Below are 451,132 nucleotides of genomic sequence, written 5' to 3'. Positions count from 1 at the left end.
GATGGAGCGGTAAGTGGGTTTCTTGCCTTTTACCGAATTTGGAAGGTCATTGGCATCGATAGACAGGAACCAGCGGACTCGAGCCTTTTCGTATTCGAGGTATCCGGCTGCCTTGTTATCAGCGGAAAAATGCACCACGTTGCGCTGCAACTTACCAAAAATGAAGTGCAGCATATCGTAGAAATGCACACCAATATTGGTTGCCACACCGAAGGATTTGCGCGGATCCCCTTTCCAGCTCTCCATATACCATTTTCCGCGGCTGGTGATGTAAGTCAGCTCCACATCGTATTTATGGCTGGTATTTTCGCGGGCCACCTTGTCCTTCAGATCGAGAATCGCCTGATGATGGCGCAGTTGCAGAATATTGTAGACGCGCTTGTCGGTTTCTCGCTCGATCAGCGCCAGTTCATCTAGGACTTCAGGCGTTGGTACCAATGGTTTTTCGCAAATCACATCACAACCCAGGCGCAGGCCTGCGGCAATGTGAGCATGGTGCAAGTAATTGGGTGTGCAGATTGAAGCGTAATCGAGTGCAGTTGCCGGATCGCGCTTGATGCGGTGGGCGTGCTCAAGAAAGCGCTCAAACTCGGTAAAAAACTCACTTTGTGGCGAAATGCTGTCGATGATCCCGACCGAGTCGTTAATGTCGTAGGCAGACACCAGCACATTGCCGGTATCCTTGATTGCACGCATGTGGCGGGGAGCGATGTAGCCGGCGGCACCGATCAGGGCGAAATTTTTCATGGGTATTCCTTGCGAGTCGGTTGCCCTGCAAAGCGGTTGAAAACCTTGCAGGGCAGGAGCTGCTTGACAGCAAATCAGGCTTTGACGATGTGTTCGGCCGAAGTACGGTATTTGCCACGGCTGTCGACGATCAGCTTGGCGTGCTGCTTGATCAGCTCATAGTCGAACTTATCGTGATCAGTGGCCAATATCACCGCGTCAAAGTTGGCTAGGTTTTCTGCAGTCAACTCTTCGCTGCTCAACTCGAAATGGTGCTCACGCATTTTCGGGAAGACAGGAACATGCGGGTCACTGTAGGCGACAAGACCACCCTTCTCCTCAATCAACTCCATGATTTCCACTGACGGTGACTCACGCATGTCATCGACATTCTTCTTGTAGGCGATGCCTAGTACTAGAACTCGGCTTCCCTTCAGCGCCTTGCCACTGTTATTGAGCCCATCCATCAGCTTGCTAAGGACGTACTCTGGCATTGCCCGATTGACCTCGCCAGAAAGCTCAATGAAGCGGGTATGCAGACCGTATTCACGAGCCTTCCAGGTCAGATAGAACGGGTCGATGGGAATGCAATGGCCTCCAAGTCCGGGACCAGGATAGTAGGCTGTGAAGCCAAACGGCTTGGTTGCGGCAGCGTCTACTACTTCGAAGATATCAATGCCCATGCGGTCGGCAACAACCTTCATTTCATTGACCAGACCAATATTGACCGCGCGATGGATATTCTCCAGTAGCTTGGTCATTTCCGCGGCTTTGGTTGAACTGACAGGTACTACCTGATCGATTGCTTGCTCGTACAAAGCAATGCCAACTTCTAGGCATGCAGGTGTATGGCCACCAATAACCTTTGGAATAGTGCGAGTCTCAAAATTTGGGTTGCCTGGATCTTCCCGCTCAGGCGAATATACGAGGAAAATATTTTCTCCCACCACCAAGCCGCCCTCTTGTACGCGCGGCAAGAGTTCCTCTTTCGTAGTTCCAGGGTAGGTGGTGCTCTCCAGAGAGACGACTTGGCCCGCACGCAGGTATGGCTTGAGTGCATCGGTCGTATTGATAACAAAACTCATATCCGGCTCACGATATTTGTTCAGCGGAGTCGGAACGCAGAGAATTAAGGCATCACACTCAGCGACACGGTTGAAGTCGCTAGTGGCAGTAAATCCACTTGATCGGGCAGCAAGGATCTTCTCGGCGGGGATGTGTTCAATATAGCTCTCGCCCGCATTGAGCATGCTTACTTTGCTTTCGTCAATGTCGATGCCGAGCACATTGAAGCCAATTGCGTTGTAACGCAGCATAAGCGGCAAGCCAACGTACCCCATGCCAACTATGCCAATAATGGATTCCTTGGACTTGAGGCGCTCAATTGTTGCTTTGTACATATGTTAAAGTCCATTTAATATAATGGTGAAAAATTGCTCATCGGAGAACTCCGAAAAGGATACGGTCATCTTGAGGAACTGTATTATTGGCATCCTTATCAACCTAGTTTCGCAGTTCGTCTAAGTAATACGGTGCGAATAAACGCAACAAAAACCCCAAGCATCCCGCCCAGGACCAGTCCCAGTGCCACAATAAGCGCCTTTTTGGGTTTGATCGGGGTCTGCGGCACTTCCGCGCTGCTGTCCAAGGTGTACACGGAAACGTTGTCCGGATTCACGTCCACGCGCTTGAGAAACTCCATCTGGTTTTCCAGTCCGCGCAGTTCGGCGATAAAGGGATCATCATTCTTGCGCTGCTCCAGCACGGTCAATTCAGCGCGTATGGCTTTGGCACCACGCATGTACATCAGGTTGCCATCCATGAACTGGGCTAGATCACCGTCGGACGAGGTCTTGCCTGCCGTGACCTGGGGGGCATCGATGCCGACGGTTTCGGCCACTTGCTGGGCCTCGCGCAAACGAGTAATGCGGTCTGCTCGACGTTTTTGCGCACTGGCACGCAGCACTTCGATCTGTCGCTCGATGGATTGCGCCTTGGTGCCGATCTCGGTCAACAGGTTGGCCTTCATATCGGCTTCGGTCTTCTCCTCCACCAGGCTCACATAGCGGTTGGCCCAATCAGCGGCGGTTTGCGGATCTTCATGCTGCACCGTGATGGTGAAGTAGTCAGGGTTGTTCTTGGTGTCCGGCGCCTTTACCGCCAGCAGGTCGTTGAATCGGATCCACAGCCGATCCTGGGCGTCATTGGCTACGGCTTCGTTCAAGCTAGGCAGATAGGCTTTCTGGAACAGTTCTCGCTTGACGCCGTCGGACAGCAGATTGCGCTTGAACACCCGATAAACGTCTTCGACTTTGTACTCAGATAGCTCGGCTTCGTGACGTCCCAGGTTGTAGCCGGCGATATCGCTCAGTCGCGGAGGCAGTACCCCCGCCCTGGCCTCGTAGGTCGGCTTACTTAGAAAGGCAAAGGCGGCAGCGCAGGCGACTGCAATGATTGTGATAATGGCAATAAGCCATTTTTGCGACCAGAGGCCTTGGAATAATTCGATCAGATCGATCTCATCGCGCTGGTTGCTTGGGCTGGCCGGGGAATTTAGGTTCAACTTGGGCTCCGCTTTCTATTGGCACTGGCTCTGGCCACGGGCGGAAACCTTTTGGGTTTTCAGCCGACCGGGCTCTAGATAAATAGGTTTAACGAGCGAGGCACTCTGCGGTGCCGCTGCGCCCCGCAGCAAGCGGGGACTCTCTGGGTATTACAACCTCCATGTCGCGACGTTTCTGGGTATAGCGTCGCAATGCCTATGCCAGCTCCTGCTTGGCCATCGGCCCTCGATATGCGATTCGCATCTCTGACGGCCAATCGCGCACGCGGGTAACGAAGCGAATCAATCCTTTCTGATCCGCGTGAGCAAAATATCTGATCAGCATGAGCGGAATAACCACTTATGGTATGAGCTTGCGCCCGAATGTCATAGGGCTGCCTGTCCATTTCCACGAATCCGCCCCGAGGACCGAAACGCTGGAGCAGCCTATCGGTCGTGCCCTCGGCCTGGTAGCCGGCGGACAAAACGCTGTGCCCGGCGACACCCAGCATGGCCTTGAGGTAGTTGACGATAGGGCCGCAGGAGCACATGCCATGACGGCTGGTTTGGGCCAGGCAATTGGCCATGGCCTGATGTGCCGAGTGACTGCCCATCGTCAGCAGCTCGTCGAAGACCAGTGACTTGAGCTCGTTTCTGACTTGCAGTGGAGCTTCGGCATCTCAAAAAAGCTCAAGTTCCCGATAGACGCGAGTGAAACGATTCGCCAAGGGAAAGAGCCGAGGATGCTGGGAGGGTCGTGCTGGTCGATGACCACCATAAGCTCCGTCTCCCCAGGTGAGGTGGACGTTGGAGGGAGCATCGGCACATTTCAACACGGCACAGGGCCGCTCGTGCTAGCCCGCTTTGAAAACGAAAAAGCCCCGCATCGCTGCGGGGCTTTCTGAATGATGGTGCCGGCACCAGGAATCGAACCCGGGACCTACTGATTACAAGTCAGTTGCTCTACCTGCTGAGCTATACCGGCATAGGGGGTGGCCATTATAGCGGCGCGGCCTGGGGTGTAAACCTCTGATTTTTCTGCGTGATCTGTAATCCCGATCAGTGCCCGCCGGCCGTCGCTGCGCCGGGTTTGGCGCCGAACGGGGGCCTGGCCAGGCAGATGATCACCAGCATGGCGAGGAACAGCCAGCCGAGCAGGGTGAAGTAGTCGACGGTGGCGATCATGTAGGCCTGGCTTTCCACCATGCCGTCCAGCAGCGCGGCGCTGTGCTGGCTGGGGCCGCCGAGCTGCTCGAGGGTTGCCCGGGTGGCCGGGTCGTACTGGCTGAGATTTTCGCTGAGGTAGGCGTGGTGCAGGGTGGCGCGGCGGTTCCAGAGCCAGGTGGTGAGGGATGCGGCGAAGCTGCCGGCCAGGGTGCGTAGGAAGGTGGCCAGGCCCGAGCCGTCGGCGATCTGGTCCGGCGGCAGGTCCGAGAGCAGGATGCTGAGGATCGGCATGAAGAAGAAGGCCACGCCGAAGCCCATGAGCATCTGCACCAGGGCGACGTGGGCGAAGTCGACTTCGGTGGTGAAGCTGGCACGCATGAAGCAGGTTGCGGCCATCGTCAGGAAGGCCAGGCCGGCGAGCATGCGCAAGTCGAAGTTCTGCGCGTAGCGTCCGACGATCGGTGAGAGGAATATCGGCAGGACCCCGATCGGTGCCGCCGCCAGACCCGCCCAGGTGGCGGTGTAGCCCATCTGGGTCTGCAGCCAGAGCGGCACCAGCAGCCCCATGCCGAAGAAGCCGGCGTAGCCGCCGACCAGTGCCAGGGTGCCGGCGGTGAAGTTGCGGTGCACGAACAGCCGCAGATTGACGATCGGGTGCTTATCGGTCAGTTCCCAGATCACGAACACGGCCAGGGCGACCACCGCGATCACGCTGCCGCCGATGATGAAGCCGGACTCGAACCAGTCCAGGTCGTTGCCCTTGTCGAGCACGATCTGCAGGGCGCCGACGCCGATCACCAGCATCGCCAGGCCCATGTAGTCCATCGGCGCGCGCTTGATCACCACCGGACGTTCGCGCAGTTGCTGGTAGACCACCATGGAGGCGAACAGGCCGATGGGCACGTTGATGAAGAAGATCCACGGCCAGCTGTAGCTGTCGGTGATCCAGCCGCCAAGGATCGGCCCGGCGATGGGGGCCACCACGGTCACCATCGCCAGTAGCGCCAGGGCCATCCCGCGTTTCGCCGGTGGATAGATGGAGATCAGTAGGGTCTGGGTGATCGGGTACAGCGGCCCGGCGACGAAGCCCTGGAGGGCGCGGAAGCCCACCAGCATGCCCATCTGCTGCGCCACGCCGCAGAGAAAGGAGGCGATCACGAACAGCAGGGTGGCGGCGATGAACAGCCGCACTTCGCCGACGCGCCGGCTGAGCCAGCCGGTCAGCGGCAGGGCGATGGCGTTGCTCACCGCGAACGAGGTGATCACCCAGGTACCCTGCTCGGCGCTGACGCCCAGGTTGCCGGAGATGGTCGGCAGCGCCACGTTGGCGATGGTGGTGTCCAGCACCTGCATGAAGGTCGCCAGCGACAGGCCGATGGTGGCCATCACCAGGCTGGGCGGGGTGAAACTGCTGTTCTGACTCATGGATGCGGACGTATCAGCGCTGGGCGGTGCGGTGGCTGGCGTCGGCCAGGTTGGCGTGGATCAACTGTTCGATCCGCTGGTCGGCGGAGGCCAGCTGCTGCTGGTAGACGTCGGTGGAGAACAGCGCCTCGTGCGGCGGCTGCTGGGCCAGGGCGGGGCCGCTCTGGTCGTGCAGGCTGACGTTGACGTCCATCGACAGGCCGATGCGCAGCGGGTGCTTGGCCAGCTCGTCCGGGCTGATGCGGATGCGCACGGGCACGCGCTGGACGATCTTGATCCAGTTGCCGGTGGCGTTCTGCGCCGGCAGCAGGGAGAAGGCGCTGCCGGTGCCGACGCCGAGGCTGTCGACGGTGCCGGAGTACTTCACTTCGCTGCCGTAGAGGTCCGAGCGGATCTCCACCGGCTGGCCGATGCGCATGTGCTTGAGCTGGGTTTCCTTGAAGTTGGCGTCGATCCATACCTGATCCAGCGGAATCACGGCCATCAGCGCGGCGCCCGGCTGTACGCGCTGGCCGACCTGCACGGTGCGCTTGGCGACGTAGCCGGTGACCGGCGCGACGATCACCGCGCGGGCGTCGTCCAGGTAGGCCTGGCGCAGCTTGGCGGCGGCGGCCTTCACCTCCGGGTGGGAGGTGATGACGGTGTCGTCGACCAGGGCGCGGTTGGTGTCCAACTGCTGTTCGGCGCTGGTCAGCGCGCTGCGCGCGGTGTCCAGGGCGTCGCGGGCGTGGGCCAGCTCTTCCCGGGAGATGGCACCGTCGTTGGCGAGATTCTGCCGGCGCTTGAAGTCCGCCTCGGCCTTGCTCAGGGCGACCTTCTTCGCCGCCACGTCGGCCTTGTAGCCGTCGACATTGCTGAACAACCCGCGCACCTGGCGCACGCTGCGCGCCAGATTGGCCTCGGCCTGCTGCAGGGCGATATCGGCGTCGCTCGGGTCGAACTTCACCAGCACCTGGCCCTTCTGCACCAGATCGCCGTCATCGGCGCCGATGCTGACCACGGTGCCGGTGATCTGCGGGGTGATCTGCACGACGTTACCGTTGACGTAGGCGTCGTCGGTGTCCTCGTGCCAGCGGCCGTAGAGGAGTTGCCAGGCCACGCTGGCGATGCCGGCCAGCACGACGACGGCGAGCAGGATCAGCAGCCAGCGCTTGCGCTTGGGGTTGCCGTTCTGGACTTCTTGCGGGGCGGTGCTCATCTCGGGTGCCTCGTTCAGTGCGCGGCGGCCGCGTTCGCCTGGGCGAGCGGGGCGGGTGTGGAAGTGGGGTCGGGCTGGTAACCGCCGCCCAGGGCCTGGACCAGTTGCACCGAGAGATCGATGCGCTGGGCGTCCAGGCTGGCCAACTGGCGTTCGGCGACGAGCAGCTGCTGCTGCACGCTGAGGGCGTCGAGGTAGTTGCCGACGCCTTCGCCGTAGCGGCGCATGGCCAGGTCGAAGTTGGATTTGGCGATGTCCCGCGCGTCGCGCTGGTCATCGATCTGCTGCTGGAGCGAGCGCAGCCTGCCGATGTCGTCGCTGACCTCGCCGAGGGCGTTGACCAGGGTCTTGTTGTACTGGGCCACCGCCAGGTCGTAGTCGGCGTCCTTGCCGGCGAGGTTGGCGCGCAGGCGGCCGCCGTCGAAGATCGGCAGGGAGATGGCCGGGGCGATCTGCAGGAAGCGGCTCGGCGCCTTGAGTACGTCCTCGGTGTGCATGGCGGCCAGGCCGACCATCGCGCTCAGGTTGAGGTTGGGATAGAACTCGGTCTTGGCCGACTGGATGTCCTTGGCGGTCGCTTCGACGCGCCAGCGCGCGGCGACGATGTCCGGACGGCGGCCGAGCAGTTCGGCGGGCAGGTTCGAGGGCAGCGCCAGCGCTGCGGGATTCAGCACTTGCGGGCGTTGCAGGCTCTGCCCGCGATCGGGGCCCTGGCCGAGCAGCACGGCCAGCGCGATGCGGTCGCTGGCGATCTCCTGCTCCGCCGCGGCCAGCTGCTGCTTGGCGCTGGCTACCTGGGTCTGCGTCTGCTGCAGCTGAACCTTGCTGTCCAGGCCGGCGTCCATGCGTTTCTGGCTGAGCTGGTAGAGGTGTTGCGAGCGCTCCAGCTCGTCACGGGCCAGATCGCCGGCGACGAAGGCGTGGGCCAGGTTGCTGTAGGCGCGGGCGACGTTGGTCGACAGGTTGATGGCGGCTGCCTGGCGGTCGACCTCGGCGGCGTTGGCCTGGCCGAGGGCCGCTTCCCAGGCGGCGCGCTTGCCGCCCCAGAGGTCGAGGTCATAGCTCAAGCCCAGCGACAGGTACTTCACCGCCGAATAGCGACCGCCCATCGGCGCCGGCAGCACGCTTTCGGGGGCGCGGATGCCGGAATAGCTGGCGGTGCCCGTCACGCTGGGCAGGCGTTCGGCGTCCTGCGCCTGGGCGGCGGCGATGGCCTGGCGGGCGCGGGCACTGGCGATGTCCAGGTCCGGCGTGCCACGCAACGCCTCGTCGATCAGGCCGTCCAGTTGCGGGTCGCCCAGGCTGCTCCACCAGCGTTGGCTGGGCCAGGCGGCGGGGGACAGCGGGGTGCCGTCGAGGGTCGTGCCCGCTTTCAGGCTGGCGGGGTCGGTGGCCTGGCCGCTGGGCAGCAGTCCCGACGAGCTGACGCAACCCGCGAGCCCCAGCACGGCGCCCAACACGCAGGCCGGCAGACGGGCGAAGCGCAGGTCGATCATGTCCGTTTCTCCCGCGCCGGGCCGCTGGCGTCGATGCCGTGGGCGCGCAGAATCTTGTCGAGCAGGCCGGTCAGGGTGTGCAGTTCCTCGCGGGACAGGCAGCCGACCAGCTCGTTCATCGCCGCCGCGGCGATCTTCGGTCCCTGGTCGTGCATGGCCTGGCCGGCTTCGCTCAGGTGCAGGCGCACGCTGCGCCGGTCGTTCGGACAGGGCTGGCGGACCAGCAGGCCCTTGCGTTCGAGACGATCGAGCATCCGCGTCATCGAGCCGCTGTCGATGGACAGCTCGCGGCACAGCTCGACCGGGGTGTTGGCGCGGGCCTCACCGATGAAGAACAGCACCCTGAACTGGGCCGCGGTGATATCCAGGTGCGCCAGATGCTTGTCCAGCAGGCGGTCCTTGAGGAGCGCGGTGGCGCCCAGGAGGTGACCGATGGAGCCCTTGAAGGGGAAGTCCGCGACGTCGTAGTGATTCATGACAAGGCTATTAGCTGTCTAGGCAGGAAGGTGTTCGGCAATGTTACTGCCTAGGCAGTGATTGACAAGGGCTGATTGTCGCAATGGAGGAACAATCAGTTCCATGAATCGTGATTGGTATGCGGATAGCAACAGGCGCCGCTTGAGGCGGGTCCGAAAGACCGGGTCTTATGCACAGTGGCCGGCGGGCTTGGTGCAAAATCGAATATTCGCCGTGCGGTCCGTCACGGACTCTTCTAACTAATTGTTTTTAAAGGATATAGAAGAGGTGATTGGAAAATGATCGAGACACTCCGGTGCCCTCTGGGCCGGGCGTTGGCGCGTTTTTTCTCGACGATTTCAACAGAGTTATCCACAAGGGGTGTGGATGGATGTCTGGAACGCCCGTCTCAGGTGCGTTCCGCGAGCAGAAGCAGGTTGCGGGGAGTCATGCGTGGATTGCAGAAGCGGCCGAGGGTGACTGCATAGCCCCGTTCCTGGAGAAAGAGCGCGCGATCGAGCAGCAGCCACAGCTCCAGGGGGCGACGGAACAGCCCGCGCACCAGTTCCAGGTTGCGCACCGCGGCCAGGCGCTTCCAGCCTTGCGCCTCCAGGGCCTGCCAGTCGCGCTCGGCGGGGGCCGGCAGGCCTTTGAGGGCGGCCAGGTCGCGGCAATAGTCGGCGAACGGCTTGTCGAGCCAGGCCGGCGGGACCGAGGGGATCGGCAGGTAGTCGTCGATTCCGCGCAGCTCCCGCTGCAGCAGGTCGAACGCCAGGCGGCGCGCCATCGAGCGGTCGCGCTGGCGGCGGACGCGCGCGCCCGCGGTGACGGTTTCGGCGAGCGGCAGGCGCAGGTCGTCCCGCGACAGCAGCAGTTTCGAGTCTTGCGCCGTGCCGGAAAGGGGGCGGTAGAAGTCCCCATTGATACGGTTATAACAGCAGGGCGCGACGGCCAGCTGGCGGCAGCCGCGTTCGCTGGCCAGTTGCAGCAGCCGGACGTGCAGGTCGCCGCAGGCGTGCAGGGCGACCGCCGTATGCCCGGCTTGCAGGTGTTCGGCCGCGCCCTCTTCGAGCACATCCTGCTGGCGATGCGTGGCCTGCAGCCCGTGCCGGTCGCTCAGACGCTGCCCGTCTGCCACCAGCGCCGCCTCGTATTCCAGGCTGAGCAGCGGCAGGCCATCGCACGCCAGCAGCCGGCCGAGATGGCCCTTGCCGGCGCACCAGTCGAGCCACCGCTGGGGCTGCTGGACGAAGCGCAGGCGACTGGCGAAGGCTTCGATCTGTTGCCATTTGCGGCCGGGCACGTCGACCGTCAGGGCGGTGGGCCGCCGGCCGGGCGCGGCTGCCGGCAATTCCCCGACGGCGGACAGCCGGGCAGCGCTGGCGGCCAGCGTGGGAAAGGGTGCGGGGGCGTGCAGCTGTACGGTGAGGTGGTGGGCCGCGTCGGCGTCTTCCAGGCTGCGGTCACGCAGCCAGCCGGCCAGCTCCGGGTGTTCGCGCTCCCACGGCAGTTCGCGCACGGTGAACGGCTTCGGCCGCCAGAGTGCCTGGTGCTGCAGCAGGAATTCGTCCAGCTCCAGGAAGCGCTGGAGCAGGTCGGTGCCGGTCAGGGGAGTGTCGTTCGGGTACACGGCGCAAGGCGGGGAAGGCCACGGGGCGCGCAGTATAGCGGCCCCGTGCCGGGTTGGGCGCGCCGGTCAGCGGCCCTGCATGGAGTCCACCCGCAGCCAGTGTTCGGCCAGGCGGAAGATGCGGGTCAGAACCAGCGTGATGACCAGGTAGAACACGCCGGCCAGGCAGAAGAACAGCATGGCCTCGTAGGTGCGCGCGATGATGGTGCGGGTCATGCCCATGATGTCGAACAGGGTCACGGTGTACACCACGGCGCTGGCCTTGAGCATGAGGATCACCTCGTTGCTGTAGGCCGGCAGGGCGATGCGCGCGGCACGCGGCAGGATGATGTGGAACAGCGCCTGGCGCCGCGACATGCCCAGCGCGCGGGCGGCTTCCACTTCGCCAACGGGAATGGCGTGGATGGCGCCGCGGAGGATTTCCGCGATGTAGGCTGCCGTGTGCAGCGTCATGGTCAATAGCGCACACCAGTATGGGTCGCGCAGGTAGGGCCAGAGATTGCTTTTGCGCACGGCCTCGAACTGCGCCAGGCCGTAATAGACCAGGGCCAGCTGCAGCAACAATGGCGTGCCGCGGAAGAAGAAGACGTAGGCATAGGGCAGGGCGCGCACATACCAGTGCCGCGAGGCGCGGGCGATGCCCAGCGGCACTGCCAGGCACAGGCCGGCGACCACGGCGATGGCCAGCAGCTCCAGGGTCAGCTGCGCGCCCAGGAGCATCTTCGGCATCCACTTGAGAATCAGCTCGATATCGGTCATAGCTCGTTCCTCACGAAGCCACGGCCGGCGCGGCGCTCAAGGTAATGCAGGGCGGCCATGACGAAGATGGTCAGACCCAGGTAGATCAAGGCGGCCACCATGTAGAAGGTGAAGGGCTCCTTGGTCGCGTTGGAGGCGACGCTGGCCTTGCGCATGATTTCGTCGAGACTGATCAGCGAGACGAGGGCGGTATCCTTCAGCAGAATCAGATAGAGGTTGCCCAGGCCCGGCAGTGCCACACGCCACACCTGCGGCAGCACGACGCGCCAGAAGATGCGCGGGGCGGAAAGGCCCAGCGCCTGGCCGGCCTCGCGATGCCCCTTGGGAATCGCCAGCAGCGCGCCGCGGAATACCTCAGTGGCGTAGGCGCCGAAGCACAGGCCCAGGGCACAGGTGCCGGCGGCGAAGGGCGACAGGGCGAGCTCGGGGTGGCCGAACAGGTCACCCAGGGCGTTCAGCCCGGTCACGGTGCCGAAGTAGATCATCAGGACCCAGAGGGTCTCGGGCACGCCACGCACCACGGTGGTGTAGAAACCGCCGAGCGTGCGCAGGAAGGGGTTCTTGGATGTCTTGGCTACCGCGCCCAGCAGGCCGAGGATCAGTCCGACGCAGACTGCGGCGAGCGAGAGCTTGAGCGTCATCCAGGTGCCGGCGATCAACTGATCGCCAAAGCCGTGCAGGTCGAAAATCATGGGGAATCACGCCTGAGGGCGCGCGCCGCCCGAGCCCGGGCGGCGCGGCAGGTGCATCAATAGATGCTGAAGGGGAAGTACTTTTCGTTGATCTTCTTGTAGGTACCGTCGTCGACGATTTCCTTCAGAGCGGCGTTCAGCTTGTCGCGCAGCGGGTCACCCTTGCGCACGGCGATGCCGATCTTGTCGTTGTCGAACACCGGCTCGCCCTTGAACTCGAAGTCCTTGCCGGCGTCGCTCTTGAGCCAGTCGTATTGCACGAACTTGTCGGCCAGCACGCCGTCGAGGCGGCCGGAGGAGAGGTCGAGGTAGGCGTTTTCCTGGGTGTCGTACAGCTTGATGGTCACGGTGTCGGACATGTTGTCTTCCAGCCAGGTGCCGGCGATGGTCGCGCGCTGGGCGCCGATCACCTTGCCCTTCAGGAAGCCCTTGTCGGTCTTGAAGTCAGTCGACTTGGGGGCCACGTACTGCAGCTTGTTGGTGTAGTACGGGCTGGTGAAGTCCACCGCCTGCTTGCGTTCGTCGGTGATCGACATGGAGGCGACGATGAAGTCGAACTTCTTGGCGTTCAGCGCGGGGATGATGCCGTCCCAGTCGGAGGTGACGACGTCGCACTCGGTCTTCATCTTGGCGCACAGCGCCTTGGCGATGTCGAGGTCGAAGCCGACGACCTGGCCGCTGGCGTCGATGCCGTTGAAGGGCGGGTAGGCGCCTTCGGTACCGATACGCAGTTTTTCCGCGGCGATGGCATTGCCCCCGATCGCCAGGGTGGCCGCGACGGCCAGGATGATCTTCTTATAGTTCTTCATGCAGTAATGCTCCGTTAGCGGTGGCTGGACATGAATTGCTTACAGCGTGCCGACTGCGGGTTTTCAAACACCTGCTGCGGCGATCCCTGCTCTTCTACCAGGCCCTGGTGGAGGAACACCACCTCGCTGGAAACCTGGCGGGCAAAGTTCATTTCATGGGTGACCAGCAGCATGGTGCGGCCTTCCTCGGCGAGCGCGCGGATGACGTTGAGCACTTCCTGGACCATTTCCGGGTCGAGTGCGGACGTCGGCTCGTCGAAGAGGATGACCTTGGGCTGCATCGCCAGGGTGCGGGCGATGGCGGCGCGCTGCTGCTGGCCGCCGGAAAGCTGGGCCGGGAAGCTGTGGCGCTTGTCGGCGATGCCGACCTTGGCCAGCAGGGCCTCGGCGATCTCGATGGCTTCGGCGCGGGTCTTGCCCAGCACACGGCGCGGCGCCTCGATGATGTTGTCGAGGATGCTCATGTGCGGCCAGAGGTTGAAGTTCTGGAAGACGAAGCCCAGCTCGCTGCGCAGACGGTTGATCTGCTTGCTGTCCGAGGCGACCAGCGACCCGTCCTTGGCCTTCTTCAGCTTGAGCTCTTCGCCGGCGACCAGGATCTGGCCCTGGTGCGGGTTCTCCAGCAGGTTGATGCAGCGCAGGAACGTGGATTTGCCGGAACCGGAGGAGCCGAGGATGGAAATGACGTCGCCGTCACGGGCAGTCAGGGAAATGCCTTTGAGCACTTCCAGGTCACCGTAGCGCTTGTGCAGGTTACGGATTTCCAGTGCGGGTATGGCCTCGGCCATAAGGGGCTCCTCTGTTTTTATTAGGACGCTCTTGCAGTGGGTTACTGCAGAATCGGGGCCATCCTGGCGAGGGGCAAGCTAACACGCGTCCCGGGGTGCGCCAAGCGGTCAACCGTCGCTGTTCCCCGGGATAGCGGCAAGTTGTCGCATTGCCACAGCGTGTTGTCGCCTGGGCTGAACTAGCGGGTCGGATACGGCGGCATGCCTTCGCGGGGGCGCGATAGTGCCAGCTTCCGCGCACGGGGAAAAGACCGGCGGTCCGGGCGACCGCCAGTCCCGTTCACTGCATCATCTGGCGTAGCTGCGGGGCCGGTTCTTCGATGGCGTCGGCGGGCGACACGTCATCCTCGGATTCCGCGGGCTGGCTGGCCATCAGGTTCGGGTGGCCGGAGAGGCGGGGAATCGGCAGCACCTTGTCCTCGGCGAGGCCGCTCGCGCCCGGTTCGCTGGCATTGAGCGGGGATTTGCGCGGCTCGGTCATGACGTGGAAGTCGGTGATCTCGATGATGCCCCTGCCCTCGGCCAGCAGGTGGAAGGAGAACGCCTTGCGCGCCTGCTCGTTGTCGAAGGAGAACGACACCGCCAGCGGCTGGTTGCGCTTCACCGGCGGGAACTCCGGCATCGGGATCGGCACCGGCTGCTCGAACGAGCGGGTCTTGAGCTGGATGCGCGCGCCCTGGCTGTCCATCTGGACTGCGCGGATCTTCAGGCTCACCGTGGTGCGCGAGTTGGCCGGGAATTCCAGGTACTGCGCGCCGATCAGGTTGTCGGTGTACTCGTTGGTGACCTGTGGCTTCAGGCGAATGCGCTCGCGGGTGGCGAACTGGTATTCGCGCGCCGACTGGGCGTTGACCACCGACTGGTCGAGGATGTCGGCGCGGGCCGTCATCAGGCGTGCGTCGCGGCCGCTGAAGCGGCCCGTGAACTTGGCGCTGTCGGCAATGAAGCCGTCGCTCTTGTAGCGCCGGCAGACCTGCTGGAAGTCGCACTCGATGAAGGTGCTCTTGCCGTCGTGATAGCGCTGCATGCCGTTGGTGAAGGAGACCATTTCCCGACCGGTCTCGTAGTCGCGGAACAGCGAGCGGCCGGCGATATCCTGCGGCGCCTTGATGGCGAAGTAGTCGAGGATCGACGACTCCAGGTCCACGTGGCCATAGACGCCGTCCTTCACTGGCGGCAGCACGGCCTGTTCCGGCGCGAGCACCAGGTTCAGCCCCCAGGCCGAGGCGAGGCGCACGTTGTCGATGCCGTGGGACTCGTCGGAGGTGATGATCACCAGGGTGTCCTTCAGTACGCCCTTGTCTTCCAGCCCCTTGAGGAAGGCGTCCACCGCGTCGTCCAGGTAGGCGATGGCGGCCTGGCGCGGCGTCGGGTATCTGGCCAGGTATTCCGGGGTGGTCGAGTAGGGCTGGTGGGTGCCGACGGTCAGCAGGGTGAGCATCCACGGCTGTTTCTTCTGCCGCAGCTGGCCGACGTAGTCCAGCGCGCCTTCGAAGAAGGCCTTGTCGTCCATGCCCCAGGCGAACTCCAGGTAGGGCTTCTTCTTGAACCAGTCGCGACCGCGGGTCTTGTCGAAGCCCATGGCCGGCATGACCTTGTCCTTGGCCATGAAGCGCAGCCCGGCGCCCTGCAGGAAGTGGGTGCTGAAGCCGGCCTGGTGCATCTGCGCCGGCAGGCACTCGGCGGCGCGGGTCGGGTTGCCCAGCAGTTCGACGCCCTTGGGCGTGCCGTTGTCCAGCTTGCTGTAGTCGCCGCAGAGCATGGCGTAGAGGCCGCGGATGGTCTGGTGGCTGTGCACCACGTAGTCCGGGGTGGTCATCGCCCGTTCGGCCCAGGTGCTGAGCTTGGGCATCATCGACTCTTCGTAGCTGCTGCTCAGGGCCGCGCGGTTGGTCGCGACGTAGGCGCCCGGAATACCTTCCATGGCGATGATCAGCACGTTCTTCGCCTGGCCGCGGCCGGCCAGCAGCGGGGTGCCGCTCAGGTCGTGCTGGGTCAGGCCGGTGACGTTCGGGATGACTTCCGGCAGATCGCGGTCGCGCCAGTCCTGGTAGGCCATTTCGGCGCTGGTGACGGCGCGCGATACCAGTTGGTGCGGCAGGTTGAACTGCTTCCACATCTCCGCGTCGCTGGGCTGGAAGTACTGCAGGCCGAAGTGCCCGGCCAGTAGCGTCGCCGGCAGCGCATAGGCGAAGCGTGGCAGCGGCTGTTCCTGGCGGCGCCAGAGCAGGGCGCAGAGCAGGATGCCGGCGCCGATGGCGATCGCCAGGTGCAGGTGGTTCAGGCCGCCGCCCTCGGTGGAGTTGGCGACGAAGGTCGGGTCGGCGAGGAAATGCAGGTCTTCCGGTGCGGGCATGCGGCCGACGGCGCTGACCAGTTCGGCCGTGCCGATGACCGACAGCGCCCACGCCAGCATCACCGGTATGGCGATGAACAGGCGCCGGGTGTGCAGCGCGACGACCAGCAACGTGCCGAGCGCGAGGTCGGACAGGTAGCCCAGCCCGGTACCCCAGCCGAGGCTGTAACGGCCGACCAGGGGGACCAGCAGGAAGAGGGCGGACAGAGTGGCCAGGTTGCCCCGTGAATTCCACCAGCGAATGAGTGCGCGCACAGTGACTCCGCTACGAAACATCAAACGCCGGGGGATTTCACCAAAAAAGCGGAAATCACCCGGCTTGTCATGATTCTGAAAGAACAACGTGCTACGTGCCAGTAGACAGTGTAGTTCGGCAAACATTCGACACGATTCGTGCGCGGGTGCCCGGAAAGCGGAGGGGAGGTGCGGAGGGGAAATGAAAAAGCCCCTGAAATCTCGCGATTTCAGGGGCTTTTCGGAAGGCTTGGTGCCCAGGGACGGAATCGAACCGCCGACACGGGGATTTTCAATCCCCTGCTCTACCAACTGAGCTACCTGGGCAACGTGGCGCGCATTAAAAGGGTTTTCGGAAGGGGTGTCAAGCGCGCCGCGAAAAAAATTTTCAGTTAATACCGAAGCTTACGCGCTGGGCGGGACGTAGCCTTCGGCCTGGGCGTACTCCTCGCCACTGAGGAACTTGTCCATTTCGGCGGTGAGGAACTTGCGATCGTCGGCGTTCATCATGTTCAGGCGACGCTCGTTGATCAGCATGGTCTGGTGCTTCTGCCACTCGTCCCAGGCCTTCCTCGATACGTGGTCGAAGATGTCCTGGCCCTTGGCGCCGGGGTAGGGCGGGCGATCGAGGCCGGGCAGCTCTTCTTTGTACTTGCGGCACATCACCAGTCGGGTCATGACATTTCTCCTGCGTTGAGCACGTCGGCGGCTCGTTTGAGCAGCTTTTTCACCGGGGCGGCGAGGCCGAGCCGCGGTGGGGTGGCGAGGTTATACCAGAGCCAGTCGGCCTCGGCCACGGCGGGGGCTGCGTCCTCGACGCGCACCAGCCAGGGCTCGATGGCCAGCTGGAAGTGGCTGAAGGTGTGGGTCAGGCCGGGCAGTTCGCGGCGCTCGCCCAGGCGCAGGGCGTGGCGCTGGGCCAGCGGGTCGAGGGCGGTCAGGTCGTCCAGCTCCGGGAAGCTCCACAGCCCGCCCCACAGGCCGGTCGACGGACGGCGGTAGAGCAGGATGCCGCCCTCGCGGTTGGCCAGGATCGGCATCAGCGTGCGCTTGCGCGGCAGTTCCTTGCGCGGCTTGGGCATCGGGAAGTCGCCCTCGCGGCCCAGCAGGTGTGCGCGGCAGCCCTCGCGCAGCGGGCAGAGCAGGCAGCTCGGCCTGCTGCGGGTGCAGAGCGTGGCGCCCAGGTCCATCATCGCCTGGGTGTAGTGGTTGACCCGCCCGTGCGGGGTGAAGCGTTCGGCGGCGTCCCACAGTTGCCTGGCCACCTTCGGCTCGCCGGGGTAGCCGTCGCAGGCGAGGTAGCGCGCCAGCACGCGCTTGACGTTGCCATCGAGGATCGGCGCGCGCAGGCCCATGGCGATGCTGGCGATGGCGCCGGCGGTGGAGCGGCCGATGCCGGGCAGTTCGGCGAGCTGCTCGACGTCGCGGGGGAATTCGCCGCCATGCCGCTCCATCACCGTCTTCGCGGTCTTGTGCAGGTTGCGCGCGCGGGTGTAGTAGCCCAGGCCCGTCCACAGGTGCAGCACTTCGTCTTCCGGCGCGGCGGCGAGGTCCGCCACCGTCGGCAGCGCGCTCATGAAGCGGTCGTAGTAGCCCATCACGGTGCTGACCTGGGTCTGCTGCAGCATGATTTCCGAGACCCACACCCGGTAGGGCGTGATGTTCTGCTGCCAGGGCAGGTCATGGCGGCCATGGCGGTCGAACCAGTCGAGCACCGCCGAGTTGAAGCGTTCCGGGGTCATTTCTTCTTGAACAGCCCTTTGAGTGCGTCTTTGAGTTCGGGACTGACCTTGTCGCCGAGCTTCTCTTCGAGTTTTTCGTTGAGCCGGTCCCCGGCCAGTTGCGCGGCGATCTTGCCGAGGCCGTCCTTGTCCAGGCGGCAGGCCTTGGCGCCCAGTTCCAGCGGGCCGCGGCAGCGCAGCGGCCATTCCACGCCCACGTAGCGCTGGTTCACTTCGCAGGCCGGGTCGGGCATGTCGCTCTTGTCGCCCTCGATGATCACGCCGAGGCGGTAGTCCATGCCCAGCACGCGCAGGTCGATGTCGCCGTCGCCCTTGACGGTGAGGCCGGGAATGCTGGCCTTGAGGTCCGGGTTGCTGGCCACGCCGTTCTTGAACACCAGGTTGCCCTGCAGCTCGCGGAACGGCGTGTCCTTGCCGCCGTGCTCGGTGGTCAGGGCCTTGCGGTTGAGGGTGGCGATGCCCTGGCACAGCTGCTGTTCCAGGTTGGCGTTGAGCAGCACGCCCTGGGTCAGGACGAAGCGCGCGGTGCCGTTGAGGTTGTCGATCCAGTCCTTCTGGCTGACGCCCTGGGTGCTGATGTCGGCGTCCAGGTCCAGCAGGCCCTTGACCGGCGGCTTCTGGCCCTGGGATTCGACCAGGCGCTCCACCGGCACGCCGGCGATGTGCTTCTGCGCCTTGAGCAGCGGCACGTCCTGGCGTGCGTCGAGGCTGGCGCTGGCGTTGAACTTGCCGTCGTAGAGCTCGCCGCGCAGGTCGTCGAGGTTGAGCAGGCCGCCCTGGCCGCGCAGCTTGAGGCTGGCGTTCTCGATCGGCAGCTTGTCGAGGGTCAGCTGGCCGAGCTGCAGGGCTGCGTCCAGGTCGAGATTGCGCAGGCGCGCGACCGGCAGCATGGGCGCATCGCTCCAGGCCTGCTGGGTCGGCGCGTTGGGCAGCGGGGTATCGCCCTTGATGGCGTTGCCGGCGGTCGCCTCGACTTCGGCCCGGCGCGCGGCGCTGGTGGCTTCCCCGGCCTTGGCGGCCTTGGCCGGCAGGTAGCGGTCGAGGTCCAGGCGGTCGCCGCTCAACTGGGCGCGGATGGCCTGCTTGCTGAAGTCGGCGATGCCGAGGTTGCCGCTGAAGTTGCTGTCGTCGAGCTTCAGCTTGATGTCGCCGAGGTTCAGGCTGTTGCGGTTGCCGGCCAGGCGGGTGGACAGTTCCAGCTTGGTCAGGGTGTTGGCGTCGGCCATTTCCGGCAGGGTCTGGCCGATGCCGGTGAGGAATTCGCGCAGGTTGAACGGCGCCAGCGACAGGCCGCCGTCGAACTTGGGTTCCTTGTCCAGTTCGCGGGCCTTGATCTCACCGAGGGCGCGCAGCTGGTTGACGCTGACCTTCAGGCCGTTCCACTCGGCGACCTGGGCGGCCTGGTCGAGCACCAGCTGGCCCTGGGCGCTGTAGCTGGCGGTCTTGCCTTGCAGCGGATCGCCGGACACTTCGCCGGAGAGCCTGGTGTCTTCCAGCTGGTAGCGCTTGAGCGCGCGGTCGAAGCGCAGGTTGCCGGTCAGTTCGGTGCGGACGCGGATCACCGGCTGGTTGCTGCCCAGGTAGGCGCTGAACTTGAGCGGGATGTTGCTGCCCTCGCGGATGGCGCCGGTGCTCAGTTCGATGCCTTCGACGCTGTAGTTCCTGCCGCTCTGCGCGTCGGCGTAGTCGATGCGCGCGTTCTTCACCGTCAGGCTGTCGATGTCGAGCTTCATCGGCTGGCGCGGTTGCTCGGCGGCCGGTTTGGCCGGTTCCTCCGGAGCGGGCGCAGGTTGCGCGGCGGCGGGCGTGCCGTTGGCCGGCTGGGCGGGCTTGCCGATGTTCTCCCAGTTGCCGGCGCCGTTCTTGTCGCGGTTCAGGCTGAGGTTGAGGCCCTCGACGCGGATGTCGCTCATCTGCACTTCCTTGCGCAGCAGCGGCAGCACGCGCACCGACAGGCCGAGCAATTGCGCGTCGGCGAACGGCTGGTCGGGCGCCTGCAGGGTGGCCACGCTGGTGTCGTGCAGCTCCAGGCCCAGCCAGGGGAAGAGGCTCCAGCCGATATCGCCCTTGAGGTTCAGTTCGATGTTGGCCTTGTCGCGGGCCAGTTGGCGGATTTCGTCCTTGTAGTCGTTCGGATCGAAGAAGTGGGTCAGCACGAAGCCGGCGGCGACGATGAGCAGCAGCAGGGCCAGGACGACGATGCCAAGGAGTTTGCCGAACGCTTTCATGGACGGGACCTTGTTCAGACGGCGGATGGAATAGCGGAGAAGTATATCAATGACGCACCCGCGCCCCAGCCCGGAAGGCGGAGCGCCAGTATTGCGGGTTTGAGTGGGAAGCCGGCGCGCGGTTCCCGTCCGCTGTCAGTCCTGCCCTGCGCGGCGCAGCACGGCGTCGATGGCGGCGCGGGCCTGCGGGCTGTTCTTCCAGCAGCTGCTGCCGGTCAGCGCGGCGCCGTTCTGCAGGATTTCCTCGGCGCTGGCGCCGCGCAGCCGGGCGAAGCTGTCCAGGCCCATCTGTTCCAGGCGTTGCAGCACGGTCGGGCCGACGCCCTTGAGGGCCAGCAGGGCGTCGCGTTCGGCGGTGTCGAAGGGCATGCACGTCTCCTTGTGCGAAATGGGTCAGGTTGGCTCGTGCGTCAGGCCGAGATGTTCGGCGAAACGTGCCGCCTCGGGTCGGTCGCCTGGCACCGCCAGGCGCAGCGCGGCGCCCTGCAGGATGGCCAGGCGCTGGGCTTCCTCCAGCAGCCGCCGGGCGACGCCGCGGTTGCGGGTGACGCGGCGCACGCACAGGCGCGAGAGGCGCCAGGTGCCGCTATCGAACTCGACCCAGGCGGCGCCCAGCAGGCGGTCGTTGAAGCGGCCGGTGAACAGCCGGCCCTCGGCAAGCCCGCGCTCGACCAGTTCGGCGGGACTGGCGAAGGGCGCCAGCAGCCAGTCCGGGGCATCGGCGTAGATCTTCAGCAGGTCCTGGCGGTCCTGGTCGCTGGGTTGGGTCAGGTGCTGGACGACGACGGGCATGGGCAATCCTCGGATTCGAGCCGCGCAGTGTAGGGACAACCGAGACCATCGGCCAGCGCCGACCACCGCCCATAGCCGCACCGGGCCTGGCGCGCCTATAATGCCGGCCCCTTCTTATAATTACGTGCAGTGTTAGCTGTGGAGCTGGTGATGGCCGAACGCAAGGCATCCGTCGCGCGCGACACCCTGGAAACCCAGATCAAGGTTTCCATCGACCTGGATGGAACGGGCAAGGCCCGCTTCGATACCGGGGTTCCCTTCCTCGAGCACATGATGGACCAGATCGCCCGCCACGGCCTGATCGACCTGGACATCGAGTGCAAGGGCGACCTGCATATCGACGACCACCATACCGTCGAGGACATCGGCATCACCCTCGGCCAGGCCTTCGCCAAGGCCATCGGCGACAAGAAGGGCATCCGCCGCTACGGCCATGCCTACGTGCCGCTGGACGAGGCGCTGTCGCGCGTGGTCATCGACTTCTCCGGCCGCCCGGGGCTGCAGATGCACGTGCCGTTCACCCGCGCCAGCGTCGGCGGCTTCGACGTCGACCTGTTCATGGAGTTCTTCCAGGGCTTCGTCAACCACGCCCAGGTGACCCTGCACATCGACAACCTGCGCGGGCACAACACCCACCACCAGATCGAGACGGTGTTCAAGGCCTTCGGCCGCGCGCTGCGCATGGCCATCGAGGTGGACGAGCGCATGGCCGGCCAGATGCCGTCCACCAAAGGGTGCCTGTGATGCAGACGGTAGCCGTCATCGACTACGGCATGGGCAACCTGCACTCGGTGTCCAAGGCGCTGGAGCGCGTGGGCGCCGGCCGCGTGCTGGTGACCAGCGACGCCACGGTGATCCGCGAGGCCGACCGCGTGGTGTTCCCCGGCGTCGGCGCGATCCGCGACTGCATGGCCGAGATCAGGCGCCTGGGCTTCGACGAGCTGGTGCGTGAAGTCAGCCAGGACCGCCCGTTCCTCGGCATCTGCGTCGGCATGCAGGCGCTGATGGAGCGCAGCGAGGAGAACGACGGCGTCGACTGCATCGGCCTGTTCCCCGGCCAGGTGCGCTTCTTCGGCAAGGACCTGCACGAGGACGGCGAGCACCTGAAGGTGCCGCACATGGGCTGGAACGAAGTGGCGCAGAGCGTCGACCACCCGCTGTGGCACGACATCCCGGACCGCGCGCGCTTCTACTTCGTGCACAGCTACTACATCGAGGCCGGCAACCCGCGCCAGGTGGCCGGTCGCGGCCATTACGGGCGTGACTTCGCCGCCGCACTGGCCGACGGCTCGCGCTTCGCCGTGCAGTTCCACCCGGAGAAGAGCCACACCCACGGCCTGCAGCTGCTGCAGAATTTCGCTGCCTGGGACGGCCGCTGGTAAGCCATGGCACGCCAGAAGGACAAGCCGGCGATCCTCGAACTCGACGGCGCCCAGCGCCAGAGCGCGGCGCGGGCGATCCAGCGTTTCCTCGAAGAGCGCTTCGAGCTGGACGTCGGCTCCTTCGAGGCCGAAGAGGCGCTGGACTTCTTCCTGCGCGAGTTCGGCCCGCTGTTCTACAACAAGGCGATCTTCGACGTGCAATCTCACCTGAAAGACCGGTTCGAGAGCATCGAAAGCGACTTGTGGGCGCTCGAGAAGAGCTGACCCGACCCCATTCAACCTTGGATTCGAGCAGGTTCAACCCATGCTGATCATCCCCGCAATCGATCTGAAAGACGGCGCCTGCGTGCGCCTGCGCCAGGGCCTGATGGAAGACGCCACGGTGTTCTCCGACGACCCGGTGTCCATGGCCGCCAAGTGGGTGGAGGGCGGCTGCCGCCGTCTGCACCTGGTGGACCTGAACGGCGCCTTCGAAGGCAAGCCGGTCAACGGCGAAGTGGTCACCGCCATCGCCAAGCGCTACCCGGACCTGCCGATCCAGATCGGCGGCGGCATCCGCTCGCTGGAGACCATCGAGCACTACGTCCGCGCCGGCGTCAGCTACGTGATCATCGGCACCAAGGCGGTCAAGCAGCCGGAGTTCGTCGGCGAAGCCTGCCGCGCCTTCCCCGGCAAGGTGATCGTTGGCCTGGATGCGAAGGACGGCTTCGTCGCCACCGACGGCTGGGCCGAGGTCAGCGAAGTGCAGGTGATCGACCTGGCCAGGCGCTTCGAGGCCGACGGCGTCTCCGCCATCGTCTACACCGACATCTCCAAGGACGGCATGATGCAGGGCTGCAACGTCGAAGCCACCGCCGCGCTGGCCAACGCCACGCGCATCCCGGTGATCGCTTCGGGCGGCATCCACAACCTGGGCGACATCCAGAAGCTGCTCGACACCCGTACCCCGGGCATCATCGGCGCCATCACCGGCCGCGCGATCTACGAAGGCACCCTGGACGTCGCCGAAGCACAGGCGCTGTGCGATCGTGAAGCGGCAAGCGGCAAGCCGTAAGCCACAAGCTCTTACTTGCAGCTTGAGGCTTGTCGCTTGAAGCTGCTTTCGGAGAAAGCAATGACCCTGGCTAAACGCATCATTCCCTGCCTCGACGTGGACAACGGCCGCGTGGTGAAGGGCGTCAAGTTCGAGAACATCCGCGACGCCGGCGACCCGGTGGAAATCGCCCGCCGCTACGACGAGCAGGGCGCGGACGAGATCACCTTCCTCGACATCACCGCCAGCGTCGATGGCCGCGACACCACCCTGCACACCGTCGAGCGCATGGCCAGCCAGGTGTTCATCCCGCTGACCGTGGGCGGCGGCGTCAGGACGGTGCAGGACATCCGCAACCTGCTCAACGCCGGTGCGGACAAGGTCTCGATCAACACCGCCGCGGTGTTCACCCCGGAGTTCGTCGGCGAGGCCGCCGCGCGCTTCGGTTCGCAGTGCATCGTGGTCGCCATCGACGCCAAGAAAGTCTCGGCGCCCGGCGAAACCCCGCGCTGGGAAATCTTCACCCACGGCGGCCGCAAGCCCACCGGGCTGGACGCGGTGGAGTGGGCGAAGAAGATGGAAGGCCTGGGCGCCGGCGAAATCCTGCTCACCAGCATGGACCAGGACGGCGTCAAGAGCGGCTACGACCTGGGCGTGACCCGCGCCATCAGCGAGGCGGTGAACGTCCCGGTGATCGCCTCCGGCGGCGTCGGCAACCTGCAGCACCTGGCCGACGGCATCCTCGAAGGCAAGGCGGATGCGGTGCTGGCCGCCAGCATCTTCCACTTCGGCGAGTACAGCGTGCCGGAAGCCAAGGCCTACCTGGCCAGCCGCGGCATCGTCGTCCGCTGACGCGCCTCCGGGCCGGGGTTCTCCCGGCCCTTCGGGGCCCGCGCCCGGTCGCCGCGGCCCCTTCGCTTGCCAACCCTGCCTGCCTACCGCCGGTCGCGGTGATGGCGTTTGGATGTGTGATTGCCATCCCTTCAGGGTTTATTGGCGTCAATTCTCCGAGTAAGCTCAGCGCCTTCTCAGAAATGTCACACACAGGAATTCCCAGATGCTTAAGCGCATTCTGCTCGCATGGATTGGCTGCGGCCTGCTGCTGGCCGGCACGGCACAGGCGGAAACGGAAGGCTACAGCATGGTGCTGCTGACCGAGAATTTCCCGCCGTACAACATGGCCATCAACGGCAAGAACTTCGCCCAGGAAGACAACATCGACGGGATCGCCGTCGACATCGTCAAGGAGATGTTCAAGCGCGCCGGCATCCAGTACAGCCTGACCCTGCGCTTCCCCTGGGACCGCATCTACAAGCTGGCGCAGGAGAAGCCCGGCTACGGCGTGTTCGTCACCGCCCGCCTGCCCGAGCGGGAGAGCCTGTTCAAGTGGGTCGGCCCGATCGGCCCGGACGACTGGGTGATGCTGGCCAAGGGTGACAGCAAGATCGCCCTGAACAACCTGGATGAAGCCAAGAAGTACCGCGTCGGCGCCTACAAGGGCGACGCCATGGCCGAGTACCTGGCCAAGCACGGCTTCGAGCCGGTGCTGGCGCTGCGCGACCAGGAGAACGCCGGCAAGCTGCAGGACGGCCAGATCGACCTGTGGGCGAGCGGCGACCCGGCGGGCCGCTACCTGGCCAAGCAGGCCGGCGTCACCGGCCTGAAGACCGTCCTGCGCTTCAACAGCGACCAGCTGTTCCTGGCCCTGAACCGCGAGACCCCGGACGACGTGGTGCAGAAACTGCAAGCCGCCCTGGACAAGATGCGCGCCGAAGGTTTCGTCGACGACGTGCTCAACAGTTACCTGTGATACCCCGGGCCGGCCAGCCGCCGGCCCGGGTGTTTCGGCGCCGGTCCTCCCGGCGCCGGTAATGCCAAGGAAGGCAGACGAGTGACGTATTCCGTCCCCCGCAGGGATGCCGCAAGCCAATAACGATAACCAAAGCGAGCGGTATGACCATGCTGAAAGTCCTGATCAAGACCCTGACCCTGGGTCTGCTGTTGGGGGCCGCCACGGCCCGCGCCGAGTTGCCCGCCGATTACAAGATGGTGCTGCTCACCGAGAACTTCCCGCCGTTCAACATGGCGGTGGACGACAAGAACTTCGCCCGCGACGAAGGCATCGACGGCATCAGCGCCGACATCGTCCGCGAGATGTTCAAGCGCGCCGGCATCCAGTACAGCCTGAGCCTGCGCTTCCCCTGGGACCGCCTGTACAAGCTGGCGCTCGACAAGCCCGGCTATGGGCTGTTCTCCACCACCTACACCCCCGAGCGGGTGCCGCTGTTCAAGTGGGTCGGGCCGATCGCCAAGACCAACTGGGTGCTGCTGGCGCCGGCCGGCAGCAAGATCGCCGTGAAGGACCTCAAGGACGCCGCCAAGTACAAGCTCGGTGCCTACAAGAACGACGCGGTGAGCCAGAACCTGGAGAGCCAGGGCATCCCGGTGATCAATGCGCTGCGCGACCAGGAAAACGTGAAGAAACTGACCTCCGGCGAGATCGACCTGTGGGCCACCACCGACCCGGTCGGCCGCTACCTGGCCAAGCAGGAAGGCGTCTCCGGCCTGCAGACCGTGCTGCGCTTCAACGAGGCCCAGCTCTACCTGGCGTTGAACAAGGACACGCCGGACGAGGTGGTGGCGCGCCTGCAGAAGGCGCTGGACAGCATGCGCGCCGACGGCTTCGTCGAGCAGGCGACCAACAACTATCTATAAAAGAAGGTCGGGCGCCGAACTCCGGCCAGGCCTTGTAGGACCGAGGGGGACGCCGGGTTCTTGCTCGCGAAGCGGATTCGCCGGGTATTCCGATGCCGGGCTGTTCGCGAGCAAGCTCGCTCCTACGAAAGGCGGTGTTTACCGGTAAACACCGTCGCGCCCATGGCCTTGCATGGCGCGGTTGCCGCGCTCGGCGATCACCTGCGCCGGCTGCACCAGCTCGAAGCCCTGGGCCGCAAGGCCCGGCAGCACGCGCCTGAGCACCGCCAGGGTCGCCGGCTTCGGGTGGCCGATCATCACCACCGAGCCCTGCTTGCGCGCCAGTTTCAGGCCGCGCTCCATCTGCTCCAGCACCGCCGCCTCGCTCGGATCGTCGTCGAGGAACACGTCCCGCGACAGGCTCGCCAGGCCGATCTTCTGCGCCTCGGCGGCGGCCACGGTGGCGGCGCTGGTGCGGCTGTCGAGGAGGAACAGGTGGCGCCGCTGCAACTCGGCGGCCAGCCAGGCCATGGCCGGGCGGTCGGCGGTCATGCGGCTGCCTTCATGGTTGTTCAGGCCCTGTGCGCAGGGCACCCTGGCCAGCGCCGCGTCGAGGCGGCGGGCGCGCTCTTCCTGGCTCAGCTCCGGGCGCCAGGCGAACTCGCCGCCCGCCGGGTCCATGGGCATGTGCAGCAGCACGGTGCGCCCGAGCCGGTTCGCCTCGCCGGCCAGTTCGGCGGCGTGGGGCGTGTCGGGGATGATCGCCAGGGCGATGGCGGGGGAGAGTTCGAGCACCTGGCGGTCGCGCGCCAGGTTCTGCCCGAGGTCGTCGATGACGATGCTGACCAGCGGCCTGGCGCCGTCCGGTGCGGGCGCCGCCGGCGCCGGCTGGCACAGCAGGGCGGCGACGCCCAGGCCGAGCAGCAGCCGGGCCCGGCGCATCGGTCAGTTGTTGCCGCGGCTGACGCTGAGTCCTTTCAGCAGGCTGAGGGCCTGGCTGAGCTGGAAGTCGCTCTCCTGCGGACGGTCTTCCGGGCGTTTGCCGGACGCCGTGGGACGATCCTGGCCGCCGTTGCCGTTGGCCAGGTGGCCCTGCAGGTCGGCTTCCTTGAAACCGTCGAACTCGCTCTGCTCGCGGGTCACCTTGGCGCGCTCCACCTCGATGTCCGGGGTGATGCCCTGGGCCTGGATGGAGCGGCCGTTGGGGGTGTAGTACAGCGCGGTGGTGAGCTTCAGGGCGCGGTCGTTGTTGAGCGGCAGCACGGTCTGCACCGAGCCCTTGCCGAAGCTGTCGGTGCCCATGAGGATCGCGCGCTTCTGGTCCTGCAGGGCGCCGGCGACGATCTCGGCGGCCGAGGCGCTGCCGCCGTTGATCAGCACCACCAGCGGGACGCCGTCGCTCGGGTCGGACGGATCGGCGGAGAAACGCAGCTCGGAATTCGGGATGCGGCCCTTGGTGTAGACGATCAGGCCCTTGGTGAGGAAGGCGTCGGCCACTTCCACCGCCGACTGCAGCACGCCGCCGGGGTTGTTGCGCAGGTCGAGGACCACGCCCTTGAGCCGGCCGTTGTTGGCCTTGCGCAGGCTGCTCAGCGCCTTGACGGTTTCCTCGCCGGTGTTGACCTGGAACTGGGTGATGCGCAGGTAGCCGAAGCCCGGTTCGAGCATCTGGCTGCGCACGCTCTTGACCTTGATGATGGCGCGCTTGAGCTCGACGTCGAACGGCTTGCCGCCGCCGCGCACGATGGTCAGGGTGATCGGCGAGCCGGGCTTGCCGCGCATGCTGTCCACCGCCTCGTTCATCGACTGGCCCTTGGTCGGCTTGCCGTCGATCTTGACGATCAGGTCGCCCGGCTGGATGCCGGCGTTGGCCGCGGGGGTGTCGTCGATCGGCGAGATCACCTTGACGAAGCCGTCCTCGCTGCCGACCTCGATGCCCAGGCCGCCGAACTCGCCGCTGGTGCTTTCCTGCAGCTCGGCGAACTCTTCCGGGCCGAGGTAGGCGGAGTGCGGGTCGAGGTTGCTGAGCATGCCCTTGATGGCGTTTTCCAGCAGCGTCTTGTCGTCCACCGGCTCGACGTAGGCGGCCTTCACCCGGTCCAGGACCTCGGCGAAGGTGCGCAGCTCATCGAGCGGCAGCGGAGCCTCCTTGCCGTTGGCCGCGGGAGCCGTAGCCGGGGCGTCGGCGGCCTGTGCCGCACCGAAGCCGAGCAGCAGGGCCAGGGCCAGGGTGGTGAGACGGAAAGCTTGCGACATGTTTGACTCCTAAGGCGGGTTCGCCGCTTATCCCTGCGTGCGACACCAGGTGGACGGGTCCGCCGGGCGGCCCTGATGGCGAATGGCAAAATATACCGCCGGGGTGCTCTGCCCACCGCTGGCACCTACGGTCGCGATGGGGTCGCCTGCTTTGACGGTGTCGCCGGCGTCCTTCAGAAGACTTTGATTATGCCCATAAAGGCTGAGGTAGCCACCACCGTGGTCGAGAATGACCAGCAGGCCGGCGCCGCGCAGCCAGTCGGCGAACACCACGCGGCCGCCATGCACGGCGCGCACCGTGCTACCGGCCTGGGCGCCGATCAGCACGCCGTCCCAGGTGGCGCGGGGGTCGTCGCCGCGCGGGCTGCCGTAGCGCGCCAGCACGCGGCCGTTGACCGGCCAGGGCAGCTTGCCGCGGGCGGCGTCGAAGGCGCCGCCGAAGCCTGCGCCGCTGGCGACCAGCGGGCCGCTGTAGTCGGCGCGGGGCTTACCCGGTGCTGCGGGCTTTTCGTCACGCTCGGCCAGTTCGCGCTCACGTTTTGCCCGCTCACGCTCGGCGGCCAGGGCGCGCTGGCGCGCTTCCTCGGCTTCGCGGGCCTGGCGGGCGAGGGTTTCCTCGATGGTCTTGAGCACCTTGTTCAGCTCGGCCTGGCTCTGCTGGCGGTCCTTGAGCTTGCGGTCGCCGTCGCTGTAGTCGCTGTTGAGCTTGGCCAGGGTCTCCTGGCGCGCCTTGCGGGCCTCGGCCAGCTCCTGGCGGCGTGATTCCAGCGCGTTCTGCTGCTCGACCTGCTGGTTCTTCTGCGCGGTGATGTCCTGCTCGACGCTGGCCAGCTGGCTCAGGGTCTCGTTGAACGCGGTGAGCTGTTCCAGGCGGGCCTTGCTGATGTAGTCGTAGTAGGTGAGGGTGCGGCTGAACTTCTCCGGGTGTTCCTGGTTCAGCAGCAGCTTGAGGTATTCCTCGCGGCCGCTCTGGTAGGCGGCGCGGGCCTGGATGGCGATCAGGCGCTGCTGCTCAAGGCGCGCGCCCTGGAGTTTTTTTTTCTCCCCGTCGAGGCGTTGCAGCTCTTCCTCGTTCTTCTTCAGGTCGTCCTGGATTTGCTGGATCTGCTTCTCCAGGTCGCCCATCTGGGTTTCGGTGGACTTGAGCTGCTTCTGCACCCCGGACTTCTCGTCCTGGATGTTCTGCAGGTTTTTCTTCAGCTCAGTGATGTCTTTCTGCGTCTGCTCCAGCTGGCGCTGGGTGTCGGCACGTTCGTCGGCACCGGCCGCAAGCGGGCTCAGGAGGCAGATCAGCAGCAGCGGGAGGAGGGCGCGAGGCATTGGGTGGCGGGCACCTGGATTCTGGACGGGCCTAGTATGCCCGTGGCGGGCGCTAAAAAGAACGCCCCAAGACCGCGTGGTCCGGGGCGTTTCGTCTGACCGGCGGGAGCTGGCTCACGTTCCCGCCTGATCGTCCGGCAACGGCGTCGCCTTACAGCAGGGTGACGATCGATTTGCCGGTCATTTCCTTGGGCTGTTCCAGGCCCATCAGCGTCAGCAGGGTCGGCGCCACGTCGGCCAGCACGCCGCCCTCGCGGATGCTCAGCTTGCGCTTGCCGACGTAGACGAACGGCACCGGCTCGCAGGTGTGCGCGGTGTGCGCCTGGCCGGTCATGGCGTCTTCCATCTGCTCGACGTTGCCGTGGTCGGCGGTGATCAGGGCTTCGCCGCCGACCTTGTCCAGCGCCGCGACGATCCGACCGACGCAGGTATCCAGGCACTCGACGGCCTTCACCGCGGCCTCGAACACGCCGGTGTGGCCGACCATGTCGCCGTTGGCGTAGTTGACGATGATCACGTCGTAGCGCTGGTTCTCGATGGCGTCGACGATCCGGTCGGTGACTTCCGGCGCGCTCATTTCCGGCTGCAGGTCGTAGGTGGCGACCTTGGGCGAGGGGATGAGGATGCGCTCTTCGCCCTCGAACGGCTCTTCGCGGCCGCCGGAGAAGAAGAAGGTCACGTGGGCGTACTTCTCGGTCTCGGCGATGCGCAGCTGGGTCTTGCCGTTCTTCGCCAGGTACTCGCCCAGCACGTTGTCCAGCGACTCGGGCTTGAACGCGCTGGGCGCCGGGATGCTCGCCGCGTACTGGGTCAGCATCACGTAGCTGGCCAGCTTCAGCTCGCGCTGGCGCGCGAATTCCTTGAAGCCCGGCTCGACGAAGGCGCGCGACAGTTCGCGGGCGCGGTCGGCGCGGAAGTTCATGAAGATCACGGCGTCGCCGTCTTCCACGCGCACCTGGGCGCCGATGCGGGTGGCCTTGACGAACTCGTCGCTCTCGCCGCGCTCGTAGGCGGCGTGCAGCGCGCCCACGGCGGAGTCGGCGGTGAATTCGGCAGTGCCTTCGGTGATCAGGTTGTAGGCGGCTTCGACGCGGTCCCAGCGGTTGTCGCGGTCCATGGCGAAGTAGCGGCCGATGATGCTGGCGGTGCGGCCCTTGCCCAGGCGGGCGAAGGTGTCGTCGAGCAGTTGCAGCGACGGCTCGGCGCTCCTGGGCGGGGTGTCGCGGCCGTCGAGGAAGGCGTGCAGGTAGATTTTCTCGGCGCCGTGCTGGGCGGCCAGTTCGGCCATGGCGACCAGGTGGTCCTGGTGGCTGTGCACGCCGCCGTCGGACAGCAGGCCGAGGATGTGCACCGCCTTGCCGGCGCCGGCGGCCTTGTCGACCGCCCCGGTCAGCACCGGGTTCTCGAAGAACTCGCCGTCGCGGATGGCCTTGGTCACGCGGGTGAAGTCCTGGTAGACGACGCGGCCGGCGCCCAGGTTCATGTGGCCGACCTCGGAGTTGCCCATCTGGCCGTCGGGCAGGCCGACATCCATGCCCGAGCCGGAGATCAGGCCGTGCGGCTGGCTGGCCAGCAGGCGGTCCCAGTTGGGTTTCTTCGCGGCGTGGATGGCGTTGAATTCCGGGCTATCGCTATGGCCGAAGCCGTCCAGGATGATCAGGACCAGCGGTTTGCGCGTTGCAGTCATAGGTACGGCTCTTTCCGGGAACAGAGGGGGGAGAGCCACTTTACGATCCGCTGCGCGTCGGCATCACTGCGTTGCAAACAGGCTCGGAGTGCTCATTTACAAACGTAAACTGCGCTTCCCCGCCTGTTTGCGCCTTGTGCTGCTCCAGCTCGCGAGATCGTGAATCGGCTCTCGGAAAAGGACCCGCATTTTACCGATTGGTGCCGACAGACGCCATGATCCGCAGGGTGCAGCCGTCAGATACGCGCGTGTATACTGGCCGGCATTTTTACGTCTGGATGTCCTGCGCCATGTCCTCGTTCCTTCCCCGTCTGATCGAATTCGCCACCCATCACTACCTGCTGGTGGGCGCCCTGGTGGTCCTGCTGGTACTGCTGGCCCTGCATGAAATGCGCAAGAGCGGCCGCGCCCTGTCGACCCGCGAGCTGACCGCTCTGGTGAACGCCGAGCAGGCCGTGGTCCTCGATATCCGCCCGGCCAAGGAGTTCACCACCGGCCACATCGTCGATGCGCTGAACATCCCGGCGGACAAGCTGAACGCCCGCCTCAGCGAACTGGACAAGCACAAGGCCAAGACCATCATCGTGGTCGACGGCATGGGCCAGCACGCGGGCACCTGGTGCAGCGTGCTGCAGAAGGCCGGCTTCAATGCCGCCAAGCTCTCCGGCGGCATCGGCAGCTGGCGTGGCGACAACCTGCCCCTGGTGAAGTGAGATGCCGTCGATCCTGATCTACACCAGCGCATGGTGCCCGTACTGCATCCGCGCCAAGGCCCTGCTGGACCGCAAGGGCGTCGCCTACGAGGAAATCTCGGTGGATGGCGAGCCGGGCGTGCGCGCCGAGATGGCCAGCAAGGCGGGCCGCACCTCGGTGCCGCAGATCTGGATCGACGAGGTCCATGTCGGCGGCTGCGACGATCTTTACGCGCTGGAACGCGCGGGCAAGCTGGATACGCTGCTCACGGCGTGATCCCCAATCCTGAAACGACGAACAAGAAGGTCCCGAAATGACTGAACAAGCCAACGGCGCAGGCCAGCAAGACAACAACCCGCAGTTCTCGCTGCAGCGCATCTACATCCGCGACCTCTCCTTCGAAGCGCCCAAGGCGCCGGAAATCTTCCGCCAGGAGTGGCAGCCGAGCATTTCCATGGACCTCAACACCCGCCAGAAGCAGCTCGACGGCGACTTCTACGAAGTGGTGCTGACCGTTTCGGTGACCGTGAAGAACGGCGAAGAAACCGCTTTCATCGCCGAAGTGCAGCAGGCCGGCATCTTCCTGATCAAGGGCCTGGATGCTTCCAGCATGAGCCACACCCTCGGCGCGTTCTGCCCGAACATCCTCTTCCCGTATGCCCGCGAGACCCTGGACAGCCTGGTGGTGCGCGGTTCCTTCCCGGCGCTGATGCTGTCCCCGGTGAACTTCGATGCGCTGTACGCGCAGGAAATCGCCCGCATGCAGTCGTCCGGCGAGATCCCGGCGCAGTAATCGCCGACGCCGAACGAGAAAGGCGCCTTCGGGCGCCTTTTTCTTTGCCTGCGATTTGTTGTTGAGCAAATTTTGACCGGCGCTTCCCGGGGCGCGCGGCGTCTGGCTTTGGCAGTCTTATCCACAGGCTGTTCCTGGGGTTGCTCAGCCGTTCTGGGGGTAAGCGTGCGCAGTGTTCTTCTGTAGGAGCGAGCTTGCTCGCGAACCGCTTTTCCCGGGACTTCGGCGCCGTGGCTGTTCGCGAGCAAGCTCGCTCCTACAGGGAAGGAAGTCGGCTCCGGCGTTCAAGTTTGGTGCGTGCGCACTGGCAGGGCGCAGGGCAGGGCGCTCCCGGTCCGTCCTGGAATACCCGATGCAGAGGCGCTCGCGCAGTGTCAGGGAAGCTTGTGGATATCCCGCGAACCCCCGGAATACCTGACGTATAGCCATCCGGAGCGCTGTCCCGGCGGCAGCTGAATCGCCCCGCGAGCGATCTTGGCACGCCCTCTGCAATACCTCTGACAACAGCGATTTCAGGGGCCTCGGTACAGGCAGGCTGGGGAACCCCTCTTTTACATCGTGCGAGCGCGCCGTTCGAAGCAGCGGCCGTCGCAACCGGTTCGGGGGTCCTGGTACAGGCAGGCCGGGGAAACCCCCTTTTTATTCCGCAGCCGCTGCCCTATTCGGGCCGCACCCTGACGTTCAGGCGCCACTGGCCGTCCGCCTCGCTGCTGTCCCAGGCGCCTTGCAGGCGGCGGGTCGACAGCAAGGTCAGCAGAACGCCTTGCCCCCGGGGTTCGAGCGTCCAGCGCAGCGGCAGACCGGAAATCCGCAGCTGGCCCTGGCGCGCCTCGGCGCTGGCGTCGATCTGCAGCGCCAGGGCGTCTTCCAGATGACCGGCGCGCACCGCCGGCTGAGCATCCAGCAGGACCAGCAGGCCATCCGCCGCCGGCTCGATGGCGAGTATCCGCGGAGGCCCTTCGGCCGGCGGATTCACCAGGCGGCCGATCATCAGCCCGACCAGCAGCCCACCCACGCACAGCGAAACCAGGACCCGCAGCCACGGCCTGGGCCGCATTTGCGCCTGCGCGGGAGTAGAATGCCCGCCGTTCTCAGGCCCGGAGCGCTGCATGTTCCACGTGATCCTCTTTCAACCGGAAATCCCCCCAAACACCGGCAACATTATCAGGCTGTGCGCCAATGCGGGCTGCGGCCTGCACCTGATCGAGCCGCTGGGCTTCGAGCTGGACGACAAGCGCCTGCGCCGCGCCGGGCTGGATTACCACGAATACGCCAGCGTGCGCCGCTACGCGACCCTCGACGAGTGCCTGGAGCAACTGGGCCATCCACGCCTGTTCGCCTTCACCACCAAGGGCTCGCAGCCGTTCCATGAAGTGGCCTACCAGCGCGGCGACGCCTTCCTCTTCGGCCCGGAAAGCCGCGGCCTGCCGGATGAGGTGCGCGAGTCCCTGCCGCCGGAGCGGCGCGTGCGCTTGCCGATGCGCCCCGGCTGCCGCAGCCTGAACCTGTCCAACACCGTGGCGGTCAGCGTCTACGAGGCCTGGCGCCAGCTCGGCTTCGCCATGGACTGAGCTTTTTTTGAGCGATCCGCGCAAAGCCGCGCAGGGCGGGGCGTGCAACGGCTTGCCCCAAGCTTATCCACAGCCGGGCGCACAGCGCGTGTGGGCAAGCCCGGAGTTCCTGCACAGAAACCGCGCAAACCCGCGGACCGCGCGTGCTCTGGGCTGTAGCACGTTCCTTCCCCGTTCCGTGCACAGTGTTATCCACAGGTTCTGGGGATAGCCCCGAGCTGCTCTTGCAGGAGCGAGCTTGCTCGCGAACGGATCCCCCCGGTGGATTCGATGCCGGGCGGTTCGCGAGCAAGCTCGCTCCTACGAAAAATAAAATTCCGCACCCATGAAAAAGGGGCCTTCCGGCCCCTTCGTCGTTGCAGGACGTCAGTCTTCGCCGTCCTCGTCCGGGCCGTCGATCTTCATGCCCAGTTCCTTGATCTTGCGGGTCAGGGTGTTGCGCCCCCAGCCCAGCAGCACGGCGGCGTCGCGGCGGCGGCCGGCGGTGTGCTTGAGGGCGGTCTCGATCATGATCCGCTCGAAGGCCGGCACGGCGCTGTCCAGCAGGCTCGACTGGCCGCGCCCCAGCGCCTGGTCGGCCCACTGGCGCAGGGCCTGTTCCCAGTTGGCGGCGGGCAGGTTGTCCTGCGGCTGGGTCAGCAGTTCCGGCGGCAGGTCGTCGGTGTGCACCTCGCGGCCGGAGGCCATGACGGTGATCCAGCGGCAGGTGTTCTCCAGCTGGCGCACGTTGCCCGGCCAGGAGAGGTTCCGCAGGTATTCCTCGGTCTCCGGCTTGAGCAGCTTGGGCTCCACCGCCAGCTCCTGGGCGGCGCGGGCGAGGAAGTGCCGGGCCAGCGCCGGGATGTCCTCGCGGCGGTCGGCCAGGCGCGGGATGTGGATGCGGATGACGTTCAGGCGGTGGAACAGGTCCTCGCGGAACTTGCCCTCGCGCACCAGGTTTTCCAGGTTCTGGTGCGTCGCGGCGATGATCCGCACGTCCACCTTCACCGGGGTGTGGCCGCCGACGCGGTAGAACTCGCCGTCCGCCAGCACGCGCAGCAGGCGGGTCTGGGTGTCGGCCGGCATGTCGCCGATCTCGTCGAGGAACAGGGTGCCGCCGTCGGCCTGCTCGAAGCGCCCGCGGCGCTGGTTGGCCGCGCCGGTGAAGGCGCCTTTCTCGTGGCCGAACAGCTCGGATTCCATCAGGTCCTTGGGGATCGCCGCCATGTTCAGCGCGATGAACGGCGAGGCCGCGCGCGGGCTGTGGCGGTGCAGGGCATGGGCGACCAGTTCCTTGCCGGTGCCGGATTCGCCGTTGATCAGCACGGTGATGTTGGAGTGGGAAAGGCGGCCGATGGCGCGGAACACCTCCTGCATCGCCGGCGCCTCGCCGATGATCTCCGGGGTGCGCGTCTGGTTGGCCGGCACGGCCAGGCCCTGCTGTTCCTGGGCGTGCTGGTTGGCGCGCTTGACCAGGGAGACGGCCTCGTCAACGTCGAACGGCTTGGGCAGGTATTCGAAGGCGCCGCCCTGGTAGGAGGCTACCGCGCTGTCCAGGTCGGAATGGGCGGTCATGATGATCACCGGCAGGCGCGGGTACAGCTCGCGGATCTGCGCCAGCAGGTCGAGGCCGCTGGCGCCGGGCATGCGGATGTCGGAGATGATCACGTCCGGCTGCTGCCGGCCGAGGCGGCTGATCACGCTGTCGGCGCTGTCGAAGCTGACCGTGCTCATGCCTTCCTGCTGCAGGGCCTTTTCCAGGACCCAGCGGATGGAGCGGTCGTCGTCGACGATCCAGACGGTCTCTGATCGGCTCATGGTCAATGCACTCCTCGTTCCAGGGGCAGGAACAGACTGAACACGGTATGGCCGGGGTGGCTCTCGCATTCGATCAGGCCCTGGTGCTGGCTGATGATGTTCTGGGTGATGGCCAGGCCGAGCCCGGTGCCGTCGGCGCGGCCGCTGACCATGGGATAGAAGATGGTGTCCTGCAGTTCGGCCGGGATGCCCGGGCCGTTGTCGATGATCTCCACCTTGCACACCAGGCGGTGGCGCGTGTGGCCGATGGTGAACTGGCGCAGGGTGCGGGTACGCAGGGTGATGCGGCCCAGCTTGAGTTCGTTCTGCGAGGCAATCGCCTGCATGGCGTTGCGCACGATGTTGAGCACCGCCTGGATCATCTGCTCGCGGTCGAGCAGCAGGTCGGGGATGCTCGGGTCATAGTCGCGCACCAGCGGGATGCTGCCCTGGGTCTCGGCTTCCACCAGGCTGCAGACGCGCTCCAGCACTTCGTGGATGTTGGTGACCGAGAGCTGCGGCAGCTTGTTCGAGCCGAGCATGCGGTCCACCAGGTTCCGCAGGCGGTCGGCCTCTTCGATGATGACGTTGGTGTAGTCCTTGAGCGATTCGTCCGGCAGCTCGCGGGACAGCAGCTGCGCCGCGCCACGGATGCCGCCCAGCGGATTCTTGATCTCGTGGGCCAGGCCGCGCACCAGCAGCTTGGTGGTTTCCTGCTTGGACAGCTGCGCCTCTTCCTTGGTGATCCGCAGCAGCCGGTCGCGCGGGTGGACTTCCAGCAGCAGCAGGGTCTCGCGGCGGCTGAGGATGGGCGTCACCGCGTAGTCCACGGTGATCGACTGGCCGGTGAGCGAGGTCAGGGTCGCCTCGCGCTTGGTGAACGGGTGCGCCTCTTCCACCGCCTGCTGCAGGGACTGCAGCGCCTCGGGCGATTCGGTGAACAGCTCGCTGATGAACTGGCCGTGGCTGCGCTGGCCGCTGACCGCCAGGAGCATCTCCGCCGCCGGGTTCATGTATTCCAGGCGCAACCCGGCATTGAGCAGGATCACCGCCGTGGTGAGGTTGTCGAGCAGCAGGCGGAGCTGGGGTTCGGTAGGCATGGCGTCTGAAATGTCCCAAGACTGTGCGGGAAAATGCAAAAAGCAAACCAGGCCCCGAAAAGACGCGCATTTCGGCGTCTGGCGCCGGTTTGCGAGGCGCGGGCGGGCGATCTGGCCGAAGGGAGTGACCTGAAATGGGGAGAGTATAGAAAGTGGTGCAGGCCAACGCACCGATATGGTGCGTTTGTGCCGGGGTGCGCGCCGCCGTCAGCGGCTGGCGGCGCTGAACTGGCGGGCGCTGTCCGGGGCGGCCGCTTCGGCCACCGAGACGCGGAACATGTGGAAGGGCTGGTTGGGCGTCTGCTCGATGGTGCGGCCCAGGGTGTCGATGATCTCCACCGACAGCTGGTGGGTGCCGCGGTCGATGTTGTTCAGCGGGAAGACCGGGCTGCGGCCGGGTTCGCCCACCGGCTTGCCGTCCAGCAGCAGGCGGTAGAGGTGGCCGGGGAGCAGGGCCGGATCGCTGGTGACGGAAACGATCAGCGCGCCATCGTTGGCGCGGATGGTGGTGTCGGGCTCCGGCACGATGATGCGCAGCAGCTGGTAGGCCGGCGGTCCGGGCGGCAGCGCCGGCGTCGCGGGCGCGTAGAGCGGCGGCGGCATGCGCACGCCGGGCTGGTTGGGCATGGCGTTGGGCGGCGCGAGCAGCAGCTTCTGCGCATTGCCGCGCGGCGGCTGGTCGGTGAAGACGCGGTTGCCGTCCTTGTCGATGTAGGTGTAGACCTCGGCGCTGGCCGACAGGCAGCACAGCGCCGACAGCAGGAGCATCACCAGGTGGCGCATGTTCAGTTGCCCGTCCTGGGTTTCACCTGGGGGCGCGCCGGGCTGTTGGTGCTGATGCGCTGCAGGGTGAAGTTCACCGGCGGGCTGCTCTGGATCACCTGGTCGCCCTGCAGGACCTGCACGGCGAGGCTGTGCTCGCCGCGCTCGAGGTTCTCCAGGCCGATGCTGGTGGCGTGGGTCGGTGCGCCGTAGGGCTGGCCGTCGAGCAGCAGCTGCAGCTGGTGCTCCGCGGCCAGCGCCGGCTGGACCACGACGTCGACGACGAAGGAGCCGTTGTTGGAGCGCAGGGCTTCATCGTTGGGCACGTTGCTCAGGGCGAGGATGGCGTAGGCGCTCTGCGTTGCGACCTCGCCGGTGCCGGCCCCGGCGCTCGCCGGTATCTGCGGGGTGACGGTATTGGTCGGTGGCAGCTGCACCGGCTGTGCGCCGACGTTGCTCGGCGGCTGGTTGGTGAACACCGTCTTGCCGTTGGCGTCGGTGTACTTGTAGATCTGCGCACTGGCTGGCAGCGCGGCGGCGAGCAGCAGGGCGGTGAGGATCAGGCGCATGGGCGATCTCCGGATGGTCGTGGCAAGCCTTGCATTGCCGACGACGGCTGGCAAGTTGCCTATTGTGATTCAGCATGGCAGCTCACAGTGTGCGCTGCCGCTCGCCGACGGACCTTTGGCGGGGCGCCGTGGTCCTTGACCACGGCGCGTCTCCCGTCCTCTGTATGATGCGGGCGAGCCTTCCTGTACCTGCCTCTGGGGTGTGCCTGTGACCGACCTGATCCGTTCCTGTTTCCGTCAGTGCCTGCTGCTGTGCTGCCTGTGCGCCGGCCCGCTGCTCGCCGGCCCCGCGCTGGCGGCGCTGCCCGGCCCGCTGGCCGGCATGACGGGGGGCGGCGAGCAGGTCAGCGAGGCGCAGCTGCAGCAGTCGCTGGACCAGGTCATCCGCACGCTGGAGAACGACCAGCAGCGCGCCGACCTGCTGAAGAAGCTCAAGCAGTTGCGCGATGCGAGCAAGAAAAGCGCGGACCAGCAGAGTGGCGTGCTGGGGCTGATCGGCGGCACGCTGGGCAGCCTGGAGAAGCAGTTCGAAGGCGCCAACAGCCCGCTGCTGCGCTGGAGCGAGCTGTTCAGCCAGGCCCGCGACGAAGTGCAGACCCGCATCCCGTCCTGGCAGGAGCTGCCGGGGATGCTCTTCGACTTCCTCCTCGTGCTCCTGCTCTGGGCCTGCGTGGCCCTGGGGCTGCGCTGGCTGGCGCGGCGCATGCAGGATCGCTTCGGCCTGGCCAGCGAGCTCCCGCAGAATCCCAAGACCCGCGACCTGCTGCTGTTCGCCCTGCGCAAGCTCGGTCCCTGGCTGGTGGCGTTCCTGATCACGGTCTACCTGTCGGTGGTGCTGCCCAGCTCCCTGGGCAAGCTGCTGGCGATGGTGATGGCCTATGTGCTGGTGTGCGGCACGCTGTTCTCCGCGCTGTGCGTGATCTCCCTGTCGCTGCTCGGCGGCCCGCACCGCATGCGCGCGCTGGACATCCTGCGGCGGCGCGCCTTCCGCCCGCTGTGGCTGATCGGCAGCCTGGCCGCGCTGGGCGAGGTGATGCACGACCCGCGCGTGACCGAAAGCCTCGGGCAGAGCACCGCGCTGTGCGTCGGCTCGCTGGCGAACATCTTCGCGGCGCTGTTCACCGCGCTGTTCGTCCTGCAGTTCCGCCGGCCGATCGCCCACCTGATCCGCAACCAGCCGCTGGAACGCCGCCTCAAGCGCCGCGCCCTGCATGAGCTGGTCGAGCTGGTGGGTTCGCTGTGGTTCTTGCCGGTGCTGGTGCTGGTGGGGATTTCCCTGTTCGCCACCGTGGTCACCGCCGGCGACAGCACCTACGCCCTGCGCCGCGCGCTGCTGTGCGCGCTGATCGCGGTGGTGGCGATGACCGTCAACGGCCTGATCCGCCGCGCCCAGCTGCGCTCGACGCGCCACGGCAGCCGCCGCTCCGCACCCTATGTCGAGCAGTTGCAGAAGTTCGCCTACACCCTGCTGCACATCGCCAGCCTGCTGCTGTTCCTGGAGGTCGGCCTGCGCGTCTGGGGCATGTCGCTGATCCGCTTCACCGAGGGCGACGGGGCGGCGATCAGCCTCCGCCTGATCAGCTTCGGCACCACCCTGCTGGTGGCCTGGCTGGTGTGGATCCTCGCCGACACCGCGGTCCAGCACAGCCTCGGCCTGGGCGGCAAGAGCCGCAACAACCCGCGCGCGCTGACCATGCTGCCGCTGATCCGCAACGTGCTGTTCGTGACCATCGCGGTGATCGCGCTGATCGTCGCCCTGGCCAACATGGGCATGAACGTCACCCCGCTGCTGGCGGGCGCGGGCGTCATCGGCCTGGCCATCGGCTTCGGCGCGCAGACGCTGGTGGCGGACCTGATCACCGGCCTGTTCATCATCATCGAGGACTCGCTGTCCATCGACGACTACGTCGACGTCGGCGGCCACCTGGGCACCGTCGAGGGCCTGACCATCCGCACCGTGCGCCTGCGCGACCTGGACGGCGTGGTGCACACCATCCCGTTCAGCCAGATCAAGAGCATCAAGAACTACTCGCGGGAGTTCGGCTACGCCATGTTCCGCTGGCCGGTGCCCGCCAGCATGCCGATCGACGATGCGGTGGCGCTGGTCCACGAGGTCACCCACGACCTGCGCGGCGACCGCGACATCAGCCGCGCCATGTGGTCGGCGCTGGAGATGCAGGGCGTCGAGAGTTTCGACAATGGCCAGGCGATCCTGCGTTTCCGCCTGAAGACCGCGCCGATCCGCCAGTGGGAGGTGCAGCGCGCCTTCAACCTGCGCCTGCGGCAGAAGCTGGACAAGGCCGGCCTGGAGCTGTCGATGCCGCGCCTGAACGTGCAGCTTTCGCGGATGCGCCCGTCGTCGCGCGAGGATGACGACGGGCGCGGCGAGCCGCAGGGCAGTGGTATCTGATTGCGCCGCCGCTCCTGCAAGGTGCCTCCTGCACGCAGGGAATCACCTGGCCGCACTTTCCACGGGCAATAAAAAAGGCCTCCCGAAGGAGGCCTCAATGCTGTCGCTGTTTATTGGTATTCGTGGATCAGACGCTGTAGTACAGGTCGTATTCCAGCGGGTGCACGAAGGTGCGCACCTTGATTTCTTCTTCGCTCTTGATCTCGATGTAGGCATCGATGAACTCGTCGGTGAACACGCCGCCCTTGGTCAGGAACGCACGGCCCTTGTCGAGTTCTTCCAGCGCTTCCTTCAGGCTGCCGCAAACCTGCGGGATTTCCTTCGCCTCTTCCGGCGGCAGGTCGTACAGGTTCTTGTCGGCGGCATCGCCGGGGTGGATCTTGTTCTGGATGCCGTCCAGGCCGGCCATCAGCAGCGCGGCGAAGCACAGGTAGGGGTTGGCCGCCGGGTCCGGGAAGCGCGCTTCGATGCGGCGGGCTTTCGGGCTGGAAACGTACGGGATGCGGATCGAGGCGGAGCGGTTGCGGGCCGAGTAGGCCAGCATGACCGGGGCTTCGAAGCCCGGAACCAGACGCTTGTAGGAGTTGGTGGCCGGGTTGGTGAAGCCGTTCAGGGCCTTGCCGTGCTTGATGATGCCGCCGATGAAGTACAGGGCGGTGTCGGACAGGCCGGCATAGCCTTCGCCGGAGAAGGTGTTCTTGCCGTCCTTGGAGATCGACATGTGCACGTGCATGCCCGAGCCGTTGTCGCCGTACAGCGGCTTCGGCATGAAGGTCACGGTCTTGCCGTAGGCATCGGCGACGTTGTGGATGCAGTACTTCAGGGTCTGCACTTCGTCAGCCTTGGCAACGAGGGTGTTGAACTTCACACCGATCTCGTTCTGGCCGGCGGTGGCCACTTCGTGGTGGTGGACTTCGACGACCAGGCCCATCTCTTCCATGGCGTTGCACATGGCGGTACGGATTTCGTGGTCGTGGTCGACCGGCGGTACCGGGAAGTAGCCGCCCTTCACGCCCGGACGGTGGCCCTTGTTGCCCGACTCGATGTCGGCGTCGGTGTTCCAGGAGGCCTGCTCGGAGTAGATCTTGAACATCGAGCCGGAGATGTCGGACTTGAACTTCACTTCGTCGAAGATGAAGAACTCCGGCTCCGGGCCGACGAATACGGTGTCGCCGATGCCGGTGGACTTCAGGTATTCCTCGGCGCGCTTGGCGATGTTGCGCGGGTCGCGCTCGTAGCCTTGCATGGTGCTCGGCTCGATGATGTCGCAGACGATGATCAGGGTCGGCTCTTCGGTGAACGGATCGAGCACGGCGGTGCTGTCGTCCGGCAGCAGGATCATGTCGGAGGCTTCGATGCCTTTCCAGCCGGCGATGGAGGAGCCGTCGAACATCTTGCCGGCTTCGAAGAAGTCGTCGTCCAGCGCGTCGCGGGCCGGCATGGTGACGTGGTGCTGCTTGCCTTTGGTGTCGGTGAAGCGCAGGTCTACCCACTTCACGTCATGATCTTTGATCAGTTGTTGCGACTTGTACGACATGCTGTCCTCCAGGAGGGATTAGAGCTGGGAACTTCTGTGCCCCAGTATCGGGTGATGCCGGCCGGAATAGTCCGCCAGGGCAACCTGCATCACAAGAGAGCAAGTTGCGTGCCAGTGCCCGTAATCGTGCAGGACCGCTGATTTGCGGGGTTCCGGCGAGCGTAACCGGAAATTGCAGGTCAATAGCGCACCATTTTGGTGCCTGATTGTGGTGCGCCTGTCCATTTTGGTGCGCACAAAAGAAAGTCTCCGATTTCTGCTCAAGTCTTGAGCAATTTCGGATATAATCCGGCCCCTTTTTTTCTGTCCCATGGCAATCGCCCGGTTCGCATGAAACTCATCGTCAAGGTCTTCCAGGAAATCACCATCAAGAGCCGGCCGGTGCGCAAGCGCTTCATCCGCCAGCTGGCGAAGAACATTCGCACGGTGCTCCGCGACCTCGATCCCGAGCTGCTGGTGGAGGGCGAGTGGGACAACCTCGACGTCGAGACCAAGGTCACCGACCCCAAGGTCCTGCGCGAGATGATCGAGCGCCTGACCTGCACCCCGGGCATCGGCCACTTCCTGGAAGTGCACGAATGCCCGCTGGGCGACTTCGACGACATCCTGGAGAAGTGCAAGCTGCACTTCGCCGACAAGCTGCCGGGCAAGATCTTCTCCATGCGCTGCAAGCGCGCCGGCAAGCACTCCTTCACTTCCATCGACGTCGAGCGCTACGTCGGCGGCGGCCTGCGCCAGCAGTGCGGCGCGGCGGGCGTATCGCTGAAGAACCCGGAAGTGGAAGTGCGGGTGGAAATCCGCTACGACCGCCTGTACGTGATCCACGCCCAGCACGCGGGCCTGGGCGGCTACCCGCTGGGCGCGCTGGAGCAGGTGCTGGTGCTGATGTCCGGCGGCTTCGACTCCACCGTCGCGGCCTACCAGATGATGCGCCGCGGCATGATCAGCCACTTCGTGTTCTTCAACCTCGGCGGCCGCGCCCACGAGCTGGGCGTGATGGAAGTGGCGCACTACCTGTGGGAGAAGTTCGGCCGTTCCCAGCGCGTGCTGTTCGTCAGCGTGCCCTTCGAGGAAGTGGTCGGCGAGATTCTCACCAAGGTCGACGACAGCTACATGGGCGTGACCTTGAAGCGCATGATGCTGCGCGCCGCCAGCCGTGTGGCCGAGCGCCTGGAGCTGGACGCGCTGGTGACCGGCGAGGCGATTTCCCAGGTGTCCAGCCAGACCCTGCCGAACCTCTCGGTGATCGACCGGGTGACCGACACCCTGGTGCTGCGCCCGCTGATCGTCAGCCACAAGCAGGACATCATCGACACCGCGACGAAGATCGGCACCGCCGAGTTCGCCAAGCACATGCCCGAATACTGCGGCGTGATCTCGGTGAACCCGACCACCCAGGCCAAGCCGTACCGCGTCGAGCACGAAGAGTCCAAGTTCGACATGGCTGTGCTGGACCGCGCCCTGGAGCGCTCCACCCAGATGACCGTCGATCGGGTGATCGACGAGCTGGGCAAGGACCTGCCGGTGGAAATGGTCGGCGAAGTGCTGCCCGGCCAGATCGTGGTCGACATCCGCCACCCGGACGCCCAGGAAGATGAACCGCTGGCGCTCGAGGGCATCGAAGTCCTGGCCATGCCGTTCTACGCGATCAACAGCAAGTTCAAGGAACTGGACCCCAACCGCCAGTACCTCCTGTACTGCGACAAGGGCGTGATGAGTCGCCTGCACGCCCACCACCTGGTCAACGAAGGGCACACCAATGTGCGTGTTTACCGTCCGCAATAAAGGCGCGGACTGCCGCCGCCGGCCCGGACTGTTTGGCGGCAGTATCCGCCACCGACCTCCCGACACATTCGGTGCGTAGGCTCACGCCCTGACCTTTTGCACCGCCGCGCCGAGGCCCGGCCCCCGCTGCCCGAAGGCAGCCGTAGATTCACTATCGAGACTGACACTGTGATCGAAAAACTGCGCAATATCGCCATCATCGCCCACGTCGACCATGGCAAGACCACCCTGGTGGACAAGCTGCTGAAGCTGTCCGGCACCCTCGACCGCAAAGAAGCGGAAAGCGAGCGCGTGATGGACTCCAACGACCAGGAAAAAGAGCGCGGCATTACCATTCTGGCGAAGAACACCGCCATCAAGTGGAACGGCTACAACATCAACATCGTCGACACCCCCGGCCACGCCGACTTCGGTGGCGAGGTGGAGCGCGTGATGTCCATGGTCGACTCCGTGCTGCTGGTGGTCGACGCCCAGGACGGCCCCATGCCGCAGACCCGCTTCGTGACCCAGAAGGCCTTCAAGGCCGGCCTGCGTCCGATCGTGGTGGTGAACAAGGTCGACCGTCCGGGCGCGCGTCCGGACTGGGTCATCGACCAGATCTTCGACCTGTTCGACAACCTCGGCGCCACCGATGAGCAGCTCGACTTCCCGATCGTCTACGCCAGCGCCCTGAACGGCATCGCCGGCATGGACCACGAGAAGATGGACGACAACATGGACGCCCTGTTCCAGGCGATCATCGACCACGTCCCGGCGCCGGAAGTCGACGTCGACGGTCCGTTCCAGATGCAGATTTCCCAGCTGGACTACAACAGCTTCCTCGGCGTGATCGGCATCGGCCGTATCGCCCGTGGCCGCGTCAAGGCCAACACCCCGGTGGTCGCCATCAGCGACGACGGCACCAAGCGCAACGGCCGCATCCTGAAGATCATGGGCCACTCCGGCCTGCAGCGCGTCGAAGTCGCCGAAGCCGAAGCCGGCGACATCGTCTGCGTCTCGGGCATGGACGAGCTGTTCATCTCCGACACCCTGTGCGACCCGCAGAACGTCGAAGCCCGCCCGCCGCTGACCGTCGACCAGCCGACCGTGAGCATGACCTTCCAGGTCAACGACTCGCCGTTCGCCGGCAAGGAAGGCAAGTTCGTCACCAGCCGCAACATCAAGGAGCGCCTGGACAAGGAACTGCTGCACAACGTGGCGCTGCGCGTCGAGCAGGGCGAGAGCCCGGAGAAGTTCAAGGTCTCCGGCCGTGGCGAACTGCACCTGTCGGTTCTGATCGAAACCATGCGCCGTGAAGGCTTCGAGATGGCCGTCGGCCGTCCGGAAGTGGTGATCATCGAGAAGGACGGCGAGAAGCAGGAGCCCTACGAGAACGTCTCCATCGACATCGAAGAGCAGCACCAGGGCTCGGTGATGGAACAGATGGGCCTGCGCAAGGGCGATCTGAGCAACATGATCCCCGACGGCAAGGGCCGCGTGCGCCTGGAATACACCATCCCGGCGCGCGGCCTGATCGGCTTCCGCAACAACTTCCTGACCCTGACCTCGGGTACCGGCATCCTCACCTCGACCTTCAGCCACTACGGCCCGATCAAGGCCGGCGAAGTGAGCAACCGCCAGAACGGCGTGCTGGTCTCCATGGCCACCGGCACCGCGCTGACCTACTCGCTGGAAACCCTGCAAAGCCGCGGCAAGCTGTTCCTCGGCCCGGGCGACGAGATCTACGAAGGCCAGCTGGCCGGCATCAACAGCCGCGACAACGACCTGGTGATCAACCCCACCAAGGGCAAGAAGCTCGACAACATGCGCGCTTCGGGCAAGGACGAAGTCATCGCCCTGGTTCCGCCGATCCGCTTCACCCTGGAGCAGGCGCTGGAATTCATCGCCGATGACGAGCTGGTGGAAGTGACGCCGAAGTCGATCCGCCTGCGCAAGAAGCTGCTCGACGAGAACGACCGCAAGCGCTACGAGCGCAGCAAGGTCTGACTCGACCAGCAGTGAGAAAGAGCCGGGCGTATGCCCGGCTTTTTTTTTGCCCCGTTGCCTGAGCCAGACGCGACGCTGGACTGTGCAGGCGCGAGCCTGCTCGCGAACAGAGCCCCGCTGCGGAGTCGGTTCGCGAGCAAGGACCAGGCGCCCCCTCGGTCCTGCGAAAAGCTGCCTTCGCGTGGCCGCAAGGCAGAGTCGCGACGTCTGATTCTGCGAAGCGGCGAGATCGTCGGCGCAGGCCAGGGGCCGGGCCGATATACTCCGCTGCCCGGGTGGTATCGCCCGGTTCGGGATGGATTCGTACAGAACTTCAAGGATTCGAAAGCATGCAATGGATTTTCATGCTGGTCGGCCTGGTCATCGGCGCCGCTGCGGGCGAGTCGATCACCGGGGCGGTGCTGGGCGCGGTGGTTGGCCTCGCGCTGGGGCAGGCGATCGCGCTGCAGGCGTTGCAGCGGCGTAACGCGGCGATGAGCCGGGAGTTGTCGGCATTCGCCGATCGCTTCGAGCTCGGCACCGGCAAGCTCCATGAGCGGCTGCTCAAGGTCGAGCAATCCGTTCAGCAGGGGCGGGGTGCACCTGCACCTGAGGCCGAGCCCGTGGCGCGGGCGGCTACGCCTGACGTGCCCGAGCCGGCGCATGCCGTTGCGGAGACGACGGATCTCGACTGGGACATCGAGCTGCCCGCTGCCGAGCCGGCACCCGCGGCAGCGGCTGTGTCTGTCGAAGCGCCCAGCGAGTGGTCCGAGCTGGCCCTCGAACCGCGGGAAGCGCCCGCTCCCCGCGCGCAAGCGCCGCAAGCCGAGGCCGAGGCGCCCCGGCCCCAGGTCGCTCGCGCCACACCGCCGCTGCCACCCGAGCCTCCGGCACCGTCCCCGTTCGACCGCGCCTTCGGGGCCGCCCGCGACTGGCTGCTGGGCGGCAACACCGTGCTGCGTGTCGGCGTGGTGCTGCTGTTCCTCGGCCTGGCCTTCCTCCTGCGCTACGCCACCGAAGGCATGACGATGCCGCCGCAGGGCCCCTACATCGGCACCGCCTTCGCCGCGCTGGCGCTGCTCGGCCTGGGCTGGTGGCTGCGCCATCGTCGCCCGGCCTACGCGCTGATCCTGCAGGGCACCGGGATCGCCGTGCTGTACCTGACGGTGTTCGCCGGCATCAAGCTGTACCCGGCGATGAACCACGGCGAGGTGCTGGTCGACCCGCGGGCCGGGTTCGCGCTGCTGGTGGCGGTCACCCTGTTCTCGGCGATCCTGGCGATCCTCCAGGACGCCCTCGGCCTCGCCGCGGCCGCCGCGCTGGGCGGCTTCGCCGCGCCGATCCTGGCGTCCTCCGGCGGCGGCAACCACGTCGCGCTGTTCAGCTATTTCGCCCTGCTCAACGCCGGCATCTTCGCCATCGCCTGGTTCAAGGCCTGGCGCCTGCTCAACCTGATCGGCTTCTTCGGCACCTTCGGCATCGGCCTGGCCTGGGGGCTGCGCTCGTACACGCCTGAACTGTTCGCCACGACCGAGCCGTTCCTGATCCTGTTCTTCCTCACCTACGTCGCCATCGGCCTGCTGTTCGCCCGCCGCCGCCTGCGCGAGGCTGCCGGCGGGCCGCAGGACGATTCCCGCGACGCCCTGCTGCGCTGGTCGGCGCGGCAGACCGACTATGTTGACGGCAGCGTGCTGTTTGGCACGCCGCTGGTGGGTTTTGGCCTGCAATACGCGGTGATCCGCCACCTGGAATTCGGCGCCGCGTTCAGCGCCCTGGCGCTGGGCCTGTTCTACATGGTCCTCGCGCGGCTTCTGGCCGGGCGCACCGCCGGCCGCGCATTGCTGCTGGTGGAGACCTGCCTGGCGCTGGGCGTGGTGTTCGGCAGCCTGGCGATTCCGCTGGGCCTCGATGCCCGCTGGACCTCCGCCGCCTGGGCCGTGGAGGGCGCCGGTATCTACTGGCTCGGCCTGCGCCAGCAGCGGCCGCTGGCGAGGGTCTTCGCGCTGCTGCTGCAGGTGGGCGCGGCGCTGGCGTTCCTCGGTGGTCTGCATGCCGATCCGCTGTCGCTGACGCTGTTGGAAGGCGCACCGCTGGGCGCGCTGATGCTCGGCGGGGCGCTGCTGTTCGGCTTCCGGAACCTGCGCAACGCCGATCCGCGGACACTGCGCGGCTGGGAGCCGAAGGTGCGGCCGGTACTGGCGACCTTCGGCCTGGGCTTCCTCTACCTGATCGCGCCGTTGTGCCTGGGCGCCGACGGCACCGCGATGGTCTGGGCGGTCGCCGGGCTGGCCACCCTGTTCGCCGGCCTGCGGCTGCGTTCGCGCACCTTCCTGGCCTGCGCCTTCGCGGTGCAACTGCTGGGGGGTGCGGTCTTCCTGCTGCACCTGCGCGGTGCCGAGGCGGGGAGCGGTGTGCTCGGCTCGGGCTGGCGCGGGCTGGTGACGGCCTCGCTGATCGGCCTGGCGCTGATCGCCGGCATGCTGATCGCCGCGCGGGACTCCCTGGTGCGCGACGACCGCCGGCTGATGCTCGGCCTGAGCGTCGTCCTGCTGCTGGGGTTGGCCTTCCTCAACCTCGCCGTGCTGTTCGTGTTGCCGTGGCGGACCGCCGCCGCCGTCTGGGCCGGCAGCGGCGTGCTGATCCTCTGGCTGAGCCTGCAACTGCAGCAGCGCGCGGCCTTCGTCTTCGGCCTGGCGCTGCAGGTGATCGGCGCGGGGGCGTTCCTGATCGGCGGCCCGGCGCTGTTCGGCGACCTGCCCGGCGAAGGACTGAAACCGCTGGCGCACATGGGCTTCTGGACGCCGGCGGTGCTGGCGCTGGCCGCGCTGGCCGGTGCCTGGCGCCTGCATCGGGCCAGCGAGCATGAGCGTCGTCTGGCCCTGGGCGGATTGGGCCTGGAGCAGTTGACGCAACTGCTGCTGATCTGGGGCGCCGGCTGGTGGGCGCTGACCGGGCTGTGGGAGATCGCCCGTTTCGTGCCGGGTGACATGCGCGAACACGTGGCGCTACTGGTCGCCGCCGTCAGCGTGGCGCTCGGCTCGGCGCTGGCGCGGCGCGAGCAATGGCGCGCCTTGGCATTGCTGTGCCTGGCGTTGTCGCCACTGGCCGTGGTGGCGCTGGCCAGCGCCTGGAACCTGGAATACCACCCGCTGGCGCAGCTGGGGTGGCTCGGCTGGCCGGCGCTGTTCGCCGCGCATTTCCTTGTAGTGCGCCGGCTCGATGGGCTGTTGCCACGCGTGGCGGCGCAGGCGGCCCACGTGCTGGGCTGCTGGCTGGTCCTCGGCGTGCTGGCGCTGGAACTGCGCTACCTGTTCTTCGCCCTGGCCGAGCACTACAACGCCTGGCGCTGGCTGGGCTGGGCGCTGGTGCCGAGCTTCTACCTGATCCTGATGGGCGGCGTGCGCCGCCTGCCGTGGCCGGTGGCGGCCTTCGAGCGCGAGTACCGGGCGATTGCCGCCGTGCCGGTGGCGGTGGCGCTGCTGGGCTGGTTCTGGCTGGTCAACCTGTTCAGCGATGGTTCGGCGGAACCGCTGCCCTATCTTCCGCTGCTCAACCCGCTGGAGCTGGGCATGCTGATCGTGCTGGCGGCGGTGTTCCAGTGGACGCGCCTGGGCCTGCCGCAGCTCGGTCTCGCCGAATCCACCCTGCGCCTGCCGGTGCAGGCCGTGCTGGGCGCTTCGCTGTTCGCCCTGCTGACCATGGCGGTCTTCCGCACCGCGCACCACTGGGGCGGCGTGCCATTCGAGGCCTTCGCCCTGCGCGAGTCGATGCTGGTGCAGGCGGGCCTGTCCATCGTCTGGGCGCTGATCGCCCTGGGCCTGATGATCGCCGGGCACCTGCGCGGTCGCCGCGATTTCTGGCTGGTCGGGGCGGCGTTGCTGGCGGTGGTGGTGATCAAGCTGTTCCTCGTCGACCGCGCCAGCGGCGGCAGTCTGGAACGCATCATTTCCTTCATCGGCGTCGGCGTGCTGATGCTGATCGTCGGCTACTTCGCGCCGCTGCCGCCGCGCCGGCCGGCAGCTCCCCAACAGGAGCAGCCGCAACAGGAGCAACCCTCTGCATGAAGCTGAACACGTTTTTCCTGATCGCCGGCGCCTGGGCGTTCGGCTCCGCCGCCAGCGCTGCGCCGGTCCCGGCGGACTTCGCCAACCGGGTGCCGCTGGAGGTCGCCGGCAAGGGGCCCTGGTACCGCCTGCAGCTGCCAATCGAGGTGCTGTTCGCCGCCCGTCACGGCGACCTGCGCGATGTGCGCATCTTCAATGCCGAGGGCGAGGCGCTGCCCTACAGCCTGCGCACCAGCGCGGCCAGCGAGAGCCGGGTGCGCAGCGAGGTGCGGGCGCGCATCTTCCCGTTGCGCGGGCAGAGCGGCAGCGCCGCCGCCGACAGCGTGAAAGTGCTGCGCAGCACCACGGGCACCATTCTGGAGATCACCGCGGGCGCGTCGGACCCGCAGCAGGTGCTGCGTGGCTGGCTGCTGGAGACCGGCAGCGGCGACCTGCCGCTGGACCGCCTGCAGCTGGACTGGACGGCCGAGGCCGACGGCTTCCAGCGCCTGCGCATCGAGGCCAGCGACGACCTGGAGCATTGGCGTTCCCTCGGCGAAGGGCAGTTGGCGCGGCTGGACTTCAACGGCCAGCGCATCGAGCAGAACGACATCGCCTTGCCCGGCGAGACGGCGCGCTACCTGCGCCTGTGGTGGGAAGCGCCGCAGCAGGCCGCGCAACTGAGCGGCGCCACCCTGGGCGGCAGCCGCAGCAGCAGCGGGCCGATTCCCATGCTGTGGTCCGCGCCGCTGGCGGCCAAGGCCGATGCCAACGGCGAGTTCAGCTGGAGCCTGCCGCTGGCGCTGCCGGTGGAGCGCGTGCGGATTCCGCTGGAGCAGGCCAATACCCTGGCGCCGGTGGCGCTCTCCGGCCGCCACGATGGCAATGTGCAGTGGACGCCGCTGGCGCGTGGCGTGCTCTATCGCCTGCCGGGGGAGAGCGGCGAGATCACCCGGGCGGAACTGGAACTGCCGGGCTTCCCGGTCAGCCAGCTGCGCCTGCAACCGGACGCCCGTGGCGGCGGCCTGGGCGGCGCGACAGCGAACCTGAGCATTGGCGTGCGCGCCACCGAGGTGGTCTTCCTCGCGCGCGGTGGCGAGCCCTATCAGCTGGCGGTCGGCAGTTCGTCGGCGGCCGATGGCAGCCTGCCGCTGGCCACCCTGGTGCCGGGCTTCGATGTCGGGCGCTTGTCCGCCATGGGCGAGGCCCATCTCAAAGGCGGCCTGCAGGCCCGGGTTGTCGAGACGCCGGGCGCGGAGCCCGAGGCGGACGGCCGCTGGAAGCGCTACGGCCTGTGGGCCGTGCTGTTGGCCGGCGTCGGTCTGCTCGGGCTGATGGCGCTGAGCCTGTTGCGCGGCAGTCGCCGGCAAAACTGAGCAAGGTTCGCGGAGATGGCCGCGAGATAGGGTGCCGCCCGGGAAAACTCTGCTACTGTGAGGGCGTTCTGTCCGCCCGATAAAAACAAGCATGGAGTAGCAGAATGATCAGACAGGCGCTCACCCCGTTGGCGGCTGCCTGCGTATTGGCGATTGCCTCGCAGGCCTCGGCAGCCCCTTCCCCCTATTCGACCCTGGTGGTGTTCGGCGACAGCCTCAGCGATTCGGGCCAGTTCCCCGACGCCGGCGGCCCGCCCGGCGCCTCCACGCGCTTCACCAACCGCACCGGCCCGACCTATCTGGACGGCAGCGGTGAAGTCTTCGGCCCCACCGCGGCGATGATCCTCGGCGGCAAGCTGGGCGTCTCCTCCGCCGATCTCAATCCCTCGACCTCGCTGGTCGCCGGCACCCAGGACGGCAACAACTGGGCGGTGGGCGGCTACCGCACCGACCAGATCTACGACTCCATCACCGCGCCGGGCGGCTCGGTGGTCAGCGCCGGGGGCGCCACCCGCACCCGCGACGGCTATCTGGTGGGCCGCCTGGCGGACCCGAACGCGCTCTATTACCTCACCGGCGGCGGCAACGACTTCCTCCAGCTGCAAATCACCAATGACCCCACCGCGCGCGCCGCGGCGGGGCGCCTGGTGGACAGCGCGCAGGCCCTGCATGACGCGGGCGCGCGCTACATCATGGTCTGGCTGCTGCCCGACCTCGGCCTGACTCCGGCCACCAACGGCACCCCGTTGCAGTCGTTCGGCACCCAGCTGTCCGGCATCTTCAACGAGGAACTGGTCAGCCAGCTCGCCGCCTCCGGCGCCAACGTCATCCCGCTGAATATCCCGGGCCTGCTCAAGGAAGTCCTGGCCGACCCGGGCGGCTTCGGCCTGGCCACCGGCACCAACCTGGTGGGCACCTGCTTCAGCGGCAACAACTGCCCGGAAAACCCGCTCTACGGCCGCCACGGCAGCAGCCCCGATCCGACCAAGCTGATCTTCAACGATGGCGTGCACCCGACCATCGCCGGCCAGCGCCTGATCGCCGACTACGCCTACTCGGTGCTCGCCGCGCCGTGGGAAGCGACCTTGCTGCCGGAAATGGCCCTGGGCACCTACAACGCCTACCAGGACGAACTGCGCAGCCAGTGGCTGGCGGACTGGGAGAACTGGCAGGGCGCGGGGCAGTGGCGCGGTTTCATCAGCGGCGGCGGCCAGCACCTGGACTACGACGACCAGGACAGCGCCGCCGAAGGCGATGGCTTCGGCTACAACCTGACCCTGGGCGGCAGCTACCGCCTCGATGACGCCTGGCGCATCGGCGCCGCCGCCGGCTTCTACCGGCAGAAGCTGGAGGCCGGCGCCGAGGACTCCGACTACAAGCTCAACAGCTACCTGGGCAGCCTGTTCGTGCAGTACCAGCAGAACCGCTGGTGGGCCGACGCGGCGGTGACCGGTGGCTACCTCGACTACGACGAGGCCAACCGCAAGTTCGCCCTCATCGAGCGCACTGTCGAAGAGAAGGGCGACACCGACGGCAACCTGCTCGCCTTCAGCGGCCGCCTCGGCTACGACATCGCCCAGGGCGGCGAGAACTGGCACCTGTCGCCCTTCGTCAGCGCCGACTGGGCGCGGGTGAAGGTGGACAGCTACGAAGAGGACGGCGGCCACTCCACCTCGCTGGCCTTCGACGAGCAGAACCGCTACTCCCGCCGCCTCGGCGCCGGCCTGCAGGGCAAGCTCGACCTGTCGGCGCAGACCCAGCTGTTCGGCGAGGTGGCGGTGGAGCGCGAGTACGCCGACGACACCCGCAACATCGGGATGAACTTCACCAGTCTGCCGGCCAACGGCTTCACCCTGCAGGGCTACACCCCGCAGAGCCACCTGCAGCGCCTGGCGCTGGGCTTCTCGCAGAAGCTGACCCCGGAGCTGTCGCTGCGCGGCGGCTACAGCGCGCACCACAGCGACGACGACCTGCAACAGGGCGTCAGCCTGGCGCTGAGCCTGGACTTCTGACCGAGCGCCGGGAGAGGCGCTTGCCGCGCCTCTCCCGGTGCGTCCCGCAACCTCTTCCACACCGGGATCACGCCGCCGGCCGTGCCGTTCGTCACGCCGCCGTGGCGCGGCATGGGGAACCGCGCACGCGGCGCCGGCCCCGATGGCGGCTGGGCCGGGATCGTCCGGACGCTGCCCGATGGCAAGGCGGGGCGCGGCTGAAGGCCGCTGCCGGCTCGCGGGAGGTGGGAACTGCCCGTGGCTGGCGGGTTCCAAGCATTCGGTGCGGCCTCCGTGCAGGAGGCGTCGCAACCGATTCCACGCTAGAATGCGCCCTGATTTTTCCCTTCTCCCCTGGAGTCCTTCATGTCCCGCGTTACCCTCAGCCGCTACCTGATCGAGCAGACCCGCAGCCACAACACGCCGGCCGACCTGCGCTTCCTCATCGAGGTGGTGGCGCGTGCGTGCAAGGAAATCAGCCATGCCGTGTCCAAGGGCGCCCTGGGCGGCGTGCTGGGCAGCATGGGCACCGAGAACGTGCAGGGCGAGGTGCAGAAGAAGCTGGACGTGATGTCCAACGAAATCCTGCTGGAAGCCAACGAGTGGGCCGGCAACCTGGCCGGCATGGCCTCCGAGGAAATGGACCACCCCTACCAGATTCCCGGCAAGTACCCGAAGGGCGCCTACCTGCTGGTCTTCGACCCGCTGGACGGCTCCTCCAACATCGACGTCAACGTCTCGGTCGGCACCATCTTCTCCGTGCTGCGCTGCCCGACCGAGTACCTGAGCCAGAACGACAGCCTGCGCGAGGAAGCCTTCCTCCAGCCGGGCACCACCCAGGTCGCCGCCGGCTACGCCATCTACGGCCCGCAGACCATGCTGATCCTGACCCTGGGCAACGGCGTCAAGGGCTTCACCCTGGACCGCGAGCTGGGCAGCTTCGTGCTGACCCACGAGGACATCACCGTCCCCGCCAGCACCGCCGAATTCGCCATCAACATGTCCAACCAGCGCCACTGGGAAGCCCCGGTGAAGCGCTACGTGGAAGAGCTGCTGGCCGGCAAGGAAGGCCCGCTGGGCAAGAACTACAACATGCGCTGGATCGCCTCCATGGTGGCCGACGTGCACCGCATCCTGACCCGCGGCGGTGTCTTCATGTACCCGCGCGACGCCCGTGAGCCGGAGAAGCCCGGCAAGCTGCGGCTGATGTACGAAGCCAACCCGATGTCCTTCATCATCGAGCAGGCCGGCGGCGCCGCCACCAACGGCAAGCAGCGCATCCTCGAGATCCAGCCGGACAACCTGCACCAGCGCGTCGCGGTGTTCCTCGGCTCCAAGGAAGAAGTCGAGCGCGTCACCGGCTACCACCAGGAAGGCTGATGCCCGGCGAGGCCCATTGGCAGGCGCTGCTGGACTGGTGGTTCGGCAGCGCGCTGGATGCCGTCGAGGTGTCCGCGCAGCGCAAGGCCCTGTGGTTCGGCAAGAGCGCCTGCCAGGACGTCGATTCCGACAACCGTTTCGGCGGCCTGGTGCGCCAGGCCCTGGACGGCGGCCTGCGGGACTGGGAAACCGAGCCGCAGCGCTGGCTGGCGCTGATCCTGCTGCTCGACCAGCTGCCGCGCATGATCTTCCGCGACACCCCGCGCGCCTACGCCGGCGACGCTCGCGCCCGGCAACTGGTGCGCCGGGGCCTGGAAGCCGGCTTCGACCGCCGGCTGTCGCGCATCGAGCGGGTGTTCGTCTACATCGTGCTGGAGCACGCCGAGGACCTCGCCAGCCAGGACCAGGCGGTGCGTCTCTACGAGGAACTGCAGGCCGAATCCGGCGATGCCGAGAAGGTCCTGTTCGCCGGCTATCTCGCCTATGCGCGCAAGCACCGGGCAGTGATCGCCCGCTTCGGCCGCTTCCCCCACCGCAACGCCATCCTCGGGCGCCCGTCCAGCGCCGAAGAAAGGCGGTTCCTCACGGAACCCGGTTCGCGTTTCTGAATCCAAGCGGTCGGCCGATCCGGCTGCCCTGTGCCAAGATTGTTGGCCTGCCCCCAAACAACGGAGTTGTCGAATGTCCTTGCGCCGCCTCGCGCTCGTCGCGTTCTGTGTCGTTCTGGCTGCCTGCAGCAAGATCAACCAGGAGAACTATTCCAAGATCAAGACCGGCATGACCAAGGCCGAGGTCGAAAGCCTGATCGGCAAGCCCACCGAATGCTCCGGCGCGCTGGGCGTGACCAGCTGCACCTGGGGCGATGACAATGCCTTCATCAGCATCCAGTTCGCGGGTGACAAGGTGCTGCTGTTCTCCGCCCAGAACCTGAAGTAGGATCGCCTGGAGCGGGCGCCGGGGCCGGCTGCGGCCGTTGCTTTCGCGCACCATGAAAAAACGCCCCGAGGGGCGTTTTTTCATGGGCGATGCAGGGCGGGAGCTCCCGCAGGAGCGGGCCTTGTCCGCGATTGCCCCGGTGCAGTGCGGTGCAGTGCGGTTCGCGAGCAAGCTCGCTTGTATGGCGTAGGGTAGGAACCTGTCGGGGGTGGAGGGACCAAGCTCGCTTCTGCAAACCAGACGGTAGGAGACTTCTCCCACCCACGCGCTCACGCCAAGCGCCGATAAGGAATCCATCGGAAACTGAGTAGCAGCTCAGACCGACAATACCGGCAAGCCTGCGCTGATGTGAGCCCCGACAGGTTGTTCCATCTTCCCCGTCGGAGTACGCCATGACAAGCCAGGTCCCCGTTATCGGTATCGATGTTGGCAAGGACTCGCTGAGTCTCTGCCATGCCCATTCAGGCGAAGTCAGCGAGTTGCCCAACGAGGTCCGCGCGATCAAGGCTTGGCTCAAGGAGCTGCCCGCCGGCTGCGCCATCGCCATCGAAGCCACTGGCACCTATCACGTGGCGGCAGCGACCCTGGCGTATGCCAAGGGGCACCGGGTCTACCTCATCAACGGCTATCGCTTGAGCAACTACCGCAAGGGGATTGGCGGTCGTAACAAGGATGATCGCAGCGATGCCCAACTCCTGGCCCGCTATTTGGCTCACGAGCACGCGCAGCTTGAGCCCTGGCAGCCGCCCAGCAAGACCTACACCCGCCTGCAGACCCTGCTGCACCGCCGCAGCCTCCTGGTTCGCAGCGCGACGGCCCTGCGGCAGGGCTTTGCCCAGGATGGCGAGCTCAAGAGAGCACTCAAACCGGTCCTGCGGCGCATGGCGGTGCTGGAGCTGCGTCTGGAGAAGCTCATTCAGGCTGCCCTGCACGACGCCGGCCTGGGCGAGCAGAGCCAACGCTGCCAGGCCATCGAGGGTATTGGCCCATTGACCGCGGCGGCCCTGAACATGGCCTTTCTGCGCGGCAGCTTTCGCAACGGTGATGCATTCATCGCGTTTCTGGGACTGGATGTGCGGGTCAAGGAGTCGGGCCGCTATTGCGGCCAGCGCAAGCTGACCAAGCAAGGGAGCCCCGAAGTGCGGCGCCTGCTGCACAACGCCGCGATGTCCGCTGCCCGGACCCACCGCTGGCGCGATCTCTACCAGAGCTACCTGGCGCGGGGACTGAAGAAAACCCAGGCGCTGACCATCCTTGCACGCAAGCTGGCGAGAATCTCCTTTGCCCTGATGACCACCCAACAGCCGTACCGACCTGCGGGTGATACGGCGGGGTAGACATAGAATCTCCTACGAAGAGCGCTCCGGCGTTTCCCTGTGCTCGCGAATGACGCCGGGACGGTCGCAGTTCAGCCCAGCAGCTCGCGCAACACCCCGGCGAACTCCCGCGCGCTCTGTTCTTCCAGGGCGTGCCTGCCGTCGCGCACCCGCCATTGCCCGGCGACCATCACATCGCGCACCTGGCGGTCGCCGCCGGCGAACAGCCAGCGGTTGAGGATGGCGTCGCCACGGGCGCTCTGCAGGTACGGATCGTTGCCGTCCAGCACCAGCAGGTCGGCGCGCTTGCCGACGGCCAGTTCGCCGGTCGGCTGGCCGAGGGCCTGGGCGCCGCCGGCGAGGGCGGCGTCGAACAGGGTGCGGCCGACCATCGGCTGGTCCTTGCCGTAGAGGCGGTTGCGGCGCTGGTCACGCAAGCGCTGGCCGTATTCCAGCCAGCGCAGTTCCTCGACCACGCTGAGCGACACGTGGCTGTCCGAGCCGATGCCGAAGCGGCCGCCCTGGGCGAGGTAGTCCACCGCCGGGAAGATGCCGTCGCCCAGGTTCGCCTCGGTGGTCAGGCAGAGGCCGGCCACCGCGCCGCTGCGCGCCATCGCCGTCACTTCGTCGGCTTCGGCATGGGTGGCGTGGACCAGGCACCAGCGCTCGTCCACCGCGACGTTCTCGTACAGCCATTGCAGCGGACGGCGGCCGCTCCAGGCCAGGCAGTCGGCGACTTCCTTCTGCTGCTCGGCGATGTGGATGTGCACCGGGCAGCCGCTGTCGTCGGCACCCAGCACCTCGGCGATCTGCTGCGGGGTGACCGCGCGCAGGGAGTGGAAGCACAGGCCGAGGCTCTGCTGCGGCTGGCTCGCCAGGTGCGCGCGCAGGCCGTCGATCAGCTTCAGGTAGCCGTCGGTGCCGTTGATGAAGCGGCGCTGGCCTTCGCTCGGCGCCTGGCCGCCGAAGCCGGCGTGGGAATAGAGCACCGGCAGCAGGGTCAGGCCGATGCCGGCATCCGTCGCGGCCTGGCTGACGCGCAGGGCCAGCTCCGCCGGGTTGGCGTAGGGCTTGCCGTCGCTGTCGTGGTGCACGTAATGGAATTCGGCGACGCCGGTATAACCGGCCTTGAGCATCTCGATGTAGAGTTGGCGGGCGATTATCCCGACCTGCTCCGGCGACAGGCGGCCGACCAGGCGGTACATCAGGTCGCGCCAGGTCCAGAAGCTGTCGTTGGGGTTGCCGGCGACTTCCGCTAGGCCCGCCATGGCGCGCTGGAAGGCGTGCGAGTGCAGGTTCGGCATGCCCGGCAGCACCGGGCCGCGCAGGCGCTCGGCGCCCTCCGCGCTGGCATCCGGGGTGATGGCGGTGAACAGGCCCTCGGCGTCGATCTCGAAGCGGACATTGCGCGCCCAGCCGGAAGGCAGCAGGGCGGATTCGGCGAACAGGACGGACATGCGCGGGGCCTCGCGGGTTTCTTCGAATTTGTATATACATATACAGACGTTTGCCGAGACCGTAAACTGCAAGGCACCCGACGGTCGTCACAGGGCTTGTATGCACCGGTCGAATCCGGTACATGCCGGAGTCAGCCCCAGGCCTTCGCCCGCCGTCGCCCAGACAAGGAGTTTCCCGTGCCCGCATCGCCCACGCCTACCCCGCCCTCCGAGGGTTCGTCGCTCGCCGCGCAGATGGGGGAAATTCCCGCGCCGCTGTACGCCCGCGTCAAGCAGCTGATCATCCAGCAGATCCAGTCCGGCACCTGGCCGCCGCACTACCGCGTGCCGTCCGAGGCGGAGCTGGTCGACGAGCTGGGTGTCAGCCGCATGACCATCAACCGCGCGCTGCGCGAGCTGACCGCCGACGGCCTGCTGGTGCGCATGCAGGGCGTGGGCACCTTCGTCGCCGAGCCCAAGGGCCAGTCCGCATTGTTCCAGGTGCAGAACATCGCCGAGGAAATCACCGCTCGCGGCCACAAGCATCATTGCGTGGTGGTCAGCCTGATCGAGGAACTGGCCACCGCCGAGCGCGCGCTGGCGCTGGACGTGCGCGAAGGGCAGCGCATCTTCCACTCGATCATCGTGCACTACGAGAACGATATTCCGGTGCAGATCGAGGACCGCTACGTCAACGCGGCCGTGGCGCCGGACTACCTGAAACAGGACTTCACCGGGCAGACGCCGTTCGCCTACCTGACCCAGGTTGCGCCGCTGAGCGAGGGCGAACATGTGGTCGAGGCGGTGCTGCCCAGCCCCGAGGAATGCAAGCTGCTGTCCGTCGACCGCCACGAGCCGTGCCTGCTGATCCGCCGGCGTACCTGGTCGGGGCGCAATACCGTCACCAGCGCGCGCCTGCTGTATCCGGGCTCGCGCTACCGCCTGGAGGGACGTTTCAGTTCATGACCGATTTGACGTTGCTGCGCGCCGCCGACTGCCCGGTGATGCCCTGGAAGAATGGCGCGGGCACCACCCGCGAGATCGTCCGCGATGCCGGCGACGGCCTGGAAGGCTTCGGCTGGCGCGTGTCCATCGCCGACGTCGGCGCGCCGGGGCCGTTCTCCGCGTTCATCGGCTACCAGCGCGTCATCAGCGTGCTGGAAGGCGAGGGCATGCGGCTGAACGTGGATGGCACCGATTCCCGCGACCTGCGTGCGCTCGATGCCTTCGCCTTCGATGGCGCCAGCGCGGTGGATTGCACACTGCTGGGTGGCGCGATCCGCGACTTCAACCTGATCTATTCGCCAGCCCGCTATCGTGCGCGGCTGCAATGGCTGAAGCTGGATAGCGCGGCGCATTTCTTCAGCAGCGCGAGCACGGTGCTGCTGTTCAGTGCGGGAGAGGGCATCCACGCCAGCCTGAACGGTGTGGCCAGCGGTGTGCTGGGGCTGCATGACACGCTGATCGCCGAGGGCGCTGGCGTGCTGCAGGAGTGGCGGCTGACGGTGGCGGGCAGGGCGGATATCTGCCTGATCGAGCTTGAGCCACGCTGAATAGCAAAGGGCGCCGAGAGGCGCCCTTTTGGTTCGTAGGATGGCGTGGAGCGAAGCGATACCCATCAAGTCCTGAGCGGTGATCCGCATGGGTATCGCGCCGCTCCACCCATCCTACGGTTCTGAACATGGCTCCATACGCCATGCCCGCTCCTGCAGGTAGACGCGGGTGCGGCGTTTTTCGCGGTGATCCGCATGGCAATGGCGCCGCTCCGTGCAGGAGCGGGCCATTGCCCGCGATGGCGTAAAACGCCGTCGATCTCCTGTCAGGCGTACAACCGCGAATAATCGATCCAGCGGCTCATCACGCCATCCTCCACCCACGCCCGCGCCGCGGCGATGTCCGGGGCGAAGTAGCGGTCCTGCTCGTAGTGCGGCACCTGGCTGCGGATCAGCGTGCGCACTTCCTGCAGTTGCGGCGAGCTTTGCAGCGGTGTGTGGAAGTCCACGCCCTGCGCAGCGGCCAGCAGCTCGATGGCGACCACGCCGGCGCTGTTGCCGGCCATGTCCAGCAGACGGCGGGCGGCGAAGGTGGCCATGGAGACGTGGTCCTCCTGGTTCGCCGAGGTCGGCAGGCTGTCCACCGAGGCCGGGTGTGCCAGGGTCTTGTTCTCCGAGGCCAGTGCCGCCGAAGTGACCTGGGCGATCATGAAGCCGGAGTTCAGGCCGCCTTCCTTGACCAGGAAGGCCGGCAGCCCGGACATCGCCGGGTCCACCAGTTGGGCGATGCGGCGCTCGGACAGCGCGCCGATCTCCGAGATCACCAGCGCCAGCACGTCGGAGGCCATGGCCACCGGTTCCGCATGGAAGTTACCGCCTGACAGAACGTCGCCGTCGGCGCTGAACACCAGCGGGTTGTCGGAAACGGCATTGGCCTCGCGCAGGAAAACGCCCGCGGCGAAGCGCAGGTGATCCAGGCAGGCGCCCATTACCTGAGGCTGGCAGCGCAGGGAGTACGGGTCCTGCACACGCTTGCAGTCGATGTGCGACTGGTTGATCGGGCTGTCGTGCAGCAGATCGCGGTACAGCTCGGCGACCGCGATCTGCCCCGGCTGGCCACGCACTTCCTGGATGCGCGCATCGAAGGGCACGAACGAGCCCTTCAGCGCTTCCACTGTCAGGCTGCCAGCGACCACTGCGGAGATGAACAGCTTCTCCGTCGCGAACAACCCGCGCAGGGCCAGAGCGGTGGAGACCTGGGTGCCATTGATCAGCGCCAGGCCTTCCTTCGGCCCCAGTACCAGCGGCTCGGCGCCGGCGATGGCGAGGCCCTCTGCAGCTTCGAGGATGCGCCCTTGGTGACGCACCTGGCCGACGCCCAGCAGGGTCGAGGACATGTGCGCGAGCGGCGCGAGGTCGCCGGAGGCGCCCACCGAGCCCTGCGACGGAATGCACGGGTAGACCCGCGCCTTGTAGAGCTTGAGCAGCGTCTCGATCACCGGCAGGCCGACGCCGGAGAAGCCGCGCGCCAGGGAGCCGATCTTCAGCGCCATGATCAGCGCCACGCTGGCGTCGTCCAGCAGCGGGCCGGTGCCGGTGCAGTGGGAGAGGATCAGGTTGCGCTGCAGGGTGGCGAGCTGGTCCTCGGCGATGGAGGTACGCGCCAGCAGGCCGAAGCCGGTGTTGATGCCGTAGACGGTGCGCTGGTCGGCGATGATCTGGCTGACCGTCTGCGCGCTGCGCAGGATCGCCTCGTGGCTCTGGTCAGCGAGCTGCAGGTCGGGTTGGTGCTGGTAGATGGCGCGCAGCTGGTCGAGGTCGAACTGGCCGGGCGTCAGGAGCAGGGTTTCGGGCATGTCAGCATCCTGGGTTCGGTGGAAGTGTTACCGTAGTAGGTTCCTGTATATACAGGTATAGCAATCGCTATGCCATGGTACGCCCGGGCCCGGGCTACCGTGGTTCACCCTGCTGCGTAGTGATTCTGGATGAAGTGAATGTCACCTCCGGTGGCATTTCCAGTCCGATGGTTGTGGGCAAATCGCGGATCGGCGGCTAAACCCAATGGGACACCAACGCGCCCGGAGACGCCCATGTCCGCCCCCCGTTGCCTGTTCGCGCTGCTGCTGGCCTTCGGCCTGTGCGCGCAGACCCTTGCCGCTGGCTGCCCCTATCCGAAACCCGTGGTGTTCGCCGGGCTGAACTGGGAGAGCGGCATGTTCACCACCGAGGTTCTGCGCTTCATCCTGGAGAAGGGCTACGGCTGTCAGACCGACGCGGTGCCGGGTAACACCGTGACCATGGAGAACGCGTTGAAGCAGAACGATATACAGGTCACCGGCGAGCAGTGGGCCGGACGCAGCACCGTCTGGCAGCAGGCGGAGAAGGCCGGTCAGGTGTTCTCCGTGGGCGAGACGGTGAAGGGCGCCAGTGAAGGCTGGTGGGTGCCGGACTACGTGGTGCACGGTGATGCCGGGCGCAGCATCAAGGCTTCCGCGCCGGACCTGAAGTCTGTCAGTGACCTGCCCAGATACAAGGCGCTGTTCAAGGATGACGAGGAGCCGGGCAAGGGCCGCTTTTACAACTGCCCCACCGGCTGGACCTGCGAGATCGTCAACACGCAGAAGCTCAAGGCCTATGGGCTGACTGACAGCTACGTGAACTTCCGCACCGGCGCCGGCCCCGCGCTGGATGCGGCGATCAGCTCGGCCATCGCCCAGGGCAAGCCGGTGCTCTTCTATTACTGGGCGCCGACGCCGCTGCTGGGGCGTTTCAAGCTCGTGCAGCTGGAGGAACCGCCGTTCAGTGAAGCGGCCTGGAAGACCCTGACCGACCCGAACGACCCCAACCCCAAGGGCTCGCGCTCGTTGCCGGCGAAGATCAGCATCGGCGTGTCTCGCGACTTCCACGACAAGGCGCCAGCGCTGGTGCAGGTGTTCGAGAAGGTCGAACTGCCGCTGCCGCTGTTCAACGCGCTGCTGGCGGACATGGCCGAGCATCATCGTGATGTGGCGGATGTGCGGGCGAAGTTCTTCCGCGAGCATCGGGAGCTGTGGTCGACCTGGGTGTCGGCAGAGGCGGCGACGAAGATCGACGCGGCGTTGAAGTGATGCGCAACGGCGGTTCGCGAGCAAGCTCGCTCCTACAGGGCCTGCGCCGGCCCGCTCTTCGTAGGAGCGAGCTTGCTCGCGAACATCGCCGCTGCTGACTTCCATTTCCTGCTCGGAAATAACTTGTCTATACAACTTGTGTCCCTTGGTAGCGAGTGGTGTTACCGAACGCCACGAAACGGTGCAGGTAAGCCTTCTTCTGGTGCGGTTATCTGAAGGATGGCCGTTTCTGCCAGTCGGTCATGATTTGTGCAATTCAAGTTTTATTCCTTATAAATCAACTGGTTGATCATTTTTCTCGATTGGCTGAGTGTCCCTCCAGTCAAGGTTGGCCTCTGCTTTGCTTATACTTGTACATACAAGCATAGACATGATGGTGGCGAGTCTCTCGGCACCGTCGAACGAACCGCCGGGCCGCCTCCACGGCCACCGACCTGAGCAAGCGAAGGAGCCTTCCGTGACCAAATACCGCGACGTCGAAATCCGTGCCCCGCGCGGCACCCAGCTGAACGCCAAGAGCTGGCTGACCGAAGCCCCGCTGCGCATGCTGATGAACAACCTCGACCCGGAGGTGGCAGAGAATCCGAAGGAGTTGGTGGTGTACGGCGGCATCGGCCGCGCCGCGCGCAACTGGGAGTGCTACGACAAGATCGTCGCCACCCTGAAGGAACTGAACGACGACGAGACCCTGCTGGTGCAGTCCGGCAAGCCGGTCGGCGTGTTCAAGACCCACGCCAACGCGCCACGAGTGCTGATCGCCAACTCCAACCTGGTGCCGCACTGGGCCAACTGGGAGCACTTCAACGAACTGGACGCCAAGGGCCTGGCCATGTACGGCCAGATGACCGCCGGCTCGTGGATCTACATCGGTAGCCAGGGCATCGTCCAGGGCACCTACGAAACCTTCGTCGAGGCCGGCCGCCAGCACTACGCCGGCAACCTCACCGGCCGCTGGGTGCTCACCGCCGGCCTCGGCGGCATGGGCGGCGCCCAGCCGCTGGCCGCGACCCTGGCCGGCGCCTGCTCGCTGAACATCGAGTGCCAGCAGAGCCGCATCGACTTCCGCCTGAAGACCCGCTACGTCGACGAGCAGGCCAAGGACCTGGACGACGCCCTGGCGCGCATCGCCAAATACACCGCCGAAGGCAAGGCGATCTCCATCGCCCTGCACGGCAACGCCGCCGAAATCCTCCCGGAACTGGTGCGCCGTGGCGTGCGCCCGGACATGGTCACCGACCAGACCTCCGCCCACGACCCGCTCAACGGCTACCTGCCGGCCGGCTGGACCTGGGAGCAGTACCGCGACCGCGCGCAGACCGAACCGGCCGCGGTGGTCAAGGCCGCCAAGCAGTCCATGGCCGTGCACGTCAAAGCCATGCTCGACTTCCAGAAACAGGGCGTGCCGACCTTCGACTACGGCAACAACATCCGCCAGATGGCCAAGGAAGAGGGCGTCGACAACGCCTTCGACTTCCCCGGCTTCGTCCCGGCCTACATCCGCCCGCTGTTCTGCCGTGGCGTCGGCCCGTTCCGCTGGGCGGCGCTGTCGGGCGACGCCGAGGACATCTACAAGACCGACGCCAAGGTCAAGGAGCTGATCGCCGACGACGCCCACCTGCACCGCTGGCTGGACATGGCCCGCGAGCGCATCAGCTTCCAGGGCTTGCCGGCGCGCATCTGCTGGGTCGGCCTGGGCCAGCGCGCCAAGCTCGGCCTGGCGTTCAACGAAATGGTCCGCAGCGGCGAGCTGAAGGCGCCGATCGTGATCGGCCGCGACCACCTCGACTCCGGCTCGGTGGCAAGTCCCAACCGCGAGACCGAGGCCATGGCCGACGGCTCCGACGCCGTGTCCGACTGGCCGCTGCTCAACGCCCTGCTGAACACCGCCAGCGGCGCCACCTGGGTCTCGCTGCACCACGGCGGCGGCGTGGGCATGGGCTTCTCCCAGCATTCGGGGATGGTGATCGTCTGCGACGGCACCGACGAAGCTGCCGCGCGCATCGCCCGCGTGCTGACCAACGACCCGGCCACCGGCGTGATGCGCCATGCCGACGCCGGCTACCAGATCGCCATCGACTGCGCGAAGGAGCAGGGCCTGAACCTGCCGATGATCACCGGCAAGTAATGCGGTAACAGCCAGTCAGGACCAGGGAGAGGGCCGCCGCGCGGCGTGGTGCGGCGGCCCGGTCCGTAAAGAAGCAGTACATCGACAGACAAGAATTCCCTTCGGGAGAACAATAACGATGTCCCAGGCCAGTGATAGCTCCAAACCCCTGATCGAAGTGCGTTCGATCAACTACATCCCCGAGGCCGAGCGCCACGGCAAGCTCTACAGCCAGTTCACCCTGTGGCTGGGCGCCAACCTGCAGATCACCGCCATCGTCACCGGCGCCCTGGCCGTGGTGCTGGGCGGCGACGTGTTCTGGTCGCTGATCGGCCTGCTGATCGGTCAACTGCTGGGCGGCGGGGTGATGGCGCTGCACGCGGCGCAAGGGCCCAAGCTCGGCCTGCCGCAGATGATTTCCAGCCGCGTGCAGTTCGGCGTCTACGGCGCGGCCATTCCCATCGTGCTGGTGTGCCTGATGTACCTGGGCTTCACCGCCACCGGCACGGTGCTCTCCGGCCAGGCGCTGGGCCAGTTGTTCGGCGTCAGCGACAGCGTCGGCATCCTGATGTTCGCCAGCGTCATCGTGCTGGTGACCGTGCTCGGCTACCGGGTGATCCACGTCATCGGCCGCATCGCCAGCGTCATCGGGGTGATCGCCTTCGTCTACCTGTTCAGTCGCCTGATGAGCCAGACCGATGTCGGCGCGCTGCTGCAGATCCGCCACTTCAGCTGGAGCAGCTTCCTGCTCGCGGTATCCCTGGCCGCGTCCTGGCAGATCGCCTTCGGCCCCTACGTCGCCGACTACTCACGCTACCTGTCGAGCAGCACTTCCTCGCTGAAGACCTTCCTCGCCGTGGGTGCAGGTTCGGTGATCGGCGCGCAGGTGGCGATGATCTTCGGCGTGTTCGCCGCGGCTGGGGCCAACGGGCAGTTCGCCGGTCATGAAGTGGCCTACATCGTCGGCCTGAGCGGCAGTGGCGCCGTCGCCGCACTGCTCTACTTCAGCATCGCCTTCGGCAAGATCACCATCTCGACGCTGAACTCCTACGGCAGCTTCATGTGCATCGCCACGGTGATCAGCGGCTTCCGCGGCCATCTGGAAGTGAGCCGCCTGCAGCGCCTGGTGTTCGTCCTGCTGATCGTCGGCGCCGCGACCCTGATCGCGCTGCTCGGCCAGCATTCGTTCCTCGGCGCGTTCAAGTCCTTCATCCTCTTCCTGCTGGCCTTCTTCACCCCGTGGAGCGCGGTCAACCTGGTGGACTACTACTGCATCACCCGCGAGCACTACGACGTGCCGGCGCTGGCCGACCCCGATGGCCGCTACGGCCGCTGGAACATCCCCGGCATCAGCGTCTACGTGATCGGCGTGCTGGTACAGCTGCCCTTCATCTCCACCAAGTTCTACACCGGTCCGCTGGTGGATGCGCTGGGTGGCGTGGATATCTCCTGGATCATCGGCCTCGTGGTTCCGGCCGTTCTCTATTACCTGGTCGCCCGGCGTGTCACGCGGGCAGTACCGGACCGGCTGATCCTGCCGGTCCGCACCTGAACAGACCGGCCCGGCCGCGCGGCCGCAAGCCCGCGCGGCCCTTGCACTGCCCAACCTCATTCACGTTTAGGAGCATCAGATGAACAACACCAAGAAGACGCTGCTGGGCCTGTTCCTTTCCGCCGGTCTGCTGGGCGGCACCATGGCTTCGGCCCAGGCCGCCGGCTGGTGCGAGAGCGGCAAGCCGGTGAAGTTCGCCGGGCTGAACTGGGAGAGCGGCATGCTGCTCACCGACCTCATGCAGATCATCCTGAAAAACGGCTACGGCTGCGAAACCGACAGCCTGCCGGGCAACTCCATCACCATGGAGCAGGCGCTGGCGAACAACGACATCCAGATCTTCAGCGAAGAGTGGATCGGTCGCAGCGACGCCTGGAACAAGGCCGCCGCCGCCAACAAGGTGATCGGCGTGGGCGCGCCCATCGTCGGCGCCACCGAAGGCTGGTACGTGCCGCGCTTCGTGATCGAGGGCGACAAGGCGCGCAACATCGAAGCCAAGGCGCCGAACCTGAAGGCCGTGACCGACCTTGGGCAGTATTCCGAGCTGTTCCGCGACCCGGAAGAGCCGGGCAAGGGCCGCTTCTACAACTGCCCGGCCGGCTGGACCTGCGAGCTGGAAAACTCCGAGATGCTGAAGAAGTACGGCCTCGAGGACAAATACACCAACTTCCGCCCCGGCACCGGCCCGGCCCTGGATGCCGCCGTGCTGTCGAGCTACAAGCGCAAGGAGCCTATCCTCTTCTACTACTGGTCGCCGACGCCGCTGATGGGCCAGGCCGACCTGGTGAAGCTGGATGAGCCGGGCGTGAACAAGGACGTGAAGATCCAGGTCGGTCTGTCCAGGACCTTCCACGACCAGGCTCCGGAACTGGTGGCCGTGCTGGAGAAGGTCAATCTGCCCATCGACCTGCTGAACCAGAACCTGGCGAAGATGGCCAAGGAGAAGCTCACCTCCGAGCAACTGGCCAAGGCCTTCCTCAAGGAACATCCGGAGGTGTGGACCACCTGGGTCAGCGAGGACGCTGCGAAGAAGGTCCAGGCAGCGCTCTGAGCGCCCGAGCCCTGATCGTCGCGAGTGACGGCCAGGCAAGGCGAAAGGCGATGAGGACGCGGAGCTTACACACAGTAAATGAGCAGTCCGATCCGGCTTTCAATGCCGCCTGGCCGAGCGCAGCAGATCAGGGACAGGTGCTCACGCCGCCGAATCCGGAGGAGCGCTGCTCCTCCGGCGATGCCCACTCCTGACGAGTACGTGCCATGTTTCCCGAACGCTTCACTTTCTCCATCGCCGACCGGGTCAACGGTTGGGTCGATGCCCTGGTCACCAATTACGGCGACGTGTTCCGCCACATCTCCGACACCCTGCTGTGGGCCATCGTCAACCTGGAGAGCGTGCTGCGAGCCACTCCCTGGTGGCTGATGCTGGCCATCGTCGCCGGCATCGCCTGGCACGCCACCCGGCGCGTCCTGCCGACCGTGGTGATCGTCGGGCTGCTGTTCCTGGTGGGAGCCGTCGGCCTGTGGGACAAGCTGATGCAGACCCTCGCGCTGATGATGGTCGCGACTATCATCTCGGTGCTGATCGGCATCCCGCTGGGCATCGTCGCCGCGCGCAGCGACCGCTTCCGCGCCGTGCTGCTGCCGCTGCTGGACATCATGCAGACCATGCCCAGCTTCGTGTACCTGATCCCGGTGCTGATGCTGTTCGGCCTGGGCAAGGTGCCGGCGATATTCGCTACCGTGATCTACGCCGCTCCGCCGCTGATCCGCCTCACCGACCTGGGCATCCGCCAGGTCGACCGCGAGGTGATGGAAGCCATCACCGCCTTCGGCGCCAACCGCCGCCAGCAATTGTTCGGCGTGCAACTGCCGCTGGCGCTGCCGAGCATCATGGCCGGCATCAACCAGACCACCATGATGGCCCTGTCGATGGTGGTCATCGCCTCGATGATCGGCGCCCGTGGCCTGGGCGAGGACGTGCTGGTGGGCATCCAGACCCTCAACGTCGGCAAGGGCCTGGAAGCGGGCCTGGCCATCGTCATCCTCGCCGTGGTCATCGACCGCATCACCCAGGCTTACGGCCGCTCGCGCCACCATGAGGCCAGCAAATGAGCAAGATCCAGGTCAAGAACGTCTACAAGATCTTCGGCGCCAAGGCCGACGCGGCGCTGGCGATGATCCGCCAGGGCAAGAGCAAGGCCGAGGTGCTCGCCGCCACCGATTGCGTGGTCGGGGTGAACGACCTCTCGCTGTCCATCGAGGCCGGGGAAATCTTCGTCATCATGGGCCTGTCCGGTTCCGGCAAGTCGACCCTGGTGCGCCACTTCAACCGCCTGATCGACCCCACCAGCGGGCAGATCCTGGTGGATGGCGAGGATGTGCTCGCCTACGACGCCGCCGCGCTGGAGAACTTCCGCCGGCGCAAGATCAGCATGGTGTTCCAGAGCTTCGGCCTGCTGCCGCACAAGAGCGTGCTCGACAACGTCGCCTACGGCCTGAAGATCCGTGGCGAGAGCAAGGCGCTGTGCCAGGAGCGCGCGCTGCACTGGATCGCCACCGTGGGCCTGAAGGGCTACGAGAAGTCCTACCCGCACCAGCTCTCCGGCGGCATGCGCCAGCGCGTCGGCCTGGCCCGCGCACTGGCCGCGGACACCGACATCATCCTCATGGACGAAGCCTTCAGCGCCCTCGATCCGCTGATCCGCGCAGACATGCAGGACCAACTGCTGGAGCTGCAGAAGACCTTGCACAAGACCATCGTCTTCATCACCCACGATCTCGATGAAGCCGTGCGCATCGGCAACCGCATCGCCATCCTCAAGGACGGCCAGCTGATCCAGGTGGGCGCGCCCGCCGACATCCTGCACAAGCCCGCCGACGAGTACGTCGACCGCTTCGTCCAGCGCCGCGTCGCTGCGCTGTAAGAGCCTGTTGGAAGTCGCGCCGAGCGTGGCTCAGGCAAGGCAAAAGCAGGCGAAAAAGGAGTGGTAAATGAGCATTTTGAGCCTGCTTTTAACGCAGCATGAGCAAGCGCAGGCAGACATTTAACAGGTTCCAACGCCATTCGCCGGCGGGGAAGGAGCTTCCCCGCCTACAGGAGTTCCGCATGTCGTCCTCTTCCACCATCACCTTCGGCAACGGTCCGCTGCGCTGGCAGGACCTGGTCGCGGTGGCGCGCCAGGGCGCGCGCCTGCACCTGTCGACGGCTGCCTGGGCACGCATCGACAACGCCCACGGCATCGTCGAGCGCATCGTCAGCCGGGGAGAGCGGGCCTATGGCATCAGCACCGGCCTGGGTGCGCTGTGCAACGTGGTGCTGCAGGGTGAGCAACTGGCACAGCTGTCGCGCAACACGCTGCTCAGCCATGCCTGCGGCGTGGGCGAGCCGCTGAAGGACGAACAGACCCGCGCGATCATCGCCGCGGCCATCGCCAACTACAGCCACGGCAAATCCGGCCTGCACCGCCGTGTGGTGGAAGCGCTGCTGGCGCTGCTCAACCACGGCATCACCCCGCGCGTGCCGGCGCAGGGCTCGGTGGGCTACCTGACCCACATGGCCCACGTCGGCGTGGCGCTGCTGGGCATCGGTGACGTGAGCTATCGCGGCGAGGTCGTTCCCGCCGCCCGCGCCCTGGCCGCCGAAGGCCTGGAGCCGGTGCAGCTGGGCGCCAAGGACGGGCTCTGCCTGGTCAATGGCACGCCGTGCATGACCGGCCTGAGCTGCCTCGCCCTCGACGAGGCGACCCGCCTTGCACAGTGGGCCGACGTGATCGGCGCGATGAGCTTCGAGGCCCTGCGCGGGCAGATCGACGCGTTCGACGCCGAAATCATCGCGCTCAAGCCGCACCCGGGCATGCAGAAGGTCGGCGCCAACCTGCGCGCGCTGCTCGAAGGCAGTGAAGTGATCGCCAGCAACAAGGGCATCCGCACCCAGGACGCCCTGAGCATCCGCTCCATGCCGCAGATCCACGGCGCCTGCCGCGACCAGCTGGAACACGCGGCGCGGCAGATCGAGACCGAACTCAACTCCGCCACCGACAACCCGCTGGTGCTGGGTTCGCCGGACGACTACCGCGTGGTGTCCCAGGCCAACCCCCACGGCGAATCCGTGGCCATGGCCGCCGACCTGCTGGCGATCGCCGTGGCCGAGCTGGGCGGGGTCTCCGAGCGCCGCCTGGACCGCCTGGTCAACCCGCTGGTCAGCGGCCTGCCGGCGTTCCTGGTGAGCCAGCCGGGCGTCAACTCCGGGATGATGATCGCCCAGTACGTCGCCGCCTCCCTGGCCGGCGAGAACCGCCAGTTGGCGCAGCCCGCCGTGGTGGACAACTTCGTCACCTCCGGCCTGCAGGAAGACCACTTGAGCCTGGGCACCAGCGCCGCGCTCAAGCTCGGCCGCGCCCTGGACAACAGCCGGCGCATCCTCGCCATCGAATACCTGCTGGCCGCGCAGGCATTCGAATTCCTCAAGCCGCAGCGCTTCGGCAGCGGCACTGACTGCGCCTGGAGCCTGCTGCGCGAACAGGTGCCGGCCTACGACAGCGACCGCTGGCTGGCGCCGGACATCGCCCGCGCCGCCGAGCTGCTGGCCGACCCGGCGGCGCTGCACAACGTCGGCGCGAGCATCGGGAGACTGCAATGAAACACCTCTGGCAGCACTGCCACGCGGCGACCCTGCGGGACGGCCGCTACTCGATCATCGAGGACGCCGCGATCATCACCGAAGGCGGGCGCATCACCTGGATCGGCCCGCGCGCCGAACTGCCGGAGCTCCAGGTGCAGAGCACCGACCTGGGCGGCGCCTGGGTCACCCCGGGCCTCATCGACTGCCACACGCACCTGGTGTTCGGCGGCGATCGCAGCGGTGAATTCGAGCAGCGCCTGAACGGCGTCAGCTACGCCGAGATCGCCGCCGCCGGCGGCGGCATCGCCAGCACCGTGCGTGCCACCCGCGAGGCCAGCGAGGACGAACTGCTGGCCAGCGCCATCAAGCGCGCCCGGCCGCTGCTGGCCGACGGCGTGACCGTGCTGGAAGTGAAGTCCGGCTACGGCCTCGACCTGGAAAGCGAGCGGCGCATGCTGCGCGTCGCCCGCCGCCTGGAGCAGGCGCTGCCGGTGACGGTGCGCACCACCTGCCTGTCCGCCCATGCGCTGCCGCCGGAGTACGCCGGGCGCGCCGACGACTACATCGAGCAGGTCTGCCAGCACATCCTCCCGGCCCTGGCCGCGGAAGGGCTGGTGGACGCGGTGGACGCCTTCTGCGAGCACCTGGCGTTCTCCCCCGCGCAGGTCGAGCGGGTGTTCCAGGCCGCCAAACGCCTGGGCCTGCCGGTGAAGCTGCACGCCGAGCAGCTGTCCTCGCTGCACGGCTCCAGCCTCGCCGCGCGCTACGGCGCGCTGTCCGCCGATCACCTGGAATTCATGGACGAAAGCGACGCCATCGCCATGGCCGAAGCCGGCACCGTCGCGGTGCTGCTGCCGGGCGCCTTCTTCGTCCTGCGCGAAACCCAGCTGCCGCCGATGGACGCCCTGCGCAAGCACGGCGTTAACATCGCCATCGCCAGCGACCTCAACCCCGGCACCTCGCCGGCGCTGTCCCTGCGCCTGATGCTGAACATGGCCTGCACCGCCTTCCGCCTGACCCCGGAAGAGGCCCTGGCCGGCGTCACCCTCAACGCCGCGCGCGCCCTGGGCCTGGCCGACAGCCACGGCAGCCTGGAGGCGGGCAAGGTCGCCGACTTCATCGCCTGGGACATCCAGCGCCCCGCCGAACTGGCCTACTGGCTCGGCGGCGACCTGCCCAAGCGCGTCATTCGTCACGGCGAAGAGCTGTGAATTTGCTTTTCGTAGGAGCGAGCTTGCTCGCGAACCGGACTCCGCAGCGGGGCTGTTCGCGAGCAAGCTCGCTCCTACAAGAGACATCTCGCCCGTATTGGAGATAGCTACCCATGGATAACGTTCTCGAATTCAAACGCGGCCGCGTGCCGCTCTTGATCAGCATGCCTCACCCCGGCCTGCGCCTGACCCCGGCGGTGGAAGCCGGCCTCGTCGACGACGCCCGCGAACTGGCCGACACCGACTGGCACATCCCGCAGCTCTACGCCTTCGCCGAGGAACTGGGCGCCAGCACCCTGGCCGCCGGCTACTCGCGCTACGTCATCGACCTCAACCGCCCGGCCGACGACAAGCCGCTGTACAGCACCGCCACCACCGGCCTCTACCCCGACACCCTGTTCGACGGCCGCCCGCTGTTCAAGGACGGCTTGGCGCCGTCGCCCGAGGAGCGCGCCCGTTACCTCGCCGAAGTCTGGACGCCCTATCACCAGACCCTGGCCGATGAACTGGCGCGCCTGAAGGCCGAGTTCGGCTACGCGCTGCTGTGGGATGCGCACTCGATCCGCTCGCACATCCCGCACCTGTTCGATGGCAAGCTGCCGGACTTCAACATCGGCACCAACAGCGGCGCGAGCTGCGACCCGCAACTGGCCGAGCGCCTGGTGGCGGTGTGTGCGGGGGCGCCGGCGTACCGCCATATCCTCAACGGACGCTTCAAGGGCGGCCACATCACCCGCCACTACGGCCAGCCGCAGCAGGACGTGCACGCGGTGCAGCTGGAACTGGCGCAGTGCAACTACATGGACGAGCAGGCGCCCTTCGGCTACCGCGAGGACCTGGCCGGCCCCACCGCCCAGGTGATCCGCCGCATGCTGGAAACCTTCATCGCCTGGGGCCGCGAGCGCTACGGGCGCTGAGTTTTACGCAGCTTCCTGCCGCTCCGGGACTGTCGGCGCGGCGCCGCCGGACCACGCATCCCGGCGGCGCTTCCCCGGGGCGGCAGGGGGCTGTCTTTTCATTTGAAGCGGTGTTGCACCAGTTGCTTCTCGGTGTCGCTGCTCAGCTCAGCGGAAGCGGGTGATGTGCGAGTCCGAGTAGTAGAACTCGTTGCGACTGTCTCCCTGGCTGAAAACCAGGCCGTAGTCTTCCAAGTAGTAGCGGGTGTCGATGCGCTTGTACTCGTCGTCGACCACTGAACACTTGATCTCCTTGGCTCGGCCGGTGAGTTGCAGGTTCAATTCAGCGGCGGCCAGTTCTCGGGTAACGTCGCAGCGGGTTTCCTGGTCGAATCGGGATTGGCCCGTCATGCTGAAAGTGTCGCGTTGAGTGACCCGATAGGCGAGGTGCTCGCCGACCGGTAACTGCTTCCAGTTCCCTTCCAATTCCAGTTTCTCCACCACATGAGTCCCCTGCGCTGCGCCGCTGAAGTGAGTGACGCTGCTGAGTTCCACCATGCCCATGAAGCTGGTTTTCTGCGCGACGTAGCCTGAACCCAACTGCTTGATCCGTAGCAGCCCCGGTACTTCACCTGGCTGGATCCAGAACTCCTCGGTCAATGGCTTGGTTTCGCCCTTGAAGGTTGAGGTGCCTTCAGTACGAAGGTAAGTCAGAGATTGCTTGGGCGCGGTGAGTCCGAGGGATGCCACACTATGAACGATGCCCGCTTCTAATGTGGGTTGGTTTTCCAGATCCGGAGCAGGTTTGTCACGCTTTTCCGCGCGCGCCAAGCTGGATAGCTGTGCGCTTGGTTTACAAGCGGCTTGCAGGATGGTGCGGTAATCGGCGGAGGCGGAGGTGAAGGGCTGTGTACTCGGGGTTCCCTCAATGCGACCATCGGTGACTCGTTGCAGTTGGTCGAGGTCATATCCGGCTACCCATGTGTAGGTGCTCCGCTGGCAATTGACTTCAAGCTGTTCGACTTTGCTGCCGTAAGGCGCCTGATAGGGGGGATCGTAAGCCAGCGATGGGGAGTCGAAAGCTGCCCAGAGGCGCAGGCTGCCATCGGTCCGTGGTTTCAGGCTGGCAATGTCCAGAAGAATCTGCCCTTGGGCGTTGTTTTCGAAGCTCCCCAGTTTTCGCCAGTCCGGAGCCTGTGCGCAGGCCTGCTGTATCTGGGGCAAGTCCCGTAGAGTCCTGGCGGTTTTGGCTGTCAGTGCTATCGGTCCGCGATATTGCGACTTGCCCACCCCGTACATGCGATTGGGGGTATCGATATATAGCCAACTGGCGCTATCGCCTGAGCAGCGAACCTGAAGCTGCAAGGTGGCGCGGGGCAGGCGCAGGGCGAGCGCGACTTCCGTCTCTGTACGCAAAACACTGTTCTCAATGATATTGGCGGGAGCAGCGGAATCGGTTACCAGCTTGTCCAGTGAATCCGTGGGCTGTTTCGTGGCGGAGGGAAAAGTGGCGCAGGCGCCGAGAGCAAGGAGCAGCGGCGAGAGGAGTAGCGGGCGAAGTTGGGCCATGGAGAGTCCTTTCAGATTGGAGTTCGGCCCCGTCTGGGGCACGTAAGGTTTGGGCAATTCCGTATTTGTGACAATGATGTGCAGCAATTGAGGCCAACTACTGGCATCAGGATCCCTCTTCAGGAATCCTGTCGCCCTGAGCCTGGGGAGCGGTTCTGGCCAACTGAGCCTCGGCATGCCGCACCAGCATCTCCAGCAGCAACGCCTGGGTGTGCGGCGGCGTTTCGTCGGCGCGGGTCAGGGCGTAGAGCGTCACCTTCACGGTGGGTGACAGGGTTCGCTGCACCGTCAGGCGTTCGTCCGCACCCAGTGCGGTGAAGGGGTCGACCAGCGCCAATCCTGTTCCCGCTTCCACCAGTGTGCGTGCCAGCGCATAGGTCTGCACCGCGATGCGCACGCGCGGCGGCGGTTCGACGTTCGCCAGATGGCCTTCCAGCCGCGCGGACAGCGGGTCGGAGGTGGACAGCCCGATCATCGGCTCGCCGGCCAGTTCGTCCAGCGTCAGCGGCAGGCCCAGGCGGTCCGCCGGCCAGTGGCCGCGCGGCGCCAGGGCGACCAGCGGGCCGCTGGCGATGGGCTGCGAGCGCAGGCCGGGGTGGTCGGTCTGCTGCAGGGTCAGGGCGAGGTCGAGCTCGCGCATCAGCAGGTTCTGCACCAGTTCGCGGGAGTGCTGGGTGGCCAGTTCGCAGCTGCTCTGCGGGTAGCGGTCGGTCCATTCGCGGATCACCGGCGGCAGCAGCGACAGCGCCATGGCCGGCGTGGCGCCCACACGCAGGCGGTTCTCCGGCTGGCCGCGCAGGCTTTGCGCCAGGCGCCGGACGCCCTGCAGGCTTTCGCTGACCTTGGCCACTTCGCGTTCGAGCTCCAGCGCTTCGGGGGTCGCCTGCAGCTTGCCGCGCACGCGCAGGAACAGCGGGAAGCCCAGTTGCTGTTCGGCGTGCTGCAGCACCTTGGTCACGGCCGGCTGCGAGACGTGCAGCAATTGCGCGGCGCCGCTGACCGACCCGGTCTCACGAATGGCCTGGAACACTTCGATATGGCGCAGGCGCATGGGCGTCTCCCCTGGGTGGCTAACCGATGTGTATAACGCAAGGTTATGGGTTGCCCATGTTTATTCATTGTTCGCCGCCTGTCACCCGGGACTAAGGTCGAGGCCAGGATTGGAAGGGCAGTGAGGCGGCAATGGCACGGCGGGTTTGCATCATAGGCGCGGGCGTGGTCGGACTGGCCACGGCTCATGCGCTGGTCCTCGAAGGCTTCGACGTCACCGTGCTGGAGGCGCGGGATCAGGCTGGGTTGGAGACCAGCTTCGCCAATGGCGGCCAGTTGTCCTACCGCTACGTTGCGCCGCTCGCCGATGCCGGCGTGCCGCAGCAGGCGTTGGGCTGGCTGCTGCGCGGGGACTCGCCGCTGCGCCTGCGCCCGCGTCTGGACCCGGCGCAATGGCGCTGGCTGCTGGCGTTCACCGCCGCTTGCCGGCGCTCGGTGAACCAGGCCAACGCGAAACACCTTCTGCGCCTCGCGCTGTTCAGCCAGGCCACGCTGGCGCAGTGGCGCGAGGATGGGCTGGACGGATTCGACTGGCGGCGCAACGGCAAGCTGGTGGCCTTCCGCGACGAGGGCAGCTTCCGCAACGCGCGGCAGAGCCTGTCCGATCCTTCCGCGCAGTTCGTGCTCTCGGCCCAGCAGTGCCGCGAACTGGACCCGGCGCTGGAGCGCGCGCCCTTCGTCGGTGGCATCCATACGCCGGACGAGGAGGTCGCCGACTGCTTCCTGTTCTGCCAGCGGCTGGTCGAGCGGCTTGAGGCATCCAGCCGCTGCCGGATTCTCTATGGTCATCCAGCGTCCCGGCTGATCCTGCGCAACGGCGTCGTGGCCGGCGTGGAGGCGGGGGTGAGGAGCTTGGAGGCCGATCATGTCGTGCTCGCCGCCGGCTATCGCAGCGCCGCGCTGCTGCCGGGCGGGCCGCGCCTGCCGCTCTATCCGCTCAAGGGCTATAGCCTGACCGCGCCGATCCGCGCCAGCGACCATGCGCCGGACGTGAGCCTCACCGACTACGACCGCAAGGTGGTCTACGCGCGCATCGGCGACCGCCTGCGCATTGCTGCCATGGTCGACATCGTCGGCTTCGACCCGCGTCTGGAGCCCAAGCGCCTTGCGCTGATCCGCCAGCAGGCGGCGCAAACGCTGCCCGACGCCTGCGACTATGCCGCCGCCATCGAATGGGCCGGTATGCGCCCGGCCACGCCCACCGGCGTGCCCCTGGTGGGCGCCTGTGGGCCGCGCGGCCTGTGGCTCAATCTCGGCCACGGCGCGCTGGGCTTCACCCTGGCCTGCGGCAGCGCCCAACTGATCGCCACGCAGATCGCCGGGCACCGGCCGGCTATCGACACCACTGGCCTGACACCCGAGCGTCTGGCCGGTTGATTCCATCGGATCAGGAGACCCCACCATGCAACTCACACGCATCGCCACCAATGACCGCCTTTCCGGCGCTATGGTCTTCGGCTCGCTGGTGTTCCTCTCCGGACAGGTGCCCGGTCAGGCTACCGATATCCAGGGCCAGACCCGCGAGGTGCTGGCGAAGATCGATGCGCTGCTGGCCGAGGCCGGCACCGACAAGGCGAACGTCCTCAGCGCGACCATCTACCTCAAGGACATCGCCGCCGACTTCGAAGCCATGAACGGCGTCTGGTCCGCCTGGCTGCCCGATGGCTGCGCGCCGACCCGCACCACGGTGCAGGCGCTGCTGGCGCGACCGCCAGTGCTGGTGGAAATCACGATAATCGCCGCACGGCCTTGAACTACGACTCACAACAACAAGAGGGAGCGAACCCATGAAACGAATCGCACTGGGAATGCTGGCGGCGTCCAGCCTGGTCTGCGCGCTGGCGCAGGCGAACGAAGCGCTGGACGGCACGCTGAAGAAAGTCGCCGATCGCGGCTCGATAACCCTGGGTTATCGCGACGCCTCGGTGCCGTTTTCCTATCTGGGCGACAACAGCGGCCAGCCCATGGGCTACTCGGTGGAACTGGCCGGCAAGGTGGTCGAGCGCATCAAGCAGAAGCTCGACAAGCCCGATCTTGCGGTGAAATACAACCTGGTGACTTCGCAGACGCGCATCCCGCTGGTGCAGAACGGCACTGTCGACCTGGAGTGCGGCTCCACCGGCGTCACCGCCGAGCGCATGAAACAGGTCGCCTTCTCCTATGGCTTCATCTACGTGAAGGGTCAGTTGCTGACCGCCAAGGACAGCGGCATCCAGGGCTTCGACGATCTCAAGGGCAAGAACGTGGTGACCACCGCCGGCACCACCAACGAGCGTTACCTCAAGGCTTATAACGCCGAGCATAAGCTGGGCATGAACGTGGTCAGCGCCAAGGATCATGGCGAAGCCTTCCTCATGCTGCAGTCCGGCCGCGCGGTGGCCTTCTATATGGACGACGCGCTGCTCTATGGCGAGCGGGCCAAGGCGCGCGATCCGCACCAGTGGGTGGTGGTGGGCGAACCGCAGTCGCGGGAGATCTACGCCTGCATGGTGCGCCGCGACGATCCGCAGTTCCTTGTCCTGGTCAACCAGGCCCTGGCCGACCTGTATGCCTCCGGCGAGATCAAGGGCATCTACCAGCGCTGGTTCGAACAGCCGATCCCGCCGAAGAACCTCAACCTGGAATTCCCCATGACGGCCGAGTTGCGGGCGATCATCGCCAAGCCCACCAGCGAGCCGGTGCAGTAAACCCGCTAGCGCTGCAGGCCGAGGTGGCGGATCAGCGGTTGCGCCTCGGCCAGGCGCTCCCAGACGTCTTCGAGCAATTCGGCGGGATAGAAGGAGGGCAGGTGCGGCAACTCCGTGCGCGGCACCCAGGCCACGTCGCGGATATCGAACTCGTCGCCGCCCAGGCCGCGCAGGTTGTCCAGGCTGACGTCTCCCGTCCAGGCATCCACGCGGTAGAACAGCTCCATGTGGAAGCGTCCGGCCAGCGGTTCGGCGAACTCGCGGACATACACCAGCGGGCCGACTTCCACGGCAAGCCCCGTTTCTTCGAAGCATTCGCGGCGCACCGTGTCGCGAGTGGATTGGTCCTTGTCCGACTCGAAGCCGCCGCCCGGCGGAATCCAGTACAGGTCACCACCGACCTCGTGGCGTACCAGCAGGATCTCGTCATTGCGCACCAGCAGGCCGGCGGCGCGGATGCGGTGTTGCAGGGGGGAAGTCATTGCCAGTCCAGCCGCGCCAGCTTCCAGTCGCCGCCGTCGCGCCACCATTCCAGTTTCACCGCGTAGTGCGCGGCGCTGTCGGGGATCAGGTTCTCGGCGCCGGTGAGGGCGACCTGCGCCTCGGTGCGCCCGCGATTGGAATAGGTCGGGTCGAGCTGGCTGGTGCTGCTCAGGACGATCACCTTGATCTGCTGGTGGCGCAGGAACATCAGCGCCATGGTGCGCCGCGCCCAGTCGCGGTCGAATTCGCCGTTGGCGCGGAAGCCGGCGTGCAGCTGTTCCATCACCGCCCCGCTATTCTTGGCTTCCAGGTTGTCTTGCAATTGCTGGACGGCGGCGTCGAGTTGCACGCGTGGGTCTTCGCGGCCGCAGCCGGTCAGCAGGAAACCCAGCAGAAACAGGGAAAGAAGCAACTTCTGTGGCATGGCAGATTAACTCCTTTATGGGTTTTTCTCCGGGCCGGGTATCATGCCCGACACCTCGGGGGCCGGTGACTCGAACAGGGGCGCGCGCTGCGGCAACGCGACTACCTGCAAGGCACCCACAGGCCCTAGGATGGTTACTGGTCCGGGAGTGACCGTACGCACTGATCCAGGAGCGCGCCATGCAATCTTTGTATCCGGAAATCAAGCCTTACGCCCGCCATGAACTGGCCGTCGAGGGGCCGCACGTCCTTTATGTGGATGAAAGCGGCATGCCCGACGGGTTGCCGGTGCTGTTCGTCCATGGCGGACCGGGCGCCGGTTGTGACGCGCTGTCGCGGCGCTTCTTCGATCCGAACCTGTACCGCATCGTCACCTTCGACCAGCGCGGCTGCGGCCGCTCCACGCCCTACGCGAGCCTGGAGAACAACACCACCTGGCACCTGGTGGCGGACATCGAGCGCATCCGCGAGCAGCTGGGCATCGACAAGTGGGTGCTGTTCGGCGGCTCCTGGGGCTCGACCCTGTCGCTGGCCTACGCCCAGGCCCACCCCGAGCGCGTGCTGGCGCTGATCCTGCGCGGCATCTTCCTGTGCCGGGAGCAGGAGATTCACTGGTTCTACCAGGAGGGCGCCAGCCGCCTGTTCCCGGACTACTGGGAGGATTACCTGGCGCCGATCCCAGCGGACGAGCACGGCGACCTGCTGCACGCCTTCCATCGCCGCCTGACTGGCCCGGACCAGATCGCCCAGATGCACGCCGCCCGCGCCTGGTCCACCTGGGAGGGGCGCACCGCCACGCTGCGGCCGAACCCGGCGGTGGTCGACCGCTTCTCCGATCCGCACCGCGCGTTGTCCATCGCCCGCATCGAGAACCACTATTTCGTCAACGCCTCCTTCCTCGAGCCGGACCAGCTGCTGCGCGACATGCACAAGATCGCCCACCTGCCGGGGGTGATCGTGCACGGCCGCTATGACATGGTCTGCCCGCTGGACAACGCCTGGGCGCTGCACAAGGCCTGGCCCAACAGCGAACTGCAGATCGTCCGCGACGCCGGCCACGCGGCCAGCGAGCCGGGCATCACCGACGCGCTGGTGCGCGCGACCAACGAAATCGGCCGCCGTCTGCTGAACCTCCCGCCGGAGGCTGAATGAAGGGGCTGATCCAGCGGGTGCGCGGCGCCCGCGTCGAGGTCGACGGCGAAGTGGTCGGCGCCATCGACCACGGCCTGCTGGTCCTGGTGGGAGTCGAACCGCTGGACGGCGAGGAGTCGGCCAATCGTTTGTTGCACAAGCTGCTTAACTATCGAGTGTTTGGCGACGATGAAGGTAAAATGAACCTTTCGTTGAGCGATGTCGGTGGCGGCTTGTTGCTGGTATCGCAGTTCACCCTGGCCGCGGACACCCGCAAGGGGCTTCGGCCGAGTTTTTCCAGCGCGGCGCCACCGGAAAGGGGCGCCGCGCTGTTCGATTTTCTTGTGGAACAGGCGCGAGCCCGTCATCCCCTGGTCGCCACCGGTCGTTTCGGCGCCAACATGCAGGTCCACCTGGTCAATGACGGGCCGGTGACCTTTCTTCTGGAGGCTTGAACACGCGGCAGCCTGTCACAACGCCGTGGGATGATGGTTAGGGCATATGCGCACAGAACAATGCGGCTCCGGGAGCTTGCAGTACCCGTCGAAAAAAGCGGGGAATCATTCATGCTCACCGGGGTCGGAACTCAATCGTCGACATTTTGGCATCGCTTTTGTCGGCCTTATCAGCTTCATGTTCACGGACGAGGGGGACTCGTGATTTTCCGTTCCGTTCAACAACCTCTTTCACGCAAATTCCTGCGCGTGCTGATCGGCTCCGCCCTCGTGGCGTTGAGCACCAGCCAGGCATGGGCTTTCAATCTCGATGACGTGGCCGAGAAGGCCAAGGCTCTGGCGGGTGAGAAGTACAGCGCACCGACCAGCAACCTGCCATCGGAATTCAGCGAAATGAAGTTCGCTGACTACCAGCAGATCCGCTTCCGCAACGAGAAGGCCTTGTGGGCCGGTGAAAAGACGCCGTTCAAGATCAGCTTCTATCACCAGGGCATGCATTTCGACACGCCGGTGAGGATCAACGAGGTCACCACCACCAGCGTCAAGGAAATCAAGTACGATCCCTCGCGTTTCGACTTCGGTTCGCTGAAGTTCGACGCCAATGCCACCAAGGATCTGGGTTACGCCGGCTTCCGCATCCTCTATCCGATCAACAGCCCGGAAAAGCAGGACGAGATCGCCACCTTCCTCGGCGCCAGCTACTTCCGCGTCATCGGCAAGGACCAGTGGTGGGGCCTGTCCGCCCGTGGCCTGGCGCTGGACACCGCGCTGCCGTCCGGCGAGGAGTTCCCGCGCTTCCGCGAGTTCTGGATCGAGCGTCCCAAGCCCACCGACAAACACCTGGTGATCTTCGCCCTGCTGGATTCGCCGCGCGCCACCGGCGCCTATCGCCTGATCGTCCGTCCGGGCAATGACACCGTGGTCGACGTGAAGGCCCGCGTGTACCTGCGCGACAAGGTCACCAAACTGGGCCTGGCGCCGCTGACCAGCATGTTCCTGTTCGGCTCCAACCAGCCGTCCCCGGAGCACAACTTCCGTCCGCAGCTCCACGACTCCAACGGCCTGCAGATCCATGCCGGCAACGGCGAGTGGATCTGGCGTCCGCTGAACAACCCGAAACACCTGTCCGTCAGCGCCTACAGCGTCGAGAACCCGAAAGGCTTCGGCCTGCTGCAGCGCGGCCGCGAGTTCTCCCGCTACGAGGACCTGGACGACCGCTACGACCTGCGTCCGTCCGCCTGGGTCGAGCCGCAGGGCGACTGGGGCAAGGGCACCGTCGAGCTGGTGGAAATCCCCACTCCGGACGAGACCAACGACAACATCGTCGCCTTCTGGAACCCCGAGAAGCGCCCGGAGAACGGCGAGCCGCTGGACTTCGCCTACCGCATGCGCTGGACCAAGGACGAAGAGGCGCTGCACGACCCGCAATCCGCCTGGGTCATGCAGACCATGCGCTCGGTCGGCGACGTGAAGCAGAAGAACCTGATCCGCCAACCGGATGGCAGCATCGCCCTGGTCGTCGACTTCGTCGGCCCGACCCTGCGCGCGCTGGCCGGCGATGCGCCGGTGAGCACCCAGGTGAGCACCGATGACAATGCCGATCTCAAGGAAAACAGCCTGCGCTACAACGCGGTGACCCAGGGCTGGCGCCTGACCCTGCGGATCAAGGTCAAGGATCCGAAGAAGCCGACGGAAATGCGCGCCGCGCTGGTGAATGGCGGCCAGACCATTTCCGAAACCTGGAGCTACCAGCTGCCTGCCGATGAATAACTCCACCGCTACCACCGCGCCGGTGGCCGACTACCTCGCGCACCTGCCGCTTTCCGCGGCGGAGCGCGAGCGCCTGGCCCGGGCCGGTTCCTTCAGCGAGCTGCACGAGCAGCTCGCTGGCGATGATTCCCAGAACGAAGACGCCGCGCTGGCTTCGGTCGGCGCGCGCCTGCGCCACGGCTACGGCCAGGAACTGGACGACGCCCGGATGCTGGGCATGGACGACAACGGCCGCACCTACCTCAAGGCCGCGCCGCCGATCCAGCGCAGCAAGGTGCTTCCCGAACCCTGGCGCACCAACCCGCTGATGCGCGCCTGGCGCCGCCTCACCGGCCGCAGCAATCCGTCCAAGCCGTCGCGCGACTTGCCCAAGGCGCGCTGGCAGCGGGTCGGCTCCTGGCGCCGGTTCATCCTGGTGCTGCTGATGCTGGGCCAGACCAGCGTCGCCACCTACTACATGAAAGGCATCCTGCCCTACCAGGGCTGGGCGTTCGTCGACCTGGAAGAGCTCAGCCGCCAGACCTGGCTGGAGAGCCTGGGGCAGGTGCTGCCCTACGTCATCCAGTTCGGCGTGCTGATGCTGTTCGCCATCCTCTTCTGCTGGGTGTCCGCCGGCTTCTGGACCGCCCTGATGGGCTTCTGGGAGCTGCTCACCGGCCGCGACCGCTACCGCATCTCCGGCAGCAGCGCCGGCAGCGAGCCGATCGCCGCCGAGGCGCGCACCGCCATCGTCATGCCGATCTGCAACGAGGATGTGCCGCGGGTCTTCGCCGGCCTGCGGGCGACCTACGAATCGGTGGCCGCCAGCGGCGAGCTGGACCGCTTCGACTTCTTCGTGCTCAGCGACACCAACCAGCCGGACATCGCCGTGGCCGAGGAAAAGGCCTGGATCGAGCTGTGCAACGAGGCCAAGGGCTTCGGCCGCATCTTCTACCGCCGCCGCCGGCGCCGGGTGAAGCGCAAGAGCGGCAACATCGACGACTTCTGCCGCCGCTGGGGCGGCCAGTACAAGTACATGGTCGTCATGGACGCCGACAGCGTGATGAGCGGCGACTGCCTGACCAAGCTGGTGCGCCTGATGGAGGCCAACCCCGAGGCCGGCATCATCCAGACCGCGCCCAAGGCGTCGGGCATGGATACCCTGTACGCGCGCATGCAGCAGTTCGCCACCCGCGTGTATGGCCCGCTGTTCACCGCCGGCCTGCACTTCTGGCAGCTGGGCGAGTCGCACTACTGGGGCCACAACGCGATCATCCGGGTGAAACCCTTCATCGAGCACTGCGCCCTGGCGCCGCTGCCGGGCAAGGGTTCCTTCGCCGGCGCGATCCTCTCCCACGACTTCGTCGAAGCCGCGCTGATGCGCCGCGCCGGCTGGGGCGTGTGGATCGCCTACGACCTGGAAGGCAGCTACGAGGAATTGCCGCCGAACCTGCTGGACGAGCTCAAGCGCGACCGCCGCTGGTGCCACGGCAACCTGATGAACTTCCGCCTGTTCCTGGTCAAGGGCATGCACCCGGTGCACCGCGCGGTGTTCCTCACCGGCGTGATGTCCTACCTGTCGGCGCCGCTGTGGTTCTTCTTCCTGGTGCTGTCCACCGCGCTGCTGGCAGTGCACCAGCTGATGGAGCCGCAGTACTTCCTGGAGCCGCGCCAGCTGTTCCCGATCTGGCCGCAGTGGCATCCGGAAAAGGCCATCGCGCTGTTCTCCACCACCCTGACCCTGCTGTTCCTGCCCAAGCTGCTCAGCGTCATGCTGATCTGGGCCAAGGGCGCCAAGGGCTACGGCGGCGTGATCAAGGTCACCCTGAGCATGCTCCTGGAGATGCTCTTCTCGGTGCTGCTCGCCCCGGTGCGCATGCTCTTCCACACCCGCTTCGTGCTGGCCGCGTTCCTCGGCTGGGAAGCCCAGTGGAAGTCGCCGCAGCGTGACGACGACGACACCCCGTGGAGCGAGGCGATCCGCCGCCACGGCCTGCAGACCCTGCTCGGCCTGTGCTGGGCGCTGCTGGTGGCCTGGCTGAACCCGCGCTTCCTGTGGTGGCTGTCGCCCATCGTCGGCGCGCTGATGCTGTCGATCCCGGTCTCGGTGATCAGCAGCCGGGTCAAGCTCGGCCTGGCCTCGCGCGACGAGAAGCTGTTCCTCATCCCCGAGGAATACGACACCCCGCGCGAGCTGCGCGCCACCGACGAGTACACCTACCAGAACCGCTGGCAGGCGCTGAAGGACGGTTTCGTCCGCGCCGCCGTCGACCCGGTGCTCAACGCCCTGGCCTGCGCCATGGGCACGGCGCGCCACGGCGAGGCCGCGTCCATCGAGGCGATGCGCGCCGAGCGCGTGCAGAAGGCGCTGGACGCCAGCCCCGAGCAACTGGATGGCGGTCTGCGCCTGGCGCTGCTGAGCGATCCGGTGGCGCTGTCGCGCCTGCACCTAGCGCTCTGGCAGGGCAACAAGGAGCAATGGATCGGCCATTGGCGGCAATCGCTGCAGGCCGACAGCCATGCGCCCGCCGTGCCGCTGGCGCCGGTGGCCGAGCAGGCGGCGATTTCGCTGCCCGCCGCGCAGTCCTGACGCCCGCTCGCCCTCGTCCTGCCGTGGACGAGGGCGAGCGGCGAGTTTCCCGGTTTTCCCGCTGCGGCGCTGCTGGTACCCTGCGCCAGCCATCCAGAAAAGATTGAGATATCCGGCGCATGGGGTACGCTTCGCACCCTTCCGGTGCGCGGTATGCCGTTTTGCCCGCCGCATCGCGGGATCTGGGGACAACAAGAAGACCTTTCACTTGCTTGGGAGTATGGGGATGAAGAAGTACCTGGCATCGCTGGTCATGGGCGTCTGCGCCCTGGTGGGCGTGGCCTCGGCGCAGGCTGGCGCCATCGATGAAGCGGTCAAGCGCGGCACGCTGCGCGTGGGCATGGACCCGACCTACATGCCGTTCGAGATGACCAACAAGCGCGGTCAGATCGTCGGCTTCGAAGTGGACCTGCTCAAGGCCATGGCCAAGGCCATGGGCGTCAAGCTGGAACTGGTCTCCACCGGCTACGACGGCATCATCCCGGCCCTGCTGACCGACAAGTTCGACATGATCGGCTCGGGCATGACCCTGACCCAGGAACGCAACCTGCGCCTGAACTTCTCCGATCCGTTCATCGTGGTCGGCCAGACCCTGCTGATCCGCAAGGACCTGGAAAACGAGATCAAGTCCTACAAGGACCTGAACGATCCGAAGTACCGCCTCACCTCGAAGATCGGCACCACCGGCGAATTCGTTGCCAAGAAGCAGCTGTCCAAGGCCCAGTACCACGGCTTCGACAATGAGCCCGAAGCGGTGATGGACGTGGTCAACGGCAAGGCCGACGCCTTCATCTACGACTCGCCCTACAACGTCGTCGCGGTCAACAAGTTCGGTGCCGGCAAGCTGGTCTTCCTGGACAAGCCGTTCACCTACGAGCCGCTGGCCTTCGGCCTGAAGAAGGGCGATTACGATTCGCTCAACTTCATCAACAACTACCTCAAGCAGATCCACGAAGACGGCACCTACGAGCGTCTGCACGACAAGTGGTTCAAGAGCACCGACTGGCTGAAGGACATGGAGTAATCCGCGTCCGACGCTGGTTCATCCGACGCGCAGGCCCCGGCCTGCGCGTTCGCATTTTCACGGTAGAGATTCGTGGCTAGAACGAAACGCGCAACCTGGCCCTGGCATGGGCTGACCGGGCTGATCCTGCTGCTGATGGGACTGGGCTTCTGGTACACAACATCGCAGATGTCTTACGAGTGGCGCTGGAACCGCGTCCCGCAGTATTTCGCCTACCAGGCGGAAGAGTCGCTGCGTGCGGACAGCATCTCGCGAGTGGAGAAGATCGAGACCCAGGGCGACAACGCCCGCGTCACCCTGGTGGATGACGACGGCAAGGAGCAGCTGCTGACCGTTGCCGCCAACAGCCTGCAGTTCGCCGAGAACGATGACGTCGCCGAGGGCGATGTGGTCGGCGTGACCCGCCACTGGGCTGCCGGCCCGTTGGCCTGGGGGTTGTGGACCACCCTGTGGATTTCCTTCGTGTCCGGCGCCGTCGGCCTGCTGATCGGCCTGTTCACCGGGCTCTGCCGGCTGTCGAAGAACCCGACCCTGCATGACCTGTCGACCCTCTACGTCGAGCTGGTGCGCGGCACGCCGCTACTGGTGCAGATCTTCATCTTCTACTTCTTCATCGGCACCGTGCTGAATCTCTCCCGCGAGTTCGCCGGGGTGGCGGCGCTGGCGCTGTTCACCGGCGCCTACGTCGCCGAGATCGTCCGCGCCGGCGTGCAGTCCATCGCCCGTGGCCAGGACGAGGCCGCCCGTTCCCTCGGCCTGAACGCCGCGCAGTCGATGCGCCACGTGATCCTGCCGCAGGCCTTCAAGCGCGTGCTGCCGCCGCTGGCCGGGCAGTTCATCGGTCTGGTCAAGGACACCTCGCTGGTCTCGGTGATCGCCATCACCGAACTGACCAAGAGCGGCCGCGAGGCGATCACCACCTCGTTCTCCGTTTTCGAAATCTGGTTCTGCGTCGCCGCGCTCTATCTCGTGATCAATCTGCCGCTGTCGCACCTGGCGAGGAATCTGGAACGGAGGCTCGGCCAAAGTGATTGAAGTCCGCAACCTGACCAAGGTCTTCGACACCCGCGGGCATACCGTCCGCGCAGTCGACGATGTGACCACCGGCGTGGCCAAGGGTGAAGTGGTGGTGGTGATCGGGCCGTCCGGCTCGGGCAAGTCCACCTTCCTGCGCTGCCTGAACGGCCTCGAAGAGTTCGACTCCGGCTCGGTGAGCATAGACGGCGTCGACCTGGCCAACCCGAAGACCGACATCAACGCCTACCGCCGCGAAGTCGGCATGGTGTTCCAGCACTTCAACCTGTTCCCGCACATGACCGTGCTGGAAAACCTCTGTCTCGCGCAGAAGGTCGTGCGCAAGCGCGGCAAGGCCGAGCGTGAGGACAAGGCCCGGGCGCTGCTGGCCAAGGTCGGCATCGCGCAGAAGGCCAACGAATACCCCTCGCGCCTCTCCGGCGGCCAGCAGCAGCGCGTGGCGATCGCCCGCGCGCTGTGCATGGAGCCCAAGGTGATGCTGTTCGACGAGCCGACCTCGGCACTCGACCCGGAAATGGTCGGCGAGGTGCTGGATGTGATGAAGACCCTGGCCCAGGAAGGCATGACCATGGTCTGCGTGACCCACGAAATGGGCTTCGCCCGCGAGGTGGCCGACCGCGTGCTGTTCTTCGATCACGGCAAGCTGCTGGAGGACGCATCGCCCGCGCAGTTCTTCGCCCAGCCCAAGGACCCGCGCGCGCAGACCTTCCTGCGGCAGGTGCTTTGAGTCTGCTGCCGTTGTGAAAAAGCCGCCTTCGGGCGGCTTTTTTGTGCCCGCTGGATGGGGCGTGGCTCTTGTAGGAGCGGACCTTGTCCGCGATAGACGGAGCTGCCGGCGCGGTTCGCGGACAAGGTCCGCTCCTACGAAAGCAATGCCTTCCTCCAGCCGTATGCCGTGTGCCGAGCGCGCAAAAAGAAACCGCCCCGAAGGGCGGTTTCTCATGGAGCGTCGATCAGCGGTTGCGGGTCAGCAGCGCGGGACGTTCGCTCTTGCGGCGCGGTTCCAGCTCTTCCAACTGCTCGGCGGTGGGGAAGCGATCGGTGCGGACCAGGTCGCGCTTGTTGATCACCACCGGCTGGCGGGTCGGCTTGGCGGCGCCGTATTCGCTCGGCTCGCGCAACGGTGCGTCGTTCATCCGCGAGGCCGGTGCCTTGCCGCCGCGCTTGCGGCTGCCCTGGGCGTTGCCGCCCTGGCCCTGCCCACGGGTACCGCCGGGTTTCTTGGCGGCCTTGCCTTGGCCCTGACCCTGGCCACGGTTCTGGCCATTGCTGCCCTGGCCACCTTGGCCACCCTGTCCACGGGCACGCTGCTGCTGACCCTGGTTCTGGCCTTGGCCCTGACCCTGGCCGCCACGGCGGCGCTGGCCACGCGGCTGGTCCTTGTCCGGGAAGGGGCTGACGTAGTCGGCGCGGTTGCCGAAGTTGTCGAAATCGTCGTCGAGGAACTCTTCCGGATCGCGATCCGGATCGGTCTTCGGCGAGCGCTGCTGCTTGGGTTGCTGCTGGCGGCCCTGGCCCTGCTGGCGTGGCTGGGCATTGGCGTTCGGCTGGGCATCCGCGCCCTGGCCGTCACCCTTCTTCTTGCCACGGCCGCCACGGCGGCGGCGCTTGCCGGCCGGCTTGTCGCCGTCGGCCGCTTCGCCTTCAACGGCGGGAGCGGCGCTCTGCTGCTCTTCTGCCTGCGGCTGTTGCGGCTTGTCCTTGCTGCGCTCCTTGCGCTCGCCACGCTTGGCCTTGTCCTTGCGCGGCTGGCGCTGGGTGGCTTCCTTCGGCTCGGGCTGCTGGACTTCCGGCAGCACGCTGTCGGGGTCGAAGCCCTGCATGTCGCCGTCGGGGATGCGCTGCTTGGTCAGGCGCTCGATGGCCTTGAGCAGCTTGTCCTCGTCCGGCGCCACCAGCGAGATGGCTTCACCGCTGCGTCCGGCGCGGCCGGTACGGCCGATGCGGTGGACGTAGTCTTCCTCGACGTTGGGCAGCTCGTAGTTGACCACGTGGGGCAACTGGTCGATGTCCAGGCCGCGGGCGGCGATGTCGGTGGCGACCAGGATGCGCACGTCGTTGGCCTTGAAGTCGGCCAGGGCCTTGGTGCGCGCGTTCTGGCTCTTGTTGCCGTGGATCGCGGCGGCCGGCAGGCCGTGCTTGCTCAGGTATTCGGCGAGGCGGTTGGCGCCGTGCTTGGTGCGGGTGAACACCAGCACCTGCTCCCAGGCGCCCACGGTCACCAGGTGCGCCAGCAGTACGCGCTTCTGTACCGCGGGGATGCGGAACACGCGCTGCTCGATGCGCTCGACGGTGGTGTTCGGCGGGGTGACCTCGATGCGCTCGGGGTTGTGCAGGAGCTTGTTGGTGAGGTCGATGATGTCTTTCGAGAAGGTCGCCGAGAACAGCAGGTTCTGGCGCTTGGCCGGCAGCTTGGCGAGGACCTTCTTCACGTCGTGGATGAAGCCCATGTCGAGCATGCGGTCGGCTTCGTCGAGAACGAGGATTTCCACGTGGGACAGGTCGACGCTGCCCTGGCCGATCAGGTCGAGCAGGCGGCCGGGGCAGGCCACCAGGACGTCGACGCCCTTGGACATGGCCTGGACCTGGGGATTCATGCCGACGCCGCCGAAGATGCAGGCGCTTTTCAGCGGCAGGTCGCGGGCGTAGACCTTGAAGCTGTCATGCACCTGGGCGGCCAGCTCGCGGGTCGGGGTCAGCACCAGGACGCGCGTCTGGCGCGGGCCATGGCGGTGTTCGCGGTCGGGGTGGCCTTCGGGAAACAGGCGCTCGAGGACCGGGAGGGCGAAGCCGCCGGTCTTGCCGGTGCCGGTCTGCGCGGCGACCATCAGGTCGCGGCCTTGCAGCACGGCGGGAATGGCGCGTTCCTGGACCGGAGTGGGGCGCGCGTAGCCGGCGGCTTCGACGGCGCCAGCCAGGGCCTCGGAGAGACCGAGGGAAGTAAAGGACATGCGGGGTTCCTGTAGGCCGGCAACCTGCCGGCTCGAGGGCGCGTGGTTCCAAGCTCGGGGCGAGCGCTCAGCCGGGGCTGGAGGCACTCCGTCCACGAACCGCCGGCGCTGCGCTGGCCGGGGTTGCGGACGGTAAGCCCGGAGCAATGATCCTCAGCGTGGGAGCTTGAGGTTGTTCCAGAGCGCCAGGCTGGGTTCAGCCTGGTTCAGGGTGTAGAAATGCAGTCCGGGTGCGCCGCCTTCGAGGAGGCGTTCGCACATGTCGGTGATCACTTGCTCGCCAAAGGCCTGGATGCTGGCGATGTCGTCGCCGTAGGCTTCCAGCTGCTTGCGAATCCAGCGGGGGATTTCCGCGCCGCAGGCGTCGGAGAAGCGGGCCAGTTTGGTGTAGTTGGTGATCGGCATGATACCCGGTACGACCGGGATACTGACACCGAGTTTCTCCGCACGCTCGACAAAATGGAAGTAGCTGTCGGCGTTGAAGAAGTATTGTGTGATGGCGCTGTCGGCGCCGGCCTTGACCTTGCGCACGAAGTTGGCGAGATCATCCTCGAAATTGCGCGCTTGCGGGTGAACTTCCGGATAGGCGGCAACTTCGATGTGGAAATGATCGCCGGTCTCGGCGCGGATGAACTCCACCAGCTCGTTGGCGTAGCGCAGCTCGCCGCTGGCCATGCCCATGCCCGAGGGCAGGTCGCCGCGCAGGGCGACGATGCGGCGGATGCCGGCGTCCTTGTAGTGGGCGAGCAGGGCGCGCAGTTCGGCCTTGGTGTCGCCTACGCAGGACAGGTGCGGAGCGGTCGGCACCTGCACTTCGCCGTCGAGCTGCAGCACGGTGGCGAGGGTACGGTCGCGGGTCGAGCCGCCGGCGCCGTAGGTGCAGGAGAAGAAGTCAGGCTTGTACGCGGCCAGCTGGCGCGCGGTGGCCAGCAGTTTTTCGTGGCCGGCTTCGGTCTTGGCGGGGAAGAACTCGAAGCTGAAGCGGCGTTCTTGAGACATATGGAGAAGGTTCCCTTCTCAGCGTCAAGCGTCAGGCTTCAAGCTGCAAGCGGGGTAGGCCCGGCTTGCAGCTTGTGGCTTGCAGCTTGCGGCTGCTCTTAGTAACGATAGGTGTCCGGCTTGAACGGGCCTTCCACGGTAACGCCGATGTAGTCGGCCTGCTGGCGGGTCAGTTGGGTGACCACGCCGCCGAAGCCCTTGACCATCTCCAGCGCCACTTCTTCGTCCAGCTTCTTGGGCAGCACTTCGACGGTCAGGCGCAGGGCCTTGTCGGCAGCGGACAGGTCGGCGAACTTCTGCTCGAACAGGTGGATCTGCGCCAGCACCTGGTTGGCGAAGGAGCCGTCCATGATCCGCGACGGGTGGCCGGTGGCGTTGCCCAGGTTCACCAGGCGGCCTTCGGCGAGCAGGATCAGGTAGTCGTCGTTGTGCGGATCGAAGCCGTCCTTGCCGGTACGGTGGATCTTGTGCACCTGCGGCTTGACCTCTTCCCAGGCCCAGGTCTTGCGCATGAAGGCGGTGTCGATCTCGTTGTCGAAGTGACCGATGTTGCACACCACGGCGCGCTTCTTCAGCGCTTTCAGCATGTTGGCGTCGCAGACGTTGACGTTGCCGGTGGTGGTGACGATCAGGTCGATCCTGCCCAGCAGCGCGGCGTCGACGCTGGCCTCGCTGCCGTCGTTCAGGCCGTTCTTGTACGGGGAGACGACTTCGAAGCCGTCCATGCAGGCCTGCATGGCGCAGATCGGGTCGACTTCGGAGACCTTCACGATCATGCCTTCCTGGCGCAGGGACTGGGATGAGCCCTTGCCCACGTCGCCGTAGCCGATCACCAGAGCCTGCTTGCCCGACAGCAGGTGGTCGGTGCCGCGCTTGATGGCGTCGTTCAGGCTGTGGCGGCAGCCGTACTTGTTGTCGTTCTTGCTCTTGGTGACCGAGTCGTTGACGTTGATCGCCGGGACTTTCAGGGTGCCGGCCTTGAGCATGTCGAGCAGGCGGTGCACGCCGGTGGTGGTCTCTTCGGTGATGCCGTGGATCTTCTCCAGCATCGCCGGGTATTTCTTGTGCAGGATATCGGTCAGGTCACCGCCGTCGTCCAGCACCATGTTGGCGTCCCACGGCTGGCCGTCCTTGAGGATGGTCTGCTCGATGCACCATTCGTACTCCTGCTCGGTCTCGCCCTTCCAGGCGAACACCGGGATGCCGGCGGCGGCGATGGCGGCGGCGGCCTGGTCCTGGGTGGAGAAGATGTTGCAGGACGACCAGCGCACTTCGGCGCCCAGGGCGACCAGGGTCTCGATGAGCACGCCGGTCTGGATGGTCATGTGGATGCAGCCGAGGATCTTCGCGCCCTTGAGCGGCAGCAGGCCGGCGTACTTGCGGCGCAGGCCCATCAGCGCGGGCATTTCCGACTCGGCGATGATCAGCTCGCGGCGGCCCCAGGCGGCCAGGGAAATGTCGGCGACTTTAAAATCGGTGAAACCGGCAGGCGTCATCACAGCGCTCATGCGTAACTCTCCATTCGTTGTCTGCGAATGGGCGCCGTTGATGCGTTTGGCGACCGGCGGTTGCCGACCGTGACGCGCCCCATCCGAGCCTGACAGGTCGAAGCGGTTTCGCCCTGCTGCAGCGCCCCTCGGACGGGTGGCGGGAACGGCCGGAGCGGAGCCGGCCGTGGTGAAGCCTGCGGATTATAGCCATGGCGCCGGACAAGCCCAAGGCTTTTGCTCGCCTTCGGTGAACTGTCCGGCGACTGGCTCCCCGCCGCGCCCGCGCCAGGGGCCGTGAAAACCCTGGCGCGGGCGCCGCTGCGGGGATCGGTGCGTCCGCCGGGCGGGCGCCGGGTGGGTCAGACCACGCCGCTGTCGCGCAGCCTGCCGATGGCCGCCTGGTCCAGGCCGAGCACGCCTTCGAGGATTTCTTGCGTGTGCTGGCCGAGGGTCGGCGGGGCGTTGCGGTATTGAACCGGGGTCTCGGACAGGCGGATCGGGCTGGCCACCTGCGGCACGCTGCCGGCCAGCGGGTGTGGCAGGTCCACGCGCAGGCCGCGGGCGATCACCTGCGGATCGGCGAACACCTGGGACAGGTCGTTGATCGGCCCGCAGGGCACGCTGGCCTGTTCCAGCACGCTGATCCACTCGGCGGTGGTGCGCATCACGGTGGACTGGCGGATCAGCGGGATCAGCACGTCGCGGTGGGCGACCCGCGCCTTGTTGGTGGCGAAGCGCTCGTCGGTGGCCCATTCCGGGTGGCCGGCGAGTTCGGCGAACTTGCGGAACTGCCCGTCGTTGCCGACGGTGAGGATGAAGTCGCCGTCGGCGGTGGGGAAGTCCTGGTAGGGCACGATGTTCGGGTGCGCGTTGCCCAGGCGGCGCGGCGGCACGCCGGTGGTCAGGTAGTTCAGGGTCTGGTTGGCCAGGCAGGCGACCTGCACGTCCAGCAGCGCCATGTCGATGTGCTGGCCGATGCCGCTGACGTCGCGGTGGGCGAGGGCGGCGAGGATCGCGGTGGAGGAGTAGAGGCCGGTGAGGATGTCGGTCAGCGCCACGCCGACCTTCACCGGGCCCGCGCCGTCCTCGGCGTCGGAGCGGCCGGTGATGCTCATCAGGCCGCCCAGGCCCTGGATCATGAAGTCGTAGCCGGCGCGCTTGGCATAGGGGCCGAACTGGCCGAAACCGGTGATCGAGCAGTAGATCAGCTTCGGGTTGATCGCCTTCAGCGATTCGTAGTCCAGGCCGTAGGCCGCAAGGCCACCGACCTTGAAGTTCTCCAGCACGATGTCGGCCTTGGTCGCGAGCTCGCGCACCAGGCGCTGGCCTTCGGGCTGGGTGAAGTCGATGGTGAGGGATTTCTTGTTGCGGTTGGCCGACAGGTAATACGCCGCTTCGCTGGTGTCGCGGCCGTCGGCGTCCTTGAGGAACGGCGGGCCCCAGGCGCGGGTGTCGTCGCCGCTGCCGGGGCGCTCGATCTTGATCACTTCGGCGCCGAGGTCGGCGAGGATCTGCCCGGCCCAGGGGCCGGCGAGAACGCGCGAGAGGTCGAGGACACGGATGTGGGTAAGAGCAGACATGCGTCTAGCCTCAAGCGATAAGCCTCAAGCCACAAGCTGAGCGGTTTTCGCTTGCAGCTTGTGGCTTGCAGCTGGGAACTGCCTTAGAAGAAGGCCTGGATACCGGTCTGGGCGCGGCCGAGGATCAGCGCGTGGACGTCGTGGGTACCTTCGTAGGTGTTCACCACTTCCAGGTTGACCAGGTGGCGGGCCACGCCGAACTCGTCGGAGATGCCGTTGCCGCCGAGCATGTCGCGGGCCATGCGGGCGATGTCCAGGGCCTTGCCGCAGCTGTTGCGCTTCATGATCGAGGTGATTTCGACGGCGGCGGTGCCTTCGTCCTTCATCCGGCCCAGGCGCAGGCAGCCTTGCAGGGCGAGGGTGATCTCGGTCTGCATGTCGGCCAGCTTCTTCTGGATCAGCTGGTTGGCGGCCAGCGGGCGGCCGAACTGCTTGCGGTCCAGGGTGTACTGGCGGGCGGTGTGCCAGCAGGCTTCGGCGGCACCCAGGGCGCCCCAGGAGATGCCGTAGCGGGCGGAGTTCAGGCAGGTGAACGGGCCGCGCAGGCCGCGCACGTCGGGGAAGGCGTTTTCTTCGGGGACGAACACGTTGTCCATCACGATCTCGCCGGTGATGGAGGCGCGCAGGCCGACCTTGCCGTGGATCGCCGGGGCGGACAGGCCTTCCCAGCCTTTTTCCAGGACGAAGCCGCGGATCTGGCCTTCGTCATCCTTGGCCCAGACCACGAAGACGTCGGCGATCGGGCTGTTGGTGATCCACATCTTGGCGCCGGTCAGGCGGTAGCCGCCGTCGACCTTGCGCGCGCGGGTGATCATCGAGCCCGGGTCGGAGCCGTGGTTCGGCTCGGTCAGGCCGAAGCAGCCGATGTATTCGCCGCTGGCCAGTTTCGGCAGGTATTTCTGCTTGGTGGCTTCGTTGCCGAATTCGTTGATCGGCACCATCACCAGGGAGGACTGCACGCTCATCATCGAGCGGTAGCCGGAGTCGACACGCTCGACTTCGCGGGCGATCAGGCCGTAGCACACGTAGTTCAGGCCGCTGCCGCCGTATTCGGTGGGGATGGTCGCGCCGAGCAGGCCGGTCTCGCCCATCTCGCGGAAGATCGCCGGGTCCGTCTGCTCGTGGCGGAAGGCTTCCAGTACGCGCGGGGCCAGCTTGTCCTGGGCGAACTGGTAGGCGCTGTCGCGGACCATGCGCTCTTCTTCGGTGAGTTGCTGATCCAGCAGCAGCGGATCTTCCCAGTTGAAGCTTGCTTTGTTGGCCATGGAGAAACCTCGGAACAGACAATGAAGGACCCGACAAGTCTAGGCGGGCACGGTGTCGGCCATCCTAGTCAGCCGTCGGGAAGCCGGACAACCGACTAATTCGCACGCTGTTGTGCTATTTTGTCACTCCGTAATTGTATCCCTGACGCGCTTTTCCACGCTTCCTTCTCTATATGGGTATAGCGTTTCATCCGGCCCGTCCGTATCACGAGATTCCGAAGAGGCATTCGATGCGACGCAAGATCCCGACCACCGCGGCGCTGGTCGCCTTCGAATCCGCCGCCCGCCACGAGAGTTTCACCAAGGCCGCCGACGAGTTGTCGCTGACCCAGAGCGCCATCTGCCGGCAGATCGCCGCGCTGGAGGAGTTCCTCGGCGTCGGCCTGTTCCGCCGCTCGCGGCGCGGAGTGAAGCTGACCGAGGCCGGGCTGAACTACAGCCGCCGCATCGCCGCGCGCCTCGATGCGGTGGAGCGCGACACCCTGGCGGTGATGGGCCAGCAGGGCGGCGGCACCCTGGAGCTGGCGGTGGTGCCGACCTTCGCCACCCAGTGGCTGCTGCCCCGGCTGAAGGACTTCAAGCGCCTGCACCCGGAAGTCACGGTCAACCTGACCAACCGCACCCGCCCGTTCCTCTTCGCCGACACCGAGTTTGACGCCGCGCTGTATTTCGGCGACGGCGTCTGGTCCGGCACGGAGGCCAACTTCCTGATGCACGAGAACCCGGTGCCGGTGTGCAGCCCGGAGCTGCTGGGCGGGCGGACCGGGCTGTCCGCCGCGCAGATCGCCGAGCTGCCGCTGATGCAGCAGACCACCCGGCCCTACGCCTGGCGCCAGTGGTTCGGCTCCCTCGGCATGAGCATCGCGCACGACATGGGCGGCACCCGCTACGAGCTGTTCTCCATGCTCGCCGAGGCGGCCATGCTCGGCATGGGCGTGGCGCTGATCCCGCCGATGCTGATCCAGCGCGAGCTGGCCGACGGCAGGCTGATCGTGCCGATGCAACATGCCTATTTGAGCGAAAACGCCTATTACCTGATGATTCCCGAGCGCAAGGTGGAGTCGGCGACCCTCGGCGCGTTCCGCGACTGGCTGGTCGACGAGGCCGCCCGCTACCGCGCCGAAGCCGGCCTCGGCTGAACCTGCGCATCCCCGCCCACAAGGCGAACCTCCAAGGAGTTCACATGAATTTCCACACCCGCAAATGGGTAAAACCCGAAGACCTCAACCCGAACGGCACCCTGTTCGGCGGCAGTCTTCTGAAGTGGATCGACGAAGAAGCGGCGATCTACGCCATCGTCCAGCTGGGCAACCAGCGCGTGGTCACCAAGTTCATCTCCGAGATCAACTTCGTCAGTTCCGCCACCCAGGGCGACATCATCGAGCTGGGCATCACCGCCACCGAGTTCGGCCGCACCTCGATCACCCTGACCTGCGAAGTGCGCAACAAGATCACCCGCAAGAGCATCCTCACGGTCGACAAGATGGTCTTCGTCAACATCGGCCCGGACGGCCACCCGGCGCCCCACGGCCGCACCGAGATCAAGTACATCAAGGACCAGTTCAAGGACGACGCCATCCCGCAGGCCTGATCGCCTGCCACGTCTTTCCCTGCGGGCCCGGAGCGACGGCGCGCCGCGGCGAAACCCTTTGCTTTTGCGTCGATTGAATGTGAGCCTGTGCCCGCCTACGGCGGGCATTGGGCCGATGCAGCCTCCCCGCCGCTCCAGCAAAACAACGACCGGGGAGAGACCATGCACACCACCTTCGCATCCACGTTGCGCCAACTGGCCGTGGCCACCTGCGCCAGCCTGCTGCTGGCCGGCGCCGCGCACGCCGCGCCGCTCAAGGCCGACGCCAAGCCCGAGGCCGGCACCTTCAAGATGGGCATGCAGCCCTGGCTGGGCTACGGCCAGTGGTACGTCGCCGAGCAGGCCGGCGCCTTCAAGGCCAACGGCCTGGAGCAGGTCGAGCTGGTCAACTTCACCGAAGACAAGGACATGAACGCCGCCCTGGCCAGCGGCCAGATCGACGGCGGCAACCTCGCCACCCACACCGCCATGGCCATGGTCGCCGCCGGCCTGCCGGTGAAGATCGTCCTGTTGCTGGACCAGAGCACCAGCGCCGACGCGCTGATCGTCGACCCGTCGATCAAGACCCTGGCCGACCTCAAGGGCAAGCAGGTCGCCTACGAGGAAGGCACCACCAGCGACATCCTCCTGCACAGCGCCCTGCGCAAGGCCGGCCTGAGCCTCGCCGACGTGCAGCCGGTGCCGATGCCCGCCGCCAACGCCGGCAGCGCGCTGATCGCAGGGCAAGTCCCGGCCGCCGTGACCTACGAGCCCTACCTGTCCGCCGCCAAGCAGCAGAACCCCAAGGTCGAGCTGCTGTACAAGGGCTCGGATGACCCGGGCATCATCAGCGACGTGTTCGTGGTCCGCGACGAAGTGCTGAAGGAGCGTCCCGGCCAGGTGCTGGCGCTGCTCAAGAGCTGGGAAGCCGGCCTCAAGCACTACCAGGAGAAGACCGCCGAAGCCCGCGCCGCCATCGCCAAGGGCGTCGGCGCCGACGAAGCGGAGCTGAGCAGCGCCTTCGACGGCGTGCACTTCTACTCCCTGAAGGAGAACAAGGCCGAGCTCAAGGGGGGCTTCCAGAAGGGCTCCTTCGAGCACATCCAGAAGGCCGCCAGCGAAGCCGGCATCCTCCAGCAACCGGTCGCCCCGGCGCGGGCCATCGACGCGCGCTTCGTCGAGGCGCTCTGAGGCACCCCCGCGCGCCGGCTCCGGGCCGGCGCGCGTCTTCACCCGTCCGGCGAGCCCTCCATGAAAGCCCGTAAATCCCACCCGCTGTTCACCATCGGCAAGCCGATCGCGCAGCGCCACTTCCTGCTCATCGGCGGCGCCGTGTTCGTCCTGCTGGCGCTGCTCTGGTGGCTGGCCGGCGCCAGCGGCGCGGTGCCGAAGATCTTCCTGCCGGCGCCCGGCGACGTCTGGGCGCGGATGCTCAAACTCTCCGCCGACGGCACCCTGTGGGCGGACCTGAAGGTCAGCGTGTACCGCATCGCCGTGGCCTTCCTGGTGTCCTCGGCGATGTCCATCGTGATCGGCGTGTTCGCCGGCTGCTACGGCTTCTGGAAGGCCGCCACCGAGCCGCTGGTGGACTTCGTGCGCTACATGCCGGTGGTCGCCTTCGTCCCGCTGACCATCCTCTGGGCCGGCACCAGCGACTTCCAGAAATTCCTCATCATCTGGATCGGCACCTTCTTCCAGCAGGTGCTGATGGTGATGGACGCCATCAAGCGCGTGCCGGCGGACTTCGTCGGCCTCGGCCGCACCCTCGGCATGCCGGACCGCCGCATCCTCCTGAAGATCGTCCTGCCCAGCGCGCTGCCGGGCATCTGGGACGCCCTGCGGATCAGCCTCGGCTGGGCCTGGACCTGGCTGGTGCTGGCCGAGCTGGTGGCCGCCACCTCGGGCCTGGGCTACCGCATCACCGTGTCCCAGCGCTTCTTCCAGACCGACACCATCATCGGCTACATCCTCCTGCTCGGCGTCCTCGGCCTGATCACCGACCAGGCCATGCGCGCCGCCGAGAAGGTCCTGTTCCGCTACAACCGGAGGCGCGGCTGATGGCGACCCTGGAAATCTCCGGCCTGCACAAGAGCTTCGCGGTCGGCAAGGAGCGCCGCGAGGTGCTGCGCAACATCGACCTGACCCTGGCGGACAACGAATTCGTCTCCATCGTCGGCACCTCCGGCTGCGGCAAGAGCACGCTGCTGTCCATCGCTGCCGGCCTGGAAGACTTCGACAGCGGCAGCGTGAAGGTCGACGGCGTGCCCATCGCCGGCCCCGGCCTGGACCGTGGCGTGGTGTTCCAGTCCTACACCCTGCTGCCCTGGCTGACCGCGCGGCAGAACGTCGAGTTCGCCCTCAAGGCCGCCGGCCTGTCCCGCGCGCAGTGCCGCGAGGTCGCCGACGAGCACCTGGCGCTGGTGAAGCTGGAGAAGTTCGCCGACGCCTACCCGAACGAGCTGTCCGGCGGTATGAAGCAGCGCGTGGCGATCGCCCGCGCCTTGTCCTACCGGCCGAAGATCCTGCTGATGGACGAGCCCTTCGGCGCGCTGGACGCCATGACCCGCCACCAGATGCAGGAGCTGCTGACGCGCATCTGGGAGATCCACCGGCTGACGGTGATGTTCGTCACCCACGACGTGGAAGAAGCGGTCTACCTCTCCGACCGCATCGTGGTGATGGGCCTGGGGCCGGGGCGGATCAAGACCACCTTCGAGGTCAAGCTCGGCCGCCCGCGCCACGAGGACATGGCCGCCAGCGCCGAGTTCATCGACCTGCAGCGCCAGGTGCTGCGCTCGATCCGCGAGGAAGAGCAGGGCGCCGCCGTCCTCTGAGGTCCACCAGCCGGCGCGGCGGGCTCATTGCGCGGGCCGTGCCGGCGGCTTGTCGGCGACCCGGGCGGTCGGGGTAGAATCGAGCTGGTCTATACCAGGAGTTCGCTTCGTGCTCGCCACTACCCTGGTGCTGCTGGCCGCCCTGCTGCACGCCACCTGGAACACCCTCGTCAAATTCAGCAATGACCGCCTGCTGGTGGTCGCCTGCATGGACCTGGTCGGCGTCGGCGCCGCGCTGCTCATGCTGCCCTGGACCGACGTGCCGCCCGCCGACGTCTGGCCCTGGCTGCTGAGCGCCGTGGCGTTGCAGCTGGTCTACCGGGTGCTGCTGATCCAGGCCTACAAGGTCGGCGACCTGGGGCTGGTCTACCCGCTGATGCGCGGCCTGTCGCCACTGGTGGTGCTGGCGCTGACCCTGTACTTCGGCGGCGAGCGGCTCAGCGAGCGGCAGGTCCTCGGCATCCTGCTGATCCCGCTGGGCATGCTCTTCCTGCTCAAGGGCGGCGGCGGTTCGAAGCTGCCGTGGATCGCCTTTCCCACCGTGCTGCTGATGGGCCTGTGCATCGGCAGCTACACCTGGACCGACGGCAACGCGCTGAAACGCTGGCCGCAGCCGCTGGACTACCTGGTCTGGCTGTCGCTGCTCTCCGGCCTGCCGTTCCCGCTGGTGGCGCTGGTCGGACGCACCCGCGCCTTCGCGAAATTCTGGATCAGCGACTGGAAGCTCGGCATCGGCGTCGGCCTCTGCGTGCTGCTCAGCTACGGGCTGGTGCTCTGGGCCATGCGCCTGGGCTCCATCGCCGAGGCCGCCGCCCTGCGCGAGACCAGCGTGCTGCTGGTGGTGCTGTTCGGCATGCGCTTCCTCAAGGAGCCTTTCGGCCTGCCGCGCCTGGCGGCATGCAGCCTGGTGCTGGCGGGGATGCTGGTGATGAAGTTGTGACGAGCGGACATGCCACCGTTACCCGCTCGTCTGTGGGATGAGCGCCGGCGCCGACCGGGCCGCTAATGTCGAAGGTTCCGCCGCTCATCCGTTCGACAGGCCGGGGCGCCTGAGCGGAGTCGGGCTGGCTGCGACCGATGGCCGCAGCCGGCTCAGCGTGCTCTGGATCATTCGGGGATCGGGGCGGATAATCCGGCGCTTCCGTGTCCAGCCGTCCCACAAGAGTCCCCCCATGAAGTTGAAGACCCTGCTCGTTCTGCTGCTCGCCGGCGCGGCGCTCGCCGGCTGCCATCGCCTGGACCCCAACTCGCCGGAGGCCAAGCGCCAGGTGGTGTTCAAGGAGCTGCTCAAGACCAGCGAGGACATGGGCGGCATGCTGCGCGGGCGCATTCCGTTCGACGCCGAGAAGTTCCGCGCCGGCTCGACCAGGCTGGGCGAACTGGCCGACAAGCCCTGGCAGTATTTCCCCAGCACCCAACCGCCGGCTGACCAGGTGGAGAACTCCGATACCCGAGCCAAGGCGGAAATCTGGCAGCGCCAGCTGGAGTTCCAGGCCGACGCCAAGACCTTCGAACAGGCCGTCCGCGCCCTGGGCGACAACACCCGCAACGCCGCGCCGACCGCCGAGGGCGTGCGCCAGGACTTCGCCGCGGTGGAAGACGCCTGCGAAGCCTGCCACAAGAAATTCCGCGCGCTCTAACGCGTTGTTTTCGTAGGAGCGGACTCTGTCGGCGAATCTCCGGCGGGGCCGGGAGCAAGAGCATCGCGGATAAGATCCGCTCCTACGAAAGCCGGAGCGTATAGCGCTCGGCGTTACGCTTCGTCCGCGATTCGCCGGCATGGCCCGCTCCTGCGGAAATCACATGCTCCGCGCGCTCCCGTAGGAGCGGATCCTATCCGCGATCCGGCCGACAGGCCGGCCCCGGAAGACCGTTGCGACACCCATCGGCATTGCCTGCACGGTCCTCGATGGGTATCGCTTCGCTCCACGCCATCCTACGGCGCTTCATTCCTCCAGCTCGGCGCGGGGCTCCGCCAGCTTGTCCTTGCGCTTCTCGACCTTCTGCGCGTCGCCCTTTTCCAGCGTTGTCCGCAGGCTGGCGCTCTGCTCGCCCGTTGCCCGGGGGCCTGGCTGGCGCACGATGGCGGCCATCAGGGCAGCGCTTCGGAACATTTTCGGAGTCCCGGGTTACCAAACACTAAGACGTTGGAAGGCGGCGGCTAGAGTGTGTCATGGAGTGGCGCTGCACCTGAGGGCCTGGAGCTAGGCCGGCGTTCACGGGGCCCGCGCGGCGGGCGAGGAGGGGCGGGATGCGTGTGGCGATTCGCGTCGTGCAGGGACTCATCGCGTTGCTCGTGCTGGTGTTGCTGGCCGGTATCTGGTGGTACCTGCCGGGCGAGCTGCGGGAGCGCCCGATGCTGGGCGGCACCAGTGAGGATTCCTCGATCCGCCTGGGCGAACGGCGGCGCAGCTACGTCCTCTATGCGCCGCGCCAGCTTGCCGAGCGGCCGGCATTGCTGGTGGTGCTGCACGCCTCCATGAGCAACGGCGAGCGGATGCGCCGCGACAGCGGCTACCGCTTCGACGCGCTGGCGGACCGCGACGGCTTCCTGGTGCTCTACCCCGACGGGGTCGGCGGGCACTGGAACGACTGCCGCAAGGCCGCGACCTACAGCGCGCGCCGCCTGAACATCGACGATGTCGGCTTCCTCTCGACGATGATCGAGCGCCTGCAGCGCGAGCGCGGGGTCGATCCCGCACGCGTCTTCGTCGCCGGCTATTCCAACGGCGGGCAGATGGCGCTGCGCATGGCGGCCGAGGCGGCGGAAAAAGTCGACGGCGTGGCGGCGGTCGCCGCCAGCCTGCCGAGCGCGGAGAACGATGCCTGCCGGGCCGCGCAGCAGCCCAAGGCAGCCTTGCTGATGAACGGCACGCGCGACCCGATCAACCCCTACGCGGGTGGCGTGGTGACGCTGTTCGGCTTCGGCAACCGGGGCCGGGTGCTGTCGGCGCAGGACTCCGCCCTGGCGCTGGCGCGCCGCAACGGCCAGGGCGGCGAGCCGAGCCAGGAGCGGCTGACCACCATCGGGCCGGTGTGGACGCAGCGGCAACGCTGGAATGCCGCCGGCGCGGCGCCGGTTGAGCTGGTGACGGTGTATGGCGGCGGGCACCTGCTGCCGCAGCCGGTGTATCGGCCGCCGCGCCTGCTGGGGCTGGCCGATCCGGAGCTGGATGGGCCGGCAGAGATCTGGCGGTTCTTCAGCGAACTGCCGCACTGAGGCTCAGATATCGATCACCCAGCGCGGGTCGAAACCGCTGTCCTCGCCCGGGTAGGCCCCGGGGTTGGCCACCACCCGGGCCTTGCCGATGCGGTAGTCCTGCCGTTCGTGGACGTGCCCGTGCACCCACAGGTCGCAGCGCTCCACCAGGGATTCCAGGTTCGAGGCGAAGGCCGGCGACAGGGCGTCGCCGACATAGGGCTCGGGAATCGAACGGCCGCAGGGGGCGTGATGGGTGACCACCACGGTGCGCCCGGCGAAGGGCTGCGCCAGTTCCGCTTCCAGCCATTCGCAGGAGGCTTCGCAGAGATCGCGGCTCAGCTCCGGGGTGAAGGGCTGGGTGAAGTAGTCCACGCAGCGGAAGTCCGGCATCAGCAGCAGCGCCTGCTCGACAGCGAGTTCCGCGCCGCGCTCGCCGTAGAGCTGGAAGTCGGTCCACAGGGTCGCGCCGAGCAGGCGCACGTCGCCCAGCACCACCGCGTCGTTCTCCAGGAAGTGGATACCCAGCGCCCGCGCCAGGTTGCGCATGGACTGGGTCAGCTCCGGCAGGTCGGAGTGGTAGAACTCGTGGTTGCCGGCGACGTAGACGATCTCGCTGTCGGGAAACGCCTCCCGCGCCCAGTGCAGCCCTTGCAGGTGCTCGTGGATATCGCCGGCGAGGATCACCAGGTCGGCGGCGGCCTCGGGCAGCGCGCGGCCACCCGAGAAGTGTTCGTGGTGAAGGTCGGAGAGGATACGCAGGCGCATGGTCGGTCACGGCGGCGGCGGGGGTGTTCATTCTGCGCGCGCTTCGTCCGGATTGCCCAGCCCTTGACCTGTGTCATGGCATGGCCGGTCGGGCGAAAATACCCACCCGGAATTAAGGGATGATTCAGATGAAAGCATCAGTTTTCCCTTGGAAAATCAGTCTGGGAGGACTCCATGAAACTCATCTGGATCACCCTGGCCGCCGTCGCGGCGGCCTTCGGCCTGGCCCTGTTCCTCGACCCTCCGGCCACGGTGGACGTCTGGGTCATCCGCAAGCAGGCCATCCTGCTCACCGGCGTCGCGTCCTTCGCCCTGATGTCGCTGATCATGCTGCTGGCGGTGCGCCCGGCGTGGCTGGAGCGGCCGCTGGACGGGCTGGATCGCATGTACCGGGCGCACAAGTGGGCGGGCATCCTCGCCATCGTGCTCGGCCTGCTGCACTACCTGATGGAGCTGGGCGGGCCGCTGCTGGCGAAGTTCTTCGGCAGGCCGGTCAAGGGGCCGCGGATCGAGACCTTCCTCGACGTCTTCCGCGGTTCGGCCAAGGACCTGGGCGAATGGTCCGCCTGGCTGCTGGCGGCGATGCTGGTGATCACGCTCTGGCAGCGCATCCCCTACCACCTGTGGCGCTACGTGCACAAAACCCTCGCGGTGATCTACCTGGTGCTGGCGTTCCACTCCGTGGTGCTGGCGCCGGCGGGCTACTGGGCGCAGCCGATCGGCTGGCTGGTGGCGCTCTGCGCGGCCGTGGGCAGTGTGTGCGCGTTCTACTCGCTGAGCGGGCGGATCGGCCGGCGGCGGACCCATGCCGGCGTGGTGGTCGCGGTCGAGCGCCCCGGCGAGCGCATGCTGGAGGTCACCTGCAAGCTGCAGGGCAACTGGCGGCACCGCGCCGGGCAGTTCGCCTTCCTGACCTGCGACCGCCTGGAAGGGCAGCATCCCTTCACCCTGTCCAGCGCCGACCGCGGCAATGGCGAGGTGCGCTTCAGCATCAAGGCCCTGGGCAACTACACGCAGCGCCTGCAGGACAGCCTGCGGGTCGGCGACCCGGTGAAGGTGGAGGGGCCCTACGGCCGCTTCGACTTCCGCCGCGACAAGGGCGGGCGCCAGGTGTGGATCGCCGGCGGGATCGGCATCACGCCGTTCCTCGCCTGGCTGGAGTCGCTGCAGGAGCGGCGCGACGAGTGCCCGGAGGTGACGCTGCTGTACTGCGTGCGCGCGCCGTCCGACGCCATCTATGCCGGCCGGCTGCGCGAGCTGTGCGCGAAGCTGCCGCGCATCGACCTGCGGGTGCATTACAGCGAGAGCGAAGGCTATCTGCAGGCCGCCGATCTTGAATTGCACCCCGGCCCCCAGGGGCGCTGGCCGAGCGTCTGGTTCTGCGGCCCGCGGGGGCTGGCCGACCTGCTGCGGCGTGACCTGCGCCGCCAGGGCATGCCGCTCAAGCGCTTCCACCAGGAAGCCTTCCAGATGCGCTGAGGCGCCTCAGAAGCCGACGATGCCGGCGTCCTGCAGCCGCTGCCGCAGCTGCAGGACGTCCGGCGCCTGGAAGAAGTTTTCCAGCTGAACGGCGCGCACCTTGCCGATCCCCGGTTGCGCCTGCCATTGCCCGGCGCTGCGCGCGGCCAGGGCGGTCCAGTCCTCGTCGCGGGGCAGGGCATCGGGAGAGGGCACGCCAAGGGCGCGCAGCCAGGTGGCGAAGGAACGCTGGCGCGCCAGCTGGAACTGCTGGTGCAGGTTCGCCGCGCTGCGTTCGCCCAGGCCGGGCACTTCGCGCAGTTGCTCGGGCGTCAGCGCCAGCCAGTCGAGCAGTCCTTCCAGCAGGCCGGCATCCCGCAGGCTCCGCCAGGTACCCGGCCCCACGCCGGATAGCGCCAGTCCCTGCTTGCCACTGAGCCACTCCAGGCGGGCGAGGAATTGCTGCTGGCAGTCGGCCGTCGCCTGCCAGCAGGTCTGGGCGCCGTATTGCCCGTCCGCCGGCGCCGCGACATCGCTGCGTGTCGGCGAGCGCCAGACCACGCCGTCCAGGCGCGGGATGGTCAGGCCGGCAAGGGCGATGGCGACCTGGTCGCCGGGACGGATGTCCAGGCTGCGCCAGCGCTTCAGCGAGCCCGCGCCGACACGCTGGATGTTGCGCCCGTCCAGCTCCACCAGCGCCAGGTGCAGCACCGGCGTTACCCGGCCGCTGCGCCCGACCTTGAATTCGACCCGGCGGACTTCGGCCAGCGCCTGCTGATACGGATATTTCCACGCGACCGCCCAGCCCGGAGGCTGCGCGCTCCAGCGCTTGCCCGGCGGACGCACGCCCTGGCGGATGACGATGCCGTCGCTGGCGAAGGGCAGCGGCTGCCGGTACCAGCGCTCGCGCCAGGCCTCGATCTCGGCGAACCCGCTGACCGGCACGCTCAGTTCGGCGCTGTCGGCGAAGCCCAGTTGTCGCAGACGGTTCAGGCGCGCCGGCATGTCCAGCGGACCCTCCGGAAGCTCCCAGACGAACAGGCCGATCTGTTCTCCCTCGCTGCCAAGCGACTTGCGCGCCATCAGCCCGGCCACCTTGCCGCGCGCGCCCAATCCGCCCTGGCGGGCCTGGACGTGCTCCGGCAGGCGCCAGTAGAGCTCGCCCTGCAGCACCAGCCGGCCGTGTTCGCCGGGCAACTGCCGGGGGATCGCCGGCACCTGCCGCGCATTGGCCGTCCAGTCCTGCCCGGCGATGCCGTCGCCGCGGCTGATCGCCTGGCGCAGCCGGCCGTCCTGGTAGACCAGGCTGACGGCGACGCCGTCGACCTTGGGCTGCACCCACAGGTCGCTGCGGTGGGTCAGCCAGCCGCGCACGGCGGCGGCGTCCGGGAGCTTGTCGAGGCCGGTGTGGACGATCGGGTGGCGGACCTCGCCGGCGCTGCTGGCCAGCGGCGCGTCGGCGGCCACGGGGACCTGCGGATAGCAGGCCTGCCATTGCCGCAGCCGCTCGCGGGCCTGGTCGTAGAGCTCGTCGGCGACGGGCGAGACGCCCTGCCGGTGGTAGGCGTCGTCCCATTGCGCGAGTTGGGCCTGCAAGGCGCGGATTTCGTTGCCGGCCTGTTCGGGCGTCCAGTGCGGGCAGGCGGGGGCGGCGAGCGGCAGGCAAAGCAGGAGGGCGAGGAGCGAACGTGGCATGGCGGGCATCCGTGCGGCGGGGAGAGCGCCAGCCTAGAGGCCGAGCGCGGCGGGCGATGCCGAGCTGGAACGCGGATTCTTCGCAGCGGCGTGTCGGACGCCGGAAACGAAAAAGCCCCGCCGGGGCGGGGCTTTTCCGAGGACGGACCTTACAGGCCGGCGGCGTCACGCAGGGCGGCGGCCTTGTCGGTGCGCTCCCAGGTGAAGGCGGTGAAGGTGTCGTCGCCGTAGGTCATTTCGAACGGGGTGCGGCCGAAGTGGCCGTACGCCGCGGTCGGCTGGTACATCGGGTGCAGCAGGTCGAGCATCTTGGTGATCGCGTACGGACGCAGGTCGAAGTGCTCGCGGACCAGCTGGACGATCTTGTCGTCGTCGATCTTGCCGGTGCCGAAGGTGTTGATCGAGATGGAGGTCGGCTGGGCCACGCCGATGGCGTAGGACACCTGGATCTCGCAGCGCTCGGCGAGGCCCGCGGCGACGATGTTCTTGGCCACGTAGCGGCCGGCGTAGGCCGCCGAGCGGTCGACCTTGGACGGGTCCTTGCCGGAGAAGGCGCCGCCGCCGTGACGGGCCATGCCGCCGTAGGAGTCGACGATGATCTTGCGCCCGGTCAGGCCGCAGTCGCCCACCGGGCCGCCGATCACGAAGTTGCCGGTCGGGTTGATGTGGAACTGGGTGTCCTTGTGCAGCAGCTCGGCCGGCAGGACGTGCTTGATGATCAGCTCCATCACGCCTTCGCGCAGGTCGTTGTAGCTGACTTCCGGGTTGTGCTGGGTGGACAGCACGATGGCGTCGATGCCGACCACCTTGCCGTTCTCGTAGCGGCAGGTGACCTGGGACTTGGCGTCCGGGCGCAGCCACGGCAGCAGGCCGGACTTGCGGGCTTCGGCCTGGCGCTCGACCAGGCGGTGGGAGAAGCAGATCGGCGCGGGCATCAGCACGTCGGTTTCGTTGCTGGCGTAGCCGAACATCAGGCCCTGGTCGCCGGCGCCCTGGTCTTCGGGCTTGGCGCGGTCGACGCCCTGGTTGATGTCCACCGATTGCTTGCCGATGATGTTCAGCACGCCGCAGGTGGCGCCGTCAAAGCCGACGTCGGAGCTGTTGTAGCCGATGTCGATGATGACCTTGCGCACCAGGTCTTCCAGGTCGACCCAGGCCGAGGTGGTGACTTCGCCGGCGATGATCGCCACGCCGGTCTTCACCAGGGTCTCGCAGGCCACGCGGGCGTATTTGTCCTTGGCGATGATGGCGTCGAGCACCGCATCGGAAATCTGGTCCGCGATCTTGTCCGGATGGCCTTCGGATACGGATTCGGAGGTGAAAACAGAGTATTCGCTCATCTAACGGTTCCTATCATTTACCGGTGGGTGAGGACGCTTCGCGAATCCGGCTTGGCGAAATGCCGTACCTGGATCTGAAAGCCATTACGTAAACCAATGTACAAACTTTCGCCGGGCTCAAGCCCCGCGGAATCGGCCCAGTGGGCCAGGTCTTCCTGTTCGAACCCCAGCCAGAGGTCACCGCAGGCCTCGCGGGCCCAACTCTGGTCGTGGCTGCAGAGCTCCGTCACCAGCAGGCTGCCACCGGGTTTGACCAGGTGCGCCAGCTGCTTCAGGGCATCCGCCGGTGCGGCGAAATGATGCAGCACCATGTTCAGCACCACGCAGTCCGCCGCGTCGTCGGCGTCCTGCAGGGCATCGGCCAGCCGCAGCCGGACGTTGTGCAGACCTTCGCTGGCGCAGCGTTGCCGCGCCATGTCGAGCATCGCCGCGCTGTTGTCCAGCGCGGTGACCTGGTCGAAGCGCCGGGCCAGCTCGGGGAGGAACCCGCCGTCGCCGGGGCCGACTTCCAGCGCCGTGGCGCCGGCAGGGAAACTCAGCGCGTCGAGCAGCGCCAGTACGCTTTCGAGGTATTGCGGCAGTCCTGCGATCAGGTCCTGCGTGGCCCGGAACTTCTCCGCGCTGCGGGCGAAGTAGTCGCGGCTCACCGCGGCGCGCTGGGCGTGCACGCTGGCGATGCGCGCGCTGACATCGAGCGGCAGCACCAGGCTGTCGACCTCGTCGAGCAGCGCGCCGTGCAGCGTGCCGCCGAGGCTGTCGGCCTGGGGCAGGGCGCGGCGATAGAAGATCGCGTTGCCTTCGCGCCGGGTCGCCACCAGGCCGGCCTGGGCCAGCACCTTCAGGTGGTGGCTCATGCCCGACTGGCGGGTGCCGAAGATGTGCGCCAGCTCCAGTACGCCGAACGAATCGTTGGTCAGGGCGCGCAGCACGTTCAGCCGCAGCGGATCGCCGCCGGCCTTGCACAGGGCAGCCAGCTGGTCGCATTCGTCGTGGCGGATTTCGGGCAGGCGCAGGCTCATAGGTCGCGCAGTCTAGTCGTGGGTCCCCGGGTGGGCAATAGCTGTATCAAAAAGTTTTGATATTGGCGGATGAGCGGTTTTTGATCAGTTGGCCGGCGCGGCCGGGTGCTGTGCATCAGGCATCTGCCGATCTGTCATTGCCCCGCGGGGCCCGGCTGGGCGAAAATGCTGGCCTTTTTTCATTCCCTTCGAAGTTTCGAAGCAGCCCCCGCAGGAGATTCAGCGATGCCCAGCCGTCGTGAGCGAGCCAACGCCATCCGCGCACTGAGCATGGATGCCGTGCAGAAAGCCAACAGCGGCCATCCCGGCGCCCCCATGGGCATGGCGGATATCGCCGAAGTGCTCTGGCGCGACTACCTCAGGCACAACCCGGGCAACCCGCAATGGGCCGACCGCGACCGCTTCGTGCTGTCCAACGGCCACGGCTCGATGCTGATCTACTCGCTGCTGCACCTGACCGGCTACGACCTGTCGATCGACGACCTGAAGAACTTCCGCCAGCTCAACTCGCGCACCCCGGGCCACCCGGAGTACGGCTACACCGCCGGCGTCGAGACCACCACCGGCCCGCTGGGCCAGGGCATCGCCAACGCCGTGGGCATGGCGCTGGCCGAGAAGGTGCTGGGCGCGCAGTTCAACCGCGACGGCCACGCCATCGTCGATCACTTCACCTACGCCTTCCTGGGCGACGGCTGCATGATGGAGGGCATCTCCCACGAGGTGGCTTCGCTGGCCGGCACCCTGCGCCTGAACAAGCTGATCGCCTTCTACGACGACAACGGCATCTCCATCGATGGCGAAGTCGAAGGCTGGTTCACCGACGACACCCCCAAGCGCTTCGAAGCCTACGGCTGGCAGGTGATCCGCAACGTCGACGGGCATGACGCCGACGAGATCAAGACCGCCATCGACACCGCGCGCAAGAGCGACGCCCCGACCCTGATCTGCTGCAAGACCGTGATCGGCTTCGGCTCGCCGAACAAGCAGGGCAAGGAAGAGTGCCACGGCGCTCCGCTGGGCAACGACGAGATCGCCGCCACCCGCGCCGCGCTGGGCTGGAACCACGGCCCGTTCGAAGTCCCGGCCGAGATCTACGCCGAGTGGGACGCCAAGGAAGCCGGCGCCAGCCACGAGAACGAGTGGAACCAGCGCTTCGCCGCCTACCAGGCCGCGCACCCGGAACTGGCTGCCGAGTTCCTGCGCCGCGTGGCCGGTGAACTGCCGGCGGACTTCGCCGAGAAAGCCGCGGCCTACGTCGCCGAAGTCGCCGCCAAGGGCGAAACCATCGCCAGCCGCAAGGCCAGCCAGAACGCGCTGAACGCCTTCGGCCCGCTGCTGCCGGAACTGCTCGGCGGCTCGGCCGACCTGGCCGGCTCCAACCTGACCCTGTGGAAGGGCTGCAAGGGCGTGAGCGCCGAAGACGCCAGCGGCAACTACATGTTCTACGGCGTGCGCGAGTTCGGCATGAGCGCCATCATGAACGGCGTGGCCCTGCACGGCGGCTTCATCCCCTACGGCGCGACCTTCCTGATCTTCATGGAATACGCCCGCAACGCGGTGCGCATGTCCGCCCTGATGAAGCAGCGCGTGCTCTACGTGTTCACCCACGACTCCATCGGCCTGGGCGAGGACGGCCCGACCCACCAGCCGATCGAGCAGCTGGCCAGCCTGCGCCTGACCCCGAACCTGGACACCTGGCGCCCGGCCGACGCGGTGGAATCCGCGGTGGCCTGGAAGCACGCCATCGAGCGCGTCGACGGTCCGTCCGCGCTGATCTTCAGCCGCCAGAACCTGCCGCACCAGGCGCGCGACGCCGCCCAACTGGCCGACGTCGCCCGCGGCGGCTACGTGCTGAAGGACTGCGACGGCGAGCCGGAACTGATCCTGATCGCCACCGGCTCCGAAGTCGGCCTGGCCGTGCAGGCCTTCGACAAGCTCAGCGCCGAAGGCCGCAAGGTGCGCGTGGTGTCCATGCCGTCCACCAGCGTGTTCGACCAGCAGGACGCCGGCTACAAGCAGGCCGTGCTGCCGGTGCAGGTCGGTGCGCGCATCGCCATCGAAGCCGCCCATGCCGACTACTGGTACAAGTACGTGGGCCTGGAAGGCCGCGTGATCGGCATGACCACCTTCGGCGAATCGGCCCCGGCGCCGGCGCTGTTCGAGCACTTCGGCTTCACCGTCGAGAACGTGCTGGAAGTGGCCGCCGAGCTGCTCGACGCCTGACGCGTGCCTGAACCTGCCGGGGCGCACCGCGCCCCGGCAGCGATCTCCAAGGGATAACAATGTCCAAGCGCCCTTACCGAGTTGCCCTCAACGGCTACGGCCGCATCGGCCGCTGCGTGTTCCGTGCCCTGCACGAGCGCCGCGCCAGGGCCGATTTCTCCATCGTCGCGCTGAACGACCTGGCCGACCTCGCCAGCCTCGAATACCTGACCCGCTTCGACTCCACCCACGGCCGCTTCCCCGGCGAGGTGAGCGTGGACGACGGCTGCCTGCACATCGGCGGCGATTGCGTGAAGGTGTTCCGCGAGGCGACGCCCGAGGCCATCGACTGGCGCGCGCTGGACGTCGACCTGGTGCTGGAGTGCTCCGGTGTCTACCACGTGCGCGCCGATGGCGAGCGTTTCCTCGCCGCCGGTGCGCCGCGCGTGCTGTTCTCCCAGCCCATGGCCAGCGAGACGGACGTCGACGCCACCGTGGTCTTCGGCATCAACCAGCAGGGCCTCACCGGCAGCGAGAGGCTGGTGTCCAACGCCTCCTGCACCACCAACTGCAGCGTGCCGCTGCTCAAGCTGCTGAACGAGGCGCTGGGCATCGAGTACGTGTCGATCACCACCATCCACTCGGCGATGAACGACCAGCCGGTGATCGACGCCTACCACCACGAAGACCTGCGCCGCACGCGCTCGGCCTTCCAGTCGGTGATCCCGGTGTCCACCGGCCTGGCGCGTGGCATCGAGCGCCTGCTGCCGGAACTTGCCGGGCGGATTCAGGCCAAAGCAATCCGGGTGCCGACGGTGAACGTCTCGGCGCTGGACATCACCCTGCAGGTCTCCCGCGACACCACCGCGCAGGAGATCAACCGGGTGCTGCGCCAGGCCGCCACCGAGGGCCCGTTGAAAGGCCTGCTGGCGTACACCGAGCTGCCCCACGCCAGCTGCGATTTCAACCATGACCCGCACTCGGCCATCGTCGATGGCAGCCAGACCCGCGTTTCCGGTCCCCGCCTGGTGAACGTGCTGGCCTGGTTCGACAACGAGTGGGGGTTCGCCAACCGCATGCTCGACACCGCAGGGCACTACCTGCGGGTCGCCGCTACCGAACGTTAATCAAACAGCCCCAACAGGACTGACAGTCATGACCGTGTTGAAGATGACCGACCTCGACCTCCAAGGTAAGCGCGTACTGATCCGCGAAGACCTCAACGTTCCGGTGAAGGACGGTGTGGTCAAGAGCGACGCGCGCATTGTGGCCTCGCTGCCGACCATCAAGCTGGCCCTGGAGAAGGGCGCGGCGGTGATGGTCTGCTCGCACCTGGGCCGCCCGACCGAGGGCGAGTACTCCGAAGAGAACAGCCTGCAGCCGGTCGCCGACTACCTGGCCAAGGCCCTGGGCCGCGCGGTGCCGCTGGTCAAGGACTACCTGGGCGGCGTCGAGGTGAAGCCGGGCGAAGTCGTGCTGTTCGAGAACGTGCGCTTCAACAAGGGCGAGAAGAAGAACGCCGACGAGCTGGCGCAGCAGTACGCCGCGCTGTGCGACGTGTTCGTCATGGACGCCTTCGGCACCGCCCACCGCGCCGAGGGCTCGACCCACGGCGTGGCCAAGTTCGCCAAGGTCGCCGCTGCCGGCCCGCTGCTGGCCGCCGAACTGGAAGCCCTGGGCAAGGCCCTGGGCAACCCGGCGCGCCCGATGGCGGCCATCGTCGCCGGCTCCAAGGTGTCCACCAAGCTCGACGTGCTGAACAGCCTGGCGCAGATCTGCGACCAGTTGATCGTCGGCGGCGGCATCGCCAACACCTTCCTCGCCGCGGCCGGTCACAAGGTCGGCAAGTCGCTGTACGAGGCCGACCTGGTCGACACCGCCAAGGCCATCGCCGCCAAGGTCAGCGTGCCGCTGCCGGTGGACGTGGTGGTGGCCAAGGAGTTCGCCGAGAGCGCCGTCGCCACCGTCAAGGACATCGCCGACGTGGCCGACGACGACATGATCCTGGACATCGGCCCGAAGACCGCCGCCCAGTTCGCCGAGCTGCTGAAGACCTCCAGAACCATCCTGTGGAACGGCCCGGTCGGCGTGTTCGAGTTCGACCAGTTCGGCGAAGGCACCAGGACCCTGGCCAAGGCCATCGCCGAAGGCTCCGCCTTCAGCATCGCCGGCGGTGGCGACACCCTGGCGGCCATCGACAAGTACGGCATCGGCGAGCAGATCTCCTACATTTCCACCGGTGGCGGCGCCTTCCTCGAGTTCGTCGAAGGCAAGGTCCTGCCGGCCGTCGAAGTGCTGGAGCAGCGCGCCAAGGCCTGAGGCCGGCGACAGCAGGTCCCTGGGCTCCGGCGGCGAATACGCCGACCCGCTCCCAATCCGCACGGCGCCGCCCTCGTCTGATCGGGGGCGGCGCTGGCGTTCCTGCGGCGGGGCGGGCAAGCTGGCGCACTGGATATCCGGCGGGAAAGCCGTCTCAAGGGAGAGTCGCCCGATGCTGCGTTATGTTGTCCCGGCCCTCGCGCTGTCGCTGGTCGCGGGATGCTCGAGCCATTCGTCCGGTGGCGCCGGCGCTAAAGCGGGCGGCTGGAATCGCTGGACCTGCGACAGCCAGGCCGAAGCCATCTGGCGTTACGTGGATGCCAGCAAGTCGGTGGTCGACCTGCGTCTGGGCGAGGATGACGTGGTCCATCACCTGGAGGAGGAACCCGGCGGCGCTGGCGCTTTCTATAGTGACGGACTGGTCGGATTCAGCATCACCGGGGACCAGGGGCTGATCTACTGGGTCGAGAGCAACGATCTCATCGGCCGAGGTTGCAAGTAACCCCGGGCGCCGACTGTCCGGCCCGGGCCGCAAGACTTGAACACGGCCTGCCCCTGCGGCAGGCTTTTGAATTACGTTAATGAGCCCGACTTCTGGGAGAAGCGAAAACCATGGCACTCATCAGCATGCGCCAAATGCTGGACCACGCCGCCGAGTTCGGCTACGGCGTCCCGGCTTTCAACGTCAACAACCTCGAGCAGATGCGCGCCATCATGGAAGCGGCCGACAAGACCGACTCGCCGGTGATCGTGCAGGCCTCCGCCGGCGCGCGCAAATACGCCGGCGCGCCCTTCCTGCGCCACCTGATCCTCGCGGCCATCGAAGAATTCCCGCACATCCCGGTGTGCATGCACCAGGACCACGGCACCAGCCCGGACGTCTGCCAGCGCTCCATCCAGCTGGGCTTCAGCTCGGTGATGATGGACGGCTCGCTGAAGGAAGACGGCAAGACCCCGGCCGACTACGACTACAACGTCCGCGTGACCCAGCAGACCGTGGCCTTCGCCCATGCCTGCGGCGTGTCCGTGGAAGGTGAGCTGGGCTGCCTGGGCTCCCTGGAAACCGGCATGGCCGGCGAGGAAGACGGCGTCGGCGCCGAAGGCGTGCTGGACCACAGCCAGCTGCTGACCGACCCGGAAGAAGCCGCCGACTTCGTGAAGAAGACCCGGGTCGACGCCCTGGCGATTGCCATCGGCACCAGCCACGGCGCCTACAAGTTCACCAAGCCGCCGACCGGCGACACCCTGTCGATCCAGCGCATCAAGGAAATCCATGCGCGCATCCCCAACACCCACCTGGTGATGCATGGTTCCTCCTCGGTACCGCAGGACTGGCTGGCGATCATCAACGAATTCGGCGGCGAAATTCCGGAAACCTACGGCGTTCCGGTCGAGGAAATCGTCGAAGGCATCAAGTACGGCGTGCGCAAGGTGAACATCGACACCGACCTGCGCCTGGCCTCCACTGGCGCCATCCGTCGCTTCCTGGCCAAGAACCCGAGCGAGTTCGATCCGCGCAAATACTTCGCCAAGACCATCGAAGCCATGCGCGACATCTGCATCGCCCGCTACGAAGCCTTCGGCACCGCCGGCCACGCCTCCAAGATCAAGCCGGTCTCCCTGGAAGGCATGTTCCAGCGCTACGCCAAGGGCGAGCTGGAGCCGAAGATCAACTGATCCCGGCTTTGTTCGCTGAAGAGCCCCGCCCCGCGGGGCTCTTTCGTATTCGCCAGAAGGAGATCGATGGCATGTCGATGTTGCTGCGTGCCGGGCTGGCCGCCTTGTCGCTGGCGCTGCTGGCCGGCTGTTCGCTGCGTCCGGCGCAACCGCCGGCGCCACCGCCCAAGCCGCCGGTGGACCTGCCGGTGGACGCGCAGAACTGCCTGAGCCACCAGGAATGCACGCTGAAGACCTCGCGCACCTTGCTGTTCGTCTTCGACTACGCCGAGGCGGGCGCGGCGCTGGTGGAGAACGAGAACCGCGTGCTGAGCACGCCGGAGAAGGCGCCGAATAACGGCTGGCCGGCGATCCGCATCCAGCTTGCCGATCCCGATGGCGGCCGCTTCGAGTTCCACAGCGAATGCCGGCAGAAACGTTGCCGGGTCAAGGATTCGCGCCTGCTCAGCTGCTACCGTAGCTATCTTGATGGCAAGAGCCATCTCGACGGCAAGGCCTGCCGGTTCCGCTGAGCCCTCCCGCTCGGGCCGGACGGGCTCTGGAGGAACGATGACGGATGTACATGGCAGTGCGCGGGACGGTTACGCCCGCGAAGCGAAAGCCTACGCCCACGGGCGCCCGGACTATCCGGAGGAGTTGCTGGGCTGGCTCGGCGAGGCGCTGGAGATCGGCCCGGGCAAGGACGTGGTCGACCTTGGCGCGGGCACCGGGAAGTTCACCGCCTTGCTGCTGCGCACCGGTGCGCAGGTCACGGCGATCGAGCCGGTGGCGGCGATGCGCGAGCAACTGAGCGCGGCCCTGCCGACGGTGAAGGCGCTCAATGGCACCGCCCAGGCGATTCCCCTGGCGGCGCAGAGCCTGGATGCGCTGACCTGCGCCCAGGCCTTCCACTGGTTCGCTGACGAGCGGTCGCTGGCGGAAATCCACCGGGTGCTGCGTCCGGGCGGCCATCTCGGCCTGGTCTGGAATGTCCGTGACGAGCGGATCGACTGGGTCGCCGAGGTGAACCGCATCGTCGAGCGCTACGAAGGCAGCACGCCGCGTTTCCATACCGGCCAGTGGCGCCGGGCGTTCGCCGAGGCGCCGTTCGGGCCTTTGCGCCTGCGCGAATTCAGCTACCAGCATGTCGGCCCGCCGGAGCAGGTGATAGTGTCGCGCGTCCTGTCGGTCAGCTTCATCGCCGCGCTGCCGGACGAACAGAAGCAGCGGGTCGCCGAGCAGCTGCGCGAGCTGATCGCCAGCCATCCGCAGCTGAAAGGGCGTACGGAAGTGGCGTTCCCCTACCGCACCGAGGCCTACAGCGCCCGCGCGCTGGGCTGAGCGGGGAATCAGGTAGACTGGCGGCCGGATTTCCCGCCAGTCGCTTCCCCATGCAGCCGCTTCGTTATCTCCAGGCCTACCCGCAACAGCTCCAGGACCAGGTGCGCCAGCTCATCGAGCAGGACCGCCTCGGCCAGTACCTGGAGCGCCGCTATCCCGGCCGCCACGACGTGCAGAGCGACAAGGCGCTCTACACCTACGCCATGGACCTCAAGCAGCGGCACATGCGCACCGCGCCGGCGGTGGACAAGGTGCTCTACGACAACAAGCTGGACGTGGTGCAGCGCGCCCTCGGCCTGAACACGGCGATTTCGCGGGTGCAGGGCGGCAAGCTCAAGGCGAAGAAGGAGATCCGCGTCGCCTCGCTGTTCAAGGACGCCGCGCCCGAGTTCCTGCAGATGATCGTGGTCCACGAACTGGCGCACCTGAAGGAACGCGACCACGGCAAGGCCTTCTACCAGCTCTGCGAGCACATGCTGCCGGGCTATCACCAACTGGAGTTCGACCTGCGCGTCTACCTGACTTGGCGCGATCTGCCTCAGTAGTACAGGCGCGCCAGGTAGAACAGGCCAAGGCTCCAGGGCAGCAGCAAGGCCAGACCCAGATAGCGGAGCGCCGTCCGTCGGACGCCCTCCCGGCCGCCCAGCCAGCCGATGCCGGCAAGAAACAGCGCGAAAACCGTCAGCCCCGCCAGGATCAGCCGGTACTGCTCCGGCGTGGGCGAGCTCGGTTCGAGCGTGACGTGGCTGAGGTGCCAGATGCAGAACGCTGCCGCGGGCAGCAGCAGTGCGAGCGCAGCGATCGAGCGGCCGGGCAGGCGCAGCAGGAAGGCGATGAACAGGCCGGCCAGCCCTGCGCAGGCGATCAGCGCAGCGAACAGCTGGTCGAGGTAGACGAGATCGGGGGCGGGCGCGAGGACGCGGGGCGCGGCCAGCAGGCGCAGCAGCGGCGCGCCGAGCAGCAGCGCGATCAGGCAGAACAGCCAGCCAGGCAGTTGGCGCAGCATGCGGATGTCCCGGTTTCGTTGCTGCGGCAAGCCCCGGGCGCGCCGGATGGGGTCGGTCGTCCGGGGCTGTTCGCCGCCGCAAAGGTGAGATTAATCAATGATTTGGCTAAACGCCACGGTTTCTTTGAGAAGCATTCCGTTCAATGCAAAAGCCCCTCTTGCGAGGGGCTTTTGCCTGCCTGTCAGAACAGGTCGATCGGTGCTTCTTCCTCGGCCGGCATGCCGCTTCCCGGAGCGCTTCCCGGAGCCAGTTCGCTCATCGAGGGCGGCGTGTCCTCGTTCTTGAACAGCTCGAAATAAGCGCCCGGCGTGCCCGGCGCCGCCGCGCGGCCGGTCACCGGATCGATGCGCAGGCTGACCATGCCGGCGGGCTCGGACAGCAGGTGCGACGGCCGGTCCTTCAGCGCGGCGCCCATGTAGCGCATCCAGATCGGCAGCGCCACGTTGCCGCCGTACTCGCTGTGGCCGAGGCTTTCCGGCTGGTCGAAACCGACCCAGACGGTGGTCATGTAGTCGGCGTTGTAGCCGGAGAACCAGGTGTCCTTGGACTCGTTGGTGGTGCCGGTCTTGCCGGCCAGGTCGTCACGCTTGAGCGCCAGGGCGCGGCGGCCGGTGCCGCGCTTGATCACGTCCTGCAGCATGCTGGTCATGATGTAGGCGGTGCGGGCATCGATGATGCGCTCGGCGGCGGCCGGCTCGATGGTGGTCCTGGCCAGGCTCGGGTCGTCGTTGCCCAGTTCGTTGGTTCCGCTGGGCTGGGCCTGGGCCTGGGCTTGCTCGGCCTGCGCCGGGTCGTTCGGCACGCGGGCCGGGTTGGCCTGGTAGACGACCTTGCCGTCGCGGCTTTCGATGCGCTCGACCACGAAGGGCGAAATCTTGAAGCCGCCGTTGGCGAAGGTACTCCAGGCGGTGGCGATTTCCAGCGGCGTCAGGGTCGCGGTGCCGAGGGCCATCGACAGGTTCGGCGGCAGCTCGTCCTTGTTGAAGCCGAAGCGGCTGATGTAGTTGCGCGCGCGCTCGACGCCCAGCCCCTGGAGGATACGAATCGACACCATGTTGCGCGACTTGTACAGCGCCTCGCGCATCGGGATCGGGCCGAGGAAGGTGTTGGTGTCGTTCTTCGGCCGCCAGACCTTGTCCAGGTACTCGTCGTAGAACACCACGGGGGCGTCGTTGATCAGCGAGGCGGCGGTGAAGCCGTTGTCCAGCGCGGCGCTGTAGATGAACGGCTTGAAGCTGGAGCCGGGCTGGCGCTTGGCCTGGGTCGCGCGGTTGTAGTTGCTCTGTTCGAAGGAGAAGCCGCCAACCAGCGCGAGGATCGCGCCATCCTGCGGGTTCAGCGAGACCAGCGCGCTCTGCGCGGCGGGCACCTGGGTCAGGCGCAGCGAGCCGTCGTCGCGGCGTTGCACGCGGACCACGTCGCCGGGCTGGACCACGTCGCTCGGCTGGCGAGGCATCGGGCCCATGCTGTTGTTGCTGAGGTAGGGGCGCGCCCACTTCATGCCGTCCCAGGGGAGTGCTTCTTCCTTGCCGTCACGGGTCATCACCATGACGCCGCTCTTTTCCACCTGGACGACGATGGCCGGCTCCAGGCCGCCGAGCGGGCGCTGCTGGGCGATCGCCTGGCGCCAGGCGTCGCGGGTCTTGCCGGGCAGGCGGGTCTCCGGACCACGATAGCCGTGACGTTGGTCATACTCCTGCAGGCCGTCGCGCAGGGAGTTGTTGGCGAGCTCCTGCAGGTCGCTGCGCACGGTGGTGTAGACGCGGTAGCCCTCGGTGTAGGCGTCGCCGCCGAAGCGTCCGACCAGCTCGGCGCGGGCCATCTCGGCGATGTAGGGGGCGGCCAGTTCAGGGCTCTGTACGTGGTAGGACGCCCCGACGGGTTCCTTCACCGCTTCGTCGTAGCGTGGCTGGTCGATGAAGCCCAGCTTGAGCATGCGCTCGAGGATCCAGTTGCGGCGCTCCAGGCTGCGCGCCGGGTTGGCCAGCGGGTTGTAGCGCGACGGGGCCTTCGGCAGGCCGGCGATCATCGCCATCTGGGCCAGGCTCAAGTCCTTGATCGACTTGCCGTAATAGACCTGGGCGGCAGCTTCCACGCCGTAGGCGCGGTTGCCCAGGTAGATCTTGTTGACGTACAGCTCGAGGATCTCGTCCTTGGTGAGCGAGCGCTCGATCTGCAGCGCAAGCAATATCTCGTTGATCTTCCGGGAGAAACTGCGCTCGTTGGTGAGGAAGTAGTTCTTCGCCACCTGCATGGTGATGGTACTGCCGCCGGTCTGGATATGCCCTGTCTTCAATAATTGGGCAGCAGCACGCATCAGGCTCTTGACGTCCACGCCATAATGGTTCGCGAAATTGTCATCCTCGGCCGATAACAGTGCGTGGGTGAAATCCTGGGGGATTTCGGCAAAGCGGATCGGCGTACGGCGCATTTCGCCAAACTCTGCTATCAATCTGTTATCGCTGCTGTACACCCGCAACGGCATCTGCAAACGCACGTTGCGCAAGGCCTCCACGGACGGAAGGTTGGGGCTGAGGTAGAGATAGGCGCCGCTGAAACTGAGCAGCAATCCACAGATTATGGTGACGCATGTCCACCACAGAAACTTCAGCAGGCGCATTGGAAGGTCTTGGATTTCCAGAGAAAAGAAAGAGTTAAGCGGATGGCGCGGCAAAAAGGGAAAAGCTGATCACATTATAAGCAGTTTTTTTCCCATCGAGCCATTTGCGCGGGTGTCAAGTCTGGTATCTAATGTGAAAAAACATAAATCGTCCGTAAGTCTCGGATGCTGATAGGAAATCAGTCGTGCTAGGGCTCTTCAATAAGAAAGCGAACACGCTGCTGGGGATAGACATCAGTTCGACTTCGGTCAAACTTCTCGAATTGAGCCGCTCGGGAGGCCGCTACAAAGTAGAGGCCTATGCCGTCGAGCCGCTCCCGCCCAATGCAGTGGTAGAAAAGAACATCGCTGAGCTGGAGGGTGTCGGCCAGGCGTTGTCACGCGTGGTCGCCAAGGCGCGCACCGGCGTGAAGACGGCTGCGGTCGCTGTCGCCGGCTCGGCGGTCATCACCAAAACCATCGAGATGGATGGCGGTCTCTCGGAAGACGAGCTGGAGAACCAGCTGAAGATCGAGGCCGACCAGTACATCCCCTATCCGCTCGAAGAAGTCGCGATCGACTTCGAGGTGCAGGGCGTTTCCGCAAGGAACACCGAGCGCGTCGATGTGCTTCTCGCCGCGTGCCGGAAGGAAAACGTCGAAGTGCGCGAGGCGGCCCTGGCACTGGCGGGGATGACGGCCAAGGTGGTCGACGTCGAAGCCTATGCGCTGGAAAGGGCGTTCGGCCTGCTCGGCGATCAGTTGGGCGGCAATGCCGACGAACTCACCGTCGCGGTGGTCGACATCGGCGCCACCATGACCACGCTGAGCGTGCTGCACCACGGCCGCACCATTTACACGCGCGAGCAACTGTTCGGCGGGCGTCAGCTCACCGAGGAGATCCAGCGCCGCTACGGTCTGTCCGTGGAGGAAGCCGGTCTTGCCAAGAAGCAGGGCGGTCTTCCGGATGACTATGACAGCGAGGTTCTGCAACCGTTCAAGGATGCCGTCGTTCAGCAGGTATCCCGTTCGCTGCAGTTCTTCTTCGCAGCCGGTCAGTTCAACGATGTGGACTACATCCTGCTGGCGGGCGGAACGGCTTCCATCCCTGACCTGGACAGGTTGATCCAGCAGAAGATCGGTACTCCGACACTCGTGGCTAACCCCTTCACCAACATGGTGCTGAGCGGAAAGGTCAATGCGGGGGCGCTGGCCAGCGATGCGCCGGCGCTGATGATTGCCTGCGGTCTGGCGATGAGGAGTTTCGACTGATGACCCGCATCAACCTATTGCCGTGGCGGGAGCAGCTGCGCGAAGAGCGCAAGCAACGCTTCCTGGTGATCCTGGGTGGCGTGTTGCTGGTGTCTGCCGGCCTGGTGTTCCTGGGCGATCAGTACCTGAATTCGTCGATCGAGAATCAGAACGCCCGCAACGATTTCCTGCGCAAGGAAATTGCCGTGCTCGATGCGCGGATCAAGGAAATCAGCGAACTGAAGACCCGCCGCCAGCAGTTGCTGGAACGCATGAAGATCATTCAGGACCTGCAGGGCAACCGTCCGATCATCGGCCGGGTGTTCGACCAGTTGGTGCGTACGCTGCCCGATGGCGTCTTTTTCACCAGCCTGAAGATGACCGGGAAGTCCATCGCCATCGCGGGGGCGGCCGAGTCGAACAACCGGGTGTCCACCCTGATGCGTAATCTGGATGCCTCCGAGTGGCTGGTGTCGCCAAACCTGACGGAAGTGAAGGCGGTGACCCAGGGAGGGCTGGATCAGGCGAACCTGTTCCAGTTGACCGTTCAGCAGACTCAGCCCGGGGCCGAACAGGCAGAGCAGAAGAACGTTGCGCAAGGAGCCAAGAAATGAGTCTGGCCAGTTCCCTCGAGAGCTTGCGCAAGATCGACATCAGCGATCTTGACCTGAACAACCTTGGCTCCTGGCCGGCGGCTGTGAAGGTTATCGCCTGCATCCTGCTGACGGCCGTGGTGCTCGCGCTTGGCTACAACTTCCATCTGAAGGACCTGCAGGATCAGTTGGATCGGCAGCGTGCGGAGGAAGAGACGCTCAAGCAGCAGTTTGCCTCCAAGGCGTCCATGGCGGCGAACCTGGAGGCCTACAAGGCCCAGATGAAGGAAATGGAGGAGTCCTTCGGCGCCCTGCTGCGGCAGTTGCCCAGCGATACCGAAGTGCCGGGGCTGCTTGAAGACATCACCCGTACCGGCCTGGGAAGCGGGCTGGAGTTCGAGGAGATCAAGCTGCTGCCGGAAGTGACCCAGCAGTTCTATATCGAGCTGCCCATCCGGATCAGTGTCGTGGGCGGATATCACGATCTGGCGACATTCGTCAGCGGCGTGGCCAGTCTTCCACGGATCGTTACCCTGCACGACTTCGAGATCAAGCCTGCCAGCGCCGACAGCACGTCCAGGCTGAGGATGAGCATTCTGGCCAAGACCTATCGCTACAACGACAAGGGCGTAAAGGTTGGTGACAAGGGCGTGAAGGCTAAGGCGAAAGCCCCGAGCGCGGGAGCCAAGAAATGAAAGGGCGCCTGATTATTTGTAGTTTCCTGCTCCTGAGTCTGAACGGGTGTGGTTCCGGGGGCGATTTCGGCGATCTGCAGGCCTACATGGACGAAGTTCGCGCGCGTCCCCAGGGTGCCATCGAACCGTTGCCCAAGTTCCAGCCGTACGAGGCGTTCACCTACAGCGCCGCGGCATTGCGCAGCCCGTTCCAGCCGCCGGTCAAGATCGACCTGGCGGTGAAGCAGAAGGGCAACAAGGTCGTCAAGCCCGACGAGACCCGGGTCAAGCAATTCCTTGAAGGTTTCAATATCGAAACCTTCGAGATGGTGGGCACCTTGTCCAAGGACAGCCAGATGTTCGCTCTCGTGAAAGGTGCGGGAGGGGTGCACCGGGTACGGATCGGCGACTACCTGGGGCGCAACGACGGCAAGATCGTTGCGATCAGCGAGGGCAAGGTCGACGTGATTGAAATCGTTCCTGATGGTGAGGGTGGCTGGCTTGAGCGTCCGCGTAGCCTGACTCTCAAGGAACGTTCCTAAGGGCGGGGATGAAGATGGATAACCAACAGCAGTCTGCACGACGGATTCAGACGATGAATAGAACACTTTCCCGCCTGAGCATCTCCTTGCTCGCGGCAGTCTTTGCGCCAGCCCTGCTGGCCGCCAACCTGCAGAGCGTCGATGTGGCGGCCCTGCCGGGTGATCGGGTCGAGCTGAAACTGGGCTTCGACGGGCCGGTGGCGGCGCCGCGCGGTTACACCATCGAGCAGCCGGCGCGTATCGCGCTGGATCTGCCGGGTGTGCAGAACAAGCTGGGCAGCAAGAACCGCGAACTGGGCGTGGGCAATGCTCGCAGCCTGACGGTGGTCGAAGCGAAAGACCGCACTCGCCTGATCGTCAATCTGGGCACCCTGGTGCCTTACACCACCCGGGCGGATGGGTCGAACCTGTATGTCGTGGTGGGCGGTACCCCAGGGGCTTCCAGTACCGTCGCGTCGGCGGCGCCGGTTTCCACATCGATCGCCAAGCCGGCCCAGCCCAAGCCCTATATTCCTGCGGGCAAGGCTATTCGCAACATCGACTTCCAGCGCGGCGAGCAGGGCGAAGGGAATGTCGTGATCGATCTGTCCGATCCGACGGTCAGCCCGGACATCCAGGAGCAGGGCGGCAAGATCCGTCTGGACTTCCCGCGTACCCAGCTGCCGGACAACCTGCGGGTACGTCTGGATGTGAAGGACTTCGCCACGCCGGTGCAGTTCGTCAATGCGTCCGCATCGGGTGACAAGGCCAGTATCTCCATCGAGCCGACCGGCCTGTTCGACTATCTCGTCTATCAGACCGACAATCGGATGACCGTCAGCATCAAACCGCTGACCGTCGACGATGCCGAGAAGCGAAAGAAGGACACCTTCGCCTACACCGGCGAGAAGCTGTCGCTGAACTTCCAGGATATCGACGTACGTTCGGTGCTGCAGCTGATCGCCGACTTCACCGATCTGAACCTGGTGGCGTCCGATACCGTCCAGGGCAATATCACTCTGCGCCTGCAGAACGTGCCGTGGGATCAGGCGCTGGACCTGGTGCTGAAGACCAAGGGCCTGGACAAGCGCAAGGTCGGTAACGTGCTGCTGGTTGCGCCGGCGGAAGAGATCGCGGCGCGTGAGCGTCAGGAGCTCGAGGCGCAGAAGCAGATTTCCGAACTGGCCCCGCTGCGTCGCGAACTGATTCAGGTGAACTACGCCAAGGCCGCCGACATCGCCAAGCTGTTCCAGTCGGTTACTGGTGCGAGTGGCGCTCCGGGGGCTCCGGCTGCGGGCGCGGACAATCGTGGTTCGCTCACTGTCGATGACCGCACCAATGCGATCATTGCCTATCAGACCCAGGATCGCCTGGACGAGCTGCGCCGTATCGTCGCCCAGCTGGACATTCCAGTTCGTCAGGTGATGATCGAGGCGCGTATCGTCGAGGCCGCTGTGGATTACAGCAAGAGTCTGGGCGTTCGTTGGGGTGGTGCCGTCAGTTCCGGCAACTGGGACTTCTACGGCAAGGACGGCGCTCGTACTGTCAGCGATGGCCAGCTGTTCCTGCCGGGCACCGATACGGTGGGCAACTGGACAGCAGAGGACGGTGTGGCTCCGGTTCCCTTCGTCGACATGGGGGTCCTCAATAGCACCTCGGGTATCGGCATCGGTTTCCTGAGCGATCATGCCATGCTCGATCTACAGCTTTCCGCCATGGAGAAGAGCGGCAATGGTGAAGTGGTTTCCCAGCCGAAGGTCGTCACCTCCGACAAGGAGACCGCGAAGATCCTGAAGGGCTCGGAGATTCCCTATCAGGAAGCCAGCTCCAGTGGCGCGACCTCGGTGTCCTTCAAGGAGGCGGCGCTGGCCCTGGAGGTGACGCCGCAGATCACCCCGGACAACCGCATCATCATGGAAGTGAAGGTCAACAAGGATGAGCCGGACTACGCCAACCAGTTGAACGGCGTACCGCCGATCAAGAAGAACGAGGTGAATGCCAAGGTGCTGGTCAACGATGGCGAGACCATCGTGATCGGTGGCGTGTTCTCCAACACCCAGACCAAGGCGACCGACAAGGTTCCGTTCCTTGGGGACGTCCCCTTTATTGGCCGACTGTTCCGTCGCGACTCGGTAACCGACAGCAAGAGCGAGCTGCTGGTTTTCATTACTCCGCGGATTATGAATAATCAGGCCTTTGCAGTCGGCCGTTGATCAATGTCGTGTCCAACTTGATTCTGGTAGGCCCGATGGGAGCTGGGAAAAGCACCATCGGGCGTCTTCTCGCCAAAGAGCTTCACCTCGTTTTCAAAGATTCGGATAAAGAGATCGAGCAGCGCTGCGGAGCCAACATCCCCTGGATATTCGATGTCGAGGGCGAGGCGGGCTTCCGCGAGCGTGAGCAGGCGATGCTCGCCGAGCTCTGCGCCGAAGGTGGCATGGTCATCGCCACCGGCGGCGGCGCGGTGATGCGCGAGGCCAATCGCTCGATACTCAAGACCGGCGGCAAGGTGATCTACCTGCATGCCTCGGTCGAGCAGCAGATTTCCCGCACGGCGCGCGACAAGAATCGCCCGCTGCTGCAGAAGCCCAACCCGGATCAGATCCTCCGTGACCTCATGCAGGTGCGCGATCCGCTGTACCGCGAAATCGCCGATGTGATCATCGAAACCGATGAGCGGCCGCCGCGTCTCGTGGTTCTGGAGATACTGGAGCGCCTGCGAGAACTGGAGCGCCATTAACGGCGCTGCAATCTGCGGTATCCTAGTCCCCTTTCCTGCCTGGGGGTTTCATGCGCACACTCAACGTCGATCTGGCCGATCGCAGCTACCCGATCCATATCGGCGAAGGGCTGTTGGATGATCCGCGCTGCTTCGAGCCGCATATCCGCGGCTGTCAGGTCGCCATCGTCACCAATGAAACCATCGCGCCGCTGTACCTGGATCGACTGCGGAAGACCCTCTCGGGCTACAGGATCACCTCGGTGGTGCTGCCCGACGGCGAGGCCTACAAGCAGTGGGAAACCCTGCAACTGATCTTCGACGAACTGCTCAAGGCGCGGCACGACCGCAAGACCACCCTGATCGCCCTCGGCGGCGGCGTCATCGGCGACATGACCGGTTTCGCCGCTGCCTGTTACCAGCGCGGCGTGGACTTCATCCAGGTACCGACCACCCTGCTGTCCCAGGTCGACTCCTCGGTTGGCGGCAAGACCGGCATCAACCACCCGCTGGGCAAGAACATGATCGGGGCGTTCTACCAGCCCCGGGCGGTGGTCATCGATACCGCCACCCTGCGTACCCTGCCGCCGCGCGAACTCTCCGCCGGCCTCGCGGAAGTCATCAAGTACGGTTTCATCTGCGACGAGCCCTTCCTTGCCTGGCTGGAAGCGCGCGTGGATGACCTGCTGGCCCTGGAGCCGACCGTGCTGACCGAGGCCATCGAGCGCTCCTGCGCCGCCAAGGCCCGCGTGGTCGGTGCCGACGAGAAGGAAACCGGCGTCCGCGCCACCCTCAACCTGGGTCATACCTTCGGCCACGCCATCGAAACCCACATGGGTTATGGCGTCTGGCTGCACGGCGAAGCCGTGGGCGCGGGAACCGTGATGGCACTGGAGATGTCGCATCGACTGGGGTGGCTGACGGAAGCCGAGCGTGATCGCGGCATCCGCCTGCTCGCCGCGGCGAAGTTGCCGATCGTCCCGCCGCGGGAAATGAATGCCGAGCATTTTCTCGAGCACATGGCCGTCGACAAGAAAGTGCTCGATGGACGTTTGCGTCTGGTCTTGCTCCAAGGGCTGGGGGCTGCGGTCGTGACCGCCGAATTCCCCCGTGAGATTCTGGAAGAAACGCTGCGCACTGACTACCAGACACTGGTCGGTCAGGCAGGAGAACACTGAGGTCCCATGTCCAGCTTGCATGCCGATGAGGCCTTCCTGGCCCACTACCAGTTCAGCCACGACCCGTTCGCACCGCGGGTTCCCGGCTTCAAGTTCTTCCCGGCGCAGCGCAAACCCGTGTTGGGCCAGTTGCACCACCTGGCGCGCTACAGCCACCTGCTGTTGGCCGTAACCGGTCCGCTGGGCAGCGGCAAGACCCTGCTGCGCCAGGCGCTGGTGGCCAGCACTAACAAGGACGCGGTGTCCAGCGTGGTCATTTCCGGCCGTTCGGTGACCGACGAAGCCACCCTGCTGCGCCAACTGGCCCAGGGCCTGGGCATTACCCAGACCAGCCTCGAAGCCATCCTGGCCAAGGTTGCCCAGCTGGCGATCACCGGGCAGGACGTCTACCTGCTGGTGGACGACGCCGAGCAACTGCGCGACGACGCCCTGGAAGTGCTGCTGCTCCTGGCCGCCGGCAACTCCGAGGCGCGCCTGCACGTCTTCCTGTTCGGCGAGTCGGCGTTGCTGTCGCGTCTGGAGGTGCTCTCCGAAGGCGAGGAGCGCTTCCACGCCATCGAGCTGCAGCCCTACAGCGAAGAAGAGACCCGCGAATACCTGGCGCAGCGCCTGGAAGGCGCCGGGCAGGGCATCGAGTTGATTTCCGCCGACCTGCTGGCCGATATCCACGAACAGTCCGGCGGTTGGCCGGGGGCGATCAACCAGAGCGCCCGCGACGCCATGATCGAGGCGATGCTGGCTGACCGTGGCGGTGCCCGCAAGGCGGCCGGCCCCGGTTTCAAACTGCCGAAGAAGCATCTGGCGATCCTCGGCGTGGTCGCCATCGGCGTGATCGCTGCCTGGTTCATGCAGGGCAAGACCAGCAAGCCGGATGCCGCGAGCAACACCGCCGCGCAAAGCTCCTCGCAGCTGCCGCTGGGTGGCGCCGCGCCGCAGCCGGGTGCGGCCCCGCAACCGGACGCCCAGGGCTCCGGCCCGTCGGTCGAGTTCGCCGGCTCCAACCAGCCGTTGCCGCTGCCGCTGGTGGGCGAGAGCCAGCCGGTGATCCGCGAGCCGATGGCCCAGGCCGGTGGCCAGGATGACGCCGATGACGGCGGTATGCCGTCCGCGGCCATTCCGCCGACCGTAACCACCACCGCGCCGCCGGTGACGCCGCTGGCCAGCAACGCCCCGGCGCCGCTGAACCCGGTACCGCCAGCACCGACCCAGCAGCAGGCCGCCGCGCCGCAACCGGCACCGACGCCCGCGCCGCGTCCCGAGCCGGTCAAGCCCACCGCTACCGCGCCGGCCAAGCCTGTCCCGGTTGCCAAGCCAGCGGCGACCAAGCCGGCAACCACCGTCGCCAGTGCCAAGCCGGCAACGGCGAGCAAGCCCGCCGCCACCGGTAGCGCCGGCGGCAGCAGCTGGTACCAGTCCCAGGCCGGCTCGCACTACTCCGTACAGGTGCTGGGCACCGGTTCGGAAGCCAGCGCCAAGGCTTTCATCAGTCAGCAGGGCGGTGGCGATTACCGCTACTTCCGCAAGAACCTGCAGGGCAAGCCGTTCTACGTCGTGACCTACGGCAACTTCGCCGACCGCGCCTCCGCGCAGGCGGCGATCAAGAAGCTGCCGGCGAAGATCCAGGCCTCCAAGCCCTGGGCGCGCCCCTTCTCCAGCATCCAGCAGGACATCGCTGGCGCGCACTGAAAGGCCGCTGCGTCGCAAAAATGAAAATGCCGAAATCCGCTCATGCGGGTTTCGGCATTTTTCTTTCAGAAATGCGACATCGAATTTCTGTAGGGCGTCATAAAAATTAGTGACGCCGCTTTCACCGTGTGTACAATGACCTCCCTTTGCCTATCGGAAACTTGCCGCTTGAGCGGGTAGACGGGCGAAGTGCTTGAAGATGGGTCTGCTGACGTTTCGACATGGCCGAGACGGAGCCGCCGCCGCGTAGGGTAAGACGCGGCAGACAACGCGGTTTGCGTCATTCCAGGTGAACCAGGGGCATAGCGGCGCCGCACATGAGAGGCGGCCCGTGCCTTCGGGGTGCGCGGGAAACCGGGCTTGCCCGAGCGAAACGGGGGCGCGGCAATGCGGCACATGGCGAAACGTCAGCAGACCCAAGAAATTAAAAAAGTTTTGCCGGTGAGAGTTCCCTATGAAAGCAGGTCTGTACCATCCTGAGACGTTCAAGGATAACTGCGGATTCGGCCTGATCGCCCATATGACGGGCGAGGCAAGCCATGAACTTCTGCAAACCGCCATCGAAGCACTGACCTGCATGACCCACCGAGGTGGGATCAACGCGGACGGGAAAACCGGGGACGGCTGCGGGCTGCTGATCCAGAAGCCCGACCAGTTCCTGCGCGCCGTGGCCAAGGAGGCCTTCGGGGCCGAGCTGCCCGCCCAGTACGCGGTGGGCATGGTCTTCTTCAACCAGGACCCGGTGAAAGCCGAAGCCGCCCGCGCGAACATGAATCGCGAGATCGAGCGTGCCGGCCTGAAGCTGGTCGGCTGGCGCAAGGTGCCGATCGACACCAGCGTGCTGGGCCGCCTGGCGCTGGAACGCCTGCCGCAGATCGAGCAGGTGTTCATCGGTGGCGAAGGCCTGTCCGACCAGGAATTCGCGGTCAAGCTGTTCAGCTCCCGCCGCCGCTCCTCCGTGGCCAATGCCGAGGACGCCGACCACTACGTCTGCAGCTTCTCGCACAAGACCATCATCTATAAGGGCCTGATGATGCCGGCGGACCTCGCCGCCTTCTATCCGGACCTCTCCGACGAGCGCCTGAAGACCGCCATCTGCGTCTTCCACCAGCGCTTCTCCACCAACACCCTGCCCAAGTGGCCGCTGGCCCAGCCGTTCCGCCTGCTGGCGCACAACGGCGAGATCAACACCATCACCGGCAACCGCAACTGGGCCCAGGCCCGTCGCGGCAAGTTCAGCAACGAGTGGATGCCGGACCTCGACGAGCTCGGCCCGCTGGTCAACCGCGTGGGTTCCGACTCCTCCAGCATGGACAACATGCTCGAGCTGATGGTCACCGGCGGCATGGACATGTTCCGTGGCCTGCGCATGATCATTCCGCCGGCCTGGCAGAACGTCGAGACCATGGACGCCGACCTGCGCGCGTTCTACGAATTCAACTCGCTGCACATGGAGCCGTGGGACGGCCCCGCCGGCGTCGTGCTGACCGACGGCCGCTACGCCGTCTGCCTGCTCGACCGCAACGGCCTGCGCCCCTCGCGCTGGGTCACCACCAAGAACGGCTACATCACCCTCGCCTCGGAAATCGGCGTATGGGACTACAAGCCCGAGGACGTCATCGCCAAGGGCCGCGTCGGCCCGGGCCAGATCCTCGCGGTGGATACCGAGACCGGCCAGCTGCTGCAGACCGAGGACATCGACAACCGCCTCAAGTCGCGCCACCCGTACAAGCAGTGGCTGCGCCAGAGCGCGCTGCGTATCCAGGCCACCCTGGACGACGACCAGGGCGTGGCCAGCTACGACAGCGACCAGCTTAAGCAGTACATGAAGATGTTCCAGGTCACCTTCGAGGAGCGTGACCAGGTGCTGCGTCCGCTGGCCGAACAGGGCCAGGAAGCGGTCGGCTCGATGGGCGACGACACGCCGATGGCGGTGCTCTCCAAGCGCATCCGCTCGCCCTACGACTACTTCCGCCAGGTCTTTGCCCAGGTGACCAACCCGCCGATCGACCCGCTGCGCGAGGCGATCGTGATGTCCCTGGAAACCTGCCTGGGCATCGAGCAGAACATCTTCGAAGAGTCCCCGCACCACGCCAACCAGGCGATCCTGACCAGCCCGGTGATCTCCCCGGCCAAGTGGCGGACCCTGATGAACCTGGAGCGTCCGGGCTTCGATCGTCACCACATCGACCTGAACTACGACGAGTCCGTTGGCCTCGAAGCAGCCGTGCGCAACATCGCCGACCAGGCCGAGGAAGCCGTGCGCGCCGGCAAGGTGCTGCTGGTGCTCTCCGACCGCCACATCGCCCCCGGCAAGCTGCCGGTGCACGCGGCCCTGGCCGTCGGCGCCGTGCACCACCGCCTGGTGCAGACCGGTCTGCGCTGCGACTCCAACATCCTGGTGGAAACCGCCACCGCCCGCGACCCGCACCACTTTGCGGTACTGGTGGGCTTCGGCGCGTCCGCGGTCTACCCGTTCCTCGCCTACGAGGTGCTCGCCGACCTGATCCGCACCGGCGAAGTGCTGGGCGACCTCTACGAGGTCTTCAAGTACTACCGCAAGGGCATCTCCAAGGGGATGCTGAAGATCCTCTCGAAGATGGGCATCTCCACCATCGCCTCCTACCGCGGCGCCCAGCTGTTCGAAGCCATCGGCCTGTCCGACGAGGTCACCGGCCTGTGCTTCCCGGGCACCCCGAGCCGCATCCAGGGCGCTCGTTTCCTCGACATCGAGAACGAGCAGAAGCTGCTGGCGAACGAAGCCTGGAACAGCCGCAAGGCGATCCAGCAGGGCGGCCTGCTGAAGTTCGTCTACGGCGGCGAGTACCATGCCTACAACCCGGACGTGGTGAACACCCTGCAGGCCGCCGTGCAGCAGGGCGACTACGCCCGGTTCAAGGAATACACCGCGCTGGTGGACCAGCGCCCGGTGTCCATGCTGCGCGACCTGCTCAAGGTGAAGACCGCCGAGCAGCCGCTGAGCCTGGACGAGGTCGAGCCGCTGGAGTCCATCTTCAAGCGTTTCGACGCCGCCGGCATCTCCCTCGGCGCGCTGTCGCCGGAGGCCCACGAGGCCCTGGCCGAAGCCATGAACCGCCTGGGCGGCCGCTCCAACTCCGGTGAGGGTGGCGAAGACCCGGCGCGCTACGGCACGCTGAAGAGCTCGAAGATCAAGCAAGTGGCCACCGGCCGCTTCGGCGTGACCCCGGAATACCTGGTCAACGCCGAGGTCCTGCAGATCAAGGTGGCCCAGGGCGCCAAGCCCGGCGAGGGCGGCCAGCTGCCGGGCGGCAAGGTCAACGGCCTGATCGCCCGCCTGCGCTACGCGGTGCCCGGCGTGACCCTGATCTCGCCGCCGCCGCACCACGACATCTATTCCATCGAAGACCTCGCCCAGCTGATCTTCGACCTCAAGCAGGTCAACCCGCAGGCGCTGGTGTCGGTGAAACTGGTCTCCGAGCCCGGCGTCGGCACCATCGCCGCCGGCGTGGCCAAGGCCTATGCCGACCTGATCACCATCTCCGGCTACGACGGCGGTACCGGCGCCTCGCCGATCACCTCCATCAAGTACGCCGGCAGCCCGTGGGAACTGGGCCTTGCCGAGGCGCACCAGACCCTGCGCGGCAACGACCTGCGCGGCAAGGTCCGGGTGCAGACCGACGGCGGCCTGAAGACCGGCCTGGACGTCATCAAGGCGGCCATCCTCGGCGCCGAGAGCTTCGGCTTCGGCACCGCGCCGATGATCGCCCTGGGCTGCAAATACCTGCGCATCTGCCACCTGAACAACTGCGCCACCGGCGTCGCCACCCAGAACGACAAGCTGCGCAAGGACCACTTCATCGGCACCGTGGACATGGTGGTGAACTTCTTCACCTTCATCGCCAGCGAGACCCGCGAGTGGCTGGCCAGGCTCGGCGTGCGCAGCCTGGAAGAACTGATCGGCCGCACCGACCTGCTGGAAATCCTCCCGGGCGAGACGCCCAAGCAGGGCAACCTCGACCTCACGCCGCTGCTGGGCAGCGACCTGATCCCGGCCGAGAAGCCGCAGTTCTGCGTCGTCGAGAAGAACCCGCCGTTCGACCAGGGCCTGCTGGCCGAGAAGATGGTCGAGCTGGCCCGTGGCGCCATCAAGGATGCCAAGGGCGGCGAGTACGAGCTGGACATCTGCAACTGCGACCGTTCCATCGGCGCGCGGATTTCCGGCGAGATCGCCAAGGTCCACGGCAACCAGGGCATGGCCAAGGCGCCGGTCACCTTCCGCTTCAAGGGCACCGCGGGCCAGAGCTTCGGCGTGTGGAACGCCGGCGGCCTGCACCTGTACCTGGAAGGCGACGCCAACGACTACGTGGGCAAGGGCATGACCGGCGGCAAGCTGGTCGTCACCCCGCCCAAGGGCAGCCCGTTCAAGTCGCAGGAATCGGCCATCGTCGGTAACACCTGCCTGTACGGCGCCACCGGCGGCAAGCTGTTCGCCGCCGGCACCGCGGGCGAGCGCTTCGGCGTGCGCAACTCCGGCGCCCATGCCGTGGTGGAAGGCACCGGCGACCACTGCTGCGAATACATGACCGGCGGCTTCATCTGCGTGCTGGGCAAGACCGGCTACAACTTCGGCTCCGGCATGACCGGCGGCTTCGCTTATGTCCTCGACATGGACAACACCTTCGTCGACCGTGTGAACCATGAGCTGGTGGAAATCCAGCGCATCAGCGGCGAAGCGATGGAGGCCTACCGCAGCCACCTGCGCAAGGTCCTGGTCGAGTACGTGGCGGAAACCGCGAGCGAGTGGGGCACGCATCTGCTGGAGAACCTCGACGACTACCTGCGTCGGTTCTGGCTGGTGAAACCCAAGGCCGCGAGCCTGGGTTCGCTGCTGACCAGCACCCGTGCCAACCCGCAATAAGCGCCCGAAGTCTGGAGAGGTCTCGAAATGTCTGAACGTCTGAATAACGACTTCCAGTTCATCGAAGTCGGGCGCAAGGATCCGAAGAAGAAGCTGCTGCGCCAGCGCAAGCGCGAGTTCGTGGAAATCTACGACCTGTTCAAGCCGCAGCAGGCGGCTGATCAGGCCCATCGCTGCCTGGGCTGCGGCAACCCGTACTGCGAGTGGAAGTGCCCGGTGCACAACTTCATCCCCAACTGGCTGAAGCTGGTCTCCGAAGGCAACATCCTCGCCGCCGCCGAACTGTCCCACCAGACCAACACCCTGCCGGAAGTCTGCGGCCGGGTGTGCCCGCAGGACCGCCTGTGCGAAGGCGCCTGCACCCTGAACGACGGCTTCGGCGCGGTGACCATCGGCTCGGTGGAGAAGTACATCACCGACACCGCCTTCGCCATGGGCTGGCGCCCGGACATGTCCAAGGTCAAGCCCACCGGCAAGCGCGTCGCGGTGATCGGCGCCGGCCCGGCGGGCCTGGGCTGCGCCGACGTGCTGGTGCGCAACGGCGTGACCCCGGTGGTGTTCGACAAGCGCCCGGAAATCGGCGGTCTGCTGACCTTCGGCATCCCCGAGTTCAAGCTGGAGAAGCATGTCCTGTCCCGTCGCCGCGAGGTCTTCGGTGGCATGGGCATCGAGTTCCGCCTGAACACCGAGGTGGGCAAGGACGTGACCCTGGAGCAGCTGCTCGACGAGTACGATGCCGTGTTCATGGGCATGGGCACCTACACCTACATGAAAGGCGGCTTCCCCGGCGAGGACCTGCCCGGCGTGCACGACGCGCTGGACTTCCTGATCGCCAACGTGAACCGCAACCTGGGCTTCGAGAAGTCGCCGGAAGACTTCGTCGACATGAAGGGCAAGCGCGTCGTGGTGCTGGGCGGTGGCGACACCGCGATGGACTGCAACCGCACCTCGATCCGCCAGGGCGCCAAGAGCGTGACCTGCGCCTACCGCCGCGACGAAGAGAACATGCCCGGCTCGCGCCGGGAGGTGAAGAACGCCAAGGAAGAAGGCGTGAAGTTCCTCTTCAACCGCCAGCCCATCGCCATCGTCGGCGAGGACAAGGTGGAAGGCGTGAAGGTGGTCGAGACCCGTCTCGGCGAGCCGGACGCCCGCGGCCGCCGCAGCCCCGAGCCGATCCCGGGTTCCGAGGAGATCATCCCGGCCGAGGCCGTGCTGATCGCCTTCGGCTTCCGCCCGAGCCCGGCGCCCTGGTTCGACCAGCACCAGATCGAGATCGACAGCCAGGGCCGCGTCATCGCCCCGGCCGGCGGCCAGTTCAAGCACCAGACCGGCAACCCGAAGATCTTCGCCGGCGGCGACATGGTCCGCGGTTCCGACCTGGTGGTGACGGCGATCTTCGAGGGGCGCACTGCGGCCGAGGGCATCCTCGATTACCTCGGGGTGTAAGTGCGCCAGCTATAAGCGGTAAGCATAAAGCTGCAAGCAAGAGCAGCGCAGCGCAAGCTGTGGGCTTGCAGCTTGCAGCTTGCAGCTTGCAGCTTGCAGCTGCGGCAGAATGCCGCGTAAGACAAAAGGCACGGCCCCCGCCGTGCCTTTTCTTTTGGGCTTTGCGAAAATGCCCGCACTTTTTTTCCGGATGCCGTTATGACTGCCCTGAAGAACGATCGCTTCCTTCGCGCCCTGCTCAAGCAGCCCGTCGATGTCACCCCCGTCTGGATGATGCGCCAGGCCGGCCGCTACCTGCCGGAATACCGCGCCACCCGCGCCAAGGCCGGCGACTTCATGAGCCTGTGCATGAACCCGCAACTGGCCTGCGAGGTGACCCTGCAGCCGCTGGACCGCTACCCGCAGCTGGACGCCGCGATCCTCTTCTCGGACATCCTCACCGTCCCCGACGCCATGGGCCAGGGCCTGTACTTCGAGACCGGCGAAGGGCCGCGCTTCAAGAAGGTCGTGACCACCCAGGCGGACATCGACGCCCTGCCGATCCCCGATCCGGAGAAGGACCTGGGCTATGTGATGGATGCCGTGCGCACCATCCGCCGCGAGCTGAACGGCCGCGCCCCGCTGATCGGCTTCTCCGGCAGTCCCTGGACCCTGGCCACCTACATGGTCGAAGGCGGCTCCAGCCGCGACTATCGCAAGTCCAAGGCGATGCTCTACGACAACCCGCAGGCCATGCACGCCCTGCTGGACAAGCTGGCGCAGTCGGTCACCAGCTACCTCAACGGCCAGATCCGCGCCGGTGCCCAGGCCGTGCAGATCTTCGATTCCTGGGGCGGCAGCCTGTCGGCGGCGGCGTACCAGGAGTTCTCCCTGGCCTACATGAAGAAGATCGTCGCCGGCCTGATCCGCGAGAGCGAAGGGCGCCGCGTGCCGGTGATCCTCTTCACCAAGGGCGGCGGCCTGTGGCTGGAATCCATGGCCGACACCGGCGCCGAGGCCCTCGGCCTGGACTGGACCTGCGACATCGGCAGCGCCCGCGCCCGCGTCGGCGACAAGGTCGCCCTGCAGGGCAACATGGACCCGGCGGTGCTCTACGCCAAGCCGGAAGCCATCCGCGCTGAAGTGGCGCGCATCCTCGCTGCCTATGGCAACGGTAACGGCCACGTGTTCAACCTCGGCCACGGCATCACCCCGGAAGTCGACCCGGCCCACGCCGGCGCCTTCTTCGAGGCGGTGCACGAGCTGTCGGCGCAGTATCACTGAGCGTTGCGCTGACCTGAAAAAGCCCCGCATGTGCGGGGCTTTTTCGTTTTTGGCGGATGGGTTCGCGAGCAAGCTAGCTTACGAAAAGCGCTGCCATCTCTCCCTGTAGGAGCGAGCTTGCTCGCGAACGGCCAAGGCGCCGGCCTTGCCGGCGGATCGCGGACGGAGTCCGCTCCTGCGAAAGCCAATCCGGGCGTAGGAGCGGACTCCGTCCGCGATGCTTCTGAAAGGCAGATCTACCCCGGGGAACGAAAAGCCCCGCCAATCGGCGGGGCTTTTCGTTCCCTGATGGAGCCTTGCGCCCCATCAGGGTGCATCACGCAGCGTCGGCAACCATGCCGGCGGCGCGCTGGCTCTTGCGGCGGTTCGACACCAGCAGGCCGGAGCAGACCACCACGATGGACAGCAGCGCGGTGGCGACCACCTCGATGCGGTGGTCCGGACGGATCAGCATGATGATCAGCGCAGCGCTGATGAACAGGATCACCGCCCAGGTCAGCCAGGGGAAGAACCACATCTTCAGGGTCAGCTGGTGGCCCTGGGCGAGCAGCTTCTTGCGCATGCGCAGCTGCGACAGGGCGATCACCAGGTACACCAGCAGGGCGATGGCGCCGGAGCTGGCCAGCAGGAAGTTGAACACTTCGGCCGGGGCCAGGTAGTTGGCGAAGGTGCAGAGGAAGGCCATGGCGGTGGACAGCAGCACGGCGTACACCGGCGTGCGGCTGGCGCTGGTCACCTGGGCGATCTTCGGCGCGTCGCCGCGCTTGCTCAGCGAGTACATCATGCGCGAGGCGGTGTAGAGCGCCGAGTTCAGGCAACTGGTCACCGAGACCAGCACGATGATGTCGACGATCAGCTTGGCGTACGGGATGTGCAGGTGTTCCAGCACGGTCTGGTAGGAGCCCATGCTCACCAGGCGCGGGTCGTTCCACGGCACCAGGCAGACCACGATCAGGATCGACAGCAGGTAGAACAGGGCGATACGCCAGATCACCGAGTTGGTGGCGCGGGTGATCTGCTGCGCCGGGTCCTTGGACTCGGTGGCGGCGATGGTGACGATCTCCGAACCCATGAAGGAGAACATGGTGGTCAGCAGCGCGGCGAGCACGGCGCCCCAGCCACGAGGCAAGAAGCCTTCGCTGGTCAGGTGGCCGATGCCGCTGACTTCCGGGTTCAGCGAGACACCGAAGATGGCGGCGCAGCCCAGCACGATGAAGGCGATGATCGAGCAGACCTTGATCAGCGCCAGCCAGAACTCGAACTCACCGTAGTTCTTCACGCTGAACAGGTTGGTCACGGTCAGGGCGGAGGTGATCAGGAAGGCCAGCACCCAGATCGGTGCGCCGGGCACCCAGGCGTGGATGATCGCCGCGGCGGCGTTGGCTTCCAGCGGGATCACCAGCACCCAGAACCACCAGTACAGCCAGCCGATGGTGAAACCGGCCCAGTGACCGATGGCGCGGTCGGCATAGGTGGAGAAGGAGCCGCTGTCGGGTTGCGCGACGGCCATTTCGGCCAGCATGCGCATGACCAGCACCACCAGCAGGCCGGCGATCAGGTAGGACACCAGCACGGCGGGGCCGGCTTCGGCGATGGCGTGGCCGGAGCCCACGAACAGGCCCGCACCAATGGCACCGGCGATCGAAAGCATCGTGACGTGACGATTTTTCAGGCCCTGGGAGAGGCCGGAAGAAGGAGTGCTGCTCATGCTTTACCTACAACTACAGGAGGGAATTGCGTACTGCGGGAGTCGAGGTCCGTTTCGGGATTCCAACAAGTCGTGCGTTATTCTTGACGCAAGGAGTGCGCCATATTTTGTTACGACTTTGGTCGTAGGGTGGGAAATATAACTACAACGCCCGCGGGGCGGGCGTTATCTGAATTGGCTGGCTTACCTTTACGCGACTTGTTTATGTCGGTTTTGGATAAGAACTTCTCTTCATGTGTAGAAACTACCCATGCCTTGCGGGGCTGGGAATGTCGCGCGGTAACACCGGCAGGCGGGCCAGGTGCAGCGCCACCAGGACCGCGATCACCAGCAGGCTGGCAATGAACAGCCCCACGCCGTTCCAGCCATAGCGGTGCCAGAACACCCCGCCCGCGGTGCCGGCGATGCTGGAGCCGACGTAGTAGCTGAACAGGTACAGCGACGACGCCTGGCCCTTGGCTTTCAGGGCGCGGCGGCCGATCCAGCTGCTGGCCACCGAATGCGCGCCGAAGAAGCCGAAGGTGAACACCAGCATCCCGATCAGCACCAGGGCCAGCGGCTGCAGCAGGGTGGCCAGCAGGCCGCCGAGCATCAGCACGATCATCGCCCAGAGCACCTTGCGCCGGCCCAGGCGGTCGGCCAGGGAGCCGACCCAGGCGGAGCTGTAGATGCCCGCCAGGTAGACCACCGAGAGCAGGCCGACCACCGCCTGGCTCAGGTGGTACGGATCGGCCAGCAGGCGGTAGCCGATGTAGTTGAACAGGGTGACGAAGGCGCCCATCAGCAGGAAGGCTTCGAGGAACAGCCAGGGCAGCCCGGCATCGCGGAAGTGCCCGATGAAGCCCTCGGCCAGCTGGCGCGGCTTGAGCGGCGCCGGGTGGAAGTTCTTCGACTCGGGGAGGATGCGCCAGAACAGCAGGGCCGCGGCGAGGGAGATCACGCCCAGCGTGGCGATCGCCACGTGCCAGTTCACGTAATCCACCAGCACGCCGCTGATCAGCCGGCCGCTCATGCCGCCGATGGCGTTGCCGCCGATGTACAGCCCCATGGACAGGCCGATGTGCTGCGGGTGGATTTCCTCGGAGAGGTAGGTCATGCCCACCGCCGCCAGGCCGCTCAGCGACAGGCCGAGCAGCGCGCGCATCGCCAGCACGCCGTGCCAGGTCGGCATCACCGAGCTGGCGAGAGTGAACAGCGCGGCGAGGATCAGCGAGGCGACCATGATCGACTTGCGCCCGATGGCATCGGAGATCGGCCCGGTCACCAGCAGGCCGAAGGCCATGGTGATGGTCGAGATGGACAGCACCAGGCTGCTCTGCGTCGCCGTCAGGTCGAAGGCCTTCGACAGCACCGGCATCATCGGCTGCACGCAGTAGAGCAGGGCGAAGGTGGCGAAGCCGCCGGAGAACAGCGCAAGGGAGGTGCGCATGAAGGCCGGGGTGCCTTTCTCGATATAGGTCTCGATTTCCTCGACGACGCGCACCACGTCGCCGTTGGCTTCGCGGGCGCGATCCAGCAGGTCGGATGGCTCGCTCGGCGCGGAGTGTTCTTCTTCCCGCAAAGCCCGCAGGGCAGGTTGGCTCACGACACACCTCGGATTGATGGCGGCAGGACGGCCTGGGGTGGCGGCAAGGGCGCGCGCGGCCAGGCATACGGCAGGTTGGCAGTCGTTATTGGGCTTGTGTGGAAAGGATAAGGAGCGGGCTTTATTATTTCCAATATATTAATCGACACGTTTGATATCTATTACGAATCGATGGGTGCTGAATGGAACTGCGACACCTGCGTTACTTCATCGCCGTGGCCGAGGAACTGCACTTTGGCCGCGCCGCAGAGCAGCTGGGCATCTCCCAGCCGCCCCTGAGCCAGCAGATCCAGGCGCTGGAGGAGGAGATCGGCGCGCGCCTGCTGGAGCGCACCAACCGACGGGTGGCGCTGACCGAGGCCGGGCAACTGTTCCTCGCCGAAGCGCGGCTGGTGCTGCAGCAGGTCGACCGCGCGGTGCTGCTGGCGCGCCGCGCGCACCAGGGCGAGCTGGGCGAGCTGAAGATCGGCTTCACCGCCTCCGCGCCGTTCACCTCGACCATTCCGCGCAGCATCCTGGCGTTCCGCCAGGCCTACCCGGACGTCCACCTCGACCTGCAGGAAATGAGCAGCGGCCGGGCCGTCCAGGCGCTGCTGGAGGAGCGGGTGCAGGTCGGCCTGATCCGGCCGATCGCGCTGCCGGACACCCTGGAAGCGGTGGAACTGTTCAGCGAGCCGCTGGTGGCGGTGCTGCGGGCCGACCACCCGCTGGTGGAGTCCAGCCAGGACGGGCTGGAGATCGCCGCGCTGGCGGACGAGCCCTTCGTGTTCTTTCCGCGCAGCTACGGCACCGGCCTCTACGACCAACTGATCGCCCTGTCGCGGCAGGCCGGCTTCAGTCCGCGCATCGCCCAGGAGGCCGGCGAGGCGATGACCATCATCGGCCTGGTGGCCGCCGGGCTGGGCGTCACCATGCTGCCGGCCTCGTTCCGCCGCACGCGGGTGGACGGGGTGGTCTACCGCACGCTGCTCGACCCCGGGGCCACCAGCTCGGTCTGGCTGGTGCGCCGGCGCGACGAGCGCTCGCCGCTGGCTCAGTCCTTCATCGACCTGCTGACCCGCGAGGTAGCGGCCTTGCGCGCCGACGGCTGAGCCGGCCGACGGAACGCTCGCCGTTGTCATGACCATTGCATAGAATCCGAAGCACTCGAATGGATCCCGGAGGGACGGCTCATGCGGCGCGTGGTGTTCAATCAGAAAGGCGGAGTGGGCAAGTCGAGCATCGCCTGCAACCTGGCGGCGGTCAGTGCGGCGGAGGGCTATCGCACGCTGCTGGTGGACCTGGACGCCCAGGCCAACTCGACGCACTACCTCACCGGCCTGACCGGCGAGGACATTCCCGTGGGCATCGCCGACTTCTTCAAGCAGACCCTTTCATCCGGCCCCTTTGGCCGCAAGGGCAAGGTCGACATTCACGAGACCCCCTTCGACAACCTGCATGTCGTCACCGCGAGTCCGGAGCTGGCCGACCTGCAGCCCAAGCTCGAGCAGAAGCACAAGATCAACAAGCTGCGCAAACTGCTGGACGAACTGTCCGACGACTACGACCGGATCTACCTGGATACCCCGCCGTCGCTGAATTTCTACACCGTATCGGCACTGATCGCCGCCGATCGCTGCCTGATTCCCTTCGACTGCGACAGCTTCTCCCGCCAGGCGCTGTACGGGCTGCTGCAGGAGATCGAGGAGTTGAGGGAGGACCACAACGAGGACCTGGAAGTCGAAGGCATCGTGGTCAACCAGTTCCAGCCGCGCGCCAGCCTGCCGCAGCAGCTGCTGGATGAGCTGGTGGAGGAGGAACTGCCGGTGCTGCCGGTCTACCTGATGAGCTCGGTGAAGATGCGCGAGTCGCACCAGGCCTGCATCCCGCTGATCTTCCTCGAACCGCGGCACAAGCTGACCCAGCAGTTCGTCGAGCTGCACAACCTGCTGGAATCCTGAGCTTCCTGACGATCGACGGCGCCGCTCCCGCCCGGGGAGCGCGACGGCCCGCTCAGCGCCACGCCGGCAGCGGCGCCCGACCGGCGAGCCGGTTCACTGCGAGATGAGCAGGTCGCACGGCGGCCGGCGCAGGAAGTGCCGGGTCGAACTGCCGAGCATGGCCTGCTCGATGGCGCCGCGGCTGCGGCTGCCGAGGACCAGCAGGTCCGGCGTCCATTCCCGCAGCGCGGTCTCCAGCGCCTGCTGGAAGTTTCCCTGTTGCACCGCGCAGAGCAACTGCGGCCCTTCGGCCGGCAGCTGCGCGCGTTCGTCCTGCAGGGTCTGGTGCAGCAGCGCACGCTGGGTTTCCAGGTGGGCATCGGCGCGTTCGGCCTTGCCCGGCTGGTAGGCGTTGAGCGCCAGCAGCTCGGCGCCGGCCGGCAGCAGCCGGTAACCGGCGCGCCAGGCCTGGCAGGAGCACAGCGACAGGTCCAGCCCGGCCAGGGCCCTGGCATAGGGCGTGGCGGCTTCCGACACCGCCAGCAGGATCGGCGAGCGGCAGTGGCGGGCGATGCGCTCCAGGGTGGTGCCGTCGAAGCGCTCAAGTATCTGCTGGTGATGCGCGCCGATCACCAGCAGGTCGGCCTTGAGCTCCTGCGCCGCCTGGATGACGGTGGGCGCGGCGCGGCCCTGGCGGATCAGCAGCTGATAATCGGCGATGGCGTTGGCCGCCGCGGCGTCGCGCAGCGCGACCTCGGCGGCCTCACGGACCGTGTGCATCATGCGGTCGGGAAAATATTCCTCGATCACATGCAGCAGGGTGACTTTCGCGCCGTGCTGGCGGGCCAGCTGGGCGGCGCGGCGCACCGCGATGTCCGCTTCCACGCTGAGGTCGTGGGCGACGAGCAGGTTCCTGTACATGATGGCTTCCCTCTGTGGCGCTTCCACTGTCGTACCACGCGGGCGGTTTCATCTTGATGCAGGGCAACGGCCGGTCGTCAGCGGCTGCGCAGTTGATAGACGGCGTGGCTCTCGGCGACGACGGTGCCGTCCTCGCCCTTGAGCTGCAGGTCGAGGATGAAGTCGGACTTGCCGTTGCGCGCCGCTTCGTCGCCGATCCGCTGGATTTCCTCCGCGCTGATCCGGGCGTCGACGGTCACGTCGCTGGCGGCCGGGCGCAGGAAGCGCAGGCCGGCTTCCTTGACGATGGGGTAGAAGCGCCGGGCATCGAAGCTGGTCAGCATCAGCACGCCGCCAGGCAGCTCGGCCACGGTGAACAGCGCGCCGGCGTACATGTTGGCGATGTGGTTCTCGTTGCCCTTGAGCGGCATGCGCAGGCGCACGTGGCCCGGCTCCAGCACCTCGGCCCTGAGGCCGGTGCGCTTGACGAAGGCGATGTGTTCTTCGGTGAGCTGGCGGATGAAGTCTTCGGGGTAGGGCATGGGCGCGCTCCGGTTCGCCGAGGGTGGCCTGCCCAAGACTAGCCGCGCCGCGCAGCCAGGCAATGACCGCGCGGATTGACCGGATCGCTCAGCGGGCGCGGCTTCAGATGCCGTTGCGGGTCAGCCAGTCGAGCAGTTGCGGCAGCGGCATGGCGCCGCTCTGGCGCGCCACTTCCTGGCCGTTGCGCAGCAGGATCAGGCTGGGAATCGAACGGATGCCCAGGCGCGTGGAGAGGTTCGGGTTGGCGTCGCTGTCCAGCTTGGCCAGGCGCACTTTGCCGGAAAGCCGCGCGGCGGCCTGCTCGAATACTGGCGCGAAGCTCTTGCACGGGCCGCACCAGTCGGCCCAGACGTCCACCAGCAGCGGCAGGTCGCCCTTGGCCTGGGCGGCGAAGCTGGCTTCATTGACCTCGAACGGGCGGTCGACGATCACCGGCGACTGGCAGCGGCCGCAGCGCGGCGCGTCGCCCAGGCGCTCGGCGGGTACGCGGTTGAGGCCGTTGCAGTTGGGGCAGGGGACGATCAGGGATGCGGACATGGCGAGGCTCCAGAGGCTATGACGCCAAGGTGGAGCCTCGCGGTCCGGGTTTCAAGCCTCGGCGGCCTGCAGCGCTTGAGCCAGGTCGGCGAGGATGTCGTCGATGTGCTCGATGCCGATGGACAGCCGCACCATGTCGCGCGGTACGCCGGCCTTTTCCAGTTCCTCGTCGTTGAGCTGGCGGTGGGTGGTGGAGGCCGGGTGGCAGGCCAGGGACTTGGCGTCGCCGATGTTGACCAGGCGCACCACCAGCTTCAGCGCGTCGATGAAGCGCGCGCCGGCTTCCTGGCCGCCCTTGATGCCGAAGGAGAGGATCGACGCCGGCTGGCCGCCCATGTAGCGCCGGGCCAGTTCATGCTCGGGGTGATCCGCAAGGCCGGCGTACTTCACCCAGCTGACCTGCGGATGCTCCTGCAGGTACTGCGCGACCTTCAGCGCGTTGTCGCAATGGCGCTCCATGCGCAGCGCCAGGGTTTCCAGGCCCTGCAGGATGAGGAAGGCGTTGAACGGCGACAGCGCGGCGCCTGTGTTGCGCAGCGGCACCACGCGGCAGCGGCCGATGAAGGCGGCGGGGCCGAAGGCTTCGGTGTAGGTCACGCCGTGGTAGGACGGGTCCGGGGTGTTGAGCAGCGGGAAGCGCGTCTTGTTCTCGGCCCAGGGGAACTTGCCGGAGTCGACGACCATGCCGCCGATGCTGGTGCCGTGGCCGCCGATGTACTTGGTCAGGGCGTGGACGACGATGTCCGCGCCGTGCTCGAAGGGCCGGCAGAGGATCGGCGTGGCCACGGTGTTGTCGACGATCAGCGGCACGCCGTGGCGGTGCGCGGCGTCGGCCAGGGCCTTGAGGTCGACGATGTTGCCTGCCGGGTTGCCGATGGATTCGCAGAACACCGCCTTGGTGCGCTCGTCGATCAGCGCTTCGAGGGCGGCGATGTCGTCATGGGGCGCGAAGCGGGTCTGGATGCCGAAGCGCGGCAGGGTGTGGGCGAACAGGTTGTAGGTGCCGCCGTAGAGCTTGGCCACCGAGACGATGTTGTCGCCGGCCTCGGCCACGGTCTGGATGGCGTAGGTGATGGCCGCCATGCCCGAGGCCACGGCCAGCGCGCCGACGCCGCCTTCCAGCGCGGCCACGCGTTCCTCCAGCACCGCGTTGGTGGGGTTCATGATCCGCGTGTAGATGTTGCCGGCGACCTTCAGGTCGAACAGGTCGGCGCCGTGCTGGGTGTCGTCGAAGGCGTAGGAGGTGGTCTGGTAGATCGGCACGGCCACTGCCTTGGTGGTCGGGTCGGGGCTGTAGCCGGCGTGGATGGCCAGGGTTTCCAGTTTCATTGTTCGAGCATCCTTGGGACGGAGAGGCCCGAGGATGCGAGCGGCGCCCGGCTCCGGTCAATGACCGGGAGCAATATCCGCTCCGCGCGCCTAGAACCCTTGCTCCTGAGCTTATAACCGGGTCAGGAGGAGCAACTGATCTCCAGGTGCTTGCCCCAGTCCGGCGGGCGGCGGGTGAAGGCCTCGGCGCCGGGCTGTTCCTCGAAGGGCCGGCTGAGCACCTCGTGCAGGCGGCGCACCACGCTGAAGTCGCCCTGCTCGGCGGCGTTGATGGCTTCCTGGGCCAGGTAGTTGCGCAGCACGTAGAGCGGGTTGACCGCGTGCATGCGGGCGCGGCGCTGCTCCTGGCTGCCGCCTTCGCGATCGGCGCGGGCGCGGTATTCGGCGGCCCAGGCGTCGAAGCCGGCGAGGTCGACGAAGTCCTCGCGGACCACCGCCAGCGCCTGCTCCGGCGCCTGTTCGCCGAGGCGGCGGAAGAACAGCGTGTAGTCCACCGCGCCTTTCTGCATGGCCTGCAGCAGGGTCTGCACCAGCTCCAGGTCGCCGTCTTCGGCCGTGGCCAGGCCCAGGCGGCGGCGCATCAGGTCGAGGTAGTGCGCCTGGTAGAGCGGCAGGAACAGGTCCAGGGTGGCGCGCAGCTCGTCGACCTCGACGAAGGGCGTCAGCGCCTGGCCGAGCGCGGCGAGGTTCCAGTGGGCGATGGGCACCTGGTTGCTGAAGGAGTAGCGGCCCATGTCGTCGGAGTGGTTGCAGATGTGGTTGGCGTCGAAGTCGTCGAGGAAGGCGTAGGGGCCGTAGTCGAAGGTGATGCCGAGGATCGACATGTTGTCGGTGTTCATCACCCCGTGGCAGAAGCCGTAGGCCTGCCAGTAGCCGATCATCCCGGCGGTGCGCTCGACGACTTCGCGGAACAGCGCGAGGTAGGGCTTCTCGTCGCCCAGGCATTGCGGGAAGTACGACTGCAGGACGAACTCGCCCAGGGTCTTCAACTGCTCCGCCTGCTGGGTGTAGTAGAAATACTCGAAGTGGCCGAAGCGCACGTGGCTGGGCGCCAGGCGCAGCAGCATGGCGCCGGTTTCCCGGGTTTCGCGCCACACCGTGGTGCTGGAGCCGGTGACGCACAGGGCGCGGCTGGTGGGGATGCCGAGGGCGTGCAGGTATTCGCTGGCGAGGAATTCGCGGATCGACGAGCGCAGCACCGCGCGGCCGTCGCCCATGCGCGAGTAGGGCGTCTGCCCGGCGCCCTTGAGGTGCAGGTCCCAGTGTTCGCCGGCGTCGTTGAGCACCTCGCCCAGCAGCAGGCCGCGGCCGTCGCCCAGGCGCGGGTTGTAGGCGCCGAACTGGTGCCCGGAGTAGACCATCGCCCGTGGCTCGGCCGTTGCCCACAGCTTGTGGCCGGCGAACAGCTCGGTGAACGCCGGGTTGTCCGCTTCGCCCGGGTCGAGGTCGAGCAGCGCCATGGCCGAGGGGCTGGCGATGACCAGGCGCGGGTCGGCGATGGGATCGGGCAGGACTTCGGTGGAGAAGACCTCGCCCAGGCGGGCGAAGCGGTTGTCGAAGGTCAGTTGGTCGAGCGTTTTCAAGGGCTGGCTCCGGACATGTCCGAGCATTGTGCTCGGACATGTCCGGAGGCGTCCAGCCTCAGGCCGTGCCGACTTCGGGATCGTCCTGTGCCGGCCGCGCCTGCACCGGCTTGGCCTGCACCGGCGCGGCGGCGGGCTGCTGGCCGATGACCAACTGGGCTTGCTGGCCCTGCAGGTTCTTCACGAAGACGTCGACCTGGTTGAAGGCCATTTCGATGTTGTGCTCGCGGAAGGCCAGGGCGATGTGGGTCAGGGTCTCGTCCACCGCCGGGTTGCGGTCGCCCAGCTCGCGCACGTGGAAGCGCAGCTCGTAGTCGAAGGTGCTGGCGCTGATCGTGGTGAAGTACAGCACCGGCTCCGGGTCGCGCAGCACGCGGGGGTTGGCGTGCACGGCGTCGAGCATGATCTTGCGCGCCAGGGCCAGGTCGCTCTCGTAGGCCAGGCCGATCTTGATGGTCACCCGGGTCACGGTGTCGCTCAGCGACCAGTTCACCAGTTGCCCGGTGATGAAGGTCTGGTTGGGGACGATGATTTCCTTGCGGTCGAAATCGGTGATGGTGGTGGCGCGGATGCGGATCCGGCTGACGGTGCCGGACAGGCTGCCGATGGTCACCACGTCGCCGATCCGCACCGGGCGCTCGAAGAGGATGATCAGGCCGGAGACGAAGTTGGAGAAGATCGCCTGCAGGCCGAAGCCCAGGCCGACCGAGAGCGCGGCCACCAGCCATTGCAGCTTGTCCCAGCTCACCCCCAGCGTCGACAGCGCGCTGACGATGCCGACGCCGCTGATGATGTAGGAGAGCAGGGTGGTGATGGCGTAGGCGCTGCCCTGGCCCAGGGTCAGGCGCTGCAGCACCAGCACTTCCAGCAGGCCCGGCAGGTTGCGCGCCAGGGCGACGGTCACGGCGGCGATCACCAGCGCCATGAGGAAGTCGCTCAGGCTGATCGGCGTGGTCGAGGCCGTGTCGCCGGTGCCGCTGCTGTACTGGTAGAGGGTCACGTTGTCGAGGTAGGAGACCACGCTGATCAGGTCGGCCCAGACCCAGTACAGGGTGACCACGAAGCCGATCAGCAGGCCCAGGCGGATCAGCCGCATCGACTGCTCGTTGATCTGCTCGATGCCCAGGGTCGGCTCTTCCACCACGTCGCCGCCTTCGATGTCCCGGGCCGGGGCCTGGCGCTTGGTCATCGCCCGCTGGTAGGCCAGGCGCCGCGCGGCCACGCCCATGCCGCGGACGAAGGTGGCTTCCACCACCATCCAGAACATCAGCAGGAACAGAGTGTCGATCAGCCGGTCGGTGAGCTTGAGCGCGGTGTAGTAGTAGCCGAAGCCCACCGCCAGGAACAGCGCCACCGGCAGCACGGTGAAGCCCAGGCCGACGATCATCTTGACCATCGACGGGCGCTGGCTGGCGGGGCTGCCGAACAGCAGCTTGCCCAGCATCCAGGTCATCGCGGCGTAGCCGAACAGGACGATGGCGATGCCGATCACGTCGTCGGCCAGACTGGCCGGCTGGTGCTCGGCGACGGTGACCACCGCGACCAGCGACATCACCACCAGGCCCAGGCGGCGCATCAGCTTGCCGAGGAACTGCGTCTGCGCCTGGCTCCAGTGGAAGTGCCGTTCGGCGATGCTGCCCGGGCGCAGGATGCGGTGCGCGGTGTAGAACACCAGCCAGACCTGCGCCATCTCCAGCAGCGCGCTGCCCAGGGTGGCGTTCTGTCCGCGCGCATCGAGCAGCAGGGCCAGGCCGGCGATGGCCAGCGCCAGGGTGCCGGGCAGCGCCAGCAGCACGGCGAGCAGCAGGGCCAGCGGGGTGTGCATCTGGCTGTCGCGCTTGAAGTGGCCGATGTCGTCGTTCAGCGATTCGAGCTTGTCGTAGAGGAACCGGCGCTTCCACAGCAGGCCGGCGACCAGCAGGAGCAGCGGCAGGAACAGGAAGGGCCGGTCGACCAGGCCCTCGCCCAGCTCCTTCACGCCCGCGCCCCAGGGCACCTCGGCCAGCTGGTGACGCATCAGCGTCGGGGTCATCTTGAACCACGACAGGTCCAGCGCGCGGTTGCTGGGAATCCAGAACATCTGCTCGTCGAGGGTGGCGCGCAGCTTGTCGCTGGTTTCCTTGAGCTGCTTCTGGTTGAGCTGCAGGGTGATCGCCTCGTTGAGCAGCGCGTTCATCTCGTGGTTGAGGCGCTCCATCAGTTCCAGGCGGGTGTTGACCAGCTCGCCGAGGTCGTGGCGCAGCTGCGGGGTGAGGCTTTCCTGCGGCTGCTGGGCCAGCAGCTTGTCGAGGTACGCCTCGGTGTCGTTCAGCTCGTCGCGCCGCTGGTTCAGCTCGAACTGGTACAGGCGCAGGTCGGCGATCTCGTCGGCCAGCTCCTGGTCGGTCTTGATCACCGGCAGTGACTGCTTCTGCTGGTAGAGGATCTTCGACAGCAGCAGGCTGCCGCGCAGGGCGTTGATCTGCTCGTCCAGGGTCTGCTCGCCCTGGGCCAGGTTGTCGAGCCGCTGCTTGGTTTCCAGGTTGCGCCGGGTCAGGACGTTGAGGCGGTCGGTGGTGCGCAGCAGGTAGTCGGAGAACTTGAGGTTGGTGGCGCTCTCCTGGCTGAGCAGGCTGTCGGTGCCGGTCGCCTGGTCGGCGTCCTTGGACAGCGCGGCGACGGTCTTCTCCGACTGCTCGCGGCGCTTTTCGCTGATCATCGCCTGCAGTTCGAGGGCTTCGCGCTCCTCGCGGGCGATGCGCTCGGCCAGCAGGTCGCGCTGGCTGGAGGCGAGGTCGAGGATCAGGTTGTTGCCGGCCAGCTGCTGGCGCAGCAGCTGGTTCTGCACGGTGAGCGCGGCCTGTTCGGCTTCCAGTTCGTCGCGCCGCTCGGCGATCAGCGGCTTGCCGTTTTCCTTGCCGCTCTTGAGCAGCCCGGCGATCTCCAGCAGGCGTGTCTGGTTCTTGCTCAGGTCCGCCTGGGCGCGCTCGGGGCGGGTCTGCGCGGTGAGCATGTCGCTCTTGGCGTCGGCCATTTCGCGCTGCCAGGCGGCCAGCTGGGTGGACTGCTCGTTGAGCCGCATCTCCAGCTGGGTCGCGTTGTAGCTGGCGTAGCGCTGCGCGGCGGGCTTGTCGCTGGTGCCCTTGAGGCGGTTCAGGGTCTTCTGGTTCTCGCCGATCAGCCGGGGCGCGTCGGCCAGCCGGCCCTTGAGCTCGGCCAGCTGGTTCTCGCTGTCCTGCCTGGCCGCCAGCAGCTTGAGGGTGTTCTCCAGGCTGGCCTTGATCGGCTTGGCCTCGGCGTCCGAAAGCTTGCGCCCGGCCAGGCCATCGAGGCCCTGCTGCACCTGTTCGGCGCTGGGCGGGGCGTTGTCGGCGGCCAGCGCGGGCAGGCCGGTGAGCGGGCCGCCCAAAAGGACGGCGGTCAGCAGGGTACGCAGCAGGAATGACATGGTCGCGATCGGCGGCTCGTGCGGAAAAGGGGTGAGGGTAGTGCTGGCTGGCCGGCGCCCGCAAGCGGACACCGGTGGGCGGTCAGAGGAACAGGCCGGGGCCGGGGCGGCCTTCGGGGAATTTGACCCCGACCTTGCGGATCTTGTTCCCGTCCAGGGCGGCGACGGTCCAGGTCAGGCCGTTCCATTCCACCTGGTCGCCGATGATCGCCTGGCCGCCGATTTCGTGGGCGATGAAGCGGCCCAGCGTCTGCTCGCCGTCCACGCCTTCCAGCTTCAGGCCGTACAGCGAGGCCACGGCGGAGAGCTGGGCGTCGCCTTCGAGCACGAAGTCGCCGAAGAAGCGCGCGCCCAGGCCGCGGTCCGGCGCCTGGCTGAACAGCTTGCCCAGCGGCGAGAGGTCGTGCTCGTGGCCGATCACGCAGAGGATGTCGTCGGCTTCGAGGATCGTACTGCCCGAGGGGTGCAGCAGCTGGGTGCCGCGGAACAGCGCAGCGATGCGCGTGCCCTCGGGCATCTTCAGCTCGCGCAGGGCGGCGCCGATGCACCACTTTTCCTTGCTCAGGTGGTAGACGAACAGCTCCCACTCGCTGGTCGGGTGCACTTCCAGACCGGCGCGGGAGATCGGCGCCGGGTCCGGCGGCACTATCACCCGCAGCAGCTTGGCCGCCCAGGGCAGGCTGGTGCCCTGCACCAGCAGCGACACCAGCACGATGAAGAAGGCCACGTTGAAGAACAGCTGGGCGTTGGGCAGGCCGGCCATCAGCGGGAACACCGCGAGGATGATCGGCACCGCGCCGCGCAGGCCGACCCAGGCGATGAAGACCTTCTCGCGGCCATGGAAGGCGCGGAACGGAATCAGCCCGACCAGCACCGACAGCGGGCGCGCGACGAGGATCATCCACAGCGCCAGGCCCAGCGCCGGCAGGGCGATGGGCCAGAGGTCGTGGGGCGTGACCAGCAGGCCGAGGACCAGGAACATGCCGATCTGCGCCAGCCAGGCCATGCCGTCGAGCATGTGCAGGATGCCGTGGCGCGAGCGGATCGGCTGGTTGCCCAGCACCAGGCCGCACAGATAAATGGCGAGGATGCCGCTGCCGTGCACCGCGTTGGCCAGGGCGAAGATCAGCAGGCCGCCGCTGATCACCAGCAGCGGATACAGGCCGTTGGCCAGGTGGATGCGGTTGATCACCTGCAGCAGCAACCAGCCGCCACCCAGGCCGAGCAGGGAGCCGATGCCGAATTCGCGCAGGAAATGCCAGAAGAAGCTCCAGCTGGCGCCTTCGCCGTGGGCCAGCATGTCGATCAGGGTGACGGTGAGGAACACCGCCATCGGGTCGTTGCTGCCCGACTCGATCTCCAGGCTGGCGGTGACCCGCTCGTTGAGGCCCTTGCCGCCGAGCAGGGAGAACACCGCCGCGGCATCGGTGGAGCCGACGATGGCGCCGATCAGCAGGCCTTCCATCCAGCTCAGCTTGAACAGCCAGGCGGCGGCGATGCCGGTCAGGCCGGCGGTGATCAGCACCCCGGCCGTGGCCAGGGAGAGCGCGGGCCAGAGGGCCACGCGGAAGCTCGCCACCCGTGTGCGCAGGCCGCCGTCGAGGAGGATCACGGCCAGCGCCAGGTTGCCCACCAGGTAGGCCATGGGGAAGTTGGAGAAACCGATGCCGCCGGGGCCGTCGGTGCCGGCGACCATGCCCACGGCGAGGAAGATGACCAGGATCGGGATGCCCAGGCGCGATGACAGCGAACTGACCAGGATGCTCATGCCGATCAGCACAGCAGCGATCAGGAAATAGCTGTTGATGGCCACGGCATCCAATATGTCGACCTCCTGGGGGACGGGGGGAGTGGCGACGCTACGTGGATTGAGGATGCAGGCCGCATGCCAATCGATTCTAACCTGCGGATTTGCAAGGCTGTCAAAGGTTAGTTGAGGAACCTGCGGCGGGGGTTTCCGGGCTGTGCGCGGTATCGCTCCGGGCGGGCACCGAGGCAGCCGCTTGTCGGGGCGCCGCAGTCGGATGCCCTGGCACGGGGCGTCTGGCCACGGGCATAAAAAAGCCCCGGACGTGACCGGGGCCGGAGGGACATGCGGGACTAGAACCAGGCGTCCTGCATGGCGGAACAGGTGTCGTCGCGGGCTTCGAGCAGCGCCAGTTCGTGGTGGCAGGACGGCACTTCCCAGGTCAGGAAGTAGCGCGCGGCCTGCAGCTTGCCGCGGTAGAAGTCGCTGTCGGCAGCGGTGCCGCGCGCCAGGCCTTCCTCGGCGCGGATCGCCTGTTCCAGCCAGCGCCAGCCGATCACCGCGTGGCCGAACACCTTCAGGTACAGCGCCGAGTTGGCCAGTCCCTGCGCCACGCGGCCCTGCATCAGGTCGCCGAGCAGCCCCAGGGTGGTCGCCGAGAGGCGCGTCATCAGCTGTTCCAGCGGCTCGCGCAGCCTGTCCAGCGAGGGGTGCGCCTGAGCGCGCTGGCAGCACAGGTTGATCAGGCGGGTCAGCTGCTTGAGGCCGGCGCCGTTGTTCTGCGCCAGCTTGCGGCCGAGCAGGTCCAGCGACTGGATGCCGTGGGTGCCTTCGTGGATCGGGTTCAGGCGGTTGTCGCGGTAATACTGCTCCACCGGGTATTCGCGGGTGTAGCCGTGGCCGCCGAGGATCTGGATCGCCAGTTCGTTGGCCTTCAGGCAGAACTCCGAGGGCCAGGATTTGACGATCGGGGTGAGCAGGTCGAGCAGTTCGTGGGCCTGCCGGCGCTCGTCCTCGGAGGGCAGCGTCTCGCAGTCGTCCACCAGGCGCGCGGTGTACAGGCCGAGGTCGAAGGCGCCCTCGACGTAGGCCTTCTGGGTCAGCAGCATGCGCCGCACGTCGGCGTGCTCGATGATCGGAACCGGCGCCGAGGTCGGGTCCTTGGCGTCCACCGGGCGGCCCTGCGGGCGCTCGCGGGCGTACTCCAGGGAATACAGGTAGCCGGCGTAGCCGAGCATGATGGCGCCCATGCCGACGCCGATGCGCGCCTCGTTCATCATCTGGAACATGTAGGCCAGGCCGTGGTGCGGCTTGCCCACCAGGTAGCCGACGCACTCGCCTTTATCGCCGAAGTTCAGCGCGGTGGAGGTGGTGCCGCGCCAGCCCATCTTGTGGAACAGGCCGGCCAGGGTCACGTCGTTGCGCGCGCCGAGGGTGCCGTCGGGGTTGACCAGGAACTTCGGCACGATGAACAGGCTGATGCCCTTCACCCCGGCCGGGGCGTCCGGCAGCTTGGCCAGGACCATGTGCACGATGTTTTCCGACAGCGGGTGATCGCCGCCGGAGATGAAGATCTTGTTGCCGCGGATCCGGTAGCTGCCGTCGGCGGCCGGTTCGGCGCGGGTGCGGATGTCGGCCAGGGACGAGCCGGCGTGGGGCTCGGTCAGCGCCATGGTGCCGAACCAGCGGCCTTCGATCATCGGCTGGAGGAACAGGCGCTTCTGCTCGTCGCTGCCGAAGGTCTCGATCAGGTGGCTGGAGCCCATGCTCAGCATCGGGTAGGACGAGGTGGCGATGTTGGCCGACTGGAAGTGCGCGAAGCAGGCCCGCGCCAGCAGGTGCGGCAGCTGCATGCCGCCCTGTTCGAAGCTGCGCGAGGCGTTCTGGAAACCGGCCTCGTTGAAGGCGTCCACCGCCGGCTTCACCTCGGGGATCAGCACGGCGGCACCGTCGACGTACTGCGGTTCGTTCTCGTCGTTCTTGCGGTTGTGCGGGGCGAACAGTTCCTCGGCGATGCCGCGGGCGGTGCCCAGGGCGGCGTCGAAGGTCTCGCGGTTGTGCTCGGCGAAGCGCTCGCGGCGGGTCAGGGCCTCGGCGTCGAGCACCTCGTAGAGTTCGAAGGCAAGATTGCGGGAACTGAGCAGGGTCTCGGACATGGATCGACCTCCGTGGGAATCGCCGCAGTCTAGTCTGGTGAATGAAGCTCGCACAGAATCATCCACGAGCGTGATAAAGGGCTAAAACACCTCGACTACGGCTACACTGCGCGCCTTGAGGAGTCTGCCATCCATGAACTACCGCCACGCCTACCACGCCGGCAACCACGCCGACGTGTTCAAACACATCGTCCTGGCGCGCATCTTCGCCCTGATGGCGCGCAAGGACACGCCTTTCGCCTACCTGGACAGCCATTCCGGCATCGGCCTGTACGACCTGCTGGGCGACGAAGCCAGCCGCACCGGCGAGTTCGAGTCGGGCATCGGCCGCCTGTGGGAGCGCGATGGCCTGCCGGAGCTGCTGCAGGACTACCTGGAGGTGGTGCGCGCGCTCAACCCCGACGGCGAACTGGAGTTCTACCCCGGCTCGCCGGAGCTGGCGCGCCGCCTGACCCGCCCGCAGGATCGCGTGCTGCTCAACGAGCTGCACCCCGAGGACGGCCGTCTGCTCAAGGCCAACATGGCCGGCGAGCGGCGCATCGCCGTGCACCAGGGCGACGGCTGGCTGCTGCCGCGCGCCTTCCTGCCGGTGGCGGAGAAGCGCGGCGTGCTGCTGATCGACCCGCCGTTCGAGCAGGGCGACGACCTGGAGCGCTGCGTGACCGCGCTGGACGAGGCCATCGGCCGCATGCGCCAGACGGTGGTCGCCATCTGGTATCCGATCAAGGACCGCCGCCAGCTCAAGCGCTTCTACCAGCGTCTGGAGCAGAGCTCGGCGCCCAAGCTGCTGCGCGCGGAACTGTGCGTGCACCCGGCGGACAGCCCGGACCGCCTGAACGGCTCCGGGCTGGTGATCGCCAACCCGCCGTGGCCGCTGGACGAGGAGCTGCGCGGGCTGCTGCCCTGGCTGGCGGACACGCTGGCGCAGAGCGAAGGCAGCTGGCAGCTCGACTGGCTGATCGCGGAATGAAAAAGCCCCGGCAAGTGCCGGGGCTTTTATTTTGGGCTTTTCGTAGGAGCGAGCTTGCTCGCGAACTGGCCTCGCAGCGGGGCTGTTCGCGAGCAAGCTCGCTCCTACAAGAGCCGCCTTACGCCTGCATCCTACGACGCCGCCGGGAATTTTCCCCGGCGCGAAGGGCTCACGCCGGCAGGCAGACGCCCGTGCCACCCAGGCCGCAATAGCCGTTGGGGTTCTTCGCCAGGTACTGCTGGTGGTAGGCCTCGGCGTAGTAGAACGGCGGCACCTCGCGAATTTCCGTGGTGATCGCGCCGTAGCCCTTGGCGGCGAGCTCCTTCTGGAAGGCTGCCTGACTGGCGTCGATGGCGGCTTTCTGGGCGTGGTCGAACCAGTAGATCGCCGAGCGGTACTGGGTGCCGGTGTCGTTGCCCTGGCGCATGCCCTGGGTCGGGTCGTGGGATTCCCAGAAGACTTTCAGCAGCGCCTCGATGCTGGTCTCGCGCGGGTCGTAGACCACCAGCACGACTTCGCTGTGGCCGGTCAGGCCGGAGCAGACTTCGTCGTAGGTCGGGTTCGGCGTGTAGCCGCCGGCGTAGCCCGCCGCCGTGACCCACACGCCCGGCTGTTGCCAGAAGCGCCGCTCGGCGCCCCAGAAGCAGCCCATGCCGAGGACGATCTGCTGCAGGCCGGCGGGGAAGGGCGCGCTCAGCGGGCGGCCGTTGACGTAATGCGCTTCGGGTACCGGCATCGGGCTCTCGCGGCCGGGCAGGGCCTGGGCGGAACTGGGCAGTTCCATCTTGTGGGCAAGTATTTGCGAGCGCAGGACCATGGCATTCGTCTCCTTTGGGAAGGGCGGCAATAGACTCTCGTATTCGGCAGAGGTTACAGCGTTTTTTCCCTGCTGCGGGGTTCAATTCGGGCGGCAGGGGTAACGCTGCAGGCTGGCGGAGAGGTCGTCGCCGGGGATCGGCCGGTCGAACAGGTAGCCCTGGCCGATGTCGCAGCGGTTGCGCCGCAGGAAGGCCAGCTGCGCGGCGGTCTCCACGCCCTCGGCGACCACCTGCAGCTTGAGGTTGTGGGCCATGGCGATCACCGCCGAGGTGATTTCCATGTCGTCCTGGTTGTCCGGGATGTCCTTGATGAAGCTGCGATCGATCTTGATCACGTCGATGGGGAATTTCTTCAGGTAGCTCAGCGACGAATAGCCGGTGCCGAAGTCGTCCATGGCCAGGGTCAGGCCGAGGTTCTTCAGGCGTTCCAGCTGCTGGCGGGTGTCGTCGGTGGCGTCCAGCAGCAGGCTTTCGGTGAGTTCCAGCTCCAGCTGGCCGGCGGGGATGTTTTCCTCGTGGAGGATCGCGGCGATGGAGCCGACCAGGTCGGGGTCGCTGAACTGCTTGGGCGACAGGTTGATGGCGATGTGCAGCTCGCCCAGGCCCTTGGCGGCCAGCTCGCGCACCTGCCGGCAGGCCTGGCGGATCACCCACTTGCCGATGGGGATGATCAGCCCGGTTTCCTCGGCCACGCTGATGAACTGGTCGGGGCGGATCATGCCCTTTTCCGGGTGCTGCCAGCGCAGCAGCGCCTCCAGGCCGAGCAGCTGGCCGCTGCGCAGGCACAGCTTGGGCTGGTAGTGCACCGCCAGCTCGTCCTGCACCAGGGCGCGGCGCAGGTTGCTCTCGACGAACAGCTTGTAGCTGGCCTCGGCGGTCAGCGCCTCGGTGAAGGTCTGCACCTGGTGCTTGCCGTTGGCCTTGGCCTTGTGCAGCGCGAGGCCCGCGTGCTTCATCAGGGTCTGCGGGTCCTGGCCGTGCTGCGGCGCGTAGGCGATGCCAATGGAGCCGGTGATGCTGATCAGTTGGTTGTCGACGAACAGCGGCTTGTCCAGCACGTCGAGGATCTGCTCGGCGATCCGCTCGCCACGGCCGGCCACGGATTCCTCCAGCAGCACGGCGAATTCGTTGCTGGCGAAGCGCGCCAGGGTGGCGCTGTCGTTCAGGCTGCTGCGCAGGCGCCGGGCGAGGTTGACCAGCAGTTTGTCGCCGGTCTGGTGGCCGAGGCTGTCGTTGATCCGCTTGAAGTTGTCGATGTCCACCAGCAGCAGGCTCAGCGAGTGTTCGCTGCCGGCCTGCAGGCGTTCTTCCAGGGCGCTGATGAAGTAGTGCCGGTTGGCCAGCCCGGTGAGGTTGTCGCGGTAGGCGAGCTTCTCGATGTGCTGCTGGGCCAGCTTGCTCTGGGTGATGTCTTCGTAGATGCCGATGTAGTGGGTCAGCTCGCCCCGGTCGTCATGGACCTTCGACAGCGACAGCTGGCCCCAGTAGGGCTCGAGGTTCTTGCGGCGGCTGCGGAACTCGCCCTGCCAGCTGTTCTGGGTGACCAGGGTGGAGCGCGCGTCGAACAGCAGCTCGCTGAGGTTGGCCAGGGCCGGCAGTTCCGGCAGGCGGCGGCCGCGCACTTCGTCGGCGCCGTACTGGGTGATGGCGGTGAAGCTCGGGTTGACGTACTCCACCAGGCCGTCGCGGTCGATCAGCAGGAAGGCGCTGGCGCTCTGCTCGACGGCGCGCTGGAACAGGTGCAGGGCGCTGGAGGCGTTGCGCCGCTCGTGGTTCATCAGCACCTGGGCGTACTGGTCGGCCAGCTCGCCGGCGAAGGCGATCTCGTCGCTCTGCCACATGCGCGCTTCGCCGACGTGCTCCAGGCACAGCACGCCGACCACTTCGCCGCCGATGCGAATGGTGGCGTCGAGCAGCGCGCTGACGCCCTGCGGGTGCAGGTAGTGCCTCGCCAGCTCCTGGGTGCGCGGGTCCTGCAGGGCGTTGTGGGCGTCGATGGCGCGGCCGCTGTGGATCGCGTCGAGGTAGCGGGGGAAGCGGCTGGCGTCGATGTCCTGCGGCTTCTCGTACTGGTCGGTGTCGCGGCGGTAGGCGGTGACCGCCTCCAGGCGATTCTCCGGAAGCAGGCGCCAGATGCCGGCGCGGGCCACGTCGTAGGCTTCGCAGGCGGCCTGGGCGATCAGTTGCGCGGCTTCCAGCAGCGGGTCGCTGGACAGGTAGCGGTGCCGCGCCAGGCGCAGGATGAGGTTCTGCTGGGCGCGCGAGCGCACCAGGTGCTGCAGGTGCTCGTCCTGGGAGCGCTGGTACATCTCCAGGGACATCTTCAGGCGGATGTTCTGCGCTTCCAGGTCCAGCAGGCGCAGGTCCGGTTCGGCAGCCGGGGTATCGCCGTCATCCTGCAGCAGGTAGCCGTGCAGCAGTTGCCGGCCGTGCTGCTGGAAGGCCTCGCCGACCTCCAGGATGTTCAGCGTGCCGCGCGGCGAGTGCAGGCTGTAGCGCACCCGGTAGCGGCCGTCCGCGAGCAGCTGTTGCTGCACCTGCTCATGCAGGCGATGGCGCGCCTCGGGCTCCATCAGGCTGGCGTAGGGACCGTCGAGGATGCCGCAGAGGTCCTGGGCGGGCACGCCGATCTGGCGCTCGCAGCCCGGGTCGAGGAACAGCAGGGTCCAGCTGGGTTCGTTCAGGCGCTCGAAGCGCAACATCCCGAGCCGCGAGGGGACGGGGAGCTGCGTGACAGCCTCGGCCGCCGGACGGCTGGCGGCATCGGGATGACTCTTCATGCGCGGAGGATTTCCAGGTACTGGCGAGGTGCATGGCCTCGGCCGACTTCGATGGGCGTGGGCAAGATTTGCATGAGGCGCTAGGCGCTGACAAGCCAAGCCTGTATCGGCTGTCCGGCAGGGAAGTTGAGCTGCGCGCGGATCCGCGGGGAGACGCTCGGGCCGTCCCGGGCGGACAAAAAGAAGCCCTGCTATCCGGCAGGGCTGGAGAGTACGAGCGTGGCGTGCTCGTCGAGAGGCGGGCGGGCACGGGGCCCGCCCGGGTAACGCTCTTTACAGCAGCAGGGTGCGGATGTCGCCCAGCAGGTCGGACAGGCGCTTGGTGAAGCGCGCGGCGGCGGCCCCGTTGATCACGCGGTGATCGTAGGACAGCGACAGCGGCAGCATCAGGCGCGGCTGGAAGGCCTTGCCGTCCCACACCGGCTGGATCGTCGCCTTGCTCACACCGAGGATCGCCACCTCCGGCGCGTTGACGATCGGCGTGAAGCCGGTGCCGCCAATGTGGCCGAGGCTGGAGATGGTGAAGCAGGCGCCCTGCATGGCGTCGGCGGAGAGCTTCTTGGTGCGCGCCTTTTCCGCGAGGTCCGCGGCTTCGGCGGCCAGCTGCAGCAGGCTCTTCTGGTCGACGTTGCGGATCACCGGCACCAGCAGGCCGTCCGGGGTGTCCACGGCGAAGCCGATGTGCACGTACTTCTTGCGGATCAGCGCCTTGCCGCTGGGGGCCAGGGAGCTGTTGAAGTCCGGCAGCTCCTTGAGCAGGTGCGCACAGGCCTTGAGCAGGATCGGCAGCACGGTCAGCTTGACGCCGGCCTTCTCGGCGGCGGCCTTCTGCGCCACGCGGAAGGCTTCCGCCTCGGTGATGTCGGCCGAGTCGAACTGGGTCACGTGCGGCACGTTCAGCCAGCTGCGGTGCAGGTTGGCGGCGCCGACCTGCATCAGCCGGGTCATCGCCACTTCTTCCACTTCGCCGAACTTGCTGAAGTCGACTTCCGGAATCGGCGGGATGCCCGCGCCGCCAGTGGCGCCTGCCGGCGCGCCGGACTTGGCGCGTTGCAGCTGCTCCTTGACGAACGCCTGCACGTCTTCCTTGAGGACGCGGCCCTTGGGACCGGTGCCCTTCACGTCGGACAGCTCGACGCCGAACTCGCGGGCGACCATGCGCACGGCGGGGCCGGCATGGACCTTGGCGCCTTCGCGGCTCGGCGCGCCCACCGGAGCGGCTTGCGCCGGCGCGGCGGCGGCCGGGGCCGGAGCCGCGACAGGTGCAGCAGCGGCCGGAGCCGGAGCGGCAGCCGGTGCCTCCACGGCGGCGGGCGCGGCGGCGCCGGCCACCTTGAGCTTGAGGATCAGGGCGCCGGTGCCGACTTCGTCACCGACCTTGATCGACACGCTTTCCACCACGCCGGCGGCCGGCGAGGGGATTTCCATGCTGGCCTTGTCCGACTCCAGGGTGATCAGCGACTGGTCGGCTTCGACCGTGTCGCCGGCTTTCACCATGACTTCGATGACGTTGGCCTTGCCGGCCGAGCCGATGTCCGGGACGTGGATGTCCTGCACGCTGGCGCCGGCGGCCGGAGCGGCAGCCGGTGCCGGGGCAGCGGCCGGAGCCTCTGCCTTCGGAGCCTCGGCGGCCGGTGCCGCGGCCTTGGGCGCTTCGGCAGCCGCCGAACCACCTTCGACTTCCAGCTCGAGGATCTCGTCGCCTTCCTTCAGGGTGTCGCCCACCTTGACCTTCAGGCTCTTCACCACGCCGGCTTTCGGCGAGGGGATTTCCATGCTGGCCTTGTCCGACTCCAGGGTCAGCAGGCTCTGGTCGGCCTCGACGGTGTCGCCGACCTTGACCAGCAGCTCGATGACTTCACCCTGGCCGTTGCCGATGTCGGGTACACGAATCAGTTCGCTCATCGTGCCTCTCCTCAGCAGTCCAGCGGGTTGCGTTTTTCGGGGTTGATGCCGAGCTTGGCGATGGCTTCGGCCACTACCTTGGGCTCGATATCACCACGGTCGGCCAGGGCTTCCAGCGCGGCCAGAACGACCCACTTGCGGTCCACTTCGAAGAAGTCGCGCAGCTTGCGGCGGCTGTCGCTGCGGCCGAAGCCGTCGGTGCCCAGCACCTTGTACTCCTTGCTCGGGACCCACTGGCGGATCTGCTCGGCGTAGAGCTTCAGGTAGTCGGTGGAGGCGATCACCGGGCCCTTGCGGCCGGCCAGGCACTCCTCGACGTAGCTCTGCTTGGGCTTCTGCCCCGGGTGCAGGCGGTTGTGGCGCTCCACGGCCAGGCCGTCGCGGCGCAGTTCGTTGAAGCTCGGAACGGACCAGACGTCGGCGCCGATGCCGAAGTCGTTGCGCAGGATCTTCGCGGCTTCCTCGACTTCGCGCAGGATGGTGCCCGAGCCCAGCAGCTGCACGTGGTGCGCGGCTTCCTTCTTGTCCTCCTCGAGGAGGTACATGCCCTTGATGATGCCTTCCTCCACGCCCTTGGGCATGGCCGGCTGAACGTAGTTCTCGTTCATCACGGTGATGTAGTAGAAGACGTCCTGCTGCTCCTCGATCATCTGGCGCGCACCCTCGCGGATGATCACCGCCAGCTCGTAGGCGTAGGTCGGATCGTAGGTGCGGCAGTTGGGGATGGTCGACGCCAGCAGGTGGCTGTGGCCGTCCTCGTGCTGCAGGCCTTCACCGTTCAAGGTGGTACGCCCGGCGGTGCCGCCGACCAGGAAGCCGTGGGTGCGGCTGTCGCCGGCGGCCCAGGCCAGGTCACCGATGCGCTGGAAGCCGAACATCGAATAGAAGATGTAGAACGGCAGCATCGGCTGGTTGTGCGTGGAGTACGAGGTACCCGCGGCGATCCAGCTGGACATGGCGCCGGCTTCGTTGATGCCTTCCTCGAGGATCTGACCTTTCTTGTCCTCGCGGTAGAACATCACCTGGTCCTTGTCGACCGGCTCGTACAGCTGGCCGACGGAGGAGTAGATGCCGAGCTGGCGGAACATGCCTTCCATACCGAAGGTACGGGCTTCGTCCGGCACGATGGGGACGATGCGCGGGCCGAGTTCCTTGTCCTTGACCAGCTGCGAGATGATCCGCACGAAGGCCATGGTGGTGGAGATTTCGCGGTCGCCCGAGCCGTCGAGGATGGCCTTGAGAGTATCCAGCGGGGGAACCGGGACCTGGAAGCTCTTGGCGCGGCGCACCGGCATCACGCCACCCAGGGCGGCGCGGCGGGAAGCCAGGTACTTGGCCTCGGCGCTGCCTTCCTCGGGGCGGTAGAACGGCAGGTGTTCCAGATCGGCATCCTTGATCGGGATGTCGAACTTGTCGCGGAACGCCTTCAGGGACTCGACGTCGACCTTCTTGACGTTGTGCGCGATGTTCTTCGCTTCGCCGGAGCCTGTGCCATAGCCCTTGATGGTCTTGGCCAGGATGACGGTCGGCTGGCCCTTGTGGTTGACCGCCTGGTGGTAGGCCGCATAGACCTTGTAGGGGTCGTGGCCGCCGCGGTTGAGTTTCCAGACTTCCTCGTCGGAGAGGTCCTTGACCATCTCCAGCAGCTCCGGACGCGCACCGAAGAAGTGCTCGCGCACGTAGGCGCCGTCCTTGGCCTTGTAGTTCTGGTATTCGCCGTCGATGACTTCGTCCATGCGCTGCTGCAGCAGGCCGGCGGTGTCCTTGGCGAACAGCGGGTCCCAGAAGCGGCCCCAGATGACCTTGTTGACGTTCCACTCGGCGCCGCGGAACACGCCCTCGAGTTCCTGGATGATCTTGCCGTTGCCGCGAACCGGGCCGTCGAGGCGCTGCAGGTTGCAGTTGATGACGAAGATCAGGTTGTCCAGCTTCTCGCGGCCGGCCAGGGAGATCGCGCCCAGGGATTCCGGCTCGTCGCACTCGCCGTCACCCATGAAGCACCAGACCTTCTGCTTGCCGGCGGGGATGAAACCGCGGCTCTCCAGGTACTTCATGAAGCGCGCCTGGTAGATCGCCTGGATCGGGCCCAGGCCCATGGACACGGTGGGGAACTGCCAGAAGTCCGGCATCAGCCAGGGGTGCGGGTAGGAGGACAGGCCGTTGCCGTCCACTTCCTGGCGGAAGTTGTTCAGCTGGTCTTCGCTGATGCGCCCTTCGAGGAAGGCGCGGGCATAGACGCCGGGGGAGGCGTGGCCCTGGAAGAACACCAGGTCGCCGCCGTGTTCTTCGGTCGGGGCCTGGAAGAAGTAGTTGAAGCCGATGTCGTAGAGGGTCGCCGAGGAAGCGAAGGTGGAGATGTGGCCGCCCAGGTCCGGGTCGTTCTTGTTGGCCTTCATCACCATGGCCAGGGCGTTCCAGCGCACCAGCGAGCGGATGCGCCGCTCCATGAACAGGTCGCCGGGCATGCGGGCTTCGTGGGTGACCGGGATGGTGTTGCGGTACGGCGTGGTGATGGCGTAGGGCAGTTGGGTACCGGTGCGGGTAGCCAGTTCGCCCATGCGGGTCATCAGGTAATGGGCGCGTTCCTCACCTTCACGGTCCAGGACCGATTCCAGGGCGTCCAGCCATTCCTGGGTTTCGACGGGATCGAGGTCTTGCATGGCTTGCTCCAGGGCGGAAAGGCTTCCAGAATCGGAAGCCAGTAGATCGTTGCCGACAGCTGCGCCGGCCTTGTGGGCGACGCGGCGAATTCTTGGAAGTGCTCCGGGGTGTTTCCGGCGGGTTGTAGTTTTACTACAAAACGCCAATGGATACACCCCTCCGCCAGAAAAAGTTAGTAGTAAAACTACAGGGGCGCGAAAAGACAGGAATGCCGGCGCCTCGCCGACCACCCAGGATAGATCATGAGCCTGCCGTCCCTGGCCGCCGTACCGGCCACGCTGAAGCCCCTCGCCGAGCGGGCGGAGCAAAGTTTCCGCACCGCCGTTTCCCAGCTTTCCCCCGAGCATGCCGCGCAGCTCGATGCCTGGTCCGACGAACGGCATGCCGATTTCGCCCGCGTCTGCGCCGGCAGCGATTTCGTCGCCGAGCAGGTGGGGCGTGATCCCGCCTTTCTATTGGAGCTGGCCGCGAGCGGCGACCTGGAGCGCGGCCTGCAGCCGGGCGAAATGCGCGCGTGGCTGGAAGCGCTGCTGCAGGATTGCGCCGATGAAGACGAACTGGGCCGCCGCCTGCGCCGTTTCCGCCGGAACCAGCAGGTGCGCATCATCTGGCGCGACCTGACCCGCCGCTGCGACCTGGCCGGCACCTGCCGCGACCTGTCCGACCTCGCCGATGCCTGCATCGACCAGGCCTGCCACTGGTTGCACCTCCGCCACTGCCAGCAGTTCGGCACGCCCATCGGCAACCGTTCCGGGCAGCCGCAGCAACTGGTCGTGCTGGGCATGGGCAAGCTGGGGGCGGGCGAGCTGAACCTGTCGTCCGACATCGACCTGATCTTCGGCTACCCCGAAGGCGGCGAGACCCAGGGCGCCAAGCGCGCGCTGGACAACCAGGAATTCTTCACCCGCCTGGGGCAGAAGCTGATCAAGGCGCTGGACGCCATCACCGTCGACGGCTTCGCCTTCCGCGTCGACATGCGCCTGCGCCCCTACGGCTCCAGCGGCCCGCTGGTGTACAGCTTCGCCGCGCTGGAGCAGTACTACCAGGACCAGGGCCGCGACTGGGAACGCTACGCGATGATCAAGGCGCGGGTGGTCGGCGGCGACCTGGAGGCCGGCCAGCGCCTGCTGGAGCTGCTGCGGCCGTTCGTCTACCGCCGCTACCTGGACTTCTCCGCCATCGAGGCGCTGCGCAGCATGAAGCAGCTGATCCAGCAGGAAGTCCGGCGCAAGGGCATGAGCGAGAACATCAAGCTGGGCGCCGGCGGCATCCGCGAGGTGGAGTTCATCGCCCAGGCCTTCCAGCTGATCCACGGCGGCCGCGACCTCAGCCTGCAGCAGCGGCCGCTGCTGCGGGTGCTGGCGATCCTCGAGGGGCAGGGCTACCTGCCGCCGCAGGTGGTCGCCGAGCTGCGCGAAGGCTACGAATTCCTGCGCTACGCCGAGCATGCCCTGCAAGCCATCGCCGACCGCCAGACGCAGATGCTGCCGGAGGACGAACTGGAGCGCATCCGCGTCGCCTTCATCATGGGCCACGCCAACTGGTCGGCCTTCCATGAGGCCATCGGCCACTGGCGCGAGCGCATCGACTGGCACTTCCGCCAGGTCATCGCCGACCCGGACGAGGACGAGGACGGCAAGGTCGACGCCACCATCGGCGGCGAGTGGATCCCGATCTGGGAAGAGGCGGTGGACGAGGAGTCCGCCTGCCGGCAGTTCGCCGATGCCGGTTTCGCCGAGCCGGCGGCGGCCTGGAAGCGCCTCACCGACCTGCGCCACGGTCCGCAGGTGCGCGCCATGCAGCGCCTGGGCCGGGAGCGGCTGGACGCCTTCATGCCGCGCCTGCTGAACATGATCGCCGAGCGCGGCCCGGCGGACGTCCTGCTGGAGCGCGTGCTGCCGCTGATCGAGGCGGTGGCGCGGCGTTCGGCCTATCTCGTGCTGCTCACCGAGAACCCCGGCGCGCTGGAGCGCCTGCTGACGCTCTGCGCGGCCAGCCCAATGGTGGCCGAGCAGATCGCCCGCTTCCCGATCCTGCTCGACGAGCTATTGAATGAAGGGCGGCTGTTCCGCCCGCCGCAGGCCGCCGAGCTGGGCGCCGAGCTGCGCGAGCGGCTGATGCGCATCCCCGAGGACGACCTCGAACAGCAGATGGAGACCCTGCGCCACTTCAAGCTGGCCCACGGCCTGCGCGTGGTGGCCTCGGAAATCGCCGGCACCCTGCCGCTGATGAAGGTCAGCGACTACCTGACCTGGCTGGCCGAGGCGATCCTCGAACAGGTGCTGGTGCTGGCCTGGGACCAGCTGGTGCGCCGCCATGGCCGGCCCAGCCGCGCCGACGGCACGCCGTGCGATCCGGACTTCATCGTGGTCGGCTACGGCAAGGTCGGCGGGCTGGAGCTGGGCCACGGCTCGGACCTGGACCTGGTGTTCGTCCACGACGGCGACCCGCAGTGCGAGACCGACGGCGCCAAGCCCATCGACGGCGCGCAGTTCTTCACCCGCCTGGGGCAGAAGATCATCCACTTCCTCACCGCGCAGACGACCTCCGGCACCCTCTATGAGGTGGACATGCGCCTGCGTCCCAGCGGCGCCTCCGGCCTGCTGGTCAGCTCGCTGCGCGCCTTCGAGGCCTACCAGTCGGGCGAGGCCTGGACCTGGGAGCACCAGGCGCTGGTGCGCGCGCGGGTGCTGGCCGGCTGCAAGCGGGTGGCCGGGGCGTTCGAGGCGATCCGCGCGAAGATCATCGGCCAGCAGCGCGACCTGGACGAACTGCGCCGGGAAGTCAGCGAGATGCGCGCGAAGATGCGCGACAACCTGGGCACTCCCGGCACCGCCGCCGGAACCCTGCCGAATGCCTTCGAGGCGGCGGCGCCGTTCGATCTCAAGCAGGACGCCGGTGGTATCGTCGATATCGAATTTATGGTGCAATATGCGGCCCTGGCCTGGTCGTGGCAGCATCCCGAATTGCTGCAGTTCACCGACAACATCCGCATTCTGGAAGGGCTGGAACGGGCTGGCCTGATCGCCAGCGAGGACGTCCGTCTCCTGCAGGAGGCCTACAAGGCCTATCGCGCAGCCGCCCACAGATTGGCTTTGCAGAAGCAGCCGGGTGTCGTGAGTGGTGACCATTTCCATGATGAACGGCGCGGAGTGATGAGGATGTGGACGGCGCTCGCGCTGACCTGAAATCCCCGGGCATAACCAACGAAATATTTCGTAAGGAGCTGGCAAAGATGTCGATGGCCGATCGTGATGGTGTGATCTGGTATGACGGTGAACTGGTGCAGTGGCGCGATGCGACCACCCATGTGCTGACCCACACCCTGCACTACGGCATGGGCGTGTTCGAGGGCGTGCGCGCCTACAACACCCCGGAAGGCACCGCGATCTTCCGCCTGCAGGCGCACACCGACCGCCTGTTCGATTCGGCGCACATCATGAACATGAAGCTGCCGTTCACCAAGGAAGAGGTCAACGAAGCCACCCGCGCCGCAGTCCGCGAGAACAACCTGGAAAGCGCCTACATCCGCCCGATGGTCTTCTACGGAAGCGAAGGCATGGGCCTGCGCGCCTCCGGCCTGAAGGTCCACGTGATCGTGGCCGCCTGGCACTGGGGCGCCTACATGGGCGACGACGCCCTGGAGCAGGGCATCAAGGTGCGCACCAGCTCCTTCACCCGCCACCACGTGAACATCTCGATGACCCGCGCCAAGTCCAACGGTGCCTACATCAACTCCATGCTGGCCCTGCAGGAAGCCATTTCCGGCGGCGCCGACGAAGCCATGATGCTGGACCCGGAAGGCTACGTGGCCGAAGGCTCGGGCGAGAACATCTTCATCATCAAGGACGGCGTGATCTACACCCCGGAAGTCACCGCCTGCCTGAACGGCATCACCCGCGGCACCGTGCTGACCCTGGCCGGCGAGCTGGGCATCAAGGTGATCGAGAAGCGCATCACCCGCGACGAGGTGTACATCGCCGACGAAGCCTTCTTCACCGGCACCGCCGCCGAAGTCACCCCGATCCGCGAAGTCGACGGCCGCCAGATCGGCCTCGGCCGCCGTGGCCCGGTGACCGAGAAGCTGCAGAAGGCCTACTTCGATCTGGTCACCGGCAAGACCAGCGCCCACCCGGAATGGCGCACCCTGGTCAAGTGATGCCCTTGCGCCGGGTCACGGGGAAGGGTGAAACCGGCCCGGCCGCGTTGTCGGTCGCGCCGGACTCCGGGCGTTCGATGCCCGGAGCCCGTCCGCGAGGCCTGCGCCGCACGGCAACGGTGAATGAGAACGGGGAGGCGTGAGCCTCCCCGGTCGTTTCTGGAAAACGCATGAGAATTCTGATCGTAGGCCCCTCCTGGGTGGGCGACATGGTGATGGCGCAGACGCTGTTCCACTGCCTGAAGCAGCGCCATCCCGACTGTGTGATCGACGTGCTGGCGCCCGACTGGAGCCGGCCGATCCTCGAGCGCATGCCCGAAGTGCGCCAGGCCCTGAGCTTCCCGCTTGGCCACGGCGTGCTGGATATCGCCGCGCGCCGGCGCATCGGCAAATCCCTCAAGGGGCAATACGACCAGGCCATCCTGCTGCCGAATTCGCTCAAGTCCGCGTTGGTGCCGTACTTCGCCGGCATTCCCAGGCGCACCGGCTGGAAGGGCGAGATGCGCTACGGCCTGCTCAACGACATCCGCGCGCTGGATAAAGAGCGCTACCCGCTGATGATCGAACGCTTCATGGCGCTGGCCTACGAGCCGGGCGCCGAGCTGCCGCAGCCCTATCCGCAGCCGCGGCTGTCCATCGAGGCGCAGAGCCGCGAGGCCGCCCTGGCCAGGTTCGGCCTGAGCCTGGACCGCCCGGTGCTGGCGCTGTGCCCCGGCGCCGAGTTCGGCGAGGCCAAGCGCTGGCCGGCGGAGTATTACGCCCAGGTCGCCGAGGCGAAGATCCGCGCCGGCTGGCAGGTGTGGATCTTCGGCTCGAAGAACGACCATCCCGGCGGCGAGGACATCCGTTCGCGGCTGATCCCCGGCCTGCGCGAGGAGTCGGTGAACCTGGCAGGCGAGACCGCCCTGGCCGAGGCCATCGACCTGATGTCCTGCGCCGGTGCCGTGGTCACCAACGACTCCGGCCTGATGCACGTGGCCGCCGCGCTGAACCGCCCGCTGGTGGCGGTCTACGGTTCCACCTCGCCGCAGTTCACCCCGCCGCTGGCCGAGCATGTGGAAATCGTCCGCCTCGGCCTCGACTGCAGCCCCTGCTTCGACCGCGTGTGCCGCTTCGGCCACTACAACTGCCTGCGCGAACTCAAGCCGCGTCCGGTGCTCGAAGCCCTGGACCGACTGGTCGCCGACCCGGTGGATGTGGAAAGCGCTGAATGAGGGTTCTGCTGATCAAGACCTCGTCCCTGGGCGATGTCATCCACACCCTGCCGGCATTGACCGACGCCGCCCGCGCCATTCCCGGCATCCAGTTCGACTGGGTGGTCGAGGAAGGTTTCGCCGAGATTCCCGCCTGGCATCCGGCGGTGGCCCAGGTGATCCCGGTGGCGATCCGCCGCTGGCGCAAGAACCTCTGGCAGACGCTCAGGAGCGGCGAATGGAGCCGCTTCAAGCGGCGCCTGAAGGAGGTCGATTACGACCTGGTGATCGACGCCCAGGGCCTGCTCAAGAGCGCCTGGCTGACCCGCTACGTGCGCCGCCGCACGCCGGTCGTGGGGCTGGACCGCGAGTCCGCCCGCGAGCCGGCCGCCAGCCGCTTCTACACGCGCACCTACCCGGTCGCCTGGGGCCAGCACGCCGTCGAGCGCGTGCGCCAGCTGTTCGCCCAGGCGCTGGACTACCCGCTGCCGGCCGGCACCGGCGACTATGGCCTGGACCGCAGCCGCCTGCTGGACTCGGTGGAAGGCGAGCCCTACCTGGTGTTCCTGCACGGCACCACCTGGGTCACCAAGCACTGGCCCGAGGCCTACTGGCGCGAGCTGGCGCAGCGCATGGGCGAGCGCGGCTGGTCGGTGCGCCTGCCCTGGGGCAACGATGCCGAGCGGCAGCGCGCCGAGCGGCTGGCCCAGGGCTTGGAAAACGCCTCGGTGCTCCCCAAGTTAAGCCTCGCCGGCATGGCCAAGGTACTGGCCGGCGCTTCCGCCTGCGTGGCGGTCGACACCGGGCTCGGACACCTGGCGGCCGCCCTGGACGTGCCGACCCTCTCGCTGTTCGGCCCGACCAACCCGGGATTGACCGGCGCCTACGGGCGCTCGCAGGTACACCTGGCCAGCGACTGGCCCTGCGCGCCCTGCCTGCAGAAGACCTGCACCTACCAGCCGACGGCCGAAGACAAGCGCCAGTTCGACCTGCGGCATGAACAGCCCCTGTGCTTCACGCGCCTGAATCCGCAGCGCGTGGCGATCCAGCTGGAGGCGCTGCTGCTGGCCCCGGAGACGCTTCGATGATCCTGGCTTTCGTTCTCTACAAATACTTCCCGTTCGGCGGGCTGCAGCGCGACTTCATGCGCATCGCCCTGGAGTGCCAGCGGCGCGGCCATGCCATCCGCGTCTACACGCCGATCTGGGAAGGCGAGGTGCCGCCCGGCTTCGACGTACGGGTGGCGCCGGTGAAGGCGCTGTTCAACCACCGGCGCAACGAGAAATTCAGCGCCTGGCTGGCCGCCGACCTCGCGCGCTCGCCGGTGGACCGGGTGATCGGCTTCAACAAGATGCCGGGCCTGGACCTCTACTACGCCGCCGACGGCTGCTTCGAGGACAAGGCGCAGACCCTGCGCAACCCGATCTACCGCCGCTGGGGCCGCTACAGGCACTTCGCCGACTACGAGCGCGCGGTGTTCGCGCCCGAGTCCAGGACCGAGATCCTGATGATCTCCGAGGTGCAGCAGCCGCTGTTCATCAAGCATTACCGCACCCCCGAGGCGCGCTTCCACCTGCTGCCGCCGGGTATCGCCCAGGATCGCCGCGCGCCGGCCAACGCCGCCGAAATCCGCGCCGAGTTCCGCCGCGAGTTCAAGCTGGCGGATGACGACCTGCTGCTGGCGCAGATCGGTTCCGGCTTCAAGACCAAGGGCCTGGACCGCAGCCTCAAGGCGCTGGCCGCGCTGCCGCGCGCGCTGCGCAAGCGCACCCGGCTGATCGCCATCGGCCAGGACGACCCCAAGCCGTTCCTGCTGCAAGTGAAGGCGCTGGGCCTGTCGGACAACGTGCAGATCCTCAAGGGGCGCAGCGACATCCCGCGCTTCCTGCTCGGCGCCGACCTGCTGATCCATCCGGCCTACAACGAAAACACCGGCACCGTGCTGCTGGAGGCGGTGGTGGCGGGGCTGCCGGTGCTGGTCACCGACGTCTGCGGCTACGCCCATTACATCGACGAGGCCCGCGCCGGTCGCGTGGTGCCGTCGCCCTTCGAGCAGGAGCGCTTCAACGCCCTGCTCAAGGACATGCTGGAGGATGACGCGGCGCGCGCCGAGTGGTCGCGCAACGGCCTGGCCTTCGCCGACAGCGCCGACCTCTACAGCATGCCGCAGCACGCCGCCGACCTGATCCTGCAGGAGCGCCCATGAACGTTCGTGCTCTCGTAGGAGCGAGCTTGCTCGCGAACAGCCGAACGCTCCGTGCCAACCCGTTCGCGAGCAAGCTCGCTCCTACAAGCGAGGGCTCGCTGTGAAGTTGGAATTGAAAGAGCCGTTCAAGCGCCTCTGGGCCGGCAAGGACCCCTTCGCCGAAGTCGAGCGCCTGCAGGGCAAGGTCTACCGTGAACTGGAAGGCCGCCGCACCCTGCGCACCGAAGTCGACGGGCGCGGCTACTTCGTGAAGATCCACCGCGGCATCGGCTGGGGCGAGATCGTCAAGAACCTGTTCAGCGCCAAGCTCCCGGTGCTCGGCGCGGGCCAGGAGCAGCGCGCCCTGGAGCGCCTGCACCAGGCCGGCGTGGCGACCATGACCGCGGTGGCCTATGGCGAGCGCGGCGGCAATCCGGCCGCGCAGCACTCCTTCATCATCACCGAGGAGCTGGCGCCGACCACCGACCTCGAAGTCTTTTCCCTCGACTGGCTGAAAACGCCGCCCGAGCCGCGTCTCAAGCGCGCGCTGATCGCCGAGGTGGCGAAGATGGTCGGCACCATGCACCGCGCCGGGGTGAACCACCGCGACTGCTACATCTGCCATTTCCTGCTGCACACCGACCGCCCGATCGGCGCCGACGACCTGCGCCTGTCGGTGATCGACCTGCACCGCGCCCAGACCCGCGCCGCCACGCCGCGCCGCTGGCGCGACAAGGACCTGGCGGCGCTGTATTTCTCCGCGCTGGACATCGGCCTGACCCGCCGCGACAAGCTGCGCTTCCTGCGCGGTTACTTCCAGCGCCCGCTGCGCGACATCCTCCGCGAGGAAGCCGCGCTGCTGGCCTGGATGGAACGCAAGGCGGCCAAGCTCTACGACCGCAAGCAACGCTACGGAGACCTGCTCTGATGGCCGGCTGGGTACTCGAAGCCGACTACCAGCATCTCGCCGCCGATTTCGGCAGCCTGGATGCCGTGTTCGCCCTCGAAGGCGAGCGCATCACCAAGGATGCGATGTCCGATGTCGTGCGCGTGGAGCGCGACGGCGTGCGCTATTACGTCAAGCGCTACCGCAAGCCGGGCAAGGGACTGCGCCGCTACCTGCCGCGCCCGCGGGTCAAGGCCGAGTGGCAGAACCTCAAGCAGTTCGCCAAGTGGGGCATTCCCACCGCGCAGGTGGTGGCCCAGGGCCTGGAGCGGGTCGACGGCGCCTTCGCCCGCGGCGCGATCATCACCCGCGAGCTGGTCGGCACCGAGGACCTCCACGCCCTGGCCAAGCGCAACGACCCGCGCCTGCGGGACCGCGCCTGGGTCGAGCACGTCAGCCGGCAGCTGGCGGCCTACACGCGGATCATGCACGACCACCACTTCACCCATAACGACCTGAAGTGGCGCAACATCCTGGTGGACGAGGCCGGCACGGTGTTTTTCATCGACTGCCCGATCGGCGGCTACTGGATCGGCTTCATGCTCCGCTACCGCATCACCAAGGATCTGGCGACCCTCGACAAGGTCGCCAAGTATCACCTGTCGTACACCCAGCGCCTGCAGTTCTACCTGCTGTACCGGCGCCGCGAGCGACTCAACGCCTCGGACAAGAAGCGCGTGCGGCGCATCGTCCATTTCTTCGAGGGACGCGAGTGAAGGATTTCATTGCCAGCGACGACCAGGCGCTGCTCGAACGCAATGCCCTGGCCGATTTCGATGCCCTGTGGAACCTGCAGCTGGACGCCGTGGACGAGCCCAACACCGAGCGCGGTGGCTGGAGCAGCGTCTACCGCCTGGAGCTGGACGGCACCGCCTACTACCTCAAGCGCCAGAGCAACCACCTGACCCGCAGCCTGAGGCGGCCGCTGGGCGAACCGACCTTCAGCCGTGAGTTCCGCAACATCCAGCGCTACCACCAGCTCGGCATCCCGTCGATGCAGGCGGCCTTCTTCGGCGCGCGGCAGGTCGGCGGCGAGCGCCGGGCGATCCTGATGACCCGCGCGCTGGAAGGCTGGCGCGACCTGGACAGCTACCTGCAGAACTGGTCGAACCTCGCGCCGGAGCGGCGCCTGGCGATCCTGCGCGCCTGCGGTATGCTCGCCCGCCGCCTGCACGAGGCCGGGCAGATGCACGGCTGCTTCTACCCCAAGCACATCTTCCTGCGCGAGACCGACGAGGCCTTCGAGGCGACCCTGATCGACTTGGAGAAGACCCGTCCGCTGTGGCTCGGCCAGCACGACCGCGTGCGCGACCTCGAACCGCTGCTGCGCCGCGCGCCGGACTGGAACGAGACCGATGTGCGCAACCTGCTGGCGGCCTATCTGGGCACCTCGGCCAGCGGCCGGGAAGTCGATGACTGGTACCGCCGCCTCGGCGCGCGGCGCAAGAAGAAGGAAGGCCGCGCATGAGGTTGTCCGCCCTGCGCGACGCCGGTCGCACGCCCGCGCTGCCGCTGCGTGTCGAGCTGGAAGACGGCGCCGGCCCGGCCGAACTGCGCCTGGACAGCCTGCTGCGCGTGCTGCCCGGGCAGCGCTACGTCGGTGCGGCCAACTGGCGCGGCCGCCCGGTGCTGGCCAAGCTGCTGGTCGGCGGCAAGGCGGCGCGGCATTTCCAGCGCGAGCGCGAAGGCGTGCGCCTGCTCGCCGGGCAGGGCCTGACCACGCCGGCGCTGCTGGCCGACGGCCTGCAGGATGGCGAGGGCGGCTGGTTGCTCTTCGAGTTCCTCGACGGCGCGCAGAGCCTGTGGGACGCCTGGCGCGCCGTGGAAGGCGAGCCGCCGCTGTCCGATGGACAAACCGCGGTCATCGCCGAAGCGCTGACCGCCATCGCCCAGCTGCACGCCAAGGGCCTGTGGCAGGAAGACCTGCACCTGGACAACCTGTTGCGCCACGCCGGCCAGCTGTACCTGATCGACGGCGCCGGCATCCGCGCGGAAACCCCGGGGCAGCCGTTGTCGCGCAAGCATGTGCTGGAAAACCTCGGCGTGTTCTTCGCCCAGTTGCCGGCCAGTCTCGATCCCCATCTGGAAGAACTGCTGATCCACTATCTGCTGGCCAACGGTGAGCACGCGCTGCCGCTGGAAGCCCTGCAGAAGGAAATCGCCAGGGTTCGACGCTGGCGCGTCGGCGACCTGATGAAGAAGATCGCCCGCGACTGCAGCCTGTTCAGCGTGTTCAAGGGACCGTTCGGCCTGCGTGCGGTGCGCCGCGAACAGGAGGAGGGGCTGCAGCCGCTGCTGGCCGACCCGGATGCCTTCATCGCCAGGGGGCACATCTACAAGACCGGTGGCGCCGCCACCGTCGCCCGTGTCGAGCTGGATGGCCGGCCGCTGGTGGTCAAGCGCTACAACATCAAGAACCTGCTGCACTGGTTCAAGCGCTTCTGGCGCCCCAGCCGCGCCTGGGCGTCCTGGCGCGAGGGCAACCGCCTGGACTTCCTCGGCATCGCCACGCCGCGCCCGCTGGCGGTCATCGAGCGCCGCTGGCTGTGGCTGCGCGGCCCGGCCTTCCTGATTACCGATTACCTGGCGGGTCAGGATATAATCGCCCGTTTCAAACCCTACCTGGACCAACCGGAGGGGGGCGGCCTGCCGCCGGAAACAGACCTTGCAGCCCTGGACAGACTGTTCGCGGCGCTGGTGCGCGAACGCATCAGCCACGGCGACCTGAAGGGGCACAACCTGTTCTGGCAGGAGCAGGGCGAAGGCGGGCAATGGTCCTTGATCGACCTCGACGCCATGCAGCGCCACTCGCGAGAGGCGAGCTTCGCCCGCGCCTACGCCCGCGACCGTGCGCGCTTCCTGCGCAACTGGCCAGAGGGCAGCGCATTGCACCAGCTGCTCGACGAACGTTTACCGCGGGTGCCCGGCACCCGCCCAGATGAAAGAGGCTAGACCCTGTGGCATTGACCATCCTCGGCCTGTCCGGCGCCGTAAGCCATGACCCTTCCGCCGCCCTGTACATCGACGGCAAGCTGGTCGCGGCTGTCGAAGAAGAGCGCTTCGTCCGCGACAAGCACGCGAAGAACCGCATGCCCTACGAGTCGGCCAAGTTCTGCCTGGAGCAGGCCGGGATCAAGCCGTCGGACGTTGACGTGGTGGCCATTCCCTTCGCCCCCATCAGCATCTTCGACAAGGCCCGCTGGCACTACGCCAAGCGCTACGCCTACGCGCCGGACCGCGCGCTGGACGCCATCCTGCTCGGCAACCGCCGCTATCACCGCTACTACAAGCGCATCCAGTGGTGCCTGCAGCAGCTGGGCTTCGACCTGAAAAAGGTCAAGATCCAGCCGGTCGAGCACCACCTGGCCCACGCCTCCAGCGCCTACCACTGCTCCGGCTTCAAGGAGAAGACCGCGATCCTCGGGATCGACGGCAAGGGCGAGTACGCCACCACCTTCTTCGGCTATGGCGAGAACGGCAAGATCCACAAGATCAAGGAGTTCTACGATCCGGACTCCCTGGGTGGCCTGTACGGCGCGATCACCGAATACCTCGGTTTCGACATGCTCGACGGCGAGTTCAAGGTCATGGGCATGGCGCCCTACGGCGATGCCAGCAAGTACGATTTCTCCCGCCTCGCCAAGTTCGAGAACGGCGAGCTGATCATCAACACCGACTACGCCAACGTCATCGGCTTCCGCCGCTACAAGGAAAAGGGCAAGGGCTACTACTTCTCGCCCAAGCTGATCGAGTGGCTGGGGCCGAAGCGTGAAGGCGACATCGCCGACGATCCCTACATCCACTACGCCGCCAGCATCCAGGCGCTGTTCGAGAAGCTGGCGCTGGAGATGATGGACTACTACCTGGGCGACATCATCCGCGAAACCGGCAAGATCGCCTTCGCCGGTGGCTGCGCGCTGAACGTCAAGCTCAACCAGAAGATCATCGCCCGTCCCGAGGTCAAGGAGCTGTACGTGCAGCCCGCCTCCAGCGATGCCGGCACCGCGGTCGGCGCCGCCGCCTACGTGTCCTGGGAGCGTGGCGTGCCGGTCGAGAAGATGGAGCACGTCTACCTCGGCCCGGAATACAGCAACGAAGACGTCATCGCCGCCTGCGCCCGCCACGAGGCCAAGCCGGTCTGGCGCAAGATCGACAACGTGCCCGAGCTGATCGCCAAGGTGCTGGTCGACGGCAACCCGGTGGCCTGGTTCCAGGGCCGCATGGAGTTCGGCCCGCGCGCCCTCGGCGGCCGCTCGATCATCGGCTGCCCGAGCGTGGCCGGCGTGGCCGACCGCATCAACGCGCAGATCAAGTTCCGCGAGCGCTGGCGGCCCTTCTGCCCGTCGATGCTCGATACCGTCGGCCCGCAGATGTTCAAGATCGACCACCCGGCGCCCTTCATGACCTTCACCTTCGAAGTCAACGAAGAGTGGAAGACCCGCGTGCCGGAAGTCGTCCACGAGGACGGCACCTCCCGCGCCCAGGTGCTCAAGCGCGAGTTCAACCCGCGCTACTACGACATGATGAAGGAGCTGGAGAAGCTCACCGGCAACGGCGTGGCGCTCAACACCTCGCTGAACCGCCGCGGCGAACCGATGATCTGCTCGCCGACCGACGCGCTGAACATGTTCTACGGGTCGGACCTGCAATACCTGATCATGCAGGACATCCTGGTGGTCAAGGATGGCGCGGAGTCCTATGACTCGCTCGGCTGAACCGCGCGTCCTGCAATTCTGCCACGGCTATGACGGGCCCTTCCTGGATTGCGCCCGTCAGTACGCCAGCCTGTTCGCCGGCACCGGCTACCGGGTCACCACGGTGTTCCTCACCGGCGCGCCCGATCCGGAAGTGGCTGCCGGCTGCGCCAGCGACGAGGTGCTGTTCCTCGACTACAGCTCGCGGGACATCCGTGGGCTGAAGCTCAAGGCGATCCGCGATCTGCGCGAGATCGCCCGTTCCCGTGACTTCCGCTTCTGCATCGCGCACCGCTTCAAGCCGACCTGGATCGCCATGCTCGGCACCAGGCTGCCGATCATTGGCGTGCACCACGGCTTCGGCGACTTTCAGCGCCTGGGGCGCAAGCTGTTCGCCCGCTTCTTCGCCGAGCGCCTGAGCCTGCTCGGGGTTTCCAACGCCGTGCGCGACGAGATCCGCGCGTGCCTGCCGGCCTGGCCGCAGGAGCGCATCGAGACCCTGTACAACCGCGTCGACGTCGACGCCTTGCAGGCCGCTCAGATCGACCGCTATCCGGCGCGCCAGCACCTGGGGCTGGCGGACAACGCCTGGGTGGTCGGCAACGTCGGCCGTCTGCATCCGGACAAGGACCAGGCGACCCTGCTGCGTGGTTTCGCCCAGGCTCTGCCGCGGCTGCCGAACAACAGCCTGCTGGCGATCCTCGGCAAGGGCCGTCTGGAAGACGACCTCAAGGACCTGGCCCGCGAACTGGGCATCGCCGAGCGCGTGCTGTTCCTTGGCCAGGTGCCTGATGCCAAGCGCTATTTCAAGGCCTTCGACGTATTCGCCCTGAGCTCCGACCACGAGCCGTTCGGCATGGTCCTGCTGGAGGCGATGGCTGCCGGTGTACCGGTGATCTCCACCTCTGGTGGCGGCGCCGGCGAAGTGGTCGAAGGCGTCGGCATCCTGTTCCCGCTGCGTGATGAAAACGCCCTGGCCGAAGGGCTCGGGCACATGGCGGCGCTCGACCGTGGCCAGCGCGAAGCCTGCGCGCAACAGATGGACCAGCGCTTGCACACGCGCTTCTCCGACGCTGCCGTGCGCCGCGAGTTCTGGAGCTTGCCGTTGGTAAAAGCGCTTGCTGCCGGAGCCCACTAGCGGCCCCTCCGATCCCCACTTTTCTTGGCCTGGACGCCGGTGCGACCCTTGGCGATTCATTGATGAGCGCGCGATTGCATATGTTGGAACTGGAGCTGGAAAGTGGTCGGCGTTGGCTGAGCGACGGGGATGTTCGGATTCCCATCGCTGAGTTCGGAAATTGTCGCGGGCGCCACCAGGGCAGTGTGTTCCTGTTAGCCTCCGGGCCGTCCGCCGGCGAGTTTCCGCTTTCCCGCTACGCGGACTGGCCAGTCATTGCCATGAACGGTTCCATCGTCCGTTGCGTCGATCAGCACATCAGTCCGTTCTTTTATATCTGCGATGATCCCGGCTTCGTGCGCGATCGTCCGGATCTGGCCTGTCTGGGGGCGCGCAGCGCTGTCCATCTGGCCATGAGCCTGGACTGCCTGCAGGCGTTGCATCGGCATGACCCTGCATTGTTGCCGCAGAGAGCCAGTGTCATGTTGCTGGAACGGGTCAATCGCATGCATGGCCTGGCTGTGCGTTCGGATCGCTCTTATGCATGGTCCATCCGCAATGATCCCGATCTGATCTGCGGGTTCTCCCTGTTGCGCAGAAAGACCAATCGCATAGGCTTCAGCCGCGACATGAGCAAAGGTTATTTTGGCGCCCGTACCATTCCTTATGCCGCAGCGCAGTTGGCGTGCCACCTGGGCTTCAGCCAGGTTTTCATTGTCGGAATGGACCTGAACAAGAGCATCGGCCGCTTCTACGAAACCGGCTCGGCGGCCTTGCCCAGCAGCCTCGACGAGGATTTCGACGACTATATCCTGCCCAGTTTCCGGATCGTGGCCGAGAAGGTCATGCCCCGGTATCCCCTGAAACTCTTCAATCTGTCGCGGGACAGCCGGTTGCCGGCCAGCGTCGTGCCGAAAGTCGAACCGACCGATCTGGATGCATTGCTCGAAGGTGAGATGGTGGCGAAGGGCGGCAAGCGTTTTCGAGTGAGGTCGTGATGGATCTGCAGCAACTGATCGAGTGCTGGAAATGCGAAGTCTCGAACAAGAAGAAGCCCGGCAGCCGCATCGGACTGTTGAGCAACATTCTCAAGCGAGCCTACAAACATAATGTGCTGCGCTATCTGTTGCAGTTTCGCCTGGCTCAGTTCCTGTATGCCAAGGGTGGGGTGCGGCGTCGTTATGCGCTGCGCATGCAGCGCAGGTTGAACCGGCGCTATGCCGTGGATATCAGCGTTGCCGCGCAGATCGGTCCGGGCTTCCGTATCGCGCACCTGCCGGGGGTCGTCATTACCGGCTATGCGCGGATTGGCAGGAATTTCTTCATCCGGCAGAACTCGACCGTGGGGATCAAGACGTTGGGGCTTTCCCGCTACTCCCTGGTGATTGGCGACAACGTCAGCCTTGGCGCGCACAGTTGCATCATCGCCGATGAACTCAAGATTGGAAGCGGTGTCACCATTGGGGCGATGTCATTCGTCAACAAGGACCTTCCCGCGGGTTGCACCTACTACAACGTTCGCCAGAGTCATATCGTTCCCCCCACGTCCTGAAACGGCGATCGCCTTGACCGACTTATTCGGCGTCCCCTACTCTTCGCGCGCATTGCCTTTATCGGTGGCCTGCTTCGCGGGAGGCTTGGTAAGGCGCATGGAAGCAGAGCGGCAGCCAGATCCGGCCCGGGATGTAAGCTAATTCGATTGCCCGCAGTCCGGGATGCAAAGGTGAGTCTTGAAAGTTCTGTTCCTGGTCCAGAAAGAACAACGCGCCATCCTCGATCGCCTGTATGACGGCATCGCCGAGCATTGCGAGTGCGACCTGCGCTGGTTGAGCAGCGACGAGCAGGCCAACCTGCGCCGTTATTTCCGCGAGCAGGTGGATGTCTCAAAGTACGACCGCATCCTGTTCTTCCTGCGTTTCAAGAAGGAAATGCGCCAGGCCGCCTTCATCCGCAGCGTGCCCAATCTGGTCATCCTCGAACACGATGCGTACCAGAACTACATCCCCTGCAAGTACACCGGGAAGTTCAGCGCGCACTACCGCCGCCTGCCCTGGGCGCGGGTGATCAGCTCGGGCTACATGGTCAGCGAGCGGTTGCGCCAGGAAGGCTTCGACGCGGTCTTCGTGCCCAAGGGCTACGACCAGGACCTGCTCCATGACCTGGGCCGGGAGCGCGACATCGAGCTGGCTTTCGTCGGCAGCACCGGCAGCGTCGCCTACAGCGGGCGCAAGGCGCTGCTGGAGGAGCTGGGCAGGGTGGAAAACCTGCTGGTCACCAAGACCAATTCGGGTGAGGACTACCTGAACACCCTCAACCGTATCCGCTTCTTCGTCAGCGCGGATGTCGGCATGGGTGAGTACATGATCAAGAATTTCGAGGCCATGGCCTGCGGCTGCGTTCTGCTGGCATACGACCAGGGCGAGGCGGAGAACCGCGCGCTCGGTCTGCAGGACATGCACAACGTGGTGTTGTATCGCGACGTGCCCCAGTTGCGCAGCAAACTGCAGCAACTTCGGGCAGATCCGCAACTGGTGGCGCGGATCGCCGAAGCTGGGCGGGCGCTGGCGCAGGAGGGCTTCGGGTTCGGGCAGATCGGTGCGCGGATCGTCCAGGCCATGACGCCCCCTCTGCGCGAGCGGTCGCAGGCAGGCATGCTGGAACGTCTGCGCATGGCGCTGAGAGTCTGACTCGTGCCGAATCCAATGGCAGTTGCCGAGAGCACTGCGGAATACCCGCTGATCTCCGTACTAGTGCCTTGCTACAACCGCGAGTGCTACATCGAAGAGACGCTGCTGAGCATTCTCGAGCAGGACTATCCGAACTTCGAACTGATCGTGGTGGATGACGGTTCGCAGGATGCCAGCGCCGAAAGGATCCAGGCGCTGCAGCAACTCCATGGATTCCGGTTCTATCGCCAGAACAACCAGGGTGTCAGTGCCGCGCTCAATACCGCCTTGAGCCATGCCCGTGGCGAGCTGGTGGCGACACCGGACTCCGACGACATCATGATGCCGGGGCGCCTGCGCCTTCAGGCACGCTATATGAAGGAACATCCCGAGGTCGGCTGCCTCGGTGGGCGCGTCGTCTACATCGATGCCGACGGCAAGCGCCTGAAGGGCGAGCCGCGCGAGGGTGTGCGCCGCTACAGCTTCGACGACCTGCTGGGGCAGGCCATCGCCATCGGTGCAACCGTGGCCATGTACCGCCGTGAGGCCATCGACCGGGTCGGCGGCTACGATCCGGAGATTCGCATCCAGGATTTCCAGATGACCCTGAAGATCGCGTATCTGGGCTATCGGGTCGAAGTGCTGCCGGATGTGGTCAGCGGGTACCGCCGTCATGAAGGCAACCTGTCGAAGACGGCCTACAAGCGCCAGCTCGATTACGATCGCATGGCGGTCGCCCCTTACCGCGATCATCCGGCCTATGCCGCCGGCATGACCTGCATCGTCAACAAGGCGCTCAAGCAGTCCGTAGTCAGTGAAAAGGGCTATGCCTGGTCGCTTCTGCTCCAATTGCCGCCTTGGCGCTGGAATCGCGTCACTTTGCGGCGGATTCGCCATTTGCTGTTCAAGTTCGGGTAAGGGAAAAGTTTGTCGATGAAGGATGTGATAGCGCACGCCTGGGGGGCCTGGTGCCCGCACCTGACGCCGACCGGGTCGGGCCAGCGGCGAGGGAGCAGGATCGCCGAGGCGATGCTCGGTATCGGCGTGCTGTGGAGCATCGGTGGCGTGATGCTGACGCCGACTATGAAGTTCTACTCCCAGATGATCGTGTTGTTCGTCTACCTGCCGTCGCTGTGGCTGTGCATTGTTCGTCGACAGGAGCTCGGACACTTGCTCCGGGCCCACAGGGAAATGTGGGTGCTGCTGGCGCTGTTCGGCTGGGCGGTCCTGTCGCTGCTCTGGTCCAAGGGGGGGGGTGACCCGCTGGGCGAGCTCAAGGGTGTGTCGCTGTTCATGCTGCTGATCCTGGGCTGGGTGCTCTGGGGGCGTGCGGACGAGCGTCGACTGCGCCTGGCCATGCTCTCGCTGGCGCTGGTGATCGGCATCTACAGCATGGCTGCCCTGATTCTGCAACCGCACTACCGTGATGGACGCATGAGCGGGTTTGGCGGCTTCCTTGACAACTCCAATGCGGCAGCCTATTCGATCGCCTTTGTCACTGTGATGTGCGTACCGCTGCTGCCACGCCGGGGCTGGCAGCAATTGCCCTGGGTGATCCTGCTGGCCGCCTCGCTGGCTTATGTGGTGTTGTGCGGCAGCCGGGGGGCGCTGTTGGCCCTGATGGTCACGGCGATCTTCAGCCTGAGCCTGGTGCCGGGCCGGATTGCCAAGCTGCTGCCACTGCTGTTGCTGCTGGGTGGAGCGATTCTGTTCGTCGTCGAGCCGGGCCTGATGGCGCGGGGGGACTCTCAGCGTTTCGAACTGCTGCGCAATGCCTGGGCACAGATCCAGCAGCACTCCTGGTTGGGGGTGGGACTTGGCGCCGATTATTCGGTATCCAGTGGCAGTAGCACCTTCCGCAATGGGGCGCACAATTTCCTGGCGCACACCGCTCTCCAGTACGGCGTGCCGGCGCTGCTGGTGTTCCTGCTGCTGTGGGGAATGATCGGCCTCCACGCCTGGCGTTGCCGAACCCGCGCGCTGGGCCTGTCGGTGATGCTGCTCTGGGTGTTTTCCAGCGTGGCCATGCAGTTCGACGTCTTCAGCCTGTGGGAGCGCACGCGCGCCATGTGGCTGATGCCCTGGGTGGTGATTCTGCTGGGGCTGTGTCTGGAGCGGTGGCCGCAGGTACGGCCGGCGATCATGGAGCCGAGCTGAGGATCTGCTTGAGCTCCGGCAGGCTCCAGCGCACCTGGCTGTGCGCGAGATAAGCCTTCGACAGGCTGTCGGTGTTGCCCGCCAGCAGCCACTGGCGGTCGTTGGCATAGCGCAGCATGTGGGCGAAGTTGCGCTTGCGCTGCAGGCGCGACAGCGCCCGGCGTTGCTTCTTCATGTCGGCGAGGTCGATCAGGCCCAGCCTGCCTTCGGGCGTCTTTACCACGTTGCCCAGGTGCAGTGAACGGAAGTACACGCCCTGGTCGTGCAGTTCGGCGATCAGCGTGCCCAGCTGTGCCGCCAGTTGCATGTCACCCTCGCCGGCGGCGATGACCTGGCGCAGCGTGTCGCCCGGCAGCGGCCGGTAGTGCACCGCGTCGCGGGCGATATCGGCAATGCGGTAGACCGCGATGATCTCGGGGCAGGGCACCGCCAGGCGCTGCAGCGTCTGGGTGTTATCGGCGAAGCGCTGCGCGTAGGGATAGAACGCCGCCGAGGAAATCAGCCGCTTGCGCCGGAACAGTTTCAGGAAGTTGCCGTCCGCCAGGCGCAGGACCTTGTCGCCATGCTTGTCGGCTTCCAGCACCAGGGCTCCGGCGCGTAGCGATTCGTAGGCGGAGAGGGCGAGGTCTTGCATGACGGCTTCCTGATCGAGAGCCGGCTATAGTAGCCCAGCCGCCGGGCAAACGAGAACGCTGTGTTATAATCGCCGACCTTTTAAGCGTGCGATTCCTACATGGCCGGTAAAGAACTCCAGGCGCCTTCCAGCGTGAAGATCTACTTCCGACTGCTCTCCTACGTGCGGCCGTACGTCGGGATGTTCCTGCTCAGCATCGTCGGTTTCCTGATCTTCGCCGCCACCCAGCCGATGCTGGCGGGCATCCTCAAGTATTTCGTCGACGGCCTGGCCCATCCGGACGCCAAGCTGTTCCCCGAAGCGCCCTGGGACTGGCTGCGCAACCTGTCTCTGGTGTTCGCCGTGCCGCTGCTGGTGGTGCTGATCGCGGTCTGGCAGGGCATCGGCTCCTTCCTCGGCAACTACTTCCTGGCCAAGGTCTCCCTGGGCCTGGTGCATGACCTGCGCATCGCGCTGTTCAACAACCTGCTGACCCTGCCCAACCGCTACTTCGACAGCCACAACTCCGGGCACCTGATCTCGCGCATCACCTTCAACGTGACCATGGTCACCGGCGCCGCCACCGATGCGATCAAGGTGGTGATCCGCGAAGGCATGACCGTGGTCTTCCTGTTCCTCGCGCTGGTCTACATGAACTGGAAGCTGACCCTGGTGATGCTGGCCATCCTGCCGGTCATCGCGCTGATGGTGACCAGCGCCAGCCGCAAGTTCCGCAAGCAGAGCAAGAAGATCCAGGTGGCCATGGGCGACGTGACCCACGTTTCCTCCGAGACCATCCAGGGCTACCGCGTGGTCCGCAGCTTCGGCGGCGAACCCTACGAGCGCGAGCGCTTCCTGCACGTCAGCACCGAGAACACCGCCAAGAACCTGCGCATGAACAAGACCTCGGCGGTCTACACCCCGATGCTGCAACTGGTGATCTACAGCGCCATGGCGGTGCTGCTGTACCTGGTGCTGCTGCTGCGCGGCGACGCCAGCGTCGGCGACCTGGTGGCCTACATCTCCATGGCCGGCCTGCTGCCCAAGCCGATCCGCCAGCTCTCCGAGGTCAGCTCCACCATCCAGCGGGGCGTGGCCGGCGCCGAAAGCATCTTCGAGCAGCTCGACGAGAAGCCCGAAGTGGACAACGGCACCGTCGAGCGCGAGCGGGTGAACGGCCGCCTGGAAGTGAAGAACCTCAACTTCACCTACCCGGGCACCGACAAGCAGGTGCTCAAGGACCTGAACTTCACCGTCGAGTCGGGCCAGATGGTGGCGCTGGTCGGCCGCTCCGGCAGCGGCAAGTCGACCCTGGCCAACCTGATCCCGCGCTTCTACGACCACAGCGACGGGCAGATCCTGCTCGACGGCGTGGACGTCGAGGACTACACGCTGAGCAACCTGCGCCGGCACATCGCGCTGGTGACCCAGCAGGTCAACCTGTTCAACGACAGCGTGCTGAACAACATCGCCTACGGCGACCTCGCCAGCAAACCGCGCAGCGCGGTGGAGAAGGCTGCCGAGGACGCCTTCGCCCGCGAGTTCATCGACCGCCTGCCCAAGGGCTTCGACACCGAGGTCGGCGAGAACGGCGTGATGCTCTCCGGCGGCCAGCGCCAGCGCCTGGCGATCGCCCGCGCGCTGCTCAAGGATGCCCCGGTGCTGATCCTCGACGAAGCCACCTCGGCGCTGGACACCGAGTCCGAGCGGCACATCCAGGCCGCCCTGGAGAAGGTGATGGAGGGCCGCACCACCCTGGTGATCGCCCACCGCCTGAGCACCATCGAGGCCGCCGACCTGATCCTGGTGATGGACCAGGGCCATATCGTCGAGCGCGGCAGCCACGAGCAACTGATCGCGCAGAACGGCTACTACGCCCGCCTGCACGCACGGCAGTTCGCCGACGACCCGGCCGAGGCCGAATCCGGCGCCGAGCAGTCGGTATGACGCCAGCGCGGACCACCCCGACATGCTGAAGCGCCTGCGCCTTTTCCGCGAACGCGGCTGGACGCCCATCGCGGCGGCCGACTATGCCGCCGCCTGGCAGCAGTTCGGCGGTAGCGTCGCCACTCACCCCGACGTGGTCGAGCGCCTGGCCGGCCTGGCCGGCATTCCGGTGCGCTATCTCGGCTGGTTCGACGGCGACGAGCTGTGCGCCGCCGTGCCGGCTTGGGGGCACAACCTGGCGCTGTCCAAGGACGTGCTCAAGCGCGAGGGCAAGAAGGCCCTGTTCGACCTGGGCAACGCCGAGGTCATCCTGCCGATCGCCGAAGGCGCGCGCATCGAACTGCGGCACAAGGTGCGCTACCTCTCCGAGCTCAACCGCGAGCAGGTCAGCGACGCCCGCGAGCAGCCCGAGCAACTGGCGATGAACCGCGCGCCGGCCGACTTCTCGAAGAAATTCCGCTACAACCAGCGCCGCGAGCAGCGCCTGCTGGAAGAGGCGGGCGGCGTGCTGCAGCCGATGAGCGAGCTGAGTCCGGAGGAGCAGGCGCGCATCTACGCCGACCTGTTCCAGCGCCGCTGGGAGTTCGAGGTGCCGGGCAAGGCGCGGCTGGCCGAAGTGTTCGCCCTGATGCGCGAATTCATGCGCGGCTCCCTGGTGCGCCTGGACGGCGAGCCGGTGGCGATCCAGATTCTCTACCGGGTCGAAGCGCCGAAGTGGATCAGCGTGGAATACATCAACGGCGGCGTCGCCCCGGAGAACCGCGAGTTCAGCCCCGGCAGCGTGCTCAGCTTCGTCAACACGCAGGAGGCCTGGGCCGAAGCCGAGGCGCTGGGCAAGCCGCTGCGCTACTCCTTCGGCCGCGCCGACCGCGAATACAAGGACCGCTGGTGCCATCGGGTGCCGGTATTCCAGGTCTGATACGGACACGCCGGCCTTCGCGGTGACCGCAGGATGGCGTGGCGCGAAGCGATACCCATCGCGGCCTCGCAGGTAGCGCCGATGGGTATCGCACGCCGAAGAGCAGTGCGTCCCGACAGGATTACGGAGAACGACCATGAGCGCCCGCAAGCAGCAACTGCTCAAACAGCACCGCCGCAAGAAGCGCGTGGCCCTGCTCATCACCGTGCTGGCGCTGGTCCTGCTGGGCATCTTCGCGCCCTGGTGGAGCGTGCCGCTGGCCGTGATCCTCGGCTGGGTCGCCCACGAAGCCTGGTTCGCCGACCACCTGTTCTACTCGCCGCGCGACAGCTACCGCTACGACTTCCCCGCCGGCAGCGTGGCGCTGCCGGTCGCCCTCGGCCCGCACGGCCTGCATGTCGCCGAAGGCGCGTTGCCGGCGGACGCGGAAACCCTGGTGCTGGAAGTCGACATCAAGGCCTCGCTGCTCGGCCGCTGGCTCGACCCGCAGGTGCTGATCGAGGGCGTCGAGGCGGATCGCCAGGACTTCGAGCGCGGCGTCGGCGGCAAGCGCTACATCAACCTCTCCGGCCAGGGCGCCGCCCTGCGCGCCGGCCACCTGCGCCTCCACGGCCGCCACTGCCGCCTGGCGCAGCAGGGCGTGCTGCACGCCTTCCACAATCCCGACTACGCCCGCCAGCGCCTGCTGATCATCGCGCCCCACGCCGACGATGCCGAGCTGGCCGCGTTCGGCCAGTACAGCCGCTGCGAGGATGCCTGGATCGTCACCCTGACCCAGGGCGAGATCGAGGCCGAACACTACCAGCGCCTGGGCCTGGACAAGGCCGCCGCCGCCCGCCTGAAGGGCCGCCTGCGCACCTGGGACAGCATCGCCGCGCCGCTCTGGGGCGGAGTGCCCGCCGAGCGCTGCGTGCAGCTGGGCTACTACTGCCTGCAACTGCCGGCGATGGCCGCCGAACCGAGCCGGGCCTTCGGCTCGCGCGAATCCGGCGACACCGATACCCGCAGCGTGCGCGGCTTCAATCCGCTGCCGTTGCCGGGCGACCGCGACGGCGCGCCGACCTGGCTGAACCTGGTGGCCGACCTGATCACCCTGATCGAGCACATCCGCCCGGAGGTGATCCTCACCGCCCATCCGGAACTGGACCCCCACGCCGACCACGTGCAGGCCACCCGCGCCGTGCTCGAAGCCATCGGCCGCAGCAGCTGGAAGCCGCAGACCCTGCTGCTCTACGCCAACCACCTGCACGACAACGACCGCTGGCCGATGGGCCCGGCCGACGGCGGCATCGCCCTGCCGCCCTGCATCGAACCCCTGCCGGCCGATCCGCTGTGGAGCCCGGCGCTCGACGCCGCCACCCGCATCGACAAGGCCCAGGCCCTGGCCCTGCAGCACGACCTGCAGACCCCGCTGACCGGCAAGAAGCGCCTGCGCCGGCTGATCCAGCGCGTGCTCGCCGGGCGCCGCTGGCCGGCCAGCGGCGAGGACGAATTCTTCCGCAAGGCGGTGCGCCGCCACGAGCTGTTCTGGGTGCGGAAAATCCACTGAGCGGGGGCTGACCGCCCGCTGTCCGTCTCAAGTCGCAGCGGGCGGCTATGGTATTATCCGCGGCGATTTCGACCTGCGGAGTTCCCATGAAACTGACCATGCCCCGATTCGATCAGGCCCCCGTGCTGGTGGTTGGCGACGTTATGCTCGACCGCTACTGGCACGGCGCGACCTCGCGCATCTCGCCCGAGGCGCCGGTGCCCGTGGTGCGGGTCGAGCAGCATGAGGACCGTCCCGGCGGCGCCGCCAACGTCGCGCTGAACCTCGCCGCCCTCGGCGCCCCGGCCTTCCTGGTCGGCGTCACCGGCGTCGACGAGGCCGCCGACAGCCTCAGCGACAGCCTGCAGGCGGTGGGCGTGACCACCCGCTTCCAGCGCATCGCCGGCCAGCCGACCATCGTCAAGCTGCGGGTCATGAGCCGCCACCAGCAACTGCTGCGCGTGGACTTCGAGGAAGCCTTCCGCACCGACGCTGCGGCCCTCTCCGCCGACGTCGAGGCGCTGCTCGACCAGGTGCGCGTGCTGGTGCTTTCCGACTACGGCAAGGGCGCGCTGAAGAACCACCAGCAGCTGATCCAGGCCGCCCGCCAGCGCGGCATCCCGGTGCTGGCCGACCCGAAAGGCAAGGACTTCGCCATCTACCGTGGCGCCAGCCTGATCACCCCGAACCTCTCCGAATTCGAAGCCATCGTCGGCGGTTGCGTCGACGAGGCCGAGCTGGTCGCCAAGGGCCAGCAACTGATGACCGAGCTGGAGCTCGGCGCGCTGCTGGTCACCCGTGGCGAGCACGGCATGACCCTGCTGCGCCCCGGCCACAGCGCCCTGCACCTGCCGGCCCGCGCCCGCGAAGTGTTCGACGTCACCGGCGCCGGCGACACCGTGATTTCCACCCTGGCCGGCGCCCTGGCCGCCGGCGAGGACCTGCCGCAGGCCGTGGCCCTGGCCAACCTGGCCGCCGGCATCGTCGTCGGCAAGCTCGGCACCGCCGCCATCAGCGCCCCGGAACTGCGCCGCGCGGTGCAGCGCGAGCAGGGCTCCGAGCGCGGCGTGCTGAGCCTCGACCAACTGCTGCTGGCCATCGAGGACGCCCGCGCCCACGGCGAGAAGATCGTCTTCACCAACGGCTGCTTCGACATCCTCCACGCCGGCCACGTGACCTACCTGGAACAGGCGCGCGCCCAGGGCGACCGGCTGATCGTTGCGGTCAACGACGACGGCTCGGTGACCCGCCTGAAAGGCCCGGGCCGGCCGATCAACAGCGTCGACCGGCGCATGGCCGTGCTGGCCGGCCTCGGCGCGGTGGACTGGGTCGTCAGCTTCGGCGAAGACACCCCCGAGCGCCTGCTCGCCGAAGTCCGCCCGGACGTGCTGGTGAAGGGCGGCGATTACGGCGTCGACCAGGTGGTCGGCGCCGGGATCGTCAAGGCCTACGGCGGCGAGGTGCGCGTGCTCGGCCTGGTGGAAAACAGCTCCACCACCGCCATCGTCGAGAAGATCCTCCACCAGGGCTGAGCCTGCTCTTCGTCGGAGCGAGGGGGGCGCCTGGTTCCTGCTCGCGAATGGCTCCGCTGCGGGGGCGGTTCGCGAGCAAGCTCGCTCCTACACGCCGTAGGATGGCGTGGAGCGAAGCGATACCCATCGATGACCCGGCAGGCAACGCCGATGGGTATCGCAAGCTCCACCCATCCTGCGGACTCGCCTCCAGCCTCGCGATCCGGCCGGCAGACCGAGAGTCGCCACTGACCGCTCTGCCAATGGTTGGCGGCAAAGCGGTCATGGTCCCCCCGCCGATTCCCGGCGCATGATCGCTGGCATCCTTCCCGCGTGGAGCGAGATGCCATGACCACCGATGTGCAGGGCCGCGCCCTGGCCATGCTGAACCGCGTCGCCCAGGCCGACTGGCCGGATCGCCTGAAGCTGCGCAAACCCTTCGAGAAGCTGCTCTACAGCGGCAGCCGCACCGGCTTCCGGCTGGTCAGCGAGCGGGCCGCCAAGCAGACCAGGGCCCCGCGCGAGGCCGACCCGGACGGTCTGTTCGACCTGTCCCTGTCCGACGAGCAGCAGATGCTGGTGGAGATGCTCGAAGGCTTCGCCGCCGAGGTGCTGCGCCCGGCCGCCCATGACGCGGACGCCAGGGCCGGCCTGAGCCTGGAGCTGCTGGCCCAGGCGCAGGAACTGGGCCTGACCCACTACGGCGTCGGCGAAGTGCACGGCGGCATGGCCGGCGAGCGCACCGTGGTGACCAACGCGCTGATCGCCGAAGCCCTCGCCCGCGGCGACCTGAGCCTGGCCGCCGCGCTGCTGGTGCCGCTGTCGGCGGCCAACTGCATCCGCCGCTGGGCTTCGCCCGAGCAGCAGGCGCGCTGGCTGCCGGCTTTCATCGGCGAAGACGCGGCGCCGCTGATCGCCATCGCGGTGAACGAGCCGCAGCTGCTGGCCGATCCGCAGCGCCTATCCACCAAGGCACGCAAGCGCGGCGGGCATTACCTGCTGTCCGGCGAGAAGTGCCTGGTGCTGCGCGGCGTGGACGCGCAGAAGCTGATTGTCGCCGCGGAGGCTGGCGATGGCCCGGCGCTGTTCCTCGTCGATACCCGTGCCCGGGGCGTCGAGGTGCGTGCCGAGCCGGCCATGGGCCTGAAGGCCGCCGGCACCGCGCGGGTTCGTCTGAAGAGCGTGAAGGTGCCGGCCGGGCAGCGGTTGGCGGCGGAGCGCTTCGACTACACGGCCTTCCTCGACCACGCCGCGCTGGCCTGGTGCGCGCTGGCGGTGGGCACCGGGCAGGCCGCGCTGGACTATGTGATCGCCTACTGCAACGAGCGCGAGGCGTTCGGCGAGCCGATCAGCCACCGCCAGGGCGTGGCCTTCATGGTCGCGGACATCGCCGTCGAGCTGGACGCCATGCGCCTGATGCTCTGGCGCGCCTGCGCGCTGGCCGAGCGTGGCCAGGCGTTCCACCGCGAGGCGTATCTGGCGCGGCTGCTCTGCGCCGAGAAGGCGATGAAGATCGGCACCGACGCGGTGCAACTGCTCGGGGGCCACGGTTTCACCCAGGAACACCCGGCCGAGCGCTGGTATCGCGACCTGCGCGCGGTCGGCCTGATGGCCGGCGGCCTGCACCTCTGAGGAGCTGCCCATGTACCTCGAAACGCCGAAGAAATTCCGTACCCTGCAGCACCAGGCGCGCCAGGTGGCGGAGAACTACCTGCGACCGATCTCGCGCAAGTACGACAAGGCCGAGCACGCCTATCCCAAGGAGCTCGACCTGCTGGCCGCGCTGCTCGACGGCATGAACGCCGGCTCGCCGGACGCCGTCGGCGCCACCTCCGCCAGCAAGCGCAAGGCCGGCGCGGAGGAGGGCGTGAAGAACGGCGGCAACCTCTCCGCCTGCCTGGGCGTGATGGAAATGTGCCGGGGCGACGTCGGCCTGCTGCTGGCCATGCCGCGCCAGGGCCTGGGCAACGCCGCCATCGCCGCGGTGGCCAACGAGGAGCAGCTCCAGCGCTTCTCCGGCACCTGGGCGGCCATGGCGATCACCGAGCCGGGCTGCGGCTCCGACTCGGCGGCGATCCGCACCAGCGCCACCCGCGATGGCGAGCATTACGTGCTCAACGGCGAGAAGATCTTCGTCACCTCCGGCGCCCGCGCCGACGCGGTGGTGGTCTGGGCGACCCTGGACAGGAGCCTGGGCCGCGCGGCGATCAAGTCCTTCGTGGTGGAGAAGGGCACGCCGGGGATGACCGTCACCCGTCTGGAGAAGAAGCTCGGCATCAAGGCCTCGGACACCGCCTCGATCAGCTTCAGCGATTGCCGCGTGCCGGCGGCCAACCTGCTGGGCAACGCCGAGATCGACGTGGGGAAGGGCTTCGCCGGGGTGATGGAGACCTTCGACAACACCCGCCCGCTGGTGGCGGCCATGGCCGTGGGCGTGGCCAAGGCGTCGCTGGACCGCACCCGCGAGCTGCTGAAGAAGGCCGGCTGCCGCTTCGACTACCGCCAGGCGCTGCTGACCGCCAGCCATGCCGAGGCGATGCTGTACCGGCTGGAGGCCGAATGGGAGGCCGCGCGCCTGCTGACCCTCAAGGCCGCCTGGATGGCCGACAACCGCCTGCCCAACTCCAGGGAGGCGTCCATCGCCAAGGCCAAGGCCGGGCGGGTGGCCAACGAGGTGACGCTGAAGTGCGTGGAGCTGGCCGGCGCGCTGGGCTATGGGGAAGAGGAACTGCTGGAGAAGTGGGCGCGGGACTCGAAGATCCTCGACATCTTCGAGGGCACCCAGCAGATCCAGTTGCTGATCATCGCCCGGCGGTTGCTCGGCAAGAGTTCCAGTCAGCTGAAGTGAACGGCCAGTGGTCGTGGGCGGTTTTTCGTAGGAGCGAGCTTGCTCGCGAACCGCCCAACGACGGAGTGGCTGGTCAGCTTTGTTCGCGAGCAAGCTCGCTCCTGCAGGGAGTGCTACTCCGATCAGGCCGTCAGGCCAGCCGGATCACGGTGGTGGGATCAGGCCGTGCGCCGCCCGCTGCCGGCATTGCCGGCGGCGGGCGGCCACTGCTCCATCCATTCGCGGAAACGAATGCGCTCCTCGCGCACCAGCCAGCCGTCCTGGGCGGCGAAGCTTTCCGACAGCCACAGGCCCCGGGTGCCGGCCTTGCGCAGCTCGCCCTTGCTCAGGGTGTAGAGCTCGCCGGTGGGTTGGCCATGGTCCAGCGGCAGCAGGTAGAGGTCCGGCCGGCGGCGGTCCAGGCGGGCCACCAGCGGGCCGCTTTCGAGCTTCTCGTCGACGTGGAACAGGCTGACGTCGCGGGCGTCCCGGGGCAGTTCCATGCGCAGGTCGTAGACCAGTTGCAGCGAGGCGGTCGGCAGGTGCACGTACGCCTGCGGGCGCTCCAGCAGGCGCAGCGCGCCGGCCTGCACCGGGCGCGAGGCGCCGGACAGCGGGGTGAGGGAGAAGTGGCCGCTCTCGCGGTAACGCAGGCTGCCCTCGTAGGGCGTCGGCAGCCAGGTGTCGCCGAAGCGCCCGCCGAGCCAGCCGTCGGCGGTTTCCACCAGGCACTCCTCGGCGACTTCCTGGATCGCGGTGAGCAACGGCAGGTTCAGTTCGTGGGCCGGCACGTAGCCGGAGATCAGCTTGAGCACCGTGTCGCCACGGTCCAGGCGGCGCTGGCGCACCAGGATCCAGTGGTCGCGGCCCTGGAAGTTCAGGGTCAGGCGCACCGAGACGCCGAGGTTGGCCAGTTCGGTGACGAAGCGTTCGCAGTGATCGACCTGGATCGGCCGGCGGCGCTCCAGCACCTGGGCGAAGTTCAGGGGCTTGCCGAGGGTCTGGTAGGTGAGACCGTCCGTGCCGGCTTCCACCAGCAGGGGCAGGGTCTTGAAGGCGGTCGGGTCCTTGCGGGCGAGCATGCGGGGCATGTGGGCTCCTTTTCGTACAGGGCACCGGGCGGCGCCGAGGCGAACACTGGCCGTCTGCTGGAGGCGGTCGGGCCGATCGATTGCGCGGGTCGCTGAAGCCGAGACAGCCTTGCACCGGCCCTGGTGCTATCGAAAATCAAGAGGATTTCCGGATTTTTCCCTGAAAGGCTTGGTGATTCCGGGGCTATTGCTTGGGAATCACCGGCCGGCGACATTTTCTATGCCCACGGTTTTCCCCGGGGGAGACTGAGCATGGCACAGGAACAGGTCATTCACATGACCGCCGATCAGCGGTCGAGGACTTCGGCGGCGATGCTCACGTTATGGCGCAGGTGCAGCGGATTGATGGTCCCGACGATGGCGCTGGCCACCCCGGGATGCCCCAGCACCAGCTCGAAACTGGCGCGCACCGGGTCGACGCCGGGGGCGAGGGCGGCGTGGCCGCTGGCCAGGGCCTTCTTGATCAGGATGCCGCGGCCATGGGCCAGGGCATGGTCGATCACGGCCTTTTCCGCCTGCTCGTTGAGGTTGTAGGTGACCATCGCGCAGTCGCCGCGCTCCAGGGCCAGCAGGCCGCCGTCGACGGTCTTGCCGGAGAAGCCGAAGCCGCGGATCAGGCCCGCTTCCTTGAGGCGCTCCAGGGTCGCGTAGACCTCGGTGCCCTGCAGGATGTCCAGATCGTTGCCGTCGGAATGCACCAGCACCAGGTCGATGTAGTCGGTTTCCAGGCGCTTGAGGCTGCGCTCCACCGAGCGGCGGGTGTGGGCGGCGCTGAAGTCGAAGTGCGACTGGCCGGCGTCGAACTCCTCGCCGGTCTTGCTGACGATCACCCACTGGTCGCGCTGGCCGCGCAGCAGCGGGCCGAGGCGTTCCTCGCTGCGGCCGTAGGCCGGCGCGGTGTCGATCAGGTTGATGCCCAGCTCGCGGGCCAGTGCGATCAGGTCGGCGGCCTCGCGGTCATCGGGGATGCGGAAGCCCTCGGGGTACTTCACGCCCTGGTCGCGGCCCAGCTTCACGGTGCCCAGGCCCAGCGGCGAGACGTTCAGGCCGGTGCTGCCCAGCGGGCGGTGCAGGTGGTGCAGGGTCTTCATCCGAGCAGTTCCTCCCACACCGGGCGGGCCATGGCCGGGCGCGGCAGGTCGGGCAGGGCGGTGCCCGCCTGCGGGCGGATGCCGTGCTTTTCCAGGGACTCCAGCACGCGATCGGCGAAGTTCGGCGCCAGGGCCAGCTTGGTCGGCCAGCCGACCAGCAGCGCGCCGTCTTCGGCAAGGAAGGCGCTGTCCGGGCGCAGCAGGTTGCTCTGCGCCGGCTCGGCGCGGTCAACCCGCAGGGTGGCCCAGCGCGCGGCGGACAGGTCGATCCAGGGCACCAGCTTGTGCAGTTCGCGCTGCGCCTCGGCGATCTGCCCGGCTTCGTCGCGGGCCACGCCGCCGGCTTCGGCGAGGTCGCCGCCGAGGTACCAGACCCACTGGCCATCGCCCAGCGGATGGGTGGTGACGGTGACGCGCGGCTTGGGGCCGCCGCCCAGGCAGTGGGCGTAGAGCGGTTTCAGCGTCGGCGCGGTGACCAGCACCATGTGCAGCGGGCGGCGCTGCATGGCCGGCTGCTCCAGGCCGAGTTCGCGCAGCAGCGCCTCGTTGCCGGCGCCGGCGCTGAGCACCACGCGCTGGGCGCGGATTTCGCGGCCATCGACGCGCAGGCCGGCCAGCGTGTCGCCGTCGCGCAGCGCTTCGATGCGCTCGCCGGCCAGCAGGCTGTCACCGGCCAGTTCGGCGAGGCGGGCGATCAGGCTGGGCACGTCCAGCACCAGTTCGGTGAGGCGGTAGGCCTTGCCCTTGAAGGCCTTGTCCTGCAGCGCCGGCGGCAGGTCGGCGCCCTTCACCTGGGCGACGCGGCTGCGCACCGCCTTGCTGGCGAAGAAGCTGGTGAGATTGCCGGCCAGGCCGCCGGGCGACCACAGGTAGTGCGCGTCGGACAGCACGCGCACGCCGCGCAGGTCCACCTCGCCGCTGCCGGCCAGGCAGTCGCGCCACAACGCCGGCATGTCGGCGATGGCTTCCGAGGCGCCGGTCAGCGCGCCGTGCAGCGCGTACTTGGTGCCGCCATGGATGATCCCTTGCGAGCGCATGCTCTGCACGCCGCCCAGCGCGGCGTTTTCCACCAGCACGGTGGAAAAGCCGGCGCGTCGCAGGCGGGCGTTGAGCCAGAGACCGGCGATGCCGCCGCCGACGATGAGGATGTCGGTGCTCAGGGATTCGGACATGAAAGCGCCTCGAGGGAAAAACGAAGCGCGCAGTATAACGCCTGGGAGTGGCGGCAAACGCTTGCCGGCTCAGGCTGTTCTCGTAGGAGCGAGCCTGCTCGCGAACGCCATCAGATACGGGGGCTGGTTCGCGAGCAAGCTCGCTCCTGCAAATTGAGGGCGCAGGTTCAATGGCCGGCGGTTCGGGAGAACAACTGGATGACGATCACGCCGCTGACGATCATGCACATGCCGAGGATGGCGGGGGTGTCGAGCTTCTGCTGGTAGAGCACCAGCGCGGCGACGCTGACCAGCACGATGCCCAGGCCGGCCCAGATGGCGTAGGCGATGCCCACCGGGATGCTGCGCACCACCAGGGTGAGCATCCAGAAGGAAATCGCGTAGCCGACGATCACCAGCAGCAGCGGCAGGGGAGTCGACAGGCCCTTCACCGACTTCAGCGAGGCGGTGGCGATCACTTCGGCGACGATGGCGATGGCGAGGTAGAGATAGCCGGGCATGGTGGGGCCTCTCCGGAACGACACGCCGCTCGGTATGAGCGACACGCAGCTGACGTTCGGTCTGCCGGGCATTCTAGTCATCCGGGTGATGGGATAAAGTCATTACCTATCTGCTATTGAGATAGGTTGCGGAGATAGGCCATGCAGTGGAACCTGGATCAGTTGCGGCTTTTCGTCAGCGTTGCCGATCAGTCTTCCTTCTCGGCGGCGGCGCGCCAGCTCCGGCGCGTGCAGTCGGCGGTGAGTTCGTCCATCGCGTTGCTGGAAAGCGACCTGGGCGTGACCCTGTTCGAGCGCAGCAGCGGCCGCCAGCCGGTGCTGACCGCCGAGGGCCGGGCGCTGCTGGCCGAAGCCCGCGAAGTGCTGCGCCAGTGCGAGCGCCTGGAGAGCCGCGCGCTGGCGCTGGTGCGCGGCACCGAGCCCCTGCTGCGGCTGGCGCAGGACGAGGCCATGCCTTATCAGCCGGTGCTCGCCGGGCTGCAGGCGCTGGCCCGGGAGTTCCCCACCCTGGAGGTACAGCTGGCCAGCGGCGCCCAGGGCGACGTGGCGCGCAAGCTGCTGGAGCGCCGCGCCGACCTCGGCCTGCTGTTCCACCACGAGGGCATGCCCGAGCAACTGGAGCGCCAGCGCCTGGGCACCATCGAGATGGTCACCGTCTGCGGCGCCGGGCACGAGCTGGCGAAGCTGGACTATGCCGACCGCCGCGAGCTGGCGCGGCATCGCCAGCTGCTGATGGCGCCGCAGGACAGCCGCTACCCCGGTGGGGAGCAGATCAGCCCGCTGGTGTGGCGCGCCGACAGCTTCTACGCCATGGCCGAACTCTTGATGCGCGACCTCGGCTGGGCCTGGCTGCCGCGCCACGTGGCGCAGTACCCGGCCTACCAGCCGCTGCTGATCGAGCTGGCCAGCGACTGGACGCCGCCAGCGTTGGTGGTGGAGCTGGTCTGGCGCCGCGACGAGCCCCTGGGGCCGGCGGCGCAGTGGCTGGGGGAATGCTTCGCCGAGCACCTCGCCGCGCCGGTGTGACTGGCTTTTCGTAGGACCTTGTCCGCGAAGTCCCGGCGCCCTGCCACGACTATCGCGGATAAGATCCGCTCCTACGGGGCCGGGCTGTAGTCGATGCGGTGCTGGTTGATGGGTATCGCTTCGCTCCACGCCATCCTACGGACCGTGCTCGCATCGCGGTTTGGCGTGCTTTTCGTAGGAGCGGACCTTGTCCGCGAAGTCCCGACGCCGTGCCACGGCCATCGCGGATAAGATCCGCTCCTACGAGAGCGGGACGCCCCGGCGGCGCGGCCGGAAGCGGGCGGTCGTGCGGCTGCGGGGCAGCGGTGCGGGCAGGTAATTTGCTACTCTCCGCCGCCATGAACCGGACCCTCTATACCCTGCTGTTCCACCTGGGCCTGCCGCTGGTCGCGCTGCGCCTGTTCCTGCGTTCGCGCAAGGCGCCGGCCTACGCCCGGCGCGTTGGCGAGCGCTTCGCCATCGGCCTGCCGGCGCTCAAGCCCGGCGGCATCTGGGTGCATGCGGTGTCGGTGGGCGAGAGCATCGCCGCCGCGCCGATGATCCGCGCGCTGATGCAGCGCCATCCGGACCTGCCGATCACCGTCACCTGCATGACGCCCACCGGCTCCGAACGCATCCGCGCGCTGTTCGGCGACCAGGTGCAGCACTGCTACCTGCCCTACGACCTGCCCTGGGCGGCGGCGCGTTTCCTCGACCGCGCGCGCCCGGTGCTGGGTGTGATCATGGAAACCGAGCTGTGGCCGAACCACATCCATCAGTGCGCCCGGCGCGGCATTCCGGTGGCGCTGGCCAACGCGCGGCTGTCCGAGCGCTCGGCGCGCGGCTACGCGCGTTTCGCCGGGCTGACCCGGCCGATGCTGGAGGAGATGAGCTGGATCGCCGTGCAGACCGAGGCCGAGGCCGAGCGCTTCCGCCGGCTCGGCGCACGCCCGGAGTGCGTGAGCGTCACTGGCTCGATCAAGTTCGACCTGACCATCGACCCGGAACTGCTGGCTCGCGCCGATGACCTGCGCGGCCAGTGGCAGGCGCGGCAGCGGCCGATCTGGATCGCCGCCAGCACCCATGCCGGCGAGGACGAAATCGTTCTCGCCGGCCATCGCCAACTGCTGGAGAAACACCCGGACGCGCTGCTGATCCTGGTGCCGCGCCACCCGGAGCGCTTCAATCCGATGTTCGAGCTGTGCGCCCGCGAAGGCTTCCGCACCCAGCGCCGTTCCACCGGCGAGCGGGTGACGGCGGACATCCAGGTGCTGCTCGGCGACACCATGGGCGAACTGCTGTTCCTCTATGCGCTGGCCGACGTCGCCTTCGTCGGCGGCAGCCTGGTGCCCAACGGCGGGCACAACCTGCTGGAGCCGGCGGCGCTGGGCAAGCCGGTGCTGTCCGGGCCGCACCTGTTCAACTTCCTCGAAATCGCCGCGCAATTGCGCGAGGTCGGGGCGCTGCGCGAGGTGGCCGACGCGCCGTCGCTGGCGGTGGCGGTGGCCGCCCTGTGGGACGAGCCGGCGGGCGCCGCGCGCATGGCCGAGGCCGGGCTGGGCGTGATGAAGGCCAATCAGGGGGCGCTGGAGCGGCTGCTGAACGGGTTGGGGCGGTTGATCAAGGGCTGAGGGCAACCTTTCGCGCCGAAGCGCAATGGTTGCACCTGTAGGAGCGAGCTTGCTCGCGAAGGCTCTTCCAGAAACATCGGCGTCAGGCGGGTTCGCGAGCAAGCTCGCTCCTACAGAATCCGAGCCTCAGAAGGTCGGCGGCGTGATCACCCACAGCACCACGGCATCCACATCCCCCGGATTGCCGTAGCGGTGCGGCTCCTGGCTGGAATAGCTGAAGCTGTCGCCCTCGCCCAGCAGGAAATGCCGCTCGCCCACCCACAGTTCGAACGTCCCGCTGAGCAGGTAGCCGGCTTCCTCGCCGTCGTGGCTGTAGCTCTGCTGGCTGTAGGTGCCCGGCGGGAAGCGCGAGTGGAGGATTTCCAACTGGCGGCTGGGCTGCGGGCTGAGCAGTTCGTCGACGATGCCGTCCTCGTAATGCACGCTGGTGCGCGCGTTGCGCCGCACCACGTAGCCGGCGTCGGCCGGGTCGACCTGCACTTCGCTGGCGAAGAACCACTGGATGGTCACGCCCAGGCTGCGGGCGATGTTGAACAGCGCGGGGATCGACGGGTAGGCCAGGTTGCGTTCCAGCTGGCTGATGTAGCCGGCGGTGAGGCTGCTCTGCTCGGCCAGCTCCGCCAGGGTCATGCCGCGCCGCTTGCGCAGGCCGCGGATGCGGGTGCCGAGGAATTGCGCTTCGGCGTTGGCGGGGGCGTCCTGCGGGGCTTTGCGGCTCATGCGGCGAGGGTCCTGGCGAATGGCGTCGTGGGGCATTCTAAACAAAGCCGCTTCAGGGCGGCGTTGTTTAGATCGCCAGCCGAAAGCTGTAAGCCGCAAGCGACAAGTGAACAGCGGCTCTTGCTTGCAGCTTGAGGCCTGCCGCTTGCGGCTGCTCTTATACCGCCCAACCCGCCTTGAGCCCCTCGTAGATCGCTTCCTCCGCCGTGCGCGGCGCCAGGCAGTCGCCGATGCGGCGCACCTCGGCGAGGTCGGCGATCTGGTCGGCCAGTTCGTCCACCGGCTGGTGGCCCTGGCAGAGCACCAGGGTGTCGATGCCTTCCACCAGCATCGGCTCGCCGCTGGCGGTGTGTTGCAGGTAGACGGTGCTGTCGTCGACGCCGTACAGGCGGGCGTAGGTCGTGATGGCGATGCCCAGGCGGTGCAGCTCGCCGGCCATGTGGTCGCGCACGTAGAGCGGCAGGCTCTCGCCGGCGTGGGTGCCGTTCACCGCCAGCTGCACCTGGTGGCCGTCGCGCACCAGGCGCTCGGCGATGCCGGGGGCGATCCAGTCGGCGCGCCAGTCGGTGACCAGCACCGAGCGGCCGATCTTCACTTCGCCGCGCAGCACCTGCCAGGCGTCCACCACCTGCAGGTTGCCGGCTTCCTCGTAGGGCGGGCGATAGGGCTTGGCGCCGGTGGCGACGATGACCACGTCGGGGCGTTCCTGCTCGACCAGCGCGCGGTCGACACGGGTGTTGCGCCGCACGTCGACGCCGGCCAGTTGCATCTCGCGCTGCAGGTTGGTGGAGGCGCCGCCGAACTCGGCGCGGCGCGGCAGCAGCTGGGCCAGATTCACTTGCCCGCCAAGCTGGCCGCTGGCCTCGCAGAGGGTGACGTCATGCCCGCGCTGCGCCGCCACCGCGGCGGCCTTCATGCCCGCCGGCCCGCCGCCGACCACCAGCACGCGCTTGCGCCGGGCGGCCGGATTACGTTCGGCGTAGATCAGCTCGCGGCCGGTTTCCGGGTGCTGGATGCAGGAGATCGGGTAGCCGCGGTGGAAGTGGCCGATGCACGCCTGGTTGCAGGCGATGCAGGCGCGCACGTCGTCGTGGCGGCCGTCGCCGGCCTTGTTCGGCATCTGCGGGTCGCAGATCAGCGCGCGGGTCATGCCGCAGACGTCGGCCTGGCCGCGGGCGAGGATCTGCTCGGCCTCCTGCGGCTGGTTGATGCGCCCGGTGACGAACAGCGGAATCTCCAGGCTGCGCTTGAAGGTGCCGGCCTCGTTGGCCAGGTACGCGGCCTCGATGGCCATCGGCGGGACGATGTGGATGGCGCCGCCCAGCGACGCCGAGGTGCCGGCGACGATGTGCACGTAGTCCAGTTCGCCCTGCAGGGCTTTCACCGCTTGCAGCGATTCGTCCTCGGTGAGGCCTTCCGGGTCACGCTCGTCGGCGGAGATGCGCAGGCCGATGATGAAGTGTTCGTCGGTGGCGGCGCGCACCGCGGCGATCACCTCGCGGGTGAAGCGCAGGCGCGCGTCGAGGTTGCCGTTGTAGCCGTCGCCGCGGTGGTTCACCCGTGGGTTGAGGAATTGCGCCGGCAGGTAGCCGTGGCTGGCCACCACTTCCACCCCGTCGAGGCCGGCGGCGTGCAGGCGGCGCGCGGCGGCGGCGTAGCCGGCGACGATCTCGTCGATCATCGCCTGGCTCAGCTCGCGGGGCATCACCCGGAAGCGCTCGTTGGGCGAGGCGGACGGCGCGTAGGCCACGGCCAGCAGGCCGTCGCTGGATTCCATGATCTCCCGGCCCGGGTGGAACACCTGCGACAGCACCACGGTGCCCTCGGCATGGCAGGCCTCGGCGATGCGCCGGTAGCCGGGGATGCAGGCGTCGTCGGTGGCCATCAGCACGTGGGAGGTGTAGCGCGCGCTGTCGTGCACGCCGGCGACCTGCAGCACGATCAGGCCGACGCCGCCCCTGGCGCGGGCGGTGTGGTAGGCCACCAGCTGATCGTTGACCAGGTTGTCGGTGGGCATCGAGGTGTCGTGCCCGGTGGACATGATGCGGTTCTTCAGCGTCTTGCCGCGAATCTGCAGCGGGCTGAACAGGTGGGGGAACTGGCTCATCGGGCGACTCCGGATTCTTGTTGTCGTGCAGTGCTTGAACATCGGCCGCGCGCGGCGCGGCGGGGCGATCGACTAGGCGTTGCGGGCCTGCCAGTCGACCGGGTAGAGGGCGTAGAACACGCAGGCCTTCTCGCCTTCGTAGGCCAGCGGGGTGCGCTCGGGGACCCAGATCACATCGCCCGGCCGGGCCTCGATCACGCGGTCGGCCAGGCGCAGGCGGAAGCTGCCTTCGAGCACCACGATCAGCTCGTCGTAGAGCACCGTCCACTCGATGGACACGCCGTCGAAGCGGGCCAGGCCCGCGCCCATGGTCTGGCTGTCGGCCGGGCCGATCAGGCGGCAGATGGCGGCGCGCTCGCTGGGCTCGCCGCCGTAGGACTGGAACTGCAGGGCGGACTGCTGGAAGTGACGGACCTGGGACACGGCGGCTTCTCCCGAATCGGAAAATGTTGTCTAAGTTGAGGCTATAGAAATTTACCAATAGTAAAAAATCAACTTGTTTTTTTAAAAGTGACTGGGTAGTTTCGATGCCGCACCCGGACTTCTCCGGGGCAACCGCGACGTGCTCCACAACAACTACAAGAGGAGAGGCGCATGAACCGTCCAGCACGGTCCCCCCTCGCTTTGCGGGCCCGCCCGCAGGCCACCGATCTACCTCTGCCCGTTGTTCCGGCGCGCCCGTCCGGCGTGCGCGCGGCCATTCCGGCCGCGCCCGCTGCCACCTTCGACATGGGGTATGCCCGATGACTTTCCGCGAGAACATTTTCCGCAAGCGCCTCAAGAACGCCGCGCAACCGCTGCTGCTCGCCGTGGGACTGTGCTGCGGCGCCGTCCAGGCCGCCGAGAGCATGGTGGTGGTCGGCTACGGCGGCGCCGGCCAGAAGGCCCAGGACGTGGCCTTCTTCCAGCCGTTCAGCAAGCAGACCGGGGTCGGGCTGACCCAGAGCGAGTACAACGGCGAGATGGCCCGCATCAAGGTGATGGCCGACACCGGCCACGCCGACTGGGACGTGGTGCAGATCGAGGGCCCGGACCTGGCCCGCGGCTGCGACGAGGGACTGTTCGTGCCGCTGGACTGGCAGCAGATCGGCGGCAAGGACCAGCTGATTCCCAATGCCGCCAAGGACTGCGGTTCCGCCGCGCTGGTGTGGGGCGTGGCGATTGCCTACGACGCCGACCGGCTCAAGCCGGCGCCGACCTCCTGGGCGGATTTCTGGGATCTGAAGACATTCCCCGGCAAGCGCGGCCTGCGCAAGCGCGCCATCTACAACCTGGAGTTCGCCCTGCTGGCCGACGGGGTGAAGCCCGCCGACGTCTACAAGGAACTGGCGACCAAGGCCGGCGTCGACCGCGCCTTCGCCAAGCTCGACCAGATCAAGCCCTACGTGCAGTGGTGGGAAGCCGGCGCGCAGCCCGCGCAGTGGTTGGCCGCCGGCGACGTGGTGATGACCTCGACCTACACCGGGCGCATCGCCGACGCCTTCAAGGGCGGGCGCAACCTGCAGGTGGTCTGGCCGGGCAGCCTGTACGGCATGGACTACTGGGCGATCATCAAGGGCTCGCAGCACGTCGACTCGGCGAAACGCTTCATCGCCTTCGCCAACCAGCCCGATGCCCAGGTCGACTACGTGAAGCAGATCGCCTATGGCCCGACCAACCGGCAGGCCGCCGAGCGCCTGCCGTCCGACCTGGCCGGCTGGGTGCCGACCTCGACGCAGAACCTGCCGCAGGGGTTGGCGATGGACGATGAATTCTGGGTCGACCACGGCGAGGAACTGGAGGAGCGCTTCAACGCCTGGGCTGCCCAGTGAGGGAGGGCGCCGGGGGCTTTTCCCGGCAATAGGGGCAGCGTTGCTCTGGCAGTCGTGCTGGCGGGATGGATCACGCGCAGCGTTATCCATCGTGATGGGTATCGCTTCGCTCCACGCCATCCTACGCAGAGCAAATAGAGCAAATACAGGCGCGCAAAAGAAGAAGCCCCGCGATGCGGGGCTTTTTCGTGGTGCTCAGTAGCGGGTGTTGTTCTTCAACTGCGCTTCGGCGGCCTTGGCCAGGTCCGGCGGCAGGAAGTCGCGGTCCGGGTCGTAGTCCGGCTTCAGGTAGCTGCTCAGGGCCTGCAGGTCGCTCGGCGACAGGGTGCCGGCGGTCTGCTTCAGGCGCAGGTTGTCGAGGATGTAGTCGTAGCGGGTGTTGTTGTAGTCGCGCACGGCGCTGAACAGCGAGCGCTGGGCGTCCAGCACGTCGACGACGTTGCGGGTGCCGACCTGATAGCCGATCTGGGTGGCTTCCAGCGAGCTCTGGTTGGAGATGATCGCCTGCAGCCGCGCCTTGACCTGCTCCACGTCGGTGTTCACCGCGCGATGCTGGTTGCGCGCGTCCTGCACCACCTGGCGGCGCTGGCTTTCGCGCAGCTGCTCGCTCTGGTTCAGGCGCTGGTAGGCCTCGCGCACCTGGGAACTGGTCAGGCCGCCGCTGTAGATCGGCACGTTCAGCTGCAGGCCGATGCTGCTCTGGTCGACCCACTTGCCATAGTGCGTGGTGCCGGGCGTATTGACGAAGCCCAGGGCGTCGTTGTCGCCCTTCTGGTACTGCGCCACGGCGTCGACGGTCGGCAGGTGGCCGGCCTTGCGCTGGCGCAGGGTTTCCTCGGCGGCGTCGACCGCGTAGTTGCTGGCCTGCAGCGCGAGGTTCTGCTGCACCGAGGTGTCCACCCAGGCCTTGGCATCGTTGGGCACCGGCGCGACCACCGGCATGGAGTGCAGGATGCCTTCGAGGGCGCTGTACTCGTGGTTGGTCAGGGTGACCAGGGCCTGGAAGGCGTCATCCACGCGCTGCTCGGCGACCAGCCGGTTGGCCCGGGCGGTGTCGTAGCTGGCCTGGGATTCGAGCACGTCGGTCTTGTCCGACAGGCCGACGTCGAAGCGTTCGTTGGACTGGTCGAGCTGGCGCTTGAACGCCGCTTCCTCGGCCTTGCTGGCGGCCAGGTTGTCCTGGGCGCGGAGCACGCCGAAGTAGGATTCGGCGCTCTGCAGGATCAGCGCCTGCTGGGTCGAGGAGAATTCCAGCTGGGCCTGTTCGCTGACGTTCTCCGCCGCCTTGAGCTGGAACCAGCGGTCGGCGCGGAACAGCGGCTGGCTCAGGGTCGCCTGGAGCACCTGGCTGCTGCGGTTGAGCGTCAGGTTGGGCTCGTCCAGCGAGGTGCGGGAGTTGCCCAGGTTGGCGCCGGCGTTGATCTGCGGCAGCAGGCCGGAACGCGCCTGCGGCACGGCTTCCTTGCGGGCCATGTAGTCGGCCTGCGCGGCGGCGAGATCGGCGTTGTTGTCGACGGCGTCCTTGTAGACGCTGATCAGGTCCGTCCGGGTGGACTGGGGAGCGGCGGCCGGAGCGGGCTGTGCAGCCCAGGCAAAGCCTGTCGTGGTGGCCACGGCGACAGCCAGAGAGAGTCTGCGCAGCATTCGTTCGTCCTGGAAAGTGATGCGAGGTGGAGGCAAGGCTACGGTTGCCGCCGGTGGCGGTCAAGGCACCCTCTTACGGGGCGTCCGAGGCTGGAGTGTAGCCGCCTGCGCGGTTTTCGGCCGGGCGGCATTGGCCAATCGTTGCGCACTTGATTAGACTGCGGGCGTTCTTGTCGGGGTGCCCCATGCGAAGGGCTGAGATCGGATAGTTCCGGATCCCGTTGAACCTGATCGGGTTAAGACCCGCGTAGGGAACAAGAAGTCCGCATCCCCGGCGCCTTCCCGCCCCGGCCCCAGCCCTCTCAGGGATGCGTCTCTTCGCCGCTCGGTGCGGCTCCCTCGGTTCAGGTTCTCCCCGGCAGTCACCCCCAGGAGAGCTTGGATGAGCACCCAGAAAAACAACGTCACCCGCCTTGAACAGCTGGACCGCCAGTCGACCCAGCCCTTCCCGAATTCGAAAAAGGTCTACCTGACCGGCTCGCGCCCGGACATCCGCGTCCCCGTGCGGGAAATCTCCCTGGCCGACACCCCGACCGCCTTCGGCGGCGAGAAGAACGCCCCGGTGATGGTCTACGACACCTCCGGCCCCTACACCGACCCGGACGTGCGCATCGACCTGCGCAAGGGCCTGCCGGACGTGCGTTCGCGCTGGATCGACGAGCGCGGCGACACTGAAATCCTCCCCGGCCTGACCTCCGAGTTCGGCCAGTCGCGCCTGGCCGACGCCAGCCTCGACGACCTGCGCTTCGCCCACGTGCGCACCCCGCGCCGCGCCAAGGCCGGGGGCAACGTCACGCAGATGCACTACGCGCGCCAGGGCATCATCACCCCGGAGATGGAATACATCGCCATCCGCGAGAACATGAAGCTGCAGGAAGCCCGCGCCGCCGGCCTGCTCGACGCCCAGCACCCGGGGCAGAGCTTCGGCGCCAGCATTCCGAAGGAAATCACCCCCGAGTTCGTCCGCGACGAAGTGGCCCGCGGCCGCGCGATCATCCCGGCGAACATCAACCACACCGAACTGGAACCGATGATCATCGGCCGCAACTTCCTGGTGAAGATCAACGGCAACATCGGCAACAGCGCGCTGGGCTCGTCCATCGAGGAAGAGGTGGAGAAGCTCACCTGGGGCATCCGCTGGGGCGCCGACACGGTGATGGACCTGTCCACCGGCAAGCACATCCACGAGACCCGCGAGTGGATCCTGCGCAACAGCCCGGTGCCCATCGGCACCGTGCCGATCTACCAGGCGCTGGAGAAGGTCAATGGCATCGCCGAAGACCTGACCTGGGAAATCTTCCGCGACACCCTGATCGAACAGGCCGAGCAGGGCGTGGACTACTTCACCATCCACGCCGGCGTGCTGCTGCGCTACGTGCCGCTGACCGCCAAGCGCGTCACCGGCATCGTCTCGCGCGGCGGCTCGATCATGGCCAAGTGGTGCCTGGCGCATCACCAGGAGAATTTCCTCTACACCCACTTCGAGGAAATCTGCGAAATCATGAAGGCCTACGACGTCAGCTTCTCGCTGGGCGACGGCCTGCGTCCGGGCTCGGTGGCCGACGCCAACGACGCCGCGCAGTTCGGCGAGCTGGAGACCCTCGGCGAGCTGACCCGGATCGCCTGGAAGCACGACGTGCAGGTGCTGATCGAGGGCCCCGGCCACGTGCCGATGCACCTGATCAAGGAGAACATGGACAAGCAGCTGGAGTGCTGCGACGAGGCGCCGTTCTACACCCTCGGCCCGCTGACCACCGACATCGCGCCGGGCTACGACCACATCACCTCGGGCATCGGCGCGGCGATGATCGGCTGGTTCGGCTGCGCCATGCTCTGCTACGTCACGCCCAAGGAGCACCTGGGCCTGCCGAACAAGGATGACGTGAAGACCGGCATCATCACCTACAAGATCGCCGCGCATGCTGCCGATCTCGCAAAAGGCCACCCGGGCGCGCAGATCCGCGACAACGCGCTGTCCAAGGCGCGCTTCGAGTTCCGCTGGGAAGACCAGTTCAACCTCGCCCTGGACCCGGACACCGCCCGCGCCTTCCACGACGAGACCCTGCCCAAGGACTCGGCCAAGGTCGCGCACTTCTGCTCCATGTGCGGGCCGAAGTTCTGCTCGATGAAGATCACCCAGGAAGTCCGCGACTACGCCAAGGAAAACGGCCTGACCGACGAGCAGAAAGCCATCGAGGCCGGCTTCCAGGAGCAGGCCGCGCGCTTCAAGGACGAAGGCTCGGTGATCTACAAGCAGGTGTGACCGGCAGCACCCTGTAGGAGCGAGCTTGCTCGCGAACAGCCCCGCAGCGGGGTTCATTCGCGAGCAAGCTCGCTCCTACAAGAGCCAAAGCCAGAACAAAATCCATTCCAACGACACTGAGCCCTGCACGCATCGTGACCGCCACCAACTACTCCCCCACCGTCGTCGTCGGCAGCGCCCAGCGCGTGCTCGGCCTGCGCGACGTGTTTTCCCTGTGGTTCTCCCTCGGCATCGGCCTGATGGTGCTGCAGACCGGCGCGCTGCTGGCGCCGGGCCTGGGACTGGCCGGCGCGCTCGGCGCGATCCTGCTCGGCACCCTGGTCGGCGTGCTGCTGCTGGCCGGCGCCGGGGTGATCGGCACCGACACCGGCCTCGCCGCCATGGCCTCGCTCAAGCTCAGCCTGGGCAGCCACGGCGCGGCGCTGCCGGCGCTGCTCAACCTGCTGCAACTGGTGGGCTGGGGCGCCTTCGAGATCATCGTCATGCGCGACGCCGCCAGCCTGCTGGCGACCCGCGCCTTCGGTGACGGCAGCGCCTGGACCAGCCCGGCGCTGTGGACCCTGGTGTTCGGCGCGCTGGCGACCCTGCTGGCGGTCAGCGGGCCGCTCGCCTTCGTGCGCCGCGTGCTGCGCCGCTGGGGCATCTGGCTGCTGATCGCCGCCTGCCTCTGGCTGACCTTCGACCTGTTCCGCCGCGCCGACCTGGCCGCGCTCTGGGCCCGGGCCGGCGACGGCTCGCTGCCGTTCGCCGTGGGCTTCGACATCGCCATCGCCATGCCGCTGTCCTGGCTGCCGCTGATCGCCGACTACTCGCGCTTCGGCAAGCACGCCGGGCACACCTTCGGCGGCGCCGCGCTGGGCTTCTTCATCGGCTGCTTCTGGCTGATGGGCCTGGGCGTGGCCTACACCCTGGCGTTCGCCGAGGGCAGCGACGCCAACGCGCTGCTGCTGGCGCTGGCCGGCGCCGGCATGGGCATCCCGCTGCTGCTGATCCTGCTGGACGAGTCGGAGAAGGCCTTCGCCGACATCCACTCGGCGGCGGTGTCCAGCGGCATCCTGCTGCCGCTGAAGGTCGAGCACCTGGCGCTGGCCATCGGCGTGATCTGCACCCTGATTGCCTGGTTCGCGCCGCTGGCGCAGTACCAGAACTTCCTGTTGCTGATCGGCTCGGTGTTCGCCCCGCTGTTCGGCGTGGTGCTGGTCGACCACTTCGTGCTGCGCCGCCGCGCGCCGGCCGCCATCCCCCAGGGCCTGCGCTGGGGCTCGCTGCTGGCCTGGGCCGGCGGCGTGGTGGTCTACCACCTGCTGGCCAACTACCAGCCGGACCTGGGCGCGACCCTGCCGGCGCTGGTGGTGGCGGGTGTGCTGCAATTGCTGCTGGGGCGGATCGGCGCCAAGGCGCTGGCTTCGGCGTGATGCTGTTCGCGAGCAAGCTCGCTCCTACAGGATCAGACGCCCGGTCATGCTGGACGGGCTCTTCGTAGCGAGCTTGCTCGCGAATCAATCCCTTACTGCGCCCCGCGCCCCGGGAAGTAATAGGTCTTCACGATGCCGTTCAGGCGCGGGTAGGGCAGCTTCAGCTCCGGATGGCCGACCGAGTGCGGGGCGATGCGGTCGATGTCGTACTTGAGCGTCAGCGCGCCGAAGGTCAGGGCGAAGTGCGGGGTGGCCTGGAACGGCCAGTCCTTCGTGAAGTCCGGGTCCTGCTCCTCCAGCTTGTTCTGCAGGACCCACGCCTGGTGCGACAGCCGTGCGGTGTTCCAGAAGGCTTGCTCCTGGCCGGGCAGGAGAATGTCCTGCAGGCCCAGCACCTTGTGCAGGCGCCGGTCATAATTGATGAAGGCGCGTCCCGGCTGGCCATACTCGCCGCCGGTGAAGCGATAGCTGGACAGCTCGAGGATCACCAGACCGTCATGCTGTTCGCGGATCTTGGCTTGCAGGTAGCTGCTCCAGCCGGGCTGGGCGCCGTCCAGGAAGCGCTTCTCGTAGACCTCCAGGCTGGCCGGCGCGGCGCCGTCGGGGCTGCGCGCCAGCTCCAGCAGCTGCTGCTCGATCGCTGCGTTGAGCGCCGGTTCGTCGTCGAAGCCCAGGGTGTCCAGGTTGAACAGCGGGCATTGCTCGCCCTGGCAGCCGGGCTTGAGGTGTTCGAAGGCGATGTGGCGGGCGGACAGCGGTTCGTCGAGGCCAGGCTTGAACAGGCTCTGGCAGGCCCCCAGGAACAGGCAGAGGCTGCCGAGGGCGGCGAGTTTCAAAAGACGCATGGGATTCCTTGTCGTCGCGGACATGGGCGGGTTGGACCGTCAGCGCGGCCGCAGGTTCGGCGGCAGTATGAACCACTCCGGCGCGCGGCGGCAGGGTGTGGCGGCCCGCCCGCGCAGCCCGCCGGACGGTCCGAGAAAGAGGCTGCGCCACGCCGGGCGGCGCGATAGGATGGCGCGAAGTTCAATCGATCAGTGAGTGGAACGGGATGTCGGAAACGTTCAAGCCAGGCCCCCAGGATGTCGAGATCCAGAAGCGCGAACAGTGCTTCAAGGGCTTCTACAAACTCGACCGGCTGCACCTGCGGCACCGGCAGTTCGCCGGCGGCATGGGCCCGCTGCTGACCCGCGAGTTGTTCGTGCGTCACGACGCCGTCTGCGTGCTGCCCTACGATCCGCAGCGCGACGAGGTGGTGCTGATCGAGCAGTTCCGCGTCGGCGCGATGGACGCCGGGGTCAACCCCTGGCTGCTGGAACTGGTCGCCGGCCTGATCGACAAGGACGAAGAGCCCGAAGAGGTCGCCCGCCGCGAAGCGGTGGAGGAGGCCGGCCTGACCCTCGGCGCGCTCTGGCCGATCGCCCAGTACCTGCCGTCGCCCGGCGGCAGCAACGAGCTGGTGCACCTGTTCGTCGGCCGCTGCGACAGCGGCGCCGCGACGGGCATTCACGGCCTGGCGGAAGAGGGCGAGGACATCCGCGTGCACGTGCTGGCCTTCGAGGAGGCGCTGCAGGCCGTGCGCGACGGTCGCATCAACAACGCGGCGAGCATGCTCGCCCTGCAATGGCTGGCGCTGAACCGCGCCGAGGTTCGGGGGTTATGGGTGTGAATCTGCTGCGCGAGCGCTATCGCGTCGACCTGGCGGGATTGCAGGCGACCTGCGAGGCGAACTACTTGCGCCTGATGCGCCTGTTGCCGGAAATGCGTGAAACCCGGGTCTCCCGCCGCGTGGCGCTCAGCGAGGGCGAGCGGCTGCTCGGCGTGCTGGCGCTGGACGTGCTGGAAGCCTGCCCCTACACCACCGTGCTGCGGGTGAGCCAGGAACTGGGCCTGCCCTGGCTGCCGGCGCCGCGGCTGGAAGTGCGGGTCTACCACGATGCGCGCATGGCCGAAGTGGTCGGCGCGGAGCAGGCGCGCCGCCTGCTGGCGATCTATCCCTATCCGAACCAGGCGATGCACCAGCCGGACGAAAAGAACCAGCTCAACCTGTTCCTCGGCGAGTGGCTGAGCCATTGCCTGTCCTGCGGTCATGAGCTGGAGCCGGTGCTGCAGCGCTGATCTGTCATGATGGCGCATGGCCATGATATGATGCCGCCCGTTCATCGTGCGCCGCGTGTGCCTAACTGTGATCTGTGACGCTTTCCCGGTTTGCCCGCAAGCGTGGCTGTCACCATACTGATCACTCATCCGTGGACGCCGCCTCACAGGAGAAGGCGCATTGCCTCCAGTGCCTGAATTCCCTTCCGATACCGCCTCGGTCCTGCTGGTCCAGCTGTCCGACAGCCATCTGTTCGCAGAGCCCGATGGCCGTCTGCTGGGCATGGACACTTCCGACAGCCTGAGCCAGGTGGTCCGCCTCGTCCTCGACGAGCAGCCGGGCATCGACCTGGTGCTGGCCACCGGCGACCTGTCGCAGGACGGCAGCCTGGCGTCCTACCAGCGTTTCCGCGAGATCACCGCGCCTATCGCTGCGCCGATCCGCTGGTTCCCCGGCAACCATGACGAACTGCAGACGATGCGCGAAGCGACCGCCGGCAGCGACCTGCTGCAGCCGGTGATCGACCTGGGCGCCTGGCGTGTGATCCTGCTCGACTCCACCATCCCGGGCGCCGTGCCGGGGCAGGTGACCGACGAACAGATCGGCCTGCTCGAACGCGCCATCCAGGCCGCGCCGGACAAGCATCTGCTGATCAGCTTCCACCACCACCCGGTCTCCATCGGCAGCCTGTGGATGGATCGCATCGGCATCTACAACCCGGAAAAACTCTTCGCTGTGCTGGACCGCTACCCGAACGTGCGCTGCCTGCTCTGGGGCCACGTGCACCAGGAGATCGACCGCATGCGCCGCGACGTGCGCCTGCTGGCCTCGCCGTCCACCTGCGTGCAGTTCACCCCGGGCAGCGAGGATTTCTGCGTCGACAGTCCCGCGCCGGGCTACCGCTGGTTGCGCCTGCATCCCGACGGTTCGCTGGAAACCGGCGTCTCGCGGGTGACCGGCATCGACTTCGAGATCGACTACAGCGTCAAGGGCTATTGAGGCCGGCCTCGTACCAGTCGCCATCCCCGGTTCGATCCACTTGCGGCATGCCGCTTGCAGCTTGTAGCCTCCCGGCCCATGACTGCATTCCTCTATATCCACGGTTTCAACAGCTCGCCCGCCTCGCAGAAGGCGCGCCAGTTCGTGGCCGCCATGCGGCACCTGGGGCTGGAAGGACAGGTCCGGGTTCCCGCGCTGCACCACCATCCGCGCCAGGCCATGGCGCAGCTGGAGTCGGCGCTGGCGGAGCTCGGCCAGCCGCTGCTGATCGGCAGCTCGCTGGGCGGCTACTACGCGACCCATCTGGCCGAACGGCATGGCCTGAAGGCCGTGCTGATCAACCCGGCGGTGGCGCCGCACCGGCTGTTCGACGGCCAGCTCGGGCCGCAGACCAACTATTACAGCGGCGAGACCTGGGAGCTGACCCACGATCACGTCGAGGCCCTGGCCGCGCTGGAAGTCCCGGCGCCGGTCGATGGCGCGCGCTACCAGGTGTGGCTGCAGACCGCCGACGAAACCCTGGATTACCGCGCCGCCGAGCGCTACTACCGGGCCTGCGCCCTGCGCATCGAGGCGGGCGGCGACCACGGGTTCCAGCACTTCGCCAGCCACCTGCCGGCGCTGCTGGCCTTCGCCGGGATACCCTCCGGCCTGTGGCGCGACGTAGACTTCTCGACCTTTGAACCAATTTCCTCTGATTAAGTAGGGACCCCATGGCCCAGCAGAACGCCTATAACGCAGACGCCATCGAAGTCCTCTCCGGCCTCGATCCGGTGCGCAAGCGCCCGGGCATGTACACCGACACCACCCGTCCCAACCACCTGGCCCAGGAAGTCATCGACAACAGCGTCGACGAGGCGCTGGCCGGCCACGCCAGGAGCGTGCAGGTGATCCTCCACGAGGACAACTCGCTGGAAGTGATCGACGACGGCCGCGGGATGCCGGTGGACATCCACCCCGAAGAGGGCGTGCCGGGCGTCGAGCTGATCCTCACCAAGCTGCACGCCGGCGGCAAGTTCTCCAACAAGAACTACCAGTTCTCCGGCGGCCTGCACGGCGTGGGCATCTCGGTGGTGAACGCGCTGTCGACCCTGGTCGAGGTGCGCGTCAAGCGCGACGGCAACGAATACCGCATGACCTTCGCCGACGGCTTCAAGTCCAGCGACCTGGAAGTGGTCGGCAGCGTCGGCAAGCGCAACACCGGCACCACCGTGCGTTTCTGGCCCGACGCCAAGTATTTCGACTCGCACAAGTTCTCGGTCAGCCGCCTCAAGCACGTGCTCAAGGCCAAGGCCGTGCTGTGCCCGGGGCTGCTGGTGAGCTTCGAGGACAAGTCCAGCGGCGAACGCATCGAATGGCACTACGAGGACGGCCTGCGCTCCTATCTGGTCGACTCGGTCTCCGAGCACCTGCGCCTGCCCGACGAGCCGTTCTGCGGCACCCTGTCCGGCAACAAGGAAGCGGTGGACTGGGCCCTGCTGTGGCTGCCCGAGGGCGGCGAATCGCTGCAGGAAAGCTACGTCAACCTGATCCCCACCGCCCAGGGCGGCACCCACGTCAACGGCCTGCGCCAGGGCCTGCTGGACGCCATGCGCGAGTTCTGCGAGTTCCGCAACCTGCTGCCGCGCGGCGTCAAGCTGGCGCCGGAAGACATCTGGGAGCGCATCGCCTTCGTCCTCTCGATGAAGCTGCAGGAGCCGCAGTTCTCCGGCCAGACCAAGGAGCGCCTGTCCTCCCGCGAGGCCGCCGCCTTCGTCTCCGGCGTGGTCAAGGACGCCTTCAGCCTGTGGCTCAACGCCCACCCCGAACTGGGCCTGCAACTGGCCGAACTGGCCATCAGCAACGCCGGCCGCCGCCTCAAGGCGGGCAAGAAGGTCGAGCGCAAGAAGGTCACCCAGGGCCCGGCGCTGCCCGGCAAGCTGGCCGACTGCGCGGGGCAGGACCCGATGCGCGCCGAGCTGTTCCTGGTGGAGGGCGACTCCGCCGGCGGTTCGGCCAAGCAGGCGCGGGACAAGGAATTCCAGGCGATCATGCCGCTGCGCGGGAAGATCCTGAACACCTGGGAAGTGGACGGCGGCGAAGTGCTCGCCAGCCAGGAAGTCCACGACATCGCCGTGGCCATCGGCGTCGATCCGGGCGCGGTCGACCTGAGCCAGCTGCGCTACGGCAAGATCTGCATCCTCGCCGACGCCGACTCCGACGGCCTGCACATCGCCACCCTGCTGTGCGCGCTATTCGTCCGCCACTTCCGCCCGCTGGTGGAAGCCGGCCACGTCTACGTCGCCATGCCGCCGCTGTTCCGCATCGACCTGGGCAAGGAAGTCTTCTACGCCCTCGACGAGGCCGAGCGCGACGGCATCCTCGACCGCCTGGCCGCCGAGAAGCGCCGCGGCAAGCCGCAGGTCACCCGATTCAAGGGCCTGGGCGAGATGAACCCGCCGCAGCTGCGCGAGACCACCATGGACCCGAACACCCGCCGCCTGGTGCAGCTGACCCTGGAAGACACCGAGGGCACCGTGGAAATCATGGACATGCTGCTGGCCAAGAAGCGCGCCGGCGACCGCAAGTCCTGGCTGGAAACCAAGGGCAACCTGGCGGAGGTGTTCGCCTGATGCGCTGGCTGCTGGCGGCTCTCGGGCTGTTCGCCGGCCTGGCCCAGGCCGAGACCGCGCCCATGGTGGTGTCGAACACCCTGCAGTTCGTCTCCGAGCATCCGGTGGATGGCATGCCCAAGGGCAACCTGTCGGGCCTGGCCAACTGCGCCGGCGAATTCTGGGCGGTCTCCGACCGTGACGACGACCGCATCTACCGCCTGCTGCCCGACGAGCAGCCCGGCAAGGCCTGGCAGGCCAGCGCCGAGCCGTTCGTGCCGCCGGGCGTGCCGGACAGCGGGCTGTCCTGGGGCATGCGCGCGCGGGCCAGCGTCGGCAGCCTGATGCGCGGCGGCGCGATGGACTTCGAGGCCATCGGCTGCGATCAGGCGGGCAACCGCTATGTGGCCAGCGAAGGCTACGCGGCCGTCCTGCTGCTGCCGGCGGCCGGCGAGGCGTCCTGGCTGCCGCTGCCAAAGAGCCTGCTGCGCCAGGCCCGGGCCAACGGCCTGCTGATGAATTTCAATGCGCTCTACGAAGGGCTGGCGATCAGCGCGGACGGCAAGCACCTGTGGCTGGCGGCGGAACGCCAGCACCGTGGCCTGCTGCGGGTGCGCAGCGACAACGGCGCCTGGAAGTGCGAGGGCAACTGCGTGCTGCTCAGCGAGGGTGGCGTGGCGATGCCGCCGCCGGAGCTGGGGAGCGAGCGTCCCCTGCCCATCGATTTCTCCGACCTTGCGCTGTACAAGGACAAGCTGTTCACCCTCGAGCGCCTGGCGCACCAGGTCTGCCGGCGCAACGCCGACACCGGCGCGCAGGAACAGTGCTGGTCGTTCGCCGCCGGGGCGCTGGCGCCGGAGCGGCGCTACGACCTGCCCTACGGCGTGGCCGAGGCGCTGCTGATCGACGACAAGGGCGCCTGGATCGGCCTGGACAACGGCGAGCACGGCCGCGCCGACGGCGATTCGCGGCCCTACGTGCTGCGCTTCGCCGCGCCCAGCGGCGGCTGGCTCGGTGGCAAATGAGCGACGCGGTGCCGGGGAAGCGGCTGGGCAAGGTCATGATGTTCCTCGCCTGGGGCGCGGGCATCCTGCTGGCCACCCGCTATTTCGGCGCCTGGGAAGAGCGCCAGCACAACCCCAACGCGCAGCCGCAGTCGACGCATGGCGCCGGCTACGTGGAAGTGCGCCTGCTCGGCAACCGCGCCGGCCACTATGTGGTCGACGGCAGGATCAACGGGGCGCCTGTGACCTTCATGCTCGACACCGGCGCCACCCAGGTGGCCATCCCGCAGGCGCTGGCCGCTCGCCTGGGGCTGCCGCGCGGCGCGCCGGTCACCCTGAACACCGCCAACGGCCGCAGCGAAGGCTGGCGCACGCGCCTGCCTTCGCTGGAACTTGGCGATATCCGTCTGAACGACGTGTCCGCGCTGGTCGCGCCGGGCATGGAAGGCGACGAGGTGCTGCTCGGCATGAGCGCCCTCAAGCAACTCGATTTCACCCAGCAGGACGGCACCCTGGTGCTGCGCCAGCAATCTTCACCGTGAGGCACGCATGAGCGAAACCCTCGATCTGAGTCTGGAGGGCGTGGAGCGCCGGTCACTGGCCGACTTCACCGAACAGGCTTACCTGAACTACTCCATGTACGTGATCATGGACCGCGCCCTGCCGCATATCGGCGACGGCCTCAAACCCGTGCAGCGGCGCATCGTCTACGCCATGAGCGAACTGGGCCTGGACGCGGACGCCAAGCACAAGAAGTCGGCGCGCACCGTCGGCGACGTGCTGGGCAAATACCACCCGCACGGCGACTCGGCCTGCTACGAGGCCATGGTGCTGATGGCCCAGCCGTTCTCCTACCGCTACCCGCTGGTGGACGGCCAGGGCAACTGGGGTGCGCCGGACGATCCCAAGTCCTTCGCCGCCATGCGCTACACCGAAGCGCGCCTGTCGCGCTACGCCGAGACCCTGCTGTCCGAGCTGGGCCAGGGCACCGCGGACTGGGTGCCTAACTTCGACGGCACCCTGGAAGAGCCGGCCGTGCTGCCGGCGCGGCTGCCCAACCTGCTGCTCAACGGCACCACCGGCATCGCCGTGGGCATGGCCACCGACATTCCGCCGCACAACCTGCGCGAAGTGGCCGCCGCCTGCGTGCGCCTGCTGGACCAGCCGGACGCCACTGTCGGCGACCTGATCGAGCATGTGCCGGGCCCGGATTTCCCCACCGAGGCGGAAATCATCACCCCGCGCGCCGACCTGCAGAAGATCTACGAAACCGGCCGCGGCTCGGTGCGCATGCGCGCCGTGTACCGCATCGAGGACGGCGACATCGTGGTCACCGCGCTGCCGCACCAGGTCTCCGGGGCCAAGGTGCTGGAACAGATCGCCGGGCAGATGCAGGCCAAGAAGCTGCCGATGGTGGCCGACCTGCGCGACGAGTCGGACCACGAGCACCCGACCCGCATCGTCATCATCCCGCGCTCCAACCGCGTGGACGCCGAAGAACTGATGACCCACCTGTTCGCCACCACCGACCTGGAAAGCTCATACCGGGTGAACATGAACGTCATCGGCCTGGACGGCAAACCCCAGGTCAAGGACCTGCGTCAGGTGCTGAGCGAGTGGCTGACCTACCGCACCGACACCGTGCGCCGCCGCCTGCAGTTCCGCCTGGACAAGGTGGAGAAGCGCCTGCACCTGTTGGAAGGCTTGCTGGTCGCCTTCCTCAACCTCGACGAAGTCATCCACATCATCCGCACCGAGGACCAGCCCAAGCCGGTGCTGATGCAGCGCTTCGAGCTCTCCGAGCTGCAGGCCGACTACATCCTCGACACCCGTCTGCGCCAGCTGGCGCGCCTGGAAGAGATGAAGATCCGCGGCGAGCAGGACGAGCTGGCCAAGGAGCGCGCCAAGCTGCTGGCGATCCTCGGTTCCAACGCCAAGCTGCGCAAGCTGGTGCGCGACGAGCTGATCGCCGACGCCGAGACCTACGGCGACGCCCGCCGCTCGCCCATCGTCGCCCGCGCCGAGGCTCGCGCCCTGTCGGAAACCGAGCTGATGCCGACCGAGCCGGTGACCGTGGTGCTCTCCGAGAAGGGCTGGGTGCGCTGCGCCAAGGGCCACGACATCGACGCGACCGGCCTGTCCTACAAGGCCGGCGACGGCTTCAAGGTGGCCGCGCCGGGCCGCTCGAACCAATACGCGGTGTTCATCGACTCCACCGGGCGCAGCTATTCGCTGGCCGCCCACAGCCTGCCCTCGGCCCGTGGCCAGGGCGAGCCGCTGACCGGCCGCCTGACCCCGCCGCCGGGCGCCACCTTCGACCGCGTGCTGCTGCCCGAGGACAGCGCGCTGTACGTGCTGGCCTCCGACGCCGGCTACGGCTTCGTGGTCAAGGGCGAGGACATGCAGGCCAAGAACAAGGCCGGCAAGGCCCTGCTCAGCCTGCCCGGTGGCGCGCAGGTCATGGCGCCGCGCCCGGTCGCGGATGTCGAGCAGGACTGGCTGGCCGCCGTCACCACCGAAGGCCGCCTGCTGCTGTTCAAGGTCTCCGACCTGCCGCAACTGGCCAAGGGCAAGGGCAACAAGATCATCAGCGTGCCGGGCGACCGCGTGGCCAGCCGCGAGGAGTACCTGACCGACCTGGCGGTTCTTCCGACGGGCGCGACGCTGGTGCTGCAGGCGGGCAAGCGGACGCTCTCCCTCAAGGGTGACGATCTGGAGCACTACAAGGGGGAAAGGGGCCGCCGGGGCAATAAACTGCCGCGCGGTTTCCAGCGGGTGGACAGTCTGCTGGTAGAATCGCTGTCTCAGGACTGAGACGTGGCTCGATACACTCTGCCTCTGGAGCTCGGGCGTCGGTTGAGGGATGATACGTCCCTTTGGCAGCCGGCGCCCCCGGCGCGTTGCCTGAAGTTACTTGAAATGTTGGATGTAGCGCCGATTTTCGGCGAATGACGGTGATTCACGATGAGCGCTCTGCGCGTCCTTGCATGTCTTTCTCTCGCCAGCGTCCTCGGTCTGGCGGGCTGCACAGTGAATCGACCGACCCAGCTGTATCAACTGGATGCAGGTGCAGCGTCGGTTCCGACCCGCGAAAATGGTGTCGCTGTGCTCCTTGGCCCGGTATCCCTGGCCGACTACCTGAAGCGCGAAACCATGGTTCAGCGTCAGGCCGACGGTATTCTCAACCTGTCCACCGACGCCCGTTGGGCGGGCAATCTGGAAACCAACGTCAGCCAGCAACTGCTGCGCCTGCTGTCGAGCCAGCTCGACAGTACCCGCCTGGCCCTGTTCCCGGAGAAGCCCGGCTTCACCCCGCAGGTGCAGGTCATGCTGACCATCAGCCGGCTGGATTCCGGCCCAAAGGAGCCGGCGGTGCTGGAGGCGCGCTGGCGCCTGCTCGACCCGAAGGGTGAACTGCGCGACAGCCGCGTGTTCCGCGAGGAAGAGCCGCATTCGGGCAGCATCCAGGACCAGGTCCGCGCCCAGGGCGACCTGTTGCGCAGGCTGTCGGTCCAGTTGGCCAAGGACGTTCGCCCGGTCGCCGCGGCGGTGGCCGAATCGACGGCCGCGCCGGCACGCAAGCCGGCGGTCGCCAACACCGGCGAGCAGGCCAAGCCCAAGGAAGAGGGGCCGAAAATCCCGCTGGTGGTGCCGATCCGCACCGATGTCGAGGTCTACCGCTTCTGACGTCGTTCGGCCCGGAAAGCTGGTTTTCCGGGCCGTTCCATGTTGCCGGGGCGGTATCCCGGCGCAGCCGCCCAGCTTGACATCTTCTTGACGCACCCCGTGGTATCAAAGGCGCCGTTTGCAGGTCTCGGATGCGCGGAGCTCTTTCCGCAGCGCGCCTGCGAGGGGCTCGGCGTGTCGTCACTTCCACTTTCCTTTCCCGGTCAGGCAGATGCTGCCTTGACCCGGCAGGCGCTGTGCGTCGCCCTGGCGGCGCGCGTGCGGTTCCCCTGGGAGAGGCTGCGCCACGGCCCCGGTTGCTTTCCGATCACCCACGGCGAGCCCGGTCCGGATCATTCCGCCCAGCTCGCCGCGTTGCCGGCGGCGTCGCTGCCTGGCGGCGGCCATTGCCCGCTGCGCGTGAGCAACGCCAGCCCGTTCGGTTCCGTACCATGAAGTTTCTGTTATCCGCCCTGGTGTTCGGTTTGCTGCTGTGCGGCTGCCAGGGGACCGATCGCCACGAGCAGATCGCCCACGACCAGGCATTCTTTCGCCAGCACCCGATGCAGCCGCTGCAGGTGAGCGCCCCTGGGGGAAGTTTCATCCTGCCGTTGCTGCCGGATACCCAGTTCTACGCCGAGAACAACCGCCGCGAACTTCGCCTGTTCCGCAGCGAAGAACGCTTCGCGGGGCTGCCCTACGAACCGGCGCTGGCCTTTTTCGCGCAGACTTCGTGGCTGGCGAGGAATGCCGAGGCGCTGCAGGTGCCGATGGTGGTGCATCTGGGCGACGTGGTGCAGAACTCCGCCAGCCTCGGCCAGTGGCAGGTCGCCAGCGGCGCGATGCGGGTGCTGGAGGAGGGCGGCGTGCCCTACAGCATCATGAGCGGCGACCGGGATATCCGCGGCGCCACCACGCCCGACGACCAGCGCTCGTTCCGCGATCGCTTCAAGGATCATTTCGGCCCGCAGCGCGCGGCCTGGCAGAGCACCTACGGCGGCAGCGACCCGCTCGGCCTGAGCCAGTACCACCTGTTCCGCAAGTACGGCCAGTCCTTCCTCCTGCTGGCGCTCGACTGGAGTCCGTCGAAGGCGACGCTGGCCTGGGCGCAGCAGGTCATCGATGCGCATCCGCACGTGCCGGTGATCCTCGCGTCGCACAACATCCTCTATCGCAAGGCGGGTGAGGCGCCGCAGCTTTCCCACGAGGGCAGCGACAGCGGCCCGCTGCTCTGGGAGCAGCTGATCCGCCGCAACGACCAGATCTTCCTGACCCTCAGCGGACACGTCGAAGGCTCGGCCCATGCGCGGATGCTCAACGACCAGGGGCACAGCGTGGACATGGTGATGGTGGACTTCCAGGATGAGTACCTGGGCGGCAACGGTCTGCTGCAGCTGCTGGAGCTGGACCTGCGGCACAACCGCATCGACGCGCTGTCGCTGTCGCCCTGGGTGCTGTGGAAGCGGCAGTTCTATCCGCGGGCGTTCAGGGACTGTGCCTCGGAGCAGGACCTGCGCTGCGATCAGTTGCTGCCGGCGCCGTCGGCGGGCTGGGACAACCGCTTCCGTATCGATCTCGATTTCCGCGCGCGCTTCGCCGGCTTCCAGGGTTACTCCGCGCAGCTGCCGGACGCCGCGGCGGAAGGGCCTTCGCTGCTGCAGCAGGTCCAGGCGCAGCTCGAATCAACCGCGCGGGCGCAGCAGGCGGCGCAGCGCGATGCCGCCAAGGGCAACGCCCAGGCAGGGTATCCAGACCCAGCGCGCCTCTGACAGCAGCACCTGCGCACCGCGCGGGCCGAGGAAGCGCGACAGGCCGATGGGCGAGACCTCGATGGGGTGCAGGGGCAGGAAGTAGCGCTGCCCGCTCCACGGCCAGAACCAGGCCACGCCCAGCCCGCCGTCGGTCATGGCGTCGAGCAGGCTGTGCGACGCGGTCGCCAGGCCGATCCACAGGCCGGCCTTCAGCGGGCCGCAGCCGAGCGGGCGGCAAGCGGCGGCACCGAGCGCACCGGCCAGGGCGGCGAACAGCAGCGAGTGGCTGAAGCCGCGATGCCCCAGCGCATCCCCGTAGGCGATACCGAACCTGAAGGCGATGACGTCGAGATCGGGCAGGCAGGCGGCGAGCATGCCGGCCAGCAGCAGGCGCGGCGGGATCACCCGTGAGCCGAGCGCCAGGCCGACGGCCAGCGCCGGCAGCGGATGGGTGATCAGGGTGGTCATGGAGTCCGCTCCATGAGGGGCCTCGCGGCCCCGGCATCAGCTGGTGCGCAGGGCGCGCATGCGCGAGAGCTGGCGCTCCAGCATGGAGGGGTAGGGTTCCTTCAGCCATTCCACGCAGCTGGCGTTTTCCGGGCTGGCGATGGGGCGGATGCGCGCCCGTTCGCGGACTTTCTCGTCGTCGCCGATGGATTTCTCCACCAGCAGCAGGTTGCGGCTGTGCTGGCTGAGCGCGAGGGCGTCCTGCGCCGCCGATTCCTGCAGCAGTTCGGCCTGTTCGAGATCGGCGACGTCTTCGCCCAGGGTCAGGCCCAGCTGCAGTTGCAGGGTGATGCCGCTGTCGGCCACTTCGATCTGCAGGGCATGGCCCAGCGCGCGCATCAGCTCGCCGCAGCACAGGGCGTTGGTGAGGAATTCCTCGTCGTGGTCGCGGCTGTGGAAGAGGATCAGGCTGCCGCCGTCGTTGAGGGTGTACAGCGTGCCCTTGTACAGGCGCGCGGCCTGTTCCAGGCAGTCGCGGTAGCGCTGCAGCAGGTCGACCAGGCGCGGGCGCGGCAGGCGGCGCAGCTGTTCCTGGGCGCCGAGCTGAACGGCCAGGACGGCGCTGGTGCCGCTGGACAGCGGTTCCGGTTCGGGCTCGATCTCGGGCGCTTCGTCCTCGATGGCCGGCTCTTGGGCGAGGTCCTCGAAGCCTTCCTCGGGGAAATCCTCGTCGCTCTCGTCGCCGTGACGGGCGGCGGGGGCCGGCAGTTCGTCCTCGGAGAAGATGTTCTCGTCGAACTCGTGCTCGTCAGCGCTGCCGGCCTTGTCCGGAGCCGGCGCTTTCGGGCGCGGGGCGGGCGCGGCGACCACCGGCTCGGGCGCCGGCGGTTTTTCCGGCACCAGGCGCGCTTGCAGCTGGCGGGCGAGGTCGCCGATCTCGTTCTGCAGGCCGGCGCCCGGTGCGGGATCGTCCGGATCGCGCAGCCAGACACGCAGCTGTAACAGCGGTGTGGAAATCTGCCGGCCCAGGCGCAGGCCGAAGGTCAGGGTGAGCAGCAGCAGGATCAGGCTGATCAGCCCCATGCTCTGCAGGCTGACGGTCATCGGCTGCTCGAACTGGCGCATGTTCAGGCTGATGCGCAGGTGCCCGGCGATCACTTCCTGGAAGGTGATCGGCGTGGAATACAGCCCCTCGGTGTCGCCCAGCAGGCCCTGCTTGGGCCGGGTGCCGGCTTCGGCGAGGATGCGGTTGTCCACGCTGTAGATCGCCGCGTGGGCCACCAGCGGGTTCTTGGTCAGGTTGTTGAGCAGCACGTTGAGGCTGAGGATGTCGTTGGACACCAGCAGCTCGGTGGCGGACTGCGCCGTCTGGGTGGTCAGGCTCTGGCCCAGGGCGTCGGCCTGCTGCTGCATGGCCTGCTTGAACTGCATGCCCATGACCCAGGCGTAGATCACCAGCGCGGCAGCCACCAACAGCAGGGTGTGGATGGCGATCCGCAAGGCGATCGGCACGCGGCGCTGACGCAGGGCGTGGAAGAGCAGCAGGAAGAAATTGTCGGGCTTGACGGAGGTGGGCCGGGTCACAGCGGGCTCGGTCTTCAGTAGGGCAGATGCGGGGCAGTATAACGAGCCCCCTCCGGAGGGGCAAAGCGCCGCAGGGCCTGTCAATACGACGGAAGCCGGAACGGCGGGGGCGAACGCCCGTCATTCCGATCGGCGGCGCTGCCCGCCAACCGGGCGAGCGCTCCGGAAAGAAGGTAGAATACCGGCCTTTTTTACACGGCGGAGACAGCGCCTTGCGCGAAATCGTCCTGATCAACATCACCGGGGAAGACCGCCCCGGTCTCACCGCGGCCATCACCGGCGTGCTGGCCCAGGGTGGCGTGAACATCCTCGACATCGGCCAGGCGGTGATCCACGACACCCTGTCGTTCGGCATCCTGGTCGAGATTCCGGATACCGAGCAGGCCTCCTCGGTGCTCAAGGACGTGCTGTTCACGGCCTACAAGCTCGACCAGCAGGTGCGTTTCACGCCGGTTTCGGAAGATGACTACCGGCAGTGGGTCGGCGGCCAGGGCAAGCCGCGCCACATCGTGACCCTGCTGACCCGGCGGGTGACCGCCGAGCAGCTGCAGCGGGTCAGCTCGATCACCGCCAAGTACGGCCTGAACATCGACCAGATCGACCGCCTGTCCGGGCGCATGGGGCTGGATGTGCCGGCGGACCAGGGCAAGGGCTGCATCGAGTTCTCGGTGCGCGGCGAGCCGGCCGATCCGGCGGCGCTACGCACGGAGTTCCTCAGCGTGGCCCAGGAGCTGAACGTCGACATCGCCTTCCAGCAGGACTCGGTGTTCCGCCGCAACCGCCGCCTGGCGGTGTTCGACATGGACTCCACGCTGATCGAGGCCGAGGTCATCGACGAACTGGCCAAGGCTGCCGGCGTCGGCGACCAGGTTTCCGAGATCACCGAGCGGGCGATGCGCGGCGAGCTGGATTTCCGCGCCAGCTTCAAGGAGCGCCTGGCGCTGCTCAAGGGGTTGTCCGAGGAGGTGCTGGAAGAGATCGGCGCCTCGCTGCGCCTGACCGAGGGCGCCGAAACGCTGTTCGCCGAGCTCAAGCGCCTGGGCTACAAGACCGCCATCCTCTCCGGCGGCTTCAACTATTTCGCCAGGCAGTTGCAGGTGCGCCTGGGCATCGATTACGTGTTCGCCAACGAGCTGCAGATCGTCGACGGCAAGCTGACCGGCGTGGCCATCGAGCCGATCGTCGACGCCCAGCGCAAGGCCGACCTGCTGCGTGAGCTGGCGGCGAAGGAAGGCCTGCAGCTGGAGCAGACCATCGCCGTGGGCGACGGCGCCAACGACCTGCCGATGCTCGGCCTGGCCGGCCTGGGCGTGGCCTTCCGCGCCAAGCCGCTGGTCAAGCAGTCGGCCAAGCAGGCGATCTCCACCCTGGGGCTGGACGGCATCCTCTACCTGCTCGGCTTCCGCGACCGCGAAGGCGCCGATGGGCGCTGAACCGCGCCGGAAACGAAAAAGCCGCCCGATGGGCGGCTTTTTCGTTTCACTCCGGTCCTGTGAGCAGCGGCGGGGTGGTTTCTCGTAGGAGCGAGCTTGCTCGCGAACATCCCCGCTGCGGGGGCAGAGCCCGCGAGCAAGCTCGCTCCTGCAGGATCACTCCTCCGAGGCGAAGTCGTAGTCCATCGCCTGGCTGGGTCCTTGTAGGTAGTGGCCCTGGATGTAGTTGGCGCCGGCCTGCCAGAGGGTCGCCAGGGCGCTGGCGCTTTCCACCATCGGCACTATGGTCAGCTTGGCCTGGGCGTGCAGGCTGGCCATCAGGGTCTTCAGGGTTTCCTGGTTCTCCGCCTTGTTCAGGTCCTGCACGTAGGAGCCGTCGACCTTCACGAAGTCGACGCTCATGTGCTTGAGCGTATTGAACGGGTTGAGCGCGCAGCCGAACTGGCACAGGGCGACCTGGCAGTGCAGCTCGGTGAGCCCCAGGCTGAGCGCCTTCGCCTGCTTCAGGTAGCTGATCGCGTCCGGCTCGCTGATCTGGATGATCAGCGCGTCCGCCGGCAGGCGCGAGGCCTTCAGCGCCACGCTCAGCCAGGGCAGCAGCTCGGCGTCCTGCAGGCTGGAGCTGGAGAGGTGCACGAACAGCTTGGTCTCGTGCCCCTTGGCGCGGTGCTCGGACAGCAGCTTGATGGAGTTGAGCAGGACCCAGCGGTCGATCTTCTCGGCCAGGCCGCCCGCCTTGGCGGCGGCGAGGAAGTCCGCCGGCGGTACTTCCTGGCCCTGCGGATTGAGCAGGCGCAGCAGCACCTCGTAGTGCTCGTGGGTGTCGCCGCGCAGGCTGATGATCGGCTGGAACAGCAGGCGGAAGCTGTTCTGCTCCAGGGCCTGGCGGATGATCGCCAGGGTGTCGCCACGGTTCGCCGCGGCGGCCAGTTCATCGGCCGGGTCGTAGAGCTTCAGGCCGTTGCCGTCGCTCTGCGCGATCTCGTCGGCGCTGCGGTGGGCGCGCTCGATGACGTCCTGCGCGCGGGTGGTCTTTTCGTCCAGCCCGGCGACGCCGACGGACAGGGTGACCTGCGCCGTGCGGCCGTGGATGTCGAACAGGTGGCCTTCGATCTTCTTCAGCAGGCTGGCGAACAGCGGCCGGGTCTGGTCGGGCTGGAGCCCCGGCAGCAGCACGGCGAACACGTCGTCGCTGAAGCGGGCCAGCTGGGCTTGCTGCGGGAAGTGGGCGCGCAGCAGGTTGCCGAGGTCGGCGAGCAGCAGGTCGATGCTGGCGACGCCGAGGTTCAGCTGCAGCGTCTGGGCGCGGTCGAGCAGCATGTAGGCGAAGCTGGCCGGCTGGCTGGCGGTCACCGCGCGTTCCACGGCGCCGTCCATCAGGTCGAGGAAGTGGCCGCGGTTGTACAGGCCGGTGACCAGGTCCTGGCTGCTGACCTCGCGCAGTTTTTCCTCGAGCTGGGCGTTGTCGGTCTCGGCGCGGATCACCACCTGGATGCACGGCTCGCCGTCGTAGGTGGCCGGCGAGAAGGACATGCGCGCGCTGAAGTCCTGGCCGTCCACCTTGATCCCGCTGCAGGTCAGCTCGGCGTTGTCCTCGGTGGTCTGGTAGCCCTTGAGGAAGTCCTTGAAGGTCGCCTGGTCGCTGCCGGCGATCAGGTCGATCATCGGCATGCCTTCCAGTTCTTCCGCGTCGTCGTAGCCGAACAGGTCGACGTAGGCGCGGTTGGCGTAGATGTGCATGCCGTCATGCACGTAGGTGATGGCGTCCACCGAGCTGTCCAGCAGCAGCTGGCAGCGTTTTTCCGTTTCGCGCAGGGCGACTTCGGCGGCGCGGCGGGCGCGGCGCTCCTCGAGGTTGGCCAGTTCGCGATTGGCGACCAGGATCAGGCGCTCGTCCTCGCCTTGCGGCAGGGCGTCCTGGGCGCCCAGGGCGAGGGCCTCGGTCACCGCGTCGGAGTCGTTGCCGGCGATCAGCTGGATGAACGGGATGTCCTTGGCCTGGCGGCGGATGCTGCTCAGGGCGTCGCTGGGCGCCATGGCGCCGCTGTCCGGGGCTGCGATCAGCAGGTCCCAGCCCTGCGGGAGGACTTCCAGGAGGTCTTCGCTGGAGGTGATGCGGTGGACGCGGGTCGCGCGGCCGGCATTGCGGAACAGGCTGACCAGGCGCTCGGCTTCGTTTTGTGAGTCTTCCAGGATCAGCAGGCGGACGGTTTTCTTTTCATTGGCCATGGGCGAGGCTGCTTATACCGCACTGGACGGCAGCAAATAGGCGATGAATGGAGATTTTTCCGAATCTACAGTGACTTCCAGAGTGAGTCAAAGTCTTCCTCCCCGCCGCCGGCGCGGCCGCCCGATGCTGTGATCGGCTTATCGTTCATTGCCGCGATGGGCTCCTGTGCCCGGTATTCGAACTGGGTGAAGCTGCCGGTCGCGGTAACCCTGCGGGTGAGGGTGGCGCGGCGTTCCTCGCCGTGCAGGTTGATCTGCACGCGATTGCCCTCCTGGAACGGCAGGCGCGGGGTGATCACCGTGGCCGGCCGCGAGATCGCGGAGATTTCCGGCAGCAGCAGGGCGCGCAGGTAGTGGCTGCCTTGTTCGGTCTTGCGCAGCAGTTGCAGGCCGCAGGGCTGGGCGAGCGGTGCGACCAGCTCGATGCCCATCTGCGTGCCGCCGCCGCGGACCTGGCGGATCCAGCGCACCACGGCGATGCTCCAGCCCTGCTCCGGGGTGTCCTGGATGCCCAGCAGCTCGCCGGCCTGCAACTGGTTGGGAATCTCCTTCGGCCATGTCAGGCAGTAGCCGCCCGGGCTGTGGTTGACGATGGGCAGGGTGAAGACCGGATAGTCGTCGCGGGGCGCCTCGGCCGCGGGGTGCTTGCCGTCGGTGGGCGTGATGGGGGTGTACTCGATTTCCTCCAGCGACATGCCGGGTTGCCAGTCCTTGACCTGTCGCGCGTCGAAGGCGTTGGACCAGGCGTCCTGGCCATCGGCCTTGAACACCGGGGTCTGGACCTGCGACTGGATCTTGAGCACGTCGGCGAAGTTCTGCCGGCCGGCGAGGAAATAGTGCAGGGCGCTCATGCCGATGCAGACGATGAGCTGGCCATGGCCGGGGGTGCGCTGGAAGGTCCGCTCGGCGATGTCGCCCCAGGCGGCGGCGAGGTGCTGCAGGAGGTCGACGGAAATGCCTTCGGGCACCTTCAGCCGCGCCTGGGCGCGGTTTTCCGGGAGCAACAGCAGGTATTCCTTGATCAGGTCGACCAGGGCGTGCGGATCGATCCCCAGCCCGCCGGGCAGGTCGCCCTCCTTGAACAGGGTGCGGTAGCGCGGCGCGCCGTCCACCTGGGGAACGACGACGAACAGGGTCGAGGGCGCGTCGGCCGGCTGGATGTGTATCTCCGCGCTCCAGCCTTCCAGCGCTTCCGCCAGGCGGGCGATGTTGTGCTGGCGCATCTGGTTGCAGCGCGCCGAGCCGAGCATCAGCGCCACCAGGTAGGCGTGCTCGATGCTCAGGCCCTGGGCGTCGCGGGCCAGGGCGTCGCGGATCTGCAGGTGCTGCAGGTCGTGCTGGCGCGCCAGCTGGTACAACTGGTGGAGTTCCAGCCAGAGCCCTTCCGGCACCGGGCAATAGAGTTGCGAGGAGCGGACCAGCGGCCCGCACAGGGCGCGGATGGCGCGCTGGATGGCGGCCGCCAGCAGCTGCGTGCGTTCGCGGGTGACGCGGGAGGCCTCGCGCACGACGATCAGCTTGTAGCCGATGGCCAGGTGGTTCTGCAGGGCCTGGCAGAGGTTGGCGACCTTGCGCGGGCGCTCGTCGAGGACGATGGACTGGTTGAGGAAGTGGCGCTCCAGGTGCTGGCAGACGAACTGGACTTCCGGGCGGAACAGTTCCAGCAGGTGCAGGCGCGTCTCCGCCGGGAGCTTCAACTGGTTCAGCTCGATCAGCCCCTGGTAGAGCTGGCGGGCGGTCTCGCCCAGGTTGGCCTTGGGCAGGTGGTCCAGCCAGTATTTCAGCTCGCGCGCGCTGGCGTTGCAGAAGCTCAGGCTCTCGTGCGTCGGGGTGGGGACACGCAGAAACTGCTGGGGACTGTTGTCCATGGCGGGATAGGGTTCTCCACATTCTGGGCCGTTTGGTGGACCGGCCGGTCGTCACGCTCGGCTTTTGGCGAACTCTAGCAGCATCCGTCGCGCACCGCAGCCCATCGCTGGGTGGGTGCGCCGACGGGTCACGGCAGGGGCGTTTCGCCCCTGATCTGGCGTTGCAGGGCGTCGCTGGCGGAGGCATGTGGGGTGACGCGCAGCCAGCCGTCGCCCTGGGGGATCACCGCGTGGGCGGCCCATTCGACCAGGTCCTGGCGGCGGCAGGCGCCGGTGTTGCCCTTGCCGGCGCCGGCGACCACCTTGTAGACCAGCTGGTCCTGGCGCGCGCGCTTGCCGGGGTGGTCGTCGATCACCTGGCGCACCGCCCAGGCGTTGCCGCTCAGTGCATTGCTGTAGCAGGCGCCGAGGAGGATGTCGTCGGGGCCGAGGCGCTGCGCCTGGGCGTGCTCCTGGGCCAGCTGGAGGATCTTCAGCAGGTCGTCGAACTGCACGTCGATGAACGAATCCATCTTGCGCAGCGCGTGGTAGAGGTCTTCCGGCGCGGGTCCCGCCGGCAGCCGCGGCGTCGCCGGCAGGCGCGCCAGCGGCGCGGGGTAGCGGCGCCAGGCGAACATGCCGTTGAAGAGCACGGCCACGGCGAGGATCAGCACCACGTTGAGCAGCACCGGGCTGAGCACGTAGTGGAAGCCCAGCGCGGTGATCGCCGGCCCGCCGGAAACCGCCGCCAGTGCGGTGGCGCCGCCCGGGGGATGGATGCAGCGGGCGTAGTGCATGACCAGGATCGCCGTGCCGACCGCCAGCGCCGGGGTGAAGGCCTGGTCGGGGAAGAGTTTCTGGCAGGCCACCCCGACCGTGGCCGACAGCAGCTGGCCGCCGAGCACCGCCCAGGGCTGCGACAGCGCGCCGTGGGGCACGGCGAACAGCAGCACGGCGCTGGCGCCCATGGAGGCGACGACCCAGATGGCCGCTTCGCTGGGCAATACCCAGTGGGTGACGGCGTAGATGGCGGCGATGCCGCACAGCGCTCCGCAGGCGGAGAGCCACTTTTCCAGATGGCTGGTGGCGTTGGCCCGCCAGCCCATGAGGTGCAGGAAGGATTTCATGACGAGGGACGACAAGGCAGCAAGGCGAACAGCATGGCGGGCGGCTCATTGGCCGCCCGCCTTATAAAGCGGGCGTCAGCCCTGGCGCGCGCCACCCAGGCGCTGGCCCATGCGGACCGGGCTGGTGGCCGCGAGGTTCTCGGCCCAGCTGACCTGCTGCGGCCCGAACAGCACGATGGCGGTGGAGCCCAGCTTGAAGCGGCCCAGCTCGGCGCCTTTCTCCAGGTGGATCGGCGCGCGCGCGGCTTCGTCGTAGGCGAAGGTCTTCAGCTCGCGCTTGGGCGGCGTGACCAGGCCGGCCCAGACAGTCTCGATGGAGGCGACGATCATCGCGCCGACCAGCACCACGGCCATCGGCCCGCGCTCGGTGTCGAAGATGCACACCGCGCGCTCGTTGCGGGCGAAGAGTTCCGGCACCTGCTCGGCGGTCAGCTGGTTCACCGAGAACAGCCGGCCCGGCACGTAGACCATCTCGCGCAGGGTGCCGGCCAGCGGCATGTGCACGCGGTGGTAGTCCTTGGGCGACAGGTAGACGGTGGCGAACTCGCCGCCCATGAAGGGCGCGGCGCGCTCGGCGTCGCCGCCCAGCAGTTCCATCAGGCTGTAGCTGTGGCCCTTGGCCTGGAACACGCGGCCGTGCTCGATCGGACCGAGCTGGCTGATGGCGCCGTCGGCGGGGCTGAGCACGCTGTCGGCGGCCTCGTCCAGCGGGCGGGCGCCGTCCTTCAGGGCGCGGGTGAAGAAGGCGTTGAAGTGCTCGTAGGCGCGCAGGTCCTCGACCTGGGCTTCGCGCATGTCCACTCGGTAGCGCCGGGCGAACCAGGGGATCAGGCGGTCCTTGAACCAGGGCGCGCGGCATTCGGCGGCGCAGCCGATCAGGCGCGACAGCAGGTGATGCGGCAGCAGGTACTGGCCGAGGATGAACAGACGATCTTTGAACGACATTCCTTAAACCTCTACAGGGGTGTCGGGGTGGTTGCCCCATTCCGACCAGGAACCGGCGTAGCCCTTGACCCGCGGATAGCCGAGGGACTTGGCCACCAGGTAGGTGAAGCCGGAGCGGTGGTGGGTCTGGCAGTGGGTGATCACTTCCTTGTCCGGGGTGATGCCCAGGCTCTGGAGAATCTGCGGCATATCGGTGCGGATGCGCAGCGCGCGGGCCGGGTCCATGCCGGCGGTCCATTCGAAGTTGACCGCGCCGGGAACGTGCCCGCCCTTGGCGGCGAGGACTTTCTGGCCGCTGTATTCGCTGGGGTTGCGGGCGTCCCAGACGACCATGTCGGCGGCGCCCAGGCGGCTTTGCAGGTATTCGCGGGTCGCGGTGGGTTCGTCGTGCAGGGTCAGCGGCAGCGGGCCGCCGGCCGCTGGCGGAACCTCCCGGCTCAGCGGCAGGCCGTCGGCGAGCCAGGCGTGCAGGCCGCCATCGACGTAGTGGTAGCGCGGGTGGCCGATCACATCCAGCAGCCAGATGAAGCGGCCGGCCCAGCCGCCGCCTTCGTCGTCGTAGACCACGTAGACGGCATCGGGGTTGTGGCCCAGTTCGCCGAACAGCGCTTCGAGGTCGGCCTTGGCTGGCAGCAGGCCGGGCGCCGGCGTGCCGCCCAGCTGGGTGCGCGCCGGGGCGACGAAGCGGGCGCCGGGGATGTGGCCTTCGGCGTAGCGCGCGGCGCTGGTCAGGTCGACCAGGATCAGTTCGGCGGCGTCGAGGCGGCTGGCGAGGTCGGCCGGTTCGATCACCAGGGGCAGTGCGGAGAAGGCGGACATGTCGGAGTCTCCCGGTACGGCGGACGGTCCGCCGTGATGATGGAGGCGGCGTGAGCTGGCGGCCCTGGGCTGCCCGTTGCGGGGCGCTAGTCTAAAGGGCCGCCAGTGTACCGGAAATCCCGGCGATCGCCGCGTGGCTCAGGACGCGCCGCGGGACATCTGCCGGACCGCCTGTTCGATGCACTGCGCGGTGCGGCCGAAGGCCTGGGCGTGCAGGTCGCCCAGCGGCTGGCCGTTGCGGTCGGCGGCCAGCAGCATGACCACCCGGTTGCCGTTGCCCAGCGAGCGCAGCAGCAGGTGCTCGCTGGGCAGCAGCGCCTTCAGCGCGCCGGGCAGCACGGCGGAAAACTCGGCCATGTTCGTCGGGCTCAGGCGCAGCAGCGCCGGTTGCTGCATCAGCTTGCGCAGCAGCGCGCTGGCCGCGACTTCCAGCTTCAGCTGGTCGGCCTGCGCCGGCAGGCCGAAGTGGCGGCGGGTCTGCAGCCACGCCTGGCCGCGATCGGCGAGGAGGATCAGACCGCGCTGCAGGCCGCCGGCCTGGAGGGCGGCGCTGGCGGTGTCGAGCAACTGCACGGCGTTGCCGAACGGCGAGGGATTCTGCAGCAGGCGCGCGCAGTGCTGGCGCCATTCGGCGAGGGTGTCCGGCGGGGCGGCGGACGCCGGGGCGCTGAGCCAGCGCTGGCTGTCCCAGGGCCAGAGCAGCGCTTGCGCCGGGTGCCAGAGCAGCGGGCGGGCGTGGCGCCGGGCGCTTTGCGCGGCGAGGCCGTGGACCTGCTGCTGCAGTTCGGCCAGCGGCATCTGCAGGTAGAGCGCGGTGAGGCGCTGCCAGCGCAGCATGTGCGGCCCGCCCCAGGACTGGTGGGCGGCCATCGCCAGGCTGTTGGCCAGCAGGATGGTGTTGGCCGGGCGGGTCAGCCAGCGGGCCAGTTCCGGGTCGGCGTCCAGGCGCTGCTGCTGGCCCAGCGGCTCGGGCTCGGCATGCGCCACGTGCAGGGCGCGCACCAGCAGGCGGCGGTCATCGCTGAGCAGGGTGAAGCCCTGGCCGATCCATTCGGGCAGCCGCCAGCGCTCGGCCAGCGCGTGGCACAGCGGCAGCAGGCGCATGCCGAGCAGCTCCCGCTCGACTTCGGCGCTGCAGCGTCCCTGTCCATAGACCTGGCGCTGCCAGGTTTCCAGCAGCTCCGGCCGCGCGGTGGCCAGTGCCCAGAGCGGCGCGAGGGTGAACAGGCTGCCCCAGTGGATTTCCTGCCAGAGGCGCGCCAGGCGGTTGGCGAACAGCCCGCTGGCCTGCTGCATGGCGTGGCGGCTGATCAGCAGGAGCTGGCTGAGGGCGCGCGGCATCTGCGCCTCGGGCAGGCTCGGCAGCTGGTCGAGCAGCTGGGTGACACGCGCCAGGCCCAGGCGGTTGAGGGCGGCTTCCAGGCTTTCCGCCGGATTGTCGCGGGCGCTCTCGGCGCGGTTGGCCTCGCGCAGGATGGCCAGGGCCAGGGTCGGGCAGTCCTGCAGGAGGTCGGAAATGTCGCGGATCGAGCGACGGCTGTCGCCCAGTGCGCGGCGAATCTGCTCGCGTTGCTCCTGGGGGATGGGCAAAGGCAGCTCTTCCAGCAGGGAGAGCCAGTCTGCGAGACGCTCTGGGTTGGGCACGGGATTGGACATGCGTGAGGCGCCGAACTGGTTTTTAGTGTTTTCGGCCTATAGTCTTGCCCGAAATTTCCGATAACAACAGGGAGGCAGGAAAAGTGCCTCCCTTTCTGTTCACAGCTTCAGTCCGGTCCCCATGTCAAAAATCATCGGCATCATCGTCATCCTGGGCAGCGTGCTCGGCGGGTACATGCTCTCTGGCGGCAAGATCGCGGCCATCATCCAGCCGTTCGAACTGCTGATCATCGGTGGTGCGGCGCTGGGCGCCTTCCTCCAGGCGAACCCGGGCAGCACGCTCATGACGGTGCTGAAGAAAGCGCCGAAGATGTTCAGCAACCGCTTCACCCACGTCTTCTACCTGGAAGTGCTGGGCATGCTCTACGAGATGCTCAACAAGAGCCGCCGCGAGGGCATGATGGCGATCGAGGCGGACATCGAGGACCCGGGCGCCAGTCCGATCTTCAGCAAGTACCCGGCGGTGCTCAAGGACGAACGCATGACCGCGTACATCTGCGATTACCTGCGCATCATGTCCTCCGGCAACATGGCGCCCCACGAGCTGGAGGGGCTGTTCGACATGGAGCTGGGCAGCCTCAAGGAAGACCTGGAGCATCCCGCCCACGCGGTGACCCGCGTGGCCGACGGCCTGCCGGGCTTCGGTATCGTCGCCGCGGTGCTCGGCATCGTGATCACCATGGCGCTGCTCGGCCAGGGCAGCCAGGCGGACATCGGCCACCACGTGGCGGCGGCGCTGGTGGGGACCTTCCTCGGTATCCTCGCCGCCTACGGTTTCGTCGGCCCGCTGTCCAACGCCCTGGAGCACGACGCCAAGGAAGAATTGAACCTCTACGAGGCCATCAAGGCCTGCCTGGTGGCCTCCGCCTCGGGCATGCCGCCGTCGCTGGCCGTGGAGTTCGGCCGCAAGGTGCTGTTGCCGGCGCATCGCCCGAGCTTTGCCGAGCTTGAGCAGGCGGTTCGCGGGCGCTGAAGCATGGATAACAACCAGCCGATCATCGTCAAGCGCGTCAAGCGCTATGCCGCCGGCCACCACGGCGGTTCGTGGAAGATCGCCTTCGCCGACTTCGCCACCGCCATGATGGCGTTCTTCCTCGTGCTCTGGCTGCTGTCCTCGGCCACGCCGGAGCAGAAGAAGGCCATCTCCGGCTACTTCCAGGACCCGATCGGCTTCACCGAAAGCGCCAGCCCCTATGTGATCGACCTGGGCGGCACGCCGACGCCGGCGCCGGACAAGACCCTGAATCCACAGATCCAGGCGCAGCCCGAGGCGGACGAAACCCGCGACAGCCCGCAGGACGATGCCAAGGTCAACGCCGAACAGGCGGAGAACCTCGCCGAGAAGATCGAGCACGAGCGCCTGGAACTGTTGCTGCAGGAGCTGCAGAACAAGGTCGACGAGAACCCCACGCTCAAGCGCTTCAAGGACCAGATCCTGTTCGAGATCACCCAGGACGGCCTGCGCATCCAGATCGTCGACTCGGAGAACCGGCCGATGTTCGACCTGGGCAGCGCGCGCCTGCAGCCGTATTTCGAGGACATCCTGCTGGCGCTGGCGGAGACCATCAAACAGGTGCCGAACAAGATCAGCATCAGCGGCCACACCGACGCCAAGCCCTACGCCGGCAATGGTGGCTTCGGCAACTGGGAGCTCTCGGCGAACCGCGCCAACGCCGCGCGGCGCACGCTGGAGGCCGGCGGTTATCCGGAGGACCAGATCGCCCGCGTGGTCGGTTACGCCTCCTCGGCGCTGTTCGACCGTGACAAGCCGCTGAACCCGGTGAACCGCCGCATCGACATCATCGTCCTGACCAGGAAGGCGCAGCGTGCCATCGAAGGCCAGGACAGCGGCGCCACCCCGCCCGCCGACGGCGCCGCTGCACCGGCAACCGCCGCGCCGGCCGCCGCCAGTGGCGCGCCGGCCGCTGGCCAGGGAGAGCCGCTGCCGCCGGCGCAGCTCAAGCAGAAGCTCAACCTGTTCGACGACGGCGGCACGCTGAAGCTCGACGAGCTGAACAAGCAGCAGTGAGAAACGAGAAGGCCAGCTGGAAAGCTGGCCTTTTTCGTTGCGCTATCTGTGTCGTGAGCATGGCGGGGCGGGCTTTCGTAGGAGCGGACCTTGTCCGCGATCCGGCCGAAAGGCCGGCGATCTGGCTTCAACGGATGTCCCGGCTTCGCCGGGATTTCGCGGAGAAGCTCCGCTCCTACAGGCGGGTGCAGGCATAGGGCGGCGGATAACGCCCGAGGCGTTATCCGCCCTGCGAGCGTGTCTAGTAGTCGTCTTCCGGCAGGCTGGCGAGGATGTGCCGGTAGCTGGCCATCCGCTGCGGCGAGACACGCCCCTCATCCAATGCCTTGAGCAGCGCGCAGCCCGGCTCGCGGTCGTGCTTGCAGTCGCGGAAGCGGCAGTGGCCGAGCAGGTCGTGGAACTCGATGAAGCCGGCCTCGACATCGTCGCGGCTCACATGGCCGAGGCCGAACTCGCGGATGCCGGGGGAGTCGATCAGGTCGCCACCGGCCGGGAAGTGGAACAGCCGCGCGGTGGTGGTGGTGTGGGTGCCCTTGCCGGTGACTTCCGAGAGGTCGCCGACGCGGGTGTCGACGCCCGGCAGCAGCGCGTTGACCAGCGACGACTTGCCCACCCCGGACTGCCCGACGAACACGCTGACGTGCTCGTTCAGCGCGGCGCGCAGGGCGTCCATCGCCAGGCCGTTGAAGGCCGAGACCTCCAGCAGCGGATAGCCCAGTTCGCGGTAGGTGCCCAGCAGCGCATCGATGAAGGCGGCGTTTTCCTCGTCGATCAGGTCGGCCTTGTTCAGCAGCAGCAGCGGCTTGATGCCGGCGTGCTCGGCGGCCACCAGGTAGCGGTCGATCAGGTTGGCGTGGGGTTCCGGGCGCGGCGCGAAGACGATCACGATGCGGTCGACGTTGGCCGCCACCGGCTTGAGCACGCCGCGCATGTCCGGGCGGCACAGCTCGGAGGTGCGCGGCAGCTGCGCGACGATCACGCCGATGCCCTGGTTGCCGGGGCGCCAGACCACCTGGTCGCCGGTCACCAGCGGCGGCAGGTTGGCGCGCAGGTGGCAGCGGAACACTTCGCCGGCGTGCTCGCCCTCCTGCGCCTCGACTTCCACCTGCACCCCGAAGTGGGCGATCACCTGGCCGGTCTGCTCCGCTCCGAGGTCGCCGCCTTCCAGTTCCTCCAGGGCGCGCGACTCGCGCTTGGCCGCGCGGGCGGCACGTTCTTCCTGGATCTTTTCGATGCGCCAGCTCTGCCGGCGGGTGAGGTGACGCTTGGCCATAGGGTGTCCACAGGGAAAATCGCGCCGGAGTTTAGCATGCGCGCGCCCGCTTCCCGCTAAACTACAGGGCTGAGCTGAGGAGCCCCATCATGCAGAACCCACAGAACCTGATCTGGATCGACCTGGAAATGACCGGTCTGGACCCGGACAAGGACGTCATCATCGAGATGGCGACCATCGTCACCGACAGCAACCTCAACATCCTCGAGGAAGGCCCGGTGATCGCGGTGCACCAGAGCGAAGAGTTGCTCGCCGGCATGGACGAGTGGAACACCCGTCAGCACGGCCAGTCCGGCCTGACCCAGCGCGTGCGCGAAAGCACCATCTCCGCCGCCGAGGCCGAAGCCATGACCCTGGCCTTCCTGGAGAAATGGGTGCCCAAGCGCAGCTCGCCGATCTGCGGCAACAGCATCTGCCAGGACCGCCGCTTCCTCTATCGGCACATGCCGAAGCTGGAAGGCTACTTCCACTACCGCAACCTGGACGTCTCCACCCTCAAGGAGCTGGCCGCGCGCTGGGCCCCGGCGGTGCGTGACGGCTTCAAGAAGGGCAACACCCACCTGGCGCTGGACGACATCCGCGAGTCCATCGCCGAGCTGCGCTATTACCGCGAGCATTTCATCAAGGTGTAAGCCCGGCATCCCTCGCCGGGGCGGGCGCAATCGCGCCCGCGTTCGGGGGGCGTCAGGCGCCGTGCCGGCGTAGCGCCCACTCCACATGCTCGCGCACCAGTTCCGAGGGGAACTCGCGCCGCGCCTTCAGCGCCTCGATCACCGGGATGGTGGAGGGCGCATTGCCCAGGCCCACGGCCAGGTTCCGCAGCCAGCGCTCGTAGCCGGCGCGCCGCAACGGCGAGCCTTCGGTGCGGTTGAGGAATTCCTCCTCCGACCACAGGAACAACTCCGCCAGCGCGGCATTGTCCAGGCTGTGGCGGGGCTGGAAGTCGCCCTGGTCGGTGGCGCGGGCAAAACGGTTCCACGGGCAGACCATCTGGCAGTCGTCGCAGCCGAACACGCGGTTGCCGATCAGCGGGCGCAGGTCCTCGGGGATCGCGCCCTTCAGCTCGATGGTCAGGTAGGAGATGCAGCGCCGTGCATCCAGCACGTAGGGCGCGACAAACGCCGCCGTCGGGCAGATGTCCAGGCAGGCCGAGCAGCGTCCGCAGTGTTCCGTGCCGTGGGGCGGGTCGACCGGCAGCGGCAGGTCGGTGAACAGTTCGCCGAGGAAGAAGTAGCTGCCGGCCTTGCGGTTGAGCGCCAAGGTGTTCTTGCCGATCCAGCCGAGGCCCGACTGCTCGGCGATGGCCTTCTCCAGCACCGGCGCGCTGTCGACGAAGGCGCGGAAGCCGAACGCGCCGACGCGCTGCTGGATGCGCTCGGCCAGTTGCTGCAGGCGCTTGCGGATCAGCTTGTGGTAGTCGCGGCCCAGGGCGTAGCGCGATACATAGGCCTTTTCCGGATTGCCCAGCACCTGCGCCATGCGCGTGTCGCCGGGCAGGTAGTCCATGCGCAGCGAGATCACCCGCAGCGTGCCGGGCACCAGTTCGTCCGGCCGCCAGCGCTTGCTGCCGTGGGCGCCCATGTAGTCCATCTCGCCGTGGTAGCCCGCCTCCAGCCAGCGCTGCAGGTGCTCGCCGTGCTCCTCCAGGTCGAGCCCGGCGATGCCGACCTGCTGGAAGCCGAGTTCGCGCCCCCAGTCCTTGATGGCGTGGGCAAGTTCGTCATAGTCGAGCGTCGAATCATTCATGGGGGCGGGAAAGCAGAGTCCGGGTAGGTATAATTCTGCCAGACCTTGCCGGCGCCGGCCTGCCTGCGTGCCAAGGCGACACCTCTGCCGCCCGGAAAAGCGATGACTGCCCATCCCCACGACGATCTGCCCCTGAATCTGTACAGCGCGCAACAGGTGCGCGATATCGACGCGCGCCTGATCGCCGCCGGCACCCCCGGCTTCGAGCTGATGCGCCGCGCCGCCCACGCCGCCTGGCGCGCCCTGCGCCGACGCTGGCCGGACGCGGGGGAGATCAGCGTGCTGGCCGGCCACGGCAACAATGCCGGCGACGGCTACCTGATCGCCGTCCTGGCCCTGCGCGCCGGCTGGCGCGTGCGGGTGCTGGCGGTGGGCGATACCTCGCGGCTGTCCGGCGACGCGGCGGCCGCCCACGGCGAAGCGCGGGCGGCGGGCGTGACGATCGAAGGCTGGAGCGACAGTGCGCAACTGCGCGGCGTGCTGGTCGACGCCCTGCTCGGCACCGGCCTCGGGGGCGAGGTGCGCGAGCCCTACGCCTCGGCCATCGCCGCGCTCAACGCCAGCGGCCTGCCGGTGCTGGCGGTGGACATCCCCTCCGGGCTCAGCGCGGACACCGGCCAGGTGCTGGGCTGCGCCGTGCGCGCCAATCTCACCGTGACCTTCATCGGCCTCAAGCTGGGGCTGTTCACCGCGAGCGGGCCGGACCAGTGCGGCGAGCTGGTGTTCGACGCCCTGGACGCCGACCCGGCGCTGCTGCCCGGGGACTGTCTGGCGCGGCGGCTGGCGCCGGCCAGCCTTGCTCGCCTGCCGTCGCGTTCGAAGGCGGCGCACAAGGGCCTGTTCGGCCATGCGCTGGTGATCGGCGGCGACAGCGGCATGGGCGGCGCGGTCCTGCTGGCCGCGGAAAGCGCGCTGCGCTGCGGCGCCGGCCTGGTATCGCTGGCGACCCGCGCGCCGCACGTCGCCAGCGCGCTGGCCCGTTGCCCGGAGCTGATGGCGCGGGGCGTCTCCTCGTCCGCCGAACTGCTGCGCCTGGCCGAGCGCGCCAGTGTGCTGGTGGTCGGCCCGGGTGTCGGCCGCGACGCCTGGGGGCGCGTGCTGGTGAGCGCGGCGGCGAGCCTGGAACGAATCCAGGTCTGGGACGCCGATGCGCTCAACCTGCTGGCGGATGGCCTGGTCGCGCGTCCGTCCGGCGCCTGGGTGATGACCCCGCATCCGGCCGAGGCAGCGCGGCTGCTCGGCCTCTCCACTGCCGAGGTTCAGGCCGACCGGCCGCAGGCGGCCCACGCGCTGGCGCAGCGTTACCAGGCGGTGGTGGTGCTCAAGGGCGTCGGCAGCCTGGTGGCGGCGCCCGACGGCCGGCTGGTGCTGTGCGGCCACGGCCATCCGGCCATGGCCGGCGCGGGGCTGGGCGATGTGCTTTCTGGGGTTCTCGGCGCGCTGCTGGCGCAGGGGCTGCCCGGTTTCGACGCGGCCTGCCTGGCGGTCTGGCTGCACGCCCGCGCCGGCGAGTCGCTCGGCCCGCGCGGCCGGGGGCTGGCGGCCGGCGATCTGATTCCGGTCATTCGCCAATTGCTCGAGGAACACAGCCCATGCCTGAACTGAATCTGTTCGCCGAGGGCGAAGAGGCCATGTATGACCTCGGGCGGAAGATCGCCGCGGCGACCGGCGGGCGTGGCGTCATCTACCTGCACGGAGATCTGGGGGCGGGCAAGACCACGCTGTCGCGCGGCATCCTGCGGGGGCTGGGGCACGGCGGCGCGGTGAAAAGCCCGACCTTCACCCTGGTGGAGCCCTACGAGATCGGCCCGGTGCGCGCCTTCCACTTCGACCTGTACCGCCTGGCCGACCCGGAGGAGCTGGAGTTCCTCGGCATCCGCGACTACTTCGAGGGCGATGCCCTGTGCCTGATCGAATGGGCCGAACGGGGCACGGGTGTTTTGCCAAAGGCCGACATGGACATTACCATTAGTCCCCATGCGGGCGGACGCATGCTGCGCCTGACACCGCAGGGTACGCAGGGCGAAGCCTGGTGTGCCGCCCTGGCCACGGGAGCATGAGAAAAAACATGGGTTGGGGGTTGCGCCTGCGGGCGCTGTTCACGGGGATGACTGTTTTGCTGGCAATGATTGCCGGCGAGGCTTCTGCCGCCACGCAAATCAAGAGTGTCCGCATCTGGCGGGCGCCGGACAACACCCGGCTGGTGTTCGATCTGTCCGGTCCGGTGCAGCACAGCCTGTTCACGCTCAGCGCGCCCAACCGCGTCGTCGTCGACATCAATGGCGCGCAGATGGCCGCCGCGCTGGACAAGCTCAAGCTCGGCAACACGCCGATCACCTCCGTGCGCGCCGCCCAGCGCTCGCCCACCGACCTGCGCCTGGTGCTCGACCTGAAGGGCCAGGTCACGCCCAAGAGCTTCGTGCTGGCGCCGAACCAGCAGTACGGCAACCGCCTGGTCGTCGACCTGTACGACCAGGGCGCCGATATCGCGCCGGACGTCCCGGCCACGCCAACCCCGAACGTACCCGCAACGCCGGTGGCCCCGAGCCAGCCGGTGGCGAAGCTGCCGGCACCCAGCGGCGGCAAGCGCGACATCGTGATCGCCATCGACGCCGGCCACGGCGGCGAAGACCCGGGCGCCCTCGGGCCGAATGGCCTGCACGAAAAGAACATCACCCTGGCCATCGCCCGCGAGCTGCAGCGCCAGATCAACCAGATGAAGGGCTTCCGCGCCGAACTGACGCGCACCGGCGACTATTTCATCCCGCTGCGCGGGCGCACCGCCATCGCGCGCAAGAAGGGCGCCGACCTGTTCGTCTCCATCCACGCCGACGCCGCGCCCAGCAGCAGCGCCTTCGGCGCCTCGGTGTTCGCCCTCTCCGACCGCGGGGCGACCTCCGAGACCGCGCGCTGGCTGGCCGACAGCGAAAACCGTTCCGACCTGATCGGTGGCGATGGCGGTGTGAACCTGGACGACAAGGACAAGATGCTCGCCGGCGTGCTGCTCGACCTGTCGATGACCGCCACCATGTCCTCCAGCCTCGACGTCGGCCACAAGGTGCTGACCAACGTCGGCCGGGTGACCTCGCTGCACAAGCGGCGCGTGGAACAGGCCGGCTTCATGGTGCTGAAGTCCCCGGACATCCCGTCGATCCTGGTGGAAACCGGCTTCATCTCCAATCCGAGCGAATCGAAGAAACTCGCCAGTTCCTCGCACCAGCAGTCACTGGCGCGTTCCATCGCCGGCGGCGTGCGCCAGTACTTCGTGCAGACGCCGCCACCGGGCACCTACATCGCCTCGCTGCGCGACGGCGGCCAGCTGCCCAGCGGCCCGCGCGAGCACGTGGTGGGCGCCGGCGAGAGCCTGGGCATGATCGCCAGCCGCTACGACGTGAGCACCGCCTCCATCCGCAGCGCCAACGACCTCAAGAGCGACACCCTGAAGGTCGGCCAGGTGTTGAAGATCCCGGGCACCGCCCTGGCGTCCCAGCAATGAGCGAGTCGAACCGTATCCAGCTGCTGACACCGCGGCTGGCCAACCAGATCGCCGCCGGCGAGGTGGTCGAGCGTCCCGCCTCGGTCATCAAGGAACTGCTGGAAAACTGCCTGGACGCCGGCGCCAGGCGCATCGACGTAGAAGTCGAGCAGGGCGGCGTGAAGCTGCTGCGCGTGCGCGACGACGGCGGCGGCATCCCGGCCGATGACCTGCCGCTGGCCCTGGCGCGTCACGCCACCAGCAAGATCCGTGAACTGGAAGATCTGGAGCGGGTGATGAGCCTGGGCTTCCGCGGCGAAGCGCTGGCCTCGATCAGCTCCGTCTCGCGCCTGACCCTGACCTCGCGCACCGCCGATGCCGACCAGGCCTGGCAGGTGGAGACCGAGGGCCGCGACATGCAGCCCCGCGTGCAGCCGGCGGCCCATCCGGTGGGCACCAGCGTCGAGGTGCGCGACCTGTTCTTCAATACCCCGGCGCGGCGCAAGTTCCTGCGCGCCGAGAAAACCGAATTCGATCACCTGCAGGAAGTCATCAAGCGCCTGGCCCTGGCGCGCTTCGACGTGGCTTTCCACCTGCGCCACAACGGCAAGACCATCCTTTCTCTGCACGAAGCGAAGGACGAGGCGTCCCGCGCCCGCCGTGTCGGCGCCGTGTGCAGCCCCGGCTTCCTCGAACAGGCCATGCCCATCGAAGTGGAGCGCAACGGCCTGCACCTGTGGGGCTGGGTCGGCCTGCCGACCTTCTCCCGCAGCCAGCCGGACCTGCAGTACTTCTATGTGAACGGCCGCATGGTGCGCGACAAGCTGGTCGCCCACGCGGTGCGCCAGGCCTATCGCGACGTGCTGTACAACGGCCGTCATCCGACCTTCGTGCTGTTCTTCGAGGTCGATCCGGCGGTGGTGGACGTCAACGTCCACCCGACCAAGCACGAGGTGCGCTTCCGCGACAGCCGCATGGTCCACGACTTCCTCTACGGCACCCTGCACCGGGCGCTGGCCGAGGTGCGTCCGGACGACCAGCTGGCGCCGCCGGGCGCCACCACCCTGAGCGTGCCGCGCCCCACCGGCTCTGCCGCCGGGGAGTTCGGACCGCAGGGCGAGATGCGCCTGTCGGAAACCGTGCTGGAGGCGCCGGCCGCCGCGCGTGCCTGGCAACCCAGTCCGTCCTCGGGTGGCTCCGGCGGTTCAGGTGGCGGTGGGTACAGCTATCCACAGGCACGCTCGGAGATTCCGCCGATCCAGGAGGCCCAGGGCGCCTACAAGGCCTACTTTGCACCGCTGCCCGATCAGGCGCCGCAGGCGCTGCCGGAAAGCAGCCAGGACGTGCCGCCGCTGGGCTATGCGCTGGCGCAGCTCAAGGGCATCTACATCCTCGCCGAGAACGCCCATGGGCTGGTGCTGGTGGACATGCACGCCGCCCACGAGCGCATCACCTACGAGCGCCTGAAGACCGCCATGGCCAGCGAAGGCCTGCGCGGCCAGCCGCTGCTGGTGCCGGAATCCATCGCCGTCAGCGAGCGCGAGGCGGATTGCGCCGAGGAGCACTCGGGGTGGTTCTCCAGGCTCGGCTTCGAGCTGCAGCGGCTCGGCCCGGAAACCCTGGCGATCCGCCAGATTCCCGCGCTGCTCAAGCAGGCCGAGGCCACCCAGCTGGTACGCGACGTGCTCGCCGACCTGCTGGAGTACGGCACCAGCGACCGCATCCAGGCGCACCTCAACGAGCTGCTCGGCACCATGGCCTGCCACGGCGCCGTGCGCGCCAACCGCCGCCTGACCGTGCCGGAGATGAACGGCCTGCTGCGCGACATGGAAGTCACCGAGCGCAGCGGCCAGTGCAACCACGGCCGGCCGACCTGGACGCAACTGGGGCTCGACGAACTGGACAAGTTGTTCCTGCGCGGACGTTGAGTAAGCCAGGGTTAAGCTTTCTGCAGTAAACTGCGCGCCAAACGATTCAGCAGTGCGCAACAACGAGTCCCCGATGTCCTCCCTGCCTCCCGCGATTTTCCTCATGGGCCCCACCGCCGCCGGCAAGACCGACCTGGCGCTGGAGCTGGCGCGCCTGTTGCCGGTGGAGCTGGTCAGCGTGGATTCGGCGCTGATCTACCGCGGCATGGACATCGGCACCGCCAAGCCGTCGCGCGAGGTGCTGGCGGAGTTCCCGCACCGCCTGATCGACATCCGCGACCCCAGCGAAGCCTACTCGGCGGCGGAGTTCCGCGCCGATGCCCTGGCGGCGATGGCCGAGATCACCGCTGCCGGACGCATTCCGCTGCTGGTCGGCGGCACCATGTTGTATTTCAAGGCGTTGCTGGAGGGCCTGGCCGACATGCCCGGCGCCGATCCGGTGGTGCGTGCCGAGCTGGAAGCCTGGGCCGCGGCCGAAGGCTGGGGCGCCCTGCATGCGGAGCTGGCGCGCGTGGACCCGGAGTCGGCCGCACGCATCCACCCGAACGATCCGCAGAGGCTCACCCGGGCGCTGGAGGTCTATCGCGTGAGCGGTATGTCGATGACTGCGCACCGCCAGCGCCAGGCGAGTGAAAGTGCGGGTTTCGGCGCGCGATTGCCGTATACTGTCGCCCATCTGGCGATTGCGCCTCTGCAGCGTCAGGTACTGCACGCGCGTATCGCGCAACGTTTTGACCAGATGCTGGAACAGGGCTTCATCGCCGAGGTCGAACGCCTCCGCGCAAGAGGTGATTTGCACGTGGGGCTGCCGTCCATTAGAGCGGTGGGCTACCGGCAGGTATGGGATTACCTCGAGGGCAAACTGACCTACGCTGAGATGGTGGAGCGCGGCGTCATCGCCACGCGGCAACTGGCCAAGCGCCAGTTCACCTGGCTGCGCAGCTGGAGCCATCTACACTGGTTGGACAGTCAGGCAAGCGACAATTTGCCGCGTGCCTTGAAATACCTTGAGGCGGTCTCCATATAGGCTCGAGACCTTAATTCTGGCCGTCTATCCTTGGGGTTCAGGACGGCGTTAAGCCAATTCGACTACTTACTAAATCAGTTATTTACCCTTACAAGGAGTGCGGCATATGTCAAAAGGGCATTCGCTACAAGACCCTTACCTCAATACCCTGCGCAAAGAACGCGTCCCGGTTTCCATCTACCTGGTCAACGGCATCAAGCTGCAGGGCCAGATCGAATCCTTCGACCAGTTCGTGATTCTGCTGAAGAACACTGTCAGCCAGATGGTCTACAAACACGCCATCTCCACTGTCGTTCCCAGTCGTCCGGTGCGTCTGCCCAGCGGTGATCAGCCGGCCGAGCCGGGCAACGTTTGACGGGAGTCCGCCTTGTTCTTTGAGCGCCCGGGTGGTGGGGAACGGGCCATTCTGGTCCATCTGGAAGGTCAGGACCCCGAGGCGCGCGAAGACCCGCAGGAGTTCCAGGAGCTGGCACGCTCGGCGGGCGCGGAATCCGTAGCCTTCATCAGCATTTCGCGCCACCAGCCCTCAGCCAAGTACCTGATCGGCAGCGGCAAGGTCGAAGAGTTGCACGACCTCGTCCATGCCGAGGAGGTCGAGCTGATCATCTTCAATCACACCCTCACTCCGAGTCAGGAGCGCAACCTCGAGCGCGCGCTCGAATGCCGTGTGCTCGACCGGACGGGGCTGATTCTGGATATCTTCGCCCAGCGCGCCCGCACCCATGAGGGCAAGCTGCAGGTCGAGCTCGCCCAGCTCGAGCACATGAGCACGCGCCTGGTGCGCGGCTGGACTCACCTCGAGCGGCAGAAGGGTGGTATCGGTCTGCGCGGCCCGGGTGAAACCCAGTTGGAAACCGACCGCCGCCTGCTGCGTGGGCGCATCCGCCAGATCAAGTCGCGCCTGGAGAAGGTCCGCAGCCAGCGCGAGCAGGCCCGGCGCGGCCGCCGGCGCGCGGAGATTCCCGCGGTGTCCCTGGTCGGCTACACCAACGCCGGCAAGTCCACGCTGTTCAACGCGCTGACCGCCTCCGAGGTCTACGCTGCCAATCAGCTGTTCGCCACCCTCGACCCGACGCTGCGCCGCCTGGAGCTGGACGACGTCGGTCCGGTCGTGCTGGCCGACACCGTGGGCTTCATTCGCCATCTGCCGCACAAGCTGGTCGAGGCGTTTCGGGCTACCTTGGAAGAGTCGAGCAATGCCGACCTGCTGCTGCACGTGATCGACTCCCACGAGCCGGAGCGCGATGCGCAGATCGAACAGGTGCTGGCGGTGCTGGAAGAAATCGGCGCCAATGAGCTGCCGTTGCTCGAGGTGTACAACAAGATCGACCTGCTGCCGGACATGGAGCCGTGGATTCAGCGCGACGAGCTTGGCAAGCCCGTCCGGGTCTGGCTGTCGGCGCGCGAGTCGCGCGGGTTGGAACTGCTGGAGCAGGCGATTGCCGAGTTGCTGGGAGAGGACCTGTTCGTGGGAACGCTCTGCCTGCCGCAACGCCTGGGGCGGCTGCGGGCGCAGTTCTTCGAGCTGGGTGCGGTACAGTCCGAGGGGCATGACGAGCAGGGGCGCGCCGTGTTGCAGGTTCGCCTGCCGCGTGTCGAGTTGAATCGTCTGGTCAGCCGAGAGGGCTGGCAGCCGGCGGAGTTCATTGCGCAACACACTTTGCAATAAAGCCCGGAACACTGCTTTTGGCAGTGGCGGGGGCATTCGGTAGCATGGGTGGGCGCGCCGTGGGCGCGTTTTCGCGTTATCAGATGGAGAGCGCTATGGCTTGGAACGAGCCGGGTGACAACTCGAACAAGAACGACCAGGACCCTTGGGGTGGACGCCGTGGTGGCGGCCGCCAGGGTCCGCCTGATCTGGATGAAGCCTTTCGCAAGCTGCAGGACAGCCTGAACGGCATCTTCGGCAAGCCCAAGCGCGGCAGCGGTAGTGGCGGCGGTGGCAACGGCAGGGGCGGCAGCCTGGGGCTGTTCGGCATCGGCCTGGGGATTCTCGCCGTGCTGTGGCTGTACAACGCCATCTACGTGGTGGACGAACAGGAGCAGGCGGTGATCCTGCGCTTCGGCAAGTACCACGAGACCGTGGGTCCCGGCCTGAACATGTACTTCCCGCCGATCGACAAGAAGTTCCAGGAGAACGTCACCCGCGAGCGTGCCTACAGCAAGCAGGGGCAGATGCTCACCGAGGACGAGAACATCGTCGAAGTTCCGCTGACCGTGCAGTACAAGATCAGCAACCTGCAGGACTTCGTGCTCAACGTCGACCAGCCGGAAGTCAGCCTGGAGCACGCCACCGAAAGCGCCCTGCGCCACGTGGCGGGATCGACCACCATGGACCAGATCCTCACCGAGGGCCGCGAACAGATGGCCACCGAGGTGCGCGAGCGTCTGCAGCGTTTCATGGACACCTACCGCACCGGCATCGCCGTGACCCAGGTGAACATCCAGAGCGCCGCCGCGCCGCGCGAGGTGCAGGAGGCGTTCGACGACGTGATCCGTGCCCGCGAGGACGAGCAGCGCGAGAAGAACCAGGCCGAAGCCTACGCCAATGGCGTGGTGCCGGAAGCCCGCGGCCAGGCGCAGCGCATCATCGAGGAGGCCAATGGCTACCGCGATGAAGTGGTGGCCCGTGCCCAGGGCGAGGCGGCCCGCTTCACCAAGCTGGCCGGCGAATACCGCAAGGCACCGGAGGTCACCCGGCAGCGTCTGTACCTGGACGCCATGCAGGATGTCATCAGCCAGAGCAGCAAGGTGCTGGTCACCGGCCAGCAGGGCCAGAACAACCTGATCTACCTGCCGCTGGACAAGATGATGAGCGGCCGAGCCTCGGCGACCCCGGACAGCGCGCCGAGCACGACCGGCAGCACGCAGGACATCGGTTCGCGGGTGGCCAACGACCTGCAGCAGCGTGACATGCGTACCAGGGAGAGCCGCTGATGAGTAACAAGTCTCTGATTGCCCTGATCGCCGCCGTCGTTGCCGCGGTTGCGCTGTGGAGCAGCGTCTATGTCGTGCAGCAGACCGAGCGTGCCGTGCTGCTGCGTTTCGGCCGCGTGGTCGATGCCGACGTCAAGCCGGGCCTGCACTTCAAGATTCCGTACGTCAACCAGGTGCGCAAGTTCGACGGCCGCCTGCTGACCCTGGACTCGCCGACCCAGCGCTTCCTGACGCTGGAGAAGAAAGCGGTGATGGTCGACGCCTTCGCCAAGTGGCGCGTCTCCGATGCCGAGCGTTTCTACACCGCCACTTCCGGCATGAAACAGATTGCCGACGAGCGTCTGTCCCGCCGCCTGGAAGCCGGCCTGCGTGACCAGTTCGGCAAGCGCACCCTGCACGAAGTGGTTTCCGGTGAGCGCGATGCGCTGATGGGCGACATCACCGCTTCGCTGAACCGCATGGCGCAGAAGGAGCTGGGTATCGAGGTCATCGACGTACGCGTCAAGGCCATCGACCTGCCCAAGGAAGTGAACCGCAGCGTGTTCGAGCGGATGAGCACCGAGCGTGAGCGGGAAGCCCGCGAGCACCGCGCCAAGGGCCGCGAGCTGGCCGAAGGTATTCGTGCCGACGCGGACCGTCAGCGCCGCGTGCTGCTGGCCGAGGCTTATCGTGAAGCGGAAGAAACCCGCGGTGACGGCGATGCCAGGGCGGCGGAGATCTATGCCAAGGCGTTCACCCCCGAGCCGGAGTTCTTCGCCTTCACCCGCAGCCTGAAGGCCTATCGCGAGAGCTTCGCGGACAAGAAGGACATGCTGGTGCTCGATCCCAGCAGCGACTTCTTCCGTTATCTGGAAAGAGCCAAGCCCTGAGCCAAACTCTCCGGCGGGCGGCAGCGCCCGCCGGAGAAATCGTGTTATCATGGGTCAGCCGGGAAATCCCGGCTTTTTTGCGTCCGCGAGAATCATGTGGCGGGAACCGGGCGAAGCGTTCTGTCCATTTCCGGTGCTGGAAGGCATCCGAGCCCACATGGCCGGCGTGACGCCGTGAGTGGGCTCGGTCGCCTGGGCGACCGCGGTCTGAGACTCATCGGGCTGGGCGGAATGCCGCTCGGCACCGTCCTTCTTTACTGCATTCATTGAAGTGCCGCCCGGCTGAAAGGGGAGAGGCGACATGGCAACGGTAGACCGCTGGCTGCTGCCAGATGGGATCGAAGAAGTGCTGCCACCGGAGGCGGCGCGCGTTGAAGCAGCCCGCCGTCAGGTGCTGGACATGTTCCAGCGCTGGGGTTACGAGTTCGTCGTCACCCCGCATATCGAATACCTGGAATCCCTGCTGACCGGCGCCGGCCAGGATCTGGACCTGCGGACCTTCAAGGTCACCGATCCGGCCTCCGGCCGCCTGATGGGCTTCCGCGCGGACATCACGCCGCAGGTCGCCCGCATGGATGCCCACAGCCTGCGTCGCGAAGGCCCGAACCGCCTGTGCTACGCCGGCAGCGTGCTGCATGCCCGCCCGCGTGCGCTGGCCACTTCGCGCAGTCCGATCCAGCTGGGCGCTGAGCTCTATGGCGACACCGGTTCCGCCGGCGACGTCGAAGTCATCAGCCTGATGCTCGACATGCTGGGCATGGCCCAGGTGCCGGACGTGCACATGGACCTCGGCCATGTCGGCATCTACCGTGGCCTGGCGCAGGCTGCCGGCCTGTCCGGCGAAGTCGAACAACTGCTGTTCGACGCCCTGCAACGCAAGGCCGTGGACGAAGTCGCCGCGCTGACCGAAGACCTGCCGGGCGACCTCGCCGGCATGCTCCGCGCGCTGGCCGAGCTGTGCGGCAGCCGCGAAGTGCTGGGGCAGGCGCGCAAGGTGCTGGCCGGCGCCCCGGCCCCGGTGCAGGTCGCGCTGGCCGACCTGACCGCCATCGCCGATTCGCTGGCCGAGCGCTTCCCGCAGCTGCCGCTGTACTTCGACCTCGGCGAGCTGCGCGGCTATCACTATCACACCGGTGTGGTGTTCGCCGCGTTCGTCCCCGGGGTTGGCGAGTCCATCGCCCAGGGCGGCCGCTACGACGACATCGGCGCCGACTTCGGCCGTGCGCGTCCGGCGACCGGTTTCTCCACCGACCTGAAGACCCTGGTCACTCTCGGCCGCGCCCAGCTCGACGAGCCGCGCAGCGGAGTCTGGGCGCCGGCCGACGGGGCTGGCTTGTGGCAGGCGGTGCAACAGTTGCGCCGCCAGGGCGTGCGCGTGGTACAGGCGCTGCCCGGGCAGGATGCGGCTTCGGCTACCGAAGCGGGCTGCGACCGGCAACTGCTGGTTCGCGATGGCAATTGGCAGGTGGCGCCGCTCTGAGGCGCGCCACTTCGAGTTTCCGCCGGCCGCGGCCGGCACCGAACATCCACGATGGGGACAAGTGTTATGGGTAAGAATGTCGTAGTCCTGGGCACCCAGTGGGGTGATGAGGGCAAAGGCAAGATCGTCGACCTGCTCACCGACCAGGCCGCCGCCGTGGTGCGTTACCAGGGTGGCCACAACGCCGGTCATACCCTGGTGATCGACGGTGAGAAGACCGTGCTGCACCTGATTCCATCGGGCATCCTGCGCGAAGGCGTGCAGTGCCTGATCGGCAACGGCGTGGTGCTGGCGCCCGACGCGCTGATGCGCGAGATCGCCAAGCTGGAGGAGAAGGGCGTACCGGTGCGCGAGCGCCTGCGCATCAGCCCGTCCTGCCCGCTGATCCTGTCCTTCCACGTAGCCCTGGACCAGGCTCGCGAGAAGGCCCGTGGCGACGCCAAGATCGGCACTACCGGCCGCGGCATCGGCCCGGCCTACGAAGACAAGGTGGCTCGTCGCGGCCTGCGTGTCGGCGACCTGTTCCACCGCGAGCGCTTCGCCGCCAAGCTGGGCGAGCTGCTGGACTACCACAACTTCGTCCTGCAGAACTATTTCAAGGAGCCGGCCGTCGACTTCCAGAAGACTCTGGACGAGTGCATGGCCTACGCCGAGCAGCTCAAGCCGCTGATGGCCGACGTGACCTCGACCCTGCACGACCTGCGTCGCAACGGCGAGAACATCATGTTCGAAGGCGCCCAGGGTTCGCTGCTGGACATCGACCACGGCACCTACCCGTTCGTCACCAGCTCCAACACCACCGCTGGCGGCACCGCCACCGGCTCGGGCTTCGGTCCGCTGTACCTGGACTACATCCTCGGCATCACCAAGGCCTACACCACCCGCGTGGGTTCCGGCCCGTTCCCGACCGAGCTGTTCGATGACATCGGCGCGCACCTGGCCAAGGTCGGTCACGAGTTCGGCGCCACCACCGGCCGGGCCCGCCGTTGCGGCTGGTTCGACGCCGTGATCCTGCGCCGCGCCATCGAGATCAACAGCCTGTCCGGCCTGTGCCTGACCAAGCTGGACGTCCTCGACGGTCTGGAAACCGTGCGCATCTGCACCGGCTACAAGAACGCCGCCGGCGAACTGCTGATCGACGCGCCGACCGACGCCGACAGCTACATCGGCCTGCAGCCGGTGTACGAGGACATGCCGGGCTGGAGCGAATCCACCGTTGGCGTGAAGTCGCTGGAAGAGCTGCCGGCCAACGCCCGCGCTTACATCAAGCGCATCGAGGAGCTGGTCGGTGCGCCCATCGACATCATCTCCACCGGCCCGGACCGCGTCGAGACCATCGTCCTGCGCCATCCGTTCGCCTGATCCGCGCCGTGTATCGCAACGGGCCGCTCATGCGGCCCGTTGTCGTTTCTGCGGTAGGCGTTTTGTGATGCGGCACGCGCTTTGCTGGAAAAACGGACCGGCGTGCTTTCTGCGCCAGACATCCGTCGTCTTCCGGAGGAAGCCCCGCCGTGTCCGCCGTCCTGTCCCTGTTGCGCAGCCGCCTGCTGCGCCCCGCTTTCATCGCCCTGGGCATCGCGCTGCTGGCGCAGCTGGTCATCGCCCTGTGGCTCACCCGCAGCACTGTCGATGGTCTGGTCAGCGACCTCGGCGCGCACCTGGGTAACGAATCGCAACGTTTGGCCGCCGAGCTGGAACAGGCCGGCCGGGAAGTCACCTCCGGGCTGAGCGATCTCTCCGCGCGCACCCGCGAGCGGCTGGGCTCGGCGCTTTCCGCGCGGCTGGAGGAAGAGCAGGGCGAGCTGCGCCGGAGCCTGGAGCAGGGCCTGCGGCAGTCCGCCACGGAATTGGCGCAGCTGCTCGCCGCGGTGGCGCCCAAGGCCATGTGGGACAACGACGTGCCGACGCTTTCCGACTACGCCCGCCGTGCGCAGGGCAATCCCAACGTGCTCTTCGTGGTCTACGACGATCCGCAGGGGCAACACCTGACCCGTTACCTCAATCGCGAGGATGCGCGGGTCAAGGTATTGCTGGAGAAGGGCAAGGGCGAGCGCGCGCTGGACAAGGTGCTGGAGGCGGCGAGCCATGATGAGTCGGTGTTCCTGGTCGAGGCGCCGATCAGCCCGAACGGCGTGGAGATCGGCAAGGTGCGCCTGGGCGTTTCCACCGAGGCCATCGAAAAGCAGATCGCCGCGCTGGACCAGCGCTTCTCCGCCCTGGTCGCCAGCGGTGACCAGTTGGTGGGCGACAGCCTGGCGGGCGCGGCGGCCGACAGTACCAGGTCGCTGACCGCGCGGCTGCAGGCGGCGAAGCAGGCGGCGGACGACATGAGCCAGGGGGCGACGTCTTCCATCGAAGAGGCTGCCGGTTCCTTGCGCTGGCGGATCGGCATGGGCCTGGTGCTGGTCGGTCTTGGTGTGCTGCTGTGCCTGGCGGTGGTGCTTGGCCGTCGCGTGGTGAATCGCCTGCGCCTGTTGATCGACGCCCTGAACGATCTGGCGGCCGGAGAGGGTGACCTGACCCGCCGCGTGCGCCTGGATAGCCGGGATGAGCTGGGCGAGATGGCCACGGCGGTGAACCGCTTCGTCGACAAGTTGCAGCCCATCGTCCGCGAGGCCGGGCAGGTGGCGCAGCAGACCGGCAGCGAAATCGCCGCGCTGGCCAGCCGCAGCGCCAGCGCCGAAGCGGCGGCGGACCGGCAGCGCAACGAAGTGGCCGGCAGCCTGGAGGCGCTCTCCGGAATGGCGGCGGAGGCGGAGACGGAGAGCCGCATGATGCAGGCGGCGCTGGCCCGGGTGGGCGAGATCCGCAAGGCGGCGCAGGACAATGCGGCGATCGCCCGGCGCGTCGGCGGCCTGATCGAGACCCTGGAGTCCCGCGTGCAGAACGGCGCCGGCGTGATCGAGCGGCTGGCGCGGCAGAGCGAGCAGATCGAGGTGGTGCTGTCGGTGATCCATGGCATCGCCGAGCAGACCAACCTGCTGGCGCTGAATGCGGCCATCGAGGCGGCGCGGGCTGGCGAGAGCGGGCGCGGTTTCGCGGTGGTGGCGGACGAGGTGCGTGCGCTGGCGAGCAAGACCCAGCAATCCACCGGCGATATCCAGTCGCATATCGGCGCATTGCAGGAGGGCGCGCGCGAAGCGGTTTCCGCCATCGGCCAGGCGCGCGAGCAGGCGGTGCAGGGGCTGGCGGCGTTGCAGGACAGCGAGCGGCTGCAGCGTGAGGTGCAGAGTGCCGTGGAGGAAGTTCACGGTGCCATCGAGGCGGCGGCTCGTTCGGCGGAACAGCAGGCGGCCGGCGCGGCGGCGGTGCGCGGACGAGTCGAGGTGATCCATGCCGAGGCGGGGCGGGCGGCGGAGGCGGTGAGCGCGACGGCCAGCAGCGGGCGGGTGCTCGATGGCCTGGCCGGGCAGTTGCGCGCCAGTCTCGGGCAATTCAAGGCGTGAGGGTGGTGGGGTCGGGCGCTGGCGTCCGGCTCCGCGATTGGCGGAAAGCCGAAAACGAAAAAGCCGAGCAGTGCTCGGCTTTTTCGTTTGAAGATGGTGCCCAGGAGAAGACTCGAACTTCCACGGTGTTGCCACCGCTAGGACCTGAACCTAGTGCGTCTACCAATTCCGCCACCTGGGCATGCTTTTCAGCATGGGGTGCGATGATCACTCATCGTCTTGCGGTGATGCAACCCTTGGTCGCATCGGGCGGTCTATCGTTCGGTTATCAGGGTTCCGAACCCGCCGTGATAAAGCCTGTCAGTGACTGACTTTACCCTTGAATAAGTGGTGCCCAGGAGAAGACTCGAACTTCCACGGTGTTGCCACCGCTAGGACCTGAACCTAGTGCGTCTACCAATTCCGCCACCTGGGCACTGGATGCGATGATCGCTCATCGTTTCCGTGTTACAACGTCTGTCTGACGCTGTGGGCGCGAACTATACGGAGCCGGGTTTCGCTTGTAAACCCCTGATGCGATAAAAAATTTATTCGTGCCCAAAGCTGACCGACGAGCGGATTTCGCGCTTCAATAAGCAGATGGCGAACCATACCCATATATATAAGGTGACCGCACTTTAATGGCCGATTGGCAAAACCTCGATCCCGAGGCCGCCCGCGAGGCGGAAAAATACGAAAACCCCATCCCCAGCCGCGAACTCATCCTGGCGCATCTCGCCGAACGCGGCGCGCCCGCCACGCGGGCCCAGTTGCTCGATGAATTCGGCCTGTCCGGCGAGGAGCCGGAAGAGGCCTTGCGCCGCCGCCTGCGCGCGATGGAGCGCGACGGCCAGCTGATCTATACCCGCCGTGGCGCCTATGCGCCGGTGGACAAGCTCGACCTGATCCTCGGCCGCATCGCCGGCCACCGCGACGGTTTCGGCTTCCTGATTCCCGATGACGGCAGCGACGACCTGTTCCTCAGCCCGATGCAGATGCGCCTGGTGTTCGACGGCGACCGCGCCCTGGCGCGCGTGTCCGGCTTCGACCGCCGTGGCCGCCGCGAAGGCGCCATCGTGGAAGTGGTCGAGCGCGCCCACGAGACCATCGTCGGCCGTTACTTCGACGAGAGCGGCATCGGCACGGTGGTCGCCGACAACCCGAAGATCCAGCAGGAAGTGCTGATCCCACCGGGCAAGGCCGGCACGGCCAAGCACAATCAGTTCGTCCAGGTGCGCATCGATGTCTGGCCGAGCGTGCACCGCCAGGCCCAGGGCGAGGTGGTGGAAGTGCTCGGCGACTACATGGCGCCGGGCATGGAAATCGAAGTCGCCCTGCGCAGCTACGACATTCCCCACGTCTGGCCCCAGGGCGTGGAGAAGGAAGCGGCCAAGCTCAAGCCGGAAGTGCTGGAGAAGGACAAGGAGAAGCGCGTCGACCTGCGCGCCCTGCCGTTCGTCACCATCGACGGCGAGGACGCCCGCGACTTCGACGACGCGGTCTACGCGGAGAAGCGCAAGGGCGGCGGCTGGAAGCTGTTCGTCGCCATCGCCGACGTTTCGCACTATGTGAAGGTCGGTTCGGCGCTGGACGAGGAGGCGGCCAATCGCGGCAACTCGGTGTACTTCCCCGAGCGCGTGATCCCGATGCTGCCGGAGATTCTCTCCAACGGCCTGTGCTCCCTGAATCCGCTGGTCGATCGACTGGCCATGGTCTGCGAGATGAGCCTCTCCAAGGCCGGCAAGATGACCGACTACCAGTTCTACGAGGCGGTCATCCATTCCCATGCGCGCCTGACCTACACCAAGGTCAGCCAGTACCTGGAAACCCCGGACAGCCCCGAAGGCCAGCGCCTGAAGGAACAGCTGCCGGCGGTGGTGCCGCACCTGAACACCCTTTATGACCTGTACAAGGTCCTCGTCGGCGCGCGCCACGTGCGCGGGGCGATCGATTTCGAGACCCAGGAAACCCGCATCGTCTTCGGCGCGGACCGCAAGATCTCGGAGATCCGCCCGACCCAGCGCAACGACGCGCACAAGCTGATCGAGGAATGCATGCTGGCGGCCAACGTCGCCACCGCAAAGTTCCTCGAGAAGCACGGCATCCCCGCGCTGTACCGCGTTCACGACGGTCCGCCGCAGGAGAAGCTGAACAATCTGCGCCAGTTCCTCGGCGAGCTGGGCCTGACCCTGTACCGCGGCAAGGGCGAGCCGACCCCGGCGGATTACCAGAAGCTGCTGGAATCGATCCAGGGCCGCCCGGACCTGCAACTGATCCAGACCGTGATGCTGCGCTCCCTGAGCCAGGCGGTGTACAGCCCGGAGAACCACGGCCACTTCGGCCTGAACTACGAGGCCTACACCCACTTCACCTCGCCGATCCGCCGCTACCCGGACCTGCTGACGCACCGTGCCATCCGTGGCCTGATCCGCTCCAAGGCGGCTTCCGAGCACGTCCAGCGCGTCGGCGCCGCCAGCATGCCCAAGGCACGCATCTATCCCTACGACGAGCCGCGCCTGGAACAGCTGGGCGAACAGTGCTCGATGACCGAGCGCCGCGCTGACGAGGCGACCCGCGACGTCACCAACTGGCTGAAGTGCGAGTTCATGCGCGAGCGCGTGGGCGAGACCTTCCCCGGCGTGATCACCGCGGTGACCGGCTTCGGCATCTTCGTCGAACTGACCGACATCTTTGTCGAGGGCCTGGTGCATGTCACCGCGCTGCCCGGCGACTACTACCACTTCGATGCCGTGCATCACCGCCTGAGCGGCGAGCGCACCGGCCGCAGCTTCCGCCTCGGCGACAGCGTCGAGGTGGTGGTGGCGCGTGTCGACCTGGACGAGCGCAAGATCGATTTCGAACTCTCCGACAACGTGCTCAGCGCTCCGATCGGCCGCAAGAAGCGCGGCGAGAAGGCCGAGCCGGTGAAGGGCAAGGCCCGGGGCGCGGCGGCGAAGGACAAGCCCGCCAAGGCCCGGCGCGAAGTCGCCGACGATCCGTATTTCGCTCCGGACGTGTCGGTGCCGGCGGTCCAGCCGCGCAAGCGCAAGGTCGGCGTCGTCCAGGCGCTGCCCTCGGTGGCGCCGGAAATGCTGGCCAAGGCCGAGGAACTGCTTGGCAATACCGACGTGCGCAAGAGCCGCGAGTTGAAGAAGGCGCTGCTCGACGAAGCCAAGGTGGGCGGCAACAAGCCGTCGGGCCGTAAAGGGGCTGCCAGGGGCGCTCCGGCGGCAGGTGCCGGCAGCGCTCCGCGCAAACCGTCCAAACAGAAAGCCAAGGCCGCCAAGCCGACCAAGCATCGCAAGGGGCCGGCGCGTCCCAAGGCCGATGCGGGGACGGCGTCCGGTGAGCCGGTGCGCAAGCGTAAGGCGAAGAAATGAGCCAGTGGGAAAAGGTCTACGGGGTCCATGCCGTAGAGGCGCTGCTGCGCCATCACCCGAAGCGGGTCAAGCAGCTGTGGCTGGCCGAGGGCCGGCATGATCCGCGGGTCCAGGCGCTGGTCGAACTGGCCGGGCAGGTGCGCGTGCCGGTGGGCACGCGCGAGCGCAAGGAGCTGGACGAGTGGGCCGAAGGCGTGCACCAGGGCGTGGTCGCCGAGGTCAGCCCGAGCCAGGTCTGGGGCGAGAACATGCTGGAGGAGCTGCTGGAACGCTCTTCCGGTTCGGCGCTGCTGCTGGCGCTGGACGGCGTGACCGACCCGCACAACCTCGGCGCCTGCCTGCGCACCGCCGATGCGGCAGGCGCGCTGGCGGTGATCGTGCCGAAGGACAAGTCCGCCACCCTCAACGCCACGGTGCGCAAGGTCGCCTGCGGCGCCGCCGAGGTGATCCCGCTGGTCGCGGTGACCAACCTCGCGCGCACCCTGGAGAAGCTCCAGCAGCGCGGCCTGTGGATCGTCGGCACGGCGGGCGAGGCGACCCAGATGCTCTACGAGCTCGACCTCACTGGGCCGACCGTGCTGGTGATGGGCGCCGAGGGCAAGGGCATGCGCCGCCTGACCCGTGAGCACTGCGACTACCTGGCCAAGCTGCCGATGCAGGGCAGCGTCAGCAGCCTGAACGTCTCGGTGGCCACCGGCGTGTGCCTGTTCGAGATCGTCCGCCAGCGCCAGCTCAAGGCCGGCGCCTGAGGTCCCCACGCGAGGCGGATCGCACCGCCTCGCGCTGTTCAAATATTCACCAGATTTCCTTGCGCCCCCCGGCGCGCTTCTCTAGAATGTCGGCCCTTGTCGTCCGGGCAGGCGTTCGCGCGTACTGTTTTCGACGGCAAGGAAAAAATCATTCACTCCTTGCCTGACCGCTTCGTCGGCAGGCTGCAATCCGTAAGGAGCATTTATGCGTCATTACGAAATCGTGTTCCTGGTTCACCCGGACCAGAGCGAACAAGTCGGTGGCATGGTCGAGCGTTACACCAAGGCCATCGAAGAAGACGGCGGCAAAGTCCACCGTCTGGAAGACTGGGGCCGTCGTCAGCTGGCTTACGCCATCAACAACGTGCACAAGGCTCACTACGTTCTGATGAACGTCGAGTGCACCGCCAAGGCCCTGGCAGAGCTGGAAGACAACTTCCGCTACAACGACGCCGTGATCCGTAACATGGTCATCCGTCGCGACGAAGCCGTTACCGGCCAGTCCGAAATGCTGAAGGCCGAAGAGAGCCGCAACGAGCGCCGCGAGCGCCGTGAGCGTCCCGAATCGAACGAGGGCGAGTCCGCTGACGGCGAAGATAGCCGCGACAGCGCTGACGAGTAATCCCGGACCAGTATTGAGGAGCCACACACATGGCACGTTTCTTCCGTCGTCGTAAGTTCTGCCGTTTCACCGCTGAAGGCGTGAAAGAGATCGATTACAAAGATCTGAACACCCTGAAGGCCTATGTTTCCGAAACCGGCAAGATCGTTCCGAGCCGCATCACCGGCACCAAGGCCAAGTACCAGCGTCAGCTGGCCACCGCTATCAAGCGCGCCCGCTACCTGGCCCTGCTTCCCTACACCGACAGCCACGGCCGTTGAGATCGGGCAGTCGACCGGGAATTGATGGATAGATCGCATGCGCGCATTGGCTGAGTTCGTCATGCGAGGCCGCATGCAGGCGACCCTGGTGGTCGTCGCAGCCGCGGTACTGCAGCCGTTGTTCTGGCTCGGTGCCGCAGCAGGCAGTCTGGTGCTGTTGCGCCGTGGCGCCGGCGATGCCTTCGGCATCCTGGTCTGGGCGCTGCTTCCGGCACTGGCCTGGTGGTACCTGGGTGACCCCAGCGTGAGTCTGGTTCTGGTGGGTAGTGCCGTGCTGGCGCAGGTTCTGCGCAGCAAGGTGTCCTGGAACCAGGTGATGCTGGCGAGCGTTGTGCTCGGTGCGGTGTTCGTGCTGCTGCTCAGCACGGTGTCGGCCGGGTTGGTCGCGAGTCTTGCCGATGCGTTCGGCAAGGCGCTGCCGCAGGTTCTGGCCGAAGCCAAGCTTTCGCCGGAGCAGATGGCCGCCCTGCAGGCGGAGATGGTTCCGACCATCACCGGCCTGATGGCAGCCTCGCTGCAGACGATCAGCCTGATGTGCCTGATGCTGGCGCGTTATTGGCAGGCAGTGCTGTACAACCCGGAAGGGTTCGGCCGCGAGTTCCGCGCACTGCGCCTGTCGCCGGGCACGGCTATCGCGCTGCTGGTTGGCGTCGTGGCGCTGCCCTTCGCAGGTCCCGTGGCCACCATGCTGGCGCCGCTGTGCATGATCCCGCTGCTGTTCGCCGGGATCGCACTGGGCCACGGGCTGGTCGCGCTGAAGAAGCTTCCGGGCTTCTGGCTGGCGCCGCTGTACCTGCTGGTATTCGTGCTGGGCAATGTGATCTGTCTTGTCGCCGTGGTCGACAGTCTGTTTGATTTTCGCGGTCGTCTGGCCCGTCGCCAGAAAGCCGCGAACGGTGAAGGTTAAAAGTTAAGAGGTAAGACTCAAATGGAAGTCATCCTGCTGGAAAAGATCGCCAACCTGGGCAACCTGGGCGACAAGCTGAACGTAAAGGGCGGTTACGCCCGTAACTACCTGCTGCCGCAGGGCAAAGCCACCGCTGCCACCGCTGCCAACGTCGCTGCTTTCGAAGAGCGCCGCGCAGAGCTGGAAAAAGCCGCTGCCGACAAGAAGGCCGCTGCTGAAGCCCGTGCTGCCCAACTGGCCGAGCTGATCGTCACCATCGGCGCCCACGCCGGCGACGAAGGCAAGCTGTTCGGTTCGATCGGCACCCGCGACATCGCCGACGCCGTTTCGGCTGCCGGCTACCCGCTGGAGAAGAGCGAAGTTCGCCTGCCTGACGGCGCCCTGCGCACCGTTGGCGAATACAACATCGAAGTGCAGCTGCACACCGATGTTGATGCAACCCTGCACGTGGTTGTAGTCGCCGAGTAAGCGATCCGTCGCTAGGGCTGTTCGCGCACCTTGCGTGGACGAATCAGTCCGCTAACATCGGGCACGGTACTGGATCTCGGTACCGTGCCCTTTGTTTTTCCGCCGTTCCATTCAGCACGCAGAGCCAGCCCGAAGAGCCCATGAACGACATCACCGTCCCCGAGCAATACGACCTGCAGACCGCTTCCCTCAAGGTGCCGCCGCACTCGATCGAAGCCGAACAGGCGGTGCTGGGCGGCCTGATGCTCGACAACAACGCCTGGGAGCGGGTCTCGGACGCGGTGTCCGACGGCGATTTCTATCGCCACGACCATCGCCTGATCTTCCGTGCCGTCTACAAGCTCGCCGAAGGCAACCAGCCGATCGACGTGGTGACCCTCTCCGAGATGCTCGAGCGCGAGGGCCAGCTGTCCCAGGTGGGCGGCCTTGCCTACCTCGCCGAACTGGCGAAGAACACGCCCTCGGTGGCCAACATCAAGGCGTACGCGCAGATCATCCGCGAGCGTGCCACGCTGCGGCAGCTGATCGGCATCAGCAGCGACATCGCCGACAGCGCCTTCAACCCGGAAGGGCGCAGTGCCAACGAGGTGCTCGACGAGGCCGAGCGCAAGATCTTCGAGATCGCCGAAGCGCGGCCCAAGACCGGCGGTCCGGTGGGGATCAGCGACATCCTGGTCAAGACCATCGACCGCATCGACCACCTGTTCAACACCAACGATGCCTTCACCGGCATTTCCACCGGCTTCACCGACCTGGACGAGAAGACCAGCGGCCTGCAGCCGTCCGACCTGATCATCGTCGCCGGCCGTCCGTCCATGGGTAAGACCACCTTCGCCATGAACCTGGTGGAGAACGCCGTGTTGCGCAGCGACAAGGTGGTGCTGGTGTACTCCCTGGAAATGCCCTCCGACTCGATCGTGATGCGTATGCTCTCGTCGCTGGGCCGCATCGACCAGACCAAGGTGCGTTCGGGCAAGCTGGACGACGAGGACTGGCCGCGCCTGACCTCGGCGGTGAACCTGCTCAACGAGCGCAAGCTGTTCATCGACGACACCGCCGGCATCTCGCCCTCGGAAATGCGCGCGCGGACCCGCCGCCTGGCCCGCGAGCACGGCGAGATCGCCCTGATCATGGTCGACTACCTGCAACTGATGCAGATCCCCGGCTCCTCCGGCGACAACCGCACCAACGAGATTTCCGAGATTTCCCGCTCGCTCAAGGCGCTGGCCAAGGAGTTCAACTGCCCGGTGGTGGCGCTCTCGCAGCTCAACCGCTCGCTGGAGCAGCGCCCCAACAAGCGCCCGGTGAACTCCGACCTGCGCGAATCCGGCGCGATCGAGCAGGACGCCGACGTGATCATGTTCGTCTACCGCGACGAGGTGTATCACCCGGAGACCGAGTTCAAGGGCGTGGCCGAAATCATCCTCGGCAAGCAGCGTAACGGCCCCATCGGCACCGTGCGCCTGGCCTTCCTCGGCCGCTTCACCCGTTTCGAGAACCTCGCGCCCGGCATGTACAACTTCGAAGACGAGTGATGATGCCGCATTCCGCGTGACCGACGGGCGCCTTAAAATAGGCGCCCGTTTCGTTTCAGGACCCGCAGCCATGCGTCCGCTCGTCGCCACCGTCGATCTCCCCGCCATCCGCCACAATTACGCCGTGGCCAAGCGTTGCGCGCCGGGTCGCCAGGCGTTCGCGGTGGTCAAGGCCAACGCCTATGGGCATGGCGCGCGGGAGGTGGTCAGCAGCCTGCACGATGAGGCCGACGGCTTCGCGGTCGCCTGTCTGGAAGAGGCCGCCGAGGTGCGCGCATTGCACGCCGAAGCCCGCATCCTGTTGCTGGAAGGCTGCTTCGAGCCGGCGGAATACCTGATCGCCGCGCAGCTGCGGCTGGACGTGGCGGTGCAGGGGCGGGAACAGGCCCAGGCGCTGCTGGCCGCGAAGCTGCCGAGCGCGCTGAACCTGTGGCTGAAACTGGATTCCGGCATGCACCGCCTGGGCTTTTCGCCGGAGGCGATCCGCGACTGGCACCCGCGCCTGCGCCAGGCGCCGCAGGTGGCCGAGCTGAACCTGATGAGTCACTTCGCCTGCGCCGACCTGCGCGGCGATTCGTTGACCGAGGATCAGCTGGACAGCTTCCTCGGCCTGCTCGACCTGGATTTCGACCAGCGCTCGCTGGCCAATTCCGCCGCCGTGCTGACCATTCCCGCTGCGCACATGGACTGGATTCGCCCCGGCATCATGCTCTACGGCGCCACGCCCTTCGCCGGCATCGGCGCGGCCGAGCTGGGCCTGCGCCCGGCGATGAGCCTGGAGGCGCAGCTGATTTCGGTGCGCGAGGTGCCGGCCGGGGAGAGCGTCGGTTATGGCGCCGCCTGGGTGGCGCAGCGGCCGTCGCGCATCGGCACCGTCAGCTGCGGCTACGCCGACGGTTATCCGCGCCATGCGTCGAGCGGAACACCGGTGCTGGTGGGCGGGCGGCGGGTGCCGCTGGCGGGCCGGGTGTCGATGGACATGCTGGCCGTCGATCTCACCGACCTGCCCCATGCCGCGGTCGGCGATCCGGTCGAGCTGTGGGGCGCGAACCTTCCGGTGGACGAGGTGGCGAGCCACGCCGGGACCATCGGCTACGAGCTGCTGAGCAAGGTCACCGCCCGCGTGCCGCGCCGCTACCGCAGCTGATCAGGCGCGGCCTTGGGTGCCGTCCAGCCAGAGGTCGCTGCCCTCGTTGTCGCCTTCGCTGGCGATGGCGTAGCTCGCCCGGCCGTTGCCCTTCACTTCGTACAGCGCCTGGTCGGCGGCCTTGTACAGCTTGCTGAACTGCATGGCGTGGCTCGGGTAGATGGCCACGCCGATGCTGGGCGTAACGCGCAGCTCCAGGGTGTCGAAATGCACCGGGCGCGACAGCTCGTCGAGCAGGCGCCTGGCGATCTCGCGGGCGTGGCCTTCGGCGTCCGGGCCGGAAATCAGCGCGGCGAACTCGTCGCCGCCCAGCCGCGCCACGCAATCGCTGGTGCGCACGCACTGGCGCAGGCGCTGCCCGACGTTCTGCAGCATGAAGTCGCCGGCGTCATGGCCGTGGCTGTCGTTGATCGGCTTGAAATGGTCGAGGTCGACCAGCATCAGCGCCAGGGTTTCGCCGTTCTGCTGGGCGTGCTCCAGAGCCTGCTCGGCGCGCTCGACCAGGAAGCGGCGGTTGGGCAGGCCGGTCAGCGGGTCGTAGTGCGCCGCGTGCTGCAGCTGGGCCTCGCGCTCGCGCAGCAACTGGTTGTTCTGGGTCAGCTCGGCGGTGCGTTCGGCGACCGCCTGGGCCAGGTCCTGCTGGGTGCTCTGCAGCAGGGTCAGGCGCGCGTTCTTTTCGCGCTCGGCCTGCTCCACGGCCTGGGCGCTCTCCCGCTTCAGGCCGCGGATGCGCGAGGCGAGGGCGAAGGAGAAGAGCACCGACTCCATGGCGACGGCGATCGGGAAGACGTAGGTGGTGACCGGCGCCGGCTGCACGACGCCCAGGGCGCGCAGTACGGAGATGCTCACGCTGGCGAGCACCAGGCCGAAGCCGAGCAGGTAGAGGAAGGCCGGGAGCGAGCCCTGGCGCCAGCGCGTCAGCGCCGCGCCCATCGCCGCCGGCACGCCGATCAGGGTGATCGCCACCAGCATCCAGCCGGCGACGCCGCGCATCTGCAGGGCGCCCAGGGCGATGGTGAGCAGGTACAGCGCGCAGTTCAGGTTCAGCAGGTGATGCGCCCAGGGCACGTGGCGGCGGGTCTGCAGCAGGCTGATGGTGAAACGGTGCACGCACAGCCCCCACAGCGAGGGCAGGGTGATGCGGTCCAGCCACCAGGGCACCGGGTGCTCGGGCCAGAGGTATTTGAAGCCGTGGCCGCTCATGCCGAGGCTGAACAGCAGCGCCGCGGCGGTGGTCAGCACGTACCAGAAGTAGGCGCGGTCGCGCAGGGCCAGCAGGATGCACAGGTTGTACAGCAGCAGGGCGGCGATCAGGCCGTAGATCACGCCGAGGAACAGGTTGGTGTCGGCGTGGTGGTCCTGCAGGTCGTCCAGCGTCCAGATGCGCAGCGGAAAGGAGTTGCCGGCGGGGTCGTAGGTGCGCAGGTAGAGCCGCAGCGGACCCGTGCCTTCGGGCAGGTGGAACACCGGGCGGCGGTAGCCGTGGTCGCGACCGGCGGAAAAGGCCACCACTTCGCCGGAGAGCCGTTCCTGGTAACGCCCCCGCTCGTCGGGCAGGTACAGGCGCAGGTCCTTGAGATTGACCGCGTCCACTTCCAGCCACCAGCCGCCGGGCGGCGTTTGCCGGCGGTCGAGGTCCAGGCGCAGCCACCAGGGGCTGGCGCTCTGGCCGACGCTGGTGCGGCCGTTGGCCGGGGTGAAGTCGGGACTGCGCCGTACCTCGTCGAACGGCATCGCGCCGCTGCGATCCTCGAGGAGCGCCAGGCTGCCATTGAGCCAGGCGCCACTGGCGCTCGGGTCCAGCTCGAGCGCGGCGGCCTGGCCGGCCAGCAGCGCAAGCACCAGCATGAAAACATGACGCACGACACGCACTCCCTGTGCCTGGCGGGATGGTCCGGCAGGTACTGCCGATAGTGGCTGGAGTATAGCCAGATGATGGCAGGCGGAATCTACCGCGCGCCGGTTAAATCTGAGTTCATCAGTCGGACTTGTACACTTTTTGTGCTATATTCCGCGCCCGCGTTTTTCCGCGATACCTACTTCGAGATACCCGGTGCCCGTGATGCAAGCCGCCAAGCCGTTGTTCGACTATCCCAAGTTCTGGGCCGAGTGTTTCGGCCCGGCGCCCTTCCTGCCCATGAGCCGGGAAGAGATGGATCAGCTGGGCTGGGATTCCTGCGACATCATCATCGTCACCGGGGATGCCTACGTCGACCACCCGTCGTTCGGCATGGCCATCATCGGTCGCCTGCTGGAGGCCCAGGGCTTCCGCGTCGGCATCATTTCCCAGCCCGACTGGCAGTCCAAGGACGCCTTCATGAAGCTGGGCAAGCCGAACCTGTTCTTCGGCATCGCCGCCGGCAACATGGACTCGATGATCAACCGCTACACCGCCGACCGGAAGATCCGCTCCGACGACGCCTACACCGCCGGCGGCGAGGCCGGCAAACGTCCGGACCGCGCCAGCGTGGTCTACAGCCAGCGCTGCCGCGAGGCGTACAAGGGCGTGCCGATCGTCCTCGGCGGCATCGAGGCCTCGCTGCGCCGCATCGCGCACTACGACTACTGGCAGGACAAGGTGCGCCATTCGATCCTGATGGACGCCAAGGCCGACATCCTGCTGTTCGGCAACGCCGAGCGCGCCGTGGTGGAAGTGGCCCAGCGCCTGGCCGCCGGCGAGCCCATCGAGTCGCTCACCGACGTGCGCGGCACCGCCTTCGTGCGCCGCGACACCCCCGAGGGCTGGTTCGAACTGGACTCCACCCGCATCGACCGTCCGGGCAAGATCGACAAGATCATCAACCCCTACGTGAACACCCAGGACAGCGCCGCCTGCGCCATCGAGCAGGAGAAGGCCGGGCAGGACGACCCGGACCAGGCCAAGGTGGTCGAGCTGCTGCCGCATCCGCGCCTGGAGCGCGAGCGCACGGTGATCCGCCTGCCGTCCTACGAGAAGGTCAAGAGCGACCCGGTGCTCTACGCCCACGCCAACCGCGTGCTGCACCTGGAGACCAACCCGGGCAACGCCCGCGCCATGGTGCAGCGTCACGGCGAGAGCGACGTCTGGTTCAACCCGCCGCCCATCCCGCTGACCACCGAGGAGATGGACTACGTCTTCGGCCTGCAGTACGCCCGCGTGCCGCACCCGGAATACGGCGGCGCGAAGATTCCGGCCTACGAGATGATCCGCTTCTCGATCAACATCATGCGTGGCTGCTTCGGCGGCTGCACCTTCTGCTCCATCACCGAGCACGAAGGCCGGATCATCCAGAGCCGCTCGGAAGACTCGATCATCCGCGAGATCGAGGACATCCGGGACAAGATTCCCGCCTTCACCGGCGTCATCTCCGACCTCGGCGGGCCGACCGCGAACATGTACCGCCTGGGCTGCAAGGACCCGGAGATCGAGCGTCACTGCCGCAAGCCGTCCTGCGTCTGGCCGGGCATCTGCGAGAACCTCGACACCGACCATTCCTCGCTGGTCCAGCTGTACCGCCGCGCCCGCGACCTGCCGGGGGTGAAGAAGATCCTCATCGCCTCGGGCCTGCGCTACGACCTGGCGGTGAAGTCGCCGGAGTACGTCAAGGAGCTGGTGACCCACCATGTCGGCGGCTACCTGAAGATCGCCCCGGAACACACCGAGGAAGGCCCGCTGTCGAAGATGATGAAGCCGGGCATCGGCACCTACGACACCTTCAAGCGGATGTTCGAGAAGTTCTCCAAGGAGGCGGGCAAGGAGCAGTACCTGATCCCGTACTTCATCGCCGCGCACCCGGGCACCACCGACGAGGACATGATGAACCTCGCCCTGTGGCTCAAGCGCAACGGCTTCCGCGCGGACCAGGTGCAGGCCTTCTACCCCTCGCCCATGGCCACCGCCACGGCCATGTACCACTCGGGCAAGAACCCGCTGCGCAAGGTCACCTACAAGAGCGACGGCGTGGAGATCGTCAAGGGCGAGCGCCGCCGCCGGCTGCACAAGGCCTTCCTGCGCTACCACGACCCGAACAACTGGCCGATGCTGCGCGAGGCGCTGAAGGAAATGGGCCGCGCCGACCTGATCGGCAACGGCAAGCACCAGCTGATCCCGGCAACCCAGCCGACCGGCGACGGCGGCTACCAGAGCGCGCGCCGCAAGAACTCCACCCCGGTGGGCAGCAAGAAGGCCGGCAAGCCGCTGCTGACCCAGCACACCGGCCTGCCGCCGCGCGCCAGCGACGGCTCCAAGCCGTGGAACAAGGCCGCGGAAGACAAGGCCGGCGGCTACGCCAAGGGCAAGAAGCGCAGCACCAAGCGCCAGCCGAACATTCCGCGCTGATCCCTCTGCGCTGAGCTCCGAAGAAAGGCGTGCCCGCTAAGCGGTCACGCCTTTTTCCTTGAAGAACGCCACGTAGGCCTTGTCCACCTTCAGGATGTGGTGGGTCAGCCAGGTCTTCAGCAGGTCCAGCGCCTCGACCGAGACGGCCTCGCCATCCTCGTGGCGGTACAGCAGGTCGACGATCTGCCGGTTGAAGCGGTCGTGCTCGGCCCGGTGCGCCTCCTCCTGGGGATAGCCCAGGCGCTGGAACAGCACTTCCTCGACGATGAAGTGGTTCATCGTGTACTCCACCAGTTGCTCCAGCAGTTCGCCGATCGGCGGCCCGCGGTCATCCACGCCTTGCAGGCTGTCGAACAGGGCATTGGTGAGATCGACCAGCCAGCGGTGCTGCTCATCGATCCGCTCGATTCCGATGACGAACTCGTCGTTCCAGGGCATGAAGCTCATCCGCGCACTCCTTGTGGTGGAGCGCAGATCATCCCCATCCACCGTGGCGAGACAGTGACGCCCATCAATCAAAGTGCGATGTGTCTGAAAGGCTGGCGTGGCGCGGGATGTAGGAGTATTGTGCGGCGTAGTTGGTACGTTAGTTCCATATCATAAGAACAAGACCGGAGCCCGCCATGCGTCTCGCCACTCTCTCCCTGCTCGCCCTCTCCGTCGCCCTGGCCGCCTGCGGCGAAGGCGAGAAAACCGCCGCCGTCAGCACCGACTTCCAGAAGGACCTGCAGGCCCGCCTGATCAAGGCCAAGGCCGGCGATGTCATCGAGATTCCCGCCGGCACCTACCACCTGGACCGCAGCCTGAGCCTGAAGGTGGACGGCGTGACCATCCGCGGCGCCGGCATGGACAAGACCGTCCTCAGCTTCAAGAACCAGAAGGCCGGCGCCGAAGGGCTGTTCGTCGACGCCTCCGACTTCACCCTGGAGAACCTCGCCATCGAGGACACCAAGGGCGACGGTCTGAAGGTCATCGGCGGCAAGAACATCGTGATCCGCAACATCCGCACCGAATGGACCAACGGCGCCTCCACCGACAACGGCGGCTACGGCATCTACCCGGTGCAGACCGAGAACACCCTGCTCGAAGGCAACGTCGCCATCGGCGCGTCGGACTCGGGCATCTACGTCGGCCAGTCGCGCAACGTGGTGGTGCGCAACAACCGCGCCGAGCGCAACGTCGCCGGCATCGAGATCGAGAACACCATCGGCGCCGACGTCTACAACAACGTCGCCACCGACAACACCGGCGGCATCCTCGTCTTCAACATGCCCAACCTGCAGCAGCCGGGGCGCGGCACCCGGGTCTTCGACAACGACGTGCAGGGCAACAACCACGACAACTTCGGCCACAAGGGCACCCCGGTGGCCAGCGTGCCGGCCGGCTCCGGCGTGGTGGTGAACTCCAACGACGACGTGGAAATCTTCGACAACAGGATCGGCAACCACAAGACCGCCAACGTCATCATCAGCAGCTACTTCAGCACCAACTATTCGGGCAAGGCCACCCAGCCGAACTTCGATCCCTATCCTGAGGGCATCTACATCCACGGCAACACCTTCGGCCCCGGTGGCGACAGCCCCGACCACCTGGAGCTGAAGGCGCTGAAGGTCGCCCAGTTCGGCCTCAACGGCCGCCTGCCGGACATCCTCTGGGACGGCTACTTCAACCAGGCGAAAGCGGTCGACGGCAAGCTGCCTGAGGCGCTGTCGATCTGCATCGACAACGGCGCCGCCGGCATCGTCAACGTCGACGGCCCCAACGGCTACAAGCACATCAGCACCGACATGAGCGTGCACCAGTGCAAGCTCAAGCCGCTGCCGAAGATCGAGCAGGCCGGCCTGGGCGAGAAGGGCGGCAAGGCATGAGCAGACACGGCCCGTTCCTGTTGTCGCTCGCCCTGGCCGCGGTACTGGCCGGGTGCGGGCAGGAGAGCAAGCCGCGTTATCAGCCCGAAGGCGACGATTACCCGGAAAAGCTCAGCGGCTGGGGCATGCTGCACCTGGCGGACGGCCACCTGACGCCGGCCGCCGATGTGCTGCCCTATGACCTGAACACCTCGCTGTTCACCGACTACGCGCACAAGATGCGTACCGTCTGGATGCCGGCGGGGCAGGCCGCGCAGTACGCCGAGGAGCGCTTCGACTACCCGCTCGGCACAGTGCTGACCAAGACCTTCTACTACCCCAGGGATGCCCAGGGGCACCTGCTGCAGAACAGCCAGGACGACCGCGACCCCAGGGCCGGCCTCGAGCTGGACAGGGTCCGCCTGGTGGAAACCCGCGTGCTGGTGCGGCAGAAGGACGGCTGGATGGCGTTGCCCTACGTGTGGGACGAGGACCAGCGCGAGGCGCGCCTGGAACTGGCCGGTGACACGCAGGCGCTGGAGCTGACCGGCGAGGGCGGGCGGAAGGTCGCCTTCAGCTACATGGTCCCCGACGCCAACCAGTGCGCCGAGTGCCACGCCGAGCAGAAGGGCGCGGGCATCGCCCCGCTGGGGCCGAAGGCGCGCCACCTGAACAAGGACTTCGCCTACGCCGGGGGCAGCGACAACCAGCTGCGGCACTGGCAGGCGCGCGGTTTCCTCAAGGGGCTGCCGGAGCTGGCGCAGGTGCCGCAGAACGCGCTGTGGGGCCATCCGCGCGCCGGCGAGGACCTGGAGAAGCAGGCGCGCAGCTACCTCGACGTCAACTGCTCGCACTGCCACAACCCCAAGGGCGCGGCGCGCACCTCCGGGCTCTACCTCGACCCGCACACCCCGCTGTCGATCGCCTACGGCCTGTGCAAACCGCCGGTGGCCGCGGGCGGCGGCACCGGCGGGCGGCTGGAGGACATCCACCCCGGCAGCCCGGAGAAGTCGGTGCTCAGCTACCGCGTCGGCAGCGACAAGCCCGGCGACATGATGCCGGAGCTGGGCCGCGGCCTGGTGCACAGGGAAGGGCTGGAAGTGATCGACCGCTGGATCGCCGGCCTGGACGGCGGCTGCTAGCGGGAAACGGCCCGGAGCCCGCGAGGGCTCTGGGCTGCGCGCTGCGACGGGCAAACCGCCGGGGTCGTGCTAGCTTTCATCAGGACCCTTTCTCTCGCAGGTGCGCTGCCATGGACGATACGAACATCATCAATGTGGGTACGCAGAAGATCAACGCGCTGTGGACGATGATTTCGCAGTACGCGCTCGCGTTCGGCGTGAAGATTCTCGTGGCGATTCTCTTCTGGGTGCTGGGGCGCTGGCTGATCGGCTTCGCGGTCGGGCTGGTCGAGAAAGCCTTGGCTCGACAGAGCGTCGATCCGACCGTACTGCGCTACGTCGGCTCCTTCATCACCGTCACCCTGAACATCCTCCTGGTGGTGGGCATCCTCGGCTACTTCGGCGTGCAGACCACCAGCCTCGCGGCGCTGATTGCAGCCATCGGCCTGGCCATCGGCATGGCCTGGTCGGGCCTGCTGGCGAACCTCGCCGCCGGCGGCTTCATCATCGTCCTGCGGCCGTTCAAGGTCGGCGACTTCATCACCGCCGGCGGCGTCACCGGCACCGTCAAGGAGATCGGCCTGTTCGCCACCGCCATCAACACCCCGGACAACGTGCTGACCCTGGTGGGCAACAACAAGATCTTCAGCGACACCATCCAGAACTTCAGCCACAACGCCTTCCGCCGCGTGGAGCTCAAGGCGCAGCTCTCCGGCGCCGCCGACTGGCAGGCCGCCGCCGCCGTGCTCAAGGAGCGCATCGCGGCGATCCCCAACGTGCTGAGCGACCCGCCGGTGGACGTGGAAATCCTCGAATTCAACCTGGTCGGGCCGGTACTGGCGGTGCGCCCGTACTGCCACAACGACAGTTACTGGCAGGTCTACTTCGACACCAACCGCACCATCAAGGACGCCCTGGGCACCGACTTCCCGGCGCCGATGCCGGCACAGACGGTGATCGTGCAGCAGTCGGCGGGCAGCTGATCGCATCCCCCTTTACCTGCTTGACACAGAAGCCACCGCAAGGTGGCTTCTGTCGTTTCTGGCCCGGTAACCGGGATGAACGGTCGGTTTTCGGGGATGGCCGGTCTAGCAGGTGAATTCCTTCAAGTCGAGTCATTTCCCGCACACAAGTTGAGGGATTTTTCCTATAGCGAGTGCGGATGCTCCCGGCTGCTGTGTCCGTCGTGACCGCGCACCCTAGGACGCATTACCCAGTGGGGTCGGATTACCCCCTCGGTTGCCATCCTCAGACCGTGCAAGGCCCATCCATGAACAGCTCCGCGAGAACCCTCGGCTTTACCTTGATCGAGATGATGACCGTTCTTGTCGTGCTAGCCATCCTGGCCAGCATGGCAGCCCCCAGCTTTACGAGATTGCTGCGCAGTAACCGCGCCAATGTCGATGTTTCCAAGCTGCTGCTCAGCGTTCAACTGGCTCGTACGGAAGCCATTCGAGGAACAACCAATGCCTGCATCGTATCCACAGGCTGGAGCGATGGCTGGCAGGTCCGTATCGATGCTGATCGCAATGGCGCCTGTACTGCGGGAGCCGTCCTGAAAGTTTTCCCTGCCTTACAGAAAGGCTCGACATTGACCGTAGTGAATGCTGCGGGACCTGCAGGAAGTGTCATGTTTGACCGGCTTGGTGGGGCGGTCGGATCAATCAGGCTGCAATACCGTGCCCAGACAGGTAAATGCGATAAGGATATCGATAAGGATATGACTATTGGCCTGAGTGGCCGCCTGGAAGTCACTTCCGCGAGTTGCAATTCATGAAGTCTTTATCTGAGTCCCGGACCGGGAATGGCTTCACTCTTGTTGAAGTGCTGATTGCAGTGATCGTTCTATCCATAGGTCTCCTGGGCGTCGCCGCGTCACACGTGAATGCCCTGAAGGCTAGTCAGGCTGCAGAGCAACGTACTCTGGCAAATATCATGGCGGCCGACCTGTTCGACCGTATTCGGGCCGATGTGGCCGAGGCAACTTCTTTTTCCCATGCCGCGGATGATCCGGCGCCAACGGGTGGGTCCAGCTTGGCCCAGACTGAATTATCCAGTTGGTTTTCATTGTTGAACAGCAGCTTGCCGGGCGCCAAGGCGGATATCGAAGTTTCTCGGAGTTCCGCGTCATCCATGGTGATTTACAAGGTTGTCCTGACGCTCACTATCCAGGATAGAAAGAAACTGGAGTCCGATGTTTCTCAGCAGTCAACCGAGCTTGTCTACTCATCTCTCGTAAGTCCTGGGGTATAGGATGCGTCCTTTCAACTATCAACGTGGCCTGGGCCTCGTTGAACTGATGATTGCCATTGTTCTAAGCCTGCTGATCGGGTTGGCTGTCATACGGGTTTTCCTGGGTCAGAAAGATTCCTACAACGCGCAGGACGAACTCAGTGTGATACAGGAAGATGCCCGGTTGGTATTCGAGATAATGGGGAGGGATTTACGCCAGGCTGGGTACTGGGGTTGTGCTTCGCGTGGTTCAGTCATTGCAAATCTTACAAGTGACGCGACACTGAACAGTGTTCAGGCCAAGTCTGTTCAGTGGGGTGAAAATAAGCTGGCACTGCTGTTTGCTGATTCACAGAGGCGTCTCAGTGTTGGAATTGATGCGAGTACGAACCAAGTTATCGTCCCGGGCTTGCCTGTAGGATCTACCATTTTACTGACCGATAGCAGTTGTGCTTCGCCAGCACTGATGGTTTTCGGGGGCAGTTTTTCTGCACTTTACAATGGCGGTTATGCCTATCCCCTGGGGCGTAGCAGTTACAGATTCGATAGAGCAACTTCGTCGATATACCGGGGTGTTAGCCCGGTCAGCAGCGGCTCGTTGTCTGAAGAACAATTGATTAACGGCGTAAGTGGATTTTCCCTGGAGTTCAACAAGGGGGGCGACTATGTGGATTCGTCAGGGGTGGGCGGTTGGAGTCCAACGGATTGGTCCGTGCTCAGTAGTATCAGAGTGACTGTAACGTTCAAGGGAAAAACCTTGGGGGCTCGGAAGTTCACCCAGGTATTTACACTGCGGAATCGCCTGCCATGAATAAATACTCGTTCGATGGCGCCGCTGGGCAAGGTCGGCAAAATGGCTCTGCTCTCCTCATAAGCCTGGTATTCCTTCTCCTACTTACAATCCTGGCAATCCATAGCCTTCAGGATGCCTGGCTTCAGGAGCGAATGGCCGGCAATTCCATCGAGAGGAATATTGCCTTTCAAAAAGCGGAAGTCAGCTTGAGGGCGGGAGAAATGTGGTGTTCCAACCCAAGTAATGTCCCCGCCGCAACATTACCAGTCGTGCCATCGGGAAGCAGATTGCCAGGGTCCGGTTGGGTTGATGTGGCCACCCAGGGTGGCGTGCTGAATTCCATTGTTGCTGGTCGTGGGCAAGCATTCTTCGCTGTTCGCAGGGCCGGAGCAGCATGGAATCTTTGCGAGGTGGAAGCAATAGGATATGGCCGGAATAGTTCTACGAGAGTGATTCTGCGTTCTTTCTATCGAGTTTCCATTTAGGCATAGGGCGGGTTGATTGTGTCTGAAATAAAAATTGAATTGTTTTGTATCCTGGCGCTTGGCGGATTGTTGGTTATTCCCTGGTCGGCACAGGCGGCGCGGGTGCCAACCGATATTTCCCAGGTTCCGCTCACCGTGGCAACCCAGGCCACGCCCAACGTAATGATCATGCTGGGAAACTCGAACTCCATGGACTCCGATGCGGCAGGTAATGCGGTTGGCAGTGCTGACCCAACCAGTAAGTCGGAAATTGCCCGGAAAGCAGTAAAGAATCTTCTTGATCGGTATGCTGGCCGTATCAATGTCGGCTTGGCGGCTTATCAGCAAAACCCAATGACCCTGCAATTCCTGGCTGCCTCGCCTTACGATGTGAGCTACAACCCGGCGGACTACGATCCGAACTACACTGGCCCCCGTGATGGGCAAACGAAGAAATACAGGGCGGCCAACCCTGTGTCGCCCGGGAGTTATATCTATTACAACATAAATCTCCCTTTCTACTCGCCTACCGATCCGGGGAACATATTTTGTTATTCTCCCCTCGCTGGCTTGATAAATCCAAATTACAACCCGGTCACCAATGCCAATCCCAGCAACTACATTTGCTGGTCGAGCAAGATCGGACCTAACAATACAATCCCAGCCGACACCGCCAGTTGCGGGGCGAGCGCGCTTGGCTTTGGCTATAGCGGTACATGTGGAATCTATGCCCTTGGTCCTACAGATCAGGATTTGGGCCAGGGTATTACCCATTTCGGACACTTGTTGGCCTCTTGGACGACTTCAAGGGCCTGGCAGGTGAATACATCTCCCGGACTTGGTTACGTGCATATTCCCATTGCGCCGTTGAATACGGAACAACAAGCAAAATTCAATACGAAACTGGCAACCTCTCAGTTTTCCAGCAACCAGCCCGTCAACCCGAGTTACCCCTTGCAGAATGCGGGACTTTCCCCGTTACAGGGCGCCGTGCGCACCATTCACAACTACTTTCAAGGCAGCCTGACAAGTGCCGACCAAGGCGGGCCATTGGCACGCCCAGCGAACACCTCCTCCTGTACGCGCAACTACGCCATGTTGCTGACGGACGGACTGCCCTCCGTAACGGTAGACGGTCTTGCCTCTCCGGATACCACAACGCTGCTGGCGAACCTGACCGCCGAAGTCAAGAACCTGCACGATGACAAGCAGGCGGGCGCCAATACGTATGTGATGGGCTTTGCCTTGCCATTTGGCGTCAATCCGCACCAACTGGATACTATTGCGGAGGCCGGCGGTACCAGTACCAGCTATTACGCATCCGATTCCGTCGGCCTTTCGACGGCGCTGGACAAGATATTCACCAGCATCGTCAATACCGCCGGAACGGCAAGCGCGGCGGCGGTAAGCGGCCCTTATGCCTCCTTGGGGAATATTCGCTATCAGGCTGGTTTTGAAAGCCAATATTGGTCGGGGAGTTTGACCGCGGAGGATATCGGCAGTGGTGCTGTGCGTTGGAGTGCACAGTCGCTGATGCCGGCCTATTCGGATCGAAATATTGTCACCATTGGCAATGGTGGAACTCAAAAAGCCTTTACCTGGGCCAATCTGACGCCGGCTCAACAAATACAGTTGGCGAATGGCCAGGATGCTGCAGCAGGGCAGGCTCGATTGGCCTGGCTGCAAGGCGATACCGCCAAAGAGCAACGCAATGGCGGTCCGTATCGAAACCGACCGAATGGTGTTCTGGGGGATATTGCCAACTCATCGCCGGTTTTTTATGACATGAGCACTGGCGGAGCTACACCTCTGAACTTTGTGAGTGCCGAAGATGCTCCACAAAGTTACTTTCAATATAAGAGACAGATTGCTGCAAAAGCGGGCAGATTCGCCAGCCTCTATGTGGGCGGAAACGATGGGATGCTGCATCAGTTCTGCGCCAATGATACGACTGCATTGAACTCATCGAATTGCAGCATCGGAGGAAAGAGCAGGGCTCCCGGCGGAGAGTTGTTCGCCTATGTTCCTTCGCAGCTTTTCCCCAACCTGCACAAGTTGACCGACCCTGGTTATGAGCATCAGTCCTATGTGGATGGCCCCATTACCATCAGCGATGCCAAGCTACGTGGGAGCTGGCAAAGCATTCTGGTGGGCGCCTTGGGGCGAGGGGGAGCGGGTGTCTATGCCTTGGCGCTTCCTGGCAGCAGTTCCTATTCTGGCAACAATGTTCTTTGGGAATATCCAGGCAGCGCCGCCGTTCCCGAGGATCTGGGCTTGACCCTGGGGGCGCCTGTGATTACCCGGCTGAAGTCCGGCTGGGTGGCCCTTGTTTCAAACGGATATAACTCCAGCAGTGGAAACGCCGCGCTGTTCGTTCTGGACTTGCAAACAGGGGCTCTGCTTAAAGAATTGGTAGTGCCCAATGCAACGGGCATCTCCAGCAATGGATTGGCCTCTCCGGCCATCCTGGATTACGACAGCGACGGCACTACAGACTACGTTTATGCCGGGGACCTGGCCGGGCGGCTATTTCGCTTCGATCTTCGTGCCGCGTCCTCTGCGAGCTGGGCGGTGGACTTTGATGGGCAACCGCTTTTTTCAGCCGGCAGTTCTCAGCCCATCACCTCTGCTCCCGCCGTATCCGCGATGGACCCTTATGGCGCGGTATCGATCGTACTTGGTACTGGCCGCTTCCTGGGAGTCTCAGATCGTACCGACCTGAACAGCCAAGCCCTGTATGGGATTCGCGACAAATGGGCAGGTGTCTCCAGCAACGGATTTGCCACTATCGTGCCGTCGCAGTTGGTTGCCCAGAGTGTGTTGTCAGAACCCACTGTTAACGGTGTGTCATCAAGATCGGTCAGCAATAATTCGGTCAATGCATCGAGCTCAGGATGGATGCTGCCTTTGCCGGATTCGGGGGAGCGTATTGTCAGCGCGCCCATTCTGCGCGGGACCAACTTGGTCCTTATGAGCGTTACGCCAAGTACCGATAATTGTGCAGCGGGAGGAACGAGCTTCTTAATGGAGTTGAATGCGGTGACAGGCGGAAGGCAGGACCGCCCCGCATTGGATATCAATAATGATGGGGTGCTGGATAGCTCGGATGTCGGTGATGATGGGATTCCGCCAAGTGCTATTGGGTTCGGCTCCGACATGGGGCAGATTGGTGGAATCCAGGCCGGAAAAAATAATCTGGAATATAAGCAGATATCGCTCAGCAATGGCACGACAAAGACCATAGCGGAGGAGTCCGCCACTTTGCCGCTGGGACGTTTGTCTTGGGAGCAGGTCGAGTAGTGATTATGGACAATCTTTCGAGTGGCAAAACTTCTCAGCGCGCCTTTACGCTGATCGAAGTTTTGATAGTGCTGGTGGTGATCGGCATCCTGGCGGCCATTGCCTACCCGAGCTATGTGGACGCGGTTCGCAAGAGCCGTCGTGCGGATGCGACGGCGACCTTGATGGATGGCGCGGCCCGCCTGGAGGCTTATTACACGCGGACAGGCAGCTATTTGAACGGTTCGGACTTGTCAGCCGTGTTCCAGGCGCAGGTCCCGGACAACGGGACGGCCTATTACACACTTCAAGCGGCGGATGATCCGCCCGCAACCGACACTACCTTCACGTTGCAGGCGGTTCCCGTCGGGGTGATGGAAGGGGACGACTGCGGAACGCTGAGCATCGATCAGTCAGGTGTGCGCAGTAGCTCTGGAATACTGGCAAACGATGCCTGTTGGCGGCAGTGAGTGCGAGCGCACTCAGGGGGGGTGCTTCTACCTGTTCCAACTGGAAAGTTTCGGGCGGCTGATGCCGCCCGTTTATAGCTGATCCAGACACCCCCGGTTACTGAGGGCGGAAATCCACCCACTTGGGCGCCGCCGAGGGCGTCCAGGCCTGCAGGGCGTCGACCAGTTGCGCGGGGGTACTGGCGCACTGGAGCATCTCTCGATGCTGCGGGCGGACGAAGCGTTCCTGCACCAGATGGTCGAGGAAGGTCAGCAGCGGATCGTAGAAGCCGTTGACCTGCAGCAGGCCCAGCGGCTTGCCGTGGTAGCCGAGCTGGCCCCAGGTCCAGACCTCGAACAGCTCTTCCAGCGTGCCCAGGCCGCCCGGCAGCGCGATGAAGGCATCGCTCAGTTCGGCCATGCGCGCCTTGCGGGCGTGCATGCCGTCCACTACCTCCAGGCGCGTCAGGCCCTTGTGGCCGATTTCCGCCTCTTTCAGGCTCTGCGGAATGATGCCGATGACTTCTCCGCCCGCCGCCAGCGCGGCGTCGGCCACCATCCCCATCAGGCCGACCGCGCCGCCGCCGTAGACCAGGCGGATGCCGCGTTCGGCCAGGTGGCGGCCGAGGGCTTCGGCGGCTTGCTGGTAGATCGGAGTGGCGCCGGGGCTGGCGCCGCAGAATACGCAGATGGAACGCAAGGACATGAACAGCTCCCACACCGGTGAAGACCGTCAGGGTAGCGGCTGGCGCGGGAGCGACCAAGACTTGCGCGATGGATTTCAGTCGTGCTGACCAGCGCCGCCGGAGGCGGCGAGGGCGTAACTGGCGAGCAGGCTTTGCAGCAGCGGGGGAAGTTTCACGGGGCAGGCTCCTGTGGTGTGGGGGTGTGGCGTCTATGCTAGGCGGGGTGCGCTGATCTGCCTCGTTGATGATCTGCATGGTCCTGATAGACATTCAGAGGCTTGCGCCAGGGTCAACCGCCTGTGTGTCGTTGGCCTGGTTCCGGGGAGATCGACCGCTCGTCGGGCCATTTCCCCCTCAGGTTCCCCACTCAACCTGCCCAGGAGGCTCGTATGTTCCGTAAACTCGCTGCTGTATCCCTGCTTGGTCTGTTCAGCGCCCCGCTGCTGGCCGCCGAATGCTCCGTGAACATCGAGGGCAACGACCAGATGCAGTTCAGCACCACGGCCATCACCGTCGACAAGAGCTGCAAGACCTTCACCGTCAACCTGTCCCACCCCGGTAGCCTGCCGAAGAACGTCATGGGCCATAACTGGGTGCTGACCACCGCCGCCGACATGCAGGGCGTGATCACCGACGGCATGGCCGCCGGCCTGGACAAGAACTACGTGAAGGACGGCGATGCCCGCGTGATCGCCCATACCAAGATCATCGGCTCCGGCGAGAAGGATTCGGTGAGCTTCGACGTGTCCAAGCTCAAGGCGGGCGAGCAGTACGCCTTCTTCTGCTCCTTCCCGGGCCACTCGGCCATGATGAAGGGCACCCTGGCCGTCCAGTGATCCCGGCTTCGTGCTGATGCGAAAAGCCCGACACAAGGTCGGGCTTTTCATTTCATGCAACGAAGATAAGGTGTCCCGGGTCGAATTCGCAGCAGGGGGGGACTCCATGTATCACGGTGAACGCTTCAACGCCTGGACCCATCTGGTCGGTGCCGTGCTGGCGCTGGCGGGCGGCATCTGGCTGGTGGTCGCCACCAGTCTGCTCGGCGAGCCGCTGCGCATCGTCAGCGTGGCGGTCTACGGCACCACGCTGACCATGCTCTACAGCATCTCCACGCTGTACCACAGCGTGCGCGGGCGGGCGAAGCTGATCCTGCGCAAGCTCGATCACCTGTCCATCTACCTGCTGATCGCCGGCAGCTACACGCCGTTCTGCCTGGTGACGCTCAAGGGCGCCTGGGGCTGGACGCTGTTCGGCATCGTCTGGAGCATGGCGGTGATCGGCATGTTGCAGGAGATCAAGCCGCGCTCCGAGGCGCGGGTGCTGTCGATCGTCATCTACGCGGTGATGGGCTGGATCGTGCTGATCGCCGTCGGTCCGCTGTACCGCGCGCTGGGCGGCGCCGGCTTCGCCTGGCTGGTCGGCGGCGGCGCCTTCTACACCATCGGCATCGTCTTCTTCGCCTACGACAGCCGCTTCCGCCACTGGCACGGCATCTGGCACCTGTTCGTGATCGCCGGCAGCCTGCTGCACTTCATCGCCATCTGGCGCTACGTCATTCCGGCGCGCTAGCGGCCGGCGCGGGATGAGGGTTCCCGCGCCGTCGGCCGGTCACGGCGTGGTCGGCAGCGCGCGCTTGTGGCGGGTCTTCTCGAAGGTGCGGACGATGATGTCGAAGGCTTCCCGGCTGACCTCCTGGCCATGCAGGAAGGCGTCAATTTCCTTGTAGGTCACGCCGTGGGAGTGCTCGTCCGGCTTGCCGGGGGCGAGGTCTTCGAGGTCGGCGGTGGGGACTTTTTCCACCAGGTTTTCCGGCGCGCCGAGGGTGCGGGCGATGGTGCGCACCTGGTTCTTCACCAGGCCGGTGAGCGGGGCGAGGTCGCAGGCGCCGTCGCCGAACTTGGTGAAGAAGCCCATCACCGCCTCGGCGGCGTGGTCGGTGCCGACCACCAGGCCCTGGCGGGCGTTGGCGATGGTGTACTGGGCGACCATGCGGATGCGCGCCTTGGTGTTGCCCAGGGCGAAGTCGCGGGTGGCCGCGGCCAGGCCTTCGAGCGCCTGGGTCTGCGCGGCCAGCGCCTGTACCGAGGGGCCGATGTTCACGGTGTGGCGCTCGTCCGGGAGGATGCATTCCACCGAGTCCTGGGCGTCCTGCTCGTCGCCCTGCACGTTGTACGGCAGGCGCACGGCGAGGAAGCGGTAGTCCGGGTTGCCGGTCTCGGCGCGCAGGCCTTCCACGGCGCGCTGGCAGAGCATGCCGGCGGTGAGCGAGTCGACGCCGCCGCTGATGCCCAGCACCAGGGTCTTCATCCCCGAGCCCTTCAGGCAGTCCTGGATGAAGCGCACGCGGCGCTGGATTTCGGCCTGGACGTCGTCCGGGCCGTTGAACGGCGGCTGGACATTCAGCTCGGTCGCGATGGCTTGCTGGGTGGCTTTCATGGATGTACCTCGATCCGGACGGTGACAGGCCGATGCCTGTCGCAATGCAGGAAAAATACCAGCGACCGCTGCGCCGGGTCGATGGTCAATTGCGCCAATCAGGCCTCTTCCAGGCGGCTCTGGATCCATTCCACGAAGGCCCGCACCTTGGGCACCGCCGCCGCGTGTTCGGGATAGGCCAGGTAATACCCGTTGCGGCTGGCCAGGCCGTGGTCCCAGGCGATCACCAGCTTGCCTTCGGCCAGTTCCTCCTCCACCAGGAAGCGCGGCAGCAGCGCCACGCCGCAGCCGGCTTGCGCTGCGCGGATGCACATGTAGAAGGTGTCGAAGCGCGGCCCGTGGTAGCTGTGCTCGCTGCGCCGGCCGAGGCTGTGGAACCACTCGTGCCAGGCCTCCGGGCGGGTGGCGTTCTGCAGCAGGACCAGTTCGGCCAATTGGGTTGGGTCGGTGAACGGCTGCTCCGGCAGGACCGCAGGCGAGCACACCGGCACCATTTCCTCGCCGAACAGGTGCACGCACTCCGCGCCGGGCAGGGCGCCGGCACCGAAGTAGAACGCGATGTCGCAGCGCGATTGCAGCAGGTCGCCCGGCTCCAGCTCCTGGCGCAGGTCGAGGTGGACGTTCGGGTGCAGATGGCGCCAGCCGTTCAGGCGCGGGATCAGCCAGCGCGCGCCGAAGGTTGGCGGCGTCGCCACCCGCAGCACCTCGGTCTCGCCGCCGTAGGACAGCAGGTAGTGGGTGGACATTTCCACCTGGGTGAGGATCTTGCGCACCTCCTGCAGGTACAGCTCGCCCGCCGGGGTCAGCTGCAGGCGCCGGCGCACGCGGCGGAACAGCAGGTGCTGGAGCATTTCCTCCAGCTGCGCCACCTGTTTGCTCACCGCGCTCTGGGTCAGGTTCAGCTCCTCCGAGGCGCGGGTGAAGCTCAGGTGCCGGGCGACCGCCTCGAAGCATTGCAGGGCGGTCATGGAGGGCAGGTGGCGTTTGCTCAGCATGGTGGGCGATTCATGAATTTACGGAATGATGTATGTAGGAAACGTCGTTTGTTGCGCCTCCGCAAGCCGTTTATTACTGCTGGCATTCCAGATGGTTCTGAACCCACAGGAGTCCGCATGATTTCCGCACTGCTCGAATCCCTCGGCGTCGACGCCCGCCAGTACACCGGCGGCGATCAGCTCATCCACTCTCCCATCGACGGCAGCCGCCTGGGCGCGGTGCGCCTGGAAAGCGCCGCCGAGGTGGAACAGAAGATCGGCCGCGCCGCCCACGCCTTCGAGGCCTGGCGCAAGGTGCCGGCGCCGCGTCGCGGCGAGCTGGTGCGGCTGTTCGGCGAAGAGCTGCGGGCGAGCAAGGCGGCCCTCGGCGAACTGGTCTCCTGGGAGGCCGGCAAGATCACCCAGGAAGGCCTGGGCGAGGTGCAGGAGATGATCGACATCTGCGACTTCGCCGTCGGCCTGTCGCGCCAGCTCTACGGCCTGACCATCGCTTCCGAGCGCCCCGGCCACCACATGCGCGAAAGCTGGCATCCGCTGGGCGTGGTCGGGGTGATCAGCGCCTTCAACTTCCCGGTCGCGGTGTGGTCGTGGAACACCGCGCTGGCGCTGGTCTGCGGCAACTCGGTGGTGTGGAAACCGTCGGAGAAGACCCCGCTCACCGCGCTGGCCTGCCAGGCGCTGTTCGAGCGCGCGCTGAAGAAGTTCGGCGATGCCCCGGAGCACCTGAGCCAGGTGCTGATCGGCGACCGCAGCGCCGGCGAGGCGCTGGTGGACGACGCGCGCGTCGCCCTGGTCAGCGCCACCGGCAGCACCCGCATGGGCCGCGAAGTCGGCCCGCGGGTGGCGGCGCGCTTCGGCCGCAGCATCCTCGAACTGGGCGGCAACAACGCGATGATCCTGGCGCCGAGCGCCGATCTGGACATGGCCGTGCGCGCCATCCTGTTCAGCGCCGTCGGCACCGCCGGGCAGCGCTGCACCACGCTGCGCCGGCTGATCGCCCACACGTCGGTGAAGGACGAGATCGTCAGCCGCCTGAAGGCTGCGTACTCCAAGGTGCGCATCGGCCATCCGCTGGAGGGCAACCTGGTCGGTCCGCTGATCGACGAACGCAGCTTCCTGGCCATGCAGGGCGCGCTGGAGCAGGCGCGCGGCGAGGGCGGCGTGGTGTTCGGCGGCGAGCGCCAGTTGGCCGAGCGCTACCCGAATGCCTTCTACGTGTCGCCGGCCATCGCCGAGATGCCGGAGCAGAGCGAGGTGGTGCGCAACGAGACCTTCGCGCCGATCCTCTACGTGGTGCCCTACGAGCACTTCGACGAGGCGGTGGCGCTGAACAACGCGGTGCCCCAGGGGCTGTCGTCGTGCATCTTCACCACCGACCTGCGCGAGGCCGAGGCCTTCCTCTCGGCGGTGGGCAGCGACTGCGGCATCGCCAACGTCAACATCGGCCCCAGCGGCGCGGAAATCGGCGGCGCCTTCGGCGGCGAGAAGGAAACCGGCGGCGGCCGCGAGTCCGGCTCCGACGCCTGGAAGGGCTACATGCGCCGGCAGACCAACACCGTGAACTACTCGCGGGAACTGCCGTTGGCCCAGGGCATAGTGTTCGACTGAACGCAGGCCTCGGGTCGAAGGTCACCCCGTAGGATGGGTGGAGCTTGCGATACCCATCGAATGCGGCATGGGTATCGCTGCGCTCCACCCATCCTACGGACTGCCATTCACAAGGTTCACTGATAAGGATCGCTGGATGCCGCTTCGCCAAGAGTGCCTGTGGGAATACCTGACTCCCGAACGCCCGGAAGCTCCGGTGCTGAACGGGGATCGCAAGGTCGACGTGTGTGTCGTCGGCGCCGGCATCACCGGCCTGTCCGCCGCGTTGCATCTGCTGGAGAAGGACCAGACGGTCTGCGTGCTCGACGCCCATGCCACCGGGCATGGCGGCTCGGGGCGCAACGTCGGGCTGGTCAACGCCGGCCTGTGGATTCCGCCGGACGAGATCGAGGCCGGCCTCGGCGCGGAGGTCGGCGAGCGGGTCAACCGCATGCTCGGCAACGCGCCATCGCTGGTGTTCTCCCTGATCGACAAGTACGCCATCGCCTGCCAGGCGCGCCGCGAAGGCACCCTGCACATGGCGCACAACGCCCGTGGCCTGGCGGACCTGCGCAGCCGCTGCGAGCAGTGGAGCCGGCGCGGGGCGCCCGTCGAGCTGCTCAGCGGCGCCGCATGCGAGGAAGCCTGCGGCACCGGCAGGATCGCCGGGGCGCTGCTCGATCGCCGCGCCGGCACCCTCAACCCGATGGCCTATGTCAGCGGCCTGGCGCGCGCGGTGGTCGGCCTCGGCGGCGAGCTGTACCACCATTCGCCGGTGGTCGGGCTGGTGCGCGTCGGCGATGCCTGGAACGTGATCACCCAGGGCGGCGTGGTCACCGCCGAGCAGGTGGTGATCGCCTCCAGCGCCTACACCGAGGGCGAATGGACGCAGCTGCGCCGCACCTTCTTCCCCGGCTATTACTACCAGGTCGCCTCGCGTCCGCTGGAGGGCGCCGAAGCCGCGCGCATCCTGCCGGGCGGGCAGGGCTCCTGGGACACCCGCCAGGTGCTCAGCAGCATCCGCCGCGACGCCGACGGCCGCCTGCTGCTCGGCAGCCTCGGCAAGGGCACCGGCAAGCCCGCGTGGTTCCTGAAAAGCTGGGCCGATCGCATCCAGCAGCACTATTTCCCGAAGCTGGGGAAAGTGGACTGGGAATTCACCTGGACCGGCTGCATCGACTTCACTCCCGACCATCTCATGCGCCTGTTCGAGCCGGCGCCGGGGCTGGTCGCCATGAGCGGCTACAACGGCCGTGGCGTCACCACCGGCACGGTGGTGGGCAAGGCCTTCGCCGACTTCCTGCTGGGCGGCGACGCCAGCGTCCTGCCGATGCCGCTGCGGCCGATGGAGGAAATTTCGGCCGCCGGCCTGCGTAGCCATCTGTACGAAGCGGGCTTCTCCCTCTACCACGCCGGGCAGTGCCTGCGGGTGGTGATCTGAGCCCGGCGATTCGCGGCCGGGGGCCTCCCGCCGCGTCTGCCCCAACGCTCGCTGCACTTTGGTCTAGCCTCTTATGGTGCGTTACCCCGACGGGTCTGCACCGCGGATGTGCAGTTCGGTGACAGCGATGGTTACGGAAGGGGTTGCGCCTGTGGTGGCTGGACGTATCAGCCCACGGGAAGGAGGGTTGCGCCTTTTTGATTGCCTGGTTGCACCTTCTGCTTTCGGCGGGTTGTCCATGCCTGGTGCTGACGCCTGCCAGCTCTGGCTGTTTTTGCTGTAGGTCTTGGTTAATAACAAAAACGAATGGCACGCCGCTTGCTGTCGATAAATCGCTCGATAGAGAAAATTGCCAACACCAAGTTCGCGCGCCATTACAAAAACCCTCAGGAGCAAAACTCCATGTCGCAGAAGATTTTCAGAAAAGGTTTTCTGGCTCTGGCGGTCACTACCGCGCTGGGCATGTCTTCCGTTGTACAGGCCGATCTCATCATCGGAGTCGCAGGACCGCACACCGGGGCGAACGCTTCGTTCGGCGAACAGTACTGGCGTGGGGCCAATATGGCCGCCGACACGATCAACGCCGCCGGTGGCGTCAATGGGGAGAAGATCAAGCTGGTGAAGGCCGATGACGCCTGCGAACCCAAGCAGGCGGTGGCGGTCGCCAACCGCCTGGTCGATCAGGACAAGGCCATCGCGGTGGTCGGCCACTTCTGCTCGTCCAACACCATCCCCGCGTCCGAGGTGTACGACGAGGCCGGCATCCTCACCATCACCCCCGGCTCGACCAACCCGAAGGTGACCGAGCGCGGCCTCTCCGGCATGTTCCGCATGTGCGGCCGCGACGACCAGCAGGGCGTCGTCGCCGGCAACTACATCGTCAACGTCCTGGGCGCCAAGAAGGTCGCGGTGATCCACGACAAGGACACCTACGGCCAGGGCCTGGCCGATGCCACCAAGGCGCAGTTGAACAAGCTGGGCGTCAAGGAAGTCCTCTACGAGGGCCTGACCCGTGGCGAGAAGGACTTCAACGCGCTGGTCACCAAGGTCCGTGCCTCCGGCGCGGACGTGGTGTTCTTCGGCGGCCTGCACCCGGAGGCCGGCCCGCTGGTGCGGCAGATGCGCGAGCAGGGCCTGAACACCGTGTTCTTCTCCGACGACGGCATCGTCACCGACGAACTGGTCACCACCGCCGGCGGCCCGCAGTACACCAAGGGCGTGCTGATGACCTTCGGCGCCGACCCGCGCCTGATCCCGGACGGCAAGGCGGTGGTCGACAAGTTCCGCGCCAGCGGCTTCGAGCCGGAAGGCTACACCCTCTACGCTTATGCCTCGGTCGAGGCGCTGGCCGCCGCCTTCAAGGGCGCCGGCAAGAACGATCCGCAGGCGGCCGGCAAGTGGCTGCACAGCAACCCGGTGCAAACCGTGATGGGCAAGAAGCAGTGGGACGAGAAGGGCGACCTGAAGGTCTCCGACTATGTCGTCTATCAGTGGGACGACCAGGGCAAGTACCACCAGCTGGAGAAACAGCAGTAAGCGTCCGGACGCTGCCCGGGCTCCGCAACGTCCCCGGCCAGACCCTGCGCGGTCCGGCCGGTGGCGTGGGCGCCCGGGCAGCGGCCGCGCACCACGTCCGATCTGCCGGCGCCGCCACGAGCGGTGCCGGCATCTCCGCAGGTCGGCGCTCGCCCGGCGACGGTCACGAGCCGTTCAGCCCGCTTGCTGCCAGCCTTTCCTGCCCTGTCTGTGTGAGTACCCAATCGTGGACGGTATCTTTCTTCAGCAAATGATCAACGGGCTGACCCTGGGGTCGGTGTACGGTCTGATCGCCATCGGCTACACCATGGTCTACGGCATCATCGGCATGATCAACTTCGCCCACGGCGAGGTGTACATGATCTCCGCCTACCTCTCGGCGGTCGCCCTGGCGGTGCTGGCGTTCTTCGGCCTGGAGTCCTTCCCGCTGCTGATCCTCGGCACCCTGGTCTTCACCATCTGCGTCACCGGCCTGTACGGCTGGGTGATCGAGCGCATCGCCTACAAGCCGCTGCGCAACTCCACGCGCCTGGCGCCGCTGATCTCCGCCATCGGCATGTCGCTGATCCTGCAGAACTACGTGCAGCTGGCCCAGGGCCCGCGCCAGCAGGGCGTGCCGACGCTGCTCGACGGCGCCTTCAAGTTCCACATCGGCGAAGGCTTCGTGCAGCTGACCTACACCAAGGTGTTCATCCTCATCGCCGCCTTCATCGGCATGGCGGTGCTCACCTACGTGATCCAGTACACCCGCCTGGGGCGCATGTGCCGCGCCACCCAGCAGGACCGCAAGATGGCCTCGATCCTGGGGATCAACACCGACCGGGTGATCTCCTACGTGTTCGTCATCGGCGCCGCCATGGCCGCGCTGGCCGGCGTGCTGATCACCATGAACTACGGCACCTTCGACTTCTATGCCGGCTTCATCATCGGCATCAAGGCGTTCACCGCCGCGGTGCTCGGCGGCATCGGCTCGCTGCCTGGCGCCATGCTCGGCGGGCTGATCCTCGGCGTGGCCGAGGCGCAGTTCTCCGGGATGATCAACACCGACTTCAAGGATGTGTTCGCCTTCGGCCTGCTGGTGACCATCCTGATCTTCCGTCCTCAAGGGCTCCTGGGGCGTCCCCAGGTATCGAAGGTGTGAGCATGATGTCCGCTACCCAGACCGCCGCCGCGGCGAAGACCGCGCGCATCGATATCAGGAAGAGCCTGGTCGACACCCTGCTCGCCGGACTGATCGCCCTGGTGGTGTTCGGTCCCATCGTCGGCGTGGTGCTCGACGGCTACGGCTTCAACCTCCAACCGGTCCGCCTGGCCTGGATGGTCGGCGCGGTGATGCTCGGCCGCCTGCTGCTCAGCCTGTTCCTGCAGACCGCGACCGGGCTGCGCGTGATGGATCGCTTCGAGACCTCCGACTCGGGCATCAGCGTGCTGCAGCCGGGCTACAAGACGCGCCTGCGCTGGATCGTCCCGCTGCTGATCGTCGCTGCGGTGATCTTCCCGTTCTTCGCCAGCAAGTACCTGCTCACGGTGATCATCCTCGGGCTGATCTACGTGCTGCTGGGCCTGGGGCTGAACATCGTGGTGGGCCTCGCCGGCCTGCTCGACCTCGGCTACGTGGCCTTCTACGCCATCGGCGCCTACGGCCTCGCGCTGGGCTACCAGTACCTCGGCCTGGGCTTCTGGACGGTGCTGCCGCTGGGCGCCGTCACCGCCGCGCTGGCCGGCGCGCTGCTGGGCTTCCCGGTGCTGAGGATGCACGGCGACTACCTGGCCATCGTGACCCTGGGCTTCGGCGAGATCATCCGCCTGATCCTCAACAACTGGCTGTCCTTCACCGGCGGCCCGAACGGCATGTCGGTGCCCTCGCCGACCTTCTTCGGCCTGGAATTCGGCCGCCGGGCGAAGGAGGGCGGCACGCCGATCCACGAATTCCTCGGCATCGACTACAACCAGAACCTCAAGTTCGTGTTCATCTACGCGGTGCTCTTCCTGGTGGTGCTGCTGGTGCTCCACATCAAGCACCGGCTGACCCGCATGCCGGTGGGCCGCGCCTGGGAAGCGCTGCGCGAGGACGAGATCGCCTGCCGCTCGCTGGGCCTGAACCACGTGCTGGTGAAGCTCTCGGCGTTCATGCTCGGCGCCTCCACCGCGGGGCTGGCCGGGGTGTTCTTCGCCAGCTACCAGGGCTTCGTCAACCCGTCGTCCTTCACCTTCTTCGAGTCGGCGCTGATCCTCGCCATCGTGGTGCTCGGCGGCATGGGCTCGACGATGGGCGTGGTGATCGCCGCCTTCGTCCTCACCGTGGCGCCGGAACTGCTGCGCAGCTTCGCCGACTACCGGGTGCTGCTGTTCGGCATCCTCATGGTGCTGATGATGATCTGGCGCCCGCGCGGGCTGATCCGCATCAGCCGCACCGGCTTCGCCGCACGCAAGGGGGTGGCGCCATGAGCGGTGACAAGATCCTCAGCGTCGAGCACCTGATGATGCACTTCGGCGGCATCAAGGCGCTCAACGACGTCAACCTCGACGTGGAGCGCGGCTCCATCACCGCGCTGATCGGCCCCAACGGCGCCGGCAAGACCACGGTGTTCAACTGCCTGACCGGCTTCTACAAGGCCACCGGCGGCAACATCCTGCTCAACACCCAGGGCGGCACCACGGACGTGATCCAGGTGCTCGGCCAGCCGTTCCAGGGCAGCGATTTCGTCAGCCCGGCGCAGTTCGGCAACCGCCTGTACTACAAGATGTTCGGCGGCACCCACCTGGTGAATCGCGCGGGGCTGGCGCGCACCTTCCAGAACATCCGGCTGTTCCGCGAGATGTCGGTGGTGGAGAACCTGCTGGTGGCCCAGCACATGTTCGTCAACCGCAGCCTGATCGCCGGCGTGCTCAACACCCCCGGCTACCGCCGCGCGGAAAGCGAGGCGCTGGACCACGCCTTCTACTGGCTGGAAGTGGTGGACCTGGTGGACTGCGCCAACCGCCTGGCCGGCGAGATGTCCTACGGGCAGCAGCGCCGCCTGGAGATCGCCCGCGCCATGTGCACGCGGCCCGAGCTGATCTGCCTGGACGAACCCGCCGCCGGCCTCAACCCGGCCGAGACCCAGGCGCTGGCGCGGATCGTCCGCTACCTGCGCGACCACCACGGCATCACCGTGCTGCTGATCGAGCACGACATGGGCATGGTGATGAACATCTCCGACCACATCATCGTGCTCGACCACGGCGTGGTCATCGCCCGTGGCGCGCCGGACGAGATCCGCCACAACGACAAGGTAATCGCCGCCTATCTCGGCGCGGACGAAGAGGAGCTGGTATGACGGCGCCGATGTTGGAGTTCCGTGATGTGGATGTGTTCTACGGGCCGATCCAGGCGCTGAAGAAAGTCTCGCTGAGCGTCAACGAAGGGGAAACCGTGGCGCTGATCGGCGCCAACGGCGCGGGCAAGTCCACGCTGCTGATGTCGATCTTCGGCCAGCCGCGCGCGGCCTCCGGTTCGATCTTCTTCAAGGGCCAGGACATTCGCCACAAGTCCGCGCACTACGTGGCCTCCAACGGCATCGCGCAGTCGCCGGAGGGGCGCCGGGTGTTCCCCGACATGACCGTGGAGGAGAACCTGCTGATGGGCACCATCCCCATCGGCATGGACCACGCGCAGGAGGACATGGAGCGCATGTTCGACCTCTTCCCGCGCCTCAAGGAGCGGCGCAACCAGCGCGCCATGACCATGTCCGGCGGCGAGCAGCAGATGCTCGCCATCGCCCGTGCGCTGATGAGCCGGCCCAAACTGCTGCTGCTCGACGAGCCGTCGCTCGGTCTTGCGCCCATCGTCGTCAAGCAGATCTTCCAGACCCTGCGCGAGCTGGCGAAGAGCGGGATGACGCTGTTCCTCGTGGAGCAGAACGCCAACCACGCGCTGAAGCTCTCCGACCGCGGCTACGTGATGGTCAACGGCGAAATCCGCCTGAGCGGCACCGGCGCGGAACTGCTGGGCAACCAGGAGGTTCGCGACGCGTACCTGGGCGGGCACTGAAGCCTGCCGCTCTTCGTAGGAGCGAGCTTGCTCGCGAACAAAACCCGCTGCGGAGATGTTCGCGAGCAAGCTCGCTCCTACAGGTTTCCCCTGCTTCCTGAAGAGGCGTATTCATGCAAGGCCTCCGCTTCCTCACCAACGCCGACGTCGCCGAACGCCTGGGTTATCCGCAACTGATCGAAGCCCTGCGCAGCGGCCTCGCCGGTGCATGCGAGGCCCCCGTGCGCGTCTGCCACGAACTGCCCGGCAACGCCTCGCTGCTGACCATGCCGGTGTGGCGGCCGGGGCAGGACATCGGCGTCAAGCTGGTCACCGTGTTTCCCGGCAACGGCGCGAAGAACCTGCCGGCGGTGGCCGCGCTGTTCTGCCTGTTCGACGGCGAGACCGGCCGTCCGCTGGCGATGCTGGAAGCCTCGGAAATGACCGCCCGGCGCACCGCCTGCACCTCGGCGCTGGCCGCCGACTACCTGGTGCGCCGCGATGCGCGCCGCCTGCTGGTCGTCGGCAGCGGCACCCTGGCGCCGCACATGGTCCGCGCCCACTGCGCGGTGCGCGAGTACGAGGACATCGCCATCTGGGGGCGCCACGCCGGGAAGGTCGAGGCACTGGTGAAGCGCCTTCAGGACGAAGGCTACCCGGCGCACGCCTGCGCCGACCTGCGCGGCGCCGTCGCGGCGGCGGACTGCATCAGCTGCGTGACCACCTCCCGCGAGCCCATCGTTTACGGCGCGTGGCTGCGTTCGGGCTGCCACCTCGACCTGGTCGGCGCCTTCCTGCCGAGCATGCGCGAGACCGACAGCGAAGCCGTGCGCCGCGCGCGCATCGTGGTCGATACCCGCGAAGGTGCGCTGGAGGAAGCAGGCGACCTGCTGATCCCGATGGGCGAGGGCGTGATCGACGAAAGCGCCATCCACAGCCAGCTGTCCGACCTGCTGCACGGTCGCGGCGCTCGCACGGACGACGGCGAGATCACCCTGTTCAAGTCCGTGGGTTATGCACTGGAAGACCTGATCGCGGCACGCCTGCTGCTTCAGTGACAGGGCCGGTGGGTTTGTCCAGAAAATCTGTGGGCCGGGCTGTGGATAACATCTGGGAGAACGCCTCCGGGCCCCGTGCCTACAGGCGCCGTCGCGGGCGGCTGATTTCTGTTCGATCGCCCTGCAACCCCTGTATGGATGGACAGTTCCGGTTCCCCGGGAAGGTTCCCGGCGGCTCCCGGTTGTCCACGCCAGCCGTTGAAAGACTTGTGGATAACCTTGGGAAGAACTTCCCCGGCGTAGTGCTGGCGCGGCTTGCAGCGCTGCGTTCGAAATTCGTCCAGCGCAAATGCGCCGCCGCGCTTGCCCACAAAAACGGTGGAGCAGGCTGTGGACAAGGTGGGCGCAAGTCCGAGCGGCCCCGCAGTGACGGGGCTTTCCGGCGGCTGTGCGGGTTTTATCCAGCGCCGCTGTAGCGCAACGCGGCGCGGCCGGGCTGTTATCCTGCGAGGACCGACCAGAACGCGCCCGCCGTGCCGCGCCGCCATCCCCCGGTGCGGAAAGGGCCAACCAAGAGGATCACGCGATGACTTCCACCCTGTTCATTACTGGCGCCACCTCCGGCTTTGGCGAGGCCTGCGCGCGCCGCTTCGCCCGCGACGGCTGGTCGCTGGTGATCACCGGCCGTCGCGAGGAGCGCCTGAACGCCCTGGCGCAGGAGCTCTCGGCGCAGACCGAGGTGCTGCCGCTGACGCTCGACGTACGCGACCGCGCGGCCATGACCGCGGCGGTGGACGGCCTGCCGGAGAAGTTCTCCAAACTGCGCGGCCTGATCAACAACGCCGGCCTCGCCCTGGGCGCCGACCCCGCACAGCAGTGCAGCCTGGATGACTGGGACACCATGGTTGACACCAACGTCAAGGGCCTGATGTACGCCACCCGCCTGCTGCTGCCGCGCCTGATCGCCTACGGGCCGGGCGCGAGCATCCTCAACCTCGGCTCGGTGGCCGGCCACTGGCCGTATCCGGGCGGCCACGTGTACGGCGCCACCAAGGCCTTCGTCGAGCAGTTCTCGCTGAACCTGCGCTGCGACCTGCAGGGCACCGGCGTGCGCGTCACCAACCTGGAGCCGGGCATGTGCGAGAGCGAGTTCTCCCTGGTGCGCTTCGGCGGCGACCAGGCGAAGTACGACAAGACCTACGCCGGTGCCGAACCGATCCAGTCCGCGGACATCGCCGAGACCATCCACTGGATCATGAACCAGCCGCCGCACATCAATATCAACAGCCTGGAGCTCATGCCGGTGAGCCAGGCCTGGGCGGGGTTCTCGGTGCATCGCAAGGGCTGATGCACCGCCCCGGTTTGGTGGGGGCGGACCCCGTCCGCGATAGCCCGACAGATGGCGTGATTCGCGGATAAGATCCGCTCCTACGAGAGCCGGTTCCCGCAGGAGCGTTGGTTTGGTGGCGCTTCTGTAGGAGCGGACCTTGTCCGCGATCGGCCGCGCTCAGGAGCATCGCGGACGGAGTCCGCTCCTACGGAAACGGGTACGCCGGACGTCGGTTCAGGGCCGCGAGCCGATCCCGGTCCAGTGCTTGGCGCCGATCATGACGAAGCGCAGCTGCTGGGTGACCTTGGCCTCGGGCGACAGGTGCGTCGGCAGGGAGTCGGCCGGCAGGTCGATCAGCTCGGGCAGGGTGGCGAACACCGTCTTCACCACCAGGTCGGCGATCACGTCGAGGTCCTGGGCCTGCAGGTGCGGCAGCTTGTTCAGCAGCGCCAGGTCCGCGGCGAGGTCGTCGGTGATGCGCTGGCGCAGTTCGCCCACGGCCTGGCGGATCGGCAGCGAGCCGCCGTACTGCTCGCGGGCGAGGAAGAGGAACTGGGTGCGGTTGGCGCTGACCGCGTCGAGGAAGATGCGCACCGACGCCTCGATCACGCCGCCCTGCTCGAACTCGTTGCGCCGCACCATGCGCAGGGTCTGGCGGAAGGTCTCGTCGACCTCGACGACCAGCGCCAGGCCGAGCTGGTCCATGTCGGCGAAGTGCCGGTAGAAGCCCGCCGGCACGATCCCCGCCGTCTTCGCCACTTCCCGCAGGCTCAGGCTGCCGAAGCCGCGGCCGCTGTCCATCAGGCTCCGCGCGGCATCCATCAGGGCCTGGCGGGTCTGTTGCTTCTGTTCGGCGCGGGGAGTGGACATACGGCGGTGCGATCCATGGCGAAGGCGCTGGCACTCTAGCAAATGCCGCCCGGCGCGGGGGAAGTTCCTGCGCAACACAGTGAACACGTGTTTGCTGTCTTGTCGCGCCTTCCCTTCGCCGGCCTGCGCTTGCTCCGGCCGCTGCTGGTGGCCTTGCGCGCCCTGGTGCGCGGCCGTTGGCTGCGCAAGGCGGATATCGACGCCGTGCTGCGCACCTGCAGCGCGGCTGGCTGCCGGACCGGGTGTACGCGCGGGTCGAGGCGCGGCACTGGTACCTGCGCCAGTTGCGCGGGTCGAGCAACCTGGAGGGCGGGCGGCTGTTCCACATGCTCACCGGCAACCTCAGTCACCAGACCGAACACCACCTGTTCCCCGACCTGCCGGCGCGGCGCTGTGCCGGGTTGTCGCGGCAGGTGCGCGAGATCGCCGCGCGCTACGGCCAGGCCTACAACAGCGGCAGGCTGTCGGCGCAATTCGCCACGGTGCTCAGGCGGATCTGGATCTACCGTCTGCCCAACCCGGCGGCCAATGGCTGAAGCGGATCAGGCGTGCCGGCTCAGCGGTGTGTGGACGTCCTCGCGCAGGGCGCGCAGGTCGGCGGCGTCCTGGTTGAGGTGGTGGATGGCTTTGAGCAACTTCTGCCGCAACAGGTCGTCCTGGACCTGATCGACTGCCCGCATGACTTCCAGCGCCGTGGCTTCGTTGTTGGTGGCAACGGCGTCGAGGGTTTTCCGCAGGCTGCGAGTGGCGTGTTTCACGATGGACCTCCTTCAAACTGCGTGCACCCTACGACACGAACATTTCCAATAAATTTCAGTAGTTAGCTACTGGATGGACGGTCGGTCCGGCGCATGGCGTGGCGTCAGTACAGCAGGCACAGGGCGATCAGCGGCACCAGGTTGAGCAACAGCACGCCGATCTTGTAAACCGCCATCCCGCCATAGTGCAGGGCGTCGAAGTGCTCGACGGAAATCTTGAACCAGCGCGAATGCAGACGATGCAGAGGCTCGTGGGCGAGGCTGAAGGCGGCGAACCAGATCAGCAGGACCACGTAGTTGAGCACGGTGCAGTAGAGCAGGAAGGGCTTGAGGTCGGCGGGTGTCATGGCGAATCTCCAGGCTCGTTTCCAGTTGGAGGTGTGCGGGCGGCCGATGGTTGCACTGCGATGGCGGCGGCGCCGGCCGCTGGCGATAATACCGGCGTCGCGGCGATGTGATCTTTGACGCGCCGGGGCTGTCCGATGTCGGGTGCCTGCCGGTCCTGCCCGCGGTGCCTCGCTGATTTCCACCCACTTTCGAATCGTCTGCCGGACTCGCCATGTTCAGCCCGCTCGTCACCTTTCCCGCACTCTATACCGCCACGCTGCTGATGCTCGCCGGCTCCGGCCTGTTCACCACCTACATGGGCCTGCGCCTGACCCAGGAAGGGGCGGGCGACCTGTGGGTCGGCGGCCTGATGGCGGCCTATTACTTCGGCCTGGTCTGCGGCGGCAAGTTCGGCCACAAGCTGATCTCCAGCTTCGGCCACATCCGTTCCTACGTGGCCTGCGCGGGCCTGGCGACGGTGATCGTGCTGATCCACGCGCTGGTCGCGCAGCTGGAGGTCTGGGTCGTGCTGCGCTTCGTGATGGGCGCGGTGATGATGAACCAGTACATGGTGATCGAGAGCTGGCTCAACGAGCAGGCCGAGGGGCACCAGCGCGGCAAGGTGTTCGCCGGCTACATGGTGGCGGTGGACGCCGGCCTGGTGGTCGGCCAGGGCCTGCTGGCGCTGAGCCCGGTGCTGGACTACAAGCCGCTGCTGCTGGTCGCCATCTGCTTCTCGTCCTGCCTGATCCCGCTGGCGCTGACCCGCCGGGTGCACCCGGCCAGGCTGGTGGCGGCGCCGCTGGAGTTCGGCTTCTTCTGGAAGCGTGTGCCGCAGTCGCTGGGCACCATCTTCGTCGCCGGCCTGATGGTCGGCGCCTTCTACGGCCTGGCGCCGGTGTATGCGGCGCGCAACGGCCTGGATACCTCGCAGTCGAGCCTGTTCGTCGGCATCAGCATCATCGCCGGCTTCTGCGCGCAGTGGCCGCTGGGCTGGCTGTCGGACCGGATGAACCGCAGCTGGCTGATCCGCGGCAACGCGCTGCTGCTGTGCGTCGCTTCGGTGCCGATGTGGGGGCTGGTCCAGTTGCCGTTCGGCCTGCTGCTGGCCAACGGCTTCGTCACCGGCATGCTGCTCTTCACCCTCTATCCGCTGGCGGTGGCGCTGGCCAACGACCACGTCGAACAGCCGCGCCGCGTGGCGCTCTCGGCGATGCTGCTGACCACCTATGGCGTTGGCGCCTGCGTCGGCCCGTTGTTCGCCGGCGCGATGATGCGTCACTTCGGGCCGGGCATGTTCTACATGCTGGTCTCGGCCTATGCGCTGCTGCTGATCTTCTGGGTCCAGCCCAAGCGCGTCACCGGCGTGCACCGCGTCGACGAGGCGCCGCTGCACCATGTGCCGATGCCCGATACCGTCAGCCCGATGGCCGCCACCCTTGACCCGCGCGTCGAGGAGGTGCCGGAGGAACTGGTGGTGGAAGCCCCGCCGACCATCGGCCGCTCCGACGGCGAGCCGGACAGCGCCGAAACCCGGGGCTGACGGCGTTCTGACAGGCTGCCCGCCCGGCTGGCGGCGGAAATAAGAAAGCCCGGCACAGGCCGGGCTTTTCTGGCGCCTTGCGGCGTACTGCTGGATCAGGCTTTCAGGTGGGCGTCGAAGACGATGTCGCCACCGGACTCGGCAACCATGTTGCCGTGCAGGCGATCGATGGTCTGGCTGGAGCCGTTTTCGGCAACGTCCATTTCCTGGTGCAGGCGATCGACCGACTGGCTCGAACCGTTTTCAGCGACGTTCAGCTGCTGGTGCAGACGGTCGATGGTGCGCTCGGAACCGTTCTCGGCAACGCGAACCTCATTCATTTCCTGGTGCAGACGGTCAATGGTGTGCTCGGAGCCATTGGCGGCAACGCGGGCTTCGTCGCCCATGCGCTGGTGCAGGCGGTCGATGGTGTGCTCGGAGCCATTGGCGGCAACGCGGGCTTCGTCACCCATCTGCTGGTGCAGACGGTCGATGGTGTGCTCGGAGCCGTTGGCGGCAACGCGGGCTTCGTCACCCATCTGCTGGTGCAGGCGATCGATGGTGCGATCGGAGCCGTCCTGGGCGATTTGCGGCTGGGCGGCGGGAGTCAGGATGGCCGGGGCGGCGAAGACGGCGCTGGCGGTCATCAGGGAAGTGAGTGCAAGGCTGAGGGCGATTTGGCGTTTCATTTCAAGTGGCTCCAAAGGGGGAGGAAGTTTTTGGCGACGGGGTTATTTTCCCTTCGGATTAATCGATTTAAAAACGATGACTCTCAATAGAGTGGATCAACGATGTCGATTATTTAGGGGCCTAATGTTCACTATCGTTGGAAATGATGTGACGCCGGAAAGCCCTCTGGGACGGTGCTTTCAGACGATTCAGGGGGTATTGCGGCGAGGGTGTCGCTGGCAGGGCGGGCTGGCCTGGCATTGATGCAGCTGTTCCAACTAGCCCCGGGGAAATAAGAAAGCCCGGCATGGCCGGGCTTTTCTTGCGCCTTGCGGCGTACTGCGTGGGGCAATCAGGCTTTCAGGTGAGCGTCGAAGACGGTATCGCCACCGGATTCGGCGACCATGTTGCCGTGCAGACGGTCGATGGTCTGGCTGGAGCCGTTTTCGGCCACGTCCATTGCCTGGTGCAGGCGATCGACCGACTGGTTCGAACCGTTTTCAGCGACGTTCAGTTGCTGGTGCAGGCGGTCGATGGTCTGGCTGGAGCCGTTTTCGGCCACGTCCATTGCCTGGTGCAGGCGGTCGACCGACTGGCTCGACCCGTTTTCAGCGACGTTCAGTTGCTGGTGCAGGCGGTCGATGGTCTGGCTGGAGCCGTTTTCGGCCACGTCCATTGCCTGGTGCAGGCGGTCGACCGACTGGCTCGACCCGTTTTCAGCGACGTTCAATTGCTGGTGCAGGCGGTCGATGCTGCGGCTGGAGCCGTTCTCGGCAACGCTCATCTCTTTGTGCAGGCGGTCAACCGAGTGGCGCGAACCGTTTTCGGCGACGTTCAGTTGCTGGTGCAGACGGTCGATGGTCTGGCTGGAACCGTTTTCGGCAACGCGGGCCTTGGCGGCGTCCAGTTGTTTCTGTTGTTGGTCCAGGGTGCGTTCGGCGCCGTCTAGGACCAGCAGTCGGGTCTGGCTGGCGTTCACGACCGGGGACTCTTGCTGGGCGCCGGCGAAAGCGGCATTGGCAGCAAGTACGGAGAGGGCAAAGCCAAGTACGAGGGTGCGTTTCATGATGCGGCTCCAGAAAGAGTGGGGAGTTCGTTGGACACGGGCTCAGTATCTGTTCTGGATTATCGATTGGAAAACGATGCTGCGAGATAGTCTGTATCGATGTCGATGATTGTCTGTTTTTCTGTTTAAAAACAAATAGTTGATCGATAGAAAAGTCTTCTATCAATGACCTTGATGGCGGCTATTGGTGTGATTGTTAGTATCTAATTAATGGATTAATTGGCCGGGCCGGCCCCGGGAAGCGCTCTGCAGCGCTGCTTTCGCCGCTTCGGCGATGATTTGCGGGGGGCCGGTCGGGCGGGAGGGGGCGGCGATCCGTGTGTCCCGCTTCCCGCTCAGGAAAGTTCCACCCACCTGCCGCTGCCGATTGCGGGAGATTTACCCCGCCAACGGTGGTCCAAAGCGACGGACCAAGGGAGAATGCCGGCGCGGCGGGCTCCGGCGGCCGTGGTTTCATCAATACCCCATGCAGCGGCTCTGGCGCCGGGATGCCAGGCCTTTCACCGACGCGGCAACCAGGGAGTTCACACATGACGCGCGGCCAGCGAATCTGCCTTTGGACCTTCACCGGCTTCATCGCCTTCTTCGCGGCGTTGCTGGTGTTCATCGCCACCTTCGACTGGAACCGGGTGAAGCCGATGATCAACGAGAAGGTGTCCGCCGAGCTGGGGCGTCCCTTCGCCATCAATGGCGACCTGCAGGTGCTCTGGCGTACCGAGCCGGAGCAGGACGGCTGGCGTGCCCTGGTGCCCTGGCCGCATTTCAGCGCCGCCGACATCACCCTGGGCAATCCCGACTGGGCCGCCGGCAAGACCGCCGCGCCGCAGTTCGCCAGCCTGGAGAAGGTGGAGTTCCGCCTCGCGCCGCTGCCGCTGCTGTGGCAGACCCTGAGCATCCCGCAGATCATCCTCACCCGCCCCAGCGCCGACCTGCTGCGCCTGGCCGATGGCCGCGCCAGCTGGACCTTCGAGCTGCCGAAGAAAGAGGAAGAGCCCAATCCCGAGCCGTCGCCCTGGAAGCTGGATATCGGCGAGATCGGCTTCGACAAGGGGCGCATCACCCTCGACGACGAGGGCCTCAAGACCCACCTGGAGCTGCTGGTGGACCCGCTCGGCAAGCCGGTGCCCTTCGGCCAGCTGGCCGGCAAGGCGATGGCCGGGACGGGCGCGGCGGACACCCAGGACTATGTGTTCGGCTGGAAGCTCAAGGGTGAGTACAAGGGCCTGCCTCTGAGCGGTTCCGGCAAGGTGGGCGGCATGCTGGCCCTGCAGGACGCCGCCAGGCCCTTCCCGCTGCAGGCGGAGATCGCCGCCGGCAGTACCCGCGCCAGTGTGGTCGGCAGGCTGACCGATCCGCTGAACCTGGGCGCGCTCGACCTGCGCCTGAAGCTGGCCGGCAGCAGCATGGCCAACCTGTTCCCGCTCACCGGCGTGACCCTGCCCGATACCCCGGCCTACGAGACCGACGGCCGCCTCACGGCGCGGCTGAAGGACCCCGGCGGCGCCACCTTCCACTACGAAGACTTCAACGGCAAGGTCGGCGGCAGCGATCTCCACGGCAGTCTGCTGTTCGTCAACCGCCAGCCGCGCCCGAAGCTCTCCGGCACGCTGCGCTCCGAGCAGCTGCGGATGGTCGACCTCGGCCCGCTGATCGGCGCCGACTCGAACAAGGCCAAGCAGGCGCGCGGCCAGGCCACCCGCCAGCCGGCGGACAAGGTGCTGCCGGTGGAAGAATTCCGCACCGAGCGCTGGCGCGCGATGGACGCCGACGTGGAGTTCACCGGCAAGCGCATCGTCCACAGCGACAAGCTGCCGCTCAGCGACCTCTACACCCACCTGGTGCTCAATGACGGCCAACTGACCCTGGAGCCGCTGCGCTTCGGCGTGGCCGGCGGCACGCTGGATTCGCAGGTCCGCCTGGACGGCGGCAAGACGCCGATGCGCAGCCGCGTCGAGCTCAAGGCGCGCAGCTTCAAGCTCAAGCAGCTGTTCCCCAGCTTCGCGCCGATGCAGACCAGCTTCGGCGAGCTCAATGGCGACGCCGCGCTGAGCGGCACCGGCAACTCGGTGGCGAGCATCCTCGGCGGCGCCAACGGGCAGATGAAGCTGCTGATCAACGACGGCCGGATCAGCAAGGGGCTGATGGAGATCGCCGGCCTGAACGTCGGCAACTATGTGGTGGCCAAGCTGTTCGGCGACGACGAGGTGAAGATCAACTGCGCCGCCGCCGACATCGGCATCAGCAAGGGCCTGGCGCAGCCGCGGGTGTTCGTGTTCGACACCGAGAACGCCATCATCAACGTGCAGGGCACCGCCAACTTCGCCACCGAGCAGCTGGACCTGGACGTGATTCCCGAGAGCAAGGGCCTGCGCATCTTCTCGCTGCGTTCGCCGCTCTATGTCCAGGGCACTTTCAAGAACCCCCGGGCGGGGGTGCACAGCGGTCCGCTGATGCTGCGCGGCGCGGGCATGGTCGCGCTGGGTGTGGCGGTGGCGCCGGCGGCCGCGCTGCTGGCGCTGGTGGCGCCCAGCCAGAAGGAGGACAACCAGTGCGGGCCGCTGCTGCAGCAGATGAAGCAGCCGTCAAAGGCGCCGGCGCCCGGCAAGCGTCAGTAGACCGGGATGTACAGGTCGGTTTCCGAGGCCGGGTTCTCCGGGCCGAGGAAGCGCTCGGTGTAGCGTTCCAGGTCGATGCCCTTGCGCGGAGAAAGGCCCGCGCGGGCGAGCAGGCTGGAGTAGATGGCCTGGAAGCTGTCGGCGATGTCCTGCACCGGGCCGGTGTGGGTGAACACCGCGTACTTCTGCGCCGGCACCTCGAACTTCAGCATGCCCTCGGGCACCGCCGCGTCGGCCTCCACCGGCAGCGCCGCGATGTAGTGGAACTCGCCGCCCGGCAGCTGCGCGCAGACGCCGTAGGCGCTCTTGTCCCGCGCGCTGGCGCTGATCTCGTGCTCGCGCGGCAGGAAGCGCTGCCAGAGCTGGCCGATGCTGTCGCCAGGGGCGCTGCCCCGATAGTCCATGCCGACCACGGTGAAGGCGGGTAACTCGATGATCCTGTGTTTCATGGCGTGCAGCTCCTTGCTGGGTGTTCGCATGATAAACGGCGGCGCGTCGGCGTGAATCCCTCCGCGTGGCGCCGCTCCTTCTCGGTAGACAGCCGAGCCGGGAGAACGTCATGCGCCTGTGCGGGCATGCTGAAGGGCGCCGGCGGCGCCTGGGAATGCGGGTGTGCGGCGGGAGCGGCCCTCACCCGGCCGGGGCGAGGGCCATTGGCTCATGGCTGGTAGTCGCGCTCGTGGCGGTCCAGCTCGGAGCAGGTCATGAAGCCCGAGCCGTCGACCTTGCCGCTGGCGTCGAAGCTGACATAGAAGGGCTGCTGCTGGCCCTCCTTGGCGAGGATGTAGCTGTTGCAGCTGCCGGCGTTCATCAGGCGCTTCTGCGTGGACGAGGGCGCCCCGCCGATGCGCAGCACCTGCTCCTTGCTCATGCCTCTGTCGACATCGCGAACCAGCGGCTCGGTGCGGAAGGTGATGTAGTTGACCGGATTCTGCACCTTGGTGGAGGCGCAGCCGGCCAGCGACGCCAGTACGAGCAATGCCAGCAGTGATCGTTTGTCCATCGTGCTCTCCTTGGTTCGAAGCGGCCTGGTTCGGTGGCGCACTTGCAAAACTTGGAGCGGCGAGGCGGCCGCGGAGTTCGGGAAATCTGCGCTACTGCGCGTCTTTCAGCGCATCGTCCAGGCGTTGCTGGTTCTGCACGTTGGCCTGGTCGATCTGCTGCTTGAGCTGCTGCATCTGCTGCTGGGCCTGTTGCGCCTGCTGGGCCTGCAGGTTGGCGGTGGTGGCCGCGGTGGCGGCCGTTTCGCCCAGGCCGCAGGCGGCGAGGGCGCAGGACAGGCCGGCGAGGGCGGCGAGGCGGAGGAGTGGCATGGCGGTTTCCGGCGTGAGGTGATGATTCACAACGCTAGCGCAAGGCGCGGCCGGCGTCAGTGCGCTCGGGCGCAATCCGCGCCTGTCGATGCCGCCGCCGGCCCCTGTCCCCGAAGGGCGAGGGGCCGCCTGGATCAGCCGTAGCGCTTCTTCGCCTCGATGGCCAGGCCGCTGCCGATCCCGCCGAAGCGGTCGCCGTCGACGTGGCGGGCGTTGGGCAGCATCGCCGCCACGCTCTGGCGCAGCGCCGGCACGCCGGAGGAGCCGCCGGTGAAGAACACAGTGTCGACCCGCGCCGGGTCGGCATCGGCGCCGGCGAGCAGCTCGCCGATGCTGCCGCGCACGCGCTCCAGCAACGGCGCGATGGCGCCCTCGAACAGCTCGCGGCTCAGCTCGGCGACAAGGCCCGGCTCGATGCGCGCCAGGTCGATGTCGCGGCGCCGGCTGTCGGAAAGCTCGATCTTGCTGGCTTCCACCTGGATCGCCAGCCAGTGGCCGGCGCGCTGTTCGATCAGCTTGAACAGGCGGTCGATGCCGGTGGCGTCGACGATGTCGTAGCGCATGTTCTGCAGCGCCAGCCGCGACTTCTGCGCGTACACCGCGTTGATGGTGTGCCAGGTGGCGAGGTTGAGGTGGTAGCTGGTGGGCATGAAGGCGTCGCTCTTCATCCGGCTGCCGTAGCCGAACAGCGGCATCACGCCCTGGATGCTCAGCTGCTTGTCGAAGTCGGTGCCGCCGATGTGCACGCCGCCGGTGGCGAGGATGTCGCCGTGGCGGTCGGCCACTTCGCGGCGTTCCGGGGACAGGCGCACCAGGGAGAAGTCCGAGGTGCCGCCGCCGATGTCGACGATCAGCACCAGTTCCTCGCGCTCGATGCCGCGCTCGTAGTCGAACGCCGCCGCCAGCGGCTCGTACTGGAAGGAGACGTCCTTGAAGCCGAGCTTGCGCGCCACGGCGACCAGGGTGTCCTGGGCTTCCTGGTCGGCCTTGGGATCGTCGTCGACGAAGAACACCGGGCGGCCCAGCACCACCGAGTCGAACTCGCGCCCGGCGACGCTCTCGGCGCGCTTCTTCAGCTCGCCGATGAACAGGCCGAGCAGGTCCTTGAACGGCATGGCGCTGCCCAGTACCGTGGTCTCGCTCTTCAGCAGCGAGGAGCCCAGCAGGCTTTTCAGCGAGCGCATCAGGCGGCCTTCGTAGCCTTCCAGGTATTCGTGCAGGGCCAGGCGGCCGTACACCGGGCGGCGCTCCTCGACGTTGAAGAAGATCACCGAGGGCAGGGTGATCTTGTCGTCCTCCAGGGCGATCAGCGGTTCCGTACCCGGACGCCACCAGCCGACGGTGGAGTTGGAGGTGCCGAAGTCGATGCCCAGGGCGCGGGCTTCAGTGGTCTGGAACATGGTGCGCGGTGTCCGGAGAAAAAACGGCCGCGCAGTTTACGCGAGCGGGAGGGGAAATCCAGGGTATCTGTCGGGATGCGGTGGTGGCAAAGAGGGCTTGGGGAGTACCTTGTAGTTTTGCTACATTGGTTTCCTGTAGTTTTCCTACAAGAGTTGTTGCCCACTGATTTCCTTTCCCACCCCGTACACGCAGTTGGAACCCACCATGCACAGAGCCTCCTTTCACGAATTGCGCAAGGAATTCCGCGCCTTACTGACGTCTTCCACCTGCTACCACACCGCTTCGGTGTTCGATCCGATGTCGGCGCGCATTGCCGCGGACCTGGGTTTCGAGGTGGGGATCCTGGGTGGTTCTGTAGCTTCACTACAAGTTCTGGCGGCGCCGGACTTCGCCCTGATCACCCTCAGCGAATTCGTCGAGCAGGCCACCCGCATCGGCCGCGTCGCCCGCCTGCCGGTGATCGCCGACGCCGACCACGGCTACGGCAATGCGCTGAACACCATGCGCACGGTGGGCGAGCTGGAGCGCGCCGGCGTGGCTGCCTTGACCATCGAGGACACCCTGCTGCCGGCGCAGTTCGGCCGCAAGTCCACCGACCTGATCTGCGTGGAGGAGGGCGTGGGCAAGATCCGCGCGGCCATCGAGGCGCGCATCGACGAGGAGATGGCGATCATCGCCCGCACCAACGCCGAAGTGCTGGAGGTGGACGACGTGATCCGCCGCACCCTGGCCTACCAGGCGGCCGGCGCCGACGCCATCTGCATGGTCGGCATCCGCGACTTCGAGCACCTGGAAGCGATCGCCCGCCATCTGAGCGTGCCGCTGATGCTGGTGTCCTACGGCAACCCGTCGCTGCGCGACGACAAGCGCCTGGCGCGCCTGGGCGTGCGCATCGTGGTGGACGGCCACGCGGCCTACTTCGCGGCGATCAAGGCCACCTACGATTGCCTGCGCGAGCAGCGCGGCGTCGACGCCTCCGACCTCACCGCGTCGGAACTGGCGAAGAAGTACGCCCTGCCCGAGGAGTACCAGATCTGGGCGCGGGAATACATGGAAGTGAAGGAGTAGGTCCGCCGTCCCGCGCCGTTTCAGTCTCGCGGCAGATGCGCCAGCAGGTATTCGACCTGCGCGTTGAAGGGATAGAGCAGCGTGCCCTCGGGTTTCTCCGCCTTGCGCAGGTAGGTCCAGCGCGAGAGCAGGGAGTCCCGGCCGGCACCGGCGGGTAGCGCCGCCAGGCGCTTGTCGATCGCCTCCTGCAGTTCACCGAGGCGCTGTGCATCCTCCCCGGTTTCCTTTCCCAGCAGGCGGCCATTGGCCCGCCGCGCCTCCAGCAGCGCCAGCTCGCGCAGTTCGTCTTCCAGCCCCTGCGGCGCCGGTTTGCGCTCCAGGATGAAGCTGTCGAACAGCCCCGCCACCTCCTGTGTCTGTCGCACCGCGTTGCGGATATCCACGCCTTTCTGCGTATAGGCCGTGCGCACCTGGTCCAGCGTCTGCCGATAGAGCTGCCAGAGGTCTCGCAGGCTGGTGGCGTTTTTCTGCTGCGACAATTGCTGCTCGAAGCGCTGGCTGAGCGAGTCCAGTCGCGTCAGGAAACGATCGTCGCCGGTGGCGCTGTACAGCAGCAGGTAGCGCTCCATGTCGTGCAGGCTGGCATCGGTGGCGTCGGCATTGGCCGCGCGCGGCAGCAGGCCGGTGAGCAGGAGGCTGGCGATCAGGGTGGAGGCGTAGCGCATGACGGAGTCCCGGGCAGGTGGAGGGCCGGCGATTCTCGGCAGCACGTGCGGCATGGACCATAAGACGCATCTGGTTCTGCGCTGCGACGCACTCGTCGCTTGGCGCGCCACTGGCCTTGCAATCACCGCCGGAGCCCTGCATATCTGGAGGCACACGAGCATTCCACGGGAGGTCGCCATGGCCAGCGGCTGGGCAAACGACGGAGCGGTTCAGGAACAGATCGACAGCACCATCGAGGACGCCATCGCACGGGCGCGCAACCAGCTGCCCAGGGGCGAGAGCCTCACGCACTGCGAGGAATGCGATGCGCCGATCCCCGAGGCGCGGCGCAAGGCGATTCCCGGCGTGCGCCTGTGCGTGAACTGCCAGACCGAGCACGACAAGGAGCAGGCGGCCTTCGCCGGCTACAACCGGCGCGGCAGCAAGGACAGCCAGCTGCGCTGATCGGGGCGTACCCCTGAGCATTCCGCGCGCGGGCTTTTCCGTCGAGGCTCGCCAATCCCCGTTCCAGCGAATCCCCCGCCGGTTGCCCGGCGGGCGTTACGGGGCGCTGCGCGGATCGAGGACCAGCTGCATGAAGGTCAGGTCCAGCCAGCGCCCGAACTTCTGACCCACCTGCGGCATCTGCCCGGTGGTGACGAAGCCGATGCGCTCGTGCAGGCGGATCGACGCCAGGTTGCCGCTCTCGATCGCCGCCACCATCACATGCAGCCCCTGGGCGCGGGCGCGTTCCACCAGCGCCTGCAGCAGCTGCACGCCCAGCCCCTTGCCGCGCTGGTCGGCGCGCACGTAGACCGAATGCTCCACCGTCTCGCGGAAACCGTCGAAAGCGCGCCACGGGCCGTAGCTGGCGTAGCCGACCACTTCGCCGCCGTCCTCGGCGACCAGCACCGGGAAACCTTGCTGGTTGCGCTGCTGCAGCCAGGCGCGGCGGTTTTCCAGGTCGACGGCGATCTCGTTCCAGATGGCGGTGGTGTTGAGCACGGCGTCGTTGTAGATGTCGCGCAGGCCGCCGAGGTCGGCTTGGCTGGCGTCGCGGATGAGCATGGGATGGTCCTTCAGGTGGGCCGGGTGCACGTAACGGAGCAACAGCCGTGCCGGTTGCGCCAGGCTGGTGCGCGGTGGCCGTGTCAGGCGGGGTTGGACGAAGACGGAGCGCCTGGGCCGGGCACGCTTGTGGTGCGTCTGCGCCGGCGCTGCGCCGCACGGGTGCGCAAGGGTAGCGTGGCTGGCCGGATATTGCCCGCGGCTCCGTCGCGATGCGTCAGGCCAGTTCCTTGCGCATGTATACCCGGTGGAAGCCGTTCTCCAGCCGCCGCTCGTATTCGCGGTAGCCGTTCTTCGCGTAGAGCTCGATGTTCTGTCGCATCCGCTCGTTGGTGTAGAGGTACAGCGAGTGGTAGCCCAGCTTCGCGGCGTCTTCCTCGGCGCGGACCAGCAGGCGGCGGCCGATGCCCTGGCCTTCGCACTCGGGCAGCACGGCGATGTTGTCGAGGAGGAAGCCTTCGCTGGTTTCGCGCGTCACCAGCAGCCCGACGGGATTGCCGCCCTGCTCGGCGATCAGCACCCGGTCCTCGGCGATGACCTGGTGGTAGTCGTCCAGCATCGGCGCCGGTTTGCGGCCGATCAGCGGAATCCACCGGGCATAGGCGGCGGCCGCGCAGACTGCGGCGAAGCCGGCATCGTCGTCGGCGGCGGGGCGCAGGGTGATGGACATGAAGGACTCCGGCGGGCGAAACGGGGCTGGCAGCTTGCCACTTGCCGGCGCCGTGCACCAGTGACAGGTCGCCTCGCCCGACCGGGGGCTGGCGGCGGCTCTCCGGCGGCCGGGCGAGCCGCCGCGGGCGTCATTGCGGTACGAAGTAGCCGCGCACGCCGGTCATGATGATCTGCGCGGCCAGGGCGCAGACGAACAGGCCCATCAGCCGGCTGACGATCTGCAGGCCCTGGTCGCCGAGGATTTTCTCGATCTTGTCGGACAGGTAGAGGCTGACGCCCAGGGTCAGGCAGGCGAGGGTGATCGCCGCGATGGCCAGCAGCTTGGTCTCCCATTCCTGGTTGACGCCCATCACCAGCAGCGCACCGATGGTGCCGGGGCCGACGGTGATCGGGATGGTCAGCGGGACGATGGTGACGTCCTGCTGCACGTTGTCGCTCTGGACCGTCGAGCGGCCCTGGGCCATGCCCAGCGCGGAGATGAACAGCACGCTGCCGGCGCCGATGCGGAAGGCGTCGGCGGTGATGCCGAACAGGGTGAAGATGTAGCGCCCGAACAGGTACAGCAGCACGCTGGCGACCAGCGCCGCCAGGGCCACGCGCCAGGCCATGTGCTTGCGGTCGCGCGGGGCGAAGCCGCGGCTCAGGCTGATGAAGCAGGACAGCACGAAGAAGGGGCTGTAGAGCACCAGCATCTTCAGGTACACGCTGGACAACACATGCATGGGGGGAACTCGTCCGGGTTGAGGTGTTTCACGCGCCGGGGCGTGCGTGGGCACAGCATAGCGGGTTGGGGCGCGGGGCGGCATGGTGGCGCGGTGGCGGTGTGATCGGACCCGCTCCTGCGCGAGCTTTCCCGTAGGAGCGGACCTTGTCCGCGATGCTCTTGTTCTTCGTACGGTGTTTCTGCGCAGCATTATCGACCGTCTTGTTCGGTGTTGCTGCGCCGCTTCGGCGTGTGCGGGAAGATTTTGTTTCGCCCCCTCGGGCGACCTACTTTGCCAAACGACGGATGGCCGCCCCACGCAAAGTAGGCAAAAGTCTGTGCCCCATCATCCGGCCCCGGCTTCGCCGGGGTTCCCTCGCTCCATCGAAGTTTCAGGGGCCCGCGTTGACGGGCCATCCCTGGCCCGACAACGCTCTCGCGGCATCCATGCCGCTCGACCCCTGAAACTCCGATTCCGCTCGGCCTCCTGAAGGGGCGCTCCGGCGTGCGCGGAGATTTCTCTGGAAGTCTTCAGGAGCGAAAGCAGGGAGGGATGCGCGAAAAGCTTCGCTGCAGGGGGCGTGAACGAGTAAGTGGCGGGGACATCTGTAGGAGCGAGCTTGCTCGCGAACCAGCCCCACTGCGAAGTCAGTTTGTAGTGGTCCGGAAATTCTGGACACCGAGATAGGAGCGAGTTAACTAACGCGACTATTGAGGTGATTTACATGGGTCATAGAAAACTATCGGACGCGCTCAAGCGCGAAGCAGTGCAACTGGTGGTAGCGCAGGGCTACTCGGTGCCGCAGGCAGCACAGGCCATGGGGGTGGGACCGACGGCGTTGCGGCGTTGGGTCTCGCAATGGCGGGCTGAGCAACCGGGTTCGGTCATCGATGATGCCCAGCGCATCCGTGCACTGGAGAGCCAGTTGGCGCAGGTGCAGCGCGCACTGGCAGAGGCGCAGGAAGAGCGTGACACGCTAAAAAAATCCACGGCCTTCTTCGTTCGGGAAATGCTGCGAGCTGGCAAATGATCGACCGAGTGAAGGGGGCCATGAGCGTCACGCGCTGCTGTCGCCTGCTTGGACTGGCGCGCAGCAGTTACTACGCGGCGCGTCATAAGCGCCCGAAACCACCCAGCCCGCTACTCTCGGCCGTCACGGACCTGCATGAAAGCAGCCGGCACACCTATGGCTCACGCCGGATGTCGGCGGCCTTGCGTCAGCAGGGGCATGCGGTGGGTCGGCAACGGGCTCGCCGCCTAATGCGTCAGGCTGGCCTGGCGGTGGCTCGACGGCGCAATCAGCACTATCGGCGGCACACCAAGCCGGCAGCGGCGGCCCCCAACCACCTCAATCGCCAATTCCAGCCGGCAGCCCCGAATCAGGTCTGGGCCGGCGACATCACCTATCTGCGTACGGCGCGTGGCTGGCTGTACCTGGCTATCGTGGTCGATCTGTATGCCCGGCGAATCGTGGGCTGGGCATTCTCGTCCGTGGCTGATACGGATTTGGTGATCCAGGCCCTGGAGCTCGCCGTGTCGATGCGACACCCGGACAACGGCCTGATGTTCCACTCCGATCAGGGGTGCCAGTACAGCAGCGAGCGCTTTGTGGACATGCTGCGACGTTTGCAGATCGTGCAGAGCATGAGTCGGCGCGGCAATTGCTGGGACAATGCAGTGGTGGAGCGAGTCTTTGCCAGCTTGAAGCGTGAGTGGATAGGCGAGCGGCGCTATCGAGACCAGCACGAAGCCAAAGCCGATGTGACACGATTCGTCGCCACCTACTACAACCATCAGCGTCTTCATTCGACAACGAAGCAGTTGCCGCCAGCCGTGTTCGAGGCGCGGGCGGCTTGATGCTCCTATAGCGGTGTCTAGAAAAACCGGACCACTACAGTTCGCGAGCAAGCTCGCTCCTACGAAAAGGCGGATTCAGGAGGGCAGGGCGTCGCTCTGCTGGTGCAGGCGGCGGTCGCGTTCGCCGACCCAGTAGGCCACCAGCTCGCGCAGCTGCGACAGTTCCACCGGCTTGGCCATGTGCCCGTCCATGCCGACCAGCCGCGCGCGTTCCTTGTGTTCGCTGAGGATGTGCGCGGTGAGCGCCACCACCGGGGTGTGCGGGCGCTGTTCGTGGGCTTCCCAGGCACGCAGGCGTTCGGTGGCGGAGAAGCCGTCGAGCACCGGCATTTCGCAGTCCATCAGCACCAGGTCGTACTGCGTCGACTTCATCGCCGCCAGGGCTTCCTCGCCGTTGCTGGCGGTGTCCGGCTGCAGGTTGAGCTTGCTCAGCATGCCGCGGATGACCTTGGTGGAGATGCTGTTGTCCTCGGCCACCAGGATGCGGAAATCGCTCGGCGGGACCGCGGGGGCCAGTTCGCCGCCGGCCTGCAGGTAGTTGCTCACGCCGCTCGGGCCGCGCTGCCCGAGTTCCTCGGCGAGGGTCGCCTTGAGGGTGTAGCCCGCCACCGGCTTGGCGAGGATGCGCTTGATCCCGGCGTTGCGGGCGATGATCTTGCTCGGCGCGTTGCTGATGCCGGTGAGCATGATCAGCAGGATGTCATGGTTGAGGTTGGGGTCTTCCTGGATCTTGGTCGCCAGTTGCATGCCGGTCATGCCGGGCATGTCCTGGTCGAGCAGGACCACGTCGAAGTACTCGCGCAGGTGCGCCTTGGTGCGCAGTTGGGCCAGCGCTTCCTTGCCGGAGGCGACGGCGCTGACGTTCATGCCCCAGGCGCTGCACTGCTGTACCACCACCTTGCGGCAGGTCTGGTTGTCGTCCACCACCAGCAGGCGCGCGCCCTGCAGCGGGCTGTCCAGATCGGCGGCGGATTGCTGCAGCTGCTGCGGGTCCAGCGGCAGGCTCAGCCAGAGCAGGTTGCCCGAGTCGCCGTCGCCGCTTTCCACACCGCTCTCTATTCCAAAGTCGCCGGACATCAGGCGCACCAGCTGGCGCGCGATGATCAGCCCGAGGCGGCTGCTCAGGCGGGTGGCGGAGAGGAAATCGCGGCTGTGCAGTTCGGCGGTGAGCAGCGCCTGGCGATCCTTGCTGTCCAGCGGGCGGCCGCTGTCCTGTACGGCGATGCGCAGGCGCGGGCGCTCCGGCGGACCGTCGAGCGCGACCACCAGCAGGATTTCGCCTTCGTCGGTCTGCTTGAAGGCGTTGTCCAGCAGGCTCAGCACGGCCTGGCGCAGGCGCGTCGGGTCGCCGCTGACGATGCGCGGCACCTGCGGCTGGGTGAAGCTGATCAGCTCGACCCGCTGCTGTTCGGCCTTGGCACGGAAGATCGCCAGGCAGTCCTCGATCAGCGCGCCGAGGTCGAACTGCACTTCGTCCAGCTCGATCTGCCCGGATTCCAGCTTGGAGATGTCGAGGATCTCGTTGATCAGCGCCAGCAGTTCGTTGCCGGCGCTGTGGATGGTCTGCACGTAGTCGCGCTGCTTGGCCGACAGCGGCGTGCCGAGCAGCAGCTCGGTCATGCCCAGCACGCCGTTCATGGGGGTGCGGATCTCGTGGCTGATCTTGGCCAGGAAGTCACCCTTGGCCTTGAGCTCGGCGACGTTGGCGGCGCGCTGGCGGCTGGCGGCGAAGTGCTCCTCCTGGAGCTTGCCCTGGCGTTCGGCGAGGGCGAGGCTGAGCAGGATGCCCACCAGGGCGGTGAGTCCGAGCAGGCCGCTGCCCAGCCATTCGGCGCGGGCCGGCAGGTAGCCCAGCAGCGAGGGCAGGCTCAGGCACCAGACCAGCACGAAGACGCCCATGCCCACGGCGAACAGGCGCGCCGGCTGGTAGGCGTGGGTCCAGTAGTAGACCGCCACCGAGAGCATGCCCAGGGTGACCAGGGTGATGAGGCCGTAGACCAGGTCGCTCAGCGGCACCGCGAGCAGCAGGTGCAGCGCCCCGCCGAGGACCATCAGGGCGGCGGTGCCGCCCAGCAGCAGGCGCTTGAGCGGCAGGCGCGGGGCGAGGCCGCGGAAGAAGCTGGCGGTGTAGCCCAGCGCGCAGAACAGCGTCAGCAGCAGGCTGAATTGCGCGGTGAGCGGCTGCCAGGACTGGTGGGCGCCGTACCAGGGGCTCAGCAGGCCGAACAGGGTGAGGCAGGCCAGCAGCAGGCTGGCGTGCACGCCAGCGAGCCACAGCCCGCTGGGGACGCGGGTGTAGGCATAACGCACGAGGTTGTAGACCAGCAGCATGGCGAGGCAGCCGATCAGGATGCCGAAATGCAGGGGCCGCTGCTCGTGGCTCGGCTGGGTCATGTCCTCGATGCTGATGCTGGGCCGCAGCGGCTGGCTGGAGGCCAGGCGCAGGTAAAGGTCCAGCGGTTCCGCGCTGGCGCGCAGCGGCAGGACGATGTCGCTGCTCAGCAGCGGACGCTGCAGCGGCGACAGGTTGCCGGCGCTCTTCTGCTCCAGCAGCTTCTGGCCCTGGAGGATGAAGAGTTCGACGCTGTCCAGGCTGGGGGCGAAGACGCGCAGTTGCTGCGGGTTCTCGCTGACCGGCAGGCGGTAGCGCAGCCAGGTCGCGCCGGGGCCGGCGGGGGCGTGCAGGTTGTCGATGTCGAGCGGGCTGAAGAGCGGGCTGTAGCGCGGGGAAAGGATGTCCTGCAATTGCAGGCGGGCGTCGCCGTCGTGGAGTTGAGACCAGCCGGGGTCCTGGCTTGCGGCCATGGCCGGGACACAGACCAGAGCGGCCAGCAGCAAGCTGACGAGGAGTCCTGTGGCAGTCCAGAGCCGACGCACGGCGAAGTCCCTTCGGTAGTGAGTGGGCGGATTATAGCCAAGTGCGCAGGGGGCCGTAATCCACACGGGCGCGCGGGGACCCGTGGCCGGAGGCGCTCCGCTCGAACGCCTCCGGTGCCGGGGCATCAGCCCTCGCCGCGCTCGCGGGCGATGGCGCGGTAGCCGATGTCCTTGCGGTAGAAACAGCCGTTCCAGCGGATCTTTTCCGCCAGGCGGTAGGCCTGCTCCTGGGCCGACGAGACGCTCGGGCCGATGGCCGTGGCGCACAGCACGCGGCCGCCGCTGGTGACGACCTGGCCGTCCTTCAGCGCGGTGCCGGCGTGGAACACCTTGCCGTCGAGCCTGGCGGCTTCGTCCAGGCCTTCGATGACGTCACCCTTGGCGTAGTCGCCCGGGTAGCCGCCGGCGGCCAGTACCACGCCCACGGTGGGACGCGGGTCCCAGGTGGCTTCGACCTTGTCCAGCGCCTTGGCCAGGGCGGCCTCGACCAGCAGCACCAGGGAGCTTTCCAGGCGCACCATGATCGGCTGGGTTTCCGGGTCGCCGAAGCGGCAGTTGAACTCGATGACCTTCGGCGCGCCGCTCTTGTCGATCATCAGGCCGGCGTAGAGGAAGCCGGTGTAGACGTTGCCTTCCTCGGCCATGCCGCGCACGGTCGGGTAGATCACTTCATCCATCACACGCTTGTGCACGTCGGCTGTCACGACCGGCGCCGGGGAGTAGGCGCCCATGCCGCCGGTGTTCGGGCCGGTATCGGCATCGCCGACGCGCTTGTGGTCCTGGCTGGTGGCCATCGGCAGCACGTTCTGGCCGTCGACCATGACGATGAAGCTGGCTTCCTCGCCGTCGAGGAACTCCTCGATCACCACGCGCGAACCGGCGTCACCGAAGGCGTTGCCGGCGAGCATGTCGCGCACGGCGTCCTCGGCTTCGGCCAGGGTCATGGCGACGATCACGCCCTTGCCCGCGGCCAGGCCGTCGGCCTTGATCACGATGGGCGCGCCCTTCTCGCGCAGGTAGGCCAGCGCCGGCTCGACTTCGGTGAAGTTCTGGTAGTCGGCGGTGGGGATCTGGTGGCGGGCGAGGAAATCCTTGGTGAAGGCCTTGGAGCCTTCGAGCTGCGCGGCGCCGGCGGTGGGGCCGAAGATGTCCAGGCCGCGCGAGCGGAACAGGTCGACCACGCCTTTCACCAGCGGGGCCTCGGGGCCGACGATGGTCAACTGCACGTTCTTCGCGGCGAAGTCGGCCAACTGTTCCAGGGCCAGCACGTCGATGTCGACGTTCTCGCACTTGGCTTCGGTGGCGGTGCCGGCGTTGCCCGGGGCGACGAAGACCTTCTGCACGCGCGAATCCTGCGCGACCTTCCAGGCCAGCGCGTGCTCGCGACCGCCGCTGCCGATGATGAGTATGTTCATAAATCTCTCCTGCGGAGAGAGCGGCAAGCCTTAAGCAGTAAGCCGCAAGCGGGAGCGGGGCTCTGGCTTGCGGCTTTTAGCTTGTAGCTTGCAGCTCGCTTCAGTGTCTGAAATGACGCATGCCGGTGAAGACCATCGCGATGCCGGCTTCGTCGGCGGCGGCGATCACTTCGTTGTCGCGCATCGAGCCGCCCGGCTGGATCACCGCGGTGATGCCGGCCTTGGCGGCGTTGTCGATGCCGTCGCGGAACGGGAAGAAGGCGTCGGACGCCATGACCGCACCCGCAACGATCAGACCCGCGTGCTCGGCCTTGATGGCGGCGATGCGGGCGGAGTTCACGCGGCTCATCTGGCCGGCGCCGACACCGACGGTCTGGCGGTGCTTGGCGTAGACGATGGCGTTGGATTTGACGAACTTGGCCACTTTCCAGGCGAAGATCAGGTCGTGGATTTCCTGCTCGCTCGGCGCGCGCTGGGTGACGATCTTCAGGTCATCGGCGGTGATCATGCCGATGTCGCGGCTCTGTACCAGCAGGCCGCCGTTGACGCGCTTGAAGTCCCAGCCCGGGGTGCGCTCGGCCGGCCACTCGCCGCATTCCAGCAGGCGCACGTTGGCCTTGGCGGCGACCACGGCACGGGCGGCCTCGGAGACTTTCGGGGCGATGATGACTTCGACGAACTGGCGCTCGACGATGGCCTGGGCGGTCTCGCCGTCCAGCTCGCGGTTGAAGGCGATGATGCCGCCGAAGGCCGATTCGGTGTCGGTGGCGTAGGCCAGGTCGTAGGCCTTGCGGATGCCGCCTTCGTTCTCCGGAACCACGGCCACGCCGCACGGGTTGGCGTGCTTGACGATGACGCAGGCCGGCTTGACGAAGCTCTTCACGCACTCCAGCGCGGCGTCGGTGTCGGCCACGTTGTTGAACGAGAGTTCCTTGCCCTGCAGCTGGATGGCGGTGGAAACGCTGGCTTCGCCCTTCTTCGCCTCGACGTAGAAGGCCGCGCTCTGGTGCGGGTTCTCGCCGTAGCGCATTTCCTGCGCCTTGATGAACTGGCTGTTGAAGGTGCGCGGGAAGGCGCTGCGGTCGGCGGTGGAGAGGGTGTCGCGCGCCTGGTCGATGGTGCCCAGGTAGTTGGCGATCATGCCGTCGTAGGCGGAGGTGTGCTCGAACGCCTTGAGGGCCAGGTCGAAGCGCTGGGCGTAGGTCAGGCCGCCGGCTTTGAGGGCCTCGACGACGCTGGCGTAGTCGCCGGCGTTGACCACGATGGCGACGTCCTTGTGGTTCTTCGCAGCGCTGCGGACCATGGTCGGGCCGCCGATGTCGATGTTCTCGATGGCGGTCGGCAGGTCGCAGTCGGCCTTGGCCACGGTCGCTTCGAACGGGTACAGGTTGACCGCCACCAGGTCGATCGGCTTGATGCCGTGCTCGGCCATCACCGCGCCGTCGATGTCGCGGCGGCCGAGGATGCCGCCGTGCACTTTCGGGTGCAGGGTCTTCACGCGGCCGTCCATCATTTCCGGGAAGCCGGTGTAGTCGGCCACTTCCACGGCGGCGATGCCGTTGTCCTTGAGCAGCTTGTAGGTGCCGCCGGTGGAGAGGATCTCCACGCCGAGGGCTGCCAGCTCACGGGCGAAGTCGACGACGCCGGTCTTGTCGGAAACGCTGATTAGTGCGCGGCGGATGGGCAGGCGGGTGGTTTGGTCGGTCATAACGGTTTCCACAAAGGCTACGGGCTTCCGGTGTCAGTCGGCGCCTGCGCGACCGAACGATCGCGGCCCGCCGCCTGCCACCGTGGTCAGAGAAGGTCGTACTGCTTGAGTTTCTTGCGCAGGGTCCCGCGGTTCAGGCCCAGCAGTTCGGAGGCTTTGGTCTGGTTCCCCTTCACGTGGTTCATGACGGTTTCCAGCAGCGGCGCCTCGACTTCGCAAAGCACCATGTTGTACACGTCCGTGACCGGCTGCCCTTCGAGATGGGCGAAATAGTTATGCAGTGCCTTTTCCACGCTGTCGCGGAGGGTCTGGCCCTCCTGCGTCGGAGTGGTCAGGTGCTGTTTAAGGTTGGCGTTGTCGCTCACGGGTGTCATTCCACTCACTAATGTCTCGGTCATCGTTGTCATGCGGCCACCCCTTCTCCGTTATTGTGGCGCTCGGCGAAGAACTGCCTGACGCTGGCGCACTGTGCATCCGTGTCCTGCAAACGATTGAACTGGGTGCGGAACTCCGCCGCACCCGGCAGCGTGGCGAGGTACCAGCCCACGTGCTTGCGGGCAATTCGCACACCCATGTCTTCCCCATAAAACGCATGCAATGCAGCGAGGTGTTCGAGCAGGATGCCTTCCACTTCGTGCAGGGTCGGCGCCGGCAGTGTCTCGCCGGTGCCCAGGTAATGATCGATCTCGCGGAAGATCCAGGGCCTGCCCTGGGCGGCGCGGCCGATCAGCAGGGCGTCCACCCCGGTCTGCTCGAGCACCTGCCGTGCCTTGCGCGGCGAATCGATATCACCGTTGGCGAAGACCGGAATGGAAACCGCCTGCTTGATCGCCGCGATGGTTTCGTACTCCGCTTCGCCAGTGTAGAGGTCGGCGCGGGTCCTGCCGTGCACCGCCAGCGCCTGGATGCCCGACTGCTCGGCGATCCGCGCCACCGTCACGCCGTTCCTGTTCTCCCGGTCCCAACCGGTGCGAATCTTCAGGGTGACGGGCACCTCCACCGCCGCGACCACCGCCTCGAGGATGTCGGCCACCAGCCGTTCATCCTTCATCAGCGCGGAACCCGCGGCCTTGTTGCATACCTTCTTCGCCGGACAGCCCATGTTGATGTCGATGATCTGCGCGCCGAGCTCCACGTTGCAGCGGGCGGCCTGCGCGAGCATCTGCGGGTCGCCACCGGCAATCTGCACCGAACGGGGCTGATCTTCGTTGTCGTGCTGCAGGCGCAGGCGCGACTTGCGGCTGTTCCACAGGCGGACGTCGCTGGTGACCATTTCCGAGACCACCATGCCGGCGCCGAGACGACGGCACAGCTGGCGGAACGGACGATCGGTAACGCCGGCCATCGGGGCCAGGATCAGTCTGTTGGGCAGTGTGTAGGAGCCGATGCGTACCACCGACCTGAGTTCCATGGTTAATGGGGCGGAAACACCGAAACGCCGCGCTGTGGAGCTCGCGGGTACGTGTCGGGGACCTGCCACCGGTGCTAGCAAAAAAGGGAGGGCATGATACCCGCTCTCGATGACCGGATAAAGGCGAATCTGGATAAATTCTGAACAGTCGGCGGCTTATCGCCCAAGGTAGGAAGACGAGCGGAACTGGCGCCGGACGGCCTTCTGGACTACCCGCCGGATCACTCCGGCGAGTGGAAGCTCAGGCTGTAGTTCACGGCCTTCGGACCCGGGTCGAGGATGTCCAGGGAAATGTGGATCGGCGTCTGCGGCGGCATCTCGCTCTGCCCGGCCAGCTCGCCCGAGAGGTATTCGCTGGGCTTGAAGCGGCGGCTGGCGATCAGCTGGCCGTTGAGGTCGGCGAAGCGCATCTCCAGCAGCGGGAAGGGCTGCGAGAAGTTCGCCCGGTTGTAGATGATCGCGTCGACCACCAGCGCGCCGCTGAAGTCCGGGTGGCTGCGCACCACCAGGTTGCTGCTGCGGATCTGCTCCACGTCCACCTTGGAGGGCAGGGTGCAGCCCAGTTCCGGGCAGGCCTGGGCGAACCAGGGGCGGTACTGGTCCTGGCGCGCCAGTTCCTCGAAGTGATAGACGATGTACTGCCCGGCCAGGCCGAGCAGCGCGACCAGGACCAGCAGCAGCCAGAACAGGCGGCGGCCCCAGCGGCGCTTGGGCTTCTGCCAGTCCAGTTGCAGCGGTTCGTCGCTCAGGTCGTGCAGGTCGTCGTGGCGCAGCGCGGGTTCGGCGCGGCGGTTGTCGGCGCGTTTGTCGGCGACGGCCGGCTGCTCTTCGACGGGCTCGGGTTCGTCATCGTCATCGTCGCGGCGGGCGCTGAAGGCCGGCAGTTCGTCGTCGTCATCAGCGGCGCTGATGCGTGGGGAGGCGACGACCGGCGCTGGCTCCTGCTCCTCCGCCTCGGGCTCTTCGTCGGGCTGGAGGCGGGCGGCGGGTGCCGGCTCTTCCGGTTCGTCGGCCGGCAGTTTGCTCAGGTTGGGCTCCTGGCGGGCGGTGCGACCGCCGTTGTCCTGTTCCTCCTGCAGCAAGGCCTCGGCCCAGCGCTCGTCGTGCGGGTCGCGCTTGTCCGCCTGGTGGACCTGCAGTGCCTCGCTGGGGCCGGGGGCGCGATCGATGCTAAGGAATTCCTGGGACAGCTCGAACTCGTCGAGCTTGGCCAGTTCTTCGTCGAGATTGAGGCTGTCCAGATCCAGGTCGTCGTGGATCCACAGCGTCTCTTCTTGCTTTGCCTTTGCCTGAGCGCTTTCGACACTGGCCGGTTCGCCGGTGGCCGGAGCTGGCGCAGGAGTCGGAGCGGGAGCCGCCGCCGGAGCCGGGGCAGCCGCTGCCGCCGGAGCTGCCGCCACGGCGGGCGCTGGCGCGGGGCGGGGTTCCGGCCGGGCTTCGGCTTTGGGTTCGGCGTCGACGGGCTTTGCCGCGACATCGCTGGAGTGACGCGCCGCGTGGGGCGCCAGCGGCCAGCCGAGGGTGGCGGTGCCGGGGAGCGGCGACGGCTCCGGTTTTTTCGGGGGCGGGGCAACGGCCGGTGCCGAGGCGGGCTTCGCCACGGCGGGGGCTGGGGCCGGTGCCGCCGGTTCTGCCGCGGGCGTGGGGGCCGGCGCGGGCTTCGGCGGGCTGGCGGACGGCGGGACCACGGTCGTCAGGGTCGGCGCCGGCGTCGGTTCGCCCAGCATGTTCTGCGGCGCGTTGAACACCTTCAGGCAGGTTCCGCAGCGCACAGCGCCACTGGCCGCACCCAGTTGCGCCGAGTTGACGCGGAAGCGGGTCTGGCAATGGGGGCACTGTGTGATGAAGCTGTCGCTCATGCGGCGGTCCGGCGGAAAATCTGGCGGTTAGTCTAACTCAAGCCCCGTACGGCGGGCAGTCAGCGGCGGCGGCCGGTGATGCGGATCCAGCCTTCCTGCTCGGCGGTCGGGTCGAGGTCGAAGGCGCTGGCATAGGCGGCGCGCACTTCCTCGGCCTGCTCGGCGAGGATGCCGGAGAGGGCCAGGCGGCCGCCGGATTTCACCAGCCCAGTGAGCTGTTCTGCCAATGAGACCAGCGGACCGGCCAGAATGTTCGCCACCAGCACGTCGGCAGGCTCCTTCGGCAGATCAGCGGGCAGGTAGACGGGGAATTTCGCCGGGTCGATGCCGTTGCGCGAGGCATTGTCGCGCGAGGCTTCCAGCGCCTGCGGGTCGATGTCGGTGCCGGCGGCGCGCTCGGCGCCCAGCAGCAGCGCGGCGATGGCGAGGATGCCCGAGCCGCAGCCGAAATCCAGCACGTACTGGCCGGCCAGTTCCTGGCCATCCAGCCACTGCAGGCACAGCGCGGTGGTCGGGTGGGTGCCGGTGCCGAAGGCCAGGCCCGGGTCGAGCAGCAGGTTCACCGCGTCCGGCTCCGGCGCTTCGTGCCAGCTGGGCACGATCCACAGGCGGCGGCCGAAGCGCATCGGCTTGAAGTTGTCCATCCAGCTGCGTTCCCAGTCCTGGTCCTCGATGCGCTCGACCTGGTGCTGCGGCAGCTCGCCGCCGGTCAGCAGGGCGAGGTGGGCGAGCAGCGCGGTCTCGTCGGTGTCGGCCTCGAACAGGGCGAGCAGGTGGGTGTGGCTCCACAGCGGGGTGGTGCCCAGGTCCGGCTCGAAGATCGGCTGGTCTTCGGCGTCCATGAAGGTCACCGAGACGGCGCCGACTTCCAGCAGCGCGTCTTCATAGGTTTCCGCCTGTTCCGGGGTGATGGCGAGTCGGACTTGAAGCCAGGGCATAGGTTTTCCTTCGGAAACAGCTTCAAGCCTCAAGCTTCAAGCTACGAGAAAAAGCAAGGGAGCGGACCAGCCGCTCCCTTTGGGGTGTCGCACATCATACCGCTTGCTGCTTGTCGCTTGCAGCTTGCGGCTGAATTAGTGCTTGTCCATGCCCAGCTTCTTCTCCAGGTAGTGGATGTTCACGCCACCCTTGCAGAACTCCTTGTCGCGGACCAGATCCTTGTGCAGCTCGGTATTGGTCTTGATGCCGTCGACGATCAGCTCGTCCAGGGCATTGCGCATGCGCGCCAGGGCTTCGTCGCGGTCCTTGCCGTAGGCGATGATCTTGCCCACCAGCGAGTCGTAGTTCGGCGGTACGGCGTAGCCGCTGTACAGGTGCGAATCCACACGCACGCCGTTGCCGCCCGGTGCGTGGAAGTGCTTCACCTTGCCGGGGCTGGGCATGAAGGTCTTCGGGTCCTCGGCGTTGATCCGGCATTCCAGTGCATGGCCACGGATGACCACGTCTTCCTGGCGGATCGACAGCTTGTTGCCCGAGGCGATGCTGAGCATCTCCTTGACGATGTCGATGCCGGTGACCATCTCCGACACCGGATGCTCCACCTGCACGCGGGTGTTCATCTCGATGAAGTAGAAGCGGCCGTTCTCGTAGAGGAACTCGAAGGTGCCGGCGCCACGGTAGCCGATCTCGACGCAGGCCTGGACGCAGCGGGCCAGCACTTCGGCGCGGGCCTGTTCGTCGATGCCCGGGGCCGGGGCTTCTTCCAGCACCTTCTGGTGACGGCGCTGCAGGGAGCAGTCGCGGTCGCCCAGGTGGATGGCGTTGCCCTGGCCGTCGGAGAGCACCTGGACTTCCACGTGACGCGGGTTGGTCAGGAACTTCTCCAGGTAGACCATCGAGTTGCCGAAGGCCGCGCCCGCTTCGGTGCGGGTCAGCTTGGCGGACTTGATCAGGTCTTCCTCGTTGTGCACCACGCGCATGCCGCGACCACCGCCGCCGCCGGCGGCCTTGATGATCACCGGGTAGCCGACCTCGCGGGCGATCGCCAGCGCGGTTTCCTCGTCCTCCGGCAGCGGGCCGTCGGAGCCCGGTACGGTCGGGACGCCGGCCTTCTTCATGGCGTCCTTGGCGGACACCTTGTCACCCATCAGGCGGATCACGTCGGCGCTCGGGCCGATGAAGGTGAAGCCCGAACGCTCGACCTGCTCGGCGAAGTCGGCGTTCTCGGCGAGGAAGCCGTAGCCGGGGTGGATGCCCACGGCGCCGGTGACCTCGGCCGCGGCGATGATCGCCGGGATGTGCAGGTAGGACTGCGCAGCCGGGGCCGGACCGATGCAGACCGCTTCGTCGGCCAGCGACAGGTGCATCAGCTCGCGGTCGGCGGTCGAGTGCACGGCCACCGTCTTGATGCCCAGCTCCTTGCACGCGCGCAGGATGCGCAGTGCGATTTCGCCGCGGTTGGCGATCAGTACTTTTTCCAACATCGCAGGTTCCCCGCGGCTTAGACGATGGTGAACAGGGGCTGGTCGAATTCGACCGGCTGGCCGTTCTCCACGAGGATCTGCTCGATCACGCCGCTGGTTTCAGCCTCGATGTGGTTCATCATCTTCATGGCTTCGACGATGCACAGGATGTCGCCCTTCTTCACGCTCTGGCCGACTTCGACGAAGTTGGCGGAGGTCGGCGAGGCGGCGCGGTAGAAGGTGCCGACCATCGGCGAGCGCACGGCGTTGCCGTTGAGCTTCGGTGCGGCCGGGGCGGCTTCGGCGGCCGGTGCGGCGGCGGCAGCGGCCGGAGCGGCTGCAACAGGCGCCGGAGCGTAGGCCGGGGCGGCGGCGTAGATCGGCGCAGCAGCGTTCTTGCTGTTGCGGCTGATGCGTACGGACTCTTCGCCCTCTTTGATTTCCAGCTCGTCGATGCCGGATTCTTCGAGCAGCTCGATCAGTTTCTTGACTTTACGGATGTCCATCAGTGTTCGCACTCCCAGGTGAGGTCACGGGCGTTCAAGTTGTTCAAGGGCGGATTCCAGGGCCAGGCGGTAGCCTGTGGCTCCCAGGCCGCAGATCACCCCTACCGCCACGTCGGAGAAGTAGGAGTGATGCCGGAAAGGTTCGCGTTTGTGCACGTTGGAAAGGTGCACTTCGATGAATGGGATGCTCACTGCGAGCAATGCGTCACGTAGGGCGACACTTGTATGCGTGAACGCGGCCGGATTGATGAGGATGAAGTCCACGCCTTCGCCTCGCGCGGCGTGGATCCGGTCGATCAGCTCATACTCGGCGTTGCTCTGCAGGTGCATCAGGTGGTGGCCGGCCTCGCGGGCGCGGCGCTCCAGGTCCTGGTTGATCTGCTCGAGGGTGACGGAGCCGTACTTGTCGGGCTCGCGGGTGCCCAGCAGGTTGAGGTTGGGCCCGTGCAGTACCAGTAAGGTCGCCATCTGGATGCTCTTGTCCTTCTCTATGGGCGGAAAAAGATAGGGCGGGACTATGCCGGAAAGCCGGCGTGACTGTCCAGTCATGCGGATTTTGCCGTAGATGTCGGCATGTTGCCAGCCGATTACGGCAGAAGCATTGCAGTCAAACGCTTGTCAGGAGCGCGATCCGGCCTGTTTGAGGCGGTCGGCCAGGGTGGCGGCGTCGGTCTCGCCGATGATGCGCAGATCGCTCCATTCGTCGCCTTTTGCCGAGAAGAACAGCAGCGCCGGCGGGCCGAACAGGTTGTAGCGGTCGAGCAGGGCGCGCTGTTCCTCGGTGCTGGCGGTCATGTCGAAGCGCAGCAGGACGAAGCCGGGCAGTTGCGCCTGGACTTCCGGGGTCGGCAGCACCTGGCGCTCGATGATCTTGCAGCTGATGCACCAGTCGGCGTACCAGTCCAGCAGCACCGGGCGACCGGCGGCCCGGGCGTCGGCCAGGGCGGCGTCGAGCTGGGCCGGCGAGGTGATGTTCTGCCAGTCGCCGGGCGTGGTGGACGGCGGACCGGCATGCAGGCCCGGACTGCTGCGGCCCAGCGGGTGCATCGGGTCGGATTCGCCGCGCAGGGCGCCGGTCCAGGCGGCCACCGCGTAGACCAGGAACATCAGGCCGAGCAACTGGCCGACGCGTTGCAGCGGCTTCTTCGGCCCCAGTTCGAGGGTGCCCATGGCGAGGGCGACGCCGCCGGCCAGGGTGCCCCAGAGGGTCAGCGCCACCGGGCCGGCGACCAGGCGTTCGAGCATCCAGATGGCCACCGCCAGCAGCATCACGCCGAAGACGTTGCGCACGCCGTTCATCCAGGCGCCGCTCCTGGGCAGCAGCGCGCCGCCGCCGACGGCGAAGATCACCAGCGGCGTGCCCATGCCCAGGCCCAGGGAGAACAGCAGCATGCCGCCGCCCGCTGCATCGCCGGTGCTGCTGATATAGAGCAGCAGGCCGGCCAGCGGGGCGGTGACGCAGGGCGAGACCAGCAGGCTGGACAGCACGCCGAGGGTGGCGGCGCCGGCGATGGAGCCGCCGCGGGTCTGGTTGGCCATGTTGTCCAGGCGATCGCGGACGAAGGTCGGCAGGCGCATCTCGAACACGCCGAACATGGCGATGGCGAAGACCACGAAGAAGGCCGCGAAGGGGATCAGCACCCAGGGCGACTGCAGCATCGCCTGCAGGTTGAGCTTGGCGCCGAACAGGCCCATCAGGGTGCCGAGCACCGCGTAGCAGACCGCCATCGGCAGCACGTAGGCCAGCGACAGCGCCAGGCCGCGCATGCCGCCCGGGCGGCCGCGCAGGACCACGCCGGAAAGGATCGGCAGCATCGGCAGCACGCAGGGGGTGAAGGTCAGCGCCAGGCCCAGGAGGAAGAAGATCACCAGGGCGCGGCCGAGCTTCTTGATCTTGCCCGGTTCATGGTCGCCCAGCAGGCTGGCCAGCGGATTGTCGCCGGACGTGGCCCTGGCGGCGCCGGCAGAGGCGGCGGCAGCGCTGACCACGCTGGCGGCCTGGCCGTCGGCGATCCGCAGGCGGGTGGTTTCCGGCGCGTAGCACAGGCCCTTGTCGGCGCAGCCCTGGTAGCTCACCACCAGGGTGAAGGGCTTGTGCTGCGGGTTGTTCAGCGGCACGTCGATGTCGGTGATGGCGTAGTAGACGACGCTGTCGCCGAAGTAGTCGTCGTGGTGCTGCTTGCCCGGCGGCAGCTTCACCTCGCCGACGCTCACGCCGCCGTCGGCCGGTTCGACCTTGAAGCTGAAGCGGTGCTGGTAGAGGTAGTAGCCGTCGGCATTGATGAAGCGCAGCTTCACCTGCTGGCTGTCGCTGTCCTCGACGCTGACGCGGAAGGCCTCGGCCACCGGCAGGAAATCGCCCTTGGCGGGTTGCCCGACGCTGAAGCCGCCGGTGTCGGCGGGTTTGTCGAACAGGCCGGCGGCAGCGGGCAGGGCGACCAGGAGCAGAAGCAGGGTGAGCAGGCGGCGCATGGACATCTCGCGGACTACGGAATGGCGGGCATGATAACGGAAAGCGCCCGGCGCGGCCCGTGCCGCCGCCGGGGGAGCTGTGACAAGAGATGAGCGGGCCGTCGGGGCCGCGGCGCGAAGCCGTGGCGCTCGTTCGTCGGTTGCGTCAATCGGCCGCGAACCGCCTGGGCACCTTGGAGGCAAACGGCTCACAAGCGCGCGGGGTGCTCAGCCGAACACTTCCACCCGGTTGCGCCCGCCGTGCTTGGCCCGGTACAGCGCCTCGTCGGCCTGGTTGGCGAGGGTCTTGATGTCCATCTCCTCGCCCAGCTCGGCAATGCCGCAGCTGAAGGTGCAGCTCAGGTCGCCGGGTTGCGCCGGGTAGCGGATCTCGGCGAAGCGCTGGCGGATGTCCTCCAGCACCTTGCGCGCCGCGTCCGCGTCGGTGTCGGGCAGGACCACGGCGAACTCCTCGCCGCCGTAGCGGCCGATGTGGTCGGTCTTGCGCAGGCGCTGCTTGAGGAACAGCGCCAGGCCCTTGATCACCCGGTCGCCCATGGGGTGGCCGAAGGTGTCGTTGACCTTCTTGAAGTGGTCGATGTCGAGCATCGCGAAGGTCAGCGGCCGGCCCTCGCGGCGCGCGCGGAAGCGGGCGTCGTCGAGCAGTTGCAGGGTGTGGGTGTGGTTGTACAGGCCGGTGAGGCTGTCGCGCACCATCCGCGCCTTCAGGCTGCGCGCCCGCGCCGCGCGGTTGCGCACGGTGGCGATCAGGTGGCGCGGCTTGATCGGCTTGGTGAGGAAGTCGTCGCCTCCTTCGCTCATGGCGTCGAGCTGCTTGTCCAGGTCGTCCTCGGCCGACAGGTAGATGATCGGCACGCTGACGTAGCGTTCGTGCTGGCGGATCACCTTGGCCAGCTCGGTGCCCAGGCATTCGGGCATGTACATGTCGAGGATGATCAGGTCCGGCTGGAATTCGGCCAGCTCGGCCATCACCGACAGCGGCGCGGTCAGCGCGCGGGTGACGATGCCGGCGCTGTTGAGGACCATCTCGGTGTGCGCGGCCTGGGCCCGGGAGTCGTCGACGATCAGCACGCGGAACGGCTCGTAGTACGCCGCGCGGGTCAGGGTCTCGATCTTTTCCAGCAGCGCGGAGGCGTCCAGGGCGCCGGTGAAGAAGTCCTGCCCGCCGGCGCGGGCGGCGGCCAGGCGGGTCGGGGTGTCGGTTTCCTCGTGGCTGAAGAACAGCACCGGCAGTTTCTGCCTGAGGCCGGCCTGGGCCTCGTCGGCCAGTGTCAGGCCCTGGGCCGGGCCGGCGAAGTCGATTTCCATCACGATGGCCGCCGGATGCCGCTCGGCCATCGCCGAGCGGAAGGCGTTGGCGTGTTCGCAGGGCTGCGCGGCCATGCCGAAGAATTCCAGCTGCTGGGCCAGGCGTCCGGCGCGCTCCAGGTCCTGCAGGGCCAGGTACACCGGCTTGCGCAGCGGCGGCAGGCTGGTCTGTTCGAGCTGGTCGCCGTGGCGCAGGCCGGTGCGCGACAGGCGCTGCATCAGGCCGTTGAGTTCGGTGATCAGGGCGCTGGACAGGCGTCCGCGGTTGTCCTGCACGGCGCCCAGGCACTGGCCGATGGCCCGGGCCAGGTCGGCGTGCTCGGCCTGCTCGAAACGCTCGGCGTAGCGCTGCAGGCGCAGGCAGGCCTCGCCCAGTTCCTCCATCCCGGCGCTGCTCCACTCCGAGCGCGACAGGCGCTGCCAGACCTCCAGCAGGTGGCGGGCCTGGTGGATCACCCGTTGGGCGAAGTGATGCTTGAGGCGATCGAGAGGGGGATCGTCGAGCTCGTTCATGGCGTGCTTCTTTATCCGGGCCGTACGCTGGGCGTGCGGGGCGGAGCGTGTCCGCCGCGATACACGATGATGGCCCTATGCTACCAGTCTCGAGCCGCAATAACAGTGCCTTCGGTCAAGCGTCCTGCGCTTTGTAATTCGCGCCGTTACCGCGCACCATGCGCAGGGTGGGCTGCGCTGAACGCACCGGGTACGGCATGCTTGCACGGCAGGATCGTTCCGCCGTGGCACCCCCGGGGCGGAATCGGGTCCAACCCTCTTCGTTTTAGTGATCTAAGGACTTTGCCATGTGGAACTGGAAGAAACGCGGCTCCGTGCGCGATCGCGTCGATGACTCGGTGGACGACGTGCGCGCCTACTTCGGCGGGCCCTGGCTGAGCCGCGTGCTCGGCGGTCTGCTGGGCGTCTACCTGTTGGTCGCCGGGGTGATCGGCTGGTACTGGAGCCAGGAGCCTGACCTCTTCCCCGTGCAGCAGGACGCCCAGGCCGCGGCCGAGCGTTCCGGCCGGCAGATGGTGGTCGGCTACACCACGGTGGAAACCCTCAAGGAAGTGGTCTCCACCCTGTTGAACAAGCCGGGCGGCTATCTCTCCAACGACATCTTCCCGCCGGGCCTGTGGCTGGACAACATGCCCAGCTGGGAGTACGGCACCCTGGTCCAGGTGCGCGACCTGTCCCGCGCGCTGCGCAAGGACTTCGCCCGCTCGCAGTCGCAGTCCACCGAGGACGCCGACCTGGCCCGCGCCGAGCCGCGCTTCAACTTCGACAACAAGAGCTGGGCGCTGCCGTCCTCCGAGTCGGAGTACGCCGAGGGCATCAAGTCGCTCGACCGCTACCTGGCGCGTCTGTCCGCCGACCCCGCGGGCGCGCAGTTCTACCCCCGCGCCGACAGCCTGAACAACTGGCTGGGCGACGTCTCCACCCGCCTGGGCTCGCTGTCCCAGCGCCTCTCGGCCAGCGTCGGCCGGGTCAAGCTCAACACCAACATCAAGCCCACCGCGCCGGTGGCGCCGGGCGAGGCGCCGCAGGTCGAGGAAGAGCTGCAGGAAACCCCCTGGCTGCAGATCGACAACGTGTTCTACGAAGCCCGTGGCCAGGCCTGGGCGCTGTCGCACATCCTGCGCGCCATCGAGGTGGACTTCGCCGACGTGCTGGCGAAGAAGAACGCCACCGTCAGCGTGCGGCAGATCATCCGCGAGCTGGAGGCCGCCCAGAATCCACTGTGGAGCCCGATGGTGCTCAACGGCAGCGGCTTCGGCGTGCTGGCCAACCACTCGCTGGTGATGGCCAACTACATCTCCCGCGCCAACGCCGCGATCATCGACCTGCGTCAGCTGCTGGCCCAGGGCTGATGGACGGGATCAGCGACAAGGAAGCCGCCCACCGGGCGGCTTCGGACGCCGAACAGGTCGCCTGGGTCAACCGCGACGACGAACTCAAGGGCAGCCTGCCGCGCGCGGAGCTGCGCGAGCGCGGGCTGATCGGCCGGGGCACCTTCATCCTGCTGTTCAACACCGCCGGCGAGCTGTGCGTGCACCGCCGCACCCTGAGCAAGGCGATCTACCCCGGCTACTGGGACCCGGCCGCCGGCGGCATGGTGCAGGCCGGGGAGAGCTACGCCGAATCCGCCGCCCGCGAGCTGGAGGAGGAGCTGGGCATCGCCGGCGTGGAGTTGCGCGAACACGGCACCTTCTTCTTCGACCAGCCGGACAACCGCCTGTGGTGCGCGGTGTTCTCCGCCGTCTCCGATGCGCCGCTGCGGCTGCAGCCGGAGGAGGTGCTGGAGGCGCGCTTCATCGACCCGCACCAGGTGCTGGCCGAGGCCCGCGCGGGCACGCCCTATTGCCCGGATTCGCTGGCGGCGCTGCGCAAGTATCTGGTGAGTTTCTGATGCTTTTCCTCGCTCCGGACTGCTCTTCGTAGGAGCGAGCTTGCTCGCGAATGGCCCCGCAGCGGGGTTGGGTTCGCGAGCAAGCTCGCTCCTACAGGTTTCCCCACCGCCCATGTCGCCAAACCACCGATCAATGACGCAATTTCGCTCTTAGCATTTGCCGGCAATGCTGGTACATTGCGCGACCTTTCCGGCCGGGTCCTCCGCCGGGAATTGCGCAGCCCCTGCCTGAGTGGGGCGTCGCGGTCGGCGTCTGCCGGCCATTCGTTGACCTGGCCCGGCAAGACCGGTTCAGGGGTGGCGAGCCAGAGCGGGGCAAGGCGGAAAGCGCCGAGGGAGCGGAGTTTACGGCAGTAAACGAGCATCCCGAGACGTTTTCCAACGCAGTCCCGCCGACGCGCAGCCGACCATGAACAGTGTCTTTGAGGCCAATCCTGGGGAATTAGCCCGGTGGTCAAGAAAGCATCCTCCCTGTCCGCCCTCGGCGGGCTCGTCTATTCCACTGATGCCGGCCGGCACTGCCCGGACTGCAATCAGCCCATTGCCGCATGCACCTGCAAGCAGGCCGGGATCCCGGCCGGCGACGGTATCGCCCGCGTGCGCCGCGAAACCAAGGGCCGCGGCGGCAAGACCGTGACCACGGTGAGCGGCGTGCCGCTGGCGGCCGAGGCGCTCAAGGACCTCGCCACCGCGCTGAAGAAGCGTTGCGGCACGGGCGGCGCGCTGAAGGACGGTGTCATCGAGATCCAGGGCGACCATGTCGACCTGCTGCTCGAAGAGCTGACCAGGCGCGGCCTCAAGGCGAAGAAATCCGGCGGCTGAGCCGACGCTCCCCCGGCAGGTTCTCCCCTGTAGAGAAAGGGTTCCAGGCGATGCGCGCCGCGCGCATGGCCGGCAAGCCCTTTCCCTAGATGGGAGATTCCCCGGCGCGCCCTCGCGCGTCGTCGGATTTTCCTAAACTTACCGCCGGAGCCGGCGGTCAACACGGCAACGTCACACCGGCCGACTAGGCTTTGACGACTCACCCGCTCGCCGGGCGGGTGCCTGCACACATTCGCGAAACCGAGGAGACCACCCCGCATGGCCGCTAGACGGACCCGCAAAGACGACGGCAGCAACTGGACCGTGGCAGACAGCCGCAGCATCTACGGCATTCGCCACTGGGGCGCCGGCTACTACGCCATCAACGACGCCGGCAATGTCGAAGTACGCCCGCAGGGCGCCGATGCCCAGCCGATCGATCTGCACGGGCTGGTCGGCCAACTGCGCGAAGCCGGCCTGTCGCTGCCGCTGCTGGTGCGTTTCCCGGACATCCTGCAGGACCGCGTGCGCAAGCTGACCGGCGCCTTCGACGCGAACATCGCGCGCCTGGAGTACCAGAGCCGCTACACCGCGCTGTACCCGATCAAGGTCAACCAGCAGGAAGCGGTGGTGGAAAGCATCATCGCCACCCAGAACGTCTCCATCGGCCTGGAAGCCGGCTCCAAGCCGGAACTGATGGCCGTGCTGGCGCTGGCGCCCAAGGGCGGCACCATCGTCTGCAACGGCTACAAGGACCGCGAGTTCATCAAGCTGGCGCTGATGGGGCAGAAGCTCGGCCACAACGTGTTCATCGTGATCGAGAAGGAATCCGAGGTGCAGCTGGTGATCGAGGAGGCCGCCAGCGTCGGCGTGCTGCCGCAGGTCGGCCTGCGCGTGCGCCTGTCCTCCCTGGCGTCCTCCAAGTGGGCCGACACCGGCGGCGAGAAGGCCAAGTTCGGCCTGTCCGCCGCGCAGCTGCTGTCGGTGATCGAGCGCTTCCGCAAGGCCGGCCTCGACCAGGGCGTGCGCCTGCTGCACTTCCACATGGGTTCGCAGATCGCCAACCTGGCCGACTACCAGCACGGCTTCAAGGAAGCCATCCGCTACTACGGCGAGCTGCGCGCCCTCGGCCTGCCGGTGGACCACGTGGACGTCGGCGGCGGCCTGGGCGTGGACTACGACGGCACCCACTCGCGCAACGCCAGCTCGATCAACTACGACGTCGACGACTACGCCGGCGTGGTGGTCGGCATGCTCAAGGAGTTCTGCGACGCCCAGGGCCTGCCGCACCCGAACATCTTCTCCGAGAGCGGCCGCGCGCTGACCGCGCACCACGCGGTGCTGATCACCCAGGTCACCGACGTCGAGCGGCACAACGACGAGCTGCCGAAGATCGACGGCCTCGTCGAGCAGCCGGAGATCGTCCAGTGGCTGGCCGACCTGCTCGGCCCGACCGACGCCGAGATGGTCACCGAGACCTACTGGCGCGCCACCCACTACATGAGCGACGCCGCCGCGCAGTACGCCGAGGGCAAGATCAACCTGGCGCAGAAGGCCCTGGCCGAGCAGTGCTACTTCGCCATCTGCCGCCGCCTGCACAACCAGCTCAAGGCCCGCCAGCGCTCGCACCGCCAGGTGCTCGACGAGCTCAACGACAAGCTCGCCGACAAGTACATCTGCAACTTCTCGGTGTTCCAGAGCCTGCCCGACACCTGGGCCATCGGCCAGGTGCTGCCGATCCTGCCGATCCACCGCCTGGGCGAGGAGCCGAACCGCCGCGCCGTGCTGCAGGACCTGACCTGCGACTCCGACGGCAAGATCACCCAGTACGTCGACGAGCAGAGCATCGAGACCAGCCTGCCGGTGCACGACGTGAAGGAAGGCGAGGACTACATGATCGGCGTGTTCCTGGTCGGCGCGTACCAGGAAATCCTCGGCGACATGCACAACCTGTTCGGCGACACCGACTCGGTGAACGTCTACCAGAACGACGACGGCAGCTTCTACCACGCCGGCATCGAGACCCACGACACCATCGAGGACATGCTGCGCTACGTGCACCTGTCGCCCGAGGAACTGATGACCCACTACCGCGACAAGGTGGCCGGCGCCAAGCTCACCGCGCGCGAGCGCGCGCAGTTCCTCGACTCGCTGCGCCTGGGGCTGACCCGCTCGGCGTACCTGTCGTCCTGATGGCGCTGCCGCTTTTGTAGGATGGCGTGGAGCGAAGCGATACCCATCGATGGCCTTCCCGGCATCATCGATGGGCAGCGCGGACGATCCATCTGTCCTGCGAATGCTGATCAAGCCCCGCCTCGGCGGGGCTTTTTTGCTCTTCGTAGGAGCGAGCTTGCTCGCGAACCAACCCCCGCAGCGGAGAGTGTTCGCGAGCAAGCTCGCTCCTACAAAAGCTGCCGCGCCGGAGCGGGCGGACCTTGCCCGCGATGCTCTTGGGCTGTGTTGATCGCGGATAAGATCCGCTCCTACAAGAGCGTCTGGGGTGCTGGTCAGGCGTCGCGCAATTCGAAGTGCGGGAAAAGCGCCTCCAGCTCCCGCCACAACTCCCGCGCCCCCTGCGGCGCCGGTGCGGCGATCAGTTGTGGATCGAGCTGCCGCCCGCTGCGGGCCAACTGCACCACGAAATTCTCCACTCCCATCCCGCGCAGGCGCGTGGCCAGGCGCCGGAGGCGGTCCAGGTCGAACAGCTGCCAGTGCACCGTGGTCCGGCACTCATGGTCCACGCCGCTTTCCAGCAGCAGCTCCAGGCTGCGCCAGTTGGCCAGGCCGCTGTGTTTCACGCCGGTGATGCTGTCCATCTCCTCGGCCAGGCTTTTCACATCGAACCCCACCCAGTCGGCATGCGGCAGCGCGTGGGCGAAGGCCCGCGGCTGGATGCCGGCGCTGTGCAGGCCGGCGCGGAAGCCCATCTCGCGCACGCTGGCCATGGCGCCGGGCAGCGCCGCCTGCAGGGTCGCCTCGCCGCCGCTGAAGACCACGGCCTGCAGCAGGCCCTGGCGGCGGCGGAGGAAGGCGAGGACGTCCGCCCAGAGGATTTCCACCTCGCCGCGCGGCGGGATCAGGTCGGGGTTGTGGCAATAGCGGCAGCGCCAGGCGCAGCCCTGGCAGAACAGCACGCAGGCCAGCAGCCCGGGGTAGTCGAGGGTGGTCAGGGGCACCAGGCCCCCGACCCTGAGCGTGGCGCTCATCGCGTCTCGCGGAAGTGGCGGCGCTCGCGGTGCTCGGATTGCTTGCCGGCGTTGAAGGCCGTCACCGGGCGGTGGTAGCCCATCACGCGGGTCCAGACTTCACAGCGCTGGCGCTGGCTTTCGGGCAGTTGGTTCGCGGTCATCGGTAGTGCTCCTTGTTTCGTTGGGTGAAGAGGTGGATCAGCCGCCGCAGGCGCCGCAGCAGCTCTTGGTCGCGCTGGCGGCGGCGCGCTGCAGCAGGTCTTCGTCGCACTTCGGGCAGAACTCGTGTTCGCCGGCCAGGTAGCCGTGCACCGGGCAGATGGAGAAGGTCGGCGTCACGGTCAGGTAGGGCAGGCGGAAGCGCCCGAGGGCGGTGCGCACCAGGGTCTTGCAGGCCTCGGCGCTGGAGATGCGCTCGGCCATGTACAGGTGCAGCACGGTGCCGCCGGTGTACTTGCATTGCAGGGCGTCCTGCAGCTCCAGCGCCTCGAACGGATCGTCGGTGAGGCCCACCGGCAGCTGCGAGGAGTTGGTGTAGTAGGGCGCCTCCGGGGTGCCGGCCTGGAGGATGTCGGGGTGGCGCTTCTGGTCCTCGCGGGCGAAGCGGTAGGTGGTGCCTTCGGCGGGTGTGGCTTCGAGGTTGTAGAGGTGCCCGCTGTCCTCCTGGAAGCCCACCAGCCGCGCCCGCACATGGTCCAGCAGCGCCAGCGCCATCTGCCGTCCGGCCTCGCTGTGCAGGCCTTCGCGGTCGTCGGTGAAGTTGCGCAGCATCTCGTGCAGGCCGTTCACGCCGATGGTGGAGAAGTGGTTGCGCAGGGTGCCCAGGTAACGCTTGGTGTAGGGGTAGAGCCCGGCGTCCATGTGCTGCTGGATGACCTTGCGCTTCACCTCCAGGCTGTCGAAGGCCAGCTCCAGCAGGTAGTCCAGCTGGCGGTAGAGGCCGGCGAGGTCGCCACGGTGGCGGTAGCCCAGGCGCGCGCAGTTGATCGTCACCACGCCCAGCGAGCCGGTCTGCTCCGCCGAGCCGAACAGGCCGTTGCCGCGCTTGAGCAGCTCGCGCACGTCCAGCTGCAGGCGGCAGCACATGGAGCGCACCTGGTTGGGCTGCATGTCCGAGTTGAGGAAGTTCTGGAAGTACGGCAGGCCGTAGCGCGCGGTCATCTCGAAGAGGCGCGTGGCGTTGTCGCTGTCCCAGGGGAAATCGTGGGTGATGTTGTAGGTCGGGATGGGGAAGGTGAACACCCGGCCGTGGGCGTCGCCGGCCTGCATCACCTCGATGTAGGCGCGGTTGATCAGGTCCATCTCGGCCTGCAGCTCGCCGTAGGCGAAGGGCATTTCCACGCCGCCGATGTAGGGAATCTGCTCGCGCAGGTCCTCCGGGCAGACCCAGTCGAAGGTCAGGTTGGTGAAGGGCGTCTGGGTGCCCCAGCGCGACGGCACGTTGAGGTTGTAGATGAACTCCTGCAGCGCCTGGCGCACCTGTTGATAACCCAGGCCGTCCTTGCGCACGTAGGGCGCCAGGTAAGTGTCGAAGGAGCTGAACGCCTGGGCGCCGGCCCACTCGTTCTGCAGGGTGCCGAGGAAGTTGACCATCTGCCCCAGGGCGCTGCTCAGGTGCTTCGGCGGCCCGGCCTCGACCCGCCCCGGCACGCCGTTCAGGCCCTCGTTGAGCAGGGTGCGCAGCGACCAGCCGGCGCAGTAGCCGGCGAGCATGTCGAGGTCGTGGATGTGCAGGTCGGCCTCGCGGTGGGCGACGGCGATGCCTTCGCTGTAGACCTCGTCCAGCCAGTAGTTGGCGGTGACCTTGCCGGACACGTTGAGGATCAGCCCGCCCAGGGAGTAGCCCTGGTTGGCGTTGGCGCGCACCCGCCAGTCTTCCCGCGAGAGGTATTCGTTCATCGACGCGGCGACGTCCACCAGCGTCTTGCGCTCGCGGCGCAGGCGGCCGTGGCGTTCGCGGTAGACGATGTAGGCCCGCGTGGTCGGATAGTGGCCGGCTTCCATCAGGGTGCGCTCGACCACGTCCTGCACCTGTTCCACGTCCAGGTCGTCCTGCGCCGGCAGGCGTGCCAGCACGCGGCGGGTCAGCTCCTGAGCGTGGGGCGCGGCGAACTCGCCGCTGGCCTCGCCGGCGGCGGCGATGGCGCGTTCGATCTTGCTCGGGTCGAAGGGGGCGGCCTCGCCGTTGCGCTTGCGCAGGCTGGCGGGCAAGGAGGACGAGGCGGTCCGTGTCTGGGTCATTGGGCTGTATTCCACAACATGATGTGCTTCGAGAAATTCAAAACAACAATATGTTGTGGAAATCTAACGGCGCCGCCCGAAGGAAAATTGACCTCGGTCAACGTTGGCGGTCAGACGGCTTTTGCCATCGGAGGTATTGACCGGCAGCCGATCCGGGGTCAGCCCAGCAACCGCGCCAGCCGTTCCGCCAGGCGCGCGGCGAGGTCTTCGTCGGTGACGTTGGTGAAGCTCATCAGCAGCGCCGGCTCGCGCCGTGCCGCCACGCACCAGGCGTTGAGCGCCTGCAGGCCCAGCCCGTCGGCGTGGGCGCGGGCGGCGATGGCCAGGTCGTCGCCGTCCACCGCGCCGATCAGGCTCAGGCCGCCGGGCGTGTCGGCGAAACGCAGGCGCTCGCCCACGCGCGCTTCCAGCGCCGCGCGCAACCACTGGCGGCGCTGCGCGTAGAGCGCGCGGGTGCGCTTGAGGTGGCGGGCGAAGTGGCCTTCCTGCATGAAGTCGCAGAGCGTCGCCTGCAGCAGTTCGGCGCAGCCGGAGGCGAACACCTGCTGGCTGCGCACGAAGTCTTCCACCAGCGCCGCCGGCACGACCAGATAGCCCAGGCGCAGCGCCGGGTAGAGCACCTTGCTGAAGGTGCCGGCGTAGAGCACGCGGCCGCCGTGGTCGAGGCTCTTCAGCGCCGGCAACGGGAAGCCGGCGTAGCGGTATTCGCTGTCGTAGTCGTCCTCGATGATCCAGGCGCCGCGGCTCGCCGCCCAGTCCAGCAGCGCCAGCCGGCGCGGCAGGCTGAGGGCGACACCGGTGGGGCTCTGCTGCGACGGCGTGACCAGGGCGAAACGGGCGTCGGCTGCGCGGGCGATGCCGTCTTCCACCCGCAGGCCATCGCCGTCCACTGCGATGGGCACCGGCACGCCGCCGGCGCGGCGCAGCAGCTCGCGGCCGCGCGGGTAGCCCGGGTCCTCGTGCCAGAAACGCTGGCCCGGCTGGAGCAGGGTGCGGCTGATCAGGTCCAGCGCGCCCTGGTAACCCGCGCAGATGAACACCTGCGCCGGATCGCAGACGATCCCCCGGGAAACCCCCAGGTAACCGGCCACCGCCTCGCGCAGCGGGGCGTAGCCGCAGGGCTCCGGATAGGCCAGGGCCGCCGCGCTCTGCTGGCGCAGGCGGCGCGCGCAGAGGCGCGACCACAGCGCGCGGGGGAAGGCGTCCAGCGCCGGCAGGCCGAGCTGCAAAGGTTTGATGGCCTGGCCGTGGGCGATCACCCCGGGCAGGCTGCGCTCCACCGTGGCCGGGGCGGTCCGCAGCGTCGGGGCCGGCGAGGCGCGCCCGGCGAGCTGCGGCGAGACCACCGTGCCCGCCGGCCCGCGCGCCTGCAGGTAACCCTCGCTGGTGAGCAACTGGTAGGCCAGCTCCACCGTGCCCCGTGCCACGCCCAGCTCGCCGGCCAGCCCGCGCACCGGCGGCACGCGCTCGCCGGGGCGCAGCGCGCCGCGGACGATGGCGTCCTTGATGCGTTCGTAGAGCTGGCGGTAGATCGGCAGCGCCTGGCCGGGGTCCAGCGGCTGGCGGAACGAGTCGATGGGCGCGCTCATGGCCTGTGCGATTCCCGGCGAAGTGAGGAAGTCGACTATGCCATGACCGGCGTCAAACCGTCTTCGCGGCGCAGGCGCAGGATCAGCGTCTAGGCTGTTCGGCAGTGTTGAAAAGCGCGCGCGCCGGCTCCATCTGTAAGGCACGACCCCGCTTTTTCCACCTGTTCGCCTCGCTGTGCGCGCAGCGGCTCCGGCCGTCCGCGCGATCCCTTCGTGTATTCAGGCGCCGACAGGTCCAACGCATGTGAGGAGTGACCGCTACCGATGGAATTCAAGGACTACTACGCGGCCCTGGGCATAGCCCCCGAGGCCGACGAGAAGGCGATCAAGACCGCCTACCGCAAGCTCGCGCGCAAGTACCACCCGGACGTCAGCAAGGAGCCGGACGCCGAGGCGCACTTCAAGGAAGTCTCCGAAGCCTACGAAGTGCTCAAGAGCCCGGAGAAGCGCGCCGAGTACGACGAATTGCGCCGCTACGGCCAGCAGGGCCCGCAGTTCCAGGCGCCGCCCGGCTGGCAGCCGCGCGGCGGCTTCGACGGCCCGCCGCCGGGGCACGAGCAGGATTTCTCCGACTTCTTCGAGCAGATCTTCGGCGCCCGCGCCGGCGCCGGGGCGCAACGCCAGCCGCGCGCGCACCGTGGCCAGGACGTGGAGATGGACGTGCCGCTGTTCCTCGAGGAAGCGCTGTCCGGCGACAGCCGGCCGATCAGCTTCAGCCTGCCCAGCTACGACGAGTACGGCCGCAAGCTGCCGCCGCAGAGCAGGACGCTGAACGTGAAGATCCCGGTGGGCACCACCGACGGCGAGCGCATCCGCCTCAAGGGGCAGGGCGCCGCGGGGATCAACGGCGGGCCGGCGGGCGACCTGTACCTGGTGATCCGCCTGGTGCCGCACCCGGTGTTCGATGTCGACGGCCGCGACCTGGTCGTCACCGTGCCGGTGGCGCCCTGGGAAGCCGCGCTGGGCGCCAAGGTGCAGGTGCCGACCCTCGGCGGGCGGATCAGCCTCGGCATCCCCGCGTCGAGCCAGGCCGGCCAGCGCCTGCGGATCAAGGGCAAGGGCCTGCCGAACAAGGGCGACGCCGCGCCCGGCGATCTCTACGCCGTGCTCAAGGTGGTGATGCCGAAGAACGCCGACGAGGCGACTCGCAAACTCTGGGAGGAACTGGCCGCCAGGGCAGCCTTCGATCCCCGTGCCGAATGGGGTAAGCGCGCATGAAGACGACAGTGATGGTGGTGGACTTCGACGAACTCTGCCAATCGGTGAACCTGCCCCGCGAGGTGCTCGTCGAGATCGTCGAGGTGGGCATCGTGGAGCCCCGCGAGCAGCGCGGCGGGCATTGGCTGTTCGATTACCAGGCGGTCGGCGTGGTGCGCCGCGCGGTGCGCCTGCGCCGCGAGTTCGAGCTGGACTGGCCGGGCATCGCCCTGGCGCTGCGCCTGCTGGACGAGGTGGAGGAACTGCGCGCGCAGAACCGCTACCTGCGCCAGCGCCTGGCGCGCTATCTGGAGGACTGAGGCGCTTTCACGGGAGTGCGGGCTGCGCCGGCTCGCGAGGGCCGGCGCAGCGTCGTTTCAGCGCGGCTGGTTCTGTTCGATCCAGCGGGCGAAGGCGTCGATGATGCTCTGCAGGAAGGGACGGGTCTTCTCGGACAGCTGCCCGGCCTCGTCGAAGAAGCTGCCGGCGCCGCCCAGGTAGGCTTCCGGCTGCTGCAGCACCGGCATGTTGAGGAACACCAGCGACTGGCGCAGGTGGTGGTTGGCGCCGAAGCCGCCGATGGCGCCCGGCGAGGCGCTGACCACCGCGCACGGCTTGCCGCCCCAGGCGCTCCTGCCGTAGGGGCGCGAGCCCACGTCGATGGCGTTCTTCAGTGCGCCGGGCACCGAGCGGTTGTATTCCGGGGTGACGAACAGCACCGCGTCGGCGCGGCGGATGCGTTCGCGGAAGCCCTCGTAGCTGGCCGGCGGCGTGCCGCTGTCGTGCTCCTCGTTGTACAGCGGCAGGTCGCCGATCTCCACGATCTCCAGCGCCAGGCCGGCCGGTGCCAGCTGGATGAAGGCCTTGGCGATCTTGCGGTTGAGGGATTCCTTGCGCAGGCTGCCGACCACTACGGCGACATCGAAGACTTGGCTCATGACGATTCCTTCAAGAACGGCGGTTGAGCGGATTGTTATAGACGATCGCGGCGGGCTCGTCCGCAGAGGAAGCCCTTCGGCGAAGCATGTCCCAGTGAGTTCGCGCGATCTTGGCTCTGTGGAGTGGGGCATGGCGTGGCTAGAGTCACTCCATCGCCACTGATCGCCCCGGGGTCCTCCATGTGCATGAAAGTGTTTTTCGCCGGCGCCAGCGGCGCCATCGGCAAACGCCTGCTGCCGCTGCTGCTGGCGCGCGGCTACGAGGTCCTGGCCATGAGCCGCTCGCCCGAGCGCGCCGCCGCCATCGAGGCGACCGGGGCGCGGGCGCTGGTGCTGGACGTGTATGACGCCGCCGGCCTGCACGCGGCGTTGCAGGACTTCCGGCCGCGCTGGGTGATCCACCAGCTCACCGACCTGCCGCCCGGCCTCGATCCCGCGCAGATGCCCGCCGCCCTCCCGCGCAACGCCCGCGTGCGCCGCGAAGGCAGCGCCAACCTGGTGGCCGCCGCCCGCGCCGCCGGTGTCGAGCGCCTGGTGGCGCAGAGCATCGCCTGGGCCTACGCGCCCGGCGTCGCACCCTTGCATGAAGACCAGCCGCTGGACCTCGGCGCCGACGGCAGCCGCGGCATCAGCGTGGACGCTGTCGCCGCGCTGGAGTCCGCCGTGCTGGGCGCCGGGCCCATGGAGGGCATCGTGCTGCGCTACGGCCGCCTGTACGGGCCGGGCACCGGTTGCGAGATCGCCGACCCGCGCCTTTCCGTGCATGTGGACGATGCCGCGCGTGCCGCCTTGCTGGCGCTGGAATGGGGCGCCCACGGCGCCTACAACGTGGCGGAGCAGGACATCGACGTCAGCTCGGCCAAGGCCCGCCATCGCCTCGGCTGGCGCCCGGGTTTTCGCCTGGCGGGCGCCGTGGCGTGAATTTCGTTCCCGGCCGCGGGACTCGCGCCGAAGCGGCTGCACCTGCCCACTGAAAACCTGCGAAAGGAGACCCGCATGACCCCGCTCACCCCCTTCAGCGCCGCCCAGCTCGACGCCACCCTGGCCCGCCTCGGCCTGCCGGCGGAGCGCCCGGCGCCGACGCTGGCGAACCTGGACCGGCTGATCGACGCGGCGCTGCACCGGCTGCCGTTCGAGAACCTCGACGTGCTGCTGGAAAAGACCGTGGACATCGACCCGCAGGCGGTCTTCGCCAAGGTGGTGGAGCAGCGCCGCGGCGGCTACTGCTTCGAGCTGAACAGCCTGTTCGCCCGCCTGCTGGCCAGCCTCGACTACCGGGTGACGCTGCTGGTCGGGCGGGTGCGCTGGGGCCTGCCTGCCGACGCGCCGCTGACCCCGCAGTCGCACCTGCTGCTGCGCGTCGACCTGGCTGAAGGCGCGCACCTGGTGGACATCGGTTTCGGCGGCCCGGCATCGACCCGCGCGCTGCCGCTGCGGGTGGACGAGGAACTGCCCGGCGGCTGGCGGATCACCGCCCGGGCCGAGGGCGAGCTGGAGATGGCGGCGCGCTCGGCCTCGGGCTGGCAGACGCTGTACCGCTTCACCCTGCAGGCGCAGCACTGGACCGATTACGCCATGCGCAACTGGTTCACCTCGACCTATCCGCAGAGCGTGTTCCGCCGCTCCCTGCGCGCGGCCATCAGCGAGGACGGCGCGCGGCTGTCGCTGCTCAACGGCCAGTTCTCCCGGCGCAGCGCCGAGGGCGACGTCGAGCAGCGCGTCATCGGCGACGCGGACGAGTTGCTGGCGCTGCTGCGCGAGCGCTTCCACCTGTGGCCGGCGGAGCAGGAGGTGCCGGCCTTGCGGCGGCGCCTGGGGGAATTGCTCGCCGCCGCGGAGTGAGCCGCGTTACCGATCGGCTCAGCCGATCATGCCGAAGCCGCGCGCCATCAGCGTCGCCAGCAGCGGCATGACCAGCAGCGCCAGCAGTTCCGCGCGGATGGTCAGGGTCACCAGCCGGCCCTGGCGTTCGCCGACCTGCGGGACCTGGCCGGCCTTGAGGTCGTTGCGCCAGTTGAGGAAGGTCATGGTCGGCAGGATCGACAGCAGCGCGACCAGCACGAACAGGCCGATCTTGGCGTGGAACAGGCTGTTGTGCAGGTAGTAGTCGCTGCCCTTGCCGAACCACACCACGCGCGCCGCGCCGGTCAGCAGCACCACGCCGGCGCAGGCGCCGTAGAGCAGGTCGACGACGACCAGGCTGCGCGCCCGCTGCAGGTCCAGCGGCAGGCGGAACAGGCGGTGCTCCAGCACCAGCAGGGCGAACAGGACGAAGATCGACAGGTAGTGCAGGTAGGCGGCGATGGCTTGGGCCATGGAGTGGGTCCTTCTGGTGGGGCCTTGGGGGAGGGCTTGTCGGGCCGTGCCAGGCACTGTAGAGGCTGGCACCCGCGCGTTCCAGCCGGTTCAGGTGGCGGCGGGCACCTGCCAGGCGTCCCGGCGCGTCAGCCGCCAGGCGTAGAGGCCGAGGATCAGCCCGCGCAGCGACATGAAGCAGAGGAAGGTCAGCCACAGGCCGTGATTGCCCAGCGGTTGCAGCGCGAGGCCCAGCGGCAGGCTGGCGGCGCAGGCCAGGAGCATCGCGTTGCGCATCTCGCGGGCGCGGGTGGCGCCGATGAACAGGCCGTCCAGCAGGTAGCTCCACATGCCGATCAGCGGCAGGCAGGCGAGGTAGGGCAGGTACTGGTCGGCGGTGGCGCGCACTTCGGGGATGTCGCTCTGCATCGCGATGAACAGTTCCCCGGCGAAGCCGAAGAAGGCCACGAACAGCAGGCTGGCGATCAGCGACCAGCCGCAGGCCACCACCAGCGAGCGGCGCAGCGCAGCGCGGTCGCGGCCGCCGATGGCATGGCCGCACAGCGCTTCCACTGCGTGGGCCAGGCCGTCGAGGGCGTAGGAGGTGATCATCAGGCCGTTGAGCAGCAGCGCGTTGGCCGCCACCGTGGCGTCGCCCAGGCGCGTGCTCTGCACCGTGAGCAGGAAGAACACGCCCTGCAGCGCCAGGCTGCGGATGAAGATGTCGCGGTTGACCATCAGCAGCGGCCGCCAGCTCGTCCAGGCGCGCAGGCGCGTCCAGTCCGGCTGGCCGGGGTAGCGGCGCAGGGCGCCGCGGGTCAGCGCCAGGCCCAGCAGCGCGCCGCTCCACTCGGCGATCACCGTGGCCCGCGCGGCGCCGGCCACGCCCCATTCCAGGCCGAGCACGAACCACAGGTCGAGGGCGATGTTGATCAGGTTGGTGGTCAGCAGGATCGCCAGTGGCGCGCGGGCGTTCTGCGTGCCGAGGAACCAGCCGACCAGCGCATAGGTGGCCAGCGCCGCCGGCAGGCCGAGCAGGCGGATGTGGAAGAACTCGCGGGCCAGCGAATCGAGCTCGGCGGACGGCCGCATCAGCGCCAGGGCCGGATCGGTCAGCGGCACCGCCAGCGCGCCGAGCAGCAGCGCCAGCCCCAGGGCGAGCAGCAGGCCCTGGCCGAGGATGCGCCGCAGCGCGCCGCCGTCGCTGCGCCCGGCGGCCTGGGCGGCGAAGCCGGTGGTGCCCATGCGCAGGAAGCCGAGCACGCCCACCAGCAGGGTGTAGAGCCCGCCGCCGACCGCCACCGCGCCCAGTTGGTGGGCGTGCGGCAGATGGCCGATCACCGCGCTGTCCACCAGGGTGACCAGCGGCACGGAGACGTTGGAGAGGATCATCGGCGCGGCGAGCGCCCAGACGCGGCGGTGGGTCGGCGGGTGACGCCAGGCTTCGAGCAGGGGATTCATGCGGGGCTCCTGAGCAGGCCCGCAGTATAGCGAGCCGGTTCAGGCGCGGGCGCCACTGGTAGGAGCGAGCTTGCTCGCGAACCTGCAAGGCACGGTGCCATGCGGTTCGCGAGCAAGCTCGCTCCTACGAAAAGCCGCAAATAACGGCGTTTTGCCCTGATTGATTGGCGCTCAGTCGGCTTTCTTGCGGTAGGCGCAGTAGCCGGGGCGCGGGCCGACCTGCGGGTGGTTGCGGCAGGTGTCCGGGCGCTTGGCGTAGATGGTGCACAGGCGGGTCTTGCGGTCCAGGTAGAGGCAGTCGCCGTTGCTCGAGCGGGTGAGGGTGAAGATGCCGCTCTTCTGGTTGAAGCGCTCGACGATGCCTTCCTTCTGCAGGCGCTTGGCGATGTTCTTCGCCGGCTCCTCGCGTTCGAATTCGTCGACGATGCCGATGCGGATCAGGTCGCCCACCTTCACTTCCACCGGCATGGTGCAGCAGGTGGCGTGGCAGTCCTTGCACAGACCCGAGGTGTATCTGGCCCAGGTTTCCAGGCGGTCGAGTTCGGCGTTGGCGATCAGCGGCGGTTTTCTCATGGCGGCATTCGGCTGGGCGGAGCGAGGCGCGCATCATAGTGGCGCCGCTGGAGAATTGCGCGGTCTTTCGACGAAGCGGGCCCTTCAGCGCGCCGAGAGGGCCGCGAGCCCGCCGTGGTCGCGCAGGTACTGGCGGAACAGCGGGTAGCAGACGTGGAACCAGGGCGTGAAGCGCTCGGGGTGCGCGGCCATCTCGGCTTCCAGGTCGGGCAGGGCGACGTAGCGGAAAGCGTCCGCCTCCCCGGGATCGGGGCGCGGCGGCCGTTCGTCGATGGCGCCGAACAGGTGGCCGTATTCGTGCTCGGTCATGCCGCCGGAGAGTTCCAGGCAATAGCTGAACTCGAACAGCTTGTGCAGCGCCACGCCCACGCCCATCTCCTCGCGCAGCCGGCGCTCGGCGGCGTGCCGGGCCGATTCGTCCGGGTATGGGTGGCCGCAGCAGGTGTTGCTCCACAGGCCGCCGCAGTGGTACTTGCCCGGCGCGCGGCGTTGCAGCAGCAGCTCGCCGGCGGCGTTGAACAGGTATACCGAGATGGCCCGGTGGCGCAGGCCCTGGCGGTGCGCCTGGAGCTTTTCCATCGTGCCGGTCGGGTTATCGTGTTCGTCGACCAGGATCACCTGGATGTCGGTCATGCAATTCTCCTGCGAGCGCACCGTCCGTGGCCGTTGCCCTTCAGCTTATCAGCCCTTGCGGATCATCCAGATGCCGACGGCGATGGCGACCATGCCGGCGATCTTCAGCGTGCTGACCGGCGCTTCGCGGAAGCCGGCCCAGCCGAAGTGGTCGAGGGTCATGGCCATGCCCAGCTGGCCGGCGAGCACCAGCACCATGAACATCAGCGCGCCGACGCGCGGGGCGGCGAAGGCGGCGATGAAGATGAAGAACATGCCGAGGAAGCCGCCGCACCACTGCCACCACGGCAGCCCGCGCAGGGCGGCGAGGCCGGGGATTTCGCGGTTGGCCAGGGTCAGCACCAGCAGGCCCATGGTGCCGACGAAGAAGGAGATCAGCGCGGCGGCCAGCACGCTGGAGACCTGCTTGGCCAGCTGGCCGTTGATGCCGGCCTGCAAGGGCAGGCAGGCGCCGGCGATCAGGGGTAGTACGAACATCCACCAGGGCGGCGTGGGCATGGAATGACTCCTGGGCAATCGAAGCGGAAATGGCAGCCGGCTAGTATGCACGAGACCGGTGCATCGCACTGCCCGACTCCTGGAGCCCGCCATGACGACTCTGCCCTCCCGCATCCTGAGCGTCCGCATCGAGCGGCGCTGGAACGAGGCCTACGACTTTCTCGCCGCGCCGGCGAACTTCCCGCGCTGGGCCTCCGGCCTGTGCAGCGCCATCGAGCCGCTGCAGGGCGACCTGTGGCTGGCGCAGACGCCGCAGGGCCCGCTGCGGGTGCGCTTCTCGCCGCGCAACGCCTTCGGCGTGCTGGACCACGACGTGCTGCCCGAGGACAGTCCGGCGATCCACATCCCGCTGCGGCTGATCGCCAATGGCAACGGCTGCGAATTGCAGCTCACGCTGCTGCGCCCGGCGGGAGTGGACGACGCCGCCTTCGAGCGGGATGCGCAGTGGGTGCAGAAGGACCTGCAGGCGATCAAGGGGTTGCTGGAGTCCTGATCCCGCGCTGATTTTCCCGTCCCTGTAGGAGCGAGCTTGCTCGCGAACCGCCTGGACGCCGGAGCTGCCGGCTGATCTGTTCGCGAGCAAGCTCGCTCCTACACGTGCGAAGTGCGCGGCCGATGTTGAGCCTTCGCCCGGCTTACCGTTCAGGCAATTCGCTCACACCGGCGGTTGACAGCCGGCGGATCGCTTGCAGAATTTTCCCCATGGCAGGGCTTCGTGCCCCGATCGCAGGCTGAAGTGACGGAGGTCGTCATGAAAGCGATAAGAAGAAAACATGCGCGCCATTACCTGCTCGCGGCTCTCATCGGGCTGGCCCTGCTGGGCCTGCACGAGTCCCTGCAGACGGATCGCCAGCAATCCGCCTGCCGTCCGGCTGGCAATACCCCTTGTGTCTACCCCTCGGCTGCTCACTTGGGTGTATTAATCGCCCCACTCTGAGTGGCACACTGACGCGCGTCAATGCGCCGCCGAGGACCCGCGTGCAAGGTCTGCGCCGCCTTCAGCTGGCGCATTGCCTCGGCTTGGCTATCTTTCTAAAACAGCAAGGGTCCGGCCATGTACCGGACGTACGCTGCCTGATCAGGAGACGCACGATGGATATGAACCGTCGGCAATTCTTCAAGGTCTGCGCTGTAGGCCTTGGAGGATCGAGCCTGGCGGCACTCGGGGTTGCGCCCCCGGATGCATTCGCCGACCAGGTCCGCCATTTCAAGCTTGCGCGCACCGTTGAAACCCGCAACACCTGCCCATACTGCTCGGTAGGCTGCGGCATCCTCATGTACAGCCAGGGGGATGCGGCGAAGAACGTTGCGCAGAACATCATCCACATCGAGGGTGACCCCGACCACCCGGTGAACCGCGGCACCCTCTGCCCGAAAGGCGCCGGCCTGATGGACTTCGTCCACAGCCCCAACCGCCTGAAATACCCGGAGGTGCGCGAGGCCGGTTCCAGCGAGTGGAAACGCATCGGCTGGGACGAGGCGCTGGACCGCATCGCCAAGCTGATCAAGGAAGACCGCGACGCCAACTTCATCGAGAAGAACGCCCAGGGCCAGACGGTGAACCGCTGGCTGACCACCGGCTTCCTGGCCGCGTCGGCGTCTTCCAACGAAGCGGGCTACATCACCCACAAGGTGATGCGTTCCCTGGGACTTCTGGCGTTCGATAACCAAGCGCGTGTCTGACACGGCCCGACGGTGGCAAGTCTTGCCCCGACGTTTGGCCGTGGAGCCATGACCAACCACTGGACCGACATCAAGAATGCCGATCTGGTCCTCATCATGGGCGGCAACGCCGCCGAAGCGCACCCGTGCGGCTTCAAGTGGGTGACCGAGGCGAAGGCGCACAACAAGGCGCGCCTGCTGGTGGTCGATCCGCGATTCACCCGTTCCGCATCGGTGGCCGACTATTACGCGCCGATCCGTACCGGCACGGATATCGCCTTCCTCGGCGGCCTGATCAACTACCTGCTGGAAAACGACAGGTACCAGAAGGAATACGTGCACAACTACACCGACGTCTCCTTCATCGTGAAGGAAGGCTTCGGTTTCGAGGACGGCCTGTTCAACGGCTACGACGCCGAGAAGCGCACCTATCCGGACAAGTCCTCCTGGCAGTACGAGCTGGGTGAGGACGGCTTCGCCAAGGTCGACCCGACCCTGACGCACCCGCGCTGCGTGTTCAACCTGATGAAGCAGCACTACAGCCGCTATACGCCGGACGTGGTGAGCAACATCTGCGGCACGCCCAAGGACATGATGCTCAAGGTGTGGGAAGAGATTTCCACCACCGCCGCACCGGACAAGGTGATGACCATCATGTACGCCCTGGGCTGGACACAGCACTCGGTGGGCTCGCAGATGATCCGCACCGGCGCGATGGTCCAGCTGCTGCTGGGCAACATCGGCATGCCCGGCGGCGGCATGAACGCCCTGCGCGGCCACTCCAACATCCAGGGCCTGACCGACCTGGGTCTGCTGTCCAACTCGCTGCCGGGTTACCTGACCCTGGCCGGCGACGCCGAGCAGGACTACACCGCCTACATCGCCAAGCGCACGGCCAAGCCGCTGCGTCCGGGGCAGTTGTCCTACTGGCAGAACTATCCCAAGTTCCACGTCAGCCTGATGAAGTCCTGGTTCGGCAAGGCCGCGACCAAGGACAACAACTGGTGCTACGACTGGCTGCCCAAGCTCGACGTGCCGGGCGCCGGCTACGACGTGCTGCGCTACTTCGACATGATGTACCAGGGCAAGGTCAACGGTTACTTCTGCCAGGGCTTCAACCCCATCGCCTCGTTCCCCAACAAGGCCAAGGTCGGCGCCGCGCTGGCCAAGCTGAAGTGGATGGTGGTGATGGACCCGCTGGCCACCGAGACCTCCGAGTTCTGGCGCAATGCCGGCGAGCACAACGACGTCGACACCAAGTCCATCCAGACCACGGTGTTCCGCCTGCCCACCAGCTGCTTCGCCGAGGAAGACGGCTCCATCGTCAACTCCGGCCGCTGGCTGCAATGGCACTGGAAGGGCGCCGAGCCGCCGGGCGAGGCACGCACCGACATCGCGATCATGGCCGGGCTGTTCCACCGCCTGCGTGGTGCCTACGCGAAGGACGGCGGCAAGTTCCCCGACCCGATCCTCGGCCTCGACTGGAGCTACCTGAAGCCCGACGAGCCGGGCCCGGACGAGGTGGCCAGGGAGTACAACGGCAAGGCCCTGGCCGAGCTGGTCGACCCGGCCAACGGCATGATCCTGGCGAAAGCCGGCGAACAGCTTCCGGGCTTCGCGCTGCTGCGCGATGACGGCAGCACCGCCAGCGGCTGCTGGATCTTCGCCGGCTCCTGGACGCAACTGGGCAACCAGATGGCCCGCCGCGACAGCAGCGACCCCTACGCCATGGGCCAGACCCTTGGCTGGGCCTGGGCCTGGCCGGCCAACCGGCGCATCCTCTACAACCGCGCCTCGGCGGATGTCAGCGGCAAGCCCTGGGACCCGAAGAAGAAGCGCCTGGTGTGGTGGAACGGCAAGGCCTGGGGCGGCACCGACGTGCCCGACTTCAAGGTGGACGTGCCGCCGGAAGCGGGGATGAACCCGTTCATCATGAACCCCGAAGGCGTGGCGCGTTTCTTCGCCGTCGACAAGATGGCCGAGGGCCCGTTCCCCGAGCACTACGAGCCGTTCGAGACGCCCATCGGGATCAACCCGCTGCACAAGAACCCGAAGGCCATCAACAACCCGGCCGCGCGGGTGTTCAAGAACGACATGGAACTGTTCGGCAAGGCCGACGAGTTCCCCTACGCCGCGACCACCTACCGTCTCACCGAACACTTCCACTTCTGGACCAAGCATTCCCACCTGAATGCGATCACCCAGCCGGAACAGTTCGTCGAGATCGGCGAGGCGCTGGCCAAGGAACTCGGCATCAAGGCCGGCGACCGCGTGAAGGTCTCCTCCAACCGCGGCTACATCAAGGCGGTGGCGGTGGTGACCAAGCGCATCCGCCCGCTGCAGGTCAACGGCAAGACCGTGCACCACGTGGGTATCCCCCTGCACTGGGGCTTCTCCGGGGTCGCGCGCAACGGCTACCTGACCAACACCCTGACCCCCTTCGTGGGCGACGGGAACACGCAGACGCCGGAGTTCAAGTCCTTCCTCGTCAACGTGGAAAAGGCGTGAGGTGAAGCATGAGTAGTCAAGACATCTACGCCCGCTCCGCTACTACCACGCCGATGCCCTCGGTGCGGCACCAGGAGGAAGTGGCCAAGCTGATCGACGTGTCCAAGTGCATCGGCTGCAAGGCCTGCCAGGTCGCCTGCTCGGAATGGAACGAGCTGCGCGACGAGGTGGGCCACAACCACGGCACCTACGACAACCCGATCGACCTGACGGACCAGTCCTGGACGGTCATGCGCTTCACCGAGCATGAGAACCCGGCCGGCAACCTGGAGTGGCTGATCCGCAAGGACGGCTGCATGCACTGCGACGAGCCGGGCTGCCTGAAGGCCTGCCCGAGCCCGGGGGCGATCGTGAAGTACGCCAACGGCATCGTCGACTTCAACCAGGACCACTGCATCGGCTGCGGCTACTGCATCACCGGCTGCCCGTTCAACATCCCGCGCATCTCGCAGAAGGACAACAAGGCGTACAAGTGCACCCTGTGTTCCGACCGCGTGGCGGTGGGCATGGAGCCGGCCTGCGTGAAGACCTGTCCGACCGGCGCCATCGTCTTCGGCTCCAAGGAAGACATGAAGGTGCATGCCGCCGAGCGCATCGAGGACCTCAAGTCGCGCGGTTTCGAGAACGCCGGCCTGTACGACCCGGAAGGGGTGGGCGGCACCCACGTGATGTACGTGCTGCACCACAACGACCAGCCGTCGCTCTACGCCGGCCTGCCGGACAACCCGACGATCAGCCCGATGGTCAGGTTCTGGAAAGGCCCCAGCAAACCCCTCGGCCTGCTGGCCATGGGCGCGGTGGTGCTGGCCGGGTTCTTCCACTACATCCGCACCGGCCGCAACCGGGTCGAGGAGGACGAGGAAGGCGGACCGGGCCCGGAAGGGCCGGTACACAAGGTCGACCCAGCGGTGCATGACTTCGACCCGCGTCGCAATCCGTGACCTCCCTGGCAGATGCTTTTGCCCCCTCTCCCGTCAGGGAGAGGGTCGGGGTGAGGGCAATGAGGATCGAGACATGAAGAAAGATATCCAGCGCTACAACGCCAACGAACGGAGCAACCACTGGATGGTGGCCATTCTGTTCATCCTGGCCGGCCTCTCCGGGCTGGCCCTGTTCCACCCGGCCATGTTCTGGCTGACCAACCTCTTCGGCGGTGGTCCCTGGACGCGCATTCTCCACCCCTTCCTCGGGGTGGCGATGTTCCTGTTCTTCCTCGGGCTGGTGGCGCGCTTCGCCCACCACAACCTGATGCAGGAGCGTGACATGCAATGGCTCAGGCAATGGCGCGACGTGGTCGCCAACCGCGAGGAAAACCTCCCGGAAGTCGGTCGCTACAACGCCGGGCAGAAGCTGCTGTTCTGGACCCTGCTGCTGTGCATGCTGGTGCTGCTGGTGACCGGCTTCGTCATCTGGCGGCAATACTTCAGCCACATGTTCGGTATCGACGTCATCCGCGTCTCGGCGCTGCTGCATGCCGTCGCCGCCTTCGTGCTCATCAGCAGCATCCTGGTGCACATCTACGCCGGCATCTGGGTGAAGGGCTCGATGGGCGCCATGCTCAGCGGCTGGGTCAGTCGCGGCTGGGCGCGCAAGCACCACCACGGCTGGCTGAAGGACGTGGAGAAGGGCAAGGGCCACTGAGTCGCGTTACCCGAGTGAATGCCGGCTGGAGGTGACTCTCCAGCCGGCACGGACAGTTCCCTCTCCCGCCGGGGGAGGGCCAGGGCGAGGGGCGCCGACGCCCCGCGCCGCAACCAACAAGGAGTCCTGCGTGTCAGGCCGAATCCTCGAACCCGGGCAGATCGAAGCTGCCGCCAACATCCCTCCGCTGTTCAACCTGCCACCCCACGACCTGTTCAGCCTCCGCGCCGCGCGCCTGCGCCAGCTGGCGCCGGGCAATCCGCTGCAGGGCTACCTCGAACTGATCGCCGGCGTCTGCGACGCCCAGCAGGCGCTTCTGGAGCGCAAACTGCCGCTGCCATCGCCGGATGCCGCCGCGCTGGCCCGCAGCCGCGAACACCGCATGCCGCCGCTGGCCTATGAAACGCTGGTGCGCGAAGGCGCCTGGCTGCCGCTGCTGGACGCCTTCCTCGACGCCTACGAGCCCACCGCCAACCCGGCGATCGTCGAGGCGCTGAAGACCCTGCGCAACGCCGACCAGGGCCAGCGCAAGGCCTGGGCCCTGGGCCTGCTCAACGGCCAGTTCGACCTCCTGCCGCCGGCGCTGGTGCCCTTCCTCGGCGCCGTGCTGCAGGTCGCCTTCAGCCAGTGGCTGCTGGCGCTGCCGGACGACACCCTGGCGGAAACCGACAGCCAGACCCTCTGCCCGGCCTGCGGCGCGCCGCCGGTGGCGGGGATGATCCGCCATCGCGGCAAGCACGCCGGACTGCGCTACCTGTCGTGCTCGCTGTGCTCCTGCGAATGGCACTACGTGCGGGTCAAGTGCAGCCACTGCACCGAGAGCAAGGGCCTGGCCTACTACTCGCTGCAGCGCGAGGGCATCGCCAGCGACCAGGCGCCGCTCAAGGCCGAGACCTGCCCCGGCTGCCAGTCCTACCTCAAGCAGTTCTACCTGCAGCACGACGAGCACGCCGAGGCCCAGGCGGACGACCTGGCCAGCCTCGCGCTGGACATCCGCCTCGCCGAGGACGGCTACCTGCGCAGCGCGCCGAACCTGCTGCTGGCGCCCGGCAGCGGCGGCTGAAACAAGGCTCTACGTAGGATGGGTGGAGCGCAGCGATACCCATCGAGGCCTGCGCAGCGACAGCATGGTTATCGCTGCGCTCCACCCATCCTGCAAAGGCATGACGCCCGCCCGCGCCCCGGTCTTCTAGACTGACTCCAGCCATCGCCCCCTGCACAAGGTTTGTCCATGACCTCGGTACGCCTGCCCTCCATCGACCGCCTGCTGCGCAGCCCGGCCTGCCAGCCGCTGCAGCAGCGCTACGGCCGCGAGGCCCTGCTCAAGACCCTGCGCGACCTGCTCGACGAACTGCGCGAGCCGGCGCGCCACGGCCAGCTGGCCGCCGTCGAACTGGAAGAGTCCGTGCTCGCCGGCCGCGCCGGCGAACGCCTCGCCGCGCACCACGCCAGCCGCGTGCGCCGGGTGTTCAACCTGACCGGCACCGTGCTGCACACCAACCTCGGCCGCGCGCTGCTGCCCGAAGAAGCCATCGACGCCATCGGCATGGCCGCGCGCTACCCGCTCAACCTCGAATTCGACCTCGCCACCGGCAAGCGCGGCGACCGCGACGACCTCATCACCGGGCTGATCCGCGAGCTCACCGGCGCCGAGGCGGTCACCGTGGTCAACAACAACGCCGCCGCCGTGCTGCTGGCGCTCAACAGCCTGGGCGCGCGCAAGGAAGGCATCATCTCCCGGGGCGAACTGATCGAGATCGGCGGCGCCTTCCGCATCCCCGACATCATGTCCCGCGCCGGGGTGAAACTGGTCGAGGTCGGCACCACCAACCGCACCCACGCCAAGGACTACGAAGCCGCCATCGGCCCGCGCTCGGGCCTGCTGATGCGCGTGCACACCAGCAACTACAGCGTGCAGGGCTTCACCGCCAGCGTCGCCACCGCGCAGCTGGCGCAGATCGCCCGCGCCCACGGCCTGCCGCTGCTGGAAGACCTGGGCAGCGGCACCCTGGTCGACCTCACCCGCTGGGGCCTGCCCAAGGAACCCACGGTGCAGGAAGCCCTGCGCGACGGCGCCGACATCGTCACCTTCAGCGGCGACAAGCTGCTCGGCGGCCCGCAGGCCGGGCTGATCCTCGGCAGCAAGGAACTCATCGGGCGGATCAAGAAGAACCCGCTCAAGCGCGCCCTGCGCGTGGACAAACTGACCCTCGCCGCGCTGGAAGCCGTGCTCAACCTCTACCGCGACCCCGACCGCCTCGCCGAGCGCCTGACCAGCCTGCGCCTGCTCAGCCGCCCGCAGGCCGACATCCGCGTGCAGGCCCAGCGCCTGGCGCCGGCCCTGGCGGCGCTGCTGGGCGAAGGCTGGAGCGTCACCGCCGAAGACGCCCTGGGCATGATCGGCAGCGGCGCCCAGCCGGTCGCACGGCTGCCCAGCGCCGCGCTGTGCCTGCGCCCGAACCAGCCCAAGCGCCAGCGCGGCCGCGCGCTGCTGGACATGGAGGAGCGCCTGCGCTGCCTGCCGATCCCGGTGGTCGGCCGCATCGACGACAACGCGCTGTGGCTCGACCTGCGCCAGCTCGACGACGAGCCCGGCTTCGTCGCGCAACTGCCGCTGCTGGCCGAGGACGCGGTGTGATAGTCGGAACCGCAGGCCACATCGACCACGGCAAGACCTCGCTGCTGCGCGCCCTCACCGGCCTGGAAGGCGACCGCCGCCCGGCCGAGCGCGAGCGCGGCATCACCATCGACCTCGGTTATCTCTACGCCGACCTCGGCGACGGGAGGCTCACCGGCTTCATCGACGTGCCGGGGCACGAGCGCTTCGTTCACAACATGCTCGCCGGTGCCAGCGGCATCGACCTGGTGCTGCTGGTGGTGGCCGCCGACGACGGCGTGATGCCGCAGACCCGCGAGCACCTCGCCATCGTCCAGCTGCTCGGCATCCGCCGCGCCCTGGTGGCGCTGACCAAGGCCGACCGCGTGCCCGCCGAGCGCGTGGCGCAGGCCGCAGGTGAAGTGCGGGAGCTGCTCGCCGACGGGGCGCTGGCTGATGCGCCGGTCTTCCCGGTCTCCAGCGTCACCGGCGAGGGCATCGAGGACCTGCGCGCGGCGCTGACCGATGCGGCCCGCGAAACCCGCGAGCGCGCGGCAACGGGCGGCTTCCGCCTGGCGGTGGACCGCGCCTTCAGCGTCAGCGGCGCCGGCGTCGTCGTCACCGGCACCGCCTTCGCCGGCAGCGTGAAGGTGGGCGACGAACTGCTGCTCGGCAGCGCCGGCCGCCGCGTTCGCGTGCGCGGCCTGCACGCGCAGAACCGCGAGGCGCAGCAGGCCCACGCCGGCCAGCGCGTGGCAGTGAACATCGCTGGCGAACGCCTGAGCCTCGAACAGATTCACCGCGGCGACTGGCTGATCGCCCCGGAGCTGCACGCGCCCACCACGCGCATCGACATCGACCTGCACCTGCTGCCGAGCGAGACGCGGGCCTTCGCCCACTGGACTCCGGTCCATGTGCACCTCGGCGCCCAGGATGTCACCGGCCGCGTCGCCCTGCTCGAAGGCGAGCGCCTGCAACCGGGCGAGCGCGCCTTCGCCCAGCTGGTGCTGAATGCGCCGAGCCATGCCGTGCATGGCGACCGCCTGGTGCTGCGCGACCAGTCCGCCCAGCGCACCCTCGGCGGCGGCCGCGTGCTCGACCCCTTCGCCCCGGCGCGCAACCGCCGCAGCGCGGAGCGCCTCGAACAGCTGCGCGCCTTGCAGGGCGACGAGCTGGAAAGCGCGCTGCCGACCCTGCTCGCCCATGCCGGCAACGGCCTCGACCCGGCGCTGCTGGCGCGGCAGTTCAACCGCCCGCGCGCGGGTTGGCGGCTGCCCGGCGAACGGGTGGAAGTGTCGACGCGCCTGGGCCAGCGGCTGTTCGCGGCGGAGCGCTGGAGCGCCTTGCAGCAGCAGGTGATCGACGCCCTGCAACGCTTCCACGGCGAACAGCCCGACGAGCTCGGTCCCGACCGCGACCGCCTGCGCCGCTATGCGCTGCCGCAGCTGGAGCGGCCGGTGTTCGTCGCCCTGCTGGAGGGTCTGCTGGCCGACCAGCGCATCGACAGCAGCGGCCCCTGGCTGCACCTGCCCGATCACCGCGTGCAGCTCGGCGAGAACGACGAGCGCTTGCGCGAGCGCCTCTGGCCGCTGCTGCTGGCCGGCGCCTTCGACCCGCCCTGGGTACGCGACCTGGCCCGCGAACTGGCGGCGGAGGAGGGCGACGTGCGCCTGCTGCTGCGCAAGCTCGCCCGCCTCGGCCAGCTGCACCAGGTGGTGAGGGACCTGTTCTACCCGGAAGAAACCCTGCGCCAGCTCGCCGGCCACGCCCTGCAGCTGCGCGACGAGGCCGGCATCATCCGCGCCGCCGCCTTCCGCGACCGCATCGGCATCGGCCGCAAGCGCTGCATCCAGCTGCTGGAATACTTCGACCGCATCGGCTTCACCCGGCGCTTCGGCAACGAACGGCGGGTCCGCGAGGATTCGGCGCTGGCGAGCGACGCGGCCGTGGAGGGTGCCTGACGGCCTCCGCCCGGAGGCCGGGTGGCTATTTCCCCGGCAGCGCCTGGTCCACCCGCTGCACCAGGTAGTCGTAGAACGGGTTGGACGTCACCCGCTGGAACAGGTCCAGGCCGACGATCAGCACGCCGCGTTCGCCACGGGGCATCAGCGTGCCGAGGCGGATGCCGAAATCCTCGCTCGGATCGGGGTACTGGCCGTAGAGCGCGTCGTTCGTCGGGAAGGGCAGCGCGACGTGGGAGAGCGAGAACAGGTCCGCCGGGTATTTCACGCCCAGCGGCTGGCGGCTCTGCTCCAGGCTGTGCGCCGGAATGTTCAGGGCGAACGCCTGGCTGTCTTCGGGCGTGTTGGAGACCACCGTCAGGGCATAGTCGCGCTTGCGCTCCGGCAGCAGGCGCGGGCCGAGCCTGGCCATGTCCGGGCGCATCAGCGGGCCGTGGCTGAGCGAGCGGTTGAGGTCGAACAGCACCAGTTCGCTGCCGTTGTCGGGCAGCCGGTCATACAGGTTGCTGACCACCGCCGGCGTGCTGACGGTGCTGTCGGCCAGCGACTGGAAGGTGAGGATCGGCGGCAGGCGGGCGAGGCTGCCGTTGCGGTTGGTCGCATCCAGGCTGCGCTGCAGGGCGTCGGTCAGCCCCACCGTCTGCCGCGCCGCGGCCACCGGGAAGGAGTTGTACTTGAACGGGTTGAACTCGGGCAGCACGCTGAGCCAGGCAGCCTTGGCGAAGGCCGGCAGCAGCGCCGGCAGCCCGGCCAGCCCGGCGAACTGGGCGAAGCGGGTGAGGCCGATCATCGGCGAGATCAGCACCAGCTTGCGGGGCATGGGCAGGGCCTTGTCGTCCAGCGCGTCGAGGCTGTACTTGAGCGCCAGCGCGCCGCCGTTGGAAAAGCCCACCAGCAGCAGCGGCGCGCCCGCGGGCGCCTGCGCGGTGGCCTCGCGCACGGCCAGCCGGGTGGCGGCCAGCCAGTCCTCCCAGGTCGCATCGGTGAGGCCGGCCGGCACCGTGCCGTGGCCCGGCATGCGGATCGCCACCACCACGTAGCCCTGCTGCCGCAGGTGATTGCCCAGGTGGCGCAGGCTGTAGGGGGAGTCGGTCAGCCCATGCAGCAACACCGCCGCGCCGCGAACCGGGCCGTCGGGGCGAAGCTCGTAGGAGCGGTTCCAGTCGCTGGCGAACTGGCCGGGGTAGACCTCGCTCTGGTCGAAGTAGCGGTTGTAGGCGACGCGCTCGAAGGGCTGCAGGCGGGTTGCCATTTCCTGGCGCATGCTCTGCATGAGCTTCGCCTCGGCGTCCAGGTAGCCGGCCCAGTCCGTGCGGTCGATGGCCTCGCTGTGCAGGTCCTTCGGCACCCAGGTGTGCCAGGGCTCCAGCGGCGGGATGTTGCGCAGCGCCGTGATGCGCAGCGCCAGCAGCAGAACGGTGATGGCCAGGACTGCGATCAGTGCCCAGAGCAGTCCCTTGGTGAGTTTCGCGTTCAGCATGGGGTTCCCTTGTCAGCGCATGCCGGACAAGGATAGAGCGATCTCGCTGCATTGGCAGCGACAGGCAACAATCTCGCCCCCTGCGTCATCCCTTCGCTAGCCACTGCAAGGTCATTGATGGCAACATCCCGTCCCTGCAAAAGATGATTGGCCGTTCGACACCTCTTCGACACTCCACCGGAGTTGGCAAGGGAAGCTGAAGAAACACCTCGCCAGTCCAAGAGGAAGGCAATCACGCCCGGTGGCGTGGCCGGGCTTCAAACCCGGTGGGGGACGGCAGCCGTTCCTGGGTGGGTTCGACTCCCACTGCCTTCCGCCAATCTCCCCGCCTAAACGCCGCATGGCTCTAGGCTTCCACGAAAATGCCTTCTCCAATTTCTGACGCAGTGTCGAAAAAGTGTCGATGATCTTTCACCGGACCGAAGCGAATCACATCCTGTAGAAAATCCGGCGCGAGGTGCGCGTAGCGCATGGTCATTGCAAGAGACGAATGCCCCAGAGTCTTCTGCAAAGTGAGAATGTTGCCGCCATTCATGATGAAATGACTAGCAAACGTATGGCGCAACACATGCGATTTTTGACCCCGTGGCAGCTTCACACCAGAAACGCCCACCGCAAAATCGAAGCTATCCCGACAATTACTGAAAGCACCATGCACCGTCAGATGCCCCCGCAAACGTGCTTCCAATTCCGGCGAAATCGGTACTGAGCGACGACGCTTAGACTTCGTATTCACGAAATGCACAAAGCCATCCCGTACACGATCCAAACGCAAACCCTGAGCCTCCCCCCAGCGACAACCAGTCGAAAGACACACCAGAGCAACCAACTCAACATGCGGACTACGGCGATGATCCCTGAGAGCAGCAAAAATCGCGTCAATCTGCTCATGAGTGAGATAGGACAGCTCCCGTTCCTGCAGCTTGATCGGCTTCACCCTACTCAGAGGATCACCGAAATCGATTTCACCTAGCTGATTCAGCTCGTTATAAAGCGAACGCAGGTAGCCCAACTCATTGTTCAAAGTCTTTCCACTGATCCCAGCAGCCAAACGCCGAGCACGATATTCAGTAAAAAGATTCCCCGAGACAGAAGACGCCACCGGATTGCCAAGGCTTTCAGCCAAGCGACAAAGCACCAGCGAACGACGCTCAGAGTCAGCCAAAGCATGGCCATGCAGAAGCGACCAACGCTCCACCAGCTCTAACAGCAAACGCCGATCCCTGGGCTTAGGGTTCCATGCAGGATTAAGCGCAACCTGAGAGCGGACCGTGGACTCAAAACGCTGAGCCTCGCCCTTCGTCTTAAATTTCTTGCGAAATCGACGCCCCTTAATGGGCTCAACATCAGCTTGCCAGCGACCATCATCAAGCTTAGAAATCGCCATCAGACAGCCCGACCCCAACGCACACGCCGTTCCTCAAGAAGATCCCGAATGTGCTTGTAGATATGGCGCTCTTCTTTGCCCTTAGCCTGATAGTGGTCACGGATAGTAGGCCAACACTCCCATTGCTTGAGCTGTGAAAACGCCCGTTCCGCGCCCACCCGCTCACGCGCAACGATCGACAGAAAATTTCCTAGAAACAGCTCCACGTTCTTGCCAGAAAAGCCACGGGCAGTTTTGTAGTAGCGCTTATAGACCGTGCCATCGAGCAGCGAGTCAACCTCAACAGCCACCACCACATCCTGCCGAATCAGGGTCCAAAACGCGTCATACAGACCCGGACGGACAAGCATACGGAACGACCCCAACGCATACTCCCAAAGCCCCTGGAGATGCCCGCCAAGCGATGCGTAGGAATGAGTAGCAATGCACTCACCAGTTTCACGAAGCACAGAGCCTTCCGCGAACTGGCGAACAATCGAATGATGAAAACGAGCTTCAATCCGATAGACCGGCTGCTCAGGGTCATAGTTGAGCGAATCGTCAGCATCGAAAGGATTGTCAGAACGACGCCACACCGATTCCCAGTAATCCAGCTTATCGATGGCCCGAGCCTGAGCCGTTTTGTTGTAGACGGCCAACTGCATACCCGCCGCAGAGCCGAACAGGAACGACTGGCCACGGCCATAGGTGGCCACGTTTTCATCAAAACAAACAGTCTGAATGCCGGAGTGATCACGCTGAGAGCGCGCACGGCAATGAAGACGCGCAACGAAATCAGCCGGAGGCGTCCAACCCTGCACATCGAGCGCGATATGCACCGCACATTGGTTGACCTCAACCTGCTCCAACACCTCAGCCGCGAAACCATCCAGCAGGGCCTGTAGCTGCTCAGGAGAGCGCGAATCAATAGCGTGAGGGGAAACCTCAATCTTGAGGTGAGAACCCACCACGTCAGCCTTTTCGTTGAAATTCTTGATCAGCAGGATCAAACCGAGATCGGCATTCTGGAGCTTGCACTGATAGCCGGAATCGCGGCCAACGCGACCCGCATGCCACACCTCGCCCGCGAACTGAACCAAACCGGGCTCCTCAAATAGCGCGAGCACCTGAGGACGAATCAGACCCTTGTAAAGCTGGCGAACCGTATCGACACCACAGCGAAGAATCCGCACCGAAGAAAGGTCAGTGATCGCAGCAGAAGACGGATCAATGAAAAGCCTGCCGCGCACATCCTCAACCGCCGTTTGCTTGTCGAGTCGAACCTGATCCTTTGCCTTTTTCATTCCGTTGCTTCCCCACTAATGTCCAACAATGTCCACTTGAAAATCTATTTATAAGACGTGCTACAGGGCCGTCTGGAGGGCCGTAGGCGACCGCTAGGGGGGCGTCCCCGTGCTGCGCCCGACGCCGCCCCCTATCGGCCGCCTTGGCCCCGGAGACTCACCAGCGCGAAGCGTAGGCAGTGCCAATTGCGCGGCTACCTGAGGGGCCGTAAAGGGCGCTTCTGAGAGGTCGGTAGGCCGAGATGGATCAAACACACGTGCGGAAATCATGACGACCAGGTTGGCCGCCTTCTCACGTGTCGAATCGAAGCGGAAAAGACGCCCCAACACCGGCACATCGGACAACACAGGAACACGTGACGTAGTGTTATCGCTCTGCTCCGACCGAAGACCACCCAAAACAATGCCCGAGCCATTGGCCAACTGGACCTTGGTCGAAATTCGCCTTGTGTTAGTGATGATGTCAGCGGCCGTCTTGTCGTTAGACACGCTGGAGGCATCTTGCTGAATCGTTAGCTCAATCGCCCCCGACGGCGTAATAAAAGGCGTCACCTGAAGCGTTACGCCCACATCCTGCCGCGTAATGGTTTGATAGGGGTTATCAGCCGGCGTCGCGCCCGACGTGGTAGAGCCGGTAATGAATGGCACGTTTTGACCAACCACAATGCTGGCCTGTTCACGGTTGAGCGTGAGCAACTGAGGCGTAGAAAGAATGCGGTTACGCCCGGTCGATTTAACCGCCTGAAAAAAAGCCCCCAGTGTCGGCCCATCAAAAGTCAGACTAAACCCAAGGTCCGAATAATCGACTTTCCCGAAAGCAGTACCTTTAATACTGAGACGGTTATTAGCCGCGGTAACGTTCAGACCCAATGACTGAAAATCATCGTCGGACAGCTCCGCCACAACCGCCGTAATCATCACCTGCCGACGAGGCCGGTCAATCTCCCGTACCACACGCCGAATCACCTCAAGCTGCTCAGCCGTAGCCGTAACAATCAATGCATTGGAAGTCGGAGATGGCGATACCATCGGCTGCGCCTGCCCCAAAGCAGCAGGCTTATCACCACCCGCAGCATCAGCCGCCATACGCGCATTGAGCACATCACGCACCGACTCAAAAGCGAAATCGGATTGCAGATGCTGAAGCTGAATCACCTCAGTCTTAAAATTGAGCGGAGCCGGCATTTCTTTAGCGCTAACCTGAATCGACTGCGCATCTGCCTTAAAATAAAAGCCAGCGGTCCGCACGGCCTGCCCCACCAATTCCTCAAGCTGCTCAGGAGAATCGTACTTTGCGTAAATCGAAAGTGGCGCAGAACGCAAATCAGCACCGACAATAAGAGACTTACCCAAATGAGCCGAAGCCCAATCTACAAGGTCCATCACCGTGCCCTCAGAAATATCAATTGCCTCTGTAGCGTGAACCACAGAGGCAAGCGACATCCCGAGCCCCAAAAGACCCCATTTGATAGAGATCATGATTAAGCCCTAGCGGTAGATTGACAGGTAATCACTGTCGCGGACCAACAGAGCCTCAGAGGCACCACGATCCTTAACAGTGATATTTTTTGCAGCGAGGTCTTTCGAATTAATGCGTTTGCCTTCTTTAGATTCGAGCACATAACGAATACCATCAGGAAAACGCTGAAAAGAAACAATCTTGAAATCGGAAAACTCTTCTTTAAGCTTCTTAGAAGGTTCAGGCGCTGGAGCCACCTTAACCTGCTCAGCCTCAGAAGCTTTGATAGAAGGCTTATACACAGCGGCAAAAGTCACCGAGGCAGCCAGCAAAGCACCTACAACAAAACCAGTAATAACCCGCGTGCGACGGAAGAAAATTTTAGTAGTTCGCATGTAAAACCCCACGTTACGAGCAGCAGCAGGAATACGGCGAACCCAATAGCCAGGGGGCAACATGGAATAACTACCCTTGTCATATTCCTTATCGTATTCCTGAGTCGTGTCATAAAAGTCATAAAACTCACTTCCACGATAGAACCACTCATCCACCTTCATCGAATTGAACTTAGCGCCATACTTCACAATTGCGTAATGCATCTTGGGAAGACAGCCATTCCAATAGCCCAACGTAAGGAAGCGACCAATAGGGCTCAAGAAAGGAATCTTAACGCGGTCCAATCGATTGATATAAACCACATGCTCAGCAATCGATTCACGGATTTGCTTATCAATAACGTTAATATTCTGAACAACAAGCCACAAATCCCAGCGGCGTTTGCGCAAGAAAAGAAAGAACTTCAAAAGATCGGTGCGGCCACCAGAGTTCCAATCGCGCGAGTTAAGCCAAACACCCGCTTCATCCAAAAAAATACCGCCAAACTGCTCTTCATCGTAAACATCACACCCCATACCCAAACCAACTAAATCATCAGCAGTAGGCAGATCAGGAAGACGCACGACGCGAGAATGCTTATTACCCGGACGACACAGCTTATTCATCCGCACATCGACATTGACAGCCACACGACGCTTTTTCTTGAGGTACTCAAGAATCTTCATCACCGCGAGCAGAGTCTTTCCGGCACCCAGTTTGCCGGTCACGATATAAACGGCCACAGCAAACCTCAGGTATTCTCAAACTTCTCAGCAAGCTTGACGATCCACATAAAAATCAAAGCCCGCAAGCGCGCAAGAAGTAGAGTCGAAATAGCGATAGGAATATTGCCAGGGAGCAACATCTGACCAACCGCAACGACATCAGAAGGAGCCAATGCAGCCACGCCAGACCCTATAGCGCCAATAGCAGCAGTAAAAGCCGCAATAGCACCACCAATGAAGGCGATAACCAAAACAATAAAGCCAATCCGGCTAAAGAACTTGGCAACAAACTGAAGAACCGGAGCAATTAGCGGCGAGATAAAACCAAGCAAAAACTTGGCAAGCTGAGCAAAGGCGCGCGGAAATAGCTTTTTAAGAAAACCAATAATCCAGCCCATCAGAACCCACCCTTCTCAGCTTTTGCATTCTCAAGCTTCAAGGCAGAGTAATAAATCCGCCATACGCCAATAGCCGTCAAAGCCCAAATAACCCATTCAAGAAGAGGCTTGACCTTACTAAGAACGCAAAAATCAAGATCAAGGCCAGTACTGTATTCACCTAGATTAAAACTAATCGAATACTTACCACACCCCGTAGCACTTGGAAGAATGCTTCCAAGAATATTATCAAGACCAACCCCCTGAGAGAACCAACCCTCAACAGTTGAATTGATCTTGTCTAATTCCTCTTGAAATTTTTCCTCTCTTTCTTCACCAATAGCTTCAGACTGTTCGCCAAGCTTCTTAGCGATATCATCACCAAGCTCGCCACCTAACCCCTCAGCTTCAGTATCTGAACCATCACCGGAACTATCATAATCATCCCCAAAAAGACCATCATAAATATCTTTCAGAAGACCATTACCCTTCTCGACAGCGCCCGTTACTTGATCGGCACCATCTTGAACAGTCTTATTCGTAGCAGCATCCCTAGCACCCTGGCCGGAGCTACCACCACCAGCACCGCCCGCAGGCATCGGATCATTGTCATCACGACCATCGGCATTACCACCATTGTTCGGATGGTCAGAAGAAGTAGGATCAATACGTTTCGGCGCAATCCCATCAGCGCCGTTGCTAGTAGCGATGCATTCAAGCTGACCATTTACATAATTACATTGCCGACTACTGTTAGGAAGACAAGTAAACTGACCGTTAATAGTTCCGCACTTATCCCCTGTCTGATAACACCAAGGCTTACCGTTATAAAGATCACAACCACCATTGTCTGGAGAAAGACAGACAGTATTTTCACCCATTTTTAGACAACGCGGATCTTCCGTATTGCTATCCGGCGTCTCTGTATAGTTTTCTTCAGGAATTGGCTCGCCTGAGCTAGATGGATTCCCACTCGGCTCAGCATTAAAATAACAAAGAGTTTCATTAGAGCCCGTGAAACCCTGAAACTCACACTTCTGCGTCGATTGAGAAGTCTTTACAAATTCACAACCATTTACATTAACAACAGATGGGCAAGCACTAGACTTTAGCGATGGGATATAAGTGCAAACAGTAGAAACCGTAATAGGTTTCTCATTTTTGCAGTCTTTCGGAACATCACAAACACCCGTCGATGGATTCAATACTCCACCAGACGGACAACTATCACCACGAAGAGCGAAACGACCATTGCCACCGGTACTATTTCCGTTTTGATCTTTGCCCAAACAAATAACTTCCCTATAACCGCCATTCAAGAAGTTAAAGCCGGCATGAACACGCCCCAAGGATTCGGTCCAAGCCCTACAGCCAGCATCTGGAGACGGCCATTTCCCAGGCGCATTACCGCTCCAGTAGTAATCCTCAGCAAAAGTAAATTGCCCCCACGCCATAAGCGTGAGGGCAACCAACAGGCGGATAGCCGCGCGCATCTACCCGCCTCCCGGTCAGGCGCCCGCAGCGCTGAAGATGCGCCCGGCGACCTTGAACAGAGCGATACCGCCACGGATGGCCGCGAACAGAACCGCACCCGCAGCCAGCAGAGTGCCCACGGCAGTACCGATATCCGTGAACATCTCAGTCAGCTCAGGCGGAATAGTGATCGCCGCATTGGCGTTCACAGTGGCGACACCCATAGCCAGGATCATGGCCAGAGCAGCAGATTTGCCAACGGATTGGCCCCCGGCTTTACCGGCCGGAGTCACTTCGTTGGATACAGCGGTCGCCAGAGGCGACAGTTGAGCGTTCAGTTTCATGAGGTGTTTCCTCTTTTACGTTGCGGCGTCGATGATTTCTTTCCACCCGAGGCGGAATTGCCCGTAGGCGACGCCTATCCCTACAGAACCCAAAGCAAGCCCAGCGATATACAGATACGCTTCCCAAGGAAGTGACATAGCCGTTACCTCTGATGCCCATGAATGAGGCCCAGCGCTACGCACTGGACGAGACCAAGAACAAGCTGGAGGGCGAACAAATCGCCCAAGGTGACGTTGGCGAGCCAAGCGGACATCAGGCGTCCCCCTGCACATTCGACATGAGTCGAGAATCCATCAGGTATTGCCCGGCTGCGCCGGTGACTTTTTCTAAAAAGCCAAGTCGTAAGGGCTCCGCCCTTACCATCCCGCCCTTCGCCAGGGAGTCAGAGGGCCGGGGGGATAGAGCTTCCCCCGCCCCTATGACTCGGAGGCTGTTTTGGTGGGAGTCCATCAAGGGTTCGCTTCGCCCGTGCTTCCGTTCGCCGGAGCGGTAAAGCTGCTCCGACGAGCCGGGAGCGCGGCCCTTGACGGGAGGAAGAGTGGCGCCGTCGAGAAGCCCGTAAGCGGCAAGATCGGCGCGATTGGAGGCCGCGCAGACGCCGGAAAGGTCGGTTGTCAGTGCGGGGGCGAACCGGGACGGCTCGCAGGGCTTACGGCACGCGATAGAGCAACGGCCAGAGCCCGCTAGGCCGTCCCGCCCCCCTTTGCCTACTCCGAACATCGAAGGCGCAGCGCGGCTGAACAGACGCGCCACGTCAAACGATGCCGACCGACCGGCGCACATGGCTTACGCCTTCTCAGCCGGAGCCGAACGGGAAGTCGGAGCGGCAGACGAGACGGTGCGGACCGCTTCCACATCGACGATGCGGGGTTGCATCTTGCCCCCCGCCGCCTTGACCAGCTTGAGGTGGAGCAGCAGCTCCACCGGCTCAGTCACTGCCGGGAATTTGTCGAATACCGACGGCTCAACCGCGATTTTGCTGATGGCCAGAGCGCGAGTGTCAGCAACACGGTCCGCTTCCGGCTGACGACCAACGAAAGCAGAGACGAACACCGAGCGTTCGACAGTGGTCCGCTCAACACCCAGCACCAGCATCTTTTGTTGCATTACTTGATCGAACATAGGAATTACCTCCCAGGGGGTTTAAGTGCCCGAAATGGGCGTTACAACTTGAATCCAAATTTCAATGCTTGCTCGCAGAAAGCTTCAAAACCTTTTCACTCATGCCTTTCCACATTCAACAACTTTGCAAGCGGCATATACCGATATCGACACCGCTTGAACTTCATTTCCCAAATCAAATTTGCCGCATAACCCGGATCAAATTTGACTGGGCTTTTCCTGCAATACGACATATACGAAAAGAAGGAATCCTGTTCAGCCTGTTTCTGATAAGCCCACTGCCAAATGAGGTCAAAAACGACCCTAGCGGGTAAAATCAGGACAACCAGCAGCAAGCCAAGCGCCAAGAACAAAACCACCGAGCTTAAGTAAATCTGTTCCACGATTAGCGGCCTCTTGCTGAAGCTGGAGAAACTCAGAGGTTTTAACTTGAACCAAGAATTTTTTAGCCGGATCACCCGGCTTTTCCTGGCGAGGGGGGATGATCGAAGTCATTATGTCCACCAATAAAAGAAGAAGACAGGAATCCCCATATAACCCGAAATAATCGTCACCCAAACGAAATAGTGACTAAGAATCCGACTTGGGGAGCAGGAGGTAACCGCCCAAAAACCCTTGCCGATTGTCGAATCCCTCAGTTCGAGAAACACTCCAAACAGACTTACGAGGATGACCGCAGTAGCAGGGACCGCGTACAAGTCGCCAAACACCCCCTTCAAGAAAAATACGGTGAGGACGACAGAAGGGACCATGTACCCGACCAGGGAAAGGACCCATCCGCTTAACGAAACATACTGAACAGTCACAGTCTTTTGCATGCGGCCTCCCTAAATATCTCCGTACTAACACCGGAATTACTCCAGGTTTCCCCAAAGCTTGCTATTAACAATCCGCTTAAGCACATAAAAAGCGGAAGGAACAAATACAAGAAACAAAATAAAGAACCAAATAATCCACAAATAAAAAGGGTTAAGCCCCGACACTACAAACTCAGAAGTCACCTTAATAAACGAGGCAATCAAAGAAAAAAGAAGAAAAACCACGCGCACAAATCAAAAACTTCTCTCATGATCAAGCCTCACGCCGTGCAGACTGACGTAATGCATTAAACGCCAGCTCATTAAGCCGCTGCTTAACTTCAAACGTAATCACATCAAGATCACAAAGAGCATCAAAATAGCCGCCAAGAGTCGCAAACGAAAAACGAGCCGAGTCAGAACCGGAATAGCGAATAATATTAAGAAGAGCAGAAATCCGAATTACAGAAGTGCGAGAGATATCCATTAGAAATCCTCCTTTTCAAGCAAACGCCTAGTAAGAAGGGCAACATTCACAAAAAGATATTTGCCAATCAATTGAGACGGGAGATAGCCCCGACGAATCCAACCCCGAACCGTTTCATGCTCTTCAGGCATCCCGATCCAGTCCGCAAAAACGCGCCACGGCAGCAGCGGAGGGGCTGCGCTGAGGTCCTTTGCCTTTATCTGTTCCAGTTCCATCGGCTTTACTGCACTATGTTGGTCTATAGAGGGCTAAGAAATGGAATATATCCATGACTATGTCCAGATATTAGCAAAGGGACTAAGTTCTGGACATAGTCCCAGTGATGAAAATATCAAATGGCCATGACCATAACCGATAGAGCATTACTATTAATTGAGATGACGAATCTCAACACCCTGACGCGAGCGGGGGAGACGAACTACGACCGATGGGCAAGCATCCGCCGAGGAAAAGCCAGGGTAGGCGCGGAAGAAATTGAAATAATCGGCAAGGTCTTTCCAGCCTATCGCTGGTGGCTAAGCACTGGAGAAGTCATGCCGGAGGTAGGGCAAACAAGCCCCGACTACGACGAAGCCAACAGAAACTTGCCCAATCAAAACGCGGGATAGCGATCACATCGGAAGTGAGTAGGCGCTGGTTTGCCCACGCTAGGAAGAAAGCAAGATGAGAAAATCAGTAATACTGGGAATGGTCATGATGACTCTGAACCAAGCTGGAGCAGCAGAAATCCCAGCCAGGGCGGTAACCATTCCATCCTCGGACTATGCAACAACCGATGATTTCGAGAGCAGAAACCTAGAAGGTAAAAGCGACCAACTGAAATGGTTTGCCAAGGTGGAACAGCTGTCAAAGACCGACCCCCGAGTAAACCAGTACACAAGCAACGAGTGCGTGGGCGCCCAAATCAACTTCAGGCAAAATCCTACAACCGAAGCGATGGACCTGATCTATAGAAGCTGTTTCATAAACACGCAATAGTGTCGAAAAAACGTCGAAAACGTAGACCAGTGAAGCCCAGCAAAGGCCAGAACACCCAGCGCGAAAGCCACGGATATCGCCTATAGACCATTGATATCCATAAGGTTTATAGGGTTCGACTCCCACTGCCTTCCGCCAATTCTCCTCTCTAAAACCCGCGTGACTCCAGCTTTTGGCTTTTCCGCCGAAGTCGATTCGTCGCTGCTGTCGAAAAAGTGCCGAAGGCGGGCGGCTGAGGTCAGTGCGTAAGGTCTTCGCCGCCCTGCATCCAGGCGGGGATATCCCTCGTGCCGTGGATTACACGCCACACATCGATGTGATCGCCGCGATCGATGTAGAACACCAGGAAGGGATAGCGCTTGAGCGCCCAGCAGTGCAGGCCGGGCAGGTCCAGCTCATGGGCGTAGCGGGATGAGCCGCTGGAGGGATGCCGGGCGATGTGCGCGTAGGCTTTCTCCAGGGCATCGATGAACCCGAGTGCCGCTTGTTCGGCCCCTTCGCCCAGGTAGTAACCGATGGCGTCTTCAACGTCCTGATTGGCGAGCTCGCGGGGGATGACTGGCTTGTTCTTCATCCCCGGGCCTTCCGCACCCGGTCACGCAGCGATTCGAAGTAGTCACTGCCTGCAGGAGGAGCGGGTTGCGATGCAGCTCCGGCCATCAACAAACCGCGCAGGCGTTGGCGATCCTGGTCCTTGCGAATCAGCTCGCGCACATATTCGCTGCTGGTGCCGTAGCCGCGTTGGCTGACTTGCTCGTCGACAAAACTCTTGAGCGCGTCCGGCAGGGAAATGTTCATGGTGCTCATAGGTAAATCCCCTACGAATGGCAAATTTTGCCAAGGGATACTAGCACTGCTCAGTGGAGGACGTGCTGAAAAGATACCTATGGTCCTTCATCGGAGCGAGGCTAATTGCCTCCTCAAAGATCACATCCGGCACCACTGCTCTTCGCAGGGAATGCCGTCGCCGTCCCCATCCATCTTCATGCCCGGGCAGCTTCGCAGGAAGGCCTTCGCTTCCGCGCACGACGTCATCTGCGAGCAGTATTGGCGGCCGTCGCAGCGGACGTTGAGTGTCGATTCGGTGCTGGTCGCCGGCGGCAGCACTGTTTCGCCGGGCTGATCCTCCGATACCGGCGCGGGAGAGGAGCGCAAGAAGCGCGACTGCCAGTCGGGGTTGTCCATGAACTGCCAGGCGAGCAGCGCCAGGGCCGCGAGGAAGATCCATTTCTTCATGGGAGCCACCAGGGTTGTGTTGCGTGGAATTCTAGCGGGTGGAGCCGATGGATTCTTCCGTCCCTAGGGGAATCGGCTGCTTCCCGGTCGCGGCACCCCATGCCCTTGAATCGGGGCCGTGGGGTGCCGCTGCAAGGTCAGCGATGTTGCGGTGGGATCAATCCAGCACGTTGCTCAGGACTTCATAGATGACGCCGGTGGCGATGGTGACCAGCAGCAGGTCGGTGCCGGCCTGCTGCCATTCGTAGCCGTCGTAATGCGGCAGGCGGCCGAGCAGGCGGCCGTCGAGTTTCTTGGCGATGCCGGGCGGAAGCGGTTTGCCGCGTGCGAGGTTTTTCCGGATGCCCGGCGGCAGTGCCGAGCCGGCGTCCCAGTAGTCCCGGTTACCGTCGAGGATGACGCGAACGCCGCCGACGTCGATCTGCGGGCCTCCGCCCTGCCAGTTATTGCCGCCGCCTTGACCGCTATGGCCCTGGTTGCCGTGCTGGCCGCCCTTGTCGTGTCCTTTGTTCTTGCCCTGGTCGGCCAGCAGCGTCGGACTGCTGCCAATCAGGGTCAGGCCCAGGGTCGCTGCCAGCAGGGTTTTCGCTCTGGATATCCGCATGTTGCCTCCGTCTCAGAATCCTGTTGCCGTTGAGCGTAGCCTCTGCGCCGCCATTTCGGCAGTAGATGAGTTGGTACTTGAGTGCTGGCATTTCGTCGGCATGGCCCGAACCATGTGGCGGTATCGCAGTCACAGCAGTATCTCAACCCCCGCCCCTGGAGGCGTTTCGATCATGAAGAAGACCTTGGTTGTTGCAATAGCCTGTGCATTTGCGCTCGGGACGACAGCCTTGCTGCCCGCCGACCTTTCGCCGATCGGTTCGGTTTACGCCAAGGGCAATGGCGGCGGCGGTAGTGGTGGTGGCAATGGTGGCGGTCACGGCGGCGGTAGCGGCAGTGGCCATGGCGGTGGCAACAGCGCTGGCCATTCGGGTGGTGGCATGTCCGATGGTCATTCGGGCGTCCACGGTGCCAAGAGCAATGGCATGACCGATGGCGTCGACCACGCCGGCAAGGCCACTCGTGATCACGGCCTGAGCGGCAATCACTACGGCAGCAGCAAGAACGACAGCGAGGGCCATGGCTCGACGACCTCGTCCGTGGCGCATTCCAAGGATACCCGTGGCCTGTCCAAGGCAACGGCGATCTCCGATACCACGCCGGGTACTCACAATACCAAGGGCCTGGGCAACGCTACCGATAACTCCACCAAGAACGACGACTGATCCACTCCAGCCGGCCAGGGACGGCCGCGCCCCTCACTGAACGGGGAAGTCGAAGTAAGTCTCGGGATAGGGCTCGGCCTTCAGCCGGTAATGCCACCATTCCGCGGCATAGGGCTCGAACCCGTGGCGCAGCATGGCCTGGCGCAGGGTTTCGCGGTTGCGGGTCTGCCGCACGCCGATCAGCGCCGTACCGTGGCGCGAGATGGGACCGAAGAAGTCGAAGCGGCTGCCCATGTCCAACTCCTCCCCCGTCCCCGTCTCCACCAGCGTCAGGTCGACGGTGCTGCCGCGCGAGTGCCCCGAGTGCTGGGCGATGTAGCCGTCGCGGAACAGCGCGCGCTTGTCCACGTCCGGGTAATAGCGGGCCTTCTGCCGGATGTCCCGCGGGTCGGCGGCCCAGCGGCGGAATTCATCCACGGCGCGCTGCGGGCGGTAACCATCGAAGATCTTCAGGGCCAGCCCGCTCAGGGCGAGGTCCTGCTCCACCGCGGCCAGTGCGCTGGCGGCTTCGCGGGTGAGGACGATGCGGGCCTTCTGATACCCCTCGATGGGCTCGCCGACGAAGTTGTCGCTGCCGGCGTAGCGCACGTCGTAACGGGCGGATTTCAGCACCTGGTCGAGGTAGACGAAGCCGGGCTGCGCCGGCTGGTCGGCGCGCAGCGGCAGGCAGGCGAGCAGGAGCAGCAGGGGCGCGAGGCGCCAGCGTTGCGCCGCGCCCGCCCGGCTCACGGGCGCAGGGCCTGCACCCCGTTGTCCTCGGGGTCGAAGTTGTCCAGGTACATGCGCCGGGCGAAGGCGTCCAGCGCGGCCTGGCCCTGCAGGAAGCGGCCACGGGCCTCGGCCCAGTCGTCGGGCTTGAGGCGCACCATCCAGCCTTCGCCGTAGCAGTCCTGGTTGATCAGCCCCGGGCGCCGCACCACGGCGTCGTTGCTGGCGAGGATGTCGCCCGCCAGCGGGCTGCGGGCGGAGGAGGCGGCCTTGGCGAACTCGACCACGCCGAAGCTGCGGTCGCAGTCGATATGCCAGCCGTCGCGCTTGGGGGTGAAGGCGAAGATCTGCCCGTAGAGGGCGCAGCCGTAGGCGGTGAGGCCGAGGGTGACGGCGCCGCCGGGCTCCTCGCGCAGCCAGAGGTTGTACTCGGGGGCGTACAGGAGGTCGTCGGGAAATTCCATGCCGTGCAGTTTCATTCGGGCCGCTCTTGGGGTCTGCGTTCTGTCGATGCCGCGTCAGTGCCGGATTCGAAAGGTTGGATTGTAAATGCCGCTTTCCCGGCGGTGTGCCTACAGGGTCAGCACCCGCTCGTATTCGAGGATCATCCGCGCCAGCTCGCCGCCGCTGGCGATTTCGTCGACCTCCTCGATCAGCCGGCTTTCGTCGATCGGCACGCCCGGTGCGCGGCACATCAGGAGGCGCGCGCCGGCTTCCTTGGCCTGCTGGATGAAGTGGCTGATGGGCTCGCCACCCTCGGCGGCGTAGAGGTGGTCGGCGACGTCCTGGAAGGCCAGGCGGGTGCCTTCGCCGCTGAGGAACAGGGTCACCTGGGCGTCCATGCAGGCCAGCAGGGTGGCGGTGTAGAAGGGCGCCGCGCAGCGCGCGGGGGTGCTCGGGCCGCTGCTGACGATGATCAGCACCCGCTGGTGGTCAGATGGGGTCAAGGGCTTTCTCCAGTTGTACCAGGGCGATGCGCCGGCCCTGCGGATCGGCGCGCTCGACGATGGCCTGCGGCCGATAGCCCAGCCGGGTGTAGAGCAGCAGCCCGACGGCGTTGGCGTTGAAGCAGGACACTTTCATCACCCGCGCCTTGTACTGGTCGCGGGCGAGTTTCTCCATGACGTCGATCAGGTACTGCGCCACGCCATGCCGGCGCGCCCAGGGCGCCACCATCATGTTGCCCAGCGCGCAGTATTCGCGCGGCTGCCACTGGTAGAAGTTGGCGAAGCCCGCCGCGCGCCCATCCAGCAGCGCCACGGTGCTGCCGCGGCGTTCGGCCATGGCGGCGGCGAGCTGGGCGACGGTCAGCGGCCAGCTCGCCTTGGGGTAGCAGTAGAAGAGTTCGTCGCGATCCTGGGGAAAGCGCACCACCTCGTCGAGGTCGCCGGCGGCGGCGGGGCGGTGGTCGAAGGCTGGATGTTCCACGCTCTCTCCCGGCTCAGTGCGGCGGATACTGGGCGATGATCTTCTGCACCGCCTCGTGGATCGCCGCTTCGCGTTCGGCGGGCGAGGGCGGGCTGCTGCGCATGATCTGCTCGCCGCTGCCGCGCCAGACCAGCTTGCCGTCCTTGGTGTCGAACAGGTCGACCTGGATGGTGGCGACCTTGTAGGTGAGGGTGCGGCTCTCGGCCATCGGCGGTCCACCCCAGTAGCCGCCCCAGTAACCGTTCCAGTAGCCGCCGCTGTAGGTGGTGATCTGGTCCTGGCGCTGGTCGACGATCAGGTAGGCGCGCATCTTCAGGTCGCCGACGTTGCCGTCCCGCGCCTGGCGCAGGCCGCGCTGCTCGAACTGCTCGGCGATCGCCTGGCTGATCCGCTGTTCGGTGAGGTCGCTCTTGATGCGCGGGTCGTCCGGGCGGTACTCGAACGCCGGTTGCGCCCAGCTCCAGGTCTGGTAGCGGGAGAAGTCGCGGGTGGTGTCGTAGTCGCGGCTGACGCTGGTGGTTTCACAGGCCGCCAGGCCCAGTATCAGGCCCAGCAACAACAGACGGCGGATCATGATCGGATTACTCCTGGGCAGAGTTCTCATCCAAGCGCAGAGTCCGCGCAAAGGCAAGCGGCAGAGCGGTCGCGCGCGCTGGAAGCGGAGGCCGGCAAGCGGCCGGTCAGCTTGGCGGATAGCCGTCCAGCGCCTTGCGCGCGGCCTCGCGCAGGGCGCGGGCCTGCTCGCTCTGGTTGCCGCCGCTGGCGTATTCGGCGCTGCCGCTCCACACCTGCTGCTGGCTGCGGGCGTCGAACAGGGTGATGTGCACCACGCTGACGGTGACCACGTAGGTGCGGGTGACCGGGTAGTAGCCGCCGCCGTACCAGGGATCGCCCCAGCCGCCGTAGTAGCCGCCGCCGTAGTAGTCGGTGGTCTGCCGGGTGCGTTGCTCGCTGGAGAGCTGGGCGCTGACCACCAGGTCCGCCGGCGCATCGCCCCGCGCCGGGCGCAGGCCGCGCTGGTCGAGGGCTTCGCTGACGGCGTCCTGCAGCGGGCCACCGAAGCCGGTGCCGTCGGCCCAGCTCCAGGAGCGGTAGTGGCCGTAGTCCAGCGGCGCCGCCGGGTAGCTGCCGGGGTCCGATTGCGGATGCGCCGCCGCTGCCGGCGCGGGCGGCAGCGGCAGCGAGGTGGCGGTGTAGGGATTCTGGCCCTGGCAGGCGGCCAGGGCGGCGAACAGCGGCAGGATCAGCAGGTAACGCGGCATGACGGACTCCCGCACGCCCGGACCGGTCGGCGTGCGCAACAGCAACTATGCGCTCAATCCTGTGGCCGGCACAGCCAGTGCAGGTAGCGCCCGAGGCCGGCGAAGGCCGGGTGCCGGCGGTATTGCAGCTCCATTTCCACCAGGTCCAGCGGCTCGGCCTTGTGCTGGAACTCCACCGGCATGTAGTCGTGGAATACCCGCACGCCGCTGCGCGCCTCGATCCGCCAGTGGCCGGCCATGGCCGCCTCCAGCACGCGCGGGTCGAGCGGTTCCTGCGGGGTCAGGCTCTGTCCTTCGCCGGCGAAGCGGTTCTTGCGCAGCTTGCGGAAGTGACCCTTGAGCAGGTTGCGGTAGATCAGCGCGTCGCGGTTGTAGAAGGCCAGGGACAGCCAGCCGTCGGCGCGGGTCAGCTGGTGCAGCACGGGGAGGATCGCCAGCGGCTCGGCCAGCCATTCCAGCACCGCGTGGCAGATCACCAGGTCATAGGGTTCGTTGAGTCGGCCGAGCAGGTCCTGCCAGGGCGCCTCGATGAAGGTGGCGCCCAGGCCGGCTTCGGCGAAGCGCTGGCGCGCGCCTTCGAGCATCGGCGCGGCGGGCTCGGCGAGGGTGACGTCGTGCCCGCGCCCGGCCAGCCACAGCGACATGTGGCCGAGGCCCGCGCCGATGTCCAGCACGCGCAGCGGGCGCTCCGGCAGCACTTCGGCGAGGTCGGCCTGGAGCACCGCGAGGCGGATCGCGCCCTTGGCGCCGCCGTAGATCTTCTCCGCGAAGCGCGTGGCCAGTTCGTCGAAATGGCGGTCGCCGTTGCCGGGGGAATGGCTCACTTGGCGCCCCCCTCGATGAAGCGCCGTTCGCTGTCGGCCAGCTTGGCGCGCACCGCCTGGTCCATGTCGATGCCCAGCTCGGCGCAGAGCAGCAGGAGGTAGAGCACGATGTCGCCGACTTCCTGCCCGGCGTGGGCGAGTTTTTCCGGCGGCAGCTGGCGGGATTCGTCCTCGCGCAGCCACTGGAAGATTTCCACCAGTTCGGCCATTTCCACGCTGGCGGCCATGGCCAGGTTCTTCGGGCTGTGGAAGCGACTCCAGTCGTTGTGGTCGCGGATGGCGTGCAGGCGCGCGGTGATGGCTTCGAGATTCATAGGGCTTCGAGGTTCATGCAGATGGGGCTCCAACGTGAGCCCCATAGCTTCGGGCTTCAGGCCTCAGGCTTCAAGCGGCGCCCAGCTGCCGGCCATGTGCGGCAGCTCGTCCTTGCCGCGCAGGCTGAACTGCCCGGACGGCGCCGGCTCGCTGGCCAGCAGGTTGACCTGGGCGGGCAGCAGCACCGGCTTCTGGAAGCGCACCTCGACCCGATAGCCGGCCATCGGCAGCTGCTCGCCCAGCGCCGCCAGGCAGCGCGCCTTGTTCCACAGGCCGTGGGCGATGGCGCGGGGGAAGCCGAACAGCCTGGCGCTGGCGGCGGACAGGTGGATCGGGTTGTAGTCGCCGGCGACCCTCGCGTAGCGCCGGCCGATGTCCGCCGGACAGCTCCAGGCGTCGATCTGCTCCAGCGGCAGTCCGGCGGCCTCCGCGCGGGCCGGCGGGGTGCCGTCCAGGCGCAGGCCGCGGAACAGGATGCGGCTGTCGCCCTCCCAGAGCAGGCCGAGCTGGTCGTGCAAATGGGTGATGATGCTGAAGGTCACGCCCTTCTCGTGGGGCTGCAGGTCGGCCACCCGCACGCTGACGGTGAACGGCCCCAGCCCGCCGAGCGGACGCAACACGCTGATGCGGTTTTCCAGGTGCACCAGGCCCAGCAGCGGGAAGGGGAAGCGCGCGTCGGTGAGCAGCCCCATCTGCAGGGGGAAGGCAAGGATGTGCGGGTAGGTGGGCGGCAGCAGGTGGTTGTCGGGGAAGCCGCAGACCTTGCGATAGCGCTCCAGGTGCTTCGCATCGACCGTGACCGGGCAGCGCAGGCCGCGGCTCGGCAGGCTGCGGCCACGCACGCCGCGGCGCAGGGCGGCGCGGACGAACAGGCCGGTGAGGGCGGGGGGAGCGGACAGGTCGAGCCAATCGCGGGACATCGGGTATCTCCTGGCGGGTCATTCGGTCAGCTTAGCCGCCGCCGATAGACGGGCATTGGCCGAGGTTCCGCGGCGCGCGGCAGGCAAGTCAATCTGACCGCCCGGTTGTTCGGAAATTTCGCTCAAGCGCCGTCCTGAAGTTCTTGAGGGGGGATGGGAAAGCTGCCTAAGATGGGCCCGCCTCATGGATAACTAGAAAAACCACCATGCGTGATCTGACCGACGATGTGGCGCTGATGCGCCCGGTGATCGACGCCCTGCGGGCCTGCGGCACCGACCCCGACCGCGTGCTGGCGCGCGTTGGCCTGCCCGCCGGCAGCTTGCCCGCCGGACGCTTCCCCCACAGCGCGCAGAACCTGTTCTGGAAGGCCGCCGCCGAGGAATGCGGCCAGGAGCACGTCGGCCTCTATCTGGCCGGTCACCTGCCGGCGTTCCACGGCCTGCTGCTGGAATACCTGTTCCTCTCCAGCGCGACCTTCGGCGAAGGCCTGCGCCACGCCCTGCGCTACGTGCGCCTGCTCTCCGACACCCTCAACGCGCGCCTGGAAATCGAGGGCGAGCGCGCCGTGCTGCTGCTCGGCCATAGCGCCGGGACCAACCGGCATTTCCCCGAGATGCTCGCCGGCGCGGTGATCCGCCTGTTCCACGCCCTCACCGAAGGCGATTTCAAGCCCCGCGGAGTGCAGCTGATGCACCCGGACGGCGCGCCCGCCGAGCGCTACCGGGAAGTCTACGGCTGCCCGGCGGTGCTGGGCGCCGCGCGCTACGCCCTGGAGTTCGACGCCGCCGTGCTGGACAAGCCCTCGCGCCACGCCGCCCCGGAACTGCTGCGCATGCACGAGTCGCTGGCGCGCCGGCAACTGGCGGAAGTGGAGCGCCTGGACCTGGTGCGCAAGGTGCGCGAACTGATCGGCGTGCTGCTGGTGGACGGCGGCGCGACGCTGGAACAGGTCGCCGCCCGCCTGGACATGCCGGCCCGCCGCCTGCGCGAGCGCCTGGCCATGGCCGGGGTGCGCTTCAACGACCTGGTCACCGACTACCGCTGCCGGCTGGCCAAGGACCTGCTGCTCAAGACCGACGAGCGCATCGAGGTGATCGTCGAGCGCACCGGCTTCTCCGAGCCGAGCACCTTCTACCGCGCCTTCAAGCGCTGGGTCGGCGAGACCCCGGTGGAGTTCCGCCGCCGCGGCCGGCCGCAGGCGCCGGCGGAGTGATCGAACACCTTCGAGCGGAGTGCTGAGTAGGCTTTGCGCGCCTTTCCCAGCGCCGAGGAGTTCCCGATGCGAAGCCGAATCCGCCTGCCCCTGCTGTTGTCCGCCGTCCTGCTGCTGGGGGCCCGATGCGCCGTGGCCGGGGACGTGGGCGAAACGGCCTTCTCCCGTCTGGATCGGGATGGCAGCGGCTACATCGAGGCCGGCGACCTGGCAGCCATGCGCCAGCGCATGTTCTTCCGGCTGGACCGCAACCAGGACGGCCTGCTGACCCGCGAGGAGGTGACGCCGCCGGACACCGGCACGAACGCCTCGCCCTACGCCATCGCCTGGCCGGATGCGGACGGCGACGGCCGGATCGATCTGGAGGAGTTCCTGAGCGAGGAACCGGCGCTGATCGCGCGGGCGGATCGCGATGGCGACCACCGGGTGAGCGCCGGGGAGTTCCGTGAGCTGGTGGCGGCGCGGGGATAAGGCGCTCCTTCGGGAGGCGCGCATCGTTCAGCCCGATGCGCCGACGGCCGGCCTGCCGGCCGGATCGCGGACAAGGTCCGCTCCTACGAAGAGCGCATCGGCGCGAGTCGCACCCTGTAGGAGCGGACCTTGTCCGCGAAAGGCGTCAGGCCGCACAAACATCGCGGATGAGTGCGCGGATCAGGCGCCGAGCAAACTCTGCCCGCACACCCGCAACACCTGCCCGCTCACCGCGCCCGAGCCCGGCTGGGCGAACCAGGCCACGGCCTCGGCGACATCCTGCGGCAGGCCGCCCTGGCCCATGGAGTTCATCCGCCGGCCGGCCTCGCGGATGGTCAGCGGGATGGCGGCGGTCATCTGCGTCTCGATGAAGCCCGGCGCCACCGCGTTGATGCTGATGCCCTTCCTGCCCAGCACCGGCGCCCAGGCCTGCGCCAGGCCGATCAGCCCGGCCTTGCTCACCGCGTAGTTGGTCTGCCCGAGGTTGCCGGCGATGCCGCTGATGGAGGCGAGCAGCACCACGCGGCCGTCGTCGTGCAGTTTGCCGGCGTCCAGCAGGGCCTGGGTCAGCACCTGCGGGGCCTTGAGGTTGACGTCGATCACCGAGTTCCAGAACGCCTCGCTCATCTTCGCCACGGTCTTGTCGCGGGTGATGCCGGCGTTGTGCACCACGATGTCCACGCCCTCGGGCAGCGCCTCGACCAGTTGCGCACCGGCGTCGGCGGCGCAGATGTCCAGCGCCACGCCGCGGCCGCCCAGGCGCGCGGCGAGGGCGTCGAGGGCGCCCTTGGCCGGCGGCACGTCCAGCAGCACCACCTCGGCGCCGTCGCGGGCCAGGGTCTCGGCGATGGCCGCGCCGATGCCACGGGCGGCGCCGGTGACCAGCGCGCGCTTGCCCACCAGCGGGCGGCTCCAGTCCTGCACCTGCCGGCCGTAGGCGGACAGGCGGATCACCTGCCCGGAGACATAGGCGCTCCTGGGCGAGAGGAAGAAGCGCAGCGCGCCTTCGAGCTGGTCCTCGGCGCCCTTGCCGACGTACAGCAGCTGCACGTTGCCGCCCCGGCGGATTTCCTTGCCCAGGGAGCGGCTGAAGCCTTCCAGGCTGCGCTGCACGCTGGCGGCGACGGGGTCTTTCAGCGACTCCGGGGCGCGGCCGAGGATCACCACGTGCGGGCACTTGTCCAGGCCCTTGAGCGCACCCTGGAAGAAGCTGCGCAGCTCGATCGTCTGCTCGAAACGGCTCAGGCCGCTGGCGTCGAAGACGATGGCTTTCAGCTTCGGCCCGTGCTCGGCGGTCCAGCGTGGCAGGCCGTACTGGCCTTCGGCGAAGGCGAAGCGCGCGTCGGTCAGGCGTTCGGAAAACGCCAGCACCGCCTCGTTCAGGCTGCCCTCTCCGCCCAGCAGCAGCGCCCCGTCCACCGGCCGCGTGCGCCCGGCGCTCCAGCGCTCCAGGCGTACCGGCGCGGGCAGGCCGAGGGCGCCGACCAGGCGGCGGCCGACGTTGGAGTTGGCGAAGGCGATGTAGCGGTCGGTCATGGAACGGGCTCCTGCACGGATTCTCGAAGTGGCGACCACTCTACGCAGCCGCCGGAGCGGCGCAATTGACCGTGCTGACCTGGGCGACGGCGGGGCGGCCAATGCGACGCGACCGGCTAAGGTTAGCCTTGAGCGCACTTCAACGCTCATACCTCAGGAGCCCTGCATGACCCAACTGCGCCGGGTCGCCATCGTCGGCGGCAACCGAATTCCCTTCGCCCGCTCCAATACCGTGTATGCCACGGCGAGCAACCAGGAGATGCTGACCTGCGCGCTGGACGGCCTGATCGAGCGCTACAAGCTGCACGGCGAGCGCCTGGGCGAAGTGGTCGCCGGCGCTGTGCTCAAGCATTCGCGCGACTTCAACCTGACCCGCGAATGCGTGCTGAGCACGCGCTTGGCGCCGGAAACCCCGGCCTACGACCTCCAGCAGGCCTGCGGCACCGGCCTGGAAGCGGCGATCCTGGTGGCCAACAAGATCGCCCTGGGGCAGATCGACTGCGGCATTGCCGGCGGCGTGGACACCACCTCCGACGCGCCCATCGGCGTCAACGAGGGGCTGCGCAGGATTTTGCTGGAGGCCAATCGCGGCAAGTCCAACGGCGAGAAGATCAAAAGCCTGCTGAAGATCCGTCCGCGCCACCTGATGCCGCACATCCCGAGGAACGGCGAGCCGCGCACCGGGCTGTCGATGGGCGAGCATTGCGAGCAGATGGCGCAGACCTGGGCCATCCCCCGCGACGAGCAGGACAAGCTGGCCTACGAGAGCCACATCAAGCTGGCCGCCGCCTACGACGAGGGCTGGCAGAACGACCTGATGACGCCGTTCCGCGGCCTGGTGCGCGACCAGAACCTGCGCCCGGACATCAACCTGGAAAAGCTCGGCACCCTCAAGCCGGTCTTCGAGAAGGGCCCGCGCGGCACCCTGACTGCGGCCAACTCCACGCCGCTGACCGACGGCGCCTCGGTGGTGCTGCTGGCCAGCGAGGAATGGGCGAAGGCGCGCGGGCTGCCGATCCTGGCCTACTTCAAGGACGGCGAGGCGGCGGCGGTGGACTTCGTCGGCGGTCGCGAGGGGCTGCTGATGGCGCCGGCCTACGCGGTGCCGCGCCTGCTGGCGCGCAACGGCCTGAGCCTGCAGGACTTCGACTTCTACGAAATTCACGAAGCCTTCGCCGCCCAGGTGCTGTGCACCCTCAAGGCCTGGGAGGACGCGGACTACTGCAAGGAGCGCCTGGGCCTCGACGCGCCGCTGGGCGCCATCGACCGCAGCCGGCTCAACGTGAAGGGCAGTTCGCTCGCCGCCGGCCACCCGTTCGCCGCCACCGGCGGGCGCATCGTCGCCAACCTGGCCAAGCTGCTGGACGTGGCGGGCAAGGGGCGCGGGCTGATCTCCATCTGCGCGGCGGGCGGCCAGGGTGTGACTGCGATCGTGGAAAAGTAATCCAATACATCGGGGCGGCCGTGGCCGCTCCCACGATGTAGCAACTCCGTGACTTCAGGCGGCACCGCGCAAGCGGCGCCGCCTTTTTTTATCCGCGCGGCGGGAATGGCCGTTGCCTGTAGGAGCGAGCTTGCTCGCGAACCCGTCGCCCGCAGCGGGTTTTGTTCGCGAGCAAGCTCGCTCCTACGAAAAGCCGCCTGTTCAACCGCCCTGCAACATCCCCGGATGGATGCGCGAGGTGAAGGGCGTGGACAGCACCAGCGAGGTCTTGCTGGTGCCGAACTGCGCCAGGCGGTCGATCAGTTCCTCCAGCTCGCGGGTGCAGGTCACCGCGACCTTGAGCATCACGCAGGATTCGCCGGTGATGCGGTAGCAGTCGATGATCTGCGGGATTTCCATCAGCGGGTCGAGCATGGTGCTGCTGCGGTGGTCGTTCAGGCGCAGTTCGATCAGGCACTGGATCGAGCGGCCCAGCTTCGACAGGTCTACGCTGGCCTGGTAGCCGGTGATCACCCCGTCCGCTTCCAGGCGCGCCACGCGGTCGGCCACCGCCGGCGGCGAGAGGTTGATGCGCCGGGCCAGTTCGGCGAAGGACATCCGGCCGTTTTCCAGCAGCGCGGCGAGCAGGGCGCGGTCGTATTTGTCCATTGCTTCGGGCCTCGTGTGGATTCGACGGAAAGTCACCTGAAATTCCATCGAATGAAAAGTGTTATGCCTGCTTTGGCGTTGTCTGTGCCTTATCTGGCACGATCCAGCCTCATAAAATGAAGCGCTCCGCCTGCCTTGTCGAGCCCTTCCCATGACCACCTTGCCCATGCCCAGAGCCCGCGTCTCCCCGACCCTGATCGCCGCGTTCTTCGCCCTGTATTTCATCTGGGGCTCGACCTACCTGGTGATCCGCATCGGCGTCGAATCCTGGCCGCCGATGCTGATGGCCGGCTGCCGCTTCATCATCGCCGGGACCCTGCTGCTGGGCTGGATGCTCTGGCGCGGCGCGCCGCTGCCGACCTTCAGGCAATGGCTGTCGGCGGGCGCCATCGGCATCCTCCTGCTCAGTTGCGGCAACGGCGGGGTGACGGTGGCCGAGCACTGGGGCGTGGCCTCGGGCGTGGCGGCGCTGGCGGTGGCCACGGTGCCGCTGTTCACCCTGATCTTCGCGCGCCTGTTCGGCAACAGGACCACGGCGCTGGAGTGGGCGGGCATCGCCCTGGGGCTGTTCGGCATCGTCCTGCTCAACCTCGGTTCGAACCTGCAGGGCAGCCCGGCGGGCGCGGCGCTGATCATCTTCGCGGCGGCCACCTGGGCCTTCGGCTCGGTGTGGAGCCGGCGCCTGTCGCTGCCGGCCGGCGCCATGGCCAGCGCGGTGGAGATGCTGGTGGGCGGCGGCGTGCTGCTGCTGGGCAGCTTCCTCGGCGGCGAGCGCCTGGAGCAGATGCCGACGGCCGCCGGCTGGGGCGCGCTGGCCTACCTGGTGGTGTTCGGTTCGATCATCGCCTTCAGCGCCTACATGTACCTGCTGGCCAACGTGCGCCCGGCGGCGGCCACCAGCTACGCCTACGTCAACCCGGCGGTGGCGGTGATGCTCGGCGTGGTGTTCGCCGGCGAGCACATCGGCGTGGCCGAGTCCCTGGCGATGGCGGTGATCATCAGCGCCGTGGTGCTGATCGGCCTGCCGCAGTGGCGGCGCCAGGACGCGGCGTGAGCCCGGCCCGAAGCTGATTTCCCCGTAGGATGGGTGGAGCGGAGCGATACCCATGCCGTCGGCGTCGTGATCGATGGGTATCGCTTCGCTCCACGCCATCCTACGGTCGAGGTCTCGCTTGCCGGAGGCTCGGGATTTCTCTCCATGCAGCGACAAAGCCGCATCGCAGACCGCATCTGTCGCCATTGTGGGTCGCGGTGATTGGCGCACTATCCTACGCTTTGGCGGTTGTGCTTCTGTAAGAGACTGCCTACATGCAAGACCGGATTCCCGCCGAGTCGAACCTCGCCGAGCTGACCCTTCGCGGCCTGATCCTCGGCGCGCTGATCACCGTGGTGTTCACCGCCTCCAACGTCTACCTCGGCCTCAAGGTCGGCCTGACCTTCGCGTCGTCGATCCCCGCGGCGGTCATCTCCATGGCCGTGCTGCGCTACTTCTCCGGCTCCAACATCCTCGAGAACAACATGGTGCAGACCCAGGCCTCGGCGGCCGGCACCCTGTCCTCGATCATCTTCATCCTTCCGGGGCTGCTGATGATCGGCTACTGGAGCGGCTTCCCGTTCTGGCAGACCGCGGCGATCTGCTCCATCGGCGGCATCCTCGGCGTGCTCTACACCATCCCGCTGCGCCGGGTGATGGTGGTGAAGAGCAACCTGCCGTACCCCGAAGGCGTGGCGGCGGCGGAAATCCTGCGGGTCGGCAGCCATGACGAGGCCGACGGCCAGCCGGGCTCCGAGGCGAAGGCTTCCAGCGGCCCGGGCCTGCGCGACATCCTCTCCGGCGGCCTGGTGGCGGCGGCCTTCAGCCTGCTCAGCAGCGGCTTCAAGGTCCTCGCCGAAGGCTTCAGCTTCTGGCTCAGCGCCGGCCAGGCGGCGTTCCGCCTGTCCACCGGCTTCTCCCTGGCGCTGGTCGGCGCCGGCTACCTGATGGGCATCACCGCCGGCATCGCCATCCTCATCGGCGTGGTGATCGCCTGGGGCGTGGCGGTGCCGCTGCTCTCGGTGAACAGCGTGCTGGCCGCCGGGCAGAGCCTGCCGGAGCTGGCCAGCAAACTGTGGAGCAGCCAGGTGCGCTTCCTCGGCGCCGGCACCATCGGCATCGCCGCGCTGTGGACCCTGGCCACCCTGTTCAAGCCCATGGTGCAGGGCGTCTGGGCCTCGCTCAGCGCCGTGCGCGGGCGTGGCGAGGTGAGCGACCTGCGCACCGAGCAGGACCTCGCGGCGAAGTGGATCGTGGCCATCGCCGGCATCCTGCTGGTGGCGCTGTTCGCGGTCTTCGCGGTGTTCCTCGGCGAGGCCGCGCCGGACCTGCGCGGCTTCGGCTTCTGGGGCCTGGTGACGGCCTGCGTGGTGTTCGCCTTCTTCTTCGGCTTCCTGATCGCCGCCGCCTGCGGCTACATGGCCGGCCTGGTGGGCTCGTCGAGCAGCCCGATCTCCGGCATCGGCATCATCGCGGTGATCCTGGTGTCGCTGCTGATCCTCGGCGTCGGCTCGCTGAACGATGGCTTCCTGGCGCTGGAGGGCGGCAAGCTGGCCATCGCCCTGGCGCTGTTCACCACCTCGGTGGTGATCGCCATCGCCGCGATTTCCAACGACAACCTGCAGGACCTGAAGACCGGCTACCTGGTCGGCGCCACCCCGTGGCGGCAGCAGGTGGCGCTGATCGTCGGCTGCCTGGTGGGCGCCCTGGTGATCCCGCCGGTGCTGGACCTGCTGTTCAACGCCTACAGCTTCACCGGCGCGCTGCCGCGCGCGGGCATGGACCCGAACGCCGCGCTGGCCGCACCGCAGGCGACGCTGATGACCGCCATCGCCAGCGGGATTTTCCACGATGCGCTGAACTGGAACATGATCCTCATCGGCGTGGCGCTGGGCATCGCGCTGATCCTCGTGGACCTCCTCCTGCGCCGCACCGGCAAGGCCAGCCTGCCGGTGCTCGCGGTGGGCCTGGGCATCTACCTGCCGCCGACCATCGGCATGACCCTGGTGGTCGGCGCGCTGCTCGCCTGGCTGCTGGAGTCGGCGCTGAAGAAGCGTGCCCTGCGGGCCGGCGTCAGCGAGGAGAAATACGCCGACGAGCCCAGGCGCCGCGGCGTGTTGCTGGCCTCCGGGCTGATCGTCGGCGAGAGCCTGATGGGCATCCTGCTCGCCGGGGTGATCGGCACCACCGGCAAGGACGCGCCCCTGGCGCTGGTCGGCGCCGGCTTCGAGGACACCGCGCAATGGCTGGGGCTGGTGGTGTTCGTGGCGATCTGCGTGCTGTTCTACCGCAAGGTGCTGACCGGCACGCGCGGCTGATCCTTCGTCGTGATGCAAAAAAGGCGCCTGCGGGCGCCTCTTTCATTGTGGGACTTTGCCTATGCCTGGCCGCGCGGCTGACGAGTCGCGGCAACAGTGATATATGATGTCGATATCATTTATCGGAGGTTCCCATGCGCACCCTGGTCGATATTCCCGCGGAATACCTGGAACGCCTGAACGACATCAGCGAGCGGCAGCAACAGTCCCGTGCCTCGATCATCCGCGAGGCCATTGCCGAGTACCTGGTCAACCACGCACAGGCTGACGCCGACGCGGCGTTCGGGCTGTGGAAGGAGCGCCAGGTGGACGGCCTTGCCTACCAGGAAAAGGTACGCGAGGAATGGTGAGGGCCCTGTTCGACACCAACATCCTCATCGACTACCTGAACGGCTACCGGCAGGCGCGGGATGAACTGGCGCTCTATGGCGATCGCGCGATCAGCATCATCACCTGGATGGAAGTGATGATCGGCGTGACGCCCGGGACCGAAGCGGCGACCCGCGCCTTTCTTTCCAGCTTCACGGTGCTGGCGCTGGACGAGCGCATCGCCGAGCGCGCCGTGGAGGTGCGCCAGCGCCTGCGGGTGAAGCTGCCGGACGCGATCATCAAGGCCACGGCGGAAGTCGAGGGGCGGCTGCTGGTGACGCGCAATATCAAGGATTTCGCCGAGAGCGAGCCGGGTGTGCGGTTGCCGTATCGGTTGTGAGCTGGGCCGTTCCCTGTAGGAGCGAGCTTGCTCGCGAACGCATTCACCGGCAGCTCTGCTGCCGGGCGGTTCGCGAGCAAGCTCGTTCCTACGAAAGCATGTGCAGGCGTCCGCTCCCGGCTCAGCGCACCAGATGCAGGAACTGCAGGTGCCGCTCGTACTGGTCGAGCATGTCGTTGATGATCTGCTCCTTGCCGTAGCCCATCAGGTCGTAGTCCTGGCTGCCCTCGGAAAGGTGCACCTCGGCGCGGAAGTAGCGGCGGTTCTTCAGGTGCAGGCCGCCCATGCCGGCGCGGGCGAAGGCCGGGGTGAAGTAGCCGCGCATCGACACCTGGTAGAGGAACGGGTGCTGCTCGCCGTGGCCGATCTCCAGGCTCAGCTCCAGGTTGCCCAGGTCGAGGTCGGAATCCACCTGCAGGCCCTTCTCGCGGAACACCTCGGACACCTCGGCGATGGCCGGGCCGACCACGTCGGCCATGAAGCGGTACACCTCGTCGCGGGTGGGGAAGTGCACCGCCTGGGAGAGGCGCCGCTTCCAGCCGCCGGGCTTGGCCGGGGGCGGCGGCGCCAGGGAGTGGGCGCGGGCGCGCTGGCGCTGGGATTCGAGGTAGAAGGCCTTGTGCAGGCCCCACATCATCAGCAGCAGGATCAGCGAGAAGGGCAGCGAGGTGAGCACCACCGCCGACTTCAGCGCGTCGATGCTGCCGGCGAAGAGCAGGCCGCCGGTGACCAGCGCGGTGGCCACGCCCCAGAACACCCGCAGCCACTTCGGGCCGTCGTCGTCGGCGCTGCCGCCGTGGGCGGAAAGGGTGGAGAGCACCACGGTGCCGGAGTCCGCCGAGGTGACGAAGAACACGAAGCTGACCAGCACGGTGACGGCGATCACCGCGCGGCTGCCCGGGTAGTTCTGCAGCAGCTGGTAGAGCGCCATGGCGGGCTCCTCGACGGCCACCCGGCCCAGCTCGCCGAAGCCGTGGTTGAGCACCTGGTCGAGGGCGCTGTTGCCGAAGATCGACATCCACGCCAGGGTGAAGCCCAGCGGGATGAACAGCACGCCGAAGACGAATTCGCGGATCGTCCGCCCGCGCGAGATGCGCGCGATGAACAGGCCGACGAAGGGCGCCCAGGCGATCCACCAGGCCCAGTAGAACACCGTCCAGGCGCCCAGCCAGTCGCCGCTGTCGCCGTAGGCGTAGAGGTCGAAGCTCTTGGCCGGCAGGCTGCCGAGGTAATCGCCGATGTTCTGCACCAGGGTGTTGAGCAGGTGCTGGGTGGGCCCGGCGAACAGCACGAAGAGCAGCAGCGCGCAGGCCAGCAGCATGTTGATGTCCGAGAGCAGGCGGATGCCCTTGTCGACGCCGGAGACCGCCACCAGGATGGCCGCGCCCATCATCAGCGCGATCAGCGTCATCTGCACCGGGTGGCTGTGGGCGACGCCGAACAGGACGTCCAGGCCGGCGTTGAGCTGCAGCACGCCGAAGCCCATGTCCGCGCCCAGGCCGAACACCGTGGCGATGATGCCGAAGCAGTCCACCGCGTAGCCGATGGGGCCGTCGATGCGCTTGCCGATCAGCGGGTAGAGCGCCGAACGCAGCGCCAGCGGCAGGTTGTGCCGGTAGGCGAAGTAGGCCAGCGCCATCGCCACCAGGGCGAACACGCCCCAGCCGTGCAGGCCCCAGTGCAGGAACAGCAGCTGCATGGCCTGGCGCGCCGCCTCCGGGGTGCCGGCCGCGCCGTGCGGCGGCTGGAGGAAGTGCGTCAGCGGCTCGGACACGCAGAAGAAGAACAGGGTGATGCTGATGCCGGCGGCGAACAGCATGCCGGCCCAGGACAGGTAGCTGAACTCCGGCTCGTCGTGGTCGGCGCCGAGCTTGATCCTGCCGTAGCCGGAAAGCGCGGTGACCACCACGAAGATCAGGTACAGCGTCATCGCCAGCAGGTAGTACCAGCCGACGCTCCCGGCGGCCCGGGTCTGGGCGGCGAGCAGCCATTCACCGGCGCGCTGGGGCTGGCCGATGACTAAGAGCGCGAAGAGCAGGATCAGCGCCGCCGCACCGTAGAAGACCGGCGGGTTCATGCGCATGGAGGGACAGGGTGTTACGGACGGGGAGGGGGATTGGGCAACGGACAAAACGGGCGGGGTTCCTCGGGTTTTTCCTTGAACGAGCATTCAATGAAAACACGAGACGGCCTTCCAGGGCCAATCGGCGCGGCCGATGATCCCGCCGCCGGCCCCGTGCGGGGGCCGAGCGGAGCGGGTACTGCTTTACTTGCGGCGGGCTTTCTTGGCCTGGCGGATCTCACGGCGTTCCGGGTCGACCTGCGTAGGTACGTTCAGAAAGGCGGTGGCGGCGAAAAAGCTGGCAAGAGCGGCAAAGCTGGTCACGATAGTCTCCAAAGGCGTCGGGGAAATTGGGTCCCGACTGCCTGATAGCCATTTTCCCTGATCTTCATGACAAATATAAGTGAATGGTCTTGATGAGCAGTATTGGGTTGGTCGATGAGACTGCTTTTCGACTATTTGACCAGACAAAATCCTGAAATTGACTATTGGCTCAGGATTCTCTGCCGTCGGCGCTGGAGGCGGCGAATTCTTTCACTGCGACCATTCGTCGCCTCAAGTGAAACGGTTCAGCTAGCTGCCTCGTCCAGCAGGGCCTGCAACTGCTCGCGGACGCCCGGCCGCCGCAGAAACGCCCGCAGATCGGCCGGGGAACTGTCCGGCAGGTTCAGGTGCTGCGGCCCGATTTCCGCTCCCGGGGCGACCAGCAGGGCGAAGTGGATGACGTTCTCCAGCTCGCGGATGTTGCCCGGCCACGGGTAGCTTTCCAGCGCCCGCTGGGTGTCGCTGGCGATCTGCGGCACCGGCAGTTCCAGGCGTTGCGCGTGTACGCCGAGGAAGTATTCGGCCAGCGGCTGGATGTCGCCGATGCGCTCGCGCAGGGGCGGCAGGGTCAGGGTGCCGTCGTGCAGGTACTGCTGCAGTCCTTCGAGGAATTTCCCCGCGCGCACGGCCTGGCCCAGGTCGACGCTGGTGGCGGCCACCAGGCGCACGTCCACCGGCAGCGGCTCGCGGGCGCCGACGCGCAGCACTTCGCGCTCCTGCAACACGCGCAGCAGTTTGCGCTGCAGCGACAGCGGCAGGTCGGCGATCTCGTCCAGGTACAGGGTCCCGCCATTGGCCGAGCCGAACCAGCCGGCGCGGCTGCGCACCGGGCCGTTGTGCGCGCCGGGGGCGTAGCCGAACAGCTCGGCCTCGGCGTAGTTGCGGCTCAGCGCGCCGCAGTTGACCGCCACGAACAGGCCGGAACGCTCGCTGGCGCGGTGGATGTGGCGGGCCAGCAGTTCCTTGCCGGTGCCGGTCTCGCCGTGGATCAGCACCGGCTGCGGCAGCGGCGCCAGGCGTTCCACTTCGTCGCGCACCCGGTGCGAGCGCGGGTCGAAGAACACCAGCGCCTTGGCGCGGATGCTCAGCGGGCTGCGGTCGGCGTCGGGGAAAGTCAGCAGCGGCGCGTGGGGGGCGTTCATGGGGTTTCTCCTTCTGCCGCGCATCCGGCGTCGGTGGGAAAGGCGGCGCGGATGGCGGGCCTTTGCCCGGGTCGCCGATGACGGGGACCGCGAAAATAAAAACGCCGGTGCTGAGTGCTCACCGGCGTGAAAGCGGGTGCGCGGCAGACCGCGCGCCCGGCATGGGAGTCGTTGCGCCCGGCGGCTCGCCGGGCGGCGGATCAGAAGGCCGGCAGCACGGCGCCGTTGTACTTCTTCTCGATGAAGGCTTTGACTTCCGGGCTGTTCAGGGCGGCGGAGAGCTTCTTCAGGGCGTCGCTGTCCTTGTTGTCCGGGCGCGCCACCAGGTAGTTCACGTACGGCGAGTCGCGGTCTTCGAGGATCAGCGCGTCCTTCACCGGGTTGAGCTTGGCCTCCAGGGCGTAGTTGGTGTTGATCAGGTCGAGGTCGACCTGGTCCAGCACGCGCGGCAGCAGGGCCGATTCCAGCGCCTTGAACTTCAGGTGCTTGGGGTTCTCGGCGATGTCCTTCGGGGTGGCCAGGGCGTCGTCCGGCTTCTTCAGCTTGATCACGCCGGCCTTCTGCAGCAGGAGCAGGGCGCGGCCGCTGTTGCTGCCGTCGTTGGGGAGGGCGACGGTGGCGCCGTCCGGCAGCTCGCTCAGGGACTTGTACTTCTTCGAGTAGCCGCCGAAGGGCTCGACGTGCACGCCGGTCACGGTGACCAGGTTGGTGCCCTTGCCGGCGTTGAAGTTGTCCAGGTACGGCTTGGTCTGGAAGTAGTTGGCGTCCAGGCGCTTCTCGGCGACCTGCACGTTGGGCTGCACGTAGTCGGTGAAGACCTTGATCTCCAGGTCCACGCCTTCCTTGGCCAGGGTCGGCTTGATCAGCTCGAGGATCTCGGCGTGGGGAACCGGGGTGGCGGCGACCAACAGCTTTTCGCTGGCGAAGGCCGAGGTGCTGAAGGCGGTGGCGAGGGCGGTCAGAAGCAGCAGTTTCTTCATTGCGATGTCCTTGTGGGGCAGGTGACCGCTGGCATCCGAGCCGGCCGGGATAGGGCCTTCGAACGGGCGGTGGGTATTTTTCCGCGGCTTCGACGGCTGCGGTTGAGGGGCACCTTATCGGGTCTTTTTATTCCGATAAAATATTAATTTTTCATTTTTATATTCGATTTTGTTCATGAAGACCGAAACGGGCCGCCATGCGACAGCCCGCCGCGCGGCAACCCACCACGCCAGCCCGCGCGAAACCGCGGCGTAACATCGGGGTGCTTTCTTGATCGGCGTCAATGCAGATAGTGGTCCATTCTGAATGGCGCGACGAAGTGAACCCGAGCCGGCGAAAGAACCGGTGGCTAGAAACACGAACATCACGCAAGAACGCCCTGCGCATGCGCAAGGCACGGTGCCCGGCCACTGGCGTGGCGGGCGTCAGCCTGAAGAGGAAATGTCATGTTCGGACTCGAGGCGCTCGACCTGGCCCGGATCCAGTTCGCCTTTACTGTGTCCTTCCACATCATCTTCCCCGCCATCACCATCGGCCTGGCCAGTTACCTGGCGGTGCTCGAAGGCCTGTGGCTGAAGACGTCCGACGAGGTCTACCGTGACCTCTATCACTTCTGGTCGAAGATCTTCGCCGTCAACTTCGGCATGGGCGTGGTCTCCGGCCTGGTCATGGCCTACCAGTTCGGCACCAACTGGAGCGCCTTCTCGGCCTTCGCCGGGAGCGTCACCGGGCCGCTGCTGACCTACGAAGTGCTCACCGCGTTCTTCCTCGAAGCCGGCTTCCTCGGCGTCATGCTGTTCGGCTGGCACCGCGTCGGCCCCGGCCTGCACTTCTTCGCCACGGTGATGGTGGCCATCGGCACGCTGATCTCCACCTTCTGGATCCTCGCCTCCAACAGCTGGATGCAGACCCCGCAGGGCCACGAGATCGTCGACGGCGTGGTGGTCCCGGTGGACTGGCTGGCGATCATCTTCAACCCGTCCTTCCCCTATCGCCTGCTGCACATGGCGATCGCCTCGTTCATCGCCACCGCCTTCTTCGTCGGCGCCTCGGCGGCCTGGCACCTGCTGCGCGGCCGCGACAACCCGGCGATCCGCAAGATGCTCTCGATGGCCATGTGGATGGCGCTGGTGGTCGCGCCGATCCAGGCGCTGGTGGGCGACGCCCACGGCCTCAACACCCTCAAGCACCAGCCGGCGAAGATCGCCGCGATCGAGGGCCACTGGGACAACGAGGAGGGCGGGCCGACCCCGCTGATCCTGTTCGGCTGGCCGGACATGGCGCGCGAGGAAACCCGCTTCAAGCTGGAAATCCCGGTGCTCGGCAGCCTGATCCTCAATCACAGCCTGACCGAGCCGATCCCGGCGCTGAAGGACTTCCCCCGGCTCGACCGGCCCGACTCCACGGTGGTGTTCTGGTCGTTCCGGGTGATGGCCGGGCTGGGCATGCTGATGATCCTGGTCGGCCTGTGGAGCGCCTGGCTGCGCCTGCGCAAGGGCCTCTACCAGAACCGCGCGTTCCTCCGCCTGGTGCTGTGGATGGGGCCGTCGGGCCTGATCGCCCTGCTCGCCGGCTGGTTCACCACCGAGGTCGGCCGCCAGCCGTGGGTCGTCTACGGGCTGATGCGCACCAGCGATGCGGTGTCCCACCACAGCGTCGCGCAGATGAGCCTGACCCTGGTGATGTTCGTGCTGGTGTACTTCAGCCTGTTCGGCGTCGGCATCGGCTACATGATGCGCCTGGTGCGCAAGGGCCCGGTCACCCACGAGGGACGCGAGACCAGCCACGGCGGCCCCGGCCAGCAGCGCACCGCGGCGCGGCCGCTGTCGGCCACCGCCGAGGGCTTCGACGACGACGACGGCGCCAGCCCGGCGGGGAGGAACTGAGCCATGGGAATCGATCTTCCGCTGATCTGGGCGGTCATCATCATCTTCGGCGTGATGATGTACGTGGTGATGGACGGCTTCGACTTAGGGATAGGCATGCTCTATCCGTTCTTCAAGGACGAGGCCGACCGCGACGTGATGATGAACACCGTGGCGCCGGTCTGGGACGGCAACGAGACCTGGCTGGTGCTGGGCGGCGCGGCGCTGTTCGGCGCCTTCCCGGTGGCCTACTCGGCCGTGCTCTCGGCGCTCTACCTGCCGCTGGTGCTGATGCTGGTGGGGCTGATCTTCCGCGGCGTGGCCTTCGAGTTCCGCTTCAAGGCGCGGGCCGCCAAGCGGCACCTGTGGGACAAGTCGTTCATCGCCGGCTCGTTGCTGGCGACCTTCTTCCAGGGCGTGGCGCTGGGCGCCTTCATCGAGGGCATCCCGGTGCAGAACCGCCAGTTCGCCGGCGGCGCGCTGGACTGGCTGGCGCCGTTCCCGCTGTTCTGCGGCCTGGGCCTGGTGGTCGCCTACAGCCTGCTGGGCTGCACCTGGCTGATCATGAAGACCGAAGGCCGCCTGCAGGAGCGCATGCACGACCTGGCGAGGCCGCTGGCGCTGGTGCTGCTGGCGGTGATCGGCATCGTCAGCCTGTGGACCCCACTGGCCCACGAGGAGATCGCCCAACGCTGGTTCAGCCTGCCGAACCTGTTCTGGTTCCTGCCGGTGCCGCTGCTGGTGCTGCTGGTCTTCTACGGCCTGCTGCGCTCGGTGGCCGCCAACGACCATGTGAAGCCCTTCGTGCTCACCCTGGTGCTGATCTTCCTCGGCTACAGCGGCCTGGGCATCAGCCTGTGGCCGAACATCGTGCCGCCGTCGCTGTCCATCTGGGATGCCGCCGCGCCGCCGCAGAGCCAGGGCTTCATGCTGGTGGGCGCGCTGTTCATCCTGCCCTTCATCCTCGGCTACACCGCGTGGAGCTACTACGTGTTCCGCGGCAAGGTGAAGCCCGGCGATGGCTACCACTGAGGGCCGCGCGATGACTCGCGAGGAACAGGGCAAGGCGCCGCTGCGCAAGCGCCTGGGCTGGCTGGTGCTGATCTGGGCGCTGAGCGTCGCCGCCCTCGGCGTGGTGGCCTGGCTGCTGCGCCTGTTCATGGCCGCGGCGGGGCTGGGCACGCCGCACTAGCCATTGCCGATACGCAATCCCATCCGGGCGCCGTCCCCCTGGCGTCCGTTCCCACATCCCCCGCATGCGTGTCGTGCGGGGGATTTTTTTGCTTTTCGTAGGAGCGGATCTTATCCGCGAATCCGGCCGGAAGGCCGGCGGCTGGGGTATGCACCGCTATGGCGATGATCGCGGAGAAGCTCCGCTCCTACAAGAGCGCAGCTGAGCGCGATGGTGATCAGTGCAGCTTGTCGCGCTTGGCCAGGGTCGGGAACAGCTTGATCCAGGCCCCGGTGACGACCAGCGTGCCGACGCCGCCGAGCACCACCGCCGGCACGGTGCCGAACCAGTGGGCGGTGACGCCGGATTCGAATTCGCCGAGCTGGTTCGAGGCGCCGATGAACAGGCCGTTCACCGCGCTGACCCGGCCGCGCATTTCGTCCGGGGTCTCCAGCTGCACGAAGGCGCCGCGGATCACCATGCTGATCATGTCCGCCGCGCCCAGCACCACCAGCACCGCGAGGGAGAACCAGAAGGAGGTCGACAGGCCGAAGGCGATGGTGGTGACGCCGAAGATGCCCACGGCGAGGAACATGATCCGTCCGACATTGCGCTCGATGGGGAAGCGCGCCAGCCAGAACGACATCAGCAGCGCGCCCACCGCCGGCGCCGAGCGCAGCAGGCCCAGGCCCCAGGGGCCGGTGAGCAGGATGTCCCGGGCGAACACCGGCAGCAGCGCGGTGGCGCCGCCCAGCAGCACGGCGAACAGGTCCAGCGAGATGGCGCCGAAGATGTCCGGGCGGCTGCGGATGAAGCGGACGCCGGCCAGCAGCGACTCCAGCGTGGCCTTGCCCTGGGCGGCCGGCGCCTGGCGCCGCGGCAGGGTCATGACCAGCATGCAGGCGATGAAGTAGAGCAGCGCGGTCGGGGTGTAGACCCAGAAGGCGCCGAAGGCGTAGAGCAGGCCGCCGAAGGCCGGCGCGGCGATGGTCGCCGCCTGCATGGCCGAGGCGGAGGCGGCCACCGCGCGGGGGAACAGCGCGCCGGGCACGATGTTCGGCAGCAGCGCCTGGGTGGTCGGCATCTCGAAGGCCCGCGCGGTGCCGAGCAGGAAGGCCATCACGAAGATCATCTCGCGGGTCACGCTGTCGGTGCTGGCGCCCACCACCAGCGCCACCGCCACCAGGCCCTGGCCGATCTGGCAGAGCGAGGCGATGCGCCGGCGGTCGTAGCGGTCGGCGACGTGCCCGGTGTGCAGCATGAACAGCACACGCGGGAGGAATTCCACCAGCCCGACCAGGCCGAGGTCGAGCACGTTGTGGGTCAGCTCGTAGATGTGCCAGCCGATGGCCACGGTGATCATCTGGAAGCCGCTGGCGGTGCAGACGCGGGCCAGCCAGAAGGCGAGGAAGGGGCGATGACGCAGCAGGGACGTGGCTTCGGCGGGCATTGGGATTATTCGTTAGGCGGCTAAGCAAGGGCCGCGCAGCGTAACACGGCGTTGCGCCTTTCCGCGTGCGGCCCCGGGCAACTTCGTTCGGTCAGCGCCCGGGAGTGAATAGGGCGAGCTGATCGACGCGCTGTCCCGGGCTGGCCTGCCCGGCGATCTGGGCGTACAACAGGTGGCCCAACCGAAGCCGGAGCAAGTCGTGCAGCATCTCGATCTGCAAGTGATCCGCCAGGCGCTCCAGTGGTCGAGCGCCGGCCAGCGTGTGTGGCTGTGCAGCGTACTTTTCACCTACGGCTCGGCGCCCCGCGCGCCGGGCTCGCTGCTGGCGGTCAACGCCGGCGGCCAGTGGGTCGGCTCGCTGTCCGGCGGCTGCGTCGAGGACGATTTCCTCGAACGCGTGGCGGCGGGCGAGTTCGCCGAACCGGTGGCCGTGGTGCGCTACGGCGACGGCAGCGACACGCGCTCGAACGTCCGCCTGCCCTGCGGCGGCATCCTCGACGTGCTGGTGGAAAACCTCGCGCCCGATTGCGACGTGCAGGCGCACCTGCGCGAGCTGGAATCGGCGCTGCTCGGCCAGCGCCGCCTGCTGCGCGAAGTCAGCCTGCTCGACGGCGCGCGCCGGCTGAGCGACGACCACGAGCACGGCCTGCGCGTGGAGCGCGAGGAAACCCGCGTGCGCCTGCGCGTCGGCGCCGCCCAGCGCCTGCTGCTGGCCGGGTATTCCAGCGTCGCGCACTTCTGCGCGGAGTTCGGCAAGGGCCTGGGCTTCGAAGTCATCCTCTGCGACCCCCGCGAGGAAGCGCTGGCCGGCGTGGTGCTCGACGGCATCGAAATCCGCCGCGAGCTGCCCTCGGTGTTCATCGCCAACGGCGGCTGTCATGCCGATACGGCGGTGGTGGCGCTGACCCACGACCCGAAGATCGACGACCTGGCGATGCTCGAAGCCGTGCGCACCGAGGCTTTCTACATCGGCGTGATGGGCTCGCACACCACCTCCGAGAAGCGCCGCGAACGCCTGCAGCGCATCGGCGGCCTGGGCGCCGCCGAACTGGCGCGCATCCACGCGCCCATCGGCCTCAACCTGGGCAGCCGGACCCCGGCGGAAATCGCCCTGGCGGTGCTCGCCGACGTCGTGCGCACCCGCAGCGGCATCGCCCGCGAGGCACTGTGACGGTCGTCGCGCTGGTCCTCGCAGCCGGGCAGGGCGAGCGTTTCGGCGCCGACAAGCGCCGCGCGCCGCTGGAGGACGGACGCGGTTTGCTGGCCCATGGCGTCGAGCGGGCGCGGGCGGCGTTCGACGAGGTGCGCGTGGTGCTGCGCGAGGGTGAGCGGGCGGAGGACTTCGGCCTGGCGGCGGGTTGCCGGGTTATCCACAGCCCGGATGCGGCGCTGGGCATGGGCCACAGCCTCGCGTGCGGTGTGGCTTCGCTGGTCGACTGCGAGGCGCGGGCCGCCGCCATCCTCCTTGGCGACATGCCCTGGATCGCCCCGGAAACCCTGCGCCAACTGGCCGAAGCCGCCACGGCGTCGACCATCCTGTTCCCGCTCCACGACGGCCAGCGCGGTCATCCGGTGCTGTTCGGCCGCGCGTTCTGGCCGGAGCTGACACGCCTGAGCGGCGATGAAGGCGCCCGCGCGGTGCTGCAGGCGCACCGCGAATGCTGCGTGGCGCTGCGGGTGGAGGATGCCGGCGTGCTGCGCGACGTGGACACGCCGGACGCCCTGCAGCTCTGATTAGGTTCGCGAGCAAGCTCGCTCCTACGAAGAGCACAACCGCTTACCCCGCGCGAGCTGCTCTGCCTGTAGGAGCGAGCTTGCTCGCGAACCAGCCTCAACGCTGGCCCAACCACTCCGCAATACGCGGCCAGATTTCCAGGCTGGCATTGCGCGACAGCAGCAGGCGGTTGTGGCTGTAGTCCTCGCGATGGCCCTGCGCCGCGCCGAACAGCTCCAGCCGCGCATCCGCTCCGCCGAAGGCCGCCACCAGCGTCTCGCAGCCGGCGAGCGGGGCGATGAAGCGGTCGCCGCTGCCGGCCACGCCCAGCACCGGCAAGGCGACGTCGCCGAGCCCGGCCAGGTAATCGAATCCCGCCAGCGAATCGAAGCGCCGCCGCAGGTTCCACCGGCACCACTGGCGCATCAGCCGCGCGCTCTCCGCTTCCGGCCCGGTATCCCGCGACCGGCTCGGCGCGATGCGCCGCCAGCCGAGCATCCAGTCGAAGGCGCGGATGGCCCAGCGATGCCGCAGGCTGGCGCCCGCCGCCGTGGCCTGCGCGCCCAGCAGCACCAGCCCGCGCAATTGCTGCCGCGCCAGTTCCGGGTTGCGCGCCGCCCACATCGAGACGATCAGCCCGCCGCCGGAGTGGCCGATCCAGAACAGCGCCGAATGGCCGCTGCGCTGGCGCACGGCAGCGAGGATCGCCGGCACGTCCTGCTCGGCGACGTCGTCGAAGCTGTGGCGGAACGCGTTGCGCTCGCTGTCGCCATGCCCGCGCCAGTCGAACAGCCAGCAGCTGAAGCCGAGCCCGGCGAGGTGCCTGGCCAGCCCGAGGCAGCTGCGGTGGTTGGAAAAGGTGCCGTGGGTCAGCACCACCGGCGGGCCGTCGGCCGGGCCGAGGCGGCGCAGGGCCAGGTTGACGCCGTCAAGGGTGGGGATCAGTTCCGGCGCGGGGAGGGCGGTCATGGCGGCGTCCTGGCTGGGGGCGATCCATGCTGCTCCGGCACTTCGGCCGGAGCAATCCCGGCCGGGTCATTTGGTCGCTTTCAGCACCACGAATTTCGGATTTGCCGCCACCTGCTCGACGCCGCGGAACAGGCGCTTGAGCTTGGCGTGGTAGCCCAGGTGGCGGTTGCCGACGATCCACAGCTCGCCGCCTGTGACCAGCGCCGCGCGGGCCTGCTGGAACATGCGCCAGGCGAGGAAGTCGCCGACCACCTGCTGCTGGTGGAACGGCGGGTTGCACAGCACCAGGTCCAGGGACTCGGCCGGCTGGCTGGCGAGGCCGTCGTCCGGGTGGATGTCCACGGGGCGCTCGCCGAAGGCGGCCTGCCAGTTTTCCCGCGCCGACTGCACGGCCATGTAGGACTCGTCCACCAGCGTCAGCTCGGCCAGCGGGTTCTGCCGGGCGAAGGCGATGGCCAGCACGCCGTTGCCGCAGCCCAGGTCGGCGGCGCGTACGGCGTGGTGGTAGTGCGGCAGGTGCGGGAGGAAGGCGCGGGTGCCGATGTCCAGGCCCTCGCGGCAGAACACGTTGGCGTGGTTGACCAGCGTCAGCGCCGGCTGCTCCAGGCGGTAGCGGGTGGGGTAGGGCGAGACCGGCGCGGGGCGCTGCGCGGCGCTGGCGATCAGCAGGCGCGCCTTCTTCACCGCCAGCGAGGCCTGCATCGGGCCGATGTACTTTTCCAGCAGGTCGCCGGCGGCGCGCGGCAGGTGCTTGATCATGCCGGCGGCGACCACCTGCGCGCCCGGCGCCAGCTGGCCGTGCAGGCGGATCAGCTGTTCCTCCAGCAGCGCCAGGGTCTTGGGCACGCGCACCAGCACCTGGTCGAACGGGCCTTGCGGGGTTTCGCTGGCGGGCGCGAAGGTCAGCGGCGCATCGCCCAGGCCGTTGCGTTCGAGGTTGCGCTGCAGGGCGATGAAGCCCAGGTGCGAGTCGCCGCTGCTGGTCAGGCGCACATGGGGCGCGAGGCTGGCGGCGAGGGCGCCGAAGCTGTCGTTGAGCACCAGGACCCGGCTGTCCGCGCCGACGCCTTGCTCGTGCAGGTGAGCGAGCAGGTACTCGTCGGCCGCGTCGAAGGCCTGCAGAGGGTCGTCCTGCTGTTCGGGGTGGCGGACCAGGTCGAGCTGGGCGAAGGGGCTGGCGAGGACGGGCATGGGGCTCTCGGGCGAAGGTGTCTGGCTGAGGTCGCGGAACAACGCGGATGGCAAGGGCTGGTGGCCCGTTGCAATCGTATTGTCATGAAACTGAGACGGGGTTGGCTGTCGGCGACTTGTGTGGACCGACTGAATACCGAAAAATTATCGCCTATCCGCCCCGCCTTCGTCTGCGTGGCGGCCTGCCAATAATAACCGGGCGCCCCGCGCGACCCGGTAGGGCCCGATCCCGGGACTGCGTCCCGCCGACCTGCGGCCACCAACCTCGGAAGTCTTCACGAAACCTCGACCCGCGACTCGCTCGCGTGCCGGGCTATTGCCATTGCATAAGGATGTCGATGTACCGTTCGTTGCTTGGGGTGGCGCTGTCCGCCCTGTTCCTGGTGGCCCAACCGGCCTTCGCCGATGCGCCCATCGTGATCAAGTTCTCCCACGTCGTCGCCGACGACACCCCGAAGGGCCGCGGCGCGCTGCTGTTCAAGAAGCTGGTGGAGGAGCGCCTGGCCGGCGAGGTGAAGGTCGAGGTGTTCTCCAACTCCACGCTGGTCGGCGATGCCGACGAGCTGCAGGCGCTCAAGGACGGCAAGGTGCAGATGCTGGCGCCGTCGCTGTCCAAGTTCGAGGGCTACACCAGGCAGCTGGAGGTCTTCGACCTGCCGTTCCTGTTCGATGACCTGGAGGCGGTGAAGCGCTTCCAGAAGCGCAGCATGAGCCGCGAACTGCTGCACTCCATGGCCCGCTCCGGCATCTACGGCCTGGCCTACTGGAACAACGGCATGAAGCAGCTTTCCGCCAACCGCGAACTGCGCGCGCCGGCGGACGTGAAGGGCCTGAGCTTCCGCATCCAGCCGTCGTCGGTGATCGATGCGCAGTTCGGCCTGCTCGGCGCCAAGGCGGTGAAACTGCCCTTCGCCGAGACCCTCCAGGCGTTGCAGGACGGCCGGGTGCAGGGCACCGAGAACACCTGGTCGAACATCGCCAGCCAGAAGCTCGACGGCGCCCAGCCGTTCGTCACCGAGACCAACCACGGCGTGCTCAGCTACATGCTGATCAGCAACCAGAAGTTCTGGAACAGCCTGCCGTATCCGGTGCGCATCCAGCTGGAAACCATCATCGACGAGGTGACGGCGGAGGTGAACAAGGATGCCGAGGCGCTGAACCAGAAGGCGCGCGAGCAGGTGGCCGGCAACGGCAAGGCGCGCATCGTCGGCCTGACCCCGGCCGAGCGCGAGGCCTGGCGCACCGCCATGCAGCCGCTGTGGAAGCAGTTCGAGGGCGAGATCGGCGGCGACGTGCTGCGCGCGGCGCAGGTGGTCAACCGCAAGCACTGATGCAGAGCAGGCTTGTGACTATCTATCGGGATAGCCACAAGCCTTGCGGGTGTTCCTTACGCTGCCAATACGGGAAAATGGGCCGGTTCTTGAGAAAGGAGCGGACGATGACCGCCAGCGAAGAGAAGTTCACCCGCCAGACCCTGCTGGACGTGCAGACCCTGACCCCCAGCCTGTTCACCCTGCGCACCACCCGCGACAGCGGCTACCGCTTCCGCGCCGGGCAGTTCGCCCGCCTGGGCGTGTACAAGCCCAGCGGCAGCATCGTCTGGCGCGCCTATTCGATGGTTTCGGCGCCCTACGACGAGTTCCTCGAGTTCTTCTCCATCGTGGTGCCGGGCGGGGAGTTCACCAGCGAGCTCAGCCGCCTGTGCGTCGGCGACCAGCTGCTGGTGGACCGCCAGGCCTTCGGCTTCCTCACCCTCGACCGCTTCCCCGACGGCCGCGACCTCTGGCTGCTGGCCACCGGCACCGGCCTTGCGCCCTTCCTGTCGATCCTGCAGGACTTCGAGGTGTGGGAGCGCTTCGAGACCATCAAGCTGGTCTACAGCGCCCGCGAGGAGAAGGAACTGGCCTATCGCGAGCTGATCGCCAGCTTCGCCGCGATGGAGCACCTGGCGGAGCACATCCACAAGCTGCAGTTCATCCCGGTGGTCACCCGCGAGAGCGTCCCCGGCTGCCTGAATGCGCGGATCACCACGCTGATCGAGAACGGCGAGCTGGAGCGGGCCGCTGGCCTGGAGCTGAGCCCGGAACACTCGCGGGTGATGCTCTGCGGCAACCCGCAGATGATCGAGGACACCCGTGCGGTGCTGAAGGAGCGCGGCATGAGCCTGGCGCTGACGCGCAAGCCCGGGCAGATCGCGGTGGAGAACTACTGGTAGGTTTTCGGAAACGGTGTCAGCCCACCCCGCCGTTGCGACGGGGTGGGCCGCAAACTCAGGGCGCGCGGTTGCGCTGTTCCTTGAGCAGGTCGCGGATTTCGCCCAGCAGTTCCTGGTCCTTGGTCGGTGCTGCCGGCGCGGCCTCTTCCTCGCGCTTGAAGCGATTGATGGCCTTCACGCCCATGAAGATGGCGAAGGCGACGATCAGGAAGTCCAGGCAGGTCTGGATGAACTTGCCGTAGGCCAGCATGACCGCGGGCGTGTTGCCCTCGGCGGCCTTGAGGGTGATCGCCAGGTCGGAGAAGTCCACGCCACCGATCAGCAGGCCGATGGGCGGCATGATCAGGTCGCCGACGAAGGACGAGACGATCTTGCCGAAGGCGGCGCCGATGATGATGCCGACGGCCATGTCGACCACGTTGCCCTTGACGGCGAAGGCCTTGAACTCGCTAAGCAGACTCATGCAGGAACTCCTTGTAACTGAGGGGGGACAGTTGGGCAGTTTAGCGGCCCGCCGCGGTCCGTTCACCCCGAATCGTTCGATGACCGGCGGTGCTGGGCGCGCCCGCCGGGTGGGCTAGGCTTAACGGGCAACCCATCCATGTGAGGAGGTCCGCCATGCCGCTCGAGCATCATCCCCTGTCCCGCGAATTTCCCGACCACAAGGCACTGATGACCCGGCTGCACGGGAAAGACGCCACGTTCACCCGCCTCGCCGCCAGCTACGAGGAGCTTGACCGGCAAATCTACGATATCGAGGACGGTCGCGCGGCGATGGACGACCTCTCGCTCAATTCACTGAAGCTGCAACGGGTGACGCTGAAGGACGAGATCGCCGACCTGCTCAAGCGATCTTCCTGAGCTTGATTGGTGTCAAGGGTGATGGCCTGCGCCAGGCGTAGGCTGCCGCCATCCTTTTCCAACGGGTGCCACCGCCATGCGTAAAGTCATTCCGTCCCCTGGCCCGTCCGTCACCAAGCTCTCCAAACGCAACGTCGAAACCCTCCGCGCCCAGGAGCGCCTGATCCGCCTGAAGCTGCAGTACGAGCTGCTGGACCAGCGCATCGGCCGGGTGGAGGAGGGCATCGAACGCCCCGACTGCACCCTGGCGTCGCTGCTGATGCGCCGCGAAAGCCTGCGGCACGACATGGAGTGTCAGTACCGCCGCCTCGCGGGCTGAGAACCTGCTTACGATCTGCTGCGCGTCGGCATAACTGCGTTGGGATCGGTTTCGGGGTGCTCATTCACTGCCTGTAAACTCCGCCCCCGCAACCGATCTCGCCTTGTTCTGCTCTAGCTCGCGAGATCGCAAACAGGTCCTGAAGCGCCTGCCCCGATTGGCTATGATGCGGGCTTTGTCTTCGACGGAGTCCGCCCATGGCCAAGGCCAAGCGCATGTACGGCTGCACCGAGTGCGGCGCCACCTTCCCCAAATGGGCCGGCCAGTGCGCTGAGTGCGGTGCCTGGAACACCCTGGTCGAGACCGTCGTCGACACCACGCCCACCGGCGGTTCCGGCAGCTCCGGCCGTGGCGGCTGGGCCGGCCAGCAGGCCAACATCAAGACCCTCGCCGAAGTCAGCGTCGAGGAGATGCCGCGCTTCTCCACCGCCTCGGCGGAGCTGGACCGCGTGCTCGGCGGCGGCCTGGTCGACGGTTCGGTGGTGCTGATCGGCGGCGACCCCGGCATCGGCAAGTCCACCATCCTCCTGCAGACCCTCTGCAACGTCGCCGCGCGCCTGCCGGCGCTCTACGTCACCGGCGAGGAGTCCCAGCAGCAGGTCGCCATGCGCGCCCGCCGCCTCGGCCTGCCGGAAGACAAGCTCAAGGTCATGACCGAGACCTGCATCGAAAGCATCATCGCCACCGCGCGCCAGGAGCAGCCGAAGGTGATGGTGATCGACTCGATCCAGACCATCTTCACCGAACAGCTGCAATCGGCCCCCGGCGGCGTCGCCCAGGTGCGCGAGAGCGCGGCGCTGCTGGTGCGCTTCGCCAAGCAGAGCGGCACGGCGATCTTCCTGGTCGGCCACGTCACCAAGGAAGGCGCGCTGGCCGGCCCGCGCGTGCTGGAGCACATGGTCGACACCGTGCTGTATTTCGAGGGCGAATCCGACGGCCGCCTGCGCCTGCTGCGGGCGGTGAAGAACCGCTTCGGCGCGATCAACGAGCTGGGCGTGTTCGCCATGACCGACCGTGGCCTGAAGGAAGTGTCCAACCCTTCGGCGATCTTCCTCACCCGCGCCCAGGAATCGGTGCCCGGCAGCGTGGTCATGGCCACCTGGGAAGGCTCGCGGCCGATGCTGGTGGAAGTGCAGGCGCTGGTGGACACCAGCCACCTGGCCAACCCGCGCCGGGTGACCCTCGGCCTGGATCAGAACCGCCTGGCCATGCTGCTGGCGGTGCTGCACCGCCACGGCGGCATCCCGACCTACGACCAGGACGTGTTCCTCAACGTGGTGGGCGGGGTGAAGGTGCTGGAGACCGCCTCGGACCTGGCGCTGATGGCGGCGGTGATGTCCAGCCTGCGCAACCGGCCGCTGGATCACCAGTTGCTGGTGTTCGGCGAGGTCGGCCTGTCCGGCGAGGTGCGCCCGGTACCCAGCGGCCAGGAGCGCCTGAAGGAGGCGGCCAAGCACGGCTTCAAGCGCGCCATCGTGCCCCGGGGCAACGCGCCGAAGGAGGCGCCGGCGGGCCTGCAGGTGATCGCGGTGACGCGCCTGGAGCAGGCGCTGGATGCGTTGTTCGAGTAGCCGCTTTTCGTAGGAGCGAGCTTGCTCGCGAACGCTTTCCCGATAACTGCGCGGCTGGGGCTGTTCGCGAGCAAGCTCGCTCCTGCAGGGGCGCTTCAGTGCTCGCCGAGCAGTGTCAGCTCCCGCTCCAGCAGGGACTTGTCGCCCAGGTTCAGCTCCACCAGCCGGCGCAGGTGGCTGATGGATTCCAGGTCGATGTAGCGGCAGTTGAAGCCCAGCAGGCCCTCGCGCTCCCAAGCCAGCTCGGCGTCCATGTAGACGTTGACGTCGAAGCCCAGGTAGATGCGCACCTGCACCGGTTCGCCGGTCACCACGTCCCAGTGCTCGGGGCGTTCCACCAGCACGCCCTGCAGCGACAGGTCGAGCAGCACGACTTTCCAGCGCCGCTCGCCCTGGCTGATTTCCGTGCCGGCATCGAAGGCGATGCGCCGGAAGCGCCGGCGCTCGGCGTGGTCGTCAGTCATGTCGTGGCTCTCCGGTCGATCGGGATCGCCTCAACTATAGCCAAGTGCCGTGCAATACGTCGGGCCGCCCTGCCGTCGTCTACCCCCTGGCGCGCGGCGGTCACGGGTTTGACAGGTCGCCGGGTCTCGCCAAAGCTCCATGGGCGTCAATCCAATACCAATAGCGGAGTGCAGAACATGGATAAGAAGTTCATCAGCAAGGGTTTGATCTTCGGGGTGCTGGGCGCCGCCAGCCTGTTGGCGCAGGCCGACGAGGCCGGTCAGAGCGGCAAGGGATGCGGCTGGGGCAACATGGTCTTCGAGGGCCAGCGGGGCCTGTTCCAGCACCTGCTCGCCACCACCACCAACGGCACCTCCGGCAACGCCACCTTCGGCCTGACCTCAGGCACCAACGGTTGCGACTCCAACCAGCGCATCAGCTACGGCGGCCGCTCGATCTTCGCCATGAACGGCATGCTCGACAACATCGCCGAGAACATGGCCCAGGGGCATGGCGAAGCGCTGGACGCCTACGCCGTCCTGCTGGGCATTCCCACCGAGGACCGTGCGCACTTCGCCCAGGTCACCCAGCAGCACTTCAGCGAAATCTTCACCTCGCAGAACGCCACCGGCGAACAGGTGCTGAACAACACCCTGACGGTGATGAGCCGCGACCAGGTCCTGTCGCAGTACGTCAAGCAGCCGGCCTGAGCCCCGCCGAACCGCGAAGGCCCGCCCTGGAGGCGGGCCTTTCTTTTGCGCGCTGCGCGAAGAGGTCGCAGTGAGGTTCGGGAAATAAACACGTCACCGACCTAGACTAAGGTCGTATGAACGGGTCGTAGGAAAGGACTAGAATTTTTTCTGCGAATTCTCGCCTTCAATCTGTCGGAAGCCTCGCTATGAACAATAACAACAACCTGCTGCGTCACCTCGCATGGCTTGCGGTGGCGATAGTCGGTGCCTTTGCCTTGGGAGTCGTGGCCCTTCGCCGCGGCGAAACCGTCAACGCACTGTGGATCGTCGTTGCGGCAGTCGCCATCTATCTGGTCGCCTACCGCTACTACAGCCTGTTCATCGCCGAGAAGGTGATGCAACTGGACCCCAACCGAGCGACCCCTGCGGTGCTCAACAACGATGGCCTGGACTACGTCCCGACCAACAAGCACATCCTCTTCGGTCACCACTTCGCCGCCATCGCCGGCGCCGGCCCGCTGGTCGGTCCGGTACTCGCCGCACAGATGGGCTACCTGCCCGGCACGCTCTGGCTGATGGCCGGAGTGGTGCTGGCCGGCGCGGTGCAGGACTTCATGATCCTGTTCATCTCCAGCCGCCGCAACGGGCGCTCGCTGGGTGAACTGGTGCGCGAGGAAATGGGGCAGGTGGCGGGGACCATCGCCCTGTTCGGCGCGTTCCTGATCATGATCATCATCCTCGCGGTGCTCGCGCTCATCGTGGTCAAGGCCCTGGCCGGCAGCCCGTGGGGCATGTTCACGGTGATGGCGACCATCCCGACCGCGATCCTCATGGGCGTGTACATGCGCTACATCCGCCCGGGCCGCATCGGTGAGATTTCGGTGATCGGCGTGGCCCTGCTGCTGGGCTCCATCTGGCTCGGCGGGCAGGTTGCCGCCAACCCCGAATGGGCCCCGGTGTTCAGCTTCACCGGCGTGCAGATCACCTGGCTGCTGATCGCCTACGGCGCCATCGCCTCGGTGCTGCCGGTGTGGCTGCTGCTGGCGCCGCGCGACTACCTGTCGACCTTCCTGAAGATCGGCACCATCGTCGCCCTGGCCATCGGCATCGTGATCGTCATGCCGGGCCTGAAGATGCCGGCCCTGACCCAGTTCGTCGACGGCACCGGCCCGGTGTGGAAAGGCGGCCTGTTCCCGTTCCTGTTCATCACCATCGCCTGTGGCGCCGTTTCCGGCTTCCACGCGCTGATCGCCTCCGGCACCACGCCCAAGCTGCTCAACCGCGAGCCGGACGCCCGCTACATCGGCTACGGCGGCATGCTGATGGAATCCTTCGTGGCCATCATGGCGATGGTCGCCGCCTCGGTGATCGAACCGGGCGTGTACTTCGCCATGAACAGCCCGCCGGCCGTGGTCGGCGCCGACGTCAACGCGGTGGCCGCCACCGTCAGCAGCTGGGGCTTCGTGATCACCCCCGAGGTGCTGACGCAGACCGCCAAGGACATCGGCGAAACCACCATCCTGGCCCGTGCCGGTGGTGCGCCGACCCTCGCCGTGGGCATCGCGCACATCCTTCACCAGGTGCTGCCGGGTGAGAACACCATGGCCTTCTGGTACCACTTCGCGATCCTCTTCGAGGCGCTGTTCATCCTCACCGCGGTGGACGCCGGCACCCGTGCCGGGCGCTTCATGCTGCAGGACCTGCTGGGCAACTTCGTCCCGGCGCTGAAGAAGACCGAATCCTGGACCGCCAACATCGTCGGCACCGGCGGCTGCGTCGCGCTGTGGGGCTGGCTGCTGTACCAGGGCGTGGTCGATCCGCTGGGCGGCATCAACACCCTGTGGCCGCTGTTCGGCATCTCCAACCAGATGCTCGCGGGCATCGCGCTGATGCTGGCCACCGTCGTGCTGATCAAGATGAAGCGCCAGCAGTACGTCTGGGTCACCGCCCTGCCGGCCGCCTGGCTGCTGATCTGCACCTCCGCCGCCGGGCTGATCAAGATCTTCGACTCGAACCCGGCCGTGGGCTTCGTCGCGCTGGGCAAGAAGTACGGCGCCGCGCTGGATGCCGGCCAGGTGCTGGCTCCGGCCAAGGACCTGGCCCAGGTGCAGACCGTGATGGTCAACGCCTACATCAACGCCGGCCTCACCGTGCTGTTCCTGCTGGTGGTGTTCAGCGTGCTGGTGTACTCCATCAAGGTCGGCGCCAGCGCCTGGAGCAAGAAGGAACGCACCGACAAGGAAGCGCCCTTCCAGCCGATTCCGGACGCCTGACGGAGGTTCATCATGTTCAACGACCTCAGCCGCATGGGTAAGTATCTCGGGCAGGCCGCACGCATGCTGGTCGGCATGCCCGACTACGACACCTACGTTCAGCACATGCAGAACAAGCACCCGGACAAGACTCCGATGACCTACGAGGAGTTCTTCCGCGAGCGCCAGGAGGCGCGCTACGGTGGCGGCAAGGGGAGACCGATCCGCTGCTGCTGATCGGATGAAACTGGCTGCGTGGCCGATGCTGCGTTGCCAGCGGCCGGAAAAATGCTCATCTACTGCAGTAGACTCCGCTTTTTCCGGCCACTGGCGCCTTGCCTCGGCTGCCTCGCCGACGTTTCATGAATAGAGATGCGGGCCGCGAGCGATCGCGGCCCGTTTTCATTTCCGATTGCCTGGATGTCCCCATGACCGATTCCGCAAGCGCGCCGCAGATTCCGGTGACCGTCCTCACCGGCTTTCTCGGGGCGGGCAAGACCACCCTGCTCAAGCACATCCTCAAGGCCGAGCATGGCCTGAAGATCGCCGTGATCGAGAACGAGTTCAGCGAGACGCCCATCGACGGCCAACTGCTGGGCGACGACGCGGTGCAGGTGATGACGCTGTCCAACGGCTGCGTCTGCTGCACCATCAACACCGACCTGGAGCGCGCGCTGTTCGTCCTGCTGGAGCGCCGCGACAACGGCGAGCTGGACTTCGACCGGGTGGTGATCGAATGCACCGGCCTGGCCGACCCGGCCCCGGTGGCGCAGACCTTCTTCGTCGACGAGACGCTGCGCGAGCGCTACCTGCTCGACGGCATCATCACCCTGGTGGACGCCGCCAACGCCGAGCGCCACCTGCAGGAAGCCATCGCCCAGGCCCAGGTCGGCTTCGGCGACCGCATCCTGGTGAGCAAGCGCGACCTGGCGTCGCCGGAGCAGTACGACGCGCTGCTGGAGCGCCTGCAGCGCATCAACCGCCGCGCCGAGATCCATCCGGTGGCGCACGGCGCCATCGAGCTGGAGCGCCTGCTCGACGTGCGCGGCTTCAACCTCAACGCCGACGTTGGCCTGCGCCCGCTGCTGCGCCCCGCGCGCCCGGCGGCGGACACCGCCGACCGCATCACCACCCTGGTGCTGCGCAGCGAGCGCGCGCTGGACATCGAGCGCCTCAGCGCGTTCATGGACGACCTGCTGCAATGGCACGGCAACTCGCTGCTGCGCTACAAGGGCGTGCTGAACATCGCCGACGAGGAGCGCCGCCTGGTGTTCCAGGGCGTGCTGCGGCTCTACGGCTTCGACTGGGACAGCGAGTGGAAGGACGACGAGAAGCGCGAGAGCGTGATCGTCTTCATCGGTGACAACCTGCCGGAAGAGCAGATCCGGCAAGGCTTCGAGGCCATCACCGGCGGGGCTGCCGCCTGAGCGGAAACGCCCGTTCGCGGGTGCGCTCCCGATGAAAAACGCCCGGCATCAGCCGGGCGTTTTCGTTTCGCTGGAACGCTTATTGCCGATGCAGCTTCCAGGCGTCCCCGTGCGGCGCGGTGCCCTTGTCGTACGGGCGGAACAGCAGCATGTACAGCAGCCCCAGCGCGATCACGATGCCGCCCACCAGGATGATCCCGTAGTTGAGGAACCAGGGCGCATCCGGGGTGCGCGGCCAGGACATGTTGACGATCGCCAGCACGCCATAGATCTGCGCGGCGATGTTCACCGGCCAGGCCCACTTGCCGAGGGTGAAGGCGCCGCTGGGCTTCCAGCCGCGCAGGCGGGCGAACAGGGCGCCGCCGACGATCATCTGGAAGGACAGGTAGATGCCGATGGCGGCGAAGCTCACCACCATGGCGATGGCGTTCTGCAAGTAGAAGCCGGCGCAGACGATCACGGCGGGAATCACCCCGCAGGCGATCAGCGCGGCGGTCGGCACGTGGGTGTTGGGCGACAGGCGCTTGAGCAGGCCGCTGCCCATCACCATCTCGTCGCGGGCGTAGGAGTACAGCAGGCGGCTGGCGGCGGCCTGCAGGCTGAGCACGCAGGAGACGAAGGACACGATGATCACCGCCATCACCAGGCGCGCGCCGGTGGTGCCGAAGGCGTTGTCGAGGATGGTGGTCATCGGGTCCTTGTCGGCGCCGGAGATCACCGCCTGCATGTCCGGTACCGCGAGGATCAGCGCCAGGGCGGCGAAGATCGCCGCGCCGCCGCCGATCCAGATGGTCATGCGCATGGCCTTGGGAATGCGCCGGCTGGGGTTCGGGGTTTCCTCGGCGACGTCACCGCAGGCCTCGAAGCCGTAGTAGAGGAACATGCCCGCCAGCGACGCGGCGAGGAACGCCGGCCAGTAGCTGCCGTCGATCTGGATGTCGAAGGTGTCGAACAGCACCGAGAACGGCTGGTGGCGCTGGAACAGCAGCAGGTAGGAGCCGATCACCAGCGCGCCGAGCAGTTCGCAGATGAAGCCGAACATCGCCACGCGGGCCAGCAGCTTGGTGCCGGAGAGGTTGAGCAGGGTGGCGATCACCGTCAGCGCCAGGGCGACGAAGGTGTTGGTCACCGGCGTGGATTCGAAGCCGAGCAGGGTGGCGATGTACGGGCCGGCGCCCAGGGCCACGGCGGCGATGGTCACGCACAGCGACACCGAGTAGATCCAGCCGACCATCCACGCCCAGCGCTTGCCCACCAGGCGCCGCGCCCAGGGGTAGACGCCGCCGGAGATGGGGAACTGTGAGACCACCTCGCAGAAGATCAGGCACACCAGCATCTGCCCGATGCCCACCAGCAGGTAGGACCAGAACATCGGCGGCCCGCCCACGGCCAGGCACAGGCCGAACAGGGTGTACACGCCGACCACCGGCGAGAGGTAGGTGAAGCCCAGGGCGAAGTTCTGCCACAGGCTCATGCTGCGTTCGAAATTCGAGGTGTAGCCCAGCGCGCGGAGCTGCTCCGCGTCGCGGTCCAGGGCGATGCCTGGCTGTACCGAGCTGTTCATCGTGATTGTCCTGGCGGCATCGACTGCCGCAGCGAAAAAGGCGTTGTTGTTATTCTCCGGCGCGCGGATCGCCCGCGCGCCGTCGCAGGCACTGCGGTTACAGCTTGATCCAGGTGGCCTTCAGCTCGGTGTACTTGTCGAAGGCGTGCAGCGACTTGTCGCGGCCGTTGCCCGACTGCTTGAAGCCGCCGAAGGGCGCGGTCATGTCGCCACCGTCGTACATGTTCACCCACACGCTGCCGGCGCGCAGGGCGCGGGCGGTGAGGTGGGCCTTGGAGATGTCGCGGGTCCACACCGCCGCCGCCAGCCCGTAGGGCGTGTCGTTGGCGATGCGCACGGCATCCTCGGCGTCCTCGAACTCGATGACCGACAGCACCGGCCCGAAGATTTCCTCGCGGGCGATCCGCATCGCGCTGCTCACGCCGTCGAACAGGGTCGGCTCGACGTAGGTGCCGCCGGTTTCCTCCAGCACGCGCTTGCCGCCGGTGAGAATCGTCGCGCCTTCGTCCTGGCCGGCCTGGATGTAGCCCAGCACCTGGTCCAGCTGGCGGCCGTCGACCAGGGCGCCGACGTTGGTTTCCGGGTCCAGCGGGTTGCCCGGCTTCCAGCCCTTGATGGCCTCGACCACCAGGGGCAGGAACTTCGCCTTGATCGACTTCTGCACCAGCAGGCGCGAGCCGGCGGTGCACACCTCGCCCTGGTTGAAGGCGATGGCGGCGGCGGCGGATTCGGCGGCGGCGGCGAGGTCCGGCGCGTCCTCGAAGACGATGTTCGGGCTCTTGCCGCCGGCCTCCAGCCAGACGCGCTTCATGTTCGACTCGCCGGCGTAGACCATCAGCTGCTTGGCGATCCGGGTGGAGCCGGTGAACACCACGGTGTCCACGTCCATGTGCAGCGCCAGGGCCTTGCCGACGGTGTGGCCGTAGCCCGGCAGCACGTTCAGCACGCCGGCCGGCAGGCCCGCGTCGATGGCCAGCCGGGCGATGCGGATGGCGGTCAGCGGCGAGCGCTCCGACGGCTTGAGGATCACCGAGTTGCCGGTGGCCAGCGCCGGGCCGAGCTTCCAGGCGGCCATCATCAGCGGGAAGTTCCACGGCACGATGGCGGCGACGACGCCGATCGGCTCGCGGGTGACCAGGCCGAGCTGGTCCTGGGAGGTGGCGGCCACTTCGTCGTAGATCTTGTCGATGGCCTCGCCGCTCCAGCGGATGGAGTCCGCGGCGCCCGGCAGGTCGACGTTCAGCGCATCGCCGATGGGCTTGCCCATGTCCAGGGTTTCCAGCAGCGCCAGTTCCTCGGCGTGCTCCTCCAGCAGCGCGGCGAAGCGGATCATCACGGCCTTGCGCGCGGCCGGCGCCATGCGCGACCAGACGCCGGAATCGAAGGTGGCGCGGGCGCTCTGCACCGCGCGCTCGGCATCGGCGGTGTCGCAGCTGGCGACCCTGGCCAGCAGGCGACCGTCCACCGGGCTGATGCAGTCGAAGGTGTCGCCGGAGGCGGCGGCAAGGTACTCGCCCTGGATGAAGGCGCGGCCCTCGATCTTCAGGCTCTTGGCGCGGGCTTCCCATTCGGCGCGGGTTGGCTGGCTCATGCGTATCGCTCCTCGTTCTTGCTGTTGTTGGCGGGGACGGCTCTCGGGCCGTCGCTGGCTAATACATTTAAAACCATATCTTATGATTTCGCGCTTGCCAATACTGGGCAAAAAACGAGCGTTCGAAAGAGGTTTTTGTGTGAAAATCCCTTGTTGAAAGCCCATGTATCCATTTAAAAATATGGAGACATAGTTTTGTGCGGAGCCGCTGCCACAGGGGCTTCCGCGCGGGGTAGACTTCGCCTCCGAGACCCAGACAGAACGCCAGAACAGGAATCCCCAGCGCAGGAAGCGTCCGTCACCGGCGCCCCGCGCATCGCTGCCTATGAACGAATTCAGGAAAGTCCGCCCCGCCAGCTTCATGCGCCTGCGCCAGGAAGGGCGCACCGAGGAAGTTGCGCGCCGACTGGTGGAAATGGTCGATCTCGGCCTCTACGCCGAGGGCGAGCAACTGCCCAGCGAAAGCGAGCTGGCGATGCAGTTCGGCGTCGCCACCGTGACCCTGCGCGACGCCCTGGCGGAGCTGCGCGAACGCGGCGTGATCGAGACCCGGCGCGGGCGCAATGGCGGCAGCTTCGTCTGCTCGCCGCAGCGCACCTCCGAGGACGCGCTGCTCGGCCAGCTGCGCCAGATGAGTGCGCTGGAACTGCGCGACCTGGGCGACGAGCACGTCGCCATCGCCGGCGCCGCCGCGCGCCTGGCGGCCCAGCGTTCCACGCCCGACGAACACGCGCGCATCGCCCAGTACCTCGATGCCCTGGCGAGCGCCACCACGCGCCAGGAGCAGCGCCGCGCCGATGCGCGCTTCCATATCGAGATCGCCGTCGCCGCCCAGTCCGTGCGCCTCACCCACGCGGAGATGCGCCTGCAGGCCGAGATCGGCGAATGGCTGTGGCTGCCGCGGGAGGGCTTCCCCGGCGCGGCGGCCATCGCCCAGGAGCACCGCGCCATCCTCGAAGCCATCGGCGCCGGTGACGCCAATCTCGCCGGTGCGCTGGCCGAGGCCCACGTCACCCGCGGGATCAAGCGCCTGATCAACCTGCGCCTGAGCCTGCTGCTCGACGACGGCTGAGTGGCACAGCCCTTGCTGCTTTCCCGGCGCGCCCGCCGCCCGCCGCGGGGGCGCGTCCAGTGATCCACCCAGCAGACCCGGCGGGCCTCTATGGCCCGCGTGATAACAAGAATTCGCGAGGCCCCGGTCATGTCCAGCACACAAACCACGGATGAACTCCAGCGTTGCGCCCAGCGCATCGACGCTTCCATCCGTAACGTTTTCCAGCGCCTCGACGAGCTGGCCGGCGAGGTCGTGGCGATCTGGCAGGAGCTCGCCGAAGAGGGCCGGCGACCGTCGTCGAAGGACCTCGGCGCGTTGCGCCCGCGCATCCGCCACGACCTCACCGACACCGGCGCGCGCCTGCACGGCACCGGCGTGGTGATCGAGCCGGGCGAGCTGGCCGACCAGGACATGTACCTGGAATGGTGGTACCACGGCCGCGGCGACAAGGTCGTGCCCATGAGCCTGAACTTCAACCGGCGCAGCGAGAACTTCTACAACTACCTCAACATGCCCTGGTTCTCCCGCCCGCGCAGCAGCGGCCAACCCTCGGTGGTCGGGCCCTTCGTCGACCTCTACGGCACCGACCTGTACATCCTCGCCTTCTCCGTGCCGATCCAGGTCGACGGCCGCTTCATCGGCGTCGCCGCCGCCGACATCGCCCTGCACGAGTTCGAGGGCGTGCTGCTCGGCAGCCTGATGCAGATGGGCCACGAAGCCCTGGTGGTCAACGGCGAAGGCCGCGTGGTGGCGGCCAACACCGCCAACTGGTTCGCCGGCGATCTCGCGCGCCGCACCCTCGGCCGCGAAGGGCAGGGACGGGAGCGGGAACTGGCCGAATCCTTCTCCCACTGGGCCGTGATCGAACGCCCGCTGAACCGCCGCCTGGCCGGCGCGGCCTGAGCGCGCCGGCGGCTGCCAAACGCCGCGCAATTGGCTAGGCTAGGGCGGTTCTTCCATTGACGGATACCGCCATGAGCCAGTCGCTCGACACCCTCTCCGACTTCGAACCGCTGAGTGCGGTGGATGCCCGCGTCCTCGGATGCCTGATCGAAAAGCAGGTCACCACCCCGGAAACCTACCCGCTGACCCTCAACGCGCTGGTCACTGCCTGCAACCAGAAGACCAGCCGCGACCCGGTGATGAGCCTCACCCCAGGCCTGGTCGGCCAGTCCCTGCGCCACCTCGAAGGGCGCGAGATGACCCGGCTGGTCATGGGCAGCCGCGCCGACCGCTGGGAGCAGCGCCTGGACAAGGCCCTGGAGCTGGTCAAGCCGCAGGTCATCCTGCTCGGCCTGCTGTTCCTGCGCGGCCCGCAGACCCTCAACGAACTGCTCACCCGCAGCCAGCGGATGCACGACTTCGACGACACCGAGGACGTCCGCCATCAACTGGAACGCCTCGCCGGCCGGGGCATGGCCGTGCAACTGGAACGCCTGGGCGGCCAGCGCGAAGACCGCTACATGCACCTGCTGGGCACCGAGGACGACCGCCAGGCCGCCATCGCCGCCAGCGGCAGCCGCAGCTCCGGCGAGCGCAGCGACGGCGCCGGGCATGACGAATCCCGCCTGGTCGAACTGGAAGGACGCATCGCCGCCCTGGAAGAACGCCTCGCCCTGCTGGAGCTGGGCATTTCGCGGGATTGAGTCAGGCATTCCCCTCTGGCCGATCGACCTTGGTCGGCCTGCCATCCCTCTAATCAGGCATTAATATTCGACGCCGATAGTGACTGCTTTGCCCGCTTTACCCGGAGTTCACCATGAATCGAAAACCTTCCCAGGCCCAGCTGAACGCCGTGCTCAGCCAGCTCTCGGAAACCGACTTCAAATCCGTGAACGACCTCGCCGGGCATCCCGAGGTCAATCTCCTCGTCATCCGCGAACTGTTCCGCCGGGGCTTGATCAAGGGCGTGCTGATCGACGACCCGTTTGGCGCCAAGGATGAAGACGGCCCATTGCTCTGCAATGCGGAGCGGCTGCGCCTGTGCAGGCCGTGTCTGGAAGTCGTTACACAAGGGAGTACGGAACCGCTGCTGCCCAGGTTGGGGTTCCTGACGTTCTAGGTAAATTGCGGGCAAGAAAAAGCCCCTGAAATTCACTAGGAAAATCAGGGGCTTATCGTTTACGTTTGGTGGAGCCGGGGGGATTTGAACCCGTTTTCTACCTGCCCCACTAATGGTCATTGTTGGTCAACGCCAATAAGACTGCGGCCTCCATCAATGCCAGGCTAGGTAGTAATGGCAAGTGGTGGCAATTGTTTTCGACATTTTTTCGACAGTGTCGGAACCATCTACGGCAACATATATCAGTCTTTACTATCCTTGTCAGAGTCGGATTTTGGCTTACTATTCTTTGGCTTCGCTGCTGGTGCTTTAGGAGGGGGGCTTTTTCCAAAGCTTGTATTCGAAGAGTGAATGTTCGTAAGATTTCTATTCACGATCTCCCTCCATCGCTCGCTGGAAGAAAAGGCAATCTTACTGTTTTCTAATATTTTTTGCATTTCCTCAGCGTGGAACTCCCAGGGGTTTCGCTTGCTAAGATTTCCGCGCAGCCTATTAACCTCATCCTTTAGTTGAGATATTTGTTCAGTTAGTTGAGCGCCTTGGTTTTTTGCGACTTGCATGGAGTTAATGGTTCTCTCCATTTCATTTAGTGCTCTGTCTCTTTCACCTGATAGCTCTATCATCTGAGCTTGCTTTGATTTTATATCGAGGGCCAGTATCTTAACGAAACTACCCATTTCATCCGCGCTTCCAGAAATTCGATTGAATGTCTGAAGGAAATACTCAATTAGCGTGTTGTCAGAGAAGTTTGGATATCTAATCTGATGGTCAATCTCGCTCCAGCCCTCCTCAAATATTGTTCTCACCTGAACTTCAATGAGAATCTTTTCTTTTTTTGGCTGCGTGCTGATTATATAATGAATTGAACGATATCCACTTGGGTGAATTTGTGCGCTAAACTCTCTTTCATCTACCTGAGGGGTTTGATCACCGCTGCGAATATAAATCTTCGGGGTCTCTTCAAGGTTCCAAGTGCAAGCAATCTCCTGATGGATCTCCTCAAAATCCTCCTTGAATAGATGCAAGGACCTAACGCCAATTAGATCGGTAATTATAGATCTGTAGTTGTCTTTGCATATGTTCTTGTACTTCTCCTTTGATTCAGGAGAGACAAGCTTTCTGACTATTTTCTCCAACAGATGCTCAGCGTCTTTGATTCGCCAACGAACCGAGTGTACTCGCTTGAACTTCTGCATGGTCCCCGCAATAAATCCGGCAGTATCACCTAATGAGTCTATCTTTGACTCATGATCAAGTCCGATTTCCTTTAGATGTTTCCATTCAATCCCAGCCGACTCCCAAACTTCGCTAGGAACTCTATTTCTAGCGAGGAAGTCCTCTAGCTCAAGATCTTTAATCATAGTGCGTCCCTTCATTCTTCCAGGTGCCTTGCTCTGAAGCTTCAATGGCTTGGAAGGTTATTGTTTAACATTCCATCTCAGGAAATATTCTCGTATTCAGCTATAGCCTTCCTGAGCTCCCTCTCAAGATTTACTGCCGACCTTAAAAGATTTGCGAGAGTCTCATGGTTTTCGTCAACTGCGGGCGACATAGAACTGGAGCGGATCTTTAAAGCTTCAGTGCAAGCCATGCGAAAATCAAGAATATTATCTCGCAAGGATTTATCTATAAATACAAGCGCGGCGCCATATGCCGTCCCGGATTTTTTCAGGCGCTCGGTAATGCTTTTAAGATGGGAAGTGAACACCTCGTGTTCAAAAGCATGCTCGCACTCAATCCTTGCCAGTGCAATGATGTCTGTCTCTAGTCCGGCATGGGCATCTAATATATCTGCTATTGCGGAGAATCTGCGTTCATAGAATTTAAGTGCAATGGATTTTTTTAAGTCCTGTGCTGCCTTAATCCTTTCTGTTTCCGCAATCAAGCTGACCTTATATGTTTCCAGCTCTCTCTGTAGCTGAGCTTGGTGTAAGGATAGATCCTTCGCGAGCTTTGTTTTCAGTTCTTCAATTTCAGCTGAAACAGATCTCGCGAGTATAGATTTAATTTTTTCTCGATAGTAGTAGGCAAGTGCCCCGCAAATAGCGAGGAAAAACGGTGTGGTTTTCGCTGCATAATCAATTGCAGTTAAAAACCATGACGCACTAGTTGCGACTGACTCCATTTTCTTCCTGCTCCATAAGTAATTGCACTAGCTGTTATCAATCTCCGCAGGCTTCTGTCTTTTTCTGTGCGGTTCGTTCTGAAGGATTCTGACTGTGCTGCTGCCACCAGAACTGGCACTGGGATGATTGGAAGCGCTTTTCCTGATTTGCGCGCGCTTGCTCTGCCTGGGCCTGGGCGAGTTGTTCAGCGTGCCGTTGTTTTCTGGCCTCTTCTTCTGCAGTCATTCGCTGCTGCATTTCTGCTTGGGTGCGTCTGGAGTTTTGCTCAACCTGCCTCATGGTCTGCTCCATGTGGGCAGCAGCTTCGTTGAGTGCGGCTTTGATGCGTTGCTCCTGGATGTAATCGTAGAGCAGCTTTCCGCCCCACAGGCCGCCGACGATGATGATCGCGGCCAGAATGATGGCGTGGCTGGGGTCCATGGGAGTGTGGGCGTGGCGAGGTGGCGCGGCTTTCCGGCCCCGACGTTCGTTGCGATCGTCGATTTCCTCGTCCATATCGAAGCTCAGGCTTTTGAGCTGTTCGTCAATCTCGCGCTTTTCCATGCACGTTGCGTCCTTGCTTGCTGGCGGACTCAGGGTCTACGTGGGTCGATTCTAACTGGCATGTAGGATGATGGCATCTTGAAAGTACGATAGCTCTGAAAAGCCTGTTTCGGCCTTATGGCGCTTCTGCGCTCTGCCATGTTGCGTCGACCAGTAGCCGCAACATGGAGCGAGCGATGAGCTATCTCGTACTTCAGCGTCATGCGAATGAGCGGATCGTGTTGACTGCGAACCAGGATGTGAGTGATGAGGACCTGATCCGGCACATCAGGGATCAGGGAATCGCGGTATGTGTGACGCGTACCGGGGAAAAGACGGTGAGTCTTGGGATCAGCGCGCCAGAGTCGATATTGATACTGCGCGCGGAGCTGCTGAAGCCCTACGTGCTGTAGTCAGTCTGTGAGAGTTATATCGATGGTAAGGCTGGCCGGTGGGTGGTCAGCCTTGCTCTCTGAGGTATCCGCATCCTGGGCGTGGATGCTTCGTGCGTACCAGCGTTTGCCCACCTTGGTAGTGAGTTCTATCCCGCGTCTTGATTGCTCAAGTTTCGATTTGCTTCGTCGTAGTCGGGACTGGTTTGCCCACTTTCCGGTGCAATCTGGCCGCTCGCTACCCATAGAGCGTACTGAGGATAGATTTTTACCAGCACCTCAACTTCCTCCGTACTCAATCTCACCCGCTTATGGCGAAGATTTTTCCAACGGCTGTAGCTGATGCTCGACTGCCTGACTAGATCGTCTAGACCGGTCTTATAGATAAGAGCTACAGCTCTATCCTGCATTGATTCCATAAAGTTCTATAAACCCAATAGGTTCAATATTTGCACTTCTGCGTTGCACTGGTATCTTGATTTCGTCAGTGCAACTAATGCACCGCTAATCCGCACTGATGGACCCCATCAAAGCCCAACATAGTGCAGGAAAGCCCATGGATGTGGAAGAAACGAACCTCACTCTGAAAGACCTACTTGCGCCCCCGCCCTTGATGCCGTGGCGCGCCTTCGCCGACTGGATACGTATGGGCGACCGCCACGACATCGTCTGGGGCTGGATTCGCAACGGCTACATCCCGTCGCAGAAGTACGGCAAACACATGATGGTCAACGTGGCGCAGCTGACCGCCATGCTGATGGAGAAGGAGACGCGACTGTGAGCACGCCCCAGATCACCCCCGAACTCTGCACCATCGCCGCCTTCGCCCAGATGTGCGGCGTGTCCTACGCCGAAGCGGAGCAATGGACGGAAGACGGCACCATCCCCAGCCTCGACCTGGGTACCTTCCGCATGGTCAACCTCGCCCGCTTCCGCGCCGACCTTGACAAGGGCAAGGCCACCTTCGACGCGGGGGACTACCGCCATGAATAGCGAGAGAGTGACCCTGGACGCCCAGAGCGCGCTGGCCTATCTGGGCCAGACCGTTCTCGTCGAACTGGCATGGGAGCAGGACCCGGAATCGCTGTGGTGCTGCATGCACATCGTTGGCGTTGCCCTGCAGGTGTCGGGTGTCCACGAAGACCCGTACTTCCTGGTCAAGAATGTCGCCAGCGACGACCCATTTCCCAACGAGATGTTCTGGACGAACATCCGCACGATCCGGGTGATGCGGCACCGCGACCGGCACGGTTCCGGCAACGTACTGGACCGCATCGCCCGCCCCAAACTGTCCCGGTCAGGGGCCGCGCTCCCGGCTCGTCGGAACAGCTCCACCGTTCCGGCGAACGGAAGCACGGGCGGAGCGCACCCTTGACCGCGCACCCGCCAGAAACAGCCTCGGCTGGGGAGTGTGGGGCAGCTCTTCCGCCCCGCGCTCCCGAGCCCTCGGCGGCGAGAGCGGGATGACAAGGGCAGCGCCCTTGGTGTTGATCTTCCTCCCGGCGCGCACGGGCCCCACCGACAGCCGCCGCAGCAGCACCCCGCCCTTCCAGTCCCTCTCGCTCCGCCAGCCACTCTCCTTCACGTCCTGGAGCGCGCCATGTCGGAGTACCTCTTCCTCAAGACCATCCTCTTCCTGCTCGCCGCCTACCTGTTCGGTATCTGGCAACTGCATCACCCCGATTACCCCACCTGTTGGCTCGATGCGGGTCGCCCCGGTTGCTGGACGTTGACCGACCCGCCGTAGGAGCGGCTCGCCTCGGAGCGACCAAGGCGGGGAGGTCGACGGCCCTGTAACACGTCAGACAACGCAAAACATACCTGTTGGTAATTGGACATTGTTAGGTGAATCCCATGAGAAAAGTGACCCACCAGAAACGTCTCTTCGTTCAAGCCGATGGCCAGATCATCGACGCTCCGCATGGCCGCCTGTTCATGGACTCGCAAGCCGGTGACTTCACCGACCTCTCGGGCGTTCGGGTGCTGCGGTGCGGCGTGGACACGGTGCGTCAGCTGTACAACGGCATGATCCGGCCCGAGGTGATGGCGCTGTTCGATGACAAGGAGTCCACCGCCGAGTTCGCCGGGCACCAGTGGTCCAAGGGGCGCATCGGCCGCGACTCCGGCTACCAGTTCCGCCTGCAGAACGCGGACCTGGGCCTGATCCTGTTGATCAAGAACCACAACATCAAGCTCGACACCCTCGGCGCGCACCTGAAGATCGAAGTGTCCCCACACACCATCGACGGCACCGATCCCTCGACGCTCCAGGACATGCTCGATGACCTCGCCGCCGCGGTACTGACGCATTGCGAGACGAACCAGTGTGCGGTGCACATCGCCCTGGATGTTCAGGGCTGGAACCCGCCTACCAACATCGTGGATCGCATGCACTGCCGCTCCAACCGGGTCCGCCAGATCAGCGGCATCGACCGCATCGAATTCGACGGCAACGCCTCGGTGTACGGACGTGGCGAGACCTTCATGTTCGGCTCCGCCAACGGGCTGCAGCTGTGCATCTACAACAAGTCGCTGCAGGCGCGCGCGAGCGACAAGCTGGACTACTGGAACGCGGTCTGGTCCAGCCTCAATGGCGATCCATTCGGCGAAGGTGAAGCCGCCTACAACCCGGACGAAACGGTGTGGCGCATCGAGTTCCGCTTCCACCACTCCATCGTCGATCAGTTCGCTCAGGGCACCTGCCTGCCCTCTGGCGCGGTGATCGCGACGCGGACCTACGCCGGGATATGCCCGCACCTGCAAGGCCTGTTCGGCTATGCCTGCGAGGCGTTCAAGTTGCTGTCCCGGGATGCCGTGTACGACCCGTTCTGGTCGCTGATCATGCAGGACGTGAAGGTCCAGGTCGAAGCCGATCCGCTGATCGAACGTGTCGAATACCGGCGCTACCACAAGACGGCCATGGGCTTCTCCGGCAAGAACTGCGAGATGTTCCTGGGCCAGTTCATCAGCCTCATCGCACGGGAGCGCGTCCCCGCAAAAAAGGCTATTGAGTCCGCCCACCGACTGGAATTCTGGCACGTCATCGAAGACCACTATCTGGCCAAGGGTTGGACTCGCCGCGAACTGGAGCAGCACATCAAGGACCTCATCTCGGACCGCTACCTCAGGCGAGGCTATGCCGTCTGATGAGCATCACCAAGCTCCCGGACGGCCGCTGGCTCGTTGATGTCGAACCGATCAAGGGCAAGCGCTTCCGCAAGCGGTTCAAGACCAAGGGTGAGGCCCAGCGCTTCGAAGCCACGGTGCGGCAGAAGTGCATCGAGAACCCTGCGTGGAGCCTGAAGCCCAAGGATCGCCGCAGGCTCTCCGAGCTGGTGCAACTCTGGTACGACCTGCACGGCCACTCACTGCGCGACGCGCCCCGGCGGCTCTCCAAGCTGCTGCAACTGGCTGCTCGATTGGGTGATCCGGTTGCGACACGTTTCGACGCATCCGCCTATGCACACCTGCGCCGTAAACGCCTGGAAAACGGGATATCGGGGAAGACCCTGAACAACGAGCTGGGCTACGTGCGAGCGGTGTTCAACGAGCTGAAAGACCTGGGGCAGATCGACTACGCCAACCCGCTGGCGGGGGTGAAGCTGCTGAAGCTCCAGGAGCGTGAGTTGTCATGGCTGACCACGGACCAGATCGGCGAACTCCTCGATGCTATTCGCAGCGGCTGCGACAACCCGCATACGGAGCTGGTGACGCTGCTGTGCCTGGCTACCGGGGCTCGATGGTCTGAGGCGGAAAAGCTGCCTCCACAACGGCTGCAAGGTAACGTCGTGACCTATGCCGGAACCAAGTCAGGCAGGGTACGCCACGTTCCGATCCCAACCGAGTTGGCTGATAAGATCAGAGCGCATTGGCGCAAGCATGGCCCGTTCACCTCCTGCATCACTTCCTTTCGCCGTGCCCTGGAGCGCACCACGATTCAGCTACCGCAAGGGCAGGCCAGCCACGCTCTGCGTCACACCTTTGCCAGTCACTTCATGATGAACGGCGGCAACATCCTTACCCTGCAGAAAATCCTGGGCCATTCGACGCTGACGATGACCATGCGCTACGCACATCTGTCGCCTGATCATCTTCAGGATGCAGTGAGATTCGGTCCGTTGTCAGGGGTTGCGGCCTTTCTTTAGAATTCCTTTGATGGAATATTTCATGGGGGTTATATTTCGTGGCGTGGGATATCGAGTACACCGATGATTTTGGTGACTGGTGGGAGTCTCTTTCTGAAGCTGAGCAAGAGTCCCTGGCAGTAACCGTACGTCTGCTTGAAGAGAGGGGACCGTCTTTGGGGCATCCCTATAGCAGCGGCATCAATGGCTCCCGTCATGGGCACATGAGGGAACTGCGAACCCAGCATGGCGGACGACCGTTACGCACGCTCTATGCGTTCGATCCCAGGCGCTCGGCGATACTGCTGATCGGTGGTGACAAGACGGGGGATGATCGCTGGTACGAGGTAAACGTCCCGGTGGCCGACCGCCTCTATGACGAACATTTGCGGCAGCTCCGCGAGGAGGGATTGATTGATGGCTAAGAAATTTGCAGACCTGCGGGCGAAGATGTCGCCCCAGGCTCAGGCCCGTGTCGAGGAAAACGCTCAGGCGCTGCTGGCCGAGATGCCGTTGAATGAGTTGCGCCAGGCCCGTGGGCTTTCGCAGAAGATGCTCTCGGAAGTGCTGCACGTGCAGCAGCCGGCCATCGCCAAGATGGAGAAGCGTACGGACATGTACATCTCCACGTTGCGCAGCCATATCGAAGCCATGGGCGGACAGCTGGAAGTGATCGCCCGATTCCCGGATGGTGCGGTGAAGATCAGCAATTTCGCGGATATCGAAGAAGCGCACGCCTGACCCCTGCGCTTCGACAGTTCTTCGACACCTCAAGCCGGAAAAGAAAAAGCCCCTGAGATTCGCTAGGAAAATCAGGGGCTTATCGTTTGCATTTGGTGGAGCCGGGGGGATTTGAACCCCCGTCCGCCAGTTCTCCGCTGTCGGTTCTACATGCTTAGCCATCTCTATTGAGTTAACTCCGCGCGGCCCGAGTGGCAGGGTGCTTGGAGCGAGCTGTATGAGTTTTAGCCGTTACGTCTACAGCGAACTTGGCGGCGATCCTGTTCTATCTGACAGACCTAATCTTCGGGTTTACAGGCATCCCCTAGGGTCTGCTGGGGCATTAAGCCGCCAGAGCGTAGTTGTCGTCGTTGGCAACTATAAAGTTGTGGCAGCGGATTTACGAGAACTGTCACCTACTCGGCATGCCCCTCGAGTTTTGTTACCGGCGTCGAATCCTAATCGGCCCCAAAACCTTTGAAGGTCCGGGCCATTCTACGGGAAAGCCGCCCCGAGGTCCAACCCGGGGCGGTGCAAGGCGTTGTCACGTCAGGAATTTCAGCACGGCCTCGGCCACCGCCTCGGAGCTGGCGGGGTTCTGGCCGGTGATCAGGCCGCGGTCGACTTCCACGTGGCTCTCCCAGTTCGGCCCCTTGCTGTAGCGGGCGCCGTTGGCCTTGAGCATGTCCTGGACGAGGAAGGGCACCACGTCGGTGAGGCCCACGGCTTCCTCCTCGCTGTTGGTGAAGCCGGTGACGTGCCGGCCCTGCACCAGCGGCTGGCCGTCCAGGCCGCGCGGGTGGCGGAAGACCGCGGGGGCGTGGCAGACGGCGGAGACGGGCTTGCCGCTGGAGTGGAAGGCCTCGATCAGCGCCACCGAGGTGCGGTCCTCGGCCAGGTCCCACAGCGGGCCGTGGCCGCCGGGGTAGAAGAGGGCGTCGTAGTCGTCGGCGCGCACCTCGCTGAGTTTCACGGTATTGGCCAGCGCGGCCTGGGCTTCGCCGTCCTGGCGGAAGCGGCGGGTGGCCGGGGTCTGGGCGTCTTCCTCGTCGCTCTTGGGGTCGAGCGGTGGCTGGCCGCCCTTGGGCGAGGCGAGGGTCAGGGTGGCGCCGGCATCCTTGAACACGTAGTAGGGCGCGGCGAACTCCTCGAGCCAGAAGCCGGTCTTCTTGCCGGTGCTGCCGAGCTGGTCGTGGGAGGTCAGGACTACCAGGATTTTCATGCTCACTCCTTCGGCGTATCGCGATGACGAGCGGCTGCCGCGGCAACGGCAGCCCGGACTGGTCAGTGTAGGCAATGCGCCGCGCGTCAGCGCGACAGGGTGATGCCCAGATAGGCGGCGTACAGCACGCCGTTGCACAGCAGCACCCAGATCGGCAGGCCGTCGCGCTGTGCATTGAGGCGCAGCCAGAGGGCGGCGCCGAGGGTGATCAGCACGCCGGTGAGCACCTCGGTGCGCGGCTGCCAGGGGGTGAGCAGGATGCCGATGGCGGGCAGCAGGGTGCCCTGGAACACCATCGCCCCGCTGATGTTGCCGAACGCCAGGGTGTCCTTGCCGCGGCGGACCCAGAGGATGCTGTTGATCTTCTCCGGTAGCTCTGTGGCGATCGGGATGATCAGCAGCGACAGCAGCAGCGCGGAGAGCCCCAGCAGGTGCGACAGCCCCTCGACGCCATGGATGAAGCCCTTGGCGCCCAGCACCAGCAGCACCAGGCCCAGCAGCAGTTGCAGCAGGATGGTGGCGAGATTGGTCGGCAGGCCGATGCGCGACAGGTACATGTGGTGGTCGGCCTCGGTGCCGTGGCCGTTCTCCACCAGTTCCTGCGACGCCTGTAGCGTCAGGGTGATGTAGGCGACGTAGGTGAGCACCAGCAGCAGGCTCAGGAGCACGCGCACGAGCAGGTGCTGGGTCGGCACGAACATGGCGACGGCGGCGATGCTGAAGGCGACCAGGAAGAAGTTCAGGTCGCGCTGCAGGCCGCTGCGCTCGGGGCGCACGCGCCCGCTCAGGCCCCGCGCGCGCAGGGCGAAGCAGGCCATCAGGCAGGTGGACAGGGTTGACAGCATCAGCGGCGCGCCGAGGATGGCGCCGACGCCGACCTCCTGGTTGAGGTTCACGTTGCTGGTGCCGGCGAACAGCGCCAGCAGGGGGATCAGGGTTTCCGGCAGCGCGGTGCCGATGGCGGCGAACAGCGAGCCGGTGACGCCCTCGGAGATGCCCAGGCGCTCGCCCAGGTGCTCCAGCGCGTTGGTGAAGAGTTCGGCGGCGACCAGGATCACCAGCAGCATGCCGAGCAGTTCGAGGATGAAGGTCAGCATGCGGCGGGCTCCCGGCGACCGGAGCGAAGGGTGAGGATCGATGGCATCAGGATGGCGCTCCCGGCCGCGATATTGCCTGTGACCACGCCTGCTCCCGTCGTGGCGGAGGTTGCGCGGCCGGGCGGGATCGCTGGTGCGTCGAGCTCACCCCATTCGCGGGGCACGCGGCGACGCCCCGATGACGCCGCGAATTCTAGCCGATCGGCCCGGTCACCAGGTATCGATCATCGCGCGCTTCTTGCCCTGGCGCGGCGCCGGGCGCGGCACCGAGGCCAGCCCGCGCAGCAGCCAGCGGCGGGTGTCGGCCGGGTCGATCACGTCGTCGATCTCCAGGTAGCTCGCCATGTTCAGCCCCTTGCCGTTGCGGTAGGCGGTGGCGACCAGCTTGTCGAACAGCGCCTGGCGCTCCTGCGGGTCTTCCACGGCGGCCAGCTCCTTGGCGTAGCCGAGGCGGATCGCGCCTTCCAGGCCCATGGCGCCGAACTCGCCGCTGGGCCAGGCCACGGTGAACAGCGAGGCGTGGAAACTGCCGGCGGCCATGGCCTGGGCGCCCAGGCCGTAGCCCTTGCGCAGCACCACGGTGAAGCAGGGCACGCCCAGGCTGGCGGCGGTGACGAACATGCGCGAGACGTGGCGCACGGTGGCGGTCTTCTCCGCCTCCGGGCCGACCATGAAGCCGGGGGTGTCGCACAGCGAGATGAGCGGCAGGTCGAAGGCGTCGCACAGCTGCATGAAGCGCGCGGCCTTGTCGCCGGCCTCGGCGTCGATGGCGCCGCCCAGGTGCATGGGGTTGTTGGCGATCAGGCCGAAGGGCTTGCCCTCGATGCGCAGCAGCGCGGTGATCATCCCGGCGGCGAAGTGCCGGCGCAGCTCCAGCACCGAGCCGCTGTCGGCCAGTTGCTCGATCACCTGGCGGATGTCGTAGACGCGCAGGCGGTTCTCCGGCACCGCATGGCGCAGCAGGCGCTGGTCGGCGCATTGCCAGCCGTCGGTGTCGCCCTGGAAGTAGGCGAGGTACTGGCGGGCGACGCGGGTGGCTTCGGCCTCGTCTTCCACCAGCACGTCGATCACCCCGTTGGCGCTCTGCACGTCGCTCGGGCCGACTTCCTCGGGGGCGAATTTGCCCAGGCCGCCGCCCTCGATCATCGCCGGCCCCGCCATGCCCAGGCTGGTATCGCGGGTGGCGATGATCACGTCGCAGCAGCCCAGCAGCGCCGCGTTGCCGGCGAAGCAGCGGCCGGAGACCACGCCCACCAGAGGCACCAGCCCGGAGAGCCGCGCGAGGCCGACGAAGCTCATGTTGTCCAGCCCGGCCACGCCGACGAAATCGGTGTCGCCCGGGCGCCCGCCGCCGCCTTCGGCGTAGAGCACCAGCGGGATGCGCCACTGCTCGGCGAGGTGCAACATGCGGTCGGTCTTCTTGTGGTTCATCACCCCCTGGGTGCCGGCGAACACCGTGTAGTCGTAGGCCAGCACCAGGCAGCGCGCCTTGTCCTCGCCGAACTGCGCGGCGTTGATGCTGCCCAGGCCGCTGACCAGGCCGTCGGCGGGGCTGCTGGCGATCAGTTCCTCGACGCTGCGGCGCCGGCGCTGGGCGGCGATGGCCAGCGCGCCGTATTCGATGAAGCTGCCGTCGTCGAGCAGGTCGGCGAGGTTTTCGCGGGTGGTGCGCTTGCCGATCCTGTGGCGCTTGGCGACGGCGTCCGGGCGGCGCTCGTCGAGGCCGATGGCGTGGCGCTCGATGACTTCGGCAAGGTCGGCGCGGATCGCGTCGAGGTCGATGACGGCGTCACGTTCATGGTGCTGCGCCTCGATCTCCGCCGGCTCGACGAACAGCAGCGCGCTGCCTTCGCCCAGGCTGTCGCCCGGCGTGGCGGCGAGGCTGTGGACGATGCCGCCGGCGCTGGCCTTGACCTCGAATTCCATCTTCATCGCCTCGACCACGGCGATGGTCTGGCCCTGGGCGACGGCGTCGCCCGGCGTCAGGTTCAGGCTGACCAGCACGCCGGCGCTGGGCGTCGCCAGCGGGATGCAGCCGGCCGGCGCCTCGCTGGCGCGGGAGTCTTCCGGCGCCGCGCCGGCATGGCTGAAGAAACGGTGCGGATGCGCGTGCTCCTGCGCGCCGAGCAGCGCCGGCAGGTGCTCCTCGATGTAGCGGGTGGTCACGCGGTTTTCGGCCACGTCCGGCTGGCGCAGCAGGTTGAGCAGCAGCGGGATGTTGCTCGCCACGCCTTCCAGGCGGAATTCGCAGAGCGCGCGGTAGGCGCGCTCGACCAGCTGCGGGAAGCCGCCGTTGCCGTGGACGATCAGCTTGGCCAGCAGCGAATCGTAGCCGGCGCTGTTGCGGTAGCCGGCGTAGCCGTAGCCGTCCACCCGCAGGCCGGGGCCGCTGGGCGGCTCGTAGGCACTGATCCGGCCGCAGGCGAGCTGGGGCGTGCCGTCGCTGGCGAGGCTTTCCAGGTTGATCCGCAGCTGCAGCGCGTGGCCGCGCGGCGCGGGAATCTCGGCCTGGGTCAGGTTCAGCTCGGCGAGGCTGGCGCCGGCGGCGATGCGCAGCTGCGCCTGCACCAGGTCGATGCCGGTCACCGCTTCGGTGATGGTGTGCTCGACCTGCAGGCGCGGGTTGGCTTCCATGAACACGAAGTCGCCGCTGTCTTCGTCGAGGAGGAATTCGAAGGTGCCCAGGCCGCGGTAGTTCACCGCTTCGGCCAGGCGCAGGGCGGCGGCGAGGATGGCGCCGCGCAGGCGTGGGTGCAGGTTGGGGCTGGGGGCGATTTCCAGCAGTTTCTGGTTGCGCCGCTGCAGGGTGCAGTCGCGCTCCCAGAGGTGGCTGACGCTGCGCCCGTCGCCGATCACCTGCACCTCGATGTGGCGCGCGCGGGGGATCAGCCGTTCGACGTACAGGCGCTCGTCGCCGAACGCCGCGCGGGCTTCGGCCTGGCAGCGGGCGTAGGCCTCGGCGATCTCCCCGACGCTGCGTACCGCGCGCATGCCGCGCCCGCCGCCACCAGCGAGGGCCTTGATCATCATCCCGGCGCCGGCGGGCAGTTCGCGGAAGAAGCGCTCGGCGTCTTCGCGGGCGGTGGCGCGGTTGCTGCCGGCGGCCAGCGCCACGCCGTGCTCGCGCGCCAGGTCGCGGGCGCGGGCCTTGTCGCCGAAGACGTCGAGGACCTCGGCCGCCGGCCCGACGAAGGTCAGCCCGGCGGCCTCGCAGCGGCGGGCGAAGCCGGCGTTCTCGGAGAGGAAGCCGTAGCCCGGGTGCACGGCGTCGCAGCCGTGGGCGAGGGCGATGTCGATGAGCTGCTGCTGGTCGAGGTAGGCGCCGGCGCCGCGTCCTTTCAGCGCTACCGTCTGGTCGGCCTGGCGGGTGTGCAGGGAGTCGGCGTCGTCCTCGGCGTGGATCGCGAGGGTCTGGATGCCCAGTTCGGCGGCGGCGCGGGCGATGCGGATGGCGATTTCGCCACGGTTGGCGATGAGCAGGTGCGTCAGGGGCATGGCGATTCCGGTTGTGATTCTTGTCGGTCGGCAATCGCTACATCTTAGGTAGGTGGTCGGGCGGGGGAATGAACTGCCATCTCGCGAATGGCGAGGGCTTCGCGGCGCTTATCGGCGCAGGGATGCGGCGAGCGCCCCGGCGCGGCGGGCACCCGGAAGCGGGGCGGCCGGCCGTCCAGGCCGGCCGTCGAGGACGAATCAGGACTTGGCGCTCTGCTTGAGCAGCTTCAGGGCTTTTTCGGTCTGGGCGATGCAGGCCTTGGTGTCGCCGGCCTTCTGGGCCTCGATGGCCTTTTCCTGCAGGCGCATGGCCTGGTCCTGGGTCTGGGCGTTGCCGGCGTTGGCCTGCACGGCGGCGTCGATCTTCTGGAGGTTGTCGCTGCACGGGTCGGCGGCGAAGACCGGCGACGCCAGCAGGGCGGCGGTAATGAGCAAGGCGGTACGTTTCATGGTTGTACTCCTGGCAAATTCACCGGGTTGTCGCGGGCCGCTCACGGGGACCGCAAAGGGTGGACTGCCGGATTTTTCGCCAGGTTCACACTTTTTCGCCGGTGGTTGCCGGCAGTTCGACGCAAACGCCCAGGCCGGCGCCGTCCAGTCCCGGGTGCAGGCTGATGCGCCCGTGGTGGATTTCCACGATGCGCTTGACGATGGGCAGTCCGAGCCCGCTGCCGGTGCTGCTGGCGGCGCCGGGGCTGCGGTAGAAGCGGGTGAAGATGGCCGCCTGCTCGGCCGGCGCCACGCCGGGGCCGTTGTCGCGCACCCAGAGCACCAGCCGGCCGTCCGCGCGCTCCAGGCTTACCGCCACGCGGCCGCCTTCGGGGGTGTAGCGCAGGGCGTTGCCGACCAGGTTGGTGAGGATCAGCCCGAGCCACAGCGGCACCCCCATCAGCGTGCTGCCCGGCTGGGTGTCGAGGGTGAGTTCGATGCCCTTGTCGATGGCCTGGGGGGCGAGTTCGGCGATGCTGTCTTCGGCGAGCAGGCCGAGGTCGACGGGGCTGAAGGTTTCGTGCAGTTCCTCGCCGTCGAGCCGGGCCAGCAGCAGGATCTGCTCCATCAGCGCGCCGATGCGTTCGACGCTGCGGCTGACCTGCCGCAGGCCGTGGGCGTGGGCCGCCGGATCGGCGGAGCGCAGCGCCACCTGGGCGTGGGTGCGCAGGCTGGCCAGCGGCGTGCGGATTTCATGGGCGGCATCGCTGGTCAGGCGGCGCTCGGCCTCCAGGGCCGATTGCAGGCGCTCCAGCAGCAGGTTGAGTTCGTTGACCAGGCTGTGCACCTCCACCGGCGCCCGGTTCAGCGACAGCGGATGCAGGCTGCGGGCGCTGCGCTGGTGGACCTGCTCGATCAGGCTGCGCAGCGGCGCCAGGCCCTGGCGCACGCCGACCCAGACCAGCACGAGGAACAGCGGCAGGGCCAGCAGCAGCGGGAACAGCGCGCTGAACAGCAGCAGGCGCAGGGCCTTGGAGCGGTAATGCAGGTCCTCGAAGACCCAGATGCGCACGCCGTCCGGCTCGGTCGAGGCGATCTGCAGGACCCGCCAGTGCAGGCCGTCCTGCTCCAGGTTGGAGAGGCCCAGCGGCTGCTGCTCGATGCCGCCGGGCGCCCCGTCGGTCGCCAGCAGGCGCTGGCCCTGGTACCAGATGGAGTAACCCAGGGTGGCTTCCCGGCGCAGCAGCGGCAGGCCTTCGATGGCCTTGCGGCTGCGGTCGAGGATATCGCCCGGCGGGGTGGGCTGGGCGTCGACGGCGTCGGCGATGTCCACCAGGCTCATCGCGGCCTGGCCGAAGTCGATCATGTCCTGGTCGTAGAGGCGGTTCACCTGCTGGTGGGTCAGGTGATAGGTGAACAGGCCGGCCACCAGCCAGCACAGGGAGATGCCGCCGATCAGCAGGAGCAGCAGGCGGCGGCTGAGCGAGCCGGCGCGGCGCGGGGCGGGATTCACGGCGGGGTCGGGTTGGCGGGGCGGTCGATGCCGTAGCCGATGCCGCGCACCGTGCGGATCAGGCCGTTGCCCAGCTTGCGCCGCAGGTGGTGCACGTGGACCTCGATGGCGTTGCTCTCCAGGTCGCCGTCCCAGCCGTAGAGGGCTTCCACCAGGCGCGCGCGCGACAGCACCTTGCCGCGCTGTTCCAGCAGCAGGCGCAGCAGCGCGTATTCGCGCGGGGCCAGTTCCACCGGCGCGCCGGCGAGGCTGACCAGGTGGGTGGCCGGGTCCAGCAGCAGCTCGCCGTGCTGCAGCAGCGGCGCGGCGCGGCCGGTGCGGCGGCGGGTGAGGGCGCGGACGCGGGCGAGCAGTTCGTCGAGGTCGAAGGGTTTGGTCAGGTAGTCGTCGGCGCCGGCGTCGAGGCCGGCCACGCGGTCGGCCACCTTGTCGCGGGCGGTGAGGATCAGCACCGGCGTCAGGTCGCCGCGCCGGCGCAGGGCGCGCAGCACGTCCAGGCCGTCCTTGCGCGGCAGGCCGAGGTCGAGCACCAACAGGTCGAACTCGTCGGTCTGCAGCGCCTGCTCGGCGGCCAGGCCATCGCTGACCCAGTCCACGGTGTCGCCTTCCAGGCCGAGCCCGGCGCGAATGCCGTCGCCCAGCAACGCGTCGTCTTCCGCCAGCAGGATTCTCATCGGTGCCCCCTCATCGCGCGGCGCCGCCGCGACCATCCCGAGCAGGATAGCCGCAGCGGCCGTTTCGCGGCAGAGCCTGGCAGCGCTCGCTTAACGGGGCGTTAAGACGGGCGTCGCCTGTAGGAGCGAGCTTGCTCGCGAATCCGGGCCCCGCAGCGGGGCTGTTCGCGAGCAAGCTCGCTCCTACGACGGTCACACCGGACGTGCGCGGGTCACGCGATCCACCAGATAGACCACGCCGCGATAGTCGATGCCGCCGTGGGCGGACAGGCCGATCTCGCAGGTGCGGCTGGTGGAGACGCCTTCCTCGCAATACTGCACCGCGTCTTTCAGCGTGCGCAGCGAGTGGGCGTTCAGCTCGGGCAGGGTGAAGCCCTTGTCGCCGGCGAAGCCGCAGCAGTGGATGCCTTCGGGGATGACCACCTCGCGGGTGCAGCGCTTGACCAGGTCGATCAGCGCCTGGCTCTCGCCCAGGTGCTGGGTGCTGCAGGTGACGTGCACGGCCACCGGCTTGTCCTGCGGCTGGAACTCCAGGCGCTCGACCAGATGGGTGCGGATGAACTTCACCGGGTCGTAGATCTTCAGCCGGTCGTCCGCCAGTTCCTGCACCAGGCGCAGGGTGCAGGGGCTGGTGTCGCAGTAGATCGGGTCGAGGCCGCCGCGGCTGGCGCGCAGCAGTTCGGCGAGCAGCTCGTCGCGCTTGGCGTCGGCCTGCTCCTTGTAGCCCTTGGAGGCGAACGGCTGGCCGCAGCAGAGGTTGTCGGCGTTGTCCGGGAAGACCACCTGGTAGCCGGCCTTTTCCAGCAGCTGGCGGGTCTTGTCGATCAGCGGCACCTGCTCCTCGTCGCCGGCCGCCGGGCCCATGGCGCGGGACACGCAGGCGGTCAGGTAGACCACGCGCGGCTTGCCGTTGTCGACGATCGGCGCGGCTGTGGACAGGCGCACCGGTTGCGGCATGGCCGGCGTCCACTGCGGCACGCGGCCCTTGCTGGCGTGGCTGATGGAGGCGCTGAGGCGGGCCAGGCGCGGCGCGCCCAGCAGCCTGCGCGCGCCGTTGGCGGCGTGGAGCATGAAGCGCGTGCCTTTCATCGCCGTGGCGAAGTTGCGCGCCAGCCAGGTGGCGGTGCCGGCGTGGTGGGCTTCCTCGCCGCGCAGCTTGCGGATCAGGTCGCCGGTGTTGATGTTCACCGGGCAGCGCTGGGCGCACAGGCCGGTGGCGGCGCAGGTGTCGATGCCCTGGTAGCGGTAGTCGCGCTCCAGTTCCGTGGTGTCGACGCCCGCGCGGCGCTTGGCCTGGATGTCGCGCCACATGACGATGCGCTGGCGCGGGCTGAGGGTCAGCCCCTTGGACGGGCAGACCGGCTCGCAGAAGCCGCACTCGATGCACTTGTCGACGATCTCGTCGGCGGCCGGCAGCGGCTTGAGGTTCTTCAGGTGCAACTGCGGGTCGTCGGTCAGCACCACGCCGGGGTTGAGGATGCCGCTGGGGTCGAGCAGGCGCTTGAGCTGCCACATCAGCTGGTAGGCGTCGTGGCCCCATTCCAGCTCGACGAAGGGCGCCATGTTGCGCCCGGTACCGTGCTCGGCCTTGAGCGAGCCGCCGTATTCCACCGCGACCAGCTGCGCGACGTCGTCCATGAAGGCCGAGTAGCGTGCCACTTGCTCCGGCGATTCGAAGCCCTGGGTGAAGACGAAGTGCAGGTTCCCCTCCAGCGCGTGGCCGAACAGGATGGCTTCGTCGTAGCCGTGTTTGTCGAACAGCTCGATCAGGCGATTGACGCCCTCGGCCAGTTGTTCGACGGGGAAGGTGACGTCCTCGATGATCACCGTGGTGCCGGTCTCGCGCACTGCGCCGACGGCCGGGAAGGTGTCCTTGCGGATGCGCCAGAGCTGGTTGTAGACCGCCGGGTCTTCGCTGAAATCGACCTGCTTCTCCACCGGGAAGTCGGCGATGGCGGCCATGATCTGGGCGAGCTGTTCGTGCAGCAGCGTCCGGGTTGCCGCGCGGGACTCGATGAGCAGCGCACAGGCGCCCTCGGACAGGCTCTTCACCCACGCCGGCATGCCCTGCATGTTCTCCACCGAGCGCAGGCTGCGGCGGTCCAGCAGTTCCACGGCGGACACCGGCTGCTGCTTGAGCACGGTCACCGCCTTGCAGCAGGTTTCCACGCTGGGGAAGACGATCAGCGCGCTGGCCTTGTGCGGGTGGTCCGGCACGGTGTCGTAGGTCACCGCGCTGATGAAGCCGAGGGTGCCTTCGGAGCCGACCATCAGGTGGGTGAGGATATCCAGCGGCTCGTCGTAGTCGACCAGGGCGTTCAGCGACAGGCCGGTGGTGTTCTTCAGGCGGTACTTGTGGCGGATCTTCGCGGCCAGCGAGGGGTTGGCGCGGGTCTGCCGGCCCAGTTCGGCGAGCTGGTCGAGCAGTTCGCCGTGGCTGTCGCGGAAGGCTGCGACGTTCTCGGGAATCTCGCTGTCCAGCAGGGTGCCGTCGGCCAGCAGCAGGCGCATGCCGGCGAGGGTGTGGTAGCTGTTCTGCGCCGTGCCGCAGCACATGCCGCTGGCGTTGTTGGCGACGATGCCACCGATCTTGCAGGCGTTGATCGAGGCTGGGTCGGGACCGATCTTGCGGCCGAAGGGGGCCAGCCAGGCGTTGGCCTGGGCGCCGATGACGCCGGGCTGCAGGCGGATCTGCGTGCCGCCGTCGCGGATGTCGCGGCCGTTCCAGTTGTCGCCCAGCACCAGCAGCACCGAGTCGCTCACGGCCTGGCCGGAGAGGCTGGTGCCGGCGGCGCGGAAGGTCACCGCGACCCGCTGGGCGTGGGCGGACTTGAGCAGGGCGGCGACTTCGTCTTCGCTCTCGACGCGGATCACCAGTTTGGGGATCAGCCGGTAGAAGCTGGCGTCGGTGCCGAAGGCCAGGGTCGAGAGCGGGTCGTCGAAGCGGCGCTCGCGGGGGATTAGGTGTTCTACCGTGTCGAGGAACGCGGCGGGCAGGCTCATGGCGGCTCCAGTCATCATCGGTGAGCGTGGACCGCTGGACGGCCCATCGGTGTTCTTTTGAGTCGAACGGGCCGGGAGGCACGTTCTTTTCGCAGGAGCGAGCTTGCTCGCGAACCGGGCGGGCACGGAGCTGGGCGGGTTCGCGAGCAAGCTCGCTCCTACGGGGGCTTGTCGTTAGCCGATTGCGCGCACCAGCGAGTCGCGGGTGATCTCGCCGATGGTCTTGGCGCCGGTCAGCACCATGGCCACGCGCATTTCCTTCTCGAACAGGTCCAGCAGGTTCTTCACGCCGGCTTCGCCGTGGGTCGCCAGGGCATAGAGGAAGGCGCGGCCGATGAGCACGGTGTCGGCGCCCAGGGCGATCATGCGCACCACGTCCAGGCCGTTGCGGATGCCGGAGTCGGCGAGGATCTTCAGCTCGCCCTTCACCGCGTCGGCGATCGCCGGCAGGGCGCGGGCGCTGGAGAGCACGCCGTCGAGCTGGCGGCCGCCGTGGTTGGAAACGATGATGCCGTCGGCGCCGAATTTCACCGCGTCCTTCGCATCCTCCGGATCGAGGATGCCCTTGATGATCATCGGGCCGTCCCAGAATTCACGGATCCACTCCAGGTCCTTCCAGGAGATCGACGGGTCGAAGTTGGCGCCCAGCCAGCCGATGTAGTCGGCCAGGCCGGTCGGGTTGCCGCGGTACTTGGAGATGTTGCCCAGGTCGTGCGGCTTGCCCAGCAGGCCGACGTCGAGGGCCCACTGCGGGTGGGTCATGGCCTGCCAGACGCGGCGCAGCGGCGCGTTCGGGCCGCTCATGCCGGAGTGTGCGTCGCGGTAGCGGGCGCCGGGCACCGGCATGTCGACGGTGAACACCAGGGTCTTCACGCCGGCGGCCTTGGCGCGCTCCAGGGCGTTGCGCATGAAGCCGCGGTCCTTCAGCACGTAGAGCTGGAACCACATGGGGCGGTCGATGGCCGGGGCGACTTCCTCGATCGGGCAGACCGATACGGTGGAGAGGGTGAACGGAATGCCTTTCGCGGCGGCCGCGCGGGCTGCCTGCACCTCGCCGCGCCGGGCGTACATGCCGGTCAGGCCGACCGGGGCGAGGGCCACCGGCATGCTCAGCGTCTCGTCGAACAGCCGGGTTTCCAGGCTCAGCTCGGACATGTTCTTCAGCACGCGCTGGCGCAGGGCGATGCCGGCCAGGTCGTCGACGTTGTTGCGCAGGGTGCGCTCGGCGTAGGCGCCACCGTCGGCGTAGTGGAAGAGGAACGGCGGCAGCTTGCGTTGGGCGGCGGCGCGGTAGTCGGTGGAGGCAGAGATGATCATGGGCTCTTCCGTCTGTAGAGATGATTGGGATCGAGCGAGCCGGGGCGAGACCGGTCGGAAATGGCCGGGGGCGCGGCGCCTACAACTGTAGGCGAGCGGCCCGGGGCCATTCCAACCCGGTATCGTCGACGCGCAGGCGATCAGGGCGCGATCAATGCACCAGCATGCCGGTGAAGATGTAGGCCTGGGCCAGGGTGATCAGGCCCACCATGGCGGCGAACATCAGGCTGTGCTTGAGGGTGAAGCGGAACAGGTCGGATTCCTTGCCGACCATGCCGGTGGCGGCGCAGGCCACGGCGATGGATTGCGGCGAGATCATCTTGCCGGTCACCCCGCCGCTGGTGTTGGCGGCCACCAGCAGGGTGTCGTGGACCCCGATCTGGTGCGCGGTGGTGGACTGCAGCGAGCTGAACAGCGCGTTGGAGGAGGTATCCGAACCGGTCAGGAACACGCCCAGCCAGCCGAGGAACGGCGAGAAGAACGGGAAGGCCGCGCCGGTGCCGGCCAGGACCAGCGCCAGGGTGGTGGACATGCCCGAGTAGTTGGTGACGAAGGCGAAGGCCAGCACCATGCCGATGGAGAGGATCGGCCACTTCAGCTCGACCAGGGTCTCCTTGAAGGTGGTCAGACCAGTTTTTGCGCCGATGCGCAGGATGAACATCGAGATCACGGCGGCGAGGAAGATCGCGGTGCCGGTGGCCGAAACCGGGTCGAGCTTGAACACCGCGGCGATCGGCGTCGGGTTGGCGACGATGGGCGCGGTCTTCACCACCAGCTGGTCCAGGTGCGGGATGGAGAAGTTGAACACCAGGTTGTACAGCGCACCGCCCGGGGCGAACATCGCCTTGAACGGCTTCAGGGTCCAGATGGTGACCAGCACGGTCAGCACCAGGAAGGGCGACCAGGCCTTGAGGATTTCGCCGAAGCCGTAGGGCGAAGGCTCGGTGCCGCGGGAGCCGCTGCCGCCCAGGACCGCCGCGCCGCCGGAGACGCCGACCACTTCGCGCTCGGCGGCCGGCTGCCAGACTTTCAGGAACAGGGTCAGGCAGATCAGGCTGACCAGGGCGGAGGTGATGTCCGGCAGTTCCGGGCCGATGAAGTTGGAGGTGAAGTACTGGGTGATGGCGAAGCTGCCGCCGGCGACCAGCGCGGCCGGCCAGGTTTCCTTCACGCCCTTGAGGCCGTCCATCATGAACACCAGCCAGAACGGCACGAGGATCGACAGGAACGGCAGCTGGCGGCCGGTCATGGCGCCGATCTTGAAGGCGTCGATGCCGGTCACCTGGCCCGCCACGATGATCGGGATGCCCAGGGCGCCGAAGGCCACCGGCGCGGTGTTGGCGATCAGGCACAGGCCCGCCGCGTAGAGCGGGTTGAAGCCCAGCCCGACGAGCAGGGCGGCGGTGATCGCCACCGGTGCGCCGAAGCCGGCCGCGCCCTCGAGGAAGGCGCCGAAGGAGAAGCCGATCAGCAGCACCTGCAGGCGCTGGTCGCCGGTGATCGACAGCACCGAGCTGCGGATCACCTCGAATTGGCCGCTCTTGACCGTGAGCTTGTAGAGGAACACCGCCGCGACGATGATCCAGGCGATCGGCCACAGGCCGTAGGCGAAGCCGTAGCCGGCGGCGGCGACCGCCATGTCGGCGGGCATGCCGAAGGCGGCGATGGCGATGATGATGGAGAGGGCGAGGGTGATGCTGCCGGCGACGTGGCCCTTGAGGCGGAACACGGCGAGGGCGAGGAAGAAGAATACGATCGGAATGACGGCGACCAGCGCCGACAGGCCAAGGCTGCCGAGCGGGGTATAAATCTGCTGCCAGGTTTGCATCTGGTTGGCTCCCTAATTGTTTTTGGGTGGAGGGCCTGGTTGCCGGTCGGACGATTCCGTTGCGCTTGTGGCGCGCTGGCAGGCGGTCGACTGATCGCGGCGTTCGTTATTGTCGTGCAATCGACTTTCTGGTAAATTGGTAAGACCAATTTACAAAGCCGAGCGCTCAGGGTAAAAGCCCAGCCGCCGGCGTGTCAATTTGCGGCTGTCCGACTTTTGTCGATGACGCCCCGGTGGGCGGCGTGGTCTTGTGGCTGGCGCCGGGGCTGTCCAGGCTGCCGCGTTCGATGCGCAAGGTGCGGCGTAGAGCGTTTTTTCGTGGAGTTCAGGAAGATGGGTTTCAGTCAGGTCAAGCAGCGCCGTCTGTCGGATGACATCGTCGAGCGCCTGGAGGCAATGATCCTCGAAGGCACCCTCAAGGCCGGCGAGCGCCTGCCCGCGGAGCGCGTGCTGGCCGAGCAGTTCGGCGTTTCGCGGCCGTCACTGCGCGAGGCGATCCAGAAGCTGGGGGCCAAGGGGTTGCTGATGAGCCGCCAGGGCGGGGGCAATTACGTCAGCGAGGGGCTGGGCTCGATGTTCAGCGACCCGCTGCTGCATCTGCTGGAGAGCAATCCGGATGCGCAGCGCGATCTGCTGGAGTTCCGCCATACCCTGGAGGGCTCCTGCGCCTATTACGCGGCGCTGCGCGCGACCGAGGTGGATCACCAGCGTCTGACGCAGGCTTTCGACGCTCTGCAGGACTGCTATCGGCGCCACGGCAAGGTCAGCCGGGCGGAGGAGGGCGCGGCGGACGCGGCCTTCCACCTGGCCATCGCCGAGGCCAGCCACAACGCCGTGTTGCTGCACACCATCCGCGGCCTGTTCGACCTGCTCAAGCGCAACGTGGTGACCAATATCGGTGGGATGTACGCGCAGCGCGACGAGACCCGCGAACAGCTGATGCGCCAGCATCGCGACCTGTTCGAGGCGATCGTCGGCGGGCGGGCGGAAGCCGCGCGGGAGATTTCCCAGCGGCACATCGACTACGTGCAGGAAGTGCTGGCCGAAGCCCAGGCCCAGGAAGTGCGCCTGCAGCGGGCGCAACGGCGCCAGGGTACGGTGGACGCCTGACCGGCGACGCGCCCTCGCTGACGGAGGGCGCGCGGGGGCTCAGTCGTCCTTGCCGTGGCGCATGGCGCGCTGGATTTCCCGATTGGAGTCGCGCTCCTTCTCGGTATCGCGCTTGTCGAATTCTTTCTTGCCCTTGGCCAGTGCGATCTCGCACTTGATCAGGTGCTTCTTCCAGTACACCGACAGGGCGACGCAGGCGTAGCCTTTCTGCTGCACGGCACCGAACAGCTTGCCCAGCTCGCGCTTGTGCAGCAGCAGCTTGCGCGTGCGCACCGGATCGGCGATGACGTGGGTGCTGGCAGTGGTCAGCGGCGTGATGTGGCTGCCCAGCAGCCAGGCTTCGCCATCCTTGAGCAGCACGTAGCTGTCCACCAGCTGCGCCTTTCCGGCGCGCAGGCTTTTGACTTCCCAGCCGGCCAGGGCGATGCCCGCCTCGAAGCGCTGCTCGATGAAGTAGTCGTGCAGAGCCTTCTTGTTCTGCGCGATGGTCCCCGAAGGGTGTTTCTTCTGTTTAGCCATAGGCCGCGCATTATAGGGAGTCGCTCGCCGCGCCGCTATCGGGATGGCGCATGCCGGCATGCAAGCTTGAGGGGGCGTGGCTAATCTCGGAGAATGCGCGCTGTTTTTGATCAGCGGGCGTTCGAGTCGCCCCATAACAAAGCGAGACGTCTATGAGCACGCATATCCAGCGTTCGGCGCTGCTGCCCTATCCGGCGAGGGCGCTGTACGACCTGGTCAACGATGTGGCGCGCTATCCGGAATTCCTGCCCTGGTGTTCGGCTTCCACCGTGCTGGACGAAAGCGAGGTGTCGATGCGCGCCGAGCTGACCGTGGCGAAGGGCAGCATCACCCAGCGCTTCACTACGCGTAATGCGCTGGTGCCCGGCCAGAGCATCGAGATGAACCTCGAGGAAGGCCCCTTCACCCAGCTGCACGGCGTGTGGACCTTCAAGGCGCTGGGCGACAAGGCCTGCAAGATCTCCCTCGACCTGACCTTCGACTACGCGGGCGCGCTGGTGAAGGCGACCCTCGGCCCGCTGTTCACCCAGGCGGCGAACACCATGGTCGACGCCTTCTGCCAGCGCGCCAAGCAGCTCCATGGCTGAACCGGCGAGCATTGCCGTCGAGGTGGTCTACGCGCTGCCGGAGCGGCAGGCCCTGCTGCGCCTGAGCGTGCCCTACGGCACGCGGGTGCGCGAAGCGGTGCTGCTGTCGGGCATCGCCGCGCAGTTTCCCGGCCTGGATGTGCGGAATTGCCCGCTGGGCATCTTCGGCAAGGCCGTGGCCAGGCCCGATGAGCGCGTGCTGGAAGACGGCGAGCGGGTGGAGATCTACCGGCCGCTGATCGCCGATCCCAAGGAAGTGCGCAAGCAGCGCGCGGCGCGGGCCAGGGCGGCCAGGGGCTGAGCCTTCGGGCAAGGAAATCGAAGGCAACAAAAAGCCCGGCACTGGCCGGGCTTCTTCGTTGCAGCGGACCCTTATTGCGGGGTCGTGTCCAGCGGTTCCGGGGTCGGGATCGGCACGGTTTCCACCTGGTCCACTTCCTTCTGGATCTGCTCTTCCACGGAACCGGGCCTGGCCGGTTCTTCCTTGGGCTGTTCGGGCTGCTGGGCCGGCTGCGACGGCGTGGTGGCCGGGCTGCCTTCCTTGCCGAGGATCGACTCGTCGCGGCTCACGCCGGGCATGAAATCGCCGTTGAGGCCGATCAGCTGGTCGCTCTCGCCGAAGTGCAGGGTCACGCGCTCCTGCTGGCGCTGTGAGCCGCCCGGCTGGATGCTGTACAGGTAGTCCCAGCGATTGGGGTGGAAAGTGTCGGTGATCAACGGGTTACCCATGATAAACCGCACTTGGCGCCGGGTCATTCCGGGCTTCAACTGGTCTATCATGTCTTGTGTTACGACGTTGCCCTGCTGGATATCGATCTTGTAGACCCCCGGGAAAGAGCAACCGGCGAGTGCGGCGAGTCCCAGCGCGAAAGCGAGACTGGTCAGCATGAGCTTGGCGTTTTGCATCGAGGGGTGACTTCCACTATCTTGGCTGAGCGACGAAACCCCGATCATACCTGCATTGATGGAAGCTGCGAAGCATCCCGCGCCGAGAAAGCACACATGGTTGAAAATAACGAACTGCGCAAAGTCGGACTGAAGGTCACGCTGCCGCGCGTCAAGATCCTCCAGATGCTCGATTCCGCCGAGCAACGCCACATGAGCGCGGAGGATGTTTACAAAGCGCTGATGGAGGCGGGGGAAGACGTAGGTCTGGCCACCGTCTATCGCGTACTGACCCAGTTCGAGGCCGCCGGTCTGGTGGTTCGCCACAACTTCGACGGCGGCCATGCCGTCTTCGAGCTGGCCGACAGCGGTCATCACGACCACATGGTCTGCGTCGATACCGGCGAAGTCATCGAGTTCATGGACTCGGAAATCGAGAAGCGCCAGAGGGCGATCGTCAACGAGCGCGGTTTCGACCTCGTCGATCACAACCTGGTGCTCTACGTGCGCAAGAAGAAATAAGCGTACGCGCAATGCAGAACGGCGACCCTCGGGTCGCCGTTTTCGTTTAGCGGCTTTTCGCGGGAGCGGGCTTGCTCGCAAACGATTTTGCTGGCGGCTCCGGCGTTATGCGGTTCGCGAGCAAGCTCGCTCCTACAGGGATTTATCCCTGTGTCGCCGAATCCACCATCTTGCGCGCGTGGGCGAGGGATTCCTTGGTCAGGTCGACGCCGCCGAGCATGCGGGCGATTTCCTCGATGCGCTCGGCCTTCTTCAGGTTGGCGACGGCGGTGCGGGTTTCGCTGGTGTCGCGGTCCTTGTGCACGAACAGGTGCTGGTGGCCCTGGGCGGCGACCTGTGGCAGGTGGGTGACGGTTAGCACCTGGCCGCGCTCGCCCAGGCGGCGCAGCAGCTGGCCGACCACTTCGGCGGTGGGGCCGCCGATGCCGACGTCGACTTCGTCGAAGACCAGGGTGGGAATACGCGAGGTCTGCGCGGTGATCACCTGGATCGCCAGGCTGATGCGTGACAATTCGCCGCCGGAGGCGACCTTCGCCAGCCCCTTCATCGGTTGCCCGGGGTTGGCGCTGACCAGGAATTCCAGCTGCTCCAGGCCGTTCACCTGCGGCTCGTCCGAAGCGGCATCGCGCAGCTCGATGGCGAAGCGCCCGCCGGGCATGCCCAGGCGCTGCATCTCGACTTCCACCGCCTTGGCCAGTTGCGGCGCGGCGCTGCGGCGGATGCGGCCGAGTTCGTCCGCCTTCTCCCGATAATGCCGGGCATAGGCGGCCAGCTCGTCGCCCAGGCGCTCGACGGCTTCGTCGTCGGCGTTCAGCGCTTCCAGTTCATCCAGCAGGCGTTGCTGCAGTTCCTGCAGTTCGTGCGGCTGTGCCCGGTGCTTGCGTGCCAGGCTGTAGATGGCGTCCATGCGTTCTTCCAGTTGCTGCAGGCGCATGGGGTCGGCGTCGAAGTTGTCGACGAAGCGGTTCAGCTCGCCAATGGCTTCTTCGACCTGGATCTGCGCGCTGGACAGCAGGTTTACCGCTTCGCCCAGCGCGGGCGGCTGGCTCGGGAAGGCGGTGAGGCGGTTGAGACTCGAGGTCAGGGCGGAGAGCACGTTGCCGGCGTCGCTCTCGCTGCACAGTTCCACCACCTGGCGGCAGGCGGCGATCAGGCTGCCGGCGTTGCTCAGGGTCTTGTGCTCGGCTTCCAGCGTCTCCAGTTCGTTGTCGCCCAGGCCGAGGTTTTCCAGCTCTTCCAGCTGGTAGCTGAGCAACTGGTGCCGGGCGCGCTGCTCGTCTCCGTTGCGCGACAGGCGGTCCAGCTCCTGGCGAGTCTGCTTCCAGCGTTGCGCGGCGAGCTGTACCTGGCGCGCGAGGTCCTGGCTGCCGGCGTATTCGTCGAGCAGGCGGCGGTGGGTGTCGGCCTTGAGCAGGGACTGGTGCTCGTGCTGGCTGTGGATGTCGATGAGCAGCTCGCCCAGGTGCTTGAGGTCGCCGAGCGGGCAGGGCGTGCCGTTGATGTAGGCGCGGGAGCGGCCTTCGGCGGTGATCACCCGGCGCAGGATGCACGGGCCGTCCTGTTCCAGGTCGCGCTCGGCCAGCCAGTCGCGGGCCTCGGCGATGGCGGCGACATCGAAGCTGGCGAGAATGTCGGCCTTGTCGGCGCCGGGGCGGACCACGCCGCTGTCGGCGCGATCGCCCAGGGCCAGGCCAAGGGCGTCGAGCATGATCGATTTGCCGGCGCCGGTTTCGCCGGTGATCACGGTCATGCCGGCGGCGAGCTCGAGATCGAGGTGCTCGACGATGGCGTAGTTGTGCACGGACAGATGAACCAGCATGGGCGGTGGCTCCGCAGAAATGTCTGGTTATTTATACAGTATTTTCCGCCGCTGGCAATTCTCTCTCGTCTCCCAGGGCCTTCCCTTGAGGCCGGCACCCTTGAACTCGAAAAAATGCCCCCCATATAGACGGCAGAGTCGCGGATCATTGGGTTCGCTTTGTTTTCAAAGGCTTATTTTCTTTTTTGGAGAGTGGCATGTCTGACGAGCAACAGACTCAGGATTCCCAGTTCAACGAGCAGCCGGAAACCGGCGCCGCCGAGGACCTGAACGCCCGCGTGCTGGAGCTGGAAGAACAGGTCGCCGCGGCGAAGGACCAGAGCCTGCGCGCCGTTGCCGAACTGCAGAACGTCCGCCGCCGTGCCGAGCAGGACGTGGAGAAGGCGCACAAGTTCGCCCTGGAGAAGTTCGCCGGCGACCTGCTGCCGATCGTCGATACCCTGGAGCGCGCGCTGGAGATGTCCAGCCCGGACGACGGGGCGATCAAGCCGATGCGCGAAGGCATCGAGCTGACCCTGAAGATGTTCCACGACACGCTCAAGCGCTACAGCCTGGAGCCGGTCGACCCGCACGGCGAGCCGTTCAATCCCGAGCATCACCAGGCCATGGCGATGGAGGAGAGTGTGCACCTGGAGCCCGGCAGCGTGGTCAAGGTGTTCCAGAAGGGCTACCTGCTCAATGGCCGCCTGCTGCGCCCGGCGATGGTCGTGGTCAGCAAGGCGCCCGAACAAACCCCGCCTTCGATCGACGAGAAGGCTTGAAATCCACCACCCGGTCCCCATCTGGGTAATCAACCGAGCCAAAGACCCGCAACAGGGTCAGCGCGGAATCTAATTTCTGGAGAGTGAATATGGGCAAAATCATTGGTATCGACCTGGGGACCACCAACTCCTGTGTGTCCATCCTGGAGAACGGTAACGTCAAGGTCATCGAGAACGCCGAAGGCGCTCGTACCACCCCGTCGATCATCGGTTACGCCAACGATGGCGAGATCCTGGTCGGCCAGCCGGCCAAGCGCCAGGCAGTGACCAACCCGAAGAACACCCTGTACGCAGTCAAGCGCCTGATCGGCCGCCGCTTCGAGGAAGACGTCGTACAGAAAGACATCAAGATGGTGCCGTACAACATCGTCAAGGCTGACAACGGCGACGCCTGGGTCGAGGCCAAGGGCCAGAAGATGGCTCCGCCGCAGGTCTCCGCCGAAGTCCTGAAGAAGATGAAGAAAACCGCCGAGGACTACCTGGGCGAGCCGGTCACCGAAGCGGTCATTACCGTTCCGGCCTACTTCAACGACAGTCAGCGCCAGGCCACCAAGGACGCCGGCCGCATCGCCGGCCTGGACGTCAAGCGCATCATCAACGAGCCGACCGCGGCCGCGCTGGCCTACGGCCTGGACAAGGCCAAGGGCGACCACACCATCATCGTCTACGACCTGGGTGGCGGTACCTTCGACGTTTCCGTGATCGAGATCGCCGAAGTCGATGGCGAGCACCAGTTCGAAGTGCTGGCCACCAACGGCGACACCTTCCTCGGTGGTGAAGACTTCGACCTGCGCCTGATCGACTACCTCGTCGAGGAATTCAAGAAAGAGTCGGGCATGGACCTCAAGGGCGACCCGCTGGCCATGCAGCGCCTGAAGGAAGCTGCCGAGAAGGCCAAGATCGAGCTGTCCTCGACCCAGCAGACCGACGTCAACCTGCCGTACGTCACCGCTGACGCCAGCGGCCCGAAACACCTGAACGTCAAGGTGTCCCGCGCCAAGCTGGAATCCCTGGTGGAAGACCTGGTCACCCGCACCATTGAGCCGTGCCGCGTTGCGCTGAAAGACGCCGGCCTGGACGTCTCGAAGATCGACGAAGTGATCCTGGTCGGTGGCCAGACCCGCATGCCGCTGGTGCAGAAGACCGTTGCCGAGTTCTTCGGCAAGGAAGCGCGCAAGGACGTCAACCCGGACGAAGCCGTCGCCATGGGCGCCGCCATCCAGGGCGCCGTGCTGGCCGGCGATGTGAAGGACGTGCTGCTGCTCGACGTCACCCCGCTGACCCTGGGCATCGAGACCCTCGGTGGCGTGATGACCGCGCTGATCGACAAGAACACCACCATCCCGACCAAGAAGTCGCAGGTGTTCTCCACCGCCGACGACAACCAGGGCGCCGTGACCATCCACGTGCTGCAGGGCGAGCGCAAGCAGGCCGCGCAGAACAAGTCGCTGGGCAAGTTCGACCTGGCCGACATCCCGCCGGCTCCGCGCGGCGTGCCGCAGATCGAAGTGACCTTCGATATCGACGCCAACGGCATCCTGCACGTGGGCGCGAAGGACAAGGCCACCGGCAAGCAGCAGTCCATCGTGATCAAGGCCTCCTCGGGCCTGTCCGAGGAAGAAATCGCGCAAATGGTGCGTGACGCCGAGGCCAACGCCGAGGAAGACCGCAAGTTCGAGGAACTGGCCGCTGCCCGCAACCAGGGCGACGCGCTGGTCCACGCCACTCGCAAGATGATCACCGAGGCCGCCGACAAGGCCACCGCCGAGGAAAAGGCTGCCATCGAGAAGGCGCTGGGCGAGCTGGAAGTCGCCGTGAAGGGCGACGACAAGGCCGAGATCGAGGCGAAGATGAACGCGCTGTCCCAGGCGTCCGCTCCGCTGGCTCAGAAGATGTACGCCGAACAGCCGCAGCCGGGCGCTGCCGCTCAGGGCGAGGCCGCTGACGACAAGGCGGGCGACGATGTCGTCGACGCCGAGTTCGAAGAGGTCAAGGAGAACAAGTAAGCCGCGTGCTTGCTTCCGCTCCGGCGCACCGACCAGCGTGTCGGTGCGCATGAAACGTCGCGCGGGGGCTTGCTCCCGCGTCGGCGTGTCTGGGGGAGAGGTTTTCAAGGTGCAGGAAGGTTATGGCCAAGCGTGATTTTTACGAGGTACTGGGTGTCGAGCGTGGCGCCAGCGAGTCGGACCTGAAGAAGGCCTATCGCCGGCTGGCCATGAAGTTCCACCCGGACCGCAATCCCGGCGACAAGGAGGCCGAGGAGAAATTCAAGGAGGCCAACGAGGCCTACGAGATCCTGTCCGACGCCAGCAAGCGCGCGGCTTACGATCAGTACGGCCATGCCGGCGTCGATCCGCAGATGGGCGGCGCGGGTGCGGGCTTCGGTGGGGCGAGCTTCTCGGACATCTTCGGTGATGTCTTCAGCGACTTCTTCGGTGGCGGCGGCGGACGCGGCGGCTCCCGTGGCGGCCCGCAGCGCGGCGCCGACCTGCGCTACACCCTCGACCTGGATCTGGAAGACGCGGTGCGCGGCACCACCGTGACCATCCGCGTACCGACCCTGGTCGGCTGCAAGACCTGCAACGGCAGCGGCGCCAAGCCCGGCACCACGCCGGTCACCTGCACCACCTGCGGCGGTATCGGCCAGGTGCGTATGCAGCAGGGCTTCTTCTCGGTGCAGCAGACCTGCCCGCGCTGCCACGGCAGCGGCAAGATGATCACCGACCCCTGTGGCTCCTGCCACGGCCAGGGCCGCGTGGAAGAACACAAGACCCTGTCGGTGAAAGTGCCGGCCGGCGTCGATACCGGCGACCGCATCCGCCTGACCGGCGAAGGCGAGGCCGGCGCCCACGGTGGCCCGGCGGGCGATCTGTACGTGGTGGTGAACGTGCGCGAGCACGACATCTTCCAGCGTGACGGCAAGCATCTGTACTGCGAGGTGCCGATCAGCTTCGCTGACGCCGCCCTGGGTGGCGAGCTGGAAGTCCCGACCCTGGATGGCCGCGTGAAGCTGAAGATTCCCGAGGGCACCCAGACCGGCAAGCTGTTCCGCCTGCGCGGCAAGGGCGTCGCCCCGGTGCGTGGTGGCGGTGCCGGCGACCTGATGTGCCGCGTGGTGGTGGAAACCCCGGTCAACCTGGACAAGCGCCAGCGCGAGCTGCTCGAGGAGTTCCGCGGAACCCTGCAGGGCAACGCCTCCCATTCGCCCAAGGCCAGCGGCTGGTTCGAGGGCATGAAGCGCTTCTTCGACGATCTATGATGCAGGGTCCCGGGCGGTGACGAGCCGTCCGGGGCTTTCTGGCTTGGAGCTGTATATATGCGACGTATTGCCGTAATGGGCGCCGCCGGGCGCATGGGCAAGGCCTTGATCGAAGCGGTGCAGCAGACCGGCGGCAGCGCTGGCTTGACCGCGGCGGTCGGTCGTCCGGACAGCACCCTGGTGGGTGCCGACGCCGGCGAGCTGGTCGGCCTGGGCCGCATCGGCGTGCCGCTGTCGGGTGATCTGTCCAGGGTGATCGACGAGTTCGACGTGCTGATCGACTTCACCCATCCGACCGTGACCCTGAAGAACCTGGAAGTCTGCCGCAAGGCGGGCAAGGCCATGGTCATCGGCACCACCGGCTTCAGCGTCGAGGAGAAGGCGCTGCTGAGCGACGCGGCCAAGGACATCCCGATCGTCTTCGCCGCCAACTACAGCGTCGGCGTGAACCTCTGCCTGAAGCTGCTCGACACCGCCGCCCGCGTGCTGGGCGACGAGGTGGACATCGAGATCATCGAGGCGCACCACCGCCACAAGGTCGATGCGCCGTCGGGTACTGCGCTGCGCATGGGTGAAGTGGTGGCCAACGCGCTGGGGCGTGACCTGGAGAAAGTGGCTGTTTACGGGCGCGAAGGCCAGACCGGCGCCCGCCCGCGCGAGACCATCGGCTTCGCCACCGTGCGTGCCGGCGACGTGGTGGGCGATCACACCGTGCTGTTCGCCGCCGACGGCGAGCGCGTGGAGATCACCCACAAGGCCTCCAGCCGCATGACCTTCGCCCGTGGCGCGGTGCGTGCCGCGCAGTGGCTGGAAGGGCAGGGCAACGGGCTGTACGACATGCAGGACGTGCTCGGCCTGCGTTGAGCGCCTGCTTTCGATCTGCTGCGTCTAGCTCGCGAGATCGAAATCCGACGCTGAGCGGCATGGCCGTACGTCGTGCAAAAGGTGGACCATGATGTCGCTTTTCTGTAAACTACAGCTTTAGTGTGTCCACTAAAAGCAGCGCAGCATGATCACATAAAAAGCGGGATGACTTCTTCTGACGTCATCCCGCTTTTTTACAATCTGCGCACGCCCAGCCAGGCTTGAACTACGGGAGGTCTTCTTGACTAAGCCAGCCATACTTGCACTTGCCGACGGCAGCGTTTTTCGCGGTGAAGCCATCGGCGCCGACGGCCAGACCGTCGGAGAGGTGGTGTTCAACACCGCCATGACCGGCTACCAGGAAATCCTTACCGATCCTTCCTACGCCCAACAGATCGTCACCCTGACCTACCCGCACATCGGCAACACCGGCACCACGCCGGAAGACGCCGAATCGAACAAGGTCTGGGCCGCCGGCCTGATCATCCGCGACCTGCCGCTGCTCTCCAGCAGTTGGCGCGACAAGCAGTCGCTGCCCGACTACCTGAAGGAGAACGGCACCGTCGCCATCGCTGGCATCGACACCCGCCGCCTGACCCGCATCCTGCGCGAGAAGGGTTCGCAGAACGGCTGCATCCTCGCCGGTGACGACGCCACCGAGGAAAAAGCCCTCGAACTGGCACGCGGCTTCCCGGGCCTGAAAGGCATGGACCTGGCGAAGGTCGTGTCCTCCACCGAGCGCTACGAGTGGCGCTCCAGCGTGTGGAACCTGGAAACCGACAGCCACCCGGAAATCGCCGCCGCCGACCTGCCGTACCACGTGGTCGCCTACGATTTCGGCGTGAAGCTGAACATCCTGCGCATGCTGGTCGCCCGCGGCTGCCGCCTGACCGTGGTGCCGGCGCAGACCCCGGCCAGCGAAGTGCTCGCCCTGAATCCGGACGGCATCTTCCTCTCCAACGGCCCTGGCGACCCCGAGCCGTGCGACTACGCCATCCAGGCCATCCGTGAGTTCCTCGACACCGAGATTCCGGTCTTCGGCATCTGCCTCGGCCACCAGCTGCTGGCCCTGGCCTCCGGCGCCAGGACCGTGAAAATGGGCCATGGCCACCATGGCGCCAACCACCCGGTGCAGGACCTGGACTCGGGCGTGGTGATGATCACCAGCCAGAACCACGGTTTCGCCGTGGACGAGTCGACCCTGCCGAGTAATCTGCGCGCCACCCACAAGTCGCTGTTCGACGGCACTCTGCAGGGTATCGAGCGCACCGACAAGGTGGCCTTCAGCTTCCAGGGTCACCCGGAAGCCAGCCCCGGTCCGCACGACGTGGCCCCGCTGTTCGACCGCTTCATCGCGGCGATGGCCGAGCGTCGCTGAGACCTGACTCGAAGGGATAGAAGAAGATGATGCCGACCCTGGGAATCACCGACCTCTGGACCTACGTCCTGGGTACGCTGTTCATCGTCCTGCTGCCGGGGCCGAACTCGCTGTTCGTGCTCGCCAACGCCGCCCAGCGCGGCGTTGCGTCGGGCTACCGGGCGGCGAGCGCGGTGTTCCTGGGGGATGCGATCCTGATGCTGCTCTCGGCACTGGGCATCGCTTCGGTGCTCAAGGCCGAGCCGATGCTGTTCCTCGGCCTGAAGTACATCGGCGCCGCCTACCTGCTCTACCTCGGCATCGGCATGCTCCGCGGCGGCTGGCAGAAGCTGCGCCAGCCCCTGGCCGAAACCGCTGCGCCGGCCAGGGAGGTGGACGTCAACCAGCCGTTCCGCAAGGCGCTGCTGCTGAGCCTGTCCAACCCCAAGGCGATCCTCTTCTTCATCTCCTTCTTCATCCAGTTCGTCGACCCGGGCTACGCCTACCCCGGCCTGTCGTTCCTGGTGCTGGGCACGATCCTCGAGATCATCAGCGCCCTGTACCTGAGTTTCCTGATTTTTTCCGGTGTGCGTCTGGCGGCCTGGTTCCGTCGGCGGCAACGGCTGGCTGCCGGCGCCTCGAGCGGCGTCGGCGCCCTGTTCGTCGGCTTTGGCGTGAAGCTGGCCAGCGCAACCCTTTCCTGAATATTGCAACGAGAGTCCCATGCCCAAGCGTACAGACATCAAGAGCATCCTGATCCTCGGCGCCGGCCCGATCGTCATCGGCCAGGCCTGCGAGTTCGACTACTCCGGCGCACAGGCCTGCAAGGCGCTGAAGGAAGAAGGCTTCCGCGTCATCCTGGTGAACTCCAACCCGGCCACCATCATGACCGACCCGGCCATGGCCGACGCCACCTACATCGAGCCGATCAAGTGGCAGACCGTCGCCAAGATCATCGAGAAGGAGCGCCCTGACGCGCTGCTGCCGACCATGGGCGGCCAGACCGCGCTGAACTGCGCCCTGGACCTGGAGCGCCACGGCGTGCTCGAGCAGTTCGGCGTGGAAATGATCGGCGCCAACGCCGACACCATCGACAAGGCCGAAGACCGCTCGCGCTTCGACAAGGCCATGCGCGACATCGGCCTGGCCTGCCCGCGCTCGGGCATCGCCCACAGCATGGAAGAAGCCTACGGCGTGCTGGAGAAGGTCGGCTTCCCCTGCATCATCCGTCCGTCCTTCACCATGGGTGGCACCGGCGGCGGCATCGCCTACAACCGCGAAGAGTTCGAAGAAATCTGCGCCCGCGGCCTGGACCTGTCGCCGACCAACGAACTGCTGATCGACGAATCGCTGATCGGCTGGAAGGAATACGAGATGGAGGTTGTCCGCGACAAGAAGGACAACTGCATCATCGTCTGCTCCATCGAGAACTTCGACCCGATGGGCGTGCACACCGGTGACTCGATCACCGTCGCCCCGGCGCAAACCCTGACCGACAAGGAATACCAGATCATGCGCAACGCCTCCCTGGCGGTGCTGCGCGAGATCGGCGTGGAAACCGGCGGCTCCAACGTGCAGTTCGGCATCTGCCCGAACACCGGCCGCATGGTGGTGATCGAGATGAACCCGCGCGTGTCGCGTTCCTCGGCGCTGGCTTCCAAGGCCACCGGCTTCCCGATCGCCAAGATCGCCGCCAAGCTGGCCGTCGGCTACACCCTCGACGAGCTGCAGAACGACATCACCGGCGGCCGCACCCCGGCGTCCTTCGAGCCGGCGATCGACTATGTCGTCACCAAGATTCCGCGTTTCGCCTTCGAGAAGTTCCCGAACGCCGACGCCCGCCTGACTACCCAGATGAAATCCGTGGGCGAGGTCATGGCCATCGGCCGTACCTTCCAGGAGTCCGTGCAGAAAGCCCTGCGTGGCCTGGAAGTCGGCGTTGCCGGCTTCGATCCCAGGCTGGACCTGAGCGATCCGGAAGCCGAAAGCATCCTCAAGCGCGAGCTGACCGTGCCCAATGCCGAGCGCATCTGGTACGTCGCCGACGCCTTCCGCGCCGGCAAGAGCATCGCCGAAGTCTTCGACCTGACCCGCATCGACGAGTGGTTCCTGGTGCAGATCGAAGACCTGGTCAAGGATGAGGCGCACGTGAAGACCCTGGGGCTGTCCGCCATCGACCGCGCCCTGATGTACAAGCTCAAGCGCAAGGGCTTCTCCGATGCGCGTCTGGCCGCCCTGTTGGGTGTGACCGAGAAGAACCTGCGCAGCCACCGCCAGAAGCTCAAGGTCGTGCCGGTGTACAAGCGCGTCGACACCTGCGCCGCCGAATTCGCCACCGACACCGCCTACATGTACTCGACCTACGAGGAAGAGTGCGAGGCCAATCCGTCGACCCGCGACAAGATCATGATCCTCGGCGGCGGTCCGAACCGCATCGGCCAGGGTATCGAGTTCGACTACTGCTGCGTGCACGCCGCGCTGGCGATGCGTGAAGACGGTTACGAGACCATCATGGTCAACTGCAACCCGGAGACGGTCTCCACCGACTACGACACTTCCGACCGCCTGTACTTCGAGCCGGTGACCCTGGAAGACGTGCTGGAGATCGTCCGCGTCGAGCAGCCCAAGGGCGTCATCGTGCAGTACGGCGGCCAGACCCCGCTGAAGCTCTGCCGCGCCCTGGAAGAAGCCGGCGTGCCGATCATCGGCACCAGCCCGGACGCCATCGATCGCGCCGAAGACCGCGAGCGCTTCCAGCAGATGGTCCAGCGCCTGAACCTGCTCCAGCCGGCCAACGCCACCGCACGCAGCGAAGACGAAGCCCTGGCCCTGTCGAAGAGCATCGGCTACCCGATGGTGGTGCGCCCGTCCTACGTGCTGGGCGGCCGTGCGATGGAAATCGTCTACCAGGAGGAAGAGCTCAAGCGCTACATGCGCGAGGCGGTGAAGGTCTCCAACGACAGCCCGGTGCTGCTCGATCGCTTCCTGAACTGCGCCATCGAGGTCGACATCGACGCGGTCTGCGACGGCGAGACCGTGGTGATCGGCGCGATCATGCAGCACATCGAACAGGCCGGCGTGCACTCCGGTGACTCCGCCTGCTCGCTGCCGCCTTACTCGCTGCCCATGCACATCCAGGACGAGATCCGCGAACAGGTCAAGAAGATGGCCCTGGAGCTGGGTGTCGTCGGCCTGATGAACGTGCAGATGGCGGTGCAGGGCGAAAACATCTACGTGATCGAGGTGAACCCGCGCGCCTCGCGTACCGTGCCGTTCGTCTCCAAGTGCATCGGCGAATCCCTGGCCAAGGTGGCGGCCCGCGTCATGGCCGGCAAGACCCTGGCTGAAGTCGGCTTCACCGAAGAGGTGATCCCGCCGTACTATAGCGTCAAGGAAGCGGTGTTCCCGTTCGCCAAGTTCCCCGGCGTCGACCCGATCCTCGGCCCGGAGATGAAATCCACCGGCGAGGTGATGGGTGTCGGCGACAGTTTCGGCGAGGCTTTCGCGAAAGCCCAGCTGGGTGCCAGCGAGATCCTGCCGAATGCCGGTTGCGCCTTCATCAGCGTCCGCGAGGACGACAAGCCGCAGGCCGTTCAGGTCGCTCGCGACCTGGTTGCGCTGGGCTTCGAGGTAGTCGCCACTGCCGGTACCGCCCGCGTGATCGAGGCCGCCGGTCTGCCGGTGCGCCGTGTGAACAAGGTGACCGAGGGTCGTCCGCACGTGGTCGACATGATCAAGAACGACGAAGTCACTCTGATCATCAACACCACCGAAGGTCGCCAGTCGATCGCCGATTCCTATTCCATCCGTCGTAACGCTCTGCAGCACAAGATCTACTGCACCACCACCATCGCGGCGGGGCAGGCGGTCTGCGAGGCGCTCAAGTTCGGTCCCGAGAAGACCGTTCGCCGGCTGCAGGATCTCCATGCAGGAATCAACGCATGAGCAAATTCCCGATGACCGTCCAGGGCGCCCGCGCCCTGGAAGAAGAACTGAAACACCTGAAGACCGTTCTGCGTCCGCAGATCACCCAGGCCATCGCCGAAGCGCGTGAACTGGGCGACCTCAAGGAGAACGCCGAGTACCACGCGGCCCGTGAACAGCAGGGCATGTCCGAGGCGCGCATCCGCGACATCGAGGCCAAGCTGTCCAACGCGCAGATCATCGATGTCACCACCATCCCGCACAGCGGCAAGGTGATCTTCGGCACCACCGTGGACATCGCCAACGTCGAGACCGACGAGGCCGTGACCTACCAGATCGTCGGCGACGACGAGGCTGACATCAAGAACGGCAAGATCTCGGTCAGTTCGCCGATCGCCCGCGCGCTGATCGGCAAGACCGAAGGCGATGCCGTACTGGTGAAGACGCCGGGTGGCGACGTCGAGTACGAGATCGTTGAAGTCCGCCACGCCTGATCGGCAGGCCCTCGGCGCAGGTACCGCCAGTTGGCTGCTGGCCCAGACATTCTGGGTCGGCGGCCTTTGGCTGCTTCAGTTCGTAGTGCTGCCGGCGCTGGGCAAGGTCGGTCTGGCGCCGCTGCTGGTGCAGGCGGTGGCGGATACCCTGAAGCCGTTGCTGCTGGGGTTCGCCGGCTTCTGCGCGCTTCTCCAGGCTCTGGTGCTTTGGCAGGTGCGCGGATTCGGCGCCTTCACTCGCGAGATGCGCGGGCAGTTGCTGCTCAGCGTGCTGGCGATGACAGCGGTGTATTTCGGGGTGCGTCGGGTCGCGCCGGACGCCGAGCGCTGGCTGTTGTTCAACTATCTGGTGGTGGCGCTCTGCGGGTTGCTGCTGGTGCTGCAGCCGGCGCCGGGGCGGGACGGGCGGAACTGAGGCGGCGGAGCCTGGCTGGCTCCGCGCTGCCGGACCTGGCCGTCAGAGGCCGCTGAAGCGGCTGATGTTCGACAGGTTGCGGTTCGGCTTGGGATTGCGACGGTAGATCAGCGCCATCTTGCCGATGACCTGGACCAGTTCGCAGCTGCCGTTCTGGCAGAGTTCGTCGATCAGCGCGCGACGGTCGTCGCGTTCGACGATGCGGAACTGCACCTTGATCAGTTCATGATCGTTGAGCGCGCGCTCAAGCTCGGCCATCACGCCTTCCGAAAGACCGTTTTCAGCGACGGTCAATACCGGTTTCAGGTGATGCCCGATAGATTTGAACTGCTTTTTCTGCTCCTGAGAGAGCGCCATAATCTGACCCCTGGGAAAAAAGGCGGATATTCTACCCGAGTTTCGGATATACCGGGATGCCGCTCAGACGAGGTAATACGTGGCCCGTTCCAAGACTAGCCATCGCTGGCTGAAAGAACATTTCGACGATCCGTACGTGAAGATGGCACAGCGTGACGGTTATCGCTCGCGCGCCAGCTACAAGCTGCTGGAAATCCAGGAGAAGGACCGCATCCTGCGTCCGGGCATGACCGTGGTCGACCTCGGCGCCGCGCCGGGTGGCTGGTCCCAGGTCACCAGCCGGGTGATCGGCGACAAGGGCATCCTGATCGCCTCGGACATCCTGCCGATGGACAGTATCCCGGACGTCACCTTCATCCAGGGCGACTTCACCGAAGACGAGGTCTTCGCCAGATTGCTCGCGGCCATCGGAGAAAATCCTGTAGACCTTGTGATTTCCGATATGGCCCCCAATATGAGTGGACTGCCCGCCGTGGACATGCCCCGTGCCATGTTCCTCTGCGAGTTGGCGCTGGATCTCTGCACCCGGGTATTGCGTCCGGGGG

General features: G+C 66.5%; 399 protein-coding genes, 5 tRNA genes, 1 other RNA gene, 3 pseudogenes and 2 riboswitches (2 of these 410 only partly in view). Of the genes and pseudogenes, 228 read left to right on the top strand and 180 right to left on the bottom strand.

Going from position 1 to position 451,132, the window contains the following annotated elements; genetic code table 11:
- The 20 genes from wbpB to panM form a co-directional block, all read right to left on the bottom strand.
- Nucleotides 1-747, bottom strand: partial view of a UDP-N-acetyl-2-amino-2-deoxy-D-glucuronate oxidase gene (gene wbpB, locus AC3B6A_RS25440; protein ID WP_488399870.1) — the 5' portion only. It extends 204 nt beyond the left edge of the window; the window shows 747 of its 951 coding nt (coding positions 1-747); it begins with the start codon at nt 745-747; its stop codon lies beyond the left edge, outside the window.
- A 74-nt stretch (nt 748-821) separates the two neighbouring features.
- On the bottom strand, nt 822-2,126 hold the full coding sequence (gene wbpA, locus AC3B6A_RS25435) for a UDP-N-acetyl-D-glucosamine 6-dehydrogenase (protein ID WP_488399869.1): 1,305 nt from the start codon (nt 2,124-2,126) through the stop codon (nt 822-824).
- Nucleotides 2,127-2,224: 98 nt separating this feature from the next.
- Complete coding sequence (locus tag AC3B6A_RS25430) at nt 2,225-3,289, bottom strand: LPS O-antigen chain length determinant protein WzzB (protein WP_488399868.1); 1,065 nt, start codon at nt 3,287-3,289, stop codon at nt 2,225-2,227.
- A gap of 888 nt (nt 3,290-4,177) precedes the next feature.
- A tRNA-Thr gene (locus AC3B6A_RS25425) sits at nt 4,178-4,253 on the bottom strand.
- 74 nt (nt 4,254-4,327) lie between these two features.
- Nucleotides 4,328-5,860 (bottom strand): DHA2 family efflux MFS transporter permease subunit, encoded by a 1,533-nt coding sequence (locus AC3B6A_RS25420; RefSeq protein ID WP_488399867.1) that lies wholly within the window; start codon nt 5,858-5,860, stop codon nt 4,328-4,330.
- Between the two features lie 13 nt (nt 5,861-5,873).
- A complete protein-coding gene (locus AC3B6A_RS25415; protein ID WP_488399865.1) occupies nt 5,874-7,058 on the bottom strand; it encodes an HlyD family secretion protein in 1,185 nt (394 codons plus the stop codon).
- Nucleotides 7,059-7,072: 14 nt separating this feature from the next.
- Nucleotides 7,073-8,554, bottom strand: a complete 1,482-nt coding sequence (locus AC3B6A_RS25410) for an efflux transporter outer membrane subunit (RefSeq protein ID WP_488399864.1) — start codon at nt 8,552-8,554, stop codon at nt 7,073-7,075.
- Nucleotides 8,551-9,030 (bottom strand): MarR family winged helix-turn-helix transcriptional regulator, encoded by a 480-nt coding sequence (locus AC3B6A_RS25405; protein WP_488399863.1) that lies wholly within the window; start codon nt 9,028-9,030, stop codon nt 8,551-8,553. The genes AC3B6A_RS25410 and AC3B6A_RS25405 overlap by 4 nt, the downstream gene beginning before the upstream one ends.
- A gap of 389 nt (nt 9,031-9,419) precedes the next feature.
- The gene (locus tag AC3B6A_RS25400) at nt 9,420-10,640 is read right to left on the bottom strand and encodes a methyltransferase (RefSeq protein ID WP_488399861.1); all 1,221 of its coding nucleotides are present in this window, start codon (nt 10,638-10,640) and stop codon (nt 9,420-9,422) included.
- 66 nt (nt 10,641-10,706) lie between these two features.
- Nucleotides 10,707-11,399, bottom strand: coding sequence for an ABC transporter permease (locus AC3B6A_RS25395; RefSeq protein WP_488399860.1), 693 nt, complete (start codon nt 11,397-11,399; stop codon nt 10,707-10,709).
- Complete coding sequence (locus AC3B6A_RS25390; protein ID WP_488399859.1) at nt 11,396-12,091, bottom strand: ABC transporter permease; 696 nt, start codon at nt 12,089-12,091, stop codon at nt 11,396-11,398. Before AC3B6A_RS25390 ends, AC3B6A_RS25395 begins: the two co-directional genes overlap by 4 nt.
- A 56-nt stretch (nt 12,092-12,147) precedes the next feature.
- A complete protein-coding gene (locus AC3B6A_RS25385) occupies nt 12,148-12,900 on the bottom strand; it encodes an ABC transporter substrate-binding protein (RefSeq protein WP_488399858.1) in 753 nt (250 codons plus the stop codon).
- A 14-nt stretch (nt 12,901-12,914) separates the two neighbouring features.
- The gene (locus AC3B6A_RS25380) at nt 12,915-13,688 is read right to left on the bottom strand and encodes an ABC transporter ATP-binding protein (protein WP_488399857.1); all 774 of its coding nucleotides are present in this window, start codon (nt 13,686-13,688) and stop codon (nt 12,915-12,917) included.
- A 280-nt stretch (nt 13,689-13,968) separates the two neighbouring features.
- On the bottom strand, nt 13,969-16,299 hold the full coding sequence (locus AC3B6A_RS25375; protein ID WP_488399856.1) for an LTA synthase family protein: 2,331 nt from the start codon (nt 16,297-16,299) through the stop codon (nt 13,969-13,971).
- 230 nt (nt 16,300-16,529) lie between these two features.
- Nucleotides 16,530-16,605 (bottom strand) — tRNA-Phe (locus tag AC3B6A_RS25370).
- Nucleotides 16,606-16,683: 78 nt separating this feature from the next.
- The gene (locus AC3B6A_RS25365; protein WP_488399855.1) at nt 16,684-16,956 is read right to left on the bottom strand and encodes an oxidative damage protection protein; all 273 of its coding nucleotides are present in this window, start codon (nt 16,954-16,956) and stop codon (nt 16,684-16,686) included.
- Entirely contained in the window at nt 16,953-18,020 is a 1,068-nt protein-coding gene (mutY, locus tag AC3B6A_RS25360) for an A/G-specific adenine glycosylase (protein WP_488399854.1), read from the bottom strand. Before mutY ends, AC3B6A_RS25365 begins: the two co-directional genes overlap by 4 nt.
- Entirely contained in the window at nt 18,017-20,248 is a 2,232-nt protein-coding gene (locus AC3B6A_RS25355) for an AsmA family protein (protein WP_488399853.1), read from the bottom strand. The genes mutY and AC3B6A_RS25355 overlap by 4 nt, the downstream gene beginning before the upstream one ends.
- Nucleotides 20,249-20,383: 135 nt before the next feature.
- Complete coding sequence (locus AC3B6A_RS25350; protein ID WP_488399852.1) at nt 20,384-20,617, bottom strand: helix-hairpin-helix domain-containing protein; 234 nt, start codon at nt 20,615-20,617, stop codon at nt 20,384-20,386.
- A gap of 24 nt (nt 20,618-20,641) precedes the next feature.
- Nucleotides 20,642-21,040 (bottom strand): aspartate 1-decarboxylase autocleavage activator PanM, encoded by a 399-nt coding sequence (gene panM, locus AC3B6A_RS25345; protein WP_488399851.1) that lies wholly within the window; start codon nt 21,038-21,040, stop codon nt 20,642-20,644.
- Between the two features lie 150 nt (nt 21,041-21,190).
- Between panM and hisB the strand changes: the two genes are divergently transcribed.
- From hisB to AC3B6A_RS25310, 7 genes are all read left to right on the top strand, one after another.
- Nucleotides 21,191-21,784: an imidazoleglycerol-phosphate dehydratase HisB gene (gene hisB / locus AC3B6A_RS25340; RefSeq protein WP_488399850.1), complete on the top strand. Its 594-nt coding sequence runs from the start codon at nt 21,191-21,193 to the stop codon at nt 21,782-21,784.
- Complete coding sequence (hisH, locus tag AC3B6A_RS25335) at nt 21,784-22,422, top strand: imidazole glycerol phosphate synthase subunit HisH (protein ID WP_488399849.1); 639 nt, start codon at nt 21,784-21,786, stop codon at nt 22,420-22,422. Before hisB ends, hisH begins: the two co-directional genes overlap by 1 nt.
- A 3-nt stretch (nt 22,423-22,425) precedes the next feature.
- Entirely contained in the window at nt 22,426-22,686 is a 261-nt protein-coding gene (locus tag AC3B6A_RS25330; protein ID WP_488399848.1) for a DUF2164 domain-containing protein, read from the top strand.
- A gap of 40 nt (nt 22,687-22,726) precedes the next feature.
- On the top strand, nt 22,727-23,476 hold the full coding sequence (hisA, locus tag AC3B6A_RS25325; RefSeq protein WP_488399847.1) for a 1-(5-phosphoribosyl)-5-[(5-phosphoribosylamino)methylideneamino]imidazole-4-carboxamide isomerase: 750 nt from the start codon (nt 22,727-22,729) through the stop codon (nt 23,474-23,476).
- Between the two features lie 60 nt (nt 23,477-23,536).
- Entirely contained in the window at nt 23,537-24,307 is a 771-nt protein-coding gene (hisF, locus tag AC3B6A_RS25320; protein ID WP_488399846.1) for an imidazole glycerol phosphate synthase subunit HisF, read from the top strand.
- A gap of 205 nt (nt 24,308-24,512) precedes the next feature.
- Complete coding sequence (locus tag AC3B6A_RS25315) at nt 24,513-25,265, top strand: substrate-binding periplasmic protein (protein WP_488399845.1); 753 nt, start codon at nt 24,513-24,515, stop codon at nt 25,263-25,265.
- Nucleotides 25,266-25,414: 149 nt separating this feature from the next.
- Nucleotides 25,415-26,170 carry a substrate-binding periplasmic protein gene (locus AC3B6A_RS25310; RefSeq protein ID WP_488403709.1) on the top strand — a complete coding sequence of 252 codons (756 nt, stop codon included), beginning with the start codon at nt 25,415-25,417 and terminating at the stop codon, nt 26,168-26,170.
- Between the two features lie 138 nt (nt 26,171-26,308).
- On the opposite strand, the gene AC3B6A_RS25305 is transcribed toward AC3B6A_RS25310, so the two are convergent.
- The 4 genes from AC3B6A_RS25305 to gpmI all read right to left on the bottom strand — a co-directional run bounded on the left by AC3B6A_RS25305 (nt 26,309) and on the right by gpmI (nt 31,412).
- Complete coding sequence (locus AC3B6A_RS25305; protein ID WP_488399844.1) at nt 26,309-27,091, bottom strand: divergent polysaccharide deacetylase family protein; 783 nt, start codon at nt 27,089-27,091, stop codon at nt 26,309-26,311.
- 3 nt (nt 27,092-27,094) lie between these two features.
- Nucleotides 27,095-28,405, bottom strand: coding sequence for a S41 family peptidase (locus tag AC3B6A_RS25300; RefSeq protein ID WP_488399843.1), 1,311 nt, complete (start codon nt 28,403-28,405; stop codon nt 27,095-27,097).
- A 27-nt stretch (nt 28,406-28,432) separates the two neighbouring features.
- Entirely contained in the window at nt 28,433-29,725 is a 1,293-nt protein-coding gene (locus AC3B6A_RS25295) for a murein hydrolase activator EnvC family protein (protein ID WP_488399842.1), read from the bottom strand.
- A gap of 151 nt (nt 29,726-29,876) precedes the next feature.
- Nucleotides 29,877-31,412, bottom strand: a complete 1,536-nt coding sequence (gene gpmI, locus AC3B6A_RS25290; RefSeq protein WP_488399841.1) for a 2,3-bisphosphoglycerate-independent phosphoglycerate mutase — start codon at nt 31,410-31,412, stop codon at nt 29,877-29,879.
- Nucleotides 31,413-31,702: 290 nt separating this feature from the next.
- Here gpmI and AC3B6A_RS25285 point away from each other — a divergent pair, with 290 nt between their 5' ends.
- The 3 genes from AC3B6A_RS25285 to secB are packed head-to-tail and all read left to right on the top strand — an operon-like array spanning nt 31,703 to nt 32,898.
- Nucleotides 31,703-32,125 carry a rhodanese-like domain-containing protein gene (locus AC3B6A_RS25285; protein WP_488399840.1) on the top strand — a complete coding sequence of 141 codons (423 nt, stop codon included), beginning with the start codon at nt 31,703-31,705 and terminating at the stop codon, nt 32,123-32,125.
- 1 nt (nt 32,126) lies between these two features.
- Nucleotides 32,127-32,381 (top strand): glutaredoxin 3, encoded by a 255-nt coding sequence (gene grxC / locus AC3B6A_RS25280; RefSeq protein WP_488399839.1) that lies wholly within the window; start codon nt 32,127-32,129, stop codon nt 32,379-32,381.
- Between the two features lie 37 nt (nt 32,382-32,418).
- The gene (secB, locus tag AC3B6A_RS25275) at nt 32,419-32,898 is read left to right on the top strand and encodes a protein-export chaperone SecB (protein ID WP_488399838.1); all 480 of its coding nucleotides are present in this window, start codon (nt 32,419-32,421) and stop codon (nt 32,896-32,898) included.
- 658 nt (nt 32,899-33,556) lie between these two features.
- Here the strand turns inward: secB and AC3B6A_RS25270 are convergent.
- Nucleotides 33,557-33,955 (bottom strand): hypothetical protein, encoded by a 399-nt coding sequence (locus AC3B6A_RS25270; protein WP_488399837.1) that lies wholly within the window; start codon nt 33,953-33,955, stop codon nt 33,557-33,559.
- 52 nt (nt 33,956-34,007) lie between these two features.
- On the opposite strand from AC3B6A_RS25270, the gene AC3B6A_RS25265 reads away from it, so the two are divergent.
- Nucleotides 34,008-34,469, top strand: coding sequence for a tRNA (cytidine(34)-2'-O)-methyltransferase (locus AC3B6A_RS25265; RefSeq protein ID WP_488399836.1), 462 nt, complete (start codon nt 34,008-34,010; stop codon nt 34,467-34,469).
- 366 nt (nt 34,470-34,835) lie between these two features.
- Here the strand turns inward: AC3B6A_RS25265 and ntrC are convergent, their stop codons facing one another.
- The 4 genes from ntrC to AC3B6A_RS25245 all read right to left on the bottom strand — a co-directional run bounded on the left by ntrC (nt 34,836) and on the right by AC3B6A_RS25245 (nt 38,676).
- Nucleotides 34,836-36,266 carry a two-component system response regulator NtrC gene (gene ntrC, locus AC3B6A_RS25260; protein WP_488399834.1) on the bottom strand — a complete coding sequence of 477 codons (1,431 nt, stop codon included), beginning with the start codon at nt 36,264-36,266 and terminating at the stop codon, nt 34,836-34,838.
- A gap of 2 nt (nt 36,267-36,268) precedes the next feature.
- The gene (gene glnL / locus AC3B6A_RS25255) at nt 36,269-37,345 is read right to left on the bottom strand and encodes a nitrogen regulation protein NR(II) (protein ID WP_488399833.1); all 1,077 of its coding nucleotides are present in this window, start codon (nt 37,343-37,345) and stop codon (nt 36,269-36,271) included.
- Nucleotides 37,346-37,552: 207 nt separating this feature from the next.
- Entirely contained in the window at nt 37,553-38,119 is a 567-nt protein-coding gene (locus tag AC3B6A_RS25250; RefSeq protein WP_488403708.1) for a DUF4124 domain-containing protein, read from the bottom strand.
- A gap of 11 nt (nt 38,120-38,130) precedes the next feature.
- Nucleotides 38,131-38,676 (bottom strand): DUF4124 domain-containing protein, encoded by a 546-nt coding sequence (locus AC3B6A_RS25245; RefSeq protein WP_488399832.1) that lies wholly within the window; start codon nt 38,674-38,676, stop codon nt 38,131-38,133.
- Between the two features lie 202 nt (nt 38,677-38,878).
- Here AC3B6A_RS25245 and AC3B6A_RS25240 point away from each other — a divergent pair, with 202 nt between their 5' ends.
- On the top strand, nt 38,879-41,086 hold the full coding sequence (locus AC3B6A_RS25240) for a mechanosensitive ion channel family protein (RefSeq protein ID WP_488399831.1): 2,208 nt from the start codon (nt 38,879-38,881) through the stop codon (nt 41,084-41,086).
- A gap of 127 nt (nt 41,087-41,213) precedes the next feature.
- On the opposite strand, the gene glnA is transcribed toward AC3B6A_RS25240, so the two are convergent.
- The gene (gene glnA, locus AC3B6A_RS25235) at nt 41,214-42,623 is read right to left on the bottom strand and encodes a glutamate--ammonia ligase (RefSeq protein WP_488399830.1); all 1,410 of its coding nucleotides are present in this window, start codon (nt 42,621-42,623) and stop codon (nt 41,214-41,216) included.
- Nucleotides 42,624-42,953: 330 nt separating this feature from the next.
- Here glnA and thiI point away from each other — a divergent pair, with 330 nt between their 5' ends.
- The 9 genes from thiI to AC3B6A_RS25190 all read left to right on the top strand — a co-directional run bounded on the left by thiI (nt 42,954) and on the right by AC3B6A_RS25190 (nt 57,436).
- A complete protein-coding gene (gene thiI / locus AC3B6A_RS25230) occupies nt 42,954-44,408 on the top strand; it encodes a tRNA uracil 4-sulfurtransferase ThiI (RefSeq protein ID WP_488399829.1) in 1,455 nt (484 codons plus the stop codon).
- Nucleotides 44,409-44,576: 168 nt separating this feature from the next.
- Nucleotides 44,577-46,394: a translational GTPase TypA gene (gene typA, locus AC3B6A_RS25225; protein ID WP_488399828.1), complete on the top strand. Its 1,818-nt coding sequence runs from the start codon at nt 44,577-44,579 to the stop codon at nt 46,392-46,394.
- 329 nt (nt 46,395-46,723) lie between these two features.
- On the top strand, nt 46,724-50,437 hold the full coding sequence (locus tag AC3B6A_RS25220) for a DUF2339 domain-containing protein (protein ID WP_488399827.1): 3,714 nt from the start codon (nt 46,724-46,726) through the stop codon (nt 50,435-50,437).
- Nucleotides 50,434-51,792: a DUF3999 domain-containing protein gene (locus AC3B6A_RS25215; RefSeq protein WP_488399826.1), complete on the top strand. Its 1,359-nt coding sequence runs from the start codon at nt 50,434-50,436 to the stop codon at nt 51,790-51,792. The genes AC3B6A_RS25220 and AC3B6A_RS25215 overlap by 4 nt, the downstream gene beginning before the upstream one ends.
- A 104-nt stretch (nt 51,793-51,896) precedes the next feature.
- Complete coding sequence (estP, locus tag AC3B6A_RS25210; RefSeq protein WP_488399825.1) at nt 51,897-53,804, top strand: esterase EstP; 1,908 nt, start codon at nt 51,897-51,899, stop codon at nt 53,802-53,804.
- A 345-nt stretch (nt 53,805-54,149) separates the two neighbouring features.
- Complete coding sequence (locus AC3B6A_RS25205) at nt 54,150-55,163, top strand: class 1 fructose-bisphosphatase (RefSeq protein WP_488399824.1); 1,014 nt, start codon at nt 54,150-54,152, stop codon at nt 55,161-55,163.
- A complete protein-coding gene (locus AC3B6A_RS25200; protein WP_488399823.1) occupies nt 55,163-55,771 on the top strand; it encodes a DUF924 family protein in 609 nt (202 codons plus the stop codon). The genes AC3B6A_RS25205 and AC3B6A_RS25200 overlap by 1 nt, the downstream gene beginning before the upstream one ends.
- Before the next feature lie 73 nt (nt 55,772-55,844).
- The gene (gene bamE / locus AC3B6A_RS25195; RefSeq protein WP_488399822.1) at nt 55,845-56,099 is read left to right on the top strand and encodes an outer membrane protein assembly factor BamE domain-containing protein; all 255 of its coding nucleotides are present in this window, start codon (nt 55,845-55,847) and stop codon (nt 56,097-56,099) included.
- A gap of 392 nt (nt 56,100-56,491) precedes the next feature.
- Nucleotides 56,492-57,436, top strand: coding sequence for an IS110 family transposase (locus AC3B6A_RS25190; protein WP_488399821.1), 945 nt, complete (start codon nt 56,492-56,494; stop codon nt 57,434-57,436).
- Nucleotides 57,437-57,507: 71 nt separating this feature from the next.
- Here the strand turns inward: AC3B6A_RS25190 and AC3B6A_RS25185 are convergent, their stop codons facing one another.
- Entirely contained in the window at nt 57,508-58,872 is a 1,365-nt protein-coding gene (locus tag AC3B6A_RS25185) for a formimidoylglutamate deiminase (RefSeq protein ID WP_488399820.1), read from the bottom strand.
- Between the two features lie 234 nt (nt 58,873-59,106).
- On the opposite strand from AC3B6A_RS25185, the gene hutC reads away from it, so the two are divergent.
- Nucleotides 59,107-59,817: a histidine utilization transcriptional repressor HutC gene (gene hutC, locus AC3B6A_RS25180; protein ID WP_488403706.1), complete on the top strand. Its 711-nt coding sequence runs from the start codon at nt 59,107-59,109 to the stop codon at nt 59,815-59,817.
- Complete coding sequence (locus AC3B6A_RS25175; protein WP_488399819.1) at nt 59,814-60,404, top strand: HutD/Ves family protein; 591 nt, start codon at nt 59,814-59,816, stop codon at nt 60,402-60,404. Before hutC ends, AC3B6A_RS25175 begins: the two co-directional genes overlap by 4 nt.
- Nucleotides 60,405-60,670: 266 nt before the next feature.
- Here AC3B6A_RS25175 and hutH (AC3B6A_RS25170) read toward each other — a convergent pair whose 3' ends face one another.
- Nucleotides 60,671-62,200 carry a histidine ammonia-lyase gene (hutH, locus tag AC3B6A_RS25170; RefSeq protein ID WP_488399818.1) on the bottom strand — a complete coding sequence of 510 codons (1,530 nt, stop codon included), beginning with the start codon at nt 62,198-62,200 and terminating at the stop codon, nt 60,671-60,673.
- Between the two features lie 234 nt (nt 62,201-62,434).
- Here hutH (AC3B6A_RS25170) and AC3B6A_RS25165 point away from each other — a divergent pair, with 234 nt between their 5' ends.
- The 9 genes from AC3B6A_RS25165 to hutG all read left to right on the top strand — a co-directional run bounded on the left by AC3B6A_RS25165 (nt 62,435) and on the right by hutG (nt 73,856).
- Entirely contained in the window at nt 62,435-63,451 is a 1,017-nt protein-coding gene (locus AC3B6A_RS25165) for an ABC transporter substrate-binding protein (protein ID WP_488399817.1), read from the top strand.
- A gap of 457 nt (nt 63,452-63,908) precedes the next feature.
- A complete protein-coding gene (gene hutU / locus AC3B6A_RS25160; RefSeq protein ID WP_488399816.1) occupies nt 63,909-65,576 on the top strand; it encodes a urocanate hydratase in 1,668 nt (555 codons plus the stop codon).
- A gap of 118 nt (nt 65,577-65,694) precedes the next feature.
- Entirely contained in the window at nt 65,695-67,107 is a 1,413-nt protein-coding gene (locus AC3B6A_RS25155) for a purine-cytosine permease family protein (protein WP_488399814.1), read from the top strand.
- 142 nt (nt 67,108-67,249) lie between these two features.
- Nucleotides 67,250-68,158 carry an ABC transporter substrate-binding protein gene (locus AC3B6A_RS25150; protein ID WP_488403705.1) on the top strand — a complete coding sequence of 303 codons (909 nt, stop codon included), beginning with the start codon at nt 67,250-67,252 and terminating at the stop codon, nt 68,156-68,158.
- A 206-nt stretch (nt 68,159-68,364) separates the two neighbouring features.
- Nucleotides 68,365-69,219, top strand: a complete 855-nt coding sequence (locus tag AC3B6A_RS25145; RefSeq protein WP_488399813.1) for an ABC transporter permease — start codon at nt 68,365-68,367, stop codon at nt 69,217-69,219.
- Nucleotides 69,216-70,031: a quaternary amine ABC transporter ATP-binding protein gene (locus tag AC3B6A_RS25140; RefSeq protein ID WP_192225162.1), complete on the top strand. Its 816-nt coding sequence runs from the start codon at nt 69,216-69,218 to the stop codon at nt 70,029-70,031. The genes AC3B6A_RS25145 and AC3B6A_RS25140 overlap by 4 nt, the downstream gene beginning before the upstream one ends.
- Before the next feature lie 182 nt (nt 70,032-70,213).
- A complete protein-coding gene (gene hutH / locus AC3B6A_RS25135) occupies nt 70,214-71,746 on the top strand; it encodes a histidine ammonia-lyase (protein ID WP_488399812.1) in 1,533 nt (510 codons plus the stop codon).
- A complete protein-coding gene (gene hutI, locus AC3B6A_RS25130; RefSeq protein ID WP_488399811.1) occupies nt 71,743-72,939 on the top strand; it encodes an imidazolonepropionase in 1,197 nt (398 codons plus the stop codon). Before hutH (AC3B6A_RS25135) ends, hutI begins: the two co-directional genes overlap by 4 nt.
- Before the next feature lie 113 nt (nt 72,940-73,052).
- Nucleotides 73,053-73,856 carry an N-formylglutamate deformylase gene (gene hutG / locus AC3B6A_RS25125; protein ID WP_488399810.1) on the top strand — a complete coding sequence of 268 codons (804 nt, stop codon included), beginning with the start codon at nt 73,053-73,055 and terminating at the stop codon, nt 73,854-73,856.
- Between the two features lie 147 nt (nt 73,857-74,003).
- Here hutG and AC3B6A_RS25120 read toward each other — a convergent pair whose 3' ends face one another.
- Both AC3B6A_RS25120 and AC3B6A_RS25115 read right to left on the bottom strand, forming a co-directional pair.
- Nucleotides 74,004-75,404: a hypothetical protein gene (locus tag AC3B6A_RS25120; RefSeq protein ID WP_488399809.1), complete on the bottom strand. Its 1,401-nt coding sequence runs from the start codon at nt 75,402-75,404 to the stop codon at nt 74,004-74,006.
- Nucleotides 75,405-75,510: 106 nt separating this feature from the next.
- Nucleotides 75,511-76,455 (bottom strand): LysR family transcriptional regulator, encoded by a 945-nt coding sequence (locus tag AC3B6A_RS25115; protein WP_488399808.1) that lies wholly within the window; start codon nt 76,453-76,455, stop codon nt 75,511-75,513.
- Nucleotides 76,456-76,586: 131 nt separating this feature from the next.
- Between AC3B6A_RS25115 and AC3B6A_RS25110 the strand changes: the two genes are divergently transcribed.
- The 3 genes from AC3B6A_RS25110 to AC3B6A_RS25100 are packed head-to-tail and all read left to right on the top strand — an operon-like array spanning nt 76,587 to nt 79,141.
- Nucleotides 76,587-77,831 (top strand): D-amino acid dehydrogenase, encoded by a 1,245-nt coding sequence (locus AC3B6A_RS25110; RefSeq protein ID WP_488399807.1) that lies wholly within the window; start codon nt 76,587-76,589, stop codon nt 77,829-77,831.
- Between the two features lie 25 nt (nt 77,832-77,856).
- Complete coding sequence (locus AC3B6A_RS25105) at nt 77,857-78,207, top strand: RidA family protein (protein WP_488399806.1); 351 nt, start codon at nt 77,857-77,859, stop codon at nt 78,205-78,207.
- A gap of 34 nt (nt 78,208-78,241) precedes the next feature.
- A complete protein-coding gene (locus AC3B6A_RS25100; RefSeq protein ID WP_488399805.1) occupies nt 78,242-79,141 on the top strand; it encodes a transporter substrate-binding domain-containing protein in 900 nt (299 codons plus the stop codon).
- A gap of 5 nt (nt 79,142-79,146) precedes the next feature.
- Here the strand turns inward: AC3B6A_RS25100 and AC3B6A_RS25095 are convergent, their stop codons facing one another.
- Both AC3B6A_RS25095 and AC3B6A_RS25090 read right to left on the bottom strand, forming a co-directional pair.
- The gene (locus AC3B6A_RS25095; protein WP_488399804.1) at nt 79,147-79,623 is read right to left on the bottom strand and encodes an NUDIX domain-containing protein; all 477 of its coding nucleotides are present in this window, start codon (nt 79,621-79,623) and stop codon (nt 79,147-79,149) included.
- Nucleotides 79,620-80,048 (bottom strand): hypothetical protein, encoded by a 429-nt coding sequence (locus tag AC3B6A_RS25090; RefSeq protein WP_488399803.1) that lies wholly within the window; start codon nt 80,046-80,048, stop codon nt 79,620-79,622. The genes AC3B6A_RS25095 and AC3B6A_RS25090 overlap by 4 nt, the downstream gene beginning before the upstream one ends.
- Nucleotides 80,049-80,227: 179 nt before the next feature.
- Between AC3B6A_RS25090 and pip the strand changes: the two genes are divergently transcribed.
- The 7 genes from pip (at nt 80,228) to AC3B6A_RS25055 (ending at nt 88,758) form a co-directional block, all read left to right on the top strand.
- Nucleotides 80,228-81,199, top strand: coding sequence for a prolyl aminopeptidase (gene pip, locus AC3B6A_RS25085; RefSeq protein WP_488399802.1), 972 nt, complete (start codon nt 80,228-80,230; stop codon nt 81,197-81,199).
- Nucleotides 81,196-81,633, top strand: a complete 438-nt coding sequence (gene dtd / locus AC3B6A_RS25080) for a D-aminoacyl-tRNA deacylase (RefSeq protein WP_488399801.1) — start codon at nt 81,196-81,198, stop codon at nt 81,631-81,633. Before pip ends, dtd begins: the two co-directional genes overlap by 4 nt.
- A gap of 243 nt (nt 81,634-81,876) precedes the next feature.
- Complete coding sequence (locus AC3B6A_RS25075; protein WP_488403703.1) at nt 81,877-83,403, top strand: glucan biosynthesis protein G; 1,527 nt, start codon at nt 81,877-81,879, stop codon at nt 83,401-83,403.
- Nucleotides 83,396-85,972 carry a glucans biosynthesis glucosyltransferase MdoH gene (gene mdoH, locus AC3B6A_RS25070; protein ID WP_488399800.1) on the top strand — a complete coding sequence of 859 codons (2,577 nt, stop codon included), beginning with the start codon at nt 83,396-83,398 and terminating at the stop codon, nt 85,970-85,972. Before AC3B6A_RS25075 ends, mdoH begins: the two co-directional genes overlap by 8 nt.
- Nucleotides 85,973-86,198: 226 nt before the next feature.
- Nucleotides 86,199-86,996 carry a transporter substrate-binding domain-containing protein gene (locus AC3B6A_RS25065; protein ID WP_488399799.1) on the top strand — a complete coding sequence of 266 codons (798 nt, stop codon included), beginning with the start codon at nt 86,199-86,201 and terminating at the stop codon, nt 86,994-86,996.
- 135 nt (nt 86,997-87,131) lie between these two features.
- Nucleotides 87,132-88,031: an amino acid ABC transporter permease gene (locus AC3B6A_RS25060; protein WP_488403702.1), complete on the top strand. Its 900-nt coding sequence runs from the start codon at nt 87,132-87,134 to the stop codon at nt 88,029-88,031.
- Complete coding sequence (locus AC3B6A_RS25055; protein WP_488399798.1) at nt 88,024-88,758, top strand: amino acid ABC transporter ATP-binding protein; 735 nt, start codon at nt 88,024-88,026, stop codon at nt 88,756-88,758. The genes AC3B6A_RS25060 and AC3B6A_RS25055 overlap by 8 nt, the downstream gene beginning before the upstream one ends.
- A 226-nt stretch (nt 88,759-88,984) precedes the next feature.
- On the opposite strand, the gene rhlE2 is transcribed toward AC3B6A_RS25055, so the two are convergent.
- The 5 genes from rhlE2 to AC3B6A_RS25030 all read right to left on the bottom strand — a co-directional run bounded on the left by rhlE2 (nt 88,985) and on the right by AC3B6A_RS25030 (nt 96,316).
- The gene (rhlE2, locus tag AC3B6A_RS25050; RefSeq protein ID WP_488399797.1) at nt 88,985-90,982 is read right to left on the bottom strand and encodes an RNA helicase RhlE2; all 1,998 of its coding nucleotides are present in this window, start codon (nt 90,980-90,982) and stop codon (nt 88,985-88,987) included.
- 153 nt (nt 90,983-91,135) lie between these two features.
- Nucleotides 91,136-91,981 carry a methylenetetrahydrofolate reductase [NAD(P)H] gene (gene metF, locus AC3B6A_RS25045; RefSeq protein ID WP_488399796.1) on the bottom strand — a complete coding sequence of 282 codons (846 nt, stop codon included), beginning with the start codon at nt 91,979-91,981 and terminating at the stop codon, nt 91,136-91,138.
- Between the two features lie 98 nt (nt 91,982-92,079).
- Entirely contained in the window at nt 92,080-93,489 is a 1,410-nt protein-coding gene (gene ahcY / locus AC3B6A_RS25040) for an adenosylhomocysteinase (RefSeq protein WP_488399795.1), read from the bottom strand.
- A 22-nt stretch (nt 93,490-93,511) separates the two neighbouring features.
- Nucleotides 93,512-93,625, bottom strand: a riboswitch (S-adenosyl-L-homocysteine riboswitch).
- A gap of 205 nt (nt 93,626-93,830) precedes the next feature.
- Entirely contained in the window at nt 93,831-95,051 is a 1,221-nt protein-coding gene (locus tag AC3B6A_RS25035; protein WP_488399794.1) for a CaiB/BaiF CoA transferase family protein, read from the bottom strand.
- Between the two features lie 83 nt (nt 95,052-95,134).
- Nucleotides 95,135-96,316, bottom strand: coding sequence for an acyl-CoA dehydrogenase (locus AC3B6A_RS25030; protein WP_488399793.1), 1,182 nt, complete (start codon nt 96,314-96,316; stop codon nt 95,135-95,137).
- Nucleotides 96,317-96,546: 230 nt separating this feature from the next.
- On the opposite strand from AC3B6A_RS25030, the gene AC3B6A_RS25025 reads away from it, so the two are divergent.
- The 7 genes from AC3B6A_RS25025 to AC3B6A_RS24995 all read left to right on the top strand — a co-directional run bounded on the left by AC3B6A_RS25025 (nt 96,547) and on the right by AC3B6A_RS24995 (nt 102,360).
- A complete protein-coding gene (locus tag AC3B6A_RS25025; RefSeq protein WP_488399792.1) occupies nt 96,547-97,455 on the top strand; it encodes a LysR family transcriptional regulator in 909 nt (302 codons plus the stop codon).
- A gap of 44 nt (nt 97,456-97,499) precedes the next feature.
- On the top strand, nt 97,500-97,907 hold the full coding sequence (locus AC3B6A_RS25020) for an acyl-CoA thioesterase (protein ID WP_488399791.1): 408 nt from the start codon (nt 97,500-97,502) through the stop codon (nt 97,905-97,907).
- A 162-nt stretch (nt 97,908-98,069) separates the two neighbouring features.
- The gene (locus tag AC3B6A_RS25015; RefSeq protein ID WP_488399789.1) at nt 98,070-99,077 is read left to right on the top strand and encodes an ABC transporter substrate-binding protein; all 1,008 of its coding nucleotides are present in this window, start codon (nt 98,070-98,072) and stop codon (nt 99,075-99,077) included.
- 60 nt (nt 99,078-99,137) lie between these two features.
- Entirely contained in the window at nt 99,138-99,944 is an 807-nt protein-coding gene (locus AC3B6A_RS25010) for an ABC transporter permease (RefSeq protein ID WP_488399788.1), read from the top strand.
- The gene (locus AC3B6A_RS25005; RefSeq protein WP_488399787.1) at nt 99,944-100,720 is read left to right on the top strand and encodes an ABC transporter ATP-binding protein; all 777 of its coding nucleotides are present in this window, start codon (nt 99,944-99,946) and stop codon (nt 100,718-100,720) included. The genes AC3B6A_RS25010 and AC3B6A_RS25005 overlap by 1 nt, the downstream gene beginning before the upstream one ends.
- Nucleotides 100,721-100,829: 109 nt before the next feature.
- A complete protein-coding gene (locus AC3B6A_RS25000) occupies nt 100,830-101,660 on the top strand; it encodes an EamA family transporter (RefSeq protein ID WP_488399786.1) in 831 nt (276 codons plus the stop codon).
- Between the two features lie 232 nt (nt 101,661-101,892).
- Nucleotides 101,893-102,360, top strand: a complete 468-nt coding sequence (locus AC3B6A_RS24995; protein WP_488399785.1) for a c-type cytochrome — start codon at nt 101,893-101,895, stop codon at nt 102,358-102,360.
- A 306-nt stretch (nt 102,361-102,666) separates the two neighbouring features.
- Here the strand turns inward: AC3B6A_RS24995 and AC3B6A_RS24990 are convergent, their stop codons facing one another.
- Complete coding sequence (locus AC3B6A_RS24990) at nt 102,667-102,834, bottom strand: DUF1090 family protein (protein WP_488399784.1); 168 nt, start codon at nt 102,832-102,834, stop codon at nt 102,667-102,669.
- Nucleotides 102,835-102,971: 137 nt separating this feature from the next.
- Between AC3B6A_RS24990 and AC3B6A_RS24985 the strand changes: the two genes are divergently transcribed.
- The gene (locus tag AC3B6A_RS24985; RefSeq protein ID WP_488399783.1) at nt 102,972-103,940 is read left to right on the top strand and encodes a CE1 family esterase; all 969 of its coding nucleotides are present in this window, start codon (nt 102,972-102,974) and stop codon (nt 103,938-103,940) included.
- Between the two features lie 3 nt (nt 103,941-103,943).
- Here the strand turns inward: AC3B6A_RS24985 and AC3B6A_RS24980 are convergent, their stop codons facing one another.
- On the bottom strand, nt 103,944-104,687 hold the full coding sequence (locus tag AC3B6A_RS24980) for a metallophosphoesterase (RefSeq protein ID WP_488399782.1): 744 nt from the start codon (nt 104,685-104,687) through the stop codon (nt 103,944-103,946).
- A 174-nt stretch (nt 104,688-104,861) separates the two neighbouring features.
- Here AC3B6A_RS24980 and AC3B6A_RS24975 point away from each other — a divergent pair, with 174 nt between their 5' ends.
- Complete coding sequence (locus tag AC3B6A_RS24975; protein ID WP_488399781.1) at nt 104,862-106,166, top strand: ferredoxin reductase family protein; 1,305 nt, start codon at nt 104,862-104,864, stop codon at nt 106,164-106,166.
- A 6-nt stretch (nt 106,167-106,172) separates the two neighbouring features.
- On the opposite strand, the gene ligB is transcribed toward AC3B6A_RS24975, so the two are convergent.
- The 3 genes from ligB to AC3B6A_RS24960 all read right to left on the bottom strand — a co-directional run bounded on the left by ligB (nt 106,173) and on the right by AC3B6A_RS24960 (nt 110,199).
- A complete protein-coding gene (ligB, locus tag AC3B6A_RS24970) occupies nt 106,173-107,840 on the bottom strand; it encodes an NAD-dependent DNA ligase LigB (protein WP_488399780.1) in 1,668 nt (555 codons plus the stop codon).
- Between the two features lie 149 nt (nt 107,841-107,989).
- Nucleotides 107,990-109,180, bottom strand: a complete 1,191-nt coding sequence (metK, locus tag AC3B6A_RS24965) for a methionine adenosyltransferase (RefSeq protein ID WP_488399779.1) — start codon at nt 109,178-109,180, stop codon at nt 107,990-107,992.
- Nucleotides 109,181-109,197: 17 nt separating this feature from the next.
- Nucleotides 109,198-110,199, bottom strand: coding sequence for an ArsR/SmtB family transcription factor (locus tag AC3B6A_RS24960; protein ID WP_488399778.1), 1,002 nt, complete (start codon nt 110,197-110,199; stop codon nt 109,198-109,200).
- A gap of 225 nt (nt 110,200-110,424) precedes the next feature.
- Between AC3B6A_RS24960 and tkt the strand changes: the two genes are divergently transcribed.
- The 8 genes from tkt to AC3B6A_RS24920 all read left to right on the top strand — a co-directional run bounded on the left by tkt (nt 110,425) and on the right by AC3B6A_RS24920 (nt 118,262).
- Nucleotides 110,425-112,422 (top strand): transketolase, encoded by a 1,998-nt coding sequence (gene tkt / locus AC3B6A_RS24955; RefSeq protein WP_488399777.1) that lies wholly within the window; start codon nt 110,425-110,427, stop codon nt 112,420-112,422.
- Between the two features lie 59 nt (nt 112,423-112,481).
- Nucleotides 112,482-113,528, top strand: a complete 1,047-nt coding sequence (gene epd / locus AC3B6A_RS24950; RefSeq protein ID WP_488399776.1) for an erythrose-4-phosphate dehydrogenase — start codon at nt 112,482-112,484, stop codon at nt 113,526-113,528.
- A gap of 28 nt (nt 113,529-113,556) precedes the next feature.
- Nucleotides 113,557-114,720, top strand: a complete 1,164-nt coding sequence (locus AC3B6A_RS24945; protein WP_488399775.1) for a phosphoglycerate kinase — start codon at nt 113,557-113,559, stop codon at nt 114,718-114,720.
- Nucleotides 114,721-114,892: 172 nt separating this feature from the next.
- Nucleotides 114,893-115,222: an MliC family protein gene (locus AC3B6A_RS24940; protein WP_488399774.1), complete on the top strand. Its 330-nt coding sequence runs from the start codon at nt 114,893-114,895 to the stop codon at nt 115,220-115,222.
- 110 nt (nt 115,223-115,332) lie between these two features.
- A complete protein-coding gene (gene fba, locus AC3B6A_RS24935) occupies nt 115,333-116,397 on the top strand; it encodes a class II fructose-bisphosphate aldolase (RefSeq protein WP_488399773.1) in 1,065 nt (354 codons plus the stop codon).
- A gap of 71 nt (nt 116,398-116,468) precedes the next feature.
- On the top strand, nt 116,469-116,909 hold the full coding sequence (locus tag AC3B6A_RS24930) for a hypothetical protein (protein WP_488399772.1): 441 nt from the start codon (nt 116,469-116,471) through the stop codon (nt 116,907-116,909).
- Nucleotides 116,910-116,946: 37 nt separating this feature from the next.
- Entirely contained in the window at nt 116,947-117,717 is a 771-nt protein-coding gene (locus tag AC3B6A_RS24925; RefSeq protein ID WP_488399771.1) for a class I SAM-dependent methyltransferase, read from the top strand.
- Nucleotides 117,718-117,767: 50 nt separating this feature from the next.
- Nucleotides 117,768-118,262: a YgjP-like metallopeptidase domain-containing protein gene (locus AC3B6A_RS24920; RefSeq protein ID WP_488399770.1), complete on the top strand. Its 495-nt coding sequence runs from the start codon at nt 117,768-117,770 to the stop codon at nt 118,260-118,262.
- Here the strand turns inward: AC3B6A_RS24920 and AC3B6A_RS24915 are convergent.
- A complete protein-coding gene (locus AC3B6A_RS24915; RefSeq protein ID WP_488399769.1) occupies nt 118,256-118,723 on the bottom strand; it encodes a hypothetical protein in 468 nt (155 codons plus the stop codon). The genes AC3B6A_RS24920 and AC3B6A_RS24915 overlap by 7 nt on opposite strands.
- Before the next feature lie 182 nt (nt 118,724-118,905).
- The gene (locus tag AC3B6A_RS24910; protein ID WP_488399767.1) at nt 118,906-121,344 is read right to left on the bottom strand and encodes a penicillin-binding protein 1A; all 2,439 of its coding nucleotides are present in this window, start codon (nt 121,342-121,344) and stop codon (nt 118,906-118,908) included.
- Nucleotides 121,345-121,529: 185 nt separating this feature from the next.
- Between AC3B6A_RS24910 and AC3B6A_RS24905 the strand changes: the two genes are divergently transcribed.
- The 11 genes from AC3B6A_RS24905 to hemE all read left to right on the top strand — a co-directional run bounded on the left by AC3B6A_RS24905 (nt 121,530) and on the right by hemE (nt 137,553).
- Nucleotides 121,530-122,594: a pilus assembly protein PilM gene (locus tag AC3B6A_RS24905; RefSeq protein WP_488399766.1), complete on the top strand. Its 1,065-nt coding sequence runs from the start codon at nt 121,530-121,532 to the stop codon at nt 122,592-122,594.
- Nucleotides 122,594-123,187 (top strand): type 4a pilus biogenesis protein PilN, encoded by a 594-nt coding sequence (gene pilN / locus AC3B6A_RS24900; protein WP_488399765.1) that lies wholly within the window; start codon nt 122,594-122,596, stop codon nt 123,185-123,187. Before AC3B6A_RS24905 ends, pilN begins: the two co-directional genes overlap by 1 nt.
- Nucleotides 123,184-123,861, top strand: coding sequence for a type 4a pilus biogenesis protein PilO (gene pilO / locus AC3B6A_RS24895; RefSeq protein WP_488399764.1), 678 nt, complete (start codon nt 123,184-123,186; stop codon nt 123,859-123,861). Before pilN ends, pilO begins: the two co-directional genes overlap by 4 nt.
- Nucleotides 123,858-124,382, top strand: a complete 525-nt coding sequence (gene pilP / locus AC3B6A_RS24890; protein ID WP_488399763.1) for a type 4a pilus biogenesis lipoprotein PilP — start codon at nt 123,858-123,860, stop codon at nt 124,380-124,382. The genes pilO and pilP overlap by 4 nt, the downstream gene beginning before the upstream one ends.
- A 53-nt stretch (nt 124,383-124,435) precedes the next feature.
- Nucleotides 124,436-126,574, top strand: a complete 2,139-nt coding sequence (locus tag AC3B6A_RS24885) for a type IV pilus secretin PilQ (protein ID WP_488403700.1) — start codon at nt 124,436-124,438, stop codon at nt 126,572-126,574.
- 35 nt (nt 126,575-126,609) lie between these two features.
- Nucleotides 126,610-127,101 (top strand): shikimate kinase AroK, encoded by a 492-nt coding sequence (aroK, locus tag AC3B6A_RS24880; protein ID WP_488403698.1) that lies wholly within the window; start codon nt 126,610-126,612, stop codon nt 127,099-127,101.
- A gap of 50 nt (nt 127,102-127,151) precedes the next feature.
- Nucleotides 127,152-128,258 carry a 3-dehydroquinate synthase gene (aroB, locus tag AC3B6A_RS24875; RefSeq protein WP_488399762.1) on the top strand — a complete coding sequence of 369 codons (1,107 nt, stop codon included), beginning with the start codon at nt 127,152-127,154 and terminating at the stop codon, nt 128,256-128,258.
- Between the two features lie 6 nt (nt 128,259-128,264).
- Nucleotides 128,265-129,944: an AAA family ATPase gene (locus tag AC3B6A_RS24870; protein ID WP_488399761.1), complete on the top strand. Its 1,680-nt coding sequence runs from the start codon at nt 128,265-128,267 to the stop codon at nt 129,942-129,944.
- Nucleotides 129,945-130,398: 454 nt separating this feature from the next.
- Entirely contained in the window at nt 130,399-134,844 is a 4,446-nt protein-coding gene (gene gltB, locus AC3B6A_RS24865) for a glutamate synthase large subunit (RefSeq protein WP_488399760.1), read from the top strand.
- A gap of 27 nt (nt 134,845-134,871) precedes the next feature.
- Entirely contained in the window at nt 134,872-136,290 is a 1,419-nt protein-coding gene (locus AC3B6A_RS24860) for a glutamate synthase small subunit GltD family protein (RefSeq protein WP_488399759.1), read from the top strand.
- A 198-nt stretch (nt 136,291-136,488) separates the two neighbouring features.
- On the top strand, nt 136,489-137,553 hold the full coding sequence (gene hemE / locus AC3B6A_RS24855; RefSeq protein WP_488399758.1) for a uroporphyrinogen decarboxylase: 1,065 nt from the start codon (nt 136,489-136,491) through the stop codon (nt 137,551-137,553).
- 316 nt (nt 137,554-137,869) lie between these two features.
- On the opposite strand, the gene gabP is transcribed toward hemE, so the two are convergent.
- The gene (gene gabP / locus AC3B6A_RS24850; protein WP_488399757.1) at nt 137,870-139,261 is read right to left on the bottom strand and encodes a GABA permease; all 1,392 of its coding nucleotides are present in this window, start codon (nt 139,259-139,261) and stop codon (nt 137,870-137,872) included.
- Between the two features lie 244 nt (nt 139,262-139,505).
- Entirely contained in the window at nt 139,506-140,846 is a 1,341-nt protein-coding gene (locus AC3B6A_RS24845; RefSeq protein WP_488399756.1) for an MFS transporter, read from the bottom strand.
- 182 nt (nt 140,847-141,028) lie between these two features.
- Here AC3B6A_RS24845 and AC3B6A_RS24840 point away from each other — a divergent pair, with 182 nt between their 5' ends.
- Together AC3B6A_RS24840 and AC3B6A_RS24835 are read left to right on the top strand one after the other, a co-directional pair.
- Complete coding sequence (locus AC3B6A_RS24840; RefSeq protein WP_488399755.1) at nt 141,029-141,937, top strand: LysR family transcriptional regulator; 909 nt, start codon at nt 141,029-141,031, stop codon at nt 141,935-141,937.
- Between the two features lie 81 nt (nt 141,938-142,018).
- Nucleotides 142,019-142,786: a ParA family protein gene (locus AC3B6A_RS24835; RefSeq protein WP_488399754.1), complete on the top strand. Its 768-nt coding sequence runs from the start codon at nt 142,019-142,021 to the stop codon at nt 142,784-142,786.
- 93 nt (nt 142,787-142,879) lie between these two features.
- Here the strand turns inward: AC3B6A_RS24835 and AC3B6A_RS24830 are convergent, their stop codons facing one another.
- The 8 genes from AC3B6A_RS24830 to AC3B6A_RS24795 all read right to left on the bottom strand — a co-directional run bounded on the left by AC3B6A_RS24830 (nt 142,880) and on the right by AC3B6A_RS24795 (nt 154,987).
- Nucleotides 142,880-143,686, bottom strand: a complete 807-nt coding sequence (locus AC3B6A_RS24830) for a universal stress protein (RefSeq protein WP_488399753.1) — start codon at nt 143,684-143,686, stop codon at nt 142,880-142,882.
- A 77-nt stretch (nt 143,687-143,763) separates the two neighbouring features.
- A complete protein-coding gene (locus AC3B6A_RS24825) occupies nt 143,764-144,207 on the bottom strand; it encodes a YiiD C-terminal domain-containing protein (protein WP_488399752.1) in 444 nt (147 codons plus the stop codon).
- A 103-nt stretch (nt 144,208-144,310) separates the two neighbouring features.
- Nucleotides 144,311-144,745 (bottom strand): thioredoxin TrxC, encoded by a 435-nt coding sequence (gene trxC, locus AC3B6A_RS24820; RefSeq protein ID WP_488399751.1) that lies wholly within the window; start codon nt 144,743-144,745, stop codon nt 144,311-144,313.
- A 51-nt stretch (nt 144,746-144,796) separates the two neighbouring features.
- Nucleotides 144,797-146,074 (bottom strand): bifunctional O-acetylhomoserine aminocarboxypropyltransferase/cysteine synthase, encoded by a 1,278-nt coding sequence (locus AC3B6A_RS24815; protein ID WP_488399750.1) that lies wholly within the window; start codon nt 146,072-146,074, stop codon nt 144,797-144,799.
- Between the two features lie 122 nt (nt 146,075-146,196).
- The gene (gene selO / locus AC3B6A_RS24810; protein ID WP_488399749.1) at nt 146,197-147,657 is read right to left on the bottom strand and encodes a protein adenylyltransferase SelO; all 1,461 of its coding nucleotides are present in this window, start codon (nt 147,655-147,657) and stop codon (nt 146,197-146,199) included.
- A 58-nt stretch (nt 147,658-147,715) separates the two neighbouring features.
- Nucleotides 147,716-151,084, bottom strand: coding sequence for a mechanosensitive channel MscK (gene mscK / locus AC3B6A_RS24805; RefSeq protein WP_488399748.1), 3,369 nt, complete (start codon nt 151,082-151,084; stop codon nt 147,716-147,718).
- Between the two features lie 82 nt (nt 151,085-151,166).
- Nucleotides 151,167-152,906: a potassium/proton antiporter gene (locus AC3B6A_RS24800; RefSeq protein WP_488399747.1), complete on the bottom strand. Its 1,740-nt coding sequence runs from the start codon at nt 152,904-152,906 to the stop codon at nt 151,167-151,169.
- A gap of 278 nt (nt 152,907-153,184) precedes the next feature.
- Nucleotides 153,185-154,987, bottom strand: a complete 1,803-nt coding sequence (locus AC3B6A_RS24795) for an acyl-CoA dehydrogenase (RefSeq protein WP_488399746.1) — start codon at nt 154,985-154,987, stop codon at nt 153,185-153,187.
- Nucleotides 154,988-155,120: 133 nt separating this feature from the next.
- Here AC3B6A_RS24795 and AC3B6A_RS24790 point away from each other — a divergent pair, with 133 nt between their 5' ends.
- Nucleotides 155,121-155,957: a 23S rRNA (adenine(2030)-N(6))-methyltransferase RlmJ gene (locus tag AC3B6A_RS24790; protein WP_488399745.1), complete on the top strand. Its 837-nt coding sequence runs from the start codon at nt 155,121-155,123 to the stop codon at nt 155,955-155,957.
- A 169-nt stretch (nt 155,958-156,126) separates the two neighbouring features.
- Here AC3B6A_RS24790 and msrA read toward each other — a convergent pair whose 3' ends face one another.
- The 4 genes from msrA to aceE form a co-directional block, all read right to left on the bottom strand.
- On the bottom strand, nt 156,127-156,774 hold the full coding sequence (gene msrA / locus AC3B6A_RS24785) for a peptide-methionine (S)-S-oxide reductase MsrA (protein ID WP_488399744.1): 648 nt from the start codon (nt 156,772-156,774) through the stop codon (nt 156,127-156,129).
- Nucleotides 156,775-156,855: 81 nt separating this feature from the next.
- Nucleotides 156,856-159,555: a putative bifunctional diguanylate cyclase/phosphodiesterase gene (locus AC3B6A_RS24780; protein ID WP_488399743.1), complete on the bottom strand. Its 2,700-nt coding sequence runs from the start codon at nt 159,553-159,555 to the stop codon at nt 156,856-156,858.
- 273 nt (nt 159,556-159,828) lie between these two features.
- The gene (gene aceF / locus AC3B6A_RS24775) at nt 159,829-161,460 is read right to left on the bottom strand and encodes a dihydrolipoyllysine-residue acetyltransferase (RefSeq protein ID WP_488399742.1); all 1,632 of its coding nucleotides are present in this window, start codon (nt 161,458-161,460) and stop codon (nt 159,829-159,831) included.
- Nucleotides 161,461-161,471: 11 nt separating this feature from the next.
- A complete protein-coding gene (gene aceE, locus AC3B6A_RS24770) occupies nt 161,472-164,120 on the bottom strand; it encodes a pyruvate dehydrogenase (acetyl-transferring), homodimeric type (protein ID WP_488399741.1) in 2,649 nt (882 codons plus the stop codon).
- 243 nt (nt 164,121-164,363) lie between these two features.
- Between aceE and glnE the strand changes: the two genes are divergently transcribed.
- The 16 genes from glnE to AC3B6A_RS24690 all read left to right on the top strand — a co-directional run bounded on the left by glnE (nt 164,364) and on the right by AC3B6A_RS24690 (nt 183,238).
- Nucleotides 164,364-167,309, top strand: a complete 2,946-nt coding sequence (gene glnE / locus AC3B6A_RS24765) for a bifunctional [glutamate--ammonia ligase]-adenylyl-L-tyrosine phosphorylase/[glutamate--ammonia-ligase] adenylyltransferase (protein ID WP_488399740.1) — start codon at nt 164,364-164,366, stop codon at nt 167,307-167,309.
- Nucleotides 167,310-167,356: 47 nt separating this feature from the next.
- The gene (gene ilvE / locus AC3B6A_RS24760) at nt 167,357-168,280 is read left to right on the top strand and encodes a branched-chain-amino-acid transaminase (protein WP_488399739.1); all 924 of its coding nucleotides are present in this window, start codon (nt 167,357-167,359) and stop codon (nt 168,278-168,280) included.
- 170 nt (nt 168,281-168,450) lie between these two features.
- Complete coding sequence (waaF, locus tag AC3B6A_RS24755; RefSeq protein WP_488399738.1) at nt 168,451-169,494, top strand: lipopolysaccharide heptosyltransferase II; 1,044 nt, start codon at nt 168,451-168,453, stop codon at nt 169,492-169,494.
- Nucleotides 169,491-170,561, top strand: coding sequence for a lipopolysaccharide heptosyltransferase I (gene waaC / locus AC3B6A_RS24750; RefSeq protein WP_488399737.1), 1,071 nt, complete (start codon nt 169,491-169,493; stop codon nt 170,559-170,561). The genes waaF and waaC overlap by 4 nt, the downstream gene beginning before the upstream one ends.
- Nucleotides 170,558-171,679 (top strand): glycosyltransferase family 4 protein, encoded by a 1,122-nt coding sequence (locus tag AC3B6A_RS24745; protein WP_488399736.1) that lies wholly within the window; start codon nt 170,558-170,560, stop codon nt 171,677-171,679. Before waaC ends, AC3B6A_RS24745 begins: the two co-directional genes overlap by 4 nt.
- 100 nt (nt 171,680-171,779) lie before the next feature.
- A complete protein-coding gene (rfaP, locus tag AC3B6A_RS24740; RefSeq protein ID WP_488399735.1) occupies nt 171,780-172,586 on the top strand; it encodes a lipopolysaccharide core heptose(I) kinase RfaP in 807 nt (268 codons plus the stop codon).
- Nucleotides 172,586-173,320 carry a lipopolysaccharide kinase InaA family protein gene (locus AC3B6A_RS24735; RefSeq protein ID WP_488399734.1) on the top strand — a complete coding sequence of 245 codons (735 nt, stop codon included), beginning with the start codon at nt 172,586-172,588 and terminating at the stop codon, nt 173,318-173,320. The genes rfaP and AC3B6A_RS24735 overlap by 1 nt, the downstream gene beginning before the upstream one ends.
- Nucleotides 173,317-174,072: a lipopolysaccharide kinase InaA family protein gene (locus AC3B6A_RS24730; RefSeq protein ID WP_488399733.1), complete on the top strand. Its 756-nt coding sequence runs from the start codon at nt 173,317-173,319 to the stop codon at nt 174,070-174,072. The genes AC3B6A_RS24735 and AC3B6A_RS24730 overlap by 4 nt, the downstream gene beginning before the upstream one ends.
- Nucleotides 174,069-175,556, top strand: coding sequence for a lipopolysaccharide kinase InaA family protein (locus tag AC3B6A_RS24725; protein ID WP_488399732.1), 1,488 nt, complete (start codon nt 174,069-174,071; stop codon nt 175,554-175,556). Before AC3B6A_RS24730 ends, AC3B6A_RS24725 begins: the two co-directional genes overlap by 4 nt.
- Before the next feature lie 5 nt (nt 175,557-175,561).
- Nucleotides 175,562-177,319 carry a carbamoyltransferase family protein gene (locus tag AC3B6A_RS24720; RefSeq protein WP_488399731.1) on the top strand — a complete coding sequence of 586 codons (1,758 nt, stop codon included), beginning with the start codon at nt 175,562-175,564 and terminating at the stop codon, nt 177,317-177,319.
- On the top strand, nt 177,303-178,436 hold the full coding sequence (locus tag AC3B6A_RS24715) for a glycosyltransferase (protein WP_488399730.1): 1,134 nt from the start codon (nt 177,303-177,305) through the stop codon (nt 178,434-178,436). Before AC3B6A_RS24720 ends, AC3B6A_RS24715 begins: the two co-directional genes overlap by 17 nt.
- Before the next feature lie 62 nt (nt 178,437-178,498).
- Nucleotides 178,499-179,413: a WaaZ-like lipopolysaccharide core biosynthesis protein gene (locus tag AC3B6A_RS24710; protein ID WP_488399729.1), complete on the top strand. Its 915-nt coding sequence runs from the start codon at nt 178,499-178,501 to the stop codon at nt 179,411-179,413.
- Entirely contained in the window at nt 179,413-179,967 is a 555-nt protein-coding gene (locus AC3B6A_RS24705) for a serine acetyltransferase (protein WP_488399728.1), read from the top strand. The genes AC3B6A_RS24710 and AC3B6A_RS24705 overlap by 1 nt, the downstream gene beginning before the upstream one ends.
- 178 nt (nt 179,968-180,145) lie before the next feature.
- The gene (locus AC3B6A_RS24700; protein WP_488399727.1) at nt 180,146-181,102 is read left to right on the top strand and encodes a glycosyltransferase family protein; all 957 of its coding nucleotides are present in this window, start codon (nt 180,146-180,148) and stop codon (nt 181,100-181,102) included.
- 15 nt (nt 181,103-181,117) lie between these two features.
- Entirely contained in the window at nt 181,118-181,999 is an 882-nt protein-coding gene (locus tag AC3B6A_RS24695; protein ID WP_488399726.1) for a glycosyltransferase family 2 protein, read from the top strand.
- Nucleotides 182,000-182,014: 15 nt separating this feature from the next.
- Nucleotides 182,015-183,238, top strand: a complete 1,224-nt coding sequence (locus AC3B6A_RS24690; protein ID WP_488399725.1) for an O-antigen ligase family protein — start codon at nt 182,015-182,017, stop codon at nt 183,236-183,238.
- Here AC3B6A_RS24690 and AC3B6A_RS24685 read toward each other — a convergent pair.
- Nucleotides 183,222-183,872 (bottom strand): lipopolysaccharide kinase InaA family protein, encoded by a 651-nt coding sequence (locus tag AC3B6A_RS24685; RefSeq protein ID WP_488399724.1) that lies wholly within the window; start codon nt 183,870-183,872, stop codon nt 183,222-183,224. The two genes, AC3B6A_RS24690 and AC3B6A_RS24685, sit on opposite strands and share 17 nt — an antisense overlap.
- Nucleotides 183,873-183,971: 99 nt before the next feature.
- Here AC3B6A_RS24685 and msbA point away from each other — a divergent pair, with 99 nt between their 5' ends.
- The 6 genes from msbA (at nt 183,972) to AC3B6A_RS24655 (ending at nt 192,604) form a co-directional block, all read left to right on the top strand.
- Nucleotides 183,972-185,798 carry a lipid A export permease/ATP-binding protein MsbA gene (gene msbA / locus AC3B6A_RS24680; RefSeq protein WP_488399722.1) on the top strand — a complete coding sequence of 609 codons (1,827 nt, stop codon included), beginning with the start codon at nt 183,972-183,974 and terminating at the stop codon, nt 185,796-185,798.
- A gap of 22 nt (nt 185,799-185,820) precedes the next feature.
- A complete protein-coding gene (locus AC3B6A_RS24675; protein ID WP_488399721.1) occupies nt 185,821-186,717 on the top strand; it encodes a GNAT family N-acetyltransferase in 897 nt (298 codons plus the stop codon).
- Between the two features lie 136 nt (nt 186,718-186,853).
- Nucleotides 186,854-188,266, top strand: a complete 1,413-nt coding sequence (locus AC3B6A_RS24670) for a PIG-L deacetylase family protein (protein ID WP_488399720.1) — start codon at nt 186,854-186,856, stop codon at nt 188,264-188,266.
- Between the two features lie 86 nt (nt 188,267-188,352).
- Nucleotides 188,353-189,777, top strand: coding sequence for a bifunctional D-glycero-beta-D-manno-heptose-7-phosphate kinase/D-glycero-beta-D-manno-heptose 1-phosphate adenylyltransferase HldE (gene hldE / locus AC3B6A_RS24665; protein WP_488399719.1), 1,425 nt, complete (start codon nt 188,353-188,355; stop codon nt 189,775-189,777).
- A 327-nt stretch (nt 189,778-190,104) separates the two neighbouring features.
- Nucleotides 190,105-191,388, top strand: a complete 1,284-nt coding sequence (locus tag AC3B6A_RS24660) for an acyl-CoA dehydrogenase family protein (RefSeq protein WP_488399718.1) — start codon at nt 190,105-190,107, stop codon at nt 191,386-191,388.
- 10 nt (nt 191,389-191,398) lie between these two features.
- On the top strand, nt 191,399-192,604 hold the full coding sequence (locus tag AC3B6A_RS24655; protein WP_488399717.1) for an acyl-CoA dehydrogenase family protein: 1,206 nt from the start codon (nt 191,399-191,401) through the stop codon (nt 192,602-192,604).
- A 158-nt stretch (nt 192,605-192,762) separates the two neighbouring features.
- On the opposite strand, the gene AC3B6A_RS24650 is transcribed toward AC3B6A_RS24655, so the two are convergent.
- The 4 genes from AC3B6A_RS24650 to AC3B6A_RS24635 all read right to left on the bottom strand — a co-directional run bounded on the left by AC3B6A_RS24650 (nt 192,763) and on the right by AC3B6A_RS24635 (nt 196,437).
- Nucleotides 192,763-193,674 carry a metal ABC transporter ATPase gene (locus tag AC3B6A_RS24650; protein WP_488399716.1) on the bottom strand — a complete coding sequence of 304 codons (912 nt, stop codon included), beginning with the start codon at nt 193,672-193,674 and terminating at the stop codon, nt 192,763-192,765.
- Nucleotides 193,675-193,961: 287 nt separating this feature from the next.
- Nucleotides 193,962-194,765 (bottom strand): aldo/keto reductase, encoded by an 804-nt coding sequence (locus AC3B6A_RS24645; protein ID WP_488399715.1) that lies wholly within the window; start codon nt 194,763-194,765, stop codon nt 193,962-193,964.
- On the bottom strand, nt 194,762-195,937 hold the full coding sequence (locus AC3B6A_RS24640; protein ID WP_488399713.1) for an NAD(P)/FAD-dependent oxidoreductase: 1,176 nt from the start codon (nt 195,935-195,937) through the stop codon (nt 194,762-194,764). The genes AC3B6A_RS24645 and AC3B6A_RS24640 overlap by 4 nt, the downstream gene beginning before the upstream one ends.
- Nucleotides 195,938-196,104: 167 nt before the next feature.
- Nucleotides 196,105-196,437, bottom strand: coding sequence for a DMT family transporter (locus AC3B6A_RS24635; protein WP_488399712.1), 333 nt, complete (start codon nt 196,435-196,437; stop codon nt 196,105-196,107).
- A gap of 141 nt (nt 196,438-196,578) precedes the next feature.
- On the opposite strand from AC3B6A_RS24635, the gene AC3B6A_RS24630 reads away from it, so the two are divergent.
- Nucleotides 196,579-197,463 carry a LysR family transcriptional regulator gene (locus tag AC3B6A_RS24630; protein WP_488399711.1) on the top strand — a complete coding sequence of 295 codons (885 nt, stop codon included), beginning with the start codon at nt 196,579-196,581 and terminating at the stop codon, nt 197,461-197,463.
- A gap of 338 nt (nt 197,464-197,801) precedes the next feature.
- A complete protein-coding gene (gene waaA, locus AC3B6A_RS24625; RefSeq protein ID WP_488399710.1) occupies nt 197,802-199,073 on the top strand; it encodes a lipid IV(A) 3-deoxy-D-manno-octulosonic acid transferase in 1,272 nt (423 codons plus the stop codon).
- Nucleotides 199,074-199,199: 126 nt separating this feature from the next.
- Here the strand turns inward: waaA and AC3B6A_RS24620 are convergent, their stop codons facing one another.
- From AC3B6A_RS24620 to AC3B6A_RS24610, 3 genes are all read right to left on the bottom strand, one after another.
- Complete coding sequence (locus AC3B6A_RS24620) at nt 199,200-199,793, bottom strand: helix-turn-helix domain-containing protein (protein ID WP_488399708.1); 594 nt, start codon at nt 199,791-199,793, stop codon at nt 199,200-199,202.
- Between the two features lie 157 nt (nt 199,794-199,950).
- Nucleotides 199,951-201,900 carry an oxidoreductase gene (locus AC3B6A_RS24615; protein WP_488399707.1) on the bottom strand — a complete coding sequence of 650 codons (1,950 nt, stop codon included), beginning with the start codon at nt 201,898-201,900 and terminating at the stop codon, nt 199,951-199,953.
- A gap of 72 nt (nt 201,901-201,972) precedes the next feature.
- The gene (locus AC3B6A_RS24610) at nt 201,973-202,323 is read right to left on the bottom strand and encodes a EutQ-related cupin domain-containing protein (RefSeq protein WP_488399706.1); all 351 of its coding nucleotides are present in this window, start codon (nt 202,321-202,323) and stop codon (nt 201,973-201,975) included.
- A gap of 320 nt (nt 202,324-202,643) precedes the next feature.
- Between AC3B6A_RS24610 and AC3B6A_RS24605 the strand changes: the two genes are divergently transcribed.
- Complete coding sequence (locus tag AC3B6A_RS24605) at nt 202,644-203,711, top strand: ABC transporter substrate-binding protein (RefSeq protein ID WP_488399705.1); 1,068 nt, start codon at nt 202,644-202,646, stop codon at nt 203,709-203,711.
- A 195-nt stretch (nt 203,712-203,906) separates the two neighbouring features.
- Here the strand turns inward: AC3B6A_RS24605 and AC3B6A_RS24600 are convergent, their stop codons facing one another.
- Entirely contained in the window at nt 203,907-205,355 is a 1,449-nt protein-coding gene (locus AC3B6A_RS24600) for a TolC family outer membrane protein (protein ID WP_488399704.1), read from the bottom strand.
- 164 nt (nt 205,356-205,519) lie between these two features.
- Nucleotides 205,520-205,626, top strand: a riboswitch (TPP riboswitch).
- A 111-nt stretch (nt 205,627-205,737) separates the two neighbouring features.
- Here AC3B6A_RS24600 and thiC point away from each other — a divergent pair.
- Together thiC and cytX are read left to right on the top strand one after the other, a co-directional pair.
- Complete coding sequence (thiC, locus tag AC3B6A_RS24595) at nt 205,738-207,618, top strand: phosphomethylpyrimidine synthase ThiC (RefSeq protein ID WP_488399703.1); 1,881 nt, start codon at nt 205,738-205,740, stop codon at nt 207,616-207,618.
- Nucleotides 207,619-207,749: 131 nt separating this feature from the next.
- Complete coding sequence (cytX, locus tag AC3B6A_RS24590) at nt 207,750-209,033, top strand: putative hydroxymethylpyrimidine transporter CytX (protein WP_488403696.1); 1,284 nt, start codon at nt 207,750-207,752, stop codon at nt 209,031-209,033.
- Between the two features lie 92 nt (nt 209,034-209,125).
- Here cytX and AC3B6A_RS24585 read toward each other — a convergent pair whose 3' ends face one another.
- Entirely contained in the window at nt 209,126-209,878 is a 753-nt protein-coding gene (locus AC3B6A_RS24585; protein ID WP_488399702.1) for an RsiV family protein, read from the bottom strand.
- Nucleotides 209,879-210,084: 206 nt separating this feature from the next.
- On the opposite strand from AC3B6A_RS24585, the gene AC3B6A_RS24580 reads away from it, so the two are divergent.
- The 10 genes from AC3B6A_RS24580 (at nt 210,085) to AC3B6A_RS24535 (ending at nt 221,160) form a co-directional block, all read left to right on the top strand.
- The gene (locus AC3B6A_RS24580; RefSeq protein ID WP_488399701.1) at nt 210,085-210,702 is read left to right on the top strand and encodes an NUDIX domain-containing protein; all 618 of its coding nucleotides are present in this window, start codon (nt 210,085-210,087) and stop codon (nt 210,700-210,702) included.
- Nucleotides 210,693-211,151, top strand: a complete 459-nt coding sequence (locus AC3B6A_RS24575) for a DUF1249 domain-containing protein (RefSeq protein WP_488399700.1) — start codon at nt 210,693-210,695, stop codon at nt 211,149-211,151. Before AC3B6A_RS24580 ends, AC3B6A_RS24575 begins: the two co-directional genes overlap by 10 nt.
- Nucleotides 211,152-211,311: 160 nt before the next feature.
- Complete coding sequence (gene cpdA / locus AC3B6A_RS24570) at nt 211,312-212,130, top strand: 3',5'-cyclic-AMP phosphodiesterase (RefSeq protein WP_488399699.1); 819 nt, start codon at nt 211,312-211,314, stop codon at nt 212,128-212,130.
- 78 nt (nt 212,131-212,208) lie between these two features.
- The gene (locus AC3B6A_RS24565; protein WP_488399698.1) at nt 212,209-212,832 is read left to right on the top strand and encodes a YqiA/YcfP family alpha/beta fold hydrolase; all 624 of its coding nucleotides are present in this window, start codon (nt 212,209-212,211) and stop codon (nt 212,830-212,832) included.
- Nucleotides 212,833-212,843: 11 nt separating this feature from the next.
- Complete coding sequence (parE, locus tag AC3B6A_RS24560; RefSeq protein WP_488399697.1) at nt 212,844-214,742, top strand: DNA topoisomerase IV subunit B; 1,899 nt, start codon at nt 212,844-212,846, stop codon at nt 214,740-214,742.
- Entirely contained in the window at nt 214,742-215,746 is a 1,005-nt protein-coding gene (locus AC3B6A_RS24555) for an esterase-like activity of phytase family protein (RefSeq protein ID WP_488399696.1), read from the top strand. The genes parE and AC3B6A_RS24555 overlap by 1 nt, the downstream gene beginning before the upstream one ends.
- Entirely contained in the window at nt 215,743-216,267 is a 525-nt protein-coding gene (locus AC3B6A_RS24550) for a retropepsin-like aspartic protease family protein (RefSeq protein ID WP_488399695.1), read from the top strand. Before AC3B6A_RS24555 ends, AC3B6A_RS24550 begins: the two co-directional genes overlap by 4 nt.
- 7 nt (nt 216,268-216,274) lie before the next feature.
- Complete coding sequence (gene parC / locus AC3B6A_RS24545; RefSeq protein ID WP_488399694.1) at nt 216,275-218,539, top strand: DNA topoisomerase IV subunit A; 2,265 nt, start codon at nt 216,275-216,277, stop codon at nt 218,537-218,539.
- A gap of 150 nt (nt 218,540-218,689) precedes the next feature.
- Complete coding sequence (locus AC3B6A_RS24540; RefSeq protein ID WP_488399692.1) at nt 218,690-219,412, top strand: PqiC family protein; 723 nt, start codon at nt 218,690-218,692, stop codon at nt 219,410-219,412.
- A gap of 431 nt (nt 219,413-219,843) precedes the next feature.
- Nucleotides 219,844-221,160, top strand: a complete 1,317-nt coding sequence (locus AC3B6A_RS24535; protein ID WP_488399691.1) for a metallophosphoesterase family protein — start codon at nt 219,844-219,846, stop codon at nt 221,158-221,160.
- Here the strand turns inward: AC3B6A_RS24535 and AC3B6A_RS24530 are convergent.
- Nucleotides 221,074-221,610, bottom strand: coding sequence for a metal-dependent hydrolase (locus AC3B6A_RS24530; RefSeq protein ID WP_488399690.1), 537 nt, complete (start codon nt 221,608-221,610; stop codon nt 221,074-221,076). The genes AC3B6A_RS24535 and AC3B6A_RS24530 overlap by 87 nt on opposite strands.
- A 36-nt stretch (nt 221,611-221,646) precedes the next feature.
- On the bottom strand, nt 221,647-223,173 hold the full coding sequence (locus AC3B6A_RS24525; RefSeq protein WP_488399689.1) for an AhpA/YtjB family protein: 1,527 nt from the start codon (nt 223,171-223,173) through the stop codon (nt 221,647-221,649).
- A 212-nt stretch (nt 223,174-223,385) separates the two neighbouring features.
- Between AC3B6A_RS24525 and serB the strand changes: the two genes are divergently transcribed.
- Nucleotides 223,386-224,606 carry a phosphoserine phosphatase SerB gene (serB, locus tag AC3B6A_RS24520; RefSeq protein ID WP_488399688.1) on the top strand — a complete coding sequence of 407 codons (1,221 nt, stop codon included), beginning with the start codon at nt 223,386-223,388 and terminating at the stop codon, nt 224,604-224,606.
- A 156-nt stretch (nt 224,607-224,762) separates the two neighbouring features.
- On the opposite strand, the gene AC3B6A_RS24515 is transcribed toward serB, so the two are convergent.
- The 6 genes from AC3B6A_RS24515 to AC3B6A_RS24490 form a co-directional block, all read right to left on the bottom strand.
- Nucleotides 224,763-226,835 carry an EAL domain-containing response regulator gene (locus AC3B6A_RS24515; protein ID WP_488399687.1) on the bottom strand — a complete coding sequence of 691 codons (2,073 nt, stop codon included), beginning with the start codon at nt 226,833-226,835 and terminating at the stop codon, nt 224,763-224,765.
- Nucleotides 226,836-226,900: 65 nt separating this feature from the next.
- Complete coding sequence (locus AC3B6A_RS24510; protein ID WP_488399686.1) at nt 226,901-228,703, bottom strand: cyclic-di-GMP receptor FimW-related protein; 1,803 nt, start codon at nt 228,701-228,703, stop codon at nt 226,901-226,903.
- A gap of 128 nt (nt 228,704-228,831) precedes the next feature.
- Nucleotides 228,832-229,809, bottom strand: coding sequence for an HPP family protein (locus AC3B6A_RS24505; protein ID WP_488399685.1), 978 nt, complete (start codon nt 229,807-229,809; stop codon nt 228,832-228,834).
- 75 nt (nt 229,810-229,884) lie between these two features.
- Entirely contained in the window at nt 229,885-230,754 is an 870-nt protein-coding gene (gene asd / locus AC3B6A_RS24500) for an archaetidylserine decarboxylase (protein ID WP_488399684.1), read from the bottom strand.
- Nucleotides 230,755-230,757: 3 nt separating this feature from the next.
- Nucleotides 230,758-231,573, bottom strand: a complete 816-nt coding sequence (rhdA, locus tag AC3B6A_RS24495; protein ID WP_488399683.1) for a thiosulfate sulfurtransferase — start codon at nt 231,571-231,573, stop codon at nt 230,758-230,760.
- 138 nt (nt 231,574-231,711) lie between these two features.
- Nucleotides 231,712-233,229 carry an HDOD domain-containing protein gene (locus AC3B6A_RS24490; protein WP_488399682.1) on the bottom strand — a complete coding sequence of 506 codons (1,518 nt, stop codon included), beginning with the start codon at nt 233,227-233,229 and terminating at the stop codon, nt 231,712-231,714.
- Nucleotides 233,230-233,350: 121 nt separating this feature from the next.
- Here AC3B6A_RS24490 and motA point away from each other — a divergent pair, with 121 nt between their 5' ends.
- The gene (gene motA, locus AC3B6A_RS24485) at nt 233,351-234,202 is read left to right on the top strand and encodes a flagellar motor stator protein MotA (protein ID WP_488399681.1); all 852 of its coding nucleotides are present in this window, start codon (nt 233,351-233,353) and stop codon (nt 234,200-234,202) included.
- A gap of 3 nt (nt 234,203-234,205) precedes the next feature.
- The gene (gene motB / locus AC3B6A_RS24480; protein ID WP_488399680.1) at nt 234,206-235,258 is read left to right on the top strand and encodes a flagellar motor protein MotB; all 1,053 of its coding nucleotides are present in this window, start codon (nt 234,206-234,208) and stop codon (nt 235,256-235,258) included.
- 241 nt (nt 235,259-235,499) lie between these two features.
- Here motB and rsgA read toward each other — a convergent pair whose 3' ends face one another.
- Nucleotides 235,500-236,531 (bottom strand): small ribosomal subunit biogenesis GTPase RsgA, encoded by a 1,032-nt coding sequence (gene rsgA / locus AC3B6A_RS24475; RefSeq protein ID WP_488399679.1) that lies wholly within the window; start codon nt 236,529-236,531, stop codon nt 235,500-235,502.
- Between the two features lie 89 nt (nt 236,532-236,620).
- Here rsgA and orn point away from each other — a divergent pair, with 89 nt between their 5' ends.
- Complete coding sequence (gene orn / locus AC3B6A_RS24470) at nt 236,621-237,163, top strand: oligoribonuclease (RefSeq protein ID WP_488399677.1); 543 nt, start codon at nt 236,621-236,623, stop codon at nt 237,161-237,163.
- A gap of 52 nt (nt 237,164-237,215) precedes the next feature.
- On the opposite strand, the gene queG is transcribed toward orn, so the two are convergent.
- Entirely contained in the window at nt 237,216-238,277 is a 1,062-nt protein-coding gene (gene queG, locus AC3B6A_RS24465) for a tRNA epoxyqueuosine(34) reductase QueG (RefSeq protein WP_488399676.1), read from the bottom strand.
- Nucleotides 238,278-238,379: 102 nt separating this feature from the next.
- Between queG and AC3B6A_RS24460 the strand changes: the two genes are divergently transcribed.
- From AC3B6A_RS24460 to AC3B6A_RS24405, 12 genes are all read left to right on the top strand, one after another.
- On the top strand, nt 238,380-239,882 hold the full coding sequence (locus AC3B6A_RS24460) for an NAD(P)H-hydrate dehydratase (RefSeq protein ID WP_488399675.1): 1,503 nt from the start codon (nt 238,380-238,382) through the stop codon (nt 239,880-239,882).
- Nucleotides 239,870-240,337: a tRNA (adenosine(37)-N6)-threonylcarbamoyltransferase complex ATPase subunit type 1 TsaE gene (gene tsaE / locus AC3B6A_RS24455; protein ID WP_488399674.1), complete on the top strand. Its 468-nt coding sequence runs from the start codon at nt 239,870-239,872 to the stop codon at nt 240,335-240,337. The genes AC3B6A_RS24460 and tsaE overlap by 13 nt, the downstream gene beginning before the upstream one ends.
- Nucleotides 240,338-240,345: 8 nt before the next feature.
- Entirely contained in the window at nt 240,346-241,773 is a 1,428-nt protein-coding gene (gene amiB / locus AC3B6A_RS24450) for an N-acetylmuramoyl-L-alanine amidase AmiB (RefSeq protein ID WP_488399673.1), read from the top strand.
- Nucleotides 241,770-243,680, top strand: a complete 1,911-nt coding sequence (gene mutL, locus AC3B6A_RS24445) for a DNA mismatch repair endonuclease MutL (protein ID WP_488399672.1) — start codon at nt 241,770-241,772, stop codon at nt 243,678-243,680. The genes amiB and mutL overlap by 4 nt, the downstream gene beginning before the upstream one ends.
- A gap of 73 nt (nt 243,681-243,753) precedes the next feature.
- Complete coding sequence (gene miaA, locus AC3B6A_RS24440; protein ID WP_488399671.1) at nt 243,754-244,707, top strand: tRNA (adenosine(37)-N6)-dimethylallyltransferase MiaA; 954 nt, start codon at nt 243,754-243,756, stop codon at nt 244,705-244,707.
- A 106-nt stretch (nt 244,708-244,813) separates the two neighbouring features.
- Nucleotides 244,814-245,062 carry an RNA chaperone Hfq gene (hfq, locus tag AC3B6A_RS24435; RefSeq protein WP_015479145.1) on the top strand — a complete coding sequence of 83 codons (249 nt, stop codon included), beginning with the start codon at nt 244,814-244,816 and terminating at the stop codon, nt 245,060-245,062.
- Between the two features lie 12 nt (nt 245,063-245,074).
- Complete coding sequence (gene hflX, locus AC3B6A_RS24430) at nt 245,075-246,376, top strand: ribosome rescue GTPase HflX (RefSeq protein WP_488399670.1); 1,302 nt, start codon at nt 245,075-245,077, stop codon at nt 246,374-246,376.
- 95 nt (nt 246,377-246,471) lie between these two features.
- The gene (hflK, locus tag AC3B6A_RS24425) at nt 246,472-247,644 is read left to right on the top strand and encodes an FtsH protease activity modulator HflK (protein ID WP_488399669.1); all 1,173 of its coding nucleotides are present in this window, start codon (nt 246,472-246,474) and stop codon (nt 247,642-247,644) included.
- Nucleotides 247,644-248,513 carry a protease modulator HflC gene (gene hflC / locus AC3B6A_RS24420; RefSeq protein ID WP_488399668.1) on the top strand — a complete coding sequence of 290 codons (870 nt, stop codon included), beginning with the start codon at nt 247,644-247,646 and terminating at the stop codon, nt 248,511-248,513. The genes hflK and hflC overlap by 1 nt, the downstream gene beginning before the upstream one ends.
- Nucleotides 248,514-248,814: 301 nt before the next feature.
- Nucleotides 248,815-249,993, top strand: coding sequence for an ATP phosphoribosyltransferase regulatory subunit (locus tag AC3B6A_RS24415; protein WP_488399667.1), 1,179 nt, complete (start codon nt 248,815-248,817; stop codon nt 249,991-249,993).
- Nucleotides 249,994-250,059: 66 nt separating this feature from the next.
- On the top strand, nt 250,060-251,355 hold the full coding sequence (locus AC3B6A_RS24410; RefSeq protein WP_488399666.1) for an adenylosuccinate synthase: 1,296 nt from the start codon (nt 250,060-250,062) through the stop codon (nt 251,353-251,355).
- 149 nt (nt 251,356-251,504) lie between these two features.
- Nucleotides 251,505-253,439 carry a methyl-accepting chemotaxis protein gene (locus AC3B6A_RS24405; protein WP_488399665.1) on the top strand — a complete coding sequence of 645 codons (1,935 nt, stop codon included), beginning with the start codon at nt 251,505-251,507 and terminating at the stop codon, nt 253,437-253,439.
- Nucleotides 253,440-253,533: 94 nt separating this feature from the next.
- Here the strand turns inward: AC3B6A_RS24405 and AC3B6A_RS24400 are convergent.
- Together AC3B6A_RS24400 and AC3B6A_RS24395 are read right to left on the bottom strand one after the other, a co-directional pair.
- A tRNA-Leu gene (locus tag AC3B6A_RS24400) sits at nt 253,534-253,620 on the bottom strand.
- Between the two features lie 147 nt (nt 253,621-253,767).
- Nucleotides 253,768-253,854, bottom strand: a tRNA-Leu gene (locus AC3B6A_RS24395).
- A 205-nt stretch (nt 253,855-254,059) separates the two neighbouring features.
- Here AC3B6A_RS24395 and rnr point away from each other — a divergent pair.
- The 8 genes from rnr (at nt 254,060) to alr (ending at nt 262,486) form a co-directional block, all read left to right on the top strand.
- Nucleotides 254,060-256,798: a ribonuclease R gene (gene rnr, locus AC3B6A_RS24390; RefSeq protein WP_488399664.1), complete on the top strand. Its 2,739-nt coding sequence runs from the start codon at nt 254,060-254,062 to the stop codon at nt 256,796-256,798.
- Complete coding sequence (gene rlmB, locus AC3B6A_RS24385) at nt 256,795-257,547, top strand: 23S rRNA (guanosine(2251)-2'-O)-methyltransferase RlmB (RefSeq protein ID WP_488399663.1); 753 nt, start codon at nt 256,795-256,797, stop codon at nt 257,545-257,547. Before rnr ends, rlmB begins: the two co-directional genes overlap by 4 nt.
- 205 nt (nt 257,548-257,752) lie before the next feature.
- The gene (rpsF, locus tag AC3B6A_RS24380; protein WP_054906367.1) at nt 257,753-258,169 is read left to right on the top strand and encodes a 30S ribosomal protein S6; all 417 of its coding nucleotides are present in this window, start codon (nt 257,753-257,755) and stop codon (nt 258,167-258,169) included.
- A 29-nt stretch (nt 258,170-258,198) separates the two neighbouring features.
- A complete protein-coding gene (rpsR, locus tag AC3B6A_RS24375; protein ID WP_003095634.1) occupies nt 258,199-258,429 on the top strand; it encodes a 30S ribosomal protein S18 in 231 nt (76 codons plus the stop codon).
- A gap of 37 nt (nt 258,430-258,466) precedes the next feature.
- Nucleotides 258,467-259,336 carry a hypothetical protein gene (locus tag AC3B6A_RS24370; protein ID WP_488399662.1) on the top strand — a complete coding sequence of 290 codons (870 nt, stop codon included), beginning with the start codon at nt 258,467-258,469 and terminating at the stop codon, nt 259,334-259,336.
- A gap of 21 nt (nt 259,337-259,357) precedes the next feature.
- The gene (gene rplI, locus AC3B6A_RS24365; RefSeq protein ID WP_488399661.1) at nt 259,358-259,804 is read left to right on the top strand and encodes a 50S ribosomal protein L9; all 447 of its coding nucleotides are present in this window, start codon (nt 259,358-259,360) and stop codon (nt 259,802-259,804) included.
- Between the two features lie 140 nt (nt 259,805-259,944).
- Nucleotides 259,945-261,339, top strand: a complete 1,395-nt coding sequence (gene dnaB / locus AC3B6A_RS24360) for a replicative DNA helicase (RefSeq protein ID WP_488399660.1) — start codon at nt 259,945-259,947, stop codon at nt 261,337-261,339.
- 70 nt (nt 261,340-261,409) lie between these two features.
- Nucleotides 261,410-262,486 carry an alanine racemase gene (gene alr / locus AC3B6A_RS24355; RefSeq protein WP_488399659.1) on the top strand — a complete coding sequence of 359 codons (1,077 nt, stop codon included), beginning with the start codon at nt 261,410-261,412 and terminating at the stop codon, nt 262,484-262,486.
- On the opposite strand, the gene AC3B6A_RS24350 is transcribed toward alr, so the two are convergent.
- Nucleotides 262,487-264,349 (bottom strand): diguanylate cyclase domain-containing protein, encoded by a 1,863-nt coding sequence (locus AC3B6A_RS24350; RefSeq protein WP_488399658.1) that lies wholly within the window; start codon nt 264,347-264,349, stop codon nt 262,487-262,489. It lies immediately after the preceding gene.
- 199 nt (nt 264,350-264,548) lie between these two features.
- Between AC3B6A_RS24350 and AC3B6A_RS24345 the strand changes: the two genes are divergently transcribed.
- Nucleotides 264,549-266,804 carry a YgiQ family radical SAM protein gene (locus tag AC3B6A_RS24345; protein ID WP_488403694.1) on the top strand — a complete coding sequence of 752 codons (2,256 nt, stop codon included), beginning with the start codon at nt 264,549-264,551 and terminating at the stop codon, nt 266,802-266,804.
- 36 nt (nt 266,805-266,840) lie between these two features.
- Here the strand turns inward: AC3B6A_RS24345 and AC3B6A_RS24340 are convergent, their stop codons facing one another.
- Entirely contained in the window at nt 266,841-267,251 is a 411-nt protein-coding gene (locus AC3B6A_RS24340) for a bacteriohemerythrin (protein WP_488399657.1), read from the bottom strand.
- A 176-nt stretch (nt 267,252-267,427) separates the two neighbouring features.
- Between AC3B6A_RS24340 and AC3B6A_RS24335 the strand changes: the two genes are divergently transcribed.
- The 9 genes from AC3B6A_RS24335 to AC3B6A_RS24295 all read left to right on the top strand — a co-directional run bounded on the left by AC3B6A_RS24335 (nt 267,428) and on the right by AC3B6A_RS24295 (nt 277,010).
- Nucleotides 267,428-268,672 (top strand): parallel beta-helix domain-containing protein, encoded by a 1,245-nt coding sequence (locus tag AC3B6A_RS24335; protein WP_488399656.1) that lies wholly within the window; start codon nt 267,428-267,430, stop codon nt 268,670-268,672.
- On the top strand, nt 268,669-269,793 hold the full coding sequence (locus AC3B6A_RS24330) for an SO2930 family diheme c-type cytochrome (RefSeq protein ID WP_488399655.1): 1,125 nt from the start codon (nt 268,669-268,671) through the stop codon (nt 269,791-269,793). Before AC3B6A_RS24335 ends, AC3B6A_RS24330 begins: the two co-directional genes overlap by 4 nt.
- Before the next feature lie 110 nt (nt 269,794-269,903).
- Nucleotides 269,904-270,755: a mechanosensitive ion channel family protein gene (locus tag AC3B6A_RS24325; RefSeq protein WP_488399653.1), complete on the top strand. Its 852-nt coding sequence runs from the start codon at nt 269,904-269,906 to the stop codon at nt 270,753-270,755.
- A 287-nt stretch (nt 270,756-271,042) separates the two neighbouring features.
- Nucleotides 271,043-271,549 carry a GspH/FimT family pseudopilin gene (locus tag AC3B6A_RS24320; protein WP_488399652.1) on the top strand — a complete coding sequence of 169 codons (507 nt, stop codon included), beginning with the start codon at nt 271,043-271,045 and terminating at the stop codon, nt 271,547-271,549.
- Nucleotides 271,546-272,025 (top strand): type IV pilus modification protein PilV, encoded by a 480-nt coding sequence (gene pilV / locus AC3B6A_RS24315; RefSeq protein ID WP_488399651.1) that lies wholly within the window; start codon nt 271,546-271,548, stop codon nt 272,023-272,025. Before AC3B6A_RS24320 ends, pilV begins: the two co-directional genes overlap by 4 nt.
- A 1-nt stretch (nt 272,026) precedes the next feature.
- The gene (locus tag AC3B6A_RS24310) at nt 272,027-272,815 is read left to right on the top strand and encodes a PilW family protein (protein WP_488399650.1); all 789 of its coding nucleotides are present in this window, start codon (nt 272,027-272,029) and stop codon (nt 272,813-272,815) included.
- Entirely contained in the window at nt 272,812-273,282 is a 471-nt protein-coding gene (locus tag AC3B6A_RS24305; protein WP_488399649.1) for a pilus assembly PilX family protein, read from the top strand. Before AC3B6A_RS24310 ends, AC3B6A_RS24305 begins: the two co-directional genes overlap by 4 nt.
- A gap of 18 nt (nt 273,283-273,300) precedes the next feature.
- Nucleotides 273,301-276,561 (top strand): pilus assembly protein, encoded by a 3,261-nt coding sequence (locus AC3B6A_RS24300; RefSeq protein WP_488399648.1) that lies wholly within the window; start codon nt 273,301-273,303, stop codon nt 276,559-276,561.
- Nucleotides 276,562-276,566: 5 nt separating this feature from the next.
- Complete coding sequence (locus AC3B6A_RS24295; RefSeq protein WP_488399647.1) at nt 276,567-277,010, top strand: type IV pilin protein; 444 nt, start codon at nt 276,567-276,569, stop codon at nt 277,008-277,010.
- A 97-nt stretch (nt 277,011-277,107) separates the two neighbouring features.
- Here AC3B6A_RS24295 and AC3B6A_RS24290 read toward each other — a convergent pair whose 3' ends face one another.
- Nucleotides 277,108-277,695, bottom strand: coding sequence for a cytokinin riboside 5'-monophosphate phosphoribohydrolase (locus AC3B6A_RS24290; RefSeq protein WP_488399646.1), 588 nt, complete (start codon nt 277,693-277,695; stop codon nt 277,108-277,110).
- Between the two features lie 369 nt (nt 277,696-278,064).
- Here AC3B6A_RS24290 and azu point away from each other — a divergent pair, with 369 nt between their 5' ends.
- The gene (gene azu / locus AC3B6A_RS24285) at nt 278,065-278,511 is read left to right on the top strand and encodes an azurin (protein WP_488399645.1); all 447 of its coding nucleotides are present in this window, start codon (nt 278,065-278,067) and stop codon (nt 278,509-278,511) included.
- A gap of 106 nt (nt 278,512-278,617) precedes the next feature.
- The gene (gene trhA / locus AC3B6A_RS24280) at nt 278,618-279,244 is read left to right on the top strand and encodes a PAQR family membrane homeostasis protein TrhA (RefSeq protein WP_488399644.1); all 627 of its coding nucleotides are present in this window, start codon (nt 278,618-278,620) and stop codon (nt 279,242-279,244) included.
- A 39-nt stretch (nt 279,245-279,283) separates the two neighbouring features.
- Here trhA and nadE read toward each other — a convergent pair whose 3' ends face one another.
- Nucleotides 279,284-280,111 (bottom strand): NAD(+) synthase, encoded by an 828-nt coding sequence (gene nadE, locus AC3B6A_RS24275; RefSeq protein ID WP_488399643.1) that lies wholly within the window; start codon nt 280,109-280,111, stop codon nt 279,284-279,286.
- Between the two features lie 98 nt (nt 280,112-280,209).
- On the bottom strand, nt 280,210-281,106 hold the full coding sequence (locus AC3B6A_RS24270) for a LysR family transcriptional regulator (protein WP_488399642.1): 897 nt from the start codon (nt 281,104-281,106) through the stop codon (nt 280,210-280,212).
- Between the two features lie 117 nt (nt 281,107-281,223).
- Between AC3B6A_RS24270 and amaB the strand changes: the two genes are divergently transcribed.
- Entirely contained in the window at nt 281,224-282,714 is a 1,491-nt protein-coding gene (gene amaB / locus AC3B6A_RS24265) for an L-piperidine-6-carboxylate dehydrogenase (RefSeq protein ID WP_488399641.1), read from the top strand.
- Between the two features lie 136 nt (nt 282,715-282,850).
- Nucleotides 282,851-284,134 (top strand): L-pipecolate oxidase, encoded by a 1,284-nt coding sequence (gene amaA, locus AC3B6A_RS24260; RefSeq protein ID WP_488399640.1) that lies wholly within the window; start codon nt 282,851-282,853, stop codon nt 284,132-284,134.
- Between the two features lie 81 nt (nt 284,135-284,215).
- On the opposite strand, the gene AC3B6A_RS24255 is transcribed toward amaA, so the two are convergent.
- The gene (locus AC3B6A_RS24255) at nt 284,216-284,509 is read right to left on the bottom strand and encodes a hypothetical protein (protein WP_488399639.1); all 294 of its coding nucleotides are present in this window, start codon (nt 284,507-284,509) and stop codon (nt 284,216-284,218) included.
- A 27-nt stretch (nt 284,510-284,536) separates the two neighbouring features.
- On the opposite strand from AC3B6A_RS24255, the gene AC3B6A_RS24250 reads away from it, so the two are divergent.
- The 7 genes from AC3B6A_RS24250 (at nt 284,537) to AC3B6A_RS24220 (ending at nt 292,028) form a co-directional block, all read left to right on the top strand.
- Nucleotides 284,537-285,670 carry a branched-chain amino acid ABC transporter substrate-binding protein gene (locus AC3B6A_RS24250; RefSeq protein ID WP_488399638.1) on the top strand — a complete coding sequence of 378 codons (1,134 nt, stop codon included), beginning with the start codon at nt 284,537-284,539 and terminating at the stop codon, nt 285,668-285,670.
- Between the two features lie 226 nt (nt 285,671-285,896).
- A complete protein-coding gene (locus AC3B6A_RS24245) occupies nt 285,897-286,811 on the top strand; it encodes an ABC transporter permease subunit (RefSeq protein ID WP_488399637.1) in 915 nt (304 codons plus the stop codon).
- A 5-nt stretch (nt 286,812-286,816) separates the two neighbouring features.
- Nucleotides 286,817-288,118: a high-affinity branched-chain amino acid ABC transporter permease LivM gene (gene livM, locus AC3B6A_RS24240; RefSeq protein WP_488399636.1), complete on the top strand. Its 1,302-nt coding sequence runs from the start codon at nt 286,817-286,819 to the stop codon at nt 288,116-288,118.
- Nucleotides 288,115-288,990 (top strand): ABC transporter ATP-binding protein, encoded by an 876-nt coding sequence (locus tag AC3B6A_RS24235; protein WP_488399635.1) that lies wholly within the window; start codon nt 288,115-288,117, stop codon nt 288,988-288,990. Before livM ends, AC3B6A_RS24235 begins: the two co-directional genes overlap by 4 nt.
- On the top strand, nt 288,987-289,703 hold the full coding sequence (locus AC3B6A_RS24230; protein ID WP_488399634.1) for an ABC transporter ATP-binding protein: 717 nt from the start codon (nt 288,987-288,989) through the stop codon (nt 289,701-289,703). Before AC3B6A_RS24235 ends, AC3B6A_RS24230 begins: the two co-directional genes overlap by 4 nt.
- A 113-nt stretch (nt 289,704-289,816) precedes the next feature.
- Entirely contained in the window at nt 289,817-290,740 is a 924-nt protein-coding gene (gene lhpI, locus AC3B6A_RS24225; protein ID WP_488399633.1) for a bifunctional Delta(1)-pyrroline-2-carboxylate/Delta(1)-piperideine-2-carboxylate reductase, read from the top strand.
- 526 nt (nt 290,741-291,266) lie between these two features.
- Nucleotides 291,267-292,028, top strand: coding sequence for an SDR family oxidoreductase (locus tag AC3B6A_RS24220; RefSeq protein WP_488399632.1), 762 nt, complete (start codon nt 291,267-291,269; stop codon nt 292,026-292,028).
- 216 nt (nt 292,029-292,244) lie between these two features.
- Here AC3B6A_RS24220 and AC3B6A_RS24215 read toward each other — a convergent pair whose 3' ends face one another.
- The gene (locus tag AC3B6A_RS24215) at nt 292,245-292,880 is read right to left on the bottom strand and encodes a TetR family transcriptional regulator (RefSeq protein WP_488399631.1); all 636 of its coding nucleotides are present in this window, start codon (nt 292,878-292,880) and stop codon (nt 292,245-292,247) included.
- Nucleotides 292,881-293,146: 266 nt separating this feature from the next.
- Between AC3B6A_RS24215 and AC3B6A_RS24210 the strand changes: the two are divergent.
- Nucleotides 293,147-293,416, top strand: a pseudogene (locus tag AC3B6A_RS24210) (fatty acid desaturase family protein); the annotation flags it as partial.
- Nucleotides 293,417-293,422: 6 nt separating this feature from the next.
- On the opposite strand, the gene AC3B6A_RS24205 reads toward AC3B6A_RS24210, so the two are convergent.
- Together AC3B6A_RS24205 and AC3B6A_RS24200 are read right to left on the bottom strand one after the other, a co-directional pair.
- Nucleotides 293,423-293,638: a hypothetical protein gene (locus AC3B6A_RS24205; protein ID WP_488399630.1), complete on the bottom strand. Its 216-nt coding sequence runs from the start codon at nt 293,636-293,638 to the stop codon at nt 293,423-293,425.
- A 104-nt stretch (nt 293,639-293,742) separates the two neighbouring features.
- Entirely contained in the window at nt 293,743-293,985 is a 243-nt protein-coding gene (locus AC3B6A_RS24200) for a DUF6868 family protein (RefSeq protein ID WP_488399629.1), read from the bottom strand.
- Between the two features lie 212 nt (nt 293,986-294,197).
- Between AC3B6A_RS24200 and AC3B6A_RS24195 the strand changes: the two genes are divergently transcribed.
- Nucleotides 294,198-295,508: an MFS transporter gene (locus AC3B6A_RS24195; protein ID WP_488399628.1), complete on the top strand. Its 1,311-nt coding sequence runs from the start codon at nt 294,198-294,200 to the stop codon at nt 295,506-295,508.
- Nucleotides 295,509-295,708: 200 nt separating this feature from the next.
- On the opposite strand, the pseudogene AC3B6A_RS24190 reads toward AC3B6A_RS24195, so the two are convergent.
- Nucleotides 295,709-296,026: pseudogene (locus AC3B6A_RS24190) on the bottom strand (phage infection protein); the annotation flags it as partial.
- A 482-nt stretch (nt 296,027-296,508) separates the two neighbouring features.
- The gene (locus tag AC3B6A_RS24185; RefSeq protein WP_488399627.1) at nt 296,509-297,222 is read right to left on the bottom strand and encodes a hypothetical protein; all 714 of its coding nucleotides are present in this window, start codon (nt 297,220-297,222) and stop codon (nt 296,509-296,511) included.
- Nucleotides 297,223-297,752: 530 nt separating this feature from the next.
- On the opposite strand from AC3B6A_RS24185, the gene AC3B6A_RS24180 reads away from it, so the two are divergent.
- The gene (locus tag AC3B6A_RS24180; protein WP_488399626.1) at nt 297,753-299,837 is read left to right on the top strand and encodes an AsmA family protein; all 2,085 of its coding nucleotides are present in this window, start codon (nt 297,753-297,755) and stop codon (nt 299,835-299,837) included.
- Here AC3B6A_RS24180 and AC3B6A_RS24175 read toward each other — a convergent pair.
- The 4 genes from AC3B6A_RS24175 to AC3B6A_RS24160 all read right to left on the bottom strand — a co-directional run bounded on the left by AC3B6A_RS24175 (nt 299,831) and on the right by AC3B6A_RS24160 (nt 302,550).
- The gene (locus AC3B6A_RS24175; protein WP_488399625.1) at nt 299,831-300,286 is read right to left on the bottom strand and encodes a GyrI-like domain-containing protein; all 456 of its coding nucleotides are present in this window, start codon (nt 300,284-300,286) and stop codon (nt 299,831-299,833) included. The two genes, AC3B6A_RS24180 and AC3B6A_RS24175, sit on opposite strands and share 7 nt — an antisense overlap.
- A 209-nt stretch (nt 300,287-300,495) precedes the next feature.
- Nucleotides 300,496-300,840, bottom strand: coding sequence for an osmotically-inducible lipoprotein OsmE (osmE, locus tag AC3B6A_RS24170; RefSeq protein WP_488399624.1), 345 nt, complete (start codon nt 300,838-300,840; stop codon nt 300,496-300,498).
- Between the two features lie 91 nt (nt 300,841-300,931).
- The gene (locus AC3B6A_RS24165) at nt 300,932-301,150 is read right to left on the bottom strand and encodes a hypothetical protein (protein ID WP_488399623.1); all 219 of its coding nucleotides are present in this window, start codon (nt 301,148-301,150) and stop codon (nt 300,932-300,934) included.
- Between the two features lie 134 nt (nt 301,151-301,284).
- Nucleotides 301,285-302,550 carry an Hsp70 family protein gene (locus tag AC3B6A_RS24160; RefSeq protein WP_488399622.1) on the bottom strand — a complete coding sequence of 422 codons (1,266 nt, stop codon included), beginning with the start codon at nt 302,548-302,550 and terminating at the stop codon, nt 301,285-301,287.
- 205 nt (nt 302,551-302,755) lie between these two features.
- Here AC3B6A_RS24160 and AC3B6A_RS24155 point away from each other — a divergent pair, with 205 nt between their 5' ends.
- A complete protein-coding gene (locus AC3B6A_RS24155; protein WP_488399621.1) occupies nt 302,756-303,619 on the top strand; it encodes an oxaloacetate decarboxylase in 864 nt (287 codons plus the stop codon).
- Between the two features lie 20 nt (nt 303,620-303,639).
- On the opposite strand, the gene AC3B6A_RS24150 is transcribed toward AC3B6A_RS24155, so the two are convergent.
- Nucleotides 303,640-304,284: a hypothetical protein gene (locus tag AC3B6A_RS24150; protein WP_488399620.1), complete on the bottom strand. Its 645-nt coding sequence runs from the start codon at nt 304,282-304,284 to the stop codon at nt 303,640-303,642.
- Nucleotides 304,285-304,462: 178 nt separating this feature from the next.
- Here AC3B6A_RS24150 and AC3B6A_RS24145 point away from each other — a divergent pair, with 178 nt between their 5' ends.
- The gene (locus AC3B6A_RS24145) at nt 304,463-304,729 is read left to right on the top strand and encodes a DksA/TraR family C4-type zinc finger protein (protein WP_488399619.1); all 267 of its coding nucleotides are present in this window, start codon (nt 304,463-304,465) and stop codon (nt 304,727-304,729) included.
- A gap of 96 nt (nt 304,730-304,825) precedes the next feature.
- On the opposite strand, the gene AC3B6A_RS24140 is transcribed toward AC3B6A_RS24145, so the two are convergent.
- From AC3B6A_RS24140 to tspR, 3 genes are all read right to left on the bottom strand, one after another.
- A complete protein-coding gene (locus tag AC3B6A_RS24140) occupies nt 304,826-305,332 on the bottom strand; it encodes a GNAT family N-acetyltransferase (protein ID WP_488399618.1) in 507 nt (168 codons plus the stop codon).
- Nucleotides 305,333-305,549: 217 nt separating this feature from the next.
- Complete coding sequence (locus AC3B6A_RS24135; protein WP_488399617.1) at nt 305,550-306,002, bottom strand: GNAT family N-acetyltransferase; 453 nt, start codon at nt 306,000-306,002, stop codon at nt 305,550-305,552.
- 130 nt (nt 306,003-306,132) lie between these two features.
- A complete protein-coding gene (tspR, locus tag AC3B6A_RS24130) occupies nt 306,133-306,726 on the bottom strand; it encodes a type III secretion system genes modulator TspR (protein WP_488399616.1) in 594 nt (197 codons plus the stop codon).
- 706 nt (nt 306,727-307,432) lie between these two features.
- Here tspR and AC3B6A_RS24125 point away from each other — a divergent pair.
- Nucleotides 307,433-308,565 (top strand): annotated as a pseudogene (locus AC3B6A_RS24125) (IS3 family transposase).
- 75 nt (nt 308,566-308,640) lie between these two features.
- Here the strand turns inward: AC3B6A_RS24125 and AC3B6A_RS24120 are convergent.
- The 12 genes from AC3B6A_RS24120 to AC3B6A_RS24065 all read right to left on the bottom strand — a co-directional run bounded on the left by AC3B6A_RS24120 (nt 308,641) and on the right by AC3B6A_RS24065 (nt 325,036).
- Nucleotides 308,641-311,442 carry a hybrid sensor histidine kinase/response regulator gene (locus AC3B6A_RS24120; RefSeq protein ID WP_488399615.1) on the bottom strand — a complete coding sequence of 934 codons (2,802 nt, stop codon included), beginning with the start codon at nt 311,440-311,442 and terminating at the stop codon, nt 308,641-308,643.
- 125 nt (nt 311,443-311,567) lie between these two features.
- Entirely contained in the window at nt 311,568-312,857 is a 1,290-nt protein-coding gene (gene purD / locus AC3B6A_RS24115; RefSeq protein WP_488399614.1) for a phosphoribosylamine--glycine ligase, read from the bottom strand.
- A 100-nt stretch (nt 312,858-312,957) separates the two neighbouring features.
- Nucleotides 312,958-314,565: a bifunctional phosphoribosylaminoimidazolecarboxamide formyltransferase/IMP cyclohydrolase gene (purH, locus tag AC3B6A_RS24110; RefSeq protein ID WP_488399613.1), complete on the bottom strand. Its 1,608-nt coding sequence runs from the start codon at nt 314,563-314,565 to the stop codon at nt 312,958-312,960.
- A gap of 86 nt (nt 314,566-314,651) precedes the next feature.
- Complete coding sequence (fis, locus tag AC3B6A_RS24105) at nt 314,652-314,972, bottom strand: DNA-binding transcriptional regulator Fis (protein WP_024766365.1); 321 nt, start codon at nt 314,970-314,972, stop codon at nt 314,652-314,654.
- Nucleotides 314,969-315,976, bottom strand: coding sequence for a tRNA dihydrouridine synthase DusB (gene dusB, locus AC3B6A_RS24100; RefSeq protein WP_488399612.1), 1,008 nt, complete (start codon nt 315,974-315,976; stop codon nt 314,969-314,971). The genes fis and dusB overlap by 4 nt, the downstream gene beginning before the upstream one ends.
- 221 nt (nt 315,977-316,197) lie before the next feature.
- Nucleotides 316,198-317,835, bottom strand: a complete 1,638-nt coding sequence (locus AC3B6A_RS24095; RefSeq protein WP_488399611.1) for a DUF3426 domain-containing protein — start codon at nt 317,833-317,835, stop codon at nt 316,198-316,200.
- Between the two features lie 59 nt (nt 317,836-317,894).
- Nucleotides 317,895-318,773: a 50S ribosomal protein L11 methyltransferase gene (gene prmA / locus AC3B6A_RS24090; RefSeq protein WP_488399610.1), complete on the bottom strand. Its 879-nt coding sequence runs from the start codon at nt 318,771-318,773 to the stop codon at nt 317,895-317,897.
- A gap of 135 nt (nt 318,774-318,908) precedes the next feature.
- Nucleotides 318,909-320,258, bottom strand: coding sequence for an acetyl-CoA carboxylase biotin carboxylase subunit (gene accC, locus AC3B6A_RS24085; protein ID WP_488399609.1), 1,350 nt, complete (start codon nt 320,256-320,258; stop codon nt 318,909-318,911).
- A gap of 17 nt (nt 320,259-320,275) precedes the next feature.
- Nucleotides 320,276-320,743, bottom strand: coding sequence for an acetyl-CoA carboxylase biotin carboxyl carrier protein (gene accB, locus AC3B6A_RS24080; RefSeq protein ID WP_488399608.1), 468 nt, complete (start codon nt 320,741-320,743; stop codon nt 320,276-320,278).
- Nucleotides 320,744-320,767: 24 nt separating this feature from the next.
- A complete protein-coding gene (aroQ, locus tag AC3B6A_RS24075; protein WP_152226480.1) occupies nt 320,768-321,211 on the bottom strand; it encodes a type II 3-dehydroquinate dehydratase in 444 nt (147 codons plus the stop codon).
- A gap of 150 nt (nt 321,212-321,361) precedes the next feature.
- The gene (locus AC3B6A_RS24070) at nt 321,362-323,215 is read right to left on the bottom strand and encodes a protein-disulfide reductase DsbD (protein ID WP_488399607.1); all 1,854 of its coding nucleotides are present in this window, start codon (nt 323,213-323,215) and stop codon (nt 321,362-321,364) included.
- Between the two features lie 207 nt (nt 323,216-323,422).
- Nucleotides 323,423-325,036 (bottom strand): diguanylate cyclase, encoded by a 1,614-nt coding sequence (locus tag AC3B6A_RS24065; protein ID WP_488399606.1) that lies wholly within the window; start codon nt 325,034-325,036, stop codon nt 323,423-323,425.
- A gap of 287 nt (nt 325,037-325,323) precedes the next feature.
- Here AC3B6A_RS24065 and AC3B6A_RS24060 point away from each other — a divergent pair, with 287 nt between their 5' ends.
- From AC3B6A_RS24060 to speA, 4 genes are all read left to right on the top strand, one after another.
- The gene (locus AC3B6A_RS24060; RefSeq protein ID WP_488399605.1) at nt 325,324-326,388 is read left to right on the top strand and encodes a DUF2333 family protein; all 1,065 of its coding nucleotides are present in this window, start codon (nt 325,324-325,326) and stop codon (nt 326,386-326,388) included.
- A complete protein-coding gene (locus AC3B6A_RS24055) occupies nt 326,388-326,927 on the top strand; it encodes an NUDIX hydrolase (RefSeq protein WP_488399604.1) in 540 nt (179 codons plus the stop codon). Before AC3B6A_RS24060 ends, AC3B6A_RS24055 begins: the two co-directional genes overlap by 1 nt.
- A gap of 450 nt (nt 326,928-327,377) precedes the next feature.
- Entirely contained in the window at nt 327,378-327,749 is a 372-nt protein-coding gene (locus AC3B6A_RS24050; protein ID WP_488399603.1) for a translation initiation factor Sui1, read from the top strand.
- A 258-nt stretch (nt 327,750-328,007) separates the two neighbouring features.
- Entirely contained in the window at nt 328,008-329,921 is a 1,914-nt protein-coding gene (gene speA / locus AC3B6A_RS24045) for an arginine decarboxylase (protein ID WP_488399602.1), read from the top strand.
- 314 nt (nt 329,922-330,235) lie between these two features.
- On the opposite strand, the gene AC3B6A_RS24040 is transcribed toward speA, so the two are convergent.
- The 4 genes from AC3B6A_RS24040 to pdxR all read right to left on the bottom strand — a co-directional run bounded on the left by AC3B6A_RS24040 (nt 330,236) and on the right by pdxR (nt 334,746).
- On the bottom strand, nt 330,236-330,934 hold the full coding sequence (locus AC3B6A_RS24040; RefSeq protein ID WP_488399601.1) for an anaerobic ribonucleoside-triphosphate reductase activating protein: 699 nt from the start codon (nt 330,932-330,934) through the stop codon (nt 330,236-330,238).
- A complete protein-coding gene (gene nrdD, locus AC3B6A_RS24035; RefSeq protein WP_015479043.1) occupies nt 330,931-331,077 on the bottom strand; it encodes an anaerobic ribonucleoside-triphosphate reductase in 147 nt (48 codons plus the stop codon). Before nrdD ends, AC3B6A_RS24040 begins: the two co-directional genes overlap by 4 nt.
- A 37-nt stretch (nt 331,078-331,114) precedes the next feature.
- Nucleotides 331,115-333,157: a ribonucleoside triphosphate reductase gene (locus AC3B6A_RS24030; protein WP_488399600.1), complete on the bottom strand. Its 2,043-nt coding sequence runs from the start codon at nt 333,155-333,157 to the stop codon at nt 331,115-331,117.
- A 158-nt stretch (nt 333,158-333,315) separates the two neighbouring features.
- Nucleotides 333,316-334,746 carry a MocR-like pyridoxine biosynthesis transcription factor PdxR gene (gene pdxR / locus AC3B6A_RS24025; RefSeq protein WP_488399599.1) on the bottom strand — a complete coding sequence of 477 codons (1,431 nt, stop codon included), beginning with the start codon at nt 334,744-334,746 and terminating at the stop codon, nt 333,316-333,318.
- Nucleotides 334,747-335,010: 264 nt separating this feature from the next.
- Between pdxR and cbpA the strand changes: the two genes are divergently transcribed.
- Both cbpA and AC3B6A_RS24015 read left to right on the top strand, forming a co-directional pair.
- Nucleotides 335,011-335,964 carry a curved DNA-binding protein gene (gene cbpA, locus AC3B6A_RS24020; RefSeq protein ID WP_488399598.1) on the top strand — a complete coding sequence of 318 codons (954 nt, stop codon included), beginning with the start codon at nt 335,011-335,013 and terminating at the stop codon, nt 335,962-335,964.
- Nucleotides 335,961-336,263, top strand: coding sequence for a chaperone modulator CbpM (locus AC3B6A_RS24015; protein ID WP_488399597.1), 303 nt, complete (start codon nt 335,961-335,963; stop codon nt 336,261-336,263). Before cbpA ends, AC3B6A_RS24015 begins: the two co-directional genes overlap by 4 nt.
- A 57-nt stretch (nt 336,264-336,320) precedes the next feature.
- Here the strand turns inward: AC3B6A_RS24015 and AC3B6A_RS24010 are convergent, their stop codons facing one another.
- Nucleotides 336,321-336,881, bottom strand: coding sequence for an NADPH-dependent FMN reductase (locus AC3B6A_RS24010; RefSeq protein WP_488399596.1), 561 nt, complete (start codon nt 336,879-336,881; stop codon nt 336,321-336,323).
- Nucleotides 336,882-337,061: 180 nt separating this feature from the next.
- On the opposite strand from AC3B6A_RS24010, the gene AC3B6A_RS24005 reads away from it, so the two are divergent.
- Together AC3B6A_RS24005 and AC3B6A_RS24000 are read left to right on the top strand one after the other, a co-directional pair.
- A complete protein-coding gene (locus AC3B6A_RS24005; protein ID WP_488399595.1) occupies nt 337,062-337,802 on the top strand; it encodes an NAD-dependent epimerase/dehydratase family protein in 741 nt (246 codons plus the stop codon).
- A gap of 75 nt (nt 337,803-337,877) precedes the next feature.
- Nucleotides 337,878-338,723 carry an arylamine N-acetyltransferase family protein gene (locus tag AC3B6A_RS24000; RefSeq protein ID WP_488399594.1) on the top strand — a complete coding sequence of 282 codons (846 nt, stop codon included), beginning with the start codon at nt 337,878-337,880 and terminating at the stop codon, nt 338,721-338,723.
- Between the two features lie 18 nt (nt 338,724-338,741).
- Here AC3B6A_RS24000 and AC3B6A_RS23995 read toward each other — a convergent pair whose 3' ends face one another.
- The 5 genes from AC3B6A_RS23995 to AC3B6A_RS23975 all read right to left on the bottom strand — a co-directional run bounded on the left by AC3B6A_RS23995 (nt 338,742) and on the right by AC3B6A_RS23975 (nt 342,341).
- Nucleotides 338,742-339,197, bottom strand: coding sequence for a DUF2214 family protein (locus AC3B6A_RS23995; RefSeq protein ID WP_488399593.1), 456 nt, complete (start codon nt 339,195-339,197; stop codon nt 338,742-338,744).
- A 90-nt stretch (nt 339,198-339,287) separates the two neighbouring features.
- Nucleotides 339,288-340,637, bottom strand: a complete 1,350-nt coding sequence (locus AC3B6A_RS23990) for an MATE family efflux transporter (RefSeq protein ID WP_488399592.1) — start codon at nt 340,635-340,637, stop codon at nt 339,288-339,290.
- A gap of 171 nt (nt 340,638-340,808) precedes the next feature.
- Nucleotides 340,809-341,210 (bottom strand): YkgJ family cysteine cluster protein, encoded by a 402-nt coding sequence (locus tag AC3B6A_RS23985; protein WP_488399590.1) that lies wholly within the window; start codon nt 341,208-341,210, stop codon nt 340,809-340,811.
- Nucleotides 341,211-341,294: 84 nt separating this feature from the next.
- Complete coding sequence (gene idi, locus AC3B6A_RS23980; protein ID WP_488399589.1) at nt 341,295-341,843, bottom strand: isopentenyl-diphosphate Delta-isomerase; 549 nt, start codon at nt 341,841-341,843, stop codon at nt 341,295-341,297.
- A 48-nt stretch (nt 341,844-341,891) separates the two neighbouring features.
- On the bottom strand, nt 341,892-342,341 hold the full coding sequence (locus AC3B6A_RS23975) for a DMT family transporter (RefSeq protein WP_488399588.1): 450 nt from the start codon (nt 342,339-342,341) through the stop codon (nt 341,892-341,894).
- Nucleotides 342,342-342,432: 91 nt separating this feature from the next.
- Here AC3B6A_RS23975 and AC3B6A_RS23970 point away from each other — a divergent pair, with 91 nt between their 5' ends.
- The 7 genes from AC3B6A_RS23970 to selB all read left to right on the top strand — a co-directional run bounded on the left by AC3B6A_RS23970 (nt 342,433) and on the right by selB (nt 352,709).
- Nucleotides 342,433-342,834 (top strand): SRPBCC family protein, encoded by a 402-nt coding sequence (locus tag AC3B6A_RS23970; RefSeq protein ID WP_488399587.1) that lies wholly within the window; start codon nt 342,433-342,435, stop codon nt 342,832-342,834.
- 599 nt (nt 342,835-343,433) lie between these two features.
- The gene (gene fdnG / locus AC3B6A_RS23965; RefSeq protein ID WP_488399586.1) at nt 343,434-346,511 is read left to right on the top strand and encodes a formate dehydrogenase-N subunit alpha; all 3,078 of its coding nucleotides are present in this window, start codon (nt 343,434-343,436) and stop codon (nt 346,509-346,511) included.
- Between the two features lie 8 nt (nt 346,512-346,519).
- Nucleotides 346,520-347,452 carry a formate dehydrogenase subunit beta gene (gene fdxH / locus AC3B6A_RS23960; protein ID WP_488399585.1) on the top strand — a complete coding sequence of 311 codons (933 nt, stop codon included), beginning with the start codon at nt 346,520-346,522 and terminating at the stop codon, nt 347,450-347,452.
- A gap of 73 nt (nt 347,453-347,525) precedes the next feature.
- On the top strand, nt 347,526-348,152 hold the full coding sequence (locus tag AC3B6A_RS23955) for a formate dehydrogenase subunit gamma (RefSeq protein ID WP_488399584.1): 627 nt from the start codon (nt 347,526-347,528) through the stop codon (nt 348,150-348,152).
- Nucleotides 348,153-348,282: 130 nt separating this feature from the next.
- Nucleotides 348,283-349,215 (top strand): formate dehydrogenase accessory protein FdhE, encoded by a 933-nt coding sequence (fdhE, locus tag AC3B6A_RS23950; protein WP_488399583.1) that lies wholly within the window; start codon nt 348,283-348,285, stop codon nt 349,213-349,215.
- A gap of 168 nt (nt 349,216-349,383) precedes the next feature.
- Nucleotides 349,384-350,790 carry an L-seryl-tRNA(Sec) selenium transferase gene (gene selA / locus AC3B6A_RS23945; protein WP_488399582.1) on the top strand — a complete coding sequence of 469 codons (1,407 nt, stop codon included), beginning with the start codon at nt 349,384-349,386 and terminating at the stop codon, nt 350,788-350,790.
- Complete coding sequence (gene selB / locus AC3B6A_RS23940) at nt 350,787-352,709, top strand: selenocysteine-specific translation elongation factor (RefSeq protein WP_488399581.1); 1,923 nt, start codon at nt 350,787-350,789, stop codon at nt 352,707-352,709. Before selA ends, selB begins: the two co-directional genes overlap by 4 nt.
- Before the next feature lie 25 nt (nt 352,710-352,734).
- Here selB and AC3B6A_RS23935 read toward each other — a convergent pair whose 3' ends face one another.
- Nucleotides 352,735-354,189 carry an alpha/beta hydrolase gene (locus tag AC3B6A_RS23935; protein ID WP_488399580.1) on the bottom strand — a complete coding sequence of 485 codons (1,455 nt, stop codon included), beginning with the start codon at nt 354,187-354,189 and terminating at the stop codon, nt 352,735-352,737.
- 223 nt (nt 354,190-354,412) lie between these two features.
- On the opposite strand from AC3B6A_RS23935, the gene AC3B6A_RS23930 reads away from it, so the two are divergent.
- Nucleotides 354,413-354,508, top strand: a tRNA-Sec gene (locus AC3B6A_RS23930).
- 27 nt (nt 354,509-354,535) lie between these two features.
- Here AC3B6A_RS23930 and AC3B6A_RS23925 read toward each other — a convergent pair.
- From AC3B6A_RS23925 to AC3B6A_RS23875, 11 genes are all read right to left on the bottom strand, one after another.
- A complete protein-coding gene (locus AC3B6A_RS23925) occupies nt 354,536-355,576 on the bottom strand; it encodes a phage integrase (protein WP_488399579.1) in 1,041 nt (346 codons plus the stop codon).
- Nucleotides 355,576-356,859 carry a phage replication initiation factor gene (locus AC3B6A_RS23920; RefSeq protein WP_488399578.1) on the bottom strand — a complete coding sequence of 428 codons (1,284 nt, stop codon included), beginning with the start codon at nt 356,857-356,859 and terminating at the stop codon, nt 355,576-355,578. Before AC3B6A_RS23920 ends, AC3B6A_RS23925 begins: the two co-directional genes overlap by 1 nt.
- Before the next feature lie 93 nt (nt 356,860-356,952).
- Nucleotides 356,953-358,338 (bottom strand): type II secretion system protein GspD, encoded by a 1,386-nt coding sequence (locus AC3B6A_RS23915; RefSeq protein ID WP_488399577.1) that lies wholly within the window; start codon nt 358,336-358,338, stop codon nt 356,953-356,955.
- 9 nt (nt 358,339-358,347) lie between these two features.
- Entirely contained in the window at nt 358,348-359,421 is a 1,074-nt protein-coding gene (locus AC3B6A_RS23910; RefSeq protein WP_488399576.1) for a zonular occludens toxin domain-containing protein, read from the bottom strand.
- A gap of 23 nt (nt 359,422-359,444) precedes the next feature.
- Nucleotides 359,445-359,816, bottom strand: coding sequence for a DUF5455 family protein (locus AC3B6A_RS23905; protein WP_488399575.1), 372 nt, complete (start codon nt 359,814-359,816; stop codon nt 359,445-359,447).
- Entirely contained in the window at nt 359,816-361,288 is a 1,473-nt protein-coding gene (locus AC3B6A_RS23900) for a hypothetical protein (protein ID WP_488399574.1), read from the bottom strand. Before AC3B6A_RS23900 ends, AC3B6A_RS23905 begins: the two co-directional genes overlap by 1 nt.
- Before the next feature lie 15 nt (nt 361,289-361,303).
- Nucleotides 361,304-361,612 carry a hypothetical protein gene (locus tag AC3B6A_RS23895; protein WP_488399573.1) on the bottom strand — a complete coding sequence of 103 codons (309 nt, stop codon included), beginning with the start codon at nt 361,610-361,612 and terminating at the stop codon, nt 361,304-361,306.
- Between the two features lie 787 nt (nt 361,613-362,399).
- Nucleotides 362,400-362,735, bottom strand: coding sequence for a hypothetical protein (locus tag AC3B6A_RS23890; protein ID WP_488399572.1), 336 nt, complete (start codon nt 362,733-362,735; stop codon nt 362,400-362,402).
- Between the two features lie 303 nt (nt 362,736-363,038).
- Nucleotides 363,039-363,230, bottom strand: a complete 192-nt coding sequence (locus AC3B6A_RS23885) for a hypothetical protein (RefSeq protein WP_488399571.1) — start codon at nt 363,228-363,230, stop codon at nt 363,039-363,041.
- Nucleotides 363,231-363,806: 576 nt separating this feature from the next.
- A complete protein-coding gene (locus AC3B6A_RS23880) occupies nt 363,807-364,019 on the bottom strand; it encodes a hypothetical protein (protein WP_488399570.1) in 213 nt (70 codons plus the stop codon).
- Nucleotides 364,019-364,234, bottom strand: coding sequence for a DNA-binding protein (locus AC3B6A_RS23875; RefSeq protein WP_488399569.1), 216 nt, complete (start codon nt 364,232-364,234; stop codon nt 364,019-364,021). The genes AC3B6A_RS23880 and AC3B6A_RS23875 overlap by 1 nt, the downstream gene beginning before the upstream one ends.
- Nucleotides 364,235-364,360: 126 nt before the next feature.
- On the opposite strand from AC3B6A_RS23875, the gene AC3B6A_RS23870 reads away from it, so the two are divergent.
- Nucleotides 364,361-364,627 carry a DNA-binding protein gene (locus AC3B6A_RS23870; protein ID WP_488403692.1) on the top strand — a complete coding sequence of 89 codons (267 nt, stop codon included), beginning with the start codon at nt 364,361-364,363 and terminating at the stop codon, nt 364,625-364,627.
- A gap of 85 nt (nt 364,628-364,712) precedes the next feature.
- On the top strand, nt 364,713-364,997 hold the full coding sequence (locus AC3B6A_RS23865) for a hypothetical protein (protein ID WP_488399568.1): 285 nt from the start codon (nt 364,713-364,715) through the stop codon (nt 364,995-364,997).
- Between the two features lie 238 nt (nt 364,998-365,235).
- On the opposite strand, the gene AC3B6A_RS23860 is transcribed toward AC3B6A_RS23865, so the two are convergent.
- From AC3B6A_RS23860 to AC3B6A_RS23845, 4 genes are all read right to left on the bottom strand, one after another.
- Entirely contained in the window at nt 365,236-365,571 is a 336-nt protein-coding gene (locus tag AC3B6A_RS23860) for a type II toxin-antitoxin system RelE/ParE family toxin (RefSeq protein WP_488399567.1), read from the bottom strand.
- Nucleotides 365,568-365,804, bottom strand: coding sequence for a type II toxin-antitoxin system ParD family antitoxin (locus tag AC3B6A_RS23855; RefSeq protein ID WP_488399566.1), 237 nt, complete (start codon nt 365,802-365,804; stop codon nt 365,568-365,570). The genes AC3B6A_RS23860 and AC3B6A_RS23855 overlap by 4 nt, the downstream gene beginning before the upstream one ends.
- A 120-nt stretch (nt 365,805-365,924) precedes the next feature.
- Entirely contained in the window at nt 365,925-366,233 is a 309-nt protein-coding gene (locus AC3B6A_RS23850; RefSeq protein ID WP_488399565.1) for an excalibur calcium-binding domain-containing protein, read from the bottom strand.
- A 157-nt stretch (nt 366,234-366,390) separates the two neighbouring features.
- Nucleotides 366,391-366,831, bottom strand: a complete 441-nt coding sequence (locus tag AC3B6A_RS23845; protein ID WP_488403691.1) for an anti-virulence regulator CigR family protein — start codon at nt 366,829-366,831, stop codon at nt 366,391-366,393.
- A 178-nt stretch (nt 366,832-367,009) separates the two neighbouring features.
- Between AC3B6A_RS23845 and AC3B6A_RS23840 the strand changes: the two genes are divergently transcribed.
- Complete coding sequence (locus AC3B6A_RS23840) at nt 367,010-367,501, top strand: hypothetical protein (RefSeq protein ID WP_488399564.1); 492 nt, start codon at nt 367,010-367,012, stop codon at nt 367,499-367,501.
- 33 nt (nt 367,502-367,534) lie between these two features.
- On the opposite strand, the gene AC3B6A_RS23835 is transcribed toward AC3B6A_RS23840, so the two are convergent.
- The 9 genes from AC3B6A_RS23835 to AC3B6A_RS23795 all read right to left on the bottom strand — a co-directional run bounded on the left by AC3B6A_RS23835 (nt 367,535) and on the right by AC3B6A_RS23795 (nt 372,958).
- The gene (locus AC3B6A_RS23835) at nt 367,535-368,230 is read right to left on the bottom strand and encodes a M15 family metallopeptidase (protein WP_488399563.1); all 696 of its coding nucleotides are present in this window, start codon (nt 368,228-368,230) and stop codon (nt 367,535-367,537) included.
- The gene (locus AC3B6A_RS23830; RefSeq protein WP_488399562.1) at nt 368,227-368,688 is read right to left on the bottom strand and encodes a glycine cleavage system protein H; all 462 of its coding nucleotides are present in this window, start codon (nt 368,686-368,688) and stop codon (nt 368,227-368,229) included. Before AC3B6A_RS23830 ends, AC3B6A_RS23835 begins: the two co-directional genes overlap by 4 nt.
- 93 nt (nt 368,689-368,781) lie before the next feature.
- Nucleotides 368,782-369,156: a DsrE family protein gene (locus AC3B6A_RS23825; protein ID WP_488399561.1), complete on the bottom strand. Its 375-nt coding sequence runs from the start codon at nt 369,154-369,156 to the stop codon at nt 368,782-368,784.
- Nucleotides 369,143-369,637 (bottom strand): GNAT family N-acetyltransferase, encoded by a 495-nt coding sequence (locus tag AC3B6A_RS23820; protein WP_488399560.1) that lies wholly within the window; start codon nt 369,635-369,637, stop codon nt 369,143-369,145. The genes AC3B6A_RS23825 and AC3B6A_RS23820 overlap by 14 nt, the downstream gene beginning before the upstream one ends.
- A gap of 13 nt (nt 369,638-369,650) precedes the next feature.
- Nucleotides 369,651-370,211, bottom strand: coding sequence for a DUF4136 domain-containing protein (locus tag AC3B6A_RS23815; protein WP_488399559.1), 561 nt, complete (start codon nt 370,209-370,211; stop codon nt 369,651-369,653).
- A 106-nt stretch (nt 370,212-370,317) separates the two neighbouring features.
- Nucleotides 370,318-370,899: a DUF4136 domain-containing protein gene (locus AC3B6A_RS23810; protein ID WP_488399558.1), complete on the bottom strand. Its 582-nt coding sequence runs from the start codon at nt 370,897-370,899 to the stop codon at nt 370,318-370,320.
- A gap of 53 nt (nt 370,900-370,952) precedes the next feature.
- On the bottom strand, nt 370,953-371,723 hold the full coding sequence (locus AC3B6A_RS23805) for a methyltransferase domain-containing protein (RefSeq protein ID WP_488399557.1): 771 nt from the start codon (nt 371,721-371,723) through the stop codon (nt 370,953-370,955).
- Nucleotides 371,720-372,037, bottom strand: a complete 318-nt coding sequence (locus tag AC3B6A_RS23800; RefSeq protein ID WP_488399556.1) for a nucleotide pyrophosphohydrolase — start codon at nt 372,035-372,037, stop codon at nt 371,720-371,722. The genes AC3B6A_RS23805 and AC3B6A_RS23800 overlap by 4 nt, the downstream gene beginning before the upstream one ends.
- Nucleotides 372,038-372,100: 63 nt before the next feature.
- Entirely contained in the window at nt 372,101-372,958 is an 858-nt protein-coding gene (locus AC3B6A_RS23795; protein ID WP_488399555.1) for a MaoC family dehydratase, read from the bottom strand.
- A 206-nt stretch (nt 372,959-373,164) separates the two neighbouring features.
- Between AC3B6A_RS23795 and AC3B6A_RS23790 the strand changes: the two genes are divergently transcribed.
- Nucleotides 373,165-374,172 carry an AraC family transcriptional regulator gene (locus tag AC3B6A_RS23790; protein ID WP_488399554.1) on the top strand — a complete coding sequence of 336 codons (1,008 nt, stop codon included), beginning with the start codon at nt 373,165-373,167 and terminating at the stop codon, nt 374,170-374,172.
- Between the two features lie 66 nt (nt 374,173-374,238).
- Nucleotides 374,239-374,643, top strand: coding sequence for an EF-hand domain-containing protein (locus tag AC3B6A_RS23785; RefSeq protein ID WP_488399553.1), 405 nt, complete (start codon nt 374,239-374,241; stop codon nt 374,641-374,643).
- Between the two features lie 180 nt (nt 374,644-374,823).
- Here the strand turns inward: AC3B6A_RS23785 and AC3B6A_RS23780 are convergent, their stop codons facing one another.
- On the bottom strand, nt 374,824-376,179 hold the full coding sequence (locus tag AC3B6A_RS23780) for a 3-oxoacyl-ACP reductase (RefSeq protein ID WP_488399552.1): 1,356 nt from the start codon (nt 376,177-376,179) through the stop codon (nt 374,824-374,826).
- 166 nt (nt 376,180-376,345) lie between these two features.
- Between AC3B6A_RS23780 and AC3B6A_RS23775 the strand changes: the two genes are divergently transcribed.
- Nucleotides 376,346-377,623, top strand: coding sequence for an acetyl-CoA C-acetyltransferase (locus AC3B6A_RS23775; RefSeq protein WP_488399551.1), 1,278 nt, complete (start codon nt 376,346-376,348; stop codon nt 377,621-377,623).
- Between the two features lie 201 nt (nt 377,624-377,824).
- Here the strand turns inward: AC3B6A_RS23775 and AC3B6A_RS23770 are convergent, their stop codons facing one another.
- A complete protein-coding gene (locus AC3B6A_RS23770; protein WP_488399550.1) occupies nt 377,825-378,271 on the bottom strand; it encodes an Lrp/AsnC family transcriptional regulator in 447 nt (148 codons plus the stop codon).
- 166 nt (nt 378,272-378,437) lie between these two features.
- Here AC3B6A_RS23770 and yedA point away from each other — a divergent pair, with 166 nt between their 5' ends.
- The 4 genes from yedA (at nt 378,438) to AC3B6A_RS23750 (ending at nt 382,331) form a co-directional block, all read left to right on the top strand.
- Nucleotides 378,438-379,325, top strand: a complete 888-nt coding sequence (gene yedA / locus AC3B6A_RS23765; protein ID WP_488403689.1) for a drug/metabolite exporter YedA — start codon at nt 378,438-378,440, stop codon at nt 379,323-379,325.
- Between the two features lie 254 nt (nt 379,326-379,579).
- A complete protein-coding gene (locus AC3B6A_RS23760; RefSeq protein ID WP_488399549.1) occupies nt 379,580-381,622 on the top strand; it encodes an OPT family oligopeptide transporter in 2,043 nt (680 codons plus the stop codon).
- 134 nt (nt 381,623-381,756) lie between these two features.
- On the top strand, nt 381,757-381,972 hold the full coding sequence (locus tag AC3B6A_RS23755; protein ID WP_488399548.1) for a ribbon-helix-helix protein, CopG family: 216 nt from the start codon (nt 381,757-381,759) through the stop codon (nt 381,970-381,972).
- Nucleotides 381,966-382,331, top strand: a complete 366-nt coding sequence (locus tag AC3B6A_RS23750) for a type II toxin-antitoxin system VapC family toxin (RefSeq protein WP_488399547.1) — start codon at nt 381,966-381,968, stop codon at nt 382,329-382,331. Before AC3B6A_RS23755 ends, AC3B6A_RS23750 begins: the two co-directional genes overlap by 7 nt.
- Nucleotides 382,332-382,452: 121 nt before the next feature.
- Here the strand turns inward: AC3B6A_RS23750 and betT are convergent, their stop codons facing one another.
- The 3 genes from betT to AC3B6A_RS23735 all read right to left on the bottom strand — a co-directional run bounded on the left by betT (nt 382,453) and on the right by AC3B6A_RS23735 (nt 386,839).
- Nucleotides 382,453-384,408 carry a choline BCCT transporter BetT gene (betT, locus tag AC3B6A_RS23745; protein ID WP_488403687.1) on the bottom strand — a complete coding sequence of 652 codons (1,956 nt, stop codon included), beginning with the start codon at nt 384,406-384,408 and terminating at the stop codon, nt 382,453-382,455.
- A 554-nt stretch (nt 384,409-384,962) separates the two neighbouring features.
- Complete coding sequence (locus tag AC3B6A_RS23740; RefSeq protein ID WP_488399546.1) at nt 384,963-385,859, bottom strand: sigma 54-interacting transcriptional regulator; 897 nt, start codon at nt 385,857-385,859, stop codon at nt 384,963-384,965.
- 200 nt (nt 385,860-386,059) lie between these two features.
- Nucleotides 386,060-386,839 (bottom strand): MetQ/NlpA family ABC transporter substrate-binding protein, encoded by a 780-nt coding sequence (locus AC3B6A_RS23735; RefSeq protein WP_488399545.1) that lies wholly within the window; start codon nt 386,837-386,839, stop codon nt 386,060-386,062.
- Nucleotides 386,840-387,286: 447 nt separating this feature from the next.
- Between AC3B6A_RS23735 and AC3B6A_RS23730 the strand changes: the two genes are divergently transcribed.
- The 3 genes from AC3B6A_RS23730 to AC3B6A_RS23720 are packed head-to-tail and all read left to right on the top strand — an operon-like array spanning nt 387,287 to nt 389,897.
- A complete protein-coding gene (locus AC3B6A_RS23730; protein WP_488399544.1) occupies nt 387,287-388,726 on the top strand; it encodes a cytochrome ubiquinol oxidase subunit I in 1,440 nt (479 codons plus the stop codon).
- A 3-nt stretch (nt 388,727-388,729) separates the two neighbouring features.
- The gene (gene cydB / locus AC3B6A_RS23725; RefSeq protein WP_488399543.1) at nt 388,730-389,737 is read left to right on the top strand and encodes a cytochrome d ubiquinol oxidase subunit II; all 1,008 of its coding nucleotides are present in this window, start codon (nt 388,730-388,732) and stop codon (nt 389,735-389,737) included.
- 10 nt (nt 389,738-389,747) lie between these two features.
- Nucleotides 389,748-389,897, top strand: a complete 150-nt coding sequence (locus AC3B6A_RS23720; RefSeq protein WP_488403685.1) for a DUF2474 domain-containing protein — start codon at nt 389,748-389,750, stop codon at nt 389,895-389,897.
- Nucleotides 389,898-390,114: 217 nt separating this feature from the next.
- Here AC3B6A_RS23720 and AC3B6A_RS23715 read toward each other — a convergent pair whose 3' ends face one another.
- Entirely contained in the window at nt 390,115-391,326 is a 1,212-nt protein-coding gene (locus tag AC3B6A_RS23715; RefSeq protein WP_488399541.1) for an MFS transporter, read from the bottom strand.
- Nucleotides 391,327-391,525: 199 nt separating this feature from the next.
- On the opposite strand from AC3B6A_RS23715, the gene AC3B6A_RS23710 reads away from it, so the two are divergent.
- Both AC3B6A_RS23710 and AC3B6A_RS23705 read left to right on the top strand, forming a co-directional pair.
- The gene (locus AC3B6A_RS23710; protein ID WP_488399540.1) at nt 391,526-392,497 is read left to right on the top strand and encodes an XdhC family protein; all 972 of its coding nucleotides are present in this window, start codon (nt 391,526-391,528) and stop codon (nt 392,495-392,497) included.
- A complete protein-coding gene (locus AC3B6A_RS23705) occupies nt 392,494-393,060 on the top strand; it encodes a nucleotidyltransferase family protein (protein WP_488399539.1) in 567 nt (188 codons plus the stop codon). Before AC3B6A_RS23710 ends, AC3B6A_RS23705 begins: the two co-directional genes overlap by 4 nt.
- 97 nt (nt 393,061-393,157) lie before the next feature.
- On the opposite strand, the gene AC3B6A_RS23700 is transcribed toward AC3B6A_RS23705, so the two are convergent.
- Both AC3B6A_RS23700 and AC3B6A_RS23695 read right to left on the bottom strand, forming a co-directional pair.
- The gene (locus AC3B6A_RS23700) at nt 393,158-394,009 is read right to left on the bottom strand and encodes an alpha/beta fold hydrolase (protein WP_488399538.1); all 852 of its coding nucleotides are present in this window, start codon (nt 394,007-394,009) and stop codon (nt 393,158-393,160) included.
- Nucleotides 394,010-394,075: 66 nt separating this feature from the next.
- Nucleotides 394,076-395,200: a methyltransferase gene (locus AC3B6A_RS23695; protein WP_488399537.1), complete on the bottom strand. Its 1,125-nt coding sequence runs from the start codon at nt 395,198-395,200 to the stop codon at nt 394,076-394,078.
- 338 nt (nt 395,201-395,538) lie between these two features.
- Here AC3B6A_RS23695 and AC3B6A_RS23690 point away from each other — a divergent pair, with 338 nt between their 5' ends.
- The gene (locus AC3B6A_RS23690; RefSeq protein WP_488399536.1) at nt 395,539-396,531 is read left to right on the top strand and encodes a TRAP transporter substrate-binding protein; all 993 of its coding nucleotides are present in this window, start codon (nt 395,539-395,541) and stop codon (nt 396,529-396,531) included.
- Nucleotides 396,532-396,638: 107 nt separating this feature from the next.
- A complete protein-coding gene (locus tag AC3B6A_RS23685) occupies nt 396,639-397,415 on the top strand; it encodes a ferredoxin--NADP reductase (protein ID WP_488399535.1) in 777 nt (258 codons plus the stop codon).
- A gap of 55 nt (nt 397,416-397,470) precedes the next feature.
- Here the strand turns inward: AC3B6A_RS23685 and mscL are convergent, their stop codons facing one another.
- Nucleotides 397,471-397,878, bottom strand: coding sequence for a large-conductance mechanosensitive channel protein MscL (gene mscL, locus AC3B6A_RS23680; protein ID WP_488399534.1), 408 nt, complete (start codon nt 397,876-397,878; stop codon nt 397,471-397,473).
- Between the two features lie 155 nt (nt 397,879-398,033).
- Between mscL and AC3B6A_RS23675 the strand changes: the two genes are divergently transcribed.
- The 3 genes from AC3B6A_RS23675 to radA all read left to right on the top strand — a co-directional run bounded on the left by AC3B6A_RS23675 (nt 398,034) and on the right by radA (nt 400,166).
- Nucleotides 398,034-398,276, top strand: a complete 243-nt coding sequence (locus tag AC3B6A_RS23675; RefSeq protein ID WP_488399533.1) for an HP1242/YdcH family protein — start codon at nt 398,034-398,036, stop codon at nt 398,274-398,276.
- A gap of 76 nt (nt 398,277-398,352) precedes the next feature.
- Nucleotides 398,353-398,595: a hypothetical protein gene (locus AC3B6A_RS23670; RefSeq protein WP_488399532.1), complete on the top strand. Its 243-nt coding sequence runs from the start codon at nt 398,353-398,355 to the stop codon at nt 398,593-398,595.
- A gap of 197 nt (nt 398,596-398,792) precedes the next feature.
- On the top strand, nt 398,793-400,166 hold the full coding sequence (gene radA / locus AC3B6A_RS23665; protein WP_488399531.1) for a DNA repair protein RadA: 1,374 nt from the start codon (nt 398,793-398,795) through the stop codon (nt 400,164-400,166).
- Nucleotides 400,167-400,261: 95 nt separating this feature from the next.
- On the opposite strand, the gene AC3B6A_RS23660 is transcribed toward radA, so the two are convergent.
- A complete protein-coding gene (locus AC3B6A_RS23660; RefSeq protein WP_488399530.1) occupies nt 400,262-400,630 on the bottom strand; it encodes a PilZ domain-containing protein in 369 nt (122 codons plus the stop codon).
- A 177-nt stretch (nt 400,631-400,807) separates the two neighbouring features.
- Between AC3B6A_RS23660 and AC3B6A_RS23655 the strand changes: the two genes are divergently transcribed.
- From AC3B6A_RS23655 to yjiA, 4 genes are all read left to right on the top strand, one after another.
- Nucleotides 400,808-401,320: a DUF3015 domain-containing protein gene (locus AC3B6A_RS23655; protein ID WP_488399529.1), complete on the top strand. Its 513-nt coding sequence runs from the start codon at nt 400,808-400,810 to the stop codon at nt 401,318-401,320.
- 188 nt (nt 401,321-401,508) lie between these two features.
- Nucleotides 401,509-403,575 (top strand): carbon starvation CstA family protein, encoded by a 2,067-nt coding sequence (locus AC3B6A_RS23650; protein ID WP_488399528.1) that lies wholly within the window; start codon nt 401,509-401,511, stop codon nt 403,573-403,575.
- 12 nt (nt 403,576-403,587) lie between these two features.
- Nucleotides 403,588-403,791 (top strand): YbdD/YjiX family protein, encoded by a 204-nt coding sequence (locus AC3B6A_RS23645; RefSeq protein ID WP_015478970.1) that lies wholly within the window; start codon nt 403,588-403,590, stop codon nt 403,789-403,791.
- 191 nt (nt 403,792-403,982) lie between these two features.
- Entirely contained in the window at nt 403,983-404,981 is a 999-nt protein-coding gene (gene yjiA / locus AC3B6A_RS23640) for a GTPase (protein ID WP_488399527.1), read from the top strand.
- Between the two features lie 79 nt (nt 404,982-405,060).
- Here yjiA and AC3B6A_RS23635 read toward each other — a convergent pair whose 3' ends face one another.
- Nucleotides 405,061-406,545 (bottom strand): APC family permease, encoded by a 1,485-nt coding sequence (locus AC3B6A_RS23635; RefSeq protein ID WP_488399526.1) that lies wholly within the window; start codon nt 406,543-406,545, stop codon nt 405,061-405,063.
- A 97-nt stretch (nt 406,546-406,642) separates the two neighbouring features.
- Entirely contained in the window at nt 406,643-408,136 is a 1,494-nt protein-coding gene (locus AC3B6A_RS23630) for an aldehyde dehydrogenase (protein ID WP_488399525.1), read from the bottom strand.
- Nucleotides 408,137-408,461: 325 nt separating this feature from the next.
- On the opposite strand from AC3B6A_RS23630, the gene AC3B6A_RS23625 reads away from it, so the two are divergent.
- From AC3B6A_RS23625 to AC3B6A_RS23610, 4 genes are all read left to right on the top strand, one after another.
- A complete protein-coding gene (locus tag AC3B6A_RS23625) occupies nt 408,462-409,208 on the top strand; it encodes a FadR/GntR family transcriptional regulator (RefSeq protein WP_488399523.1) in 747 nt (248 codons plus the stop codon).
- Between the two features lie 129 nt (nt 409,209-409,337).
- Nucleotides 409,338-410,093 carry a cache domain-containing protein gene (locus AC3B6A_RS23620; protein WP_488399522.1) on the top strand — a complete coding sequence of 252 codons (756 nt, stop codon included), beginning with the start codon at nt 409,338-409,340 and terminating at the stop codon, nt 410,091-410,093.
- Between the two features lie 71 nt (nt 410,094-410,164).
- On the top strand, nt 410,165-410,836 hold the full coding sequence (locus AC3B6A_RS23615) for a YceH family protein (RefSeq protein ID WP_488399521.1): 672 nt from the start codon (nt 410,165-410,167) through the stop codon (nt 410,834-410,836).
- 113 nt (nt 410,837-410,949) lie between these two features.
- Complete coding sequence (locus AC3B6A_RS23610) at nt 410,950-411,252, top strand: hypothetical protein (RefSeq protein ID WP_488399520.1); 303 nt, start codon at nt 410,950-410,952, stop codon at nt 411,250-411,252.
- A gap of 242 nt (nt 411,253-411,494) precedes the next feature.
- On the opposite strand, the gene AC3B6A_RS23605 is transcribed toward AC3B6A_RS23610, so the two are convergent.
- From AC3B6A_RS23605 to AC3B6A_RS23595, 3 genes are all read right to left on the bottom strand, one after another.
- A complete protein-coding gene (locus AC3B6A_RS23605) occupies nt 411,495-412,613 on the bottom strand; it encodes a RelA/SpoT domain-containing protein (protein ID WP_488399519.1) in 1,119 nt (372 codons plus the stop codon).
- Between the two features lie 77 nt (nt 412,614-412,690).
- Complete coding sequence (locus tag AC3B6A_RS23600; RefSeq protein WP_488399518.1) at nt 412,691-413,377, bottom strand: hypothetical protein; 687 nt, start codon at nt 413,375-413,377, stop codon at nt 412,691-412,693.
- A gap of 37 nt (nt 413,378-413,414) precedes the next feature.
- Complete coding sequence (locus AC3B6A_RS23595) at nt 413,415-413,921, bottom strand: hypothetical protein (protein ID WP_488399517.1); 507 nt, start codon at nt 413,919-413,921, stop codon at nt 413,415-413,417.
- Nucleotides 413,922-414,097: 176 nt separating this feature from the next.
- Between AC3B6A_RS23595 and AC3B6A_RS23590 the strand changes: the two genes are divergently transcribed.
- Entirely contained in the window at nt 414,098-414,313 is a 216-nt protein-coding gene (locus AC3B6A_RS23590) for a carbon storage regulator (protein WP_488399516.1), read from the top strand.
- Between the two features lie 128 nt (nt 414,314-414,441).
- On the opposite strand, the gene AC3B6A_RS23585 is transcribed toward AC3B6A_RS23590, so the two are convergent.
- On the bottom strand, nt 414,442-414,711 hold the full coding sequence (locus AC3B6A_RS23585; protein WP_488399515.1) for a hypothetical protein: 270 nt from the start codon (nt 414,709-414,711) through the stop codon (nt 414,442-414,444).
- A 137-nt stretch (nt 414,712-414,848) separates the two neighbouring features.
- On the opposite strand from AC3B6A_RS23585, the gene AC3B6A_RS23580 reads away from it, so the two are divergent.
- The 8 genes from AC3B6A_RS23580 (at nt 414,849) to relB (ending at nt 419,157) form a co-directional block, all read left to right on the top strand.
- Nucleotides 414,849-415,073, top strand: coding sequence for a DNA-binding protein (locus tag AC3B6A_RS23580; RefSeq protein ID WP_488399514.1), 225 nt, complete (start codon nt 414,849-414,851; stop codon nt 415,071-415,073).
- Nucleotides 415,070-415,285: a hypothetical protein gene (locus tag AC3B6A_RS23575; protein ID WP_488399513.1), complete on the top strand. Its 216-nt coding sequence runs from the start codon at nt 415,070-415,072 to the stop codon at nt 415,283-415,285. Before AC3B6A_RS23580 ends, AC3B6A_RS23575 begins: the two co-directional genes overlap by 4 nt.
- Nucleotides 415,278-415,667, top strand: coding sequence for a hypothetical protein (locus AC3B6A_RS23570; RefSeq protein ID WP_488399512.1), 390 nt, complete (start codon nt 415,278-415,280; stop codon nt 415,665-415,667). Before AC3B6A_RS23575 ends, AC3B6A_RS23570 begins: the two co-directional genes overlap by 8 nt.
- A 225-nt stretch (nt 415,668-415,892) precedes the next feature.
- Nucleotides 415,893-416,039 (top strand): hypothetical protein, encoded by a 147-nt coding sequence (locus tag AC3B6A_RS23565; protein WP_488399511.1) that lies wholly within the window; start codon nt 415,893-415,895, stop codon nt 416,037-416,039.
- A 107-nt stretch (nt 416,040-416,146) separates the two neighbouring features.
- Nucleotides 416,147-417,439 carry a phage replication initiation factor gene (locus AC3B6A_RS23560; RefSeq protein ID WP_488399510.1) on the top strand — a complete coding sequence of 431 codons (1,293 nt, stop codon included), beginning with the start codon at nt 416,147-416,149 and terminating at the stop codon, nt 417,437-417,439.
- Nucleotides 417,439-418,437 (top strand): phage integrase, encoded by a 999-nt coding sequence (locus tag AC3B6A_RS23555; protein WP_488399509.1) that lies wholly within the window; start codon nt 417,439-417,441, stop codon nt 418,435-418,437. Before AC3B6A_RS23560 ends, AC3B6A_RS23555 begins: the two co-directional genes overlap by 1 nt.
- A 38-nt stretch (nt 418,438-418,475) precedes the next feature.
- Complete coding sequence (locus AC3B6A_RS23550) at nt 418,476-418,841, top strand: type II toxin-antitoxin system RelE/ParE family toxin (protein ID WP_488399508.1); 366 nt, start codon at nt 418,476-418,478, stop codon at nt 418,839-418,841.
- Nucleotides 418,834-419,157: a type II toxin-antitoxin system RelB family anti-toxin gene (gene relB / locus AC3B6A_RS23545; protein ID WP_488399507.1), complete on the top strand. Its 324-nt coding sequence runs from the start codon at nt 418,834-418,836 to the stop codon at nt 419,155-419,157. The genes AC3B6A_RS23550 and relB overlap by 8 nt, the downstream gene beginning before the upstream one ends.
- Before the next feature lie 93 nt (nt 419,158-419,250).
- On the opposite strand, the gene ssrA is transcribed toward relB, so the two are convergent.
- From ssrA to AC3B6A_RS23495, 10 genes are all read right to left on the bottom strand, one after another.
- Nucleotides 419,251-419,606, bottom strand: a transfer-messenger RNA (tmRNA) gene (ssrA, locus tag AC3B6A_RS23540).
- A gap of 74 nt (nt 419,607-419,680) precedes the next feature.
- Nucleotides 419,681-420,358, bottom strand: a complete 678-nt coding sequence (locus AC3B6A_RS23535; RefSeq protein WP_488399506.1) for a type 1 glutamine amidotransferase domain-containing protein — start codon at nt 420,356-420,358, stop codon at nt 419,681-419,683.
- 86 nt (nt 420,359-420,444) lie between these two features.
- Nucleotides 420,445-421,455, bottom strand: coding sequence for a sodium:calcium antiporter (locus tag AC3B6A_RS23530; protein WP_488399505.1), 1,011 nt, complete (start codon nt 421,453-421,455; stop codon nt 420,445-420,447).
- 210 nt (nt 421,456-421,665) lie between these two features.
- On the bottom strand, nt 421,666-424,956 hold the full coding sequence (locus tag AC3B6A_RS23525) for an acetyl-CoA carboxylase family protein (protein WP_488403684.1): 3,291 nt from the start codon (nt 424,954-424,956) through the stop codon (nt 421,666-421,668).
- Nucleotides 424,957-425,148: 192 nt separating this feature from the next.
- Nucleotides 425,149-425,400, bottom strand: coding sequence for a PA2433 domain-containing protein (locus tag AC3B6A_RS23520; protein WP_488399504.1), 252 nt, complete (start codon nt 425,398-425,400; stop codon nt 425,149-425,151).
- Nucleotides 425,401-425,485: 85 nt separating this feature from the next.
- Nucleotides 425,486-426,892, bottom strand: a complete 1,407-nt coding sequence (locus tag AC3B6A_RS23515; RefSeq protein ID WP_488399503.1) for a sensor histidine kinase — start codon at nt 426,890-426,892, stop codon at nt 425,486-425,488.
- Entirely contained in the window at nt 426,889-427,566 is a 678-nt protein-coding gene (locus tag AC3B6A_RS23510) for a response regulator (RefSeq protein ID WP_488399502.1), read from the bottom strand. Before AC3B6A_RS23510 ends, AC3B6A_RS23515 begins: the two co-directional genes overlap by 4 nt.
- Before the next feature lie 192 nt (nt 427,567-427,758).
- Nucleotides 427,759-430,569 (bottom strand): FAD-binding and (Fe-S)-binding domain-containing protein, encoded by a 2,811-nt coding sequence (locus tag AC3B6A_RS23505; RefSeq protein ID WP_488399501.1) that lies wholly within the window; start codon nt 430,567-430,569, stop codon nt 427,759-427,761.
- 174 nt (nt 430,570-430,743) lie between these two features.
- The gene (gene lldD / locus AC3B6A_RS23500) at nt 430,744-431,886 is read right to left on the bottom strand and encodes an FMN-dependent L-lactate dehydrogenase LldD (RefSeq protein WP_488399500.1); all 1,143 of its coding nucleotides are present in this window, start codon (nt 431,884-431,886) and stop codon (nt 430,744-430,746) included.
- Nucleotides 431,887-432,037: 151 nt separating this feature from the next.
- Nucleotides 432,038-433,714 (bottom strand): lactate permease LctP family transporter, encoded by a 1,677-nt coding sequence (locus tag AC3B6A_RS23495; RefSeq protein WP_488399499.1) that lies wholly within the window; start codon nt 433,712-433,714, stop codon nt 432,038-432,040.
- Nucleotides 433,715-434,047: 333 nt separating this feature from the next.
- Here AC3B6A_RS23495 and AC3B6A_RS23490 point away from each other — a divergent pair, with 333 nt between their 5' ends.
- The gene (locus tag AC3B6A_RS23490) at nt 434,048-434,824 is read left to right on the top strand and encodes an FCD domain-containing protein (protein WP_488399498.1); all 777 of its coding nucleotides are present in this window, start codon (nt 434,048-434,050) and stop codon (nt 434,822-434,824) included.
- Nucleotides 434,825-434,863: 39 nt separating this feature from the next.
- Here the strand turns inward: AC3B6A_RS23490 and smpB are convergent, their stop codons facing one another.
- Nucleotides 434,864-435,343, bottom strand: a complete 480-nt coding sequence (gene smpB, locus AC3B6A_RS23485; protein ID WP_488399497.1) for an SsrA-binding protein SmpB — start codon at nt 435,341-435,343, stop codon at nt 434,864-434,866.
- A gap of 152 nt (nt 435,344-435,495) precedes the next feature.
- On the opposite strand from smpB, the gene AC3B6A_RS23480 reads away from it, so the two are divergent.
- Nucleotides 435,496-435,930, top strand: a complete 435-nt coding sequence (locus AC3B6A_RS23480; protein WP_488399496.1) for a type II toxin-antitoxin system RatA family toxin — start codon at nt 435,496-435,498, stop codon at nt 435,928-435,930.
- Nucleotides 435,923-436,231 (top strand): RnfH family protein, encoded by a 309-nt coding sequence (locus AC3B6A_RS23475; RefSeq protein WP_488399495.1) that lies wholly within the window; start codon nt 435,923-435,925, stop codon nt 436,229-436,231. The genes AC3B6A_RS23480 and AC3B6A_RS23475 overlap by 8 nt, the downstream gene beginning before the upstream one ends.
- Before the next feature lie 71 nt (nt 436,232-436,302).
- Here AC3B6A_RS23475 and AC3B6A_RS23470 read toward each other — a convergent pair whose 3' ends face one another.
- A complete protein-coding gene (locus AC3B6A_RS23470; RefSeq protein ID WP_488399494.1) occupies nt 436,303-436,836 on the bottom strand; it encodes an outer membrane protein assembly factor BamE in 534 nt (177 codons plus the stop codon).
- Nucleotides 436,837-436,932: 96 nt separating this feature from the next.
- Here AC3B6A_RS23470 and fur point away from each other — a divergent pair, with 96 nt between their 5' ends.
- Nucleotides 436,933-437,337 (top strand): ferric iron uptake transcriptional regulator, encoded by a 405-nt coding sequence (gene fur, locus AC3B6A_RS23465; protein ID WP_488399493.1) that lies wholly within the window; start codon nt 436,933-436,935, stop codon nt 437,335-437,337.
- Nucleotides 437,338-437,479: 142 nt separating this feature from the next.
- On the opposite strand, the gene recN is transcribed toward fur, so the two are convergent.
- A complete protein-coding gene (gene recN, locus AC3B6A_RS23460; RefSeq protein WP_488399492.1) occupies nt 437,480-439,156 on the bottom strand; it encodes a DNA repair protein RecN in 1,677 nt (558 codons plus the stop codon).
- A 197-nt stretch (nt 439,157-439,353) separates the two neighbouring features.
- Here recN and grpE point away from each other — a divergent pair, with 197 nt between their 5' ends.
- The 9 genes from grpE (at nt 439,354) to AC3B6A_RS23415 (ending at nt 450,230) form a co-directional block, all read left to right on the top strand.
- Nucleotides 439,354-439,917, top strand: coding sequence for a nucleotide exchange factor GrpE (grpE, locus tag AC3B6A_RS23455; protein ID WP_488399491.1), 564 nt, complete (start codon nt 439,354-439,356; stop codon nt 439,915-439,917).
- Between the two features lie 89 nt (nt 439,918-440,006).
- On the top strand, nt 440,007-441,923 hold the full coding sequence (dnaK, locus tag AC3B6A_RS23450) for a molecular chaperone DnaK (RefSeq protein ID WP_488399490.1): 1,917 nt from the start codon (nt 440,007-440,009) through the stop codon (nt 441,921-441,923).
- 122 nt (nt 441,924-442,045) lie between these two features.
- Complete coding sequence (gene dnaJ / locus AC3B6A_RS23445) at nt 442,046-443,176, top strand: molecular chaperone DnaJ (RefSeq protein WP_488399489.1); 1,131 nt, start codon at nt 442,046-442,048, stop codon at nt 443,174-443,176.
- A 57-nt stretch (nt 443,177-443,233) separates the two neighbouring features.
- Nucleotides 443,234-444,040 (top strand): 4-hydroxy-tetrahydrodipicolinate reductase, encoded by an 807-nt coding sequence (dapB, locus tag AC3B6A_RS23440; protein ID WP_488399488.1) that lies wholly within the window; start codon nt 443,234-443,236, stop codon nt 444,038-444,040.
- A 241-nt stretch (nt 444,041-444,281) separates the two neighbouring features.
- Nucleotides 444,282-445,418: a glutamine-hydrolyzing carbamoyl-phosphate synthase small subunit gene (carA, locus tag AC3B6A_RS23435; RefSeq protein ID WP_488399487.1), complete on the top strand. Its 1,137-nt coding sequence runs from the start codon at nt 444,282-444,284 to the stop codon at nt 445,416-445,418.
- Between the two features lie 29 nt (nt 445,419-445,447).
- A complete protein-coding gene (leuE, locus tag AC3B6A_RS23430; RefSeq protein ID WP_488403683.1) occupies nt 445,448-446,101 on the top strand; it encodes a leucine efflux protein LeuE in 654 nt (217 codons plus the stop codon).
- A 19-nt stretch (nt 446,102-446,120) separates the two neighbouring features.
- Nucleotides 446,121-449,342 carry a carbamoyl-phosphate synthase large subunit gene (gene carB, locus AC3B6A_RS23425; RefSeq protein WP_488399486.1) on the top strand — a complete coding sequence of 1,074 codons (3,222 nt, stop codon included), beginning with the start codon at nt 446,121-446,123 and terminating at the stop codon, nt 449,340-449,342.
- Nucleotides 449,339-449,815, top strand: a complete 477-nt coding sequence (gene greA, locus AC3B6A_RS23420; RefSeq protein ID WP_488399485.1) for a transcription elongation factor GreA — start codon at nt 449,339-449,341, stop codon at nt 449,813-449,815. The genes carB and greA overlap by 4 nt, the downstream gene beginning before the upstream one ends.
- Nucleotides 449,796-450,230, top strand: coding sequence for a DUF4149 domain-containing protein (locus AC3B6A_RS23415; protein ID WP_488399484.1), 435 nt, complete (start codon nt 449,796-449,798; stop codon nt 450,228-450,230). The genes greA and AC3B6A_RS23415 overlap by 20 nt, the downstream gene beginning before the upstream one ends.
- A gap of 42 nt (nt 450,231-450,272) precedes the next feature.
- Here the strand turns inward: AC3B6A_RS23415 and AC3B6A_RS23410 are convergent, their stop codons facing one another.
- Nucleotides 450,273-450,587, bottom strand: a complete 315-nt coding sequence (locus AC3B6A_RS23410) for a YhbY family RNA-binding protein (RefSeq protein ID WP_488399483.1) — start codon at nt 450,585-450,587, stop codon at nt 450,273-450,275.
- A gap of 79 nt (nt 450,588-450,666) precedes the next feature.
- Here AC3B6A_RS23410 and rlmE point away from each other — a divergent pair, with 79 nt between their 5' ends.
- On the top strand, nt 450,667-451,132 hold the 5' portion of the coding sequence (gene rlmE / locus AC3B6A_RS23405; RefSeq protein ID WP_488399482.1) for a 23S rRNA (uridine(2552)-2'-O)-methyltransferase RlmE. It continues 158 nt past the right edge of the window; only the first 466 of its 624 coding nucleotides appear in the window; it begins with the start codon at nt 450,667-450,669; its stop codon lies beyond the right edge, outside the window.

The sequence above is a fragment of the Pseudomonas sp. B12(2026) genome (genome assembly GCF_057767015.1).
Note: the sequence above shows the minus strand (reverse complement) of the source record. Positions and strands in the feature narration are given on the sequence as shown.

Bases quoted from the DNA above. Each gene is read 5' to 3' on its own strand.
- wbpA (WP_488399869.1), bottom strand. From the start codon at position 2,126: ATGTACAAAGCAACAATTGAGCGCCTCAAGTCCAAGGAATCCATTATT.
- AC3B6A_RS25420 (WP_488399867.1), bottom strand. From the start codon at position 5,860: ATGAGTCAGAACAGCAGTTTCACCCCGCCCAGCCTGGTGATGGCCACC.
- AC3B6A_RS25415 (WP_488399865.1), bottom strand. From the start codon at position 7,058: ATGAGCACCGCCCCGCAAGAAGTCCAGAACGGCAACCCCAAGCGCAAG.
- AC3B6A_RS25410 (WP_488399864.1), bottom strand. From the start codon at position 8,554: ATGATCGACCTGCGCTTCGCCCGTCTGCCGGCCTGCGTGTTGGGCGCC.
- AC3B6A_RS25405 (WP_488399863.1), bottom strand. From the start codon at position 9,030: ATGAATCACTACGACGTCGCGGACTTCCCCTTCAAGGGCTCCATCGGT.
- AC3B6A_RS25395 (WP_488399860.1), bottom strand. From the start codon at position 11,399: ATGACCGATATCGAGCTGATTCTCAAGTGGATGCCGAAGATGCTCCTG.
- AC3B6A_RS25390 (WP_488399859.1), bottom strand. From the start codon at position 12,091: ATGATTTTCGACCTGCACGGCTTTGGCGATCAGTTGATCGCCGGCACC.
- AC3B6A_RS25385 (WP_488399858.1), bottom strand. From the start codon at position 12,900: ATGAAGAACTATAAGAAGATCATCCTGGCCGTCGCGGCCACCCTGGCG.
- AC3B6A_RS25380 (WP_488399857.1), bottom strand. From the start codon at position 13,688: ATGGCCGAGGCCATACCCGCACTGGAAATCCGTAACCTGCACAAGCGC.
- AC3B6A_RS25365 (WP_488399855.1), bottom strand. From the start codon at position 16,956: ATGACCCGACTGGTGATGTGCCGCAAGTACAAAGAAGAGCTGCCCGGC.
- mutY (WP_488399854.1), bottom strand. From the start codon at position 18,020: ATGACCCCGGAACGCTTCAACTCGGCGGTGCTCGACTGGTTCGACCGC.
- AC3B6A_RS25355 (WP_488399853.1), bottom strand. From the start codon at position 20,248: ATGAAAGCGTTCGGCAAACTCCTTGGCATCGTCGTCCTGGCCCTGCTG.
- AC3B6A_RS25350 (WP_488399852.1), bottom strand. From the start codon at position 20,617: ATGCCCTTCGACACCGCCGAACGCGACGCCCTGCTGGCCCTCAAGGGC.
- panM (WP_488399851.1), bottom strand. From the start codon at position 21,040: ATGCCCGTCGTCGTCCAGCACCTGACCCAACCCAGCGACCAGGACCGC.
- hisB (WP_488399850.1), top strand. From the start codon at position 21,191: ATGGCCGAACGCAAGGCATCCGTCGCGCGCGACACCCTGGAAACCCAG.
- hisH (WP_488399849.1), top strand. From the start codon at position 21,784: ATGCAGACGGTAGCCGTCATCGACTACGGCATGGGCAACCTGCACTCG.
- AC3B6A_RS25330 (WP_488399848.1), top strand. From the start codon at position 22,426: ATGGCACGCCAGAAGGACAAGCCGGCGATCCTCGAACTCGACGGCGCC.
- hisA (WP_488399847.1), top strand. From the start codon at position 22,727: ATGCTGATCATCCCCGCAATCGATCTGAAAGACGGCGCCTGCGTGCGC.
- hisF (WP_488399846.1), top strand. From the start codon at position 23,537: ATGACCCTGGCTAAACGCATCATTCCCTGCCTCGACGTGGACAACGGC.
- AC3B6A_RS25315 (WP_488399845.1), top strand. From the start codon at position 24,513: ATGCTTAAGCGCATTCTGCTCGCATGGATTGGCTGCGGCCTGCTGCTG.
- AC3B6A_RS25310 (WP_488403709.1), top strand. From the start codon at position 25,415: ATGCTGAAAGTCCTGATCAAGACCCTGACCCTGGGTCTGCTGTTGGGG.
- AC3B6A_RS25305 (WP_488399844.1), bottom strand. From the start codon at position 27,091: ATGCGCCGGGCCCGGCTGCTGCTCGGCCTGGGCGTCGCCGCCCTGCTG.
- AC3B6A_RS25300 (WP_488399843.1), bottom strand. From the start codon at position 28,405: ATGTCGCAAGCTTTCCGTCTCACCACCCTGGCCCTGGCCCTGCTGCTC.
- AC3B6A_RS25295 (WP_488399842.1), bottom strand. From the start codon at position 29,725: ATGCCTCGCGCCCTCCTCCCGCTGCTGCTGATCTGCCTCCTGAGCCCG.
- gpmI (WP_488399841.1), bottom strand. From the start codon at position 31,412: ATGACTGCAACGCGCAAACCGCTGGTCCTGATCATCCTGGACGGCTTC.
- AC3B6A_RS25285 (WP_488399840.1), top strand. From the start codon at position 31,703: ATGTCCTCGTTCCTTCCCCGTCTGATCGAATTCGCCACCCATCACTAC.
- grxC (WP_488399839.1), top strand. From the start codon at position 32,127: ATGCCGTCGATCCTGATCTACACCAGCGCATGGTGCCCGTACTGCATC.
- secB (WP_488399838.1), top strand. From the start codon at position 32,419: ATGACTGAACAAGCCAACGGCGCAGGCCAGCAAGACAACAACCCGCAG.
- AC3B6A_RS25270 (WP_488399837.1), bottom strand. From the start codon at position 33,955: ATGCGGCCCAGGCCGTGGCTGCGGGTCCTGGTTTCGCTGTGCGTGGGT.
- AC3B6A_RS25265 (WP_488399836.1), top strand. From the start codon at position 34,008: ATGTTCCACGTGATCCTCTTTCAACCGGAAATCCCCCCAAACACCGGC.
- ntrC (WP_488399834.1), bottom strand. From the start codon at position 36,266: ATGAGCCGATCAGAGACCGTCTGGATCGTCGACGACGACCGCTCCATC.
- glnL (WP_488399833.1), bottom strand. From the start codon at position 37,345: ATGCCTACCGAACCCCAGCTCCGCCTGCTGCTCGACAACCTCACCACG.
- AC3B6A_RS25245 (WP_488399832.1), bottom strand. From the start codon at position 38,676: ATGCGCCTGATCCTCACCGCCCTGCTGCTCGCCGCCGCGCTGCCAGCC.
- glnA (WP_488399830.1), bottom strand. From the start codon at position 42,623: ATGTCGTACAAGTCGCAACAACTGATCAAAGATCATGACGTGAAGTGG.
- thiI (WP_488399829.1), top strand. From the start codon at position 42,954: ATGAAACTCATCGTCAAGGTCTTCCAGGAAATCACCATCAAGAGCCGG.
- AC3B6A_RS25220 (WP_488399827.1), top strand. From the start codon at position 46,724: ATGCAATGGATTTTCATGCTGGTCGGCCTGGTCATCGGCGCCGCTGCG.
- AC3B6A_RS25215 (WP_488399826.1), top strand. From the start codon at position 50,434: ATGAAGCTGAACACGTTTTTCCTGATCGCCGGCGCCTGGGCGTTCGGC.
- estP (WP_488399825.1), top strand. From the start codon at position 51,897: ATGATCAGACAGGCGCTCACCCCGTTGGCGGCTGCCTGCGTATTGGCG.
- AC3B6A_RS25205 (WP_488399824.1), top strand. From the start codon at position 54,150: ATGTCCCGCGTTACCCTCAGCCGCTACCTGATCGAGCAGACCCGCAGC.
- AC3B6A_RS25200 (WP_488399823.1), top strand. From the start codon at position 55,163: ATGCCCGGCGAGGCCCATTGGCAGGCGCTGCTGGACTGGTGGTTCGGC.
- bamE (WP_488399822.1), top strand. From the start codon at position 55,845: ATGTCCTTGCGCCGCCTCGCGCTCGTCGCGTTCTGTGTCGTTCTGGCT.
- AC3B6A_RS25190 (WP_488399821.1), top strand. From the start codon at position 56,492: ATGACAAGCCAGGTCCCCGTTATCGGTATCGATGTTGGCAAGGACTCG.
- AC3B6A_RS25185 (WP_488399820.1), bottom strand. From the start codon at position 58,872: ATGTCCGTCCTGTTCGCCGAATCCGCCCTGCTGCCTTCCGGCTGGGCG.
- hutC (WP_488403706.1), top strand. From the start codon at position 59,107: ATGGGGGAAATTCCCGCGCCGCTGTACGCCCGCGTCAAGCAGCTGATC.
- AC3B6A_RS25175 (WP_488399819.1), top strand. From the start codon at position 59,814: ATGACCGATTTGACGTTGCTGCGCGCCGCCGACTGCCCGGTGATGCCC.
- hutH (WP_488399818.1), bottom strand. From the start codon at position 62,200: ATGCCCGAAACCCTGCTCCTGACGCCCGGCCAGTTCGACCTCGACCAG.
- AC3B6A_RS25165 (WP_488399817.1), top strand. From the start codon at position 62,435: ATGTCCGCCCCCCGTTGCCTGTTCGCGCTGCTGCTGGCCTTCGGCCTG.
- AC3B6A_RS25155 (WP_488399814.1), top strand. From the start codon at position 65,695: ATGTCCCAGGCCAGTGATAGCTCCAAACCCCTGATCGAAGTGCGTTCG.
- AC3B6A_RS25150 (WP_488403705.1), top strand. From the start codon at position 67,250: ATGGCTTCGGCCCAGGCCGCCGGCTGGTGCGAGAGCGGCAAGCCGGTG.
- AC3B6A_RS25145 (WP_488399813.1), top strand. From the start codon at position 68,365: ATGTTTCCCGAACGCTTCACTTTCTCCATCGCCGACCGGGTCAACGGT.
- AC3B6A_RS25140 (WP_192225162.1), top strand. From the start codon at position 69,216: ATGAGCAAGATCCAGGTCAAGAACGTCTACAAGATCTTCGGCGCCAAG.
- hutH (WP_488399812.1), top strand. From the start codon at position 70,214: ATGTCGTCCTCTTCCACCATCACCTTCGGCAACGGTCCGCTGCGCTGG.
- hutI (WP_488399811.1), top strand. From the start codon at position 71,743: ATGAAACACCTCTGGCAGCACTGCCACGCGGCGACCCTGCGGGACGGC.
- hutG (WP_488399810.1), top strand. From the start codon at position 73,053: ATGGATAACGTTCTCGAATTCAAACGCGGCCGCGTGCCGCTCTTGATC.
- AC3B6A_RS25120 (WP_488399809.1), bottom strand. From the start codon at position 75,404: ATGGCCCAACTTCGCCCGCTACTCCTCTCGCCGCTGCTCCTTGCTCTC.
- AC3B6A_RS25115 (WP_488399808.1), bottom strand. From the start codon at position 76,455: ATGCGCCTGCGCCATATCGAAGTGTTCCAGGCCATTCGTGAGACCGGG.
- AC3B6A_RS25110 (WP_488399807.1), top strand. From the start codon at position 76,587: ATGGCACGGCGGGTTTGCATCATAGGCGCGGGCGTGGTCGGACTGGCC.
- AC3B6A_RS25105 (WP_488399806.1), top strand. From the start codon at position 77,857: ATGCAACTCACACGCATCGCCACCAATGACCGCCTTTCCGGCGCTATG.
- AC3B6A_RS25100 (WP_488399805.1), top strand. From the start codon at position 78,242: ATGAAACGAATCGCACTGGGAATGCTGGCGGCGTCCAGCCTGGTCTGC.
- AC3B6A_RS25095 (WP_488399804.1), bottom strand. From the start codon at position 79,623: ATGACTTCCCCCCTGCAACACCGCATCCGCGCCGCCGGCCTGCTGGTG.
- AC3B6A_RS25090 (WP_488399803.1), bottom strand. From the start codon at position 80,048: ATGCCACAGAAGTTGCTTCTTTCCCTGTTTCTGCTGGGTTTCCTGCTG.
- pip (WP_488399802.1), top strand. From the start codon at position 80,228: ATGCAATCTTTGTATCCGGAAATCAAGCCTTACGCCCGCCATGAACTG.
- dtd (WP_488399801.1), top strand. From the start codon at position 81,196: ATGAAGGGGCTGATCCAGCGGGTGCGCGGCGCCCGCGTCGAGGTCGAC.
- mdoH (WP_488399800.1), top strand. From the start codon at position 83,396: ATGAATAACTCCACCGCTACCACCGCGCCGGTGGCCGACTACCTCGCG.
- AC3B6A_RS25065 (WP_488399799.1), top strand. From the start codon at position 86,199: ATGAAGAAGTACCTGGCATCGCTGGTCATGGGCGTCTGCGCCCTGGTG.
- AC3B6A_RS25060 (WP_488403702.1), top strand. From the start codon at position 87,132: ATGGGACTGGGCTTCTGGTACACAACATCGCAGATGTCTTACGAGTGG.
- rhlE2 (WP_488399797.1), bottom strand. From the start codon at position 90,982: ATGTCCTTTACTTCCCTCGGTCTCTCCGAGGCCCTGGCTGGCGCCGTC.
- metF (WP_488399796.1), bottom strand. From the start codon at position 91,981: ATGTCTCAAGAACGCCGCTTCAGCTTCGAGTTCTTCCCCGCCAAGACC.
- ahcY (WP_488399795.1), bottom strand. From the start codon at position 93,489: ATGAGCGCTGTGATGACGCCTGCCGGTTTCACCGATTTTAAAGTCGCC.
- AC3B6A_RS25035 (WP_488399794.1), bottom strand. From the start codon at position 95,051: ATGTCTGCTCTTACCCACATCCGTGTCCTCGACCTCTCGCGCGTTCTC.
- AC3B6A_RS25030 (WP_488399793.1), bottom strand. From the start codon at position 96,316: ATGGCCAACAAAGCAAGCTTCAACTGGGAAGATCCGCTGCTGCTGGAT.
- AC3B6A_RS25025 (WP_488399792.1), top strand. From the start codon at position 96,547: ATGCGACGCAAGATCCCGACCACCGCGGCGCTGGTCGCCTTCGAATCC.
- AC3B6A_RS25020 (WP_488399791.1), top strand. From the start codon at position 97,500: ATGAATTTCCACACCCGCAAATGGGTAAAACCCGAAGACCTCAACCCG.
- AC3B6A_RS25015 (WP_488399789.1), top strand. From the start codon at position 98,070: ATGCACACCACCTTCGCATCCACGTTGCGCCAACTGGCCGTGGCCACC.
- AC3B6A_RS25010 (WP_488399788.1), top strand. From the start codon at position 99,138: ATGAAAGCCCGTAAATCCCACCCGCTGTTCACCATCGGCAAGCCGATC.
- AC3B6A_RS25005 (WP_488399787.1), top strand. From the start codon at position 99,944: ATGGCGACCCTGGAAATCTCCGGCCTGCACAAGAGCTTCGCGGTCGGC.
- AC3B6A_RS24995 (WP_488399785.1), top strand. From the start codon at position 101,893: ATGAAGTTGAAGACCCTGCTCGTTCTGCTGCTCGCCGGCGCGGCGCTC.
- AC3B6A_RS24990 (WP_488399784.1), bottom strand. From the start codon at position 102,834: ATGTTCCGAAGCGCTGCCCTGATGGCCGCCATCGTGCGCCAGCCAGGC.
- AC3B6A_RS24985 (WP_488399783.1), top strand. From the start codon at position 102,972: ATGCGTGTGGCGATTCGCGTCGTGCAGGGACTCATCGCGTTGCTCGTG.
- AC3B6A_RS24980 (WP_488399782.1), bottom strand. From the start codon at position 104,687: ATGCGCCTGCGTATCCTCTCCGACCTTCACCACGAACACTTCTCGGGT.
- AC3B6A_RS24975 (WP_488399781.1), top strand. From the start codon at position 104,862: ATGAAACTCATCTGGATCACCCTGGCCGCCGTCGCGGCGGCCTTCGGC.
- ligB (WP_488399780.1), bottom strand. From the start codon at position 107,840: ATGCCACGTTCGCTCCTCGCCCTCCTGCTTTGCCTGCCGCTCGCCGCC.
- metK (WP_488399779.1), bottom strand. From the start codon at position 109,180: ATGAGCGAATACTCTGTTTTCACCTCCGAATCCGTATCCGAAGGCCAT.
- AC3B6A_RS24960 (WP_488399778.1), bottom strand. From the start codon at position 110,199: ATGAGCCTGCGCCTGCCCGAAATCCGCCACGACGAATGCGACCAGCTG.
- tkt (WP_488399777.1), top strand. From the start codon at position 110,425: ATGCCCAGCCGTCGTGAGCGAGCCAACGCCATCCGCGCACTGAGCATG.
- epd (WP_488399776.1), top strand. From the start codon at position 112,482: ATGTCCAAGCGCCCTTACCGAGTTGCCCTCAACGGCTACGGCCGCATC.
- AC3B6A_RS24945 (WP_488399775.1), top strand. From the start codon at position 113,557: ATGACCGTGTTGAAGATGACCGACCTCGACCTCCAAGGTAAGCGCGTA.
- AC3B6A_RS24940 (WP_488399774.1), top strand. From the start codon at position 114,893: ATGCTGCGTTATGTTGTCCCGGCCCTCGCGCTGTCGCTGGTCGCGGGA.
- fba (WP_488399773.1), top strand. From the start codon at position 115,333: ATGGCACTCATCAGCATGCGCCAAATGCTGGACCACGCCGCCGAGTTC.
- AC3B6A_RS24930 (WP_488399772.1), top strand. From the start codon at position 116,469: ATGTCGATGTTGCTGCGTGCCGGGCTGGCCGCCTTGTCGCTGGCGCTG.
- AC3B6A_RS24925 (WP_488399771.1), top strand. From the start codon at position 116,947: ATGACGGATGTACATGGCAGTGCGCGGGACGGTTACGCCCGCGAAGCG.
- AC3B6A_RS24920 (WP_488399770.1), top strand. From the start codon at position 117,768: ATGCAGCCGCTTCGTTATCTCCAGGCCTACCCGCAACAGCTCCAGGAC.
- AC3B6A_RS24915 (WP_488399769.1), bottom strand. From the start codon at position 118,723: ATGCTGCGCCAACTGCCTGGCTGGCTGTTCTGCCTGATCGCGCTGCTG.
- AC3B6A_RS24910 (WP_488399767.1), bottom strand. From the start codon at position 121,344: ATGCGCCTGCTGAAGTTTCTGTGGTGGACATGCGTCACCATAATCTGT.
- pilN (WP_488399765.1), top strand. From the start codon at position 122,594: ATGACCCGCATCAACCTATTGCCGTGGCGGGAGCAGCTGCGCGAAGAG.
- pilO (WP_488399764.1), top strand. From the start codon at position 123,184: ATGAGTCTGGCCAGTTCCCTCGAGAGCTTGCGCAAGATCGACATCAGC.
- pilP (WP_488399763.1), top strand. From the start codon at position 123,858: ATGAAAGGGCGCCTGATTATTTGTAGTTTCCTGCTCCTGAGTCTGAAC.
- AC3B6A_RS24885 (WP_488403700.1), top strand. From the start codon at position 124,436: ATGAATAGAACACTTTCCCGCCTGAGCATCTCCTTGCTCGCGGCAGTC.
- aroK (WP_488403698.1), top strand. From the start codon at position 126,610: ATGGGAGCTGGGAAAAGCACCATCGGGCGTCTTCTCGCCAAAGAGCTT.
- aroB (WP_488399762.1), top strand. From the start codon at position 127,152: ATGCGCACACTCAACGTCGATCTGGCCGATCGCAGCTACCCGATCCAT.
- AC3B6A_RS24870 (WP_488399761.1), top strand. From the start codon at position 128,265: ATGTCCAGCTTGCATGCCGATGAGGCCTTCCTGGCCCACTACCAGTTC.
- gltB (WP_488399760.1), top strand. From the start codon at position 130,399: ATGAAAGCAGGTCTGTACCATCCTGAGACGTTCAAGGATAACTGCGGA.
- AC3B6A_RS24860 (WP_488399759.1), top strand. From the start codon at position 134,872: ATGTCTGAACGTCTGAATAACGACTTCCAGTTCATCGAAGTCGGGCGC.
- hemE (WP_488399758.1), top strand. From the start codon at position 136,489: ATGACTGCCCTGAAGAACGATCGCTTCCTTCGCGCCCTGCTCAAGCAG.
- gabP (WP_488399757.1), bottom strand. From the start codon at position 139,261: ATGAGCAGCACTCCTTCTTCCGGCCTCTCCCAGGGCCTGAAAAATCGT.
- AC3B6A_RS24840 (WP_488399755.1), top strand. From the start codon at position 141,029: ATGGAACTGCGACACCTGCGTTACTTCATCGCCGTGGCCGAGGAACTG.
- AC3B6A_RS24835 (WP_488399754.1), top strand. From the start codon at position 142,019: ATGCGGCGCGTGGTGTTCAATCAGAAAGGCGGAGTGGGCAAGTCGAGC.
- AC3B6A_RS24830 (WP_488399753.1), bottom strand. From the start codon at position 143,686: ATGTACAGGAACCTGCTCGTCGCCCACGACCTCAGCGTGGAAGCGGAC.
- AC3B6A_RS24825 (WP_488399752.1), bottom strand. From the start codon at position 144,207: ATGCCCTACCCCGAAGACTTCATCCGCCAGCTCACCGAAGAACACATC.
- trxC (WP_488399751.1), bottom strand. From the start codon at position 144,745: ATGTCCGCATCCCTGATCGTCCCCTGCCCCAACTGCAACGGCCTCAAC.
- AC3B6A_RS24815 (WP_488399750.1), bottom strand. From the start codon at position 146,074: ATGAAACTGGAAACCCTGGCCATCCACGCCGGCTACAGCCCCGACCCG.
- mscK (WP_488399748.1), bottom strand. From the start codon at position 151,084: ATGTCATTCCTGCTGCGTACCCTGCTGACCGCCGTCCTTTTGGGCGGC.
- AC3B6A_RS24795 (WP_488399746.1), bottom strand. From the start codon at position 154,987: ATGTCCGAGACCCTGCTCAGTTCCCGCAATCTTGCCTTCGAACTCTAC.
- AC3B6A_RS24790 (WP_488399745.1), top strand. From the start codon at position 155,121: ATGAACTACCGCCACGCCTACCACGCCGGCAACCACGCCGACGTGTTC.
- msrA (WP_488399744.1), bottom strand. From the start codon at position 156,774: ATGGTCCTGCGCTCGCAAATACTTGCCCACAAGATGGAACTGCCCAGT.
- AC3B6A_RS24780 (WP_488399743.1), bottom strand. From the start codon at position 159,555: ATGAAGAGTCATCCCGATGCCGCCAGCCGTCCGGCGGCCGAGGCTGTC.
- aceF (WP_488399742.1), bottom strand. From the start codon at position 161,460: ATGAGCGAACTGATTCGTGTACCCGACATCGGCAACGGCCAGGGTGAA.
- aceE (WP_488399741.1), bottom strand. From the start codon at position 164,120: ATGCAAGACCTCGATCCCGTCGAAACCCAGGAATGGCTGGACGCCCTG.
- glnE (WP_488399740.1), top strand. From the start codon at position 164,364: ATGAGCCTGCCGTCCCTGGCCGCCGTACCGGCCACGCTGAAGCCCCTC.
- ilvE (WP_488399739.1), top strand. From the start codon at position 167,357: ATGTCGATGGCCGATCGTGATGGTGTGATCTGGTATGACGGTGAACTG.
- waaF (WP_488399738.1), top strand. From the start codon at position 168,451: ATGAGAATTCTGATCGTAGGCCCCTCCTGGGTGGGCGACATGGTGATG.
- waaC (WP_488399737.1), top strand. From the start codon at position 169,491: ATGAGGGTTCTGCTGATCAAGACCTCGTCCCTGGGCGATGTCATCCAC.
- AC3B6A_RS24745 (WP_488399736.1), top strand. From the start codon at position 170,558: ATGATCCTGGCTTTCGTTCTCTACAAATACTTCCCGTTCGGCGGGCTG.
- AC3B6A_RS24735 (WP_488399734.1), top strand. From the start codon at position 172,586: ATGGCCGGCTGGGTACTCGAAGCCGACTACCAGCATCTCGCCGCCGAT.
- AC3B6A_RS24725 (WP_488399732.1), top strand. From the start codon at position 174,069: ATGAGGTTGTCCGCCCTGCGCGACGCCGGTCGCACGCCCGCGCTGCCG.
- AC3B6A_RS24715 (WP_488399730.1), top strand. From the start codon at position 177,303: ATGACTCGCTCGGCTGAACCGCGCGTCCTGCAATTCTGCCACGGCTAT.
- AC3B6A_RS24710 (WP_488399729.1), top strand. From the start codon at position 178,499: ATGAGCGCGCGATTGCATATGTTGGAACTGGAGCTGGAAAGTGGTCGG.
- AC3B6A_RS24705 (WP_488399728.1), top strand. From the start codon at position 179,413: ATGGATCTGCAGCAACTGATCGAGTGCTGGAAATGCGAAGTCTCGAAC.
- AC3B6A_RS24695 (WP_488399726.1), top strand. From the start codon at position 181,118: ATGGCAGTTGCCGAGAGCACTGCGGAATACCCGCTGATCTCCGTACTA.
- AC3B6A_RS24690 (WP_488399725.1), top strand. From the start codon at position 182,015: ATGAAGGATGTGATAGCGCACGCCTGGGGGGCCTGGTGCCCGCACCTG.
- AC3B6A_RS24685 (WP_488399724.1), bottom strand. From the start codon at position 183,872: ATGCAAGACCTCGCCCTCTCCGCCTACGAATCGCTACGCGCCGGAGCC.
- msbA (WP_488399722.1), top strand. From the start codon at position 183,972: ATGGCCGGTAAAGAACTCCAGGCGCCTTCCAGCGTGAAGATCTACTTC.
- AC3B6A_RS24675 (WP_488399721.1), top strand. From the start codon at position 185,821: ATGCTGAAGCGCCTGCGCCTTTTCCGCGAACGCGGCTGGACGCCCATC.
- AC3B6A_RS24670 (WP_488399720.1), top strand. From the start codon at position 186,854: ATGAGCGCCCGCAAGCAGCAACTGCTCAAACAGCACCGCCGCAAGAAG.
- hldE (WP_488399719.1), top strand. From the start codon at position 188,353: ATGAAACTGACCATGCCCCGATTCGATCAGGCCCCCGTGCTGGTGGTT.
- AC3B6A_RS24660 (WP_488399718.1), top strand. From the start codon at position 190,105: ATGACCACCGATGTGCAGGGCCGCGCCCTGGCCATGCTGAACCGCGTC.
- AC3B6A_RS24655 (WP_488399717.1), top strand. From the start codon at position 191,399: ATGTACCTCGAAACGCCGAAGAAATTCCGTACCCTGCAGCACCAGGCG.
- AC3B6A_RS24650 (WP_488399716.1), bottom strand. From the start codon at position 193,674: ATGCCCCGCATGCTCGCCCGCAAGGACCCGACCGCCTTCAAGACCCTG.
- AC3B6A_RS24645 (WP_488399715.1), bottom strand. From the start codon at position 194,765: ATGAAGACCCTGCACCACCTGCACCGCCCGCTGGGCAGCACCGGCCTG.
- AC3B6A_RS24640 (WP_488399713.1), bottom strand. From the start codon at position 195,937: ATGTCCGAATCCCTGAGCACCGACATCCTCATCGTCGGCGGCGGCATC.
- AC3B6A_RS24635 (WP_488399712.1), bottom strand. From the start codon at position 196,437: ATGCCCGGCTATCTCTACCTCGCCATCGCCATCGTCGCCGAAGTGATC.
- AC3B6A_RS24630 (WP_488399711.1), top strand. From the start codon at position 196,579: ATGCAGTGGAACCTGGATCAGTTGCGGCTTTTCGTCAGCGTTGCCGAT.
- waaA (WP_488399710.1), top strand. From the start codon at position 197,802: ATGAACCGGACCCTCTATACCCTGCTGTTCCACCTGGGCCTGCCGCTG.
- AC3B6A_RS24620 (WP_488399708.1), bottom strand. From the start codon at position 199,793: ATGAGCCGCAAAGCCCCGCAGGACGCCCCCGCCAACGCCGAAGCGCAA.
- AC3B6A_RS24615 (WP_488399707.1), bottom strand. From the start codon at position 201,900: ATGAGCCAGTTCCCCCACCTGTTCAGCCCGCTGCAGATTCGCGGCAAG.
- AC3B6A_RS24605 (WP_488399705.1), top strand. From the start codon at position 202,644: ATGACTTTCCGCGAGAACATTTTCCGCAAGCGCCTCAAGAACGCCGCG.
- AC3B6A_RS24600 (WP_488399704.1), bottom strand. From the start codon at position 205,355: ATGCTGCGCAGACTCTCTCTGGCTGTCGCCGTGGCCACCACGACAGGC.
- thiC (WP_488399703.1), top strand. From the start codon at position 205,738: ATGAGCACCCAGAAAAACAACGTCACCCGCCTTGAACAGCTGGACCGC.
- AC3B6A_RS24585 (WP_488399702.1), bottom strand. From the start codon at position 209,878: ATGCGTCTTTTGAAACTCGCCGCCCTCGGCAGCCTCTGCCTGTTCCTG.
- AC3B6A_RS24580 (WP_488399701.1), top strand. From the start codon at position 210,085: ATGTCGGAAACGTTCAAGCCAGGCCCCCAGGATGTCGAGATCCAGAAG.
- AC3B6A_RS24575 (WP_488399700.1), top strand. From the start codon at position 210,693: ATGGGTGTGAATCTGCTGCGCGAGCGCTATCGCGTCGACCTGGCGGGA.
- AC3B6A_RS24565 (WP_488399698.1), top strand. From the start codon at position 212,209: ATGACTGCATTCCTCTATATCCACGGTTTCAACAGCTCGCCCGCCTCG.
- parE (WP_488399697.1), top strand. From the start codon at position 212,844: ATGGCCCAGCAGAACGCCTATAACGCAGACGCCATCGAAGTCCTCTCC.
- AC3B6A_RS24555 (WP_488399696.1), top strand. From the start codon at position 214,742: ATGCGCTGGCTGCTGGCGGCTCTCGGGCTGTTCGCCGGCCTGGCCCAG.
- AC3B6A_RS24550 (WP_488399695.1), top strand. From the start codon at position 215,743: ATGAGCGACGCGGTGCCGGGGAAGCGGCTGGGCAAGGTCATGATGTTC.
- parC (WP_488399694.1), top strand. From the start codon at position 216,275: ATGAGCGAAACCCTCGATCTGAGTCTGGAGGGCGTGGAGCGCCGGTCA.
- AC3B6A_RS24540 (WP_488399692.1), top strand. From the start codon at position 218,690: ATGAGCGCTCTGCGCGTCCTTGCATGTCTTTCTCTCGCCAGCGTCCTC.
- AC3B6A_RS24535 (WP_488399691.1), top strand. From the start codon at position 219,844: ATGAAGTTTCTGTTATCCGCCCTGGTGTTCGGTTTGCTGCTGTGCGGC.
- AC3B6A_RS24530 (WP_488399690.1), bottom strand. From the start codon at position 221,610: ATGACCACCCTGATCACCCATCCGCTGCCGGCGCTGGCCGTCGGCCTG.
- AC3B6A_RS24515 (WP_488399687.1), bottom strand. From the start codon at position 226,835: ATGGCCAATGAAAAGAAAACCGTCCGCCTGCTGATCCTGGAAGACTCA.
- AC3B6A_RS24510 (WP_488399686.1), bottom strand. From the start codon at position 228,703: ATGGACAACAGTCCCCAGCAGTTTCTGCGTGTCCCCACCCCGACGCAC.
- AC3B6A_RS24505 (WP_488399685.1), bottom strand. From the start codon at position 229,809: ATGAAATCCTTCCTGCACCTCATGGGCTGGCGGGCCAACGCCACCAGC.
- asd (WP_488399684.1), bottom strand. From the start codon at position 230,754: ATGTCGTTCAAAGATCGTCTGTTCATCCTCGGCCAGTACCTGCTGCCG.
- rhdA (WP_488399683.1), bottom strand. From the start codon at position 231,573: ATGTCCGCCTTCTCCGCACTGCCCCTGGTGATCGAACCGGCCGACCTC.
- AC3B6A_RS24490 (WP_488399682.1), bottom strand. From the start codon at position 233,229: ATGTCCAATCCCGTGCCCAACCCAGAGCGTCTCGCAGACTGGCTCTCC.
- motA (WP_488399681.1), top strand. From the start codon at position 233,351: ATGTCAAAAATCATCGGCATCATCGTCATCCTGGGCAGCGTGCTCGGC.
- motB (WP_488399680.1), top strand. From the start codon at position 234,206: ATGGATAACAACCAGCCGATCATCGTCAAGCGCGTCAAGCGCTATGCC.
- rsgA (WP_488399679.1), bottom strand. From the start codon at position 236,531: ATGGCCAAGCGTCACCTCACCCGCCGGCAGAGCTGGCGCATCGAAAAG.
- orn (WP_488399677.1), top strand. From the start codon at position 236,621: ATGCAGAACCCACAGAACCTGATCTGGATCGACCTGGAAATGACCGGT.
- queG (WP_488399676.1), bottom strand. From the start codon at position 238,277: ATGAATGATTCGACGCTCGACTATGACGAACTTGCCCACGCCATCAAG.
- AC3B6A_RS24460 (WP_488399675.1), top strand. From the start codon at position 238,380: ATGACTGCCCATCCCCACGACGATCTGCCCCTGAATCTGTACAGCGCG.
- tsaE (WP_488399674.1), top strand. From the start codon at position 239,870: ATGCCTGAACTGAATCTGTTCGCCGAGGGCGAAGAGGCCATGTATGAC.
- amiB (WP_488399673.1), top strand. From the start codon at position 240,346: ATGGGTTGGGGGTTGCGCCTGCGGGCGCTGTTCACGGGGATGACTGTT.
- mutL (WP_488399672.1), top strand. From the start codon at position 241,770: ATGAGCGAGTCGAACCGTATCCAGCTGCTGACACCGCGGCTGGCCAAC.
- miaA (WP_488399671.1), top strand. From the start codon at position 243,754: ATGTCCTCCCTGCCTCCCGCGATTTTCCTCATGGGCCCCACCGCCGCC.
- hfq (WP_015479145.1), top strand. From the start codon at position 244,814: ATGTCAAAAGGGCATTCGCTACAAGACCCTTACCTCAATACCCTGCGC.
- hflK (WP_488399669.1), top strand. From the start codon at position 246,472: ATGGCTTGGAACGAGCCGGGTGACAACTCGAACAAGAACGACCAGGAC.
- hflC (WP_488399668.1), top strand. From the start codon at position 247,644: ATGAGTAACAAGTCTCTGATTGCCCTGATCGCCGCCGTCGTTGCCGCG.
- AC3B6A_RS24415 (WP_488399667.1), top strand. From the start codon at position 248,815: ATGGCAACGGTAGACCGCTGGCTGCTGCCAGATGGGATCGAAGAAGTG.
- AC3B6A_RS24410 (WP_488399666.1), top strand. From the start codon at position 250,060: ATGGGTAAGAATGTCGTAGTCCTGGGCACCCAGTGGGGTGATGAGGGC.
- rnr (WP_488399664.1), top strand. From the start codon at position 254,060: ATGGCCGATTGGCAAAACCTCGATCCCGAGGCCGCCCGCGAGGCGGAA.
- rlmB (WP_488399663.1), top strand. From the start codon at position 256,795: ATGAGCCAGTGGGAAAAGGTCTACGGGGTCCATGCCGTAGAGGCGCTG.
- rpsF (WP_054906367.1), top strand. From the start codon at position 257,753: ATGCGTCATTACGAAATCGTGTTCCTGGTTCACCCGGACCAGAGCGAA.
- rpsR (WP_003095634.1), top strand. From the start codon at position 258,199: ATGGCACGTTTCTTCCGTCGTCGTAAGTTCTGCCGTTTCACCGCTGAA.
- AC3B6A_RS24370 (WP_488399662.1), top strand. From the start codon at position 258,467: ATGCGCGCATTGGCTGAGTTCGTCATGCGAGGCCGCATGCAGGCGACC.
- rplI (WP_488399661.1), top strand. From the start codon at position 259,358: ATGGAAGTCATCCTGCTGGAAAAGATCGCCAACCTGGGCAACCTGGGC.
- dnaB (WP_488399660.1), top strand. From the start codon at position 259,945: ATGAACGACATCACCGTCCCCGAGCAATACGACCTGCAGACCGCTTCC.
- alr (WP_488399659.1), top strand. From the start codon at position 261,410: ATGCGTCCGCTCGTCGCCACCGTCGATCTCCCCGCCATCCGCCACAAT.
- AC3B6A_RS24345 (WP_488403694.1), top strand. From the start codon at position 264,549: ATGCAAGCCGCCAAGCCGTTGTTCGACTATCCCAAGTTCTGGGCCGAG.
- AC3B6A_RS24340 (WP_488399657.1), bottom strand. From the start codon at position 267,251: ATGAGCTTCATGCCCTGGAACGACGAGTTCGTCATCGGAATCGAGCGG.
- AC3B6A_RS24335 (WP_488399656.1), top strand. From the start codon at position 267,428: ATGCGTCTCGCCACTCTCTCCCTGCTCGCCCTCTCCGTCGCCCTGGCC.
- AC3B6A_RS24330 (WP_488399655.1), top strand. From the start codon at position 268,669: ATGAGCAGACACGGCCCGTTCCTGTTGTCGCTCGCCCTGGCCGCGGTA.
- AC3B6A_RS24325 (WP_488399653.1), top strand. From the start codon at position 269,904: ATGGACGATACGAACATCATCAATGTGGGTACGCAGAAGATCAACGCG.
- AC3B6A_RS24320 (WP_488399652.1), top strand. From the start codon at position 271,043: ATGAACAGCTCCGCGAGAACCCTCGGCTTTACCTTGATCGAGATGATG.
- pilV (WP_488399651.1), top strand. From the start codon at position 271,546: ATGAAGTCTTTATCTGAGTCCCGGACCGGGAATGGCTTCACTCTTGTT.
- AC3B6A_RS24310 (WP_488399650.1), top strand. From the start codon at position 272,027: ATGCGTCCTTTCAACTATCAACGTGGCCTGGGCCTCGTTGAACTGATG.
- AC3B6A_RS24305 (WP_488399649.1), top strand. From the start codon at position 272,812: ATGAATAAATACTCGTTCGATGGCGCCGCTGGGCAAGGTCGGCAAAAT.
- AC3B6A_RS24295 (WP_488399647.1), top strand. From the start codon at position 276,567: ATGGACAATCTTTCGAGTGGCAAAACTTCTCAGCGCGCCTTTACGCTG.
- AC3B6A_RS24290 (WP_488399646.1), bottom strand. From the start codon at position 277,695: ATGTCCTTGCGTTCCATCTGCGTATTCTGCGGCGCCAGCCCCGGCGCC.
- azu (WP_488399645.1), top strand. From the start codon at position 278,065: ATGTTCCGTAAACTCGCTGCTGTATCCCTGCTTGGTCTGTTCAGCGCC.
- trhA (WP_488399644.1), top strand. From the start codon at position 278,618: ATGTATCACGGTGAACGCTTCAACGCCTGGACCCATCTGGTCGGTGCC.
- nadE (WP_488399643.1), bottom strand. From the start codon at position 280,111: ATGAAAGCCACCCAGCAAGCCATCGCGACCGAGCTGAATGTCCAGCCG.
- AC3B6A_RS24270 (WP_488399642.1), bottom strand. From the start codon at position 281,106: ATGCTGAGCAAACGCCACCTGCCCTCCATGACCGCCCTGCAATGCTTC.
- amaB (WP_488399641.1), top strand. From the start codon at position 281,224: ATGATTTCCGCACTGCTCGAATCCCTCGGCGTCGACGCCCGCCAGTAC.
- amaA (WP_488399640.1), top strand. From the start codon at position 282,851: ATGCCGCTTCGCCAAGAGTGCCTGTGGGAATACCTGACTCCCGAACGC.
- AC3B6A_RS24255 (WP_488399639.1), bottom strand. From the start codon at position 284,509: ATGGCGCGCGAACTTGGTGTTGGCAATTTTCTCTATCGAGCGATTTAT.
- AC3B6A_RS24250 (WP_488399638.1), top strand. From the start codon at position 284,537: ATGTCGCAGAAGATTTTCAGAAAAGGTTTTCTGGCTCTGGCGGTCACT.
- livM (WP_488399636.1), top strand. From the start codon at position 286,817: ATGTCCGCTACCCAGACCGCCGCCGCGGCGAAGACCGCGCGCATCGAT.
- AC3B6A_RS24235 (WP_488399635.1), top strand. From the start codon at position 288,115: ATGAGCGGTGACAAGATCCTCAGCGTCGAGCACCTGATGATGCACTTC.
- AC3B6A_RS24230 (WP_488399634.1), top strand. From the start codon at position 288,987: ATGACGGCGCCGATGTTGGAGTTCCGTGATGTGGATGTGTTCTACGGG.
- lhpI (WP_488399633.1), top strand. From the start codon at position 289,817: ATGCAAGGCCTCCGCTTCCTCACCAACGCCGACGTCGCCGAACGCCTG.
- AC3B6A_RS24220 (WP_488399632.1), top strand. From the start codon at position 291,267: ATGACTTCCACCCTGTTCATTACTGGCGCCACCTCCGGCTTTGGCGAG.
- AC3B6A_RS24215 (WP_488399631.1), bottom strand. From the start codon at position 292,880: ATGTCCACTCCCCGCGCCGAACAGAAGCAACAGACCCGCCAGGCCCTG.
- AC3B6A_RS24200 (WP_488399629.1), bottom strand. From the start codon at position 293,985: ATGACACCCGCCGACCTCAAGCCCTTCCTGCTCTACTGCACCGTGCTC.
- AC3B6A_RS24195 (WP_488399628.1), top strand. From the start codon at position 294,198: ATGTTCAGCCCGCTCGTCACCTTTCCCGCACTCTATACCGCCACGCTG.
- AC3B6A_RS24185 (WP_488399627.1), bottom strand. From the start codon at position 297,222: ATGAAACGCACCCTCGTACTTGGCTTTGCCCTCTCCGTACTTGCTGCC.
- AC3B6A_RS24180 (WP_488399626.1), top strand. From the start codon at position 297,753: ATGACGCGCGGCCAGCGAATCTGCCTTTGGACCTTCACCGGCTTCATC.
- AC3B6A_RS24175 (WP_488399625.1), bottom strand. From the start codon at position 300,286: ATGAAACACAGGATCATCGAGTTACCCGCCTTCACCGTGGTCGGCATG.
- osmE (WP_488399624.1), bottom strand. From the start codon at position 300,840: ATGGACAAACGATCACTGCTGGCATTGCTCGTACTGGCGTCGCTGGCC.
- AC3B6A_RS24165 (WP_488399623.1), bottom strand. From the start codon at position 301,150: ATGCCACTCCTCCGCCTCGCCGCCCTCGCCGGCCTGTCCTGCGCCCTC.
- AC3B6A_RS24160 (WP_488399622.1), bottom strand. From the start codon at position 302,550: ATGTTCCAGACCACTGAAGCCCGCGCCCTGGGCATCGACTTCGGCACC.
- AC3B6A_RS24155 (WP_488399621.1), top strand. From the start codon at position 302,756: ATGCACAGAGCCTCCTTTCACGAATTGCGCAAGGAATTCCGCGCCTTA.
- AC3B6A_RS24150 (WP_488399620.1), bottom strand. From the start codon at position 304,284: ATGCGCTACGCCTCCACCCTGATCGCCAGCCTCCTGCTCACCGGCCTG.
- AC3B6A_RS24145 (WP_488399619.1), top strand. From the start codon at position 304,463: ATGGCCAGCGGCTGGGCAAACGACGGAGCGGTTCAGGAACAGATCGAC.
- AC3B6A_RS24140 (WP_488399618.1), bottom strand. From the start codon at position 305,332: ATGCTCATCCGCGACGCCAGCCAAGCCGACCTCGGCGGCCTGCGCGAC.
- AC3B6A_RS24135 (WP_488399617.1), bottom strand. From the start codon at position 306,002: ATGTCCATCACCCTGCGCCCCGCCGCCGACGACGATGCCGGCTTCGCC.
- tspR (WP_488399616.1), bottom strand. From the start codon at position 306,726: ATGCATGTGTTGTCCAGCGTGTACCTGAAGATGCTGGTGCTCTACAGC.
- purD (WP_488399614.1), bottom strand. From the start codon at position 312,857: ATGAACATACTCATCATCGGCAGCGGCGGTCGCGAGCACGCGCTGGCC.
- purH (WP_488399613.1), bottom strand. From the start codon at position 314,565: ATGACCGACCAAACCACCCGCCTGCCCATCCGCCGCGCACTAATCAGC.
- fis (WP_024766365.1), bottom strand. From the start codon at position 314,972: ATGACAACGATGACCGAGACATTAGTGAGTGGAATGACACCCGTGAGC.
- dusB (WP_488399612.1), bottom strand. From the start codon at position 315,976: ATGGAACTCAGGTCGGTGGTACGCATCGGCTCCTACACACTGCCCAAC.
- AC3B6A_RS24095 (WP_488399611.1), bottom strand. From the start codon at position 317,835: ATGAGCGACAGCTTCATCACACAGTGCCCCCATTGCCAGACCCGCTTC.
- prmA (WP_488399610.1), bottom strand. From the start codon at position 318,773: ATGCCCTGGCTTCAAGTCCGACTCGCCATCACCCCGGAACAGGCGGAA.
- accC (WP_488399609.1), bottom strand. From the start codon at position 320,258: ATGTTGGAAAAAGTACTGATCGCCAACCGCGGCGAAATCGCACTGCGC.
- accB (WP_488399608.1), bottom strand. From the start codon at position 320,743: ATGGACATCCGTAAAGTCAAGAAACTGATCGAGCTGCTCGAAGAATCC.
- aroQ (WP_152226480.1), bottom strand. From the start codon at position 321,211: ATGGCGACCTTACTGGTACTGCACGGGCCCAACCTCAACCTGCTGGGC.
- AC3B6A_RS24070 (WP_488399607.1), bottom strand. From the start codon at position 323,215: ATGCGCCGCCTGCTCACCCTGCTTCTGCTCCTGGTCGCCCTGCCCGCT.
- AC3B6A_RS24065 (WP_488399606.1), bottom strand. From the start codon at position 325,036: ATGAACGAGCTCGACGATCCCCCTCTCGATCGCCTCAAGCATCACTTC.
- AC3B6A_RS24060 (WP_488399605.1), top strand. From the start codon at position 325,324: ATGTGGAACTGGAAGAAACGCGGCTCCGTGCGCGATCGCGTCGATGAC.
- AC3B6A_RS24055 (WP_488399604.1), top strand. From the start codon at position 326,388: ATGGACGGGATCAGCGACAAGGAAGCCGCCCACCGGGCGGCTTCGGAC.
- speA (WP_488399602.1), top strand. From the start codon at position 328,008: ATGGCCGCTAGACGGACCCGCAAAGACGACGGCAGCAACTGGACCGTG.
- AC3B6A_RS24040 (WP_488399601.1), bottom strand. From the start codon at position 330,934: ATGAGCGCCACGCTCAGGGTCGGGGGCCTGGTGCCCCTGACCACCCTC.
- nrdD (WP_015479043.1), bottom strand. From the start codon at position 331,077: ATGACCGCGAACCAACTGCCCGAAAGCCAGCGCCAGCGCTGTGAAGTC.
- AC3B6A_RS24030 (WP_488399600.1), bottom strand. From the start codon at position 333,157: ATGACCCAGACACGGACCGCCTCGTCCTCCTTGCCCGCCAGCCTGCGC.
- pdxR (WP_488399599.1), bottom strand. From the start codon at position 334,746: ATGAGCGCGCCCATCGACTCGTTCCGCCAGCCGCTGGACCCCGGCCAG.
- cbpA (WP_488399598.1), top strand. From the start codon at position 335,011: ATGGAATTCAAGGACTACTACGCGGCCCTGGGCATAGCCCCCGAGGCC.
- AC3B6A_RS24015 (WP_488399597.1), top strand. From the start codon at position 335,961: ATGAAGACGACAGTGATGGTGGTGGACTTCGACGAACTCTGCCAATCG.
- AC3B6A_RS24010 (WP_488399596.1), bottom strand. From the start codon at position 336,881: ATGAGCCAAGTCTTCGATGTCGCCGTAGTGGTCGGCAGCCTGCGCAAG.
- AC3B6A_RS24005 (WP_488399595.1), top strand. From the start codon at position 337,062: ATGTGCATGAAAGTGTTTTTCGCCGGCGCCAGCGGCGCCATCGGCAAA.
- AC3B6A_RS24000 (WP_488399594.1), top strand. From the start codon at position 337,878: ATGACCCCGCTCACCCCCTTCAGCGCCGCCCAGCTCGACGCCACCCTG.
- AC3B6A_RS23995 (WP_488399593.1), bottom strand. From the start codon at position 339,197: ATGGCCCAAGCCATCGCCGCCTACCTGCACTACCTGTCGATCTTCGTC.
- AC3B6A_RS23990 (WP_488399592.1), bottom strand. From the start codon at position 340,637: ATGAATCCCCTGCTCGAAGCCTGGCGTCACCCGCCGACCCACCGCCGC.
- AC3B6A_RS23985 (WP_488399590.1), bottom strand. From the start codon at position 341,210: ATGAGAAAACCGCCGCTGATCGCCAACGCCGAACTCGACCGCCTGGAA.
- idi (WP_488399589.1), bottom strand. From the start codon at position 341,843: ATGACCGACATCCAGGTGATCCTGGTCGACGAACACGATAACCCGACC.
- AC3B6A_RS23975 (WP_488399588.1), bottom strand. From the start codon at position 342,341: ATGCCCACGCCGCCCTGGTGGATGTTCGTACTACCCCTGATCGCCGGC.
- AC3B6A_RS23970 (WP_488399587.1), top strand. From the start codon at position 342,433: ATGACGACTCTGCCCTCCCGCATCCTGAGCGTCCGCATCGAGCGGCGC.
- fdxH (WP_488399585.1), top strand. From the start codon at position 346,520: ATGAGTAGTCAAGACATCTACGCCCGCTCCGCTACTACCACGCCGATG.
- AC3B6A_RS23955 (WP_488399584.1), top strand. From the start codon at position 347,526: ATGAAGAAAGATATCCAGCGCTACAACGCCAACGAACGGAGCAACCAC.
- selA (WP_488399582.1), top strand. From the start codon at position 349,384: ATGACCTCGGTACGCCTGCCCTCCATCGACCGCCTGCTGCGCAGCCCG.
- AC3B6A_RS23935 (WP_488399580.1), bottom strand. From the start codon at position 354,189: ATGCTGAACGCGAAACTCACCAAGGGACTGCTCTGGGCACTGATCGCA.
- AC3B6A_RS23925 (WP_488399579.1), bottom strand. From the start codon at position 355,576: ATGGCGATTTCTAAGCTTGATGATGGTCGCTGGCAAGCTGATGTTGAG.
- AC3B6A_RS23920 (WP_488399578.1), bottom strand. From the start codon at position 356,859: ATGAAAAAGGCAAAGGATCAGGTTCGACTCGACAAGCAAACGGCGGTT.
- AC3B6A_RS23915 (WP_488399577.1), bottom strand. From the start codon at position 358,338: ATGATCTCTATCAAATGGGGTCTTTTGGGGCTCGGGATGTCGCTTGCC.
- AC3B6A_RS23905 (WP_488399575.1), bottom strand. From the start codon at position 359,816: ATGGGCTGGATTATTGGTTTTCTTAAAAAGCTATTTCCGCGCGCCTTT.
- AC3B6A_RS23900 (WP_488399574.1), bottom strand. From the start codon at position 361,288: ATGCGCGCGGCTATCCGCCTGTTGGTTGCCCTCACGCTTATGGCGTGG.
- AC3B6A_RS23895 (WP_488399573.1), bottom strand. From the start codon at position 361,612: ATGAAACTGAACGCTCAACTGTCGCCTCTGGCGACCGCTGTATCCAAC.
- AC3B6A_RS23890 (WP_488399572.1), bottom strand. From the start codon at position 362,735: ATGTTCGATCAAGTAATGCAACAAAAGATGCTGGTGCTGGGTGTTGAG.
- AC3B6A_RS23885 (WP_488399571.1), bottom strand. From the start codon at position 363,230: ATGACTTCGATCATCCCCCCTCGCCAGGAAAAGCCGGGTGATCCGGCT.
- AC3B6A_RS23880 (WP_488399570.1), bottom strand. From the start codon at position 364,019: ATGGATATCTCTCGCACTTCTGTAATTCGGATTTCTGCTCTTCTTAAT.
- AC3B6A_RS23875 (WP_488399569.1), bottom strand. From the start codon at position 364,234: ATGGAACTGGAACAGATAAAGGCAAAGGACCTCAGCGCAGCCCCTCCG.
- AC3B6A_RS23870 (WP_488403692.1), top strand. From the start codon at position 364,361: ATGACCATAACCGATAGAGCATTACTATTAATTGAGATGACGAATCTC.
- AC3B6A_RS23865 (WP_488399568.1), top strand. From the start codon at position 364,713: ATGATGACTCTGAACCAAGCTGGAGCAGCAGAAATCCCAGCCAGGGCG.
- AC3B6A_RS23860 (WP_488399567.1), bottom strand. From the start codon at position 365,571: ATGAAGAACAAGCCAGTCATCCCCCGCGAGCTCGCCAATCAGGACGTT.
- AC3B6A_RS23855 (WP_488399566.1), bottom strand. From the start codon at position 365,804: ATGAGCACCATGAACATTTCCCTGCCGGACGCGCTCAAGAGTTTTGTC.
- AC3B6A_RS23850 (WP_488399565.1), bottom strand. From the start codon at position 366,233: ATGAAGAAATGGATCTTCCTCGCGGCCCTGGCGCTGCTCGCCTGGCAG.
- AC3B6A_RS23840 (WP_488399564.1), top strand. From the start codon at position 367,010: ATGAAGAAGACCTTGGTTGTTGCAATAGCCTGTGCATTTGCGCTCGGG.
- AC3B6A_RS23830 (WP_488399562.1), bottom strand. From the start codon at position 368,688: ATGAAACTGCACGGCATGGAATTTCCCGACGACCTCCTGTACGCCCCC.
- AC3B6A_RS23815 (WP_488399559.1), bottom strand. From the start codon at position 370,211: ATGATCCGCCGTCTGTTGTTGCTGGGCCTGATACTGGGCCTGGCGGCC.
- AC3B6A_RS23810 (WP_488399558.1), bottom strand. From the start codon at position 370,899: ATGCCGCGTTACCTGCTGATCCTGCCGCTGTTCGCCGCCCTGGCCGCC.
- AC3B6A_RS23800 (WP_488399556.1), bottom strand. From the start codon at position 372,037: ATGAATCTCGAAGCCATCACCGCGCGCCTGCACGCCATCCGCGACCAC.
- AC3B6A_RS23795 (WP_488399555.1), bottom strand. From the start codon at position 372,958: ATGTCCCGCGATTGGCTCGACCTGTCCGCTCCCCCCGCCCTCACCGGC.
- AC3B6A_RS23790 (WP_488399554.1), top strand. From the start codon at position 373,165: ATGCGTGATCTGACCGACGATGTGGCGCTGATGCGCCCGGTGATCGAC.
- AC3B6A_RS23785 (WP_488399553.1), top strand. From the start codon at position 374,239: ATGCGAAGCCGAATCCGCCTGCCCCTGCTGTTGTCCGCCGTCCTGCTG.
- AC3B6A_RS23780 (WP_488399552.1), bottom strand. From the start codon at position 376,179: ATGACCGACCGCTACATCGCCTTCGCCAACTCCAACGTCGGCCGCCGC.
- AC3B6A_RS23775 (WP_488399551.1), top strand. From the start codon at position 376,346: ATGACCCAACTGCGCCGGGTCGCCATCGTCGGCGGCAACCGAATTCCC.
- AC3B6A_RS23770 (WP_488399550.1), bottom strand. From the start codon at position 378,271: ATGGACAAATACGACCGCGCCCTGCTCGCCGCGCTGCTGGAAAACGGC.
- yedA (WP_488403689.1), top strand. From the start codon at position 378,438: ATGCCCAGAGCCCGCGTCTCCCCGACCCTGATCGCCGCGTTCTTCGCC.
- AC3B6A_RS23760 (WP_488399549.1), top strand. From the start codon at position 379,580: ATGCAAGACCGGATTCCCGCCGAGTCGAACCTCGCCGAGCTGACCCTT.
- AC3B6A_RS23755 (WP_488399548.1), top strand. From the start codon at position 381,757: ATGCGCACCCTGGTCGATATTCCCGCGGAATACCTGGAACGCCTGAAC.
- AC3B6A_RS23750 (WP_488399547.1), top strand. From the start codon at position 381,966: ATGGTGAGGGCCCTGTTCGACACCAACATCCTCATCGACTACCTGAAC.
- betT (WP_488403687.1), bottom strand. From the start codon at position 384,408: ATGAACCCGCCGGTCTTCTACGGTGCGGCGGCGCTGATCCTGCTCTTC.
- AC3B6A_RS23740 (WP_488399546.1), bottom strand. From the start codon at position 385,859: ATGAACGCCCCCCACGCGCCGCTGCTGACTTTCCCCGACGCCGACCGC.
- AC3B6A_RS23735 (WP_488399545.1), bottom strand. From the start codon at position 386,839: ATGAAGAAACTGCTGCTTCTGACCGCCCTCGCCACCGCCTTCAGCACC.
- AC3B6A_RS23730 (WP_488399544.1), top strand. From the start codon at position 387,287: ATGTTCGGACTCGAGGCGCTCGACCTGGCCCGGATCCAGTTCGCCTTT.
- cydB (WP_488399543.1), top strand. From the start codon at position 388,730: ATGGGAATCGATCTTCCGCTGATCTGGGCGGTCATCATCATCTTCGGC.
- AC3B6A_RS23720 (WP_488403685.1), top strand. From the start codon at position 389,748: ATGACTCGCGAGGAACAGGGCAAGGCGCCGCTGCGCAAGCGCCTGGGC.
- AC3B6A_RS23715 (WP_488399541.1), bottom strand. From the start codon at position 391,326: ATGCCCGCCGAAGCCACGTCCCTGCTGCGTCATCGCCCCTTCCTCGCC.
- AC3B6A_RS23700 (WP_488399538.1), bottom strand. From the start codon at position 394,009: ATGACCGCCCTCCCCGCGCCGGAACTGATCCCCACCCTTGACGGCGTC.
- AC3B6A_RS23695 (WP_488399537.1), bottom strand. From the start codon at position 395,200: ATGCCCGTCCTCGCCAGCCCCTTCGCCCAGCTCGACCTGGTCCGCCAC.
- AC3B6A_RS23690 (WP_488399536.1), top strand. From the start codon at position 395,539: ATGTACCGTTCGTTGCTTGGGGTGGCGCTGTCCGCCCTGTTCCTGGTG.
- AC3B6A_RS23685 (WP_488399535.1), top strand. From the start codon at position 396,639: ATGACCGCCAGCGAAGAGAAGTTCACCCGCCAGACCCTGCTGGACGTG.
- mscL (WP_488399534.1), bottom strand. From the start codon at position 397,878: ATGAGTCTGCTTAGCGAGTTCAAGGCCTTCGCCGTCAAGGGCAACGTG.
- AC3B6A_RS23675 (WP_488399533.1), top strand. From the start codon at position 398,034: ATGCCGCTCGAGCATCATCCCCTGTCCCGCGAATTTCCCGACCACAAG.
- AC3B6A_RS23670 (WP_488399532.1), top strand. From the start codon at position 398,353: ATGCGTAAAGTCATTCCGTCCCCTGGCCCGTCCGTCACCAAGCTCTCC.
- radA (WP_488399531.1), top strand. From the start codon at position 398,793: ATGGCCAAGGCCAAGCGCATGTACGGCTGCACCGAGTGCGGCGCCACC.
- AC3B6A_RS23660 (WP_488399530.1), bottom strand. From the start codon at position 400,630: ATGACTGACGACCACGCCGAGCGCCGGCGCTTCCGGCGCATCGCCTTC.
- AC3B6A_RS23655 (WP_488399529.1), top strand. From the start codon at position 400,808: ATGGATAAGAAGTTCATCAGCAAGGGTTTGATCTTCGGGGTGCTGGGC.
- AC3B6A_RS23650 (WP_488399528.1), top strand. From the start codon at position 401,509: ATGAACAATAACAACAACCTGCTGCGTCACCTCGCATGGCTTGCGGTG.
- AC3B6A_RS23645 (WP_015478970.1), top strand. From the start codon at position 403,588: ATGTTCAACGACCTCAGCCGCATGGGTAAGTATCTCGGGCAGGCCGCA.
- yjiA (WP_488399527.1), top strand. From the start codon at position 403,983: ATGACCGATTCCGCAAGCGCGCCGCAGATTCCGGTGACCGTCCTCACC.
- AC3B6A_RS23635 (WP_488399526.1), bottom strand. From the start codon at position 406,545: ATGAACAGCTCGGTACAGCCAGGCATCGCCCTGGACCGCGACGCGGAG.
- AC3B6A_RS23630 (WP_488399525.1), bottom strand. From the start codon at position 408,136: ATGAGCCAGCCAACCCGCGCCGAATGGGAAGCCCGCGCCAAGAGCCTG.
- AC3B6A_RS23625 (WP_488399523.1), top strand. From the start codon at position 408,462: ATGAACGAATTCAGGAAAGTCCGCCCCGCCAGCTTCATGCGCCTGCGC.
- AC3B6A_RS23620 (WP_488399522.1), top strand. From the start codon at position 409,338: ATGTCCAGCACACAAACCACGGATGAACTCCAGCGTTGCGCCCAGCGC.
- AC3B6A_RS23615 (WP_488399521.1), top strand. From the start codon at position 410,165: ATGAGCCAGTCGCTCGACACCCTCTCCGACTTCGAACCGCTGAGTGCG.
- AC3B6A_RS23610 (WP_488399520.1), top strand. From the start codon at position 410,950: ATGAATCGAAAACCTTCCCAGGCCCAGCTGAACGCCGTGCTCAGCCAG.
- AC3B6A_RS23605 (WP_488399519.1), bottom strand. From the start codon at position 412,613: ATGATTAAAGATCTTGAGCTAGAGGACTTCCTCGCTAGAAATAGAGTT.
- AC3B6A_RS23600 (WP_488399518.1), bottom strand. From the start codon at position 413,377: ATGGAGTCAGTCGCAACTAGTGCGTCATGGTTTTTAACTGCAATTGAT.
- AC3B6A_RS23595 (WP_488399517.1), bottom strand. From the start codon at position 413,921: ATGGAAAAGCGCGAGATTGACGAACAGCTCAAAAGCCTGAGCTTCGAT.
- AC3B6A_RS23590 (WP_488399516.1), top strand. From the start codon at position 414,098: ATGAGCTATCTCGTACTTCAGCGTCATGCGAATGAGCGGATCGTGTTG.
- AC3B6A_RS23585 (WP_488399515.1), bottom strand. From the start codon at position 414,711: ATGGAATCAATGCAGGATAGAGCTGTAGCTCTTATCTATAAGACCGGT.
- AC3B6A_RS23580 (WP_488399514.1), top strand. From the start codon at position 414,849: ATGGATGTGGAAGAAACGAACCTCACTCTGAAAGACCTACTTGCGCCC.
- AC3B6A_RS23570 (WP_488399512.1), top strand. From the start codon at position 415,278: ATGAATAGCGAGAGAGTGACCCTGGACGCCCAGAGCGCGCTGGCCTAT.
- AC3B6A_RS23565 (WP_488399511.1), top strand. From the start codon at position 415,893: ATGTCGGAGTACCTCTTCCTCAAGACCATCCTCTTCCTGCTCGCCGCC.
- AC3B6A_RS23560 (WP_488399510.1), top strand. From the start codon at position 416,147: ATGAGAAAAGTGACCCACCAGAAACGTCTCTTCGTTCAAGCCGATGGC.
- AC3B6A_RS23555 (WP_488399509.1), top strand. From the start codon at position 417,439: ATGAGCATCACCAAGCTCCCGGACGGCCGCTGGCTCGTTGATGTCGAA.
- relB (WP_488399507.1), top strand. From the start codon at position 418,834: ATGGCTAAGAAATTTGCAGACCTGCGGGCGAAGATGTCGCCCCAGGCT.
- AC3B6A_RS23535 (WP_488399506.1), bottom strand. From the start codon at position 420,358: ATGAAAATCCTGGTAGTCCTGACCTCCCACGACCAGCTCGGCAGCACC.
- AC3B6A_RS23530 (WP_488399505.1), bottom strand. From the start codon at position 421,455: ATGCTGACCTTCATCCTCGAACTGCTCGGCATGCTGCTGGTGATCCTG.
- AC3B6A_RS23520 (WP_488399504.1), bottom strand. From the start codon at position 425,400: ATGAAACGTACCGCCTTGCTCATTACCGCCGCCCTGCTGGCGTCGCCG.
- AC3B6A_RS23510 (WP_488399502.1), bottom strand. From the start codon at position 427,566: ATGAGAATCCTGCTGGCGGAAGACGACGCGTTGCTGGGCGACGGCATT.
- AC3B6A_RS23505 (WP_488399501.1), bottom strand. From the start codon at position 430,569: ATGAGCCTGCCCGCCGCGTTCCTCGACACGGTAGAACACCTAATCCCC.
- lldD (WP_488399500.1), bottom strand. From the start codon at position 431,886: ATGATCATCTCTGCCTCCACCGACTACCGCGCCGCCGCCCAACGCAAG.
- AC3B6A_RS23495 (WP_488399499.1), bottom strand. From the start codon at position 433,714: ATGCAAACCTGGCAGCAGATTTATACCCCGCTCGGCAGCCTTGGCCTG.
- AC3B6A_RS23490 (WP_488399498.1), top strand. From the start codon at position 434,048: ATGGGTTTCAGTCAGGTCAAGCAGCGCCGTCTGTCGGATGACATCGTC.
- smpB (WP_488399497.1), bottom strand. From the start codon at position 435,343: ATGGCTAAACAGAAGAAACACCCTTCGGGGACCATCGCGCAGAACAAG.
- AC3B6A_RS23480 (WP_488399496.1), top strand. From the start codon at position 435,496: ATGAGCACGCATATCCAGCGTTCGGCGCTGCTGCCCTATCCGGCGAGG.
- AC3B6A_RS23475 (WP_488399495.1), top strand. From the start codon at position 435,923: ATGGCTGAACCGGCGAGCATTGCCGTCGAGGTGGTCTACGCGCTGCCG.
- AC3B6A_RS23470 (WP_488399494.1), bottom strand. From the start codon at position 436,836: ATGCAAAACGCCAAGCTCATGCTGACCAGTCTCGCTTTCGCGCTGGGA.
- fur (WP_488399493.1), top strand. From the start codon at position 436,933: ATGGTTGAAAATAACGAACTGCGCAAAGTCGGACTGAAGGTCACGCTG.
- recN (WP_488399492.1), bottom strand. From the start codon at position 439,156: ATGCTGGTTCATCTGTCCGTGCACAACTACGCCATCGTCGAGCACCTC.
- grpE (WP_488399491.1), top strand. From the start codon at position 439,354: ATGTCTGACGAGCAACAGACTCAGGATTCCCAGTTCAACGAGCAGCCG.
- dnaK (WP_488399490.1), top strand. From the start codon at position 440,007: ATGGGCAAAATCATTGGTATCGACCTGGGGACCACCAACTCCTGTGTG.
- dnaJ (WP_488399489.1), top strand. From the start codon at position 442,046: ATGGCCAAGCGTGATTTTTACGAGGTACTGGGTGTCGAGCGTGGCGCC.
- dapB (WP_488399488.1), top strand. From the start codon at position 443,234: ATGCGACGTATTGCCGTAATGGGCGCCGCCGGGCGCATGGGCAAGGCC.
- leuE (WP_488403683.1), top strand. From the start codon at position 445,448: ATGCCGACCCTGGGAATCACCGACCTCTGGACCTACGTCCTGGGTACG.
- carB (WP_488399486.1), top strand. From the start codon at position 446,121: ATGCCCAAGCGTACAGACATCAAGAGCATCCTGATCCTCGGCGCCGGC.
- greA (WP_488399485.1), top strand. From the start codon at position 449,339: ATGAGCAAATTCCCGATGACCGTCCAGGGCGCCCGCGCCCTGGAAGAA.
- AC3B6A_RS23410 (WP_488399483.1), bottom strand. From the start codon at position 450,587: ATGGCGCTCTCTCAGGAGCAGAAAAAGCAGTTCAAATCTATCGGGCAT.